The 452,466-nt window shown below is 71.9% G+C and carries 421 protein-coding genes, 6 tRNA genes, 3 rRNA genes, 5 pseudogenes and 1 riboswitch (1 of these 436 cut by a window edge); of the genes and pseudogenes, 141 read left to right on the top strand and 294 right to left on the bottom strand.

What is annotated here, in order from left to right:
• Positions 1-461, bottom strand: partial view of an AAA family ATPase gene (locus tag SCK26_RS14935; RefSeq protein ID WP_318201816.1) — the beginning only. 670 nt of this gene lie to the left of the window's left edge; the window shows 461 of its 1,131 coding nt (coding positions 1-461); the start codon lies at positions 459-461; its stop codon lies off the left edge, out of view.
• 132 nt (positions 462-593) lie between these two features.
• Here SCK26_RS14935 and SCK26_RS14940 point away from each other — a divergent pair, with 132 nt between their 5' ends.
• On the top strand, positions 594-1,940 hold the full coding sequence (locus tag SCK26_RS14940; RefSeq protein ID WP_318201817.1) for an SWIM zinc finger family protein: 1,347 nt from the start codon (positions 594-596) through the stop codon (positions 1,938-1,940).
• A 49-nt stretch (positions 1,941-1,989) separates the two neighbouring features.
• Complete coding sequence (locus SCK26_RS14945; RefSeq protein ID WP_318201818.1) at positions 1,990-3,660, top strand: DUF5691 domain-containing protein; 1,671 nt, start codon at positions 1,990-1,992, stop codon at positions 3,658-3,660.
• Here the strand turns inward: SCK26_RS14945 and SCK26_RS14950 are convergent.
• The gene (locus tag SCK26_RS14950; protein WP_318201819.1) at positions 3,636-4,058 is read right to left on the bottom strand and encodes a cobalamin B12-binding domain-containing protein; all 423 of its coding nucleotides are present in this window, start codon (positions 4,056-4,058) and stop codon (positions 3,636-3,638) included. The two genes, SCK26_RS14945 and SCK26_RS14950, sit on opposite strands and share 25 nt — an antisense overlap.
• Positions 4,059-4,277: 219 nt before the next feature.
• On the opposite strand from SCK26_RS14950, the gene SCK26_RS14955 reads away from it, so the two are divergent.
• Together SCK26_RS14955 and SCK26_RS14960 are read left to right on the top strand one after the other, a co-directional pair.
• Positions 4,278-5,132, top strand: coding sequence for an esterase/lipase family protein (locus SCK26_RS14955; RefSeq protein ID WP_318201820.1), 855 nt, complete (start codon positions 4,278-4,280; stop codon positions 5,130-5,132).
• A gap of 274 nt (positions 5,133-5,406) precedes the next feature.
• Positions 5,407-6,918, top strand: a complete 1,512-nt coding sequence (locus tag SCK26_RS14960; RefSeq protein ID WP_318201821.1) for a M23 family metallopeptidase — start codon at positions 5,407-5,409, stop codon at positions 6,916-6,918.
• Positions 6,919-6,961: 43 nt separating this feature from the next.
• Here the strand turns inward: SCK26_RS14960 and pcrA are convergent, their stop codons facing one another.
• Positions 6,962-9,436 (bottom strand): DNA helicase PcrA, encoded by a 2,475-nt coding sequence (gene pcrA / locus SCK26_RS14965; protein WP_318201822.1) that lies wholly within the window; start codon positions 9,434-9,436, stop codon positions 6,962-6,964.
• A gap of 418 nt (positions 9,437-9,854) precedes the next feature.
• On the opposite strand from pcrA, the pseudogene SCK26_RS14970 reads away from it, so the two are divergent.
• Together SCK26_RS14970 and SCK26_RS37980 are read left to right on the top strand one after the other, a co-directional pair.
• Positions 9,855-10,061: pseudogene (locus tag SCK26_RS14970) on the top strand (glycoside hydrolase); the annotation flags it as partial.
• Between the two features lie 1,089 nt (positions 10,062-11,150).
• A pseudogene (locus tag SCK26_RS37980) lies at positions 11,151-11,513 on the top strand (C40 family peptidase); the annotation flags it as partial.
• A 19-nt stretch (positions 11,514-11,532) separates the two neighbouring features.
• Here the strand turns inward: SCK26_RS37980 and SCK26_RS14980 are convergent.
• Positions 11,533-11,886, bottom strand: a complete 354-nt coding sequence (locus SCK26_RS14980) for a hypothetical protein (RefSeq protein ID WP_318201823.1) — start codon at positions 11,884-11,886, stop codon at positions 11,533-11,535.
• Positions 11,887-12,359: 473 nt separating this feature from the next.
• Between SCK26_RS14980 and SCK26_RS14985 the strand changes: the two genes are divergently transcribed.
• Positions 12,360-13,427 (top strand): NlpC/P60 family protein, encoded by a 1,068-nt coding sequence (locus SCK26_RS14985; RefSeq protein WP_318201824.1) that lies wholly within the window; start codon positions 12,360-12,362, stop codon positions 13,425-13,427.
• Positions 13,428-13,455: 28 nt separating this feature from the next.
• Here SCK26_RS14985 and SCK26_RS14990 read toward each other — a convergent pair whose 3' ends face one another.
• Together SCK26_RS14990 and SCK26_RS14995 are read right to left on the bottom strand one after the other, a co-directional pair.
• Positions 13,456-14,199: a response regulator transcription factor gene (locus SCK26_RS14990; RefSeq protein ID WP_318201825.1), complete on the bottom strand. Its 744-nt coding sequence runs from the start codon at positions 14,197-14,199 to the stop codon at positions 13,456-13,458.
• The gene (locus SCK26_RS14995) at positions 14,196-15,485 is read right to left on the bottom strand and encodes a PspC domain-containing protein (protein ID WP_318201826.1); all 1,290 of its coding nucleotides are present in this window, start codon (positions 15,483-15,485) and stop codon (positions 14,196-14,198) included. The genes SCK26_RS14990 and SCK26_RS14995 overlap by 4 nt, the downstream gene beginning before the upstream one ends.
• 221 nt (positions 15,486-15,706) lie before the next feature.
• Between SCK26_RS14995 and SCK26_RS15000 the strand changes: the two genes are divergently transcribed.
• Both SCK26_RS15000 and SCK26_RS15005 read left to right on the top strand, forming a co-directional pair.
• On the top strand, positions 15,707-17,197 hold the full coding sequence (locus tag SCK26_RS15000; RefSeq protein ID WP_318201827.1) for a PspC domain-containing protein: 1,491 nt from the start codon (positions 15,707-15,709) through the stop codon (positions 17,195-17,197).
• Entirely contained in the window at positions 17,184-17,399 is a 216-nt protein-coding gene (locus SCK26_RS15005) for a hypothetical protein (RefSeq protein ID WP_318201828.1), read from the top strand. Before SCK26_RS15000 ends, SCK26_RS15005 begins: the two co-directional genes overlap by 14 nt.
• On the opposite strand, the gene SCK26_RS15010 is transcribed toward SCK26_RS15005, so the two are convergent.
• The 3 genes from SCK26_RS15010 to SCK26_RS15020 form a co-directional block, all read right to left on the bottom strand.
• Positions 17,390-17,914, bottom strand: a complete 525-nt coding sequence (locus SCK26_RS15010) for a DoxX family membrane protein (protein WP_318201829.1) — start codon at positions 17,912-17,914, stop codon at positions 17,390-17,392. The genes SCK26_RS15005 and SCK26_RS15010 overlap by 10 nt on opposite strands.
• 123 nt (positions 17,915-18,037) lie before the next feature.
• Positions 18,038-19,318, bottom strand: coding sequence for a hypothetical protein (locus SCK26_RS15015; RefSeq protein ID WP_318201830.1), 1,281 nt, complete (start codon positions 19,316-19,318; stop codon positions 18,038-18,040).
• Positions 19,319-19,574: 256 nt separating this feature from the next.
• On the bottom strand, positions 19,575-20,369 hold the full coding sequence (locus SCK26_RS15020) for a class II aldolase/adducin family protein (protein ID WP_318201831.1): 795 nt from the start codon (positions 20,367-20,369) through the stop codon (positions 19,575-19,577).
• Positions 20,370-20,507: 138 nt separating this feature from the next.
• On the opposite strand from SCK26_RS15020, the gene SCK26_RS15025 reads away from it, so the two are divergent.
• Positions 20,508-20,975 (top strand): pyridoxamine 5'-phosphate oxidase family protein, encoded by a 468-nt coding sequence (locus tag SCK26_RS15025; protein WP_318201832.1) that lies wholly within the window; start codon positions 20,508-20,510, stop codon positions 20,973-20,975.
• A gap of 3 nt (positions 20,976-20,978) precedes the next feature.
• On the opposite strand, the gene guaA is transcribed toward SCK26_RS15025, so the two are convergent.
• Positions 20,979-22,559: a glutamine-hydrolyzing GMP synthase gene (guaA, locus tag SCK26_RS15030; protein ID WP_318201833.1), complete on the bottom strand. Its 1,581-nt coding sequence runs from the start codon at positions 22,557-22,559 to the stop codon at positions 20,979-20,981.
• 289 nt (positions 22,560-22,848) lie between these two features.
• Between guaA and SCK26_RS15035 the strand changes: the two genes are divergently transcribed.
• Complete coding sequence (locus SCK26_RS15035) at positions 22,849-23,106, top strand: chorismate mutase (RefSeq protein WP_318201834.1); 258 nt, start codon at positions 22,849-22,851, stop codon at positions 23,104-23,106.
• A gap of 533 nt (positions 23,107-23,639) precedes the next feature.
• On the opposite strand, the gene SCK26_RS15040 is transcribed toward SCK26_RS15035, so the two are convergent.
• The 7 genes from SCK26_RS15040 to SCK26_RS15070 form a co-directional block, all read right to left on the bottom strand.
• Positions 23,640-25,445: a GMC family oxidoreductase gene (locus SCK26_RS15040; protein WP_318201835.1), complete on the bottom strand. Its 1,806-nt coding sequence runs from the start codon at positions 25,443-25,445 to the stop codon at positions 23,640-23,642.
• 60 nt (positions 25,446-25,505) lie between these two features.
• A complete protein-coding gene (locus SCK26_RS15045) occupies positions 25,506-27,119 on the bottom strand; it encodes a succinic semialdehyde dehydrogenase (protein WP_318201836.1) in 1,614 nt (537 codons plus the stop codon).
• 127 nt (positions 27,120-27,246) lie between these two features.
• Positions 27,247-28,206, bottom strand: coding sequence for a serine/threonine-protein kinase (locus SCK26_RS15050; RefSeq protein WP_318201837.1), 960 nt, complete (start codon positions 28,204-28,206; stop codon positions 27,247-27,249).
• Positions 28,207-28,254: 48 nt separating this feature from the next.
• Positions 28,255-29,964, bottom strand: coding sequence for a serine/threonine-protein kinase (locus SCK26_RS15055; protein WP_318201838.1), 1,710 nt, complete (start codon positions 29,962-29,964; stop codon positions 28,255-28,257).
• 121 nt (positions 29,965-30,085) lie between these two features.
• Positions 30,086-31,750, bottom strand: coding sequence for a serine/threonine-protein kinase (locus SCK26_RS15060; protein ID WP_318201839.1), 1,665 nt, complete (start codon positions 31,748-31,750; stop codon positions 30,086-30,088).
• Positions 31,751-31,912: 162 nt separating this feature from the next.
• Positions 31,913-34,627 (bottom strand): protein kinase, encoded by a 2,715-nt coding sequence (locus SCK26_RS15065; RefSeq protein ID WP_318201840.1) that lies wholly within the window; start codon positions 34,625-34,627, stop codon positions 31,913-31,915.
• A gap of 163 nt (positions 34,628-34,790) precedes the next feature.
• The gene (locus tag SCK26_RS15070; RefSeq protein ID WP_318201841.1) at positions 34,791-36,878 is read right to left on the bottom strand and encodes a serine/threonine protein kinase; all 2,088 of its coding nucleotides are present in this window, start codon (positions 36,876-36,878) and stop codon (positions 34,791-34,793) included.
• A 170-nt stretch (positions 36,879-37,048) separates the two neighbouring features.
• Between SCK26_RS15070 and SCK26_RS15075 the strand changes: the two genes are divergently transcribed.
• Positions 37,049-38,116, top strand: a complete 1,068-nt coding sequence (locus SCK26_RS15075) for a serine hydrolase domain-containing protein (protein WP_318201842.1) — start codon at positions 37,049-37,051, stop codon at positions 38,114-38,116.
• 90 nt (positions 38,117-38,206) lie between these two features.
• Here SCK26_RS15075 and SCK26_RS15080 read toward each other — a convergent pair whose 3' ends face one another.
• Positions 38,207-39,913 carry a glycerol-3-phosphate dehydrogenase/oxidase gene (locus tag SCK26_RS15080; protein ID WP_318201843.1) on the bottom strand — a complete coding sequence of 569 codons (1,707 nt, stop codon included), beginning with the start codon at positions 39,911-39,913 and terminating at the stop codon, positions 38,207-38,209.
• Between the two features lie 280 nt (positions 39,914-40,193).
• Here SCK26_RS15080 and SCK26_RS15085 point away from each other — a divergent pair, with 280 nt between their 5' ends.
• The gene (locus SCK26_RS15085) at positions 40,194-41,402 is read left to right on the top strand and encodes a nucleotide sugar dehydrogenase (protein ID WP_318201844.1); all 1,209 of its coding nucleotides are present in this window, start codon (positions 40,194-40,196) and stop codon (positions 41,400-41,402) included.
• A gap of 370 nt (positions 41,403-41,772) precedes the next feature.
• Here the strand turns inward: SCK26_RS15085 and SCK26_RS15090 are convergent, their stop codons facing one another.
• From SCK26_RS15090 to SCK26_RS15105, 4 genes are all read right to left on the bottom strand, one after another.
• Positions 41,773-42,897, bottom strand: a complete 1,125-nt coding sequence (locus tag SCK26_RS15090) for a GuaB3 family IMP dehydrogenase-related protein (protein ID WP_318201845.1) — start codon at positions 42,895-42,897, stop codon at positions 41,773-41,775.
• A 138-nt stretch (positions 42,898-43,035) separates the two neighbouring features.
• Positions 43,036-44,544 (bottom strand): IMP dehydrogenase, encoded by a 1,509-nt coding sequence (gene guaB / locus SCK26_RS15095; protein WP_318201846.1) that lies wholly within the window; start codon positions 44,542-44,544, stop codon positions 43,036-43,038.
• 163 nt (positions 44,545-44,707) lie between these two features.
• Positions 44,708-45,295, bottom strand: a complete 588-nt coding sequence (locus SCK26_RS15100) for a sigma-70 family RNA polymerase sigma factor (protein WP_014674427.1) — start codon at positions 45,293-45,295, stop codon at positions 44,708-44,710.
• A 505-nt stretch (positions 45,296-45,800) separates the two neighbouring features.
• A complete protein-coding gene (locus tag SCK26_RS15105) occupies positions 45,801-46,412 on the bottom strand; it encodes a response regulator transcription factor (RefSeq protein WP_003948568.1) in 612 nt (203 codons plus the stop codon).
• Positions 46,413-46,793: 381 nt separating this feature from the next.
• Here SCK26_RS15105 and SCK26_RS15110 point away from each other — a divergent pair, with 381 nt between their 5' ends.
• Positions 46,794-47,126, top strand: coding sequence for a WhiB family transcriptional regulator (locus SCK26_RS15110; RefSeq protein WP_318201847.1), 333 nt, complete (start codon positions 46,794-46,796; stop codon positions 47,124-47,126).
• Positions 47,127-47,255: 129 nt separating this feature from the next.
• Here SCK26_RS15110 and SCK26_RS15115 read toward each other — a convergent pair whose 3' ends face one another.
• On the bottom strand, positions 47,256-48,155 hold the full coding sequence (locus SCK26_RS15115) for a LysR family transcriptional regulator (protein ID WP_318201848.1): 900 nt from the start codon (positions 48,153-48,155) through the stop codon (positions 47,256-47,258).
• An 81-nt stretch (positions 48,156-48,236) separates the two neighbouring features.
• On the opposite strand from SCK26_RS15115, the gene SCK26_RS15120 reads away from it, so the two are divergent.
• From SCK26_RS15120 to SCK26_RS15130, 3 genes are all read left to right on the top strand, one after another.
• Positions 48,237-48,905: an MOSC domain-containing protein gene (locus tag SCK26_RS15120; RefSeq protein ID WP_318201849.1), complete on the top strand. Its 669-nt coding sequence runs from the start codon at positions 48,237-48,239 to the stop codon at positions 48,903-48,905.
• A 75-nt stretch (positions 48,906-48,980) separates the two neighbouring features.
• The gene (locus SCK26_RS15125) at positions 48,981-49,754 is read left to right on the top strand and encodes an SDR family oxidoreductase (RefSeq protein ID WP_318201850.1); all 774 of its coding nucleotides are present in this window, start codon (positions 48,981-48,983) and stop codon (positions 49,752-49,754) included.
• 78 nt (positions 49,755-49,832) lie between these two features.
• Positions 49,833-50,540 (top strand): ester cyclase, encoded by a 708-nt coding sequence (locus SCK26_RS15130; RefSeq protein ID WP_318201851.1) that lies wholly within the window; start codon positions 49,833-49,835, stop codon positions 50,538-50,540.
• Positions 50,541-50,606: 66 nt separating this feature from the next.
• On the opposite strand, the gene groL is transcribed toward SCK26_RS15130, so the two are convergent.
• From groL to SCK26_RS15145, 3 genes are all read right to left on the bottom strand, one after another.
• Positions 50,607-52,232: a chaperonin GroEL gene (groL, locus tag SCK26_RS15135; protein ID WP_318201852.1), complete on the bottom strand. Its 1,626-nt coding sequence runs from the start codon at positions 52,230-52,232 to the stop codon at positions 50,607-50,609.
• A gap of 118 nt (positions 52,233-52,350) precedes the next feature.
• Complete coding sequence (groES, locus tag SCK26_RS15140; RefSeq protein WP_004955293.1) at positions 52,351-52,659, bottom strand: co-chaperone GroES; 309 nt, start codon at positions 52,657-52,659, stop codon at positions 52,351-52,353.
• A 998-nt stretch (positions 52,660-53,657) separates the two neighbouring features.
• On the bottom strand, positions 53,658-54,557 hold the full coding sequence (locus SCK26_RS15145) for a polysaccharide deacetylase family protein (protein ID WP_318201853.1): 900 nt from the start codon (positions 54,555-54,557) through the stop codon (positions 53,658-53,660).
• A 90-nt stretch (positions 54,558-54,647) separates the two neighbouring features.
• Between SCK26_RS15145 and SCK26_RS15150 the strand changes: the two genes are divergently transcribed.
• Positions 54,648-55,814, top strand: a complete 1,167-nt coding sequence (locus tag SCK26_RS15150) for a class I SAM-dependent methyltransferase (protein ID WP_318201854.1) — start codon at positions 54,648-54,650, stop codon at positions 55,812-55,814.
• On the opposite strand, the gene SCK26_RS15155 is transcribed toward SCK26_RS15150, so the two are convergent.
• The 8 genes from SCK26_RS15155 to tsaB form a co-directional block, all read right to left on the bottom strand.
• Positions 55,799-57,085 (bottom strand): RNA polymerase sigma factor, encoded by a 1,287-nt coding sequence (locus SCK26_RS15155; protein WP_412080746.1) that lies wholly within the window; start codon positions 57,083-57,085, stop codon positions 55,799-55,801. The genes SCK26_RS15150 and SCK26_RS15155 overlap by 16 nt on opposite strands.
• Before the next feature lie 32 nt (positions 57,086-57,117).
• Positions 57,118-57,474, bottom strand: a complete 357-nt coding sequence (locus SCK26_RS15160; protein WP_318201856.1) for a YciI family protein — start codon at positions 57,472-57,474, stop codon at positions 57,118-57,120.
• Positions 57,475-57,597: 123 nt separating this feature from the next.
• Entirely contained in the window at positions 57,598-58,557 is a 960-nt protein-coding gene (locus SCK26_RS15165) for an LCP family protein (RefSeq protein WP_412080851.1), read from the bottom strand.
• Between the two features lie 238 nt (positions 58,558-58,795).
• Entirely contained in the window at positions 58,796-59,833 is a 1,038-nt protein-coding gene (locus SCK26_RS15170; RefSeq protein WP_318201858.1) for a LacI family DNA-binding transcriptional regulator, read from the bottom strand.
• 372 nt (positions 59,834-60,205) lie between these two features.
• Positions 60,206-60,463: a hypothetical protein gene (locus tag SCK26_RS15175; RefSeq protein WP_318201859.1), complete on the bottom strand. Its 258-nt coding sequence runs from the start codon at positions 60,461-60,463 to the stop codon at positions 60,206-60,208.
• Positions 60,460-61,560, bottom strand: a complete 1,101-nt coding sequence (gene tsaD / locus SCK26_RS15180; RefSeq protein WP_318201860.1) for a tRNA (adenosine(37)-N6)-threonylcarbamoyltransferase complex transferase subunit TsaD — start codon at positions 61,558-61,560, stop codon at positions 60,460-60,462. The genes SCK26_RS15175 and tsaD overlap by 4 nt, the downstream gene beginning before the upstream one ends.
• Positions 61,553-62,053 (bottom strand): ribosomal protein S18-alanine N-acetyltransferase, encoded by a 501-nt coding sequence (rimI, locus tag SCK26_RS15185; protein WP_318206015.1) that lies wholly within the window; start codon positions 62,051-62,053, stop codon positions 61,553-61,555. The genes tsaD and rimI overlap by 8 nt, the downstream gene beginning before the upstream one ends.
• Before the next feature lie 29 nt (positions 62,054-62,082).
• On the bottom strand, positions 62,083-62,739 hold the full coding sequence (tsaB, locus tag SCK26_RS15190; protein WP_318201861.1) for a tRNA (adenosine(37)-N6)-threonylcarbamoyltransferase complex dimerization subunit type 1 TsaB: 657 nt from the start codon (positions 62,737-62,739) through the stop codon (positions 62,083-62,085).
• A gap of 133 nt (positions 62,740-62,872) precedes the next feature.
• Here tsaB and SCK26_RS15195 point away from each other — a divergent pair, with 133 nt between their 5' ends.
• Positions 62,873-63,430 (top strand): hypothetical protein, encoded by a 558-nt coding sequence (locus SCK26_RS15195; RefSeq protein WP_318201862.1) that lies wholly within the window; start codon positions 62,873-62,875, stop codon positions 63,428-63,430.
• A 6-nt stretch (positions 63,431-63,436) separates the two neighbouring features.
• On the opposite strand, the gene tsaE is transcribed toward SCK26_RS15195, so the two are convergent.
• From tsaE to SCK26_RS15220, 5 genes are all read right to left on the bottom strand, one after another.
• The gene (gene tsaE / locus SCK26_RS15200; RefSeq protein ID WP_318201863.1) at positions 63,437-63,955 is read right to left on the bottom strand and encodes a tRNA (adenosine(37)-N6)-threonylcarbamoyltransferase complex ATPase subunit type 1 TsaE; all 519 of its coding nucleotides are present in this window, start codon (positions 63,953-63,955) and stop codon (positions 63,437-63,439) included.
• Positions 63,915-65,180 (bottom strand): alpha/beta hydrolase, encoded by a 1,266-nt coding sequence (locus SCK26_RS15205; protein WP_318201864.1) that lies wholly within the window; start codon positions 65,178-65,180, stop codon positions 63,915-63,917. Before SCK26_RS15205 ends, tsaE begins: the two co-directional genes overlap by 41 nt.
• A 121-nt stretch (positions 65,181-65,301) precedes the next feature.
• Entirely contained in the window at positions 65,302-66,471 is a 1,170-nt protein-coding gene (alr, locus tag SCK26_RS15210; RefSeq protein WP_318201865.1) for an alanine racemase, read from the bottom strand.
• Positions 66,472-66,945: 474 nt separating this feature from the next.
• Positions 66,946-68,379 (bottom strand): NAD(P)H-hydrate dehydratase, encoded by a 1,434-nt coding sequence (locus tag SCK26_RS15215; protein WP_318201866.1) that lies wholly within the window; start codon positions 68,377-68,379, stop codon positions 66,946-66,948.
• Between the two features lie 53 nt (positions 68,380-68,432).
• The gene (locus SCK26_RS15220) at positions 68,433-68,804 is read right to left on the bottom strand and encodes a holo-ACP synthase (RefSeq protein ID WP_318201867.1); all 372 of its coding nucleotides are present in this window, start codon (positions 68,802-68,804) and stop codon (positions 68,433-68,435) included.
• Between the two features lie 64 nt (positions 68,805-68,868).
• Here SCK26_RS15220 and SCK26_RS15225 point away from each other — a divergent pair, with 64 nt between their 5' ends.
• Both SCK26_RS15225 and SCK26_RS15230 read left to right on the top strand, forming a co-directional pair.
• Positions 68,869-69,651, top strand: coding sequence for an SDR family NAD(P)-dependent oxidoreductase (locus SCK26_RS15225; RefSeq protein WP_318201868.1), 783 nt, complete (start codon positions 68,869-68,871; stop codon positions 69,649-69,651).
• A 117-nt stretch (positions 69,652-69,768) separates the two neighbouring features.
• A complete protein-coding gene (locus SCK26_RS15230; RefSeq protein ID WP_318201869.1) occupies positions 69,769-70,119 on the top strand; it encodes a hypothetical protein in 351 nt (116 codons plus the stop codon).
• A 79-nt stretch (positions 70,120-70,198) separates the two neighbouring features.
• On the opposite strand, the gene glmS is transcribed toward SCK26_RS15230, so the two are convergent.
• On the bottom strand, positions 70,199-72,046 hold the full coding sequence (gene glmS, locus SCK26_RS15235; protein ID WP_318201870.1) for a glutamine--fructose-6-phosphate transaminase (isomerizing): 1,848 nt from the start codon (positions 72,044-72,046) through the stop codon (positions 70,199-70,201).
• 127 nt (positions 72,047-72,173) lie between these two features.
• On the opposite strand from glmS, the gene SCK26_RS15240 reads away from it, so the two are divergent.
• From SCK26_RS15240 to SCK26_RS15255, 4 genes are all read left to right on the top strand, one after another.
• A complete protein-coding gene (locus tag SCK26_RS15240) occupies positions 72,174-72,644 on the top strand; it encodes a hypothetical protein (protein ID WP_318201871.1) in 471 nt (156 codons plus the stop codon).
• A 5-nt stretch (positions 72,645-72,649) separates the two neighbouring features.
• A complete protein-coding gene (locus SCK26_RS15245; protein ID WP_318201872.1) occupies positions 72,650-72,844 on the top strand; it encodes a hypothetical protein in 195 nt (64 codons plus the stop codon).
• Positions 72,845-72,911: 67 nt separating this feature from the next.
• Positions 72,912-73,880: a type I pantothenate kinase gene (gene coaA / locus SCK26_RS15250; protein WP_412080852.1), complete on the top strand. Its 969-nt coding sequence runs from the start codon at positions 72,912-72,914 to the stop codon at positions 73,878-73,880.
• Between the two features lie 21 nt (positions 73,881-73,901).
• Entirely contained in the window at positions 73,902-74,831 is a 930-nt protein-coding gene (locus tag SCK26_RS15255) for a DUF389 domain-containing protein (RefSeq protein WP_318201874.1), read from the top strand.
• A gap of 37 nt (positions 74,832-74,868) precedes the next feature.
• On the opposite strand, the gene glmM is transcribed toward SCK26_RS15255, so the two are convergent.
• From glmM to rplM, 3 genes are all read right to left on the bottom strand, one after another.
• Positions 74,869-76,227: a phosphoglucosamine mutase gene (gene glmM / locus SCK26_RS15260; RefSeq protein ID WP_318201875.1), complete on the bottom strand. Its 1,359-nt coding sequence runs from the start codon at positions 76,225-76,227 to the stop codon at positions 74,869-74,871.
• 217 nt (positions 76,228-76,444) lie between these two features.
• A complete protein-coding gene (gene rpsI, locus SCK26_RS15265) occupies positions 76,445-76,957 on the bottom strand; it encodes a 30S ribosomal protein S9 (protein WP_146463584.1) in 513 nt (170 codons plus the stop codon).
• A gap of 42 nt (positions 76,958-76,999) precedes the next feature.
• On the bottom strand, positions 77,000-77,443 hold the full coding sequence (gene rplM, locus SCK26_RS15270; RefSeq protein WP_014674395.1) for a 50S ribosomal protein L13: 444 nt from the start codon (positions 77,441-77,443) through the stop codon (positions 77,000-77,002).
• A gap of 269 nt (positions 77,444-77,712) precedes the next feature.
• Here rplM and SCK26_RS15275 point away from each other — a divergent pair, with 269 nt between their 5' ends.
• Entirely contained in the window at positions 77,713-78,588 is an 876-nt protein-coding gene (locus SCK26_RS15275; RefSeq protein WP_318201876.1) for a hypothetical protein, read from the top strand.
• Between the two features lie 217 nt (positions 78,589-78,805).
• On the opposite strand, the gene truA is transcribed toward SCK26_RS15275, so the two are convergent.
• From truA to rpsJ, 31 genes are all read right to left on the bottom strand, one after another.
• Entirely contained in the window at positions 78,806-79,669 is an 864-nt protein-coding gene (gene truA, locus SCK26_RS15280) for a tRNA pseudouridine(38-40) synthase TruA (protein WP_318201877.1), read from the bottom strand.
• A 92-nt stretch (positions 79,670-79,761) separates the two neighbouring features.
• Positions 79,762-80,253, bottom strand: coding sequence for a 50S ribosomal protein L17 (rplQ, locus tag SCK26_RS15285; protein WP_318201878.1), 492 nt, complete (start codon positions 80,251-80,253; stop codon positions 79,762-79,764).
• 182 nt (positions 80,254-80,435) lie between these two features.
• Positions 80,436-81,458, bottom strand: coding sequence for a DNA-directed RNA polymerase subunit alpha (locus SCK26_RS15290; RefSeq protein ID WP_003966937.1), 1,023 nt, complete (start codon positions 81,456-81,458; stop codon positions 80,436-80,438).
• Positions 81,459-81,610: 152 nt separating this feature from the next.
• Positions 81,611-82,015 carry a 30S ribosomal protein S11 gene (gene rpsK, locus SCK26_RS15295; protein WP_003956432.1) on the bottom strand — a complete coding sequence of 135 codons (405 nt, stop codon included), beginning with the start codon at positions 82,013-82,015 and terminating at the stop codon, positions 81,611-81,613.
• A gap of 65 nt (positions 82,016-82,080) precedes the next feature.
• Complete coding sequence (rpsM, locus tag SCK26_RS15300) at positions 82,081-82,461, bottom strand: 30S ribosomal protein S13 (protein ID WP_067240336.1); 381 nt, start codon at positions 82,459-82,461, stop codon at positions 82,081-82,083.
• A gap of 192 nt (positions 82,462-82,653) precedes the next feature.
• Entirely contained in the window at positions 82,654-82,767 is a 114-nt protein-coding gene (gene rpmJ, locus SCK26_RS15305; RefSeq protein WP_003998809.1) for a 50S ribosomal protein L36, read from the bottom strand.
• Between the two features lie 60 nt (positions 82,768-82,827).
• A complete protein-coding gene (infA, locus tag SCK26_RS15310) occupies positions 82,828-83,049 on the bottom strand; it encodes a translation initiation factor IF-1 (protein WP_003948620.1) in 222 nt (73 codons plus the stop codon).
• A gap of 228 nt (positions 83,050-83,277) precedes the next feature.
• Positions 83,278-84,114: a type I methionyl aminopeptidase gene (map, locus tag SCK26_RS15315; RefSeq protein ID WP_318206016.1), complete on the bottom strand. Its 837-nt coding sequence runs from the start codon at positions 84,112-84,114 to the stop codon at positions 83,278-83,280.
• Between the two features lie 100 nt (positions 84,115-84,214).
• Positions 84,215-84,877, bottom strand: coding sequence for an adenylate kinase (locus SCK26_RS15320; RefSeq protein WP_318201879.1), 663 nt, complete (start codon positions 84,875-84,877; stop codon positions 84,215-84,217).
• Positions 84,877-86,190, bottom strand: coding sequence for a preprotein translocase subunit SecY (secY, locus tag SCK26_RS15325; RefSeq protein ID WP_318201880.1), 1,314 nt, complete (start codon positions 86,188-86,190; stop codon positions 84,877-84,879). Before secY ends, SCK26_RS15320 begins: the two co-directional genes overlap by 1 nt.
• Positions 86,191-86,379: 189 nt before the next feature.
• Positions 86,380-86,835: a 50S ribosomal protein L15 gene (rplO, locus tag SCK26_RS15330; protein WP_318201881.1), complete on the bottom strand. Its 456-nt coding sequence runs from the start codon at positions 86,833-86,835 to the stop codon at positions 86,380-86,382.
• 2 nt (positions 86,836-86,837) lie between these two features.
• Positions 86,838-87,020, bottom strand: a complete 183-nt coding sequence (gene rpmD, locus SCK26_RS15335) for a 50S ribosomal protein L30 (protein ID WP_003998814.1) — start codon at positions 87,018-87,020, stop codon at positions 86,838-86,840.
• Between the two features lie 2 nt (positions 87,021-87,022).
• Positions 87,023-87,628: a 30S ribosomal protein S5 gene (gene rpsE / locus SCK26_RS15340; RefSeq protein WP_019753099.1), complete on the bottom strand. Its 606-nt coding sequence runs from the start codon at positions 87,626-87,628 to the stop codon at positions 87,023-87,025.
• 36 nt (positions 87,629-87,664) lie between these two features.
• A complete protein-coding gene (gene rplR / locus SCK26_RS15345) occupies positions 87,665-88,048 on the bottom strand; it encodes a 50S ribosomal protein L18 (RefSeq protein WP_318201882.1) in 384 nt (127 codons plus the stop codon).
• A 3-nt stretch (positions 88,049-88,051) separates the two neighbouring features.
• Positions 88,052-88,591 carry a 50S ribosomal protein L6 gene (rplF, locus tag SCK26_RS15350; RefSeq protein WP_030641195.1) on the bottom strand — a complete coding sequence of 180 codons (540 nt, stop codon included), beginning with the start codon at positions 88,589-88,591 and terminating at the stop codon, positions 88,052-88,054.
• Positions 88,592-88,615: 24 nt separating this feature from the next.
• Positions 88,616-89,014 (bottom strand): 30S ribosomal protein S8, encoded by a 399-nt coding sequence (gene rpsH, locus SCK26_RS15355; protein WP_014674378.1) that lies wholly within the window; start codon positions 89,012-89,014, stop codon positions 88,616-88,618.
• Positions 89,015-89,228: 214 nt separating this feature from the next.
• Complete coding sequence (locus SCK26_RS15360; RefSeq protein ID WP_003948630.1) at positions 89,229-89,414, bottom strand: type Z 30S ribosomal protein S14; 186 nt, start codon at positions 89,412-89,414, stop codon at positions 89,229-89,231.
• Between the two features lie 5 nt (positions 89,415-89,419).
• On the bottom strand, positions 89,420-89,977 hold the full coding sequence (rplE, locus tag SCK26_RS15365; RefSeq protein WP_318201883.1) for a 50S ribosomal protein L5: 558 nt from the start codon (positions 89,975-89,977) through the stop codon (positions 89,420-89,422).
• Complete coding sequence (gene rplX, locus SCK26_RS15370; protein WP_030345434.1) at positions 89,977-90,300, bottom strand: 50S ribosomal protein L24; 324 nt, start codon at positions 90,298-90,300, stop codon at positions 89,977-89,979. The genes rplE and rplX overlap by 1 nt, the downstream gene beginning before the upstream one ends.
• A gap of 2 nt (positions 90,301-90,302) precedes the next feature.
• A complete protein-coding gene (gene rplN, locus SCK26_RS15375) occupies positions 90,303-90,671 on the bottom strand; it encodes a 50S ribosomal protein L14 (protein ID WP_003998823.1) in 369 nt (122 codons plus the stop codon).
• Positions 90,672-90,776: 105 nt separating this feature from the next.
• Positions 90,777-91,064 carry a 30S ribosomal protein S17 gene (gene rpsQ, locus SCK26_RS15380; RefSeq protein ID WP_020941675.1) on the bottom strand — a complete coding sequence of 96 codons (288 nt, stop codon included), beginning with the start codon at positions 91,062-91,064 and terminating at the stop codon, positions 90,777-90,779.
• Positions 91,061-91,285: a 50S ribosomal protein L29 gene (gene rpmC / locus SCK26_RS15385; protein WP_007494763.1), complete on the bottom strand. Its 225-nt coding sequence runs from the start codon at positions 91,283-91,285 to the stop codon at positions 91,061-91,063. Before rpmC ends, rpsQ begins: the two co-directional genes overlap by 4 nt.
• A complete protein-coding gene (rplP, locus tag SCK26_RS15390) occupies positions 91,285-91,704 on the bottom strand; it encodes a 50S ribosomal protein L16 (protein WP_009190136.1) in 420 nt (139 codons plus the stop codon). Before rplP ends, rpmC begins: the two co-directional genes overlap by 1 nt.
• A 5-nt stretch (positions 91,705-91,709) precedes the next feature.
• Positions 91,710-92,534 (bottom strand): 30S ribosomal protein S3, encoded by an 825-nt coding sequence (gene rpsC / locus SCK26_RS15395; protein ID WP_010036723.1) that lies wholly within the window; start codon positions 92,532-92,534, stop codon positions 91,710-91,712.
• Positions 92,534-92,881 (bottom strand): 50S ribosomal protein L22, encoded by a 348-nt coding sequence (gene rplV, locus SCK26_RS15400; protein WP_006130776.1) that lies wholly within the window; start codon positions 92,879-92,881, stop codon positions 92,534-92,536. Before rplV ends, rpsC begins: the two co-directional genes overlap by 1 nt.
• Positions 92,882-92,924: 43 nt before the next feature.
• Complete coding sequence (gene rpsS / locus SCK26_RS15405) at positions 92,925-93,206, bottom strand: 30S ribosomal protein S19 (protein ID WP_006130777.1); 282 nt, start codon at positions 93,204-93,206, stop codon at positions 92,925-92,927.
• Between the two features lie 12 nt (positions 93,207-93,218).
• The gene (rplB, locus tag SCK26_RS15410; RefSeq protein WP_318201884.1) at positions 93,219-94,055 is read right to left on the bottom strand and encodes a 50S ribosomal protein L2; all 837 of its coding nucleotides are present in this window, start codon (positions 94,053-94,055) and stop codon (positions 93,219-93,221) included.
• Positions 94,056-94,095: 40 nt separating this feature from the next.
• On the bottom strand, positions 94,096-94,515 hold the full coding sequence (gene rplW / locus SCK26_RS15415) for a 50S ribosomal protein L23 (RefSeq protein WP_030601206.1): 420 nt from the start codon (positions 94,513-94,515) through the stop codon (positions 94,096-94,098).
• The gene (gene rplD / locus SCK26_RS15420) at positions 94,515-95,168 is read right to left on the bottom strand and encodes a 50S ribosomal protein L4 (RefSeq protein ID WP_318201885.1); all 654 of its coding nucleotides are present in this window, start codon (positions 95,166-95,168) and stop codon (positions 94,515-94,517) included. Before rplD ends, rplW begins: the two co-directional genes overlap by 1 nt.
• Before the next feature lie 8 nt (positions 95,169-95,176).
• Complete coding sequence (gene rplC, locus SCK26_RS15425; protein ID WP_020135811.1) at positions 95,177-95,821, bottom strand: 50S ribosomal protein L3; 645 nt, start codon at positions 95,819-95,821, stop codon at positions 95,177-95,179.
• Positions 95,822-95,838: 17 nt separating this feature from the next.
• Positions 95,839-96,147: a 30S ribosomal protein S10 gene (gene rpsJ / locus SCK26_RS15430; RefSeq protein WP_003948644.1), complete on the bottom strand. Its 309-nt coding sequence runs from the start codon at positions 96,145-96,147 to the stop codon at positions 95,839-95,841.
• Positions 96,148-96,628: 481 nt separating this feature from the next.
• Here rpsJ and SCK26_RS15435 point away from each other — a divergent pair, with 481 nt between their 5' ends.
• Positions 96,629-97,279, top strand: a complete 651-nt coding sequence (locus tag SCK26_RS15435; protein ID WP_318201886.1) for a hypothetical protein — start codon at positions 96,629-96,631, stop codon at positions 97,277-97,279.
• On the opposite strand, the gene SCK26_RS15440 is transcribed toward SCK26_RS15435, so the two are convergent.
• From SCK26_RS15440 to SCK26_RS15450, 3 genes are all read right to left on the bottom strand, one after another.
• Positions 97,269-97,778: a hypothetical protein gene (locus SCK26_RS15440; RefSeq protein ID WP_318201887.1), complete on the bottom strand. Its 510-nt coding sequence runs from the start codon at positions 97,776-97,778 to the stop codon at positions 97,269-97,271. The two genes, SCK26_RS15435 and SCK26_RS15440, sit on opposite strands and share 11 nt — an antisense overlap.
• Before the next feature lie 107 nt (positions 97,779-97,885).
• Positions 97,886-98,137 carry a DUF397 domain-containing protein gene (locus SCK26_RS15445; RefSeq protein ID WP_318201888.1) on the bottom strand — a complete coding sequence of 84 codons (252 nt, stop codon included), beginning with the start codon at positions 98,135-98,137 and terminating at the stop codon, positions 97,886-97,888.
• The gene (locus SCK26_RS15450; RefSeq protein WP_318201889.1) at positions 98,134-98,979 is read right to left on the bottom strand and encodes a helix-turn-helix transcriptional regulator; all 846 of its coding nucleotides are present in this window, start codon (positions 98,977-98,979) and stop codon (positions 98,134-98,136) included. The genes SCK26_RS15445 and SCK26_RS15450 overlap by 4 nt, the downstream gene beginning before the upstream one ends.
• A 139-nt stretch (positions 98,980-99,118) precedes the next feature.
• On the opposite strand from SCK26_RS15450, the gene SCK26_RS15455 reads away from it, so the two are divergent.
• Positions 99,119-99,607 (top strand): ATP-binding protein, encoded by a 489-nt coding sequence (locus SCK26_RS15455; protein ID WP_318201890.1) that lies wholly within the window; start codon positions 99,119-99,121, stop codon positions 99,605-99,607.
• A gap of 200 nt (positions 99,608-99,807) precedes the next feature.
• A complete protein-coding gene (locus tag SCK26_RS15460; protein WP_318206017.1) occupies positions 99,808-100,656 on the top strand; it encodes a helix-turn-helix domain-containing protein in 849 nt (282 codons plus the stop codon).
• 9 nt (positions 100,657-100,665) lie between these two features.
• Here the strand turns inward: SCK26_RS15460 and SCK26_RS15465 are convergent, their stop codons facing one another.
• Positions 100,666-101,319: a response regulator transcription factor gene (locus SCK26_RS15465; RefSeq protein ID WP_318201891.1), complete on the bottom strand. Its 654-nt coding sequence runs from the start codon at positions 101,317-101,319 to the stop codon at positions 100,666-100,668.
• Positions 101,316-102,500 (bottom strand): sensor histidine kinase, encoded by a 1,185-nt coding sequence (locus SCK26_RS15470; RefSeq protein WP_318201892.1) that lies wholly within the window; start codon positions 102,498-102,500, stop codon positions 101,316-101,318. Before SCK26_RS15470 ends, SCK26_RS15465 begins: the two co-directional genes overlap by 4 nt.
• A 270-nt stretch (positions 102,501-102,770) precedes the next feature.
• Between SCK26_RS15470 and SCK26_RS15475 the strand changes: the two genes are divergently transcribed.
• The 3 genes from SCK26_RS15475 (at position 102,771) to SCK26_RS15485 (ending at position 106,895) form a co-directional block, all read left to right on the top strand.
• Complete coding sequence (locus SCK26_RS15475; protein WP_318201893.1) at positions 102,771-105,002, top strand: MMPL family transporter; 2,232 nt, start codon at positions 102,771-102,773, stop codon at positions 105,000-105,002.
• A gap of 65 nt (positions 105,003-105,067) precedes the next feature.
• Positions 105,068-105,856 (top strand): HEAT repeat domain-containing protein, encoded by a 789-nt coding sequence (locus SCK26_RS15480; protein ID WP_318201894.1) that lies wholly within the window; start codon positions 105,068-105,070, stop codon positions 105,854-105,856.
• 1 nt (position 105,857) lies between these two features.
• Positions 105,858-106,895, top strand: coding sequence for a MerR family transcriptional regulator (locus SCK26_RS15485; protein ID WP_318201895.1), 1,038 nt, complete (start codon positions 105,858-105,860; stop codon positions 106,893-106,895).
• Between the two features lie 127 nt (positions 106,896-107,022).
• On the opposite strand, the gene SCK26_RS15490 is transcribed toward SCK26_RS15485, so the two are convergent.
• On the bottom strand, positions 107,023-110,085 hold the full coding sequence (locus SCK26_RS15490; RefSeq protein WP_318201896.1) for a glycosyl hydrolase 115 family protein: 3,063 nt from the start codon (positions 110,083-110,085) through the stop codon (positions 107,023-107,025).
• Between the two features lie 173 nt (positions 110,086-110,258).
• Here SCK26_RS15490 and SCK26_RS15495 point away from each other — a divergent pair, with 173 nt between their 5' ends.
• A complete protein-coding gene (locus SCK26_RS15495) occupies positions 110,259-111,260 on the top strand; it encodes a hypothetical protein (protein WP_318201897.1) in 1,002 nt (333 codons plus the stop codon).
• A gap of 88 nt (positions 111,261-111,348) precedes the next feature.
• On the opposite strand, the gene tuf is transcribed toward SCK26_RS15495, so the two are convergent.
• From tuf to SCK26_RS15575, 16 genes are all read right to left on the bottom strand, one after another.
• Positions 111,349-112,542, bottom strand: a complete 1,194-nt coding sequence (tuf, locus tag SCK26_RS15500) for an elongation factor Tu (RefSeq protein WP_030601270.1) — start codon at positions 112,540-112,542, stop codon at positions 111,349-111,351.
• 156 nt (positions 112,543-112,698) lie between these two features.
• Complete coding sequence (fusA, locus tag SCK26_RS15505; protein ID WP_318201898.1) at positions 112,699-114,825, bottom strand: elongation factor G; 2,127 nt, start codon at positions 114,823-114,825, stop codon at positions 112,699-112,701.
• A 39-nt stretch (positions 114,826-114,864) separates the two neighbouring features.
• A complete protein-coding gene (gene rpsG, locus SCK26_RS15510; RefSeq protein WP_003998848.1) occupies positions 114,865-115,335 on the bottom strand; it encodes a 30S ribosomal protein S7 in 471 nt (156 codons plus the stop codon).
• A gap of 2 nt (positions 115,336-115,337) precedes the next feature.
• The gene (gene rpsL, locus SCK26_RS15515; protein WP_003948652.1) at positions 115,338-115,709 is read right to left on the bottom strand and encodes a 30S ribosomal protein S12; all 372 of its coding nucleotides are present in this window, start codon (positions 115,707-115,709) and stop codon (positions 115,338-115,340) included.
• 272 nt (positions 115,710-115,981) lie between these two features.
• The gene (locus tag SCK26_RS15520) at positions 115,982-116,404 is read right to left on the bottom strand and encodes a hypothetical protein (RefSeq protein ID WP_318201899.1); all 423 of its coding nucleotides are present in this window, start codon (positions 116,402-116,404) and stop codon (positions 115,982-115,984) included.
• 276 nt (positions 116,405-116,680) lie between these two features.
• Positions 116,681-120,580 carry a DNA-directed RNA polymerase subunit beta' gene (locus SCK26_RS15525; protein WP_318201900.1) on the bottom strand — a complete coding sequence of 1,300 codons (3,900 nt, stop codon included), beginning with the start codon at positions 120,578-120,580 and terminating at the stop codon, positions 116,681-116,683.
• Positions 120,581-120,677: 97 nt separating this feature from the next.
• Positions 120,678-124,163 (bottom strand): DNA-directed RNA polymerase subunit beta, encoded by a 3,486-nt coding sequence (rpoB, locus tag SCK26_RS15530; protein ID WP_318201901.1) that lies wholly within the window; start codon positions 124,161-124,163, stop codon positions 120,678-120,680.
• Positions 124,164-124,711: 548 nt separating this feature from the next.
• Positions 124,712-125,095, bottom strand: a complete 384-nt coding sequence (gene rplL, locus SCK26_RS15535; protein WP_220212277.1) for a 50S ribosomal protein L7/L12 — start codon at positions 125,093-125,095, stop codon at positions 124,712-124,714.
• A gap of 111 nt (positions 125,096-125,206) precedes the next feature.
• Positions 125,207-125,737 carry a 50S ribosomal protein L10 gene (gene rplJ / locus SCK26_RS15540; RefSeq protein ID WP_318201902.1) on the bottom strand — a complete coding sequence of 177 codons (531 nt, stop codon included), beginning with the start codon at positions 125,735-125,737 and terminating at the stop codon, positions 125,207-125,209.
• 1,273 nt (positions 125,738-127,010) lie between these two features.
• Complete coding sequence (locus SCK26_RS15545; RefSeq protein WP_318201903.1) at positions 127,011-127,940, bottom strand: hypothetical protein; 930 nt, start codon at positions 127,938-127,940, stop codon at positions 127,011-127,013.
• Between the two features lie 166 nt (positions 127,941-128,106).
• Entirely contained in the window at positions 128,107-128,832 is a 726-nt protein-coding gene (gene rplA / locus SCK26_RS15550; RefSeq protein ID WP_318201904.1) for a 50S ribosomal protein L1, read from the bottom strand.
• Between the two features lie 109 nt (positions 128,833-128,941).
• Positions 128,942-129,376: a 50S ribosomal protein L11 gene (rplK, locus tag SCK26_RS15555; protein WP_318201905.1), complete on the bottom strand. Its 435-nt coding sequence runs from the start codon at positions 129,374-129,376 to the stop codon at positions 128,942-128,944.
• Positions 129,377-129,506: 130 nt separating this feature from the next.
• Positions 129,507-129,956, bottom strand: a complete 450-nt coding sequence (locus tag SCK26_RS15560) for a hypothetical protein (protein WP_318201906.1) — start codon at positions 129,954-129,956, stop codon at positions 129,507-129,509.
• Positions 129,957-129,982: 26 nt separating this feature from the next.
• Positions 129,983-130,840, bottom strand: coding sequence for a transcription termination/antitermination protein NusG (nusG, locus tag SCK26_RS15565; RefSeq protein ID WP_318201907.1), 858 nt, complete (start codon positions 130,838-130,840; stop codon positions 129,983-129,985).
• Between the two features lie 80 nt (positions 130,841-130,920).
• On the bottom strand, positions 130,921-131,205 hold the full coding sequence (secE, locus tag SCK26_RS15570) for a preprotein translocase subunit SecE (RefSeq protein WP_318201908.1): 285 nt from the start codon (positions 131,203-131,205) through the stop codon (positions 130,921-130,923).
• Positions 131,206-131,311: 106 nt separating this feature from the next.
• A tRNA-Trp gene (locus SCK26_RS15575) sits at positions 131,312-131,384 on the bottom strand.
• Between the two features lie 261 nt (positions 131,385-131,645).
• On the opposite strand from SCK26_RS15575, the gene SCK26_RS15580 reads away from it, so the two are divergent.
• Both SCK26_RS15580 and SCK26_RS15585 read left to right on the top strand, forming a co-directional pair.
• On the top strand, positions 131,646-132,872 hold the full coding sequence (locus tag SCK26_RS15580; RefSeq protein ID WP_318201909.1) for a pyridoxal phosphate-dependent aminotransferase: 1,227 nt from the start codon (positions 131,646-131,648) through the stop codon (positions 132,870-132,872).
• Positions 132,873-132,999: 127 nt separating this feature from the next.
• The gene (locus SCK26_RS15585) at positions 133,000-134,040 is read left to right on the top strand and encodes an adenosine deaminase (protein WP_318201910.1); all 1,041 of its coding nucleotides are present in this window, start codon (positions 133,000-133,002) and stop codon (positions 134,038-134,040) included.
• A 1-nt stretch (position 134,041) separates the two neighbouring features.
• Here SCK26_RS15585 and SCK26_RS15590 read toward each other — a convergent pair whose 3' ends face one another.
• A complete protein-coding gene (locus SCK26_RS15590; protein ID WP_318201911.1) occupies positions 134,042-134,662 on the bottom strand; it encodes a helix-turn-helix domain-containing protein in 621 nt (206 codons plus the stop codon).
• Positions 134,663-134,777: 115 nt separating this feature from the next.
• On the opposite strand from SCK26_RS15590, the gene SCK26_RS15595 reads away from it, so the two are divergent.
• Positions 134,778-135,410: an NAD(P)-dependent oxidoreductase gene (locus SCK26_RS15595; RefSeq protein ID WP_318201912.1), complete on the top strand. Its 633-nt coding sequence runs from the start codon at positions 134,778-134,780 to the stop codon at positions 135,408-135,410.
• A gap of 30 nt (positions 135,411-135,440) precedes the next feature.
• Here the strand turns inward: SCK26_RS15595 and SCK26_RS15600 are convergent, their stop codons facing one another.
• From SCK26_RS15600 to SCK26_RS15625, 6 genes are all read right to left on the bottom strand, one after another.
• Complete coding sequence (locus SCK26_RS15600; RefSeq protein ID WP_318201913.1) at positions 135,441-136,496, bottom strand: UDP-N-acetylmuramate dehydrogenase; 1,056 nt, start codon at positions 136,494-136,496, stop codon at positions 135,441-135,443.
• A gap of 131 nt (positions 136,497-136,627) precedes the next feature.
• Entirely contained in the window at positions 136,628-137,056 is a 429-nt protein-coding gene (locus SCK26_RS15605) for a MaoC family dehydratase (RefSeq protein WP_318201914.1), read from the bottom strand.
• Positions 137,057-137,063: 7 nt separating this feature from the next.
• Positions 137,064-137,516 carry a MaoC family dehydratase N-terminal domain-containing protein gene (locus SCK26_RS15610; protein WP_318201915.1) on the bottom strand — a complete coding sequence of 151 codons (453 nt, stop codon included), beginning with the start codon at positions 137,514-137,516 and terminating at the stop codon, positions 137,064-137,066.
• A gap of 159 nt (positions 137,517-137,675) precedes the next feature.
• Entirely contained in the window at positions 137,676-137,840 is a 165-nt protein-coding gene (gene rpmG / locus SCK26_RS15615) for a 50S ribosomal protein L33 (RefSeq protein WP_003948671.1), read from the bottom strand.
• A gap of 90 nt (positions 137,841-137,930) precedes the next feature.
• A tRNA-Met gene (locus tag SCK26_RS15620) sits at positions 137,931-138,003 on the bottom strand.
• 46 nt (positions 138,004-138,049) lie between these two features.
• Positions 138,050-138,122 (bottom strand) — tRNA-Thr (locus SCK26_RS15625).
• 251 nt (positions 138,123-138,373) lie between these two features.
• Here SCK26_RS15625 and SCK26_RS15630 point away from each other — a divergent pair.
• Both SCK26_RS15630 and SCK26_RS15635 read left to right on the top strand, forming a co-directional pair.
• Complete coding sequence (locus tag SCK26_RS15630; RefSeq protein ID WP_318201916.1) at positions 138,374-139,639, top strand: amidohydrolase family protein; 1,266 nt, start codon at positions 138,374-138,376, stop codon at positions 139,637-139,639.
• A gap of 137 nt (positions 139,640-139,776) precedes the next feature.
• Positions 139,777-140,433, top strand: coding sequence for an SDR family oxidoreductase (locus SCK26_RS15635; protein WP_318201917.1), 657 nt, complete (start codon positions 139,777-139,779; stop codon positions 140,431-140,433).
• A gap of 22 nt (positions 140,434-140,455) precedes the next feature.
• On the opposite strand, the gene SCK26_RS15640 is transcribed toward SCK26_RS15635, so the two are convergent.
• Both SCK26_RS15640 and SCK26_RS15645 read right to left on the bottom strand, forming a co-directional pair.
• Complete coding sequence (locus tag SCK26_RS15640) at positions 140,456-140,668, bottom strand: hypothetical protein (protein WP_318201918.1); 213 nt, start codon at positions 140,666-140,668, stop codon at positions 140,456-140,458.
• Between the two features lie 103 nt (positions 140,669-140,771).
• Complete coding sequence (locus tag SCK26_RS15645; RefSeq protein WP_030601381.1) at positions 140,772-140,996, bottom strand: hypothetical protein; 225 nt, start codon at positions 140,994-140,996, stop codon at positions 140,772-140,774.
• 147 nt (positions 140,997-141,143) lie between these two features.
• On the opposite strand from SCK26_RS15645, the gene SCK26_RS15650 reads away from it, so the two are divergent.
• Entirely contained in the window at positions 141,144-143,762 is a 2,619-nt protein-coding gene (locus SCK26_RS15650) for a SpoIIE family protein phosphatase (protein WP_318201919.1), read from the top strand.
• Positions 143,763-143,842: 80 nt separating this feature from the next.
• Here SCK26_RS15650 and SCK26_RS15655 read toward each other — a convergent pair.
• A tRNA-Tyr gene (locus tag SCK26_RS15655) sits at positions 143,843-143,924 on the bottom strand.
• A gap of 227 nt (positions 143,925-144,151) precedes the next feature.
• Here SCK26_RS15655 and SCK26_RS15660 point away from each other — a divergent pair.
• Positions 144,152-144,640, top strand: coding sequence for a YajQ family cyclic di-GMP-binding protein (locus SCK26_RS15660; RefSeq protein ID WP_318201920.1), 489 nt, complete (start codon positions 144,152-144,154; stop codon positions 144,638-144,640).
• A gap of 83 nt (positions 144,641-144,723) precedes the next feature.
• On the opposite strand, the gene SCK26_RS15665 is transcribed toward SCK26_RS15660, so the two are convergent.
• Positions 144,724-144,990 carry a GlsB/YeaQ/YmgE family stress response membrane protein gene (locus SCK26_RS15665; RefSeq protein ID WP_318201921.1) on the bottom strand — a complete coding sequence of 89 codons (267 nt, stop codon included), beginning with the start codon at positions 144,988-144,990 and terminating at the stop codon, positions 144,724-144,726.
• An 87-nt stretch (positions 144,991-145,077) separates the two neighbouring features.
• Between SCK26_RS15665 and SCK26_RS15670 the strand changes: the two genes are divergently transcribed.
• Positions 145,078-146,331, top strand: a complete 1,254-nt coding sequence (locus SCK26_RS15670) for an APC family permease (RefSeq protein WP_318201922.1) — start codon at positions 145,078-145,080, stop codon at positions 146,329-146,331.
• 53 nt (positions 146,332-146,384) lie between these two features.
• Positions 146,385-146,786 (top strand): YccF domain-containing protein, encoded by a 402-nt coding sequence (locus SCK26_RS15675; RefSeq protein ID WP_318201923.1) that lies wholly within the window; start codon positions 146,385-146,387, stop codon positions 146,784-146,786.
• Positions 146,787-147,097: 311 nt separating this feature from the next.
• On the opposite strand, the gene SCK26_RS15680 is transcribed toward SCK26_RS15675, so the two are convergent.
• Complete coding sequence (locus SCK26_RS15680) at positions 147,098-147,304, bottom strand: hypothetical protein (protein WP_318201924.1); 207 nt, start codon at positions 147,302-147,304, stop codon at positions 147,098-147,100.
• Between the two features lie 200 nt (positions 147,305-147,504).
• A complete protein-coding gene (locus SCK26_RS15685) occupies positions 147,505-148,023 on the bottom strand; it encodes a hypothetical protein (protein ID WP_318201925.1) in 519 nt (172 codons plus the stop codon).
• A gap of 308 nt (positions 148,024-148,331) precedes the next feature.
• On the opposite strand from SCK26_RS15685, the gene SCK26_RS15690 reads away from it, so the two are divergent.
• Positions 148,332-150,923 carry an ATP-binding protein gene (locus SCK26_RS15690; RefSeq protein ID WP_318201926.1) on the top strand — a complete coding sequence of 864 codons (2,592 nt, stop codon included), beginning with the start codon at positions 148,332-148,334 and terminating at the stop codon, positions 150,921-150,923.
• Positions 150,924-150,946: 23 nt separating this feature from the next.
• Here SCK26_RS15690 and SCK26_RS15695 read toward each other — a convergent pair whose 3' ends face one another.
• From SCK26_RS15695 to SCK26_RS15750, 12 genes are all read right to left on the bottom strand, one after another.
• Positions 150,947-151,399: a hypothetical protein gene (locus SCK26_RS15695; RefSeq protein WP_318201927.1), complete on the bottom strand. Its 453-nt coding sequence runs from the start codon at positions 151,397-151,399 to the stop codon at positions 150,947-150,949.
• A gap of 195 nt (positions 151,400-151,594) precedes the next feature.
• The gene (gene htpX, locus SCK26_RS15700) at positions 151,595-152,458 is read right to left on the bottom strand and encodes a zinc metalloprotease HtpX (RefSeq protein WP_318201928.1); all 864 of its coding nucleotides are present in this window, start codon (positions 152,456-152,458) and stop codon (positions 151,595-151,597) included.
• A gap of 190 nt (positions 152,459-152,648) precedes the next feature.
• Positions 152,649-154,166 (bottom strand): NADH-quinone oxidoreductase subunit N, encoded by a 1,518-nt coding sequence (locus SCK26_RS15705; protein ID WP_318201929.1) that lies wholly within the window; start codon positions 154,164-154,166, stop codon positions 152,649-152,651.
• Positions 154,163-155,737, bottom strand: coding sequence for an NADH-quinone oxidoreductase subunit M (locus SCK26_RS15710; protein ID WP_318201930.1), 1,575 nt, complete (start codon positions 155,735-155,737; stop codon positions 154,163-154,165). Before SCK26_RS15710 ends, SCK26_RS15705 begins: the two co-directional genes overlap by 4 nt.
• A 6-nt stretch (positions 155,738-155,743) precedes the next feature.
• A complete protein-coding gene (locus SCK26_RS15715; protein WP_318201931.1) occupies positions 155,744-157,738 on the bottom strand; it encodes an NADH-quinone oxidoreductase subunit L in 1,995 nt (664 codons plus the stop codon).
• Positions 157,735-158,115, bottom strand: coding sequence for an NADH-quinone oxidoreductase subunit NuoK (gene nuoK, locus SCK26_RS15720; RefSeq protein ID WP_318201932.1), 381 nt, complete (start codon positions 158,113-158,115; stop codon positions 157,735-157,737). Before nuoK (SCK26_RS15720) ends, SCK26_RS15715 begins: the two co-directional genes overlap by 4 nt.
• Positions 158,115-158,693 carry an NADH-quinone oxidoreductase subunit J gene (locus SCK26_RS15725; protein WP_318201933.1) on the bottom strand — a complete coding sequence of 193 codons (579 nt, stop codon included), beginning with the start codon at positions 158,691-158,693 and terminating at the stop codon, positions 158,115-158,117. Before SCK26_RS15725 ends, nuoK (SCK26_RS15720) begins: the two co-directional genes overlap by 1 nt.
• A complete protein-coding gene (locus SCK26_RS15730) occupies positions 158,690-159,241 on the bottom strand; it encodes an NADH-quinone oxidoreductase subunit I (RefSeq protein ID WP_318201934.1) in 552 nt (183 codons plus the stop codon). Before SCK26_RS15730 ends, SCK26_RS15725 begins: the two co-directional genes overlap by 4 nt.
• A gap of 2 nt (positions 159,242-159,243) precedes the next feature.
• A complete protein-coding gene (locus tag SCK26_RS15735) occupies positions 159,244-160,212 on the bottom strand; it encodes a complex I subunit 1/NuoH family protein (protein WP_318201935.1) in 969 nt (322 codons plus the stop codon).
• Complete coding sequence (locus SCK26_RS15740) at positions 160,209-161,537, bottom strand: NADH-quinone oxidoreductase subunit C (RefSeq protein WP_318201936.1); 1,329 nt, start codon at positions 161,535-161,537, stop codon at positions 160,209-160,211. Before SCK26_RS15740 ends, SCK26_RS15735 begins: the two co-directional genes overlap by 4 nt.
• Entirely contained in the window at positions 161,534-162,139 is a 606-nt protein-coding gene (locus SCK26_RS15745; RefSeq protein ID WP_318201937.1) for an NADH-quinone oxidoreductase subunit B family protein, read from the bottom strand. The genes SCK26_RS15740 and SCK26_RS15745 overlap by 4 nt, the downstream gene beginning before the upstream one ends.
• Positions 162,130-162,549, bottom strand: coding sequence for an NADH-quinone oxidoreductase subunit A (locus tag SCK26_RS15750; protein WP_318201938.1), 420 nt, complete (start codon positions 162,547-162,549; stop codon positions 162,130-162,132). Before SCK26_RS15750 ends, SCK26_RS15745 begins: the two co-directional genes overlap by 10 nt.
• A gap of 233 nt (positions 162,550-162,782) precedes the next feature.
• Between SCK26_RS15750 and SCK26_RS15755 the strand changes: the two genes are divergently transcribed.
• The 5 genes from SCK26_RS15755 (at position 162,783) to SCK26_RS15775 (ending at position 169,993) form a co-directional block, all read left to right on the top strand.
• The gene (locus SCK26_RS15755; RefSeq protein ID WP_318201939.1) at positions 162,783-163,991 is read left to right on the top strand and encodes a sensor histidine kinase; all 1,209 of its coding nucleotides are present in this window, start codon (positions 162,783-162,785) and stop codon (positions 163,989-163,991) included.
• A 499-nt stretch (positions 163,992-164,490) separates the two neighbouring features.
• A complete protein-coding gene (locus SCK26_RS15760) occupies positions 164,491-165,816 on the top strand; it encodes a sensor histidine kinase (RefSeq protein WP_318206018.1) in 1,326 nt (441 codons plus the stop codon).
• Positions 165,817-166,131: 315 nt separating this feature from the next.
• Positions 166,132-166,803: a response regulator transcription factor gene (locus SCK26_RS15765; protein ID WP_318206019.1), complete on the top strand. Its 672-nt coding sequence runs from the start codon at positions 166,132-166,134 to the stop codon at positions 166,801-166,803.
• 207 nt (positions 166,804-167,010) lie between these two features.
• On the top strand, positions 167,011-168,939 hold the full coding sequence (locus SCK26_RS15770) for a 2-oxoacid:acceptor oxidoreductase subunit alpha (RefSeq protein ID WP_318201940.1): 1,929 nt from the start codon (positions 167,011-167,013) through the stop codon (positions 168,937-168,939).
• The gene (locus SCK26_RS15775) at positions 168,932-169,993 is read left to right on the top strand and encodes a 2-oxoacid:ferredoxin oxidoreductase subunit beta (protein ID WP_318201941.1); all 1,062 of its coding nucleotides are present in this window, start codon (positions 168,932-168,934) and stop codon (positions 169,991-169,993) included. The genes SCK26_RS15770 and SCK26_RS15775 overlap by 8 nt, the downstream gene beginning before the upstream one ends.
• 13 nt (positions 169,994-170,006) lie before the next feature.
• Here SCK26_RS15775 and SCK26_RS15780 read toward each other — a convergent pair whose 3' ends face one another.
• On the bottom strand, positions 170,007-170,411 hold the full coding sequence (locus SCK26_RS15780; protein ID WP_318201942.1) for a helix-turn-helix domain-containing protein: 405 nt from the start codon (positions 170,409-170,411) through the stop codon (positions 170,007-170,009).
• A 95-nt stretch (positions 170,412-170,506) separates the two neighbouring features.
• On the opposite strand from SCK26_RS15780, the gene SCK26_RS15785 reads away from it, so the two are divergent.
• The 3 genes from SCK26_RS15785 (at position 170,507) to SCK26_RS15795 (ending at position 172,986) form a co-directional block, all read left to right on the top strand.
• Complete coding sequence (locus SCK26_RS15785; RefSeq protein ID WP_318201943.1) at positions 170,507-171,361, top strand: SDR family oxidoreductase; 855 nt, start codon at positions 170,507-170,509, stop codon at positions 171,359-171,361.
• Positions 171,362-171,510: 149 nt separating this feature from the next.
• Positions 171,511-172,467 carry an EamA family transporter RarD gene (rarD, locus tag SCK26_RS15790; RefSeq protein ID WP_318201944.1) on the top strand — a complete coding sequence of 319 codons (957 nt, stop codon included), beginning with the start codon at positions 171,511-171,513 and terminating at the stop codon, positions 172,465-172,467.
• A 51-nt stretch (positions 172,468-172,518) separates the two neighbouring features.
• The gene (locus SCK26_RS15795; protein WP_318201945.1) at positions 172,519-172,986 is read left to right on the top strand and encodes a VOC family protein; all 468 of its coding nucleotides are present in this window, start codon (positions 172,519-172,521) and stop codon (positions 172,984-172,986) included.
• A gap of 41 nt (positions 172,987-173,027) precedes the next feature.
• Here the strand turns inward: SCK26_RS15795 and SCK26_RS15800 are convergent, their stop codons facing one another.
• Complete coding sequence (locus tag SCK26_RS15800; RefSeq protein WP_318201946.1) at positions 173,028-174,152, bottom strand: hypothetical protein; 1,125 nt, start codon at positions 174,150-174,152, stop codon at positions 173,028-173,030.
• 209 nt (positions 174,153-174,361) lie between these two features.
• On the opposite strand from SCK26_RS15800, the gene SCK26_RS15805 reads away from it, so the two are divergent.
• Positions 174,362-174,958, top strand: coding sequence for an NAD(P)H-dependent oxidoreductase (locus SCK26_RS15805; protein WP_318201947.1), 597 nt, complete (start codon positions 174,362-174,364; stop codon positions 174,956-174,958).
• A 17-nt stretch (positions 174,959-174,975) separates the two neighbouring features.
• Here SCK26_RS15805 and SCK26_RS15810 read toward each other — a convergent pair whose 3' ends face one another.
• The 4 genes from SCK26_RS15810 to SCK26_RS15825 form a co-directional block, all read right to left on the bottom strand.
• The gene (locus SCK26_RS15810) at positions 174,976-175,857 is read right to left on the bottom strand and encodes an ABC transporter permease (protein ID WP_318201948.1); all 882 of its coding nucleotides are present in this window, start codon (positions 175,855-175,857) and stop codon (positions 174,976-174,978) included.
• Positions 175,844-176,878 (bottom strand): ABC transporter ATP-binding protein, encoded by a 1,035-nt coding sequence (locus SCK26_RS15815; RefSeq protein ID WP_318201949.1) that lies wholly within the window; start codon positions 176,876-176,878, stop codon positions 175,844-175,846. The genes SCK26_RS15810 and SCK26_RS15815 overlap by 14 nt, the downstream gene beginning before the upstream one ends.
• A gap of 32 nt (positions 176,879-176,910) precedes the next feature.
• Positions 176,911-178,107 carry a DUF2092 domain-containing protein gene (locus tag SCK26_RS15820; RefSeq protein WP_318201950.1) on the bottom strand — a complete coding sequence of 399 codons (1,197 nt, stop codon included), beginning with the start codon at positions 178,105-178,107 and terminating at the stop codon, positions 176,911-176,913.
• Positions 178,108-178,498: 391 nt separating this feature from the next.
• Positions 178,499-179,509 (bottom strand): polyprenyl synthetase family protein, encoded by a 1,011-nt coding sequence (locus SCK26_RS15825; protein ID WP_318201951.1) that lies wholly within the window; start codon positions 179,507-179,509, stop codon positions 178,499-178,501.
• Positions 179,510-180,098: 589 nt separating this feature from the next.
• Positions 180,099-180,280, top strand: a riboswitch (cyclic di-AMP (ydaO/yuaA leader).
• Positions 180,281-180,282: 2 nt separating this feature from the next.
• On the opposite strand from SCK26_RS15825, the gene SCK26_RS15830 reads away from it, so the two are divergent.
• Positions 180,283-180,771 (top strand): transglycosylase SLT domain-containing protein, encoded by a 489-nt coding sequence (locus SCK26_RS15830; protein WP_318201952.1) that lies wholly within the window; start codon positions 180,283-180,285, stop codon positions 180,769-180,771.
• Between the two features lie 28 nt (positions 180,772-180,799).
• On the opposite strand, the gene SCK26_RS15835 is transcribed toward SCK26_RS15830, so the two are convergent.
• Entirely contained in the window at positions 180,800-181,612 is an 813-nt protein-coding gene (locus tag SCK26_RS15835) for an HAD family hydrolase (protein ID WP_318201953.1), read from the bottom strand.
• A 305-nt stretch (positions 181,613-181,917) separates the two neighbouring features.
• Between SCK26_RS15835 and fahA the strand changes: the two genes are divergently transcribed.
• Together fahA and SCK26_RS15845 are read left to right on the top strand one after the other, a co-directional pair.
• Positions 181,918-183,135 carry a fumarylacetoacetase gene (gene fahA / locus SCK26_RS15840; RefSeq protein WP_318201954.1) on the top strand — a complete coding sequence of 406 codons (1,218 nt, stop codon included), beginning with the start codon at positions 181,918-181,920 and terminating at the stop codon, positions 183,133-183,135.
• Positions 183,136-183,327: 192 nt separating this feature from the next.
• Entirely contained in the window at positions 183,328-184,266 is a 939-nt protein-coding gene (locus SCK26_RS15845; RefSeq protein ID WP_318201955.1) for a M56 family metallopeptidase, read from the top strand.
• Positions 184,267-184,294: 28 nt separating this feature from the next.
• On the opposite strand, the gene recQ is transcribed toward SCK26_RS15845, so the two are convergent.
• On the bottom strand, positions 184,295-186,280 hold the full coding sequence (gene recQ, locus SCK26_RS15850) for a DNA helicase RecQ (RefSeq protein ID WP_318201956.1): 1,986 nt from the start codon (positions 186,278-186,280) through the stop codon (positions 184,295-184,297).
• A 263-nt stretch (positions 186,281-186,543) separates the two neighbouring features.
• Here recQ and SCK26_RS15855 point away from each other — a divergent pair, with 263 nt between their 5' ends.
• On the top strand, positions 186,544-186,684 hold the full coding sequence (locus SCK26_RS15855; RefSeq protein ID WP_412080747.1) for a hypothetical protein: 141 nt from the start codon (positions 186,544-186,546) through the stop codon (positions 186,682-186,684).
• 67 nt (positions 186,685-186,751) lie between these two features.
• Here the strand turns inward: SCK26_RS15855 and nuoN are convergent, their stop codons facing one another.
• Genes nuoN through SCK26_RS15925 form a run of 14 tightly spaced genes read right to left on the bottom strand, consistent with a single transcriptional unit; the run spans position 186,752 to position 202,723 of the window.
• On the bottom strand, positions 186,752-188,401 hold the full coding sequence (gene nuoN / locus SCK26_RS15860; protein ID WP_318201957.1) for an NADH-quinone oxidoreductase subunit NuoN: 1,650 nt from the start codon (positions 188,399-188,401) through the stop codon (positions 186,752-186,754).
• Positions 188,398-189,969: an NADH-quinone oxidoreductase subunit M gene (locus tag SCK26_RS15865; RefSeq protein ID WP_318201958.1), complete on the bottom strand. Its 1,572-nt coding sequence runs from the start codon at positions 189,967-189,969 to the stop codon at positions 188,398-188,400. Before SCK26_RS15865 ends, nuoN begins: the two co-directional genes overlap by 4 nt.
• 5 nt (positions 189,970-189,974) lie before the next feature.
• Positions 189,975-191,921: an NADH-quinone oxidoreductase subunit L gene (gene nuoL, locus SCK26_RS15870; protein WP_318201959.1), complete on the bottom strand. Its 1,947-nt coding sequence runs from the start codon at positions 191,919-191,921 to the stop codon at positions 189,975-189,977.
• Positions 191,922-191,936: 15 nt separating this feature from the next.
• Positions 191,937-192,236: an NADH-quinone oxidoreductase subunit NuoK gene (nuoK, locus tag SCK26_RS15875; protein ID WP_030742982.1), complete on the bottom strand. Its 300-nt coding sequence runs from the start codon at positions 192,234-192,236 to the stop codon at positions 191,937-191,939.
• Positions 192,233-193,078: an NADH-quinone oxidoreductase subunit J gene (locus SCK26_RS15880; protein ID WP_318201960.1), complete on the bottom strand. Its 846-nt coding sequence runs from the start codon at positions 193,076-193,078 to the stop codon at positions 192,233-192,235. Before SCK26_RS15880 ends, nuoK (SCK26_RS15875) begins: the two co-directional genes overlap by 4 nt.
• Positions 193,075-193,725, bottom strand: coding sequence for an NADH-quinone oxidoreductase subunit NuoI (gene nuoI / locus SCK26_RS15885; RefSeq protein ID WP_318201961.1), 651 nt, complete (start codon positions 193,723-193,725; stop codon positions 193,075-193,077). The genes SCK26_RS15880 and nuoI overlap by 4 nt, the downstream gene beginning before the upstream one ends.
• Positions 193,718-195,082 carry an NADH-quinone oxidoreductase subunit NuoH gene (nuoH, locus tag SCK26_RS15890; protein ID WP_318201962.1) on the bottom strand — a complete coding sequence of 455 codons (1,365 nt, stop codon included), beginning with the start codon at positions 195,080-195,082 and terminating at the stop codon, positions 193,718-193,720. Before nuoH ends, nuoI begins: the two co-directional genes overlap by 8 nt.
• Positions 195,079-197,580 carry an NADH-quinone oxidoreductase subunit G gene (locus SCK26_RS15895; protein ID WP_318201963.1) on the bottom strand — a complete coding sequence of 834 codons (2,502 nt, stop codon included), beginning with the start codon at positions 197,578-197,580 and terminating at the stop codon, positions 195,079-195,081. The genes nuoH and SCK26_RS15895 overlap by 4 nt, the downstream gene beginning before the upstream one ends.
• Positions 197,577-198,923: an NADH-quinone oxidoreductase subunit NuoF gene (gene nuoF / locus SCK26_RS15900; protein WP_397952041.1), complete on the bottom strand. Its 1,347-nt coding sequence runs from the start codon at positions 198,921-198,923 to the stop codon at positions 197,577-197,579. The genes SCK26_RS15895 and nuoF overlap by 4 nt, the downstream gene beginning before the upstream one ends.
• Complete coding sequence (gene nuoE / locus SCK26_RS15905) at positions 198,923-199,702, bottom strand: NADH-quinone oxidoreductase subunit NuoE (RefSeq protein ID WP_318201965.1); 780 nt, start codon at positions 199,700-199,702, stop codon at positions 198,923-198,925. Before nuoE ends, nuoF begins: the two co-directional genes overlap by 1 nt.
• Positions 199,699-201,024 carry an NADH-quinone oxidoreductase subunit D gene (locus SCK26_RS15910; protein ID WP_318201966.1) on the bottom strand — a complete coding sequence of 442 codons (1,326 nt, stop codon included), beginning with the start codon at positions 201,022-201,024 and terminating at the stop codon, positions 199,699-199,701. Before SCK26_RS15910 ends, nuoE begins: the two co-directional genes overlap by 4 nt.
• Positions 201,021-201,797 carry an NADH-quinone oxidoreductase subunit C gene (locus SCK26_RS15915; RefSeq protein ID WP_318201967.1) on the bottom strand — a complete coding sequence of 259 codons (777 nt, stop codon included), beginning with the start codon at positions 201,795-201,797 and terminating at the stop codon, positions 201,021-201,023. The genes SCK26_RS15910 and SCK26_RS15915 overlap by 4 nt, the downstream gene beginning before the upstream one ends.
• A complete protein-coding gene (locus SCK26_RS15920; protein ID WP_318201968.1) occupies positions 201,794-202,348 on the bottom strand; it encodes a NuoB/complex I 20 kDa subunit family protein in 555 nt (184 codons plus the stop codon). Before SCK26_RS15920 ends, SCK26_RS15915 begins: the two co-directional genes overlap by 4 nt.
• Positions 202,349-202,363: 15 nt before the next feature.
• Positions 202,364-202,723, bottom strand: a complete 360-nt coding sequence (locus tag SCK26_RS15925; protein WP_030379754.1) for an NADH-quinone oxidoreductase subunit A — start codon at positions 202,721-202,723, stop codon at positions 202,364-202,366.
• 742 nt (positions 202,724-203,465) lie between these two features.
• Between SCK26_RS15925 and SCK26_RS15930 the strand changes: the two genes are divergently transcribed.
• Both SCK26_RS15930 and def read left to right on the top strand, forming a co-directional pair.
• Positions 203,466-204,326 carry a C40 family peptidase gene (locus tag SCK26_RS15930; RefSeq protein WP_318201969.1) on the top strand — a complete coding sequence of 287 codons (861 nt, stop codon included), beginning with the start codon at positions 203,466-203,468 and terminating at the stop codon, positions 204,324-204,326.
• 127 nt (positions 204,327-204,453) lie between these two features.
• Complete coding sequence (def, locus tag SCK26_RS15935; RefSeq protein ID WP_318201970.1) at positions 204,454-205,077, top strand: peptide deformylase; 624 nt, start codon at positions 204,454-204,456, stop codon at positions 205,075-205,077.
• Positions 205,078-205,146: 69 nt separating this feature from the next.
• On the opposite strand, the gene SCK26_RS15940 is transcribed toward def, so the two are convergent.
• Positions 205,147-206,439 carry a geranylgeranyl reductase family protein gene (locus tag SCK26_RS15940; protein ID WP_318201971.1) on the bottom strand — a complete coding sequence of 431 codons (1,293 nt, stop codon included), beginning with the start codon at positions 206,437-206,439 and terminating at the stop codon, positions 205,147-205,149.
• A gap of 228 nt (positions 206,440-206,667) precedes the next feature.
• Between SCK26_RS15940 and SCK26_RS15945 the strand changes: the two genes are divergently transcribed.
• A complete protein-coding gene (locus tag SCK26_RS15945; RefSeq protein ID WP_318201972.1) occupies positions 206,668-206,985 on the top strand; it encodes a PASTA domain-containing protein in 318 nt (105 codons plus the stop codon).
• Here the strand turns inward: SCK26_RS15945 and SCK26_RS15950 are convergent.
• The 5 genes from SCK26_RS15950 to SCK26_RS15975 form a co-directional block, all read right to left on the bottom strand.
• A complete protein-coding gene (locus SCK26_RS15950) occupies positions 206,972-207,685 on the bottom strand; it encodes a demethylmenaquinone methyltransferase (RefSeq protein WP_318201973.1) in 714 nt (237 codons plus the stop codon). The two genes, SCK26_RS15945 and SCK26_RS15950, sit on opposite strands and share 14 nt — an antisense overlap.
• 59 nt (positions 207,686-207,744) lie before the next feature.
• Positions 207,745-208,344: an imidazolonepropionase-like domain-containing protein gene (locus SCK26_RS15955; RefSeq protein ID WP_318201974.1), complete on the bottom strand. Its 600-nt coding sequence runs from the start codon at positions 208,342-208,344 to the stop codon at positions 207,745-207,747.
• Positions 208,345-208,377: 33 nt separating this feature from the next.
• On the bottom strand, positions 208,378-209,577 hold the full coding sequence (mqnC, locus tag SCK26_RS15960; RefSeq protein ID WP_318201975.1) for a cyclic dehypoxanthinyl futalosine synthase: 1,200 nt from the start codon (positions 209,575-209,577) through the stop codon (positions 208,378-208,380).
• 80 nt (positions 209,578-209,657) lie between these two features.
• Positions 209,658-210,305, bottom strand: a complete 648-nt coding sequence (locus SCK26_RS15965; protein ID WP_412080748.1) for a prepilin peptidase — start codon at positions 210,303-210,305, stop codon at positions 209,658-209,660.
• Positions 210,306-210,844: 539 nt separating this feature from the next.
• The gene (locus tag SCK26_RS15975) at positions 210,845-211,693 is read right to left on the bottom strand and encodes a menaquinone biosynthetic enzyme MqnA/MqnD family protein (RefSeq protein WP_318201976.1); all 849 of its coding nucleotides are present in this window, start codon (positions 211,691-211,693) and stop codon (positions 210,845-210,847) included.
• Positions 211,694-211,978: 285 nt separating this feature from the next.
• On the opposite strand from SCK26_RS15975, the gene SCK26_RS15980 reads away from it, so the two are divergent.
• Entirely contained in the window at positions 211,979-212,182 is a 204-nt protein-coding gene (locus SCK26_RS15980; RefSeq protein ID WP_016645643.1) for a cold-shock protein, read from the top strand.
• Between the two features lie 137 nt (positions 212,183-212,319).
• Here the strand turns inward: SCK26_RS15980 and SCK26_RS15985 are convergent, their stop codons facing one another.
• Positions 212,320-212,886, bottom strand: coding sequence for an XRE family transcriptional regulator (locus tag SCK26_RS15985; RefSeq protein WP_318201977.1), 567 nt, complete (start codon positions 212,884-212,886; stop codon positions 212,320-212,322).
• 67 nt (positions 212,887-212,953) lie between these two features.
• On the opposite strand from SCK26_RS15985, the gene SCK26_RS15990 reads away from it, so the two are divergent.
• Complete coding sequence (locus tag SCK26_RS15990; RefSeq protein ID WP_318201978.1) at positions 212,954-213,670, top strand: AzlC family ABC transporter permease; 717 nt, start codon at positions 212,954-212,956, stop codon at positions 213,668-213,670.
• The gene (locus tag SCK26_RS15995; RefSeq protein ID WP_318201979.1) at positions 213,667-213,981 is read left to right on the top strand and encodes an AzlD domain-containing protein; all 315 of its coding nucleotides are present in this window, start codon (positions 213,667-213,669) and stop codon (positions 213,979-213,981) included. The genes SCK26_RS15990 and SCK26_RS15995 overlap by 4 nt, the downstream gene beginning before the upstream one ends.
• Here the strand turns inward: SCK26_RS15995 and SCK26_RS16000 are convergent.
• Positions 213,978-215,624 (bottom strand): serine/threonine-protein kinase, encoded by a 1,647-nt coding sequence (locus SCK26_RS16000; RefSeq protein ID WP_318201980.1) that lies wholly within the window; start codon positions 215,622-215,624, stop codon positions 213,978-213,980. The genes SCK26_RS15995 and SCK26_RS16000 overlap by 4 nt on opposite strands.
• A gap of 84 nt (positions 215,625-215,708) precedes the next feature.
• On the opposite strand from SCK26_RS16000, the gene SCK26_RS16005 reads away from it, so the two are divergent.
• Positions 215,709-216,338, top strand: a complete 630-nt coding sequence (locus SCK26_RS16005) for a class I SAM-dependent DNA methyltransferase (RefSeq protein ID WP_318201981.1) — start codon at positions 215,709-215,711, stop codon at positions 216,336-216,338.
• A gap of 6 nt (positions 216,339-216,344) precedes the next feature.
• Here the strand turns inward: SCK26_RS16005 and SCK26_RS16010 are convergent, their stop codons facing one another.
• The 8 genes from SCK26_RS16010 to SCK26_RS16045 all read right to left on the bottom strand — a co-directional run bounded on the left by SCK26_RS16010 (position 216,345) and on the right by SCK26_RS16045 (position 225,641).
• Positions 216,345-217,799, bottom strand: coding sequence for a transglycosylase family protein (locus SCK26_RS16010; RefSeq protein ID WP_318201982.1), 1,455 nt, complete (start codon positions 217,797-217,799; stop codon positions 216,345-216,347).
• Positions 217,800-217,893: 94 nt separating this feature from the next.
• Positions 217,894-219,567 carry a hypothetical protein gene (locus SCK26_RS16015; RefSeq protein ID WP_318201983.1) on the bottom strand — a complete coding sequence of 558 codons (1,674 nt, stop codon included), beginning with the start codon at positions 219,565-219,567 and terminating at the stop codon, positions 217,894-217,896.
• 37 nt (positions 219,568-219,604) lie between these two features.
• Positions 219,605-220,432, bottom strand: coding sequence for a hypothetical protein (locus SCK26_RS16020; RefSeq protein WP_318201984.1), 828 nt, complete (start codon positions 220,430-220,432; stop codon positions 219,605-219,607).
• Positions 220,433-220,561: 129 nt separating this feature from the next.
• Positions 220,562-221,572, bottom strand: a complete 1,011-nt coding sequence (locus SCK26_RS16025; RefSeq protein ID WP_318201985.1) for a helix-turn-helix domain-containing protein — start codon at positions 221,570-221,572, stop codon at positions 220,562-220,564.
• Positions 221,573-221,629: 57 nt separating this feature from the next.
• Positions 221,630-222,553, bottom strand: coding sequence for a LysR family transcriptional regulator (locus SCK26_RS16030; protein ID WP_318201986.1), 924 nt, complete (start codon positions 222,551-222,553; stop codon positions 221,630-221,632).
• Between the two features lie 170 nt (positions 222,554-222,723).
• Positions 222,724-223,071 (bottom strand): hypothetical protein, encoded by a 348-nt coding sequence (locus SCK26_RS16035; RefSeq protein WP_318201987.1) that lies wholly within the window; start codon positions 223,069-223,071, stop codon positions 222,724-222,726.
• Entirely contained in the window at positions 223,068-223,649 is a 582-nt protein-coding gene (locus SCK26_RS16040) for a DUF6232 family protein (protein WP_318201988.1), read from the bottom strand. Before SCK26_RS16040 ends, SCK26_RS16035 begins: the two co-directional genes overlap by 4 nt.
• Positions 223,650-223,688: 39 nt before the next feature.
• Entirely contained in the window at positions 223,689-225,641 is a 1,953-nt protein-coding gene (locus SCK26_RS16045) for an AMP-dependent synthetase/ligase (RefSeq protein ID WP_318201989.1), read from the bottom strand.
• A gap of 230 nt (positions 225,642-225,871) precedes the next feature.
• Here SCK26_RS16045 and SCK26_RS16050 point away from each other — a divergent pair, with 230 nt between their 5' ends.
• Positions 225,872-226,720, top strand: a complete 849-nt coding sequence (locus SCK26_RS16050) for a MaoC/PaaZ C-terminal domain-containing protein (RefSeq protein ID WP_318201990.1) — start codon at positions 225,872-225,874, stop codon at positions 226,718-226,720.
• A gap of 832 nt (positions 226,721-227,552) precedes the next feature.
• Here the strand turns inward: SCK26_RS16050 and SCK26_RS16055 are convergent.
• The gene (locus tag SCK26_RS16055; RefSeq protein WP_318201991.1) at positions 227,553-228,203 is read right to left on the bottom strand and encodes a TetR/AcrR family transcriptional regulator; all 651 of its coding nucleotides are present in this window, start codon (positions 228,201-228,203) and stop codon (positions 227,553-227,555) included.
• A gap of 315 nt (positions 228,204-228,518) precedes the next feature.
• Here SCK26_RS16055 and SCK26_RS16060 point away from each other — a divergent pair, with 315 nt between their 5' ends.
• Positions 228,519-229,313, top strand: a complete 795-nt coding sequence (locus SCK26_RS16060) for an MBL fold metallo-hydrolase (protein WP_318201992.1) — start codon at positions 228,519-228,521, stop codon at positions 229,311-229,313.
• Positions 229,314-229,320: 7 nt separating this feature from the next.
• Here SCK26_RS16060 and SCK26_RS16065 read toward each other — a convergent pair whose 3' ends face one another.
• The 16 genes from SCK26_RS16065 to hemL all read right to left on the bottom strand — a co-directional run bounded on the left by SCK26_RS16065 (position 229,321) and on the right by hemL (position 245,015).
• Positions 229,321-230,379, bottom strand: a complete 1,059-nt coding sequence (locus SCK26_RS16065; RefSeq protein ID WP_318206020.1) for an IS630 family transposase — start codon at positions 230,377-230,379, stop codon at positions 229,321-229,323.
• A gap of 125 nt (positions 230,380-230,504) precedes the next feature.
• Positions 230,505-230,813 (bottom strand): DUF4229 domain-containing protein, encoded by a 309-nt coding sequence (locus tag SCK26_RS16070; protein ID WP_318201993.1) that lies wholly within the window; start codon positions 230,811-230,813, stop codon positions 230,505-230,507.
• Between the two features lie 87 nt (positions 230,814-230,900).
• Complete coding sequence (locus tag SCK26_RS16075) at positions 230,901-231,425, bottom strand: GNAT family N-acetyltransferase (protein WP_318201994.1); 525 nt, start codon at positions 231,423-231,425, stop codon at positions 230,901-230,903.
• 356 nt (positions 231,426-231,781) lie between these two features.
• Positions 231,782-232,945, bottom strand: a complete 1,164-nt coding sequence (gene mqnE, locus SCK26_RS16085; protein WP_318201995.1) for an aminofutalosine synthase MqnE — start codon at positions 232,943-232,945, stop codon at positions 231,782-231,784.
• A 38-nt stretch (positions 232,946-232,983) separates the two neighbouring features.
• Entirely contained in the window at positions 232,984-233,439 is a 456-nt protein-coding gene (locus tag SCK26_RS16090) for an Lrp/AsnC family transcriptional regulator (protein ID WP_030601569.1), read from the bottom strand.
• 52 nt (positions 233,440-233,491) lie between these two features.
• Positions 233,492-234,154, bottom strand: coding sequence for a UbiX family flavin prenyltransferase (locus tag SCK26_RS16095; protein ID WP_318201996.1), 663 nt, complete (start codon positions 234,152-234,154; stop codon positions 233,492-233,494).
• A 136-nt stretch (positions 234,155-234,290) separates the two neighbouring features.
• Positions 234,291-235,193, bottom strand: a complete 903-nt coding sequence (mqnP, locus tag SCK26_RS16100; RefSeq protein ID WP_318201997.1) for a menaquinone biosynthesis prenyltransferase MqnP — start codon at positions 235,191-235,193, stop codon at positions 234,291-234,293.
• Positions 235,190-236,641 carry a menaquinone biosynthesis decarboxylase gene (locus SCK26_RS16105; protein WP_318201998.1) on the bottom strand — a complete coding sequence of 484 codons (1,452 nt, stop codon included), beginning with the start codon at positions 236,639-236,641 and terminating at the stop codon, positions 235,190-235,192. Before SCK26_RS16105 ends, mqnP begins: the two co-directional genes overlap by 4 nt.
• A 145-nt stretch (positions 236,642-236,786) precedes the next feature.
• Positions 236,787-237,191, bottom strand: coding sequence for an SRPBCC domain-containing protein (locus SCK26_RS16110; protein WP_318201999.1), 405 nt, complete (start codon positions 237,189-237,191; stop codon positions 236,787-236,789).
• Positions 237,192-237,300: 109 nt separating this feature from the next.
• Positions 237,301-238,386 (bottom strand): c-type cytochrome biogenesis protein CcsB, encoded by a 1,086-nt coding sequence (gene ccsB, locus SCK26_RS16115; RefSeq protein ID WP_318202000.1) that lies wholly within the window; start codon positions 238,384-238,386, stop codon positions 237,301-237,303.
• Positions 238,383-240,092, bottom strand: coding sequence for a cytochrome c biogenesis protein ResB (locus tag SCK26_RS16120; protein WP_318202001.1), 1,710 nt, complete (start codon positions 240,090-240,092; stop codon positions 238,383-238,385). Before SCK26_RS16120 ends, ccsB begins: the two co-directional genes overlap by 4 nt.
• A 3-nt stretch (positions 240,093-240,095) precedes the next feature.
• Complete coding sequence (locus tag SCK26_RS16125; RefSeq protein ID WP_318202002.1) at positions 240,096-240,869, bottom strand: cytochrome c biogenesis CcdA family protein; 774 nt, start codon at positions 240,867-240,869, stop codon at positions 240,096-240,098.
• A 1-nt stretch (position 240,870) separates the two neighbouring features.
• Positions 240,871-241,461: a TlpA disulfide reductase family protein gene (locus SCK26_RS16130; RefSeq protein ID WP_318202003.1), complete on the bottom strand. Its 591-nt coding sequence runs from the start codon at positions 241,459-241,461 to the stop codon at positions 240,871-240,873.
• A gap of 98 nt (positions 241,462-241,559) precedes the next feature.
• A complete protein-coding gene (locus SCK26_RS16135; RefSeq protein ID WP_318202004.1) occupies positions 241,560-242,840 on the bottom strand; it encodes a hypothetical protein in 1,281 nt (426 codons plus the stop codon).
• Between the two features lie 154 nt (positions 242,841-242,994).
• Positions 242,995-243,690: a histidine phosphatase family protein gene (locus SCK26_RS16140; RefSeq protein ID WP_318202005.1), complete on the bottom strand. Its 696-nt coding sequence runs from the start codon at positions 243,688-243,690 to the stop codon at positions 242,995-242,997.
• Entirely contained in the window at positions 243,687-245,015 is a 1,329-nt protein-coding gene (hemL, locus tag SCK26_RS16145) for a glutamate-1-semialdehyde 2,1-aminomutase (protein WP_318202006.1), read from the bottom strand. The genes SCK26_RS16140 and hemL overlap by 4 nt, the downstream gene beginning before the upstream one ends.
• A gap of 297 nt (positions 245,016-245,312) precedes the next feature.
• Here hemL and SCK26_RS16150 point away from each other — a divergent pair, with 297 nt between their 5' ends.
• On the top strand, positions 245,313-245,933 hold the full coding sequence (locus SCK26_RS16150) for a hypothetical protein (protein ID WP_318202007.1): 621 nt from the start codon (positions 245,313-245,315) through the stop codon (positions 245,931-245,933).
• 332 nt (positions 245,934-246,265) lie between these two features.
• Here SCK26_RS16150 and SCK26_RS16155 read toward each other — a convergent pair whose 3' ends face one another.
• Together SCK26_RS16155 and SCK26_RS16160 are read right to left on the bottom strand one after the other, a co-directional pair.
• Positions 246,266-246,658, bottom strand: a complete 393-nt coding sequence (locus SCK26_RS16155) for a hypothetical protein (protein WP_318202008.1) — start codon at positions 246,656-246,658, stop codon at positions 246,266-246,268.
• Between the two features lie 3 nt (positions 246,659-246,661).
• Positions 246,662-246,961, bottom strand: a complete 300-nt coding sequence (locus SCK26_RS16160) for a hypothetical protein (RefSeq protein ID WP_318202009.1) — start codon at positions 246,959-246,961, stop codon at positions 246,662-246,664.
• A 201-nt stretch (positions 246,962-247,162) separates the two neighbouring features.
• On the opposite strand from SCK26_RS16160, the gene SCK26_RS16165 reads away from it, so the two are divergent.
• Positions 247,163-248,056, top strand: a complete 894-nt coding sequence (locus SCK26_RS16165) for a phosphorothioated DNA-binding restriction endonuclease (protein ID WP_318202010.1) — start codon at positions 247,163-247,165, stop codon at positions 248,054-248,056.
• Between the two features lie 37 nt (positions 248,057-248,093).
• Here SCK26_RS16165 and SCK26_RS16170 read toward each other — a convergent pair whose 3' ends face one another.
• Together SCK26_RS16170 and SCK26_RS16175 are read right to left on the bottom strand one after the other, a co-directional pair.
• A complete protein-coding gene (locus SCK26_RS16170) occupies positions 248,094-248,753 on the bottom strand; it encodes an NAD(P)-dependent oxidoreductase (protein ID WP_318202011.1) in 660 nt (219 codons plus the stop codon).
• A complete protein-coding gene (locus SCK26_RS16175) occupies positions 248,750-249,631 on the bottom strand; it encodes an EamA family transporter (protein ID WP_318202012.1) in 882 nt (293 codons plus the stop codon). Before SCK26_RS16175 ends, SCK26_RS16170 begins: the two co-directional genes overlap by 4 nt.
• 79 nt (positions 249,632-249,710) lie before the next feature.
• Between SCK26_RS16175 and SCK26_RS16180 the strand changes: the two genes are divergently transcribed.
• Positions 249,711-250,601 carry a LysR family transcriptional regulator gene (locus SCK26_RS16180; RefSeq protein WP_318202013.1) on the top strand — a complete coding sequence of 297 codons (891 nt, stop codon included), beginning with the start codon at positions 249,711-249,713 and terminating at the stop codon, positions 250,599-250,601.
• A gap of 28 nt (positions 250,602-250,629) precedes the next feature.
• Here the strand turns inward: SCK26_RS16180 and SCK26_RS16185 are convergent, their stop codons facing one another.
• Positions 250,630-251,517, bottom strand: a complete 888-nt coding sequence (locus SCK26_RS16185; protein ID WP_318202014.1) for a helix-turn-helix transcriptional regulator — start codon at positions 251,515-251,517, stop codon at positions 250,630-250,632.
• A 419-nt stretch (positions 251,518-251,936) separates the two neighbouring features.
• On the opposite strand from SCK26_RS16185, the gene SCK26_RS16190 reads away from it, so the two are divergent.
• Positions 251,937-253,355: an MFS transporter gene (locus tag SCK26_RS16190; protein WP_318202015.1), complete on the top strand. Its 1,419-nt coding sequence runs from the start codon at positions 251,937-251,939 to the stop codon at positions 253,353-253,355.
• 8 nt (positions 253,356-253,363) lie between these two features.
• Here the strand turns inward: SCK26_RS16190 and SCK26_RS16195 are convergent, their stop codons facing one another.
• Positions 253,364-254,110, bottom strand: a complete 747-nt coding sequence (locus SCK26_RS16195; protein ID WP_318202016.1) for an MBL fold metallo-hydrolase — start codon at positions 254,108-254,110, stop codon at positions 253,364-253,366.
• Positions 254,111-254,172: 62 nt separating this feature from the next.
• Between SCK26_RS16195 and SCK26_RS16200 the strand changes: the two genes are divergently transcribed.
• Positions 254,173-254,778, top strand: coding sequence for an ABATE domain-containing protein (locus tag SCK26_RS16200; RefSeq protein WP_412080749.1), 606 nt, complete (start codon positions 254,173-254,175; stop codon positions 254,776-254,778).
• A gap of 95 nt (positions 254,779-254,873) precedes the next feature.
• Here the strand turns inward: SCK26_RS16200 and SCK26_RS16205 are convergent, their stop codons facing one another.
• A complete protein-coding gene (locus SCK26_RS16205; protein WP_318202018.1) occupies positions 254,874-255,704 on the bottom strand; it encodes a M55 family metallopeptidase in 831 nt (276 codons plus the stop codon).
• Between the two features lie 88 nt (positions 255,705-255,792).
• Between SCK26_RS16205 and SCK26_RS16210 the strand changes: the two genes are divergently transcribed.
• Positions 255,793-256,080, top strand: a complete 288-nt coding sequence (locus SCK26_RS16210; protein WP_318202019.1) for a hypothetical protein — start codon at positions 255,793-255,795, stop codon at positions 256,078-256,080.
• A gap of 3 nt (positions 256,081-256,083) precedes the next feature.
• On the opposite strand, the gene SCK26_RS16215 is transcribed toward SCK26_RS16210, so the two are convergent.
• The 5 genes from SCK26_RS16215 to SCK26_RS16235 form a co-directional block, all read right to left on the bottom strand.
• A complete protein-coding gene (locus tag SCK26_RS16215) occupies positions 256,084-256,818 on the bottom strand; it encodes a hypothetical protein (protein ID WP_318202020.1) in 735 nt (244 codons plus the stop codon).
• A gap of 71 nt (positions 256,819-256,889) precedes the next feature.
• Positions 256,890-258,326 (bottom strand): HAMP domain-containing sensor histidine kinase, encoded by a 1,437-nt coding sequence (locus SCK26_RS16220; RefSeq protein WP_318202021.1) that lies wholly within the window; start codon positions 258,324-258,326, stop codon positions 256,890-256,892.
• A complete protein-coding gene (locus SCK26_RS16225) occupies positions 258,327-259,043 on the bottom strand; it encodes a response regulator transcription factor (RefSeq protein ID WP_318206021.1) in 717 nt (238 codons plus the stop codon).
• A gap of 446 nt (positions 259,044-259,489) precedes the next feature.
• Complete coding sequence (locus tag SCK26_RS16230) at positions 259,490-260,065, bottom strand: FMN reductase (protein ID WP_318202022.1); 576 nt, start codon at positions 260,063-260,065, stop codon at positions 259,490-259,492.
• A complete protein-coding gene (locus SCK26_RS16235; RefSeq protein ID WP_318202023.1) occupies positions 260,062-261,150 on the bottom strand; it encodes an LLM class flavin-dependent oxidoreductase in 1,089 nt (362 codons plus the stop codon). Before SCK26_RS16235 ends, SCK26_RS16230 begins: the two co-directional genes overlap by 4 nt.
• Before the next feature lie 128 nt (positions 261,151-261,278).
• Here SCK26_RS16235 and SCK26_RS16240 point away from each other — a divergent pair, with 128 nt between their 5' ends.
• Genes SCK26_RS16240 through SCK26_RS16255 form a run of 4 tightly spaced genes read left to right on the top strand, consistent with a single transcriptional unit; the run spans position 261,279 to position 263,253 of the window.
• The gene (locus SCK26_RS16240; protein WP_318202024.1) at positions 261,279-261,617 is read left to right on the top strand and encodes a YnfA family protein; all 339 of its coding nucleotides are present in this window, start codon (positions 261,279-261,281) and stop codon (positions 261,615-261,617) included.
• Between the two features lie 51 nt (positions 261,618-261,668).
• Positions 261,669-262,445 (top strand): SDR family NAD(P)-dependent oxidoreductase, encoded by a 777-nt coding sequence (locus tag SCK26_RS16245; RefSeq protein WP_318202025.1) that lies wholly within the window; start codon positions 261,669-261,671, stop codon positions 262,443-262,445.
• Positions 262,442-262,615, top strand: coding sequence for a hypothetical protein (locus SCK26_RS16250; RefSeq protein WP_318202026.1), 174 nt, complete (start codon positions 262,442-262,444; stop codon positions 262,613-262,615). The genes SCK26_RS16245 and SCK26_RS16250 overlap by 4 nt, the downstream gene beginning before the upstream one ends.
• A gap of 32 nt (positions 262,616-262,647) precedes the next feature.
• On the top strand, positions 262,648-263,253 hold the full coding sequence (locus SCK26_RS16255) for a TetR/AcrR family transcriptional regulator (protein ID WP_318202027.1): 606 nt from the start codon (positions 262,648-262,650) through the stop codon (positions 263,251-263,253).
• Here SCK26_RS16255 and SCK26_RS16260 read toward each other — a convergent pair.
• Positions 263,243-264,436, bottom strand: a complete 1,194-nt coding sequence (locus SCK26_RS16260; RefSeq protein ID WP_318202028.1) for an RtcB family protein — start codon at positions 264,434-264,436, stop codon at positions 263,243-263,245. The genes SCK26_RS16255 and SCK26_RS16260 overlap by 11 nt on opposite strands.
• Positions 264,437-264,650: 214 nt before the next feature.
• On the opposite strand from SCK26_RS16260, the gene SCK26_RS16265 reads away from it, so the two are divergent.
• From SCK26_RS16265 to SCK26_RS16275, 3 genes are all read left to right on the top strand, one after another.
• Positions 264,651-265,523, top strand: coding sequence for a DUF3558 domain-containing protein (locus tag SCK26_RS16265; protein ID WP_318202029.1), 873 nt, complete (start codon positions 264,651-264,653; stop codon positions 265,521-265,523).
• 115 nt (positions 265,524-265,638) lie between these two features.
• Complete coding sequence (locus SCK26_RS16270; RefSeq protein ID WP_318202030.1) at positions 265,639-266,559, top strand: DUF3558 domain-containing protein; 921 nt, start codon at positions 265,639-265,641, stop codon at positions 266,557-266,559.
• Positions 266,560-266,679: 120 nt separating this feature from the next.
• Entirely contained in the window at positions 266,680-267,918 is a 1,239-nt protein-coding gene (locus SCK26_RS16275) for a DUF2637 domain-containing protein (RefSeq protein ID WP_318202031.1), read from the top strand.
• A gap of 86 nt (positions 267,919-268,004) precedes the next feature.
• Here the strand turns inward: SCK26_RS16275 and lysS are convergent, their stop codons facing one another.
• The gene (gene lysS / locus SCK26_RS16280) at positions 268,005-269,747 is read right to left on the bottom strand and encodes a lysine--tRNA ligase (protein WP_318202032.1); all 1,743 of its coding nucleotides are present in this window, start codon (positions 269,745-269,747) and stop codon (positions 268,005-268,007) included.
• A 126-nt stretch (positions 269,748-269,873) separates the two neighbouring features.
• Here lysS and argS point away from each other — a divergent pair, with 126 nt between their 5' ends.
• From argS to SCK26_RS16305, 5 genes are all read left to right on the top strand, one after another.
• Entirely contained in the window at positions 269,874-271,640 is a 1,767-nt protein-coding gene (gene argS, locus SCK26_RS16285) for an arginine--tRNA ligase (RefSeq protein WP_318202033.1), read from the top strand.
• Between the two features lie 73 nt (positions 271,641-271,713).
• Positions 271,714-272,589: an SUKH-4 family immunity protein gene (locus SCK26_RS16290; protein ID WP_318202034.1), complete on the top strand. Its 876-nt coding sequence runs from the start codon at positions 271,714-271,716 to the stop codon at positions 272,587-272,589.
• Complete coding sequence (locus SCK26_RS16295; protein ID WP_318202035.1) at positions 272,586-274,277, top strand: hypothetical protein; 1,692 nt, start codon at positions 272,586-272,588, stop codon at positions 274,275-274,277. Before SCK26_RS16290 ends, SCK26_RS16295 begins: the two co-directional genes overlap by 4 nt.
• Before the next feature lie 93 nt (positions 274,278-274,370).
• Entirely contained in the window at positions 274,371-276,077 is a 1,707-nt protein-coding gene (locus SCK26_RS16300) for a nucleic acid/nucleotide deaminase domain-containing protein (RefSeq protein ID WP_318202036.1), read from the top strand.
• Between the two features lie 2 nt (positions 276,078-276,079).
• Complete coding sequence (locus SCK26_RS16305) at positions 276,080-276,664, top strand: SUKH-4 family immunity protein (RefSeq protein WP_318202037.1); 585 nt, start codon at positions 276,080-276,082, stop codon at positions 276,662-276,664.
• 7 nt (positions 276,665-276,671) lie between these two features.
• Here SCK26_RS16305 and SCK26_RS16310 read toward each other — a convergent pair whose 3' ends face one another.
• Entirely contained in the window at positions 276,672-277,634 is a 963-nt protein-coding gene (locus SCK26_RS16310; RefSeq protein WP_318202038.1) for a YafY family protein, read from the bottom strand.
• Positions 277,635-277,707: 73 nt separating this feature from the next.
• Here SCK26_RS16310 and SCK26_RS16315 point away from each other — a divergent pair, with 73 nt between their 5' ends.
• The gene (locus SCK26_RS16315) at positions 277,708-278,097 is read left to right on the top strand and encodes a VOC family protein (protein ID WP_318202039.1); all 390 of its coding nucleotides are present in this window, start codon (positions 277,708-277,710) and stop codon (positions 278,095-278,097) included.
• A 12-nt stretch (positions 278,098-278,109) separates the two neighbouring features.
• On the opposite strand, the gene SCK26_RS16320 is transcribed toward SCK26_RS16315, so the two are convergent.
• A complete protein-coding gene (locus SCK26_RS16320) occupies positions 278,110-278,523 on the bottom strand; it encodes an ATP-binding protein (RefSeq protein ID WP_318202040.1) in 414 nt (137 codons plus the stop codon).
• Between the two features lie 145 nt (positions 278,524-278,668).
• Between SCK26_RS16320 and SCK26_RS16325 the strand changes: the two genes are divergently transcribed.
• From SCK26_RS16325 to SCK26_RS16335, 3 genes are all read left to right on the top strand, one after another.
• Positions 278,669-279,454 (top strand): helix-turn-helix transcriptional regulator, encoded by a 786-nt coding sequence (locus SCK26_RS16325; protein ID WP_318202041.1) that lies wholly within the window; start codon positions 278,669-278,671, stop codon positions 279,452-279,454.
• Positions 279,451-279,696 carry a DUF397 domain-containing protein gene (locus SCK26_RS16330; RefSeq protein ID WP_318202042.1) on the top strand — a complete coding sequence of 82 codons (246 nt, stop codon included), beginning with the start codon at positions 279,451-279,453 and terminating at the stop codon, positions 279,694-279,696. The genes SCK26_RS16325 and SCK26_RS16330 overlap by 4 nt, the downstream gene beginning before the upstream one ends.
• A 71-nt stretch (positions 279,697-279,767) precedes the next feature.
• Complete coding sequence (locus tag SCK26_RS16335; protein ID WP_318202043.1) at positions 279,768-280,592, top strand: DUF4253 domain-containing protein; 825 nt, start codon at positions 279,768-279,770, stop codon at positions 280,590-280,592.
• A 2-nt stretch (positions 280,593-280,594) separates the two neighbouring features.
• Here the strand turns inward: SCK26_RS16335 and SCK26_RS16340 are convergent, their stop codons facing one another.
• A complete protein-coding gene (locus SCK26_RS16340; protein WP_318202044.1) occupies positions 280,595-282,001 on the bottom strand; it encodes a helix-turn-helix domain-containing protein in 1,407 nt (468 codons plus the stop codon).
• Between the two features lie 190 nt (positions 282,002-282,191).
• On the opposite strand from SCK26_RS16340, the gene SCK26_RS16345 reads away from it, so the two are divergent.
• Positions 282,192-282,920, top strand: a complete 729-nt coding sequence (locus SCK26_RS16345; RefSeq protein WP_318206022.1) for a DUF4232 domain-containing protein — start codon at positions 282,192-282,194, stop codon at positions 282,918-282,920.
• 116 nt (positions 282,921-283,036) lie between these two features.
• Positions 283,037-283,510, top strand: coding sequence for an RICIN domain-containing protein (locus SCK26_RS16350; protein WP_318202045.1), 474 nt, complete (start codon positions 283,037-283,039; stop codon positions 283,508-283,510).
• Between the two features lie 13 nt (positions 283,511-283,523).
• Here SCK26_RS16350 and hemB read toward each other — a convergent pair whose 3' ends face one another.
• The 7 genes from hemB to SCK26_RS16385 all read right to left on the bottom strand — a co-directional run bounded on the left by hemB (position 283,524) and on the right by SCK26_RS16385 (position 291,197).
• Positions 283,524-284,516 carry a porphobilinogen synthase gene (gene hemB, locus SCK26_RS16355; protein WP_318202046.1) on the bottom strand — a complete coding sequence of 331 codons (993 nt, stop codon included), beginning with the start codon at positions 284,514-284,516 and terminating at the stop codon, positions 283,524-283,526.
• Between the two features lie 106 nt (positions 284,517-284,622).
• Positions 284,623-285,387, bottom strand: a complete 765-nt coding sequence (locus SCK26_RS16360; protein ID WP_318202047.1) for a hypothetical protein — start codon at positions 285,385-285,387, stop codon at positions 284,623-284,625.
• A gap of 105 nt (positions 285,388-285,492) precedes the next feature.
• Entirely contained in the window at positions 285,493-287,205 is a 1,713-nt protein-coding gene (locus tag SCK26_RS16365) for a bifunctional uroporphyrinogen-III C-methyltransferase/uroporphyrinogen-III synthase (RefSeq protein ID WP_318202048.1), read from the bottom strand.
• Positions 287,202-288,197, bottom strand: a complete 996-nt coding sequence (gene hemC / locus SCK26_RS16370; RefSeq protein WP_318202049.1) for a hydroxymethylbilane synthase — start codon at positions 288,195-288,197, stop codon at positions 287,202-287,204. The genes SCK26_RS16365 and hemC overlap by 4 nt, the downstream gene beginning before the upstream one ends.
• A complete protein-coding gene (locus SCK26_RS16375) occupies positions 288,194-289,873 on the bottom strand; it encodes a glutamyl-tRNA reductase (protein ID WP_318202050.1) in 1,680 nt (559 codons plus the stop codon). Before SCK26_RS16375 ends, hemC begins: the two co-directional genes overlap by 4 nt.
• Complete coding sequence (locus tag SCK26_RS16380) at positions 289,870-290,634, bottom strand: redox-sensing transcriptional repressor Rex (RefSeq protein WP_318202051.1); 765 nt, start codon at positions 290,632-290,634, stop codon at positions 289,870-289,872. The genes SCK26_RS16375 and SCK26_RS16380 overlap by 4 nt, the downstream gene beginning before the upstream one ends.
• Positions 290,635-290,915: 281 nt before the next feature.
• Positions 290,916-291,197 (bottom strand): glutaredoxin family protein, encoded by a 282-nt coding sequence (locus SCK26_RS16385; RefSeq protein ID WP_318202052.1) that lies wholly within the window; start codon positions 291,195-291,197, stop codon positions 290,916-290,918.
• Positions 291,198-291,290: 93 nt separating this feature from the next.
• Here SCK26_RS16385 and SCK26_RS16390 point away from each other — a divergent pair, with 93 nt between their 5' ends.
• The 3 genes from SCK26_RS16390 (at position 291,291) to SCK26_RS16400 (ending at position 294,801) form a co-directional block, all read left to right on the top strand.
• Positions 291,291-292,205: an HAD family hydrolase gene (locus SCK26_RS16390; protein WP_318202053.1), complete on the top strand. Its 915-nt coding sequence runs from the start codon at positions 291,291-291,293 to the stop codon at positions 292,203-292,205.
• A 314-nt stretch (positions 292,206-292,519) separates the two neighbouring features.
• Positions 292,520-293,299, top strand: coding sequence for an ECF subfamily RNA polymerase sigma factor, BldN family (locus tag SCK26_RS16395; protein WP_318202054.1), 780 nt, complete (start codon positions 292,520-292,522; stop codon positions 293,297-293,299).
• A gap of 263 nt (positions 293,300-293,562) precedes the next feature.
• A complete protein-coding gene (locus SCK26_RS16400; protein ID WP_318202055.1) occupies positions 293,563-294,801 on the top strand; it encodes a DUF5667 domain-containing protein in 1,239 nt (412 codons plus the stop codon).
• 67 nt (positions 294,802-294,868) lie between these two features.
• On the opposite strand, the gene SCK26_RS16405 is transcribed toward SCK26_RS16400, so the two are convergent.
• The 12 genes from SCK26_RS16405 to SCK26_RS16460 all read right to left on the bottom strand — a co-directional run bounded on the left by SCK26_RS16405 (position 294,869) and on the right by SCK26_RS16460 (position 307,831).
• The gene (locus tag SCK26_RS16405; protein WP_318202056.1) at positions 294,869-295,942 is read right to left on the bottom strand and encodes a lysophospholipid acyltransferase family protein; all 1,074 of its coding nucleotides are present in this window, start codon (positions 295,940-295,942) and stop codon (positions 294,869-294,871) included.
• A 14-nt stretch (positions 295,943-295,956) separates the two neighbouring features.
• Positions 295,957-297,018 carry an NAD-dependent epimerase/dehydratase family protein gene (locus tag SCK26_RS16410; protein ID WP_318202057.1) on the bottom strand — a complete coding sequence of 354 codons (1,062 nt, stop codon included), beginning with the start codon at positions 297,016-297,018 and terminating at the stop codon, positions 295,957-295,959.
• 231 nt (positions 297,019-297,249) lie between these two features.
• Positions 297,250-297,348, bottom strand: coding sequence for a 30S ribosomal protein bS22 (locus SCK26_RS16415; protein ID WP_003948845.1), 99 nt, complete (start codon positions 297,346-297,348; stop codon positions 297,250-297,252).
• Between the two features lie 136 nt (positions 297,349-297,484).
• A complete protein-coding gene (locus tag SCK26_RS16420; RefSeq protein ID WP_121791081.1) occupies positions 297,485-297,697 on the bottom strand; it encodes a helix-turn-helix domain-containing protein in 213 nt (70 codons plus the stop codon).
• A 129-nt stretch (positions 297,698-297,826) separates the two neighbouring features.
• Positions 297,827-298,693, bottom strand: coding sequence for a phosphatase (locus SCK26_RS16425; protein ID WP_318202058.1), 867 nt, complete (start codon positions 298,691-298,693; stop codon positions 297,827-297,829).
• A 53-nt stretch (positions 298,694-298,746) separates the two neighbouring features.
• Positions 298,747-299,919, bottom strand: a complete 1,173-nt coding sequence (locus SCK26_RS16430; RefSeq protein WP_318202059.1) for an acetoin utilization protein AcuC — start codon at positions 299,917-299,919, stop codon at positions 298,747-298,749.
• Positions 299,870-301,099 (bottom strand): MFS transporter, encoded by a 1,230-nt coding sequence (locus SCK26_RS16435; RefSeq protein WP_318202060.1) that lies wholly within the window; start codon positions 301,097-301,099, stop codon positions 299,870-299,872. The genes SCK26_RS16430 and SCK26_RS16435 overlap by 50 nt, the downstream gene beginning before the upstream one ends.
• A gap of 23 nt (positions 301,100-301,122) precedes the next feature.
• On the bottom strand, positions 301,123-301,866 hold the full coding sequence (locus tag SCK26_RS16440) for a VC0807 family protein (RefSeq protein WP_318202061.1): 744 nt from the start codon (positions 301,864-301,866) through the stop codon (positions 301,123-301,125).
• Between the two features lie 92 nt (positions 301,867-301,958).
• A complete protein-coding gene (locus SCK26_RS16445) occupies positions 301,959-302,603 on the bottom strand; it encodes an HAD family hydrolase (RefSeq protein WP_318202062.1) in 645 nt (214 codons plus the stop codon).
• Between the two features lie 72 nt (positions 302,604-302,675).
• A 5S ribosomal RNA gene (rrf, locus tag SCK26_RS16450) occupies positions 302,676-302,793 on the bottom strand.
• An 85-nt stretch (positions 302,794-302,878) separates the two neighbouring features.
• Positions 302,879-306,000: ribosomal RNA gene (locus SCK26_RS16455) — 23S ribosomal RNA — on the bottom strand.
• A 304-nt stretch (positions 306,001-306,304) separates the two neighbouring features.
• Positions 306,305-307,831: ribosomal RNA gene (locus tag SCK26_RS16460) — 16S ribosomal RNA — on the bottom strand.
• The 16S, 23S and 5S rRNA genes sit together here, the layout of an rRNA operon.
• An 830-nt stretch (positions 307,832-308,661) precedes the next feature.
• On the opposite strand from SCK26_RS16460, the gene trpS reads away from it, so the two are divergent.
• A complete protein-coding gene (trpS, locus tag SCK26_RS16465; RefSeq protein WP_318202063.1) occupies positions 308,662-309,687 on the top strand; it encodes a tryptophan--tRNA ligase in 1,026 nt (341 codons plus the stop codon).
• A gap of 55 nt (positions 309,688-309,742) precedes the next feature.
• Here trpS and proC read toward each other — a convergent pair whose 3' ends face one another.
• The 4 genes from proC to SCK26_RS16485 all read right to left on the bottom strand — a co-directional run bounded on the left by proC (position 309,743) and on the right by SCK26_RS16485 (position 312,521).
• Positions 309,743-310,555, bottom strand: coding sequence for a pyrroline-5-carboxylate reductase (gene proC, locus SCK26_RS16470; RefSeq protein WP_318202064.1), 813 nt, complete (start codon positions 310,553-310,555; stop codon positions 309,743-309,745).
• Positions 310,556-310,621: 66 nt separating this feature from the next.
• Positions 310,622-311,419, bottom strand: coding sequence for a class I SAM-dependent methyltransferase (locus tag SCK26_RS16475; protein WP_318202065.1), 798 nt, complete (start codon positions 311,417-311,419; stop codon positions 310,622-310,624).
• 190 nt (positions 311,420-311,609) lie between these two features.
• Positions 311,610-312,134, bottom strand: a complete 525-nt coding sequence (locus SCK26_RS16480; protein WP_318202066.1) for an EamA/RhaT family transporter — start codon at positions 312,132-312,134, stop codon at positions 311,610-311,612.
• Between the two features lie 63 nt (positions 312,135-312,197).
• A complete protein-coding gene (locus tag SCK26_RS16485; RefSeq protein ID WP_318202067.1) occupies positions 312,198-312,521 on the bottom strand; it encodes an SH3 domain-containing protein in 324 nt (107 codons plus the stop codon).
• A 163-nt stretch (positions 312,522-312,684) separates the two neighbouring features.
• On the opposite strand from SCK26_RS16485, the gene SCK26_RS16490 reads away from it, so the two are divergent.
• Positions 312,685-314,811 carry a protein kinase domain-containing protein gene (locus SCK26_RS16490; RefSeq protein ID WP_318202068.1) on the top strand — a complete coding sequence of 709 codons (2,127 nt, stop codon included), beginning with the start codon at positions 312,685-312,687 and terminating at the stop codon, positions 314,809-314,811.
• A 64-nt stretch (positions 314,812-314,875) separates the two neighbouring features.
• Here the strand turns inward: SCK26_RS16490 and ilvD are convergent, their stop codons facing one another.
• From ilvD to SCK26_RS16510, 4 genes are all read right to left on the bottom strand, one after another.
• A complete protein-coding gene (gene ilvD / locus SCK26_RS16495; RefSeq protein ID WP_318202069.1) occupies positions 314,876-316,729 on the bottom strand; it encodes a dihydroxy-acid dehydratase in 1,854 nt (617 codons plus the stop codon).
• Between the two features lie 119 nt (positions 316,730-316,848).
• Entirely contained in the window at positions 316,849-317,490 is a 642-nt protein-coding gene (locus SCK26_RS16500) for a TetR/AcrR family transcriptional regulator (RefSeq protein ID WP_318202070.1), read from the bottom strand.
• On the bottom strand, positions 317,487-318,314 hold the full coding sequence (locus SCK26_RS16505) for a sugar phosphate isomerase/epimerase (RefSeq protein ID WP_318202071.1): 828 nt from the start codon (positions 318,312-318,314) through the stop codon (positions 317,487-317,489). Before SCK26_RS16505 ends, SCK26_RS16500 begins: the two co-directional genes overlap by 4 nt.
• Before the next feature lie 95 nt (positions 318,315-318,409).
• Positions 318,410-319,342: a Ppx/GppA phosphatase family protein gene (locus tag SCK26_RS16510; protein ID WP_318202072.1), complete on the bottom strand. Its 933-nt coding sequence runs from the start codon at positions 319,340-319,342 to the stop codon at positions 318,410-318,412.
• 167 nt (positions 319,343-319,509) lie between these two features.
• On the opposite strand from SCK26_RS16510, the gene SCK26_RS16515 reads away from it, so the two are divergent.
• Positions 319,510-320,262 (top strand): hypothetical protein, encoded by a 753-nt coding sequence (locus SCK26_RS16515; protein WP_412080853.1) that lies wholly within the window; start codon positions 319,510-319,512, stop codon positions 320,260-320,262.
• A gap of 70 nt (positions 320,263-320,332) precedes the next feature.
• Here the strand turns inward: SCK26_RS16515 and SCK26_RS16520 are convergent, their stop codons facing one another.
• Complete coding sequence (locus SCK26_RS16520) at positions 320,333-322,189, bottom strand: hypothetical protein (RefSeq protein WP_412080750.1); 1,857 nt, start codon at positions 322,187-322,189, stop codon at positions 320,333-320,335.
• 185 nt (positions 322,190-322,374) lie between these two features.
• Between SCK26_RS16520 and radA the strand changes: the two genes are divergently transcribed.
• Together radA and disA are read left to right on the top strand one after the other, a co-directional pair.
• Complete coding sequence (gene radA, locus SCK26_RS16525; RefSeq protein ID WP_318202075.1) at positions 322,375-323,784, top strand: DNA repair protein RadA; 1,410 nt, start codon at positions 322,375-322,377, stop codon at positions 323,782-323,784.
• A gap of 80 nt (positions 323,785-323,864) precedes the next feature.
• On the top strand, positions 323,865-324,989 hold the full coding sequence (gene disA / locus SCK26_RS16530) for a DNA integrity scanning diadenylate cyclase DisA (RefSeq protein WP_030781598.1): 1,125 nt from the start codon (positions 323,865-323,867) through the stop codon (positions 324,987-324,989).
• Positions 324,990-325,053: 64 nt separating this feature from the next.
• On the opposite strand, the gene SCK26_RS16535 is transcribed toward disA, so the two are convergent.
• Positions 325,054-325,896, bottom strand: a complete 843-nt coding sequence (locus SCK26_RS16535) for a hypothetical protein (RefSeq protein WP_318202076.1) — start codon at positions 325,894-325,896, stop codon at positions 325,054-325,056.
• A gap of 180 nt (positions 325,897-326,076) precedes the next feature.
• Between SCK26_RS16535 and SCK26_RS16540 the strand changes: the two genes are divergently transcribed.
• The 5 genes from SCK26_RS16540 (at position 326,077) to cseC (ending at position 330,516) form a co-directional block, all read left to right on the top strand.
• Entirely contained in the window at positions 326,077-326,952 is an 876-nt protein-coding gene (locus SCK26_RS16540) for an A/G-specific adenine glycosylase (RefSeq protein WP_318202077.1), read from the top strand.
• Positions 326,953-327,226: 274 nt separating this feature from the next.
• Positions 327,227-327,766, top strand: a complete 540-nt coding sequence (locus SCK26_RS16545) for a SigE family RNA polymerase sigma factor (RefSeq protein WP_318202078.1) — start codon at positions 327,227-327,229, stop codon at positions 327,764-327,766.
• Positions 327,767-327,807: 41 nt separating this feature from the next.
• On the top strand, positions 327,808-328,416 hold the full coding sequence (locus tag SCK26_RS16550) for a hypothetical protein (protein ID WP_318202079.1): 609 nt from the start codon (positions 327,808-327,810) through the stop codon (positions 328,414-328,416).
• A gap of 38 nt (positions 328,417-328,454) precedes the next feature.
• Positions 328,455-329,153 (top strand): two-component system response regulator CseB, encoded by a 699-nt coding sequence (gene cseB, locus SCK26_RS16555; RefSeq protein ID WP_318202080.1) that lies wholly within the window; start codon positions 328,455-328,457, stop codon positions 329,151-329,153.
• Between the two features lie 10 nt (positions 329,154-329,163).
• Positions 329,164-330,516 carry a two-component system sensor histidine kinase CseC gene (gene cseC, locus SCK26_RS16560; protein ID WP_318202081.1) on the top strand — a complete coding sequence of 451 codons (1,353 nt, stop codon included), beginning with the start codon at positions 329,164-329,166 and terminating at the stop codon, positions 330,514-330,516.
• Positions 330,517-331,002: 486 nt separating this feature from the next.
• Here cseC and SCK26_RS16565 read toward each other — a convergent pair whose 3' ends face one another.
• Positions 331,003-332,574: an MDR family MFS transporter gene (locus SCK26_RS16565; protein WP_318202082.1), complete on the bottom strand. Its 1,572-nt coding sequence runs from the start codon at positions 332,572-332,574 to the stop codon at positions 331,003-331,005.
• A 122-nt stretch (positions 332,575-332,696) separates the two neighbouring features.
• On the opposite strand from SCK26_RS16565, the gene SCK26_RS16570 reads away from it, so the two are divergent.
• The gene (locus SCK26_RS16570) at positions 332,697-333,296 is read left to right on the top strand and encodes a TetR/AcrR family transcriptional regulator (RefSeq protein WP_318202083.1); all 600 of its coding nucleotides are present in this window, start codon (positions 332,697-332,699) and stop codon (positions 333,294-333,296) included.
• A 1-nt stretch (position 333,297) separates the two neighbouring features.
• On the opposite strand, the gene SCK26_RS16575 is transcribed toward SCK26_RS16570, so the two are convergent.
• Positions 333,298-333,849, bottom strand: coding sequence for a M23 family metallopeptidase (locus SCK26_RS16575; protein WP_318202084.1), 552 nt, complete (start codon positions 333,847-333,849; stop codon positions 333,298-333,300).
• 477 nt (positions 333,850-334,326) lie between these two features.
• Between SCK26_RS16575 and SCK26_RS16580 the strand changes: the two genes are divergently transcribed.
• The gene (locus SCK26_RS16580; protein ID WP_318202085.1) at positions 334,327-334,953 is read left to right on the top strand and encodes an HAD family acid phosphatase; all 627 of its coding nucleotides are present in this window, start codon (positions 334,327-334,329) and stop codon (positions 334,951-334,953) included.
• 77 nt (positions 334,954-335,030) lie between these two features.
• Here SCK26_RS16580 and SCK26_RS16585 read toward each other — a convergent pair whose 3' ends face one another.
• Positions 335,031-337,556 carry an ATP-dependent Clp protease ATP-binding subunit gene (locus SCK26_RS16585; RefSeq protein ID WP_318202086.1) on the bottom strand — a complete coding sequence of 842 codons (2,526 nt, stop codon included), beginning with the start codon at positions 337,554-337,556 and terminating at the stop codon, positions 335,031-335,033.
• A 430-nt stretch (positions 337,557-337,986) separates the two neighbouring features.
• Here SCK26_RS16585 and SCK26_RS16590 point away from each other — a divergent pair, with 430 nt between their 5' ends.
• The gene (locus SCK26_RS16590) at positions 337,987-338,655 is read left to right on the top strand and encodes an SCO3374 family protein (RefSeq protein ID WP_412080751.1); all 669 of its coding nucleotides are present in this window, start codon (positions 337,987-337,989) and stop codon (positions 338,653-338,655) included.
• Here SCK26_RS16590 and SCK26_RS16595 read toward each other — a convergent pair.
• The 10 genes from SCK26_RS16595 to SCK26_RS16640 form a co-directional block, all read right to left on the bottom strand.
• Entirely contained in the window at positions 338,634-338,969 is a 336-nt protein-coding gene (locus tag SCK26_RS16595; RefSeq protein ID WP_030606126.1) for a histone-like nucleoid-structuring protein Lsr2, read from the bottom strand. The genes SCK26_RS16590 and SCK26_RS16595 overlap by 22 nt on opposite strands.
• A 204-nt stretch (positions 338,970-339,173) precedes the next feature.
• On the bottom strand, positions 339,174-339,707 hold the full coding sequence (locus SCK26_RS16600; protein WP_318202088.1) for an amino-acid N-acetyltransferase: 534 nt from the start codon (positions 339,705-339,707) through the stop codon (positions 339,174-339,176).
• Between the two features lie 9 nt (positions 339,708-339,716).
• Positions 339,717-340,139 (bottom strand): BlaI/MecI/CopY family transcriptional regulator, encoded by a 423-nt coding sequence (locus SCK26_RS16605; protein WP_358693673.1) that lies wholly within the window; start codon positions 340,137-340,139, stop codon positions 339,717-339,719.
• Between the two features lie 243 nt (positions 340,140-340,382).
• Positions 340,383-340,559: a hypothetical protein gene (locus tag SCK26_RS16610; RefSeq protein ID WP_318202090.1), complete on the bottom strand. Its 177-nt coding sequence runs from the start codon at positions 340,557-340,559 to the stop codon at positions 340,383-340,385.
• 167 nt (positions 340,560-340,726) lie between these two features.
• Positions 340,727-341,377: a hypothetical protein gene (locus tag SCK26_RS16615; RefSeq protein ID WP_318206023.1), complete on the bottom strand. Its 651-nt coding sequence runs from the start codon at positions 341,375-341,377 to the stop codon at positions 340,727-340,729.
• A 128-nt stretch (positions 341,378-341,505) separates the two neighbouring features.
• Positions 341,506-342,303, bottom strand: a complete 798-nt coding sequence (locus tag SCK26_RS16620) for a type III pantothenate kinase (protein ID WP_030606136.1) — start codon at positions 342,301-342,303, stop codon at positions 341,506-341,508.
• A 5-nt stretch (positions 342,304-342,308) separates the two neighbouring features.
• Complete coding sequence (gene nadC / locus SCK26_RS16625; protein ID WP_318202091.1) at positions 342,309-343,286, bottom strand: carboxylating nicotinate-nucleotide diphosphorylase; 978 nt, start codon at positions 343,284-343,286, stop codon at positions 342,309-342,311.
• Between the two features lie 5 nt (positions 343,287-343,291).
• Positions 343,292-345,013, bottom strand: a complete 1,722-nt coding sequence (locus SCK26_RS16630; RefSeq protein WP_318202092.1) for an L-aspartate oxidase — start codon at positions 345,011-345,013, stop codon at positions 343,292-343,294.
• A complete protein-coding gene (panC, locus tag SCK26_RS16635; RefSeq protein ID WP_318202093.1) occupies positions 345,010-346,002 on the bottom strand; it encodes a pantoate--beta-alanine ligase in 993 nt (330 codons plus the stop codon). The genes SCK26_RS16630 and panC overlap by 4 nt, the downstream gene beginning before the upstream one ends.
• On the bottom strand, positions 345,999-347,072 hold the full coding sequence (locus SCK26_RS16640; RefSeq protein ID WP_318202094.1) for a Rossmann-like and DUF2520 domain-containing protein: 1,074 nt from the start codon (positions 347,070-347,072) through the stop codon (positions 345,999-346,001). The genes panC and SCK26_RS16640 overlap by 4 nt, the downstream gene beginning before the upstream one ends.
• Positions 347,073-347,240: 168 nt before the next feature.
• Here SCK26_RS16640 and SCK26_RS16645 point away from each other — a divergent pair, with 168 nt between their 5' ends.
• Positions 347,241-348,437, top strand: coding sequence for a threonine aldolase family protein (locus SCK26_RS16645; RefSeq protein WP_318202095.1), 1,197 nt, complete (start codon positions 347,241-347,243; stop codon positions 348,435-348,437).
• A 62-nt stretch (positions 348,438-348,499) separates the two neighbouring features.
• Here SCK26_RS16645 and SCK26_RS16650 read toward each other — a convergent pair whose 3' ends face one another.
• Positions 348,500-348,706, bottom strand: coding sequence for a hypothetical protein (locus SCK26_RS16650; RefSeq protein ID WP_318202096.1), 207 nt, complete (start codon positions 348,704-348,706; stop codon positions 348,500-348,502).
• A 164-nt stretch (positions 348,707-348,870) separates the two neighbouring features.
• Here SCK26_RS16650 and SCK26_RS16655 point away from each other — a divergent pair, with 164 nt between their 5' ends.
• A complete protein-coding gene (locus tag SCK26_RS16655) occupies positions 348,871-349,974 on the top strand; it encodes a DUF5937 family protein (protein WP_318202097.1) in 1,104 nt (367 codons plus the stop codon).
• A gap of 28 nt (positions 349,975-350,002) precedes the next feature.
• Here the strand turns inward: SCK26_RS16655 and SCK26_RS16660 are convergent, their stop codons facing one another.
• Together SCK26_RS16660 and SCK26_RS16665 are read right to left on the bottom strand one after the other, a co-directional pair.
• Positions 350,003-350,674, bottom strand: coding sequence for a response regulator transcription factor (locus SCK26_RS16660; protein ID WP_318202098.1), 672 nt, complete (start codon positions 350,672-350,674; stop codon positions 350,003-350,005).
• Positions 350,675-350,791: 117 nt separating this feature from the next.
• A complete protein-coding gene (locus tag SCK26_RS16665) occupies positions 350,792-351,997 on the bottom strand; it encodes a sensor histidine kinase (RefSeq protein WP_318202099.1) in 1,206 nt (401 codons plus the stop codon).
• Positions 351,998-352,115: 118 nt separating this feature from the next.
• Here SCK26_RS16665 and SCK26_RS16670 point away from each other — a divergent pair, with 118 nt between their 5' ends.
• The gene (locus SCK26_RS16670) at positions 352,116-353,282 is read left to right on the top strand and encodes an SAM-dependent methyltransferase (RefSeq protein WP_318202100.1); all 1,167 of its coding nucleotides are present in this window, start codon (positions 352,116-352,118) and stop codon (positions 353,280-353,282) included.
• Between the two features lie 12 nt (positions 353,283-353,294).
• Here SCK26_RS16670 and SCK26_RS16675 read toward each other — a convergent pair whose 3' ends face one another.
• Complete coding sequence (locus tag SCK26_RS16675) at positions 353,295-354,446, bottom strand: NADH-quinone oxidoreductase subunit D (protein ID WP_318202101.1); 1,152 nt, start codon at positions 354,444-354,446, stop codon at positions 353,295-353,297.
• 31 nt (positions 354,447-354,477) lie between these two features.
• Here SCK26_RS16675 and SCK26_RS16680 point away from each other — a divergent pair, with 31 nt between their 5' ends.
• Positions 354,478-354,981: a PH domain-containing protein gene (locus SCK26_RS16680; protein WP_318202102.1), complete on the top strand. Its 504-nt coding sequence runs from the start codon at positions 354,478-354,480 to the stop codon at positions 354,979-354,981.
• Positions 354,978-356,315, top strand: coding sequence for a PH domain-containing protein (locus tag SCK26_RS16685; RefSeq protein WP_318202103.1), 1,338 nt, complete (start codon positions 354,978-354,980; stop codon positions 356,313-356,315). The genes SCK26_RS16680 and SCK26_RS16685 overlap by 4 nt, the downstream gene beginning before the upstream one ends.
• Before the next feature lie 71 nt (positions 356,316-356,386).
• On the opposite strand, the gene SCK26_RS16690 is transcribed toward SCK26_RS16685, so the two are convergent.
• Both SCK26_RS16690 and SCK26_RS16695 read right to left on the bottom strand, forming a co-directional pair.
• Positions 356,387-358,021: a hypothetical protein gene (locus tag SCK26_RS16690; RefSeq protein ID WP_318202104.1), complete on the bottom strand. Its 1,635-nt coding sequence runs from the start codon at positions 358,019-358,021 to the stop codon at positions 356,387-356,389.
• A 98-nt stretch (positions 358,022-358,119) separates the two neighbouring features.
• Positions 358,120-359,247 (bottom strand): alpha/beta hydrolase, encoded by a 1,128-nt coding sequence (locus SCK26_RS16695; protein ID WP_318202105.1) that lies wholly within the window; start codon positions 359,245-359,247, stop codon positions 358,120-358,122.
• Between the two features lie 227 nt (positions 359,248-359,474).
• On the opposite strand from SCK26_RS16695, the gene SCK26_RS16700 reads away from it, so the two are divergent.
• From SCK26_RS16700 to SCK26_RS16725, 6 genes are all read left to right on the top strand, one after another.
• Positions 359,475-361,286: a phosphatidylglycerol lysyltransferase domain-containing protein gene (locus tag SCK26_RS16700; protein ID WP_318202106.1), complete on the top strand. Its 1,812-nt coding sequence runs from the start codon at positions 359,475-359,477 to the stop codon at positions 361,284-361,286.
• 107 nt (positions 361,287-361,393) lie between these two features.
• A complete protein-coding gene (folP, locus tag SCK26_RS16705; protein WP_318202107.1) occupies positions 361,394-362,308 on the top strand; it encodes a dihydropteroate synthase in 915 nt (304 codons plus the stop codon).
• Complete coding sequence (locus SCK26_RS16710) at positions 362,305-362,838, top strand: nuclear transport factor 2 family protein (RefSeq protein WP_318202108.1); 534 nt, start codon at positions 362,305-362,307, stop codon at positions 362,836-362,838. The genes folP and SCK26_RS16710 overlap by 4 nt, the downstream gene beginning before the upstream one ends.
• A gap of 269 nt (positions 362,839-363,107) precedes the next feature.
• Positions 363,108-363,467, top strand: coding sequence for a dihydroneopterin aldolase (folB, locus tag SCK26_RS16715; RefSeq protein WP_318202109.1), 360 nt, complete (start codon positions 363,108-363,110; stop codon positions 363,465-363,467).
• Complete coding sequence (gene folK / locus SCK26_RS16720; RefSeq protein ID WP_318202110.1) at positions 363,464-364,075, top strand: 2-amino-4-hydroxy-6-hydroxymethyldihydropteridine diphosphokinase; 612 nt, start codon at positions 363,464-363,466, stop codon at positions 364,073-364,075. The genes folB and folK overlap by 4 nt, the downstream gene beginning before the upstream one ends.
• An 80-nt stretch (positions 364,076-364,155) precedes the next feature.
• Entirely contained in the window at positions 364,156-364,644 is a 489-nt protein-coding gene (locus SCK26_RS16725) for a DUF3180 domain-containing protein (protein WP_318202111.1), read from the top strand.
• A 25-nt stretch (positions 364,645-364,669) separates the two neighbouring features.
• Here the strand turns inward: SCK26_RS16725 and folE are convergent, their stop codons facing one another.
• The 6 genes from folE to dacB form a co-directional block, all read right to left on the bottom strand.
• Entirely contained in the window at positions 364,670-365,275 is a 606-nt protein-coding gene (gene folE, locus SCK26_RS16730) for a GTP cyclohydrolase I FolE (RefSeq protein ID WP_318202112.1), read from the bottom strand.
• Positions 365,276-365,409: 134 nt separating this feature from the next.
• Positions 365,410-367,449: an ATP-dependent zinc metalloprotease FtsH gene (gene ftsH, locus SCK26_RS16735; RefSeq protein ID WP_318202113.1), complete on the bottom strand. Its 2,040-nt coding sequence runs from the start codon at positions 367,447-367,449 to the stop codon at positions 365,410-365,412.
• Between the two features lie 196 nt (positions 367,450-367,645).
• Positions 367,646-368,206, bottom strand: coding sequence for a hypoxanthine phosphoribosyltransferase (gene hpt, locus SCK26_RS16740; RefSeq protein ID WP_318202114.1), 561 nt, complete (start codon positions 368,204-368,206; stop codon positions 367,646-367,648).
• Between the two features lie 124 nt (positions 368,207-368,330).
• On the bottom strand, positions 368,331-369,359 hold the full coding sequence (tilS, locus tag SCK26_RS16745) for a tRNA lysidine(34) synthetase TilS (RefSeq protein ID WP_318202115.1): 1,029 nt from the start codon (positions 369,357-369,359) through the stop codon (positions 368,331-368,333).
• A 192-nt stretch (positions 369,360-369,551) separates the two neighbouring features.
• Positions 369,552-370,652 (bottom strand): zinc-dependent metalloprotease, encoded by a 1,101-nt coding sequence (locus tag SCK26_RS16750; protein ID WP_318206024.1) that lies wholly within the window; start codon positions 370,650-370,652, stop codon positions 369,552-369,554.
• 157 nt (positions 370,653-370,809) lie between these two features.
• The gene (dacB, locus tag SCK26_RS16755; protein ID WP_318202116.1) at positions 370,810-372,363 is read right to left on the bottom strand and encodes a D-alanyl-D-alanine carboxypeptidase/D-alanyl-D-alanine-endopeptidase; all 1,554 of its coding nucleotides are present in this window, start codon (positions 372,361-372,363) and stop codon (positions 370,810-370,812) included.
• Between the two features lie 124 nt (positions 372,364-372,487).
• On the opposite strand from dacB, the gene SCK26_RS16760 reads away from it, so the two are divergent.
• Positions 372,488-372,979, top strand: coding sequence for an inorganic diphosphatase (locus SCK26_RS16760; protein ID WP_189303680.1), 492 nt, complete (start codon positions 372,488-372,490; stop codon positions 372,977-372,979).
• A gap of 132 nt (positions 372,980-373,111) precedes the next feature.
• Complete coding sequence (locus SCK26_RS16765; protein WP_318202117.1) at positions 373,112-374,773, top strand: threonine/serine ThrE exporter family protein; 1,662 nt, start codon at positions 373,112-373,114, stop codon at positions 374,771-374,773.
• A gap of 27 nt (positions 374,774-374,800) precedes the next feature.
• Here the strand turns inward: SCK26_RS16765 and SCK26_RS16770 are convergent, their stop codons facing one another.
• Both SCK26_RS16770 and SCK26_RS16775 read right to left on the bottom strand, forming a co-directional pair.
• On the bottom strand, positions 374,801-375,814 hold the full coding sequence (locus SCK26_RS16770) for a DedA family protein (protein WP_318202118.1): 1,014 nt from the start codon (positions 375,812-375,814) through the stop codon (positions 374,801-374,803).
• 161 nt (positions 375,815-375,975) lie between these two features.
• On the bottom strand, positions 375,976-376,776 hold the full coding sequence (locus SCK26_RS16775; protein ID WP_318202119.1) for a MerR family transcriptional regulator: 801 nt from the start codon (positions 376,774-376,776) through the stop codon (positions 375,976-375,978).
• A 114-nt stretch (positions 376,777-376,890) separates the two neighbouring features.
• On the opposite strand from SCK26_RS16775, the gene SCK26_RS16780 reads away from it, so the two are divergent.
• Positions 376,891-378,297 carry a glutamate decarboxylase gene (locus SCK26_RS16780; RefSeq protein WP_318202120.1) on the top strand — a complete coding sequence of 469 codons (1,407 nt, stop codon included), beginning with the start codon at positions 376,891-376,893 and terminating at the stop codon, positions 378,295-378,297.
• Positions 378,298-378,326: 29 nt separating this feature from the next.
• Here the strand turns inward: SCK26_RS16780 and SCK26_RS16785 are convergent, their stop codons facing one another.
• The 4 genes from SCK26_RS16785 to SCK26_RS16800 all read right to left on the bottom strand — a co-directional run bounded on the left by SCK26_RS16785 (position 378,327) and on the right by SCK26_RS16800 (position 382,041).
• Positions 378,327-378,968, bottom strand: a complete 642-nt coding sequence (locus SCK26_RS16785; protein ID WP_318202121.1) for a PadR family transcriptional regulator — start codon at positions 378,966-378,968, stop codon at positions 378,327-378,329.
• A gap of 23 nt (positions 378,969-378,991) precedes the next feature.
• Entirely contained in the window at positions 378,992-379,534 is a 543-nt protein-coding gene (locus SCK26_RS16790) for a DinB family protein (RefSeq protein ID WP_318202122.1), read from the bottom strand.
• Positions 379,535-379,651: 117 nt separating this feature from the next.
• Positions 379,652-381,112, bottom strand: coding sequence for an aldehyde dehydrogenase family protein (locus tag SCK26_RS16795; RefSeq protein WP_318202123.1), 1,461 nt, complete (start codon positions 381,110-381,112; stop codon positions 379,652-379,654).
• Between the two features lie 104 nt (positions 381,113-381,216).
• On the bottom strand, positions 381,217-382,041 hold the full coding sequence (locus tag SCK26_RS16800) for a helix-turn-helix transcriptional regulator (protein ID WP_318206025.1): 825 nt from the start codon (positions 382,039-382,041) through the stop codon (positions 381,217-381,219).
• Between the two features lie 368 nt (positions 382,042-382,409).
• Here SCK26_RS16800 and SCK26_RS16805 point away from each other — a divergent pair, with 368 nt between their 5' ends.
• Positions 382,410-382,883 (top strand): ATP-binding protein, encoded by a 474-nt coding sequence (locus SCK26_RS16805; protein WP_318202124.1) that lies wholly within the window; start codon positions 382,410-382,412, stop codon positions 382,881-382,883.
• 132 nt (positions 382,884-383,015) lie between these two features.
• Here the strand turns inward: SCK26_RS16805 and SCK26_RS16810 are convergent, their stop codons facing one another.
• The 5 genes and pseudogenes from SCK26_RS16810 to rpmG (SCK26_RS16830) form a co-directional block, all read right to left on the bottom strand.
• A complete protein-coding gene (locus tag SCK26_RS16810; RefSeq protein WP_318202125.1) occupies positions 383,016-383,285 on the bottom strand; it encodes a DUF397 domain-containing protein in 270 nt (89 codons plus the stop codon).
• A gap of 489 nt (positions 383,286-383,774) precedes the next feature.
• Positions 383,775-383,912, bottom strand: a pseudogene (locus tag SCK26_RS37985) (30S ribosomal protein S18); the annotation flags it as partial.
• A gap of 92 nt (positions 383,913-384,004) precedes the next feature.
• Positions 384,005-385,192, bottom strand: a complete 1,188-nt coding sequence (locus tag SCK26_RS16820; RefSeq protein ID WP_318202126.1) for a CobW family GTP-binding protein — start codon at positions 385,190-385,192, stop codon at positions 384,005-384,007.
• A complete protein-coding gene (locus SCK26_RS16825; RefSeq protein WP_318202127.1) occupies positions 385,189-385,443 on the bottom strand; it encodes a type B 50S ribosomal protein L31 in 255 nt (84 codons plus the stop codon). The genes SCK26_RS16820 and SCK26_RS16825 overlap by 4 nt, the downstream gene beginning before the upstream one ends.
• Before the next feature lie 9 nt (positions 385,444-385,452).
• On the bottom strand, positions 385,453-385,617 hold the full coding sequence (rpmG, locus tag SCK26_RS16830; protein WP_318202128.1) for a 50S ribosomal protein L33: 165 nt from the start codon (positions 385,615-385,617) through the stop codon (positions 385,453-385,455).
• 62 nt (positions 385,618-385,679) lie between these two features.
• Between rpmG (SCK26_RS16830) and rpmB the strand changes: the two genes are divergently transcribed.
• The 3 genes from rpmB (at position 385,680) to SCK26_RS16845 (ending at position 386,906) form a co-directional block, all read left to right on the top strand.
• Positions 385,680-385,916 carry a 50S ribosomal protein L28 gene (gene rpmB, locus SCK26_RS16835; RefSeq protein WP_189997928.1) on the top strand — a complete coding sequence of 79 codons (237 nt, stop codon included), beginning with the start codon at positions 385,680-385,682 and terminating at the stop codon, positions 385,914-385,916.
• Positions 385,916-386,221, top strand: coding sequence for a 30S ribosomal protein S14 (rpsN, locus tag SCK26_RS16840; RefSeq protein WP_318202129.1), 306 nt, complete (start codon positions 385,916-385,918; stop codon positions 386,219-386,221). The genes rpmB and rpsN overlap by 1 nt, the downstream gene beginning before the upstream one ends.
• 169 nt (positions 386,222-386,390) lie before the next feature.
• Complete coding sequence (locus SCK26_RS16845; RefSeq protein WP_318202130.1) at positions 386,391-386,906, top strand: DUF4232 domain-containing protein; 516 nt, start codon at positions 386,391-386,393, stop codon at positions 386,904-386,906.
• A gap of 44 nt (positions 386,907-386,950) precedes the next feature.
• Here the strand turns inward: SCK26_RS16845 and SCK26_RS16850 are convergent, their stop codons facing one another.
• Positions 386,951-388,060, bottom strand: a complete 1,110-nt coding sequence (locus tag SCK26_RS16850; protein WP_318202131.1) for a DUF2786 domain-containing protein — start codon at positions 388,058-388,060, stop codon at positions 386,951-386,953.
• Positions 388,061-388,251: 191 nt separating this feature from the next.
• On the opposite strand from SCK26_RS16850, the gene SCK26_RS16855 reads away from it, so the two are divergent.
• Both SCK26_RS16855 and SCK26_RS16860 read left to right on the top strand, forming a co-directional pair.
• Positions 388,252-388,998 carry a Clp protease N-terminal domain-containing protein gene (locus SCK26_RS16855; protein WP_318202132.1) on the top strand — a complete coding sequence of 249 codons (747 nt, stop codon included), beginning with the start codon at positions 388,252-388,254 and terminating at the stop codon, positions 388,996-388,998.
• Between the two features lie 48 nt (positions 388,999-389,046).
• Positions 389,047-390,735: a bifunctional 3'-5' exonuclease/DNA polymerase gene (locus tag SCK26_RS16860; RefSeq protein ID WP_318202133.1), complete on the top strand. Its 1,689-nt coding sequence runs from the start codon at positions 389,047-389,049 to the stop codon at positions 390,733-390,735.
• Positions 390,736-390,787: 52 nt separating this feature from the next.
• Here the strand turns inward: SCK26_RS16860 and SCK26_RS16865 are convergent, their stop codons facing one another.
• From SCK26_RS16865 to bldG, 15 genes are all read right to left on the bottom strand, one after another.
• On the bottom strand, positions 390,788-394,015 hold the full coding sequence (locus SCK26_RS16865) for a BTAD domain-containing putative transcriptional regulator (RefSeq protein ID WP_318202134.1): 3,228 nt from the start codon (positions 394,013-394,015) through the stop codon (positions 390,788-390,790).
• A gap of 495 nt (positions 394,016-394,510) precedes the next feature.
• Positions 394,511-395,191 (bottom strand): hypothetical protein, encoded by a 681-nt coding sequence (locus tag SCK26_RS16870; RefSeq protein WP_318202135.1) that lies wholly within the window; start codon positions 395,189-395,191, stop codon positions 394,511-394,513.
• Positions 395,192-395,222: 31 nt separating this feature from the next.
• Positions 395,223-396,554, bottom strand: a complete 1,332-nt coding sequence (locus SCK26_RS16875) for a hypothetical protein (protein ID WP_318202136.1) — start codon at positions 396,552-396,554, stop codon at positions 395,223-395,225.
• Positions 396,555-396,558: 4 nt separating this feature from the next.
• Positions 396,559-397,821, bottom strand: a complete 1,263-nt coding sequence (locus SCK26_RS16880) for a hypothetical protein (RefSeq protein WP_318202137.1) — start codon at positions 397,819-397,821, stop codon at positions 396,559-396,561.
• A gap of 508 nt (positions 397,822-398,329) precedes the next feature.
• Positions 398,330-398,406 (bottom strand) — tRNA-Thr (locus SCK26_RS16885).
• A 107-nt stretch (positions 398,407-398,513) separates the two neighbouring features.
• Complete coding sequence (locus tag SCK26_RS16890; RefSeq protein WP_318202138.1) at positions 398,514-400,133, bottom strand: alpha/beta hydrolase; 1,620 nt, start codon at positions 400,131-400,133, stop codon at positions 398,514-398,516.
• A gap of 75 nt (positions 400,134-400,208) precedes the next feature.
• On the bottom strand, positions 400,209-401,414 hold the full coding sequence (locus tag SCK26_RS16895) for a DNA polymerase III subunit delta' (RefSeq protein ID WP_318202139.1): 1,206 nt from the start codon (positions 401,412-401,414) through the stop codon (positions 400,209-400,211).
• A 169-nt stretch (positions 401,415-401,583) separates the two neighbouring features.
• The gene (gene tmk, locus SCK26_RS16900; RefSeq protein ID WP_318202140.1) at positions 401,584-404,997 is read right to left on the bottom strand and encodes a dTMP kinase; all 3,414 of its coding nucleotides are present in this window, start codon (positions 404,995-404,997) and stop codon (positions 401,584-401,586) included.
• A 346-nt stretch (positions 404,998-405,343) separates the two neighbouring features.
• Positions 405,344-408,175, bottom strand: coding sequence for a type I DNA topoisomerase (gene topA, locus SCK26_RS16905; RefSeq protein WP_318202141.1), 2,832 nt, complete (start codon positions 408,173-408,175; stop codon positions 405,344-405,346).
• A 256-nt stretch (positions 408,176-408,431) separates the two neighbouring features.
• Entirely contained in the window at positions 408,432-408,629 is a 198-nt protein-coding gene (locus tag SCK26_RS16910; RefSeq protein ID WP_318202142.1) for a hypothetical protein, read from the bottom strand.
• Positions 408,630-408,937: 308 nt separating this feature from the next.
• Entirely contained in the window at positions 408,938-410,458 is a 1,521-nt protein-coding gene (locus tag SCK26_RS16915; protein ID WP_318202143.1) for a class I SAM-dependent methyltransferase, read from the bottom strand.
• Between the two features lie 61 nt (positions 410,459-410,519).
• Positions 410,520-411,131, bottom strand: coding sequence for a small secreted protein (locus SCK26_RS16920; RefSeq protein ID WP_318202144.1), 612 nt, complete (start codon positions 411,129-411,131; stop codon positions 410,520-410,522).
• 168 nt (positions 411,132-411,299) lie between these two features.
• The gene (locus tag SCK26_RS16925) at positions 411,300-413,702 is read right to left on the bottom strand and encodes a sodium-translocating pyrophosphatase (protein ID WP_318202145.1); all 2,403 of its coding nucleotides are present in this window, start codon (positions 413,700-413,702) and stop codon (positions 411,300-411,302) included.
• 297 nt (positions 413,703-413,999) lie between these two features.
• Positions 414,000-414,434, bottom strand: coding sequence for an ATP-binding protein (locus SCK26_RS16930; RefSeq protein WP_318202146.1), 435 nt, complete (start codon positions 414,432-414,434; stop codon positions 414,000-414,002).
• A 244-nt stretch (positions 414,435-414,678) separates the two neighbouring features.
• On the bottom strand, positions 414,679-415,020 hold the full coding sequence (bldG, locus tag SCK26_RS16935) for an anti-sigma factor antagonist BldG (RefSeq protein WP_318202147.1): 342 nt from the start codon (positions 415,018-415,020) through the stop codon (positions 414,679-414,681).
• Positions 415,021-415,101: 81 nt separating this feature from the next.
• On the opposite strand from bldG, the gene SCK26_RS16940 reads away from it, so the two are divergent.
• Positions 415,102-417,588, top strand: a complete 2,487-nt coding sequence (locus tag SCK26_RS16940; RefSeq protein WP_318202148.1) for a DEAD/DEAH box helicase — start codon at positions 415,102-415,104, stop codon at positions 417,586-417,588.
• A gap of 54 nt (positions 417,589-417,642) precedes the next feature.
• On the opposite strand, the gene SCK26_RS16945 is transcribed toward SCK26_RS16940, so the two are convergent.
• The 7 genes from SCK26_RS16945 to ssd all read right to left on the bottom strand — a co-directional run bounded on the left by SCK26_RS16945 (position 417,643) and on the right by ssd (position 423,190).
• Complete coding sequence (locus tag SCK26_RS16945) at positions 417,643-418,113, bottom strand: Rv3654c family TadE-like protein (protein ID WP_412080752.1); 471 nt, start codon at positions 418,111-418,113, stop codon at positions 417,643-417,645.
• A 341-nt stretch (positions 418,114-418,454) separates the two neighbouring features.
• Entirely contained in the window at positions 418,455-418,793 is a 339-nt protein-coding gene (locus tag SCK26_RS16950) for a TadE family type IV pilus minor pilin (RefSeq protein ID WP_318206027.1), read from the bottom strand.
• 22 nt (positions 418,794-418,815) lie between these two features.
• On the bottom strand, positions 418,816-419,028 hold the full coding sequence (locus SCK26_RS37990; RefSeq protein WP_412080753.1) for a DUF4244 domain-containing protein: 213 nt from the start codon (positions 419,026-419,028) through the stop codon (positions 418,816-418,818).
• A 71-nt stretch (positions 419,029-419,099) separates the two neighbouring features.
• The gene (locus SCK26_RS16960; RefSeq protein ID WP_318202149.1) at positions 419,100-419,735 is read right to left on the bottom strand and encodes a type II secretion system F family protein; all 636 of its coding nucleotides are present in this window, start codon (positions 419,733-419,735) and stop codon (positions 419,100-419,102) included.
• A 243-nt stretch (positions 419,736-419,978) separates the two neighbouring features.
• A complete protein-coding gene (locus tag SCK26_RS16965) occupies positions 419,979-420,830 on the bottom strand; it encodes a type II secretion system F family protein (protein ID WP_318206028.1) in 852 nt (283 codons plus the stop codon).
• 24 nt (positions 420,831-420,854) lie between these two features.
• Positions 420,855-422,087 carry a TadA family conjugal transfer-associated ATPase gene (locus SCK26_RS16970; RefSeq protein ID WP_318202150.1) on the bottom strand — a complete coding sequence of 411 codons (1,233 nt, stop codon included), beginning with the start codon at positions 422,085-422,087 and terminating at the stop codon, positions 420,855-420,857.
• Positions 422,084-423,190 carry a septum site-determining protein Ssd gene (gene ssd / locus SCK26_RS16975; protein ID WP_318202151.1) on the bottom strand — a complete coding sequence of 369 codons (1,107 nt, stop codon included), beginning with the start codon at positions 423,188-423,190 and terminating at the stop codon, positions 422,084-422,086. The genes SCK26_RS16970 and ssd overlap by 4 nt, the downstream gene beginning before the upstream one ends.
• 593 nt (positions 423,191-423,783) lie before the next feature.
• Here ssd and SCK26_RS16980 point away from each other — a divergent pair.
• Positions 423,784-424,614 (top strand): HAD-IB family hydrolase, encoded by an 831-nt coding sequence (locus SCK26_RS16980; protein WP_318202152.1) that lies wholly within the window; start codon positions 423,784-423,786, stop codon positions 424,612-424,614.
• 344 nt (positions 424,615-424,958) lie between these two features.
• Here the strand turns inward: SCK26_RS16980 and SCK26_RS16985 are convergent, their stop codons facing one another.
• Positions 424,959-425,783: an oxidoreductase gene (locus tag SCK26_RS16985; protein WP_318202153.1), complete on the bottom strand. Its 825-nt coding sequence runs from the start codon at positions 425,781-425,783 to the stop codon at positions 424,959-424,961.
• A 100-nt stretch (positions 425,784-425,883) separates the two neighbouring features.
• On the opposite strand from SCK26_RS16985, the gene SCK26_RS16990 reads away from it, so the two are divergent.
• A complete protein-coding gene (locus SCK26_RS16990) occupies positions 425,884-426,864 on the top strand; it encodes an ATP-binding protein (protein ID WP_318202154.1) in 981 nt (326 codons plus the stop codon).
• A 3-nt stretch (positions 426,865-426,867) separates the two neighbouring features.
• Here SCK26_RS16990 and SCK26_RS16995 read toward each other — a convergent pair whose 3' ends face one another.
• Complete coding sequence (locus SCK26_RS16995; RefSeq protein ID WP_318202155.1) at positions 426,868-428,133, bottom strand: hypothetical protein; 1,266 nt, start codon at positions 428,131-428,133, stop codon at positions 426,868-426,870.
• A gap of 312 nt (positions 428,134-428,445) precedes the next feature.
• Here SCK26_RS16995 and acs point away from each other — a divergent pair, with 312 nt between their 5' ends.
• The 5 genes from acs to SCK26_RS17020 all read left to right on the top strand — a co-directional run bounded on the left by acs (position 428,446) and on the right by SCK26_RS17020 (position 433,899).
• A complete protein-coding gene (acs, locus tag SCK26_RS17000; RefSeq protein WP_318202156.1) occupies positions 428,446-430,401 on the top strand; it encodes an acetate--CoA ligase in 1,956 nt (651 codons plus the stop codon).
• Positions 430,402-430,606: 205 nt separating this feature from the next.
• Positions 430,607-432,037, top strand: coding sequence for a Na+/H+ antiporter NhaA (gene nhaA / locus SCK26_RS17005; RefSeq protein ID WP_318202157.1), 1,431 nt, complete (start codon positions 430,607-430,609; stop codon positions 432,035-432,037).
• Between the two features lie 122 nt (positions 432,038-432,159).
• The gene (locus SCK26_RS17010; RefSeq protein WP_318202158.1) at positions 432,160-432,648 is read left to right on the top strand and encodes a phage holin family protein; all 489 of its coding nucleotides are present in this window, start codon (positions 432,160-432,162) and stop codon (positions 432,646-432,648) included.
• Positions 432,645-433,580: an alpha/beta hydrolase gene (locus SCK26_RS17015; protein ID WP_318202159.1), complete on the top strand. Its 936-nt coding sequence runs from the start codon at positions 432,645-432,647 to the stop codon at positions 433,578-433,580. The genes SCK26_RS17010 and SCK26_RS17015 overlap by 4 nt, the downstream gene beginning before the upstream one ends.
• Before the next feature lie 139 nt (positions 433,581-433,719).
• Complete coding sequence (locus tag SCK26_RS17020; protein WP_318202160.1) at positions 433,720-433,899, top strand: hypothetical protein; 180 nt, start codon at positions 433,720-433,722, stop codon at positions 433,897-433,899.
• A gap of 15 nt (positions 433,900-433,914) precedes the next feature.
• Here the strand turns inward: SCK26_RS17020 and SCK26_RS17025 are convergent, their stop codons facing one another.
• From SCK26_RS17025 to nth, 3 genes are all read right to left on the bottom strand, one after another.
• On the bottom strand, positions 433,915-435,114 hold the full coding sequence (locus SCK26_RS17025; protein WP_318202161.1) for a MarP family serine protease: 1,200 nt from the start codon (positions 435,112-435,114) through the stop codon (positions 433,915-433,917).
• Between the two features lie 90 nt (positions 435,115-435,204).
• A complete protein-coding gene (locus SCK26_RS17030; protein WP_318202162.1) occupies positions 435,205-435,900 on the bottom strand; it encodes a CoA pyrophosphatase in 696 nt (231 codons plus the stop codon).
• A gap of 55 nt (positions 435,901-435,955) precedes the next feature.
• A complete protein-coding gene (nth, locus tag SCK26_RS17035) occupies positions 435,956-437,005 on the bottom strand; it encodes an endonuclease III (RefSeq protein ID WP_412080754.1) in 1,050 nt (349 codons plus the stop codon).
• 371 nt (positions 437,006-437,376) lie between these two features.
• Between nth and SCK26_RS17040 the strand changes: the two genes are divergently transcribed.
• Positions 437,377-438,051, top strand: coding sequence for a Crp/Fnr family transcriptional regulator (locus SCK26_RS17040; RefSeq protein ID WP_014674022.1), 675 nt, complete (start codon positions 437,377-437,379; stop codon positions 438,049-438,051).
• Positions 438,052-438,233: 182 nt separating this feature from the next.
• On the opposite strand, the gene SCK26_RS17045 is transcribed toward SCK26_RS17040, so the two are convergent.
• From SCK26_RS17045 to SCK26_RS17060, 4 genes are all read right to left on the bottom strand, one after another.
• The gene (locus tag SCK26_RS17045) at positions 438,234-439,064 is read right to left on the bottom strand and encodes an MBL fold metallo-hydrolase (protein ID WP_318202163.1); all 831 of its coding nucleotides are present in this window, start codon (positions 439,062-439,064) and stop codon (positions 438,234-438,236) included.
• Positions 439,061-440,041 carry an NUDIX hydrolase gene (locus SCK26_RS17050; protein ID WP_318202164.1) on the bottom strand — a complete coding sequence of 327 codons (981 nt, stop codon included), beginning with the start codon at positions 440,039-440,041 and terminating at the stop codon, positions 439,061-439,063. Before SCK26_RS17050 ends, SCK26_RS17045 begins: the two co-directional genes overlap by 4 nt.
• Before the next feature lie 75 nt (positions 440,042-440,116).
• The gene (locus SCK26_RS17055; RefSeq protein WP_318202165.1) at positions 440,117-440,581 is read right to left on the bottom strand and encodes a RidA family protein; all 465 of its coding nucleotides are present in this window, start codon (positions 440,579-440,581) and stop codon (positions 440,117-440,119) included.
• Positions 440,578-440,736 carry a DUF4177 domain-containing protein gene (locus tag SCK26_RS17060; protein WP_009189813.1) on the bottom strand — a complete coding sequence of 53 codons (159 nt, stop codon included), beginning with the start codon at positions 440,734-440,736 and terminating at the stop codon, positions 440,578-440,580. Before SCK26_RS17060 ends, SCK26_RS17055 begins: the two co-directional genes overlap by 4 nt.
• A gap of 95 nt (positions 440,737-440,831) precedes the next feature.
• Here SCK26_RS17060 and SCK26_RS17065 point away from each other — a divergent pair, with 95 nt between their 5' ends.
• Together SCK26_RS17065 and SCK26_RS17070 are read left to right on the top strand one after the other, a co-directional pair.
• A complete protein-coding gene (locus SCK26_RS17065; RefSeq protein WP_318202166.1) occupies positions 440,832-441,809 on the top strand; it encodes an ArsA family ATPase in 978 nt (325 codons plus the stop codon).
• Positions 441,806-443,203: an ArsA family ATPase gene (locus SCK26_RS17070; protein WP_318202167.1), complete on the top strand. Its 1,398-nt coding sequence runs from the start codon at positions 441,806-441,808 to the stop codon at positions 443,201-443,203. Before SCK26_RS17065 ends, SCK26_RS17070 begins: the two co-directional genes overlap by 4 nt.
• 258 nt (positions 443,204-443,461) lie before the next feature.
• On the opposite strand, the gene wblA is transcribed toward SCK26_RS17070, so the two are convergent.
• Positions 443,462-443,800, bottom strand: coding sequence for a transcriptional regulator WblA (wblA, locus tag SCK26_RS17075; protein ID WP_030606400.1), 339 nt, complete (start codon positions 443,798-443,800; stop codon positions 443,462-443,464).
• A 545-nt stretch (positions 443,801-444,345) separates the two neighbouring features.
• Between wblA and SCK26_RS17080 the strand changes: the two genes are divergently transcribed.
• Positions 444,346-446,706 (top strand): transglycosylase domain-containing protein, encoded by a 2,361-nt coding sequence (locus SCK26_RS17080; protein ID WP_318202168.1) that lies wholly within the window; start codon positions 444,346-444,348, stop codon positions 446,704-446,706.
• A 289-nt stretch (positions 446,707-446,995) separates the two neighbouring features.
• Here the strand turns inward: SCK26_RS17080 and SCK26_RS17085 are convergent, their stop codons facing one another.
• Positions 446,996-447,463 (bottom strand): GatB/YqeY domain-containing protein, encoded by a 468-nt coding sequence (locus SCK26_RS17085; RefSeq protein ID WP_318202169.1) that lies wholly within the window; start codon positions 447,461-447,463, stop codon positions 446,996-446,998.
• A 209-nt stretch (positions 447,464-447,672) separates the two neighbouring features.
• Between SCK26_RS17085 and SCK26_RS17090 the strand changes: the two genes are divergently transcribed.
• From SCK26_RS17090 to SCK26_RS17100, 3 genes are all read left to right on the top strand, one after another.
• Positions 447,673-448,599, top strand: coding sequence for a metallophosphoesterase (locus SCK26_RS17090; RefSeq protein ID WP_318202170.1), 927 nt, complete (start codon positions 447,673-447,675; stop codon positions 448,597-448,599).
• 110 nt (positions 448,600-448,709) lie between these two features.
• Positions 448,710-449,468 (top strand): Pr6Pr family membrane protein, encoded by a 759-nt coding sequence (locus SCK26_RS17095; RefSeq protein ID WP_318202171.1) that lies wholly within the window; start codon positions 448,710-448,712, stop codon positions 449,466-449,468.
• Positions 449,469-449,534: 66 nt separating this feature from the next.
• Positions 449,535-449,608, top strand: a tRNA-Pro gene (locus SCK26_RS17100).
• An 88-nt stretch (positions 449,609-449,696) separates the two neighbouring features.
• Here SCK26_RS17100 and SCK26_RS17105 read toward each other — a convergent pair.
• Positions 449,697-449,983 (bottom strand): annotated as a pseudogene (locus SCK26_RS17105) (tyrosine-type recombinase/integrase); the annotation flags it as partial.
• A 34-nt stretch (positions 449,984-450,017) separates the two neighbouring features.
• A pseudogene (locus SCK26_RS37995) lies at positions 450,018-450,329 on the bottom strand (IS481 family transposase); the annotation flags it as partial.
• Between the two features lie 500 nt (positions 450,330-450,829).
• Between SCK26_RS37995 and SCK26_RS17110 the strand changes: the two are divergent.
• Positions 450,830-452,113, top strand: a complete 1,284-nt coding sequence (locus SCK26_RS17110) for a DNA sulfur modification protein DndB (RefSeq protein ID WP_318202172.1) — start codon at positions 450,830-450,832, stop codon at positions 452,111-452,113.
• Positions 452,114-452,466: the final 353 nt, after the last annotated feature.

The raw sequence follows: 452,466 nt of genomic DNA on the forward strand, positions 1-452,466 counted from the left end.
ACGAGGGCGTCGCGGCTCGGGCCGTGGGCGAGGAGCCGCGCGTAGTTCCAGCCGTAGCGGATCGCCTCCTCCGGGGTGCCGGCCGTGCCCTGCACCAGCAGCGTCGAGTCACCGCTGACGGCGGCGGCCAGGTGCTCCGACACCCAGGTCTTGGCGGTGCCGGGGACACCGAGCAGGAGCAGGGCGCGGTCGGTGGCGAGCGTGGTGACGGCGACCTCGACGATGCGGCGCGGGCCCACGTACTTGGGGGTGATCACCGTGCCGTCCGGCAGGGTGCCACCGAGCAGATAGGTCGCCACCGCCCACGGCGACAGCTTCCAGCGGGCCGGGCGCGGGCGGTCGTCCTGTGCGGCGAGCGCGGCGAGTTCGGCCGCGAAGGCGTGCTCGGCGTGCGGTCGCAGCGCCTGCGCGGTCTGGTCTCGGTGGGGTGTGGCGGTCGTCGGTTCCGCGGACACAGTCATGGCTGAGGCCCCCTCCAGCTCGGCCGGTTCGGTTCTGGCATCCACCGTGCACCACGCCACTGACAATCGCTGTGACCTGCGCGAACGCGCTCGCCGGAGCGATTGTCAGTGGCGGGGCCTACCGTCGGTGGCATGACTGAGCAGGGGGTGCGCCGGACCGTGGAGCAGGTGCTGGCACTGGCGCCTGACGCCGCGTCACGCACGGCGGGGAGCAAGCTCGCAGTGGCCGGGCCGTGGTCCGGGACCGGGAGCGGGGAGGGGGCGGTGTGGGGGCTGTGCGGGGGCAGTGGCGGCAGGTCGTACCAGACGGTGGTGGACCTGACCGGTCCGGCGTACAGGTGCGGTTGCCCGAGCCGTAAGTTCCCGTGCAAGCACGCGCTCGGCCTGCTCCTGCTGTGGGCGGGTGGCGAGGAAGCGGTGCCGGACGGCGCGCGGCCGCCGGACTGGGCCGGGCAGTGGCTCGCGGGGCGGCGCGGCCGGGCGGAGGCCGGGAAGGCGCGGGACGGAGCGGGTCCGGCCGGCGGGCCCGCCGATCCGGAGGCGGCCCGGCGGCGGGCCGAGCGCCGAGCCGAGCGGATCACGGCGGGCGCGACCGAGCTGGAGCAGCGCCTGGCGGACCTGCTGCGCGGCGGCCTGGCCGCGGCCGAACAGGCGGGATACGGATGGTGGGACGAGACGGCGGCCCGCATGGTCGACGCGCAGGCGCCGGGGCTGGCCGCGCGCGTCCGTGAGCTGGGGGCCGTCCCGGCGTCCGGCGCGGGCTGGCCGGCGCGTCTGCTGGAGGAGTGCGCGCTGCTGCACCTGCTCGACCAGGGCTGGCTGCGCCGGGACCGGTTGCCGGAGGCCCTCGCGGCCACGGTCCGCGCCCGGATCGGCCTGTCCGCCGCGCCGGAGGGCCCGCCGCTGCGCGACCACTGGCTGGTCCTCGCGCAGTACGACGTGGTGGACCCGAAACTGACGACGCGCCGGATATGGCTGCACGGCGCGCGGTCCGGCCGGACCCGGCAGCTGCTGTCCTACGGCGCGGCGGGCCGTTCCCCGGAGCTGTCCCTGCCGGTCGGCCTGGCCGTGGAGGCGGAGCTGACGACGTATCCGGGCGGCGGCCGGGCCCGGGCCGCCCTGGGCGAGCGGTTCGCCGCGCCGGCCCCGGCCGCGTTCCGCCCGCCGGGGACGACCACCGCCGAGGCGGCGGCCCGCTACGGCGAGGCGCTGCGCGACGATCCCTGGCTGGAGTCGGTCCCGGTGACCCTGGACCGGGTGATACCGGTCCCGGACGGCGACCGGTGGCAGCTGGCCGACGCCGACACGGACACGTCCCTGCCGCTGACCGGGTCCGCCCGCGCCCGGCCCGGCCTGTGGCGGCTGGTCGCGCTGTCCGGCGGCGCCCCCGTCACCGTCTTCGGGGAAGCGGGCCATCGCGGGTTCACCCCGCTCACGGCGTGGCCGGCGGACGCGGGCGAGGCGGTGCCGCTGTGCTGACCGGCCGTGCGGACATCCACGGGCAGGCAGGCGTAGAGGAGGAAACGCGATGAACGGGGCACCGAGCGGCGGGGACACGTCGGCACCGGGCGGTACCTGGGAAGAGCTGGTCACCACCGCGCTCCTCGGCACCGACCGGCGCGCCCCGGCGCACGTCCCGCCCGGCCGCACCGCACCGGCCGCGCTGCTCGACGCGGCGGCCGTGGCGACCGTACGGCGGCGGGCCGGGCTGCGTCCCGGCCCGGCGGCGCGCCGGCCCGAGCGGGCGCCCGCCGATCCGCGCCCGCCGCTGCCCGCACCTGCGGCACGCCGGCTCACCGCCCTGCTGGCCGACCGGTCCGGCGGCGCGGGCAGCGGACGGCGGGGCAGTTCCCCGGACCTGATGGAGCTGCTTCCGCAGTGGCTCGCGGCGGCCAACGCGTACGGGTACGCGGCGCCCCCGCAGGCACTGCCGGCCCTGCTCGACGCGGCCCGCGGCCGCACCGACCTGCGCCCGGCGGCGCTGGCGTTCGCCGGCCCGCGCGCCCTGTGGCTGGCCCGGCTGAACCTGGACTGGCGGTTCGCCCTGCGCGCGGCTCCCGGCGGCGGCGCGGCGCTGCCCGACACCGGCGACGCCGAGGCGGTGCGCCGGCTGTGGCAGGAAGGGCTGTTCGCGGAACGGGCGGCGCTGCTCGGCGCGCTGCGCGCCCGTACGCCCGCGCGGGGACGGGAACTGCTGGCGTCGACGTGGGCGACGGAGCGCGCGGAGGACCGGCTGATGTTCCTGGACTCGCTGCGCGCGGGCCTGTCGGACGCGGACGAGTCTTTCCTGGAACAGGCGTTGGGCGACCGCAGCCGCAATGTGCGGGCCACGGCGGCGGATCTGCTGTCGGCGCTGCCGGGTTCGGCGCTCGCCGCGCGGATGGCCGTACGGGCGATGGCGTGCGTGGCCCTGGACCGGACCGGGGACGTGCCGGCGATCGCGGTGGAGGCGCCGCTCGAATGCGACGCGGACATGGAGCGGGACGGCGTGGTGGCCACGCCGCCGGCGGGTCGCGGGGAGCGGTCGTGGTGGCTGGGGCAGTTGGTGGAGTCCGCTCCGCTCGGCACCTGGCCGGGGCGGCTGGGCGGGCGGACGCCACAGGAGATCGTGACGCTGCCGGTGACGGACGGCTGGCAGGGCGAACTCCACGCGGCCTGGTGCCGGGCGGCGGTCCGGCAGCGGGACGCGGCGTGGTCACGGGCGCTGCTCGGCTCGCCGTCGGCACCGGAGGCGGGCGGCCCGGGCGCGGTGTCCCTGGCGGAACGGGCGAAGCTGCTGGCCGCGCTGGAGCCGGACGAACGGGCCGGGTGGGTCGCCGGGTTCATCGCCACCCACGGTCTGTCGGAGGCGTTCCAGCTGCTCGGCGTGTGCGCGGTGCCGTGGGCCGCGCCGCTGGGCCGGGCGGTGGTGGACGCCCTCGACATCGCCCGGGACGCGGGCAGTTACCCGTGGAGCTTCAGCGGAGTGATGGGACTGGCGGAGCGCTGCTTGGACCCGGCGGAGGCCACGCGTCTGGAGACGCTGCTCGCGCTGCCCGAGGAGCCGGAGGACGCCGCGCCGGGCGCCGGCGGGTACTGGGCGGAGGCGTTCCAGCGGCTGGTCACCACGCTGCGGCTGCGGGCGGAGATGACCCGGGAACTCCTTCCGCCCGCCGGCCCGCGGGAGGGAGGCGCTCAGCCGCCGGACGCGGCCGGCTGACGGACGTTCTCCCGCACCCATTCCACGATCGCCGTGGTCGTCGCACCGGGGGTGAAGATCTCCGCGACGCCCTTCTCCTTCAGCGGTGCGATGTCCTCCTCCGGGATGATGCCGCCGCCGAAGACGAGGATGTCCTCCGCCTCCCGCTCCTTGAGCAGGTCGATGACCGCGGCGAACAGCGTGTTGTGGGCGCCGGAGAGGATGGACAGGCCGATCGCGTCGGCGTCCTCCTGGATGGCGGTGCCGACGATCTGCTCCGGAGTCTGGTGGAGCCCGGTGTAGATGACCTCCATACCGGCGTCGCGCAGCGCCCGCGCGATCACCTTGGCCCCGCGATCGTGGCCGTCGAGCCCCGGCTTGGCGACCACCACGCGGATCGGACCGGCTGCCACACCCATCACTGCCTCCATCAAGCGACCACGGAAGCGATCGCTTCCGTTCCACCGACAAGTACCGCACTTTTGGCGCGTTCCGCCATCGTCGAAGTGAACGAACGTTATCCCCAGCATCCCGCACCCGGCGGTTTTACGGTGCGCGGCGAGGGGGAAATCACATGGTGGGACATGAGGCACACGGGGGTCGAGGACGACCCGCGCGTGCCGACAGGAGGTCGGCCAATGAAGGTCACCGGAGCACTGCCGCTCTTTCTCCCGCTCTGCCGCCGCCTGCGGCCGGGCAGACTGGCCGGACTGTCCATGACACTGCTCCGGGCGACGGCCCTGGACGCCGCGATCCTGGCGGCCCACCTGCTGCTGTATCCGACCGGTCTGATCCGCGAACGCCACCCCGCCGCCCTGCCCGCCCCGGACGACGGCACCGCCCGGCTGCCCATCCGCCCCGCTCCGCCGGTCGTGCTGCTGCACGGCTTCATCGACAACCGCTCGGTGTTCGTCCTGCTGCGCCGCGCCCTCGCCCAGCACGGCCGGCAGCGCGTCGAGTCGCTCAACTACTCACCGCTCACCTGTGACATACGTGTCGCCGCGGAGCTGCTCGGCCGGCACATCGAGGAGATCTGCGAGCGCACCGGCAGCGCGCGGGTCGACATCGTGGGACACAGCCTCGGCGGCCTGATCGCGCGCTATTACGCCCAGTGTCTCGGCGGTGACCACCGGGTGCGCACGCTGGTCACGCTGGGCACGCCGCACTCCGGGACCCGGGTGGCGCCGCTGGCGGACGCGCATCCGATCGTGCGGCAGATGCGGCCGGGCTCCGCGGTGATCGAGGAGCTGACCGGTCCCGCGCCGGGCTGCCGGACCCGGTTCGTGAGCCTCTGGAGCGACCTGGACTCGCTGATGGTCCCGCTGGAGACGGCCTGCCTGGAGCACCCCGATCTCGACGCGCACAACGTGCGGGTGACCGGCATCGGCCATCTCGCGCTGCCCGTGCATCCGGCCGTGGCGGCCGTCATACGCGAGGTCCTCGACGCGCCGCACCCCGAGGACCGGATCACCGGCGGTCTGACGGTGGCCTGACGGCGGCCCGGGACCGGCCGGGCGTCGCGCGAGCGGCGGCGCGGCGGGGCACACGGACGCCCCACAGGCCGTGCACAGTCGTCACTTGGCGTCACTCGACATCGAACATTCTTCGAACGCAAAGCCAAAGTCGGGTTGGGAGCCCCCGAAACACGGCCGAATGCCCGTTTACGGCCCACGCGAAACCGTCCGAAGATTGTCGCGCCCAGGTACCGCCGGGTACAGTCGCCGCACTGCTCTGGCAGCCCCTGTTGTCGAGGCGAAAGAGAAGTTGGTGAACGACCGTCACCCGTCGGGGACGATGACCACCCCGGCCCCGGCTTCCGACGCCTCCACCGGGCACTACGCGCCGTACGGAGCACAGGAAGCCTCCTACGACGACCTCACCACGTACGGCGGCTATGACGCCACCGGTTTTGCCGATGGTTCCGCGAGCACCACGGGCTTCCACGCCGACCCGCTCTTCGGCAGTCTTCCGGGCAGCGAGCCGACCACCGGCGCGTACGGCACCGCCCAGTGGCAGACCGGCACCGGCCCGCTCCCGGCCTACGACCCGTACGCGGCCCAGCATGTCGCCGCCTACGACTCCGGCGTCTACGACAGCACCGCCTGGACCGTCCCCGCGCAGAACACCGGAAACGATGTCAGCGGCCAGTGGGACACGGGTGCCTGGCAGCAGCCCGACCCGTCGGGCACCACCGGCTCCGCCCAGCAGTGGGAGTGGGGCACCCAGACCTTCGACACGGGCGCGTACGACGCCACGCAGTGGAACTCCGCCGGACAGACCGCGCCGGCCGGGCCCGAGCGGGACGGTGAACCGTTCGACCAGCAGGCCACCGCGACCTTCGAGGCGGTCGGCACCCACGCCCCCGGCGCCCCGGACCCCGCCTTCGCGCACGAGCCCTACGCCGACACCGAATTCGCCGAGGCGCCGTCCGTCCCGGACGAGGCGGACACCACGGGCGAACTGCCCGCCGTGACCGTGCTGCTCGACGGCCAGGAGGAGGCCACACCGGTCCCGGCGGCCCGCACGGGCTCGCGCGGCGCGGCCCGCTCCCGGCGCCGTACGCCCGCCAAGCGCTCGGCGCTGCTCACCGTCGCCGTGCCCTCGGCCTGTGTGATGGGGGTCGCGGGGATCGCCGCCGCCTCGGTCGGCGCGCTCTCCGACGACTCCAAGGACACCGCCACCACCGCCTCGGACGCGCAGCCGGTCAAGCCGGCGGTCGCCAACAGCAAGCTGGACTCCCAGCTCCAGACCCTCTCCGCCGGCGCCGACGACTTCGCCGACCGGGCGAGCCGCACCCAGGAGCGGATCGACCTCAAGGCGCAGCAGGAGATGGAGAAGAAGAAGGCGGCGGCGGAGGCCGCGCTCAAGGAGCGGCTGCGTCCCAAGTTCGCGCTGCCGGTCGCGCAGCACGGGCTCAGCGCCTACTACGGCCAGGCCGGCATCAACTGGATGTCGGTGCACACCGGCATCGACTTCCCGGTCTCCTACGGCACCACGGTGCTGGCCGCCACCGACGGCACCGTCACCACCAAGTGGAACAGCGCCTACGGCAACATGATGATCGTGACGGCGAAGGACGGCACGGAGACCTGGTACTGCCACCTGTCCAGCTACCGCGTCGCCTCCGGTACGACCGTCAAGGCCGGCGAGCCCATCGCCTACTCCGGCAACTCGGGCAACTCCACCGGCCCGCACCTGCACTTCGAGGTCCGGCCGGCGGGCGGGTCGGCGATAGACCCTCTGCCGTGGCTGCGCAGCCACGGCCTGGACCCCACCTAGCCCGCGGGGCCCCGCTTTCCGGCGGGGCCCTCTTCCTTACCGGCTAGAGCTTCTCCACCGGCGCGTACCGCAGCAGCAGCCGCTTCGGCTTGGTGTCGCCGAAGTCGACCGTCGCCTCCGCGTTCGCGCCCGTGCCCTTCACCGCGACGACCGTGCCGAGCCCGAACTGGTCGTGGGTGACCCGGTCGCCGACCGACAGCGCGACCGTCGGCTTCTCCGCCGTGCGCCGGGTGGCGAACCCGGAGGCGCCCGACGCCGAGGAACGCGAACGGGTCGAGGACAGCGAGGCCGCGATCCCGGACGCCGGCGCCGCGGCCGTGGCCCCGGTCCGCTTCCACTCCACATGGGCGGGCGGGATCTCCTCCAGGAAGCGGGAGGGCGGGTTGTACGACGGCTGGCCCCAGGCGCTGCGCAACGCCGACCGGGTGAGATACAGCCGCTCCCGCGCGCGCGTGATGCCCACGTACGCCAGGCGCCGCTCCTCCTCCAGCTCCTTGGTCTGGCCGAGGGCCCGCATGTGCGGGAAGACGCCGTCCTCCATGCCCGTCAGGAACACCACCGGGAACTCCAGGCCCTTGGCGGTGTGCAGGGTCATCAGTGTGATGACGCCGCCGCCGTCCTCTTCGTCGGGGATCTGGTCGGAGTCGGCCACCAGCGCGACCTGCTCCAGGAAGTCGGACAGGGTCCCCTGCTCGCCCTCCCCGCGCTCCTGCTCGAACTCCAGGGCCACGGCCGCGAGTTCCTGGAGGTTCTCGATCCGGGTCTCGTCCTGCGGGTCGGTGGAGGACTGCAGTTCGGCCAGATAACCGGTGCGCTCCAGGACCGCTTCGAGCACGGTGGCCGGTCCGGCGCCGGACTCGACGATCGTGCGCAGCTCCTCCATCAGCGTGTTGAACCGCTTGACCGCGTTGGTCGAGCGCGCGGCCATGCCGTACGCCTCGTCCACCCGCTTCAGGGCCTGCGGGAAGCTGATCTTCTCGCGCTGGGCGAGGGCGTCGATCATCGCCTCCGCGCGCTCGCCGATGCCCCGCTTGGGCACGTTGAGGATGCGGCGCAGCGGCACCGAGTCCTCGGGGTTGGCGAGGACGCGCAGATACGAGAGGACGTCCCGGACCTCCTTGCGTTCGTAGAAGCGGACGCCGCCGACGACCTTGTAGGGCAGGCCGACGCGGATGAAGACCTCTTCGAAAACACGGGACTGGGCGTTGGTGCGGTAGAAGACGGCGACGTCCGAGGCGCGCGCCTCGCCCGCGTCGACCAGGCGGTCTATCTCGTCGGCGACGAACTGGGCCTCGTCGTGCTCGGTGTCGGCGACGTACCCGGTGATCCTGGCGCCCTGGCCGGCGTTGGTCCACAGGTTCTTCGGGCGGCGGGACTCGTTGCGCTCGATGACCGCGTTGGCGGCGGACAGGATGGTCTGCGTGGAACGGTAGTTCTGCTCCAGCAGGATCGTCGTCGCGTCCGGGTAGTCCTCCTCGAACTGGAGGATGTTGCGGATCGTCGCGCCCCGGAAGGCGTAGATCGACTGGTCCGCGTCGCCTACGACGCACAGCTCGGCCGGCGGGATGTCGTGCTCGTCCGGCGGTGTGTCCGCCTCGCCGGCGCGCTCCCCGGTGCCGACGAGTTCCCGTACGAGGGCGTACTGGGCGTGGTTGGTGTCCTGGTACTCGTCGACCAGGACGTGCCGGAAGCGGCGGCGGTAGTGCTCGGCGACGTCCGGGAAGGCGCGCAGCAGGTTGACCGTCGTCATGATCAGGTCGTCGAAGTCCAGCGCGTTCGCCTCGCGCAGCCGCGACTGGTACAGGGCGTAGGCCTGGGCGAGGGTCTTCTCGAAGCCGTCGGCGGCCTGGGCGGCGAAGTCCTCCTCGTGGATCAGCTCGTTCTTCAGGTTGCTGATCTTGGCGCTGAAGGACTTGGGCGGGAAACGCTTGGGGTCGAGGTCCAGGTCGCGGCAGACCAGGGCCATCAGACGCTTGCTGTCGGCGGCGTCGTAGATCGAGAACGACGAGGTGAAGCCGAGCTTCTTGCTCTCCCGGCGCAGGATGCGCACGCACGCGCTGTGGAAGGTCATCACCCACATCGCGTTCGCGCGCGGGCCGACGAGCTGCTCGACGCGCTCCTTCATCTCGCCCGCGGCCTTGTTGGTGAAGGTGATCGCGAGGATCTGGCCCGGGTGGACGTTCCGCTCGGCCAGCAGGTGGGCGATGCGGTGGGTGAGCACGCGGGTCTTGCCGGAACCGGCGCCGGCGACGATGAGCAGCGGGGAGCCGGCGTGCACGACGGCGGCGCGCTGGTTCTCGTTCAGCCCCTCCAGGAGGGCCGCCGCGTCCAGCGCGGGGCGCGGGGCGCCGTCGCGGTAGTGGGTGTCCCGGTCGGGCGGCAGGTCGAACTTCCCGCCGAACAGATCGTCCGGAATCGGCTCCGGAGCGTGATCGTCCTCGGGCGGCGGAGGCACCTCCTCGTGCCCGCGGGGGGTCTGGAGGTCCGCCAGGAAGCTGTCGTCAAAGAGGCTGCTCATCGCTCTCCGAGTCTAGGGCGCCCCACCGACAACCGGTCCCCGTCCCCGGAACATGGCCCGTTCCCGGGGTGGTTGATCTTTCCGGCGCACGGCGTCACCCAGCGGAAGTACCTGGTCACCGATGCGCGCACCGGCCGCAGGTCACGGAAATGTATCGGACATAGCGGCCACCAACCTTCACAGAAGACTCACGAGTTGGCTAGGTTGCCGTCAGGCCGCACGACACCCTCTCCGGCGAACGTCGCCGGGCCGTACGGCCTCCGCCGAGTCCGGCGCCCCGCGCGGCGCCCGGAGCCGGGGACCCACCGATCCCGGGGCGAATCGGCCGACTCCCGCCGGGACGACGCCGTAGGGCGACCCTTCCCGGCGTCCGCCCGGACCCACCCGGCAGGCGGCAGCACGGAAGGAGTCGCCTCCCTTGGCGTCGCACCGCAAGCCGCGCCCCGGCGGCACCCAGACGACGGGCATCCGCACTCCCGCCCTCGCCACCGCCGCGCTCACCTCCATGGCCGTGCTCACCCAGTCCGCCGAGGCCCTCTCCCCGACCGGCCACGCCGGACCGACCCCGGAGGAGATCGAACGAAAGATCGACGACTTCTACCGCCAAGCGGAGTCGGCGATGGAGACGACGTCCGGGGGCGGCAGGGCTCGGGCGGGACGGGGCGGCCGGGGGATTGTGAATGAGCGGGGTGAGCGGGGTGAGCCGGGCGGCCGTGGGGAGCGAGGGGCAGGTTCGGAGCTGAGGGCGCGCGCGGAGCTGGATGGGAGCGCGGACGGGAGTCGGCGCGGGGAGCGCGCCTTGGGCGCGGGGCAGGGCGGGCGCGCGGAGCGGGCGGGGCTCGCCGAGTGGACTGGGCGGAGTGCGGAGAGCGGGCGCGCGGGCAGGGCCGGGCGCGCGGGCGGAGGCGCCGTACGGGGCGAGCGGACCGAATCCGGCGGAGGCATCGGACGGGGCGGGCGCCCCGAAGCGGACGGCGGCACCCGAGGGGGCGAGCGGCCGGAACCAGCCGCACGCACCGGATGGGACGGGCGTCCGGAGGCGGGCAGGTGGGCCGTGACGAGCGGGCGCGCCGAGACTCCGCGCGGTGCGGACGGCAGTCTTCAGCGGCTCCGCGACGAGGTCGCGCGGCGGGCCCGGCAGCGCACTTGGCCCACCGCCCGGGGTGTGATCGCGGTCCAGGGCGGCACTGCGGCAGGGCAGGCCGAGCGCGGAACGGCCGGAACGGAGCACGGAACGGGCCGACCGGAGCCAGGCACAGGCATGGAGCAGGCCGGGCCCGGTACGAGCCGGACCGAGCCGGGCATAGGCCAGGCCGAGCGCATCACGCACGCCACCGCTCACGCCGAGCGCGCTACCGGCCCCACCGGACAAGAGGCCGGCCGTCCCGAGCGCACCCCCGGCCGCCCCAGGCCCGCTACCGGCCGCCCGGAGCGCGCCACCCCCACCGGACACACGACCCTCGCTCCACCCCTCCGAGCCACCCTCGCTCCACCGCTTCAGGCCGTCCCGACGCCCGCTGTAGCCACGCCGGTCCCGGCCGGCGCGGCGGGCGCGCGGGACGCCGTCGCGGTGGCGGCCTCGGCGGACAGGCGGCCGGACACGTCCGCCGGCGGTCCGAAGGCGGCCAAGGCCACCGTCGGGAAAAAGCTCGCCCACGCGCGAGTGCTGCTGTCCAGGCGGGCCGCCCAGGCCCCCGCGACACCCGCCGGCGCCTACGCGACCAAGGCCGGCAAGGCCGTCGCCTTCGCCCGGGCCCAGCTCGGCAAGCCCTGTGTGTGGGGCGCCGCAGGCCCCGGCTCCTACGACTGCGCCGGACTCACCCAGGCCGCCTGGAAGTCCGCCGGCGTCACCCTCCCGCGCACGGCGCCCGCGCAGGCCGGCGCCGGCACCCCGGTTCCGCCTGCCGAGGCCCGCGCCGGTGACCTGGTCTTCTTCCACGACGGCGCCGGCCACGTAGGGCTCTGCACGGGTGACGGCATGATGATCCACGCGCCGAGGCCGGGCGCGTACGTCCGCGAGGAGCCGGTCGCCGCGCTCGGCGGGTCGGCCGTCCACAGCGTGGTACGGCCGGGCTGACGCCGAGACGCGCGGGAGATCAGGTCCAGAGGACGGCGATGAAGATGTTGACCATGGTCAGCAGCCCGACCAGCCCGAAGATCCCCTTGTCGATCCGCTCCTCGTCACGCTTCACATAGACGAGGCCGAGGATCACGATCAGCAGGGCCAGCTTGACCCCGAGCTTGATGTTGTTGAGGTGGTGGTCCTCGGCCTGGTCGAGCCCGACCAGAGCCACGCCGGTGACCAGCATGGTGATCGCGCCGTGCAGCATCCCGGGCACGAACCGGGCCGTGCCCTGGCCCATCGCCTTCATCTGGGTTAGGAAACCGCCGAGCAGCGCGGCGATGCCGATGATGTGCAGGCCGACGAAGAGATGGATGAGTACGTCCATGGAGCCGGAGCCTAGCCAGCCCCCACCGGTCGCCCTGCCACCGGCCCCCGCCGGCACCCCGCCCCACCCTCGACGCCGCCCCCCAAGCCCCGACCGGATCACGCATACCGGATCGCGCATAAACGCGCCCCACAGCGCCCATAGCACCCCACCACCCCCGCCAGTCACCGTTTCCCCGCTTCGGTCATCACGCCCCGTGAAAACGACGACTCCGGACCGATCACGCGATCACTGCGGCCACGCCACGATCAGCGCGGACCAGTTCCGCACACCGTGTCACCATTCCGTCACCATCCGTCCTAACGTCCTCCCCCAGGTGACCGGCTTCCCCTCGCCGCCCGGACCGGGGCGGCAACCGGCCGCCTACGCCGAGAAAGACCCGGCGGCGGCCACTCCCCCTGCACGGGCCGCCCCGGGCCGCACGGACGACCGCTCGGTCGTACGAGTCGTACGGAAGGACGTGACGGTTCCAGGTGGCAGCCCACCGCAAGCCCCCGCAACGCCCGCTCACCGGCCATACGGTCCGGACGGCCGCCACTCTCGCCCTGGCGGGCGCGGCCACCGTGACCTGCTTCGACGGAACGGGCCACGCCGAGCCGCAGCTGACGCCGGCGCAGGTGAAGGTCCGGGTGGAGACGCTGTACCGGGAGGCCGAGGCCGCGACCGAGAAGTACAACGGGGCGAAGGAGGAGGCGGACGCGGCCCAGCGGCGGCTGAGCGCCCTGCAGGACCAGACCGCGCGCAGGCGGATGAGGCTGGACGCGGCCCGGAACGCCCTGGGCTCGATCGCGGCGGCGCAGTACCGGGACGGCGCCATCGACCCGGCCTGGCAGCTGGCCCTCTCCAGCGACCCCGACCGGTACCTGGACGGTGCCGCGTTCGCCGAGCGGGCCGGTGACCGGCAGGCCGCCGCGGTGTCGCGGGTGCGCGGGCAGCTGCGGGAGATCGAGCGGCTGCGCGGTGCCGCACGCATCGAGGTGAAGTCACTGCGGTCCCGGCAGGCCGAGCTGCGCCGGCAGAAGAGGACCGTCACCGGCAAGCTGGACGAGGCCCGGCGGCTGCTCGGGCGGCTGACTCCCCGGGAGCGCGCCGAGGCCACCGCCGACGCCGGCGCCCCGGCGGGACGCGTCTCCCGGTCGGCCGCCGATCCGCGGGAGTCACTGGAGCGGGCCGGATCCGTCCTGGCACCCGGCGGACGCGCCGCCGTGGCCGTCGCCTACGCGTACGGCAAGCTCGGCAGCCCCTACGTGTGGGGCGCCACCGGTCCGAACGCCTTCGACTGCTCGGGCCTGGTCCAGGCCGCCTACCGCGCCGCCGGTCTCTCCCTGCCGCGCACCTCCTACGCCCAGATCAACGCGGGCCGGCGGATCTCCCGCTCCGAACTACGGCCGGGAGACCTGGTGTTCTTCTATCCCGGCATCAGCCACGTCGGCATCTACGTGGGCGGTGGCCGGATGATCCACGCCCCGAACCCGTCGGCTCCGGTCCGGCTGGCCCCGATCGACCAGATGCCGTTCGCTGGAGCGACCCGGGTGGTGTGAGGGGCGGGCCCGGGCGGGCCCGTAGGGGTCAGACCAGCCGGCGCGCGGTCGCCCAGCGGGTCAGCTCGTGCCGGTTGGACAGCTGGAGCTTGCGCAGGACCGCCGAGACATGGGACTCGACCGTCTTCACCGAGATGAACAGCTGCTTGGCGATCTCCTTGTAGGCGTAGCCACGGGCGATCAGGCGCAGCACCTCGCGTTCCCGCTGGGTGAGGCGGTCCAGGTCCTCGTCCACGGGCGGGGCGTCGGTCGACGCGAAGGCGTCCAGGACGAACCCGGCCAGCCGCGGGGAGAAGACGGCGTCGCCCTCCTGGACGCGGAAGATGGAGTCGATCAGGTCGGCGCCGGTGATGGTCTTGGTGACGTAGCCGCGGGCGCCGCCGCGGATCACCCCGATGACGTCCTCCGCGGCGTCCGACACGGACAGCGCGAGGAAGCGGACGGGCCGCTCGGCGTCGGCCGACAGCGCCGCGCACCGGCGCAGCACCTCCACCCCGCCGCCGCCCGGGAGGTGCACGTCGAGGAGGACCACCTCGGGCCGGGCGGCGGTGATGACCGCGACGGCCTGGTCGACGTCCGCGGCCTCGCCGACCACCTCGACGCCGGTCTCGGCGGTCTGGCCGATCTCGGCCTGGACGCCGGTGCGGAACATCCGGTGGTCGTCCACGAGAACCACCCGTACGTGCCGCCCGCCCGCGTCGGCACCGGGACCGCCGGACCCGGCCGCCTCCGCCGTCCCCGCCGTGCCGTTCGCCTCGGTCGCGTCGCTCATGACGTCTTCTCCGCCCTCTCCATCTCCAGCTCGACCTCGGTGCCGCCGCCGGGCACCGCCCGCAGCCGGGCCGTGCCGCCGTTGCGCTCCATGCGGCCGATGATCGATTCTCTGACACCCATGCGGTCGGCGGGTATCGCGTCGAGGTCGAAGCCGGGACCGCGGTCCCGTACGGAGACGAAGACCGACTTTCCCTCGACTTCGGCGTAGACCTGTACGGCACCGCCCTCGCCACCGTACTTGGCGGCGTTCACCATAGCCTCGCGCGCGGCTTGCGTCTGTGCCGCGGTCCTCTCGTCCAGGGGGCAGTCGCCGACGACGACCACCTCGATGGGCACGCCGTGCTTGTCCTCCACCTCGGCGGCGTTGCGCCGCACCGCCTCGGCGACCGTGCCGGGTTCGTCGGCCTCGTCCTTGCCGGTGCCCTCGGGTTTGTACAGCCAGGTGCGCAGGTCGCGTTCCTGGGCGCGGGCGAGGCGGCGCACCTCGCCCGCGTTCTCGGCGTTGCGCTGGATCAGGGTGAGGGTGTGCAGGACGGAGTCGTGGACGTGGGCGGCGACCTCCGCGCGTTCCTGGGCGCGGATGCGCATCAGGCGTTCCTCGGAGAGGTCCTGGGTCATGCGGACCAGGTAGGGACCGGCGAGCAGGGTGATGCCGACGAGGACGACGAGCGCGGCCTGCAGCACCGCGCCGAGGTGCGCGGCGGAGCCCTGGAGGACGAAGACCGCCGTGACACCGGCCGTGACGAGCAGGACGCCGCCGACCGTGCGCAGCAGGGTGAGGGTGCGGCGTCGGCGGCCGGCCTCGACCCAGCGGGCCCGGCGGGCGTTGTCCGCCTGGCGCCAGACGAGGGCGACGCCGGCCGCGACGAGCACGGCGGGCACCAGATAGGCCTTGGTCGCGCTGCCCAGGTCGACGCTGCCCACGAAGACCATGGAGACGACGACCATGAGGAGCAGGGCGGCGATCTGGCCGCGGTCCGGTTTGCGGGGCACCAGTCTGCGCCGGCCGTCCGGGAAGGTCTCCGTGCCCACCAGCGAGGACTTCTGGCCGCCGACGCCGCCGACGCCGAGCGGGACGAAGAACCAGAACGCGGCGTAGAGCAGCGCGCCGAGCCCGTCGGCCATGAGCAGGCCGGCGAAGACGAGCCGCACCCAGATGACGGGCAGCCCGAGATGCCCGGCGAGCCCCCGCGCCACTCCGCCGAGCCAGCGTCCGTCGCTGCTGCGGTAGAGCTTGCGCGGGGGCCGCGGGTCGTCGAGTGGCAGGCTTGCGGCTTCCGGCATGCCAACGATGGTCACACGGGCGGCGGGGCGGAGCATCAGGGTCGACCCCCCAGACGCCCCTGATCTTCCGCCGGGGCCGGTCGGGGTGGGCTGCTCGTGCGGTACGTCCCGGCGGGCGGTGCGGCTCGAACGCTTCCCCGCCTGGTCTCAGGGCCGATTTCAGGGTTGGCCCAGGGTCGTCCCGACTGCCGCCGGGGCGGCCGGGCGGTCACCATGGACGCATGACGGATCACGAGCACGCCGCGACGGGTCCGGGACCCGGCCCCGGCCCGCGCCCGGCCCCGGGCCCCGGGCCGACGGATGCCGCGCCCGCCGCGACGGAAGCGCCCGGAGCGGCCGGCGCCGGCTCCCGCACCGGCTTCCGCCCCGGTTCCCGGAGCGCCGGCCCCTCTCTCGCGCGGGACGCGGAGGGACAGGAGAGCCCCCGGCTCCCCGAGCGGTTCCGCCGCGACCGCGGACACAGGATGATCGCGGGCGTGTGCGCGGGACTCGGCCGGCAGACCGACATGGACCCGGTGATCTTCCGGATCACGCTGGCCGTGCTGTCCGCGACGGGCGGCCTGGGCCTCATCTTCTACGGCTTCGCCTGGCTGCTGGTGCCGTACGCGGACGAGGAGGAGAACGAGGTCCGCAAGCTGTTCACGGCCCGGGTCGACGGCCATGCGCTGGCCGCGGTGCTGTTCGCCCTGGTCGGCTGCGGAATCTTCCTGACCATGCTCAGGAACGGCGGGGTGCTGGCGTTCGCCGCGGTGCTCTCGCTGCTGCTCGCGGGCGCGGGGTACTGGTCGCGGCGCCGTGACGCCCCCGACCACGATCCGCTGGCGGCGCAGGCCGCCGCCGACGCACCCCCGGAGGCCCAGGCACCGCCGGTCGTCACCGCCTACCCCTCCTGGTGGCGGGACCCGATCGTCAAGGACGGCACCCATGTCGGCGGCACCGGCTATCTGTGGGGGCCCGGCGACGCCCGCGGACGGGACCTGACGTCGGCCCTGGACGTCGGCATCACCACCCCCTGGACGCACCCCGGGGCGATACCCGCGCCCGAGGCCAAGCCCCCGAGACCGCGCGGCCCGCGCTGGATCGGCGACTGGGTGGTCCTGCTCGCCCTGCTGGCGGGCGGCCTGGCCGCCTGGCTCGGCCGGCACACCCACCCGCTGGGCACCAGCCTCCAGACCGGCCTGGCCTGCGCGCTGGCGGTGTTCGGACTGGGCATAGCGCTCAGCGCGTTCCTGGGCCGGACGGGCGCCGGGACGGTGTTCCTGGCCGTGATCACGGCGGCCCTGCTCGCCGGGGCGGCGGCCCTGCCCCGGGACATCACCGCCGACTGGAAGGAGGCGTCCTGGAAACCGGCCGCGGTGGCGCGTGTGCGGGCCGGTTACGACCTCGGTACGGGGCGGGCCACGCTGGACCTGACCCGGGTCCGCCCGGCCACCGGGCGTTCGGTCGCCACGGACGCCCGGGTGGGCGCGGGGCGGCTGAAGGTGATCGTGCCGGCGGACGTGACCGTGCGGATGGACATCGATGTGGGGCTGGGCGACATCCGGTTGCCCGGGGACGGTGGAAAGGACGTGGACGTGCGGCCCGGCAGGCATCGGGATGTGACGCTGGCGCCGGCCAAGGCCGCGGCCAGGGGCTCGGGGACGCCGGGCACGCTGGATCTCACGCTCGGCGTCGGAGTGGGACAGGTGGAGGTCAGCCGTGCTGCGTCATGAGTTCCAGCCCGGGAGGCTGGTCGCCGGGCTCTGCCTCACCGGCATCGCCGCGGCCTACGCGGGGGACGCGGGCGGCCTGTGGGACACCCCGTGGTTCCTGATGGTTCCGCTGGTCGCGGGCGCCCTGTGTCTGGCCGGCGTCACGGCCGTGCTGGCCCGGGGGTTCCGCAGACGTCGCGGTGCCGCGGAGGGTCAGCGGTAGCCGCCGGGCCACCGCCGGGCGCGCCAGGCGGCGTCCACGGAGAAGTAGGGGGCTCCGGCCAGGATCAGGGGGAGCCAGGCCATCAGGTAGGCGAGGTCGTTTCCGTAGTAGTAGGGGGTGGTGGCCCAGCTCACCGTCAGCCAGAGACTGAGCGAGATCAGCGCGCCGCCGAGCGCGGCGAGGCGGCCGAGGAGACCGAGGAGGGTGGCGATGCCGACGGCCAGTTCACCGAGGGCGATGGTGTAGCCGAAACCGACCGGGCTCCTCAGGGCCAGGTCGATCAGGGCCGGGATCGCGGCGGAGTCGCGGGCCGCGCGCATGGTGTCGCCGATCGAGCCGGCGCCGGAGGAGTGCATGAAGGCGCTGTCGGTGAGCTTGTCCAGGCCGGCGTAGGCGAAGGTGACGCCCAGGAAGAGGCGAAGTGGCAGCAGGGCGTAGTGGGTGGCGGTGTCGCGGAGGCCGCGGGGCTCGTTCAGCCGGGGAATGCGCGTATCCGTCCGCATGCCTTGAGTCATCGCTACAAGCCGCCTTTCACCCGCTGTGCCCCCTGATGTGACGATACGTATGACGAAGGGAGCCGGTTCAATCCTGTCCCGGATGATTTTCCGGATTTCGGCCCTCCACGGCGAACCCGCCTCTCACTCCGTGACGTGGAGCGGGTACCGGTTCGTCGTCACGCCGGCCGCCGTCACCACCTGGACGTCGACCGGGCCGGGCTCCACGTCGGCGGGTACGGGCACGGTCAGGGTGGTGTCCGTGGGGTTGCGGAAGCCGCCGGTGACGGGGATCAGCGGGACGTGGACGTCGACCGTGCCGATGCGGACGACCGTCCGGGAGAGCCGGTCGGCGCTCTGGGCGCCGGGCGGGACGAAGCCGCTGCCGCGGATCTCGATGTCGTCGCCGGTGCGGACCGGGCCGTCGAGGTCGCCGGGCTCCCGGGCGCGGACCACCGAGAGGATCACCGGCCGGCCGCCCTCGGCGTACTTGCCGGCCAGATAGGTGGCCGCCGAGATCAGCACGACCACGGCCAGGCCCCAGGGCAGGTCGGGCAGCCGGTCGGGGCGGCGGGCCAGCCGGACGGCGGCGAACAGCAGGGCGACGGCGCCGACGGCGACGTACTGGATGTCGGTGAAGGCACCGCGGCCGGAGTCGTCGGTGAGCAGGTCGGCGGCGCGCGGGCGGTGGGCCGGCACCTTCTGCAGCCGTTGGGCGCGGACGCGCAGGACCACCACCCGGCGGACCAGGACGGCGATGCCGCACACGACGGCGAGGACGGTCACCGCGCCCGCGCCGCGCGCCAGGCCGAGGCCGGCGATCAGCGCGTCGCGTTCGGCGGGGTCGGAGGCGGCGGCCAGGCGGACGGCGAGCAGCAGGACGGCGTAGCCGATGAACAGCACCCAGCAGGCGGCGACGGTACGGGAGGTGGAGATGCGGTTGTCCTCGCCGATCAGCGGCGCGAGCGCTCCGCCGCGCGCCCGGTGGAGGAGGCAGGCGGCGGTCAGGGCGCCGGCGACGGCGAGCGCGGCGAGCAGGGCCGCGGTGCGGGCGCCGGTCCAGCCCGCGCCGGTCGCGGTGAGCGCCTCGGCGAGCAGCAGCACGGTGACCGCGCCCCACACCGCGCACACCGTGCGCGGCCACAGCCGGGCGAGCCGGACCGCGCCCTCGGCGCGGCCCCGTTCGGCGACGGCCTCGGCCCGCTGGGTCAGCTCCTCGGACACCCACTGGCGGGACGCCGGGGCCGAGTGCGCCACGGCCGCCGGCAGTCCCCGTCCGGCGGCTAACTCGTCGCGCCGGCGCAGGAACGCGGCGACGGCGCGCCGGTGCCCCTCCCGGGCACCGTGCGGGCAGTCCCCGCAGGCGCAGCCGCCCTCCTGGACGTCCCCGTCACCCGTGTCCTCCCCCGCCTCCCGCACCACCACGCCCGACCCCCGCCTTCCCCACGGCCCGCCGGCCCCGCCGACGCCACCCGCGGCGCGCGCGACGATCCGGCAACTCCCCTGCGACGACAGCGCATTGTGCCGCACGGCTGGCTTCTCGGGGTGGCTGGTCCGGGTCATGGCGGGTGAACCCGCCAGTCGCCGTGTTGACCCGGTCGCACCTCCCCGTGCCGGCGTGCGGTCACCACCCGTGCCGTCGCCGCGGTCGCGAAGGCCGGCCGGGCACCCGGCTCGTGCCTCAGCCGAGCAGGTCCGGTTCGGCGCGGCTGATGTCCTGCCACAGGGGCTGGTAGTTGATCCAGGCCACCAGGTCGCCGCCGAGCTGTTCGCGGGTGGCGACGGCCGCCTTGTGGTCGATGAGCACCGGCCGGCCCGCCGCCTTGGCCGTCAGCTGCACCTGGCAGGACCGCTCCAGGGACAGGAACCACCAGGCGGCGGCGTCCACCGAGTCGCCGACGGTGAGCAGCCCGTGGTTGCGCAGCACCAGCGCCTTGCGGGAGCCCAGCGCGGCGGCGATCCGGCGGCCCTCCCCGGCGTCGACGGTGATGCCGGTGTAGGCGTCGTAGAGGGCGAGGTCCTCGTAGAAGGCGCAGCTCTCCTGGGTGATGGGGTCGATCAGGTCGCCGAGGGCGGCGAGGGCGCGGCCGTACACGGAGTGGCAGTGGGCGACGGCGACGACGTCGGGGCGGGCGGCGTGCACCTGGGCGTGCACGGTGAACGCGGCCTGGTTGACGTGGTAGCGGCCCTCGACGACCTGCCCGTCCTGGTTGGCGAGGACCAGGTCGCTCACGGTGACGTGCTTGAACGGCATGCCGAACGGGTTGACCCAGAAGCAGTCGGTGTACTCCGGGTCCCGGGCCGTGATGTGCCCGGACACCCCGTCCTCGAAGCCGGCCCGTCCGAAGATCCGCAGGGCGCCCGCGAGCCGCTCCTTGCGGTGCCTGCGTTCGTCCTCGGCCGACTCGTGCATCGGCGGCATGGCGAACCGCAACCGGTCGGTGGGCAGCGGCAGGGGCGGGGTGGGCTCGTGCACAGAACCTCCAGCGGGGGACGGCGTACGGGCCGGAAAGTACCCCCGGTCGCGGCAAAAGGGCAGAGCCGGCCGGTAAAGATGATGTGCGCGGTGAATACCCGACAGAAGATGTCCGGATAGGGCGGCAGGCTGGCGCGTATGAACTGGACAGCCTTCCGCACCGCCGCGCCCGAGCTGGCGGCCGTCACCGAGGAGCGCTTCGGCGCGTACCGGCACCACGTCCTGGCGACCCTGCGCCGCGACGGCTCGCCCCGCACCTGCGGTCTGGAGGTCCGCTTCCTGGGCGGCGAGCTGTGGCTCGGGATGATGCCGCGCTCCCTCAAGGCCCTGGACCTGCTGCGCGACCCGCGCTTCACCCTCCAGGCCAACCCCGGCGACGGCACGGACATGGGCGGCGGCGACGTCCGGATCAGCGGGCGGGCGATCGAGGTCGGGGAGGGCCCGGCCAGGACCGCGTACGTGAAAGAGGTGGAACCGCCGCAGCCGTTCCACCTCTTCCGTACCGAGCTGACGGAGGTCGTCCGCACCCGCGTCGAGGACGACGCGTACCTGGTCGTCCAGGTCTGGAAGCCCGGTGAGGCCCTGCGCACGCTCAGGCGTGCCTAGGCCCTACTCCCACTCGATCGTCCCCGGGGGCTTGCTCGTCACGTCGAGCACGACCCGGTTGACGTCCCGGACCTCGTTGGTGATCCGGGTCGAGATGCGGGCCAGCACGTCGTAGGGCAGCCGGGACCAGTCGGCGGTCATGGCGTCCTCGGAGGAGACCGGACGCAGCACGACGGGGTGGCCGTAGGTGCGGCCGTCACCCTGGACGCCCACGCTGCGGACGTCCGCGAGCAGGACCACCGGGCACTGCCAGATGTCGCGGTCCAGGCCGGCCGCGGTCAGTTCCTCGCGGGCGATGGCGTCGGCCTCGCGCAGCAGGTCCAGCCGCTCCTTCGTCACCTCGCCGACGATGCGGATGCCGAGGCCGGGGCCGGGGAAGGGCTGGCGCTGGACGATCTCGTCCGGCAGGCCCAGCTCCTTGCCGACCATGCGGACCTCGTCCTTGAACAGCTTGCGCAGCGGCTCGATGAGCTTGAACTCGAGGTCCTCGGGCAGGCCGCCGACGTTGTGGTGCGACTTGATGTTCGCGGTGCCGGTGCCGCCGCCGGACTCCACCACGTCCGGGTAGAGGGTGCCCTGGACCAGGAACTCCACGGCCGGGCCCTCGTCGGCGATGATCTCGGCCTGCGCCTGCTCGAAGACGCGGATGAACTCGCGGCCGATGATCTTCCGCTTCTCCTCGGGGTCGCTGACCCCGGCGAGCGCCTTCAGGAAGCGCTCCTCGGCGTCGACGACCTTCAGCTGCACGCCGGTGGCCGCGACGAAGTCCTTCTCGACCTGCTCGGTCTCGCCCTTGCGCATCAGGCCGTGGTCGACGTACACGCAGGTCAGCTGGGAGCCGATGGCCTTCTGCACGAGGGCGGCGGCGACGGCGGAGTCCACCCCGCCGGACAGGCCGCAGATCGCGCGCTTGTCGCCGACCAGCTCGCGGATGGCCTGGACCTGCTCGTCGATGACGTTGCCGGTGGTCCAGTCCGGCTTCAGCCCGGCACCGCGGTAGAGGAAGTGCTCCAGCACCTGCTGGCCGTGCGTGGAGTGCATGACCTCGGGGTGGTACTGGACGCCGTAGAGCTTCTTGTCGTCGTTCTCGAACGCGGCGACCGGGACGACGTCCGTGGAGGCGGTGACCGTGAAGCCCTCCGGCGCGGCGGAGCAGGCGTCACCGTGGGACATCCACACGTGCTGCTCCTCCGGGGTGCCCTCGAAGAGGGTGGAGGACGCCCGGGAGACGCGCAGGTCGGTGCGGCCGTACTCGCGGGCGCCGGTGTTGTCGACGGTGCCGCCGAGGACCTGCGCCATCAGCTGGAAGCCGTAGCACATGCCGAAGACGGGGACGCCGGCCTCGAAGAGTTCACGGTCGAGGCGGGGGGCGCCCTCCTCGTACACCGACGAGGGACCGCCGGAGAGGATGATCGCCGCGGGCTTCTTGGCGAGCATGTCGCGGACCGGCATGGTGCTCGGCACGATCTCGCTGTAGACCCGCGCCTCGCGGACGCGACGGGCGATGAGCTGGGCGTACTGCGCGCCGAAGTCGACTACCAGGACGGTGTCGGGGGTGGCGGCAGACTGGGTCGCTGATGACACGGGGTGCCTTCTGGTGGTCGGGCGGGGGTCTGTGCTTCCGATTCTAACGGGGTGGCCGCCGGACCTTGGAATCCCGAAGACGGGCCGCCGTGGCATACTGACCGCATGCGCAAGCACTCGACCTTCGTCTTTACCTATGGCACCCGGCCCGCCGGCTGCCATGGTCGTGCTGCTTGAGCCAACCGCCAAGCGACTTCCCAGGCGCCCCGGGCCGACAAGGCCCGGGGCGCCTGTCGTTTACCGGGTTCGTCGCCCCAGGGCTTGCGTCATCCCGACCGAGGAGCCCCACATGACCACCACCACCCCGGAAACGACCATCGCCGACGCGCGCGAGCGCATCGACGCGCTCGACGACCGGATCATCGGCCTGATCCAGGAGCGGATGGCCGTCTCCACCGTCGTCCAGCGGACCCGGATCGCCTCCGGCGGGCGGCGGGTGCACCTGTCCCGCGAGATGGAGATCCTCGCCCGCTACCGCGACGCCCTCGGCAAGCCCGGCACCACCCTCGCCATGACCCTGCTGGAGCTGTGCCGGGGTCGCATCTGAGTTCGGTCCCGCTCTCACCCGTACGGCGCCGTGACCGGCCCGCGCACCGCTTCGTTGAGGGTGTGTCCGTGCCAGCCAGGGGCGGGCGACAGCACCACGCGTGGCTCGCCGGAGCGATGAGGCGTACGGGTCGTGCCGTACGCCGTGGGACCTCGCTCCGGGGAAGTGGCCGGACGGCAGGGGACAGCAGCCCGGTCACGCGAGAGAACGGCCGGCTCCGGGGACGCCCGGGGCCGGCCGGCGGAAAACTCCGGACGGCACAGGACGCGGCGCCGGCCCCGGGCATGCGCCGCCGACCGAGCGAAGGGCCCCGCGGCCCCTCCGTCCCGCGCAGCCCTTCGGCGCGCCAGTCCCCGCCGCCGCCCTGCCGCCCGACAGCCGCCCCCACCAGTGAATGTGACCGAGGTCACACAGAAAATCGGGCGCTTCGGAGCAACCCTTCCAGCTTTCCGCTGATCAAACCTGCCGGATCAAGAAACGGTGGGGCGGGACCTGCTTTCGGAGGGGGATGCAGGTCCCGTCCGCCGTTGCGGTCACTTCTTCGGCGGCACCGCCGGCATCCCCAGGAACGGCAGCCGCAGCGCGCCGAACGCGTCCGCCGGCACCACCGGCGCCTTGGGCTCCACCGGCGCCAGCCGCTCGTACGCCGCTCCCTGCGCCGGCCGCGCGTCCTCCTCGCCCTTGTTCGGCCAGAACGACATCGCCCGCTCTGCCTGTGCGGTGATCGTCAGCGAGGGGTTCACGCCCAGGTTCGCCGAGACCGCGGAGCCGTCCACGACCGAGATGCCGGGGTGGCCGTAGAGCCGGTGGTAGGGGTCGATCACACCCGTCTGCGGGGAGTCGCCGATGGGGCAGCCGCCGAGGAAGTGCGCGGTGAGCGGGGTGCCCATCAGCTCGCCGACGTTGCTGCCGGCGAAGCCGTTGATCTCGGCGGCGAGCGCGGAGGCCGCCTCGGTGGCGGCCCTGATCTGCTTGGGGTTGGGCGCGCCGTGGCCCTGCCGGGCGGTGAGCAGGCCCCGGCCGGGCCCGGCCGGCTTCAGATAGGTGGTCAGCGAGTTGTCCAGGGACTGCATGACCAGGCCGATGATGGTGCGTTCCGACCAGCGCCGGTTGGACAGCGAGCGGGCGACCTGGACCGGGTGCCGGGCGGCGTTCGCCAGCCAGGCCAGCACGCGCGAGGAGCCCTCGGTGTAGGGCACCTGGAGGATGGACAGGCCGCCCATCGCGTTGGAGCCCTTGCCGTAGCGGACCGGCTCGATGTGGGTGTTCTCGTCCGGGTGGATCGAGGAGGTGATGGCGACGCCCTGGGTGAAGTCGGCCCGCGGCGCGCCGGTCGCCCGGCGGTAGCGGCGGTCGTCGGTCTGCGCGCCGACCAGCGCCTCGGAGTTGGTGCGGGTCAGGTCGCCGAGCCGTGGGGACAGATACGGCAGCTGGCGGCCCGCCTTCATGCGGTGCAGCAGGGTCTGGGTGCCGTAGGTGCCGGCCGCGAGGACGACCCGGCGGGCGGTGAGGATCCGGCCCTCGGCCTTCCGCCTCCGGTCCGTCGGCAGGGTCGCCACCGCGTAGCCGCCGCGCGAGTCGTCGGTGACGGAGACCACCGTGGTCATCGGGTGGACGACCGCGCCCGCTTTCTCGGCGAGGTGGAGGTAGTTCTCGTTGAGGGTGTTCTTCGCGCCGTGCCGGCAGCCGGTCATGCACTCGCCGCACTCGGTGCAGGCCCGCCGGTCGGGCCCGGCCCCGCCGAAGTAGGGGTCGGCGACCCGGCCGCCGGGCCCGGCCGTCGTCCGGCCGTCCGCGTCCTTGCCGTCCCCGAAGAACACGCCGACCGGTGCCATGTGGAAGGTGTCGCCGACGCCCATCCGCCGGGCCGCCGCCTTCAGATGGACGTCGGACGGGGTCATGGTGGGGTTGAGCCGCACTCCGAGCATGCGCCGGGCCTGGTCGTAGTACGGCTTCAACTCCTCCTGCCAGTCGGTGATGTGCCGCCACTGGGGGTCGTCGAAGAAGGCCTTCGGCGGTGCGTAGAGGGTGTTGGCGTAGTTGAGCGAGCCGCCGCCGACGCCCGCGCCGGCCAGCACCATGACGTTGCCCAGCAGGTGGATGCGCTGGATGCCGTACATGCCGAGCCTGGGCGCCCAGAGGTAGTTCTTCAGGTCCCAGGAGTTCTTCGGGAGGGTGGCGCGGGTGAAGCGGCGGCCCGCTTCCAGTACGCCGACCTTGTAGCCCTTCTCGGTGAGCCGGAGGGCCGACACCGAGCCGCCGAACCCCGAGCCGACGACGATCACGTCGTAGTCGTACCCGTCCTCGTCCCGGGTCTGGACAGACTGCTCCTGCGACACGTGCTCTCCTCGGTGAGAACGGGTGCTTGCGAACGGGTGCTTCTGCGCGGAACGGGGCCTTCAGCGGAACCGGAAGGCCTTCATCAGGCGCAGGCTCGTGCTCATGAACCGGGCGTACGCCTCGTCGTCCATGCCCAGCGAGGGCGCCATCGGCAGCAGCCGCTGCCGGGCGACCGTCTGGGCCTCCGTGTACTTGAGGATGCCCTCGGAGCCGTGGCGGCGGCCGAGGCCGGAGTCCTTCATGCCGCCCATCGGGGACTGGACGCTGCCGTAGGCGGGGGCGTAGCCCTCGTTGACGTTGACGGTGCCGGTGCGCAGGCGGGCCGCGATGTCCCGGCCGCGGCGGGCGTTCGCCGTCCACACGGACGCGTTCAGGCCGTACGGCGTGGCGTTGGCGCGCGCCACGGCCTCGTCGTCGGTGGTGAACCGGTAGACGGAGACGACCGGTCCGAAGGTCTCCTCCTCGCAGACGGCCATGGCGGGCTCGACGCCCTCCAGGATGGTGGGCTCGAAGAAGTACGGGCCGATGTCCGGACGGGCCACCCCGCCCGCGACCACCTTCGCGCCCTTGGCGACGGCCTCCTCGACGTGCCGCTCGACGGTCTCCAGCTGCCGTTCGCCCACCAGCGAGCCCATGTCGGCGCCGTAGGCGAGGGAGTTGCCGAGCCGCATGGCCTTGGTGCGGGCGGCGAACCGCTCCAGGAAGGCGTCGGCGACGGACTCGTGGACGTACAGCCGCTCGATGGAGATGCACAGCTGGCCGGCGGAGGAGAAGCAGGCGCGGACGGCACCGGCGGCGGCCTTCTCGATGTCGGCGTCGTCGAGCACCAGCATGGCGTTCTTGCCGCCGAGTTCGAGGGAGACGCCGACCAGGCGGGAGGCGGCGCCGACGGCGACCTCGCGGCCGGTGCGGGTGGAGCCGGTGAAGGAGACGTAGTCGGCGTGCCGGACCAGTTCGGGGCCGACGACCGGGCCCTCGCCGAGGACGACCTGGAAGACGCCTTCCGGCAGCCCGGCCTCGATCAGCAGGTCCCGCGCCCACAGCGCGGTGAGGCAGGTCTCCGTGTCGGGCTTCATCACCACGGCGTTGCCCGCGACGAAGGCGGGCAGCGCGTCGCCGACGGACAGCTCCAGCGGGTAGTTCCAGGGAGCGATCTGGCCCACGACCCCGCGCGGGTGGCGCAGTTCGGTGACCTTCGTCAGGGCCGGGACGGCACCCGCGTGCCGCTTGGGCCGCAGATAGGCGGCGGCGCGGCGGCCGTAGTGCCGGGCGGCGACGGCGACGGCCTGGACCTCCTCGTGCGCGTGCAGCCGCGCCTTGCCGGTCTCCAGCTGGATCAGGTCCAGGACTTCGGCCTGCCGCTCCAGCACCAGGTCGTGGAAGCGCAGCAGCACGGCGGCGCGCTGCCGTACCGGGGTCGCCGCCCACACGGTCTGGGCGGCGCGGGCCGCCGCGAAGGCGTCGCGGACGTCGTCCGGGGTGGACTCGGGCAGGTCGGCCAGCTTCTCGCCGGTGAACGGGGTGTGGTTCGCGGTACGGCCGGAGCCCGCGACGCCCTTGGTGAGCCGGGCCACCAGCTGCGGGGTGACCACGTCGGCGGCGGTACGGGCGCCCTCGGGAGCGGGCGCGAGCGGGTTGGTACCGGCGATGTCCGGGGCCTGCGTGTCCGTCATGACGCGCAGGGTATGCCGCGGCGCGGCCTTTGTGTACCCGTCGGTAACGCGGATTCACCGACCGCTCACATCCTGCCAGTGATCACTGGCAGGAAATACGCTGATCAGGGCGTTGACGGAGGAACGCTCAGTCGGTTCCGGGTTTTCTCGCCAGCAGCAGGGCGAGCGGGCCCAGGGCGGCGCGACGGCGGGGGGCGGGGTCCGGAGTGCGGGAGTCCGGCGCCGGTTCGGGTACGGCGGCCGGGGCGTCGGGAGCCGGGACCGGTTCCGCCGTGGCGCCCGAGCCGTGGGAGTCCGGCGCCGGTGCCGGCGCGGCGGCCGAAGCGTGGGGCTCGCGCGGTGGCGGTGGTACGGCGGTGAGGCCCGCGCAGTCGCGGAGCGCGGCCTCGGTCCGCGCCGCGTCCGGCCGGGCCGCCGGCTCCTCGGCGTGCAGCCGGTCCAGCAGCGGGCCCAGCGGTCCGGGGTCCGTGTCCCCGACGGCGGTGCGCAGCAGCGCGCCCAGGGACCACAGGTCGGAGGCCGGACCGGCACCGGGCCCCGCCGCCCGCTCGGGGGCCACGAAACCGGCCGGCACCTGCCCGGCGCCGATGCCGAAGTCGGTGAGGACCACGCGTCCGGTGCCGGACTCCAGCCGGACGTTGGCCGGTTTGACGTCCCGGTGCACGATGCCGACGGCGTGGGCGGCACGCAGCGCGCCGAGCACGGCGAGCCCGATCCGCGCGGCCTCGGCGGCCGGCAGCGGCCCGCGCTCCAGCACCTCGCGCAGCGACTCGCCCTCCACCAACTCCATGACGACCCACGGGACCGCGGCCTCGGTGACCACGTCGTACACCGTCACGGCCGCGGGGTGGCGCACCCGGGTGGCGGCGCGGGCCTCGTGGTGGAGCCGGTGGGCGAGGCGCCGGCTCTCCTCGTCGGTGGCCGGATCGCCGGGCAGCAGCGGCTCCTTGAGCGCGACCGGCAGGTGCCGCTGTTCGTCCAGGGCCCGCCAGACGGTGCCGGCCGGGCCGGAGCCGAGGCGTCCGGCCAGCCGGTAACGGCCGCCGATCAGACGTGCGTCGGGCGGGTGTGCGCCGTCTTCGGTCATGTCCCATCAGTACCGTGCGCACGGCACCGCTGTCGAAGCGGACGGCCCTCACCCGCCGGCCGCGAAGGTGTCGACGGCCACGTCGAAGTACTCCCGGGCCTCGCGCACCTTCCCGACCGGCGCCGACACCCACACGTCGTACAGCCGGCCGCCCTCCTCCCAGCACAGGTCGTAGGTGTGCCGCGGGCCCTCCGCCGCGCTGAAGCCGTTCCAGGTGAACTCCCAGAACGCGGCCCGGTGTCCGCGGTGCGTGATCGGGGTGACCCGGCCGTCGTGGTAGCCGGGGTTGTTGTCGGCGCCGGCGGCGGCGGAGCGCTCCAGTACGCCCCGGGGGCCGCCGGGCTGCGGGCCGCCGACCTTGATGCCCAGGCGGAAGGTCTGGTTCGCAGAGAGGTAGAAGACGCGTTCGCCGCGCGCGCTGCGGACGAAGTCCTCGGGGACGGCGAGGGAGAAGCCGGCCGGGTCGCGGGCCGTGCGGTAACCGGAGGGCGCGGTGGGGGCGCCGGTGCCGGGAGGTCCGGTGGTGGTCGGGCCGGTGGCGGTCGGGCCGGGCGTCGTCGGGGGCGGTGTCGTGTCCGTGGCGCCGGTGCCGGTGCGGGTCGCCGGGGTGGTGGCCGTGCCGCCCGGGGTGCCGCCGCCTCCGTCGCCGCTCTGGTGCAGCAGCAGCGTCGCGGCCGACACTCCCGCACCGGCCAGCGCGGCGACGAGCAGCGCCGCCACCAGCACTCCGCGCGGGGCCTGCCGGACCGGTGGCGGCTGCGCCGTCGGCAGGGCGGGGCCGAGCGGCGGCGGCCCGCCGTGGGAAAGGTCCGGCCGGGTCGGCGAGGAGGCCGGGGTCCGGTGCGCAAGGCCGCCGGCGATCCGGTGCAGGCGCCCGGCGCCATGCGTTCCCGGCGCACCCGGGCCGCCCGGCGCGGCCGGCGTGCGGCCGGTCTCCAGGTAGGTCCGCAGCATCCGCTCGGCGTCCGCCGCGCCCAGCCGCCGGTCGGGGTCGCGCTCCAGCAGCCCGAGGACGACGGGCAGCAGCGGCCCGGCCTGGGCCGGCGGGCGGATCTCGTCGGAGACGACGGCGTGCAGGATGCCGCCGAGCGAGTCGCGCCGGAACGGCGACTCACCGCTGAGCACCGTGCACAGCAGCGCGCCCAGCGACCACAAGTCGGACTCCGGCCCGGTGCGCAGCCCCGACATCCGCTCCGGCGCGGTGTACTCGGGCGAGCCCACGAAGGCGCCGGTCTCGGTCAGCGTGGTGGCGCCCTCGACCTGGGCGATGCCGAAGTCGGTGAGGACGACCCGGTCGGTGCCGGACTCGATCAGGACGTTCGCGGGCTTGATGTCCCGGTGCAGCACACCCGCCTCGTGCGCGGTGTGCACCGCGCTCAGCAGGGCGATGCCGATCCGCGCGGCCTCGGCGGCGTCGACCGGGCCGTCCCGGACGATCCGCTCGGCGAGCGAGGGGCCGTCGACCAGCTCCATCACGAGGTACGGCCGGCCGTCGTGTTCCACCACGTCGTGCACGACGATGATGTGCGGATGCCGTAACTGGCAGACCGCGCGGGCCTCGCGGAAGGTACGGTCGCGGCGGCGGCGCGCGTCGTCGTCCGGGAGCGAGTCGTCCGGGAGGAACTCCTTGACCGCCACCTGACGGCCCAGCACCTGGTCTCTCGCCCGCCACACGACGCCCATGCCGCCGCGCCCGACGCGTTCCTCCAGGCGGTAACGGCCCGCGATCAGCCGGAAGCCGGCTCCCTCGGTCCCCATGCGCCCCATCATGCCGCAGCGGGCGCCCGCGTCCTCGAAAACCGGTCGTGGTCCGGGGGCACGCGGATCACCGGTCGGACAGCCGTTCCCGGCGCGCGCGGCGCGGTGCGGGGCGCCGCGCTCAGCGCGGTTCCTGCCAGCCCTGGAGCAGCGCCTTGAACTGCTTGCTGGTCCGGTCCCAGTCCGCGGCGGGCGACGATATGTAGATCACGTACTCGGTGCCGTCGCGCGCTATGTAGGTCTCCTCCGTGGCGCGCCGCAGCCCCGGGAAACCGGAGTCCTTCGCGAGCGCCTTCCAGGTGTACTCCCAGACCGAGCCGCCGAGGTCGCGGTAGACGTTCTTCTCCAGCCGGAGCCGCCGGTAGTCGGCCAGCCGCTCGGCGAGCTGGCCGTCCAGGTCGAGCTGGTGGGAGTAGGCGTCCTTGAAGTCGGGCGAGGTGTCGATGGCGATGCGGACGAAGTGCTCGCCGCCGTCGGGCGTGTAGTCGACCTGCCGGAGGTCGCCGGGCACCCCGACGACCTTCCGCGACCAGCCCTCGGGCAGGTAGACGCTGAAGCCCCACTCGTCGTCGTACCGGCGCCAGGAGGCCGGGATCGTGCCGTCGGTGCCGGGCGTGACGCCGCTGACGGAAGGGGAGGGCGTGGCCGGGCCCCCGCCCGTGACACCGGTCTCCCCGGTGCCGGCGCCCCACTTCTGGACGGCCACCGCGGCGCCGGCGCCGAGCATGGCCGCGACGGCCACGACGAGCGCGAGGGTGCGCAGCCGGCGGCGGGGCCGGGCCGGAGCCGGAGCACCGGCCGCCCCGGGCCCCACGGCCGTGGGACCGGTGGCGGAGCCGGTCGCGCCCGCCGGGACTCCGGGGAGGGTGCCGCCGGCCGGGTGACCGGTGGGGCCGTAGCCCGGGCCGGCCGGTCCGGGAGTACCGAGGTGCGCGGCCTGGGTCGGCAGGAACTCCTGTGCGGTGCGCGGCCTGCGGCCCTCCGCCGCCTCGGCGAGCATCTGCTCCGCCTCCTCGACGCTCGGCCGGTCGGCCGGGTCCTTGCGCAGCAGGGCGGCGATGACCGGTCCGAGCGGACCGGCCTGGCGAGGCTCCTCCGTGTCCTCCTCGACGATCGCCTGCATGGTGCTCAGCGGCGAGGTCCGGCGGAACGGCGAGCGCCCCTCGACCGCCGTGTACAGCGTGGCGCCGAGCGCCCACAGGTCGGAGGCCGGGCCCGGGTCGTGGCCGCGCACGCGCTCGGGGGCCAGGTAGTCGACGGAGCCCACGACCTCGCCGGTGCGGGTGATGGTGGAGTCGCCTTCTATCTGGGCGATGCCGAAGTCGGTCAGCAGCACCCGGCGGTCCGTGCCGAGCAGGACGTTGCCGGGCTTGACGTCCCGGTGCAGCACACCGGCGGCGTGCGCCGCGCGCAGCGCCCGGAGCACCCACAGCCCGATCCGCGCGGCCTCCGCCGGCTCCACGCGGCCGTGCTGCTTGACCACGTCGGCCAGCGAGTCGCCCTCGACCAGCTCCATCACGATCCAGGGCCGGCCGTCGTGTTCGAGGACGTCGTGCACGGTGACGACCGCGGAGTGGTTGATGCGCGCGGCGGCCCGCGCCTCGGCGCGGGTACGGGCGAGCAGCACGGCCCGGTCGCCGTCGGCGACGTAGAGCGAGGCGGTCAACTCCTTGACGGCGACCATCCGGTGCAGCACCTCGTCGTGAGCGCGCCACACCCGGCCCATGCCGCCGCTGCCGATGGAGTCGGCGAGCCGGTAGCGGCCTGCTATGAGCAGACCCTGCATCTGATTCACGTTGCCCCGCAATGCTTTTGACAGGGCCAGACTAAGGACCGGCCCCCACCCAGGGAACCGGCGGGGTGCTCCGGTGACAGCACTGTGACGATGGTCATTTCCGCGCGAGAGGGCGAACCGGACGGTCGCGTACCGCCCTTGGGCACGTGGTGCTCAGCCCGTGTGGCGGTACGTCGCCACGGCCTGCTCGTACAGCCGCGACACCTCGTCCCGTTCGCCCTCCGGTCCGCGCACCTGGACGACGTGGTAACGGCCGTTCAGCAACAGCGCCATGTTCCGTACGAACCGGTCCCGTCCCTGCCCGTCGGTCCAGGTGAACTGGCCCTCGGCCATGGTCCGTCCGCCGACCTCGGTGGTCCGCAGCCCGGTGGCCGTGGCCCAGCTGGAGTCGCGGTACGGCTGGAGTTCCCGCTCCTTGTCCCGCTGGTAGACCATCGGGTCACCGCCGTAGACGGAGGCGCTGTCCCGGCCCGGTACGACGATCAGCTCGAACTCGCCGTGAGCGTAGACCACCTGGCCGCCGGCGTTCCTCGGGGTGCGGCCCCAGCCCTCGGCGACGGCGACCCGGAACCCGGCGGCGTCCTTGCGCAGCGTGAATCCGTCGGGCACGGAGGGGTCCTGGCCGGTCTGGGTCTCGGTCGCGGGCGCGGAGGAGCCCTCGGCCGGCGCGCTCTGCCCGGCGGGGGGCTGCCGGGTGTGCCCGGGCAGCGGGCTCGTCCGCCCGGCGCTGCCGGTGCGGTCCCCGCCGGTCTCCTGCTTGGGCAGGAAGAACATCGCGTACGCGATCCCGCCCGCGAGCAGGAGCAGCACCAGCAGGAGCAGGGTCCGGCCCAGGCTGCGCGGCGAACCGGCGCCTTCCCGGACCCGCTTGTGCCGGCCGTGCGGGTGGGCGACGGGCAGTCCGGCGCGGCGCCGGCGCACCAGCTCGCCCCGGCGCCGCACGATCGGCAGCCGGCTCGGGTCGGCGGGCGGCACGGGAACGACCCGGCTGCCGGCCTCCGGCTCCGGCGCGGACCGCACCAGGGAGCGCAGCCAGCCGCTCAGCTCCTCCACGTCCGGCCGCTCGGTGGGGTCCTGACGCAGCAGCGACTCCACGACCGGGCGCAGCGGCCCGCACTCCTCGGCGAAGGCGGGCGGCTCGGCGCACACCAGCTGCACCAGCTCGGCCGTGGACTCCTCCGGGTACGGCGCGTGCCCCTGTACGGCCCGGAAGAGCAGCGCGCCCAGCGCCCACAGGTCGGTGGCCGGGCCGATCGGCGCGGCCAGCTGCCAGTTCTCGTGCACGGGCCCGGCCTGTTCCGGCGCCCACCGTTCGGTCACCGGTCCCACCACGGTCATCCGCACCTGCCGCGCCCGCTCGGCGGCCAGCGCGGTACCGGGCCCCCGGCGGACGGGGCCGGAGGTGTCCCAGGCGGAGTCCGAGGGACGGGCGGGCACCGGCTCCGGGGGACGGCCGGGGCCGTAGGGGCGGACGGGGGCGAGGTCGGCGCGGGACGTGGACCCACCGGAACCGGCGCCCGCACCGGAGCCACGGCCGGGCTCGACGGCACGGCCGAAGGCGCGGGCGGAGTCGGGGCCGGGGCCGGAGGAGTCCGGGGCCGGCCGGTCGGGGGTGTCGGACGGGGACCTGGGCGTGTCGTGGGCCTGGGACGGGACTCGGCCGGGCCGTGACTGTGCCGGGGGCAGGACCGGCCGTTGCGTGGCGCCGTCCTCCAGGGCCTGTGGGGCGGCGCCGGGCCAGGGGGCGCCGCGTACGCCGTACGGGTCGGCTATCCGGCCGGGCGGCACCGCGCCGCGCGAGTCCGAGGGGTACGGCGGCCGTGCCGTGCCGCCGGCCCGGTCCGCGCCGGTGTCGCTGTCGTCGCCGTCGGCGGGCGGGCGGGCAGCGGGCAGGGCGGGGCGCAGGCCGGGCCGGGCTTCGTGCACCCGGGCGGCGGCACGGGCGCCCGCCCGGTACGCGGCGATGGCCCCGGTCCGCGCCGCCCGGACATCGGTCCCGGTCTCCAGAGCCGGCTGCCCGGCCCCGCCGGACACCTCGTGCGCACCCGGCACCGCCGGCCCTCCGGCCGCCCGGGCCTGGATGGCGGCCCGCCGCGCGGCCTCGGGATCGGCCTCCGCCACACCACCGGGACCGGCGGGACCGGCCGGCATCCCGGTGTCGTCCGTGTCCGCTCCCGGTGTTCCCGGCTGCCCGGCCGGACCGGTGCCGTAGGTCTCCCCCGCGTCGTCACCGACCGCCTCGTCGTCGGGGACCGGCACCGGGTCGTACCCGCAGAGCGCCTCCTCCGCCGCGCCGGCCGCGAGGCCGGTCAGCACCACCCGGCCGTCGTCGCAGACCAGGACCGTACGGACGGTGAGGTTGCGGTGCACCCAGCCATGGGCGTGCAGCACCCGGAGCGCCATGAGCACGTCGGATGCGACCTCGGCCGCGCGGTACGGCGTGAGCGGCCGCTCGGTGAGCAGGGCGGCCAGCGGACGCGCGGCCACCAGTTCGCTGACGATCCACAGGGACCCGCCCTCGGCGAACACGTCGAAGACCTGGTCCAGGCGCGGGTGGTCGGGGACGCGGGCCGCCGCCTGCGCGGCCTCGACGGCGCGCCGCACCGCCGGATCGGCGGGTCGCCGGGTGGCGGCCCGGGTCTCCGCGGCCCGCCGGAACGGACGCTCGCGCGCGGTGAACCCCTCGGGCAGCCCCTCGGCGTCCAGCACCTCGGCCTCGACGACCTCCGGCAACGGGACCTGGCGGATGAGGACTTCCTGGCCGCTGTAGGTGTCGAAGGCGCGGATCTCGGTGAACTCGTAGGCGTCGGACGGCGGCAGCGGCAGGCGGTAGCGGTCGGCGAGCACCCGACCCGCGTAGTCGTCCACTGTGCCTCCCTCGGCCGCCCGGCTGGTCATGTCCGTTCGCGTCACCGCCCGTTGCGCACGCGGCTGCGGCTGCGTACGGTCCGCGACCCTTCACGATACGTGCCGGAGGCAACCCGCACGGCGCAGATGACGGATTCCCGGACGCCGAACCGGTATGCGCTCTCTACGACTTGGGCGTGAACGACTTCGTCAGCGTCTTCCAGGTGTCCTTGCGCAGGTCGCCGTGCCAGTCGGCGTCCTTCGCGGTGTACATCAGCGCGTAGCCGAGGTGGTCGTTCACCACGAACCCACGGTCGATGGTCCGGAACCTGGTGCCGCCGTCGACGTAGGTGAACTCCCAGTCGGCCGTGTTCCAGCCGCGGTACCCCACCTTTTCGATGCGGACCTTGTGGTACTGGGAGCGCACCATGTACCGCTCCTGGTTCCGCCAGTCCGCCACCGGGTCGTCCTTGGGCGTACCGGTCCAGGCGACGAGCAGCTTCTGCCCGCGGGGCCCGGTGTAACGGTCGCCGGCGGCCCCGTTGGACTGGTACTTCCACCCCTTGGGCAGTCCGATCGAGTAGCCCTGCCCGCCCTTGCGGGTGCTCTCGACCGGCGCGCTCCCGCCGTCCTTGCCACCGGACGCGTCCGGGTCGCCGGAGTCGCCGGCGGACGGGCTCGCGGTGGTGTCCGCGGCGGGACCGGTGGCGGTGGACGCCGCACTCGCGCCGTCCGTCCGCGCCCCGCTCTCCGTGTCCCCGGCCGCGTCCTTGTCCCGCTTGGCGGTCGCGTCGGCGCCGGCGGCGGGCTTGGCCCCGCTGTTCTTGCCGTCCTCTCCGCTGTCGGTCAGGGCGAAGGCCAGCACGGTGCCGAGCACCGCGAGCACGACCACGGCGACGATGATCACCAGCGTGCGCCTGGGCACCACATCGGTCAGCGGCGCCTTCGGCACCGGCCGCGGCGGCAGGTCCGGCGGCGGCACCACGGGCCAGCCGGAACCGGCCCGGTCAGCACTGGTGTTCGGCCTGACGGCACCACCGCGCATGCCTGCGGCGCCCGTCCGCGCACCGCCGGAAGAACCGCCGGCACCAGGACGCACACCGCCGAAAGAACTGCTGGCACCGGGCCGCGCACCGCCGGCGACGGCACTCCCGGCGCCCGGCAGCGCGCCGGGAGCGGGCGGCGCGGGCGGCACGGGCGGCGCGGACGGCGCGGACGGCGCGGACGGCGCGCTCCCGCTCTTGGTCCGCGCGGTCGCGGCGCCGGTGGCGGCTCCCGCCGCCTTGCGCACCGACCGCAGCGCGCCGCGCAGCTTCTCGCCGGCCTCCTCGCCCCGCTTGCCGTCCGGACCGCCGGGCTGGACCGGCAGCGGAACCACCCGGGTGGCGTCCATCGCCTCCGGCTCGGGCGCGTGGATCACCGCGTTGAGCATGGCCCGGGCCCCGGCGTCGTCGAGCCGCTTGGCCGGGTCCTTGGTCAGCAGGCCGTAGAGGACGTCCCGCAGCGGTCCGGCGTTCCTGGGCTCCTCCAGCGGCTCGGTCATCACCGCGGTGAGCGTGGCGATCGCCGAGCCCTTGTCGTAGGGCGGCGTGCCCTCGACCGCCGCGTACAGCAGACCGCCGAGCGACCACAGGTCGGCCGCCGGTCCGGGCTTGTGACCGCGGGCGCGCTCCGGGGAGATGTAGGAAGGGGCGCCGACGAGCATGCCGGTGGAGGTGATGGACGGGTCGCCCTCGACCTGCGCGATGCCGAAGTCGGTGAGCACGACCCGGCCGTCCTCGGCGATGAGCACGTTGGACGGCTTCACGTCCCGGTGCAGGATGCCCTCGCGGTGCGCGGAGCGCAGCACGTCCAGGATGGCGAGCCCCACCTCGGCGGCGCGCTTCGGCTTGAGCACCCCGTCCTCGCGGATGACCTCGGCCAGGGACTTGCCCTCGACCAGCTCCATGACGATCCAGGGCCGGTCGTCCTCGTCGACCACGTCGAAGACCGTCACCGCGCTGTTGTTGCGGATCCGGGCGATCGCCTTGGCCTCGCGCAGGGTGCGCGTGATCAGGCGCCGCTTCTCCTCCTCGTCGATGTTCGACGGGAACCGCAGTTCCTTGACGGCGACCGTCCGGCCGAGGGTCTCGTCCTCGGCGCGCCAGACCGTGCCCATACCGCCGCGGCCCAGCACGTCCCCCAGCCGGTACCGCCCGGCGAGGAGACGCCGCTCGCTCTTGTCCTGACGAGTCTCCTGACGAGATGAACCCGCCCGCTCCGCCTCCGACATGCGTCCCCTCATACAACCCGCCCTGACAGAGCCTCCATTGTCTCTCACCCGACAAGTGCCCGACGCCCAGGGTGCCCCTGGCCGGGCCCCGCCGTCCCCGCTCCGCGCGCCCTCTTGAAGCAGGTGTTCCGCTTACCGGGATGATGGGCCGCAAGAGGGGAGGAACCGGTATGCCGACGCTTCGGACAGTCCTGTCCATACCGGTGTCGCTGGTGCTGCTGCTCGCCCCGGCGGCCCTCCAGGACGCCTCCCCGCACACCGTTCCCGCCGTGGCCACGGACGCGGTCCTGCCGTTGCTCGTCGGCGACGGCGGGGCGCCCGCGGCGGCCCTGCTGACCCGGGACGGCGACGGCGGCCGAGCGCGCCTGCGGTACGCGTCGGCCGGCCGGGGCATCTCCCGCGCCGACCACTTCCGCGCCGGCAGCATCACCAAGACCTTCCTCGCGACGGTCGTGCTCCAGCTGGCCGAGGAGCACCGGCTCTCCCTGTCCGACACCGTCGAGCGGCACCTGCCGGGACTGCTGCGCGGGCGCGGCACCGACGGCCGGCGCATCACCCTGCGCGCCCTGCTCACCCACACCAGCGGGCTGGCCGACTTCACCGAAGCCACCGGAGGCGTCGTACCCCTGACCCCGCTTCAGGCCGTGCGCATCGCCTGCTCCCTCCCTCCGGCCCGTCCGGGCCGCTACTTCTACTCCAACACCAACTACGTCCTGCTCGGCCTGGTCGTCGGCGAGGTCACCGGTCACTCCTACGCCACCGAGACCGAGCACCGTGTCATCGCTCCGCTGGGTCTGACGGGCACCTCCTTTCCCGGGTCCCGGAGGTCGCTGCCCTCGCCGCACGGCCGCGCCTACGCGGCCGACGGTTCCGATGTCACCGAGCTGGACCCGCGCGTGGCCGGCGCGGCGGGCGAGCTGGTGACCACACTGGCCGACCTGGACCGCTTCTACGCGGCCCTGCTCGGCGGCCGGCTGCTGCCCGCGCGACGGCTGCGCGAGATGCTGGACACCCGTGCCGCACACGGCGCGTACGGCATGGGCCTGAAGCCGGTGGAACTGCCGTGCGGCACCACCGTGTGGGGACACAGCGGCCGGATCTCCGGCAGCTACGTGCGCAGCGCGGCCACCGCCGACGGCCGGCGTGTCCTCACCTTCCGGGTGAACACGGACGCGATCGCGGATCCCCGCCTCGATGCGGCCCTGCTCGCCGCGGAGTTCTGCCCTCGCACCCGGTAGAACGCCCGGGGTTCGAGCGGAGATCCCAAAATCGGCCACTCGTTCGAGTGAACGTCGGCCGCTCCGCCACCGGACCGGAACGGCGGCGGCCTACAGCGGCACGATGTCCGGCGCTCCCAGCCTGGCCGCGTCCGCCGTCTGGTCGTCCGGCTGGAGCTGGGACTCGCGCTCGGCCTCCACCCGCTTCTCGTAGTGCTCGACCTCGCGCGCTATCCGGTCCGCGTCCCAGCCGAGAACCGGTGCCATCAGCTCGGCCGCCTCCCGGGCACTGCGGGTGCCGCGGTCGAAGGTCTCGATGGAGATGCGGGTGCGGCGGGTGAGGACGTCGTCGAGGTGCCGGGCGCCCTCGTGCGAGGCGGCGTACACCACCTCGGCGCGCAGGTAGTCGTCGGCGGCGTGCAGCGGCTCGCCGAGCGCGGGGTCGGCGGCGATGAGCTCCAGGACCTCCTCGGCCAGCGAGCCGTACCGGTTCAGCAGGTGCTCCACGCGCACCACGTGCAGTCCGGTGCGGGCGGCGATCCGCGCCCGCGCGTTCCACAGCGCCTGGTAGCCCTCCGCACCGAGCAGCGGGGTCTCCTCGGTGACGCAGTCGGCCACGCGCATGTCGAGGCCGTGCACCGCCTCGTCGACGGCGTCCTTGGCCATCACCCGGTACGTCGTGTACTTGCCGCCGGCCACGACCACCAGCCCCGGCGCCGGGTGGGCGACCGTGTGCTCGCGGGAGAGCTTGCTGGTGGCGTCGGACTCCCCGGCCAGCAGCGGACGCAGCCCGGCGTACACCCCCTGCACGTCGTCGCGGCCGAGCGGCACGGCCAGCACCGAGTTGACGTGCTCCAGCAGGTAGTCGATGTCGGCGCTGGACGCGGCCGGGTGGGCCTTGTCCAGGTCCCAGTCGGTGTCGGTGGTGCCGATGATCCAGTGCCGGCCCCAGGGAATGACGAACAGGACGGACTTCTCGGTGCGCAGGATCAGGCCGGTGGTGGAGTGGACGCGGTCCTTGGGCACGACCAGGTGGATGCCCTTGGAGGCGCGGACGTGGAACTGCCCGCGCTCGCCCACCATCGCCTGGGTGTCGTCGGTCCACACGCCGGTGGCGTTGACGACCTGCTGGGCGCGGATCTCGTACTCCCCGCCGCCCTCCACGTCCCGCACCCGGGCGCCCACGACCCGCTCGCCCTCGCGCAGGAACCCGGTCACGCGCGCGCGGTTGGCGACTTTCGCGCCGTACGACGCCGCCGTGCGCACCAGCGTGGCCACGAAGCGGGCGTCGTCCATCTGGGCGTCGTAGTACTGCAGGGCGCCGACCAGCGCGTCCTTCTTCAGGCAGGGGGCCACGCGCAGGGCGTGACGGCGGGTCAGGTGGCGGTGCATGGGCAGGCCCCGGCCGTGGCCGCGGGCCATCGACATCGCGTCGTACAGCGCGACACCCGAGCCCGCGTACAGCCGCTCCCAGCCCTTGTGCTGGAGCGGGTACAGGAACGGCACCGGCTTGACCAGGTGCGGGGCGAGGCGCTCCAGCAGCAGGCCGCGCTCCTTGAGGGCCTCGCGGACCAGGGCGAAGTCGAGCATCTCCAGATAGCGCAGGCCGCCGTGGATGAGCTTGCTGGACCGGCTGGAGGTGCCGGACGCCCAGTCCCGGGCCTCGACCAGACCCGTCGACAGGCCGCGGGTGACCGCGTCCAGCGCGGTGCCGGCGCCGACCACGCCGGCGCCGACCACCAGCACGTCCAGCTCGCGTTCCGCCATCGCCGCCAGTGCCTCGGCGCGCTGCGCCGGCCCCAGTGTCGCTGTCCTCACCGCTGCCTCCCGCTGTCGCTGACTCGCACGCGTCGGCCGCACCCGATGGGCGTAGCCCCGCTCATGCCCTCCTCATGCCCAAATGATGACCGCGATGCGCGGCCTCAGCCACCACGGGCTCCCCACCTGTGGACAACTCGCGCACAACCATCGGAAGACACACAAACACAATCACACATAACGGTCATATGTGTACCTAGTCTGTCAGTGCGCTCGCTCATGCTGTCCACAGCGGTTGCGCACCTGTCCCGCTTCGGCTACTGGGAAGGACGGCCCACGCATGCCCGCAGACCTCGCCGTCATCGGACTCGGCCCCTACGGACTGCCGCTCGCCCAGGCCGCCGTCGCCGCCGGCGTCCGCACCGCCGGCTACTCCACCGGCCCCGAGGCGGGCCCGCTCAGCCCCGCCGAGCTGCGCCGGATGCACTCCGCCGGCTTCCGGCTCGCCACCGACCCGGCCCAGCTCGGCCGGGTGCGCACCGCGGTGATCTGCGCGCCCACCCCGCGCGGCGCCGACGGCGGCCTCGACCTCGGCCAGGTCGAGGCCGCCGCCCGCACCCTGGCCGGGCACCTGCGCCCGCACACCACCGTCATCCTGGAGTCGCCGGTGCTGCCCGGGACCACGGAGGAGTTCCTGCGCCCGCTGCTGGAGGACGGCTCCGGCCTGCGCGCCGGCCGCGACTTCCACCTCGCCTACTCCCCCAGCCGCGTCGACCCCGGCAGCCGCGGCCACACGCCCACCGGCACCCCGAGGGTCATCGGCGGCCTCACCCCGGCCTGCACCGAGTCCGCCGCCGCGTTCTACGGCCGGCTCACCGACAAGGTGGTCCGCGCGCGCGGGCTGCGCGAGGCGGAGACCGTGCAGCTGCTGGAGACCAACTACCGGCACGTGAACATCGCGCTGGTCAACGAGATGGCCGTGCTCTGCCACGAGCTGGGCGTGGACCTGTGGGACGTCATCCGCTGCGCGGAGACCAAGCCGTTCGGCTTCCAGGCGTTCCGGCCCGGTCCCGGTGTCGGCGGGCACGGCGCCGCACAGGACCTGACCGGGCACGCGACCCGCACCCTGCGCATGGTGGAGCTGGCCCAGCAGGTCAACAGCCGGATGCCCCGGTACGTCGTCCAGCGCGCCGCCACGCTCCTGAACGAGCACGGCAAGTCCGCGCGCGGGGCCCGGGTACTGCTGCTCGGCGTCACCTACAAGCCCGACCTCGCCGACCTCCAGGGCACGCCGGCGCGCGAGATCGCCGTCCGGCTGATGGAGTTCGGCGCGTGCGTGAGCTACCACGACCCGTACGTGCCCGCCTGGAACGTCCTGGACCGCCCGGTCCCGCGCGCGGACTCCCTCTACGAGGCCGCGGCCGACGCCGACCTCACGATCCTGCTCCAGCACCACCGCACCTACGACTTGCAGGGCCTGTCGGTGAAGGCCCAGCTCCTCCTCGACACCCGGGGCGCCACACCCACGGGGGCGGCGCACCGGTTGTGAAGGGGGGCGCGCGGAGGTGCGGGGGCCGGGGACCGGTGGCGCCGGGAATTCCCCGCCGGTACCTTGGGCACAGGCGGAGCCCACCGCAGCGGCCACTGCGGCAGGCTCCTGGATGGATCACGGAGTATCCACCCCTATCTCTCATAGGGGTGGCCGCTCACCATCCGAAAATCCGCAAAATCCACCTCCTCCGGAACTTCACCAGCCACAGCTGCGTGCGGTCCCGGCGGTTGGGCTTGCGGTGACGGCCCATGGGCGCGCCCCCTTTCGCGCAGTGCGCCCCCGGGTGGAGTGGACCGGGACATGCGAAAGGGCCGGTCGTCCGCTCGGGACGACCGGCCCTCGGGGTGTCGCGGGGACCGCTCGGCGGTTACCGCCGGTGCTGGCTGTCCGCCACCGTCACCTCGACCCGCTGGAACTCCTTCAGCTCGCTGTAGCCCGTGGTGGCCATGGCGCGGCGCAGGGCGCCGAAGAAGTTCATGGAGCCGTCCGGCGTGTGGGACGGACCGGTGAGGATCTCCTCGATCGTGCCGACCGTGCCGAGGCCGACCTTCTTGCCGCGGGGCAGCTCCTCGTTGACCGCCTCCATGCCCCAGTGGTGGCCCTTGCCGGGCGCGTCCGTGGCACGGGCCAGCGGGGAGCCCATCATGACGGCGTCGGCGCCGCAGGCGATCGCCTTGGGCAGGTCGCCGGACCAGCCGACACCGCCGTCCGCGATCACGTGCACGTACCGGCCGCCGGACTCGTCCATGTAGTCCCGGCGGGCCGCGGCCACGTCGGCGACGGCCGTCGCCATCGGGACCTGGATGCCGAGGACGTTGCGCGTGGTGTGCGCGGCGCCGCCGCCGAAGCCGACCAGCACGCCGGCCGCACCGGTGCGCATCAGGTGCAGCGCGGCGGTGTACGTGGCGCAGCCGCCCACGATCACCGGGACGTCCAGTTCGTAGATGAACTGCTTGAGGTTCAGCGGCTCGTGCGAGGACGACACGTGCTCCGCCGACACCGTCGTGCCCCGGATCACGAAGATGTCCACGCCCGCGTCCACGACCGCCTTGGAGAACTGGGCGGTGCGCTGCGGGGAGAGCGCGGCGGCGGTGACCACACCGGAGTCGCGCACCTCCTTGATGCGGGCGCCGATCAGCTCCTCCTTGATCGGCGCCGCGTAGATCTCCTGGAGACGGCGGGTCGCCCGGTCGGCGGGCAGCTCGGCGATCTCGTCCAGCAGCGGCTGCGGGTCCTCGTGGCGCGTCCACAGACCCTCGAGGTTCAGCACGCCGAGGCCGCCCAGCTCGCCGATGCGGATCGCGGTGGCCGGGGAGACCACGGAGTCCATGGGGGCGGCCAGGAACGGCAGCTCGAAGCGGTAGGCGTCGATCTGCCAGGCGATCGAGACCTCCTTCGGGTCCCGCGTACGGCGGCTGGGGACGACGGCGATGTCGTCGAAGGCGTACGCCCGGCGGCCGCGCTTGCCGCGCCCGATCTCGATCTCAGTCACGTCTTGGCCTTTCCCTGATGCGTTTCAGCGTCTTCCAGTATCGCCGACGGCTGGGACGGCGACCCCCCACTCGCGCGGCGAGGGCGGCCCCGGAGTCGTCCGGAGCCGCCCTCGAAGAGCCTCACGCGTGCGCGCGCGTCACTTCTTGCCGCTGTAGTTCGGTGCCTCGACCGTCATCTGGATGTCGTGCGGGTGGCTCTCCTTCAGGCCCGCCGAGGTGATCCGCACGAACCGGCCGTTGGCCTGCAGCTCGGGCACGGTCCTGCCGCCGACGTAGAACATCGACTGGCGCAGGCCGCCGACCAGCTGGTGGACGACGGAGGACAGCGGGCCGCGGTAGGGCACCTGGCCCTCGATGCCCTCGGGGATCAGCTGCTCGTCGGAGGCGACGCCCTCCTGGAAGTAGCGGTCCTTGGAGAACGACCTGCGGTCGCCGCGGGTCTGCATGGCGCCGAGCGAGCCCATGCCGCGGTACGACTTGAACTGCTTGCCGTTGATGAACAGCAGCTCGCCCGGGGACTCCTCGCAGCCCGCGAGCAGCGAGCCGAGCATCACCGTGTCGGCGCCCGCGACCAGGGCCTTGGCGATGTCGCCGGAGTACTGCAGACCGCCGTCGCCGATCACCGGGACACCGGCGTCCTTGGCGGCGAGCGCGGCCTCGTAGATCGCGGTGACCTGCGGCACGCCGACGCCGGCGACGACGCGGGTGGTGCAGATGGAGCCGGGGCCGACGCCGACCTTGATGCCGTCGGCGCCCGCGTCGACCAGCGCCTGCGCGCCGTCGCGGGTGGCGACGTTGCCGCCGATGACGTCGACGCCGGAGGAGTTCGACTTGATCTTGGCGATCATGTCGCCGACCAGCCGGGAGTGACCGTGCGCGGTGTCCACGACGATGAAGTCGACACCGGCCTCGATCAGGGCCTGGGCGCGCTCGAAGGCGTCGCCGGCCACGCCGACCGCCGCGCCGACCAGCAGGCGGCCCTCGGCGTCCTTGGCGGCGTTCGGGTACTTCTCCGCCTTGACGAAGTCCTTGACGGTGATCAGGCCCTTGAGGACACCGCCGTCGTCGACCAGCGGCAGCTTCTCGATCTTGTGCTTGCGCAGCAGCTCCATGGCCTCCGGGCCGGAGATGCCGACCTTGCCGGTGACCAGCGGCATCGGGGTCATGACCTCGCGCACGCGGCGGCTGCGGTCGCTCTCGAAGGCCATGTCACGGTTGGTGACGATGCCGAGGAGCTTCTTGTCGCCGTCGGTCACCGGGACACCGCTGATGCGGAACTTGGCGCACAGCGCGTCGGCCTCGGCGAGCGTGGCCTCCGGGTGGATGGTGATCGGGTCGGTCACCATGCCGGACTCGGAGCGCTTCACCAGGTCGACCTGGTTGGCCTGGTCCTCGATGGACAGGTTGCGGTGCAGGACGCCGACACCGCCCTGGCGGGCCATCGCGATCGCCATGCGGGACTCGGTCACCTTGTCCATGGCGGCGGACAGCAGCGGGATGTTGACCCGCACGTTACGGGAGACGTACGAGGCGGTGTCGATCTCGTCGGGTGCCATGTCCGACGGGCCCGGCAGCAGCAGCACGTCGTCGTAGGTCAGCCCGAGTGTCGCGAATTTCCCGGGCACTCCGTCGACGTTGGCAGTCATGACACCTTCCCCAAATGGCCTTGATCGGTGCGGATGTCCATGCTAACGGGAAGCGTCGCTAGCAAATTCCACGGTAAGGGCTCGCTACCGGCTTCGTATCTTCGTACGAAACCATCGGTGCGGGTGTGCGGCGGCGGAGCTACGGCGGCTCCCTCCAGGGGGGTTACTGCTCGGCGAGCGCCCTGAGGCGGCTCAGCGCCCGGTGCTGGGCCACGCGGACCGCGCCGGGTGACATTCCCAACATCTGTCCCGTCTCCTCCGCGGTCAAGCCCACGGCGATGCGCAGCAGAAGCAGTTCGCGCTGGTTCTCCGGCAGGTTGGCCAGCAGCTTCTTGGCCCACTCGGCATCGCTGCTGAGCAGGGCGCGCTCCTCCGGGCCGAGCGAGTCGTCGGGCCGCTCGGGCATCTCGTCGGACGGAACGGCCGTCGACCCCGGGTGGCGCATGGCGGCGCGCTGGAGGTCGGCGACCTTGTGGGAGGCGATGGCGAAGACGAACGCCTCGAAGGGGCGGCCGGTGTCGCGGTAGCGGGGCAGCGCCAAGAGGACCGCGACGCAGACCTCCTGGGCGAGGTCCTCCACGAAGTGGCGGGCGTCGCCGGGGAGCCGGGACAGCCGGGTGCGGCAGTAGCGCAGCGCCAGCGGGTGGACCCGGGCGAGCAGATCGTGCGTGGCCTGCTCGTCCCCGTCGACGGCACGATGCACGAGCGCACCGATCGCCCCATGGGCCGTGCCCGCCTCGTCGTCGCGCATCGGTCCATGGTGCCCTGTGGCCGTGCGGTCCGTCGCATCGTGCTGGTGGTTGTGCACCGAAGCGTTATGAGCAGGTGCGCCGGCACTCATCCCCTGCGCCCTCCCCTTCCGCTCGACCGACTCGTCCCCGAGAGACTCCACATCTCAAGGATGCGGCATCCGCGCCGAAACGAGCAGCGCGCGTCCGGCGGGCCGCCTTGCGCGCGCCGTTCCAAGAGGGCCCGGCTGGACGTACGGCGACCGGTCGGGCCACGCCATGCCCACGGCGCCGACGTGCGCCGGAGCACCTGCGTGGACTCCCGCACGCCGGGGCGTACGACGGCGCGTACGACCGGTCACGCACCGACCTCGAATGTGTGCGGCGACACCCGGAGCGGCCCTGTCACCGCACCGGAGGACGGCGACGCACGCCCGCCGGACGTACGCCGTCCGCGCCGCCGCGGACCGGCAGGGGCGCCCCGGCCCGCCCCGGCCCTCAGGCCGGGGTCGCCCGGAGCGGAGGGCGTTACCGGACCAGGCCCCAGCGGAACCCGAGGGCCACCGCGTGGGCGCGGTCCGAGGCGCCCAGTTTCTTGAACAGGCGGCGGGCGTGCGTCTTGACCGTGTCCTCGGAGAGGAACAGCTCCCGCCCGATCTCGGCGTTGGAACGGCCGTGGCTCATGCCCTCCAGCACCTGGATCTCGCGCGCGGTGAGCGTGGGCGCCGCGCCCATCTCCGCCGAGCGCAGCCGGCGCGGGGCGAGCCGCCAGGTCGGGTCGGCGAGCGCCTGTGTCACCGTGGCCCGCAGCTCCGCGCGCGAGGCGTCCTTGTGCAGGTAGCCACGGGCGCCGGCGGCGACCGCGAGGGCCACGCCGTCCAGGTCCTCGGCGACGGTGAGCATGATGATGCGCGCGCCCGGATCGGCGGACAGCAGCCGGCGCACGGTCTCGACGCCGCCCAGGCCGGGCATGCGTACGTCCATCAGGATGAGGTCGGAGCGGTCGGCGCCCCAGCGGCGGAGGACTTCCTCGCCGTTGGCCGCCGTCGTCACACGCTCGACACCGGGCACGGTCGCGACCGCGCGGCGGAGCGCTTCTCGGGCAAGCGGGGAGTCGTCGCAGACGAGGACGGATGTCATGACCGCCCTCCGCAGCTGATGCGCGTCACCTTGAGCCTCCAGGCTGGTACGGAATCGTCACCTGTGCGGTCGACCGTCTCGGACGCCTGCCCGAGCGCTTGTTCTTTCAACCGCCTCCGCACTCTCAACGACGGTCACTCGAAAGAGTTACGGGGCCGCGTGCCGTCTTCGGCACTCTATGTGAGGGGACCGACACGGTGCCGACATGCCCGGCGGACTCTCAACTTTTCATCACAACCTATGACCCATTTGGCCCCTTTTCTTCCCGCTTCGTAGTGTCTGGGGCTAGATTCGCAATGAGTCATATTTTCATCTCCTTAGACCGGAGATGTACGGTCGTTGGCACCGTACCCGCCCAGATCGGCGACAAGGGGTCACGTAATGGCAGATTTCTCCCGCCTTCCCGGACCGAACGCGGACCTGTGGGACTGGCAGCTGCTGGCTGCCTGCCGCGGCGTGGACAGCTCGCTCTTCTTCCACCCGGAGGGCGAGCGCGGGGCGGCTCGGAGCGCTCGCGAGAACTCGGCCAAGGAGGTCTGCATGAGGTGCCCGGTCCGCGCGGAGTGCGCGGCGCACGCGCTGGCGGTGCGCGAACCGTACGGCGTCTGGGGCGGCCTGACCGAGGACGAGCGCGAGGAGTTGATGGGGCGGGCACGCAACCGGCTGGTGACGGCCTCCTCCGGCACCAGCGGGGACACCGCTCAGGACCACTGAAGGAACGTTTCAGCAATCAGAATCCGCCCCTCGGGTGCCTCCGCCCGCGACCCGGGGGCCGGCCCGCACGGGGGCACGACGCGCGCGTGCCGTGACGCCGGCGCCGCAGGCCGCCGCGCGCCCGGTCCGCTACATCCGCCCGGCCGCCCGCGCCAGCTGCTCCAGTGTCGCCGCCACGGCCGGCACCTGGGCCAGGTCGGGCAGGGTCAGGGCGACGATCTCGCGCCGCACCGCCGGTTCCAGCCGTACCGCGCGCACGCCTCGCGGCCGTACCGACTCCACGGCCAGCCGGGGCAGCACGGCGACCCCGAGGCCCGCGCCGACCAGGCCGACCACGGCGGGGTAGTCGTCGGTGGCGAAGTCGATGCGCGGGGTGAAGCCGGCCCCTTCACAGACCTCGACCAGCTGACCGCGGCAGCGCGGGCAGCCCGCGATCCACGGTTCCTGGGCCAGTTCACCGATGGCGACGGTCTCCGCCCGCGCGAGCCGGTGCCGTTCGGGCACCAGGGCGACCAGGCGGTCCGTCAGCAGGGGCCGTACGACGAGGTCGTCCCACTCCTCGGCGACCGCGGCCCCCTCGTAGCGGAAGGCCAGGGCGAGGTCGCAGTCGCCTTCCCGCAGCAGCGCCACGGACTTCGGGGGCTCGGCCTCCTCCAGGGAGACGCGGGTGCCGGGGTGGGCGGCGCGCAGGGCGGCCAGGGCCGTGGGGACCAGTGTGGAGCTGCCGCTCGGGAAGGAGACCAGCCGGACCCGGCCCGCGCGCAGGCCGGCGATGGCGGCGACCTCCTCTTCGGCTGCGGTGAGCCCGGCGAGGATGCCGGAGGCGTGCCGGACGAGGGCCTCCCCGGCCTGGGTGAGGCGCATCTCGCGTCCGTTGCGGACCAGCAGCGGGGTGCCGACCGAGGCCTCCAGGGCCTTCATCTGCTGGCTGACGGCGGGCTGGGTGCAGCCCAGTTCGCGTCCGGCCGCCGAGAAGGAGCCGGTGGCGGCGACGGCGCGCAGGACGCGGAGATGACGGGCCTCGATCACCTGTCGAGCATAAGGCAACCTTTGGGTGGTGTGCCCGATAACGCTTCGCCGCTTTGGGCGTCGATCGCTTAGCGTGCTGGGATGAAGCTTCTCTCCGTCAATCTGGGCCGTCCCCGGCCCGTGCCGTACACCAGCCAGCCGGACGGTCTGACCGGCATCCACAAGCAGCCGGCCGAGGGGCCGGTACGGGTGGCGGCGCCGGGTCCGAAGGGGGTCGGCGCGAGCGGGCTGGCCGGGGACGCGGTGTGCGACACGCGCCACCACGGCGGGGACGACCAGGCGGTGTACGCGTACGCCCGCGAGGACCTGGACGCCTGGGCGCGGGGACTCGGCCGGCCGCTGGCCAACGGCTGTTTCGGCGAGAACCTGACGACGGACGGCCTGGACGTCTCCGGGGCGCTGATCGGCGAGCGCTGGCGGATCGGCGCGCGGGTGGTGCTGGAGGTGACCGCGGGCCGCATCCCGTGCGCCACGTTCCAGGGCCACATGGGCGAGCGCGGCTGGATCAAGAGGTTCACACGGAAGGGCGCGACGGGTGCCTACCTCCGGGTGATCGTGCCGGGTGAGATCCGCTCGGGCGACCCGGTGGAGATCGTGCACCGGCCGGACCACGGGGTGACGGCGGAGATGCAGTTCCGGGCGGTGACCACCGAGCGGGAGCTGCTGCCCCGGCTGCTCGCGGCGGGCGAGGCGCTGCACTCCCAGGCGCTGGCGAGGGCCCGCGCGTACGTGGCGGAGCAGCAGGCCTGAGCGGTCGCCGGCGGCCCGGGACCGGGCGGCGCGCGGTCAGCGGAGGCTGTCGGTCCGGGTCACTACCCTTGGGCCATGACAACGGCTCTGATTACGGGATCGACCGCGGGGATCGGCGCCGCGTTCGCGCGGCGGCTGGCGGCTGACGGGCAGGACCTGGTGCTGGTGGCCCGGGACGCCGGGCGGCTGCGCGAACAGGCGACGGAACTGCACGACCGGCACGGCGTCGAGGTGGAGGTGCTGCCCGCCGACCTCTCCCTGGACGAGGGCATCGAGGCGGTGGCCGGCCGGCTCGGCGACCGGAAGAACCCGGTCGACCTGCTGATCAACAACGCCGGCTTCGGCAACAAGGGCCGCTATCTGGACGTGTCGATGGCGGACGAGCTGCGGATGCTGAAGGTGCACTGCGAGGCGGTGCTGCGGCTGACGTCGGCGGCGGCCGGCGCGATGCGCGAGCGCGGCCGGGGCGGGGTGGTGAACGTCGCCTCGGTGGCCGCTTTCGTGCCGCGCGGGACCTACGGCGCGTCGAAGTCGTGGGTCGTGCAGTTCACCCAGGGCGCGGCGCGGGACCTGGCGGGCAGCGGGGTCCGGCTGATGGCGCTGTGCCCGGGGTTCGTGCGTACCGAGTTCCACCAGCGGGCGGGAATGGGCACGGACAACATCCCCGGCTGGCTGTGGCTGGACGCCGACAAGCTGGTCGCGGCGGCCCTGGCCGACCTGGCGCGCGGCAGGACGCTGTCGATCCCGGACCCCCGGTACAAGGCGCTGATGGGCCTGGTGAAGGTGACGCCGCGCGGGCTGCTCGGCGGGATCAGCTCCCGTACGGGACGGAAGTACGGGCCGCGGTAGGCGCGCGGGTGGCGCGGCCGTCCCGGTGGGAAAATGGGCGGGACGGTTACCGGACCAAGGGGGGCCGGAGGCGGCGCCATGACCTTCGTACAGCTCATCGAGTGCAGGACGGGCCGGCTGGAGGAGCTGGACCGGCTGATGGACGACTGGCTCCGGCGGACCGACGGGAGGCGGACGGCGACGCACGCGGTGGTGGGCCGGGACCGCGCGGACGCGTCGCACGTGGTGGAGGTGGTGGAGTTCGCGTCGTACGAGGACGCGAGGCGGAACTCGGACCTCCCGGAGACGGAGCGGGTCTTCCGGGACCTGGCGGCGCTGTGCGACGAGCGGCCGAGGTTCACCGGTCTGGACGTCGTACGGGACGAACGCCTGGCGGAGCCCGTCGTGCGCCGGTTCTTCGAGGCGCTGGGCAGCGCGGGCGAGCTGCCGCCGCTGAACGACCTGCTGGACGAGGACGTCCACAGCCGCGATCCGATGAACCCGCAGGACACCGTCGGGCTGGATCACGCGCGCGCCGAGTTCCGGATGTGGCGCGCCGCCTTCGACTTCGCGTTCACGGTCGAGGACGTGTTCGCCGAGGGCGACCGGGCCTGCGCCCGCTGGTCCTGGCGCGGCACGCACCGGGGCGACTTCCTGGGCATCGCGCCCACCGGCCGGCAGGTCGCCATGACCGGAATGACACTGTTCCGCTTCGGCACCGCCGGAAAGATCACCGAGCTGTGGTGGCAGCACGACCAGCTGGGGCTGATGCAGCAGCTGGGTGCGCTGGACGAGCTGGAGCGGTAGGCGGACAGGGCGAAGGCCCGGCACCCCCTCGGCGGGGTGCCGGGCCTTCGCTCAGAAGCGCTTGCCTCAGTGGGCGTGGCCGTGGCTGTGGCCCGCGGCGGCCGGCTCTTCCTCTTCCTTCTTCTCGACGACCAGGGTCTCGGTCGTGAGCAGCAGGGAGGCGATGGAGGCGGCGTTCTCCAGGGCGGAGCGGGTGACCTTGACCGGGTCGATGACGCCGGCCTTGATCAGGTCGCCGTACTCGCCGGTGGCGGCGTTGTAGCCCTGGCCCTTGTCCAGGTCCTTGACCTTGGACACGATGACGTAGCCCTCCTGGCCGGCGTTCTCGCCGATCCAGCGCAGCGGCTCGACCACGGCGTTGCGGACCACGGCGACACCGGTGGCCTCGTCGCCGGTCTTGTCGAGGTTGCCCTCGAGGACCTTGGAGGCGTGGACCAGAGCGGAGCCACCACCGGAGACGATGCCCTCCTCGACCGCGGCGCGGGTCGCGGAGATGGCGTCCTCCAGACGGTGCTTCTTCTCCTTCAGCTCCACCTCGGTGGCGGCGCCGACCTTGATCACGCACACGCCGCCGGCCAGCTTCGCGAGGCGCTCCTGGAGCTTCTCGCGGTCCCAGTCGGAGTCGGTGTTCTCGATCTCGGCCTTGATCTGGGCGACGCGGCCCTGCACGTCCTCGGACTTGCCGGCGCCGTCGACGATCGTGGTGTCGTCCTTGGTGACGGTGACGCGGCGGGCGGAGCCGAGCACGTCGAGGCCGACCTGGTCGATCTTGAGACCGACCTCCTCGGAGATGACGGTGGCGCCGGTGAGGACGGCCATGTCCTGGAGCATCGCCTTGCGGCGGTCGCCGAAGCCGGGGGCCTTCACCGCGACGGCGTTGAAGGTGCCGCGGATCTTGTTGACGACCAGGGTCGACAGGGCCTCGCCCTCGACGTCCTCGGCGATGATCAGCAGCGGCTTGGAGGCACCGGCCTGGATGACCTTCTCCAGCAGCGGCAGGAGGTCCGCGATGGCGGAGATCTTGCCCTGCGTGATCAGGATGTACGGCTCGTCGAGGACGGCCTCCATGCGCTCCTGGTCCGTCACGAAGTACGGCGACAGGTAGCCCTTGTCGAAGGCCATGCCCTCGGTGAAGTCCAGCTCCAGACCGAAGGTGTTGGACTCCTCGACGGTGATGACACCGTCCTTGCCGACCTTGTCCATCGCCTCGGCGATCAGCTCGCCGACCTGCTGGTCCTGGGCGGACAGCGCGGCGACGGCGGCGATGTCGGACTTCTCGTCGATCGGGCGCGCGGTGGCGAGCAGCTCGTCGGAGACGGCCTTGACCGCGGCGTCGATGCCCTTCTTCAGGGCGGCCGGGGAGGCACCGGCGGCGACGTTCTTCAGGCCCTCGCGGACGAGCGCCTGGGCGAGCACGGTGGCGGTGGTGGTGCCGTCACCCGCGATGTCGTTGGTCTTGGTCGCCACCTCCTTCACCAGCTGGGCGCCGAGGTTCTCGTACGGGTCCTCGATCTCCACCTCGCGGGCGATCGTGACACCGTCGTTGGTGATGGTGGGGGCGCCGAACTTCTTGTCGATGACGACGTTGCGGCCGCGGGGGCCGATCGTCACCTTGACGGTGTCGGCAAGCTTGTTGACGCCGCGCTCAAGGGCGCGACGGGCGTCCTCGTCGAACTTCAGGATCTTCGCCATGACAGCGGGAGCCCTCTCGGAATTCTGTAGGTGAAAAACGCCGCGCCCCGGGCGCCCGGCTTCTTATTCGATCGCGGGGGCCAGGGGCGCAGCTCAAGCGGAGAGTTGCTTGAGGTGATTACTTCTCGATGATCGCGAGCACGTCGCGAGCCGAGAGGACGAGGTACTCGTCGCCGTTGTACTTCACCTCGGTGCCGCCGTACTTGCTGTAGAGGACGACGTCGCCGACCTTGACGTCGAGCGGAAGCCGCTCGCCGTTCTCGAACCGGCCCGGGCCCACGGCGAGGACGGCGCCCTCCTGGGGCTTCTCCTTCGCGGTGTCCGGGATGACCAGGCCAGAGGCCGTGGTCTGCTCGGCGTCCAGCGGCTGGACCACGATGCGGTCCTCGAGCGGCTTGATGGCAACCTTGGAGCTGGCGGTCGTCACGATCCGACCTCCCCCTTCGGAGATCTCACGGGGTTAACTGTCTGAGGTGGCGACCAGGTCGATCCGTCGTCGCGGGTGCCGGACCTGCCCGTCGCGTTTGTTGGCACTCTCACCTGCGGAGTGCCAGAGCCGAGACTATGACCGGGGTTAGCACTCGGTCAAGCGGAGTGCCAATGCCGCGCGGCGCGGCGGCGGTGAATCGGCCGTCCCGGCGTTGACCGGCGGGCCGGCCCGTACCGGAAAGAGCCGGCAGGTGGCCCTCGGGGCGGGCCGCCGTCAGGCCGTGTTCCCGGGCCGCTTCGAGGACCCGTGCCGTGTGCTCGCGCACGGGGACGTCCGTCGGCCCGCCGGGGCCCGCGAGGACGAGGCCGCCGGGGATGAGGCGGCGGGTGAGGGCGGCCGTCGGCGCGGCGGGGCGGGCGGAGCAGGCCGAGGCGGGTGCGGAGGCGGTCCTGCCGGCCGCCTCATCCCGGCGCGCCGGCCGGCGTACGGCAGTCCGGCCGGGGCCCGGTGGCCGGCGGTGCGGTCGCCGGGGCCGGCGCCGAGAGCGCGCAGGCGGGCGAGGCGGCGGCAGCCGGGGGCGGTGGTGCCGTCGGTGACGGGCAGGGTGGCATGGAGCGCAGTTCGCGGACCGTACCGGCGCACCCGGAGGCCTCGGGCGCCGCCGCCGCAGGTGCGGACGTGGTCGGGGACGGTGGGGCAGGCCGGGTCCCGGGGGCGGCAGCCGGGGATGGTGGTGCCGTCGGTGACGGGCAGGATGGCATGGAGCGCAGTTCGCGGACCGTACCGGCGCACCCGGAGGCCGCGGGCGGCGCCGCCGCCGCAGGTGCGGACGTGGTCGGGGACGGTGGGGCAGGCCGGGTCCCGGGGGCGGCAGCCGGGGGCGGTGGTGTGCGGGCGTATGCCTTCGGCGGTCTTTCCGCCGTGGTGTTCCACGGGGTCGACGGGCTGGGCGCAGCCCGTCGGGGGCGGGGCCGACGGCCGGCCCCGCGGGTGCCTCACAGGTAGTCTTCCAATCGGGCGACGGCGTAGCCCTCGCGGGTGACCTTGTCCAGGAAGCGCCGCATGTCGTCCACCATCGTGCCGTTCCAGTCGTCCCGGCCGCGGAAGTGGGTGAGGACGATGTCGCCGGGGTGCAGGCGGCGGTCCCAGTCGCGGTACTCCCAGTGGTCGACGAAGACCTCCTCGTCCCAGATCGGCGCGTACTCGATGCCGCACTCCTTGGCGGCGCGGAGGGTGTCGCCGTTGTAGTTGCCGTACGGCGGCCGGAAGACGGTGGGCGCCTTGCCGAACTGCTTCTTCATGACGGTCTGCATGCCGCAGATCTCGTCGCGCTGCTCCTCGTAGGACAGGCCGGGCAGGTAGGGGTGGGTCAGGGTGTGGTTGTTCAGGGTGACGCCCTGGGCCTGCATCCGGCGGAAGTAGCCGTAGTCGTCCTCGATGACGTAGTTGCTGAGGAACGCGGTGTACGGCACCTTCAGCTCGCTCATCATGCGCAGGAACGCGGGGTCCTTCTCGGCGCCGTCGTCGATGGTGAGGAAGACGACCTTCTGCCGGGTGGGGACGGTGGTGAAGACCGGCGGGAGGTTCTCCTCCTCCTGGCCGTCCACCTCGAAGCCGTCCCGGGGGGTGATCCGGGGTTTTCCGGCGGGCGGGGCCGGCGCGGTGAGCGGGGCCCGGGCCAGGCCCCAGCGCCGGGCGGCGGCGGCCAGCCGGGCGTGTTCGGCGGCCTGGCGGGCGCGCGGGTCCGGAGGGTGGGCGGGGCCGCCGTGGGCCGGGGCCGGGGCGGGGTCGCCGGCGCAGCCGGACAGCAGGGCGGCCAGTGCGAGGGCGGTGGTGGCGGCGGCCGTCTTCGCGACGCGCGCCCGACTTTTGTCATTTTGTACTACTGCTCGCATGGTGCCGGATCCTCCCAGGCCCCGGCCCGCGCTCCGGGCCGACACCGCCGCCGCGGGCGCACCATCCACCGACTGGCCCACAATGAGCCGGTGAACGACCTCGCTCTGCTCCTCACCCCCGAAGGCCGCGCCCTCCTCGACGAGGTGCGCGACACCGAGCCCGCGCGGGAACTGGCGGTGGCCACCCGGCTGCGCCGCGACCACCCCGCCGCACTGGTCTCCGCCGCGCTGGGCCAGGCACGGCTGCGGCAGCGGGCCGCGGCGAAGTTCGGGACGGAGGACGCCGGGCGGATGTTCTTCACGCCGAACGGGGTCGAGCAGTCCACCCGGGCGAGCGTGGCGGCGTACCGGGCACGGCGGCTGACCGAGCTGGGCGTGACCTCCGTGGCCGACCTGTGCTGCGGCATCGGCGGGGACGCGATCGCGCTGGCGCGGGAAGGGATCCGGGTGCTGGCCGTGGACCGCGACCCGCCGACCGCCGCGGCGGCCCGCGCCAACGCCGAGGCGCTGGGCCTGGCGGACCTGATCGAGGTACGCGAGGCCGATGTCACGGAGGTGGACACCGCCGGATACGACGCGGTGTTCGCGGACCCGGCCCGGCGGGGCGGGCGCGGCAGGGTGTTCGACCCGGAGGCGTACTCGCCGCCGCTGTCCTGGGCGGTCGAGACGGCCCGCCGGGCGCCCCGCGCGGCGCTGAAGATCGCGCCCGGCATTCCGCACGAGATCGTCCCGGCCGAGGCCGAGGCCGAGTGGATCTCGGACGGCGGGGACGTGAAGGAAGCGGTGCTGTGGTTCGGGACCGGGACGCCGGGCGCCGTCCGGGCCACGCTGCTGCCGGGGCCGCGCACGCTGCTCGGCCGGGGCCTGCCCGACCCGGCGGTGCGGCCGGTGGGGCGGTACCTGTACGAGCCGGACGGCGCGGTCATCCGCGCGCACCTGGTCGCGGAGGTGGCCGAGGACCTCGGCGGCGGACTGCTGGACCCGACCATCGCCTACGTCACCGCCGACGAACCGCGGCCCACGCCGTACGCCACCGGTTACGAGATCACCGACCGGCTGCCGTTCAACGTCAAGCGGCTGAAGGCCCTGCTGCGCGAGCGGGAGGTCGGCACGCTGACCGTGAAGAAGCGCGGCTCGGCCGTCGAGCCGGAGGAGCTGCGCCGCAAGGTCCGGCCGCAGGGGCCGAACGCGGCCACCGTCTTCCTCACCCGGGTGGCGGGGGCGCCGACGATGCTGATCGGTCATCCACTGGGCTGATCCGCCCGGCTCAGCAGCAGCGCGCGCTCCCGCTCGTTGCGGGCCAGCTCCGCCGCCCGGAGGAACTCCTCGCGGGCCTCGGCGGCGCGCCCGAGCCGGGACAGCAGGTCCCCGCGGACGCTGGGCAGCAGGTGGTAGCCGCGCAGCGCGGGCTCCGCGGCCAGGGCGTCCACCAGCGGCAGGGCCCGTTCCGGGCCGTCGGCCATCGACACGGCGACCGCGCGGTTCAGCTCGACCACGGGGGACGGCGAGCGGGCGGCCAGCAGGCCGTACAGCGTGGCGATGGACCGCCAGTCGGTCTCCTCGTAGGTGTGCGCGCGGGCGTGGCAGGCGGCGATGGCCGCCTGGAGGGCGTACGGGCCGGGCGGGCCCGCCGCCGTGGCTCCGGCGCGTTCCAGGGCGCGCACGCCGCGCGCGATGAGCATGCGGTTCCAGCGGCGGCGGTCCTGGTCCTTCAGCAGCACCGGTGTGCCGTCGGGCGCGGTGCGGGCGGCGGTGCGGGACGCCTGGAACTCCAGCAGCGCGGTCAGGCCGTGCACCTCGGGTTCCCGCGGCATCAGCGCGGACAGCACCCGGGCCAGCCGCAGCGCGTCCTCGCACAGGCCCGGGCGCAGCCAGTCGTCGCCGGCGGTGGCCGCGTACCCCTCGTTGAAGATCAGGTAGATGACGTCCAGGACGGAGCCGAGACGGGCCTCGCGGTCGGGTCCGTACGGCACCTCGAAGGCGACGTTCTTCGCCGCGAGGGTGCGCTTGGCGCGGACGATGCGCTGGGCGACCGTCGGTTCCGGCACCAGGCAGGCGCGGGCGATCTCGGCCGTGGTCAGGCCGCCGAGCAGGCGCAGCGTGAGCGCGGTGCGGGCCTGCGGCGACAGGACCGGGTGGCAGGCGGTGAAGACCAGCCGGAGCAGGTCGTCGTCGATGCCGTCCGGGTCGGCGGTCTCCTCGGGCGGCGCCGTGGTCTTCAGGTCCCGGCCGATCTCGGCGAGTTTGCGGGCGTAGGTCTCCCGGCGCCGGACCAGGTCGACGGCCCGGTGCCGGGCGGTGGCCATCAGCCAGGCGCCGGGCTTGTCGGGCACCCCGTCCCGGGGCCACCGCTCCAGCGCGGCGACCAGCGCGTCCTGCGCCAGTTCCTCGGCGATGCCGACGTCCCGCACGATCCGCGCGACAGCGGCGATCACCCGCGGCGACTCCAGCCGGAAGACGGTCTCGATGGCGTGGGCGGGGGCCGGCTCGGCCGCCGTGGGCTGTGACTGTGGTTGCACAGGCCACATGCAACACCGTGCGGGCCCCCGGGCCAAGCGGCTCAGGCCTCGGCGATCTCCCGCAGCTCGCAGGCGATGGTCCACTCCGGGCCGTGGACGGCCAGGAAGCGCCGGGTCCACTCCAGGGCCTCGGCGCGGTCCTTGCACTGCATGAGCGCGTAACCGCCGACGACCTCCTTGGACTCGGTGAACGGCCCGTCGGTGACGGTGGCCCGCTCGCCGTCCCAGTCCACCCGGGTGGCCCGCGCGGCCGGGGTCAGCCCGGCGGTGTCGAGCAGGACGCCGGCCTTGGTGATCTCCTCGATCAGCTCGCCCATCCGCCGCTGGAGCTCCGCGCTGGGGCCGCCGGCGGGCGCGGTGGACTCGTCGATGCGCACGAGCGACAGGTAACGGGGCATGGTGTCTCCCTCGGTCGGGCGGCGGGGCCGTTCCCCGCCGCTCACCTGTACGTCGAACGGGAGACGCCGGGATCGACACGCGGCCGGAAGAAATCCACAAGGATTTCCTCCGCGTCCCGGACCTCAGCGCAGGGACGCCCAGAGTTCGCTCGCCCGGGGTTCCTCGGGGATCACGCGGTTGGGGTCGGAGGGGGCCGGGACGACCGGCATCGTCACCGTCGTCACCCGGTCGGCGCTCAGGTCCCGAAGGCTCCGGCCGAGGCTCGTCAGCTCGCCCAGGGAGTCCAGGCCGGTGTCGGTGGTGAGGCCGGCGGTGACGGCGTCGGCGACCTGGTAGAGCCGGGCCGGGTCGGTGAGCAGTCCGGCATCGGAGATCTGCTCCAGCAGGGCCTTGACCAGCGTCTGCTGAAGTCCTATGCGGCCCAGGTCGCTGCCGTCGCCGATGCCGTGCCGGGTGCGGGCGAGGGCCAGGGCGCGCGTGCCGTCGAGGTGGTGGGTGCCGGCCTTGAGGTGGAGGTGGCTCTGGTCGTCGTCGATGTCCTGCTCGGTGGTGACGTCCACCCCGCCGAGCGCGTCGACCAGCCGGGCGAAGCCGGAGAAGTCGATTTCGAGGTAGTGGTCCATGCGGACGCCGGTGAGCGACTCCACGGTCTTCACCGCGCACACCGGACCGCCCAGCGCGTAGGCGCTGTTGAACATCGCGCCGTACGCCGGTGCCGAGGCGCCGCCCGAGTCCAGCGGGCAGGACGGGCGGGTGACGAGCGTGTCGCGCGGGATGCTGACCACGGTCGCCGCCGTCCGGCCCGCGTCGAGGTGCACGACCATCGCCGTGTCGGACCGGGCGCCCTCGCTGTCGCCGCCGCCCAGTTCCCGGTTGGCCGCGCCGCTGCGCGAGTCCGAGCCGAGGACCAGGATGTTCAGCGAGCCGGTGGGCACCGGGGAGGCATCGGCGGAGGCGGTCGGGGCGGGGGTGAGCACCGCGCGGGCGGGCCGGTCGTCGCCGAGCGCGCTGTCGATGTCGACGCTGGTGATGTTGCCGTTCAGGTGCCAGTACGCCCAGCTCGCCGCCGCGGCGGCCAGCATCAGTGCGCCCGTCAGGGTCAGCCCGGCGATTTTGAGCGCTCTCGACCGCCGGCGCACGCGTCTGCCCGTGCCGCCTTGCTCCTCGTGTCGCGTCACGACAGGAACATAAGTCCGAATGATGAACGGATAGTCGGCCGTTTCCGCGTGAACCGGTTTTCTTGTGAAATTCTCATCCGACGGCTCACCTGACGGACCGTCGGCGCGCGTCCGCCCGGCGCGCGCCCCGCCCGGCGGCGCGTCAGCTTCCGGCCGTCGCGGGAGCGGCCGTGCTGGAGCGCACCACCAGGCTCGTCGCCAGCTCCACCCGGGTCGTCGTCCGATCGTCCTCGGCCCGGCCCAGTTCCAGCACCAGCCGGGCCGCGGCCTCGGCCATCTCGGTCAGCGGCTGCCGTACGGTCGTCAGCGGCGGCCCCACCCAGCGGGCCACCGGCAGATCGTCGAAGCCGACCACACTGAGGTCCTCCGGGATGCGCAGCCCCAGTTCGCGGGCGGCCTCGTACAGGCCGAGGGCCTGGAGGTCGTTGCCCGCGAAGACGGCGGTGGGCCGGTCCGGGCGGCGCAGCAGTTCGAGTCCCAGCCGGTAGCCGGCGTCGTGGTGGAAGTCGCCGGCGAGGACCAGCGAGGGGTCCGCGGGCAGCCCGGCCGTCTCCAGGGCCGCCCGGTAGCCGTCGACGCGGGCCCGGCTGCACATCATCGGGGACGGTCCGCTGATCGCGCCGATCCGGGTGTGGCCGAGTTCCACCAGGTGCCGCGTGGCGGCGAGTCCGCCCTGCCAGTTGGTGGCGCCGATGGAGGGCACGTCCGGCCCCGGGTCGCCCGCCGGGTCCATCACCACGAACGGGATGGAGCGGCTGGTCAGCAGGGCCCGCTGGGACTCGTCGAGGCCGGAGAGCACCAGCACCACGCCGTGCGGGCGGCGGGCGGCGACCTGGTCGGCCCAGGTCCGGCCGGGGGTGAGCCGGCCCGCCGACTCGGAGAGCACCACGCTCAGTCCGGCGTCCCGGGCCACGTTCTCCACGCCCCGGATGACCTCCAGCGCCCAGGCGCTCTCCAGTTCGTGGAAGACGAGGTCGATCAGCGGCGAGCGGGACGCCTCGGCACGCCGGCGCCGGTAGCCGTAGGCGCGCAGCAGATCCTCGACCCGGGTGCGGGTCGCCGGGGCGACGTCGGCACGGCCGTTGAGGACCTTCGAAACAGTCGGAGCGGAGACCCCGGCCTCCCGGGCGATCTCGGCGAGGGTCGCCGTCTGTGTTTCTGCGGGCTTCGAAGGCTTCATGCGAGCGATCGTATCCGCGCGGGGGCGTGGGACGAAGCGTCGTGCACCGGCACGGGGCTTCGGAACATTCGGTCACACCCACGAAACATTCGACGGATGCCCGGTTCTACCACCACAACGCGAACAACCCCACCTCCGGTTTCCCGGGGGCGGGGTGTCGAATGGAGCGCCGGGCAGGCCTTGCACCTGCATCTCCCCGCAGGAAGCGGGGCGTCTTTCCTTGGACCACCAACGCACTGGCTCCGGGCCGGTGTTCCGGCCGTTCGCTGTGTGATGATCATAGCGCAGGAAGGGGGTGCCTCCGCAACCTCGGCCGTCACACCTGCCTCAACGTACTCGACGGACTCGACGGACTCGACGGCCCCTGGCGCCTCAGCCGTCCGCCACCGCCTCGAAGCGCCACCGGTGCACGGTCCGGGTCACCAGCTCCGGGTCCGGCTCGGGCAGTTCCGGGAGCGGTGCGTCGTACGGCGCGTCCCACCAGGTGACGACCAGCACCCGGTCCTGCGGCGCGCGGAAGGTCTCCCGGCGCAGCGGCTCCTTGGCCAGGCGCTGGGCGCGGACCCAGGCCAGCAGGTCGGCGCCCCGTCCGTCGGCCGCCCGCGCCTCCCACATCAGGGCGACGGTCACGAGTACAGGTTCTCCTTGCTGACCTCGTGCACGTGGTCGTGGTCGTGTCCGGGCACGTGCGGGTCGGTCACCGGCAGCGAGGAGTCCGCCGACAGGTCCCAGCTGGACGCGGCCCGGTTGCGGGCGACCATCTCGGCGCCCAGCGCGGCCACCATCGCGCCGTTGTCCGTGCACAGCTTGGGGCGCGGCACGCGCAGCCGGATGCCGGCCGCCTCGCAGCGCTCCTGGGCGAGGGCGCGCAGCCGGGAGTTGGCCGCGACCCCGCCGCCGATCATGAGGTGGTCCACGCCCTCGTCCTTGCAGGCGCGGACGGCCTTGCGGGTCAGCACGTCGACCACGGCCTCCTGGAAGGAGGCGGCCACGTCGCGGACCGGGACCTCCTCACCGGCCGCGCGCCTGGCCTCGATCCAGCGGGCCACGGCGGTCTTCAGGCCGGAGAAGGAGAAGTCGTACGCCGGGTCGCGGGGGCCGGTCAGGCCGCGCGGGAAGGCGATCGCCGCCGGGTCGCCCTCCTTGGCGTAGCGGTCGATGACCGGGCCGCCGGGGAAGCCCAGGTTCAGCACGCGGGCGATCTTGTCGAAGGCCTCGCCGGCCGCGTCGTCGATGGTCGCGCCCATCGGGCGCACGTCGGAGGTGATGTCCGAGGACAGCAGCAGGGAGGAGTGGCCGCCGGAGACCAGCAGGGCCATCGTCGGCTCGGGCAGCGGGCCGTGCTCCAGCTGGTCCACGCAGATGTGGGAGGCGAGGTGGTTCACGCCGTACAGGGGCTTGCCGAGAGCGTAGGCGTACGCCTTGGCGGCCGAGACGCCGACGAGCAGGGCGCCCGCGAGGCCGGGGCCCGCGGTGACCGCGATGCCGTCCAGGTCCCTGGCGCTGACCCCCGCCTCCTTCAGCGCGCGGTCGATGGTGGGGACCATCGCCTCCAGGTGGGCGCGGGAGGCCACCTCCGGCACGACACCGCCGAAGCGGGCGTGCTCGTCGACGCTGGAGGCGACGGCGTCCGCCAGCAGGGTGGTGCCGCGGACGATGCCGACGCCGGTCTCGTCGCAGGAGGTCTCGATGCCGAGTACGAGAGGCTCGTCGCGTGAGTCAGTCATTGATCTCGGTTCCTTGTGCGGGGGCGGACCCGGCGGCGGGGCCGCTGTCGGGCCCGTGGGTCAGGCGCATCACCAGGGCGTCCACGTTTCCGGGCTGGTAGTAGCCGCGCCGGAAGCCGACGGGGACGAAGCCGAAGCGTTCGTAGAGCTTCTGGGCGCGGACGTTGTCGACCCGGCATTCGAGCATCACGTCGGGACACTCGAACGCGGTCGCCGCGCGCAGCAGCTCGGCCAGCAGGCGGGCGCCGAGGCCGGTGCCCTGGTAGTCGCGGGCGACGGCGATGGTCTGGACGTCGGCCGTGTCACCGGCCGCGGCCAGGCCGCCGTACCCGACGATCCGGCCGTCGGCGGACTCGGCGACGAGATAGCACCGGGTGGCCTCGGGGCCCCGGGCGTGGGCCAGCTCGGACCAGAACATCCCCCGGGACCAGGCGTCCTCGGGGAACAGGTCCCGTTCCAGCTCCAGGACCGGGTCGATGTCCCACCAGCGCATCTCGCGCAGTCGGGGAGGTGCCGGCTGTGTCACTTGGGGGTGACCACCTTGTAGTTCTTGGGGACCTGGGCGTCCGGGCGGCGCAGGTACAGCGGCCGGGGCGCGGGCGGTTCCACGCCCGCGGCCAGCCGTTCGGCGGCGAGCGCGGCGAGCGCGGCGGCGGACACGTGCTCGGGTTCGTGGACGCTCGGGAAGGTGTCCGGGTAGAGCAGCGCGCCGGCGCCGACCGCCGGGAGGCCCGCGACCCGCTCGGCGATGTCGGCGGGACGGTCCACGGCCGGATCGGTCAGCCGGGTGCGGGAGTCGGCGTAGGTCGCCCAGTAGACCTCCTTGCGCCGGGCGTCGGTCGCCACGACGAAGGGGCCCTTCTCGATGTCGGCGGCGTAGGCGAGGCCGTCCAGCGTGCACACGCCGTACACCGGGACGCCGAGCGCCAGGCCGAAGGTGTCGGCGGTCATCAGGCCGACGCGCAGGCCGGTGTAGGGACCGGGCCCGGTGCCGACGACGATGCCGGTGACGGCCTCCAGCTTCAGTCCGGCCTCGGTGAGGACCCGGTCGACGGCCGGCAGCAGCAGCTCTCCGTGCCGGCGCGCGTCCACCTGGCTCGACGAGGCGATGACGTCCGTGCCGTCGTGCAGCGCGACGGTGACGGCGGGTGTTGCGGTATCCAGAGCGAGCAAGAGCACGCGAACAGCCTACGGCGCCCGCGGCTCGCGCACGGCCGCCGGGGACGAACGGCCACCGGCTGCTACGGTCTGGATGAATCTGAATCAATACGGCATATAACCCGAATCGGACGTGAAGCAGAGGTGGGCGCAGGTGGCAGGGACCAGCTCGGCGATCGTGGCCGGCCTCACCGCGGCGGCCCTGGGAACGGTCGGTTTCCTGGCGTTCCGCGCCCAGGCGACCGTGCCGGCCGTGCTGCGCGACGGGCCGGCGGCGAGCGCGTCCGCGGCGGCGAAGGCGAAGGCGCCCCGGGACCGGCATCACCCGACCGCCCTGCCGAGCGGCTCCGGATCGGGTGAACGGGTGGTGTACTCGGTGGACGACGACCGGGTCTGGCTGGTCACCCCCGGCAACCGGGTGCAGCGCACCTTCACGGTGCGGCCGGGCAGCGTCGACCCGGCGCCGGGCACGTACTGGGTCAGCTCCCGCTCCCACACGGCCACCGGCACGGACGGGCTGCCCGTCGAGCACGTGGTCCGGTTCACCAGCGTGGACGGGGTGGTGATCGGGTTCAGCGCGGCGGTGCACAGCGGGTCGGCGATGCCGGCCGAGCCGAGCGTCAAGACGGGCGGGATCCGGGAGAGCCGGACGGACGGCGACGCGATGTGGCGGTTCGCCACCATCGGGGTGCCGGTCGTGGTGATCCGGTGACGGCGCTCAGCCCGTCAGTGTCTCCAGCCCCGCCCCCGACCACCGCTCCCCCAGCCCGGTCAGCGTCACGTGCCGGACCTCGTCCGTCGTGTCGCCGACCGCGCGGTGGATGGTGACCTGGAGGCGGTCCTCGGTCAGCTCCTCGACCTTGCCCTCGCCCCACTCCACGACGATCACCGAGTCGGGCAGCGAGACGTCGAGGTCCAGGTCCTCCATCTCGTCCAGGCCGCCGGCGAGGCGGTAGGCGTCGACGTGCACGAGGGGCGGGCCGTCGCCGAGGGACGGGTGCACCCGGGCGATCACGAAGGTCGGCGAGGTCACCGCGCCGCGTACGCCGAGCCCCTCGCCGAGCCCGCGGGTCAGGGTCGTCTTGCCCGCGCCGAGTTCCCCGCTGAGCATCACCAGGTCGCCCGCGCGCAGCAGCTCGGCCAGCCGTCGGCCCAGCTCCCGCATCTGCTCGGGGGAGGTGATCGTCAGACGGGTCTCAGCGGCCTCGTGCGCTGCTGGTGCTGCTGGTCGTTCCATAGCCACTTACGGTAGCCCCTGCGGGCACCGCGCCCGCGCGGGTGAGCAGGTCGGCGAGCCGGTCGGTGACCGCTTCCGGGTGCTCCAGCATCACCAGGTGCCCGGCGTCCGGCACGAGCACCAGCTCGGCGTCGGGCAGCAGGTCGGCGATGGCCTCGCTGTGCTCGCTGGGCGTGACCAGGTCCCGCACTCCGGCGAGCACCAGCACCGGGACGTCGCGGAAGCAGGCGAGCGCCTCGGTCTTGTCGTGGTCGGCGAAGGCCGGGTAGAACTCGGCGACGACGTCGATCGGGGTGGACTCGATCATCCGCTCGGCGAACCGTTCCACCGCCGGGTCGACGTCGCGGCCCGCGAACGAGTACCGCTTGATGATCCCGGCGAACAGGTCGGCGGTGGCCCGGCGCCCCTTCTCCACCAGTTCCGCCTGCTGGCCGAGCGCCCGGAGCACTCCGGGCAGGATCCGGCGCACCGCGTTGACGCCGGCCACCGGGAGCCCGAAGTTGACCTCGCCGAGCCTTCCGGACGACGAGCCCACGAAGGCGGCCGCGACCACCCGGTCCCGGATCAGCTCGGGATACCGGGCGGCCAGCGCCATCACCGTCATCCCGCCCATCGAGTGGCCGACCAGCACCACCGGGCCGTCGGGGACGGCGGCGTCGAGCACGGCCTTCAGGTCCCGGCCGAGCTGGTCGATGGTGACCGGCGCCCCGTCCCGGGTCTGGGCCACGCCCCGCCCGGACCGGCCGTGGCTGCGCTGGTCCCAGTGCACGGTCCGCACCACTCCGCGCAGGGCGGCCCGCTGGAAGTGCCAGGAGTCCTGGCTGAGGCAGTAGCCGTGGCAGAACACGACGGTGACCGGGGCGGGCGCCTTGCGGCCGAACAGCCGGCGCCGGCGCGGGGAGACGTCGGGTTCCGGGTCGGACCCGGTCTCGTCGACCTCGTAGTACAGCTCGGTGCCGTCGTCGGCGTACGCCTTGCCTGGAGTGCCGCGCAGGGTGCCGTACGGGCCCGTCGCGTCCAGCGCCAGCCGGGCCTTGCGGCGTATCCCGCGCCCCACCGTCATCCGCTCCACGGCGACACCGGCCGCCGCGCCCGCGGCGAGGACGCCCAGCGCGGCACCGGCGATACCGGTCGCCCTGCGCCAGCTCCCGGCCGCCCGCGCGGCGGAGACGGCGGCCGCCGAGGCGACGACGTCCGCCACGGCCTCCGCGCTGCTCTCGCTCACGTACCGCTCCTCTTCGCCTGCTGGGTTCGCCTGGATGGGTGAGACGGACGGTGCCGCCGGGGTGCGGGCGGGACCGGGTACCACCGGTGGGACCGTAAGTGCGGGCCGTCACCGGGACGGGTTACCCGGCTTGCCGCTCGTTCACGTAGACGCGGGGAACCCGGGTGCCGATGCGGGTGACGATCTCGTACGCGATCGTGCCGCAGGCCTGCGCCCAGTCCTCGGCGGTGGGTTCGCCCCGGTCGCCCGGTCCGAAGAGCACCGCCTCGGTACCCACCGGCGGCTCGTCGCCGCCGAGGTCCACCACGAACTGGTCCATGGCGACCCGTCCGGCGACCGTCCGCCACTTGCCGTCGACCAGCACCGGTCCGGTGCCCGAGGCGTGCCGCGGGATGCCGTCCGCGTAGCCGACCGGCACCAGGCCGAGAGTGGTCTCGCCGGGGGTGACGTAGTGGTGGCCGTAGCTGACGCCGTGGCCGCCCGGGACGTGCTTGACCAGGGCCAGCGAGGCGCTCAGCGTCATCACCGGGCGCAGCCCGAAGTCCGCCGGGGTGCCCAGCTCCGGGCTGGGCGAGACGCCGTACATCGCGATGCCCGTACGGACCAGGTCGAAGTGGGTGTCGGGCAGGGTGAGGGTGGCCGGCGAGTTGGCGATGTGCCGCACCTCGGGCCGTACGCCGCGCTCCTCCGCGTACGCCACCATCTCCCGGAAGCGGGCGAGCTGGGCGGCGATGGAGGGGTGCCCGGGCTCGTCGGCGCACGCGAAGTGCGACCACAGTCCGGTGACGCGGACCAGACCCTCGGCCTCGGCGCGCAGGGCGGCGCCGACCAGTTCGGCCCAGTCGGCGCCGGGCTGACAGCCGTTGCGGCCGAGCCCGGTGTCGGCCTTGAGCTGCACGCGCGCGGGCCGGCCGGCCGCGCGGGCGGCGGCGGTGACCTCGCGCAGCGCCCACATGCCGCTGAGCGACACGTCGATGTCGGCCTCGACGGCCTGCCGCCAGGGGCCGCCCGGCGCCCACAGCCAGCACAGCATGCGACCGGTCAGCCCGGCGGCGCGCAGTGCGAGGGCCTCCTCGGCGGTGGCCGTGCCGAGCCAGGTGGCGCCGGCCGCGAGGGCGGCACGGGCGCACGGCACCGCGCCGTGACCGTAGCCGTCGGACTTGACGACGGCCATCACGGCGGCGCTCTTCGCCCGGGCGCGCAGGGCGCGCACATTGGCGCGCAGGGCGCCCAGATCGATCTCGGCGCGGGCGCGCAGGGCGGCGGTCGGCTCAGCTGCTGTCTCAGTCATCGCGCCCCAGTCTCTCAGAGCCCACCACCGGCCCCCGGCGCCACCGGCACACCCCCGAAAGGGCGGCCCCGCACGACCACGCCCGGGCAGACCCCGCGAGGGCACCACCCCGCCCCGCAGGGCGCAGCGACCACCGGCACCCGACCAGGCCACGAGAGCGGAGTCCCGGTCCCGCACGGTCCGGCAGCCACCGGGGCCCGCGCGGACCCGCAAGGGCCGCACCCAGCCCCACGGCCCCACGGCCACCCGGCGCCCGGCCGGGCACCACGAGCACGGTGTCCCGGTCGGCCCCGGAGAGCCCACGCCCCCAACCCGCGTGCTCCAGCGGCCACCAACCCCCGGCAAGACCCCGCAACGCGGCACCCCGACCCGCACCCACACGGCCCGGCAACCACCAGCGCCCGCGCGGACCCGGAAGCGCGGCGCCTCGAAGCCGGCCGCCGGTGTCCGTCCCGGCCCCGGTGGCGCGGTGCCTCAGTCCCGTACGTTCCGCCAGGCGTCCGGGATGCGGGATGCCACGTCGTGCGCTCCGGCCGGGGCGCCGTTCGCGGCGAACCGGCCCGCCAGCCCGTGCAGGTAGGCGGCCACGCTCCCGGCGTCCAGCGCGTCCAGTCCGGCCGCCAGCAGGGAGCCGGCGAGGCCGGAGAGCACGTCGCCGCTGCCGGCCGTGGCCAGCCACGGCGTGCCGGTGGGGTTGACCCGTACCGGTCCGCCGCCGGGGCCGGCGACCAGCGTCGTGGAGCCCTTGAGCAGGACCGTGGCCCGGTAGCCCGCGGCCAGTTCGCGCACCGCGGCCAGCCGGCCGGCCTCGACCTCCTCGCGCCGCACCCCCAGCAGCGCGGCGGCCTCCCCGGCGTGCGGGGTCATCAGCGTCGGCGCCGTACGCCGCCGTACCGTGTCCCGGTCGGCCAGCCGCAGCCCGTCCGCGTCGAGCAGCACAGGCACGTCCGTCGCCAGCACCTCGGCCACGGTCGCCGCGTCGTCCCCGGCGCCCGGCCCGGTCACCCACGCCTGCACCCGCCCGGCCCCGGCGGGTCCGGCGTCGGAGACGAGGGTCTCCGGGAAGCGCGCGAGGACCGCGTCCGCGGCCGGGCCGACGTACCGTACGGCCCCGGCCCCGCCGCGCAGCGCCCCGGACACGGCCAGCACGGCCGCGCCCGGGTACCGCGCCGAGCCCGCCGCGATCCCGACGACCCCGCGCCGGTACTTGTCGCTCTCCGCCTCCGGCGTCGGCAACAACCGTGCCACGTCGGCGTGTTGCAGGGCCTGGAGTACGGCGTCGGCGGGCGGCGGTTCGATGCCGATGCCGACGAACCGGACCACTCCGGCGTACTCCCGCGCGGGATCCACCAGCAGTCCGGGCTTGTACGCGCCGAAGGTGACGGTCAGGTCGGCGCGCAGCGCGGCCCCCCGCACCTCGCCGGTGTCCGCGTCGACGCCGCTGGGCAGGTCCACGGCGACGACGGCCGCCTCGGAGCGCGCCACCGCCTCGGCGAGCCGGGCGGCGTCCGGCCGCAGCCCGCCCTTGCCGCCGATGCCGACGATCCCGTCCACGACCAGGCGGGCCCGGGCGATCGCCGCCTCGGCGCGGTCCGCCGTGACGGTCCGCCCGCCCGCCCGGCGCAGCGCGGCGAGCCCTGCGGCATGGGTCCGTTCGGGCGCCAGCAGCACGGCGGTCACCCCGGCGCCGCGCCGGGCCAGCCGGGCCCCCGCGTACAGGGCGTCCCCGCCGTTGTCCCCGCTGCCGACCAGCAGCACCACCGGGCTGCCGGACACCCGCCCGAGCAGTCCGGCGCAGGCGGCGGCCAGCCCGGCGGCGGCCCGCTGCATCAGCGCGCCCTCGGCAAGCCGCGCCATCAGGGCCCGTTCGGCCGCCCTTACCGTCTCCACGCTGTACGCAGTACGCATGGCACCGAGTCTGCCCCGGAATCCCCGCCGTCCACACCCGCGCGCCGAGACGGTCAGCCCTCGGCGATCACCACGGCCGAGGCGACACCGGCGTCGTGGCTGAGCGAGAGGTGCCAGGCCCGGACGCCCAGGTCCGCCGCGCGCGCGGCCACCGTGCCCTTCACCCGCAGCCGCGGCTGCCCGCTGTCCTCCACGTACACCTCGGCGTCGGTCCAGTGCAGTCCCGGCGGTGCCCCCAGCGCCTTGGCCAGCGCCTCCTTGGCGGCGAACCGGGCCGCCAGTGAGGCGATGCCGCGCCGCTCCCCGCTGGGCAGCAGCAGCTCCGGCTCCACGAACAAGCGGGCCGCCAGCCCTGGCGTCCGCTCCAGTGACGCCCGGAACCGATCGATCTCGGCGACGTCGATGCCCACCCCGATGATGCTCATGGCGAGCACCCTACGACCCCTGCCGACGGCGTCCCGGCGACACCACGTCGCCTACGCTGCGCGCATGACCTCATCGAACGCTTATCTCTCCGGCCTGTTCTCGCTGGACGACCGGGTCGCGCTGGTGACCGGAGGCAGCTCGGGCATCGGGCGCGCCATCGCGGGGGCCCTGGCGCGGGCCGGGGCGCGGGTGGTGATCGTGGCCCGGCGCAAGGAGGAACTGGCCGACACGGTCGCGGAGCTGACGGCCGACGGCTGCCGGGCGGCCTGGGTGAGCGGCGATCTGGGCAGCCGGGAGGGGGTGCGCTCGGCCGCCGAGGACGCGGCGGCCGTGTTCGGGGAGCCCGACATCCTCGTCAACTCGGCCGGGATCAACCTGCGTCCGCATCTCACGGAGCTGGGCGAGGACGTGTGGGACGCCACCATGGCGGTGAATCTGGAGGCGCCGTTCCTGCTGGGACAGCGGTTCGGGCCGGGGATGGCCGAGCGGGGCTTCGGCCGGATCATCCACGTCAGCTCCCAGCAGGCGCACCGGGCGTTCGTGCAGAGCGGCGCGTACGGCGTGTCGAAGGGCGCGCTGGAGTCGCTGGCCCGCTCGCAGGCCGAGGCCTGGTCGCCGTACGGGGTCACCAGCAACACCCTGGTGCCGGGCTTCGTGATGACCCCGCTCAACGCGCGGCTGTCGGCCGACCCGGAGCGCGTGGCGGCCCTGGCCGCGCGCACGATGACCGGCCGCAACGGCCTGGCCGAGGACTTCGCGGGCGCGGCCGTGTTCCTGGCGAGCCGCGCCTCCGCCTACGTCACCGGCCAGTCGGTCCACGTGGACGGCGGCCTGTCCGTCCACTGAGCACCCGCGTACGACGCCCTCAAGATCACCGTCGGCCAGGTCCCCAGTAACCTTCCGGATGACCGGCGTTGCGCGTGTATCGGCGCGGCGCCCTGTACACAACGGGAGGACAAGATCTTGAAGTCGAGGTTCCTGGGCAGCGCGCTCACCACCGCCGCTCTCGTCGGCGCGGCCCTCACCGGCACCGTCGCCGGCGCCGGTGCCGCCTCCGCGGCGTCCCTGCCGAGGGACTGCAGCAAGGCGATCGTCAACGTCAAGGCCAAGGAGACCGTCAACGTCCGCACTTCCCCGAAGACGTCCGCCACGGCCGTCGGCATCTGGGGCAAGGGCCGCACGGGCGCGCTCTGCAACGACGGCAAGGCGTACAAGGGCGGCTCGTACACCGCCTGCGGCAAGAAGAGCAACCTGTGGCTCTACGGCGGCGACAAGAAGACCGGCTGGGTTCCGAAGACCTGCATCAACTGGTGACCGCCGGCCCGTTCGGGCCGAGCGGAGTGTCCGGGGCGGACGGCGATCGGCCGTCCGCCCCGTCCCGTTTCCCGCCGGCTCACTCCACCGTGACGGACTTCGCCAGGTTGCGGGGCTGGTCGACCTCGTTGCCGCGGGCCGTCGCCAGCTCGCAGGCGAAGACCTGCAACGGCACGGTGGCCACCAGCGGCTGGAGGAGCGTCGGCGTGGCCGGGATGCGGATCAGGTGGTCGGCGTAGGGGACCACCGTCTCGTCGCCCTCCTCCGCGATGACGATGGTGCGGGCGCCGCGCGCGCGGATCTCCTGGATGTTGGAGACGATCTTGTCGTGCAGCAGGGACCGGCCGCGCGGCGAGGGCACGACCACCACCACCGGCAGGTCCTCCTCGATCAGCGCGATGGGCCCGTGCTTCAGCTCGCCGGCGGCGAAGCCCTCGGCGTGCATGTAGGCCAGTTCCTTCAGCTTCAGCGCGCCTTCCAGGGCCACCGGGTAGCCGACGTGCCGGCCGAGGAAGAGGACGGTGTTCTTCGTCGCCAGGGTGCGGGCCAGCGCCCGGACCGGCTCCATGGTCTCCAGGACCCGCTCCACCTCGTCCGAGATCCGGGACAGGTCCTTGATGACCGCGCGGACCTCGTCGCCCCACTTGGTGCCGCGCGCCTGGCCGAGGTACAGGGCGACCAGGTAGCAGGCGACGAGCTGGGTGAGGAACGCCTTGGTCGAGGCGACGGCGACCTCGGGGCCGGCGTGCGTGTACAGCACGGCGTCGGACTCGCGCGGAATGGTGGAGCCGTTGGTGTTGCAGATCGCCAGCACCTTGGAGCCCTGCTCGCGGGCGTGCCGCAGCGCCATCAGGGTGTCCATGGTCTCGCCGGACTGGGAGATGGCGATCACCAGGGAGCGGCCGTCCAGGATCGGGTCCCGGTAGCGGAACTCGCTGGCCAGCTCCACCTCGCAGGGGATCCGGGTCCAGTGCTCGATGGCGTACTTGGCGATCAGGCCGGCGTGGAAGGCCGTACCGCAGGCGACGATGACGACCTTGTCGACCTCGCGCAGTTCGGAGGGGCTGATGCGCACCTCGTCCAGGGTCAGCGAGCCGGACGGGTCGATGCGGCCGAGCAGGGTGTCGGCGACCGCCTTGGGCTGCTCGGCGATCTCCTTGAGCATGAAGTAGTCGTAGCCGCCCTTCTCGGCGGCCGAGGCGTCCCAGTCCACGTGGTAGGAGCGGACGTCGGCCGGGCGGCCGTCGAAGCCGGTGACCGTGACACCGTCCCGGCGCAGCTCCACCACCTGGTCCTGGCCCAGTTCGATGGCGGAGCGGGTGTGGGCGATGAACGCGGCGACGTCGGAGGCCAGGAACGCCTCGCCCTCGCCGACGCCCACCACCAGCGGGCTGTTGCGGCGGGCGCCGACCACCACGTCCGGCTGGTCGGCGTGCACCGCGACCAGGGTGAAGGCGCCTTCCAGCCGGCGGCACACCAGCCGCATGGCCTCGGCGAGGTCGGCGGTGGCCGAGAACTCCTCGGCGAGCAGGTGCGCGACGACCTCGGTGTCCGTCTCGGACGCCAACGCGTGCCCGCGCTCGGCGAGTTCGGCGCGCAGCACCGCGAAGTTCTCGATGATGCCGTTGTGCACCACGGCGACCCGTCCGGCGTTGTCCAGGTGCGGGTGCGCGTTGGCATCCGTGGGGCCGCCGTGGGTGGCCCAGCGGGTGTGCCCGATACCGGTGGAGCCGGCCGGCAGCGGCCGTTCGGCCAGCTCCTTCTCCAGGTTGACCAGCTTGCCGGCCTTCTTCGCGGCGGCCAGCCCCCCGTCCGCGAGCACGGCGACACCCGCCGAGTCGTAGCCCCGGTACTCCAGCCGCTTCAACCCGGCCATCACGACATCCAGTGCCGACTGTGACCCTACGTATCCCACGATTCCGCACATGAGCGGCAGCCTAAGCGCCACAACCGACCAGAAACGGCCGCACCCTGCCCGGAATCAGAAATTCCCACCGTCGTACGAAGACCCTTTGTGCAGAGGTGCTGTCCGACCTGAGGGAGTGAGGGGCAAGGTGCCACGTTTCACGGAGTTCGACTTCGGTGTGCCGTCGGTGATGGGTTTGTTCCATCAGGACTGGATGTACGACGGGGACTCGGCCGCCGAGGTCGTCGCCGAGTATCTCGCGGCCTCGGAGGACGAAGAGGTCCTGGCGGTACGCCGGGACGCACGCGCCCTCGGCAGCCTCTCCTCGCCGGTGCTGGAGGTGCTCTGGTACGCCGGAGCGCAGTACATGCCGGGCTTGGCGCCCCTGGGAGGAGGAGCCGCGTGGACCCGGACGCTCGTCGGACTGTGTGACGCACGGCTGTCGGCGGGCACGGAGGTGCGTCCGTTCACGGGCGCGGACGCCGAGGACGGCATGGCCTGCCTGGACGCGGTCGTCGCCGAGATCGAGGCGGCGCGGTTCCTGGGCCCGAGGTGCGGGCGGCACTCGTCGACTGCGCGCGCCGTTGCACCCCGGACCTGGCGTTCCGGGTGCTGCTGAGAGCGATGACGGGCGCGCCGGACGGTTCGCTGTCACCGGAGCAGTACCAGAGGCTGGAGGCCATCGGATCGGCTCTCCGGTACGGCGAGTACGTCGTGGACTCCGTCAAGTACCTGGTCGAGCGGGCGTGGCGGCACGGACGGCGTTCCTCCCCGGGCTCCTCGGGACGAACGCCGTCTCCCCTGCGGACGGACACGTGACGCACCCCACCCCGCCACCCCGTTCAAACTCCGTTAACAATGGACTGTGATCTCACCGGTCTCCTCGATGCCCCGGAGCGCCCACCGGCACAGGCCGGAGGCGACTCCCTACGTCGATCTCACCCGCGCCGAGTGGAGCGCGCTGCGCGACAAGACGCCGTTGCCGCTCACCGCCGAGGAGGTGGAGAAGCTCCGCGGGCTCGGTGACGTCATCGACCTGGACGAGGTGCGGGACATCTACCTCCCGCTCTCCCGGCTCCTCAACCTCTACGTCGGCGCCACGGACGGCCTGCGCGGCGCGCTGAACACCTTCCTCGGGGAAAAGGGCTCCCAGTCCGGCACCCCGTTCGTGATAGGTGTCGCCGGCTCCGTGGCCGTCGGCAAGTCCACCGTCGCCCGTCTGCTCCAGGCCCTGCTGTCCCGCTGGCCCGAGCATCCCCGCGTGGAGCTGGTGACGACGGACGGCTTCCTGCTGCCCACCCGGGAGCTGGAGGCCCGCGGCCTGATGTCGCGGAAAGGTTTTCCCGAGTCCTACGACCGCCGGGCCCTGACCCGGTTCGTCGCCGACATCAAGGCCGGCAAGGGCGAGGTGACCGCGCCGGTCTACTCCCACCTCATCTACGACATCGTGCCGGACGAACGGCTCGTGGTCCGCCGGCCCGACATCCTCATCGTGGAGGGCCTGAACGTCCTCCAGCCCGCCCTGCCCGGCAAGGACGGCCGTACCCGCGTCGGTCTCGCCGACTACTTCGACTTCAGCGTGTACGTCGACGCGAGCGCCGAGGACATCGAGCGCTGGTACCTGAGCCGCTTCCGCAAGCTGCGCCGGACGGCCTTCCAGAACCCGTCCTCGTACTTCCGCAAGTACACCCAGGTCTCCGAGGAGGAGGCCCTGGACTACGCGCGCATGCTCTGGCGGACCATCAACAAGCCGAACCTGGTGGAGAACATCGCGCCGACCCGCGGCCGGGCCACCCTCATCCTGCGCAAGGGCCCGGACCACAAGGTGCAGCGGCTGCGGCTGCGCAAGCTGTAGCCGGTCCGGTTGGATGGGCGCATGCTGCATCTGCGTCTGATCACCCCGGCCGGGACGACGGACGAGGTGGTGGGGCTGATCGGGCGGACGGTCGGCACCACCCACCTCGTCGTCCTGCCCGGCGCCGCCCGCGACCCGGCCGGCGACCTCGTGCTGTGCGACGTGGCCCGCGAGGCGGGTGACGAACTCATCGCCGGGCTACGGCGCCTGGGCCTGGAGGACACCGGTTCCATCGCCGTGGAGGACATCGGCCTGTCGCTGTCCCGGCGGGCCGAGGAGGCCGAGGAGGAGGCGCCCGGCGAGGGCGCGGACGCGGTGCTGTGGGAGGGCCTGACCGAGGCCACCCACGAGGAGTCGACCCTGACGGTCACCTACCTCGCGTTCATCACGCTGGCCACGATGATCGCCGCCTGCGGTGTCGTCCTGGACAACGCGATCCTGATCGTGGGCGCGATGGCGGTGGGCCCGGAGTTCGGCCCGCTGGCCGGCGTCAGCACGGCGCTGGTACGGCGCCGGCCGCGGCTGGCGCTGCGGTCGCTGACCGCGCTGCTGGTGGGTTTCGCCGTGGCGATGGCGGTGACGGTCGGCTTCGCCGTGCTCATGGACGCCCTCGACCTCTTCCACCGGTCCGACCTGGAGGGGAAGCGGCCCAGCACCGCGTTCGTGTACGCCCCCGACGCCTTCTCGTTCATCGTGGCGGTCCTGGCCGGCATCGCCGGCACCCTCTCGCTGACCTCCGCGAAATCGGGAGCGCTGGTGGGCGTGGCCATCTCGGTGACCACGGTCCCGGCCGCGGCCAACGCGGCGGTGGCGCTGGCCTACGGCGACATGTCACAGACCAGCGGCTCGACCGTCCAGCTCCTGCTGAACCTGCTGGGCATCGTCCTGGCGGCGACCGTCACCCTGCTCGCCCAGAAGTACTTCTGGAGGTGCCGGCGCCAACGCCCGTGAGGGGCGCGGGCCGTGCCCCCGCCCCGACGGTCCGCGCTTATCCCAACGCCGCCTTGACCGCGTCGGCCAGCCGTCCGGCGACCGACCGGGCCTGCTCGATGTCCGCGGCCTCGACCATCACCCGCACCAGCGGCTCCGTCCCCGACGGCCGCAGCAACACCCGCCCGGTGTCGCCGAGTTCGCGCTCCGCCTCGGTGACCGCGGCGGCGAGGTCCGCGGACGTCCGCACCCGCGACCTGTCCACGTCCGGCACGTTGATGAGGACCTGCGGCAACCGCTCCATGACGGAGGCCAGCTCCCGCAGCGTACGGCCGGTCTGCGCGACCCGCGCCGCCAGCAGCAGGCCGGTCAGCGTGCCGTCGCCGGTGGTCGCGTGGTCGAGGATGATGACGTGCCCGGACTGCTCGCCGCCGAGGGCGTAGCCGTGCTCCTTCATCTCCTCCAGGACGTACCGGTCGCCCACGGCCGTCTGCACCAGCCGGATGCCCGAGCGCTCCATCGCCAGCTTGAAGCCGAGGTTGGACATCACGGTGGCCACCACGGTGTCGCCCGGCAGCGCGGACCGTTCCCGCAGCGCCAGCGCGAGCACGGCGAGGATCTGGTCGCCGTCGACCTCCTCGCCGGTGTGGTCCACGGCCAGGCAGCGGTCGGCGTCGCCGTCGTGCGCGATGCCGAGGTCCGCGCCGTGCTCGACGACCGCGGCCTTGAGCAGGTCCAGGTGGGTCGAGCCGCAGCCCTCGTTGATGTTGAGCCCGTCGGGCTCGGCGCCGATCGTGACGACCTGGGCGCCCGCGCGGGCGAACGCCTCCGGCGAGACCCCCGAGGCCGCGCCGTGCGCTTCGTCCAGGACGATCTTCAGTCCGTCGAGCCGGTTGGGCAGCACCGCCAGCAGATGCGCGACGTACTGCTCGAAGCCCTCGTCGTACGACCGGACGCGGCCGACGCCGGCCCCCGTCGGCCGCTGCCACGGCTCGCCGTGCCGGTGGGAGTCGTAGATCGCCTCGATCCGGTCCTCCAGCTCGTCGGCGAGTTTGTGGCCGCCGCGGGCGAAGAACTTGATGCCGTTGTCCGGCATGGCGTTGTGGCTGGCGGACAGCATCACGCCGAGGTCGGCGCCGAGCGCGCCGGTCAGGTGCGCCACCGCGGGCGTCGGCAGCACGCCGACCCGCAGGACGTCCACGCCCGCGCTGGCCAGACCGGCCACCACCGCCGCCTCCAGGAACTCCCCGGACGCGCGCGGGTCCCGTCCGACCACCGCGGTCGGCTTGTGGCCCTCGAAGGTGCCCGCCTCGGCCAGTACGTGCGCCGCGGCGACGGAGAGGCCGAGCGCCATCTCGGCCGTGAGATCCGCGTTGGCGACACCGCGCACGCCGTCCGTGCCGAAGAGTCGTCCCACTTGTCCTCCTGAGGAAGCGTCGATGTCGGAAGCGGACCGCGCCGCGTCGGGGTGGCAGGCGCCCGGCATCCGATCACACAAGCCTTTGAGCGTCTTGTGCCGTTATACGCCCTTGGCTGGGATAAGCGAACGCCCCGGCGGCACATGTGGCGTGCCGCCGGGGCGTTCGGAGTACGCGGGGCCGAAGCCCGTACCACGTACGAGCAGGCAGCGAAGCTTAGCGCTTGCTGTACTGCGGAGCCTTGCGGGCCTTCTTCAGACCGGCCTTCTTCCGCTCGACCGCGCGGTCGTCGCGGCGCAGGAAGCCGGCCTTCTTCAGCGGGCCGCGGTTGTTGTCGACGTCGGCCTCGTTCAGCGCACGGGCGACACCGAGACGCAGCGCGCCGGCCTGGCCGGAGACACCGCCACCGGCGATACGGGCGACGACGTCGTAACGGCCCTCGAGCTCCAGGACCTTGAACGGCTCGTTGACTTCCTGCTGGTGCACCTTGTTCGGGAAGTAGTCCTCGAGGGTGCGACCGTTGATCTTCCACTTGCCGGTGCCCGGGACGATCCGGACGCGGGCGATGGCGTTCTTGCGGCGGCCCAGGCCGGCGGCCGGCTGCGGCTCGCCGAAGCGGGAGGCCAGGGACTCCGAGGTGTACTCGCCCTCGACGGGAACCTCGGACTCGGTGGTGTAGCTGTCGATGTCAAGCTCTTCGAGCGGCTGCTCGGCAGTGGTCTCGGCCACGATTCTCCTCAGATTCTGTTCAGTCTTAGGGGGTGGCCGGACTTACTGCGCGACCTGGGTGATCTCGAACGGCACCGGCTGCTGGGCAGCGTGCGGGTGCTGGTCACCCTTGTAGACCTTCAGCTTCGAGAGCATCTGACGGCCCAGGGAGTTCTTGGGGAGCATGCCCTTGACGGCCTTCTCGATGGCCTTCTCCGGGTTCTTGTCCAGCAGCTCGTCGTAGCGGACGGAGCGCAGACCACCCGGGTAGCCGGAGTGGCGGTAGGCCATCTTCTGGGTCCGCTTGTTGCCGGACAGGTGGACCTTGTCCGCGTTGATGATGATGACGAAGTCACCAGCGTCGACGTGCGGAGCGTAGATCGGCTTGTGCTTGCCCCGGAGGAGGGTCGCAGCAGTGGTGGCGAGACGACCCAGGACAACGTCCTGAGCGTCGATGACGTGCCACTGGCGCGTCACATCGCCGGGCTTGGGGCTGTACGTACGCACGGTTCGTAGCCTTCGCTTCGAGTGAATGGTCCTAAACAAGGTCACCGAAACGATCACGACAGCCTGGACCCACGGCGGCGACGCAAACCGCGTGTGTGGGGTCGCTGGTCATCGGCCCGGTGGACCGGTGTAAGGGCCCGTCCCGTGAGAATGAGCAAGCCAATACACAACGAAGAAGTAGGTTACCGGGCGGCACCCGGGCGGGTCAAAACGAGGCGGGTCGCCGGACGGCCCCCGTGTCCCCGGCCCCCCCGTCTAAGATGCGCCCCATGAGTTACGGGCAGGGGGGACCCCAGTCTCAGTGGGATCCCTGGAAACCGCATTCCCAGCAGCCGTGGAGCAGCGGAGACGACGACGGGACGCCCGACTGGGCCGCGCTCGCCGAGGCCTCCGAGACACGGAACAAGCGCCGCAGGCTGCTGTTCATAGCCGGCGGGGCGCTGGCCACCATCGCGATAGGCACCGCGGTGGCCGTGGCCGTGGTCTCCGCGAACGGCGGTGATCCCGAGGCCGGTCCCGGCAACCTGCCCGCCAGCGCCTCCCTGCCCGGCTCCGCCACCGCGACGCCGTCCTTCGCGCCGACCAGCGCCCCGCCGCCGCTGGATCCGAAGGACTTCATCTCCAGCGCCGAGAAGGACACCGCCCCGCTCGGCCCCGGCACGCTCTTCCCCGGCAAGCAGCTCACCGTCGGCGAGACCGTGTACAAGAAGGGCACCACGGACGACACCTCGGGCTGTGCCTCCGTGGCCGGCGGCACCCTGCCGGGCATCCTCACCGCCAACGGCTGCACCCGTCTGATGCGCGCGACCTACACCCACGGCGACATCGCGGTCACCGTGGGCGTCGCCGTCTTCGACAACGCGGCGCAGGCCACCAAGGCCAAGGCGCAGACCGACGACCGGTCGATCGTCCGCTCGCTGTTCGGCAAGGGCGGGGTCAAGCCCTTCTGCGACGGCGCCTTCTGCCGCTCCACGCGCAACGCCTACGGCCGCTACGCCTACTTCACGATCTCCGGCTTCACCACCGGCAAGGACGTCACCAAGAAGGACACCGACGTCTTCGGCGCCGGCAACGACCTGGCCCAGTTCACCGTGAACCAGATCCACCGCCGCGGCCAGGCCCAGGCACAGGCCGCCGCCCGGTAGCCGCGCCGCCCGCCGGTGCTTCAGCCGCAGCACCGCCGGCTCCGGCCGGGTGCGCAACGTCACCCTGGACCCGTCCTCGGCGCCCTCGGCCAGCGCGGCGGACATCCCGGCGGTGTACGCCCGGCCCGGCCCTGCCGGCGCGGCACGCTCGTCCGGGCGTGCTTCAGGAAGTCCTGGTCCCAAGGAAGGGCAGGCCGAGACGCGGAATGCGACGAAGCTAACAGGTTGCGCATCCCGGAAGGCCGGGCAGCGACCGCTTGTTCCGGGCCTCCTTGCTGCGGGCCGCCAGCAGCTCGTCCGCCGGGTAGCCGACCTCCTCCAGCGTCAGCCCGTGCGGCCGTACGACATGCACGGCGGAGTCCCGTACGCCCGCGGCCAGCACCTTCGCCGGCCACTCGGGCCCCCGGTGCCCGTCGCCGACGAACAGCAGCGCGCCGATCAGCGAGCGCACCATGTTGTGGCAGAAGGCGTCCGCGCGCACGGTCGCGGTGATGATCCCGTCGCCGCCCCGGACCAGGCTCAGTTCCTGGAGCGTACGGATCGTGGTCGCGCCCTCGCGCTTCTTGCAGTAGGCGGCGAAGTCGTGCTCTCCGAGCAGCGCCCGCGCGGCCTCGTTCATGGCGTCCACGTCGAGCGGCCAGTCGTGCCACAGCACATGGCCCCGCAGCAGGGGGTCCACTCCCCCGGGATTGTCGGTGACCCGGTAGGCGTACCGCCGCCACACCGCCGAGAACCGCGCGTCGAACCCGCTCGGCGCCTCGCGCAGCGCCCACACCCGCACGTCCTTCGGCAGCCGGCCGGCCAGCCGCTTCAGCAGCTTCTGGTGGTGCTCGCGCCACAGCTCCCCGGGCAGGTCGACGTGCGCCACCTGGCCCCGGGCGTGCACACCGGCGTCGGTCCGCCCGGCCACGGTCAGCTCGTACGTCTCCTTGGACCGCGTGACCGTCCGCAGGGCGTCCTCGATCTCCCCCTGTACGGTCCGCCGGCCGCCGGCCTGCTTGGCCCAGCCGTGGAAGGCGGTGCCGTCGTACGACAGATCAAGACGGACACGGACGTAACCGGGCTGCACTTCGTCACTCACGTGGGAATCCTCTCAGGGCCGCGCCGTGGCAGGAAACGCGGAAGCGGGCCCGCCCCGGAGGGCGGACCCGCTTGCCGTGCTCAGGCAGAGCCTCAGGCGTCCTTGGACTCCTCGGCCGGAGCCTCGGTCTCCTCGACCTGGGTCTCCTCGGCCTTGGCCTCCTCGGACTCCTTGACCGCGCGCTTGGTCGCGGCCTCGGCCTCGCCCACGGCCTTCTGCTGCACCGTCAGCGCCTCGACCAGCTCGATGACGGCCATGGGCGCGTTGTCGCCACGGCGGTTACCGATCTTGGTGATACGGGTGTAACCACCCGGACGGTTCTCGTAGCGCGGGCCGATCTCGGTGAAGAGCGTGTGGACGATGCTCTTGTCCGTGATGACCTGGAGCACCTGACGGCGGTTGTGAAGGTCACCCTTCTTCGCCTTGGTGATCAGACGCTCGGCGTACGGGCGCAGGCGGCGGGCCTTCGCCTCGGTGGTGGTGATGCGGCCGTGCTCGAAGAGGCTCTTCGCCAGGTTCGCGAGGAGCAGCTTCTCGTGCGCGGCACTGCCGCCCAGACGGGCACCCTTGGTGGGCTTCGGCATGGTTCTTCTCCTGTGTGTCTGCCCCGGCCGTATCAGGTACCGGAGTCAGTATCCGAGCAGGCGGTCGCCTGTCGGAGATCCGGGAGCTGCCCCGCGGGGGGCGCTCCCGGAAGGGGCGCGGGGAGCGGCGCGGCGAGCCGCGGCGCACCCGCGCCCGAGTACGGACCGGAAGGCCCGGACTCTCAGTACTGCTCGGTCTCGACGAAACCGGCGTCCGCGTCGTCGTCCGCGCCGAAGGCGTCCGCCGCGGCGGTCGGGTCGAATCCGGGCGGGCTGTCCTTGAGGGCCAGGCCCATGCCGGCCAGCTTCGCCTTGACCTCGTCGATCGACTTCGCACCGAAGTTGCGGATGTCGAGCAGGTCGGCCTCGGACCGCGCCACGAGTTCACCCACGGAGTGGATGCCCTCGCGCTTGAGGCAGTTGTACGACCGAACGGTGAGCTCCAGCTCCTCGATCGGCAGCGCCAGGTCGGCGGCCAGCGCGGCGTCCGTCGGGGACGGACCCATGTCGATGCCCTCGGCGTCGATGTTCAGCTCGCGGGCGAGACCGAACAGCTCGACCAGGGTCTTGCCGGCGGAGGCCATGGCGTCACGCGGACGCATCGCCTGCTTGGTCTCGACGTCGACGATCAGCTTGTCGAAGTCGGTGCGCTGCTCGACACGCGTGGCCTCGACCTTGTACGTGACCTTCAGCACCGGCGAGTAGATCGAGTCGACCGGGATACGGCCGATCTCCTGGCCCACCTGCTTGTTCTGCACGGCGGAGACGTAACCGCGACCGCGCTCGACGGTCAGCTCCATCTCCAGCTTGCCCTTGCCGTTGAGCGTGGCGAGGACGAGGTCGGGGTTGTGCACCTCGACACCGGCCGGAGGCGCGATGTCGGCGGCGGTGACCAGACCCGGGCCCTGCTTGCGCAGGTACATCACGACCGGCTCGTCGTGCTCCGAGGAGACGACCAGCTGCTTGATGTTCAGGATCAGGTCGGTGACGTCCTCCTTGACGCCCGGCACGGTGGTGAACTCGTGCAGGACACCGTCGATCCGGATCGAGGTGACGGCGGCACCCGGGATCGAGGAGAGGAGCGTACGGCGCAGGGAGTTGCCGAGGGTGTAGCCGAAGCCTGGCTCCAGCGGCTCGATCACGAACCGGGAGCGGAACTCGTCGACGACCTCTTCGGTCAACGAGGGACGCTGAGCGATCAGCATGTGTGGATCAGATCCTTCTTTCGTGGACGCCCGCTATTTGACGTCCGACGGAAACCGCGCCCTGTGAAACGCGGGTATTGCAAGGGTACGGGCGATACGGCCCCGAAGAGCCGTACCGCCCGGAACCCAAGCCTGCGCGAGGCAGCCGTGCGTCAGACGCGACGGCGCTTCGGCGGGCGGCAGCCGTTGTGCGGGGTCGGGGTGACGTCCTGGATGGAGCCGACCTCGAGACCCGTGGCCTGGAGGGAACGGATCGCGGTCTCGCGACCGGAGCCCGGGCCCTTCACGAACACGTCGACCTTGCGCATGCCGTGCTCCTGCGCGCGGCGGGCAGCCGACTCGGCGGCCATCTGCGCGGCGAACGGCGTGGACTTCCGGGAGCCCTTGAAGCCGACGTGGCCGGCGGAGGCCCAGGAGATCACGTTGCCGGACGGGTCGGTGATCGAGACGATCGTGTTGTTGAACGTGCTCTTGATGTGCGCGTGGCCGTGAGCGACGTTCTTCTTTTCCTTGCGGCGCACCTTCTTGGCAGCGCCCTGACGACCCTTGGGGGGCATCTATTAACTCCTACGGGAGGTGGTCGGTCCTACAGCGAAGACCGTGGACAGGTGTCCGCTGCGGACTACTTCTTGCCCGGCTTCTTCTTGCCGGCGATGGCGCGACGCGGGCCCTTGCGGGTACGAGCGTTGGTGCTGGTGCGCTGACCGCGGACGGGCAGACCGCGACGGTGACGGAGACCCTGGTAGGTACCGATCTCGACCTTGCGGCGGATGTCGGCCTGGATCTCGCGACGGAGGTCACCCTCGGTCTTGATGTTGTTGTCGACGTACTCGCGGATCGCGACGAGCTGCTCTTCCGTCAGGTCGCGGACGCGGGTGTTCGGGTCGACGCCGGTCGCAGCCAGCGTCTCCTTCGAGAGGGTCCGGCCGATGCCGAACACGTAGGTGAGCGCGATCTCCACGCGCTTTTCGCGCGGGATGTCGACACCGGAAACGCGTGCCATTCAATGGCTCCTGGTGAATCTTCGGAGGTCTGCCGCAGAACCGGCTCCCGGCCGCCGTACCAGGTACGAACCGGGTCCCCGGCCTCCGAACCGGGGGTGTCGAGCTGGATGGCTCGGGTCCTGCGTATGAACATATTCAGCTCGCGTCGCGCGAAACTCTGCGATAGAGGTGCAGAGGGAAACGGTCGTGCGTCAGCCCTGGCGCTGCTTGTGGCGCGGGTTCTCGCAGATGACCATGACCCGGCCGTGACGGCGGATCACCCTGCACTTGTCGCAGATCTTCTTGACGCTCGGCTTGACCTTCATGGGGTGAGGTTCTCCGGGTCAGTGCCATCGCACCGGGCGGGCCCGGGGCGCGGGCAAGATCTACTTGTACCGGTAGACGATCCGGCCACGCGTCAGGTCGTACGGAGACAGCTCCACCACGACCCGGTCGTCAGGGAGGATGCGGATGTAGTGCATACGCATCTTGCCGCTGATGTGTGCCAGGACCTGGTGGCCGTTCTGGAGCTCGACCTTGAACATGGCGTTCGGCAGAGACTCGACGACAGTGCCCTCGATCTCGATGGCACCTTGCTTCTTGGCCACGCTTCGCCCTTCGAATCGACTACCTTGATCGGCTTCGTGCAGACTCAGGTTTTCAGGCATGAGGGTGCACAAGAGCCGACGAGTCAGTCTACGTCGCCGCTCCCGGAAAGGCGAATCGAGAAATTCTGCCCCATCGGGGTGATCGCTACGCCAGGGGGTCGGGACGGGTGGGCATGGGCCGCGCCCGGTCGCCGCGCGCGGCGATCGGGCGGCACGGGCGGCGGACGCTTACGCCAGCGGGTCCGGCGCCGCGGTGATGCCGTACTCCGCCAGCTTCGCCTTGCCGCCGTCCGGGGCCGTCAGGACCAGCGGGCCCTGCTCCGTCAGGGCCACCGAGTGCTCCCAGTGGGAGGACCAGGTGCCGTCGGTGGTGATGACCGTCCAGTCGTCGGAGAGGACCTCGGTCTTCGGGGTGCCGAGGGAGACCATCGGCTCGATCGCCAGGCAGAAGCCGGGAACCAGCTTGGGGCCCTTGCCGCGGCGCCGGTCGACGTAGTTCAGCAGGTGCGGGTCCATGTGCATCTCGGTGCCGATGCCGTGGCCGCCGTAGTCCTCGATGATCCCGTACCGGCCGCCGCCCGGCTTGGGCTGGCGGCGGATGTAGGTCTCGATCGCCCGGGAGATGTCCACCAGGCGGTTGCCCTGCTTCACGGCCGCGATGCCGGCCCACATCGATTCCTCGGTCACCCGGGACAGCTCGACCAGCTCCGGGGCGTGACCGGAGCCGACGAAGGCGGTGTAGGCCGCGTCACCGTGCCAGCCGTCGACGATCGCGCCGCAGTCGATGGAGATGATGTCGCCGTCCTTCAGGACGACGTCGTCGGAGGGGATGCCGTGGACGACCACGTCGTTCACGGAGGTGCAGATGGTGGCCGGGAAGCCGCCGTAGCCGAGGAAGTTCGACTTCGCGCCGTGCTCGGCGAGGACCTTGCGGGCCACCTCGTCCAGGTCCCGGGTGGTCGCGCCGGGCACCGCGGCCTCGCGCGTGGCCGCGTGGATGGCGGCTACGACCAGGCCCGCCGCCCGCATCTTCGCGATCTGCTCGGGGGTCTTGATCTGCACCATGGGGGGCCTGCGCTCTCCGTCACTCACGTCGACTGGGGTACCTGTACAACAGTACGGCCGCGGCGCCCGGAGAGGGCACCGCGGCCGGAAGGACCGGGATCTACTTCTCGGCCTTCTCACGCTTGAGGGCTTCCAGCGCCCGCTGCCTGACGTCCTCCACGGCACCGAGGGCGGAGATCGTCACGACCAGGCCCTGCGCCCTGTAGTAGTCGATGATCGGCTCGGTCTGCGTGTGGTAGACCTCGAGCCGCTTGCGGACGGTGTCCTCGGAGTCGTCGTCGCGCTGGTACAGCTCGCCGCCGCAGACGTCGCAGACGCCCTCCTGCTCCGGCTTGCTGTAGTCCACGTGGAAGACGTGCGAGGAGTCCTTGCGGCAGACGCGCCGGCCGGCGATGCGCTTGACGACCTCGTCCTCGGGGACCTCCAGGTCGAGCACGGCGTCCAGCGTGATGCCCTCGGTGCGCAGCAGCTGGTCCAGCGCCTCGGCCTGCGAGACGTTGCGCGGGAAGCCGTCCAGCAGGAAGCCCTTCTCCGCGTCCGGCTGCTCCATGCGGTCCTTGGCCATCGCGATGGTCACCTCGTCGGGGACGAGGTTGCCGGCGTCCATGTAGGACTTCGCGAGCCGGCCCAGCTCCGTCTGCCGGCTGATGTTGGCGCGGAACAGGTCACCCGTGGAGATGTGCGGGATGCCCAGCGTCTTTGCCAGCTGGACGGCCTGCGTTCCCTTACCGGCACCCGGCGGCCCGACGAGGACGATACGCATCAGCGGAGGAACCCTTCGTAATTGCGCTGCTGGAGCTGGCTCTCGATCTGCTTCACCGTCTCGAGGCCGACACCCACGATGATGAGGATGCTGGTCCCGCCGAAGGGGAAGTTCTGGCTTGCCCCAAAGCCCACCAACGCCATTGTCGGCACGAGAGCGATCAGACCCAGATACAGCGAACCCGGCCAGGTGATCCGGTTGAGAACGTAGCTCAGGTACTCAGCGGTCGGTCGGCCAGCCCGGATGCCCGGGATGAAGCCACCATACTTCTTCATGTTGTCGGCTACTTCCTCGGGGTTGAAGGAGATAGCCACGTAGAAGAACGCGAAGAAAACGATGAGCAAGAAGTACGAAGTGATGTAAATCGGGTGGTCGCCCTTGGTGAGGTTCTGCTCGATCCAGGTCTTCCAGCCCGACTGGCCGCCCGCGAACTGCGCCACCAGCGCCGGGATGTACAGCAGCGAGGAGGCGAAGATGACGGGAATCACACCCGCCTGGTTCACCTTGAGCGGGATGTAGGTGGACGTACCGCCGTAAGACCGGCGTCCGATCATCCGCTTGGCGTACTGCACCGGGATGCGGCGCTGGGCCTGCTCGACGAAGACGACGAGCCCGACCATGACCAGGCCGACCGCGATGACGGTGCCGAACTCGATCCAGCCGCCGGCCAGCGAGCCCTGCTTCTTGATGGCCCACAGCGCGGACGGGAAGGTCGCGGCGATCGAGATGAACATCAGGATCGACATGCCGTTGCCGATGCCGCGGTCGGTGATCAGCTCACCGAGCCACATCACGACGGCCGTACCGGCGGTCATGGTGATGACCATCGTGATGGTCGTGAAGATCCCCTGGTCCGGGACGATGCTCGTGGCGACCGAGCAGCCGTTGAAGAGCGCGCCGCTGCGGGCGGTGGCGACCAGGCCGGTGCCCTGGAGGATGGCCAGGGCCACCGTGAGGTACCGGGTGTACTGCGTGATCTTCGCCGTGCCGGCCTGGCCCTCCTTCTTCAGGGCCTCCAGACGCGGGATCACCACGGTCAGCAGCTGAAGGATGATGCTGGCGGTGATGTACGGCATGATGCCGAGCGCGAAGACCGTGATCTGCAGCAGCGCGCCGCCACTGAACATGTTCACGAGGCCGAACAGGCCCTGGTTGCCCTGCGCCTCGGTCACACACTGCTGGACGGCCTTGTAGTTGACGTTGGGGATCGGGATGTGGGTACCGACGCGGTAGACCACGATGATGCCCAGCGTGAAGAGCAGCTTCTTGCGCAGGTCGGGCGTCCTGAACGCCCGGGCGAACGCGGTGAGCACGGTGCCTCCTGCGACCCCCGCGCAACTGCGTCAAGGGTGACGGTCTGAGGTTCGACGAATACGAAAAAGAACAGTGCAGGCCACCATACCGGCGACACTGCCCCCCTAGGAACGACCAACCGGGGATACCTCATTGTGAGGTATCCCCGGTCGGGATCGTCTACGTCATCGACGCGCCGCCTGAGGGACTCAGACGAGCTCGGTGACCGTGCCGCCGGCGGCGGTGATCTTCTCCTTGGCGGAGCCGGAGACGGCGTCGACCGTCACCTGCAGCGCCACGGAGATCTCGCCCTGGCCGAGGACCTTGACGAGGCTGTTCTTGCGAACGGCGCCCTTGGCCACCAGCGACTCGACGGTGACCTCGCCACCCTCCGGGTAGAGCGCGGCCAGCTTGTCGAGGTTCACGACCTGGAACTCGGTCTTGAACGGGTTCTTGAAGCCCTTCAGCTTCGGGAGGCGCATGTGCAGCGGCATCTGGCCGCCCTCGAAGCGCTCCGGAACCTGGTAGCGGGCCTTGGTGCCCTTGGTACCACGACCGGCCGTCTTACCCTTCGACGCCTCACCACGACCGACACGGGTCTTGGCGGTCTTGGCGCCCGGGGCGGGACGGAGGTTGTGGATCTTGAGCGGGTTGTTCTCCGCCATGATCAGTCGACCTCCTCGACCGTCACGAGGTGGCGGACGGTGTGCACCATGCCGCGGAACTCGGGGCGGTCCTCCTTGACGACCACGGTGTTGATCCCCTTGAGACCAAGCGACCGCAGGGTGTCACGGTGGTTCTGCTTGCTGCCGATGTAGGACTTGACCTGCGTGATCTTGAGCTGCGCCACGATTACGCACCCGCCCCGGCACGCGCACGGAGAAGAGCCGCGGGAGCGACGTCCTCGAGCGGCAGACCACGGCGGGCCGCGATCTCCTCGGGACGCTGCAGGCCCTTCAGGGCCTCCACGGTCGCGTGCACGATGTTGATGGCGTTGTCGGAGCCGAGCGACTTCGACAGCACGTCGTGGATACCGGCGCACTCGAGCACGGCACGCACGGGACCACCGGCGATAACACCGGTACCCGGCGAAGCCGGCTTGAGCAGGACGACGCCGGCAGCCTTCTCACCCTGGATCGGGTGCGGGATGGTGCCCTGGATACGGGGGACCTTGAAGAAGTGCTTCTTGGCCTCCTCAACACCCTTGGCGATGGCGGCCGGCACCTCCTTGGCCTTGCCGTAACCGACACCCACGGTGCCGTCACCGTCGCCCACCACGACCAGCGCGGTGAAGCTGAAGCGACGACCACCCTTCACAACCTTGGCGACGCGGTTGATCGCGACGACGCGCTCAACGTACGCGGTCTTCTCGGCGGCAGCAGCGCCGCCGTCACGGCCCTTCCGGTCCCGCCGCTCGCCGCCACCGGCACCGCTACCGCGGCGCTGGGGTCCAGCCATTGGATTACCTCTCTCTTTCCGCTAGCTACAAGCGGCTCAGAACTTGAGCCCGGCTTCGCGGGCGGCGTCCGCCAGGGCCGCGATGCGGCCGGCGTACTGGTTGCCACCACGGTCGAACACGACGGCCTCGACACCGGCGGCCTTGGCACGCTCGGCGACCAGGGCGCCGACCTGCTTGGCCTGCGCGGACTTGTCGCCCTCGCCGCCGCGGACCGACGCGTCCAGGGTGGACGCCGACGCCAGGGTGTGACCCTTCAGGTCGTCGATCACCTGCGCCACGATGTGGCGGTTGGAGCGGGTCACGACCAGACGGGGACGCTCCGCCGTACCGGACACCTTCTTGCGGATCCGGATGTGACGGCGCTTGATCGCGGCGCGCTTGTAGGCGTCGCCCTTGAGGATCTTCTGCCCGTATGCCATGGCTTACTTACCCGCCTTTCCGACCTTGCGGCGGATGACTTCGCCCTCGTACTTGACGCCCTTGGCCTTGTACGGGTCGGGCTTGCGCAGCTTGCGGATGTTGGCCGCAACCTCGCCGACCTTCTGCTTGTCGATGCCCTCGACCGAGAAACGGGTCGGGGACTCCACCTTGAAGGTGATGCCCTCGGGGGCCTCGACCACGATCGGGTGGCTGTAACCGAGAGCGAACTCCAGGTTGGAACCCTTGGCGGTCACTCGGTAACCGACACCGCTGATCTCGAGCTTCTTCACGTAACCCTGGGTCACGCCGGTGATCATGTTCGCCACCAGCGTGCGGGAGAGGCCGTGCAGGGCCTTGCTCTGACGCTCGTCGTTCGGGCGGAGCACCTGCAGGGTGCCGTCCTCGCCCTTAGCGATGTCGATCGGCGCGGCAACGGTGTGGGTCAGCGAGCCCTTGGGGCCCTTGACCGAAACCGTACGGCCGTCGATGGTGACGTCCACGCCGGCGGGAACCGCGATGGGGAGCTTGCCGATGCGCGACATAGCTGTTTCCTCCGTTCCCTTCTGCTACCAGACGTAGGCGAGGACTTCCCCACCCACGCCCTTCTTGCCGGCCTGCTTGTCGGTGAGGAGCCCGTGCGACGTGGAGATGATCGCCACGCCGAGGCCGCCGAGCACCTTCGGCAGGTTGGTGGACTTCGCGTAAACCCGGAGGCCGGGCTTGGAGATCCGCTTGATGCCCGCGATGGAGCGCTCACGGTTGGGGCCGAACTTCAGCTCCAGGACGAGGTTCTTGCCGACCTCGGCGTCCTCGACCTTCCAGCCCGTGATGAAGCCCTCCTGCTGGAGGATCTCCGCGATGTGAGACTTGATCTTGGAGTGCGGCATCGACACCGAGTCGTGGTACGCCGAGTTCGCGTTCCGCAGACGCGTCAGCATGTCTGCGATCGGATCAGTCATGGTCATGAATTGGCCTGTGGCCTTTCTCGCCGGGGTTTCCTATATGCGCCATCCCTCTCCCCGTACTTCTGCAGACGGGACGGGTGCGGTGCGGGGACCTACGGCGTAGTAAGTCGTTCAGGGCGGCAGAGCCCAACCCCACCAGCCTACGGCATGTGGGTATCGGGCCCTGCCGTCCCGGTTGCTTACCGAGAGGTCCCAGAATCCCTGAGAACAGGGATTACCAGGAGCTCTTGGTCACGCCCGGCAGCTCGCCACGGTGAGCCATCTCACGAAGGCACACGCGGCACAGGCCGAACTTGCGGTAGACGGAGTGCGGACGACCGCAGCGCTGGCAGCGGGTGTAGCCACGCACACCGAACTTGGGCTTGCGAGCAGCCTTCGCGATGAGAGCCTTCTTCGCCATCTCGCTCACGCCTCCTTGAACGGGAAGCCGAGGTGACGGAGAAGGGCACGGCCCTCTTCGTCGTTGGTCGCCGTGGTCACCACGGTGATGTCCATACCCCGGACGCGGTCGATCTTGTCCTGGTCGATCTCGTGGAACATGACCTGCTCCGTGAGACCGAAGGTGTAGTTGCCACGGCCGTCGAACTGCTTGGGGGACAGGCCGCGGAAGTCGCGGATGCGCGGCAGCGCGAGCGACAGGGTGCGGTCCAGGAACTCCCACATGCGGTCGCCACGGAGCGTGACGTGGGCACCGATCGGCTGGCCCTCGCGCAGCTTGAACTGCGCGATGGACTTGCGGGCCTTGGTGACGGCCGGCTTCTGACCGGTGATGGTGGTCAGGTCGCGGATCGCGCCATCGATCAGCTTCGAGTCACGGGCGGCGTCGCCGACACCCATGTTGACCACGATCTTGACGAGGCCGGGGATCTGCATGACGTTCTCGTACTTGAACTCGTCACGCAGCTTGCCCGCGATCTCCTCGCGGTACTTCTGCTTCAGACGCGGAGTGGTGGTGGTAGCCATCAGATGTCCTCACCCGTCCGCTTGGCAACGCGGATCTTGTTGCCCTCTTCGTCGAAGCGGTAGCCGACACGCGTGACGACCTTCTGACCGTCCTTCTCCACGACCAGCTGAACGTTGGACACGTGGATGGGGGCCTCGGTCGTCACGATGCCGCCGGCCTGGGAACCGCTGGCGGTCGGACCGGCCTTGGTGTGCTTCTTGACCCGGTTGACACCCTCGACCAGGACGCGGTCCTCGCGCGGGTAAGCGGCAATGACCTTGCCCTGCTTGCCCTTGTCCTTGCCGGTGATGACCTGGACCAGGTCGCCCTTCTTGATCTTCATGCTTACAGCACCTCCGGCGCGAGCGAGATGATCTTCATGAACTTCTTCTCGCGCAGCTCACGGCCGACCGGGCCGAAGATACGGGTGCCGCGAGGGTCGCCGTCGTTCTTCAGAATGACGGCGGCGTTCTCGTCGAAGCGGATGTACGAGCCGTCCGGACGGCGGCGCTCCTTGACGGTGCGAACGATGACCGCCTTGACGACGTCACCCTTCTTCACGTTGCCACCGGGGATCGCGTCCTTGACGGTGGCGACGATGACGTCACCGATGCCCGCGTAGCGGCGACCGGAGCCACCGAGCACACGGATGCAAAGGATCTCCTTCGCACCAGTGTTGTCGGCGACACGCAGTCGCGACTCCTGCTGGATCACGTCTATCTCCTGATCGTCTGCCGGTTCCCGGCAGGGGCCTTCCCTTTCGGGAGGAGCCCCTGCCGAGCCTGGCGGAACTGACCTGCGGGGTTAGCCCCGCAGGAATTACTTGGCCTTCTCGAGGATCTCGACGACGCGCCAGCGCTTCGTCGCGGACAGCGGCCGGGTCTCCATGAGGAGGACGCGGTCGCCGACACCCGCGGCGTTCTGCTCGTCGTGCGCCTTGAGCTTGTTCGTACGGCGGATGACCTTGCCGTACAGCGCGTGCTTGACGCGGTCCTCGACGGCGACGACGACGGTCTTGTCCATCTTGTCGCTGACGACGAGGCCCTCGCGCGTCTTGCGGAAGCCGCGCGCCTCGGTGTTCTGCTCAGTCACGTTGTTCTCGCTCATGCGTTCTCCACCGTTTCGATGCCCAGCTCGCGCTCGCGCATCAGGGTGTAGATCCGCGCGATGTCCTTACGGACGGCCTTCAGCCGACCGTGGTTTTCGAGCTGACCCGTGGCCGCCTGGAAGCGGAGGTTGAACAGCTCTTCCTTGGCCTCGCGGAGCTTCGCCAGAAGCTCCTCGTTGCCCAGCTCGCGCAGCTCGGACGCCTTGGTACCGGCCGACATCACGCTTCACCTGCCTCGCGCTTGACGATCCGGCACTTCATCGGCAGCTTGTGGGCCGCACGGGTCAGCGCCTCACGGGCGATCTTTTCGTTGGGGTACGACAGCTCGAACATCACACGTCCGGGCTTGACGTTCGCGATCCACCACTCCGGAGAACCCTTACCGGAACCCATGCGGGTCTCGGCCGGCTTCTTGGTGAGGGGACGGTCGGGGTAGATGTTGATCCAGACCTTGCCGCCACGCTTGATGTGACGGGTCATCGCGATACGAGCCGCCTCGATCTGGCGGTTCGTGACGTAGGCCGGGGTCAGCGCCTGGATGCCGTACTCGCCGAACGCAACCTGCGTCCCACCCTTGGACATACCGTTGCGCTTCGGGTGGTGCTGCTTGCGGTGCTTGACCCTACGGGGGATCAGCATTTCGGTCAGGCCTCCGTTCCGGTGCTCTCAGCCGGAGCGGCAGCCGCGGGGGCCTCGGCCTTGGGGGCCTCGGCACCAGCAGCCTGCTGCGGCTTGCGACCGCGCCGCTCGCCACCGCGGCCACCACGGGCCGGGCGGTCGGCGCCACCGCGGGCCGGGCGGTTACCCGCACGGGCGGCAGCGTTCTCGGCGCGGACCTCGGCGATGTTCTTGACGTCGCCCTTGTAGATCCAGACCTTCACACCGATGCGGCCGAAGGTCGTCTTGGCCTCGAAGAAGCCGTAGTCCACGTTCGCGCGGAGCGTGTGCAGGGGCACACGGCCCTCGCGGTAGAACTCCGAGCGGGACATCTCGGCGCCGCCGAGGCGGCCACCGCACTGGATCTTGATGCCCTTGGCGCCGGCCTTCATGGCGGACTGCATGCTCTTGCGCATGGCCCGACGGAAGGAGACGCGGGAGGACAGCTGCTCGGCGACGGCCTGGGCCACCAGCTGAGCGTCCGTCTCCGGGTTCTTGACCTCGAGGATGTTGAGCTGGACCTGCTTGCCGGTCAGCTTCTCCAGGTCACCGCGGATGCGGTCGGCCTCGGCGCCGCGGCGGCCGATGACGATGCCCGGGCGAGCGGTGTGGATGTCCACGCGGACGCGGTCACGGGTGCGCTCGATCTCGACCTTGGAGATGCCGGCGCGCTCCATGCCGGACGTCATCATCCGACGGATGGCGACGTCTTCCTTGACGTAGTCCTTGTACAGCTTGTCGGCGTACCAACGCGACTTGAAGTCGGTCGTGACACCGAGCCGGAACCCGTGCGGGTTTACCTTCTGGCCCATTACCGGGTTCCTTCCTTGCTGCTGACGACCACGGTGATGTGGCTGGTCCGCTTGCGGATCCGGTAGGCACGGCCCTGGGCGCGCGGCCGGAACCGCTTCAGGGTCGGGCCCTCGTCGACGTAGGCCTCGGAAATGAAGAGGCTGTCGACATCGGTGTGGTCGTAGTTGTGCGCGGCGTTGGCGATGGCGCTGTCGAGCACCTTGCCCACCGGCACCGAGGCGGCCTGCGGAGCGAATCGCAGGACGGCCTGGGCCTCCGTGGCGTCCATGCCACGGATGAGGTCCACCACGCGGCGGGCCTTCATGGGCGTGACGCGGATGTACCGCGCCTGGGCCCTGGCTTCCATGGTTGTCCCTTCAGTTACTTACGTGTCTGAATGCGATCCGCTACTAGCGGCGCTTCGACTTCCGGTCTTCCTTGACGTGGCCCCGGAAGGTGCGGGTCGGCGAGAACTCGCCGAGCTTGTGGCCGACCATCGACTCGGTGACGAACACCGGGATGTGGGTCTTGCCGTTGTGCACCGCGATCGTGTGGCCGAGCATGGCCGGGACGATCATCGAGCGACGGGACCAGGTCTTGATGACGTTCTTGGTGCCCGCTTCGTTCTGGGCGTCCACCTTCTTCATCAGGTGGTCGTCGACGAAGGGCCCCTTCTTCAAGCTACGAGGCATCTCAACCCGTCCTTAGCGCTTCTTGTTCGTCTTGCGGCGGCGGACGATGTACTTGTTCGACGCCTTCTTGGGCGAACGAGTACGGCCTTCCTTCTTGCCCCACGGGGACACGGGGTGGCGGCCACCGGAGGTACGACCCTCACCACCACCGTGCGGGTGGTCGACCGGGTTCATGACCACACCACGGACGGTCGGGCGGACGCCCAGCCACCGCTTGCGGCCGGCCTTGCCCCAGTTGATGTTCGACTGCTCGGCGTTGCCGACCTCGCCGATGGTGGCGCGGCAGCGGACGTCGACCAGGCGGATCTCACCGGACGGCATGCGCAGGTGGGCGTAGGCGCCCTCCTTCGCGAGCAGCTGCACGGAGGCACCGGCGGAGCGGGCGAACTTGGCACCGCCACCGGGACGGAGCTCGATCGCGTGGATCGTGGTACCGACCGGGATGTTGCGGAGGGCCAGGTTGTTGCCCGGCTTGATGTCGGCCCCGGGACCGTTCTCCACGGTGTCGCCCTGCTGCAGGTTGCGCGGGGCGAGGATGTAGCGCTTCTCGCCGTCCGCGTAGTGCAGCAGCGCGATGCGCGCGGTGCGGTTGGGGTCGTACTCGATGTGCGCGACCTTCGCCGGCACGCCGTCCTTGTCGTGACGACGGAAGTCGATCACTCGGTAGGCGCGCTTGTGTCCGCCACCCTGGTGGCGAACGGTCACACGACCGGCGTTGTTACGGCCGCCCTTGCTGTGCAGCGGGCGAACCAGCGACTTCTCCGGCGTGGACCGCGTGACCTCGACGAAGTCGGCAACGCTGGCGCCACGACGGCCCGGCGTAGTCGGCTTGTACTTGCGGATTCCCATTTCTCAGTCCTCGTCCGATATCGGACGATCCGGACCGCCCTTAGGCGGTCGGACCGCCGAAGATGTCGATACGGTCGCCCTCGGCGAGGGTCACGATCGCGCGCTTGCTGCCGGCACGCTGACCGAAGCCGGTCTTCGTGCGCTTGCGCTTGCCCTGGCGGTTGATCGTGTTAACCCCGGTGACCTTGACGTCGAAGACCGCCTGGACGGCCTGCTTGATCTGGGTCTTGTTGGCGTTCGGGTCGACGATGAACGTGTACTTGTTCTCGTCGAGGAGCGCGTAGCTCTTCTCGGAGACGACCGGCTTCAGCAGGACGTCACGGGGGTCCGTGTACGACTTGCTCAGCGGGGTCTCGACGGTGTTCTTGCCCTCGGTGGCGTGGCGACGCGCCTTGGCGACGCGCGCGGCCTTGGCGGCCTTGGCGGCCTTCGAGGCGATAGCGGGGTGACGGATGGCCATCAGACCTCGCTCCCTTCGGTGTCGTTGGCCTTCGGGCCGGCGACGAAGGACTCGAAAGCGGCCTGGGTGAAGACCACGTCGTCCGAGACGAGAACGTCGTACGTGTTCAGCTGGCCCGGCTCCAGGATGTGGACCTGGGGCAGGTTGCGGGCGGACAGCCACGCGGCCTCGTCGGAGCGGTCGACGACCAGGAGCAGGTTCTTGCGCTCCGAGATCTTGCCGAACAGGCTCTTGGCGGCCTTGGTGCTGGGGGTCTCGCCCTCGACCACGCCGGAGACGACGTGGATGCGGTTGTGACGCGCCCGGTCGGTGAGGGCACCGCGCAGGGCGGCGGCCTTCATCTTCTTCGGGGTGCGCTGCGAGTAGTCACGCGGCACGGGACCGTGCACGACGCCACCACCGGCGAACTGCGGCGCGCGGGTCGAACCCTGACGGGCGCGACCGGTGCCCTTCTGGCGGTACGGCTTCTTGCCACCGCCACGGACTTCGCCGCGGGTCTTGGTCTTGTGCGTGCCCTGGCGGGCAGCGGCCAGCTGCGCGACGACGACCTGGTGGATCAGCGGGACGCTGACCTTGGCGTCGAAGATCTCCGCGGGGAGCTCGACGGAACCGGCCTTGTCGCCCGCCGGCGAAAGGATGTCAACAGTGCTCATCGGTTACCTCAGGCCCCCTTGGCCGCGGTGCGGACCAGGACGAGGCCGCCGTTCGGACCGGGAACCGCGCCCTTGATGAGCAGCAGACCCTTCTCCGCGTCAACGGCGTGGACGGTCAGGTTCTGGGTGGTGACCCGCTCGTTGCCCATGCGACCCGCCATGCGGAGGCCCTTGAACACGCGGCCCGGGGTGGCGCAGCCACCGATGGAACCGGGCGAGCGGTGCTTGCGCTGGGTGCCGTGTCCGGCGCCGAGGCCCTTGAAGTTGTGACGCTTCATGACACCGGCGAAGCCCTTGCCCTTGCTCTTGCCGGTCACGTCGACCTTGATGCCGGCCTCGAACACCTCGGCGGTGATCTCCTGGCCGAGGGTGTACTCGCTGGCGTCAGCGGTACGGATCTCGACGAGGTGGCGGCGGGGAGTGACGTCGGCCTTGGCGAAGTGGCCCTTGAGGGGCTTGTTCACCTTGCGCGGGTCGATCTCGCCGAACGCGATCTGGACAGACTCGTAGCCGTCGACGTCGTTCGTGCGGACCTGGGTGACGACGTTGGGGCCGGCCTTGACGACGGTGACCGGAACAACACGGTTGTTCTCGTCCCACACCTGCGTCATGCCGAGCTTCTCGCCCAGGATGCCCTTGATCTGCTTAGCCATCTTTCAGATCACCGGCCTCAGAGCTTGATCTCGATGTCGACACCGGCCGGAAGGTCGAGTCGCATCAGAGAGTCAACGGTCTTGGGGGTCGGGTCGAGGATGTCGATCAGGCGCTTGTGCGTGCGCATCTCGAAGTGCTCGCGCGAGTCCTTGTACTTGTGCGGCGACTTGATGACGCAGTACACGTTCTTCTCAGTGGGCAGCGGCACCGGGCCCGCGACCGACGCACCAGTGCGGGTCACCGTCTCGACGATCTTCTTCGCCGAGGAGTCGATGACCTCGTGGTCGTAGGCCTTGAGCCGGATGCGGATCTTCTGTCCCGCCATGGCTACTCAGTAGTCCTGTCTCTCTAACGCTCTGGAACCCGGTGTTGCTTCTGGGTGACCCTTGCTCCTCCGACCCACGCGGTCGGGCGTGTCGCTCTCCCGCTGACACAGATGTCCCTTGTCCGAACATCCCTGCGGGATTGACACGGCCCTTCCGGAACCGCAGACCGGGGACCTCGGGTCCACCGGGTGCCTGGTCGGTGTCGCGCCCACGCTTCCCGGAAGATTCCCGTACGTCCGCCCCAGTGCTGCCCGTGGGCAGTTAGGACGACGAGTACTGTGGGACTCGCTTCCGGTCCTCCCGGCGGGAGGCGCGCAGCATCAACACTCGACCGAGCAACTCGGACAGTCTGCCATACAGGGCGGGCGCTGTGCCAATCGAGCCGAAGAGATTACCCCGGGAGTGACGTAGGTCAAACCGGAGTGCCGGCGTCCCGGGCCGTGGGCTCCGGCCGGGAGCGCTCGCCCCGAAGATGTCACCGTGGACGACACTCCGTACTCCTTCCTGATCTCGGCGCACAACCCGGTACCGCTGCCCGGCCCCGCACCGGCCCACCTGCCTCCCGACGCGGAGATGGTCGCGACGGTCTCCCGCCGGCCCGGGAACGCACCGCTGGCGCGGGTCTACGCCGGCCGTACGACCGGACACCCGTTCTGGCTCCACTCCGCTCCGGACGACCGCCCGCTCTGTTCCGTCACCTCCGCCGGCCCGGACACCCACGACGTCCACGCGGCCGACGGCACTCCCCTGGCCCGCGTCACCCGCCGCCCCGGCCGGCTCCTGCCCTGGCCCCGCCGCGTCCGCTGGACGGCACGGCCGGCCGGGCCGCAGGTGGAGATCACGGGCAAGGCGGGCACCTGGTACGCCTGGCTGCTCTACGTGGTCACCGCGCCCGCCTGGCTCCTGTGGGTGCTCTGCGCGACGGTGTACTCCTTCTTCGACGGCAGCCCGGACGACTTCACCTTCGGCAGCCCTGCCCGCACCCGCTGGCGCGCCCCGGGCACCGGCACGGTCCTGGACTACCGGGGCGTGAGCAGGACGTACCGCCACGATCCCCGGCGCCTGGACGTCCGGGTCGCCTACGCCCTGGCGGTCCTGCGGACCGGCGACCGCGCCCGGATCAGAGCCTGAACAGCGCCCCGCGCCAGGTCCACCCGGCACCGAGGACCGCCTCCTGGAGAGGCGTCTTCATCTCGGCGGTGTCGAAGCGGTAGTCCTCCGTGGCCCGTATCCTTCCGTCGGGCCCCCGCTCGACCGTCCAGCTCCGGGACACGGACCTGACCTGCCCCCGGGAGTACTCCGCCGACAGGACCAGCCTGGGCCGCTCGCCGACCCAGGTGACCTCCCACTCCCGGTCGAGCGCGCGCACCTCGCGCTTCTCCGGGACCAGCCGCATCCGCGTCTCCAGGGCCCGGCTGATCCGGGCCCGCGCGAAGAAGCCGTGCCAGGCGGGCTCCCTGATACGCCACTCCGCCACCAGGTCGGCACCGCCGGCGACCCCCTCCCGCACGACGTACGGCACGTCCGGCCCGCCTACGGCGAGCAGGGCGGCGCGGACTTCCTGCGTCGGCCGGGGCGGGACGCCGGGGTCGGGGTGCCTGGTGCCGGTGAAGCGATCGCGAAGTCCCATACCGATCAGTATTGGGTGCCGAGATCCGTGCCTTCGGGGGCCCCGCGGCAGCCGGAGACCGGCCCTTCTGTGGGTTGGCGGCGCGGTGCGCGCCTGACCGACCCCCGTCAGCCGCGCGAAGCGTAGGTCACGAAGTCGGCCCAGGCGGCCGGGGCGACGGTGAGGCAGGGGCCGTCGGCGTTCTTGGAGTCGCGGATGTGGATGGTGGAGGGGGTGGGGGCGACTTCGAGGCAGTCACCGGGTTCGCCGCTGCTGCTGTAGCTGCTCTTGAACCAGTGCAGTGCGATCTCCACGCAGTCGTCGACCTCAGCGCTGCTGCTGTAACTGCTCTTGAACCAGTGCAGTTCCACGGTGCTCATAGTCGTCCCAACGCTTTCTCGATGAAGTCCCGCGACTTCCTCGGCGGGAGAGCCTGCGACCGGATCATGCCATAGCGCAGTTCGAGGATCCGGAGGTCTTTGAGGTTCGAGACCGGGCGGCCGTTGAACGCGCCGTCCGAGCGCCCGATCGCCGTACCGTCCGCGAACTTCAGCACTTCGACCAGCCCCGAAGCTCCGGGGTTCTCCTCGCAATCGGTCGGCATGACCTGGAGCGTGACGTTCCTCAACCTAGCCACTTCCAAAAGGTGTTGGAGTTGTTCACGCAACACCATCGTGCCACCGTAGGGGCGTTCGAGCGTCACTTGCTCCAGGACGAAACTGAGTGTGGGGGCGGGGTCGCGCTCGAAGACGGATTTCCGTGCCATGCGCGCGGCGACTCCCCGCTCCACCATGTCTTCGCTGCGGGCGGGCTGCCTCATTTCCAGCAGCGCCCGCGCGTACCCTGGCGTCTGCAACAGCCCATGGATGTTGTGGTTGCTGTAGAGCAGCATTTCCACCGCGCGCCCCTCCAGCTCCGCCAGCGCCCGTACCTTCTTCGGGTACCGCGCCTTCCTCATGTCCTCCATGAAGGCCCGCAGATGCCCCTGCGCCTTCAGGAACGTGTCCGCGCTGTCCAGGAACTCCGGCCGGGGAATGCGCGCCCCGCGTTCGATCTTGCGGATCATGTCCTCGCCGTAGCCCAGGGCCTCCGCCAGCTCGGGTACGCTCACGCCGGCCGACTCCCGGCAAACCTTGAGCAACCGGCCCACCGCCTGGACCACCGGCTCGATCTCGTCGCCCGGCTCGACGTCCCAACCCGCCTCGTCCACACCCTCGCCCATGGCTTCCTCCTTCGGCGCGCAGTCGTACCCGTACAACGCCTGAGACAGCCGAGACAGCCGAGACAAATCGGGAGACAGTCACTGTACGTGCAGGCGATGTCACTCCCCTACGGAAGCAGGCTTCGCCACGCTCAGTGACGTGAACCAAGAAATGGGTGCCCCTGAAAACCACCCCACCAGCCACATCCCCACCTTCGACATCCGGCTGTCCCCCACACCCCGCGGTGCCCGACTCGCCCGCCTGCTCGCCGAACAGCATCTGCGGTCGTGGGGGCTGCCGGTGGAGCAGGTGACACAGATCGTCGCCGAGCTGGCCGCGAACGCCGTCACACACGGTCGCGTGCCGGGCCGGGACTTCCAGCTCTTGATCTACGTCGTCGGCCACACGCTCCGTATCGAGGTCACCGACACCCGCGACGACCGCTTCCCCCGGCTGCGGCCCCCGAGCGAGGACGGAGAAGCCGGGCGCGGACTCCTCCTCGTGGAGGCCCTGGCCGACAAATGGGGCGTAGCCGTGGGTCGTCGCCCGCGCAAGACGGTCTGGGCCGAGGTGACCCTCGCGCACCGGGACCCGGCGGACCGTGCTCCGGTGGCACGGGCGGCCATTACCCAAGGAACACCAGGGTGAAAGGACCCCGCCAAGCCCCACCCCTCCCGCCCACGGCGCAAACTCACTCGCCTGGGTGAACGTCGCCAACTTGGCTGGATTTGGGGCGGGTTGCCTGTCCTACGCTCAGCGCGACAGCACCTCCGACATGAGTCGGCCCTCGCCGGGAGTAGCGATCCCAGTGCGAGGGCCTGACCACCGAGGAAGGCATGAACTTCCCGATGGATATCGAGGACCCTAGCGCGTCCGCGCGCACCCAGTCCCGCGTTACCGCGAACAACCACCCGAACCGGCGGAGCCACCACCCCGGCGGACTCGTCCACGACCACACGCGCCACACCACCCGCTTCACGGTGATCGGCAACCACCTCGTCCAGCACGCGGAGTTGTCGCTTCTGGCGATCGGTCTGGCGTGCCACATCCAGTCGCTGCCGCCCGGCGCCCGCGTCGACATCAAGACCTTGGCCGCCCGCTTCCCGGAGGGCGCGATCCGCATCGCGGCGGCCCTGCGGGAGCTGGAGACCCACGGCTACCTGCGCCGCGAACGCACGCGGGTCCCCGGCGGCCGGATCGTCACCCGCACGATCTCCTGCAACCAGCCCGGCCGCCACGCTGAGGAATCACCCGCACCCCGGCGCCGGAGCCAGCCCCGCCGTACGGCCCTCCCCGCCGTACCGAAGCCCGCGTACCCCTCCCCCGCCCTCCTCCGGACGGCCACGGACGTCCTGGCCGGCCTGCGCCGCAGGGACCCCCGCCTGCTCCTGTCCGCCACCGAGGCGGAGCACCTGGCACCGGGGGTCGCGGCCTGGCTGGAACGCGACCTGACCCCCACGGCCGTACGCGAGGCCCTGACCACCGGCCTCCCACCGGAACCCCTGACCCGCCCGGCCGCCCTCCTGGCCCACCGCCTGGCCACGGGCCTCCCGCCCGTCCCGCCGTACCACGCCCCCGAAGCACCCCCACCCGCCCGCCACCCCCTCCAGACCTGCGAAACCTGCGACCGGGCCTTCCGGGCCCCGGGGCCCGGCCACTGCCGCGACTGCCGGACCGACGCGCTGGAGGCCGCGTAGAGGCGGGGTTCAGCCGGCTGGGATTCCTTCCTGGATGGCCAGCACGGCCAGGCGCACGCGGTTCGTGGTGCCTGTCTTGGTCATCAGGTTCGACACGTGTGTCTTGACGGTGGTCAGGCCGATGTGCATGCGGGCGGCGATCTCGCTGTTGGAGAGACCGGCCGCGATCAGCCGCAGCACCTCCCGCTCCCGGCCGGTGAACGGGGTGGCGGGGTGGGGCGGGTCGCTCGCCGTGTCGTTCCAGGCGAGTGCGGCCCGCTCGACCACGCGGCGCAGCACGGTCGGGCTGTAGGGGCTGTCGCCCGCGGCGGCGCGGCGGACGGCGTCGAGGACGGCGGGCGGTTCGACGTCCTTGCCGAGGAATCCGCAGGCTCCGGCGTTCAGGGCGGGGTAGAGCCGGTCGTCGTCGTCGAAGGTGGTCAGGACGACGACACGGGCGGCGGGGTTGTCGCGCAGCAGGTGGCTGGTGGCGGTGGTGCCGTCCATGCCGGGCATGTGGAGGTCCATCAGCACGACGTCGGGGCGCAGCTGTCCGGCCAGGCGGAGGGCGTCCACGCCGTTGGCGGCTTCGCCGACGACGGTGATGTCCTCGGTCGAGTCGCAGAGCATGCGCACTCCGGCGCGGACCAGGTGCTGGTCGTCGACTATCAGGACGGTGATCATGGGTGTGGACCGTTCGCCGGGGGCAGGGTCGCGGCGATCCGCCAGCCGTCCCCGCCGGGGCCGATGGTGAGGGTTCCGCCGACGAGGGCGACGCGCTCGCGCATGCCGAGCAGGCCGTGGCCGCTGGAGAGAGCCGAGAGCCCGGACGGGGCCGGCGTCGGCGGGGCGGGCAGGGTGTTCTCGAGGACCAGGTGCACGGTGCTGTCCGGTGCGTGGACGCGCAGCCGCACCCGTGCCGCGGGGCCGGCGTGCTTGGCGGTGTTGGCGAGTCCTTCCTGGATCAGCCGCAGGACGGTCAGCGACCGCATCGCGTCGAGTCGCGCGATCGCGGGGTCGATGTCGGCTTCGACGGCCGTTCCGAGGCGGCGGCTCCGTTCCACCACGCCGTGGACGGCGGCCGGCAGGTCGGTCGTCTCGGCGAGCAGCGGGGCGAGGTGGTCGGCGGCGGGTTCGCGCAACGCGGCCAGCAGCCGGCGCAGGTCCGCCAGCGCGGTGTTGGCGCTGGCGTGCACGTCGTCGAGGACTTCGGCCAGGCGCGGGTCGGTGTGCGGCAGTACGTGCCGGGCCACGCCCACGCGCAGGACGGTGGAGGCCAGATGGTGGGCGACCATGTCGTGCAGTTCCCGGGCGATCGCGGCGCGCTCCGTCATCCTGGCTCCCCACTCGGCGAGGTCGCGGCTGCGTTCGGCTTCCCGTGCCCGCTCGTCGGCCATGCCGGCGGCGCGTTCCGTGGAGCGGATGTAGGCGGCCAGCAGGACGGGGACGCTGACGATGACCGCCGCCCGGTACAGGGCGGGGAACAGCTCGGTGGACAGCGGCCAGACCGGACCGGCCAGTTGGGCCAAGGCGAGGGCGGCGGAGGCGAGCGCGGTGGGCCGCCCCCAGCGGCGCACCGCGAGTTCGAACAGGGCGGCGCTGGCGCCGATCTTGGCCTCCACGGCGACCAGGGGCGCGGCCAGTTCAGCGAGGGCCAGCAGGGCGCTCTGGCCCAGCGCGGTCGCGGACGGGCGGAAACCGCCGAACGCGGCCACCGCCAGCACGCCGATGCCCACCGCCCAGTCGGCGCCCGCCAGTTCACCGGGGCGGCGCAGCAGCAGTAGGTAGCCGAGGCCGGAGACCACCAGGGCCAGCCGTACCGGGCCGAACCTGCGGCCGAGGAGGCGCTCCATCCGTCCACGCATGGCTCCAGACCCTACGGGCCGTGAGGAGGGGTCCTCCTCCGCCCTGAGCAGGAGACACCTCCTCCTTCTGGTCGGCCGCATCGGGCCGGTCGCCCGAAGCCGTGGCCGCCACGGGCGCGGGAGCATCGGCCGGCGGCCACCGCGGCCGACGCCTCGCCGGGCCCCGGCCACCACGGCGGGCACCTCGCCGGACCCCGACCACCGTGGCCGGCACCTCGCCGGGCCCTGCGGGGGCCGCCTTCCCACTCGTCCCGTACGAAGGAGTTCATTGTGTTCGCGCTGCTCGGGAGATTCGCCGTCCGGCGGCGACGGCTGGTCGTCGCCGCCGCCCTGCTGTTCACGCTGGTGGCCGGTGTGTGGGGGACGCAGGTGTTCGGGGCCATCACCGGCGGCGCCGGCTTCGACGACCCGGGCAGTGCCTCGGTGCGCGCCGACCGGGTGCTGGCCGGACCGCTGGGCCGGCTACAGCCCGACGTCGTGGTGCTGTACCGCAGCCCAGGCCGGAGCTTCGACGACCCGGCGGTGGCCGCGCCGGTCCGCGCCGCCCTGGACGCCCTGCCTCGTGAAGACCTGGCCCGCGTGGATTCGTACTGGTCCAGCGGGGCTTCCCCGGACTTCCTCAGCCGCGATCGCCGCTCCACGTACGTCACCCTGCAGTTCAAGGCATCCGACGACCAGGAGCGGGTCAAGGCCCTGCGGCGGATCGAGGACCGCCTGCGGGTGCCGGGCCTCACCGTCGCCTTCGGCGGCGTGACCGCGATGACCGAACAGGTCAACGCCCTCACCGGCCAGGACATCGGGCGGGCCGAGCTGCTGTCGGTGCCGCTGCTGCTCGTGCTGCTCGTGCTGGTCTTCCGCAGCGCAGTCGCCGCGCTGCTGCCGCTGGCCACCGGCGCCCTCGTGGCACTGGGCTCCTTCACCGTGCTGCGGGCCGTCGCCCTCGTCGTGCCGATCTCCAGCAGCGTGATCAATGTGATCACCATCCTCGGCCTCGGGCTCGCCATCGACTACGCCCTGTTCATGGTCGGCCGCTTCCGCGAGGAACTCGCCGCCGGCGCCCCGCTCGACGCCGCCGTCCAGCGCACGACGGCCACCGCGGGACGTACCGTCGCTTTCTCCGGCCTCGCCGTGGCGATCTCCTTCGCGGGCCTGATCCTCTTCCCCTCACGCTTCCTCAGCTCGATGGGGTACGCGGCGGTGTCGGTGGTCTGCTTCGCGGTACTGAGCTCGCTCACCGTCCTGCCGGCGCTGCTCCGCTTCACCGGGCACCGCGTCGACTCCTGGCGTGTGCCGCTGCCGTGGGGCCGCCGTACGGGACGCGGCCAGACGGCGACCCTCATACCGGCCGGTGACCGGCCCAGCCCGTCGAAGCACCTGGTGCCACCGGCGGCACCAGGCCGCTGGTACCGCACGGCCCGCCTGGTCATGCGCCGACCGGTGCTGACGACCGTCGCGACCGCTGTCCTGCTGCTCACCATCGGCGCGCCCTTCCTCAGCGCCCACTGGGTCCGGCCCGGCGACTGGGTCCTGCCGGCCGACGCCGACGCGCGCGTCGTCGCCCGGCAATTGAGCACCGGCTTCGACCGCGACCCCGCCAAGGTGCTCACCGCCGTCGTCCGGACCACCCGCCCCACGGCGGCGCCCGACGACGCCGAGCTGGACGCCTATGCCCGCCGGCTGCGGGCCGTGCCCGCTGTCAGCGACGCGGCCGTCACCGCCGTCCACGACGGCGACGCCAGGATCACCCTGCGCTACCGTCCGGACCCGATGTCCCAGGAGGCCGCCGCGATGGTGCGCGACCTGCGGGCGCAGACACCCCCGGACGGCGCCACCGTGCTGCTCACCGGCATGCCCGCCTCCCGCGCCGACATCGTCCACATGATCGGCTCCCGGGTCCCGTGGATGGCGCTGTTCGTCGCCGCGGTCTCCTCGCTCGTGCTGTTCCTCGCCTTCCGCTCGGTGGCGATCCCCCTCCAGAGCGTCGTCCTCAGTCTGTTGTCGCTGTTCGCCACGTTCGGGGTGATCACCTGGATCTTCCAGGACGGCCACCTGAGCGGGCTGCTCGGATTCACCCCGATCGGCGCGATCGACGCCGACTTCCCCGTGCTGATCGTCGCTATCGCCTTCGGTCTGGCCATGGACTACCAGGTGTTCCTGCTCTCCCGGATCAAGGAGCATCACGACCGCGGGGCGAGCGGCGAGGAGGCGATCGCTCTCGGCCTGCAACGCACCGCGGGAACCATCACCAGCGCGGCACTGCTGATGATCGTGGTGGTCTGCGGCTTCCTGGCCTCCTCGATCGCCTTCATGCAGATGATCGGCGTCGGCCTGGTCGTCGCGGTCGCCGTCGACGCCACACTGGTCCGCGCCGTCCTGGTCCCCGCCACCCTGCGACTGCTCGGCCGCCGGGCCTGGTGGTCCCCGCGCTTCCTGACCGGGCCCCGGACACCCGGCACCGGCGACCGCTCCGCCTGCACCCCGCGCCCGCAGTGCGGCCCATGACCACCGGTTTTCCCAGGCCGCCGATCCCGGCTTGACCTTGACACAGTGACAAGGTTTCCACTTGGGTGCAGGAGGTGGTCCCGATCGACACGACCAACGTGCCCGCGCAGCACACCGGCTTGATCAACGCCCTGGGTGCCGAGGACTCTTCGCTCCGGCTCCAGGCGGCCCTGGCGGCCGGCTCGAACCCCGACCCCGTCTTCCTGGAGACCCTCGTCGAGCGGTGCGCGGTCGAGCCCGACTTCTTCGTACGAGACATGCTGTCCTGGGCGCTGGTCCGCCTCTCGCGGGAGATCACCCTGCCCCGGATCCGCGAGGAGCTGGACTCCCAGCGCAACCAGGCCCGCAGCCAGGCGCTGCACACGCTTTCCAAGATCAACGACAAGAGCACGTGGGCCTGGATCACCCGTGACATGCTGCGCGACGCCGACGACGAGGTCGCGCGGACCGCGTGGCGCGTGGCGGTCGCCCTCGTACCCGAGGGCGAAGAGAAGGGCTTGGCCGACGAGTTGGTCCTGCAATTCGGCCGCGGCGACCGCGGTGTGCAGCTCAGCTTGAGCCGGGCCCTCATCGGCCTCGGTGAGGTGATCAAGCCCGTCCTGGAGAAGGCCGCGCACCACTCGGACGCGGACGTGGCGGCGCACGCCCGTGCCACCGAGCTGCTCCGGAGGAACCCGGAGACCGGTTTCGACGCGGCGGTCGAAGAGGCGAAGCGCGTGGCCAGGCTCGGCCCGGACCGCGCGGCCGCGGCCGAGGCGGCGGCGGAGGACATCCGGGCGGGGAAGACCACGGTGTCCGCGGCGGCGGCCGAGCCGGCCGGCCGGACCCGGGCCCCGAGAACCGGGAGATCGTAGGTTGCTGATCGGGGATGTGGCCCGTCATTCCGGGGTGAGCACCCGGATGCTCCGGCACTACGACGCCATCGGGCTGGTACAGCCGACGGGCCGCACGGTAGGCGGTTACCGCGAGTACTCGGCCGACGACGTCCGCAGGGTCTTCCACGTGGAGAGCCTGCGGTCCCTCGGGCTGTCGCTCAAGCAGATCGGGCGGGCGCTGGAGGATCCGGCCTTCACGCCGTCCGCCCTGGTCGGCGACCTCATCCAGTGGACGGAGGACCGCCTGGCGCGGGAACAGGAACTGCTGGAGCGGCTCCGTGTGATCGACGCTTCGGCGCCCACCGGCTGGCAGGACGTCCTGCACGTCGTCGCACTCATGCGGGAACTCGCCTCGACCAGCCCCGCGCGCAGGCAACAGGCCGTCCTGACACGGCCGGAAGGCGTGCCCGTCCCGGCTGAGCTGTTGGTCGGGGCGATCCTGGCCGAGTCCGACCCCCATGTCGCGGGCGCGTTGCGCTGGGCACTCGCCCGAGCGGGCGGCGAGGGCCTGGCGGCGCTGGCGGCCGTCGCGCACTCGGAAAACGTGGACATCAGGCGGCGCGCGGTGCTGGCGATCGCCGAGATGCCGGCCGGCCCGGAGGCGATCGCGGTGCTCGCGGACGCCCTCGGGGACCCGGACCCGATGGTGCGCGGGCACGCCGCTCTGGCGCTTGGCGGACAAGGAGTGGCAGCGGCCTGGCCGACGCTCGTCGGCATGGTGGTCGAGGGCCGCAACGACGTGGACGCGGCCGAGGCTCTCGGAACGCTGTCCAAGACCCCTGAATGCGGGGCCCGGATCGCGACTGCCCTGGCCGATGAACTCGCCGCGCCCACCGCGGACTCGGAGACACGGATCCGCCTGACCCAGGCGCTGGTCGAACTGGAGGGGGCCACCGCGCAGGAGATCCTGCGCAACTTGGTCCACGATCCGGACGGAGCAGTGGCCCTCGTGGCATCGGCCCTGGTGGGAGTCCTGGACGGGCGAACCGACGACGGGCAGGAACAAGAGCTCCCTTGAGGGTTCGGGGAGCCGGTCTCCCGGGGAACGACCGTGCCGTACCCCGGGAGGATCCGACGCACCTCGGCGCAGTGCCTCAGGTGTCGGGAGTGCGCCGTGCGGCGCCGGTACGGGGAGCGCCGGACCGTTACAGCCGGCGGCTCTCCAGCGGCCCCAGGTACAGCTCCGGAAGCCCGCCCGTGTCGATCAGCAGGCGCTGCACCACCACCGTCGGGTCGACCATCCAGAACTTCAGGCGGTGGACGCCCGGCTTCTCCACGGAGTGGCGCGTCGCCGTCGCGTTGATGTTGTCCGACGTGTGGCGGGCCCACACCGCGTTCAGCGCGCCGTCGTCCGCGCCCTCGGTGATGTCCACGGTCCTGATCGGACCGTCGTCCAAGGAGATGCCGTAGCGCAGGCCCTGGACGCCGGGCAGGGCCGGGTTGCGCGGGGACAGGTGCGCCCAGACCGTCACCTCGGTGGAGGAGGACAGGAGCGTCACCTCGTACTCCAGGTGGGGGGTGGAGCCGCCCGGGGTCTGGCGGGGAGCCGTCACCGGCCACGGGGTCACGCCCGCTCCGGTGCGGCCGATGCCGTCGATGCGGCGCCACCGGCCGACCGCACGGTCGTAGTGCTCGGCGTCGATCGCCACGTAGCCGCCGGCCTCCACGAAGCCCCGTGCCCGCACGCCCGACGGTCGTTCCGCCACGCAGCGGACCGCGACCGACGCGCCCGCGCCGTGCACCGTAAGGGTCGCCTCCGCGCGCCCCTTGGGTGCCCGGGACCAGTCGACCTCCACCTCCAGGCGGACCTGCTTCTCCACCCGGCCGCGCGGCCGGTCCACCCGCAGCCACGGCGCCGAGACGGAGACCTCGTAGGGGAACGGCGTACGGCCCCGGTTGAAGATCTCCACATACTGGCGGGGACGGGTCTGGTACGGGCTGAAGGGCGGCAGAACGGCCTCACCCGACGCGCCCCCGGGCCACCACTCGCCCTTGTCCTCCGCGCCGTCCACCGACACGCCCAGCTCCGCCGCCTCCGGCACCTCGATGCGCCGCACCGCCGGGAAGAGCACGTCGGGTATGGCCACGTTGTCCTTCTCCGGCTGCTGCCAGGGCGCGTTCGGGCCGTAGCGGTCGACGTCGCCGTAGTCGATGTGCGGCTGGGTCTGGAAGCCCTTCCATTTGCCGTTCGCCACCCGCGAGTTGAAACGGTCGGCGAGCGCGAAATCGCGGTCGAGGCCCGCCTCCGCCTGGGCCGCGCGGTCGTTCGCCGCGGCCCGGCCCTGCGCCGCGTAGAGCAGGTTGGTGAACTCCGCCTGCCGCAGCTCGTACAGGTTCGCGGTCGCCGTCACCTCGTAGCCGGCCAGTTCGAACCACGCGTCCCGCAGCCGCTCCGGCAGCCTGCGCTCGACGCGTTCGGCGCGGCGGCCCAGTTCGCGCCACTCCTCGGTGACCCGCTCCAGCTCCCGGTGCGCGAAGTAGTACGGGGTCTGCTGGTCGTCGTTGACGATCCGGTCGCCGGAGAGGGTGATCCGGCGGTTCAGCAGCTCCGGTTTGCGGCGGGCCTGGAGCCGGCCGTACTCCGCCAGCAGCGAAGCGATCTCCGCCGACTGCGCCTCGCCGAAGTTCTGCCGGGCGTAGCGCTCCTCCCACTCGCCGAGGCGCTCCAGCGGCAGGCGGTCCGGGTCCCAGGCGTAGTCGAGGAAGAACTCCGTCGGGAGTTCGTTGCCCTTCAGGTCGCCGACGTTGACCACCCACAGGCCGTGGTTGCCATAGGCGTGCGCCTGGTGGAGCTGGTCCCAGACGTTGCGGAGGTTCGCGGTGTCGACCCACTTGTAGTTGCGGCCGGCGCCGACGTAGTCGAAGTGGTAGTACAGGCCGTAACCGCCGGTGCGGGGGCCGTCCGGGTGCTTGCGGATGTTGCCCCAGTTGTCGTCCGTGAGGACCACGGTGACGTCGTCGGGGGCGCGCAGGCCCCGGTCCCAGTAGCGCTGCACCTCCTTGTAGAGGGTCCACACCTGCGGGGTCTCGGCGGCCGGCCTCCCGGTCACCTCCTCGATGATGCGGCGCTGGTCGGCGATGATCTCCTGCATCAGCTCGATGCCGTCGCCGTCGGGCAGGCTGGTGTCGCCGTTGCCGCGCATGCCGAGGGTCACCACGCCCTCGAAGCCCTCGTCGACCATCCGCTGGATGCCGGCCCGCCAGTACGCGCGGATCGCCTCCGCGTTGCGGCGGTACGACCATTCGCCCGTGCCCCCGTAAGGGTCGGACCCGGAGCCCGCGTGCCGGTTCCACTCCTCGATGCCGCGCATCATCGGCGCCTCGTGAGAGGTGCCCATGACAATCCCGTACTGGGCGGCCCTGCGGTGGTTCTCCGGGTCGTCCTCGGCGAAGGCACGGCCCCAGACCGCCGGCCAGAGGTAGTTGCCCTTCAGCCGCAGCAGGACCTCGAACACCTTCGCGTAGAAGTCGGCCGTGAAGCCGTTGGGGAAGCCCGGTGCCTTTCCGGGGCCGAAGTAGGCCGGGGCCCAGGTGCCGAGCGCCGGGTTCTCGTCGTTGATGAAGATGCCCCGGTACTTCACCGCCGGCGTCCCCTGGGTGAAGCGGCCGGGCTTCACCCAGACGTGCGCGCGCCGGGCCGGCGGTACGTCGTCCCACCAGTGCCAGGGCGAGACGCCGATGCCGTACGAGACGTCGTACGCCCCGAAGATCGTGCCCCGCGGATCGCTGCCCGCGATGACGAACGCCCGCTCCACCCCGGGCATCGGATGGTCCACGACCGTCTGGAGCGAGGTCTCCCACTTGCCGCGCACGCCGGTCACGTCGAGCTTTCCGGACCGGATCAGGCCGTCGATCAGCGGGCTGCGGCCGATCGTGCCGACCAGCACCGGGAAGCGGCCGATCGTGGTGCCCGGACGGACGCCGGTCACCCGCGCGAGGTCGTCTCGGAGGTCCCCTGCGACCCGTACGACTCCGGGGTGATCCTCCTGGCTGACCACCACCGGCGCGCCCACGAGGGAGAACACCCCGCCGGTGAACGAGATGTACGACCCCGGGTCCGTCACCCGCAGCCCCTCCCCGGCCCCGGACACGACCCCGGATCCGGGTTCGGACGCGGCCTCCGCCGCCGGTCCCGACACCGCGGCCAGACCGGCGCCCAGAACCGTCCCGCCCAGGACCGTCCTACGGCTGACGTGCGCAGACGACATACAACACTCCTCCGGCTCCCACATGCCTCGCTATTTGCTCAGCGGCATGACAAATAGTGGGCGAGGCGACGGCACCGGGGAACGGGTCGGGCGCACCGAATAGTTTCGAGACCCGTAAGGGACGCCTCAGGGAGGCCGGCGGCGGTGCCGGCGGGGGCCGCTAGCCTCCGGCCATGACCCGTACCACTCCCCCGCGCCCCCTGGACATCACCGGCCCCTTCCCCGAGCTGGCCCCGCTCGCCCGCACCGCCGTACGGCTGCACCCCCGGGCCGGCACGCCCACCCCGGCGGACAGCTCGCTCGGCGGACCGCTGCTGTGGCCCGAGGAGGAGGCGTGGCCGGGGTGCCCGGAGCATGCCGGGCCCTGGCACAAGGGCGTGGCCCCCGACGACGTACGACGGGCCCGGCGCGTGCTGCGGGAGGCGTGGGCCCGGCCCCGCGCGGAGGGCGATGCGCTGCTGACCGAGGAGGAGAGGGCCGTCGTGGACCGGGGGCGGGAGCGGGTGCGGATACCCGTGGACGGGCCGCTTCCGATGGTTCCGGCGCTCCAGCTGTACGCCGCCGACGTGCCAGCGCTGCCCCGCCCGGACGGCACCGATCTGCTCCAGGTGCTGTGGTGCCCGTTCGACCACAACCCCGGCCGTCTGCCCCGTGTCGAGCTGCGCCGGCGCGACTCCGCCGCCGTCACCGCCCCGCTCGCCGCGCCCCCGCGGCCCGCCGTGGCCGGCGACCGCGACTACCTGCCCGAACCCTGTGTGCTGCACCCGGAGACCGTCACGGAGTACCCGGCCCCGCACGAGCTGCCCGAGGAACTGGCCGAACGTATCGAGGCGTGGGAGGACTCTCGGGAGGACACCGGGCTCCGCTACCAGTACGACCTCTCCGTGGCCCCGGGCACCAAGCTCGGCGGCCACGCGCCCTGGAGCTACTCCGACCCCTTCCCCATGGCCTGCGGCGAGTGCGGGTCGCCGGTACGGCCCCTGCTCACCTTCGACGGCGCCGAGTGGGACGGCGGCAGCGGGAGCTGGCGCCCACTGGAGGATGCCGGGTACACCGGACCGATGTTCCAGGGGCCGTCCGGGCAGACCGAGCTGAACTTCGGCCGCGGGTACTGCATGCAGATCTACGCGTGCGAGGCGTCGTACGACCATCCGCCGCTGACGAACATGCAGTGAACCCCCCGGAAAAGCAGAAGAGGCCCGTACGACCGGAGTCGTACGGGCCTCCCCTTAGGTCAGGTGCTGACCCTCAAGCAAGCGGAACTTACTTGACGATCTTGGTGACCTGGCCGGCGCCCACGGTGCGGCCACCCTCACGGATGGCGAACTTCAGGCCCTCTTCCATGGCGACGGGCTGGATGAGCTCCACCTTCATCTCGGTGTTGTCACCCGGCATGACCATCTCGGTGCCCTCGGGGAGGGTCACCACGCCGGTCACGTCCGTCGTACGGAAGTAGAACTGCGGACGGTAGTTGTTGAAGAACGGCGTGTGGCGGCCACCCTCGTCCTTGGACAGGATGTAGGCCTGCGCCTCGAACTCGGTGTGCGGGGTGACCGAGCCCGGCTTGATGATGACCTGGCCGCGCTCGACGTCCTCGCGCTTGATGCCACGGAGGAGCAGACCGACGTTCTCACCGGCCTGGCCCTCGTCGAGCAGCTTGCGGAACATCTCGATGCCGGTGACCGTGGTGGAGGTCTTCTCGGTCTTGATGCCGATGATGTCGACGTTCTCGTTGACCTTGAGGACACCACGCTCGATACGGCCGGTGACGACCGTACCGCGACCGGTGATGGTGAAGACGTCCTCGATCGGCATGAGGAACGGCTTGTCGACGTCGCGCTCCGGCTGCGGGATCGACTCGTCGACGGCCTTCATCAGGTTGAGGACGGAGTCCACCCACTCCTGCTCGCCCTCGAGGGCCTTGAGCGCGGAGACCTTGACGACCGGAACGTCGTCGCCGGGGAACTCGTACTCGGAGAGGAGCTCACGGACCTCGAGCTCGACGAGCTCCAGGATCTCCTCGTCGTCCACCATGTCGGCCTTGTTCAGGGCGACGACGATGTACGGAACGCCGACCTGGCGGGCCAGGAGCACGTGCTCCTTGGTCTGCGGCATCGGGCCGTCGGTGGCGGCGACCACCAGGATCGCGCCGTCCATCTGCGCGGCACCGGTGATCATGTTCTTGATGTAGTCCGCGTGACCAGGGCAGTCGACGTGGGCGTAGTGACGCGCCTCGGTCTGGTACTCGACGTGCGCGATGGAGATGGTGATACCGCGCTGACGCTCCTCGGGCGCCTTGTCGATGTTGTCGAACGGGGTGGCCTCGTTCAGGTCCGGGTACGCGTCGTGCAGCACCTTGGTAATGGCGGCCGTGAGGGTCGTCTTACCGTGGTCGATGTGACCGATGGTGCCGATGTTGACGTGCGGCTTAGTCCGCTCGAACTTCGCCTTCGCCACTGGGGTCCTCCTGTGGAGTGGTTCTGTACGCCTTACTTCATCGGCGCCAGGTGATCTTTGCTGTAAAGGCCCGGAACCCGGGGCAAACGCTCGCGATTGCGGACGTTTGCCTCTGGAGGCTCCGGAGTCAAGCCTACGGCGTGTTAACGCGGTGCGTTACTCGCCCTTGGCCTTCGCGATGATCTCCTCGGCGACGTTCCGCGGAACCTCGGCGTAGGAGTCGAACTGCATCGAGTAGCTTGCGCGACCCGACGTCTTGCTGCGGAGGTCGCCGACGTAGCCGAACATCTCCGACAGGGGCACGAGGCCCTTCACGACGCGGGCACCAGCCCGCTCCTCCATGGCCTGGATCTGACCACGGCGGGAGTTGATGTCGCCGATGACCTCACCCATGTAGTCCTCGGGCGTGGTGACCTCGACGGCCATCATCGGCTCGAGCAGCACGGGGCTGGCCTTGCGCGCGGCCTCCTTGAAGGCCTGCGATCCGGCGATCTTGAAGGCGAGCTCGGAGGAGTCGACCTCGTGGTAGGCACCGTCGTGGAGGATGACACGGACACCGGTCATCTCGTAGCCGGCGAGGATGCCGAACTGCATGGCCTCCTGCGCACCGGCGTCCACCGAAGGGATGTACTCCTTCGGGATGCGGCCACCGGTCACCTTGTTCACGAACTCGTACGAGACGTCGCCGCCCTCGAGGGGCTCGATGCCGATCTGCACCTTCGCGAACTGACCGGTACCACCGGTCTGCTTCTTGTGGGTGTAGTCGACGCGCTCGACGGCCTTGCGGATCGTCTCACGGTAGGCCACCTGCGGCTTGCCGACGTTGGCCTCGACCTTGAACTCGCGCTTCATGCGGTCCACGAGGACCTCGAGGTGAAGCTCGCCCATACCGCCGATGACGGTCTGGCCGGTCTCCTCGTTGGTGTGAACCTGGAAGGAGGGGTCCTCCTCCGCGAGACGCTGGATGGCGACACCCAGCTTCTCCTGGTCACCCTTGGACTTGGGCTCGATCGCGACCTCGATGACCGGCGCCGGGAAGTCCATGGACTCCAGGATCACCGGGTTCTTCTCGTCGCAGAGCGTCTCACCGGTGGTGGTCTGCTTCAGGCCCATGACGGCGACGATGTCGCCGGCGCCCACCGAGTCGATCTCCTCACGCTTGTTCGCGTGCATGCGGTAGATCTTGCCGATGCGCTCCTTGCGGCCCTTGACGGAGTTCAGCACGGCGGTGCCGGACTCCAGGCGGCCGGAGTACACGCGGACGAAGGTGAGCTTGCCGAGGTGCGGGTCGCTCATGATCTTGAACGCCAGCGCCGAGAGCGGCTCCTCGTCGGACGGCTTGCGCTTGACGACCTCCTCCGCGTTGTTGACCGCGTGGCCCTCGATGGCCTCGATGTCAACCGGAGACGGCAGGTAGCGCACGACCGCGTCGAGCAGGGGCTGCACGCCCTTGTTCTTGAACGCGGTACCGCAGAACACCGGGGTCACCGTGGTGCCGGTGCCCTTGCCGGAGGCGATGGTGATACGACGGATCGCGGCGTACAGCTGCTCCACGGAAGGCTCTTCGCCCTCCAGGTACAGCTCCATGATCTCTTCGTCGTTCTCGGCCACGGCCTCGAGCAGCTTGCCGCGCCACTCCTCGGCAGCCTCGGTGTGGGTGTCCGGGATGTCGACGATGTCGTACATCTCGCCCTTGGTGGCCTCGGCGGACCAGACGAACGCCTTCATCGTCACCAGGTCGACGACACCCTTGAAGTCCGCCTCGGCACCGATCGGCAGCTGCATGACCAGCGGCTGCGCGCCCAGACGGTCGGAGATCATGTCGACACAGCGGTGGAACTCGGCACCGGTGCGGTCGAGCTTGTTGACGAAGCAGATACGCGGAACGCCGTAGCGGTCCGCCTGACGCCACACGGTCTCGGACTGCGGCTCAACGCCGGCGACGCCGTCGAACACCGTCACGGCACCGTCGAGCACGCGCAGGGAGCGCTCCACCTCGACGGTGAAGTCGACGTGACCCGGGGTGTCGATGATGTTGATGGTGTGGTCGACGTTCTCCAGCGGCCAGTGGCAGGTGGTGGCAGCAGAGGTGATCGTGATGCCACGCTCCTGCTCCTGCTCCATCCAGTCCATGGTGGCAGCGCCGTCGTGGACCTCACCGATCTTGTACGACACACCGGTGTAGAACAGGATCCGCTCGGTGGTGGTCGTCTTGCCCGCGTCGATGTGGGCCATGATCCCGATGTTCCGGACCCTGGCCAGGTCAAGTGAAGTGGTAGCCATAAGGCTTCAGTCTTCTCTCGGTCTCGATGTGGGTAGCGACTACCAGCGGTAGTGCGCGAAGGCCTTGTTGGACTCGGCCATCTTGTGGGTGTCCTCGCGCTTCTTCACGGCCGCACCGAGGCCGTTGGAGGCATCGAGAAGCTCGTTGAGGAGACGCTCGGTCATGGTCTTCTCGCGACGGGCGCGGGAGTAACCGACCAGCCAGCGCAGCGCCAGGGTGTTGGCGCGGCCGGGCTTGACCTCGACCGGCACCTGGTAGGTGGCGCCACCGACACGGCGGGACTTGACCTCGAGGGTCGGCTTGATGTTCTCAAGAGCGCGCTTGAGCGTGATGACCGGGTCGTTGCCGGTCTTCTCGCGCAGGCCCTCCATGGCGCCGTAGACGATGCGCTCGGCGGTGGAGCGCTTGCCGTTCAGCAGCACCTTGTTGATCAGGGAGGTCACCAGAGGAGAGCCGTAGACCGGGTCGATGATGACCGGGCGCTTCGGGGCGGGGCCCTTACGAGGCATTCTTACTTCTCCTTCTTGGCGCCGTAACGGCTGCGAGCCTGCTTGCGGTTCTTGACACCCTGGGTGTCGAGCGAACCGCGGATGATCTTGTAACGAACACCCGGCAGGTCCTTCACACGGCCGCCGCGCACGAGCACGATGGAGTGCTCCTGCAGGTTGTGTCCCTCACCCGGAATGTAAGCGGTGACCTCGATGCCGCTGGTCAGACGCACACGCGCGACCTTGCGGAGGGCCGAGTTCGGCTTCTTCGGGGTGGTCGTGAACACACGCGTGCAGACGCCACGACGCTGAGGGGAACCCTCGAGTGCGGGCGTCTTGTTCTTTTCGACCTTGTCCTGCCGGCCCTTGCGGACCAGCTGCTGGATCGTAGGCACTACTTCTCCGGTTTCTGTGTGCCGATGGGTACAGCTAACCTGGAACGTCGCCGACCCACGCGGTCGGGTGTGTCGAATCCGCAGGACCCCCACCGCGAGGCGGGAAGAAGCGCAGATTACGGTGGCCGCTCATGACTCGCCGTACGGTTCACAGGCACGCACAGGAGCCAGGGCACACCCCAGGCACAAGGTCTGAGCGTACCTACCTCATTCGCTGCGGTCAAAACAAATGGGGTCCACACCAACCGGTCAGGCCCGGGCTGTGCTCACGGTCACTTCTCCGGGAGCCCCAGGTGCCGGCGGATCAACCGGGCGTCCTCCCGGTCCTTTGGCCGGCCGAGCCTTTCCTTACAGGCCAGGACGTCGCCGAGCGGAGAGAAGGGGATCGCCTGCACCCATTCCGCGGCCTCGATCATCGCGTCCGGCCCCGGGGAGCCCGGGAGCCAGCGATCGAACACCTCTATGCGCCCGCCGAAGAGCGACACCAGGCAGCCGTACCCGGACAGCGGTACCACGGGGTCCCCGAGCCGCAGAGCGGCCTTCCACGCGTCACCCCTGGCGACGACGTCCAGATCGCGTTCCACGTTGCGCAGACCGTGCGCGAGAAGGGGTCCACTGCCCGTCACCACGTAGTCCCCCGCCGGCAGCGCCAGCGAGCACAGCTCACGAATCAAGGGGTGCTCGGACAGCTCCAAGGCATCTCCCGCCCCTGGAGGACAGACAGTCCGGCCGCCGACCGCGCCGCCATGCCCATGGCCGGTGCCGCCATGACACCGGCCAGAGTACCGACCAGCCGAAGCGTTCCGCCTGGCTGGGCCGGCGCCGGAGAACCGCCCCCAGAGCGGCCAGGACGGCGGCACAGAGCGCCGCCCAGGGCCGTATGCGGTCCGTGTACGAGGAAACGGCCTAGCCGCCGCACACGCCGAAGGGCGGCCACCCCCTACGGGATGGCCGCCCTTCATGCTGCTCGCTTACTGGTTGTACGGACCGTAGTCGTAGTCCTCCAGCGGGACGGCCTGGCCGGAGCCGGTGCCGAACGGCGAGTAGTCGATGTCGTCGTAGCCGACGGCCGAGTACATCGCGGCCTTGGCCTCCTCGGTCGGCTCGACCCGGATGTTGCGGTAGCGGGACAGGCCCGTACCGGCCGGGATGAGCTTACCGATGATGACGTTCTCCTTGAGGCCGATGAGGCTGTCGGACTTGGCGTTGATCGCCGCGTCCGTCAGGACTCGGGTCGTCTCCTGGAAGGAGGCGGCCGACAGCCAGGATTCCGTCGCCAGCGAGGCCTTGGTGATACCCATCAGCTGCGGACGACCGGAGGCCGGGTGACCGCCCTCCTGGACCACACGACGGTTCTCCTGCTCGAAGCGGGAGCGCTCGACCAGCTCGCCGGGCAGCAGCTCGGCGTCGCCGGACTCGATGATCGTCACGCGGCGCAGCATCTGCCGGATGATGATCTCGATGTGCTTGTCGTGGATCGACACACCCTGCGAGTTGTAGACCTTCTGGACCTCGCCGACCAGGTGGACCTGGACGGCACGCTGGCCCAGGATGCGCAGCACGTCGTGCGGGTTGGTGGCACCCACGGTGAGCTGCTGGCCCACCTCGACGTGGTCGCCCTCGCGGACCAGGACCTTGGCGCGCTTCGAGATCGGGTACGCCGTCTCGTCGCTGCCGTCGTCCGGGGTGACGACGATCTTCTTGGTCTTCTCGGTCTCCTCGATGCGGACGCGGCCGCTCGCCTCGGAGATCGGGGCGACACCCTTCGGGGTACGGGCCTCGAAGAGCTCGACGACACGCGGCAGACCCTGGGTGATGTCGTCACCGGCCACACCACCGGTGTGGAAGGTACGCATCGTCAGCTGGGTACCGGGCTCACCGATGGACTGGGCGGCGATGATGCCGACCGCCTCGCCGATGTCGACCAGCTTGCCGGTGGCGAGCGAACGGCCGTAGCACATCGCGCAGGTACCGACGGCGGACTCGCAGGTCAGGACCGAGCGGGTCTTGACCTCCTCGACGCCGCGGGAGACCAGTTCCTCGATGAGGACGTCGCCCAGGTCGGTGCCGGCCGGGGCCAGCACCTGGCCCTCGACCACGATGTCCTCGGCGAGGCAGCGCGCGTACACGGACGTCTCGACGTTGTCCGTCTTGCGCAGCACGCCGTCGGCGCCCCGGTCGGCGATCCGCAGCTTGAGGCCACGCTCGGTGCCGCAGTCCTCCTCGCGGATGATGACGTCCTGCGAGACGTCCACCAGACGACGGGTGAGGTAACCCGAGTCGGCGGTACGCAGGGCGGTGTCCGCCAGACCCTTACGGGCACCGTGGGTGGAGATGAAGTACTCCAGCACGGACAGGCCCTCACGGAACGACGCCTTGATCGGACGCGGGATCGTCTCGTTCTTGGCGTTCGACACCAGACCACGCATACCGGCGATCTGCCGCATCTGCATCATGTTTCCTCGGGCACCCGAGTCAACCATCATGAAGATGGGGTTCGTCTTGGGGAAGTTCTCGTTCATCGCCTCGGCGACCTCGTTGGTCGCCTTGGTCCAGATCGCGATGAGCTCCTGAGTGCGCTCTTCCTTGGTGATCAGACCGCGCTCGTACTGCTTCTGGACCTTCTCGTCCTGCGCCTCGTAGCCCTTGACGATCTCCTTCTTCGCCTCGGGAACGACGACGTCGGAGATGGCCACGGTGACACCGGAACGGGTCGCCCAGTAGAAGCCGGCCGCCTTCAGGTTGTCGAGCGTCGCCGCCACGATGACCTTCGGGTAGCGCTCGGCCAGGTCGTTGACGATCTCGGAGAGCTGCTTCTTGCCCACCGAGTAGTCGACGAACGGGTAGTCCTCGGGCAGCAGCTCGTTGAAGAGCGCGCGGCCCAGGGTGGTGCGCAGGCGGAACGAGTCACCCTGCTGCCACTCGGGCTCGCCCTCCTCGCGGGCCGGCGGCGTCCAGCCCCGCGGCGGGATGGTGCCCACCGGGAAGCGGATGTCGATCTGCGACTGCAGCGCCAGCTCGCCGGCGTCGAACGCCATGATCGCCTCGGCCGTGGAGCCGAACGCGCGGCCCTCGCCCTTGGTGTCACGCAGCTCGCCGTCGGTGGTGAGGAAGAACAGACCGAGGACCATGTCCTGGGTCGGCATCGTCACCGGGCGGCCGTCGGCCGGCTTGAGGATGTTGTTCGAGGACAGCATCAGGATGCGGGCCTCGGCCTGCGCCTCCGCGGACAGCGGCAGGTGCACGGCCATCTGGTCACCGTCGAAGTCCGCGTTGAACGCGGTGCACACGAGCGGGTGGATCTGGATGGCCTTGCCCTCGACCAGCTGCGGCTCGAAGGCCTGGATGCCGAGGCGGTGCAGGGTGGGAGCACGGTTCAGCAGCACCGGGTGCTCGGCGATGACCTCTTCGAGGACGTCGTACACGACCGTGCGGCCGCGCTCCACCATGCGCTTGGCGCTCTTGATGTTCTGCGCGTGGTTCAGGTCGACCAGGCGCTTCATCACGAACGGCTTGAACAGCTCCAGCGCCATCGCCTTGGGCAGACCGCACTGGTGCAGCTTCAGCTGCGGGCCGACGACGATGACGGAACGCGCCGAGTAGTCGACACGCTTGCCGAGCAGGTTCTGACGGAATCGACCCTGCTTGCCCTTCAGCATGTCGCTGAGGGACTTCAGCGGACGGTTGCCGGGGCCCGTGACCGGGCGGCCACGACGGCCGTTGTCGAACAGCGCGTCGACGGCCTCCTGGAGCATGCGCTTCTCGTTGTTCACGATGATCTCGGGCGCGCCGAGGTCGAGAAGCCGCTTCAGGCGGTTGTTGCGGTTGATCACACGGCGGTACAGGTCGTTCAGGTCGGAGGTCGCGAAGCGGCCACCGTCCAGCTGCACCATCGGACGCAGGTCCGGCGGGATGACCGGGACGCAGTCCAGGACCATGCCCTTGGGGCTGTTGGAGGTCTGCAGGAACGCGGAGACGACCTTCAGCCGCTTCAGGGCACGGGTCTTCTTCTGGCCCTTGCCGGTGCGGATGATCTCGCGGAGCTTCTCGGCCTCCTCCTCGAGGTCGAAGGACTCCAGGCGCTTCTGCAGCGCGGCGGCGCCCATCGAGCCGTCGAAGTAGGTGCCGAAGCGGTCGCGCAGCTCGCGGTAGAGCAGCTCGTCGCCCTCCAGGTCCTGGACCTTGAGGTTCTTGAACCGGTTCCACACCTCGTCGAGGCGGTCGATCTCGCGCTGCGCGCGGTCGCGCAGCTGCTTCATCTCGCGCTCGGCACCCTCGCGCACCTTGCGGCGCACGTCGGCCTTGGCGCCCTCGGCCTCCAGCTCGGCCAGGTCGGTCTCGAGCTTCTTGGCGCGGGCCTCGAGGTCGGCGTCGCGGCGGTTCTCGATCTGCTGACGCTCGACGGAGACGTGCGCCTCCAGGGAGGGCAGGTCGCGGGTGCGGCGCTCCTCGTCGACGTACGTGATCATGTACGCCGCGAAGTAGATGACCTTCTCGAGGTCCTTCGGCGCCAGGTCCAGCAGGTAGCCGAGGCGCGAGGGGACACCCTTGAAGTACCAGATGTGGGTGACCGGGGCGGCCAGCTCGATGTGGCCCATCCGCTCACGGCGCACCTTGGCGCGGGTGACCTCGACGCCACAGCGCTCGCAGATGATGCCCTTGAAGCGGACGCGCTTGTACTTGCCGCAGTAGCACTCCCAGTCCCGGGTCGGACCGAAGATCTTCTCGCAGAAGAGTCCGTCCTTTTCGGGCTTGAGGGTGCGGTAGTTGATGGTCTCGGGCTTCTTGACCTCGCCGTGGCTCCACTGACGGATGTCGTCAGCGGTGGCCAGGCCGATCCGGAGCTCGTCGAAGAAGTTGACGTCGAGCACTATGCGTCAATCCCTCTCAGGGTCGAAAGTCTGTGGTCTGAAACGGGGGCCTGGGGGTCGGCGGGGCCCTGTGGGTGAGGGCCCCGCCGGACTCCCGTCAGACCTCTTCGACGCTGCTCGGCTCGCGCCGGGACAGGTCGATACCGAGCTCCTCCGCGGCGCGGAAGACGTCCTCGTCGGTGTCGCGCATCTCGATGGACATACCGTCGCTGGACAGCACCTCCACGTTCAGGCAGAGCGACTGCATCTCCTTGATGAGCACCTTGAAGGACTCGGGGATGCCGGGCTCGGGGATGTTCTCGCCCTTGACGATGGCCTCGTAGACCTTCACGCGGCCGGTGACGTCGTCGGACTTGATGGTCAGCAGCTCCTGGAGCGCGTAGGCGGCGCCGTACGCCTCGAGTGCCCACACCTCCATCTCGCCGAACCGCTGGCCACCGAACTGGGCCTTACCACCCAGCGGCTGCTGGGTGATCATCGAGTACGGCCCGGTCGAGCGGGCGTGCAGCTTGTCGTCGACCAGGTGGTGCAGCTTCAGGATGTACATGTAGCCGACGGAGATCGGGTCCGGGAACGGCTCACCGCTACGGCCGTCGAACAGCCGCGCCTTGCCGGACGGGAGCACCATGCGCTCGCCGTCGCGGTTCGGGATGGTGTGCTGCAGCAGACCCGCCAGCTCGTCCTCGCGGGCACCGTCGAAGACCGGGGTGGCGACGTTGGTGCGCGGGGCGACCTTGTCGGCGCCGATGACCTGCAGGCGCTGGGCCCACTCGTCGGCGAGACCGGAGACGTCCCAGCCGCGGCTGGCGAGCCAGCCGAGGTGGATCTCCAGGACCTGTCCCGGGTTCATTCGGGACGGCACACCCAGCGGGTTGAGGATGATGTCGACCGGGGTGCCGTCCTCCAGGAACGGCATGTCCTCGATCGGCAGGATCTTGGAGATGACACCCTTGTTGCCGTGCCGGCCGGCGAGCTTGTCCCCGTCGGTGATCTTGCGCTTCTGCGCGACGTAGACGCGCACCAGCTGGTTCACACCGGGGGGAAGCTCGTCGCCCTCCTCGCGGTCGAAGACGCGGACGCCGATGACCTTGCCGATCTCGCCGTGCGGCACCTTCAGCGAGGTGTCACGGACCTCACGGGCCTTCTCACCGAAGATCGCGCGCAGCAGGCGCTCCTCGGGCGTCAGCTCGGTCTCACCCTTCGGCGTGACCTTGCCGACGAGGATGTCGCCGGCGACGACCTCGGCACCGATACGGATGATGCCGCGCTCGTCGAGGTCGGCGAGGACCTCCTCGGAGACGTTCGGGATGTCCCGGGTGATCTCCTCGGGGCCGAGCTTGGTGTCACGGGCGTCGACCTCGTGCTCCTCGATGTGGATCGAGGAGAGGACGTCGTCCTGTACGAGGCGCTGCGACAGGATGATCGCGTCCTCGTAGTTGTGACCCTCCCACGGCATGAACGCCACGAGCAGGTTCTTGCCGAGGGCCATCTCGCCGTTCTCGGTGGCCGGACCGTCGGCGAGGACCTGGCCCTCGACGATGCGGTCGCCCTCGTTGACGATGACCTTCTGGTTGACCGAGGTGCCCTGGTTGGAGCGGGCGAACTTGGCCAGGCGGTACGTGATGTACGTGCCGTCGTCGTTGGCGGTGGTGATGTAGTCCGCGGAGACCTCCTGGACCACACCCGCCTTCTCGGCCTTGACGACGTCGCCGGCGTCGACGGCGGAGCGGTACTCCATGCCGGTGCCGACGAGCGGGGCCTCCGACTTAATCAGCGGCACGGCCTGGCGCATCATGTTCGCGCCCATGAGGGCACGGTTGGCGTCGTCGTGCTCGAGGAAGGGGATCATGGCGGTCGCGACCGACACCATCTGGCGCGGCGAGACGTCCATGTAGTCCACGTCCTCGGGGCCGACGTAGTCGACCTCGCCGCCACGGCGGCGGACGAGCACGCGGCTCTCCTCGAACCGGAGGTCGCTGGTCAGCGGCGCGTTGGCCTGCGCGATGACGAAGCGGTCCTCCTCGTCGGCGGTCAGGTAGTCCACCTCGTCGGTGACCTGGCCGTCGATGACCTTGCGGTACGGGGTCTCGACGAAACCGAACGCGTTGACCCGGCCGTACGAGGCGAGCGAGCCGATCAGACCGATGTTCGGGCCTTCGGGCGTCTCGATCGGGCACATGCGGCCGTAGTGCGAGGGGTGCACGTCACGGACCTCGAAGCCGGCCCGCTCACGGGACAGACCGCCGGGGCCGAGCGCCGACAGACGGCGCTTGTGCGTCAGCCCGGAGAGCGGGTTGTTCTGGTCCATGAACTGCGACAGCTGGCTGGTGCCGAAGAACTCCTTGATGGAGGCGACGACCGGCCGGATGTTGATCAGGGTCTGCGGCGTGATCGCCTCGACGTCCTGGGTCGTCATGCGCTCGCGCACGACGCGCTCCATACGGGCCAGGCCCGTGCGGACCTGGTTCTGGATCAGCTCGCCGACACTGCGCAGGCGCCGGTTGCCGAAGTGGTCGATGTCGTCGGTCTCGACGACGACCGTCTCGCCGTTGTCACCGGTGGTCTCGGTCTCGCCGGCGTGCAGCTTCACCAGGTACTTGATCGTCGAGATGATGTCCTCGACGGTCAGGATGCCCGCGTCCAGCGGGGTGTCCGTACCCAGCTTCTTGTTGACCTTGTAGCGGCCGACCTTGGCGAGGTCGTAGCGCTTGTGGTTGAAGTAGAGGTTCTCCAGCAGCGTCTGCGCGGCCTCACGCGTCGGGGGCTCGCCCGGGCGCAGCTTGCGGTAGATGTCGAGCAGCGCGTCGTCCTGGCCCTGGGTGTGGTCCTTCTCCAGGGTGGCGCGCATCGACTCGTAGTCGCCGAACTCCTCGAGGATCTGCTCGGTGGTCCAGCCGAGCGCCTTCAGCAGCACGGTGACCGACTGCTTGCGCTTGCGGTCGATGCGGACACCGACCATGTCGCGCTTGTCGATCTCCATCTCCAGCCAGGCACCCCGGGACGGGATGATCTTGGCGGAGAAGATGTCCTTGTCGGAGGTCTTGTCGATGGTGGAATCGAAGTAGACACCGGGGGAACGGACCAACTGCGACACCACGACACGCTCGGTGCCGTTGATGACGAAAGTGCCCTTGTTCGTCATGAGCGGGAAGTCGCCCATGAAGACGGTCTGGGACTTGATCTCGCCGGTCTCGTTGTTGGTGAACTCGGCGGTGACGAAGAGCGGGGCGGCGTACGTGAAGTCGCGGTCCTTGCACTCGTCGATCGAGTTCTTCGGCGGCTCGAAGCGGTGGTCCCGGAACGTCAGCGACATCGACCCGGAGAAGTCCTCGATCGGGGAGATCTCCTCGAAGATCTCCTCCAGACCGGACTTGGTGGGGACGTCCTGACCGTTCTCCAGAGCCTCCTCGACCCGAGTCTGCCAGGCGGTGTTGCCGAGCAGCCAGTCAAAGCTCTCGGTCTGCAGCGCGAGCAGGTTCGGAACCTCGAGGGGCTCCTTGATCTTTGCAAAGGAGATGCGCAGCGGGGCGGTGCTGGCGCCGTTGTTCGTATTCGCGGTCGAGGCAGTGCGCGAGGCGGCCAAGAGGGGGTCCTTCCGAGGGCTCGGACTCACTACGCGCGTACCGGTCCCTCTCCTGTACACAGAGACGGAGACCCCAGGTCGGGGGGTTTCGGTCGACTGTGCTCAAGTGAGGGCAGACCCCTGGTGACGGGCAGGGGACAGCTAACAGGCAGCGCAAAGGGTCAGTGTAGCCACTTGGCACACTGATGTCCAGCGCGGGTATTCGAAGACCCTCGTTGTGCTCAACGCCCTCTTCAACGTCCTCGGCATGCCTGCTCTCAACGCACGTTGATACTGCCCTCTTCGTCGTCGATCCATGCCTCGGATTCGGATCCTTGTGACGACGCGTCCTGAGAATTGCGCGCTGCGTGCCGTTCGTCAAGGGCTCCTGGCCGGAACCGGGACATCGGGAGACACGACGAAGATCACCTTACCCCGCACGAACACAGGTGCAAGGCGGCCCTCGCCGGGCCCGGGGAACGCCGAAGGGCGACCACCCGGATGGATGATCGCCCTTCGGTGCGTTCGCGTTACAGCCCTAGCGGGCCGCTGTGGCGCTCGCGAAGGTCTTACTTGACCTCGACGGAGGCACCGGCGCCCTTGAGGGCCTCGGCGGCCTTGTCAGCGGCCTCCTTGTTGACCTTCTCGAGGACCGGCTTCGGGGTGCCGTCGACGAGGTCCTTGGCCTCCTTCAGACCCAGGGAGGTCAGCTCACGCACGACCTTGATGACCTGGATCTTCTTGTCGCCGGCACCGGTGAGGATGACGTCGAACTCGTCCTTCTCCTCCTCGGCCTCGGCGGCCGGGGCACCCGGGGCGCCGGCGGCGGCAACGGCGACCGGGGCGGCGGCGGTGACGTCGAACTTCTCCTCGAACGCCTTCACGAACTCGGCGAGCTGGATCAGGGTCATGCCCTCGAACTCGGCGAGCAGTTCGTCCTGGGTGAGAGCCATGATGGCTTTCCTTCCACTAAATCGGCAGGTGCCGGATGTACATGGTTGGCGGGCGTACGTTCGGCCCGCTACGACCGCTGCCTGGAGACGGCGGTCATGATGCGAGCCGAATTACTCGGCACCGCCCTGCTCGGCCTGCTTGGCGCGCAGCGCGTCCACGGTGCGGACGAGCTTCGACGGGAGCGCCTGGAAGAGCGCGGCAGCCTGGGACTGCTTGCCCTTCATGGCGCCCGCCAGCTTGGCGAGCAGAACCTCACGGGACTCGAGGTCCGCAAGCTTCTTGATCTCGTCGGCGGACAGCGCCTTACCGTCAAGGACACCGCCCTTGATGACGAGATCGGGGTTCTCCTTGGCGAAGTCACGCAGACCCTTCGCCGACTCCACCGGGTCACCGGTGACGAAGGCGACGGCCGTCGGGCCAGCGAAGAGCTGGTCCTCCAGCGTGATCCCGGCCTCCTTGGCCGCAATCTTGGTCAGCGTGTTCTTCACCACGGCGTACTGGGCGTTCTCACCGAGCGACCGGCGCAGCGTCTTGAGCTGCGCCACGGTGAGACCGCGGTACTCGGTCAGCACGGCGGCGTTGGAGCTGCGGAACTTGTCCGTCAGCTCCGCAACCGCGGCAGCCTTGTCGGGCCTCGCCATAGAGCCTCGGCCTCCTTCCGGGTGATTCGGACCGCGCGGACCCGAAGGAGGACTGGGGAAACGAAACGCCCCGGCGCAGGCGCACGGGGCGGACTCGACCGGACTTGCACGCGCTAGTCGTGCGCACCCGGGAGTACTTCCACTGTCACCTGCGCGGGTCGTCCACTTTTCAGCGGATCCTTCGGCCACCGCGCCCTCATTCGAGCGCACGGCAACGACCAGCGGTCTTTGGCTTCTCCGAGAGAGTACGGGACCGACACGCCACAGAGCAAATCGGTCCGTTTGGGAGTACGACGGGACGGGCATGGGGCGCAACGCGACGGGGCCGGCCCTACGGTGACGGCTCAGCACTACGGCGGCACGAGAAAGGCGGGCGGGGGCTGGCCGGCTTCTCCGGCGCCGGCGCGCGGTCCGGGCGCCGGGACAGGGGGCGGCGGCCCGCCGGCACGGCGAAGGCGCGAGCGAGGTCACGGCCGGCACCACGGCGGTGGCCCGAAGACGGCGGCGCCTCACCGGTACGGCGGCGAGGCGGCGGGAGCGGGATGGTCCGGAGCCGGACTGGGCCCCGGTGCGCGGGGCGCGGTGGCGGCCTGGAGCCACCGCCGGGCCGGGACCGGACCGGGCTCACAGCCAGCTCCAGTGCGGGCGTGAGGTGCCCGGACCAAGAGAAGACCGGGGCCCGGGCCGGCTCAAGGCCCCGCAGCTGCCTCCCGTGCGCGCGTGAAGCGCCGTTCGGCGCAGGAAAGCCGGGGGACGAGGCCAGGCCGGAGGGACGGGCTCCCCCGCGCTTACGATGCGCGGGCGCGGCCTTGGGCTGGAGCCGAACCGAGGACCGGGCTGCTCATCGCCCCGGGTACAGGTCACGGGCCGAAGCCGGCCCTCGGTCAGAACCGAGGGCAACCGACGGCCGGACTCGCCGCTCCCCCGATGCACGGGACGCGGCCATGGGCTGAAGCTGCCGCCAGGCCGGGGCCGGGACAGGCCCGGCCAGTAGCTTCCGCGCAAGCATGAGGCGTCGAGGCCGAGAAAAGTCGCGGTCCGGGCCGGAGGCCGAACGGGGCTTCTGGTCCTCCGCGGCGGGGCCGGAGCCGGCGCAAAGGCTCCCGCGGTCGCCTGCCGTGCGCCGGTGAAGCCGCGGAGACGGGCGCCCGCGCCTCGGCTGGGGCCGACGACGGGGCGGGGCGGGGCCTCGACAGGCCCCGCCGGTGCCTTCCGACCGCGCACGCCGTGCCGGGCCGTGCGGCGTGCGGGGGGCACAAGGTGATGCGTCGGGTCAGGAGGCCGTGCCCGTGCCCGTGCCGCCGGTGGCCATGCCGCCGGACTTCATCATGTCGGCGAAGTCCTTGGTGTCGCCGGCCGGCGGTGCCTCGGCGGCGACCTTCACGCCGTAGTCCGAGTAGTACGCCGTGCTGGTCATCGCGCCGTTGGCGGTGTCCGCCTTCTCGGTCTTCTTGATCAGCAGGTCCTTGCCGTCGACCCAGATGTCGATGGTCTCCGTGGTGACGCCCGCCTGGCTGAGCTGCTTCTTCAGCGCCGCCATCTGGTCGGCGTCGAGGTTGCTGGTCTTGTCGGCGAGGTCGGCGACGTTGACCTTGCCGGAGTAGTGCGTGGTCTGGACGCCGGAGACCTTCTCCTCGCCGACCTTCTTCACGTCACCGGAGGCCAGCAGCAGCTTCACGGACTGGTTCGGGGTGGCGTTCTGGATCTGGTCCTTCATGTACGAGCCGGACGCGCCGCCTATCTTGGCGAGGTCGTCGTACGAGTACTTGATCCAGTGCTTGCCGCCGCCCGCCTGCTGGGCGTAGGCGTCGCTCATGTGCGCGTAGTAGGCGTCCGACAGGTACCGGGCCTCCATCGACTGGGTGCCGGCCTTCTTCATCAGCTCGGCCATCTGACCACCGGTGTAGGTGATGGTCATGGTGCCCTTGAGGCCGTCCTCCCAGGTGAGGGCGCCGTTCGCGGACATCGACATGAGGTCGCCGACGGACGTCGTGGAGCGCACCTTCGCCGAGTCGGCCTGGTCGGTGGACTTCTCCACGGAACGCAGCGCGGCGATGGGGCTGAGGTGCACCGGGCCCTTGCCGGCCGCCTTGCCGTCCTTGTCGTCCTTGCCGGAGTCGGAGGAGCCGCAGGCGGCCACTCCGGTCAGCGCGGCCACCACCGCGATCGAAAGGGTCACCCGGCGCACGGTCGTGCTCTTCATCTGCTCCCACCCCTATTGCGTGTCCTGTGCCTGCACCGTAACCCAGGCCACTGACAGTCGTACGAAAGGTCGTACACAGAAAGGACGGGCCCGGAACCGGAGAGGTTCCAGGGCCCGCCCTTTCGTTCTACGCGTCCGTGACGCGGCTACCGCGCTGAGCCGGGGCTCAGACGGCGGCCGGGTCCTCCTCGACGAGGAGGTTGCGGGTGCGGTTCGGGTCGACCGGAACGCCGGGGCCCATCGTGGTGGTGATGGCGGCCTTCTTGATGTAGCGACCCTTGGCGGCGGACGGCTTCAGACGGAGGATCTCCTCCAGCGCGGCGCCGTAGTTCTCCACCAGCTTGTCGTCGTCGAAGGACGCCTTGCCGATGATGAAGTGCAGGTTCGAGTGCTTGTCGACGCGGAACTCGATCTTGCCGCCCTTGATGTCCGTGACGGCCTTGGTCACGTCGGGGGTGACGGTGCCGGTCTTCGGGTTCGGCATCAGACCACGCGGGCCGAGGACGCGGCCGAGGCGGCCGACCTTGCCCATGAGGTCCGGGGTGGCGACGACGGCGTCGAAGTCCAGACGGCCCTTCGCGACCTCGTCGATCAGCTCGTCGGCACCGACGATGTCGGCGCCCGCGGCACGCGCGGCCTCGGCACGGTCGCCGGTCGCGAAGACCAGGACCCGGGCGGTCTTACCGGTGCCGTGCGGAAGGTTCACGGTGCCACGGACCATCTGGTCGGCCTTGCGCGGGTCGACACCCAGACGGAAGGCGACCTCGACGGTGGCGTCGAACTTGGTCGTGGAGGTCTCCTTGGCGAGACGGACGGCTTCGAGCGGGGCGTAGAGCTTCTCCCGGTCGACCTTGGCGTCCGCAGCGCGGAGAGCCTTGCTGCGCTTGCTCACAACTTGCTCCTGTGTGTTCTGAAAGGAGTCGTGGTCCTTGGGCCGAGCAGGCCCTGCCACGTGCGGCCGCGACGTGCAGGCAGCCGCATGACTGCTACGAAGGTGGGGTTCAGCCCTCGACCGTGACGCCCATGGAACGCGCGGTACCGGCGATGATCTTCGCCGCGGCGTCCAGGTCGTTCGCGTTCAGGTCGGCCATCTTGGTCTGGGCGATCTCGCGGACCTGCGCCTCGGTGATCTTGGCGACCTTGGTCTTGTGCGGCTCGCCCGAGCCCTTCTCGACACCCGCGGCCTTGAGGATCATCTTCGCGGCCGGCGGCGTCTTGGTGATGAAGGTGAAGGAACGGTCCTCGTAGACCGTGATCTCCACCGGGATGACCCAACCACGCTGCGACTCGGTCGCGGCGTTGTAGGCCTTGCAGAACTCCATGATGTTGACGCCGTGCTGGCCCAGCGCCGGGCCGACCGGCGGAGCCGGGTTGGCGGCGCCGGCCTGGATCTGGAGCTTGATAAGCCCCGTGACCTTCTTCTTCTTGGGAGGCATGCTCTCTCCGGGTCCTTACTGAGAGGTTGATGGCCGTCTGCGTCATCCGGATCCATGCCTTGCACGATCCCGCAGATGGCATACCGCACAACGATAGCCGCTGTCCCCTCGGGACAAGAAATCCTCCAGGTCAGACGGCCTGCGCGGGACCCTCGGGACGCCGGTCGCGCAGCACGTGCGCGGCCGCGGCGAGCAGCGCGAACAGGGTCGCGCCCACGGGCAGCGCGAGCAGCGCGGCCACGGCGCCACGCCCGGTGTCGCCGACGAGCGCCGCCCGGCCCGGCTCGCCGGGCGCGGTGCGCACCGACACGGTGTCGCCCTCGGTGTGGCCTCCCGCGCGCGTGCCGACCGGCAGACCGGCCGTCACCCGCTCGCCCGCGACGGAGTAGGTCACCGCGCAGCCGCCGAGGAGGCAGGGCCCGTCGTGGAAGGTGGCCGCGACCGGCTCGGCGCCGCGCAGCCCGGTGCGCTGCCAGGCCGCCGGGAGGCAGAGCGCGTACGACAGGACGAGCGGCGCCAGTACCGCCACGGTGACGACGGCGGGCCGGACACGACGGAAGCGCCCCGGGCCGGTGGTCACCGGCGGGGCGCTTCCGGAGCGTGTGCTCAGTTCTTCTGGATCTGGTCGAAGGACAGCTCGACCGGGGTCTCGCGGCCGAAGATCTCGACCAGGCCCTTGACCTTCTTGGAGTCGGGGTTGATCTCGTTGATGGTCGCCTGGAGCGTGGCGAACGGGCCGTCGGTGACGGTGACCGAGTCGCCGACCTCGAAGTCCAGGACCTGGACCTCGACCTTGCGCTGCGGAGCGGGCTTGCCCTCGGCCTCGGCGGCCTCCCGGGCGGCCTTCTCCTCGGCCTCCGGGGCGAGCATCTTGACGATCTCGTCCAGGGTCAGCGGGTAGGGGTCGTAGGCGTTGCCGACGAAGCCGGTGACGCCCGGGGTGTTGCGGACGACGCCCCAGGACTCGTTGGTCAGGTCCATGCGGACCAGGACGTAACCCGGCAGCTTGTTCTGCTTGATCGTCTTGCGGTCGCCGTTCTTGATCTGGACGACCTCTTCCTGCGGCACCTCGGCCTGGAAGATGTAGTCCTCGACGTTCAGCGAGACGGCGCGCTGCTCCAGGTTGGTCTTCACGCGGTTCTCGTAACCGGCGTAGGTGTGGATGACGTACCACTCGCCGGGCAGGGTGCGCAGTTCCTCGCGCAGGGCCTCGACCGGGTCGACCGGAGCGGCCGGCTCGGCCTCGACGGCCTCGGCGTCGGCCTCGGCCTCCTCGGCGGGCTCTTCGTCCTCGTCCTCGGCGTCGACGGCGGCCTCCTCGGCCGGCTCCCCCGCCTCGGCCTCGGCAGCCTCGAACTCGTCCTGGTCGTCCGCGCCCTCGACGATGTCGAGCTCGTCGTCCACCGTCTCGGCAGCCAGCCCGCGGGGGTCTGTGGCGTCGTCGTTCAGGTTCGGGTCAGACACGATGGCTGCTTCTTCCTGGATACATAGGGGTGGAACATGCGAAAAGGGGCGCCGGTACCACGGCGCCCTTCGCTTTTGGCTCAGCCGAAGACGTACTTGGCCGCGTGGTCGAGCCCATAGTCAATCACGGTCACCAAAGCGATCATGATGACGACGAAGAAGATCACCACGGTGGTGTACGACGTCAGCTGGTTGCGCGACGGCCAGACGACCTTGCGGAGTTCCGCGACGATCTGGCGGTAGAAGGTGGCGAGGCGCTTGAGCGGGCCCTTCTTGGCACGCTTTCCGCCCTTGCGGGCCTTCTTCGACTCCGGCACCTCGTCCTGGGCGTCAGGCGTGTCGATGGAGCCCACGGCGTCCGTCATGATCCTCACCTGATCCCGGGTCGTGGCCGTGCCGCGCCCGGTTTCTGAGCCGCACGGCGGTGCATTGCTGTACGTACATGCGCACACATCCTGGCGGTGTGTGTAGCAGGGCCGGAGGGACTTGAACCCCCAACCGCCGGTTTTGGAGACCGGTGCTCTACCAATTGAGCTACGACCCTTTGTGTGTCCCCCAACGTACCGCATCCGCCCGGGTGCCCGATGTGCACCGGCTCGGCGACGGCCGTCGAGAGGCCAACGAGGTGAGAGTGTACGTGTTCCGGGGCCCGGCGTCGAACAGAAAGGGCCCGTCGAAGGCATGGAGACGAAGATCGTCCAGGCCGGAGGCCGGATTCGGACCCGTGTTCACCCTTTGGCCGGTGGCCGTTCAGTCTGTGAAACCCGTGTGCCGGGGGTATTTCCGGTCTGGAACGATGGGCGGCATGAGCGCTGCAACCCCTCCCACCGAGCGCCGGGTCTCCGCCCGAGTCGGCGCGATCTCCGAGTCCGCCACCCTCGCCGTGGACGCCAAGGCCAAGGCCCTGAAGGCCGCCGGGCGTCCGGTGATCGGCTTCGGCGCCGGTGAGCCCGACTTCCCGACCCCGGACTACATCGTCGAGGCGGCCGTCGAGGCCTGCAAGAACCCCAAGTACCACCGCTACACCCCGGCCGGCGGCCTGCCCGAGCTGAAGGCCGCGATCGCCGCCAAGACGCTGCGCGACTCCGGCTGGGAGCCCGACGTCTCGCAGATCCTGGTCACCAACGGCGGCAAGCAGGCCATCTACGAGGCCTTCGCCGCGATCCTCGACCCGGGCGACGAGGTCATCGTCCCGGCGCCGTACTGGACGACGTACCCGGAGTCGATCCGTCTGGCCGGCGGTGTCCCGGTGGAGGTCGTCGCGGACGAGACCACCGGTTACCGCGTCTCGGTGGAGCAGCTGGAGGCGGCGCGCACGGAGCGGACGAAGGTCGTCCTGTTCGTCTCCCCGTCCAACCCGACCGGCGCGGTGTACTCGGAGGCCGAGACCGAGGCGATCGGCCGCTGGGCCGTCGAGCACGGCCTCTGGGTGCTCACCGACGAGATCTACGAACACCTCGTCTACGGCGACGCCGCCGCGGTGTCCCTGCCGGCGCTCCTGCCCGAGCTGCGCGACAAGTGCGTCGTGGTCAACGGCGTGGCGAAGACGTACGCCATGACCGGCTGGCGCGTGGGCTGGGTCATCGGCCCGAAGGACGTCGTCAAGGCCGCGACGAACCTCCAGTCGCACGCCACCTCCAACGTCTCCAACGTGGCCCAGGCGGCCGCCCTGGCCGCCGTCTCCGGCGGCCTGGAGGCCGTGGCGAAGATGCGCGAGGCCTTCGACCGGCGCCGCAAGACCATCGTGCGGATGCTCAACGAGATCGACGGCGTGGTCTGCCCGGAGCCCGAGGGCGCGTTCTACGCCTACCCGTCGGTCAAGGCGCTGCTCGGCAAGGAGATCCGCGGCAGGCGTCCGCAGGACACCGTCGAGCTGGCCGCGCTGATCCTGGAGGAGGCCGAGGTCGCGGTCGTCCCGGGCGAGGCGTTCGGCACGCCGGGCTACCTGCGGCTGTCGTACGCGCTCGGCGACGAGGACCTCGCCGAGGGCGTCAGCCGCATCCAGAAGCTGCTGGCGGAGGCGCGGGACTAGTTCCCGGCCGCCACGCGCGCGTGCGGGCCGTCTCCCTGCGGGGAGGCGGCCCGTTCGCGTGTACGAGCAAGCGCACCTATGGGGAAACGGCTACCGGGAAAGCGGTGATGTACGGCAGGATCTGGGAATGGAGCGTGTACGTGATCTCTCTGAGCTGCCGAAAGCCCATCTGCACCTGCACTTCACCGGATCGATGCGACCAGGGACCGTCCTGGAGCTGGCCGACAAGTACGGCGTACGGCTGCCCGACACGCTGAGGGACGCCCTCGTCAGCGGGGAGCCGCCGCAGCTGCGCGCCACGGACGAGCGGGGCTGGTTCCGTTTCCAGCGGCTGTACGACGCCGCCCGTTCCTGCCTGCGCGCGCCGGAGGACATCCGGCGCCTGGTGCGCGAGGCCGCGGAGGAGGACCTGAAGGACGGCTCCGGCTGGCTGGAGATCCAGGTGGACCCGACGTCGTACGCGCCCCGGCTCGGCGGCCTGATCCCGGCGCTGGAGATCATCCTGGACGCGGTCGACACCACGTCCCGGGAGACCGGCCTCGGCATGCGCGTGGTGGTCGCCGCGAACCGGATGAAGCACCCGCTGGACGCGCGCACGCTGGCCCGGCTGGCGGTGCGCTACGCGGACCGGGGCGTGGTCGGCTTCGGGCTCTCCAACGACGAGCGGCGGGGCATGGCGCGGGACTTCGACCGGGCCTTCCACATCGCGCGCGAGGGCGGTCTGCTGTCGGTCCCGCACGGCGGGGAGCTGGCCGGCGCGACGTCGGTCCGGGACTGCCTGGACGACCTGCACGCCACGCGGCTCGGGCACGGGGTGCGGGCCGCCGAGGACCCGCGGCTGCTGAAGCGGCTGGCCGACCGGGGCGTGACCTGCGAGGTGTGCCCGGCCTCGAACGTGGCGCTCGGCGTGTACGAGAAGTCGCGGGACGTCCCGTTGCGCACCCTCTTCGAGGCGGGCGTGCCGATGGCGCTCGGCGCGGACGACCCGCTGCTGTTCGGCTCCCGGCTGGCCGCCCAGTACGAGATCGCGCGGCACGCCCACGGCTTCACGGACGCCGAGCTCGCGGAGCTGGCGCGGCAGTCGGTGCGCGGCTCGGCCGCGCCGGAGGACGTCAAGGCGCGGCTGCTGGCCCGGGTGGACGAGTGGCTGGCCCGCCCGGCGGCCTGAGTCACCCGGCGGGCTCGTCGGCCCGGATGCCGCCGAGCAGGGTCCGGGCGAGCCGGGCGGCGAACTCGTCGACCGGTGGCCGCCGTCCGGTCTCGGTGGCGTCGTAGGCGAAGGCACGCTGGGCGCAGGCGCCCAGGAGCAGTGAGGCGGCGGCGTAGGTGTCGGCGTCGGCGCGGACCCGGCCGGCGGCCTGTTCGGCGCGCAGGTAGGCGTCCAGGCCCTGGATGGGCATGTGCGGGCCGGAGCCGAGGGTGCGCAGCGTGTCGTCGTGGCGCCGTTTGAGCTGTGTCTCGGCGTACAGGGAGGCGGCGATCGGGAAGCTCTGCTCGTAGAAGAGCGCGGCCTGGCGGGCGATCGCGGTGAGGTTCTCCTCCAGAGTGGCCCGTCCGGGTGCGGCGGCGAGGCTGTCGAGCAGCGGGGTGAGCCGGGGCAGACGCTCGGTGAGGACCCGTACGAACAGCTCTTCCTTGCTGTCGAAGTACTTGTAGAGGGCTGCTTCGGAGCAGCCGGCCGCGCGGGCGATCTCCTTGGTGGTGGCGCGGGCGAGCCCGATGGTGAGCATCAGCTCGTGGGCGGCGTCGAGGATGCGCACACGCGCCGGTTTCGTCTCCACGGGCTCCATGGGGCTCCTATCGGCCTTGACGGGTGGGTGAGTGCTTACCCACTCTAGGAGGCACATGGGTGAGTGAACACTCACCCACTGCCTGACAGGCAGCCGGGGAACGAGGAAGGTCACCATGAAGCTCACTGTTTTCGGCGCCACCGGGGGAACGGGCCGGGAGCTGGTCCGCCAGGCCCTGGACGCCGGTCACGAGGTCACGGCGGTCGTCCGCGACCCCGCCCGGCTCCGGGTGTCCGGGGACCGTCTGGAGGTCGTCCGCAGCGGCCTGGCCGACCCGGAGGAGCTGCGCGCCGCCGTCCGCGGCCGGTACGCCGTCCTGTCCGGCCTGGGGCCGCGCGGCCGCAAGGCCGGCGGCGTGACCGCGCGGCTGACCCGGACGATCGTGAGCGCCATGGAGGCGGAGGGGGTGCGCCGGCTGCTGGTGGTCAGCGCCAGCCCGGTCGGCCCGGCCCCCAAGGGCGACGGCGCCGTGGACCGCGCGGTGCGGAGCGTCATCTCGGTGATCCTCAAGGACGTCTACGCCGACCTGCGCGAGATGGAGGCCGACCTGGCCCGCAGCGACACCGACTGGACGTGCGTACGGCCGCCGCGGCTCCAGGACAAGCCGCTCACCGGCCGCTACCGCACGGTCGTCGGCGGCAACCCGGCCCACGGCCGCTTCCTCGCGCGCGCGGACGTCGCGCACGCGATGCTGTCGATGATCGACGCCAAGGAGACCGTGCGGCAGGGGGTGGGGGTGGCGTACTGAGCCGGGTGCGCCACCGCCGCGGGACGGTCGTTACAGGCTCACGCCCACGGTCACCGGCTCGTTGACGAGGGTGACGCCGAAGGCCGCGCGGACGCCGGCGACCACCTCGCGGGCCAGGGCGAGCAGGTCCTCCGTGGTGGCCTCGCCCCGGTTGGTCAGGGCGAGGGTGTGCTTGGTGGAGATGCGGGCGGGACCGGTGCCGTAGCCCTTGGTGAAGCCCGCCTTGTCGATCAGCCAGGCCGCGGACGTCTTCGTACGGCCCTCCCCCGCCGGGTAGGCGGGCGGTTCGACGCCGTCGCCCAGCCGCTCGCGCACGCGCGCGTGGAAGGCGGCGAACTGCTCGGCGGTGAGGATCGGGTTGGTGAAGAAGGACCCGGCGGACCAGGTGTCGTGGTCCTCGGGGTCCAGCACCATGCCCTTCCCGGCGCGCAGCTTCAGCACGGTCTCGCGGGCGTCGGCCAGTGGCACCCGGTCGCCGGTCGCCACGCCGAGCGCGCGGGCGGTCTCGGCGTACTTCAGCGGCGCCGACAGCCCGTCCGCGTCCTCCAGCGCGAAACGGACCCGGAGCACGACATAGCGGTCGGGGTCGGCCTTGAAGCGGCTGTGGCGGTACGAGAAGGCGCACTCCTCGTTCGTGAGGATGACGGTCTCGCCGGCCCGGCGGTCGTACGCGACGACCTCGGTGATCGTCGAGGAGACCTCCTGGCCGTAGGCGCCCACGTTCTGGATCGGCGTGGCGCCCGCGGAGCCGGGGATGCCGGCCAGGCACTCGATCCCGGCGAGCCCGGCCTCCACGGTGCGGGCGACGGCGTCGCTCCACACCTCGCCGGCCGCCAGCTCCAGCGTGCTGCCGCGCAGTTCGACCCCGCGCGTGGCGATGCGCAGCGCGGTGCCGTCGAAGCCCTTGTCGCCGATGACCAGGTTCGACCCGCCGCCGATGACCAGCAGCGGCGTGCCGCTGTCGTCGGCCTCACGCACCGCGGCGACGACCTCCGCGTCGGTGCCGGCCGTCACCAGCCGGGTCGCGGGACCGCCCAGCCGGAAGGTGGTCAGCGGGGCAAGGGGGGCGTCGTGGAGTACCTGCACGGGCCAAGCGTACGAGACGTGGCCGGCGGGGCCGGGCGGGGTTCGGCCGTGACGGTAAGCAAAGGGCCGAGGAGGGACGCGTAAGGGGCGCTCCGCAAGGGAGGACGCCCCTTACACCGGCACCCGGGCCGTCAGGCCAGTCGCACGACCGCCCGGGACATGCCCAGCACCTTCTGGCCGCCGCTCATGGCCGTCAGGTCCACCCGCACGGTGTGGTCGTCCAGCTTGGCCGCGACTTTGCCGCTGACCTCGATCAGCGCGCCCCGGTCGTCGTTCGGGACGACGACCGGCCGGGTGAAGCGGACGCCGTACTCCACGACCGCGCCCGGGTCGCCGGTCCAGTCGGTGACCACGCGGATCGCCTCGGCCATGGTGAACATGCCGTGCGCGATGACGTCCGGCAGGCCCACCTCCTTGGCGAACTTCTCGTTCCAGTGGATCGGGTTGAAGTCGCCGGAGGCACCGGCGTAGCGCACCAGCGTGGCGCGCGTCACGGGAAAGCTCTGCGCCGGCAGCTCGGTGCCGACCTCCACGTCGTCGTACGCGATCTTCGCCGTCATCGGATCCTCACGCCTCCTCGGCCGCGCGGGCCACGAGCTTGGTCCAGGCGGTCACGACGAGCTCGCCGGTCTCGTCGTGGACCTCGCCGCGGATGTCCAGGATGTCGTTGCCGGCCAGGGACTTGATCGCCTCGATGGTGGAGGTGACCGTGAGCCGGTCGCCGGCGCGGACCGGGCGGGCGTAGGCGAACTTCTGGTCGCCGTGCACCACGCGGCTGTAGTCCAGGCCGAGCTGCGGGTCCTCGACGACCTGTCCGGCGGCCCGGAAAGTGATGGAGAACACGAAGGTCGGCGGGGCGATCACATCGGGGTGACCGAATTCCTTGGCGGCCTCGGGGTCCGTGTACACCGGGTTGGTCTCGCCCACCGCCTCGGCGAACTCGCGGATCTTCTCCCGGCCCACCTCATAGGGCGCGGTGGGCGGGTAGGTCCGTCCCACGAAGGACTGGTCGAGCGCCATGGCCCGGCACCTCCTGATCTTTGCTGTGAGGGCCCCAAATTAGCCGGAAACCGGCCGGGGAATCCCAAGGGGCCGGATGGGGCGCGCGGTGCGGCCGGGCCGGGAAAACGCCGTGAGGCCGCCCCCTCGGAAGGGGACGGCCTCACGAACGAGCCTGATTTATCGCGTTTCGCGGTGCGCGGTGTGCGCATTGCAACGCGGGCAGTGCTTCTTCATCTCCAGACGATCCGGGTTGTTACGCCGGTTCTTCTTGGTGATGTAGTTCCGCTCCTTGCACTCCACGCAGGCCAGCGTGATCTTCGGGCGGACGTCGGTGGCAGCCACGTGAGTGCTCCTAAGACGAACGGATGGACTGGTTCAACGCAAGAAAGAGTAGCCGATCGAAGGACCGACCCCACAATCGGCTACTGTCAGTAGCGGTGACCGGACTTGAACCGGTGACACAGCGATTATGAGCCGCTTGCTCTACCGACTGAGCTACACCGCTTTGATGAGATCAGCCCCCGCCTTGCGGCGGGAACCTCTCACACCAGAGCCCCAAAACGGAATCGAACCGTTGACCTTCTCCTTACCATGGAGACGCTCTGCCGACTGAGCTATTGGGGCGAGCGATGAAGACATTACACGGTCCGCAGCCGTTCACCCAAATCCGTATCCCGCCGCCCGCCGCAGCCTTGCTCACGGCCCGCTCGGCGGCCTCCCGAGCCCCGGGCCACGCCGGTACGACTATTGCGCTCCTACGGGATCCGCGCGCCCGGCGACCCTAGGCTCGACCCGCCCTGCGCGATCTTGGGGCGACCACGCGCCCCGCACCCGTCACGCCGGCCCGCCCGAGCCCTGCCCGACCCTGGAGCGCGATGCCCGACAGCCAGCCGCAACCGCAACCGCCGCCGGACCCGCCGGGTTCCTCCGGGTCGTCGGGACCGGCCGCCCTCCTGCTGTGCGGGGCCCGGCTCACCGACGGCCGGGCCGTGGACGTGCGGCTGGGCGGGGGCCGCATCGAGGCGGTGGGCACGGCCGGCAGTCTCACGCCGGGTCCGGCCCGCGCGGGCGTCACCCGGGTGGACCTGAGCGGCTATCTGCTGCTGCCGGCCCCGACCGAACCGCACGTCCACGGGGACACCGCGCTCTCCGCCGAACATCCCGGGCCGGTGTCGTACGCCCCGGAGGACGTCCAGCGCCGGGCGACGGAGGCGGCCCTGCTGCACCTCGGGCTCGGCGCGACGGCGGTGCGCGCGCATGTGCGCGTGGGCGACGTCCGGGGGCTCGGCGCGCTCGGCGCGGTGCTGCGGGCCCGGCGGTCGCTGCGCGGGCTGGCGGAGCTGACGACGGTGGCGATGCCGCGGCTGCTGACCGGGGCGGCCGGGGCCGACGGGCTGGCCGTACTGCGGGACGCGGTGAAGATGGGCGCCTCCGTGGTGGGCGGCTGCCCGGACCTGGACCCGGACCCCATCGGCTACGTCGAGGCCGTCCTGGAGGTGGCCTCCGAGCACGGCTGCCCGGTGGACCTGCACACCGACGCCGCCGACCCGGCCCGGCTCTCCCGGCTCGCGGCCATGGCCGGCGGCCTGCGCCCCGGCGTGACGATCGGGCCGTGCGCCGGTCTCGCGCGCCTGCCCGCCCGGCTCGCCTCGCGCACCGCGGACCAACTCGCGGCGGCCGGCGTGACGGTGGTGTGCCTGCCCCAGGGCGGCTGCGGCGGCGCCGACCGGCGGGGCACGGCGCCGGTGCGGCTGCTGCGCGCGGCCGGGGTACGGGTGGCGGCCGGGAGCGGCGCCCTGCGCGACGTCTCCAACCCCGTCGGCCGCGGCGACCCGTTGGAGGCGGCCTACCTCCTCGCCTCCGTCCACGGCCTGCGTCCGGAGGATGCCTACGACGCGGTGTCCGCCTCGGCGCGGGCGGCGCTGGGGCTGCCGGAGGTGCGGGTGGAGGCGGGCTTCCCGGCCGAGCTGCTGGCCGTACGCGGCGACCGTCTGGCCGGCGCGCTGTCCCTGGCCTACAGCAGGATCGTGGTGCACCGGGGCCGGGTGGTGGCCCGCACGAGCGCGGTACGCGAGTACTGCCACTCGGCGGCTACGGCGGAACTCGGGCTGCCGCGGCAGGGGCGCGGGGAGTTGTCGTGAGCCGGGCGGGTGCGCCGGCGCGTGACCGCGCTCGTCGGCGGGGCTCGCAGGCGCGGCGCGCGGCTCGTGGCGCGGGATCGTGGCGCGCCGGTTAACTCGTGCGGCGGATGCGGCCCTTCGGGCGTACGGTCGGAATCATGCGCATTGTCATCGCTGGTGGTCATGGTCAGATCGCGCTGCGCCTGGAGCGCCTGCTCTCCGCGCGCGGTGACGAGGTGGCGGGCATCATCCGCACGCCCGAACAGGGTGACGACCTGCGGGCGGCCGGCGCCGAACCGGTCCTGCTCGACCTGGAGTCGGCCCTGCTGGAGGAGGTCGCGGCGCATCTCCAGGGCGCGGACGCGGCGGTCTTCGCGGCCGGTGCGGGCCCGGGCAGCGGCGCGGCCCGCAAGGACACGGTGGACAGGGGCGCCGCGGTGCTGTTCGCGGACGCGGCCGTACGCGCGCGCGTGCGCCGCTTCCTGGTGGTGTCCTCGATGGGCGCGGACCCCGCGCACCAGGGGGACGAGGTCTTCGACGCGTACCTGCGCGCCAAGGGCGAGGCCGACGCGTACGTCACCCGTCAGGAGGCCCTGGACTGGACGATTCTGCGGCCGGGCGCGCTGACGGACGAGCCGGGCACCGGCCTGGTCCGGATGGAGGCGCACACGGGACGTGGCTCGGTCCCCCGGGACGACGTCGCCGCCGCCCTCGCGGAGCTGGTCGACACCCCCGCGACGGCCGGTCTCACGCTGGAGCTGATCAGCGGTTCGACACCGGTGTCGGTCGCGGTCAAGTCGGTCGCGGGGAACTGAGGGCGCACCTCGCGCGCGGGGGTCAGAACAGGGGCAACTGCCCGGGGAGGTCCGGCAGGACGTAGCCGTCCAACGACGGTTGTGCCGCGCCGATTTGCGCGTGCTGCCGCGACCCGGCGCAGGAGACGAGTTCGCCGTTCGCGCGCGCCCCGGGCGGATCGTGCCGCGCGAAGCGGCCCGCGACGACGGCGATGTCGCGGTGGCACACGGGACAGGTTCTGCGTCGGGAGGACATGCCGCCAGTGTGCCCGCCGGCCTGCCGGGAATCGACCGGCCGTGTGTTCCGTGCGCCGCCGGGGCGCGTGCGGATGCGGGCCGTAGGCGGGCACGGGGCGCGGTCAGGTTCGGGTTTCCGCCTCCCAGCGGTCGGGGCCGACGCCGCGCCAGTCGATCAGGGGCGAGTCGGCGACCTCTTCCGGTTCCATCTCCAGCCCCGCCCGGCGCAGGAACTCCACCAGGTCCCGCACGTTGTGCGCGAGGCCGAGGATCTCGCCGTCCACCCGCACCCGGCGACCGCCGGTCGGGGACGGCAGGTGCACGATGATGGGGCGTTTGCCGGCCATGGCTCCAGCATCGTCCGGACCGCCCGCACACGCACCCGGACCGGTCGTCCGGGCGGCTTCGGCGGGACGTCCGCGGCAGGCACCCCCAGCGGGACGTTCCGGGATCTTTGCCCTTTTCATTCGCATTCTTCTGGGCACCCAGCCGATATGGGCAGCCCCATCCCCCCGGGAGCACCGGTGCGGCACCTGGCTCCGGCGCCGGAGAGCGTCGTGGTGGCCCGCAGGTTCGTACGGTCGGTGCTGGACGGTCTCGTGCCGGACGTGGTGGACACCGCCGAGCTGCTGACCGGCGAGCTGGTGACCAACGCCGTCCTCCACGCGCGCACCGGGATCGAGGTGGAGGCCTGGACCGTCGAGGGCCAGGCCCATGTGCGGGTCAGCGATCACCGCCCGGACTACGGGCTGGTGCCCCACGCCCGCCATCTCTACGCCAGCACCGGCAGGGGCCTCGCCCTGGTCGAGGAGCTGGCCACCAGCCACGGCGTCCACAGCGGCGAGGGCCGCAAGACGGTCTGGTTCGACGTGTGGCCCGAGGCGCCCGCGCCGCCGCCGTCCGCGTGGGAGACCGTGGCGCCGCCCGGCCGGACCGTCACCGTGTCGCTGAACGACGTGCCGTACGCGCTGTACTGGGCGGCCCAGCAGCAGTGGGAGGGGCTGCTGCGCGAACTGCTCCTCGCCGCCCCCGCCGCCACCGGGGCCGAGGTGTGCCCGCAGGACCTGACCGTCGCCCAGGACACGAGCAGCATGATCTGCGCGTCCATGACGGCGGCGGTGGAGCAGGAGACGCCCGACAGCTCGACGCTCTCCCTGCGGGTGGCGTTCGCGGCGGACGCCGGGCCCCGCGTCGCGACGCTGTCCCGGGTCCTCGACGCCTCGGACGCGGCGGCACGGCGGGGCAGTCTGCTCGCCCTCCCGGCGCTTCCGCACATCCGGGCCTTCCGGCACTGGCTGCTCGGCCAGATCACCGGCCAGTTGTCCGGCGCACGGCCCACCGCGTGGACCCAGGCCCCGGTGTCGCCGGGCACCAACCCGACGGACCTCTCGCCGTGGGACGCGAGCGAGGTGGAGGCCGCGTTCGTGCCGACCGTCGCGGCCGACGACGGCAACCGGATCATCGCGGTGAACAACGCCGCGTCCAGCCTGCTGGGCTGGCCCGCGCACGATCTCGTCGGGCAGCGGCTGACCGTGCTCATGCCCGAGCACCTGCGCCAGCGCCATGTGACGGCCTTCACCGCGCTGCTACTCACCGGAGAGTCGCGCATCCTGGGCCGGCCGGTACCGGTTCCCGCGCTGCACCGGGACGGCCATGTGGTCCCCATCCGCCTCACCATCGAGACCCAGGAGGCGATCGACGGACGGACCGTGTTCGTCGCCCAGCTCACCACGACGACGACTCCGCCGGTCCCGGCGGACGTCCCCCGGGAGGCGCGGCACTCGACGCGGCCGTCGCCGGGCCCGGTGCGGTTGCCGACGACCACCAAGACGGTGAAGCCGGTGCGGACGCAGACGGCGACGCCGGAGTGGCTGTCCCTGTTCGCCGACATCGGCATGGCGCTGACCGGCACCCTCGATCCGAACGAGCGGCTGCGGCGGGTGTGCCAGGCCCTGACCCGGGAACTGGCCGACTGGTGCATGGCGGACCTCGTCGACGAGCAGGGCCGGCTGGAGCGGGTCTGCCTCGTCCACCGCGACCCCCAGGTGCCGGTGCCCGGTTCGCACCTCGGCCTGCTCGCTCCGCCGTCGGAGGTCACCGAGGGTTCGCTGCCCCGGGTGCTGCGCGGCGCGGGGCCGCTGCTGGTCACCGACGCCTCCTCGCCCGGACGGCCGCAGAACGCCTTCGAGGCGCGGGAGCTGGAGCTGGTGGAGCACCTGGGCGCGAGCACCGCCGTCGTCGCTCCGCTGCGGGCCCAGCGGGAGGTCTTCGGCGCCCTGACCATGGTCCGCACCGAGGACGAGCACCCGTTCACCAAGGAGGACATCCCCTTGGTCTCGGAGCTGGTCCGTGCCGTCGCGCTCGGGGTGGACAACGCCCGGCTGCACCAGCACGCCCGCTCCAACGCCGAACACCTCCAGCGCGCGCTGCTGCCCGAACTGCCCCGCGTGGAGCACCTGGAGCTGACGGCCCGCTATGTGCCGTCCAGTACCACCGCGGAGGTCGGCGGCGACTGGTACGACGCCTTCACGCTGCCCGACGGCGACATCGCGCTGGTCATCGGGGACGTGTCGGGGCACGACCTCCAGGCCGCGGTCGCCATGAGCACCCTGCGCAACATGCTGCGCGGTATCGCCGTCGACCGGCAGGAGCCGCCCGGAGAGGTCCTGCGCCGCCTGGACCTGGCCAGTCAGACCCTGAGCCCGCAGTCCACCGCGACCTGCGTCTACTCCGTCGTCAAGGGCGACGGCGGCACGACATGGCTGCGCCACTCCTCCGCCGGCCACCTGCCGCCGCTGCTGACCACCGAGGAGGGCCATACGCGCTATCTGGACGAGGGCCGGGGCCTGCTGATCGGCATGGACCCGCGCCTGCCCCGCCGCTCCGCCTACGACGCGCTGCCGCCCCACTCCACGCTGCTGTTCTTCACCGACGGCCTCATCGAACGCCGCGGGGAGTCGCTGGACGACGCCATGAACCGGCTCCGCCACTACACCGCCGCCCAGGCACGGGCCCCCCTGGACGTCTTCTGCGACGAACTGATCATCAAGTTCGGCGCCGACACCACCGACGACATCGCCCTGATCGCCCTGCGGCCCACACCACCCGCCTGACCCCTGGCGCCCGGACCCGGCACGTACGACAAGAGCCCCGTGACCTGTTCTCACAGGTCACGGGGCTCTCATTTCCCGTGTGGCGGCGCCAGGATTCGAACCTGGGAAGGCTGAGCCGGCAGATTTACAGTCTGCTCCCTTTGGCCGCTCGGGCACACCGCCGGGTAGTGCTGCCGCGTCAAACCCGCTTTCGGCGGTGTTCCCCGGCAACGACGTAAACAATACCCGATACACAGGGGTGCTTCGCCACCCGGTTGATCTCCGCATCCGGGCGCGCGGGATGGCTAGGCTGGTGCGGATGCGGTCCGGTGATCCACCGGGCCCGGCGGTCGCCGCCGCGCACGCCGGCACCCACCCCATTCGCACCCCGATACAAGGAGCCACAGGACATGGCCGACTCCAGTTTCGACATCGTCTCGAAGGTCGAGCGGCAGGAGGTCGACAACGCCCTCAACCAGGCCGCCAAGGAGATCTCGCAGCGCTACGACTTCAAGGGCGTGGGGGCCTCGATCTCGTGGTCCGGCGAGAAGATCCTCATGGAGGCCGACTCCGAGGACCGGGTGAAGGCCGTCCTCGACGTCTTCGAGTCCAAGCTCATCAAGCGCGGCATCTCCCTGAAGTCGCTGGAGGCGGGCGAGCCGCAGCTCTCCGGCAAGGAGTACAAGATCTTCGCGACGATCCAGGAGGGCATCTCCCAGGAGAACGCCAAGAAGGTGGCGAAGATCATCCGCGATGAGGGCCCGAAGGGCGTGAAGGCGCAGGTCCAGGGGGACGAACTGCGCGTCAGCTCCAAGAGCCGCGACGACCTCCAGACCGTGATCGCCCTCCTGAAGGGCAAGGACTTCGACTTCGCGCTCCAGTTCGTGAACTACCGCTAAGCGCACGACGGAAGAAGGGCGGGCACCGTGGGGTGCCCGCCCTTCCGCGCTGTCCGTGCCGTCCGTGCCGCGTCCGGCCGCGGTCAGTCGCGTGAGTTGCCGAACAGGAGGCGGTAGGCGATCAGCAGCACCAGGGAGCCGCCGATGGCCGCCGCCCACGTCGCGCCGTCGAAGAAGTGCTTGCTGACCGGGTGGTCCAGCCAGCGCGCCGAGATCCAGCCGCCGATGAACGCGCCCGCGATGCCGATGAGGGTCGTCCCGATGAAGCCGCCGGGGTCGCGGCCCGGCAGCAGGACCTTGGCGATGGCCCCGGCCAGCAGCCCCAGGATGATCCAACCGATGATGCCCATGCCGTGAACCCGCCTTTCCGCGCTGTGTCGGAGAGAAGGACGCCGGCGGCCCGTCCCCCGGTTGCCGCGCTCAGTAGGGTGCGGCGCATGACACGTACGGATGCCGGTCTGCGCCGCGGCCTGGGCGTGCGGGACGCCGTGGTCGTGGGACTGGGCTCGATGCTCGGGGCCGGTGTCTTCTCCGCACCGGGGCCCGCCGCGCGCGTGGCCGGGTCCGGGCTGCTCGCCGGGCTCGCCGTCGCCGCCGTGGTGGCCTACTGCAACGCGCGGTCATCCGCCCGGCTGGCCGCCCGTTACCCGGCCTCCGGCGGCACGTACGTGTACGGCAGGGAGCGGCTGGGCGCCTTCTGGGGGTATCTCGCGGGCTGGGCGTTCGTCGTCGGCAAGACGGCCTCGTGCGCGGCCATGGCGCTCACCGTGGGCGCGTACGTGTGGCCGGGACAGGCGCACGCGGTGGCGGTCGCCGCCGTGGTGGCCCTGACCGCCGTGAACTACGGCGGGATCCAGAAGTCGGCGTGGGTGACGCGGGGCATCGTGGCCGTCGTCCTGGCCGTTCTCGCGGCCGTGGTCGTGGTCTGCCTGGCCTCCGGGGCGGCGGACGCCGGGCGGCTGGGCGCCGGCCCGCCGGCGGAGCCGGGCGGGGTGCTCCGGGCGGCCGGGCTGCTGTTCTTCGCGTTCGCCGGGTACGCGCGCATCGCCACCCTCGGCGAGGAGGTACGCGATCCGGCGCGCACGATCCCCAGAGCCGTCCCGCTGGCCCTGGGGATCACCCTGGTGGTGTACGCGGGCGTGGCCGTGGCGGTGCTCGGTGTGCTCGGCGCGGACCGGCTCGGGCACGCGGCGGCGCCGCTGGCCGACGCGGTACGGGCGGCCGGGGCGCCGGGGCTCGTACCGGTGGTGCGGGCCGGGGCGGCGGTGGCGGCGCTCGGTTCGCTGCTCGCGCTGATCCTCGGGGTCTCCCGGACGACGCTGGCCATGGCCCGCGACGGGCATCTGCCGGGCGTGCTGGCGGCCGTGCACCCCCGGTTCCGGGTGCCGCACCGGGCGGAGGCGGCGGTGGGCGCGGTGGTCGCCGTGCTGGCCGCGACGGTGGACGTGCGCGGCGCGATCGGTTTCTCGTCCTTCGGTGTGCTCGCCTACTACGCCGTCGCCAATGCCTCGGCCTGGACGCTGAGCGCGGCCCCGCGCTCCCGCGTGGTGCCCGCGGCGGGCCTGCTGGGCTGCGCCACGCTGGCCTTCGCGCTGCCGCCGGCCTCGGTGGCCGCCGGCGCGGGCGTGCTCGCGCTGGGCGTGGCGGCCTACGGCGTACGACGGTGGCGGGCGGACCGGCGCGAAAGGTGACGTGCGACGGCGGCAGGCATGCCGGCCGATCCGCCTGGAGAGGTATACCGGACATGAAGGTGTTCAACCTGCTGCTCAATATCCTGTGGTTCCTCCTCTGCGGGATCTGGATGGCGATCGGTTACCTGGTCGCCGCCCTGATCTGCTTCGTCCTGATCGTCACCATTCCGTTCGGCATAGCGTCGCTGCGCATCGCCGGATTCGTCCTCTGGCCGTTCGGCCGTACCACTGTGGAAAAGCCGGGTGCCGGGGCGCCGTCGTGCGTCGGCAACGTCATCTGGATGGTCTTCGCGGGCTGGTGGCTCGCACTGGCCCACGTGGTCACGAGCATTCCGCTTTTCCTGTCGGTCGTCGGCATTCCCTTCGGCTGGGCGAACCTGAAGCTCATCCCCCTCTCGCTCATGCCGCTGGGACAGGAGGTGGTGCCCACGGACCAGGCATTCGGCCGACGCTGACCCCGGTCCCCCTTGTCGCCGGCTCCGCTGGATTCCGTCCCGGCGGCGTCCGACAATGGGATTACGCCCGCACGAGGCGGTGGATCGAAAGGCGGGATCCATGAGGACGAGCACACGGCGCGCCAATCGTATTCTCGCGGTGTCCGCACTCGGCGTTTTCCTGGCCGGCGGTGCCGCGTCCGGCACCGTCGCAACCGCTTCGGCGGCTGCCCCGGCTCATGTCGCGTCGCTCTCGGGCCAGTCGGGACGCGGTTGCGACGAGGTCTGGGGGGACGGCGGCTGTGACAGCTCGGCGCCCGGCCGAGCGGAGTTCACGCGCCCGTCGTAGCGCTCGGGTGAATGTCGTCCAGGCTGTCGACGATGGTCACGGACAGCGGACGTGAAGGCCTGGGCACCTGGATGAGAAGAGGCACGTACACCACGTCACCGTGCCTGAACTCGGCCTTCCAGGAATGCCGGTAGCACACGACTTCGTCCGGCTCGTCCCGCGTCGCGTAGCACTGAGTCGTCGACTTCACCGGTGCGGTCCGCGGTTTCTGCGCCAGGACGCCGGCGTCACTCGCCGTGGCCCCCCATCCGCCCAACGCCAGACAGCAGGTGGTTACGGCTACGAGGCCGCCTCTGCGCACGGTCGCTTTCGTCGTTTTGATCACCCCGCACGAACGTGGCAGTCCGACGGCCAGGGAACTGTGGACACCCGGCCGCCGGACCGTCAAGTTCAGCCGTTGTTGTTATTGTTGTTGTTGTTCGCCCCTCCGCCCCCATTGTTGTTATTGTTGTTGTTATTGTTCCCGCCTCCACCGTTGTTGTTGTTATTGTTGTTGTTGTTCGCGCCCCCACCTCCATTATTGTTATTATTGTTGTTGTTGTTGTTCGCTCCTCCGCCTCCATTGTTGTTGTTGTTATTGTTGTTGTTCGCGCCTCCGCCGCCATTGTTGTTGTTATTGTTGTTGTTGCCACCCCGTCCACCGTTGTTGTTGTTATTGTTGTTGTTTCCGCCCCGACCTCCGTTGTTGTTGTTGTTATTGTTGTTGTTGTTGTTGTGGTGGTGGCCACCCCGTCCGCCGTTGTTATTGTTATTGTTGTTGTTGTTCCCGCCGTTGTCGCTCGGCGCCGTCGCGTGGGTTCCTGTGGGTGCCGGGGCGGCGAAGGCGCTCGACGGCGCCAGGGCGCCTCCTGCGGCCAGGGCTGCCGATGCGGCTATCAGGGCCGCGCGCTTGGCATACTGGTTCGCCATAATGTTTCCTTTCCGAGGGGCATGGACGTCGTAGATCGGCAGTCCATTGGGCAGAGGGCAGGCGACACACTCGGCGCGGAACGGCCGGCGCCGCGATCTCCGATGCCCGGGTCTGAGACTCTCCGGCCAGCATGCGCGGCCATGGACGGCGGACGCATCGGGTGAGCACCCCAAGTTCCGCCCCCCGCACCCCACGTCCGTCCCGGCACACCCCACGCCCCGTCCGGCAGCCCGCGTCCCGGCCCGGCCGGTCTTGTTCGGTCCGGATCTTTTGCGCGGCTGCGGCCGCAGGAGGAAACTGGCCGGTGATGGACCTTCTGGAGCGGGAAACCGTGCTCCGGGACCTCGCCGGTCACCTGAAGGCCGCCGTGAGTGGTCCCGGACGCCTGGCCCTTGTCCGCGGGGAGGCCGGGATCGGCAAGTCCGCCGTCGTCCGCCGTCTCGCCCAGACAGCCGATCCCCATATCCGCGTCGTGACCGGCGCCTGCGACCCGCTCGCCACACCCCGTCCGCTGGGCCCTCTGCTGGACTTGGCCCCGCACCTGGGCCGTGAGGTGCGCACCGCCCTGGCGGCCACGCCGACCGGCCCCGGCCGTCCCGACGAGGTCTACGACTGTCTGCTCGCCGACCTGAGCGCCTATCCCAGCCTGCTGGTCGTCGAGGACATCCACTGGGCCGACGAGGCCACGTTGGATCTGCTGCGTTACCTGGCCCGCCGGCTGCCGAACGTCCCGGCACTGGTGCTGGCCACCTACCGCGACGACGAGATCGGCCGCACCCACGACGTGACCGCTCTCCTCGGCACCCTGGCCGGCTATCCGTGGGTGTACCGGCACGATCTGGCCCCCTTGAGTCGTCGGGCCGTCGCGCGGCTGGCCACCGGACACGCCGTGGACGCCGAGCGGCTGTACCTCGTCTCCGCCGGCAACCCGTTCCTCGTCACCGAGATCCTGGCCGCCCCCGCCGAGCCCATCCCGGCCACCGTGCGCGAGGCCGTGGCGGGCCGCCTGGTGTGCCTGTCGGCCGCGGCGCGCAGGGTGGTGGACGTGCTGGCCGTCCTGGGGACCCAGGTTCCGCTGCGCCTGTTGGCCGGCGTCCTGCCGGCCCCGGAGGAAGCGCTGGACGAGGCCGTGGCCTGCGGCATAGTGCGCACCCACGGACAGGTGGCCGAGTTCCGCCACGAGTTGACCCGGCTCGCGGTGCTGGAGGCCGTGCCCGCCGCCGCCCGTCTGCGGATACACCGGCAGGTACTGGCGGCGATGCGGTCCGGCCCGGCCGCCGAGGAGGATCTGGCGCTGCTGGCCGATCACGCCGCCGGCGCCGGGGACCCGGCCGCCGTGTTGCGGTACGCCCCCGCGGCGGCCGTCCGTGCCGCCGCGCTGGGCGCGCACCAGGAAGCCGCCGACCAGTACGCCCATGCCCTGCGGTACGCCGACCGCCTGCCGTCCGAGCAGCGGATCTCGCTGCTGGAGGGCCATTCGCGGGCCTGTCTCCTGTCGGGCCGGCTGGACGAGGGGATCGCGTCCCGCCGTACGGCGGTGAGGCTGCGCCGTGCGCTCGGCGACCGGCTGCGCGAGGGAGAGAACCTGCGCTGGCTGTCCTGTTGGCTGTGGCCGGCCGGGCGGGCGGCCGAGGCCAGGCGGACCGGCGCCGACGCGGTGCGGGTGCTCGAAGGGCTGACGCCCGGCCGGGAGCTGGCGCGGGCCTACCTGAACCTGTGTCGTCTGGCCTGTTACGGACATGAAGGCGAGGCGGCGGTCGCCGGCCACGCCGGGAAGGCGATCGCTCTCGCCGAGTGCTCCGGTGACACGGGAGTGCTCGTCCAGGCGCGCTTCCACACCGCGGCGGCACGCGTGCTGCGCGAAGGACGCGGCTGGGAGGAGTGCGAGCGCGCGGTGTCGGACGCGGTGGCCGCGGGTCTGCCGCTGGACGCGGGCGCGCTGGCGCTCGTCATGTGCTGGCTGGCCGCGTTGCGGCGGGACGCCGTCCGGGCGGCCGCGGCCGTGAGCCGGGCGGAGGACTACTGCCTCGATCACGACCTGCCGGCCTACCTGCTGTGCGCACGGGCCTGGGGCAGTTGGGCACTGCTGAACCGGGGATCGTGGTCCCGGGCCGCCGATGCCGCGCAGAAGATCCTGGCCCATCCGGGCCCGCCGCCGGTCGCCCGGGCCCTGGCACTGACCGTGCTGGCCCTGGTGCGTGCGCGTCAGGGCACGCCCGAGGTGTGGCCGCCGCTGGATGAGGCGGCGCACCTGGTCGACCCGGGCTGCCTGCGGGACACGGGGCTGGGGTGGGAGGCACCGGTCGAGGCGGCCTGGCTGACCGGTGACCACGAGCGGGTTCGGGCGGAGGCCCGCAGCGGTCTGGCCGCGCTGGCGGACCGTGTCCACCCCTGGCTGTCCGGCCCCCTGGCCTGTTGGATCCGGCGCGCCGGAGGCGAGCCTCCGCAGGTCCCGGCGGCCGGACCCTACGCGCTGGAACTGGCCGGCGACTGGGCCGGCGCCGCGGCACGCTGGGACGGGCTCGGCTGCCCGTACGACGCCGCGCTGGCCCGCCTGTCCGGTGACGCGTCCGCGCTGCGCCAGGCCCTGGCCGCGTTCGAGGCCCTGGGCACGCGGCCGGCCGTGGCCCACACCCGCTCGCTGATGCGGGTCCGCGGGGTACGTCCGGTCCGGCAGGGGCCGCGGCCGGCCACCCGGGCCAATCCCTACCGGCTCACCAACCGGGAGATGGACGTCCTGAAACTGCTGGACGAGGGTCTTTCGGACGCCGAGATCGCCGCTCGCCTCTACATCAGTCCCAAGACCGCCGGCCATCACGTAGGCGCCGTGCTGACCAAGCTGGGAGTCCACAGCCGCCACGAAGCCGCCCGAAAGCACCACGGCCCCGAGCGCGAATAGGACTCCGTGACGGATTCCTCACGTCAACTGAATTTGCAGTTGATGTTCTGGCTGCCGGTGAAAGTGTTGTTTCCCTGTGCCACCTGCCCCGTCGGGTAACAGATCTGCAGGAGCGGCGGGATACCCAGAAGAGAAAGCAGTCCACCGCCGCCTTGCGCCGCGGCACCGGCGAGGATGTTGTTGTTATTGGTGTTGTTGTTCGTGTTCACCCCACCATTGTTGTTGTTATTGTTGTTGTTGTTCACCCCGCCGGCATTGTTGTTATTGTTGTTGTTATTGTTGGTGTTCGTGGTGCTCTGGGTGCCGGTGTCTCCCGTGCCCGCCTGCCCCATCCGGTAGGGAGCCTGGAGCAGTGCTGTCAGGCCCAGGCGGGACAGGAGTCCCGCGTCGCCCCGCGCCTGTGCGCCGCCGGCGCTGAGGAGCACCACCGTGATCGCGGCGGTACTGATCGTGGCGAACCGCTTGGTGAGCTTCACTCGGCCAACCTTTCGTCGTCCCTGGTGCCGCATTTCCAGTGGACAGGATGGCGACGGCCGAGCGGAACGATCACCAGGCGCGCGGCAGTGCCCGCGATTTCCCCCGTACAGCCTCAGGGTTTCGCGCGGCTTGCCGGGCCGGAAATCAACGGCCGCCGCGTCGGGAAATTCCAGCGCGTCCGGCCGGGACGGTCCTCACCCGTGGCCGCCCGCCATCTTTTCGAGGCGGGCGATGCGCTCCGCCATCGGCGGGTGCGTGGAGAACATCCTGGACATTCCCTGGCCCGGGCGGAAGGGGTTGGCGATCATCATGTGGCTCGCCGTCTCGATCCGGGGCTCGGGCGGCAGCGGAAGCTGCCGGGTGCCCGTCTCCAGCTTGCGCAGCGCACTGGCGAGGGCGAGCGGGTCGCCGGTGAGCTGGGCGCCGGAGGCGTCCGCCTCGTACTCCCGGGAGCGGCTGATGGCCAGCTGGATCAGGGAGGCGGCGAGCGGGCCGAGGATCATGATGAGCAGCATGCCGAACAGGCCGGGACCCTCGTCGTCGTCCGAGCGGCCGACCGGGATCAGCCAGGCGAAGTTCACCAGGAACATGATCACCGAGGCGAGCGCGCCGGCGACCGAGGAGATGAGGATGTCCCGGTTGTAGACGTGGCTCAGCTCGTGGCCGATGACGCCGCGCAGCTCGCGCTCGTCCAGCAGGCGCAGGATGCCCTCGGTGCAGCACACGGCCGCGTTGCGCGGGTTGCGGCCCGTGGCGAAGGCGTTCGGGGCCTCCGTCGGCGAGATGTACAGCCGGGGCATGGGCTGGCGGGCCTCGGTGGACAGCTCGCGCACCATCCGGTACAGCGCCGGGGCCTCGAACTCGCTGACCGGACGGGCCCGCATGGCGCGCAGGGCGAGCTTGTCGCTGTTCCAGTACGCGTACGCGTTCGTGCCGAGCGCGACCAGGACCGCGACGACCAGTCCGGGGCGGCCGAAGAAGCTGCCGATGACGATGATGAGTGCGGACAGCCCCCCGAGGAGTACGGCCGTCCTGAGCCCGTTGTGCCGGCGGTGCACGGTGCGCCCTCCAAGTCGTGCTGCTGGGGAACACTCTGATCCAGTGGACCCTCCCGCCCCTGACAACGGCGGACGAGGTCCACGAGTTCCCGCGCGCCCGCGGCCGCCCGCCCCCGCCGGGCGGGTGACGTGCTCTTTCGGCCGTACGCGCGTGGGGCGGCACGGGTGCCCCGCGCGCGCGTGACGACTCCTAGAACAGTCCGGTGGCCGCGAAACGCAGGACCAGCTGGGGCGCTCCGGACAGGGCGACGCCGAGGACGCCGGTGAGGGCGAGGGCGGCCGTGACGGGCGCCGGGACCCGGTGCCGGGCGGGCTCGCCCTCGGGGGCGCGGAACAGCAGGGTCGTCCACTGGAGGTAGTAGAAGAGCGCGATCACGACGTTGACGGCCATGACGACGGCGAGCCAGCCGAGGCCCGCGTCGACGGCCGCCGAGAACACGGTGACCTTGGCGAACAGGCCGATGACGCCCGGCGGCAGCCCGGCCAGGCACAGCAGGAAGAAGGCCAGCAGCAGCGCGCTGAGCGGATGGGCGGCGTACAGGCCCCGGTAGTCGGCGATCCGGTTCAGCGCCCGGCCACGGCCCACCAGGGCGGCCACGGCGAAGGCTCCGAGGTTCACGGCGGCGTACATCAGGGCGTACGCGACGGTGGAGCCGATCGCCCGCTCGGCGTCCTTGGTGTACCCGGCGGCGGCGATCGGGACCAGCAGATAGCCGGCCTGGCCGACGGAGGACCAGGCGAGCAGCCGTACGGCGCTGTACGCGCGCGTGGCACGCTGGCGCAGGGCGGCGACGTTGCCGACGGTCATGGTGAGGGCGGCCAGGGCGGCGAGCGCGGGCCCCCACACGTCGGCGTACGACGGGAACGCGACGACGGTGACGAGGATCAGGCCGGAGAAGCCGACCGCCTTGCCGACGACCGACAGGTAGGCGGCGACGGGCAGGGGCGCGCCCACGTAGGTGTCGGGCACCCAGAAGTGGAAGGGCACGGCGGCCGTCTTGAAGGCGAAGCCGACGAGGGTGAGGACGACGCCGGTCTGGGCGAGGGTGTGCAGCTGTCCGTCGACGTGCGGCAGGCGCTGGGCGACCTGGGTGAGGTAGAGGGTGCCGGTGGAGGCGTAGACGAAGCTGATGCCCATCAGGCTGACCGCGGTGGCGGTGACCGAGGACAGGAAGAACTTCAGGGCGGCCTCGGAGGACCGCTTGTCGCCGTGCCGGATGCCGACGAGGGCGAACGCGGGCAGGGAGGCGGCCTCCAGGGCGACGATCAGCGTGGCGAGGTCGCGGGAGGCGGGCAGCAGGGCGGCGCCGGCCGCGGAGGACAGCAGCAGGAACCAGAACTCGCCGGCCGGGACGCGCCGCCGCTCGTCGTCCAGGTGGGTGACGGACAGCAGGGCCGCGAGCAGGGCGCCGCCGAGCACGAGGAACTGGATGACGAGGGTGAAGTGGTCGGCGGTGTAGCTGCACGCGCGCGGGGGGCCGCCGGTGCAGAAGGTGCTGCGGTCGCCGTCCAGGAGCGGCAGCAGCAGCGCGGCCGCCGCGGCGAGCCCGGCGACCGAGACCCAGCCGAGCACGGCCTTGCGGGACTCGGGGACGAACAGGTCGGCGACGAGGACGGCGAGCGCGACGAGGGCCGCGAGGGTGGGCGGGGCGATCGCGAGCCAGTCGACGGACTGGACCAGCGACTCGGCAAGCGGCTGGGCGCTCATCGGGGGCCTCCTGCGAGGAGCTGCTGCACGGCCGGGTCGGTCAGGCCGAGCAGGGCTCCCGGCCACAGTCCGGCGAGGACGGTGAGGACGACCAGCGGGGTCCAGGCGGCGAACTCGTACCCGTGGACGTCGGCGAGCTTCGCCGCCTCCCGCTCGGTGGTGCCCATGCAGACACGGCGGACCACGATCAGCATGTACGCGGCCGTCAGCAGCGTGCCGAACGCGCCGATCGCCATGAAGGTGAGGAAGGCCGGCCGGCTGAGGCCGGCGGCGGGCCGGAAGGAGCCGAACAGGGCCAGCATCTCGCCCCAGAACCCGGCGAGCCCGGGCAGGCCCAGCGAGGCGACCGCGCCGAAGGCGAGCAGACCGCCGAGGCGCGGGGCCCGGCCGTAGAGGGCGGCGCCGGTCTCCTCGGCGAGGGTGTCGAGGTCGGTGCTGCCGGTGCGGTCCTTGAGCGCGCCGACCAGGAAGAACAGCAGGCCGGTGATGAGGCCGTGGGCGATGTTGGCGAACAGGGCGCCGTTCACGCCGGTCGGGGTCGTGCTGGCGATGCCGAGCAGGACGAAGCCCATGTGGCCGACGGAGGAGTAGGCGATCAGCCGCTTGAGGTCGCCCTTGGCGCCCTGCCGGGCGAGAGCGAGGCAGGCCAGGGAGCCGTAGACGATCCCGACGACGGCGAACGCGGCGAGGTACGGCGCGAAGGTGCGGAAACCGTCCGGCGCCACCGGCAGCACGATCCGGACGAAACCGTACGTGCCCATCTTCAGCAGGACACCGGCCAGCAGCACCGAGCCGACGGTCGGCGCGGCGGTGTGGGCGTCGGGCAGCCAGCTGTGCAGCGGCCACAGCGGCGTCTTCACCGCGAGCCCGATCCCGATCGCCAGAACGGCTACGACCTGCACGGACGTGGTCAGCGACCGGCCGTTGTCAGTGGCGAGTGCCACCATGTCGAACGTGCCCGCCTTGATCCCGATCAGGAGCAGGCCGAGCAGCATGACGACGGAGCCGAGCAGCGTGAACAGGATGAACTTCCACGCGGCCCGGGTCCGGCCCGCGCCGCCCCAGCGGGCGATGAGGAAGTACATCGGGATGAGCACCATCTCGAACGCGAGGAAGAACAGCAGCAGGTCGAGGACGGCGAAGGTGGCGAAGGTGCCGGACTCCAGCAGGAGCAGGAGCGCGACGAACGCCTTCGGGTCCGGGCCCGCGGGCGGCTTGAAGTAGGAGTAGAGCGCGCAGAGGAAGGTCAGCAGCGCGGTCAGGACCAGGAGGGGGAGGGAGATGCCGTCGATGCCGAGGTGGACGCGCACGTCGAGCGCGGGGATCCAGCTGATGTCGGTCGTGGCCTGCATCCTCGACGGGTGGCCGTGGTCGAAGCCGAGCGCGAGGACGATCGCGGCGATCAGGATCACGCCGGTGACGGTCACGCCGTGCCGCAGCACGGCCTGCCCGGGTGACTTCCCCTTCAGTCCGGGCGGGGCCGGGAGGAGGGCGGCGACGGCGCCGAGGAGCGGGCCGGCGACGACGAATGCCAGAAGGAACTGCATCACGGACTCGTTGATATCGATCACGCCTGCTCACGCTCCCGTGGCGACGAGGAGGACGGCGACCGCCAGGACGACGGTGCCGGCGAGCAGCGCGCTCACATAGGTCTGCACATTGCCGGTCTGCGCGCGCCGCACGGCGGCCCCGAGCAGCCGGGGCAGGGCGGCGGCACCGCGCACGTAGGTGTCGACGACCTCGCGGTCCAGGAACCGGACGAGGCTCGCCGCGGCCCGCACCGGGCGGACGAACAGCGCCGTGTACACGGCGTCCAGGTGGAAGCCGGCCGCGGCGGGCCGGTGCAGCGGGCCGAGCAGCAGCCGTCCGGGGTCCGCCGGGTCGGACGCGTGGGCGAGGTCGCCGTAGGCCGGCTCGTGGGTGGCGATGGCCTCGGCCTCGACCAGGCCGGCGTCGCCCTCGGGGTGGGCGGCGACCGCGCCCAGCGGGGTGCGGGCGGCGAGCGCGGTGGTGCGCTGCCAGGCTCCGTAGGTCAGCAGCCCGCCGACCAGGGCGAGGCCCGTACCGAGGACGGAGGTGAACGGGGTCGGGGTCAGGTCGCGGCCGTCGAACCAGTCGGGCAGGACGCGGTAGGCGAGCCCGCCGAAGGCGAGGGAGGGGATCGCGAGGACCCACAGCACCACGGTCATCGTCAGCGGCTGGCGTCCGTGATCGGGCGCCTCGGCGCCCCGGCCGCGGAAGGCCAGCAGCCACAGCCGGGCCGCGTAGGCGGCGGTCAGCAGGGCGGTGAGCAGGCCGGCGACGAGGACGATCCAGCCGGCCGCGCCGGGGGCGTGACCGGTGTGGCCCTGGGTGACGTGTTCGGCGGCGCCGAGGACGGACTCCTTGGAGAAGAAGCCGCTGAACGGAGGGATCGCGGCGAGGGCGAGCAGTGCCACGGTCATCGTCCAGTAGGCGTCCGGGACGCGGTCGCCGAGACCGCGCATCCGGGACATGGCGGCCAGCGAGTTGGTGCCGGCGGCGTGGATGACCACACCGGCCGCGAGGAACAGCAGCGCCTTGAAGGCACCGTGCGCGAGGAGGTGGAAGACGGCGGCACCGCGGTCGCCGACGGCGAGGGCACCGGTCATGTAGCCGAGCTGGCCGACGGTCGAGTAGGCGAGGACGCGCTTGATGTCGTCCTGGGCGAGCGCGGCGACGGCGGAGCCGGCCATCGTGACGGCGGCCATGACGGCGAGGACCACCATCGCGGCCCGGGATGCCTCGAACAGCGGAAGGAGACGGGCGACGAAGTAGACACCGGCGGCGACCATCGTCGCGGCGTGGATCAGCGCGGAGACGGGCGTCGGGCCCGCCATCGCGTCCGGGAGCCAGGTGTGCAGCGGGAACTGCGCCGACTTGCCGGCGACGCCCGCGAGCAGCAGCAGTGCGATCAGCGTCGGATGGCCGATGCCGCCGCTGGTGACGGCGCCGAGGACACGGGTGATCCGGAACGACCCGGCGTCGCCGGCCAGGGCGAACAGGCCGATGAGGAAGGGCACGTCGCCGAGCTTGGTGACCAGGAAGGCCTTCAGGGAGGCGGCGCGGGCCTCCGGTGTCTCCCAGTAGTGGCCGACCAGGAAGTAGGAGCAGATGCCCATGACCTCCCAGCCGACCAGCAGCACGATCAGGTCGCCGGAGTAGACGACGAGGAGCATCGCGGAGGTGAACAGGGAGACGAGCGCGGCGTACGACGGGTAGCGCGGGTCGTCGCGCAGATAGCCGGTGGAGTAGATCTGCACGCAGGCCGCGACGCAGGCGACCAGGACGGCGACGAGCGCGGCGAAGCCGTCGATGTGCAGGGCCAGCTCGATGGGCACGGACCCGGTGGGCGTCAGCTCGGTGCCGGCGTCGACGGCCGCGTCGCCGCCCTGGCGCACGGCGACCAGCGCGGCCAGGACCAGCGAGGCCAGCGGCGGGAGCACGGCGAGCGGGCGGACGAAGCCGGGCGCGGCGCGGCCGAGCAGCAGGCCGCCCGCGGCACCCAGGAACGGCAGGAGGGGGACGAGGACGGCGAGGGTGGTCGTGGTCACGCGGTGGCCTCAGCCTTCTCGGCCGCGGGGTCGTCGCTGTCGGGGCCCTCGGCGTCGGGGCCCTCGGCGGTGTCGCGGAGCTTGTCGATGTCGGAGGTGCCGCGGTTGCGGTACACCGCGAGCACGATCGCCAGGCCGATGCCGATCTCGGCGGCGGCGATGGCGATGGTGAACAGGGTCAGCGCCTGGCCGGAGTGCAGGGTCTCCTTCGCGGTCCGGCTGAGCCACACGTCGAAGGCGACCAGGTTCAGGTTGACGGCGTTGAGCATCAGCTCGACCGACATCAGGACCAGGATCGCGTTGCGGCGGGCGAGGACGCCGTAGAGGCCGGTGCAGAACAGCAGGGCGGCCAGGACGGCGGGATAGGCGAGGTGCATCAGCGGGCGCCTTCCTTGCCGGAGGCCGCGGGTACGGCGTCGGTCTTGGCCTTGCGGGACAGCACGATCGCGCCGACCAGTGCCGCGAGGAGCAGCACGGACAGGGCCTCGAACGGCAGCACCCAGTGCCGGAACAGGCTCGCGCCGGTGACCTCGGTGGTGCCGGCGGCCGGGCCGTCCAGGTCGATCCAGGTGGTGCGGAAGGCGTCCATGACCACCCACACCAGGGCGACGCCGGCGACGGCCGCGACGGTCAGCGCGGCCCACCGGTTGCCGGAGTCGGCGTCCGGGGAGCGGCCGATGGGGGCCTTGGTGAGCATCAGCCCGAACAGCAGGAGGACGACGACGGAGCCGACGTAGATCAGAACCTGCACCCAGGCGATGAACTCGGCCGTGAGCAGGAGGTACTCCACGGCGAGGCCGCCGAGCGCGACCACCAGCCACAGGGCGGCGTGCACCAGCTGCCGGGTGGTGACGGTGACCAGCGCGGCGCCGAGGGTGACCAGGCCGACGAGCAGGAACGCGATCTCGACGCCGGTCGGGGACAGGAAGCCCTGGGAGGCCTGGGCGAGCGTCATGCCGTGCCCTCCCCCGGCTCCGACCGCGCGGCGGCCAGCTTCTCGGCGGTCTTGCGGGCCGCGGCGATCTCCTTGGGCTCCTCGGCACCGGGGTCCAGGGCGGGCGGGGCCGGCACGGTCCACATCCACTCGCGGAGCTTGTCCCGCTCGTGGGTGAGGTCGCGGATGTCGGTCTCGGCGTACTCGAACTCCGGGGACCAGAAGAGCGCGTCGAAAGGACAGACCTCGATGCAGATACCGCAGTACATGCACAGGGAGAAGTCGATGGCGAACCGGTCGAGGACGTTGCGGCTGCGTTCCCGGCCGCCGGGGGCGGCGGGCGGGACGGTCTCCTTGTGGGAGTCGATGTAGATGCACCAGTCCGGGCACTCGCGGGCGCACAGCATGCAGACCGTGCAGTTCTCCTCGAACAGCCCGATCACTCCGCGGGTGCGGGGCGGCAGTTCGGGCAGGGCGTCGGGGTACTGCTCGGTGACGGTCTTCTTCGTCATCGTGCGCAGGGTGACGGCCAGGCCCTTGGCGAGGCCGCTGCCGGGGATGGGGGCCATGGTTACCGGATCACCACCTTGACGATGCCGGTGAGGGCGATCTGGGCGAGGGAGAGGGGGACCAGGAGGGTCCAGGAGAGTTTCTGGAGCTGGTCCTCGCGCAGCCGCGGATAGGTCACCCGGAGCCAGATCACCAGGAAGGCGAGGATCGCGGTCTTCAGCAGGGTCCACACCCAGCCGAGGCCGTCGGCGCCCCACGGGCCGTGCCAGCCGCCGAGGAAGAGGACGGTGGTCAGGCCGCACAGGACGACGATGCCGGCGTACTCGGCGAGCAGGAACAGGGCGAAGCGCAGACCGGTGTACTCGGTGTACGCGCCGAAGATGATCTCGGAGTCGGCGACCGGCATGTCGAACGGCGGGCGTTGCAGTTCGGCGAGTCCGGCGACGAAGAAGACGATCGCGCCGACGATCTGCCAGGGCAGCCACCACCAGTGGAAGGCGTGCAGGATGCCGGGCAGGGAGACGGTGCCGGCCGCCATCGCGACCGAGGCCGCGGCCAGCAGCATCGGCAGTTCGTAGGCGAGCAGCTGGGCGGCCGTGCGCAGGCCGCCGAGCAGGGAGAACTTGTTGGCGCTGGCCCAGCCGGCCATCAGCGAGCCGAGGACGCCGACGCCCATCACCGCGAGGACGAAGAACACGCCGGCGTCCAGGACCTGGCCGACGGCGCCCTCGCCCGGGCCGATCGGGATGGCGAGCAGCACCAGGAGGTACGGCAGCAGGGCCACGGCGGGGGCGAGCTGGAAGACTCGGCGGTCGGCGCCGGCCGGGACCACGTCCTCCTTCTGCGCGAACTTCACGCCGTCGGCGACCAGCTGGGCCCAGCCGTGGAAACCGCCGGCGTACATCGGGCCCAGGCGGCCCTGCATGTGCGCCATCACCTTGTGCTCGGTCTGGCCGACGATCAGCGGGAAGGTGAGGAAGACGACGAACACGACGAGGAGTCGCAGCGCGACGTCCGCCACGCCGTTCACTGCGGGCCTCCTGCGGGGTCGGGGGTGTCGGGTCTCTCGGGGTTGTCGGGGGTGCCGGGGGGCGGGGAGGCGGCGGGCTGGGACGTGGAGTCGGCCTGCGGCTGCGGCTGCGGAGCGCGCTCGGGCTTCGGCTCGTCGGTGTGTTCCGGCTCCGTCGCCTTCCGTGGCTGTGGTTCCGGGGCGGGTTCCGGTTCCTCGAAGGCCGGGCGGGCGTGGTGCCAGGGGGCGTCCGAGCTGCGCGGGGCCCGGGCGCGCTGGGAGGCCGAGCCTTCCGAGGCGCTGCGGGCGCGGCGCGGCGCGGCGGGGGTGGCACCGGGTTCGTAGGCCACCGATGCCTCGGCGGCCGGACCTTCCGCCGGTCCCTGCGCCGCCGCGTCCGTGGCGTCGTCCTCGGCCGCGGCCTGCTTGCGCGTCGCCGCGTCCTCGGCCCGGACCGCCGCCTGGCTCGCCGGACCCGCACCCGCATCCGCCTGAGCCGCCTGGCTCGCCGAACCCTCGCTCGCGCTGCGCATGCGACGGGGCCGGGCGGGAGCGCCCGCAGACGCGTCCGGAGCAGCGGCCTCCGCCTGAGTCGCCTGGCTCGCCGAACCCTCGCTCGCGCTGCGCATGCGACGGGGCCGGGCGGGAGCGGCGGCATCCGGCTGGGGCGTCTGGGTGGCCGAGCCCTCCGACGACGAGCGGGTGCGGCGTACCGGGCGGTCGCCTGCCGGGCGGGCCGTCGCCGTCCTGGCGGGACGGGTGGGTGCCGGAGGGAGCTGGCCCTTCAGGGGGCCCCATTCGTTGGGGTCGGGGACGCCGGGAGGCAGCATCTGGCGGCGCTTGGGGCCGCCGTGCTCGGACTCGCCCGGCTCCTTCGCGCCCGGCCACGCCTTGGCGACGCGCGCGGCGAGGACGAAGTCCTTGCGGAGGGGGTGGCCCTCGAAGGTCTCCGGCAGGAGGAGGTGCTCCAGCCCCGGGTGGCCCTCGAAGACGACGCCGAACATCTCGTGGGTCTCGCGCTCGTGCCAGCCGGCGCCCGCGTAGACGCCGACGGCGGAGGGCAGGACGGGGGCCTCGTGCGGGACCGTCGTACGGACGAGGAGGCGGCGCACCGGGTGCAGGGCGACGACGTGCGCGGCGACCCGGAAGCCCGTGCCCGGTTCGTCCACGGCGCTCAGCCAGTCGAAGTAGGTGCAGGACAGGGTCGTACGGGCCGTCTCCAGAGCGGTGAGCCAGGCGGACGGCGGTACGTCCACGGTCAGGAGGTCGTACGACTCCTGCGCCGTGGCGTCCGCGCCGAACAGTTCCTCGGCGGAGGCGGGCAGCCAGCCGGCGGGCGTGCTCATCGCGGGCCCTCCTCACCGGCCGGCGCCGGAGGCGGTACCAGGCCGCTCCGCAGGGCCGCCGCGGACGGCCGGGCGGCCGCGCCCTCGCCGTACCGCTCCCCCAGCGACTCGCGGGCGATCTTCTCCTGGAGCTTGAGGATGCCCTGGAGCAGCGCCTCGGGGCGCGGCGGGCAGCCGGGGACGTAGACGTCCACCGGGATGATCTGGTCGACGCCCTTGGTGACCGAGTAGGAGTCCCAGTAGGGGCCGCCGCAGTTGGAGCAGGCGCCGAAGGAGATGACGTACTTCGGCTCGGGCATCTGCTCGTACAGGCGCTTGACGGCCGGGGCCATCTTGTCCGTGACCGTGCCGGACACGACCATCAGGTCGGCCTGGCGGGGGCCCGGCGCGAAGGGGATGACGCCGAGGCGGATGAAGTCGTGGCGGGCCATCGACGCGGCGATGAACTCGATCGCGCAGCAGGCGAGGCCGAAGTTGAACACCCACAGCGAGTAGCGGCGGCCCCAGTTCAGGACCACCTTCATCGGTTCGGGGGCCAGCCGCGCCAGCGCCCCCAGCCGCTTGGGCTCGGGCAGGTGGACGGGGTCCGGGTTCACGTCCATGCCAGGACGCCCTTCTTGTATGCGTAGAGCAGGCCCACGGCGAGGAAGCCGAGGAAGACGAACATCTCCACCAGGGTCGCCGCGCCGTAGCCGGGCGCGGCGAAGACCGTCGCCCAGGGGAACAGGAAGATCGAGTCGACCGCGAAGATCACGTACAGGAAGGCGTAGACGTAGTAGCGGACCTGGGTGTGGGCCCAGCCCTCGCCGACGGGGTCGACACCGCACTCGTACGTCAGCAGCTTCTCCGGGGTCGGCACGACCGGGCGGAGCAGGCGGCCGGCGCCGAAGGCGACCGCGACGAACAGCACGCCGACGACGGCGAGCAGCCCGACCACCGAGTAGGACCGGAAGTAACCGGCCGCGACGACGTGCCCCGCGGCGACCGTCGAGTCCCCCAACGTCTCCCGCACCGTGGCGTCCCTCGCTCCCTGACCTCGTGACCGTGGTGATTTCAGTGCACCGGGTGATGCCTCGTGATTCGAGGATCTGTACGCACGCGAGTCTAGGCCCTGATAAAGACCGGGTAAGCGGCCCGTCACGCGGCGAGACGGACCGGACGGGCCGGGGGTGGGGTTTTCCCCCGGCGGCGCAGGGCGGTGTACCGCATGGCGGGAACGGTGCCGGGCACGGCAGGCTGACCGGCATGACCGCTCCCAGCCCCGCCGCCGCACCGAACGCCGGCACCGACGCAGACGACGGACCCGACGGCTCGCACCGCCTGCCTCCGCCCCGGCCGGCCTACGACGCGCACACCTGGAAGGAGATCGCGCACCTGCTGCTGAACCTGCCGACGGCGGTGTTCGGTTTCACGTACGCGTTCACCGTGCTGGTCGTCGGCGGCGTCCTCACCCTCACCGTGATCGGGCTTCCGCTGCTCGCGTTCTGCCTGGTCGTCTCGCGGCAGCTGGGCAAGGTGGAGCGGGCCCGGGCCCGGGCGCTGCTCGGGGTGCGGGTGGAGGAGCCGTCGCCGCTGCCGTACGCCCGGAGCGGGGGCCCGGTGCAGCGGGTGTGGATGGCGCTGAAGGACCCGGTGGGCTGGCGCACCCTGCTGTACGACGTGATCCGGCTGCCGTGGGGCATCCTCACCTTCGTCACCGTGCTGACCTCGCTGTTCGTGCTGTGGCCGGTGCTGCCGTACCTGGCGCGGCTGATGGCGAACCTGGACCGGGCGATGGTGCGCGGGCTGCTGTCGCCCTCGGACGAGCTGGAGCGCCGGATCGCCGAGCTGGAGTCGGACCGCGGAGTCGTGGTGGACACGGCGGCGGCGGATCTGCGCCGGATCGAGCGGGATCTGCACGACGGCGCGCAGGCGCGGCTGGTCAATCTGGCGATGGGGCTCGGACTGGCCAAGGAGAAGCTGCTGGAGGACCCGGACACGGCGGCGGCGATGGTGGAGGAGGCGCACGGCGAGGTGAAGCTGGCCCTCCAGGAGCTGCGCGACCTGGCCCGCGGCATCCACCCCGCCGTGCTCACCGACCGCGGCCTGGACGCGGCGCTGTCGGCGGTCGCCTCCCGCTGCACGGTGCCGGTGAAGGTGAGCGTGGACCTGCCGACCAGGCCGGCGGCGGCCATCGAGGGCATCGCCTACTTCACCGTCTCCGAGCTGCTGCAGAACGTCAGCAAGCACAGCGGTGCCCGGACCGCCTCGGTCGACGCCCGGCGGGCGGACGACCGGCTGGTCCTCCAGGTCCGGGACGACGGCCGGGGTGGCGCCCGGCTCGACGGAGGCAGCGGAATGCGGGGCCTGGCGGAGCGGCTGGGCGCGGTGGACGGCCTGTTCGTGGTCGACTCCCCGGCCGGCGGCCCCACGGTGGTGACGGCGGAACTGCCCTGGCGGGACCGCCAGGAGTAACCACGCACGGTGGTTGTGCGCGGGCCCCGTGTACGACGGCCCGGCCCCGGGTCCGGGCCGGGCCGCACGCGGGCCCGGAGCGGGCGCTGCGCGGGCTCCGGCTCTACTCCGGCTCCGGCTCGGGCTCCGGGCTCCGGGCTCCGGGCTCCGGGCTCCGGGCTCCGGGCTCCGGGCTCCGGGCAGGCTGTGCGCGGAGCCCTCGGCAGCCGCACGCCGACTCCGGGCAGGCCTGCACGGCGTCCGGGCAGGCCATACGCCGGACCCGAGCGAGCCCTGGCGAGCCCTGCACGGGCTCTGGGCGGGCCGGGGGCGGACCCCGAAGGCCGGGGCCCGGGCCCCGGCGAGGGCGGGAGCGGGCGGGTGAGGCCGGCCGCCGGCCGGGGTGGGGAAAACCCCCCGGTCGAGACGCCGACGGCCTCCATGTCCCCGGCGCGCGCGGCGGACCACTCTGGAAGTACGGCGGAACCGCCGCATGGACGAGCAGAACGGGACGACGCCGATGGCCACGGAGTACGGACAGGGGTACGCCTACCGGAGTGAGCGGCCGCACCGGATGCCGGCCGGGCTGCGGGCGCCGTTCGAGGCGCGCAGCTGGCGGGAGTTCGGGTACGTGCTGCTGAGCCTGCCGGTCGCGATCGTGCTGTTCTGCTGGACGGTGACGATGGTCTCCCTCGGCGCGGGCCTGCTGGTGACCTTCCTCGGCATCCCGGTGCTGGCGGCGGCGCTGGCCGGCTGCCGGGGGTTCGGGGTGCTGGAGCGGGCGCGGGCACGCGCTCTGCTGGACGTGCGGGTGGCCGATCCGGAGCCGTTGCGTCCGGGCAAGCCGGGCCCGGTGGCCTGGATGGGCGCGGTGCTCAAGAGCGGCTCCTCCTGGCGGCAGGCGCTGTACACGCTGGTGCAGTTCCCGTGGGCGGTGTTCTCGTTCTCGGTGGTGGTGACGTTCTGGTCCCTCGGCTGGTCGCTGCTGACGTACCCGCTGTGGTTCTGGGTGCTCCCGGTCTACGCCGGTCAGAGCGGTATCCAGCTGTACGGCGACAGCCATCACAGCGTCTACGTGGACAACCCGTTCGAGATCGCGCTGGCCGCGCTGGTCGGGCTGGTGTTCACGCTGGCCGGCCCGTGGCTGGTGCGGGCCATGACGACCGTGGACGGGCTGCTGGTGCGCGGGCTGCTCGGGCCGTCGCCGCTGTCGGCGCGGGTGGTGGAGCTGGAGTCGGACCGGGGTGCCGTGGTCGACACGGCCGTCGCCGACCTGCGCCGCATCGAGCGGGCCCTGCACGACGGCGCCCAGGCCAGGCTGGCCGGTCTGGCCATGGACCTGGGGCTGGCCAAGGAGAAGCTGCGGGACGACCCGCGGGCGGCGGCGCGCATGGTGGAGGAGGCGCACGGCGAGGTGAAGACGGCCCTCCAGGAGCTGCGCGACCTCGCGCGGGGCATCCACCCGGCCGTGCTCACCGACCGCGGCCTGGACGCGGCGCTGTCGGCGGTCGCCTCCCGCTGCGCGGTGCCGGTGCGGGTGGAGGTCGACCTGCCGGCCCGGCCGGCGGCGGCCATCGAGGGCATCGCCTACTTCACCGTCTCCGAGCTGCTGCGCAACGTCAGCGAGCACAGCGGTGCCCGGACCGCCTCGGTCGACGTGTGGCGGTCGGACGACCGGCTGATGCTCCAGGTGAGCGACGACGGCGTGGGCGGCGCGGACCTCACCCGGGGCTCCGGACTGGCCGGACTCGCGGCCCGGCTGGACGCGGTGGACGGCCTCCTCGTGGTGGACTCCCCGCCCGGCGGCCCCACCCGGGTCACAGCGGAACTCCCCTGGCGCGCCTGAGCACCAGTCCACCGCGGCCGTGGACGGACTTCCGGTCCCCGGCCGCTCCCTTGGTCCGGTCGGCGGCCGCCGTGCCACCGCCCGGACCTCCCCCCTTGAACAGCGGGCCCTTCCCCCGTCGCGGCCCGGTACAACCCGCCCAGCCCCGGATCTTTCCCCCGGCCCGGCCGCGGATCAACGCGCCCGCTCCCTGATCTTTCCCCTGGTACGGCGGCGCTCCGGGCCGAATCCTGGAATGCTGGTGCTCCGTAGGACGGCGGACGGCCGGGGGCGGACGCCGTCGTGGCGGATCGCGCTGTGGGGGAACGAAAGATCGTGGAGGACAGGGTGCGAGTGGTCATCGCCGAGGACTCGGTGCTGCTCAGAGAGGGCCTGACCCGGCTGCTGACCGACCGCGGGCACGACGTCGTGGCCGGCGTCGGCGACGCGGACGCGCTGGTGAAGACCATCGCCGACCTGGACGGCGGCGGGGAGCTGCCCGACGTGGTCGTGGCGGACGTACGGATGCCGCCGACGCACACCGACGAGGGCGTCCGCGCGGCCGTGGCGCTGCGCCGGCTCCACCCGGGGCTCGGCGTGCTCGTGCTGTCGCAGTACGTGGAGGAGCGTTACGCCACCGAGCTGCTGGCCGGTTCCAGCCGGGGCGTGGGCTATCTGCTCAAGGACCGCGTCGCGGACGTGCGGGAGTTCGTCGACGCCGTGGTGCGGGTGGCCGAGGGCGGTACGGCGCTGGACCCGGAGGTGGTCGCGCAGCTGCTGGGCCGCAGCCGCAAGCAGGACGTGCTGGCCGGGCTGACGCCCCGGGAGCGCGAGGTGCTCGGGCTGATGGCGGAGGGGCGGACGAACTCGGCGATCGCCCGGCAGCTCGTGGTCAGCGACGGCGCCGTGGAGAAGCACGTCAGCAACATCTTCCTGAAGCTCGGTCTGGCCCCGAGCGACGGTGACCACCGGCGGGTGCTGGCCGTGCTCACCTATCTGAACTCCTGAGCACCTCAAGACGCGCGGAAGCATCGCCGACGACGCTTCCGCGATGCGGGACATGATGTTGAAGCCAGCGCGACAGGCCCTCCCGAAAGTGTCATCCGATCCGCGGATGGCCTCGGGAAGGCGACCCTGACCGACGTAGGGTTGATCCTGGGATGGTCCGTGGGACGACCAGGCCCCGGACAGCCGCCTCGAAGGAGGTCCAGTTCAGTGACCAGCCAGGTCAGCAGCCCAGCGGAGCAGACCGACGGAACCGTCGTGGGAGAGCAGCGCAAACCGGGCGACGCGAAGGACGTGCGGCGCCTGGACCGGGTGATCATCCGGTTCGCGGGGGACTCGGGTGACGGCATGCAGCTCACCGGTGACCGGTTCACCTCGGAGACCGCTTCCTTCGGCAACGACCTCTCCACGCTCCCGAACTTCCCCGCGGAGATCCGTGCCCCCGCCGGCACGCTGCCCGGGGTCTCGTCCTTCCAGCTCCACTTCGCCGACCACGACATCCTCACCCCCGGGGACGCGCCGAACGTCCTGGTGGCGATGAACCCGGCCGCCCTGAAGGCCAACGTCGGCGACCTCCCGCGCGGCGCGGAGATCATCGTCGACACCGACGAGTTCACCAAGCGGGCCCTGCAGAAGGTCGGGTACGCGAGCGATCCGCTGCACGACGGCTCCCTCGACGGCTACCACCTCCACCCCGTGCCGCTGACCACCCTGACGGTGGAGGCGCTCAAGGAGTTCGACCTCTCCCGCAAGGAGGCCGAGCGCAGCAAGAACATGTTCGCCCTCGGCCTGCTGTCGTGGATGTACCACCGGCCCACCGAGGGCACCGAAAAGTTCCTGAAGTCGAAGTTCGCGAAGAAGCCCGAGATCATGGCGGCGAACATCGCCGCGTTCCGGGCGGGCTGGAACTTCGGCGAGACCACGGAGGACTTCGCGGTCTCCTACGAGGTCGCCCCGGCCGCCAAGGCGTTCCCCGTGGGCACCTACCGCAACATCTCCGGCAACCTCGCCCTGGCCTACGGCCTGATCGCGGCCTCCCGCCAGGCGGACCTGCCGCTGTTCCTGGGCTCGTACCCGATCACCCCGGCCTCCGACATCCTGCACGAGCTGTCGCGGCACAAGAACTTCGGGGTGCGCACCTTCCAGGCCGAGGACGAGATCGCGGGCATCGGCGCCGCGCTCGGCGCGGCCTTCGGCGGCTCACTGGCCGTGACCACCACTTCCGGCCCCGGTGTCGCCCTGAAGTCGGAGACGATCGGGCTTGCGGTCTCGCTGGAGCTGCCGCTGCTGGTGGTGGACATCCAGCGCGGCGGCCCCTCCACGGGTCTGCCGACCAAGACCGAGCAGGCCGATCTGCTCCAGGCGATGTACGGGCGCAACGGCGAGGCACCGGTGCCCGTCGTGGCGCCGCGCACCCCGGCGGACTGTTTCGACGCGGCCCTGGAGGCCGCCCGGATCGCGCTGACCTACCGCACACCGGTGATGCTGCTGTCGGACGGCTACCTGGCCAACGGCTCCGAGCCGTGGCGCATCCCGGAGCCGGAGGAACTGCCCGATCTGAAGGTCCGGTTCGCGCAGGGACCGAACCACACGCTGGCCGACGGCAGCGAGGTGTTCTGGCCGTACAAGCGGGACCCGCGGACCCTGGCCCGGCCGTGGGCGATCCCGGGCACCCCGGGTCTGGAACACCGCATCGGCGGCATCGAGAAGCAGGACGGCACGGGCAACATCTCCTACGACCCGGCCAACCACGACTTCATGGTCCGCACCCGCCAGGCCAAGATCGACGGCATCGACGTACCGGACGTGGAGGTCGACGACCCGCACGGCGCGCGGACACTCGTCCTGGGCTGGGGCTCTACCTACGGCCCCATCACCGCCGCCGTTCGGCGGCTGCGGGCGGCCGGCGAATCGATCGCCCAGGCCCATCTGCGCCACGTCAACCCCTTCCCGCGCAACCTCGGCACGGTCCTGAAGGGCTACGACAAGGTCGTGATCCCCGAGATGAACCTCGGGCAGCTCGCCACCCTGATCCGGGCGAAGTACCTGGTGGACGCCCACTCCTACAACCAGGTCAACGGCATGCCGTTCAAGGCGGAACAGCTCGCCACGGCGCTGAAGGAGGCCATCGATGACTGACGCCGGCAACGGGCTGCTCCAGCTGGTCCCCAAGGCCGAGGCCAAGCAGTCGATGAAGGACTTCAAGTCGGACCAGGAGGTCCGCTGGTGTCCCGGCTGCGGTGACTACGCGATCCTCGCGGCCGTGCAGGGCTTCATGCCCGAACTGGGCCTGGCGCGGGAGAACGTCGTCTTCGTCTCCGGCATCGGCTGCTCCTCCCGCTTCCCGTACTACATGAACACCTACGGGATGCACTCCATCCACGGCCGCGCCCCCGCCATCGCCACCGGCCTGGCCACCTCCCGCCGCGACCTGAGCGTCTGGGTCGTCACCGGCGACGGCGATGCCCTGTCCATCGGCGGCAACCACCTCATCCACGCCCTGCGCCGCAACGTCAACCTGAAGATCCTTCTGTTCAACAACCGGATCTACGGCCTGACCAAGGGCCAGTACTCGCCCACCTCCGAGGTCGGCAAGATCACCAAGTCCACGCCGATGGGCTCCCTGGACGCGCCCTTCAACCCGGTGTCGCTGGCGATCGGCGCCGAGGCGTCCTTCGTGGCCCGCACCATCGACTCCGACCGCAAGCACCTGACCGAGGTACTGCGCGCCGCCGCCGCCCACCCGGGCACCGCGCTGATCGAGATCTACCAGAACTGCAACATCTTCAACGACGGCGCCTTCGACGCGCTGAAGGACAAGCAGCAGGCGGCGGAAGCGCTGATCCGGCTGGAGCACGGGCAGCCGATCCGGTTCGGCACCGACGGCGCGAGAGGCGTCGTACGCGACCGGGCCACCGGCGACCTGAAGGTGGTCACGGTGACCGCGGAGAACGAGGCGGACATCCTGGTCCACGACGCCCACGCCGCGTCCCCGACCACCGCCTTCGCCCTGTCCCGCCTCGCCGACCCCGACACCCTGCACCACACCCCCGTCGGTGTGTTCCGCTCGGTCGAACGGCCGGTCTACGACACCCTGATGGCCGACCAGCTCGACACCGCCGTGGAACAGCGCGGCAAGGGCGACCTCGCCGCGCTGCTGGCGGGCGGGGACACCTGGACGGTCGTCGGCTGACCCTGCCGCCGCTTCACGAGGCCCGGGACCGGTCGTCCCGGGCCTCGTCGTATGCCCGGCGGGCCTCCTCGACCCGGTCCATGCGGTCGCGCGTCCACCGGGCGAGGGCCCGCACCTGCTGTGCCGCCTCGCGGCCGAGACCGGTGAGCGAGTAGTCCACGCGGGGCGGTATGACCGGCTTGGCGTCCCGGTGCACCAGGCCGTCGCGCTCCAGGGTCTGCAGGGTCTGGGTGAGCATCTTCTCGCTGACGGCCCGGCCGGCCGAGGCGCCGACCGCCCGGCGCAGCTCGCTGAACCGGTAGGGCCGGTCCAGCAGCTCGATCAGGACCAGGACGCCCCAGCGGCTGGTGACGTGCTCCAGGACGAGGCGGTACGGGCACAGCGCCTCCGCGTCCCCTCCGCTCTTGCTTACCGACATGCCAGTACCTTACTTCAAAGTGGGTACTTTCTATTCGACAGCGCAGATCTTACGGTGAGTGTCATCAAGGCATCCCACCAAGGAGTCGCGGAACCATGAGCATCGTCGTCACCGGAGCCACCGGCCACCTCGGCCGTCATGTCGTGGAGCAGTTGCTGGAGAAGGTCCCGGCGGAGCGGATCACCGCCGTCGTCCGGGACCCGGCCAAGGGCGCCGGCCTCGCCGCGCGGGGTGTGCGCCTGGCCGTCGCCGACTACAACGCGCCCGAGACGCTCGACGGCCTGTTCGCGGCCGGCGACAAGGTCCTGCTGATCTCGGGCAGCGAGGTCGACAAGGACCGGGTGCGCCAGCACACGGCCGTCATCGACGCGGCGAAGGCGGCCGGCGTGGCGCTGCTCGCCTACACCAGCGCCCCGGGCACCCTGACGGCCGCGCTGGCGGACGACCACCGGGCCACCGAGCAGGTGCTGCTCGCCTCCGGCCTGCCCTACACCCTGCTGCGCAACGGCTGGTACCACGAGAACTACACCGAGCATCTGGCGCCGGTGCTGGAGCACGGCGCCGTCGTGCAGGCCGCCGGCGACGGCCGGGTCTCCTCCGCCGCCCGCGCCGACTACGCCGCCGCCGCGGTCGCGGTGCTGACCGGCGAGGGCCACGAGAACGCGACGTACGAGCTGGGCGGCGACGAGGCGTGGAGCTTCGCCGAGTACGCGGCCGAGCTGAGCCGGCAGACCGGCCGGGAGATCGCCTACCGGCCGGTCTCGGTGGAGGACCTCACCGGCATCCTGGCCGGTGCCGGGCTGCCCGCTCCGGTGGCCGGGATCCTCGCGGCCGTGGACGCCTCGATCGCGGCGGGCGAGCTGACCGTGTCCTCCGGCGACCTGTCCCGGCTGATCGGCCGTCCCACCACCCCGCTGGCACAGGCCGTCACGGCCGCGCTGAAGGGCTGACCCGGGCCGGCCGAGGCCCGGACACCGCACCGGCCCCACCCGCCCCTGTCATGACCGTATGACGAAACGAACATGACATCGCAGGGCGCCCGGCGCTACCTTCGTGCTCGCGCGACCGCACCGTTCGCGCCAGCACGAAGGAGGGGCCGGTGGCCGGGAAGTCGGAGGGTGAGCACCGTACAGGCCTGCTGAACGGTTTCGCCGCCTACGGGATGTGGGGTCTGGTGCCCCTGTTCTGGCCGCTGCTGAAACCGGCCGGGGCCGCGGAGATCCTCGCCCACCGGATGGTGTGGTCCCTGGTGGTGGTCGCCGTCGCGCTGCTCTTCGTGCGCCGCTGGGCCTGGGCCGGGCAGCTGCTGCGCCGGCCCCGGCGGCTCGGCCTGGTCGCCGTGGCGGCGGCCGTGATCACCGTCAACTGGGGCGTGTACATCTGGGCGGTCAACGCGGGCCATGTCGTGGAGGCCTCGCTCGGCTACTTCATCAACCCGCTGGTCACCATCGCGATGGGCGTGCTCCTCCTCAAGGAGCGGCTGCGGCCCGTGCAATGGGCGGCGGTCGCGGTCGGCCTCGCCGCCGTCGTCGTGCTGACCGTCGGCTACGGCCGCCCGCCGTGGATCTCGCTCTGCCTCGCCTTCTCCTTCGCCACCTACGGGCTGGTGAAGAAGAAGGTCGACCTCGGCGGGGTGGAGTCGCTGGCCGCCGAGACCGCGATCCAGTTCCTGCCGGCGCTCGGCTATCTGGTCTGGCTGGCCGCGCGGGGAGACGCCACGTTCGCGGCCGAGGGCGCCGGACACGCCGCCCTGCTCGCCTCCACCGGCCTCGTCACCGCCGTGCCGCTGGTCTGCTTCGGCGCGGCGGCGATCCGCGTGCCGCTGTCCACGCTGGGCCTGTTGCAGTACCTGGCCCCGGTCTTCCAGTTCCTGCTCGGCATCCTCTACTTCCACGAGGCGATGCCGGCCGAGCGGTGGGCCGGGTTCGCGCTGGTCTGGCTGGCGCTGGTGCTGCTCACGGGCGACGCGCTGCGCTTCTCCCGGCGCCCGCGCCGGCTCCCCGTACCGGCGCCCCGCCCCGCCGAGGCCCCCGCGTCGGCCCCGGTAGACGCCTGATCCGGACGGAACGGGCCCTTCCGTCAAGGCGGGCGGCTATAAGTGGGAGTCATGACCACACAGGCGCCCGCCCCGCTGCACTGGAAGATCGTCGTCGACGCGGCCGACCCGCACGGCCAGGCCGACTTCTGGGCCGCCGCGCTGCACTACACCGCCGAGGACAACAGCGCCCTCGTCGAACGGCTGCTGTCCGCAGGCGCGCTGCCCGGGGAGGCCACCGTCGAGTACCACGGGCGGGCCGCCTTCCGTGACCTGATCGCCGTACGGCACCCCGACGACCCGTACGACCCCGAGTCCGGCACCGGGCTCGGCCGGCGGCTGCTGTTCCAGCGGGTGCCGGAGCCGAAGACCGGCAAGAACCGCCTCCACCTCGACCTGCACGCCGGCCCCGGGCGGCGCGCGCAGGAGGTGGCACGCCTGGAGGCGCTGGGGGCACGGGTCGTACGGGAGGTACGGGAGCCCGGGGGCGAGTGGGTCCTGATGCGGGACCCGGAGGGCAACGAGTTCTGCGTGCAGTAGCCCCGCGGGCCTCCTTCGCGGGTGAGCCCGCGTCCCGGCCGCTACGCCCGCGCCGCCTTGGCCGCGCGGTCGGTCAGCCGGACCATGCGGGCGCGGGCGGCCTCCAGCGGGCGCGGATCGTCGGCGGCGGGACCCGGCTCGGCGCCGAGGTCCGCCCACAGGCCGATCAGGTCCCGGCCCAGCCGCAGGCCCTCCTCCGGGTCGCGCACGGCTCGCCAGGCGGTCGCCGCGCTCCGCACGTTGCCGTAGGCGGCCTCCCCGTCCCCGGCCTCGCGGCGCAGCCGGGCGAGGTCCAGGGACAGCCGGCAGGCGCGCACGGGATCGTCCGCCAGATAGGCGATGTAGGCCGACAGTTCGCGCACGTGCAGCACCTCGGCGTGGTGCGGGCCGAACACGGCCGACGCCTCGGCGAGCGTCCGCTCGGCCAGCTCCGCCGCCGCGTCGATGCGGCCCGCCCGCACGGCCTCGTTGATCCGGCCCAGCGGCTCGGCGAGCAGCTCGGCGCCCTCGGCGGTCTCGGTCAGCGGCCCGTCGCCGAGCACCTCCTCGGCCACCGCGTCGAAGCCGCGGGCCGGGGTGCGGGCGGGGGCCGGTTCGTCGACGGGCGAGCCGAAGACCGAGGCCGGGTCCGCGCCCGCGTACGAAGCCGTACGCGCGCCCGGGCCGGTAGCCGTGCCCGAGGCCGATCCCGTACCCGCGGGCGTGCCCGGGGCCGGCCCCGCACCGGAGCCGGGCCGCGCGGCCGGCGGCGGCGCGGCGGGTGCCGGACGTGTGTCCATCACCGGCGGGGGCCCGAACCCGCCGGCCGGCGTCCGCCCGGCGGTGTCCGGCGCCGTCGTCTCCGCGGTCTCCGCGCCCGGCGTCCCGGTCTCGGTCAGCCGGACCGGTTCGCCGGTCATCCGGCTGGAGCCGTCCGCCGAGACCTCCAGCGGGACCACGCAGCCCGCGAGGTCGTCCTGGATGGTGGCTCGTATGGGGGCGCCCACGCTGATGGCCAGGCTCTGCAGGCGGTTCAGCACGGCCTGCTGGATCTCCTCGCCCGGCGCCGCGACGACCGGCACCCCGTCCACCGAGGCGCTCTCCGGGCCGTACACCCGGACGGGCACCGCCGCCGGGTACTCCGCGGTCCGCGCCACCCGCTTCTTCTTGAAGCTGAGTCCAGCCATCGGTGTCCCTCCAGTCCCCCGGCGTCGCGATCCGGTCGTACGCGTCTGTCCACCAGTGTGTCGGCCAACCCCCGCCCGCCACGTCACCGCAGGGTCACAGCATCGCACCAGCCGCCTGCCCGCCGTAAACCCTGGCGCCATTTAGATGCGTATGCATAAGATGCACATGCCTTGTTCGTTGGTACGACCTGACGCATCTGGGGGACCCAGTGGACCGCCGTTTTCTCTTCGTCCTGGGCAGCGCCCGCACCGGGGGCAACACCGAGCTGCTGGCCCGCCGGGCCGCCGAGCAGCTCCCCGAAGGAGTCGGACAGCGCTGGATCGACCTCACCGAGCAGCCGCTGCCCGACTTCGAGGACCTGCGGCACGACAGCGACCACGTACGGCCGCCGTCGGACACTCCGGCCGGTCTGCTGCTGGACGCCACGCTCGCGGCCACGGACATCGTGATCGCCTCGCCGGTGTACTGGTACTCGCTCTCCGCCCAGACCAAGCGCTACCTGGACTACTGGTCCGGCTGGCTGCGCACCCCGGGCCTGGACTTCAAGGCGGCGATGGCCGGCCGCACCCTCTGGGGCGTCGCCGCGCTCGCGGACGAGGAGCTGTCCGTGGCCGACCCGTACGCCGGCACCCTGCGCAACTCGGCCGCCTACATGGGGATGCGGTTCGGCGGGGTGCTGCTGGGCAGCGGCAGCAAGCCCGGGGACGTGCTGAGCGACACCGCGGCGCTGGCGCGCGCCAAGACGTTCTTCGCGCAGGACGCGCCCCTCGCGCGCTTCCCGGACGACACCGCCGGCGCCGCCTGAGCACCGGGCGCCGGCCTCTAGGCGGTGATGTCCTTCGCCGTGAACCGTGCCCAGGCCGCCGAGCCGAACACGACCGCGTACAGCGCCTGGAGACCGAGGTCGCGCACCAGGTCGTCCCAGTAGACCGGGTCGCGCATCAGGTCGGCGAACGACAGCCAGTAGTGCGAGAAGAGGTACGGCTGCACCGCGTGCAGCTGGGGTATCTGGTCGACGATCTGCACGGTGATGAGCAGCCCGACCGTGGTCGCCATCGCCGCGATGCCGCTGTTGGTGAGGGTCGACACGAACAGGCCGACGGCCGCGACACCCACCAGGGAGGCCGCGACGACCAGGGCGATCAGCAGCGCGCGGGCCAGCCCCTCGCCCAGGCCGATCCGGGTGCCGGAGATGGTCGTCAGCTCGCCGAGCGGGAACAGCAGCGCGCCGACGGCCAGCGCCGAGACGGCGACCACCAGGGTGGCCAGCAGGCAGAAGGCCAGCACGGTCGCGTACTTGGTCAGCAGCAGCCGGGTGCGGCCGGCCGGGGCCACCAGCAGATAGCGCAGCGTGCCCGCGCCCGCCTCCCCGGCGATCGCGTCGCCGGCGACGACGCCGACCGCCATCGGCAGGAAGAACGGCAGGGTCGCGGCCAGCGCGGTGAACACCAGGAACAGCCCGTTGTTGGTGATCTGCGCGATGAAGGCCGGGCCCTCGCCGCCGCCGCTCACCCGCCCGCCGCCCCGGGTCTCGATCCGCACCGCGACCCCGACCAGCACCGGCACGGCGGCCAGCACACCGAGCAGGGCGAGCGTGCGCCACCGCCGGACGGTGGTGAGCAGTTCGCCGCGCAGCAGTCCGAGGGACCACAGCGGGTTCGGCCGGCGCACGGCGGCGGTCTCGGACGGCTCAGCCCGCGACATCGAAACCCTCCCCGGTCAGCGCCACGAACGCGTCCTCCAGCGAGGCCCGTTCGACGGTCAGGCCCCGGACCCGGACGCCGGCCCCGACCAGGCCCGCGGTCACCTCCGCGAGGTCCCGGCCGGGCGGTTCGCCGGTGACCCGGTCGCCGTCGGCGGCCACGTCCCCGACGCCCAGCTCCTTCAGCACCCGGGCCGCCTCGGCGGGGTCCGGGGTGGTCACCACCAGCCGGCCGCGGGCTCCGGACGCCAGGTCGGCCACCGGGCCCTGGGTGACGAGCCGGCCCTGCGCCATGACCGCGGCGTGGGTGCACACCTGCTCGATCTCGTCCAGCAGGTGGGAGGAGAGGAAGACGGTCGTGCCGTCGGCGGCCAGTTCCCTGATCAGGGTGCGGATCTCGCGCATGCCCTGGGGGTCGAGACCGTTGGTGGGCTCGTCCAGGACGAGCAGTCGGCGCGGCTGGAGCAGCGCGGCGGCCAGGCCCAGGCGCTGCTTCATGCCGAGCGAGTACGCCTTCGCCTTCTTGCCCGCGGCCGCCGTGAGGCCGACCCGGTCCAGCGCGGCGGCCACGCGCGCGTGCCGGGTGCGCGGGTCGGCGGTGGGGTCGGCGGAGTCGTAGCGCAGCAGGTTGTCCCGGCCGGAGAGGAAGCCGTACAGGGCGGGGCCCTCGATGAGCGCGCCGACCTGCGGGAGGACCGTGCGGGCCGCCCGGGGCATGGGGCGGCCCAGCACCCGGGCCGTGCCCGCGGTCGGCTCGATGAGGCCCATCAGCATGCGGATGGTGGTGGTCTTCCCGGAGCCGTTCGGGCCGAGGAAGCCGAAGACGCTGCCCGCCGGGACGGCCAGGTCGAGACCGTCCACGGCGAGCTGTCCGCCGCGGTAGCGCTTGGTGAGCCCGCGCGTGTCGATGACGCTCGCCGGGCCGCCCTCCGGCGCACGCGCGGGCGGGCGGTCCGGAGCGGGCGGGTGTTCCGGAGCGGGCGGGTGTTCCGGAGCGCGCTCCGCGGTGGACGGCTCGTCCATCGGCTTCCCTCGTCTCGTCGGTCCCGGTGGGGTCACTTCCCCGCGTCGGCCGCCTTCACCAGGGTCTCCTTCGTCACCAGTCCGGCGTACACCTTGCCGTCGTCGGTGATCAGGGCGTTGACCAGGCGGGTGGAGAAGACCGTGCCCTTGCCGAACTCGCCCGAGACCGGGTCGCCGAGCGAGCCGAGGAAGCCGCCGACGGCACCCTCCCGGGAGCCGGTCGGCAGGCCGCCCTCGGCGCCGGTGTCGAAGCTCGCCACGGACGTCCAGCCCTTGCCGAGGACGTTCAGCCCATCCATGCCGCCGGCGAGGTCCGCACCGTGCTTCGGGGCCGGTGCCTTGGCCGCCGTGTCCTTCTCCTCGGTGACCCGCGCACCCTTCGGCGGGGTGAAGTCGAAGACGGAGGCGGCCGGCCGGTCGAAGGAGACCTGGGTGAAGCCGGCGTCGACCACGGCGGCACCGCCGCTCCTCGGGGTGAGCGTGAACTTCAGCGGCGTCCACGTCTTCGCGTCCACGGCGATGCTGATCGCGCCGACCGTGGTGCCGGACTGCCGGGGCCGGATCAGCAGCTTGTAGGCGTCGCGGCCGGCGACCTGCGCGGTGCCGTCGACGGTGACGGACGTGGTGTCGTCCACCGACTTCAGGGCCTCGGCGGCGAAGTCCCCGGGAGTGGCCGGCGGCTCGGCCCGGCGCTCCTTGCCGGACCCGGCCGCGGTGGAGTGGTAGACCTCGTTGCTCTTGCTGTCGTAGCCCCAGACGTCCTTGCCGTCGTGGATCAGGCTGTACTCGGCGCCGCGCTCCAGCAGCGACACCTTCTGCCGGTCCGGGCCGTCGGCGGCGATCCGCAGGGTGTGCATGCCGGACGCCAGCTCGGTGAACCGGGACCCGGGGTCGGCGGAGGAGCCGTCCCCGGAACCGTCCCGGTCCCTGCCGGAGAGCAGGCCGTCCTCCAGGCCGCCGAGGTCGGGCAGGCCCAGGTCGGTGGTGATCTTCACGGTGCCGGACAGGTGCTGCGCGTCCGACGTGGCCATCTTCTCGACGAGCTGCTGAGCGGTGATCTTCGGCAGGTCGGGGTCGCCGGAGTCGGCGAGCGCCGGGACGAGCCCGATCGTGGCCGCCGCCACCCCCACCACCGCGACCGGGACGGCGTACCGGGCGGCCTTGCGCCGGCCGGAGCCCGCCTCCTCGTCCCGCGCGCCCACTGCGTCGTCGGATTCGTACGGTGCCATGTGTGCCTTACCTCCGTCGTCGGCGGCGGCCGTTCCCACGCTGGTCAACCCTGAGCCGCCATTCTCACCCGAATCGGTGAGGAGTGGTGATATCCGTGGCTTCCATATGACCAAATCGGCGCTGCGGAAGCGTCAGCCCTCGGAGGCAACTGCGTGTACGCCTGCGGTATGACACCCGGCGGCAGGATCCTCCCCGACCCGTAAGGGTCGTAGGGGGCCGCGGCCATATGGGGGACGCCGGACCCACGGGTCGTACGGCGGTACGCCCGGAGTCGTGCGGCGGTACGGCGTCACGCCCGGAGTCGTACGGCGGTACGGCGGTCGGACGGGCGACGGTGGTGCGGCGGTCGGTCCGGGAGCACCCGGGGGACCGGCCGGTGGGCCGGGCCGGTCAGCCGGCGCGGTGGACCACCGCGTCGCACAGCTCGACCAGGGCGGCCTTGGCGTCGCACTCCGGCAGCGGGGCGAGCGCGGCGCGCGCCTCCTCCGCGTACCGGACCGTGTCCCGGCGGGCCTGCTCCAGCGCGGGGTGGGCGCGCAGCGCGGCCAGCGCCCGGGTGTGCCGGGCGTCGTCGCTGAGGTCGGAGTCCAGCAGCTCGCACAGCGCGATGTCCTCGGCCAGCCCCAGCCGGGCGGCCCGCTCGCGCAGCCGGAGCACCGGCAGGGTCGGGATGCCCTCGCGCAGGTCGGTGCCGGGGGTCTTGCCGGACTCGTGGGAGTCGGAGGCGATGTCCAGGACGTCGTCCGCCAGCTGGAAGGCGACGCCGAGCCGCTCGCCGTACTGGGTGAGCACGTCCACGACCCGCTCGCCGGCGCCGGACATCATCGCGCCGAACCGGCAGGACACCGCCACCAGGGAGCCGGTCTTGCCGGCCAGCACGTCCAGGTAGTGCTCGACCGGGTCGCGGCCGTCCGTCGGGCCCGCGGTCTCCAGGATCTGCCCGGTGACCAGCCGTTCGAACGCCAGGGCCTGCACCCGGACCGCCTCCGGGCCGAGGTCGGCGAGGATCTGGGAGGCGCGGGCGAAGAGGAAGTCGCCGGTGAGGACCGCGACGGAGTTGCCCCAGCGGGTGTTGGCGCTGTCCACCCCGCGGCGCACGGCCGCCTCGTCCATGACGTCGTCGTGGTACAGCGTGGCCAGGTGGGTCAGCTCCACGACCACGGCCGAGGGCACGACGCCCGGCGCGTACGGGTCGCCGAACTGGGCGGCGAGCATCACGAGCAGTGGCCGGAATCGTTTGCCGCCGGCCCGTACCAGGTGCTGCGCGGCCTCGGTGATGAACGGGACCTCGCTCTTGGTGGCATCGAGCAAGCCTTCCTCGACAGCCGCCAATCCGGCCTGGACATCGGCTTCCAGAGCCTGGTCCCGCACGCTCAGCCCGAACGGCCCGACGACGGTCACGAGGGGTCTCCTGTCTGCTGGTGTCTGCTGGCGATTACACGGTTTGTCGATAGGTCGCTGCCATCACTCAAGTCAGCGTATCCGGTCCTGTTTCGATCACCGATAGCGCCCACCGGTCCAGCTCGGGTGGTATCGAACCATGACCGGCATGGTTTTGATCACACGGCAATAAGGGACATATATCGACTTAACGGTAATCCAGATGCCGTGTCGCGACCTCTCCGCACCTTCCTCACCCCCACTCTCCCTTCACCATCCCTTACGACAACGACGGGCGGCACATCCCGGGTTCCGTCACGACTCGGACTTCGGGCCCGAATCCTACTAATCCGCCATGTCTGATTTTAAGCCTTTTGCCTTTTCGTGAATTGGGTCACGCGCCCGGCCGGCCCGCACGCTCCGCCGCACTCCTCTCCCACCCTTGCCCCGTCGGCGAGTTGAGAACCGGCGACCGCAAAGGATCAAGCACCTCATACGGCGTCGATCAAGGTCAAAAGACGCATTGCATGAATCCGGTACTTGTTCCCGACATCTGCTCTCGCATACGTTCCGGGCCGTCGGGCGGACGCCTAATCCTGCCGCCGCCCGCGAAACCCATTCACGAACTCATTCGTACGGCAGGAGCGGGGGACCCAGGTAAGCCGCCGCGCCGGACGGCATCGCGCCGCGCCGGCACGGCTAGGGGTGAAGCCGTGCCTCCTCCCGGGCACGGCCGGGCGCCTCCCCGCCCGAACCCGACAGCTCACCTCGCAGGCGCCGGAGAGGAACTTTCGATGTCTGCCGCCGCTCAGCACCGCCGTACCCGGAACGCCCGCCTCGTCCGCGCCCTCGCCGCCGCCTGCACCGGCGCCGCCGTCCTCGCCCTGCCGCTCGTCGGCGCGAGCGGCGCCTTCGCCGCCACCACCGCGGCCCCGGCGGTGTCCACCACTCCGGCCGGGTACCCGAACACGCTCGACGGCTGGATCCGCGAGTCGCTCGCGATCATGGCCGAGAAGAACATCCCGGGCACCTACAACGGCATCTACCGCAATGTCATGCGCGAGTCCTCCGGCAACCCGGCGGCCATCAACCTCTGGGACTCCAACGCGGCCAAGGGCATCCCGTCCAAGGGCCTGCTCCAGGTCATCGACCCGACCTTCAACACGTACCACGTCGCCGGGACGTCCTTCGACATCTACGACCCGGTCGCGAACATCACCGCCGCCTGCAACTACGCGGCGAACCGCTACGGCTCCATCGACAACGTCTTCGGCGCCTACTGACCGGCCCGGCCGCCCCGCCCTCCCGCGGTCAGGCGGCCGGGAACAGTCTTTCGAGGACGACGGCGACGCCGTCGTCCTCGTTCGACACGGTGACCTCGTCGGCCACCGCCTTCAGCTCGGGATGCGCGTCGGCCATGGCGACGCCGCGCGCCGCCCAGCGGAACATCGGGATGTCGTTGGGCATGTCGCCGAAGGCCAGAGCCCGTTCCGCGCCGATCCCCAGCCGCTCGGCGGCCAGCGCCAGACCGGTCGCCTTCGTCACGCCGCTCGGCTGGAGCTCCACCGTGCCCGGCCCCGACATGGTGACGCTCGCCAGCGAGCCCACCACCGAGCGCGCCACGGCCGCCAACTCGTCGTCGGACAGCTCGGCGTGCCGCAGCAGCACCTTGCTGATGGGTTCGGCCCACAGGTCGGCGCGCCGGCCGACCCGGACCGCGGGCAGCGTCGGGTGCGGCATCCGGTAGCCCGGCTCGATGAGCGTGAGCCCGTCCACGCCGTCCTGGTCGACCGCCGCGTACACCTGGCCCACCTCCGCCTCGATCTTGCCGAGCGCGGTCTCCGCCAGCTCCCGGTCCAGCCGGACCGACCACAGCAGCCGGCCGGACCGTGCGTCGTACACCTGCGCACCCTGCCCGCACACCGCCAGTCCGGTGCGGCCGAGGCGCGCGAGCAGGGGCCGTACCCGGGGCGCCGGACGGCCGGTGACCACCAGGTGCCGGGCCCCGGCCCGCGCCACCCGGGCGAGCGCGGCGAGCGACCGGTCGGAGACGGTGTCGTCGCCGCGCAGCAGCGTCCCGTCCAGGTCAGTGGCGATGAGGGCATATGCCGGGGAGGATGCCATGCCCAGAGAATACGGACACCCAGGCCCGCCGACTCACCCCTCGTTCCCCGCGATCGCCCACCGCACGGCCCCAAGTCGCCGTCGCGGGCGACCCGGTGGCACTCGCCCGGTGCCGCCCGGTGCCGGCGAACGGCCGCACGGCGGTCATGCTCCCCCGGTCGGCCGTGGCGGTGGGAGCGGCCCCTCCCACCTCTGCGTACGCTCCCCGAGGCACTGCCCAGGACACGCGTGTCGGCCGTAACGTGTGGCCCGACCACATGGAACGCTTCGCCATGCATGGCACGGATGAGAGTGAGGCAGCACCCATGCCCCCCTTCGACGTCCCCGAGGGCGACCCCTTCGGCCCGCACAACCTCCCCTACGGCGTGTTCTCGCCCATCGGCAGCACGGAGCGGAGGATCGGCGTCCGGCTCGGGAACCACGTCCTCGACGCGGGCGCCGCGGCGGCGGCGGCCGGCTCGCCCCACCAGGCGCTGCTCGCCGCCCCCACCCTCAACCCGCTGCTGGCCGCCGGCCGCGCCACCTGGTCCCAGGTACGGCGTGCCGTCACGTCCTGGGTCACCGACCCGGCCCACCGCCCGACGGTCGAGCCCCTCTTCCACCCCTTGCCCGAGGTGACCCTGCACCTGCCCTTCGAGGTGGCGGACTACGTCGACTTCTACGCCTCGGAGCACCACGCCCGCAACGTCGGCCGGATCTTCCGCCCGGACGCCGAGGACAGCCTCACCCCCAACTGGAAGCACCTGCCGATCGGTTACCACGGCCGTGCCGGCACGGTCGTCGTCTCGGGCACGGACGTCGTACGGCCCTCCGGGCAGCGCAAGGCTCCCGCCGACCCCGCGCCCGTCTTCGGCCCGTCGATCCGGCTGGACATCGAGGCCGAGGTCGGCTTCGTCGTGGGCGTGCCCACGCGGCAGGGCCGTCCGGTCGCGCTCGGCGACTTCCGCGAGCACGTCTTCGGCCTGTGCCTGCTCAACGACTGGTCCGCGCGGGACGTCCAGGCCTGGGAGTACGTCCCCCTCGGCCCGTTCCTCGGCAAGTCCTTCGCGACCTCGGTGTCGGCGTGGATCACTCCGCTGGAGGCACTGGAGCACGCGCACGTGGCGCCTCCGGAGCGCACGCACCCGCTGCTGCCCTACCTGGACGACACCGCGCCCGGGGCGGAACCCGGCGGCTACGACCTGCGGATCTCCGTCGCGATCAACGGCCATGTGGTCTCCGAGCCGCCGTTCTCCACCATGTACTGGACCGCCGCCCAGCAGCTCGCCCACATGACGGTGAACGGCGCCTCGCTGCGCACCGGCGATCTGTACGGCTCCGGCACGGTGAGCGGCCCGGCCGGAAACCAGCGCGGCTCGCTGCTGGAGCTGACCTGGAACGGCCGCGACCCGCTGGAACTCCCGGACGGCAAGCGGACGTTCCTGATGGACGGCGACGTGGTGACCCTGTCGGCCTGGGCCCCCGGCCCGGACGGCCGCCGGGTGGGCCTGGGCGAGGTCACGGGCCGGATCGTGGCGGACTGAGCCACGGCGCGGCGGGCGGCGCGCGGACGGTGCGGACCGAGTCCGGCCGGATCGCCGCCGGCACCTGACTCGCACCGCCCTTCTTCGCCATACTGACGGGGACACGCGCACGCACCCGTGCGGCCGTGCGTCGCGTGCCCCGCACCACCCCACACCCGCACCCCTTTTCCGACCAGGAACCGGAGCCCCGGCATGACCGTCTGCCTGCTCCTGCTGAGCGTCGTCGCCCTGACCGCCGCCGTGCCGGCGCCGCGCGCGCTGACCCGGGCGGCCTGGCCCGAGCGGGAACCCGTGGTGGCGCTGTGGGCGTGGCAGTGCCTGGTCGCCACCGTCCTGCTGTGCTGCCTGACCGCGCTGGTCCTGGGCGCGGCCACCGTCTTCCACACCGTCCGCGACCGGGTGTTCGCCCCCGCGCCGCCCGCCGTCACCGCCGCCTACGACCTGTCCACCGCCCCGGTGTGGGCCGCCGCGCTCACCCTGCTGCTGGCCTGCGGGGCCGCCTGGACGACCGCGATGCTGGCCCGCGAACTGTTCGAGGCCCGCCGCAGCCGGGGCCAGGCCCGCGCGCAGCTGCGCGAACGCGCCCCCGAGCTGCCGCCGGGACTGCGGGCACCGCGCGGGCCGATGCTGGTGCTGGAGGACGAGTACCCGGACGCCTGGTGGATGCCGGGACACCCGCCGCAGCTGGTCGTCACCACGGGAGCGCTGCACCGCCTCACCGACCTCCAGCTCGACGCCGTCCTCACCCATGAGCGCGGTCACGCCCGCGCCCACCACGACTGGCTGCTGCACCTGTCCACCGCGCTCGCCACTGGCTTCCCGCGCGTGCCGCTGTTCGCCCACTTCTGCGACCAGACGCACCGCCTGGTCGAACTGGCCGCCGACGACGCGGCCTCCCGGCGCTGCGGGCACCTCACCACGGCCCTCGCCCTGATCGAGCTGAACCAGCACCGGGGCGTGCTCTCCTGCGACTCCAGCCGCCACCTGCTGGGCGAGCGTGTCGACCGGCTGCTGGAGCCGCCGCCCCGGCTGCTGCGCCGGCACCGGGCGCTGACCACGACGGTGGCCGCGCTGGTGCCGCTGCTGCCGCTGCTGATCACCTTCGCTCCCGGACTGTCGGCGCTGTCCTGACCGCGCCGTCCCGGTGGGCCGGGGCCGGCTACATCCAGTCGGGCTCCGGCTCCGGCTCGTCGGACGGCTCGGGCCAGTCCTCGTCCGGTACGTCGCCGGCGGCGGGCGGCGCGGCTCCGTCCAGGGAGGCCAGCACCTTCAGGACGCCCTCGCCGTAAGTCACCAGCTTCTTCTCGCCGACGCCGTTCACCGTGCCCAGCTCCCGCACCGAGCCGGGCCGGCGGAGCACGATCTCCCGGAGGGTGGCGTCGTGGAAGATCACGTACGCCGGTACGCCCTGTTCCCGGGCCTGCTCGGCGCGCCAGGCCCGCAGCGCCTCGAAGGCGGGCAGCAGCGCGTCGGGCAGCTCGGCCGCGACGGCCTTGGCCTTCGCGCCGCCGGAGCCGCCGGCGGACCGGGCCCGGGAGGCGGCCGGCTTCTTCGGCTCCTTGCGCAGCGGCACCTCCCGCTCCCGGCGCAGCACCTCGCCGCTCGCCTCGGTGAGCACCAGCGTGCCGTACTCCCCCTCGACCGCCAGGAGCCCCTGGGCCAGCAGCTGCCGGATGACGCCCCGCCACTCGCCCTCGGTGAGGTCCTGGCCGATACCGAAGACGGACAGCTGGTCGTGGTCGAACTGGATCACCTTGCCGGTGCGCTTGCCGAGCAGGATGTCCACGATCTGCACCGCGCCGAACTTCTGCCCGCGCTCGCGCTGCAACCGCACCACCGTGGACAGCACCTTCTGCGCGGCGACCGTGCCGTCCCAGGTCTCCGGCGGGGTCAGGCAGGTGTCGCAGTTGCCGCAGGCCTCGGCGTCGGCGTCCTGGCCGAAGTAGGCGAGCAGCTGTCCGCGCCGGCAGCGGACGGTCTCGCACAGCGCGAGCATGGCGTCGAGGTGGGCGGCGGCCCGGCGGCGGAAGGCCTCGTCGCCCTCGCCGGACTGGATCAGCTTGCGCTGCTGTATGACGTCGTTCAGGCCGTACGCCATCCAGGCCGTGGACGGCAGGCCGTCGCGGCCGGCCCGGCCGGTCTCCTGGTAGTACCCCTCGATCGACTTGGGCAGGTCCAGGTGGGCGACGAAGCGTACGTCCGGCTTGTCGATGCCCATGCCGAAGGCGATGGTCGCGACCACGACCAGGCCGTCCTCGCGCAGGAACCGGGACTGGTGCGCCGCGCGCGTGGCCGCGTCCAGGCCCGCGTGGTACGGCACCGCCCGGATGTCGTTGGCGTTCAGGAATTCCGCCGTGCGCTCCACGGAGTTGCGCGAGAGGCAGTAGACGATGCCGGCGTCGCCCGCGTGCTCCTCCCGCAGGAACGCGAGGAGCTGCTTCTTGGGGTCGGCCTTGGGCACGATCCGGTACTGGATGTTGGGCCGGTCGAAGCTGGCGACGAAGTGCCGGGCCGTCGGCAGGTTCAGCCGCTGGGTGATCTCCTCGTGGGTGGCGTGGGTGGCCGTGGCGGTGAGGGCGATCCGCGGGACGTCCGGCCAGCGCTCGCCGAGCAGGGACAGGGCGAGATAGTCGGGACGGAAGTCGTGGCCCCACTGGGACACGCAGTGCGCCTCGTCGATCGCGAAGACGGAGATCTTGCCGCGCGAGAGGAGGTCCAGCGTGGAGTCCAGGCGCAGCCGTTCCGGCGCGAGATACAGCAGGTCCAGTTCGCCCGCCAGGAACTCGGCCTCGACCGTGCGCCGCTCGTCGAAGTCCTGCGTGGAGTTCATGAAGCCGGCCCGGACACCGAGGGCGCGCAGGGCGTCCACCTGGTCCTGCATCAGCGCGATCAGTGGCGAGATCACCACACCCGTACCGGGTCTGACCAGGGCGGGGATCTGGTAGCACAGCGACTTTCCGCCGCCGGTCGGCATGAGCACGACGGCGTCGCCGCCCGTCACCACGTGCTCGATGATCGCCTGCTGCTCGCCCCGGAAGGCGTCGTATCCGAAGACCCGGTGCAGCGTGGCCAGCGCCTCGCTGTCGGCCGCGCCCGGCCCCTCGGTCACCTGTGGCATCTCGCTGACTCCGCCCATCGCGCCCATCGTCCTGTCCCCCGTCGGTCCCCCGTGTGCCGTCTCCCGACCGCTCCCTCAACGATAGGGGCCCGCACCGACAGCCTCGGAGTTGTCCACAGGCCGGCCGATGTATCTCACGTCAAGCACGCGAGTGTCGTTCACACGTTCGCGGGAGACCTGCCCGTTTTCCGCCGATAGTCTGAACGCACCGGCGAGACTCCGTCCCATGGGGGGACTGATGGGCGTCGCACCGAAGGCGTCCGCGTCCTGGCCAGAACGGCCGGGCCGCCGTGCACGTCTTCGAGCTGGAGCCGACGACCGGCACCTATACCGGCACCGGCATCTTCCGCGAGCGGATGAAGCTGGACGTGCCGTTCGCGCTGGACCTCGACCTCACGCAGATCAAGACGCGCCGCGACAGGAAGCGGTGACCACGCCACATGCCGCTGCCCGGCCCCCTGAGCGGGGTGCCGGGCAGCGGCATGTCGGGAGAGCGCGTCAGCGCACGAAGACTCCCGCCTGGCCGGCCAGGTCCAGGAAGTACTGCGGGGCGATGCCGAGGACCAGGGTCGTCGCCACGCCCATGCCGATGGCCAGCATGGTCAGCGGGGACGGGACGGCCACGGTCGGGCCCTCCGGCTTCGGCTCGCTGAAGAACATCAGCACGATCACCCGGATGTAGAAGAACGCGGCGATCGCCGAGGAGATCACACCGACCACGACCAGCGGGATCGCGCCGCCGTCCGCCGCCGCCTTGAACACGGCGAACTTCCCCGAGAAGCCGGAGGTCAGCGGGATGCCGGCGAAGGCCAGCAGGAACACCGCGAACACCGCCGCGACCAGCGGCGAGCGCCGGCCGAGGCCCGCCCACTTGGACAGGTGGGTCGCCTCGCCGCCCGCGTCCCGCACCAGCGTGACCACGGCGAACGCGCCGATCGTCACGAAGGAGTAGCCCGCCAGGTAGAAGAGGACCGACGACACGCCGTCCTTCGACGTGGCGATGACACCCGCGAGGATGAATCCGGCGTGCGCGATGGACGAGTACGCCAGCAGGCGCTTGATGTCGGTCTGGGTGATGGCGACGATCGCACCGCCCAGCATGGTGATGATCGCCACCGCCCACATCACCGGCCGCCAGTCCCAGCGCAGGCCGGGCAGGACGACGTAGAGCAGACGCAGCAGCGCGCCGAACGCGGCCACCTTCGTCGCCGCCGCCATGAACCCGGTCACCGGTGTGGGCGCGCCCTGGTAGACGTCGGGCGTCCACATGTGGAACGGCACCGCGCCCACCTTGAACAGCAGGCCCATGACCAGCAGCGCGCCGCCGATCAGCAGCAGCGCGTCGTTGCCCATCGTGTCGGCGAGGGCGGGGTCGACATCGGTGACGGTGCCGTCGACGACCTGGGCGATCCGGGCGTACGACACCGAGCCCGCGTAGCCGTACAGCAGCGCGATGCCGAACAGGGTGAACGCCGAGGCGAACGCGCCCAGCAGGAAGTACTTGACCGCGGCCTCCTGCGACATCAGCCGCTTGCGGCGGGCCAGCGCGCACAGCAGGTACAGCGGCAGGGAGAGGACTTCCAGGGCCACGAACAGGGTCAGCAGGTCGTTGGCCGCGGGGAAGATCAGCATGCCGCCGACCGCGAAGAGCAGGAGCGGGAAGACCTCCGTGGTGGTGAAACCGGCCTTCACCGCGGCCTGCTCGCCGGCGCCGCCGGGCACGGACGCGGCCTGCGCGGCGAAGGAGTCGACCCGGTTGCCGTGGGCTGCCGGGTCCAGGCGCCGTTCGGCGAAGGTGAACAGGCCGACCAGTCCGGCCAGCAGGATGGTGCCCTGGAGGAAGAGGGCCGGGCCGTCGACGGCGATCGCGCCCATGGCCGCGATGTGCGCCTTCGTGGTGCCGAACCCGTCGGCCGCCAGCGCGATGACGGCCGCGAACGCGGCGCACAGGGCGACGACGGACACGAACACCTGCGCGTAGTAGCGGGACCTGCGCGGCACGAACGCCTCGATCAGCACCCCTGCCAGCGCCGCGCCGATGACGATCAGCGTCGGCGACAATTGTCCGTACTCGATCTTCGGCGCGTCGATCTTCGAGATCGGTTCGGCCGCGGTTGTCCACAGGCTGTGGACGGCTGTTGCGCTCACTTGGCCGCCTCCACCTCGGGCTGGGGGTCCTTCTTGTGTACGTCGGACAAGGTCTGCTTGACCGCCGGGTCGACGATGTCCGTGACCGGCTTCGGATAGACGCCCAGGAAGATCAGCAGCACGATCAGCGGGGCCACGACCAGCACCTCGCGCGCGCGCAGGTCGGGCATCGACGAGATCCCGGGTTTCACCGGGCCCGTCATCGTCCGCTGGTACAGCACCAGGGTGTACAGGGCGGCGAGGACGATGCCGAAGGTGGCGATGACGCCGATCACCGGATAGCGCGTGAACGTGCCGACCAGCACCAGGAACTCGCTGACGAACGGGGCGAGACCGGGCAGCGACAGCGTGGCCAGGCCGCCGATCAGGAAGGTGCCGGCGAGCACCGGGGCGACCTTCTGCACTCCTCCGTAGTCGGCGATCAGCCGCGAGCCGCGCCGGGAGATGAGGAAGCCGGCGACGAGCATCAGCGCGGCGGTGGAGATGCCGTGGTTGACCATGTAGAGCGTGGCGCCGGACTGGCCCTGGCTGGTCATCGCGAAGACGCCCATGATGATGAAGCCGAAGTGCGAGATCGACGCGTAGGCCACCAGGCGTTTGATGTCCCGCTGGCCGACGGCGAGCAGCGCGCCGTAGATGATGCTGATGAGCGCGAGGACGAGGATCACGGGCGTCGCCCACTTGCTGGCCTCCGGGAACAGCTGGAGGCAGAAGCGGAGCATCGCGAACGTGCCCACCTTGTCGACCACCGCGGTGATCAGGACGGCGACGGGTGCGGTGGCCTCCTGCATGGCGTTGGGCAGCCAGGTGTGCAGCGGCCACAGCGGCGCCTTCACCGCGAAGGCGAAGAAGAAGCCGAGGAACAGCCAGCGTTCGGTGCCGGTCGCCATGTGCAGCGAGCCGTTCGCGCGGGCGTCGGCGATCTCGGTGAGCGAGAAGTTCCCGGCGACCACGTAGAGACCGATCACCGCGGCCAGCATGATCAGGCCGCCGGCCAGGTTGTAGAGGAGGAACTTCACCGCCGCGTACGACCGCTGGGTGGCGGCCGTCTCCTCCCCGTGCGCGTGGGCACGGTCCCCGAAGCCGCCGATGAGGAAGTACATCGGGATGAGCATGGCTTCGAAGAAGATGTAGAAGAGGAAGACGTCGGTGGCCTCGAAGGAGACGACCACCATCGCCTCCACCGCCAGGATCAGCGCGAAGAAGCCCTGGGTGGGCCGCCAGCGGCGGCTGCCGGTCTCCAGCGGATCGGCGTCGTGCCACCCGGCCAGGATGATGAACGGGATCAGCAGGGCGGTCAGCGCGATCAGCGCCACCGCGATGCCGTCGACGCCCAGTTCGTACCTGACCCCGAAGTCCCTGATCCAGGAGTGGTTCTCGGTGAGCTGGTAGCGGGCGCCGTCCGGGTCGAAGCGGACCAGGACGGTGACCGCCAGGGCGAGTGTGGCGAGCGAGACGAGCAGCGCCAGCCACTTGGCGGCGGTGCGCTGCGCGGCCGGTACGGCGGCCGTGGCGACGGCCCCGAGGGCCGGGAGCGCCGCCGTCGCTGTCAGCAGGGGAAAGGACATCGGTATCAGACCGCCCTCATCAGCAGGGTCGCGGCGACCAGGAGTGCCGCGCCGCCGAACATCGAGACCGCGTAGGAGCGGGCGAAGCCGTTCTGGAGCCGGCGCAGCCGTCCGGACAGGCCGCCGAAGCCGGCCGCCGTGCCGTTGACGACGCCGTCGACCAGGCTGTGGTCGAGGTACACCAGAGAGCGCGTCAGGTGCTCGCCGCCGCGCACCAGGACCACGTGGTTGAAGTCGTCCTGGAGCAGGTCGCGGCGGGCCGCGCGGGTGAGCAGCGAGCCGCGCGGGGCGACGGCCGGGACGGGCTTGCGTCCGTACTGCGCCCAGGCGAGGGCGACGCCGACGACCAGGCACACCATGGTGGCGCCGGTGATCACCCCGGCGCTGAGCGGCGCGTCGCCGTGATCGTGCCCGGTGACCGGCTCCAGCCAGTGCAGGAAGCGGTCGCCGACGCTGAAGAAGGCGCCGCCGAAGACCGAGCCGACGGCGAGGACGATCATCGGGATCGTCATGGTCTTCGGAGACTCGTGCGGATGCGGTACGGCATGCTCGCCCCCGGTCTCGGCGGCCGGCTCCACGCTGGGCTCGGCCGGGGACGGGGCCGGTGCCTCGCGCCACCGCTCCTCTCCGAAGAAGGTCATCAGCATCACGCGCGTCATGTAGAAGGCGGTGATGGCCGCGCCCAGCAGGGCCGCGCCGCCGAGGATCCAGCCCTCGGTGCCGCCCTTGGCGAACGCCGCCTCGATGATCTTGTCCTTGGAGAAGAAGCCGGACAGGCCCGGGAAGCCGATGATGGCGAGGTAGCCGAGGCCGAAGGTGACGAAGGTGACCGGCATGTACTTGCGCAGGCCGCCGTAGCGGCGCATGTCGACCTCGTCGTTCATGCCGTGCATCACGGAACCGGCGCCGAGGAACAGCCCGGCCTTGAAGAAGCCGTGCGTCACCAGGTGCATGATCGCGAAGACGTAGCCGACGGGACCGAGTCCGGCGGCGAGGATCATGTAGCCGATCTGCGACATGGTCGAGCCGGCCAGCGCCTTCTTGATGTCGTCCTTGGCGCAACCGACGATCGCACCGAACAGCAGCGTGACCGCGCCGACCACGGTGACGGCCAGCTGGGCGTCGGGCGCGGCGTTGAAGATCGCGCCGGAGCGGACGATCAGATAGACGCCCGCGGTCACCATGGTCGCCGCGTGGATGAGGGCGGAGACCGGCGTCGGACCCTCCATGGCGTCCCCGAGCCAGGACTGCAGCGGCACCTGGGCGGACTTGCCGCAGGCGGCGAGCAGCAGCATCAGGGCGATCGCGGTGAGCCTGCCCTCGGAGGCGTCCCCGGTGTGCGTGAGGACCGGGCCGAAGGCGAAGCCGCCGAAGGTGGTGAACATCAGCATGATCGCGATCGACAGGCCCATGTCGCCGACGCGGTTGACCAGGAACGCCTTCTTCGCGGCCGTGGCGGCGCTGGGTTTGTGCTGCCAGAAGCCGATCAGCAGGTACGAGGCGAGGCCGACACCCTCCCAGCCGACGTACAGCACCAGGTAGTTGTCGGCGAGGACGAGCAGCAGCATCGCCGCGAGGAACAGGTTCAGATAGCCGAAGAAGCGGCGGCGCCGCTCGTCGTGCGCCATGTACCCGACCGAGTACAGGTGGATCAGCGAGCCGACGCCCGTGATGAGCAGGACGAACGTCATCGACAGCTGGTCCAGGCGGAAGGTGACGTCCGCCTGGAAGCCGGCCACCGGGACCCAGCTGAACAGGTGCTGGGTCAGGGTGCGGTGTTCGGCGCCCTTGCCGAGCAGGCCGGCGAAGAGGACGAGCCCGAGGGCGAAGGAGACGAACGACAGCAGGACGCCGATCCAGTGGCCGCCGCGGTCCAGGCGCCGGCCGCCGACCAGGAGGACGGCCGCTCCGAGCAGGGGTGCCGCGATGAGCGGCGCGATCAGGTTCTCCACGATTCTTCCGACCCCTTACAGCTTCATCAGGCTGGCGTCGTCGACCGAGGCCGAGTGGCGGGTGCGGAACAGCGACACGATGATCGCGAGGCCCACCACGACCTCCGCGGCGGCGACGACCATCGTGAAGAAGGCGATGATCTGGCCGTCGAGATTGCCGTGCATCCGGGAGAAGGTGACGAACGCGAGGTTGCAGGCGTTCAGCATCAGCTCGACGCACATGAAGACCACGATGGCGTTGCGCCGGATGAGGACGCCGGTCGCGCCGATCGTGAACAGCAGGGCGGCGAGGTAGAGGTAGTTGACCGGGTTCACTTCGACGCCTCCTCGGGCCGCTTGAACGTCTCCGGTTTGATCGCCCTGCGTTCCAGGCGTTCCTCCGCGCGCTGTTCCAGCGCCCGCAGGTCGTTGAGCGCCTCGCTGGACACGTCCCGGATCTGGCCGCGGGCGCGCAGCGTCTTGCTGACGGTCAGCTCGGACGGGGTGCCGTCGGGCAGCAGGCCCGCGACGTCGACCGCGTTGTGCCGGGCGTAGACGCCGGGGGCGGGCAGCGGCGGGATGTACGTGCCCTCGCGGATGCGCTGTTCGGACAGCTCGCGCTGGGTCCTGGCGCGCTCCGTGCGCTCGCGGTGGGTGAGCACCATGGCACCGACGGCGGCCGTGATGAGCAGCGCGCCGGTGATCTCGAAGGCGAAGACGTACTTGGTGAAGATGAGGGACGCGAGGCCCTCGACGTTGCCGTTGGCGTTGGCCCGGCCGGTGCCGGCGAACTCCTTCAGGGAGGCGTTGCCGATGCCGGCGAGCAGCAGGACGCCGAAGCCGGTACCGCACAGCAGGGCCAGCCAGCGCTGGCCCTTGATGGTCTCCTTCAGGGAGTCCGCGGCCGTGACGCCGACGAGCATCACCACGAACAGGAACAGCATCATGATCGCGCCGGTGTAGACGACGATCTGCACGACGCCGAGGAAGTAGGCGCCGTTGGCGAGGTAGAACACCGCCAGGACGATCATGGTGCCGGCGAGGCAGAGCGCGCTGTGCACGGCCCTCTTCATGAAGACGGTGCACAGGGCGCCGATCACCGCGACGGTGCCGAGGACCCAGAACTGGAAGGCCTCACCGGTGGAGGTGGTGTAGGCGGCGAGGTGCTGCGCGCTCATCGGCCGATCACCTCCTGCGAGGCCGGCTCGTCCTCGCCGAAGGTGGCGGCGGCCTCCTCGGGAGCCTCTCCCTTGGAGACGGCGGTCTGCCGGACGGTACCGGGCGCGGCATGGGTGACCAGGCCGCGGTAGTAGTCCTGTTCGTCGGTCCCCGGGAAGATGGCATGCGGGGTGTCGACCATGCCCTCTTCGAGGCCGGCGAGCAGCTGTTCCTTGGTGTAGATGAGGTTGGCGCGGCTGGAGTCGGCCAGTTCGAACTCGTTGGTCATCGTCAGCGCGCGCGTGGGGCACGCCTCGATGCACAGTCCGCACAGGATGCAGCGGGCGTAGTTGATCTGGTAGACGCGGCCGTAGCGCTCGCCCGGCGAGTAGCGCTCCTCGTCGGTGTTGTCGGCACCCTCCACATAGATGGCGTCGGCGGGGCAGGCCCAGGCGCACAGCTCGCAGCCGACGCACTTCTCCAGGCCGTCCGGATGGCGGTTGAGCTGGTGCCGTCCGTGGAACCGCGGAGCCGTGGTCTTCTTCTGCTCCGGGTACTGCTCGGTCAGCCGCTTCTTGAACATGGCCTTGAAGGTCACGCCGAAGCCGGCGACGGGGTTCTGGAAGCCGGGCTTGTTCTGCCCGGACTCCTGAGGCTCCTCAGCCATCGGACGCCTCCTTTCCATCCGAAGATCCGTCACTGACAGTGTCCGGCCCGCCACTGGCAATCAACTCCCGCTCGCGCCGCGGGCGGCGCCTGGGCACGGGTGGCACCTGCTGGCCGGGCAGCGGCGGGACGGGGAATCCGCCCGCCATGGGGTCGAAGACCGGCTCCTGGGCGGCGGGCTGCCCGGCGGTCCTGTTCTTCTCGCGGAACATGTCGGCGACGAAGGAGACGAGCAGCAGGGCGAGGACACCGCCGCCGACGTAGAGGGCGATGTCGGCGAAGTCGTAGTTCTCGTTGCGCAGCGCGCGGACGGTCGCGACGAGCATCAGCCAGGTCACCGAGACCGGGATGAGGACCTTCCAGCCGAGCTTCATCAGCTGGTCGTAGCGCACGCGCGGGAGCGTGCCGCGCAGCCAGATGAAGAAGAACAGCAGCAGCTGCACCTTGACGACGAACCAGAGCAGCGGCCACCAGCCGTGGTTGGCGCCCTCCCAGAAGGTGCTGATCGGCCAGGGCGCGCGCCAGCCGCCGAGGAAGAGGGTGGCGGAGACGGCCGAGACCGTCACCATGTTGACGTACTCGGCGAGCATGAACATCGCGAACTTGATCGAGGAGTACTCGGTGTTGAAGCCGCCGACCAGGTCGCCCTCGGACTCCGGCATGTCGAAGGGGGCGCGGTTGGTCTCGCCGACCATCGTGACGATGTACAGGATGAAGGAGACCGGCAGCAGCAGGATGTACCAGCGGTCGGCCTGCGCCTCCACGATCCTGGACGTCGACATCGACCCCGAGTAGAGGAACACGGAGGCGAACGCGGCGCCCATGGCGATCTCGTAGGAGATCATCTGCGCGCAGGAGCGCAGGCCGCCGAGGAGCGGGTAGGTGGAGCCGGAACTCCAGCCCGCGAGCACGATGCCGTAGATGCCGACCGAGGCGACCGCGAGGATGTATAGCATGGCGATCGGCAGGTCGGTGAGCTGCATCGTGGTGCGGTGGCCGAAGATCGAGATCTCGTTGCCGGCCGGTCCGAAGGGGATCACCGCGATCGCCATGAAGGCGGGGACGGCGGCGACGATCGGCGCGAGGACGTAGATCACCTTGTCCGCGCGTTTGACGACGAGGTCCTCCTTGAGCATCAGCTTGATGCCGTCGGCGAGCGACTGGAGCATGCCCCAGGGGCCGTGCCGGTTGGGGCCGATGCGCAGCTGCATCCAGGCGACGACCTTGCGCTCCCACACGATGGAGAACAGCACGGTCACCATCAGGAAGGCGAAGCAGAAGACGGCCTTGACGACGACCAGCCACCACGGGTCGCGGCCGAACATCGAGAGGTCTTCCGCGGCGAGGTAGGCGTTCACGCCTCCACCTCCTTGTGGGCCGTGCCGGCGAGGGCCGGGCCGATGCGGACGAGGGAGCCGGGCCGGGCCCCGCTGTCGGAGGCGACGCCGCCGCCGGTGGAGTTCAGCGGGAGCCAGACCACCCGGTCGGGCATCTCGGTGATCTCCAGCGGCAGTTCGACCGTGCCGGCGGGGCCGGTGACGGCCAGGGTGGCGCCGTTCTCGACGCCCGCCTCGGCGGCCGTGGCCGCGGACAGGCGCGCGCGGGCGGCGTGCCGGGTTCCGGCGAGCGCCTCGTCGCCCTCCTGCAGCACGCCCTGGTCGAGCAGGAGCCGGTGCCCGGCCAGTACGGCCTCGCCGGCCGCCGGCCGGGGCAGGGCGCCCGCGGATTCCATGGGGGCCAGGGCGCGCGGGCCGTCCCAGAGGCCGAGCCGGTCGATCTCCGCGCGGGTGGTGCGCAGGTCCGGCAGGCCCAGGTGGGTGTCCATGGCGTCGGCGAGCATGTGCAGCACGCGGGTGTCGGCCGGGGCGGGCCGGCGGGTCATCTGGTCGGGCTTGAGCGCGGCCTCGAAGAAGCGGACGCGGCCTTCCCAGTTGAGGAAGGAGCCGGCCTTCTCGGCGACCGCGGCGACCGGCAGGACGACGTCGGCGTGCGCGGTGACCTCGCTGGGCCGCAGCTCCAGCGACACCAGGAAGCCGACGTTCTCCAGCGCCTCCCGCGCGCGGGCCGGGTCGGGCAGGTCGGCGACCTCCACCCCGGCGACCAGCAGCGCGGACAGTTCGCCGGCCACGGCGGCCTCGACGATCTGGTGCGTGTCGCGGCCGTGGCCCGCGGGCAGTTCGGCGAGCCCCCAGACGGCGGCGACCTCCTGCCGTGCGCGCGGGTCGGTCGCGGGCCGTCCGCCCGGCAGCAGCGAGGGCAGCGCGCCGGCCTCGACGGCGCCGCGCTCACCGGCCCGGCGGGGAATCCACACCAGCTCGGCGCCGGTCGCGGCGGCGGCGCGCACGGCGGCGGTCAGGCCGCCCGGGACCGCGGCCAGCCGCTCGCCCACGACGATGACGGCGCCGTCGGCGCGCAGCGCCTCGGCGGCACGGGTGCCCGGCTCCTCCAGGCCGACGCCGCCGGCGAGGGCGTCCAGCCACTCGGTCTCGGTGCCGGGAGCGGCCGGCAGCAGCGTGCCGCCGGCCTTCTCCAGGCCCCGGGTGGCGTGCGTGGCCAGCGCGAACACCCGCTGCTTGTGCTTGCGCCGGGCCTTGCGCAGCCGCAGGAAGACGCCGGGTGCCTCCTCCTCCGACTCGAAGCCGGCCAGCAGCACGGCGGGCGCCTTCTCCAATGAGGTGTACGTGACGCCCGTGCCGTCCAGGTCGCGGCCGTGGCCGGCGACCCGGGCCGCGAGGAAGTCGGCCTCCTCGCCGCTGTGCACGCGGGCGCGGAAGTCGATGTCGTTGGTGTCGAGCGCCACCCGCGCGAACTTGCTGTAGGCGTAGGCGTCCTCGACGGTCAGCCGGCCGCCGAGGAGGACACCGGCCCGGGAGCGCGCGGCGGACAGGCCCTCGGCCGCCGCCTGGAGCGCCTCGGGCCAGGAGGCGGGCTCCAGCACGCCGTCTGCGTTGCGGACCAGCGGCGTGTCGAGGCGGTCGCGCTGCTGCGCGTAGCGGAACGCGAAGCGTCCCTTGTCGCAGATCCACTCCTCGTTGACCTCGGGGTCGTTGGCGGCGAGCCGCCGCATGACCTTGCCGCGCCGGTGGTCGGTGCGGGTGGCGCAGCCTCCGGCGCAGTGCTCGCACACCGACGGGGAGGAGACGAGGTCGAAGGGGCGGGAGCGGAAGCGGTAGGCGGCCGAGGTGAGCGCGCCGACCGGGCAGATCTGGATGGTGTTGCCGGAGAAGTACGACTCGAACGGGTCACCCTCGCCGGTGCCGACCTGCTGGAGCGCGCCCCGCTCGATCAGCTCGATCATGGGGTCGCCCGCGATCTGGTTGGAGAAGCGGGTGCAGCGGGCGCACAGCACGCACCGCTCGCGGTCGAGCAGCACCTGCGTGGAGATCGCGACGGGCTTCTCGTAGGTCCGCTTGCGTCCCTCGAAGCGGGACTCGGCCCGGCCGTGCGAGACGGCCTGGTTCTGCAGCGGGCACTCGCCGCCCTTGTCGCAGACCGGGCAGTCCAGCGGGTGGTTGATGAGCAGCAGCTCCATCACGCCGTGCTGGGCCTTCTCGGCGACCGGGGAGGTGAGGTGGGTCTTGACGACCATGCCGTCCGTGCAGGTGATCGTGCAGGACGCCATCGGCTTGCGCTGGCCCTCGACCTCGACGATGCACTGCCGGCAGGCGCCGGCCGGGTCCAGCAGGGGGTGGTCGCAGAAGCGGGGGATCTCGATGCCGAGCTGTTCGGCGGCGCGGATCACCAGGGTGCCCTTGGGCACGCTGGTCTCGATGCCGTCGATGGTCAGCGTGACGAGGTCTTCCGGCGGGACCGCCGCCTCGCCCCCGCCGGCGGGGGCGCTCGTGGTCACGGTCATGCGTTCACCTCCGGGCGGTCCGCCCAGGCCGTGGACTTGGCCGGGTCGAAGGGGCAGCCCCGGCCCGTGATGTGCTGTTCGTACTCCTCGCGGAAGTACTTCAGCGAGGAGAAGATCGGGGACGCGGCGCCGTCGCCGAGGGCGCAGAAGGACTTGCCGTTGATGTTGTCGGCGATGTCGGCGAGCTTGTCGAGGTCGGACATGACGCCCTTGCCGGCCTCGATGTCCCGCAGCAGCTGCACCAGCCAGTACGTCCCCTCGCGGCAGGGCGTGCACTTGCCGCAGGACTCGTGGGCGTAGAACTCGGTCCAGCGGGTCACGGCCCGCACCACGCAGGTCGTCTCGTCGAAGCACTGCAGCGCCTTGGTGCCGAGCATGGAGCCGGCGGCGCCGACGCCCTCGTAGTCGAGCGGGACGTCGAGGTGTTCGTCGGTGAACATCGGCGTGGAGGAGCCGCCCGGTGTCCAGAACTTCAGCCGGTGGCCTGGCCGCATGCCGCCGCTCATGTCGAGGAGCTGGCGCAGGGTGATGCCGAGCGGGGCCTCGTACTGTCCGGGGCTCGCGACATGGCCGCTGAGCGAGTAGAGCGTGAAGCCCGGGGACTTCTCGCTGCCCATCGACCTGAACCAGTCCTTGCCGTTTTTCAGGATCGCGGGAACCGAAGCGATCGACTCGACGTTGTTCACCACAGTGGGACAGGCGTAGAGGCCTTCCACGGCGGGGAAGGGGGGACGCAGTCGCGGCTGGCCACGGCGGCCTTCGAGCGAGTCGAGCAGCGCGGTCTCCTCACCGCAGATGTACGCGCCGGCGCCGGCGTGCACGGTGAGCTTCACGTCGAGTCCGCTGCCCAGGATGTCCTCGCCGAGGTAGCCCGCCGCGTAGGCCTCGCGCACGGCCTCGTGCAACCGCCGCAGTACGGGGACGACCTCGCCACGCAGATAGACGAAGGCATGCGACGACCTGATGGCGTAGCACGCGATCACGATGCCCTCGATGAGGCTGTGCGGGTTCGCGAAGAGGAGCGGGATGTCCTTGCACGTCCCGGGCTCCGACTCGTCGGCGTTGACCACGAGGTAGTGCGGCTTCCCGTCGCCCTGCGGGATGAACTGCCACTTCATCCCGGTCGGGAAGCCCGCCCCGCCGCGGCCTCGCAGCCCGGACTCCTTGACGTAGGCGATCAGGTCGTCCGGCGACATGGCGAGGGCCTTGCGGAGCCCCTCGTACCCTTCGTGCCTGCGGTAGACGTCCAGACTCCAGGACCGGTCCTCGTCCCAGAAGGCCGACAGCACGGGCGCGAGCAGCTTCTCCGGGCTCGGGTCCTTGACCTCCGACACCACGGTCATCACTCCCCCTCCTCTTCGGCCTGGTCCGCCGGCGGGACGTCGGACTGCCGGACCCGGGGATGGACGACGCGCGCGGGCGCGGCCTCTCCCTTGGCCAGGCGCAGGCCCACCAGCGACGCGGGGCCCGCGCTGCCGCCCTCCTCGACGGCCCCGGGCCGTTCGTCGGGGAAGCCGGCCAGGATCCGCGCGGTCTCCTTGAAGGTGCACAGGCGCGCGCCGCGCGTGGGCTGTACGGCACGCCCGGCCCGCAGGTCGTCGACCAGGTGCCTGGCGCTCGCCGGGGTCTGGTTGTCGAAGAACTCCCAGTTGACCATCACGACCGGCGCGTAGTCGCAGGCCGCGTTGCACTCGATGTGCTCCAGGGTGACCAGGCCGTCGTCGGTGGTCTCGCCGTTGCCGACGCCCAGGTACTCCTGGAGGGCCTCGAAGATCGCGTCGCCGCCCATCACCGCGCACAGCGTGTTGGTGCACACGCCGATCTGGTAGTCGCCGGAGGGCCTGCGCCGGTACATGGAGTAGAAGGTGGCGACCGCGGTGACCTCGGCCGTGGTCAGGCCCAGCATGTCCGCGCAGAACCGCATGCCGGTGCGGGTGACGTGGCCCTCCTCGGACTGCACGAGGTGGAGCAGCGGCAGCAGGGCGGAGCGGGAGTCGGGGTAGCGCGCGATCACGTCGCGCGCGTCCGCCTCCAGCCGGGCCCGGACGTCGTCCGGGTAGGCCGGTGCGGGCAGTTCGGGCATGCCCAGGCTGATGCCCCGCTCCGAAGAAGAGGTGGTCACCGGTCGACGCCTCCCATCACGGGGTCGATGGACGCGACGGCGACGATGACGTCGGCGACCTGGCCGCCCTCGCACATCGCCGCCATGGCCTGAAGGTTGGTGAAGGACGGGTCGCGGAAGTGGACCCGGTAGGGGCGGGTGCCGCCGTCGGAGACGACGTGCACCCCGAGTTCGCCCTTGGGCGACTCGACGGCCGCGTACGCCTGGCCCGGCGGGACCCGGAAGCCCTCGGTGACCAGCTTGAAGTGGTGGATCAGCGCCTCCATGGAGGTGCCCATGATCTTCTTGATGTGGTCGAGGGAGTTGCCGAGTCCGTCCGGTCCCAGGGCGAGCTGGGCGGGCCAGGCGATCTTCTTGTCGGCGACCATGACCGGGCCGGGCTGGAGCCGGTCCAGGCACTGCTCGATGATCCTCAGCGACTGGCGCATCTCCTCCAGGCGGACGAGGAAGCGGCCGTAGGCGTCGCAGGAGTCGGCGGTCGGGACGTCGAAGTCGTAGTTCTCGTAGCCGCAGTACGGCTGGGTCTTGCGCAGGTCGTGCGGCAGGCCGGTGGAGCGCAGGATCGGTCCGGTGGCGCCGAGGGCCATGCAGCCGGCCAGGTCGAGGTAGCCGATGTCCTGCATGCGGGCCTTGAAGATGGGGTTCCCGGTGGCGAGCTTGTCGTACTCCGGGAGGTTCTTCTTCATCTTCTTCACGAACTCGCGGATCTGGTCCACCGCGCCGGGCGGCAGGTCCTGGGCGAGTCCGCCGGGCCGGATGTACGCGTGGTTCATGCGCAGGCCCGTGATCAGTTCGTAGATGTCGAGAATCAGTTCACGATCACGGAAGCCGTAGATCATGATCGTGGTGGCGCCCAGCTCCATGCCGCCGGTGGCGATGCACACCAGGTGGGAGGACATCCGGTTCAGCTCCATCAGGAGGACTCGGATGATCTTGGCGCGCTCGGTGATCCGGTCCTCGATGCCGAGGAGCTTCTCGACGGCGAGGCAGTAGGCGGTCTCGTTGAAGAAGGACGTCAGGTAGTCCATGCGCGTGACGAAGGTGGTGCCCTGCGTCCACGTGCGGTATTCGAGGTTCTTCTCGATGCCGGTGTGGAGGTAGCCGATGCCGCAGCGGGCCTCGGTGACCGTCTCGCCCTCGATCTCCAGGATGAGGCGGAGCACTCCGTGGGTGGACGGGTGCTGGGGACCCATGTTGACGACGATGCGTTCGTCGTCGGCGCGGGCCGCGGACTGGACGACCTCGTCCCAGTCGCCACCGGTGACCGTGTAGACGGTGCCCTCGGTGGTTTCCCGGGCGGCTGCTGACTGGGTGCTGCTCACGAGTACGACCTCCGCTGGTCCGGAGCCGGGATCTGGGCGCCCTTGTACTCGACGGGGATGCCGCCGAGGGGGTAGTCCTTGCGTTGCGGGTGGCCCTGCCAGTCGTCCGGCATCATGATCCGCGTCAGGGCCGGGTGGCCGTCGAAGACGATCCCGAAGAAGTCGTAGGTCTCGCGCTCGTGCCAGTCGTTGGTCGGGTAGACGGAGACCAGGGACGGGATGCGCGGGTCGCTGTCGGGGGCGCTGACTTCCAGGCGGATCAGCCGGTTGTGGGTGATCGAGCGCAGGTGGTAGACGGCGTGCAGCTCGCGGCCCTTGTCGTTCGGGTAGTGGACGCCGCTGACGCCGGTGCACAGCTCGAAGCGCAGGGCCGGGTCGTCGCGCAGGACGCGCGCGACGCGGACCAGGTGCTCGCGTTCGATGTGGAAGGTCAGCTCGTCGCGGTCGACGACCGTCTTCTCGATGGCGTTCCGGGGCAGCAGTCCCTGTTCCTCCAGGGCGCCTTCGAGTTCGTCGGCGACCTCGTCGAACCAGCCGCCGTAGGGGCGGGTCGCCGGCCCCGGGAGCCGGACCGAGCGGACGAGGCCGCCGTAGCCGGAGGTGTCGCCGCCGTTGTTCGCGCCGAACATGCCGCGCTGGACGCGGATCTCCTCGCCGCCCTGGCCGCGCGTCCCGGGGAGGTTGGCCGCCGCGAGGTCCTTCTCGGGGTTCACCCCGTTCGCGGAACCGTTCGCCGACCCGTTCCCGCCGTGGGTGCCGTTCGCGTCGCTCACCGCAGCAGCCCCTTCATCTCGATCGTGGGCAGGGCCTTCAGCGCCGCTTCCTCCGCCTCCCGGGCCGCTTCCTCGGCGTTCACGCCGAGCTTGGCGGACCGGATCTTCTGGTGGAGCTTGAGGATCGCGTCCATGAGCATCTCGGGCCGGGGCGGACAGCCGGGGAGATAGATGTCGACCGGGACGATGTGGTCGACGCCCTGGACGATCGCGTAGTTGTTGAACATGCCGCCCGAGGAGGCGCAGACACCCATGGAGATCACCCATTTGGGGTTGGGCATCTGGTCGTAGACCTGCCGCAGGACGGGCGCCATCTTCTGGCTGACCCGGCCGGCGACGATCATCAGGTCCGCCTGGCGCGGCGAACCGCGGAAGACCTCCATGCCGAAGCGGGCCAGGTCGTAACGGCCGGCGCCGGTGGTCATCATCTCGATGGCACAGCAGGCGAGGCCGAAGGTGGCGGGGAAGACGGACGCCTTGCGCACCCAGCCCGCGGCCTGCTCGACGGTGGTGAGCAGGAAGCCGCTCGGCAGCTTTTCTTCGAGTCCCATGTCGTTAAAGGCCCCTCAGTCCCATTCCAGGCCGCCGCGCCGCCATACGTACGCGTACGCGACGAAGACGGTGAGCACGAAGAGCAGCATCTCCACGAGCCCGAAGATCCCCAGGGAGTCGAAGGTGACGGCCCAGGGGTAGAGGAAGACGATCTCGATGTCGAAGACGATGAAGAGCATCGCCGTCAGGTAGTACTTGATGGGGAAGCGCCCGCCGCCGGCCGGCGTGGGGGTCGGCTCGATGCCGCACTCGTAGGCTTCGAGCTTGGCGCGGTTGTACCGCTTCGGACCGATCAGCGTGGCCATGACCACGGAGAAGATCGCAAAGCCTGCCCCGAGGGCTCCCAGTACGAGGATGGGCGCATACGCGTTCACCGCTCCTCGCTCCTCTCAGTCGGCACTGACTGCTGGCGGATCACTGGGCTCACATCCGCCTCACCGGTCCCACGAACCCCGCTCGTCCCGGGCGAAGATCGAGAACATGTGAAGCAGGTCACAAGCCCGACTGCCTCGCATCTTATGCCTGCCGCTCTGTGATCTGCGACACGGGGTATTGCACAAGCTTTGTGATCTCCACCACCTGACGAAGGATCATGAAGTCGGATGATGGGTGATCTTCACACCGGAAGCGTTCAGTTGATCACTAGAAGTGACATTCCTACTCGTCAATGCAGGCGAGAGGGGTCGTCTCCATATCAAGAAGGTTCGCCTGCATGCAAATTGGTGTTGGACGCATCTATTTGATAGAGGGGCGCGTTCACATCCCGGGGCGGGTTCGGGGCGGGTGTGAACGGAGGTCCGGGCGCGTGCGCGCGTTCACGAAGTCCGCTCACGCGGGACGCCGGAGTTCCGGCGGCCGTTCCGTGACCTCCGTCACGTCCATGAGAGGCCGATGAGAACCGGGCTTGGCCAACGACCCCAACCAGTGGTAAGTGCGGGGCAATTCGGACGTAATGATCAAAGACCGTGATCAAGGGCTTGATCACGAGCGTCCGCAATGTCCGTTACGGCGTCAATAAAGAGCGACACGCCCGGGATTCCAGGTATCGATTGAGCAACTGTGGCGCAGCACACGTTTCTTGAAGATATGAAGGAGCCCCTGGTACCGGTTGTTCCCATGTCCCACACCGCTCACATACGCAGCCACCGGAAGCCCCGCCGCAGCGCGTCGACCCTCGCCGTGCGGGCCGGAGTTGCCGGTGGCGTCCTCAGCACCCTGGCAGTCGCCGGGGCGTCCGGTTCGGCGAACGCTGCCGAGCCGGTGACGCAGACCCTCGAACTGCCCACCCTGACGGCCGACCTGGCCGCCCAGGCGGCCCAGTCCGCGGACGCGACCGAGCAGGCCGCCGCGAACTACCAGCTGCAGGCAGAGCGTGACGAGGCCGCCGCGAAGGCCGCGAAGCAGGCGAAGGCGGACCTCGCCGAGGCCAAGAAGAAGGCGGCGGAGGCCAAGAAGAAGGCCGAGGAGGACGCCCGCAAGGAGGCCGCCGCGCGCGCCTCGCGCACCGCGGCGCGGACCACGCTCTCCACGACCTCGTCCGACGCCGGCACCACCACCCTCGGCGGCGGCGACAGCGGCACGGAGGCCGGCGGCAGCACCGACACCGGCACGTCCACGGTCGGCGGCTCGGCCGCGACGATCGTCAGCTTCGTCAAGGCCCAGGTCGGCAAGGCGTACGTCCCCGGCGCCACCGGCCCGTCCGCCTACGACTGCTCCGGCCTGGTGCAGACGGCCTTCAAGCAGATCAACATCAGCCTGCCGCGCGTGTCGCAGGACCAGTCGACCGCCGGCACCCAGGTCTCGCTGAGCAACCTCCAGCCGGGCGACATCCTGTACTGGGGCAGCGCGGGCAGCGCCTACCACGTGGGCGTGTACGTCGGCGGCGGCATGTTCGTGGGCGCGCAGAACTCCTCCACCGGTGTCGTGGAACGCCCGCTGTCCTACGACCCGCCCACCGGCGCCGTGCGGGTGCTCTGAGCCGGCTCCGCACCCTTCTACGCACACAGGGCCGCCGCCACCCGGGCAGCGGCCCTCACGCGTGCCCTGGCATGCTCTGCGCGGGCCGCCGTCCGGCGGTCCGCGCACGAGTGAAGGAGTCCACGCGATGCCACGCGTGTTCGTACAGGGAAGTCCCGTCGGCTACTACCCGCGTTACACCCCCGAAGCCGGCCGCGGCGCGGTCCGGCGCATCACCGAGGCCGGCGAGGAGGTGCTGCGCAGGCCGTGCCGGGACGTCACGGAGTTCGGGCCCGACCTCGCCGCGCTGATCGACGACATGTTCCGCACGATGTACGTCGCCGAGGGCGCGGGGCTGGCGGCGAATCAGGTCGGGGTGGGCCTGCGGCTGTTCGTGTACGACTGCCTCGACGACGTCGGTGTCCGGCATGTCGGGCACATCGTCAATCCGGTGCTCGACACGCCCACCGGTGAGCGGCGGCTGCTGGAGGAGGGCGAGGGCTGCTTGTCGGTGCCCGGCGCCGTGCTGGACGTACCGCGGCCGGACCGGGCCGTCGTGCGCGGGCAGGACCGGGACGGCCGGCCGCTCGTCATCGAGGGTACCGGCTACTTCGCGCGCTGCCTGGCCCACGAGACCGACCACACCGACGGCCGGCTGTATCTGGACCGGCTGTCCAAGCGGGAACGGAAGGACGCGCTGCGGCAGATGAGGGACCGCCGGGACGAGGTGCACGCCCGCCGGTCCGCCAGGGAGGCCGCCTTCGGCGCGTGACCTCGGTCCGCCGGGCCGGCGCCGGAGGCCCCTCGACGGGCCCCGGCGCCGCCGGGTGCCGGCGCGTTCTCAGGCCTTCGGGGTCACCTTGGTCAGGCCGTTGATGATGCGGTCCATCGCGTCGCCGCCCGTGGGGTCGGTGAGGTTGGCGAGGAGCTTGAGGGTGAACTTCATCAGCAGCGGGTGGGTCAGGCCGCGCTGGGCGGCGATCTGCATGACCTTCGGGTTGCCGATGAGCTTCACGAAGCCGCGGCCGAGGGTGTAGTAGCCGCCGTAGGTGTCCTTGAGGACGCGCGGGTAGCGCTGGAGGGCGGTCTCGCGCTGGCCGGGCGTGGCGCGCGCGTGGGCCTGCACGATGACGTCGGCAGCGATCTGGCCGGACTCCATGGCGTAGGCGATGCCCTCGCCGTTGAACGGGTTCACCAGGCCGCCGGCGTCGCCGACGAGCAGCAGCCCGCGTGTGTAGTGCGGCTGGCGGTTGAAGGCCATGGGGAGGGCGGCGCCGCGGATCGGGCCGGTCATGTTCTCGGGGGTGTAGCCCCAGTCCTCCGGCATGGAGGCGCACCACGCCTTGAGGATCTCGCGCCAGTCCAGCTCCTTGAAGGAGGCGGAGGTGTTGAGCACGCCGAGGCCCACGTTCGAGGTGCCGTCGCCCATGCCGAAGATCCAGCCGTAGCCCGGCAGCAGCCGGTCCTGGGCGCCGCGCCGGTCCCACAGTTCCAGCCAGGACTCCAGGTAGTCGTCCTCGTGGCGGGGGCTCTCGAAGTACGTCCGGACCGCGACGCCCATCGGGCGGTCCTCGCGGCGGTGCAAACCCATCGCGAGGGACAGCCGGGTGGAGTTGCCGTCGGCGGCGACGACGAGCGGCGCTCGGAAGGAGACCTCGCGCTTGTCCTCGCCGAGCTTGGCGGTGACGCCGGTGATGCGGCCGGTGCGGTCGTCCACGATCGGGCCGCTCACGTTGCAGCGCTCGAAGAGGCGGGCGCCGGCCTTCTGGGCGTTGCGGGCGAGCTGCTCGTCGAAGTCGTCGCGCTTGCGGACCAGGCCGTAGTCCGGGAAGGAGGCGAGGTCGGGCCAGTCGAGCTGGAGGCGGACGCCGCCGCCGATGATGCGCAGCCCCTTGTTGCGCAGCCAGCCGGCCTCCTCGGAGATGTCGATCCCCATGGCCACGAGCTGCTTGACGGCGCGCGGGGTGAGTCCGTCGCCGCACACCTTCTCGCGCGGGAACTCGGTCTTCTCCAGGAGCAGGACGTCGAGACCGGCCTTGGCGAGGTGGTACGCGGTCGTGGAGCCGGCCGGCCCCGCGCCCACGACGATCACGTCGGCGGTGTTCTCGGAGAGCGGCTCGGTCACGACGGTCACGGCGGGATCTCCCCAAGGTCGAAAAGGTGTGTGCCGACCGGCACGGGACATGCGCAGTCTATTCAGGGAGGTTCACCGCCCGGCCGAAGGGCCGCCCCGACGGAAGTCACTCTCCGTGGCTGTCTGCTACGGAAAGACACCGGCACCTTCCGGACGCGACGGGCCGGAGTTACCCTGCCAGTACCGCTGGGGGTGACATCTGTGCCTGTACCACCCAAGACGCCCGAAGTGCGCGTTCCGCGTCTGGTCGGCCTGATGGCCGTGGACGCGCGCGAGACGGCCCGGGCGCGAGGGCTGTCCCTGGACGCGCCGGACCGGCCGGACTTCCGCCTCGCCGTCGTGGACTACGTCGTACGCCAGCATCCGCAGCCCGGGACCGAGGTGCCGCGCGACTCGACGGTGTACGTGTGGTTCGGCTTCGGGGAGGGCGAGGGCGGCGGGGGCGTGCGGGAGCCGCGTGTTCCGGGGCCGCCGCGCGGAGGGCTGCGGCGGGAGCTGGATACGCCCCGCGATCCGCGCGAGGCGGCCGGGATCAGCTCTCCGTGAGGCCGGGGTCCTCCTTGAAACCCCGGTGCAGCGCGACCACACCGCCGGTGAGGTTGCGCCAGGCGACCTTCGACCAGCCCGCCTTGCGCAGGCGTTCGGCGAGTCCGGGCTGATCGGGCCAGGCCCGGATGGACTCGGCGAGGTAGACGTACGCGTCCGGGTTCGAGGAGACCGCGCGGGCGACCGGCGGCAGCGCGCGCATCAGGTACTCGGTGTAGACGGTGCGGAACGGCGCCCAGGTCGGGTGGGAGAACTCGCAGATCACCACGCGTCCGCCGGGACGGGTGACGCGGTACATCTCGCGCAGGGCCGCGTCCGTGTCCTGGACGTTGCGCAGCCCGAAGGAGATCGTCACCGCGTCGAAGGTGTCGTCCTTGAAGGGCAGTCTCGTCGCGTCGCCCGCGGTGAACGGCAGCCAGGTGTGCTTCTTCTTGCCGACCTGGAGCATGCCGAGGGAGAAGTCGCAGGGGACGACGTACGCGCCCGTCCGCGTGAAGGGGAGGGAGGAGGTGGCCGTGCCGGCGGCGAGGTCCAGGACCTTCTGCGCGGGGCGGGCGTCGACGGCCGCCGCCACCTCCTTGCGCCAGCGGCGGTCCTGGCCGAGTGACAGCACGTCGTTCGTCAGGTCGTACCGTTCCGCCACGTCGTCGAACATCGAGGCGACTTCGTGCGGCTGCTTGTTCAGGGAAGCGCGGGTCACCCGCCCATTGTTGCAGCCGGGCCGCACGGAGCGGGCGGCGGCTTGCTGCGTGTGGGTGGCTAGCGGCGGCGGAAGAGCAGACGGCCCGACAGGACCGTCGCCACGCAGGTCCCGGCTCCCCGTTCGGCCAGTTCCGTCTCGTCCTCGACGTCGAAGACGGCGAAGTCGGCGGCGGAGCCCGGGAGGCGGGGCGCGGCCGGCCGGGCGCGGTGGGCGAAGGGGTCGAGGCAAGGAGGGCCGTCGGCGGGGGCCTGGCGGGCCACCACGGCCATGCCGGTACGGCGTACGGCGTCCCGGACCGCGCGGACGCGCAGCGGCTCACAGGCCACGGCGACCGTGCCGTACGCCAGCATGCGCTGGATCCCGCGCCGGGCGCTCGCGGCCCGGCGGGCGTCGTCCATGGGGAGCGCGGCGAGCGCGGGGCCGGTCAGCGGCTCGGTGCCGAGGGTGCCGGCCTCGCGCGGATCGGGGTGGTACGTCTCCTCCAGCAGCTCGTTGCCGTGGGGGTTGACGAAGCCGGGCGTGAGGATGCCCGGCCAGCGGCGCACGCGCGCGTGCGGGTGCGCGGCGGCCAGTTCCTCCAGGGGCCCGACGGCCTCGATCCACTCACCCCGGACGAGGTGGGCGAGGCCCCTGGAGTCCGCGTGGAGCGTCAGCACGGCGGTTCCGGTTCTCCTGGCTCGGCTGCTCGGCTAGTTCGACGCGAGCAGCTTCAGCTCGGGGTGAGCGGTGCCGCCCTCGATGGCCGTGGAGGAGATGTGGGAGACCACGCGGTCGTCCACGGGGTCGTTCGCCGGGTCGTCGTGCACGACGAGGTGCTCGTACGTCGTCGCGCGCTGCGCCGGGACGCGGCCCGCCTTGCGGATCAGGTCGATGATCTCCAGGCGGTTGGAGCGGTGCCTGGCGCCGGCCGAGGAGACCACGTTCTCCTCCAGCATGATCGAGCCGAGGTCGTCCGCGCCGTAGTGCAGGGACAGCTGGCCGATCTCCTTGCCGGTGGTGAGCCAGGAGCCCTGGATGTGCCGGACGTTGTCCAGGAAGAGCCGGGCGATCGCGATCATCCGCAGGTACTCGAACAGGGTCGCCTGGGTGCGGCCCTTCAGGTGGTTGTTCTCGGGCTGGTAGGTGTACGGGATGAACGCGCGGAAGCCGCCCGTGCGGTCCTGTACGTCCCGGATCATCCGCAGGTGCTCGATGCGCTCGGCGTTGGTCTCGCCGGTGCCCATGAGCATGGTGGAGGTGGACTCCACGCCCAGCCGGTGCGCGGTCTCCATGATCTCCAGCCAGCGTTCGCCGCTCTCCTTCAGCGGCGCGATGGCCTTGCGCGGCCGCTCCGGCAGCAGCTCGGCACCGGCGCCGGCGAAGGAGTCCAGGCCCGCCTCGTGGATCCGGGTGATGGCCTCCTCGACGGAGACGCCGCTGATCCGCGCCATGTGCTCGACCTCGGACGCGCCGAGGGAGTGGATCACCAGCTGCGGGAAGGCCTCCTTGATGGCCCGGAAGTGCTTCTCGTAGTACTCGACGCCGTAGTCCGGGTGGTGGCCGCCCTGGAACATGATCTGGGTGCCGCCCAGTTCGACGGTCTCCGCGCAGCGGCGCAGGATGTCGTCCAGGTCGCGGGTCCAGCCCTTCTCGGTGTCCTTGGGGGCCGCGTAGAAGGCGCAGAACTTGCACGCCGTGACACACACGTTCGTGTAGTTGATGTTCCGCTCGATGATGTACGTGGCGATGTGCTCGGTGCCCGCGTACATGCGGCGGCGCACGGCGTCGGCGGCGGAGCCCAGGGCGTGCAGGGGGGCGTCACGGTAGAGGGCGAGCGCTTCCTCGGGGGTGATGCGTCCGCCCGCCGCGGCGCGGTCGAGGACGGACTGGAGGTCGGCCTTCTCGGTCACCGGCGTCCCTTTCGCAAGGTTTCGTAAGGGGTTGTGGACGGACGACGTCAGCCTACGCCAGGCGGTTCCGGCGGCCGACGTCAGGCCGCGAACGCCCCGGTCAGCAGCCCGGCGAGGGTGCCGGCCAGCAGGAACGGGCCGAACGGCACGCCCGTCTTGCGGCCCGCGCGTCCGGCGAGGACGAGGGCGCCGCCGTAGAGGGCGCCGAGCAGGAACGCGGCGAACGTGCCGAGCAGCACGGTGGGCCAGCCGTACCAGCCGAGCACGGCGCCCGCGCCGACGGCCAGTTTGACGTCGCCGAAGCCCATGCCGTCCGGGTTGAGGAGGTGCAGCACGAGGTAGCCGGCGGCGAGGACGAGGGCGGCGCAGAGGGCGGTGGGCCAGTGGCCGGTGTGCTCGGGCAGCAGGGCGGCGAGGCCGAGCAGGGCGAGGGCGGCGGGGGCGAGCGGGAGGGTGAGCGGGTCGGGCAGCCGGCGCACCCGCAGATCCACGGCGGCGAGCAGCACCCCGACGGGCGCGAGCAGCAGCCAGACCGCCACTTCGGGCCGGGTACCGGTCGCCACGGCGAGAGCGGCACAGACGAGAGCGGTGACGAGGGCGAGGAGCGAGGCGGAAGGCACGCCCCGCCCGGCGTGCCCGGAGGGCGTCCCGCTGTCGGCCGACGCCGTGTGTCCCTTGCCGCCGGCCGGCATGGAAGGCGCCCCGTCGTCGGCGGGCCCGGAAGGCATCCCGCTGCCGGCAGGCTCAGGGCGCGACCCACGGCCCCCGGCCCCGGAGGACGCCCTGGCGCCGGCCGGCCCGGAGGGGGCTCCCCCGTCGGCCGGCCGGGAAGGGGCTCCCTCGTGGGCGGGCCCGGAGCGGGCTCCCCCATGGGCGGACGCCTGTTGTGCCCCGCCGTCAGCCGACGCGGAAGGCATTCCACTGCCGGCCGGCCCGGAGGGCGCCTCGTCGTCGGGCGGGCCGGGGGGTGCCCCATCGCCGGACGGCCCGGAGGACCTCCCGTGGTGCGCGTCCCCTTCGGACTCCGCGCGTCCCTTGGCGCTCGCGCACTCCGCGCAGTTCGCGCTCCCCAGCCATCCCCGGACGGGGTGGACGCCGGCCGGGCAGCGGTCGCGCCACGGCTCGCCGTGGGGAACGGAGAAGCGGTACGCGGCGCGGGGCAGCAGCGCGCCCGCGAGGGCGCCCCACGCTCCGGCCGCGAGGACCAGCGACCCCGTGGTCGGCCCGGCCATGTGCCCCACCCCTCCTTCTCCCGGACCGCCGGCGCTCACCGCCGGAGCAGGTCCACCCGTACGTCGGCCGGAAACCCGGTCGTCGGTCCCACCCGGCGGGCGAACTCGGCGACCGCCTCCAGCTGGGGGGCGCCGAAGCTGAAGTCGAGGGTGGTGAAGTACCGCTCCAGCGTGGCCTCGTCGAACGCCTCCCAGCGGGCGGCCTGTTCGGCGACCTTGGCGACCTCCACCAGGGAGAGGTTGCGGGACTCGAGGAAGGCCTCGTGGACCCGGCGGGTGATGACCGGCTCGCGCTCGGCGTAGTCCCGGCGCGCCGCCCAGACCGCGAAGACGAACGGCAGCCCGGTCCACTCCTTCCAGAGCGCGCCGAGGTCGTGCACCTGGAGGCCGTAGCGGGGCCCGTCGACCAGGTTGGCGCGCAGGGCCGCGTCGCCGATGAGGACGGCGGCCTCGGCCTCCTGCATCATCAGGCTGAGGTCGGGCGGGCAGGTGTAGTAGTCGGGCCGGACGCCGTACCGCTCGGCGAGCAGGAGCTGGGCGAGCCGGACGGAGGTGCGGGAGGTCGAGCCGAGGGCGACGCGTGCGCCGTCCAGCCGGTCCAGCGGCAGCTGGGAGACGATCACGCAGGACATCACCGGCCCGTCGCAGCCCACGGCGATGTCCGGGAAGGCGACGAGGTCGTCGGCGTTGCGGAGGAACTCGACGAGGGTGACGGGCCCGATGTCGAGGTCGCCGCGCACCAGCCGCTCGCTGAGCTTCTCGGGGGTGTCCTTGGTCAGCTCGAAGTCGAGCAGCGTGCCGGTTCTCGCGAGCCCCCAGTACAGGGGCAGGCAGTTCAGGAACTGGATGTGGCCGACACGCGGCCGGGTGCGAGAATTGTCCACATCGCGAGACTAGCTCCCGTCCCGTACGGCACCTGGACCACCCCGACCCCGAACGGCCCAGCGGACGTTCAAACATTCGGGTGAAGTGATCTTGACCTCTATTGCTTTCCGGCGCCCGCGTGCTAGGCTCGCCGCAAGTTGCAGTTTGGTTTCCCTTGCAGTACAGAGCCTGCGGAGCATGTGACCGCGGGCTCTCGTCGTTTTCAGAAGTATGCAGTGATGCGGCACCGTTTCACACTTGCAGGTTCTGGAGCAGGGCAACCCTTTTGGGCCCAAGGAGGGCTTATGGCTACCGGAACCGTTAAGTGGTTCAACGCCGAAAAGGGCTTTGGCTTCATCGCCCAGGAAGGCGGCGGCCCCGACGTCTTCGTTCACTACTCCGCGATCAACGCCAGCGGCTTCCGCTCCCTGGAGGAGAACCAGGCGGTGACCTTCGACGTCACGCAGGGCCCGAAGGGCCCGCAGGCGGAGAACGTCACCCCCGCCTGATTCCTGCCTGATCGCAGAACCTGAGCGCAGTACCCAAGGAGCCCCGCGCCACCCGGCGACGGGGCTCCTGCCTTTTCCCGTTCATTTCCCGTTCACGGACCGCACCGGCCTCACCGGACCCGTGCGTCCCGGAACTCTCACACGTGCTGCATGACGAGCACGAACTTCGTCCCGGCCGCGAGCGCCTCGTACGCGTGCGGCACGTCGCCCCGGTACGACATGTAGTCCCCCGGCCCCAGTTCCACGGCCTCCCCGCGCGGCCCCGCTTTCACCCGGCCCTCGCTCACCACGATGTGTTCCACGGTCCCCGGAATATGCGGTTCTGAATCCCGTACGGTGCCCGGCTCCAGCCAGACGAAATACAGGTCCCGGCGGGCCCCTGGCGGACAGGCGGAGAGCAGCGAGGCCAGGTAGTCGGCCTGCTCGGAGTGGACCGCGGGCCCCTGACCGGCCCGGATCACCCGTACGGGTTGCACCGGCGGCTCGACCAGCGCGCTGAACGGCACGCCGAGCGCCACCGCGAGCGCCCAGAGGGTCTCCATGCTCGGGTTCCCGCTCGCCGCCTCCAGCTGGGACAGCGTGGACTTGGCGACGCCGGCACGCCTGGCCAGCTCGGACAGGGACAGCCCGGCACGGCCGCGCTCCCGCTTCAGGGAGGCGGCGATCCATTCCAGGGGGAGTCGGGCGGGGGTGGCCTCGGACATGTCGTTCGCTCCATCACACGATCGTGTGCCTTGACGGACAATGTGCTCAGCGTTCATCGTAGAAAACGTGCGTTCGACACAGCGAACGGGCCCCGCCGGGCCCGCAGACAGCGCCGACGACCGCGCCCTCGTCAGGGACAGCGCGCTCGTCTGGCTGGCCGGTGGCATCGTCGGCGTGTCCTTCGGTGCCGTGTCGGTCGCGGGCGGCCTGCCCCTGTGGGTGCCGGTGCTGATGTCCGTGGTGGTGTACGCGGGAGCGGCCCAGTTCAGCGCGGTGGGCGTGCTGTTCGCCGGCGGCGGCCCGGCCGCGGCCGTGACCGCCGGGCTGCTGCTCAACACCCGGACGGCCGCCTTCAGTCTGGCCGTGGCCGAGGTCCTCGGCTCTGGCCGCGCGAGCCGGTTCCTCGGCGCCCACCTGGTCACGGACGAGACGGTCGCCTTCGCCCTCGCCCAGCCGGACCCGGTCCGGCGGCGCCGGGCGTTCTGGACCGTCGGACTCGGCCTGTTCGCGGTGTGGAACCTCGGCGTGCTGGCCGGCGCCCTCGCGGGCAGCGTGCTCGGCGACACCTCTCGCTACGGCCTGGACGCCGCCTTCCCGGCCGTCCTGGCAGCCCTGGTCCTGCCCGCCCTGCGCGCGGACGCGACGGTACGGCGGTGCGCGCTGCCCGGCGCCGCGCTCGCCCTCGCGGTCACGCCCGCCGTCCCCGCCGGGGTCCCGGTGCTGCTCGCGCTGGCCGGCCTGTTCCTGCACAGACGCCCCGCCGTACCGGGCGGCGCCGTATGAACGCCACCGTGACCGTGATCCTCGCCCTGGCCGTCGGCACGTACGCCTTCCGGCTGGTGGGCCCGGTCCTGCACGGCCGGGTCACGGTCCCGGCCCGGGTGCAGGAGCTGGCGTCGGCGGGCGCGGTGGTGCTGCTGGCCGCTCTGCTGGCCACCGGCGCGCTGACCGAATCCGGGGGCCTCGCGGGCTGGGCCCGTCCGGCCGGGGTGCTGGTGGGCGCGGCGCTGGCCTGGCGGCGGGCCCCGTTCGGCGCGGTGGTCGTGGCCGCCGCCGCGACGACGGCGCTGCTGCGGCTGGCCGGAGTGGGTTAGGCCGCGTCCCGCCAGACGGTCAGATCCCCTTCGAGGAAGGCGGCTTCCGGCATCGCGGTCGACTTGATCTGGATGACGAACAGCGCGATGTCACCCGAGGGGTGCTTGACACAGAACTCGGTGCCGGCCGCCGCCCCGGTCAGCGTCCAGCTGTGCTTCGTGGCGTCTTCGAGGATCCGACGGCACTCGCCGAGAGTGGTGCCGTGGGCGCCGTACATCTGGATGATGATGCTGTCACCGCTGTCCAGCGCACACCCGGCCGACCGGCAGGCGAGGCGGAGAGCGCCCTTGTCGTCCTTCGCCTTGCCGCCCGGGTGCTCGATGCCGAGCGGGGTCGTCGCGTTCAGGAACGCCGGGGCGAAGGAGTCGACGCGCGGCGGCGACGGCGAGGCCGAGGAGGGCTGCGCCGCGCCGGGTACGGCTCCCGGGCCGGAGGAGTCCGACGCGTCGGAAGCGGATGCCGAAGACCGCGCGTCCCTTCCTCCGCCGGATGCCGCGGACGCCGTGGATGCCGTGGTCGCCGTGGCGTCGGCCGCCGTCTTCCGCGTACCGGACCGGCCCTCGGCGTCCAGGCCCGTCCAGGCCAGGACGGCGACCAGCAGCGCGCCGGCCGCCACCGCGGCGACCGACAGCAGCGCGGCACGCCGCCTGCGGGCCCCGCGCTCCTCCACCGTCGGCCGGAGCCACCCGGGCGGCGGATAACCGGTCAGCGGCCGCGGGACGACCTCGGTGGGCTCGGGTACCGGCGCCGGGACCGTGACCTCCGGCCCGGTGATCTCCCGCCACACGGCCGGTCCCCCGCCCGTGCCGGCCTCCGCGCCCAGCCGCTGCCGGCACCACCGCACGATCTCCGCCGGAGTGGCCCGCTCCGTGGGGTCGGCGGCCAGGCACCGGGCGAACAGCGGGCGCAGCGGCTCGGGCAGCGCCGACAGTTCCGGTTCGGAGTGGACGATCCGGTACAGCACGTTCACGCCCGGCCCCTCGCCGTACAGCGGCCGGCCCAGCGCCGCGAACGCGGCCGTCTGCCCGAGCGCGAACACGTCCGTCGCCGCCGTCACCTCGCCGCCGATCGCCTGCTCGGGCGCCATGAACGCGGGCGTGCCGATCGTGCTGCCCGTCGCGGTGTACGACGTGCCGTCCGCCGCCAGCGCGATACCGAAGTCGATCACCCGGGGCCCGTCGGCGGCCAGCAGCACGTTCGACGGCTTCAGGTCCCGGTGCACGATCCCCTCGGCGTGGATGGCCTGCAACGCCTCCGCGACCCCGGCCATCAGCCACAGCACCGCCGCCACCGGCAGCGGCCCGCGCCGGGCCACCGCGTCGCCCAGCGACGGCCCCGGCACGTACAGGGTGGCCAGCCACGGCGGGGTGCCGTCCGGGTCCGCGTCGATCAACTCGGCGGTGTACGCGCCGCGCACCCGGCGGGCCGCCGTGACCTCCCGCCGGAACCGCCGCCGGAAGTCGGGATCGTCCGCCAGCTCGGGCCGTACGACCTTCAGCGCGACGGGGCGTCCGCCCTGGGTGTGCGACAGATACACCCGGCCCATACCGCCCGCGCCCAGCCGGGCGGCCGGCCGGTAACCGGCCACCGTCACCGGATCCTCGGCCTGGAGCGCCCGGAAGACATCCGTCGCCTGGTCCATCGGCCCCTGCCCCCCACGTCATGTTCCCGCCAACGGCAGCCAGACTACGGGGCTTGCGGGCACGGCCCGCTAGGGTCCCTCCTCATGACCGGCACCCGCGCCTTCTACGACACCATCGCCGAGGACTACGCCGTCCGCTTCCGCGACCAGCTCGCGCACCGGCCCCTGGAGCGGGCCCTGCTCGCCGCGTACGCCGAACAGGTCGGGCCCATGGGCCCGGTCGCCGACCTCGGCTGCGGTCCCGGCGAGATCACCGCGCACCTCGACGGGCTCGGTCTGTCCGTGTCCGGCCTCGATCTGTCCGAGTCGATGATCGCCGTCGCCCGCCGCAGGTATCCGGAGCTGCGGTTCGAGCAGGGCTCGATGAGGTCGCTGTCCTCGGCGGACGGTTCGCTGGCCGGAGTGGTCTCCTGGTACTCCAGCATCCACACGCCCGCGGACGAACTTCCCTCGCTCTTCTCCGAGTTCCACCGGGTCCTCGCTCCCGGCGGCCGGCTGCTGCTCGCCTTCCAGGCCGGCGACGAACCGTTGCACCTCGACCGGCCGTGGGGCCACCCCGTCTCCCTGGACTTCCACCGCCGCCGTCCCGAGCGGATGGCGGAGCTGCTGAGGGGCGCCGGTTTCGCCGTGCATTCCAGCACGGTGCGGGAGCGGGTGGCCGAACACGGGGAGTCGGCCCCGCAGGCGTTCCTCCTGGCCCGGAAGGACGGCTGAGGGGGCTCAGCTCGTGGAGACCGCGCCGGCCGGGGCGAGCTGCTCCCAGTCCGTGCCGTAGACACCGCTGCCCGCGCTGGTCTCGGGCGCGCTCGCCACGCCCCCGTTGGTCTGCACCACCAGGGCGTCGACGCGGCCGTCCCCGAGCCGGACGGTGTTGACGGAGACGGCGGCTCCGGCGGGGGCGAGGGTCCGCCAGCCGTCGCTCCACGGGCCGTTCGCCGAGGTCTCGACGCGGCTCGTGACACCGCCGTTGGACTGCACGACGACCACGCTGAGCACCCCGCTGCGGTGCCGGGCCAGCGCGACGCTCCGGGCCGCGCCGGCCGGGGCGAGACTGCCCCAGCTCTCGTTCCAGGGGCCGTTCGGGGAGGTCTGGTAGCGGGTGCCGACCCCGCCGTTGGACTGGACTACGGCGACCGTGAGGGCGCCGTTCGCGAGGTTGCCGACCGCGAGGGAACCGCCCTGCGCGGCGGGCAGGTCGGTGGCGAGCGCCCCGGCCTGGGCGAAACCGCCGCTCCAGCCGCGCCAGGTGGCCGTGCCCGGGGAGGTCTCGGTGGTTTCGGCGATGCCGCCGTTGGTCTGGAGGGCGAAGAGGTGGATCCGGCCGTCCGCCTCCACACCGGCGGTCACGCTCTTGACGCCCGAGCCGGTCAGGAAGGTCCAGCCGCCCCAGCCGCCGCTGCCCGGCGCGGTCTCCGCGCGGACGGCGACACCGCCGCTGGACTGCACCACGACCAGGCCCAGCCGCCCGTCGGCGAACCGCACGGGCCTGGCCTCCACCGCCGACGACGCCTCGGCGAGGAAGGACCAGCCGCCGAAGGCGTGGCTGCCGGCGCTCGTCTCGGTCCGGGTGGCCACGCCGCCGTTGGACTGGAGGACGAACACGACGGTCCGGCCCTTGGCGTCCAGCGCCGTGGACACCGCCTTGGCGGTACCGGCCTCGGCGAATCCCGAGAGGGCGCCCCAGCCGCCGCCGGACTCGGTGGCCGTCATGATGCCGCCGTTGCCCTGGACCAGGTAGGCCTCGGCCCGGTCGTCCCAGTGGACGGCGGCCGACGGGTTGCCCGAATCGCCGGCGACGGGCCCGGTGAACTCCGGGTACGGGTCGGCCGTGTCGGTGCCGAGCCCGGTGCCAGGGGCGCAGGCCCAGGCGCCGGCGCCCTGGTCGGCGAGGATCTTCTCCGCGATCAGGATCTGTTCCTTCTTGGTGGCGAGGTCGGGGCGCGGGGCGTAGCCGGTGCCGCCGTAGTGCTGCCAGTTGGCGAGGCTGATCTGGAGACCGCCGTAGTAGCCGTTTCCGGTGTTGATGGCCCAGTTGCCGCCGCTTTCGCACGCGGCCACCTTGTCCCAGGTCGTCACGGAGGCGGCGGCCGCCGGGTGGACGCCGGCCAGGGTCAGCGGGAGGGCGGCGGCGAGGGGGAGCAGGAGGGCGCGGGCATGACGGGGCAGCGCGGGCATGGTGGGCGTCCTTCGGTACGGGAGCGGGGGCGGGGCGTGGGAAGGCCGGGGCCCGGAGCGGATGGCGCTCCGGGCCCCGTGGGCCGGTGGGCGGTCAGTAGGTCTTCGCCGCGCCCGCCGGGGCGAAGCCCTTCCAGCCGGACAGCGAACCGCCGGGGCTGGTCTCGTAGTTGCGCGAGAGGGCGCCGTTGGTCTGGGTGACGAAGACGTCGAACCGGCCGTCGGAGTGGGCCGTGGCCTCCACCGAGGCGGCGCTGCCCGCGTCCGCCAGCACCTCCCAGTTGCTCCAGGTGCCGCCGGGGCTGGTCTCGTAGTTGCGGGCGACCCCGCCGTTGGACTGGAGCATGACGACGTCCAGGCGTCCGTCGTCGTGCGTGCCCACCGAGATGTTGGTGCCGCTGACCGGGGTGATTCCGGCACGCGGGCCGCCGGTCAGGGCGGCCCCGGCGGAGGCGAAGCCCTTCCAGCCGCTCCACGCGCCGTTCACGCTGGTCTCGTAGTTGCGGGAGACGGCGCCGTTGGACTGCACGATGAAGACGTTCAGCCGGCCGTCCTTCTGGTTGGCCACGGCGATGTTGCTGCCGGCGCCCGCCGACAGCGCGGTGTTGGCGGCCCCGGCGTCCGCGAGGCCGGTCCAGTCGCCCCAGCCGTGCGAGGCCTCCGTCTCGGCGATGTGGGCGACACCGCCGTTGGTCTGCACGGCGAAGACGTCCATCCGGCCGTCGGCGTGCGTGCCGACCGTGAAGGAGGAGGCCGCGCCGGCCGGTGCGAAGGAAGCCCAGTCACTCCAGGAACCGCCCACGCCGGTCTCGTACTTGCGGGCGATGCCGCCGTTGGACTGGAGCATGAACACGCTGAGCCGGCCGTCCGCGTGCCGGGCCACCTTCAGCTGCGCGGCCGAGTTCGCCGGGGCGAAGTTCTCCCAGTCGCTCCAGGCGCCGTAGGGGCTCGTCTGGTACCTGCGGGCGACGGCGCCGTTGGTCTGGAGCGCGAACACCTCCACCCGGCCGTCGGGGTGGACGCCGGTGACGACGCTCTTGGCGGCGTTCTCCGGCGCGAAGCCCGGGGCCCAGCCGCTCCAGCCGCCGGACGGGGTCGTCTCCATGTTGCGCGCGATCGCGCCGTTGGACTGGGCGAGGAAGGTGTCCAGCTGTCCGTCGCGGGTGTGCGCGATGGACAGGGTGCCCTGCCCGTCGGCGAAACCGCTGGCGGCCGGCCGTGCCGGGTCGTCCACCACGTTGTCGTAGCGGATGGCCTGGTAGTAGCTGGTGGGCCAGCCGGCCAGGGTGCTGCCGTTGATGTTCGCGCTGTACTTGTTGGTCAGTACGGAGGGGTTGTTCTCGGCGAAGTACGTGAACGTGCCTGCCGCCTTGTCCTCCCAGCCGCCGAAGAGGACGACGTGCTCGGCCGAGTAGTTCAGCGCGTCGCCGGGCAGCAGCTGGGAGTTGGTGATGTCGGTGGAGATGTCCGGCAGGGTCCAGGTGGTGTACGAGCTGTCGGCGTGCCAGGCCATGGACACGTAACCGGAGCAGTCCTCGCGGTACTTGGTGCCCTGCGGGTCGGGGTAGTAGCCGGCCTGGTTGTAGGGGACGCCCTCGTCCACCCAGTACTGGGCCCGGGAGAGGATCTCGCTCCGGGTGATCTTGCCGCCGATGGACGAGGCGGCCTGGGCGGGGGCCGCGGTGACGGCGGACAGCACGGTGGCGGTGAGGCCGGCGGCCACCAGGGCGGTGGTGCAGCGCAGCACGGCGGTACGACGAGCGGGCACAGGTGTCTCCTGACAAGGTGGACGGGGGGAAGGGGGCTCAGCGGGCGAGGCCGGCGAGGACCTCCGCGTCGCCCTTCGGGTCGTAGGAACGGGGCGCGGCGGAGTCCCACTCGTCGAAGTGGAGCAGGACGAGCACGGAGCCGCGCCGGACGGCGTAGACGTGGTTGGCCTGGGCGCCGGGGGCCGACAGGCCCTGTACGGCCGTCCAGGCGCGGGACCAGGCGGCGGTCTCCCCGGCGGTGGCGGTCTGCCGGACCCGGGCGTCGGCGGCGAGCCCGTACCGCTTCTGGAGCGTTCGGCTGGTGGCCTCGCAGTCCTTCATGCCGGCGAGGACCTCGCGGTAGGCGGCCCGGGCCGAGGCGGCGTCCCGGAAGCCGAGGGAGTCCTGGACCGCCGGCGTCCTGTGCGCGCTGATGAACCCCTGCTGCTGCCAGCCGGTGGCTCCGCGCACGGTCACGCACTCGTTGAGCTGGAACTCCGGGCCCGGCCGCCGGGTGCTGGGCGGGGCCAGCTCCTTCCACTTCTGCGCGGTGTGGTCCGGAAGCCGGCGGGCGGTGACCCGGGTCGCGGCGAGCGCCTTCTCCCCGGCGGATCCGGGCGCGCGTGCCGCCGGTGTCGTGGCGGGCGCCGCCTTCTCGGCCGCGGCGGCAGGCGGTGCCTGGGTGGCGGCCGGCGTGGTGGCCGGGGCGCTCGGGACGGCCGGGGCGGTCGTGTGGTGTTCAGCGGTGGCCGCCGCGACCGGCGGTGCCGGGTCCTCGGACGCGTCGGCGTGGTCGGTCACCGCGTAGACGGCGGTGGCGGCGAGTACGCCCGCTCCGGCCAGGACGGCGAGCCGGACGGAGCGGGACGAGATGGTCAGGGCCATGACAGACAGGCCCGAGTGTCGAAGGTGCGCATGAGTACCCCACGAAGCATGGATGTGAGCGATCAAGTGGCCCGGCCGGTGCCTGATCGACTATGCCCGCAGGATCGTCGGCCGTCGTTCGCGGTGAGTTCACACCTTGTTCGCAACGCGTGCACGACGCGGCTCCGGCAGCGCCTGGCAGCGGAACTCCTTCGGCGAGATCCCGTAGGCGGCGCGGAAGGCCCGGGTGAAGTCCGAGGCCCGGGGCAGCCCCCAGCGCGCCGCGATGGTGTGGATCGGCGTGCCCCGCAGCAAGGGGTCGGCCAGGTCCCGGCGCGCGCCTTCGAGCCGCCGCCGGCGGATCCACGCCGCGACCGGCTCCCCCTGCGACCACTGCCGGAAGATCCGGTGCAGATAGCTGAGCGAGATGTGGTGCGCGGCGGCGATCACCGGCGGCGACAGCTCCGGATCGTGCAGGTTCTGCTTGATGAACGCCAGGATGCGTTCCGCCATGACCCGGTGCCGGGCCTCCGGCGCCAGCGCGGCCTCCGCCTCCGCGAGCTGGGCCAGCCACGCCGACAGCAGATCCAGTACGACCGCCCCCAGGCGCGGCGCGTCGGCCGGCCGCAGTGTGTCCGCCTGGCGCTCCAGACCGGCCAGCATCTGCGTCAGCAGCGCCCCCGTGCCGTCCTGCCCCGGCAGCCCCCGCCCGAGCAGCTCCCCTATCCGGTGCGGGGGCAAGGGCAGCAGCGCCTTCGGGAAGTCCACGCCGATCCCCCTGGCGAGGCGGAGTTCCCCGTCGCCCCCTGTCCGCAGGTCGTACGGCCGCGAGCTGTCGACCACGTGCAGGTCTCCCGGGCGCAGCGCGCCGCTCCGCCCGGCGTGGTCCAGGACCATGTCCCCGTCGAGCAGCAGCGTCAGGTGGTAGCGCTCGCGGTCCGTCCCGCGCACCATCCGCGCGCTGCGCCAGTAGCGCGCCGGGGCACACGCCATCGGCAGCACCGTCACCGGTCCCAGCTCCATCAGCCGGCCCTCGGCCCGGTAGTCCCGGGCATACGCGCTCGCGACCTCGCTGGCACGGCTGCGGTCGAGCATCGCGCGCCAGCGGTCGAATCTGTCCTCCGCGGGCATGTCCTCGCTGCGGAACGTCAATCCGATCATTCGCCTCGCCTTAAACAGGGTGACTGACCTGCGAAGACGAGACCGCTCAGACCGACGTCAGGTTGTAGCGCCCCGAAGGGTGTGCGGCCGGGATGTTTCCCAGCGCACGGGAGCGACCGTGTCCGCGAAGGCGCGGGCCGGCGGGCTGAGGGCGTCCCAGCGGCGGACGGCCCAGCCGACGGGGAGGGGACGGAGGCCGGGCAGCGGGATCAGCCGCAGCGGGCCGTCGCCGGGGACGGGCAGGCCGGGCACGGCGGGGACGACCGCCCTGCCGACGCCCAGTTCGGCGAGGAGGAGGGCGGTGTCCCAGTCCGCGACGCTCGGCTCGTGGGCGAACCGCACGCCCCGTTCCGCGCAGGCCGCTTCGAGGTGGGCGGCGGAGGCGGAGTTGGGCGGAAGCCGGATGAGCCGGGTGCCGGCCAGTTCGGCGGGGTCGAGGTGGGCGCGGGCGGAGAGGGGGTCGTCGGCGGGTACGGCGAGGAGCCAGGGCAGTTCCACGACGGTCCGCTGTTCGATGCCGCGGACCGGCGGGCCGATGGTGATCCAGGCGAGGTCCAGGGTGCCGTCGGCGAGGGCGTCGAAGCTGCCCCGGCCCGAACTGACCGTGCGGAACTCCAGGTTGACCTTGGGATGACGGCGGCGGAAGGCCACGACGGCGTCGGACATGAAGTGCCGGACGGTCGTGGCGCCCGTGGCCACGCGGACGTGTCCGCTGTGGCCGTCGAGGAGGTCGCGGAGCTGCCGTACGGCCAGGTCGAGGCCGTTGATGCCCTCGGCCGCCGCCATCTCCAGTATCCGGCCGGCCTGGGTCGGCACGACCCCGCGCGGCCTGCGCTCCAGCAGGGCGACGCCGGTCTCCCGCTCCAGCCGCTTCACGTGCTGGCTGACGGCGGACTGGGTGCGGCCGAGGTCCCGGGCGACCGAACTGAGGCTGCCCGCGCGGCACACGGCCACGAACACACGGAGATCGTCCAGAGTCATAAGACCCAAGTTAATGCTTGGGCCTGGGAAGAAAACCCCAGGATTGACTGGGTGTTGGCGTCGTACGAGGATCGTGTCAGGGCCGCGACCGACCCAGGCGGCAACCCGCTCCCCGCCCCGCCGAGTCCGGACGACGCGGGATGTGCGGGGAGCGGGTGCCGACCGAACGGTCAGCCCTGGCCGAGCAGCGCGAGCAGGCGCCCCACCGCGTCCGCGACCGGCCGGCCGACCTCGCCGACGGTGGCGGCGATCTGGGCGAGGGAGGCCAGGAGCAGGCCCCGCTCGCGCAGGGCGCTCCGGTCGGGAGTCAGCGCGGGCAACGTCTCCGCGACGGTCCGGTCCTGCTCCGGGGTGAGGTGGCGGCGCAGGTCCGCGAGGCCGCGGGCCAGGTCGTCGACGGCGGCGCGGAGTTCGGGGTCCTGGGCGGGGCCGCCGACGGTGCCGTAGTTGAAGCCGACGTTGCCCTGGCCGCCGTTGACGTTGGCGACCGGCCCGTAGTAGTTCGTCGTGTCGCTCACAGCTTGAACCCCGTGTTCCCGTGGCCGCCGTTGAGGTTGGCGACCGGCCCGTAGTTGTTGGTGTTGTACTGGTGCACGATCGCGGTGAACTCCGCCTCCGGGTGGTCGATCGCGTACGCGATCCGGTCCGCGATCTGCCGCAGCTCCTCCAGGCTCGGGAGGGTCACCACCAGCGCCGAGCCGCTGGCCACCTGGACGGACAGCACCGGTTTCGGCGGCGCGAGCAGGTCCTTGACGGGGACGATCAGCGCCGCGACGCAGAGGAAGACCAGGAACGCGGGATTGTCGGCGCCCCCACCGCCCGGGTTGTCCATGGCGTTGAGCGCGGCGTAGGCCAGGTAGACCAGGAAGGCGCCGACCAGCCACTTCAGGCAGCGGATCAGCGCCGCGACCCGGCTGGGCCGGAACATGTAGGCGTCGACCATCGTGATGTTGTGCAAAGGGAAGGCCGCCGACCCCGCCCACAGCATGCGGCGGCTGACCCGGAGGACGAGGGTGGCCCCCGGCACCGGGGGCGGCGATGGTGGCTGGGGTGGCGGCTCGGGCAAGGAGTGGCCCGTGAGGTTCGGATCGTTCATGTACTTCCCCGTGGTGTCGGCGCTCCGGCAGGTTACGGCCTACTCCCGGCGTTCGTACAGATTTTCCACCTGCGCCGCGAAGTCCCGCAGGATGCGGTCCCGGCGGAGCTTCATCGACGGGGTCAGATGTCCCGCCGCCTCCGTGAAGTCCGTCGGCAGGACGGCGAAGCGGCGGATGGATTCGGGACGGGAGACCAGCTTGTTCGCCTCGTCCACCGCGCGCTGGAGGACGGCCCTCAGCTCCTCGTCGCCGGTCAGGAGTTCCGGCGGGACCGGATGCTTGCCGAGCATCTGGCGCCAGTGGGTGATGCCGTCGGGGTCGAGGGTGATGAGCGCGGTGACGTAGGGACGGCCGTCGCCCACCAGGAGCACCTGGGAGATCAGCGGGTGCTGGCGCAGCCAGTTCTCCAGCGGGGCCGGGGCCACCGACTTGCCGCCCGCCGTGATCAGCAGCTCCTTCTTGCGGCCGGTGATGGTCAGATAGCCCTCGTCGTCCAGCTCGCCGAGGTCTCCGGTGGGCAGCCAGCCGTCGCGGGTCGCGGGGACCACTCCGCCGGCCTGCGGGTCCCAGTAGCCGCGCAGGACATGGTCCCCGGCGACGAGGATCTCGCCGTCCGCCGCGATCCGCACCCGGGTCCCGGGCAGCGGCCAGCCCACCGTGCCGAGCCTCGGCTTCAGCGGCGGGGTGACCGTGGTCGCGGCGGTGGTCTCCGTCAGGCCGTAGCCCTCGAAGATCTCGATGCCCGCGCCCGCGTAGAACGCGGCGAGGCGCCGGCCGAGCGGGGAGCCGCCGCAGATCGCGTATCTGACCCGGCCGCCCATGGCGGCGCGGATACGGCGGTAGACCAGGGGGTCGTAGAAGGCGCGCTGGGTCTTCAGGGCGCGGCTCGGGCCGGCTCCGGTGCCGGTCTGGCGGCCCTCCAGCGCCTCGCCGTAGCGCCGGGCCACCGCCGCCGCCCGGTCGAACACCGCCGTCCGGCCGCCCGCCTCCGCCGCCGCGCGCGCGGAGTTGTACACCTTCTCCAGCATGTACGGGATCGTCAGCAGCGCGGTCGGCCGGAACGCGGCCAGGTCCGGCAGCAGGTCGTCCGGGGCCAGACTGGGCGCGTGGCCGAGGCGGACCCGGGCGCGGACGCAGGCGATGGCCACCATCCGGCCGAAGACGTGGGACATGGGCAGGAAGAGCAGCACCGACGGCTCGTGGTCCCGCGCCTTGAACACCGGGTGGAGGATTTCGACGGCGTTGTCCACCTCGGCGAAGAAGTTGCCGTGCGAGAGCGCGCAGCCCTTGGGGCGGCCGGTGGTCCCCGAGGTGTAGATCAGCGTGGCGAGCGTGTCGGGACCGAGCATGCCCCGGCGCACGCCCACCTCCGCGTCCGGCACGTGCGCGCCCGCGTCGGCGAGCCGGGCCACGTGGTCCTTCTCCATCACCCACACATGGCGTACGTCGGGCAGGCGCGGGAGTTCGGGGCCGATCGCGGCGGCCTGGGCGGCGGTCTCCGTGATCAGGGCGACCGCGCCGGAGTCGTGCAGGATCCAGCGGGTCTGGAAGACGGAGGAGGTCGGATACACCGGCACGGTGACCAGTCCGGCCGCCCACGCGGCGAAGTCCAGCAGCGTCCACTCGTAGGTCGTACGCGCCATGATCGCGATCCGGTCGCCCGGCATCAGGCCCTCGGCGATCAGTCCCCTGGCCACCGCCTGCACCTCGGCGGCGAACCGCGCGGCGGTCACGTCCGTCCAGCGGCCGCCGGGCAGCCTGCGGCCGAGGACGACCGCGCCCGGTGCCGACTCCGCGTTCTCGTACGGCAGGTCGGCGAGGGAGCCGTGGGTGACCGGAGGCGCGAACGGCGGCACCGACGCCTCCCGTACCGCGCCGTCCAGGCGCCGGATGTCGGGCTGGACGAGGACCGGGCGGCCGTCGTAGTCGGTGGCGGAGACCGGTGCGCCGGAGGAGAAGGCGACGGGGGCGTTCGGGTACGGCGTGGACACGGGCGGCTCCTCTGGCGTGCGCGCACCGCCGGCGGGCCCCTGTGCGGGCTGGGGTTACCGCTGGTCAGGCCTGGTGATCGTACGACTCCACTGTGAGGGGGTTGTGCGGGTTCCGGGAGGGTCCGGGGCCGGGGATGTGCAACCTCGGGGAGCGCCCGACCGCTCGACTTACCTCCGGTAACGTTACTTCAGAGTAGGCAATCCGGAGAGACCGCTGGGGGCGTGACCCGATGCACACCGTGACCCTCGCCGCGCCGCCCGCGCTCGGCCCCCTGCTGGCCCGGGGCGCCCTGCGCTCCCCCTTCAAACGCCCCGCCCCGGACGCGGCCGTCCCCCGCACCCGGCTGGTACTGCCCGGCGTACGCGTCGACCTCGCGCGCCTGGCCGTGTACGAGCGGGTCTGCGGCTTCGCCACCGGCGAGTCCGCCCTGCCCCTCACCTACCCGCACGTTCTCGGCTTCCCGCTGGCCATGCGGCTGATGAGCGGCCGGGACTTTCCGCTGCCGCTGCTGGGGCTGGTCCACACGTCCATCGAGATCGAGCGGAGGACCGCGCTGCCGGCCGACGGGGCGTACGAGGTCTCCGCGTGGATCGAGGGGCTGGCGGAGCGCAGGCGTGGAACCGAGGCGGTGGTGGTGACCGCGGTGCGGCCGAGCGGGGGCGGGGGCCGGCCGGTGTGGGTGTCCCGCAGCAGGTACCTGGCCCGGACCGGGAAGCCGGGGGCACGCGGTCCGGCACAGGCCGGCGCGGCGCTTCCCGTCGTCGCCGAGTGGCGGCTCGGCGGGGACGTGGGGCGGCGGTACGGCGCCGTGTCCGGGGACCGCAACCCCATCCACCTCCATCCGCTCACCGCCCGGCTCTTCGGCTTCCCCCAGCCCATCGCCCACGGCATGTGGACCCTCGCCCGCTGCCTCGCCGCCCACGGCAGCCCGGCCACGACCGTCGTACGGGCCCGCTTCCGCGCGCCGGTACCGCTGCCGGGGACCGTCCGGTACGGGGCGGACGGCGGGGGCCGGTTCGAACTACGGGGCTCGGGCGGGCGGTTGTGCGTGGAGGGATCGGTCCGGGACGGACACTGAGGGACGCGGGCCCGCTGTGACCGGGCGCGGGGCCGTCACATCTGGGTGCGGGTGCGTGGTGTTCGGATGGGGCCCGTGGCGTTCGGGCGCGGGTTCGCCGTCGCCGGACGCGGAGCCGCCATGGCCGGGCACGGAACCGTGGCGTTCGGACGCGGGTCCGCCGCGGCCGGACGCGGGTCCGCCGCGTTCGGACGCGGGTCCGCCGCGGCCGGACGCGGGTCCGCCGCGTTCGGACGCGGGTCCATCGTCGCCGGACGCGGGTCCATCGTCACCGGGGGCGGGTCCATGGTGTTCGGGTGCGAGTCCGCCGACTCCGGGCACGGAGCCGCCATGGCCGGGCACGGAACCGTGGCGTTCGGACGCGGGTCCGCCGCGGCCGGACGCGGGTCCATCGTCGCCGGGAGCGGGTCCATGGTGTTCGGGTGCGAGTCCGCCGACGCCGGGCGTGGAACCGCCGTGGCCGGGCACGGAACCGTGGCGTTCGGACGCGGGTCCGCCGCGGCCGGACGCGGGTCCATCGCCGCCGGGAGCGGGTCCATGGTGTTCGGGTGCGAGTCCGCCGACGCCGGGCACGGAACCGCCGTGGCCGGGCACGGAACCGTGGCGTTCGGACGCGGGTCCGCCGTAGCCGCCTGCGGGTCCGCCGTATGCGGGCGCGGGCCCGCTGCCGCCTGACACAGGTCCGTCATCGCCGGGCCCGGAGCCGCCGACGCCGGGCCCAGGTCCGTGGCGTTCGGGTGCGGGTCCGCCGACGCCGGGCGTGGAGCCGTCGGCGGGTTCCAGGCCGTCGCCGGGCACTGAGGCGTCGGCGGGTGTGCCGGGGGGCGGTCGGCTAGTTCGCGTCCCGGGGTGGGGTCCAGATGGTGCCCCGCATGAGGTTGCCCAGGCCCGACCAGGCGAAGTTCATGAGTGTGGAGGCGGCCTGATGGGCCGTCACCCCCGGTGTGGCGTTGGCCCACGCGGCGAGCGACTCCGCCGCGCCGACCAGCGCCTCGGCGAGTCCGGCCACCTCGCGCTCCGGCAGGTCGGGATCGCGGTGCGCCTCCCGCGCCGCGACCGCCACCAGCCGCGTCACGAAGGCGACGATCTCCGCGCGCATCGCGGCGGCCTCGGACACGAACGGCTCGCCGTGCCTGCGGGCCTGGAGGGACAGCACCGACCAGCCGTCCGGATGCTCGGCGGTGTGCGCGAAGAACGCCCGCAGGCCGTCCCAGAGCTGCCGGTCGGCGGGCAGGTCCTGTCGTACGCCCGCGCGCACGGCCGCCGTGAGCGCGGCGGCCTCCCGGCGGATGCAGGCGGTGAAGAGGTCTTCCTTGGAGTTCAGGTACAGATAGACCAACGGCTTGGACACGCCCGCGAGTTCGGCGATCTCGTCCATCGACGCGGCCATGTACCCGCGCTGCCCGAAGATCCGTACGGCGGCGTCGAGCATCTGCTGCTCGCGCACCGCCCTCGGCATCCGCTTGGTCTTCACGGCACCCATGGGGCAAGACTAGTTCGGCCGGGAGCCGTGCCCGGCCGAGCGCGTACCGGCAGGCAGCGACCCGCCGACCCGGGCATGTGCTAGTGGCCCGTCTCGCATCGTTGGCCGGGTAATCGATGTGAGACGGACCGCTGGAGTCGGATGTCGAGTTCCAGGAGTGGACGCACCAGAGCACACAGAATGGGGAGCGGCGGGCAGGGCCGAGCCCATGGTGAGGAAGCTCAGATCCAGCGCTGAGTGGTCCGGAATGTTCTGGTGCCTCGAGCGGTTGCAGCCGGTTGCTACCAGGCGGTTGCTCGAGACGGGAGAGTACGCGTGAAGATCGGTGACATACAGGTTCTGCCGGTGTGGGACGGGGTGGGGGTCGAGGTGGCGGCGGACATCCTGTCCCGTCCCGGCGTGGAGGATCCGTGGACCTGCCACACCGAGCATCTTGAAGCGGACGGCACCTTGCGTCTCCCGCTCGGCGGCTTTTGCGTCCGCACCGGCGAGCGGACCGTACTCGTTGACACCGGTGTGGGCGCGTTCGACGATGGCCGGTACACGGGAGGGGACCTGCTCTCCTCTCTGGCCAACTACGGAATCACCCCAGCGGACGTGACGGACGTCGTTCTCACCCACCTGCATTTTGACCACATTGGCTGGGTGACGCACAACGGCGCGGCCGTGTTCCCCCGGGCGACCTACCGTGCACACCGGGCCGACTGGGAGTACTTCGTCACCGGCGACAACGCGCAGCCAAGCGCTGTCGACAAGCTCACTCCGCTCGGTACGCGGCTGGAGCTGTTCGACGCGGACTTCACAGTGGCGCCCGGTGTCGATGCGCGCCACGTGCCGGGCCACACCCCCGGCTCCACGGTGTACGTGGTCTCATCCGGTGGCCGTAGGGCCGTCCTGTTGGGGGACGTGGTGCATTCCGTCGTCCAGTTCAGCGAAAGGGATTGGGAGGTAGTCTGGGACGTCGACCCTGCCGCCGCCTCGGCGGTGCGCAACCGGATCGCGGACCAAGCAGCGGACAGAGACGACCTGCTGGTAGCCGCGCACTTCCCTGGCATGCGCTTCGGGCGCGTCGTCGTGGGGGATGGTGACCGCCGCTTCGTGGCTGTCTAGTGGCTTGTCACGCAGCCTTCGCCGGGTATCCGGTCCAGGATCTGATCGGTGAGTCGGGTGCGAAGGCCGTCTTCGGCTCGGCGTTGGCGTTGTGCCAGCGGACGTAGGAGGCGATGGCGGCGTTCTGCTCGTCGTGGCTGCGGTGGTCGGTGCCGTTGAGTGCGAAGTAGCGTAGGGCCGCAAACTCGGACTCGATCCAGTTCAGCCAGGACCCGTAGGTCGGCAGGAAGACCAGCTCGACGTCGTTGTCAGCGGCCCAGGTCTGCACCTCGGTGTGCTTGTGCGGGGAGAAGTTGTCCAGCACCACGTACAGCTTCTCCCCGGGCCAGCGGGCTCGCAGGGCCTTGAGAAGGCCGAGGAACTCGCGCCACCGCTTGCGCTTTCGGATGCGGTAGTACAGCTTGCCGGTGGCCAGATCGAGGGCGGCGAGCATGTGCATCACGCCGCCGTAGCGGTTGTAGGTGGCTCGCAGCCTGCGCGGACGCCTCACCGGGCCCCACGCCTTGCCCTTGCGAGGCATCAGGTTCAGCGGTCCGAACTCGTCGACGCATATCACCCGTCCGCCGGCAGGCGGGGTGTCGTACAGCTCCAGGATGCGGTGCATCTTGGCGATGAACTCCGGGTCGGTGGACGCCTTCCACGTGGTGGTGGTCTTCCAGGAAATCTTGCCGGCGCGAAGGATCCGGCGCAGGGTCTCCCTGCTGATGGCCGCTGTCACCTTCTGTTTGATGAGGTGGTCGGCGAGCTTGCTCAGGCTCCAGGTGGAGAACGCGGTGATCTTCCAGTCGGCGGGGGACGTCCGGGCGATCAGGCAGATATGCTCGCGCACCTTGTCACTGATCGTCCTTGGGCGTCCCCCGCTCCATTTTGGGTCCAGCGCATCCAGCCCCTGCTCGTTGAAGGCGTGGATGACGTCACGTACGTAGTCCTCGCTGACCTGCATCAGCACGGTGATGTCCTTGACCGTCTGGCCCTGGGCGGACATGAGCACCACGATCGCCCGGCGGAGTTTCACCGGGTCCTTCGCGGTCCGGCTGATCCGCTGCAGCTTCCGGCCCTCCTTCATTCTCACCGGCCGGACGAACACACTCGGTCGACGTCCCACAACCACCTCCAAGATCAATCTTGGAGACAGTCTGCTGGGTCACGAGCAACAGGTCGATTACCCGCCGAAGGCTGCGTGACAAGGCACTAGCTGGACGCGGTGGCCCCGTCCTGCGCTCGCGCGGTGTCGTCGGCGAGGTCCTCCTGGGCGCGGTTGGCCTCCAGGTTGGCCTTCATCCGGTCGACCTTGTGCACGATCTGCACCGAGGCCCGGTCCCGCTCCCCGCGCAGCACCACCCAGCTGATCGGTGCCGACAGGACCAGGGAGAGCAGCAGCACCCACAGGAGGTTGGAGTCACCGAAGCCGCGCGGGAAGATGCCCGAGTAGACGGCTCCCCAGACGATCACGAGGCAGCCCGCGAAGATACCGAGGCGCATCAGCGTGTAGCGGAGCATCTCAATCCACTCGTCCGATTCCAAATAGGGTCATCGACCAGTGAAGCACGACCCGGTGCCGATCGTGCAGGGGGGTCTCGCAAGGGGTCAGGCGAGCGGCAGCAGCATGACGATCTCGTCGCGGTCGTCGCCGGGCGCGACGCGGATGGCGTCCGGGACCCGGCCGACCTCCTTGTAGCCGCAGGAGGCGTAGAACCGCTCCAGGCCGTGCCCGCCCCGGCAGGTCAGCCGGATCGCCTCGATGCCTTCGAGGCCGCGGGCCGCGTCCTCGGCGGCGGCGAGCAGGTCACGGCCGTGGCCGCGGCCCTGGTGACGGGGATGGACCATCACCGTGTACAGCCACACCCAGTGGGTCATCAGCCGGTGGGTGTTGCGGGTGAGGAAAGCCGTCGCGGCCACCCGGCCGGCCTCGTCGCGGCCGACGAGCAGCCGGGTGCGGCCCTCGGCCATCTGCGCGAGGTGGCGCACCAGCTCGGGCCGTATCTCGTCGCGGGTCACCGGAGCGACGAAGCCGACGGAACCGCCCGCGTTCGAGACGTCCGTCCACAGGTCGAGGATGCCGTCGCGGAGTGCCGGGGTGATGGCCGGATCGAGAGTGAAGGTAAGAGGCACACAGGCAGTGTATCTATTACCTGCCGCCGGGTTCCGGTCACCCGAGGGCCCGGGCCGCCGCCTCCAGACCGGACCGGCATCCTCCTGGGCGTGGTCGAGAAGCTTCCCGGCCGGCCGGCGAAGGGCGTGCCCTGGCGGTCCTGCTGATCGCCGGGCCGCTCTCCCACGGGCGTCAGCCGGGCGCCGGCGCGTCCGGTGCCGAAGACGGTCCGGGTGGCCGGGAGGCGGAGGGGGCGGCCTCGGCAGGCCGCGGCGGCTCGGCGGAGGGCGGGGAACCCTTCGTCCCGGGGGGACGAAGGGTTCCGCCGGGTACCCCTCGTCGGCCGCGGCCGGCGAGGGGCGGGCGGGCCGGTGCGTCAGACCCGCATCGGCTGCGGCTCGTCGCGGCGGGACGGGTCGGGGCCGTCGTACTCCCGGATGATCTCGTAGCGCGTGTTGCGTTCCACGGGGCGGAAGCCGGCGTCGCGGATCAGTTCCAGGAGGTCTTCGCGGGTCAGCTTGTTCGGCGTGCCGTAGTTGTCCGCGTCGTGCGTGATCTTGTACTCGACGACCGAGCCGTCCATGTCGTCCGCGCCGTGCTGAAGGGCCAGCTGGGCGGTCTGCACGCCGTGCATCACCCAGAAGACCTTCACGTGCGGGACGTTGTCGAAGAGCAGACGGGACACGGCGAAGGTCTTCAGCGCCTCCGCGCCCGTCGCCATCGAGGTGCGCGCCTGGAGGGTGTTGCGTACCTTGCCGTCCTTCATGTCCACGAAGTCGTGCTGGTAGCGCAGCGGGATGAAGACCTGGAAGCCGTTCGTCTCGTCCTGGAGCTCACGGAGACGCAGCACGTGATCGACGCGGTGCCTCGGCTCCTCGATGTGGCCGTACAGCATGGTGCACGGGGTCTTCAGACCCTTCTCGTGCGCCAGCCGGTGGATGCGGGACCAGTCCTCCCAGTGGGTGCGGTGGTCCACGATGTGCTGGCGGACCTCCCAGTCGAAGATCTCCGCGCCGCCGCCGGTCAGCGACTCCAGGCCCGCGTCGATCAGCTCGTCCAGGATCTCCGAGGCGGACAGCCCGCTGATCGTCTCGAAGTGGTGGATCTCGGTCGCCGTGAACGCCTTCAGCGAGACGTTCGGCAGGGCCTTCTTCAGCTCCCGCAGCGACCGCGGGTAGTACCGCCACGGCAGGTTCGGGTGCAGGCCGTTGACGATGTGCAGCTCGGTGAGGTTCTCCGACTCCATCGCCTTGGCGAGCTTGACGGCCTCCTCGATGCGCATCGTGTACGCGTCCTTCTCGCCCGGCTTGCGCTGGAACGAGCAGTACGCGCAGGACGCGGTGCACACGTTCGTCATGTTGAGATGACGGTTGACGTTGAAGTGGACCACGTCACCGTTCTTGCGGGTCCGCACCTCGTGCGCGAGGCCGCCGAGCCAGGCCAGGTCGTCCGACGCGTACAGCGCGATGCCGTCCTCGCGGGTCAGCCGCTCACCGGAACGGACCTTCTCCTCCAGCTCGCGCTTGAGCCCGACGTCCATGGCAACACCTTTCTACGACAGCCCGACCAACGGTATCCCTACACCTCTTCGGGCAGCTCCCCGACCCGGTTCTCCCACTTCGTGGACAGCACGATCGTGGTACGGGTCCGGGAGACACCCTTGGTGCCGCTGAGCCGGCGGATGGTCCGCTCCAGGCCGTCCACGTCCGACGCCCGGACCTTGAGCATGTACGAGTCGTCGCCCGCGATGAACCAGCAGTCCTCGATCTCCGGCAGGTCCCGCAGCCGCTGCGCCACGTCCTCGTGGTCGGCCGCGTCGGAGAGGGAGATGCCGATCAGGGCGGTGACACCGAGGCCGAGGGAGGCCGCGTTCACCGTGGCGCGGTAACCGGTGATGACGCCGGCCGCCTCCAGCCGGTTGATGCGGTCGGTGACGCTGGGGCCCGACAGGCCGACCAGGCGCCCCAGCTCCGCGTACGAGGCCCGGCCGTTCTCCCTCAGTGCCTGGATGAGCTGCCTGTCCACCGCGTCCATGCGATCGAAGCCTTCCGGTGAAAGTTCCTGAAGTGATGAGAGGTACGTACTGCTACTCGCCCCGCGAACCGTCCGCCTGGCCGCCGCCCAGCTCTCCTTGCCAGCGCCGGTACAGTCCGTGGGCGACGCCGGCCGCGTCCAGCACCCGGCCGGCGACGAAGTCCACCAGGTCCTGGATGTGGGTGGCACCCGCGTAGAAGGCGGGCGAGGCCGGGACGACCGCGGCACCGGCGTCGTCCAGGGTGACCAGGTGACGCAGCGTCTGGCCGTTCAAGGGGGTCTCCCGCACGGCCACGACCAGCGGGCGGCGCTCCTTCAGCGTGACGCTCGCCGCGCGCTGGAGGAGGTCCTTGGACAGGCCGAGCGCCACACCGGCCACGCAGGCGGTGGAGGCGGGCACGACGAGCATGCCGCGGGCCGGGTACGAGCCGGAGGACGGGCCGGCCGCGAGGTCGCCCGCGCTCCAGTAGCGGACGCCGCTGACGTCCACGTCGAAGGTGCCGGGCTTGCCGTCGGCGCCGCGGGCCAGCCATTCCCGCAGGTCGTCCTGCCAGTGGGCGTCACGGAAGGGCAGGCCCGTCTCGTCCAGCAGCGTCAGCCGCGACGCCCGGCTGACCACCAGGTCCACCGCTTCGCCAGCCGCCAGCAGCGCCCGCAGCACGGCCGCCGCGTACGGCGTCCCGGAAGCTCCGGACACCCCCACGATCCAAGGCACGCGCTGCGTTTCTCCTGCGTTCACACCTTGAGCGTACCGGCGGACGCCAAGGGGTTCAGGACCGGTGGGGGTCTGGGGCGGCCGGGCGGACGCGGTGTGGCCGCCCGGCCGCGAAGCCGGCGGAGGACGGCGACGGCTAGACGGTGAGCCCTCGTACCAGGAGGTCCAGCAGGGCGCAGACGAACAAGGCGATACCGATGAATCCGTTGACGCTGAAGAACGCCCTGTTCAGACGGGTCAGGTCGTGCGGCCGGACGATCCTGTGCTCGTAGCAGAAGGCCGCCGCGACGATCACCAGGCCCAGCCAGAAGAACGCGCCGGCGCCGGTGGCGAGGGCGTACCAGACGAACAGGGCCGTGGTGACCGTGTGGCACGCGCGGGCGCCCCAGATCGCGGCCGGGATGCCGAAGCGCGCCGGGACCGACAGCACGCCGATCTCACGGTCGGTCTCCACGTCCTGGCAGGCGTAGATCAGGTCGAATCCGCCGATCCATATGCCCACGGCCAGGCCGAGGATCACCGCGTTCCACGACCACTCCCCGCTGATCGCCAGCCAGCCGCCGACCGGGCCCATGGCCTGGGCCAGGCCGAGGATGGCCTGCGGGAAGTTGGTGAACCGCTTGCCGTAGGGGTAGACCACCATCGGCACCACGGCCACCGGCGCGAGGGCCAGGCACAGCGGGTTGAGCAGGGCCGCCGCGCCGAGGAACACCGCCAGGGCGATCAGCGCGCCGGTCCACGCGTGCCGTACCGACATCGCGCCCGTCACCAGTTCCCGGTGCGCCGTGCGCGGGTTGCGGGCGTCGATCTCGCGGTCGATGATCCGGTTGACCGCCATCGCGAACGTGCGCAGGCCGACCATGCACACGGTGACCAGGAGCAGGCGGCCCCAGTGGATGTTCCTGTCCCATTCGTACATCGCCGTCAGCGAGGCGATGTAGGCGAAGGGGAGCGCGAAGACCGAGTGCTCGATCATCACCAGGCGGAGGAACGCCTTGGTCCGGCCCGGCTGGGCGATGGCAGCGGAAGCGCTGCTCATAGTCCGTACTCCTTCCAGCGGCGGTCCACCAAGGCCGCCGTATCCGGGTCCGACAGGACCATGTCCGGCCACCCGCCGTCGCGGGTGTAGCCCTCCTCCGGCCACTTCCGCGTGGCGTCGATGCCCGCCTTGCCGCCCCAGAACTGCTGGTAGGAGGCGTGGTCGAGGTGATCGACGGGACCTTCGGCCACCGTGAGGTCGCGGGCGTAGTCGGTGTTGCCGAGGGCCCGCCAGGCGACCTCGTGCAGGTCGTGGACGTCGCAGTCGGCGTCCACGACCACGATCAGCTTGGTGAGGGACATCATGTGCGCCCCCCAGACGGCGTGCATCACCTTCTGCGCGTGCTTGGGGTACTTCTTGTCGATCGAGACGATCGCGCAGTTGTGGAAGCCGCCGGCCTCGGGCAGGTGGTAGTCCACGATGTCCGGGATGATGATCTTGAGCAGGGGCAGGAAGAAACGTTCCGTGGCCCGGCCGAGAGGGCCGTCCTCCGTCGGAGGGCGGCCGACGACGATCGACTGGAGCAGCGGGCGCCTGCGCATCGTCACGCAGTCGATCTTCAGCGCCGGGAACGGCTCCTGCGGGGTGTAGAAGCCGGTGTGGTCGCCGAAGGGACCCTCGGGCAGCATCTCGCCGGGCTCCAGCCAGCCCTCCAGGACCACCTCGGCGTGGGCGGGCACCTGGAGCGGGACCGTCTTGCAGTCGGTCATCTCGATGCGCTTGCCCGCGATGAAGCCGGCGAAGAGGTACTCGTCGATGTCGCCGGGCAGAGGCGCGGTGGAGGCGTACGTCACGGCGGGCGGGCAGCCGAAGGCGATGGCCACCGGGAGGCGCTCGCCCCGGCGCGCGGCCACCTGGTAGTGGTTGCGGCTGTCCTTGTGGATCTGCCAGTGCATGCCGATCGTGCGCCGGTCGTGGCGCTGGAGGCGGTACAGGCCGAGGTTGCGGACGCCGGTCTCGGGGTCCTTGGTGTGGGTCAGGCCGAGGTTGAAGAAGGAGCCGCCGTCCTTCGGCCAGGTGAACAGCGCCGGGAGCCGGTCCAGGTCGACGTCGTCACCGCGCAGGACGACCTCCTGCACGGGCGCCTCCTTGACCTTGCGCGGCGGGACGTGGGTCATCGCGCCCAGCTTCCCGAAGGCCTCGCGCACGCCGACGAAGCCGTGCGGCAGCTCGGGCCGCAGCAGGCCGCCGATCTTGTCGGAGATCTCGTCGTACGACTTCAGGCCCAGCGCCTTCAGCAGGCGGCGGTCGGTGCCGTACACGTTCATCGCGAGCGGCAGGTCGCAGCCGCGCACGTTCTCGAAGAGCAGCGCCGGACCGCCGGACTTCTGCACCCGGTCGACGATCTCCCCGACCTCCAGATACGGGTCGACCTCGGCCTTGATGCGCTTGAGGTCGCCCTCGCGCTCCAGCGCCCGGAGCAGGGAGCGAAGATCGTCGTAAGCCATGTGCCCCAGTATCGCCGACGTACCGCTTTGTCCCGGTGCCCACCCCCCGGTTCCGGCGGGGCCGGGCCGGCGCCGGCTCGGGCGGGCGCGGGCACGGTGGGCTTCGCCGCGGCGCGGCACGGACAGCGGCAGGCCGGTCACCGGGCTAGGGCCGCTCCCGCCCCTGCTGTGCGATCAGTCGCTCGAGCCGGTCCCGCCAGCGCTGTTCCGACTCCTCCTCGCCCTGGAACTCGTGCGTCAGGCGCAGCGCGCTGCCGTCCTCGTCCCGTTCCAGGTGGAACCGGACCCGGCCGCCGCCCTCCACCGTGTACTCCGCGACCCGGTCCACGTCCCACGCGGTGACCTGCCCGCTGCCCAGCCCGCGCAGGGTGACCGCGCCGCCGAGCCGGGGTTCGAGCACCTCGGCCGGGGTCCACCAGGCGGCCAGCCCCTCGGGCGTGGACACCGCGGGCCAGACCTCCTCCATGCCCCGCGAGAGCCGCACGACGAAGTGCAGGATGTGCGTGTTCCCGTGGGTCTGGCTGGTGCCCTGTGCGATGGAACCGCTCATGTCTCCAGCCTGCCCCCGGCCCCGGGCCCGCGCACGCCTGTCCGTACGACGAAGGCCGGCCCCCGTGACGCGTGTCGCGGGAGCCGGCCTCGTGCCGGACGGCGGGGGCTTACACGCCCGCGTAGGAGTGCTTGCCGGAGACGAAGATGTTGACGCCGTAGTAGTTGAACAGCCAGCAGCCGAACGCGATCAGCGCCAGGTAGGCGGCCTTGCGGCCCTTCCAGCCGGCCGTGGCCCGCGCGTGCAGGTAGCAGGCGTAGGCGACCCAGGTGATGAAGGACCAGGTCTCCTTCGGGTCCCAGTTCCAGTACCGGCCCCAGGCGTCGCCCGCCCAGATCGCGCCCGCGATGATCGTGAACGTCCACAGCGGGAAGACGGCCGCGTTGATCCGGTAGGCGAACTTGTCCAGGGACGCGGAGGCGGGCAGGCGCTCCAGGACCGAGGAGGCGAACCTGCCCGGCTTGCCGCCGGCCTGGAGCTTGTTCTCGTAGGAGTCCTTGAACAGGTACAGGATCGTGGCGACCGCGCCGACGTAGAACACCGCGCCGCAGAAGATCGCGGTGGAGACGTGGATGTACAGCCAGTACGAGTGCAGGGCCGGCACCAGCTGGTCGCTGGCCGTGTACAGGACGGTGACCGCGAGGCCCAGGTCGAGCAGGACCGTGGTGATCAGGAACAGTCCGAGCCAGCGCACGTTCTTCTTCAGCGCCAGCAGCGCGAGGTATACGCCGACGGCGACCGTGGAGAAGGTGATGTTGAACTCGTACATGTTGCCCCACGGCGCCCGCTCCACGGAGGCCGCGCGGGCGACGACACCGGCCAGCTCCACCAGGAAGGCGAGCACGGTGAGCGAGATGGCGATCCGGCCGTACAGGTCGCCCTGCTCGTCGCCGCCGTGCGCGCCGGGCCCGTCCGGCACGTCCCGCGCGCCGGAGGCCGAGCGGACGACGACCTTGGGCCGCTCCAGCACGGCGGTGCCCCCGCCCTTGCGGACGGTGACGGCCGGGCCGCCGGCCGTCCGCGCGCCGCCTTCGGCGGTGAGCGCGGCGGCCGTCCGGGCGACCTTGCTGCGGCTGCCGAACAGCCACTCGGCGATGTAGGCGAAGAAGGCCAGGGTGTAGACGGCCATCGACGAGTAGATCAGCGTGTTGCTGACGCTCGCGAGATGTTCGTTGGTCGCGGCGGCGAGAGTCACTTCTCAGCCCCTTCGGCAGGTACGACGTGGCGGTCGGGTGTGGGTGCGGAATGGTCGTCGGGTCCGGGCGCGGCCGGCGCCCGGTCGTAGAGGTGTCCGGCCAGCTCGCCCAGTTCCTCGGGCACCTTCGCCGACTCGCTGCGGCCGAGCCCGGCCATCTCGACCACCGTGACGCCGTCGGCGCCGCGCACCGCCCGCACCCACACGCGGCGGCGCTGGATGAACAGGGAACCGGCCAGGCCGAGGATCGCGACGAGGGCGCCGCCGAGCGCCCAGCCGCCGCCCGGCTCCTGCACGATCTCGAAGCCGGCCCACTCCTTGACGTCCTTCTCGAAGGTGACGGTGCCGGCGCCGCCGGGCAGCTTCATGGTCTCGCCGGGCTTGAGGTTGTCCCTCAGCTGCGCGCCCTTGGCGTCCTTGTAGTCCTTCATGTGGGTCTTGTCGAGCTGGTACACGCTCTGCGGCAGGCCCGAGTCGACGCCCAGGTCGCCGTGGTACGGCTCCAGGTTCAGCACCGGGTTGAGCAGCGCCGGGAAGGTCGAGGCGATCTCCATGCCGGCGCCGCCGTAGGTCGGCAGGAAGAAGGCCTTGATGCCGAGCTGCTCCTTCTTGCCCTTGGCGTCGCGGTAGCCGTCCATGACCTTGACGACGCCCTGGGAGGTGACGTTGCCGTCGAGCGGCAGCAGCGGCACGGCGTCGCGGTAGACCACCTTGCCCCGGCCGTCCCGGACGGTGATCACGGGTGCGTAGCCGTGGCTGACCAGGTAGACCTTGGAGTCGCCGATCTTCAGCGGCTCGTTGACCTTGACGGTGGTCGTGGTCTCCTTGCCGTACGCGCCCTCGCTGTAGCGGATCTTCGCCTGGAAGGTGCGCGGAGTGCCCCGGTTGGGGCCGGTCAGTTCGTACGTCCCCTTGAAGTCCTTCAGGCCGAAGCTGAACGGGACCAGGTCGTCGGGCTCGAAGAGGCTGCCGGACTTGAAGTCGTCGTACATCGGCAGCGCGTTGGAGAAGCCGTCGCCCTCCACCATCAGCTTGGTGCCGTCCGACTTGAACAGCTGGCCGGAGGCGAAGGCGATCAGCAGCACGATCAGGGCGATGTGGAAGGCCAGGTTGCCCAGCTCGCGCAGATAGCCCTTCTCGGCGGCGACGGCGTCACCGGCGGCGTGGGCCCGGAAGCGGCGCTTCTTCAGCAGGGCGAGCGCGGCCTCGCGGACCTGCTCGGGGTCCTCGGTGGTGGTCCAGGTGGTGTAGGCGGGCAGCCGGGACAGGCGCTTGGGGGCGCCCGGCGGCCGGCCGCGCAGCTGGCCGACGAACTGCCAGGTGCGCGGGATGATGCAGCCGATGAGGGAGACGAACAGCAGGATGTAGATCGCGGAGAACCACACCGAGCTGTAGACGTGGAACAGGCCCAGCTTGTCGTAGACCGGCGCCAGCGTCCGGTGCGCGGCGCGGAATTCCTCGACCTTGGCGGCGTCCGCGCCGGTCTGCGGGATCAGCGAGCCGGGGATCGCGCCCAGCGAGAGCAGCAGGAGCAGCAGCAGCGCGACCCGCATGGAGGTCAGCTGCCGCCAGAACCAGCGGGCCCAGCCGATGACACCGAGGCCGGGCAGGCTCACCGCCTCCTCCTGCGGGGCGGTGGACAGCCGGGAGCCGGCGGCGCCCAGCTCCTCCTGGTCCCGGCCGGTGTCGGTGTCGGTGTCGCTCATCGGTCAGATCCCCACATTGAAGCCGTTGGTCCAGGTCTGCATCTGCTGCACCAGACCGCCCCAGGCACCGGTCAGCAGCAGCACACCGGTCACGATCATCATCGAGCCGCCGATGCGCGTCACCCAGACATAGTGGCGCTTGACCCAGGCGAAGGCGCCGAGCGCCTTGCGGAAGGCGATCGCGGTGACGACGAACGGGACGCCGAGGCCGAGGCAGTACACGAGCATCAGCAGCGAGCCCCGGGCCGCGCTCGACTCGTTCAGCGACAGGAAGTTCACCGAGGACAGCGTCGGGCCCATGCAGGGCGTCCAGCCGACGCCGAAGAGGGCACCGAGGACCGGCGCCCCCGCCAGGCCGCCCGTGGGCCGCTTGTGGAAGCGGAACTCGCGCATGGCGAACCAGGGCGTCAGGCCCATGAAGAACACGCCCATGATGATCATGAGCACGCCGAGGACCTTGGACAGGGTGCTCTGGTAGTCGATCAGGTTGGCGCCGAAGTAGCCGAACAGCGCCCCGCTGGAGACGAAGACGGCGCTGAAGCCGAGCACGAACAGGGAGGCGCCGGCCACCATCCGGCCCCGTCTGGCCTCGGCCAGGTCGGCGCCCGCGACGCCGGTCACATAGGAGAGGTAGCCGGGGACCAGCGGCAGCACACAGGGCGAGAAGAACGACACGAGTCCGGCGAACAGGGCGATCGGCAGGGCGACCAGCAGGGCGCCGTGCAGGACCGTCTGGTTGCGGCCGGTCTCCGCGGCCAGTGTCAGCAGTGCGCTCACGTCACTTCTCCGTGAGGACCGGCTTGATCATCTCCACCAGGCCGGTGTCGTCGAGCGCCTCCAGGGCCCGCGCGGCGACCTTGCCGTGCCGGTCGATGACGAGCGTGGAGGGGACGATCTGCGGGTTGAGCGTGCCCTTCTTGAAGCGCAGCATGAGCTTGCCCGTGGGGTCGTACAGGCTCGGGTACTCGACGCCGTGCTCCTTCTCGAAGTTCACGGCCGGGGTGGTACTGGTGTCGCGGGTGTTGATGCCGACGAACTGTACGCCCTTGTCCGCGTAGTCCTTGGAGACCTTGGCGAAGTACTTGGCCTCGTTGCGGCACGGTCCGCACCACGAGCCCCAGACGTTGATGACGACGACCTTGCCCTTGTAGTCGGCGACGTCGAGGGTCTTGCCGTCGATGGTCTTGCCGGACAGGTCCGGAGCCGTGGCGCGCTTGCCGGCCGCGACGGTGTCGATGCCGTTGCTGCCGGTGACGAAGTGGGTGTCGCCACCGCCACCGGAGATGCCGCCCTTGCCACACGCGGACAGGGTCAGGGCCGCCGCGGCGGCCGCGGCGGTGAGCAGGACGGCGCGGCTACGGGTACTCATGTGAAAAGTTTCGCATGCCTGTCCCGAGGATTTCGCGCACCCCCCTGCCGGGCCGAAAACCGCATTTCAGGGCGTATTTACACGGGACATTCAGGACATCAGGCCGCGTTGGACGCGGCGCCTCCGGTCTTCCGCAGGAACTCCTTCCAGCCCCCGGCGGGCCGCTGCCCGACCCCGAGCGTGCGCAGCTTGGCGAGGACCTCGGGCTTCTGCACGTCCATCCAGTCCACGTACTGCCGGAAGGAGACCAGGCGCACGTCGGCGCCCTTCTCCTTCTCGCGCGCGATGTGCTTGAAGGCCTCCTCGACGGCGTCCATGTAGATGCCGCCGTTCCACTGCTCGAAGTGGTTGCCGATGAAGAACGGCGCCCGGTTCGTCTCGTAGGCCCGCTGGAATCCCTGGATGTACGCCTGCGCGGACTGCTTGCGCCAGCCCGGGTAGTTGTACGCGGGTGCCTTGGTCGAGTTGACCGACTGGTTGGCGAGCATGTTGTAGTCCATGGACAGGACCTCGAACCTGCGTCCGGGGAAAGGTATCTGCTGCAAGGGCAGGTCCCATATGCCGTGGCGCTTGACCGGCCACACCTGACGGCCGCCCGGCGAGGAGGCGTCGTAGCGCCAGCCCAGCTCCTTGGCGGTGGGCAGCAGGTTGTCCTGGCCGAGCAGACAGGGCGTACGGCCGCCGACCAGTTCCTTGTCGTAGTCGAACGGCAGCGAGGGCAGATCGGTCCAGCCGGTGTTGGTCCGCCACTCCTTCACGAACGCCTTGGCCTGGCGGATCTCGCTGCCCCACTGCTGCGGGGTCCAGTTCGCGACCGTGCCGCCGCCCGCGCAGAAGTGCCCGTTGAAGTGGGTGCCGATCTCGTGCCCCTCCAGCCAGGCCCGGCGCACGTTGGTGAGCGTGGCCTTGATGTGCTCGTCCGTGAGGTAGCCGATGTCGGAGGCGCCGCGCGGGTTGTTCGGCGGCTCGTACATCCGCTTCTTCGACTCGGGCAGCAGATACAGCCCCGAGAGGAAGAAGGTCATGGCCGCGCCGTGCTCCTTGGCGAGGTCCAGGAAGCGCGGGAAGAGGCCGTTGCCGACCTCGCCGGCGCCGTCCCAGGAGAAGATCACGAACTGCGGCGGGGTCTGTCCCGGCTCCAGCGGCTCGGGCCGGGCCGGCTGGTGCGGCTGCTTGCCGGTGAAGGAGGTGGAACCGTCGCCGATGGGCCGCGCCGGGCGGGCCTCGCCCCTGCTCCCCTGCGTCCGGGAACCGGCCGGGCGCCCGGCGCCGTCCGAGGACGTGGAACCGCCGCACCCGGCGAGCGAGACGGCGGCGGCCGCACCCGCGCCGAGGCCGAGTGCTCCCCGCCGGGAGAGGGTCCGGGAGAAGGTGCGCATGGAAAACCCCGATCGTCACTGCCTGCTGGTTCACCCAGTCAGAGGGCAGCAAGATCGGGGAGGTTCCGATGATTCTTACGCTTTTCGTAAAAAAGGTCGCGACAGTGCGCTAAGCCACGCCAAACGGACGCTCAGTGACCACCGCCGGCGGTTCTCAGGCGCCGAAGGCCTTGCCCTGGGCCGTGCCCTTGCCCTTCTGGGGCCTGGCACCGGCGCGCAGATGGACCGGGACCAGGTCGATGGCGGGCTCGCTGTAGCCCACGGACACGATCCTGTCGCCCTGGTAGGTGAACGACGTCAGGGAGGCCAGGGTGCACTGCCGCTTGCGCGGGTCGTGCCACAGCCGCCGCCGCTCGACGTACGACCGCACGATCCAGATCGGCAGCTGGTGGCTGACCAGCACCGCCTCGTGCCCGCGCGCCTGGTCCCTGGCCGCGTTCAGCGCGCCCATCATCCGTACGACCTGGTCGATGTACGGCTCGCCCCAGGACGGCCGGAACGGGTTGACGAGGTGCTTCCAGTTCTCCGGCCGCTGGAGCGCGCCGTCGCCGACGCCGAAGGTCTTGCCCTGGAAGACGTTGTCGGCCTCGATCAGCCGCCCGTCGGTGGCCAGGTCCAGCCCGTGCGCCTTGGCGATCGGGGTGGCGGTCTCCTGCGCCCGCTCCAGCGGCGAGGCGCAGACGTAGGCCACGTCCCGGGAGGACAGGTGCTCGGCGACCCGCTCGGCCATCTGCCGGCCCAGCTCGGACAGGTGGTAGCCGGGCAGCCGCCCGTACAGGATCCCGTCCGGGTTCTCGACCTCGCCGTGCCGCATGAGGTGGACGACGGTGATGTCCTTGCTGTCGCTCATTCGGCCGTGGCCTCCGCAGCCGCCCGGGCCGCCGCCGGAAGGGCGTCGGCGATCTTCTGCACGGCCCGCTCGTCGTGGGCCGTGGACACGAACCAGGACTCGAAGGACGACGGCGGCAGATAGACGCCGTTCGCCAGCATCGAGTGGAAGAACGCGGTGAAGCGGAAGGATTCCTGCCGCTTGGCGTCCTCGTAGTCCCGTACCCGCCGGTCCGTGAAGAACACCGAGAACATGTTGGAGGCGGTCTGCACCCGGTGCGCGACGCCCTCCTTGGTCAGGGCCTCGCTCACCAGCGTGCGGATCTGCTCGGACACGGCGTCGACCTTGCCGTACGCGGCGTCGTCGAGCAGCCGCAGCTGGGCGAGACCGGCGGCGGTGGCGACGGGATTGCCGGAGAGGGTGCCGGCCTGGTAGACGGGCCCGGCCGGAGCGAGGTGCGCCATGACATCGGCGCGCCCGCCGAACGCGGCGGCCGGGAACCCGCCGCCCATCACCTTGCCGAACGTCATCAGGTCGGGCTTGACGCCCTCCACGCCGTACCACCCTGCGCGGCTGGTGCGGAAACCGGTCATCACCTCGTCGGAGATGAACAGCGCGCCGTTCTTGCCGCAGGCGTCCTTCAGGCCCTGGTTGAACCCGGGGTCCGGCGGCACCACGCCCATGTTGCCCGGCGAGGCCTCCGTGATCACACAGGCGATCTCGCCGGGGTGCCGGTGGAAGGCCTCCAGGACGGCCTCCAGGTCGTTGTACGGCAGCACGATCGTGTCACCGGCCTGGGCCCCGGTGACACCGGGCGTGTCCGGCAGCGCGAACGTGGCCACGCCACTGCCGGCGGCGGCGAGCAGCGAGTCGACGTGCCCGTGGTAGCACCCGGCGAACTTGATCACCTTCGAGCGCCGGGTGAACCCGCGGGCGAGCCGGATGGCCGACATGGTGGCCTCGGTGCCGCTGCTGACCAGCCGCACCTGCTCCACGGGCTCGACCCGGGCGACGATCTCCTCGGCCAGCTCCACCTCGCCCTGGCCGGGCGTGCCGAAGGACGTGCCCCGGGCGACGGCCTCCTGTACGGCGGCGATGACCTCGGGGTGCGCGTGCCCGAGGATCATCGGTCCCCAGGAGCACACCAGGTCGACGTACTCGCGGCCGTCGGCGTCGGTGAGGTAGGGGCCCTTGCCCGACACCATGAAGCGGGGCGTGCCGCCGACGGCGCGGAAGGCGCGCACCGGGGAGTTCACTCCACCCGGCGTGACCGCGGAGGCACGGTCGAAGAGCGCCTGCGAGACGGGCGCGTCGTAGGGATAGGGCGTTTCGCTCGTGGCACTCATGACGTGCGGCTTCTCCGGCTTCTCGACTCCGGTTGCGGGGTGACCTCCTCAGGGTAGGCCGCGGCCCGGCCGGACCGCCCTCGCCCTCCGGATCGAAGCGGCGCCATCCCTCGTCTGCGAGACTGAGAGCTGATACACACGGCCCTCACGCACGTAATGATCAGGGGCCGGGAATCTTCACCGCGGATCGCCGTTCCACCGTACGTTTCGGCGGGCGACCGCGGGGGAGGTCACTGACACGATGATCGGGTTGCGCGGCGGGGGCCACGCGTCCTAGAAAAGCAGTCGGGTGGAGATATGCATCGCGGTGGCGGACTGGGCGAGGGGACTGATGACCTGGGTCCTCGACGTGCCCGGCGGGGAAGGCACCGGCGCGACGCGGAGGAAACGACCGAGACACGTCGGACACAGGGTGGACCGGGTGAGCCCGAGCGGTACGACCGGCAGCCTCTGCGGGCAGGGAGCAGGAATGGTGGCCGGGTGGGGGTGACGTACAAGTACTTCGGCGCGCCCGACGGAGCGACCGCGGCCCGTGTCCCGATCTCGATGCGCCCCGAGGAGCTGGGCGGCGACGAGCTGGGCATGAACGGCATGTTCACGAAGATCAAGCCGGAGACGATGGCCGCGATGGTCCTGACCGGCATCCAGGGCGTCCCCCTGCACAAGGTGCCGCCCCTCGAACTGGTCGTCCTCCACCCCGACTACGCCGTCGTCAAACTCCCCACGACGGTCGTCGACCCGCTCCGCGGCATCGGCGAGGAGGCGGTCGGCGCGGCGGCCTTCATCTGGTCCACGGTCCCGGACCGCGGCGGCCCCCGGGACGCGTTCAACGTGTACCAACTGCTGCACGAGTGGCAGGACTTCTCACATCGGCTGCATGAGGCGGGGCATCAGCCCTATTGCCTGGTGTGGCCCTGACCGACCTGGGGTTCCGTGGGGCTTGGGCGGGACTTTCGGGTCCCGCTCTTGCCAGTGCCTGAAGGGCCCGTCAGGCGGCCGGGCACATGGGCGCGGTGAGGGAACTGATGTGCTCTGGGCGGGCGGCTCGCCGACGTCCTCCGTGAAGGTGTCGTCGACCGCCTTACGGGTGCGGGTCTCACTGGACGCAGCAACGCCGTCGATTAACGTCGACGCGCTTGCACACGACGCCCAGGCGATAGCGGCGCTGAACGAGTAGGCGACCCTACCTCTTCTCGACCATCGCATGAAATCGGGCCGCAAGGATTCCAACTCTATGGATCCGCAAGGCATCAGTCATGCAGCTTGATGCCCCATTCTATCGCCTCGTTCTCCGTCTGAATAATCACCTGGGTTAATTCGTCCTTCCGAGCCGCTTCGATGTTCGGGTCGGCCAGTGCAGCCTTTGCTACCTCCAAGCGCGCCTTCGCCCTCTTTCGCTTCGTCATGCGATCAAGAGTAATCAGCACCCATTCAAAGATCGCCGACAAGATCACAGCGAAAAGGGGACAGAGGTAGAGGAAAGCTTTTCCGGCGAGCGTCTCGCCGTCATTTGCGTCGATCAGGGCAGCCAGGCCGACGCCGCCTCCAGCGCCTGCCAGCGACGCCTTGAGCGAGTCCGAATTGAACGCTGTGGGGGCGGAGGAAGAGAAGGTGCCACTGGATCTCTGCTGCGGGATGGCCACGCTTCAGGACCCCCCGTCCTTCTTGGGGTCGTCCAGAAGACTCAGGACGCGATCGACGTCCTTCTCGTTCGCGGGGTCCAGCAGAATAGGCTCCTCGCGGCGCTTGTAAACGTGATCGCCAGTAATTGCCGCGCCGATCTGACCTCCCGCCGCAATGGACGTCCGTCCACCGGCGCGTAGAACAGTCACGTGATCGGCTTGCTTTCCCGCGCGCAGCTTGCGGAACGCTTCCACTGCGATAGGGATGAATGCCGACACCGATCCCAGTGAACCTAAGAGTGTGAAGATCGCTTCCGGTTCCACCTTCGACCCCTTCCCCATAAGCCAAGGGCTCCCCGGTCGGATACTAGCGGTCACGACGAGCACAGGGGAGAGACTGACGACCCTGGGTGGCTAGTGGGTGAGCGGTTCGATCACCGGCCGGGCAGCCGCTGACACCCATCTCTTTGCGGCCGTCCTGGGAAACACCACGTGGCCGAACCGGCGCTTCTACGATCAGACGCCATGGACTGGCTGGAGCGGATCGGCAAGTTGAGGCAGTGGACCAAGGGCGGAGCGCGCGCTCCGCACAAGCCGTTGCTGCTCCTGTACGCCCTCGGACGGTTCCAGGAGGACGCCGACGGTGGGCTGCGGTACAGCTCCGTGGAGCGGGACCTTCAGCGGCTGCTGACCGAGTACGGGCCGCCTCGCAGGACGACGCCCGCCTATCCCTTCCATCACCTGGTCGGTGACGGTGTGTGGGAGGTGCGTACCGATCGGGGGACCGGCAGTCCCGGGACCGGGCTGCGGGAGTTGCGGGAGACCGGCGCCACCGGGCGACTGGCGCCGGAGTTGAGGGCGGCGCTGCGGCGCGAACCGGACCTGCTCGGCCGGATCGCGCGGCTGCTGCTCGACCTGCACTTCCCGCCCTCCCTCCACGGTGAACTGTGCGAGGCCGTCGGACTGGAACTGGAGCCTGCCGAGGTCGAGCGGCTCGTGCCGGCGCGCAGGCAGCGGGACCCTCGCATGCGCGAACTGGTGCTGACCGCCTACGAGTACCGGTGCGCCTTCTGCGGCTACGACGGCAGGATCGGCTCGGTTCCGGTCGGGCTGGAGGCCGCCCATGTGCGCTGGTGGGCGTTCGGCGGTCCCGACGAGATCGAGAACGGGATCTGCCTCTGCTCGCTGCACCACAAGCTCTTCGACAAGGGCGTCCTCGGCCTGGGAGGTGACCAACGCATCCTGGTCTCACAACGCTTCGTCGGCCACAGCACCGCCGCCCACGAACACGTCATAGCGCTCGCGGGCCGCCCCCTCATCGGCCCCCGGCCCGGCTCGCGCCCTCTTGCCGCAGCTCACCGCGACTGGCACACCCGGCAGGTCTTCCACGGCGAACCGCGCCCCGCCGCTGCGGCCTGACCATCCCGCCCGGGGGCTGAGAGGATCCGGCGCCCGGTCACTCCTGCCCGGCGTGCACCACCGTGAAGTGCCGCTCCCCGCCCGGCCTCTCCAGTTCGTCCACCGCCGCCACCGCCAGGTCCTCCGCGCTGATCCAGGAGCGGCCGTCGGGGGCGGTGAGCAGGGTGTCGGTGCCTCGGTGGTAGCGCGCGGTGCGGGGGCCGGGTTCGAGGAGGGGCGGCGGGCTGAGGTAGGACCAGTCGGAGTGGGCGTGGGTGCGGCAGGCGTGCAGTTGGGCCACTCCGGCCGCGGCGACCGGGCGTAGCTCCGCGGGGACGTAGGCGGGGTTGTCGGCCAGGAGGAGGCCCGGCGTGCCGGGGGTACGCAGGGCGCCGGCGCCGCCGATGACCAGGACGCGGATGCCGAGGCCGGCGGCGGTGTCCAGGACGGTCCGGGTCGCGGCGAGCAGGAAGTCCTCGTCCGTCGGGTACGTCCTGAGGGTCACGACCACCGCGTCCGCGCCGTGGTCCGTCAGTGTCCGGCGTACGGCGTCCGGGTCGGCCGCGTCCAGCGGGACCGGGGTCACGGCCGGGTGCTCGCTCGCCGGCTTGCGGGCGAGGGCCAGCACCCGGTGGCCGCGTGCGGCGGCCTCGGCGGTGATCCGGCTGCCGGCCATTCCGGTGGCGCCGAGGACCGCGATCGTCATGGCGGAAGTCATCGGGGGCGTACTCCTTCTCGGGTGGGCGGGTTCAGCTGGGCGGCGAGCATCGCCGTCAGGGACAGGGCGAAGCCGCCCGTCTGGAGCGGGCTCAGGGATTCGCCCCTCGCCGTGCCGATGGCCGTGGCGACCAAGGGGGACAGCAGGACCAGGGGCGCGGTGACTCCTACCGGGAGGGTGGCTATGCCGCGGAACCACAGCGTGTACGCGATCAGGCCGCCCATGCTGCCGAGCCACAGGTAGCCCCCGGCCGCACCGGCGTCGATCCGCGGCGGCAGGCCCTCCACTGCCAGGGTCAGGGGCAGCAGGAGCAGCCCGCCGACCGTGAGCTGCCAGCCGGCCAGCGTCAGCGGACCGGCTCCCGGCGGACGGCCCCAGCGCTTGGTCAGGACGACCCCGCCCGCCATGGTCGCCGTGTGGCCGAGCCCGGCGAGCAGGCCCACGGCGTCCAGCCGGGCGTCCGGGCCGAGGACCACGAGGCCGACACCGGCCGTGCCGAGCACGCCCCAGACCAGCCGCCAGGGCGTCGGCCGGTCACGCAGGAGCAGGGCGGCCAGCGCGGCGACCAGCAGCGGCTGGGCCGCGCCGAGGGTGGCGGCGACCCCGCCGGGCAGCCGTTCGGCCGCCACGAACAGCAGCGGCATCCCGCCGATGTTGAGCACGCCGAGGACGGCGGCCTTCCCCCACCAGTCCCCGCGTGGCAGCACCCGGGTGAGCGCCAGGCCGGCCAGTCCGGCGGGCAGGGCGCGCATGAGGCCGGCGAACAACGGGTGGCCGGGCGGCAGGAGTTCGGTGGTGACGACGTAGGTGGTGCCCCAGGCGGCGGGGGCGAGGGCGGTCAGCAGGACGGTGGCCGGCCGGTGGGCGGACGAGGACATGTGAGGAGTCTCGGCCGGTGTGCGGTCATGCGTCCAAGACATGGTTGCCATCGCAGCCATGCACGGAAACCATGGTCGGGTGGACCTCCAGCAGATGCGGTACGCCGTCGCCGTCGCCGAGACCCGTAACTTCACCCGTGCCGCCGAGCGGTGCTTCGTGACGCAGTCCTCGCTCAGCCACCGGATCGCGGGCCTGGAGCGGGAGTTGGGGGTACGGCTGTTCGCCCGCTCCAGCCGCCGGGTCGAACCGACCGAGGCGGGCGAGGCGTTCGTGGCACGGGCACGGGAGGCGCTGGCCGCCGCCGACCGCGCGGTGGCCGACGCCGCCGCCGCGACCGGCGTGGTGCGCGGCCGGCTCGCCGTCGGCGTGATCGTGACCACCGCCGCCGTGGACGTACCGGAGTTGTTGCGGCGTTATCGCGACCGGCACCCGGAGGTGCGGGTGCTGCTGCGGTCCGGGCGCAGCGACGAGATGGCGGCGGCGGTCCGCCGCGGCGACCTGGACATCGCCTTCCTCGGGCTGCCGGAGGGCGAGCGGCCGGTGGGAGTGGAGAGCCTGGCGCTCGACCACGACGAGCATGTGCTGGTCGTGGCGGCCGGGCACCGGCTGGCCGGGGCGGAGCGGGTGACGCTGCGGGACATCGCCGGGGAGACGTTCGTGGACTTCGTGGCCGGGACGCCCGCCCGGGCCCAGTCGGACCAGGCGTTCGCCGCGGCGGGCCTGGCCCGTGAGGTCGCCTACGAGGCCGGTGTGGTCGAGCTGATCACCGGGCTGCTCGCGCGCGGGCTCGGTGTCGCGCTGCTGCCGTCGGCGTTCGTCCGGCCCCTGGCCGCCGCCGATCCCCGGCTGGCGCTGGTCCCGGTGACCGACGGGCCGCGCCGCGTGGAGTACCTGGCCTGGAGCCGCTTCCCGCCCAGCCCGGCGACCCGGGCCATGCTGGACGTCCTCGGGGCCGGACCGCGGACCTGACGCACCGCGCAGGGCGGCGGCGAACGGTTCAGCGCGCGTCCAGCGCGGGCAGCCCCTCCCGCGCGGCGGACGTCGTCGCGCCGCCGAGCAGGCGCAGGGCCGCGTCCGACGGGGTGCCGGGCTCGGCGGTGTAGGTGATCAGGCGCCGGCCCTCGGTGCCCGGCAGGCACAGGTTCTCGAAGGCCAGCTCCAGGGTGCCGACCGCCGGATGGCGCAGGGACTTGGTGCCGGAGGCGCAGGTACGCACCGGGTGCCGGGCCCACAGGGCGGTGAACTCCTCGCTCTGGATGGACAGGTGCCCGATCAGCTCGGCCAGCGCGCGGTCGTCGGGGTGCCGGCCGGCGACCAGGCGCAGCGAGGCGACCGCGAGGTGGGCCTCCTCCTTCCAGTCGGTGTACCTCGCCCGGTACTCCTCGTCCAGGAACAGCATCCGGATCAGGTTGGGCCGCTCGCCGGGGCTGTCCGGGCCCTCCCACGGCAGGTGCGCGGCGAGCAGGGCGTGGCCGAGCCGGTTCCAGGCCAGGACGTCACCGCGCCGGTCCAGCAGGAGCGCCGGTACGTCCGTCATCGCGGCGAGCAGCCGGCGGGACGAGGGGCTCGCGTGCTCGGCGCGGGGCGCGGCCGGGCGGCGCCGGGCGGCGGGGCGGGCCAGGTCCTTGAGGTGGGCGGTCTCGTCCTCGGTGAGCCGCAGGGTACGGGCGATCGCGTCCAGGACGGAGTCGGAGACACCGGCCGCGCGGCCCTGTTCGAGGCGGGTGTAGTGGGTGATGCTGACGCCCGCGAGCAGGGCCAGTTCCTCGCGGCGCAGTCCCGCGACCCGGCGGCGGGCCGGCGCGGTCGCGAGCCCGACGTCCTCCGGCCGCAGCGCGGCACGGCGGGACTTCAGGAACTCTCCCAGCTCCAACGACGCGTCCATGGCTGCCTCCGGGGGTGTGCGGCGTACGCCTTCGGGGTGTGCGGCGGTCGTCGTCCATCCTGCCCGCCGGACGGCGCGAACGGGATGTCCGAGGGGGGTCACGCGATGACCACCCTCGCGGCGGCCGGTCGCAGGGAGGTGCTGGCTGGACCGGCCGGGGCGGACGAGGCTTCCGCATGGCAACACCGCCGGGTTCAAGGCACTCCGCCGAGTTCCGGGCACTGCGCCGGGTCTGCGGCAACGGCGCTCGCTCCGCGGCGGCTTCGCCGGGTTCGTGGCGGCCTCGCCGTAGAACCGTCGGCCTCGCCACCCGCCCGGCAACCCCGCCGTACGCCCTACGGCCCGACCCCGCCGTACGCCCTACGGCCCGACTGCGCCGTAGGCCCGGCCACTCCGCCGTACAGAAGGGACCCCTAGTCATGTCCGTCGTAGCGACACGGCCGGCCGATGCCGCGCCCGCCGTGCTGACCCCGCGGCTGCGCCTGGTGCTGGTGCTGCTGCTCGCGGCCCAGTTCATGCTGGCCGTGGACTTCTCCATCCTGAACGTGGCCCTGCCGGTGATCGGCGCGGGCCTCGGCTTCTCCCTCGACGATCTCCAGTGGATCGGCACGGCGTTCGCCCTGTGCGCGGCCGGGTTCACCCTGCTGTTCGGCCGGGTCGCCGATCTCTTCGGCCGGCGCCGGCTGTTCCTCGGCGGGCTCGTCGTCCTCGGCGCGGCCTCGCTGGCCGGCGGGCTCGCGCGGAGCCCGGAGGTGCTGCTCGCGGCCCGGGTGTTCCAGGGGCTGGCCACCGCGGCGGTCACTCCGGCCGGGCTGTCGCTGCTGACGACGTCCTTCCCGGAGGGCCCGCTGCGGGAGAAGGCGCTCGGCCTCAACGGAGCGCTGATGTCGGCCGGTTTCACCACCGGCGCCATCCTCGGCGGGCTGCTGACGGACCTGCTGTCCTGGCGCTGGGCGTTCTTCGTCAACGTGCCCGTGGTCCTCGCCGTGCTCCTCGTCGCGCCCGCGGTCGTCGCCGAGTCCCGGCCCGCCGAGCGCCCGAAGCTGGACGTACCGGGTGCCGTCACGGTCACCCTCGGCCTGCTGGCGGTCATCCTCGGTCTGACGCAGGCCGGCGAGCGCGGGTGGGGCGCGCCGGCCACGCTGCTGCCGCTCGCGGCCGGCGTGGTGCTGCTCGGGGCGTTCGCGGCCGTGGAGCGCCGGGTGTCCGCGCCGCTGGTGCCGCCCCGGGTGCTGGGCCGGCGGTCGGTGGCGTGGGGCAATGTCGCCGGGCTGGTCGCGTTCCTCACCGAGACGTCCCTGGTGTTCCTGCTGACCCTCTACCTCCAGGAGGTGCTGGGCTTCTCCCCGCTGGCGGCCGGGCTGTCGTTCGGCGTGCTGGGCGCCGGGACCGTCGTCGGCGGCACGCTCGCGCCGCGGCTGATCGGCCGGTTCGGCGCGGCCCGGGCCCTGCTGGCCGGCGGCCTGGTCCAGGCGGTGTCCACGGCGGCCCTGCTCGGGCTCGGCACCGGGCAGTCCTCGCTGGGGCTGCTGCTGCCCGCGACCTTCGCGGGCGGGGTCGGCAACATGCTGGTCATCGTCGGGTTCATGGTGAGCGCCACCTCCGGTCTCGCCGACGACGAACAGGGGCTGGCCACCGGGCTCGCGACGATGACCCAGCAGATCGGCATCACCATGGGCACGCCGGTGATGAGCGCCGTCGCCACCGCCGCCATGACCGGTACGGGCACCCTGGCCGTCCTCGGCGGGCTGAAGACCGCGATCGCGCTGAACGCGGCCCTCGCCCTCGCCGGCACCCTCGGCGGCGCGGTGTTCCTGCGGACGGCCCGCCGCCGGTGACCGGCCGGTCAGTCCCGTTGCAGGAGGTCCGCCAGCCCCGCCTCCTCGAACGCCCGCACCACGTGCTCCCGGCCCTCGGTGAAGTGGGTCCAGCTGTCGCAGTGGGCCGCGACCACCCGGCGGGCCTCCAGGAGGCGGGCGGCGGTCGCCGTGCCCTCGCCGTCGAGGACCAGCAGGGCGTTGTCCAGGACGGGCAGGCGGGGCGCGCCGGCGAAGAGGACGGCGGTGTCCACGGGGGCGAACCGGGCGGCGATCTCCTTGACCAGGTCCAGGGAGGCGTTGTCGCCGCTGACGTAGACGGTGGGCAGGTCGTCGGCGGTCAGCACGAAGCCGGTGACCTCGCCGACGACGGGCTCGCTGCCCTCGGGGCCGTGCAGGGCGGGCGCGGCGGTCACGGTGACGGTGCCGCCGCCGGGGCGGGGCAGGTCCACGGTCTGCCAGGGGGTGAGGGCCTCGGCGGAGCCGCCGAGCCGGCCGGCCGCCGCGGGAGTGGTGAGGACGCGCGGTACGTCGGCGAGCAGGGCGCGGCCGGAGGTGTCGAGGTTGTCGGCGTGCTGGTCGTGCGAGAGCAGGACGGCGTCCACGGGGCCGAGTCCGGCGAGCGGCACGCGGGGCCCGGCGGTCTTGGTGAGGACGCGGCCGCTGGGCGAGGGGTAGTCGCCGGGGTCGTCGAAGGTCGGGTCGGTGAGGAAGCGGAGGCCGCCGTACTCGATGAGGACGGTGGGACCGCCGAGGACCTGGACGGGGATCTGCATACCGGCTCACCTCATGGACAGATGGAGTGTCATCCGTGAGAGACGCTAGCCCTTCCTCACGGATGGAGGCAAGCCCTACCATGAGACTCGTGAAGCTGCCCCCCGCCCCCGGCGCCGAGCGGTATCCCGCCCTCGCTCTGGCCAACACCGCCGTCGCCCTGCCCGGCGGCCGCTCCGCGGACCTCCTCGCCACCCCCGCCGACGCCCGTGACTGGCTGGTGGACCGCGGTCTGGCCCCGGCCGGCGCCGATCTGCGCGAGCACTGCGCGGGCCGGCTGCGCGCGCTGCGCGAGCGGATCCGCGCGCTGCTCGCCGCCCGGACCGACGGCCGCCCGGCCCCGGCGGAGGCGCTCGCCGCGCTCAACGCCGCGCTGACCCTCGCCCCGGCCGCCTCGCTGCTGCACTGGTCCCCGGACCGCGGCCTGTACCGGGCCGCCGCCCACCCCACCACCCAGATCGTCGAGCACGCCCTGGCGGCCCTCGCCGCCGACGCCGCCGACCTGCTCACCGGGCCGGACGCCGAGCGCCTGACCGCCTGCGGCTCCCCGCCCTGCGACCGCTACCTGCTCCGGCACGGTCGCCGCCACTGGTGCTCCACCCGCTGCGGCGACCGCGCCCGCGCGGCCCGCGCCTACGCCCGCCGCACCGCCCGCGCCACGACCGGCTGAACGACCGCCACCCGCGCGGACGGCCGGTGTCGGTCCCACCCGTGCGCACGGCCGGTGCCGGTCCCGCCCGTGCGCACGGCCGGTGTCGTCCTCCGTCAGCAGTACGGCGACTGGCCGGTGAGCGAGGCGGCCACCCGCATCCACACCCCGAACTGCCGGTACAGCGCGGGCAGCGGTCCGGTCGCCCGGACCGTACGGGCGTCGTCGGCCGTCACACCGGGGATGCCGAGCAGCGTGGCGGCGACGGAGGCGGACTGCCAGCGGACGGCGAGGGTGGCCTCGGCGGCGCCCGGGACCGGGCGGCGCGGGGCCGGGGTCAGCGCGGCGGCCACCGTCTCCTCGATCGCCGCGCGCGCCTCCGCGCCCGGCCGCAGCTCGGCCGCGAACCGGTCGCGGGCGTACTTCACCGGGACGGTGGCGACCGAGGCGTCCCACTCGGTCATCTCCGCGCACGCCGCGTCGTCACCCGTAAGGGCCACGACGGGCACGCCGAGGGCCGCGGCCGTGGCCTGGGCGAAGCCGATCTCGCCGACCGGGCGGCCGTCCAGCCACATGTCCTCGGTCTCGTGTCCCATGAAGCTGTGGCTGAGCACGCCGGGCGCACCGGCCCGGGAGTGGTAGCCGACGCACAGCACGGCGTCGTGCTCGCCGGTCAGTCCCTCCAGCATGCCGAACCGCTTGGGCCTGCCGCGCACCAGGCGGACCGCCGGATGCAGGGCCTCGGGGAGGAGGTTGCGCATCGGGCCGTGCGCGTCGTTGACCAGGATGCCGGTGGCGCCGGCCGTCAGCGCGCCGCGAACGGCGGCGTTCACGTCCTCGGCCATCTCGGCCCGGCCCCGTTCGTAGTCCCGGCCGCCCGGCTGGACGTCGTCCGCGTCGACCAGCCCGGTCACGCCTTCCATGTCCACGCTGATGTAGATCCGCACGGCGTCGACCCTAGCGACCCTACGTATTGTAGGTTCCCAACCGCAGGCAGCCACCGGGCTGTTCCCACGCCTGTTCCACGGGGGACCCATGCAGGACACGACCGAGACGGAGCCCGGCACGGAGGTCTGTGCGCACAGTCTCGCGCCGACGGTGGCCGTGCTGGTCGTCAGCCTGGTCATCGCCGCCGTCGGCGTGTACGAGCTGTGCGGTTTCGGGCTGCACAGCCTGGACCGGCGCCCGCACCTGTTCAGCGACGGCCTGGCGACCGGCGGGGTGATCGCCGCCGCGGTGGCCGCCGGTGCGGCGGTGGGCAACCTGGGCTGGCTGCTGACGGCGGCACGGCGGCGGAGCGGGAGCACGGGCGAGGACGCGTGACGCTCACCGGCGCCCCGGCCCCAGCTCGCGCGACGACACGGCCCGGGCGGCGGTGTACGGGTCGTAGGACTCGATGTCGCTGTGCGTCCAGGCGGGATCGTAGGCGCAGGGCACGCCCGCGCCGCCCGTGAAGTACCGCCGCTCCGGGTCCCAGGTGAAGGTCATCCACTCGGCCCGGTGGTCCCGCTGGACGTACAGCGACCAGTCCTTGCCGTTGCCGCCCTCGGTGTACGACGTGACCCTCCAGCCCTCGTCCGAAAGCCGCCGGTGCAGCCGGCGCAGCCCGGCAACGGCCTGACCGGCGGGGACGTGGTCCAGTGCCCACTCGTGGTAGAGCCGGTAGGCGCCGTCGACGGTCTTGTCCTCCATGCCGAGCAGCCCGCCGTCGCGGCAGTGCTCGGCGCCGAACGTGTTCCGCGGGCCGGCGCCGGTGCCGGTCACGCCCGGCGGCAGCGTGCGCGTGAAGCCCATGACGTCGTACGCCTCCCGGGAGTACGCGAAGGCGCGGTCCGCCCTGTCGTCGGGCGCGACCCGGGGCAGGTCCGTCGCGTCCCCGGCGTTCCAGGCGAGCACGGCGGCCAGGAGGAGGACGAGGACGGCCACCAGCCCGCCACAGCCGAGACAGCCGACGCCGAGGCCGCGGCCGAGACCGCGCACGGTGCCGGTGCCGGTCGCGGTGCCGGTCGCGGTGCCGGTGCCGGTCGCGGTGCCGGTGGCCGGTGTGATCTTGTCGGGCATACGGCGACGCTACGGCGGCCGGGCCGGCCGGAGGATGGGCGTGGCTACCCGCTCCGGCTAGGTACCCGTACTCAGCCGCCGCCCCCGCCGCCCGCCAGACCGCCGCTCACCGTGAACCCGATGACCGACCCGCCGCCCTCGCGCCGGTAGGCGAACGGCGCTCCGCCGTGGGCCCGGGCGACCTCGCGCACGATGGACAGGCCGAGGCCGGAGCCGGGCAGGGAGCGGGCGTCGGCGGCGCGGTAGAAGCGGTCGAAGATGCGCACGAGGTCGCCGTCGGCGATCCCGGGCCCCCGGTCCAGCACCTCCACCCGTACCGTGCCCGGCCGGGCCGGCCCGGTGACGCCGACCTCGATCGGCGCCGTGCCGTCCCGGTCGAACTTGGCCGCGTTCTCGACCAGGTTGGAGATGGCCCGCTGGAGCATCCCGGGCCGCCCGTGGACCGACGTGTCCCCGCTCGCGTACAGCACGACGTCCCGGCCGGTGCGGCGCCGGGCCAGCCCGACGACGTCCTCGGCGAGGTCGGCGAGGTCCACCCGCTGGGACGGCTCGGCGTCGGACTGCCCGGCGGCGAGGTCGACGAGTTCGTTCACCAGGTCGGTCAGTTCCCGGGCCTCCTGGGAGAGGTCCGCGACCAGCTCCTCCCTTGTGTCGGGCGGCAGCTCGTCGATGCGCCGCAGCAGCGAGATGTTGGTGCGCAGCGAGGTGAGCGGCGTTCGCAGCTCGTGCCCGGCGTCCTGCACCAGCCGGCGCTGGTCCTCCTCCGACTGCGCGAGCCGCCCCAGCATCCGGTCGAAGGCGCGGCCCAGCCGGCCGACCTCGTCCGACCCGGCCACCGGCACCTGGATGCCCAGCCGCCGGGTGCGGGCCACGTCCTCGGCGGCGGAGGTGAGGATCACCAGCCGGCGGGTGATGCGCCGGGCCAGCCACCAGCCGAACAGCCCGGCCGCCACCACGACCGCCGCCATCAGGATCAGCGTCCGCCGCTGCAACGCCCGCAGCAGGTCCTCGGTGTCGCTGAACTCCTGCGCGACCTGCACCGCGCCCCGTCCGTCGCCGAACGAGACGGTGGCGATGCGGAACAGGTCCTCGTCCACCCGTACGTCCCGGTGCTCGACGACCTCTCCGGCCGGGCGCGCGACGGCCATCGCCCGGTCCCGGGCGGTGACGGGCAGCACCGGGCTGCCGTCGTCCACGATCTGTCCCCACGCGCCGAGCACCTGGACGTCGGTGCGGGCGGGACGCACCACGTCGTGCCCGGGACGGGAGGAGGAGAAGTCGTCCGGGCCCATCGCCTGCTGCCGGACCACGTCCCGCACGTCCTGCACGACCTGGGTGAACACCGACTGCTGGTCGACGCGGACGAGCCGCGCGGCGGAGTTGTACGACAGGATGCCCACGAGGATCGTGACGGCGGCGGTGACGGCGGCGAAGGAGACCGCGAAGGTGGTGCGCAGGGAGACCAGCCGGGGCCGGGGCCGGTCCGGCAGCCGCCAGCGGCGGCCCATCTAGTCCTCCCGCAGCACGTAACCCACGCCCCGCACGGTGTGGATCAGCTGCGGGGCGCCGGGCTCGTCCAGCTTGCGGCGCAGATAGCCGACGTAGACGGCGAGGTTCTTGGAACCGGGGCCGAAGTCGTAGCCCCAGATCCGGTCGTAGATCGTGGAGTGGTCCAGGACGATGCCCGCGTTGCGGACCAGCAGTTCCAGCAGCTCGAACTCGGTGCGGGTCAGTTCCAGCTCGCGCCGGCCGCGCCAGGCCCGGCGGGCCTGGAGGTCCATGCGCAGGCCGGCGGCCTCCAGCTGCCGGCCGGAGACCTGCGGCGTTTCCCGTACGGGGATCTCCGGAGCGGGGTTGGTGACGGGCGGGGGGCTGGTGCGGCGCAGCAGGGCGCGCAGCCGCGCGAAGACCTCCTCGACGTCGAACGGCTTGACCACGTAGTCGTCGGCGCCCGCGTCCAGGCCCGCGATGCGGTCGGCGGTCTCCACGAGGGCGGTGAGCATGAGGATCGGGGTGCGGTCGCCTCCGGCGCGCAGTACCCGGCACACCTGGAGGCCGTCGATGCCGGGCATCATCACGTCGAGGACGAGTACGTCCGGCGGGTTCCGGTGGGCCTGCGCCAGCGCTTCCACGCCGTCGGCGACCGCCGTGACCTCGTAGCCCTCCAGCGTCAGGGCACGCTCCAGGGCATGACGGATGGCACGGTCGTCTTCGGCGAGCAGCACAGTCTGGGGCACACCCCCAGTCTGCCAAGGCCCCCGACGGCCCGGCCGTGCCCGAACGCCCCCGGCCACCCTTTTTACCGCCCTCTCACCGAGCCACCACCCACCGAGGCACCTTCCTCTCACCCACCCACCGGCCGCCCACCGAGCCACCACACCCGCCGGGCCGCCGGCCGTCCCCCAAGGCCCATGCCCCCGCACCGAACCACCGCCCTCTCACCACGAGCGGCAGCCCCTCACGCGACCGGGCTCCCCGGCGCCCCGCCCGCCTCCGGCCGATCGGGACAAGCGACGGTCACCCGCCAAGGCCACCGCCCACCCGCCGAGCCACCGGCCGCTCATCCGGCCCGACGTCCCGTCAACGCGACCCGGCACCCCGAGCACCCCGCCCGGCCGAGCTGCCGATTGGCCGGACGGCGGACGGCGGCGGTCGACAGCGCGTCAGCGCGTCAGTGCCCCAGCGCCGCCAGCCGCTCGGTGAACGGCACCACGCCGGCCTCCTCCGGCCGGGCCGCCGTCACCGGCATCAGCGCGGCCAGCTCTCCCGCCGCCCGCTCGATCCGCTCGGCCAGTCCCGGCGCGCCCCAGTCCTCGGAGGCGGCGTAGACCGCGGTGGGTACGACCACGGTCCGCAGGTAGGCGAACAGGGGCCGCAGCGCGTGCTCCAGCACCAGCGAGTGCCGGGCCGATCCCCCGGTCGCCGCGATCAGCACCGGCTTGCCCGCGAGCGCGTCCTTGTCCAGCACGTCGAAGAAAGACTTGAACAGCCCGCTGTAGGACGCGCTGAACACCGGCGTGACCACGATCAGCCCGTCCGCCCCCGCCACCGCGTCCTGCGCGGCGGCGAGCCCCTTGCCCGGGAACCCGTTGGTGAGCTGGTGCGCGATCTCCACGGCGAGGTCGCGCACCTCGACCACCCGGACCTCCGCCGGCGCCTGCCGGCGGACGGCGGCGGCCAGCCGGTCGGCGAGCAGCCGGGTGGAGGACGGGACGCTCAGTCCCGCGGAGACGACGACGAGTTTCATGCGGTGGCCTCCTTCCGCGCGGCGGCGGTCAGCGACTGGTGGGTGGGGGCGTCCGGCACGTTTGCCGGGCGGTTCCTGGCGAACTCCTCGCGCAGGACGGGGACGACTTCCCCGCCGAGCAGGTCGAGCTGTTCCAGCACGGTCTTCAGCGGCAGTCCCGCGTGGTCCATCAGGAACAGCTGGCGCTGGTAGTCGCCCGCGTACTCGCGGAAGGAGAGCGTCTTGTCGATGACCTGCTGCGGGGAGCCCACGGTCAGCGGGGTCTGCTCGGTGAAGTCCTCCAGCGACGGTCCGTGTCCGTAGACCGGCGCGTTGTCGAAGTACGGCCGGAACTCCCGTACCGCGTCCTGGGAGTTCTTCCGCATGAACACCTGGCCGCCGAGGCCGACGACGGCCTGTTCCGCGGTGCCGTGCCCGTAGTGGGCGTAGCGCTCCCGGTACAGCTCCACCATCCGCCGGGTGTGGTCGGCGGGCCAGAAGATGTTGTTGTGGAAGAAGCCGTCGCCGTAGAACGCGGCCTGTTCGGCGATCTCCGGGGAGCGGATGGAGCCGTGCCAGACGAACGGCGGCACGCCGTCCAGCGGTCGCGGCGTGGACGTGAATCCCTGCAACGGCGTGCGGTGCTTTCCCTCCCAGTCGACGACGTCCTCGCGCCACAGCCGGCGCAGCAGCGCGTAGTTCTCGATGGTCAGGTCGATGCCGTCGCGGATGTCCTTGCCGAACCACGGGTACACCGGCCCGGTGTTGCCGCGGCCCGTCATCAGGTCCACCCGGCCGCCGGCCAGGTGCTGGAGCATCGCGAAGTCCTCCGCGATCTTCACCGGGTCGTTGGTGGTGATCAGCGTGGTGGAGGTGGACAGGATCAGCTTCTCGGTGCGGGCGGCTATGTAGCCGAGCATCGTGGTCGGCGAGGACGGCACGAACGGCGGGTTGTGGTGCTCACCGGTCGCGAACACGTCCAGCCCGACCTCCTCGGCCTTCAACGCGATGGCGACCATGGCCTTGATCCGCTCGGCCTCGGTCGGCGTCCGCCCGGTGGTCGGGTCGGTGGTCACGTCCCCGACACTGAAGATCCCGAACTGCATGACCGCCTCCATTTGGTTGACCGTTCAACTACACCCCCTCCAACGGCCACCCGAGCCCGCCTATTCCTCCCCTGCCGCCACCCCGGGGCGCCAAGGGCCGCACGGCCGCCGCGTGCGAAGCTGCCCCCATGCCGATCCTCCGCTCCGCCGCCCTGTTCGCCGTCGCCGCGCTGTTCGAGATCGGCGGCGCCTGGCTGGTCTGGCAGGGCGTACGGGAGCACCGGGGCCCGCTGTGGATCGCCGGCGGCGTCCTCGCCCTCGGCGCGTACGGCTTCGTCGCCACCTTCCAGCCCGACGCCCACTTCGGCCGCATCCTCGCCGCCTACGGCGGGATCTTCGTGGCCGGCTCGATCCTGTGGGGCGTCGTCGCGGACGGCTACCGGCCCGACCGCTGGGACATCGCCGGCGCGCTGGTCTGCCTGGCCGGGATGACGATCATCATGTGGGCACCCCGGAACGGCGGCTGAGACCTCACTTACGCTGGACCGAACCGCCCCGACGCAGCAACAGGAGCCGCCATGGCCACCGCCGCCCCGCCCGCCGCCTCCCGCATCGCCGTCGTCACCGGCGCGAGCAGTGGCATCGGCGCCGCCACGGCACGAAGGCTCGCCGCGGCCGGTTACCGCGTCGTCCTCACCGCCCGCCGCAAGGACCGCATCGAGGCCCTCGCCGAGGAGCTGACCGCGGCCGGGCACTCGGCGGTGGCCTACCAGCTCGACGTGACCGACCGCTCGGCCGTGGACGAGTTCGCCTCCGCCTTCAAGACGATCGGCGTCCTGGTCAACAACGCGGGCGGCGCCCTCGGCGCGGACCCGGTGGCCACCGGCGACCCGGCCCACTGGCGCTCGATGTACGAGACGAACGTGATCGGCACGCTGAACGTGACCCAGGCGCTGCTGCCGAAGCTGGAGGCGAGCGGTGACGGCGTGGTCGTGGTCGTCTCCTCCACCGCCGGCCACGGCACCTACGAGGGCGGCGCCGGTTACGTCGCCGCCAAGCACGGCGCCCATGTGCTCGCCGAGACCCTCCGCCTGGAGATCGTCGGCCGGCCGGTCCGGGTCGTGGAGATCGCGCCCGGCATGGTCCGCACGGAGGAGTTCGCGCTGACCCGCTTCGGCGGCGACGCGGACAAGGCAGCCAAGGTGTACGAGGGCGTCGCCGAGCCCCTCACCGCCGACGACGTGGCCGAGACGATCGCCTGGGCGGTGACCCGCCCCAGCCACGTCAACATCGACCTGCTGGTCGTGCGCCCGCGCGCCCAGGCCTCCAACACCAAGGTGCACCGCGAACCGTGACCGCCGACAGCGCGCCCGCGCCGCCCGCTCCCCCGGACTCCGCGGAGCAGCGCCGCCTGGCCCAGGAGACGAAGGACGAACGCCAGGTGTGGTACTTCCTGGCCTATTTCCTCTTCGGCATCCACTTCATCGCGTTCGTCATGATCTACGCGGTACGGCACGCGAAGTAGCGTCCGGGACGCCGCTGCCTATAGTCGGTCGGATGACGAACTCTGGTGACCGGCGGGCGCAGGCCGCGCAGAAGCGCCGGCGGCTCTCGGCGGCGGCGGCCCGTGTCCTGCACGAGCAGGGGGTCGAGCGGACGACCCTCGCCGACATCGCGCGCGAGGCCGGCGTCCCGGTGGGGAACGTCTACTACTACTTCAAGACCAAGGACGAGCTGGTCCGGGCCGCGCTGGCGGAGCACCGCGCCCGGCTGGACGAACTCACCGCCGGCCTGGACCGGCTGCCGGACCCGCGCGCCCGGCTGGCGGCCCTGGTCGAGTCGTGGACCGCCGAACGCGAGAGCACCGCCCGGCACGGCTGTCCCACCGGCACCCTGGCCGCCGAACTCGGCAAACGCGCCGACGGCACGCTGGACGCCGAGGCCGGCGCGGTGCTCCGCCGCCTCCTGGACTGGGCCGCCGCCCAGTTCCGCGCCTGGGGCGTGCCCGACCCCGACGGCCACGCCCTCACCCTGGTCTCCGCCTACCAGGGCATGTCCCTCCTGGCCCACGCCCTGCGCGACCCGGCCGTCATGACCGCGGAGGGAGCCCGCCTGCTCCGCTGGCTGGACTCCCTCGGGGCCGGTCCCGGCGTCAGCCCTTGACGCAGACGACCTGCTTCAGCTTGGCCACGACCTCCACCAGGTCCCGCTGCTGGGCGATGACCTGGTCGATCGGCTTGTAGGCGCCCGGGATCTCGTCCACGACACCGGAGTCCTTGCGGCACTCCACGCCCCGGGTCTGCTCCTGGAGGTCCTCGGTCGTGAAGCGCCGCTTGGCCGCGTTGCGGCTCATCCGCCGGCCCGCGCCGTGCGAGGCGGAGTTGAAGGACAGTTCGTTGCCGAGGCCCCGCACGATGTACGACCCCGTGCCCATGGAGCCCGGGATGATGCCGTGGTCGCCGGAGCCGGCCCGGATCGCGCCCTTGCGGGTGACCAGCAGGTCCATGCCGTCGTACCGCTCCTCCGCCACGTAGTTGTGGTGGCAGGAGATCTCCTGCTCGAAGACCGGCTTGGCCTTCTTGAACTCCTTGCGGACCACGTCCTTCAGGAGCGCCATCATGAGCATGCGGTTGTACTTGGCGTACTCCTGCGCCCAGAACAGGTCGTTGCGGTAGGCCGCCATCTGCGGGGTGTCCGCGACGAAGACGGCGAGGTCGCGGTCGACCAGGCCCTGGTTGTGCGGGAGCTTCTGGGCCACGCCGATGTGGTGCTCGGCGAGTTCCTTGCCGATGTTGCGGGAGCCGGAGTGGAGCATCAGCCACACCGAACCGGACTCGTCCACGCACACCTCGACGAAGTGATTGCCTCCGCCCAGCGTCCCCATCTGCGCGACGGCCCGTTCGCGCCGGAACCGCACGGCGTCGGTGACCCCGTCGAACCGCTCCCAGAAGTCCTCCCAGCCCGCCGTGGCCAGCCCGTGGAAGCCCCGCGGCTCGACCGGGTCCGTGTGCATGCCCCGGCCCACCGGAATCGCCTGCTCGATCCTCGACCGCAGCCGCGACAGGTCGCCGGGCAGGTCGTTCGCGGTCAGGGAGGTCTTCACCGCCGACATGCCGCAGCCGATGTCCACGCCCACCGCCGCCGGGCACACCGCGTCCCGCATCGCGATGACCGAGCCGACCGTCGCGCCCTTGCCGTAGTGGACGTCCGGCATCACGGCCAAGCCCTTGATCCACGGCAGGGTCGCCACGTTCTGGAGCTGGCGCAGCGCCACGTCCTCGACCGCCGCCGGGTCCGTCCACATCCGGATCGGTACCTTCGCGCCCGGTATCTCCACGTACGACATGTCTTCCTCTTTCCCCCGGGAAATGACAACGAAAGGCTTGAAAGCAGCAAAACGCAAAAGAGGCGCCAAGGTCGTCGAAAGGGACAAGGGACCGGCGTCCACGGCAGTGCGTGCGATACACATTGTCTGCAGCAGACGCCCCGCCGCGGCAAGCGAATAACCAGCGGGGACACTGGAGCACCGAGCGCGCACACACCGTCGAGAGGAGCCCGACGTGCAGCGGAAGGCGTACGTAACCGGCACCGCCGCCCTCCTCGCGGCGCTGCTGGCCGGCTGCACGAGCGGCTCCGGGGACGACGGCCCGGCGGACAACGCCAACCCGGGCGACGCCGGCACGGCCACCGTCGCCGCCCAGCCCGGCAAGTACCGCACACTCCCCGAGCCCTGCGGCGCGGTCGGCCACGACACCCTGGACACGCTGCTGCCCGGCATCCTGCGGATCACCGACCCCGTCCAGCGGGACCACGCCTACCAGGGCGAGGCCGCGCTCACCTACGACACCGACCGCAAGGTCGGCTGCCGCTGGAAGGTCGAGTCCGCGGACGTCACCGACCGCCTCTCCGTGGACTTCGAGCGCGTGGTGTCGTACGACAACACGGTCAGCGACGACGACCAGGCGCAGCGGCTGTTCCAGGAGCAGCAGGCCGCCGCCGACCTGCCCGCGCCGAGCAGCGCCACCGCGCCGCCGGCCGGCACCCCGACGCCCACCGCGTCCGCCACCGGCTCCCCGAGCGGCAAGGCCTCCCCGCCCGCGACGGACCCCTCCGCCAAGACCTCCGAGTCCTCCGGGTCCTTTGCCGCCTCCGGCTCGTCCTCGCCGTCCGCCTCCCCGGAGGACACCGCCGAACTCCAGCCCCGCACACTGTCCGACCTCGGTGACGAGGCGTATCTGGACGACCGGCTCAGCACCTCCGGCTCGACGGCCGAACAGCGCGCGGTGACTGTGGTGTTCCGCACGTCCAACGTCGTCGTCACCATTCAGTACGAGGAGCAGCCGACGGCCATCGGAACGGTCCCGGACAGCAAGGAAATGCAGGACAGGGCCCGTGACCTGGCCGCGCGCCTGGACGACGCGCTCGGCGGCTGACCGCCCGGCCGGCCCCGCCGTCCCGTACGCGAACGGAGACCGCGCGGCTTGCCCACCGCGTACCGTGGCCCCGCAGGAACCCGCACGAACACCGAGCGTCATGAGTGAAGGAACCATGCAGCGAGCAGACCAGCGAGACGACCGTGCCCAGCGACACCAGCGAGCCAAGCGCCTGCGCCACGCGCTTGTCTGCGCGGCAGCCGTTCCCGCGGTCCTGATCACCGCCGGCTGCTCCTCGGACTCCGGTGACGCCAAGGCCGGGTCCGGCGGCGAGAGCACCCGGCAGGCGGACCCCGGCACCACCAAGCCGTCGGCGAGCGCGTCGCCGACCGTGCGGCCCGCCGCATACGGCAAGCTGCCCGACGCGTGCGGCGCGCTGGCGAAGAAGACCCTGACCGACCTGGTGCCCGCGGGCGCGAAGTCGGCCAGGAAGGGCGGCTCGGACGAGCCGTCGTCGCGTGCCTCCTGCTCCTGGAACAGCCTGGACAACAACGGCGTCAAGGGCTCGCAGTTCCGCTGGCTGAACATCTCCCTGCTGCGCTTCGACTCGGACGTCACGCGGGGCGCCGCCGACGAGCAGGCGCACGCGTACTTCGGCCGGCAGGTGCAGGACGCCCAGTCGGTGGACGGCGCGAAGGGCACCAAGATGGTGCCGCTGTCCGGGATCGGCGCGGAGGCGGCCGCGGTGCGCTACGACCTGAAGAAGAAGGAAGGTCTCTTCAAGCAGCAGACGGTCGTCGCCCGGGTCGAGAACGTCGTGGTCACCCTGGACTACAACGGCGCCGGACTCGCGGGCGAGAAGACCCCGGACGCCGACGACCTGACGAAGGACGCCCAGAAGGCGCTGAAGGAGGTCGTGGCGTCGGTGTCGAAGGCCAACGGCGCGTCCGGCGAGCCGGATTCCCCGGCGTCGGACTCTCCCTCCGGGCCGGCCTCGACCTCCTCGAAGCCGGGCGCGAAGTCCGCCTCGCGGTCCCTCTCCAAGTCGCCCTCCGCCCGCGCGTCCGCGTCCGGGCCGGCCGTCAGGAAGAGCTGACCGTACGGTCGTAGCGGGTGACCGGTACCGCGTTCGCCGTACACGTGTGCCACCCTGTTGCGCGCAACAACACGCAAGGGGAGGGGAGTACGAGTGGCCGCGTCACCGCAGCTGACTCGGATGCACCGCGTTCTCATCGGCGTGGTCGTGACCGGTGCGCTGATCATCGCCGGTATCGGCTTCGCCGGTTCGTACGCGGCCGTCCGTGAGCTGGCCGTCAAGAAGGGCTTCGGGAACTTCTCCTATGTGTTCCCGGTGGGCATCGACGCGGGCATCTGTGTCCTCCTCGCCCTCGACCTGCTGCTGACCTGGATCCGCATCCCCTTCCCGCTGCTGCGCCAGACGGCGTGGCTGCTGACGGCGGCGACGATCGCCTTCAACGGCGCGGCCGCCTGGCCGGACCCGCTGGGCGTGGGCATGCACGCGGTGATCCCGGTGCTGTTCGTGGTGTCGGTCGAGGCGGCCCGGCACGCGGTCGGCCGCATCGCCGACATCACGGCGGACAAGCACATGGAGGGCGTCCGCCTCACCCGCTGGCTGCTCTCCCCGCTCCCGACGTTCCTGCTGTGGCGCCGCATGAAGCTGTGGGAACTGCGCTCCTACGAGCAGGTCATCAAGCTGGAGCAGGAACGTCTCGTCTACCAGGCCCGGCTGCGCTCCCGCTTCGGCCGCGCCTGGCGCCGCAAGGCCCCGGTGGAGTCCCTGATGCCGCTGCGCCTGGCACGCTACGGCGTCCCGCTCGCGGAGACGGCCCCGGCGGGCCTGGCCGCGGCGGGCATCGACCCGGTCCTCCTCCCCCCGGCCCCGCAGCCACAGGCCCTCGCCCCCGCCGTCGCCGACGACCGCACCCCCGCGGCGGCCCCCGCCCCGCGCCGACCGGCCTCCGCCGCCGGACAGCCGCCCGCCGAGGCACCCCCGGCGGACGAGCAGAGCCCCTGGTTCCAGGCCCCGCGCGAGGTCGAGTACCACGGCGGCTACGACCCCACCTACGACCCGATGCTCCAAGAACCCCAGTACGCCCCCGAGGAGCAGTACGAGAACTGGTACGAGGAGCAGGCCCCGGAGGACTTCCAGCAGCCCTCCCCGGAGGAGACGGGCAGCTTCCCGATCCCGGTCAGCCCGACCCGCACCCGCGAACTGGGCGAGGGCGGCCGCCCGGCCGAGCCGAACCCGACCGAGGAGGACTACTACCAGGTCTTCCGCAAGTCGATCGACGGCAGCTTCCCCACCCCGCACCAGTACGGCGAGGCGGTCGAGGCGACGTACGGCATCGCGCTCGCCCCGCGCGACGCCGACCGCATGGTCAACCGCTTCACCAACCGCTTCAACGCGGAACTGGAAGAGGACCACATCGCGTAGGACCGCATCGCCTGCGACCGCATGACGTGACGGAAAAGGGGCCCTCCCGGAAGAGGGCCCCTTTTCCGACTGCTTTTCCGTACGGGTTACTCCCCGAGCAGCGTCCGTACCCGCTCCTGGCCCACGGCCAGCAGCAGGGTGGGCAGGCGGGGGCCGGTGTCACGGCCGACGAGCAGGTGGTACAGCAGGGCGAAGAACGTCCGCTGGGCCGTCTTGATCTCCGGCGGCAGCTCCTTCGGCGTGGCGTCGGCGGAGAAGCCGGCCTGCACCTTCGGCACGCCGTACACGAGGTGGGTCAGCCCGTCGAGCGACCAGTGGTCGGCGAGCCCGTCCAGCAGCAGCCGCACGGACTGCCGGGACGCCTCGTCCAGGGACTTCAGCAGCTCGGCGTCGGGCTGCTCGCGCACGATGGTCCGCTGGTCGGCGGGCACGTACGTGTTGATCCACGCCTCCGCCTTGTCGTAGCGCGGGCGCGCCTCGTCCAGCGAGGCCAGCGGCTGCTCCGGGTCCAGCTCGGACAGGATCCGCAGCGCCTGGTCCCCGTGACCGGCGGTGATGTCGGCGACGGACGCCAGCGTGCGGTACGGCAGCGGGCGGGACGTCTTCGGCAGCTCACCGGCGGCGGTGCCGACGGCGCGGGTGTAGGCGGCGACGTCGGCCGGCAGCGCGGAGCCGTCGGCGACCTTCGCGGCCAGCTTGTCCCACTCGTCGTAGAGCCGCTGGATCTCCTGGTCGAAGGCGATCTTGAAGGACTGGTTGGGCCTGCGGCGGGCGTACAGCCAGCGCAGCAGCTGCGGCTCCATGATCTTCAGCGCGTCCGACGGAGTGGGCACGCCACCGCGCGAGGACGACATCTTCGCCATGCCGGAGATGCCCACGAAGGCGTACATGGGCCCGATGGGCTGCTCGCCGCCGAAGATCGGCACGATCTGCCCGCCGACCTGGAAGCTGGAGCCCGGCGAGGAGTGGTCCACACCGCTGGGCTCGAAGATCACGCCCTCGTACGCCCAGCGCATCGGCCAGTCGACCTTCCACACCAGCTTGCCGCGGTCGAACTCGCTGAGCCGGACGGTCTCGGCGAAACCGCAGGCGGCGCAGGTGTACGCCAGCTCGGTGGTGTCGTCGTCGTAGGAGGTGACCGTCGTCAGGTCCTTCTCGCAGCCGCCGCAGTACGGCTTGTACGGGAAGTATCCGGCGGAGCCGGAGCTGCCGTCGTCCTCGGCCGCCGCGCCGGAGCCCTCCTCGGCCTCCAGCTCGGCCTCGTCCACCGCCTTCTGCTGCTGCTTCTTCGGCGCCTTCTTCGTCCGGTACTGGGCGAGGATCGCGTCGATGTCGCCGCGGTGCCTCATCGCGTGCAGGATCTGCTCGCGGTAGACACCGGAGGTGTACTGCGCGGTCTGGCTGATCCCGTCGAACTCCACGCCGAGCTGGGCCAGCGCCTCGACCATGGCGGCCTTGAAGTGCTCGGCCCAGTTCGGGTACGGCGAGCCCTTCGGCGCCGGGACCGAGGTCAGCGGCTTGCCGATGTGCTCGGCCCAGGCTTCCTCGTCGACCCCGGCGATGCCCTTCGGCACCTTGCGGTAGCGGTCGTAGTCGTCCCAGGAGATCAGGTGGCGGACCTCGCGGCCGCGGCGGCGGATCTCGTCGGCGACCAGGTGCGGGGTCATGACCTCGCGGAGGTTGCCGAGGTGGATCGGACCCGAGGGGGAGAGTCCGGACGCGACGACGACCGGTTTGCCCGGGGCCCGGCGCTCCGACTCCTCGATGACCTCATCCGCGAAACGGGAGACCCAGTCGGTGGTCTCGGTGCTCTGAGCCACGATCGGCACGTCCTTCTTTCTGAACAGGGTGAGACTCCATTCTCACAGACCGCCCGTCGACCGGGGAAACGGCTTTACCCCCCATGGGATACTGGGCGGGTCTATCCATCCACGAGGAGAACGGCACCCACACCCATGGCCTCGGTCACGTCCCTCAGCGACAACGTCCAGCAGCACCTCGCGTCCGCCCTGACGGCCACCCTGCCCGAGGCCGCCGGCGCGGACCCGCTGCTGCGACGAAGCGACCGGGCCGACTTCCAGGCCAACGGCATCCTGGCCCTGGCCAAGAAGGCGAAGGCGAACCCCCGCGAACTGGCGGCCCAGGTCGTCGGCCGGGTGGTGACGGGTGACGTGATCCAGGACGTCGAGGTCTCCGGCCCCGGCTTCCTCAACATCACGGTCTCGGACAAGGCGATCACCGAGAACCTGGCCGCGCGGTACGCGGACGACACCGGCCGCCTCGGCGTGCCGACCGCCGCGCACCCGGGCACCACGGTGATCGACTACGCCCAGCCGAACGTGGCCAAGGAGATGCACGTCGGCCACCTCCGCTCGGCGGTGATCGGCGACTCGGTCGTGCAGCTGCTGGAGTTCACCGGCGAGAACGTGGTCCGGCGTCACCACATCGGCGACTGGGGCACCCAGTTCGGCATGCTCATCCAGTACCTGGACGAGCACCCGCACGAGCTGGACCACAAGGCCGGCGAGGTGACGGGCGAGGAGGCGATGTCGAACCTCGACCGCCTCTACAAGGCCGCGCGGAAGCTGTTCGACTCCGACGAGGAGTTCAAGACCCGGGCCCGCCGCCGGGTGGTGGACCTCCAGGCCGGCGACCCGCACACGCTCGCCATGTGGCAGAAGTTCGTGGACGAGTCGAAGATCTACTTCTTCTCCGTCTTCGAGAAGCTGGACATGGAGATCCGGGACGCGGACATCGTCGGCGAGTCCGGTTACAACGACATGCTCGCGGAGACCTGCCGCCTGCTGGAGGAGTCGGGCGTCGCGGTCCGCTCCGAGGGCGCGCTCTGCGTGTTCTTCGACGACATCAAGGGCCCGGACGGCAACCCGGTCCCGCTGATCGTGCAGAAGTCGGACGGCGGCTACGGCTACGCGGCGACCGACCTGTCCGCGATCCGCGACCGCGTCTTCAACCTCAAGGCGAACACCCTGCTGTACGTGGTGGACGCCCGGCAGGCCCTGCACTTCCGGATGGTCTTCGAGACCGCGCGCCGGGCCGGCTGGCTGGGCGACGACGTCACGGCGGTCCAGCTCGCCTTCGGCACGGTCCTCGGCAAGGACGGCAAGCCGTTCAAGACCCGTGCGGGCGAGACGATCCGCCTGGTCGACCTCCTGGACGAGGCGATCGAGCGGGCCTCGGCCGTGGTCCGGGAGAAGGCGCAGGACCTGTCCGAGGAGGAGATCGCCGAGCGGGGCACCCAGGTCGGCATCGGCGCGGTGAAGTACGCGGACCTGTCGACGTCGGCGAACCGGGACTACAAGTTCGACCTGGACCAGATGGTCTCGCTGAACGGCGACACGTCCGTCTACCTCCAGTACGCCTACGCCCGTATCCAGTCCATCCTCCGCAAGGCCGGCGAGGTCCGCCCGGCGGCCCACCCGGAGCTGTCCCTGGCGGACGCCGAGCGCGCCCTCGGCCTCCACCTGGACTCCTTCGCGGAGACGGTCCGCGAGGCGGCCGCCGAGTACGCGCCGCACAAGCTGGCGGCGTACCTGTACCAGCTGGCGTCGCTGTTCACGACGTTCTACGACAAGTGCCCGGTGATCAAGCCGGCGCCGCCGAAGGACATCGCCGAGAACCGCCTCTTCCTCTCCGACCTCACGGCCCGCACCCTCCACCAGGGCATGACCCTGCTGGGCATCCGCACCCCCGAGAAGCTCTGACACCCACCCCTTAAGGTCTGTGGAGACCATCCGGTCCACCGGGTTCCGTCGCCACAGACCTTGAGGAAGCCAGATGCCCGAACGCGTCCCCGATCCGTCCGCGGCCCACTTCGGCGAGAACGGCATGCGCCGGTTCACGGTGCCCGGCACCTACGGGATACGGCTGCCCGAACCGGCCCGCGAGGCGCTGACCGGCACCGGGGTCCCCGTGCACGTGGCGCCGTACTTCACCGCGGCGGCGGAGACCGACGCACCCACCCTGGGCATGCTGGCCGGGCACCAGGGCGTGCCCGCGCCCGCCGGCCGGGAGAACTGGCTCCGGATCGGCACCGACCCGCTGGCCCACCTGTGCGTACGCCCGGACGGCGCGGTGCAGGCCGTGTTCCTGGGGCTCGACGAGGACGACATGTTCGTCAGCTCCGACGTCACGGCGTTCAACGCCTCGCTGACCGCGCTGGACCGGCGGTTGCCGGTGATCGCCGCCTCGGCGAGCCTGCCGGTGGCCGCCGCCGCGTTCCGCGAGCTGAACGCCGAACTCCGCACCATCGACGCCGCCGCCTTCGAGGAACGCGAGAGCTGGTGGCCGAGGGTGCTGGACGACGTACGGCACACCCTGAACTTCCCGTTCTCCTCCGCCTTCGAGTACGTCGACGCGACGGGTGCCAAGCAGATCGTCACCGACGCCACGGGCCCTGGACGAGCACACCCGGAGGAACTGGTCTGGCAGCGGCTGCGGGCCGAGGGAGTGGCCCCGGAGCAGGTGCGCCAGGTGTACTGCGAACTGGAGCCGTGCATGATGCCCGGCCACTACTGCGCCGTATGGCTGCAATCCACCTTCCCGCACGCGGAGTTCACGCACGGCTTCGACTACGGCGCCACCGCCGGGTCGCGGGAGGAGGGTCTGAAGGAGCTGATCACGTACGCCGCGCGGCAGGAGGGCGGACGATGACCGGACCGGCGTGGTCCCGTCCGGCGGCGGGCCGGGAGCCGGCCGCCGCCGCGCTGCTGGCCTGGCTGGCCGATGCCGGCGCACCGCGTCTGTGTGTCGTCACCGGAAGCGCGGGCTGCGGTAAGTCGAGCCTGCTGGCGTGGCTGATCGGCCACGGGACGCGGGACGGGGAACGGCCGGAGCGCCGGGTGCACGGCTTCGTACCGCTCGCCGGCCAGACGGCCCTCACCGCCGCCTGGACGCTGGCCCGGCAGTTGTCGGTGGCCGCCCGCACCCCGGGCGAACTGCTGACCGCCCTGTCCGCCGACGACCGCCGAACGGTGCTCGTCCTGCCGGAGTTGCACGCGGCGGAGGACCCCGCCGCGCTCGCCGGACTCGTCGCGCGGCTGGCCGAGTCGCCGCACGTCCGGGTGCTGGTGGAGGTGCGGAGCGGCAGCGCGGAGGCCGGGGCCCTCACGAAGCCTCCCTCGGCGGTGATGGATCTCGACGAGACTCGGTGGACGGACCCGGAACGGTATGCGGCGTGGGCCGCCGGACGGCCGGCCACCGGGCCGGTGCCGCCACCGGAGCCCGAGACCGTCGACACCGTCGACCTGGACGACCCGGCCGCGGTCTGTGCAGTGGATCCCTGGCAGGTCTCCGTCCGCTACGAGCGCTCCGGGGACGGCCACGGAGGTCTGCGCGCGGCCTGGCTGCGGGCCGGGGCGTCCCTGACCCATGAGCCGAACCCGGCCGACCGGGCCGTGGTCCTGCTCGCGGCGCTGGGCGACGAAGCGGACCCGCGGCTGCCGGACAGGCTGGCCGGCCTGGCCGGCGGTGCCGCCTGGCGGGTCGTCTGGCGCAGGGTGCGCGGGGATGTCCGGCCGCCGTGGCCGGGACCGGCCCGCGCGCTGTCGTCCGGTCACGGCCGGCTCGCCGGTACGGCCGTCGTGGCGGACCACCAGGGCACCGTCCGGCTGGTCGGCGAGGCGGACGGTGCTCCGGTCGGCCGGCTGCCGGAGCCGGTGGGCCGGGTGGCCGCGCTCACCGTGACGGCCGGGGGCGACGTACTGGTCCTGGACACCCTGGGCGGGCTGCACCTCCGGCACGCTCCGGCCGCACCGCGGGCCACGGGCCTGGCGGCACTGCTGGAGGACGGTCCCACACCGCTGGAACGGCTGGTGGAAACGGTACGGGGCCGACTCCGGAACCGGCCTCGGACCCTGGCGGCCTGCGGTGACCTGCTGATCGTGGCGGACGATACGGGCCACCTGCACGCCTTCGCCTCCCGGAACGGGGAGACCGTCCCGGCCACGGTCCGTCTACACGAGGGCGCGGTGACCGCGCTGGCGGCGCTGGACCTCGCGCCGCCCGGAGAGGACGGGCCGGGCATCCCCCTGGTCTACAGCGGCGGTGCGGACGGCAAGGTACGCGCCTGGGGCCCCGGCACCGAGCCGCTCGCCGTGCCGGTCCGCTCGCGTACGTGCCCGGTGACAGCGCTGGCGGCAGCGGCTACCGGCACCGGGCCGGTGCTCGCCGTCGGCTGGGCGGACGGGCTGGTCGAGCACCATCGCCTGGACGACGACACGGTCCGCACCTACCGTCCCGGCCTCGCCGTCCACGCCCTCACCCTCACGGACTCGGGTGATCTGCTGATCGGCACGGACGAGACGCTGGTGTGCCTGCGTCCTGTCACAGTCGCGCCATAGAGGCCGAAGGCGTCCTTGCGCCACCGCAACCGCCCCTGGTTACGCTCGTCTTACTCATACGATCATCAGGCGAATGAGAGGGCATTACGGGGGATGGGCTACACGCTGCCCGGCTGGCTCGACGAGGTCTTGGACGTCATCGGCATCAACTTCCCGAACGTCGACGAGGACGACTACCGCGACATGGCCGACGCCATGCGGGACTTCGCCGACAAGTTCGAGGGCCACGGAGCGGACGCGCACAAGTCGGTGGAGCGCGTCCTGGCCTCCTCGCAGGGGTGGGCCGTCGACGCGATGGAGAAGCACTGGTCGCAGGTCAAGGCCGGCCACCTGGACAAACTTCCCGAGCTGGCCCGTCTGTTCGCGGACGCCTGTGACGTGGTCGCGGACATCATCTTCGGCATGAAGCGGAAGGCGGAGATCGAACTCGCCGCGATGGCGGGCTCGGTGGGCCTCTCGATCGGGCTGGCCTTCTTCACCGGCGGCCTTTCGGCCGTCCTGGGCGCGGCGGAGATCACGGCGATGCGGCAACTGGTGAAACGCATCATCGACGAGGCGGCCGACCAGATCGTGGACGAGCTGATCGCCCGCGTGACCGGGCCGGTCAACGCCAAGCTGGAGGCGATGGTCGAGGACGCGGTCCTGGACCTGGCCGAGACCGCCTTCTCCCTCCCGCCGGCCCCCGGCACCGGCGGCATGCACCTGGCCTCGGCGGGCGGCGGCAGCGGCCTCGAACTCGCCTCGGCGGGCGGCGGCAGCGGCGCGGACCTCTTCATCGACCACGACGAGTTCGAGTTCGGTGCCGGTCAGCTGTCGGCGCACGGCAAGTCACTGCACCTGGTCAGCGCCGACCCGCTCGGCCGGGCCAAGAACTCCTACAACCGCACGAAGGGCCGCGATCCCTTCACGAAGGTCTTCGAGTCCATCCTCCACGGCGCTCTGGACGGCTGCGAAAAGGCCCTCGGCAAACTGGGCAAACACCTCACCGAATCCCTCCCGAACCGCACGAAGGCGGTATCCCGCCTCCACAAGAACACCGACGTGGAGGTGGGGGACCGGGCCCGGCGGATCAGCACGGGCCGACAGGGGGACGGGGATACTCCGATGTTCCTCCTCAACGCGGACGGAACCGTCGAACGGCTGCACACCGACGGTGGAAAGCCGACCAGGATCAACGGCCACGAGAAGGACCTTCCGGATGTGGTGGCCGACGATGGCAGAGTCTGGCGGTACCGCAGGACGGACCCGGAGAAGAATCCTTTCCCGTTGTCTCCTTCGGACGCCAATCCGAAAGTCGCCTCGCGTCGGCTGGGCCGGGGCGAGATCAGCGAGCTGGCGTACGCCACGCAATTGGCGCGCTACTCAAAAAAGGACTACGGCGGCGGCAACTACGCCGCCGCACACTACGTCGACTCTCACGGCAATTCATTCATCCTCGTCGGCCACAGCAAGAATGTTCACTCCGAACGAACCATCGGGTACCCAGTCCTCAGAGACGGCAACCCGCACGGAATTCGCGATCTGTACACCGAACGAGAACCTTGCCAGGACTCCAGCTCCTGGTGTGACCAGTGGCTCGCTAGGTACTTTGGCGCCGACCAGGAGGTCACCCACTCACACAGTTATGATCAGTCGCCGGTCGACGGAAAACGTCCCAGCTCGTACAGCATCGACGGCGAGCACCGGACTTACCGGAAGAACCTGGAAGACTGGCATAATAAGCATGGATTGAGTGCCGGGATGATGACCGAATCAGACGGTGCGGCCATGGAAGCCGCCAGGAAAAGCAGGCGGAGATGAGCATGCTCTTCGACATCGATCACGAGACGCTGGCCGACGCGGTCGGTGAGGACGAGGTACATCACCTGCCCGAATCGACGGCGGCACGGTACGGGTTCGCCGGCGAGACTCTCGACTTCCTCGTCCGTACCGGTATCCCCAGCGCCGAAGATTTCGAGTTCTCGTTCGGTCTGCCCGCCGAGTTCGACGCGAGGTTCGTCTGGGACTGCGCGGAGGAGAGGGAAAACGGCTGGACCTTCCCCGACGGGGTCGAAAAGGTCGTGAAAATCGGGAATCTGCCGATCAACGCGGTCGTGGTGGACCCGGACACCGGGATCGTCTACCAGTACACCGACGCCGCCCAAGAGGCGATCCCCATCCATGGTGATGTTTCCTCCTTGGCGAAGACGATGGTGTCCTTCCTCGGATACATCTCCTCCTACAACCGGGGCGAGCACGAGGACGAGGACGAGGAGTACGCCCGCCGGAAGCGTGAAGTCGACGCGCTGCTGGGCGAGATCCGCCGAATCGATCCTCTTCCCTTCACCCACGAACACAGCGAATGGGTGGAACTCTTCGACAACCTCGAAGGCGGCATTTTCACGTAGGCGACATTCAAGACCGCGCGTTCCGGCCGACACATCTCAGGATTTCCCGGGTGCGGTCAATCAGGGCCTCACGGACCGCGTCCGGGGACAGGACCTGTAGCGGGGTGGCCAGGCCCAGGAGGTAGTGGGCCAGGCCCTCCGGGGTGGGGCCGCCTATCTCGACCACCGTTGCTTCAGGGCCGTCCGGGTGGTGGGTGCCGATGGTCGGCGGGATCAGGCGCTGGGCCTCCCTCAGGGGGAGGGGGAGGCGGATCCTCGCCGACAGCGGGTAGGGGCCGTTCGCCGTGTTGCGGGACACCAGCTCCGCCGGGTCCGGCGGGTCCGTGATCTCCACCTGCTCACCGGTCGAGTGCAGGCGCTCCACCCGGTCCGCCCGGAACGTCCGCCATCCCCGGGCCACGTCCCGCGCCACGAAGTACCAGCGCCGTCCCGTGTGCACCAACCGGTACGGGTCCACGTCCCGGACCGTGCTCCGGCCCTTCCCGTCGCAGTACGACAACCGCACCCGCTCGCCCCGCCGGCACGCCGCCGCCAGCTCCAGCAGCATCCCCGGCCGCACCCGCGCCTCCTGGGGCCACGGCAGCCGTACGAACGCCTCGTCCCACTCCCCCAGCCGCTCGGCCACCGCCGCCGGCAGCACCTGCCGCAGTTTCAGCAGCGCCGACAGCGCGGCCTGGTCCCCTCCGGACACACCCCCGAACGCCGCCTCCCGCAGCCCGACCGCCACGGCCAGCGCCTCCTCGTCGTCCAGGATCAGCGGCGGCACCCGCGAGCCGGCCCGCAGCCGGTACCCGCCCCACGGCCCCGCCTCCGAATCGACGCTGTACCCCAGCTCGCGCAGCTTCGCGACATCCCGCCGCACCGTGCGGTCCGTGACCTCCATCCGCTCGGCCAGCTCACCGCAGGTCCACGAAGGGCGGGCGGCGAGCAACGACAGCAGACGCAGCAGACGGGCGGACGCGCTCAGCACGACCGGAAGTTTTTCATACCGTCCGGCCCAACCAGGACCGAAGCTGTCCGGGTCGCGTCCTACCGTCCTCCTCATGAGCACGGACACCACTTCCGCACCCGCCTTCCGCTACGTCGCCGTCACCCTCGACTGCCCCGACCCCGCCGAACTCGCCCGCTTCTACGGCGACATGTTCGGCCTGCCCGTCACCTACTCCACCGACGACTTCGTCTTCCTCGGCGGCGACAACGGCACGGCCGGCCTCGGCTTCAACCGCCTGTCCGGCTACCGCCGCCCCACCTGGCCCGACCCCGCGCGGGAGAAGCAGGCCCACATCGAAGTGGGCGTCGACGACCTGGACACCGCCGAGGCCCACCTGCTCGCCCGGGGCGCGGTCAAGCCGGACGCGCAGCCTCAGCCGGAACGGTGGCGGGTCCTTCTCGACCCCGCCGGGCACCCGTTCTGCATCACGACCCTGACCTGACGCCGGGCCCGCTCACGGCACGGCGAACTCGCACCACACGATCTTCCCCGGCGTACGCTCCCCGACGCCCCACTTGTCACTGAGCGCCGCCACCAGCAGCAGGCCCCTGCCTCCCTCGCTCTCCGGCCCGCGCGGTTCCTCCGCGACGCGAGGGGTGCCGGGGCCGCTGTCGTGCACCTCGGCGCGGACCAGCTCGCCGTCGTACCGCAGGCGGAGCAGGAAGCCCCGGCCCCTTGGCACGCCGTGCACCAGAGCGTTCGTGGCCAACTCGCTCACGCACAGCGACAAGTCGTGCGACCGGTTCCAGGACTCCAGCCCCCAGCACTTCAGCGACCACTCGGTGAGCTGCCTGGCCGCGGGGACCGACCTGCGGCTGCGGACGTAGAACCGGTCGCGGTGGCAGGGAAGTTCAATGTGCTCGTTCACGGGGCGAATGTCGCGCAGGGTAACTATCGTGGTTCAGTGAGTGATCTCGTACAGGGTTTTTGTACGGGTTGCTGCGGGGTGTGCACCGGCCGGCGTGGGGAGTTCAGCAGGCATGACGCCTACACGGAGGAAGAACCAGTCGGCCATGAAGATGCTGGGCCGTCAACTGGCCGCGGCCCGGCGCGCCAAGGGGTTGAGTCAGCCCGCTTTGGCCGCCGCGCTGAACATCCACGAGGAGACGGTGGCCAGCATCGAGCAGGGGCGGCGGGTGCTGAAGCTGGACATGGCCGAGCTGTTCGACGAGTTCCTGGAGACCAAGGGAATGCTGGCGGCGGGCGTGGCCAACCTGCCGGAGGTGGACCAGTTCCCGTTGTGGGCGGAGGAGTACATCGAGCAGGAGAGGGAGGCCATCGCGCTGTCCTGGTACGACGCGCTGGTCGTTCCAGGTCTGCTTCAGACCGAGGGGTACGCCCGTGCCCTCCTCGGCGGACGCGTTCCCGCTTACGACGCCGACGAGCTTACGACGAAGGTCCAGGCGCGAGTCGAGCGCCGGGAGATCCTGCACCGCAAGGAGCCGCCGACACTGAGCTTCGTCATCTGGGAACCCGTCTTGCTCTGGCCCACCGGGGGCTCCGACATCCACCGTGAACAGCTGCGCTTTCTACGCGAGTGCTCCCAACTCCCCTGCGTCTCATTGCAGGTATTACCGCTGAGCCGCACCCATCACGCTGGAGATGCGGGCCCCTTCACCCTCCTGGAGACGCCCGACCACCAGCACTTGGCCTACGCCGAGTCGCAACAAGGCAGTCAGTGGGTCTCCAACCCAGATGAGGTGTCCGTCCTTGCGCGCAGGTATGCGATGCTGCGGACGCAGGCACACACCATCGAGTACTCGCGAGGCCTGCTCGACCGTCTGCTAGGAGAGCAATGAGCGCCGAAGCCCTTCAGTGGTTCAAGTCGACCTACAGCGGCAGCGAGGGCGGCCAGTGCCTCGAAGTCGCCCTCACGTGGCACAAGTCGAGCTACAGCAGCAGCGAGGGAGGCCAATGCCTCGAAGTGGCGGTGTCTCCCGACTCCGTGCACGTCCGGGACTCCAAGGAAGCCCCTTCCCAGGACCGCACCCTCCGCATCAGCCCTGTCACGTGGGACGCCTTCACCTCTTCCCTCAAGTGACCGTTGGGCAACCGCCGCAACCCCGGCCCAGCCCAACGCCGTTGTCAGTGGCTGCCCCTACAGTCGGCGGCATGGCGACTCTTCCCAACCCGCTGCCCCGACTGGCCACCGATCCCAGCGGTCGTTCCCTGGGGCTTCAACTGCCGCCCGGCAGGCTGGTAGACGAGACGGACGACGGACGCTGGCACCAGCCCCTGCTGTGGCACGCGGAGAAGCACTCCTCGCCCGGCACCTGGCAGGCCCTCGGCGCACCGGCGGCCCGTGCGGGACTGCTGCCCGTCCTCGTGGACCTGGCCGGCTGCCGGGCCGGGGTCGAGGACTGGGGGCTGCTGCCGGGCGACGCCTCGTACCCGGGGGATCACCTCGTCGAGGACGTGCTCTCGGAGTACTGGGAGGAGGAGACCGACGGGCAGGACAGCGGCGAGGTCGAGCCGTTCGGCACCGAGTGGCCGGGCCTCGCCTCCGCCGGCGTGCCGAACGCCGATCCCGACACCCGCGCCGCAACGGTCGCCGACGCCCTCCACCGGGACCCGGCGCGTTGGACGGAGTGGATCGAGGAACCGCACCTGGCCCTCGTCCCGGCCCGCCGCTCCGCCGACATACCGGCGGCGATCGGCTGGACCGGCGCCCTGAACTACGACCACGACGTGGCCCGTGTCTGCTCCGTCCTGCGGTCCTGGGAGGACCGGTTCGGCATCCGGGTCGTGGCGCTCGGGCTGGACGCCCTCGTGGTGTCCGTCGCGGCCCCGCCCGCGACGCTCGCCGACGCCGAGGTCCTCGCCGCCGAGCACTACGCCCTGTGCCCGCACGCCGTCGTACAGAGCGGTCCGGGAAGTGTGCGGGCGTACGCCGAGACGCTGCCCGGCGCCACCAGCTGGGCCTTCTGGTGGGACTGAGGTCACTCGAACTCTGACGCCGGCTTCCACTTCTGCCCGCCCAGCGGGAACGCGTACGCCGGCCGGCCATTGTTGCCGCTGGTGCGGAACGGGTGGCCGGCGTCGTCGATCACCAGCGTGCCGTGGCGGCCGCCGCTCGACCACGTCAGCTCCAGGGACCAACTGACGTCGTACGCCGACGCGTCCGCCGTGACGTAGAAGACCTCCGGGTCCGACTGGCTCACCTTGAACGGGAAGTTGTCGCCCCCGGCCTCCGGTACGGGCGACGGGCGCATCGCGTCCAGGGCGACCGAGAAGGAATGCGTCGGCACGCCACCGCCACAGCCGACACCCGGATAGCCCATGGCGTAGTCGTTCCAGGGGAGCGGCGAGCGCTTGCCCGCCATGTGGACCGACAGCCGCTCCAGGACGACCGTCTGGTTCCCGGTGCCCTGCACGGTGAACGTGATGAACTGCTCCCCCGCCGACACCGCCTTGTTGACGGCCACCCACGCGGGGGCCTGCGGCTCCGACGGCGGCGGGCCCACGGCGGTCGGCGGCCGGTCGATCAGGTAGTGCTGCGAGCAGGGAGTCAGCCAGCTGTAGGGGTTGGTGTTGACCGTCAACGGCACTGCTTCGGACGCTTCGTGGCGTGCGGTCGCCGACGGCTTCCCCGTGGGCTTCCCGTCGGTGGTGTCGGGCGCCAGGTCCGGAGCCTCGGCGGAGGCGGAGGCGGAGGCGGAGGGAGAGACCGAACGCGTGGCCGAAGGGCTCGGGCTCCCGGACTTCGGCGACCGGGGGGCGGCGCCGCCCTGGACGAGGGCGGAGTCCGCGGTGGCTGTCGTGGCCTTCGCGTCGTCCCGCCGCCCGCCCTCGTCCGACGGCAGGTTCAGGGCGAACACCGTGCCGCCGACGATCAGCGCGGTGACCGTGACGGCCGCCAGGAGGGCGGTGCGGCGGCCCGCGATCAGGGACCGGCTCCGCCGCCATCGCGTCGCCGGTGCGGGTTCGGCTTCGGGTTCGGGCACGGGTACGGCTGCCGCCACCGGCTCCGGTTCGGGTACGGCTGCCGCCACCGGCTCCGGCCCGGCCGCCGCCTCTGCCTCCGGGGCCGCCTGAGCCGCCGCCTCCGGCTTCGGGGCCGCCTCCGGTACGACGACTGGCTCCGCGCCCTTCCGGCCCCGGCCCGCGTCCGCCAGGACCCACCGGCGGTGCAGTTCCACCAGTTCCCCGGGCGTGGCCTTGCAGAGCCGGGCGAGCCGCTCCACCGGGGCGTAGTCCGTCGGTACGGCGTCCCCGTTGCAGTAGCGGTGGAGCGTCGACGTACTCATGTGGAGCCGCTTGGCGAGCGTGCCGTAGCTGTGCCCGGAGCGGTTCTTCAACTCCCGCAGCAGCTCGGCGAAACCGCTCTCGGGGATGCCCTCCGACACCGTTCCTCCACTCCCCCTCGTCCCACCCCGGCGTTCCAGGGAGGTGTTGTTTCCGCAGGTCAAAGCCGGTTCCGGCGTTCCAGCATCCCGGATTGGCGGCCAACGCTGGCCGTCGGGACGAGTCCGCCCACAGGCTGTTGTCATCCAAGCACGACAACCGGCCCAGCCCGAAAGAGGACTTGCCATGCGTATGCGCCACATCCGTCTGATCGCCGCTACCGGAACCGCCGTGGCGGCCCTCGCCCTCACAGCGTGCGACAACGGGACGGGCGCCCAGGACGAAGGCGCCTCCCGCCCCGCGGCGGCAGAGGTGAGCGCGTCCAAGACGCCCGCGGACACCGCCGGCACGGCGGACACCACCCGTACGGGGGGCACCGACGACGCGAAGGGCACCACCGGCGCCACCGAGGCCGGCCCCGCGGCCCGTACCCACGCGCCCGCCGCCAAGCCCGCCGCCTCCGCCACCCGCGAGAGCAAGAGCACCGGCAGCTCCGTGGTGCTGTGCAACGGCACGAACACCTCCGTCACCGCGCAGCCGCTCGCCCGGCCGCTGAACCACATGCTGCTGACGGTGAAGAACACCAGCGGCAAGCGGTGCGAGCTGCCGTACTACCCCGTCCTGCGCTTCGACCAGATGCAGTGGGTGCCGCAGGCCGACGAGTCCACCCAGCCGCAGTCCGTGGTCTCGCTGGAGCCGGGCGAGTCGGGGTACGCGGGGGTGCTGTTGTCGGCCGCCGACGGCAGCGGCAGCGGCGGGATGACCGCGCACAAGCTGACGGTGGCCTTCCAGGGGATGACCCCGAACAGCGACGGCGGCCCGTCGGCGACGCCGTCCCTGCCCGCCAAGGGCGTCTTCTACGACAGCACGCTGAAGGTGACGTACTGGCAGCAGGACCTGGACGCCATCTCCAGCTGGTGAAAGGCAACGCCTTCATCCGTATTTCACCTGTACAGGCGGTTTGCCGCATTCGGGGGCGGGGCCCGGGAAAGGCTCCCGGCGCACCGCAACCCCGTCGGATGAAAGGCGTTCCCTTCATGGCTCTCGCGTTCCGCAAGTCCCTCGGCGTCCTCGCTCTCGCGCTGACGGCGGCCGTCTTCCCGTCGGCCGCCACCACGGCCGCCGCCACGGCCGCCGCGCCCGGCACCTCCGAGGCCGGCAACTACTGTCTGTCCAACACCTGGGGCGCCCCGGAGGTCCGCACCCGGGTGTGCGCCAACGAAGCCGGACAGCGCTGGAAGGCCGTCGGCGACCACGTGGTGCTGGCCTCGGACGCCCACTACTGCCTGTCCAACACCTGGGGGTCGCCGGAGGTCCGCACCCGGGTGTGCGCCGACGAGCCCGGACAGCGCTGGAAGGCCGTCGGCGACCACTTCGTCCTGGCCGCCGACCCTCACTACTGCCTGTCCAACACCTGGGGGTCGCCGGAGGTCCGCACCCGGGTGTGCGCCAACGAACCCGGACAGCGCTGGGCCGTGCTGGGTGACCACATCACCCTGACCGAGGCCTGAGGACTCCTGAGGACTAGCGGAGCTTTTGGGCCACCTCGGTGGCCCAGTAGGTGAGGATGTTCCGGGCACCGGCCCGCTTGATGCCCGTGAGGGTCTCGAGGACGGCCCGGTCCCGGTCCACCCAGCCCTTCTCGGCGGCGGCCTCGATCATCGCGTACTCGCCGGAGATCTGGTAGGCGGCCACGGGCACGTCCACGGCGTCCGCGATCCGGGCGAGGATGTCGAGGTAGGGACCGGCCGGCTTGACCATCACCATGTCGGCGCCCTCGGCGAGGTCCAGCTCCAGCTCGCGCAGGGACTCGCGCCAGTTGGCCGGGTCCTGCTGGTAGGTCTTGCGGTCGCCCTGGAGGGACGACGCGACGGCCTCCCGGAAGGGGCCGTAGAAGGCCGAGGAGTACTTGGCGGTGTAGGCGAGGATCGCCACGTCCTCGCGGCCGATCTGGTCGAGCGCGTCGCGGACGACGCCGATCTGGCCGTCCATCATCCCGCTGGGGCCCACGACATGGGCACCGGCGTCGGCCTGGACCTGCGCCATCTCGGCGTACCGCTCCAGGGTGGCGTCGTTGTCGACCCGGCCGTCGGCGTCCAGCACACCGCAGTGGCCGTGGTCGGTGAACTCGTCCAGGCACAGGTCGGACATGACGAGCAGGTCGTCGCCGACCTCTGCGCGGACGTCCCGGAGGGCGACCTGGAGGATCCCGTCCGGATCGGTGCCGACCGTGCCCAGGGCGTCCTTCTTCGACTCCTCCGGCACGCCGAACAGCATGATCCCGGAGACCCCGGCCTCCACCGCCTCCAGCGCCGCCTTCTTCAGGCTGTCCCGGGTGTGCTGCACGACCCCGGGCATGCTGCCGATCGGCACCGGCTCGCTCACGCCCTCCCGGACGAACGCCGGGAGGATGAGGTCGGCGGGGTGCAGCCGCGTCTCGGCGACCATCCGCCGCATGACGGGCGAGGTCCGCAGCCGCCGGGGACGCGTACCGGGAAAAGATCCGTACTTCGTCATACCTCCTACGCTACGCCCGCCCGAACCATGCCTTTGCCGACGCGGAGTCGGACCGGCGGGGCCGTCCGCGACCGGCTCGGCAGGCGACCGGACCGGCTCCGTCCGCTCAGCGCTCACCGGTCTCGGCCAGGATCCGGTCGGCCACCTTGCCCCGGTCGTTGTCGGCCGGTGTCGAGGCACGGAACTCCCGCAGACGGCGCACCGCTCCGAGCGGTACGTGCGCCGCTCCCCTGTCCGCCACACAGCTCTCCACCGCCCGCAGTCCCCAGTACTGGTTGAAGGCGAGCGGATCGGCGATCGCGGCGTCCACCAAAGGGCCCAGCGCCTCCTGCTCGGGCAGCGCGTACAGGCGCGCGTAGGCCGCCAGCCGCAGCCCGGCGTCCTGCGAGGCGAGCAGCCCCTCGACGTCGAAGTCGGGCACGCGCTGGGCCGCGCGCACCAGACGGGCGAAGATCCGGTCCATCCGCTGGGTCCGGGCCGCGCTGCCCACCTCTTGGAGGCGTACGTTCACGTACTCGGCGGCCAGCTTCCTGACCGTGTCCCAGGCCGCGCCGTCGTCGTCGGGGCCATCGCCGTCGCCGGCGAGCGCGGCGTTCGCGGTCCGCTGGACGTCGTCGATCCGGCGCTCGATGTCCTGGAACTCGATGCGGGCGAAGCCCGGCACCTCGATGCTGCGGAACAGCTCCCCGAGCCACGGCACCGCGGCGATCGCGAGCAGCATCACCACGATGCCGTCGATCCGCAGGTCCGGCGCCAGTACGTGCAGTACGGCCGCTCCCACTCCGGCGCAGGTCACCAACAGCGCCACGATCCGGCGGCGTGGCCAGGGGCCGGCGTCCCCGGAGCGCGGCCGGCGCTCTCCCTCACCCATGCCGGCCAGCATCGCAGAACCGCGCGGACCGAGGGAGCGTTACGGCGAACGGGGCGGAGCGCACCGAAAGAGGTGCGCACCGCCCCGTCTCAGGTCGTCCCCGTCTCAGGTCGTCGAGCGGCGCCTGCGCGCGCCCGGCCGGCGCTCGCTCGGCCGCGTAACCGGGTCCCCGGCCTCCAGCGCGGCGGCGCGCCGCTTCATGCCGAAGTCGGCCAGGGCCTCCGCGAGCTTGTGGACGGACGGCTCGGGGGCCATGACGTCGACGCGCAGGCCGTGTTCCTCGGCGGTCTTGGCCGTGGCCGGGCCGATGCAGGCGATCACCGTCACGTTGTGCGGCTTGCCCGCGATGCCGACCAGGTTGCGGACCGTGGAGGAGGAGGTGAACAGGACCGCGTCGAAGCCGCCGCCCTTGATCGCCTCACGGGTCTCCGCCGGCGGCGGCGAGGCCCGCACGGTGCGGTACGCCGTGACGTCGTCGACCTCCCAGCCCAGCTCGATCAGCCCGGCCACCAGGGTCTCGGTGGCGATGTCGGCGCGGGGCAGGAAGACACGGTCGATCGGGTCGAACACCGGGTCGTAGGGGGGCCAGTCCTCCAGGAGGCCGGCCGCCGACTGCTCGCCGCTCGGCACCAGGTCCGGCTTCACGCCGAAGGCGACCAGCGCCTTGGCGGTCTGCTCGCCCACCGCGGCCACCTTGATGCCCGCGAAGGCACGGGCGTCGAGGCCGTACTCCTCGAACTTCTCCCGGACCGCCCGCACCGCGTTGACCGACGTGAACGCGATCCACTCGTACCGGCCGGTGACCAGGCCCTTGACCGCCCGCTCCATCTGCTGCGGGGTGCGCGGCGGCTCCACCGCGATCGTCGGCACCTCGTGCGGCACCGCGCCGTAGGAGCGCAGCTGGTCGGAGAGCGAGGCCGCCTGCTCCTTGGTCCGCGGCACGAGCACCTTCCAGCCGAACAGCGGCTTGGACTCGAACCACGACAGCTGCTCGCGCCGGGCCGCGGCGGAACGCTCGCCGACCACGGCTATCACCGGCCGGCCGCCGTCCGGCGACGGCAGCACCTTGGCCTGCTTCAGCATCTGCGCGATCGTGCCGAGCGTCGCCGTCCAGGTGCGCTGGCGGGTCGTCGTGCCGGCGATCGTCACCGACAGCGGAGTGTCCGGCTTGCGGCCCGCCGAGACCAGCTCGGCCGCTGCGGCGGCCACCGAGTCCAGCGTGGTGGAGACGACCACCGTGCCGTCGGAGACGCCGACCTCGGACCAGCACCGCTCGGAGGCGGTCCGGGCGTCCACGAAGCGGACGTCCGCGCCGTCGGCGTCGCGTAGCGGCACACCGGCGTACGCGGGCACGCCGACCGCCGCCGCGACCCCGGGGACGACCTCGAAGGGCACCCCGGCCGCGGCGCACGCGAGCATCTCCTCCGCCGCGTACGTGTCCAGTCCCGGATCACCGCTCACCGCACGGACGACCCGCCTGCCGCCCCGCGCGGCCTCCATGACAAGATGAGCGGCATCCCGGGCAGCACCCGGGACAGCGGCGGGTGTTGACGTGCCGTCAACCACCGTCAGCTGGGGCGTGCCCGTGCCCGGCGGCGAAACCGAAGAGGGGCCGGCGTCGGTCTGCACGACGGAGACACCCTGTCGGGCGTGCGTCCGGATGACGTCGAGCACCTCGTGCTCGGCCACCAGGACGTCCGCGCTCGACAGCGCCTCCACGGCGCGCAGAGTCAGCAGTCCCGGATCCCCGGGTCCGGCACCGAGGAAGGTGACGTGCCCGTGTTCCGGACCGGCGGCAGGAAGGGCGGTGGGGCTCATCGTGCTCGCTCCCCCATCAGACCGGCCGCGCCCTGGGCGAGCATCTCGGTGGCGAGTTCGCGACCGAGTGCCCACGCCTGGTCGTGCGTCTGGGGCACGGGACCGGTGGTGGACAACTGCACCATGCGGGTGCCGTCGGTCGTGCCGACGACGCCGCGCAGGCGCATTTCCTTGACAATCTGCCCGTCGGCATGGGGGTCCCCCCGCTCGAGCGGAGCCGAGAGTGGGGGAAGGTCGGCCAGCGCCCCTACGGGTGCGCTGCAACCGGCCTCCAAGGCGGCGAGCAGTGATCGTTCGGCGGTGACGGCGGCCCGGGTGAACGGGTCGTCCAGCGCGCCGAGCGCGGCGATCAGGTCCGCGTTGTCCGCGGTGCACTCGATCGCCAGGGCCCCCTGGCCGGGGGCGGGCAGAACCGTGTCGACCGACAGGAAGTCGGTCACCTCGTCGATGCGGCCGATCCGGTTGAGGCCGGCGGCGGCCAGCACGACCGCGTCCAGCTCGCCGTCGCGGACGTACCGGACGCGGGTGTCGACGTTGCCGCGGATCGGGACCGTCTCGATGTCCAGTCCGTGCGCGCGGGCGTACGCGTTCAGCTGCGCCATGCGGCGCGGCGCGCCGGTGCCGATGCGGGCGCCGCGCGGCAGGTCGGTGAACTTCAGCGCGTCGCGCGCGACGATGACGTCCCGCGGGTCCTCGCGCACCGGTACGGCGGCCAGGACCAGCTCCTCGGGCTGCGTGGTCGGCAGGTCCTTGAGCGAATGAACCGCGAAGTCGACCTCGCCCTTGAGCAGCGCGTCCCGCAGCGCGGTGACGAACACACCGGTGCCGCCGATCTGCGCGAGCGCCTCCCGGGACACATCGCCGTACGTGGTGATCTCGACCAGCTCGACGGGCCGGCCGGTCACCTCGCGGACGGTCTCGGCCACCTGCCCGGACTGGGCCATGGCGAGCTTGCTCCGCCTGGTCCCCAGCCGCAGTGCCTTCTCACTCATGCTGGCCCTCGGTTCTTGTTCCGCGTGCTGTCCCCGGCCCCGGAGACGGCCGTCTCGGGCTCGAGGTCGAACAGGGTGCGCAGCGCGTCCGCGTACCCGGCACCGCCGGGCTCGGCCGCGAGCTGCTTGACCCGTACGGTCGGCGCGTGCAGCAGCTTGTCGACGACCCGGTGCACGGTCTGCCGGATCTCCCCGCGCTGGCGTTCGTCCAGGTCGGACAGGCGGCCATGGAGGCGGGCCAGCTCACTGGCGACGACGTCGGCGGCCATGGCGCGCAGCGCGACCACGGTCGGCGTGATGTGCGCCGCCCGCAGCGCGGCGCCGAAGGCCGCGACCTCGTCGGCGACGATCCGCCGGACCTGGTCCACGTCGGCGGCCATCGGCGCGTCGGCGGAGGCGTCCGCCAGCGACTCGATGTCCACCAGGCGCACCCCGGCCAGCCGGTGCACGGCCGCGTCGATGTCGCGGGGCATGGCCAGGTCGAGCAGGAAGAAGAAGGGCGCGGGGCGCTCGGCCACCGGCTCCGGCCTGCGCCGCTCGGGGATACGGCCGACGGTGGCGGCGGTCGCGGCGAGCGCGGTGATCAGCCCGGCGTCCGCCTCGGGGCTGCGGCGGTCCCGGCGGTCGGCCGTGCTGCCGCCCGCGACCCAGGCCGCGTGCTGCTCCAGCGTGGCCGCGTCCATGCCGGCCACGGCGGCCTCGCCCATGACGGAGAAGCCGGGCTGCACGGCGGCCAGGTCCAGCGGGCAGTTGTCGTCGGCGCCGAGGCCGGTGTGGCGGTGCGGGACCGCGGGCTTCGCGGCCGGGGCGCCGGTGTCGGCGGCGGGGTGGCCGGTGCGGCCCTCGACCGCGTGCGCGACCGCCTCCGCCGTGAGCACCAGCCCCGTCGCCCCGGTACAGGAGACGACGACGTCGGCACGTGTCAGTTCGCCGGCCACCGCGTCCATGCGCACCGCGCGGGCGGTCACCGCGTTGTCGTCGGCCTCCATGAGGATGCCGGCGAGCCGCTCGGCGCGCTCGAAGGTGCGGTTGGCGACGACGATCTCGGCGACCCCGGCGCGCGCCAGCGTGGCGGCGGCCAGGGACGACATCGATCCGGCGCCGATGACCAGCGCCTTCTTGCCGCGGGCCCAGTCGGGCACGGCCCGGCCGACGGCCAGCTGTTCCAGGCCGAAGGTGACCAGGGACTGGCCGGCGCGGTCGATTCCGGTCTCGGAGTGGGCGCGCTTGCCGACCCGCAGGGCCTGCTGGAACAGGTCGTTCAGCAGCTTTCCGGCGGTGTGCAGCTCCTGGGCGCGGGCCAGGGAGTCCTTGATCTGGCCGAGGATCTGGCCCTCGCCCACCACCATCGAGTCCAGCCCGCAGGCCACCGAGAACAGGTGGTGGACGGCCCGGTCCTCGTAGTGCACGTAGAGGTACGGCGTCAGTTCCTCCAGGCCGACCCCGCTGTGCTGGGCGAGCAGCGTGGACAGCTCGGCGACGCCGGCGTGGAACTTGTCCACGTCGGCGTACAGCTCGATGCGGTTGCAGGTGGCGAGCACCGCGGCCTCGGTGGCGGGCTCGGCGGCGACCGTGTCCTGGACCAGCTTGATCTGGGCGTCCGCACTCAGCGCGGCCCGCTCCAGCACGCTGACCGGCGCGCTGCGGTGGCTGAGGCCTACGACGAGGAGGCTCATGCCGGCATCACGGCGGGCACGTCCCCGTCGGGTCCCTGGTCGGCGGAGGTGTCGCGGGATGCGGCGGCGGGCCGGGCGCCGTCGCCCGCGGGGGTCTCCTCGCCGGCCTTGCGCTGCTCGTGGAAGGCGAGGATCTGCAGCTCGATGGAGAGGTCGACCTTGCGCACGTCGACGCCGTCCGGGACGGACAGCACGGTCGGCGCGAAGTTCAGGATGGAGGTCACGCCGGCGGCCACGAGCCGGTCGCAGACCTGCTGGGCGGCGCCCGCCGGAGTGGCGATCACACCGATGGAGACCCCGTTGTCCTTGATGATCTTCTCGAGGTCGTCGGTGTGCCGCACCGGGATGCCGGCGACGGGCTTGCCGGCCATCGCCGGGTCGGCGTCGATCAGCGCGGCGACCCGGAAGCCGCGGGAGGCGAAGCCGCCGTAGTTGGCCAGGGCGGCGCCGAGGTTGCCGATACCGACGATCACAACCGGCCAGTCCTGGGTCAGGCCCAGCTCGCGCGAGATCTGGTAGACGAGATACTCCACGTCGTAACCGACACCGCGCGTTCCGTAGGAACCCAGGTAGGAGAAGTCCTTGCGCAGCTTGGCGGAGTTGACTCCCGCCGCCGCGGCCAGCTCCTCGGAGGAGACCGTGGGGACCGAGCGCTCCGACAGTGCGGTCAGCGCGCGGAGGTACAGCGGAAGGCGGGCGACGGTGGCCTCGGGAATCCCTCGGCTACGGGTCGCCGGTCGGTGTGTTCGGCCAGTTGCCACGGTGCTCCTGCGGGTAGAGCGGGGCTGTAGGCGGTCATACGTCCCCAGACCGCCCCGTCGACAGCAGGCTATGTCTTTGTGAACGCGTGCACAAAGATGGTGTCCGATTTGCCCGGCAGAAGTGACCGGGGTCACGCCGGTTTCACACCCGGAGCGGGAACCGGCGCGCACGCACCGACGTTCCTTCGTTACTGGGGGCAAAACCGCACACTCTCCTCACGAATCCCGCCCCCGAGAACCAAACCGCCGTCGATCCTAAGCGACTTTCCGACCGGTTTGGACTAGTCGGTCAGTGCCCGGCGCAGTCGCTCCTCGTTCACACGCCAGAAGGTGTGCTGTTCACCGTCGATCAGTACGACGGGGATCTGCTCCCAGTAGCGGTCGTGCAGGTCCCGGTCCGCCGTGATGTCCTTCGACTCCCACGGCACTGCGAGATCGCCGCACACCTTCTCGACCACCGCCTGCGCGTCGTCGCACAGATGACAGCCGGGCTTGCGGATCAGGGTCACCAGCCGCGCTCGCGGCTCTGCCTTGCGTCGGAAGAGCGGACTCATACCGGCCATTCTCGCGCGCTTTGGCGACCCCTTCGCCCGGTGTTCACACCGCGCCAACCTCTCGACTCCGGAACCTTCGGACACAGTGGCTATGCTCGCGTCATGGCCGCTCTCGGATGGCTCACTCCCCGTAGGCGTTCCGCCACGGCGCGGAGCGTGTTGGCAGGCGAGGCCTCGGCGGAGGCCGCCCGCAAGTCCTCGCTGGAGACCGCCACGCCCGAGGAACCGCAGTTCCCGGTGATGGGCGACGTCGAGGCCGCCGCCTTCTTCGACCTGGACAACACGGTGATGCAGGGCGCCGCGCTCTTCCACTTCGGCCGGGGGCTGTACAAGCGGAAGTTCTTCGAGACCCGCGACCTCGCCCGGTTCGCCTGGCAGCAGACCTGGTTCCGGCTGGCCGGCGTCGAGGACCCCGAGCACATGCAGGACGTCCGCGACTCGGCGCTGTCGATCGTCAAGGGCCACCGGGTCGCCGAGCTGGAGTCCATCGGCGAGGAGATCTACGACGAGTACATGGCCGACCGCATCTGGCCCGGCACCCGCGCCCTGGCCCAGGCCCACCTGGACGCGGGCCAGAAGGTGTGGCTGGTCACCGCGGCCCCGGTGGAGATCGCCCAGGTGATCGCCCGCCGCCTCGGCCTCACCGGCGCCCTCGGCACGGTGGCCGAGTCGGTCGACGGCGTCTACACCGGCCGGCTGGTCGGCGAGCCGCTGCACGGGCCCGCCAAGGCGGAGGCGGTGCGCGCGCTGGCCGCCGCGGAGGGTCTGGACCTCTCCCGCTGCGCGGCCTACAGCGACAGCCACAACGACATCCCGATGCTGTCCCTGGTCGGCCACCCCTACGCCATCAACCCGGACGCCAAGCTGCGCCGGCACGCCCGCGAGCAGGACTGGCGGCTGCGGGACTACCGCACGGGCCGCAAGGCCGCGAAGGTCGGCATCCCGGCGGCGGCCGGAGTCGGCGCGGTGGCCGGCGGCACGGCGGCCGCGATCGCCCTGAGCCGACGGCGCCGGTAACCGGCCGCCCGCACCGTCCCCACACCCCTCACGGGCCCCCTCGTCCGCGCGCACGATTATGCCGCGGCCATTTCAACACGCCTCGTACTTCACCGAAACATGCCTCTTTTCGTTCAACAACCGATCAACTTCATGAACTTGACCTGGCATCAAACAGTCACGGATACGACGCAATCGATGATTTGAGCAACTCGGTGTAGCAGGGCCTGTACGAAGCGTTATTCTCCTCAGACGCATACCGGTACCCCTCCGTCGCTACGACGGGTGAACGGTCCCGCACTGCACGTGATGGAAGCTCTGCCTCTGGGAGTCCCGTGTACCCACACGTCGGGGTTGACGCCTCGGGCCTGGCTACGCTGCGCGCAACGGTCGCGACGGTCAAGGAAACACTGCGCGGCTTCGTCCCCCCCGCGTACGCCGTCCCCGCTTTCGCAGCCGCCGCGCCCACAGGCCCGTGCTACGCACTGGCCGACGGCAGCGCCGCCGTCGGCAGACGGGGCCGCGCCACCGGCGCGGCCACCGCCCGCCGGCCGGCCGCCGACAGCGACAGCGCCCGCATGATGGACCTCGTCGAACGCGCCCAGTCCGGCGAGGCCGAGGCCTTCGGGCGCCTCTACGACCAGTACAGCGACACCGTCTACCGCTACATCTACTACCGCGTCGGCGGCCGGGCCACCGCCGAGGACCTCACCAGCGAGACCTTTCTGCGGGCGCTGCGCAGGATCGGCACGTTCACCTGGCAGGGCCGCGACTTCGGCGCCTGGCTGGTCACCATCGCCCGGAACCTGGTCGCCGACCACTTCAAGTCCAGCCGCTTCCGGCTGGAGGTCACCACCGGCGAGATGCTCGACGCCAACGAGGTCGAGCGCTCACCGGAGGACTCCGTCCTGGAGTCCCTGTCCAACGCCGCCCTGCTCGACGCGGTACGGCGGCTCAACCCACAACAGCAGGAGTGTGTGACGCTCCGCTTCCTCCAGGGCCTCTCGGTCGCCGAGACCGCCCGCGTCATGGGCAAGAACGAGGGTGCCATCAAGACCCTCCAGTACCGCGCCGTACGCACCCTCGCCCGGCTGCTGCCGGACGACGCCCGCTGAACGGGCACCGGTGGGCGGCGCACGACGAGCGGGGCGGCGGTGAGCGACGCCCAACTCACGCTCCGTGAAGGCGTGTTGTCTTTCCGAACCGCCCGCCCGTCGTGCGTAACCCAAGTGCCGCGCCAGTCGTTGTGCGGGATACAGGCTCCCTGTGGTCACGTCCCGGCCGTCCCCGATCACCCGATCCGGGGACGCGATCGTGGACGTGCAACCCTCAGGACCCCCTGGGGAGTCGACCGTCATGACGAGAGGAGGTGCCGCCAGTGATCGCGAACGTATCGGCGCACCGGCGGGCGAACGCCTTCGCCCAGGCCCTGGAGGAGCAGTCCGACCGGGACACGGCGGCCGAGCAGTCCGAAGGCCCGGCGGGTTCCCCGCCGACCGCCGAGGAACGGACCGAACGGGGCGAGCTGCTGGCCCTGGCGGCGGGACTCGGCGCACTGCCCCGGCCGACGCTCGACCCGGAGGTCAAGGTCGTCCAGCGGGCCCAGCTGGTGGCCGCGATGGAGGCCATGCTCCAGGAGGGGACCGGGGCGGCGGACGCGACCGTGCCGGAACAGCGCTCCCCCCGGGCGAAAGGCGCGCACCGGGCGGGCTCGCTCGGCAAGTTCCGTCCGCGCACCAGGCTGACCAAGGGCCTCGCGGCCGGCGGTCTCAGCGTCGGCGTGGCCGCCGGGGCCTTCGGCGGGGTCGCCGCCGCCAGCTCCGACGCCCTGCCCGGCGACTCGCTGTACGGCCTGAAGCGCGGCATCGAGGACTTCAAGCTCAACTACCTGACCGACGGCGACGACCAGCGCGGCCAGACCTACCTCGACCAGGCCTCCACCCGGCTCGGCGAGGCCCGCCGGCTGCTGGAGCGCGGCCGGGGCGGCCATCTGGACCACGAGTCCATCGGCGAGATCCGCCGCACCCTGTCCGGGATGCGGCACGACGTCACCGAGGGCCACCGGCTGCTCCACGCGGCCTACGCGGCCGACCCGGACTCCCTCGGCCCCATCCAGGCGCTGTCCGCCTTCTCCCGGTCCCACCGCGAGGCGTGGAGCGCGCTCAGCGACAAGCTGCCCGTCCAGCTCGGCGACGTCAAACAGCAGGTGTCCTCGGTCTTCGACGCCATAGACGAAGAGGTCGCGCCGCTGCAGTCGCTGCTCCCGCAACAGCCGGTCCGGCCCGGCGGGGACCGGCACCAGGGCGGCGGCTCGGGCCCGGCGGCCACCGACTCCTCCGGCACCCACCGGTCGGCCCCGCCCGGCACCCCCGGTCACAGCCCGTCCCCCGGCCGGCGCTCCGGCACGGACACGCCGAGCGACCCGGCCACCGGCAGCAGCGGCGAGGGGCTCCTCGGCGGCGGCACCGGAGGCCTGCTCGACCCGCCGAAGACCGGCACCACCGGCGGCTCCCCGTCCGCCGGCAAGTCCCCGTCGACCCAGCCGGACGTCACCATCCCGCCGCTCATCCCCGACCTGCTCCCCGGTCTCGGCATCGAAGGCGAGGACCAGGACTAGCCCGCCGCGGGGGCGCCCCTTCCCGAGCAGGGACGCCCCCGCGGCCGTACACCCCGCCACAAACCCCTCAGAAGAACACCGACCGCCGCTGCACCAGCAGCTTGTACAGCGTGTGCTGGATCTGCTCGCGCACCTGGTCGGTCAGGTTGAACATCAGCATCGGGTCCTCGGCGGCCTCCGGCGGATAGCCGTCCGTCGGGATCGGCTCGCCGAACTGGATCGTCCACTTCGTCGGCAGCGGGATCGCGCCCAGCGGGCCCAGCCACGGAAACGTCGGCGTCAGCGGGAAGTACGGGATGCCCAGCACCCGGGCCAGCGTCTTGGAGTTGCCGATCATCGGATAGATCTCCTCCGCCCCGACGATCGAGCAGGGAACGATCGGCACGCCCTGGCGCAGCGCCGTGGAGACGAAGCCGCCGCGGCCGAACCGCTGGAGCTTGTAGCGCTCGCCGAAGGGTTTCCCGATGCCCTTGAAGCCCTCCGGCATCACCCCGACCAGCTCGCCCTGGCCCAGCAGCCGTTCGGCGTCCTCCGCGCAGGCGAGGGTGTGCCCCAGCTTGCGGGCCAGCTCGTTGACCACCGGCAGCACGAAGACCAGGTCCGCCGCGAGCAGCCGCAAGTGCCGGCCGGCGGGGTGCTGGTCGTGCACGGCCACCTGCATCATCAGGCCGTCCAGCGGCAGCGTCCCGGAGTGGTTGGCGACGATCAGCGCCCCGCCCTCGGCCGGGATGTTCTCGACGCCCTTCACCTCGACCCGGAAGTACTTCTCGTACACCGGCCGCAGCAGCGACATCAGGACCTGGTCGGTCAGCTCCTCGTCGTAGCCGAAGTCGTCGACCTCGTAGTCCCCGGTGAGCCGGCGCCGCAGGAAGGCCAGCCCGGCCGCCACCCGCTGTTCCAGGCCACCGTCCCGCCCGCCGTCCTCCAGGGGCTCCACGGGCTCCACCGGCTCCTCCGCGCGGTCCACCGGCTCCTCCTCCCCTGCCCACGCCCGGCCCGGCAGCGGCTGGACGGCGCCCCTCTCGCCCGGCTCGCCGAGCGCCCCGCGCCGGCCGCTCCCGCCGCGCCGCCGCGCCTGGCGCTGCGCGGCGCTCCCCCGGGACCGGTCGTCATCGAACGGAATGACCTTGGCGTCCGCCATCGTTGCCGCTCTCCTCAGTTGGCGCTGTGCGTCTGGAGGTGGCCGGCCGCCCTCGCGGACAGCGCGGCGACCCGGTCGACGGCCCCGGCGAGGGTCTCCGGGGGCAGCAGCCCCGGGCCCAGGGCCCGCGCGAAGTCCGCGAACGTCCCGGCCGTCGTGTAGCGGGGAGCGAAGCCCAGCGTCTCGCGCATCTGACCGGTGTCCACCACCCGCCCGTGGGTGAGCAGCCGGATCTGCTCCGGCGAGAAGTCCGTCATACCGAGCGTACGCACCAGGGAACCGGCCCAGGTGACCGCGGGCAGCAGCAGCGGCACGGTGGGCCGCCCGAGCCGCCGGGAGCACTGCGAGAGCAGCAGCACGCCGTCCCCGGCGATGTTGAAGGTGCCGCTGTTGAGGCTGCCCCGGCGCGGCTCGTGCGAGGCGATCCGCAGCACCTCGATCACATCGTCCTCGTGCACGAACTGCAGCCGCGGGTCGTAGCCGAACACGGTCGGCAGGACGGGCAGCGAGAAGTACGAGGCGAGCGGGGTGTCCGCGGCCGGGCCGAGGATGTTGGCGAACCGCAGCACGCACACCGCGACGTCCGGCCGCCGCCGCGCGAACCCGCGCACATACCCCTCCACCTCGACGGCGTCCTTCGCGAAGCCGCCGCTGGGCAGCGACTTGGGCGGGGTGGTCTCGGTGAACACGGCCGGATCGCGCGGCGCGGAGCCGTAGACGTTCGTGCTGGACTTCACCACCAGCCGGCGCACGGCCGGCGACTTCTGGCAGGCACCGAGCAGCTGCATGGTGCCGATGACGTTGGTCTCCTTGACCGTGGCCCGGCTGCCGCCGCCCAGCGCGGTGCCGGTCACGTCCAGGTGGACGACCGTGTCGGCGCCCGTCTCGGCGAGGACCCGGGCGATGGTCGGCTGCCGGATGTCGGTCTGGACGAAGTCGGCGCCGCCGAGGTGGTGCGCCGGCGGCACCGCGTCCACGGCGATCACCCGGTCCACCTCCGGGTCCCGCTGGATCCGCCGCACGAACCGGCCGCCGAGCTGCCGGGCGGCTCCGGTGACGAGCACGACCCTTCCCAAGATCAGCGCCCTCCTTCCCGCGTAACCGGTATCCCGCGTTCCCCGTGTGCGGCCCAACCTAGCCGGTCGGTGGTGCGGTGTGAGGACCCCCGGTGCGCGGGAGGACGGATTTTCCCCCGTCGGCACATGCCCGGAACATGCCTGTGGCCCCCCACCACTGCTGGTGGGAGGCCACGGGTGCCACGCTCTCGCGGCGTCGCTCGCGAACGCCCCGCTTGCGCGGGGGACCGCTTACTTCTTGTTGCGACGCTGAACGCGCGTGCGCTTGAGCAGCTTGCGGTGCTTCTTCTTGGCCATCCGCTTGCGCCGCTTCTTGATAACAGAGCCCACGACTACCCTCGCTCACTTCTCATCACTCGGTTGTTTGGGCGCCATGGGCCCACACGACCTACGAGGGGCTAGCCTACCCAACCGAGCGCCGAGGTCGTAATCGAGGGTGTCTCCCCCGGTCGCCCGGGGGTCGCCGTCAGGCCGTCTCCACCCCCACATAGCTGTCGCGGAGGTATTCGTGTACCGCTTGTTCCGGGACGCGGAAGGACCGCCCCACCCGGATCGCGGGCAGATGACCGCTGTGCACCAGGCGGTACACGGTCATCTTGGACACTCGCATCACCGAGGCGACTTCCGCCACGGTAAGGAACTGAACCTCGTTCAGAGGCCTCTCGCCAGCTGCAGCCATGACACACCTGAACCTTCCGCACTCGACGGCCACCGGCTTCCCCTTCCGGTGACTCTTCGTCGTTGCGTGCTCACTCCCCAGACTAGGGGCGGGTGATGCGAGTGGGGAAGAGGTGCACCCATCGGCGGCCTACTGTGACAAGCGGGCCCGATTGAGCACGTAGCGGGTCAGCGGGCGGTAGTGAGCAGACCGCACTGCGTCGTCAACCGGAACGACGACGGACACCCGTCCCTCGGCCTCGCCGACGAACGGCGCGGGGTCGTCGGTGTCGGCCGGACCGATGGCCTCGAACCCCAGCTGACCTGCGCCGCAGACCCATCCGTGATCGCCGACGACCAGCTCCGGCAGCGGCCCGCCGGCCTCGGCGGCGGCCTCCAGCGCGACCCGAACCGGGAGGGGGGAGTGGGTGTGGGTACCCGGCTCACAACCGGGGCGCCCGCTCGCCGGTTCCCGCACCAGGGCAACCCCTCGTACGTAGTCGAGGCGATGCGGACGTAGACCGAACCGGGTCAATATGTCGACACAGCGACCCTGCGCGGGGGTGAGGACCTCACATCCCGCCGCCGACAGCGCGTCCGCCAGAGCGGCGTAGAACCCCAGCAGCCGCCCCGGGTGCCCGGTGCCGAACAGTACGGGAGCGCCGCGCCGGGCCGCCTCCCGGATCCGCCCGGCGAACGCGTCGAGCGCGGCGAGCGTCCGCTCCGGGTCGATCACGTCCGGTCCGCTCGTGTGCCGGGGGTCGGCCGAGACTCCGCACTTCCGCGCCATCAGGGCGAGCACGTCCCCGAACTCCCAGGCGCCTTCCGGATCGATCCCGATCAGCGCGCGCGGATCCCGGGCCGCGAACAGCCGGTAACTGCGCAGACTGTCCTCCCGCGAGGTCGCCACCACCCCGGCCAGCCGGGCGGCCACCAGATGGGCACGGAGGCGGGCGGAGGACGGCACGGATGCGATGGTGGCCCATCCGGCACGAAGCCGACCCGAAAACAGCGGCATTCCGCGCGGATGGCCTAACGAACGCTTCCGCGGGAGTGGGGGCTGGGTGGGGGTCAGGGCAGTAGGCCCCGTAGGGGGAAGGCCGCTCGTCGGGTTGCCAGGATGGCCTGGTCGATGCGGTCGGCCGGGTCGTAGCCCGTGTCCCACCCGCCGTACTCCACCGGCCACCGCCCGTCCGTCATCCGCCGCGGCCCCGGTTGCCGGGTCCGGGCGAACACCTCCTGCCGCCAGCTCTCGGGGATCACCGACTCCGGCTCCACCGGCCTGCCCGCCGCGATGCCGACGAGATGCGTCCAGGACCGGGGTACGACGTCCACGACGGCGTATCCGCCGCCGCCGAGGGCGACCCACCTGCCGTCCGCGTACGCGTGCGCCAGCTCGTGGCACGCCAGCTGCACCGCCCGCTGCGCGTCCAGCGAGACGGCCAGGTGCGCGAGCGGGTCCTCGAAGTGGGTGTCGGCGCCGTGCTGGGTGACCAGGACCTGCGGCCGGAAGCCGGCGAGCAGCTCCGGCACCACCGCGTGGAACGCCCGCAGCCACCCGGCGTCCCCCGTGCCCGCGGGCAGCGCCACGTTCACCGCCGCGCCCTCCCCCGCGCCCGCGCCCGTCTCCTGCGGCCACCCGGTCCCCGGGAACAGCGTGCCGGGATGCTCGTGCAGCGAGACCGTCAGCACCCGGGGGTCCTCCCAGAACGCGGCCTGCACCCCGTCCCCGTGGTGCACGTCGACGTCCACATAGGCGACCCGCTCGGCGCCCAGCTCCAGCAGCCGCGCGATCGCGAGGGCCGCGTCGTTGTACACGCAGAACCCGGACGCGCCGCCCGGCATCGCGTGGTGCAGCCCGCCCGCGAAGTTCACCGCGTGCTCGGCGTCCCCGTGCCACACCGCCTCCGCCGCTCCCACCGACTGGCCCGCGATCAGCGCGGACACCTCGTGCATGCCGGCGAACGCCGGATCGTCGAGCGTGCCGAGCCCGTACGAGCCGTCGGCGCCCGCCGGGTCCGCCGACGCGGCCTTGACCGCGTCGATGTAGTCCTCCCGGTGGACCAGCCGGAGCGTCGACTCGCCGGCCGGTTTGGCCGCGACGACCGCCAGCTCCCGGTCCAGCCCGAAGGCACCGACCAGCCGGCGGGTCAGCTCCAGCCGGACCGGATCCATCGGATGGCTCGGACCGAAGTCATAGCCCGTTACTGCCTCGTCCCACATCAGCTGTGCGCGGCCGCTCATGCCCGCCACCGTATCGGTCCGGTTGAGCCGCGAACGACCTGGCGTACCCCAGTGTCACCAGCACCAGCACCATCGGCACGAGCATGGCGCCCCGGTAGCTCCACGCCTCTCCCAGGGCCCCCACCAGCGGCGAACCGATCAGAAAACCCACGTAGTTGAAGACGTTCAGCCGCGCGATCGCCGCGTCCGAGGCCCCGGGACCGTGCTGTTCGAAAGCGTGCCGGCCGGCCGCCGCGAACGTCTGCGGCACCAGCACGCACAGCCCGAGCCCCAGCAGCGTGAACCCGAGCATCCCCACCCACGCGCCGGGCGCCAGCGCCACCACCGCGAACCCGCCCGCCGCGACCACCGCTCCGAGCCGGACCACCGCCGCCGCCCCGAACCGCCGTACCCCGAGGTCCCCGACGGCCCGGCCCGCCAGCGTGGTCACCATGTACACGTTGTACGGCACGGTCGCCAGCTGCTCCGAGCCGCCCAGCACGTCCTTCAGGTACTTCGCGCTCCAGTTGGAGACGGTGGAGTCCCCGATGTAGGCGAAGGTCATCACCAGGCACAGCGGCAGCAGCAGCTTGAAGGCGACACCGCCGCCGTCCGCCCGGTCGTCCCGCACCGCCGCCGCCCCGTCGACGTACCACCGGCTGGCCAGCAGCGCCGCCGGCAGCAGCACGGCCACCACCGGCAGGTACGACACCCACAGCGCGAGCCGCCAGTGCGCGCCGGCCCAGGCCAGCGAGGCCCCTACGATCCCGCCCAGGCTGTAGACGGCGTGGAAGCCGAGCATGATGCTGCGCCCGTACGACCGCTGGAGGCTGACGCCGAGCATGTTCATGGACGCGTCCAGCGCGCCCACCGCCAGGCCGAAGACGCCGAGCGCCACCGCCAGCGCGGCCACCTGCCCGGACCCGCCCGCCCCGGCCCCGAGCAGCGCCAGCAGCACCACCGGCTGGGACCAGCGCAGCACCCGGCTCGGCCGGACCCGCTGCACCAGCCGCTCGGTGGCCACGCTGCCGGCCCCGGCGAGGACGGGTACGGCGGCCAGGAAGACCGGGAGCAGCGCGTCGGAGACGCCGTAGCGGGCTTGGACGGCCGGGATGCGCGTCACCAGCAGGGCGAAGGCGACGCCCTGGGCGAAGAAGCCGAACGCCAGCGAGGCCCTGCCGCGCCGCAGCACATCAGTCATGGCGGCGAGGGTAGGGCCCCGGACTACCTGTGGGTAGATCCAGCCAAAGATGAGTTCTGCTCAGCTTCCCTCGGCCGGGTGACGGCCACGGCGGACTCGGCCTCGGCGGTGATCAGCCGTTCCATCGGTTCCGCGGCCAGTCCGCCGCTCACCAGGAAGGCGGCCGTCAGCACCACCACCACGACGACCGTGCCCAGCCAGACCATGGTCTCCACGGGCAGCGTGTAGGCGCCGGCGACCCGGGCCGCGCACTCCAGCAGCAGCCCGCCGCCCCACAGCAGGGAGAACAGCCGCTCCTTGCGCCGGAACCGCTCGGAGCCGGCCGCCGCGCCCGAGGCGAGCCGTGCCCAGGCGGCCTCGCGGGCCGGGTCGTTCTTGACCAGGAAGGGCTTCACGACCGTGCTCATCATGGGCCTGCCGAGTGCCACGGACAGCAGGATGCCGACCGCCACCGTGCTGCTGACCGCGCCGTCCTTGGCGAGCATCAGCCGCGGGTCGCCGGAGACGAGGCTCAGCACCAGGGAGACGACGTTGACGGCGAGGATGAGGACGGCCAGCGCGTTGATCCGCCGTTCCCGGACCACGCCGGACACGGTCCGCACGGCGGGCACCACGCTGCTCAGGGCGAGCGCGGCCAGGGTGCTCGTGCCGAGGCCGTCCTTGCAGAGGTAGTAGGCGCCGAGCGGCGCGGCGATGTCGATGAGCAGCGGCTTGACGTGGTCCGCCGCGCCGGGCTGCCGGTCCTGGTTCCCCGTGGTCTTCGTCATGCCCTCAGCTTCGCCGCGGTGCGGGGTCCGGCAGTAGAAACGATCGTCCGGAGGTCCGGGTGACAAATGTCAGCCCGGTGCGCCGCCGGGGCTCACTTCAGCAGGCCGGTCAGCTCCTCCATGCGGGAGAAGAGCCGCGCGGCGCCGGCGAGCCGCTCCGCCGGTGTCATGGCGGTGAACCCGTACACGTCCATTCCGGCGGCCACGGCGGCCCGGACGCCCAGCGGGGAGTCCTCCACGACGACGCACCGCCCGGGGGCCACGCCCATCCGCCGGGCCGCGTGCAGGAACAGGTCCGGCGCCGGCTTGCCCCGCCCGACGTCCTCCGAGCTGAAGATCCGCTCGTCCGTGAACCACCGGTCGAGCCCGGTCGTGCGGTGTCCCACCCGTATCCGCTCGTGGCTCCCGGAGGAGGCCACGCAGTACGGCACTCCGTCCGCGGCCAGCTCCTCCAGTACGCCGGTCACTCCGGGCACCGGCCGCAGCTCCCGCTCGAACGCGGCGAACACCCGCGCGTGGAAGACCTCGTCGAAATCCGCCGGCAGCCGCCGGCCCGTGCGCTCCAGCACCAGGTCGTGGACGCGGTGCATCGCCGAGCCCATGTAGTCGCGGATGGAGTCCTCGTACGACGTCGGGTGTCCCAGCTCGGTGAGATAAGCGGCCAGAAGCCGGTTGGATATCGGCTCGCTGTCCACGAGGACGCCGTCGTTGTCGAAGATGACGAGGTCATAGCGCATGCCGTAGACCCTAATGGACCCGGAACGCAGAAAACCCCCGCACCATACGGTGCGGGGGTTTTCCCAAAAATTGTTCGGCGGTGTCCTACTCTCCCACAGGGTCCCCCCTGCAGTACCATCGGCGCTGTGAGGCTTAGCTTCCGGGTTCGGTATGTAAACCGGGCGTTTCCCTCACGCTATGACCACCGAAACACTATGAAACAATCAACCGGAACGCCCCCCAAGGGGGCGACATGGTCGTGGTTTCAGAACCAACACAGTGAACGCGAGCATCAATGGACAAGCCCTCGGCCTATTAGTACCAGTCAACTCCACCCGTTACCAGGCTTCCATATCTGGCCTATCAACCCAGTCGTCTACTGGGAGCCTTACCCCATCAAGTGGGTGGGAGTCCTCATCTCGAAGCAGGCTTCCCGCTTAGATGCTTTCAGCGGTTATCCCTCCCGAACGTAGCCAACCAGCCATGCCCTTGGCAGAACAACTGGCACACCAGAGGTTCGTCCGTCCCGGTCCTCTCGTACTAGGGACAGCCCTTCTCAAGACTCCTACGCGCACAGCGGATAGGGACCGAACTGTCTCACGACGTTCTAAACCCAGCTCGCGTACCGCTTTAATGGGCGAACAGCCCAACCCTTGGGACCGACTCCAGCCCCAGGATGCGACGAGCCGACATCGAGGTGCCAAACCATCCCGTCGATATGGACTCTTGGGGAAGATCAGCCTGTTATCCCCGGGGTACCTTTTATCCGTTGAGCGACGGCGCTTCCACAAGCCACCGCCGGATCACTAGTCCCGACTTTCGTCCCTGCTCGACCCGTCGGTCTCACAGTCAAGCTCCCTTGTGCACTTACACTCAACACCTGATTGCCAACCAGGCTGAGGGAACCTTTGGGCGCCTCCGTTACCCTTTAGGAGGCAACCGCCCCAGTTAAACTACCCATCAGACACTGTCCCTGATCCGGATCACGGACCCAGGTTAGACATCCAGCACGACCAGACTGGTATTTCAACGACGACTCCACCCACACTGGCGTGCGAGCTTCACAGTCTCCCAGCTATCCTACACAAGCCGAACCGAACACCAATATCAAACTGTAGTAAAGGTCCCGGGGTCTTTCCGTCCTGCTGCGCGAAACGAGCATCTTTACTCGTAGTGCAATTTCACCGGGCCTATGGTTGAGACAGTCGAGAAGTCGTTACGCCATTCGTGCAGGTCGGAACTTACCCGACAAGGAATTTCGCTACCTTAGGATGGTTATAGTTACCACCGCCGTTTACTGGCGCTTAAGTTCTCAGCTTCGCCACACCGAAATGTGACTAACCGGTCCCCTTAACGTTCCAGCACCGGGCAGGCGTCAGTCCGTATACATCGCCTTACGGCTTCGCACGGACCTGTGTTTTTAGTAAACAGTCGCTTCTCGCTGGTCTCTGCGGCCACCCCCAGCTCAGAGCGCAAAGCTCATCACCAGGTGTGGCCCCCCTTCTCCCGAAGTTACGGGGGCATTTTGCCGAGTTCCTTAACCATAGTTCACCCGAACGCCTCGGTATTCTCTACCTGACCACCTGAGTCGGTTTAGGGTACGGGCCGCCATGAAACTCGCTAGAGGCTTTTCTCGACAGCATAGGATCATCCACTTCACCACAATCGGCTCGGCATCAGGTCTCACCCTGCAAGAGTGGCGGATTTGCCTACCACTCGGGCTACACCCTTACCCCGGGACAACCACCGCCCGGGATGGACTACCTTCCTGCGTCACCCCATCACTCACCTACTAACCGCTTGGTCCGGCGGCTCCACCACTTTCCATTCCCCGAAGGGTCCGGAACGGCTTCACGGCCTTAGCATCACGATGCTCGATGTTTGACGCTTCACAGCGGGTACCGGAATATCAACCGGTTATCCATCGACTACGCCTGTCGGCCTCGCCTTAGGTCCCGACTTACCCTGGGCAGATCAGCTTGACCCAGGAACCCTTAGTCAATCGGCGCAAACGTTTCTCACGTTTGTATCGCTACTCATGCCTGCATTCTCACTCGTCAACCGTCCACGACTACCTTCCAGTGCCGCTTCACCCGGCAGACGACGCTCCCCTACCCATCACAGCACCCGTTGGGGCTTATTGCTGCAATGACACGACTTCGGCGGTACGCTTGAGCCCCGCTACATTGTCGGCGCGGAATCACTAGACCAGTGAGCTATTACGCACTCTTTCAAGGGTGGCTGCTTCTAAGCCAACCTCCTGGTTGTCTGTGCGACTCCACATCCTTTCCCACTTAGCGTACGCTTAGGGGCCTTAGTCGATGCTCTGGGCTGTTTCCCTCTCGACCATGGAGCTTATCCCCCACAGTCTCACTGCCGCGCTCTCACTTACCGGCATTCGGAGTTTGGCTAAGGTCAGTAACCCGGTAGGGCCCATCGCCTATCCAGTGCTCTACCTCCGGCAAGAAACACACGACGCTGCACCTAAATGCATTTCGGGGAGAACCAGCTATCACGGAGTTTGATTGGCCTTTCACCCCTAACCACAGGTCATCCCCCAGGTTTTCAACCCTGGTGGGTTCGGTCCTCCACGAAGTCTTACCTCCGCTTCAACCTGCCCATGGCTAGATCACTCCGCTTCGGGTCTTGAGCGTGCTACTAAAACGCCCTATTCGGACTCGCTTTCGCTACGGCTTCCCCACCCGGGTTAACCTCGCAACACACCGCAAACTCGCAGGCTCATTCTTCAAAAGGCACGCAGTCACGAGACACCAGCAAGCTGATGTCCGACGCTCCCACGGCTTGTAGGCACACGGTTTCAGGTACTATTTCACTCCGCTCCCGCGGTACTTTTCACCATTCCCTCACGGTACTATCCGCTATCGGTCACCAGGGAATATTTAGGCTTAGCGGGTGGTCCCGCCAGATTCACACGGGATTTCTCGGGCCCCGTGCTACTTGGGTGTTTCTCAAACGAGCCGCTGATGTTTCGACTACGGGGGTCTTACCCTCTACGCCGGACCTTTCGCATGTCCTTCGCCTACATCAACGGTTTCTGACTCGTCGACCAGCCGGCAGACTGATCAAGAGAAATCCCACAACCCCGTATACGCAACCCCTGCCGGGTCTCACACGCATACGGTTTGGCCTCATCCGGTTTCGCTCGCCACTACTCCCGGAATCACGGTTGTTTTCTCTTCCTGAGGGTACTGAGATGTTTCACTTCCCCTCGTTCCCTCCACACTGCCTATGTGTTCAGCAGCGGGTGACAGCCCATGACGACTGCCGGGTTTCCCCATTCGGAAACCCCCGGATCAAAGCCTGGTTGACGACTCCCCGGGGACTATCGCGGCCTCCCACGTCCTTCATCGGTTCCTGGTGCCAAGGCATCCACCGTGCGCCCTTAAAAACTTGGCCACAGATGCTCGCGTTCACTGTGTAGTTCTCAAACAACGACCAGCCACCCATCACCCCAGACCAAAGGTCCGAGTGCACTGGGGCCGGCAACTGAGGAAGTTCGCTCCCTCAGACACCCAACAGCGTGCCCGACCAGACCTCGTCCGGTGATCATGCGTTCCACGCCCCGAAGAGCAGTACTAGCAGCCACCGGCCCGAAACATCCGACCGAGTAGTCAACGTTCCACCCATGAGCAACCAGCATCAGACATTCGCTGATGTACTGGCCTCTGACCAGGCAAGCCCGGTAAGAAGTGCTCCTTAGAAAGGAGGTGATCCAGCCGCACCTTCCGGTACGGCTACCTTGTTACGACTTCGTCCCAATCGCCAGTCCCACCTTCGACAGCTCCCTCCCACAAGGGGTTGGGCCACCGGCTTCGGGTGTTACCGACTTTCGTGACGTGACGGGCGGTGTGTACAAGGCCCGGGAACGTATTCACCGCAGCAATGCTGATCTGCGATTACTAGCGACTCCGACTTCATGGGGTCGAGTTGCAGACCCCAATCCGAACTGAGACCGGCTTTTTGAGATTCGCTCCACCTCACGGTATCGCAGCTCATTGTACCGGCCATTGTAGCACGTGTGCAGCCCAAGACATAAGGGGCATGATGACTTGACGTCGTCCCCACCTTCCTCCGAGTTGACCCCGGCGGTCTCCCGTGAGTCCCCAGCACCACAAGGGCCTGCTGGCAACACGGGACAAGGGTTGCGCTCGTTGCGGGACTTAACCCAACATCTCACGACACGAGCTGACGACAGCCATGCACCACCTGTACACCGACCACAAGGGGGGCACTATCTCTAATGCTTTCCGGTGTATGTCAAGCCTTGGTAAGGTTCTTCGCGTTGCGTCGAATTAAGCCACATGCTCCGCCGCTTGTGCGGGCCCCCGTCAATTCCTTTGAGTTTTAGCCTTGCGGCCGTACTCCCCAGGCGGGGCACTTAATGCGTTAGCTGCGGCACGGACAACGTGGAATGTTGCCCACACCTAGTGCCCACCGTTTACGGCGTGGACTACCAGGGTATCTAATCCTGTTCGCTCCCCACGCTTTCGCTCCTCAGCGTCAGTATCGGCCCAGAGATCCGCCTTCGCCACCGGTGTTCCTCCTGATATCTGCGCATTTCACCGCTACACCAGGAATTCCGATCTCCCCTACCGAACTCTAGCCTGCCCGTATCGACTGCAGACCCGGGGTTAAGCCCCGGGCTTTCACAACCGACGTGACAAGCCGCCTACGAGCTCTTTACGCCCAATAATTCCGGACAACGCTTGCGCCCTACGTATTACCGCGGCTGCTGGCACGTAGTTAGCCGGCGCTTCTTCTGCAGGTACCGTCACTTTCGCTTCTTCCCTGCTGAAAGAGGTTTACAACCCGAAGGCCGTCATCCCTCACGCGGCGTCGCTGCATCAGGCTTTCGCCCATTGTGCAATATTCCCCACTGCTGCCTCCCGTAGGAGTCTGGGCCGTGTCTCAGTCCCAGTGTGGCCGGTCGCCCTCTCAGGCCGGCTACCCGTCGTCGCCTTGGTGAGCCGTTACCTCACCAACAAGCTGATAGGCCGCGGGCTCATCCTGCACCGCCGGAGCTTTACAGCCTCCACCATGCGATGGAAGCTCATATCCGGTATTAGACCCCGTTTCCAGGGCTTGTCCCAGAGTGCAGGGCAGATTGCCCACGTGTTACTCACCCGTTCGCCACTAATCCCCTCCCGAAGGAGGTTCATCGTTCGACTTGCATGTGTTAAGCACGCCGCCAGCGTTCGTCCTGAGCCAGGATCAAACTCTCCGTGAATGTTTTCCCGTAATCGGGATGACACATCACGAGAGCGGTGCGAGAGGAGGAATAGTCCTCTCGCACACAGCGTCCTCGCTGTGTTTTTTCAAAGGAACCTCGTCCCGGCCGTGATGACCGGAGACGGGGTATCAACATATCTGGCGTTGACTTTTGGCACGCTGTTGAGTTCTCAAGGAACGGTCGCTTCCTTTGTACTCACCCTCTCGGGCTTTCCTCCGGGCGCTTCCCTTCGGTCTTGCGTTTCCGACTCTATCAGATCTTTTCTCGATCCGATTTCCTCGGTGCTTTCCAGGTTCCCGCTCTCGCGTTTCCCTTTCCGGCGGTTCCGACTCTATCAGATCCTTTCGGCGTCTGATCCCCGGTCAGCGGGGTTTGTCTTCCCGGCCGTTGGGCCGTTCCGACGAGTGAGACTTTAGCGGATTCCTGGCTCCCGAGCTAATCGGGGGCCGGCGTCCTTTCGAACGCGGATTCCTCATTTCGCAAATACGCACGCCAATACGGTCGGCGCCGGAGCGTCGATGAGTGGGTGGTGCTTGCGGAATGGCTGTCCGGGGACCGACCGGAGTCGGCGCTCACGTCGGACAACTCGGAGAACAGTACGGATCGGCCGGAGGCGTGTCAACTCACTGCCGGGGAGCACTCCCGAGGCGTACTGTGGGCGGCGTGATGACGCGTACGTGCACCCAGCTCTGGTGGGCCGCCTGACGGCGGCCGTAGTCACGTATGCACTCAACGGCCGCCGCTTCGGCGGCCGTTCTCGTCTCTCCCTCCGGGTCCGAGGGGGCCGGCCGCAGGGGCGGCGGTCCCGACCTGAAGGTGGAGTGGACATGACCCGGGTTTTCAGCGGGATCCAGCCGACCGGACATCTGACCCTGGGGAACTACCTGGGGGCCATGCGGCGCTGGGCCGAGGTGGACCAGCACCGGGCGGACTCGCTGTTCTGCGTGGTGGACCTGCACGCGCTGACCGTCGACCACGATCCGGCGCGGCTGCGCAGGCTCAGCCGGCAGACGGCGACGCTGCTGCTGGCGGCCGGGCTCGACCCCGAGGTGTGCACCCTGTTCCTGCAGAGCCATGTCGACGAGCACACCCGGCTGTCGTACCTGCTGGAGTGTGTGGCGACCGACGGCGAGATGCGGCGGATGATCCAGTACAAGGAGAAGTCCGCGAAGCAGCGGGAGCGCGGTGGCGGTCTGCGGCTGTCGCTGCTGACGTACCCGGTGCTGATGGCCGCGGACATCCTGGCGTACGGCGCGGACGAGGTGCCGGTCGGTGAGGACCAGGCGCAGCACGTGGAGCTGACCCGGGACCTGGCGGTGCGGTTCAACCAGCGTTACGGGCACACGTTCGTGGTGCCGCGGACGACACTGCCGCCGGTGGCGGCGCGGGTGATGAACCTCCAGGACCCGACGCGGAAGATGGGTAAGTCGGACGAGTCGGGGACCGGGGTCGTCTATCTGCTGGACGAGCCGGACGTGGTGCGCAAGAAGGTGCTGCGGGCCGTGACGGACAGCGGGCGGGAGGTCGTCTACGACCGCGCGGAGCGGCCTGGCCTCGCGAACCTGCTGGACATCCTGGCCGCGTGCACGGGCGAGAGCCCCGAGTCGCTGGCGGGCGCCTACGACTCGTACGGCTCTTTGAAGAAGGACACCGCGGAGGCCGTGGTGGAGGTGCTGCGGCCGGTGCGGGACCGGCACCGGGAGCTGTGCGCCGATCCGGCGTATGTGGAGAGGGTGCTGCGGGACGGCGCGGAGAAGGCGCGGGCGCTGGCCCGGCCGACGGTCGATACGGCGTACCGGGCGATCGGGCTGCTGCCTTCCGTGACGGAGCCCTCACCGGGCGCCGCGCGGTAGCCGGGGCCGGCCCGCGGGCGGGCTGTGGGCCGCCGCCCGCGGGGTCCGGGGCCGGTCAGTCCTTCTTGCCGGAGGCGAGTTCGCGGCTGCGGTCGCGGGCGGCTTCGAGGGCGGCGATGAGGGCGGCGCGTACGCCGTGGTTCTCCAGCTCGCGGATGGCGTTGATGGTGGTGCCGGCCGGGGAGGTGACGTTCTCCCGGAGCCTGACGGGATGCTCCCCGCTGTCGCGGAGCATCACGGCGGCGCCGATCGCGGACTGGACGATCAGTTCGTGGGCCTTGTCGCGGGGCAGTCCGAGCAGGATGCCGGCGTCGGTCATGGCTTCGACCAGGTAGAAGAAGTAGGCCGGGCCGGAGCCGGACAGCGCGGTGCAGGCGTCCTGCTGGCTCTCGGGGACGCGCAAGGTCTTGCCGACGCCGCCGAAGATCTCCTCGGCGTGCGCGAGGTGCTGCTCGGTGGCGTGGCTGCCGGCGGAGATGACCGACATGGCCTCGTCGACGAGGGCGGGGGTGTTGGTCATGACCCGGACGACCGGGGTGCCCGGGGTCAGGCGCTCCTCGAAGAAGGAGGTGGGGATGCCGGCGGCTCCGCTGACGACCAGCCGGTCGGCGGGCAGGTGCGGGGCGAGTTCGTCCAGGAGGGTGCCCATGTCCTGCGGCTTGACCGTGAGGATCAGGGTGTCGGCGGTCTTGGCGGCCTCGGTGTTGGTGACCGGGTTGACGCCGTAGCGGGCGCGGAGTTCTTCGGCGCGTTCGGGACGGCGGGCGGTGACCAGGAGGTCGGCGGGGGCCCAGCCGGCCCGGAGCATTCCGCTGAGCAGGGCTTCGCCGATCTTGCCGGTGCCGAGGACTGCGACTTTCTGGCTCATGCGGATCAGTCTGGCACCGGGGCGCGGTGCGCGGGCCGGTTGTCCGGTGGACGGAACGGGGGCGGGTCAGGGGATGCGGGCGACGATGAGGAGGACGTCGTAGGTCTCCTCGACGACGCCGTCCGGGAAGACCTCCAGGAGGCGGGCGCGCTCCTGTGCCAGGAAGGCGGCCGTGTGTTCCTCGGGGGCGACGAGGAGGGCGGAGTGGGTGGCGACGTTGGCGAGGTGGGTGTCGACCGGGACGCGGCGGCTCCAGCGGACCGTGCGCCGGGTGAAGTCCAGGCGTCCGCTGGGGTCGGCCCGCTCGACCCGCTCGCCGGCCTTGCGCTGCTCGGCGGCCACGTCGATGCCGAGGAAACGGCCGGCCCGGCCGGCGGCGTCGGCCATCCAGCCGACGTCGAGGGCGTTGGTGTTCCACCACAGGGCGAGCGCGCCGCCCGGGCGCAGCACGCGCAACGCCTCCGGCACCGAGCGCGCCGGGTCGGTCCAGTGCCAGGACTGGGCGTAGGTGAGGAGGTCGGCGGCGGCGTCCGCGACGGGCAGGGCGTTGCCGTCGCCCCGGACGAGCGGGAGGTGCGGCAGCGCCCGGCGGAACTCGGCGGCCATGCCCGCGCCGGGCTCGACGGCGAGGACGTCGGCGCCGCGGGCGTGCAGCAGGGCGCTGGCGATTCCGGTGCCGGCGCCGACGTCCACGGTCCGGGAGCCGGACAGGGGGCGGCCGGACAGTTCCTCGACGGCGTCGAGGAGGGCGGGCGGATAGGAGGGACGGTTCGCCGCGTACTGGGCGGCGACGGCGTTGAAGGACCCGGCCCGGGCGGCGTGCCGGGCTCGCGGGTCGCCGGAGGAGGAAGGGACGGCTGTCATGCGCTCAGGTCTACGGCATGACGGTGATCGCGGGAACCTCTGGCGGGCCGGGGCGGACGGTCCGGTGCGGGTGCGGTCGGCCGCGGTGTCAGGGGGAGCGGGCGCGGGCGCTTTGCCCTCCGTGGTGCCGGGAGGAGAAGCGGTGACCGGACGCGACGGCGCCGGGTGCGGCTCCGGGAGCCGGCCGGGCTCAGCGGCGGCGCTTCTTGCGGGACGGGTTGCCGGTGCGGCGGGTGGTGCGGCGGGCGTGGGCCTCGCGGGCCTGCTCGTACTCCTCGCGGCGCAGTTTCTCGCCCGGTGCCTCGGTGAGGGAGCGGACGAAGTAGGCGAGGAGCGAGCCGACGAAGCCGATGGCGAGCATGCCGCGCAGGGACGCCTGGCGCTGCGGGTCGTGCCGCCTGCCGAAGCCCTCCCAGGTGTTGCGGAAGGCGAACGCACTGCAGATCGCGAACATCACCACGATCAGCACGCTCACGAAGGGGCCGGTGTCGGCGATCCGGATGCCCTGGTAGGCGAGGCGGAGCACCAGGCAGGAGAGGGCCGCCGCGGCGAGGGAGCCGACGGCGACGCCGGCGCGGCGGACCGCGTAGCCGTTGTCGTGGTCGACCCAGGACGTGCCGAAGAAGCGCAGGGGCTCGGGACGGGGGCCGTCGCCCCGCGCCGCGTCGCCGGTGGAGCCCGCCGGGCTGTCCGGGGTGCCGGTTTCGTCGCTCACGGCTCGATTATGGCCCCGGCCGCGGACGGGCTCCCGGCCGGGGCCGACCGGGGCGCGTGGCGGTCAGCCGCAGCGGGGGGCGATGTAGCCGTCGCTGCCGGTGTGGACGTAGGCGTCGGAGACGTACTCGCCGTTGTCGATGAGGTCCCAGATGTTGGTCGTGCCGTAGGTGCCGGCGACCGTGGTGCCGGGCGCCTGGCAGTAGATCGGCACGCTGACGCCCTCCGGCAGCTGGCGGATCAGGTTGTACTGGGTGCCCGGGCCGCTGCGGACGTTCAGCCGGACGCCGGGTGCCACGGCGTAGGTGCGTACGGCCGCCGCCGCCCGGGTCGCCAGGCCGTCCCGGCCCTCGTCCACGCTTCCGGCCTCTTGTGTGTCGACAGACATGAAAGTGGTCCTCCCCCGTCGCTTTTACGAATGCGGTGAAAGCCGTCGCGAAACGTGTGCGCGCGACTCGGGCACAGACGCTAGCAAGCCGCCTCTGTCCCGTACGAGTCATCGACTAGGCTCCGTGCGTCGCGCGCGCGGACGAACAGCTCGGGGGTGGTCCATGGCGCCACAGCGCAACGCCGGAACGGACGCGGAAACGGAATTTCCGGAATACGCCGGCCACTACCACCTGGAATCCTGTCTGGGCTCGGGTGGCATGGGGGTCGTCCACCTCGCCCGGAGCACCTCGGGAATGAAGCTCGCGGTGAAGGTCGTGCACGCCGAATTCGCCCGGGACCCGGAGTTCAGGGGCCGTTTCCGGCAGGAGGTGGCCGCCGCGCGGCGGGTCAGCGGTGCCTTCACCGCGCCCGTCGTCGATGCCGATCCGGAGGCCGACCGGCCCTGGATGGCCACCCTGTACATTCCCGGGCCGACCCTCTCCGAGCACGTCAAGCGGAGCGGGCCCATGGCTCCGGAGCAGCTGCGGCGGCTGATGGCGGGGCTCGCCGAGGCGCTGCGCGACATCCACCGGGTCGGCGTGGTGCACCGGGATCTGAAGCCCGGCAACGTGCTGCTCGCCGAGGACGGGCCGAAGGTCATCGACTTCGGTATCTCCCGGCCGAAGGACAGCGAGCTGCGCACCGAGACGGGCAAGCTGATCGGCACCCCGCCGTTCATGGCGCCCGAGCAGTTCCGGCGGCCCCGGGAGGTCGGTCCGGCCGCCGACATCTTCGCGCTGGGCTCGGTGATGGTGCACGCGGCCACCGGGCGCGGCCCGTTCGACTCCGACAGTCCCTACGTCGTCGCCTACCAGGTCGTCCACGACGAGCCCGATCTGACCGGGGTGCCGGTGGGGCTCGCGTCGCTGGTGCGCAGGTGCCTGGCCAAGGAGCCCGCCGACCGGCCCACTCCGGACGAGCTGATGCGGGAGCTGCGGTCGGTGGCGGCCTCGTACGACACCCAGGCGTTCATACCGGCGCAGCGCACGGTTGCGGACGGGCGGACGGACGGTGGCGCGCCGGCGCCGGAGTCCGCGCCGGTGCCGGGCGGTGCCGCGCGGCGCCCGGTGGGGCGGCTCGGGCGGAGACGGTGGGTGACGCTGGTGGCGGCGGTGCTCGGGCTGGTGCTGGTGGGTGGTCTCGCCGCGGTGTGGGGAGCGGGCAGAAACGATCAGGCGCCTCGGCGTGGAGACGCGCCGGCCCTGACGGCGGCTTCCGGAGGCTGGACGGCCCGGCCGGCGGTCGGCGGCGCGGGGATGCCGCAGTGCTCCTACGGTGCCGGGAAGCTGCTCTGCGCGCGGCCCGGCGTCGTCTTCGCGCTCTCTTTGGCCGACGGCCGGCTGCTGTGGCGGCACGCCACCGGCACCCGGGCCACGAGCGGCCCGCCGGTCGTCTCCGGCGGGCTGGTGCAGCCGTACACGGACGGCGGCTCCCGGCTCGCCGGGCTCGACCCGGACACGGGCGAGGAGGTGTGGCGGCGCGGGCTGCCCGCCGGTACGACGGTGCGCTACGCCGGGGACACCGCCTTGCTCGTCGATGCCGGCGGCACGGTCACCGGCGTGGACGGAGCGACGGGCCGTACCCGCTGGCACGGCCCGGTGCCCGGGCAGGGCATGCCGTTCTTCGACGCGTTTCCCGGCGACTCGTCGGCCTACGCGACCCGTACGTCCGCCGACGGCACGCACACCCGGGTGACCGCCGTGGACCCGGTGACCGGCCGGGTGCGGTGGGACGTACGGCTGCGCGGCTGGCTGAAGCCGGTCGCGGCGGGGGCCGACGGGTCGGTGTTCTTCCTGGCCTTCGACAGCGCCTACGGCGCCCGGGAGGTCGTGCGCCACACGCCCGCGACGGGTGCGACCCGGCGGGTCGCGCTGCCCGCCGTGCTCGACGGCGCGCACGCCACCGTGCGCGGGAACGTCGTCTACGTCCTGGCCACCGGCGGCTCCCTGGACGCCGTGGACGTGGCGGCGGGCCGGCGGCTGTGGCATCTGGAGACGTCGGTGAGCCGGGGTTCGCTGCCGGTCGCGCGGGACGAGCGGGTGTACCTGACCGCGGGCGACGGCCGGCTGCTCGCGGTCGACGCCGGCAAGGGGCGGCTGGTCGGGCAGACGCCCGCGCGGCTGGGCGCCGACTCGGCACGGGTCATGAGCACCCCGCCCGCTCCGGTGCCGGTCGGCGCCCGGGTCTGCGCGACCGCGCCCGACGGCACCGTGTTCGCCGTGGACGGCCGCGCGCCGGGAGCCTGGTGAGCCGGGCGCCGGGCACGGCGAAGGGGCCGCCCCCGTCCGGAGGGCGGCCCCGGTCGGTGGCCGGTCAGCCCAGCCGGGACACGTCGCGCACCGCGCCCTTGTCGGCGCTCGTGGCCATCGCCGCGTAGGCGCGCAGGGCGGCGGAGACCTTGCGGTCGCGGTTCGCCGGGGCGTAGACGCCGTTCAGGGCCTGCTCGCGGCGGGCCAGCTCGGCGTCGTCGACCAGCAGCTCGATCGTGCGGTTCGGGATGTCGATGCGGATGCGGTCGCCGTCCCGGACCAGGGCGATGGTGCCGCCGGAGGCCGCCTCGGGGGAGGCGTGGCCGATGGACAGGCCCGAGGTGCCGCCGGAGAAGCGGCCGTCGGTGATCAGGGCGCAGGTCTTGCCGAGGCCGCGGCCCTTCAGGTACGAGGTCGGGTACAGCATCTCCTGCATGCCGGGACCGCCCTTGGGGCCCTCGTAGCGGATGACGACGACGTCGCCGTCCTTGACCTCCTGGGTGAGGATCCGCTGGACGGCCTCCTCCTGGGACTCGCAGACGACCGCCGGGCCCTCGAAGGTCCAGATCGACTCGTCCACGCCGGCCGTCTTCACCACGCAGCCGTCGACGGCGAGGTTGCCGCGCAGCACCGCCAGGCCGCCGTCCTTGGAGTACGCGTGCTCGGCGGAGCGGATGCAGCCGTTCTCGGCGTCCTCGTCCAGCGTCTCCCAGCGCTCGGACTGGGAGAAGGCCTCGGCGGAGCGGACGCAGCCGGGCGCCGCGTGCCACAGCTCGACCGCCTCGGGCGAGGGCGAGCCGCCGCGGACGTCCCAGGTCTTCAGCCAGTCGGCCAGGGACGGGCTGTGCACGGCGTGCACGTCCTCGTTGAGCAGGCCCGCGCGGTGCAGCTCGCCCAGCAGGGCCGGGATGCCGCCGGCGCGGTGCACGTCCTCCATGTAGTACGTGCGGTCCTTGGCGACGTTCGGAGCGACCTTCGCCAGGCAGGGCACGCGGCGCGAGACGGCGTCGATTTCGTCCAGGCCGAACGGGACGCCCGCCTCCTGGGCGGCGGCCAGCAGATGCAGGATCGTGTTGGTGGAGCCGCCCATCGCGATGTCCAGGGCCATGGCGTTCTCGAAGGCCTGGAAGGTGGCGATGTTGCGCGGCAGGACGGTGTCGTCGTCCTGTTCGTAGTGGCGGCGGGTGATGTCCATGACCGTGCGGGCCGCGTTCTCGTACAGGGCGCGGCGGGCGGTGTGGGTGGCGAGGACCGAGCCGTTGCCGGGCAGGGACAGGCCGATGGCCTCGGTCAGGCAGTTCATCGAGTTGGCGGTGAACATGCCGGAGCAACTGCCGCAGGTCGGGCAGGCGTTCTCCTCGATGCGGAGGATGTCCTCGTCGGAGATCTTGTCGTTGACGGCGTCGGAGATCGCGTCGACCAGGTCGAGCGTGCGGACCGTGCCGTCGACCAGGGTGGCGCGGCCGGACTCCATGGGGCCGCCGGAGACGAACACCGTCGGGATGTTCAGGCGCAGGGCCGCCATCAGCATGCCCGGGGTGATCTTGTCGCAGTTGGAGATGCAGATCAGGGCGTCGGCGCAGTGGGCCTCGACCATGTACTCGACCGAGTCCGCGATCAGGTCGCGGGAGGGCAGGGAGTACAGCATGCCGCCGTGGCCCATGGCGATGCCGTCGTCGACCGCGATGGTGTTGAACTCGCGCGGGATGCCGCCGGCCTCCCTGATCGCCTCGCTGACGATCCGGCCGACCGGCTGGAGGTGGGTGTGGCCGGGCACGAACTCGGTGAAGGAGTTCGCGACGGCGATGATCGGCTTCCGGCCGATGTCCGCACCGGGTACACCGGAGGCGCGCATAAGGGCGCGGGCGCCCGCCATGTTGCGACCGTGGGTGACTGTGCGGGACCTCAGCTGGGGCATCGTCGCTCGCTCCTTCAGACGGGTGTGCCTGCTGTCGAGCGTACGCCGGTCATCCAGCTGGCGGGACGAGGTGTCCGAATGCCGGGACGCCTGTTTCACGGGCGCCGCCGGGCGGCCCCTCAGGGAGCGGTCAGATGACCCTGTACGACGGGGGCGACGCGGGCGATGATCCGCTCCAGGTCCGCCGACGCCAGCGGTTCGATCCGGATCACGTACCGCAGCATGGCACAGCCCACCAGCTGGGCGGCCGCCAGTTCGGCGCGCAGCTCCGCGTCCGGCAGCTCCAGCTGATCGGCGATGCGGCGCATCAGCTGGGTGGCGACCAGGCGGCGGAAGACGGTGGCGGCCGTGTCGTTGTCGACGGCCGAGCGCACGATCGCCAGCAGCGGAGGGCGGGTGGCGGGGTCCTCCCAGACGCCGAACACGAACCGGGTCAGCCGTTCGCCGACCCCGTCCGCCGGGCCCTCGGCGATCGCGTCCGGCGCGCTCAGGGCGGGCGCGAAGGCGACCTCGACGGCCGCCTCGAAGACCTGCTCCTTGGTGCCGAAGTAGTGGTGGACCAGCGCCGAGTCCACGCCGGCGGCCTTGGCGATGCCGCGTACGGACGTCTTCTCGTAGCCGCGCGCGGAGAACTCCTCGCGGGCGACGGCGAGGATCCGGTCCCGGGTGCCGGCGGACTCGGTGGCCGGGGGGCGGCCACGGCGGCGGGCGGGCGGGCCGGGGGCGCGGCTGTCCGTCGCCGGGGGACGGGGCGGGGTCATCGCCGGGGCACCCGTACGGCCGCCGTGCTCAGGTGGGCACGGGTGAAGGCCAGGGCCTCGGCGAGGTCGGCCTCGCGCTCGGCGCCGGACATCGCGCGCCGGGTGTTGACCTCGATCACCACATGGCCGTCGAAGCCGGTGCGCACCAGGCGCTCCAGCAGCTCGGCGCAGGGCTGGGTGCCGCGGCCGGGCACCAGGTGCTCGTCCTTGGCCGAGCCCCGGCCGTCGGCGAGGTGGACGTGCCCGAGCCGGTCGCCCATGCGGTCGACCATGTCCAGCGCGTCGGTGCGGGCCGTCGCCGTGTGGCTGAGGTCGATCGTGAAGTGCCGGTAGTCGTCGTTGGTGACGTCCCAGTCGGGGGCGTAGGCGAGCATCTCGCGGTCGCGGTAGCGCCAGGGGTACATGTTCTCGACGGCGAACCGTACGTCCGTCTCGTCCGCCATCCGCCAGATGCCCTCGACGAAGCCCCGGGCGTACTGCCGCTGCCAGCGGAAGGGCGGATGGACGACGACGGTGGAGGCCCCGAGCTTCTCCGCCGCCGCCCGGGCCCGGCGCAGCTTCGTCCAGGGGTCGGTGGTCCACACCCGCTGGGTGATCAGCAGGCAGGGGGCGTGGACGGCCAGGACGGGGACGCCGTGATAGTCCGACAGCCGGCGCAGCGCCTCGATGTCCTGGCTCACCGGGTCGGTCCACACCATGACCTCGACGCCGTCGTAACCGAGGCGCGCGGCGATCTCGAAGGCCGTCGCCGTGGACTCCGGGTAGACGGATGCGGTCGAGAGCGCGATGCGCACGTCCGTTGGTTCAGCCACGTCCGTCACCATACGGCGTCGAGCGGGGCGGGTGCCGGGTGCCGATTCGCCGTTGTGAGGTTTGCCATTCGGGCACGGGGAGCGCGGTGCCCGCCGGGCCCGGGGCGCTATGCCGTGACCATGTGATCGAGGCGCCGCAGGATCACGCCTTCCCGCAGGGCCCAGGGGCAGATCTCCAGTCTCTCCACGCCGAAGAGGTCCATCGCGGCCTCGGCCACCAGCGCGCCCGCCAGGAGCTGGCCGGCCCGGCCCTCGGACACTCCGGGGAGTGCGGCGCGCTGGCCGGCGGTCATGCCGGCCAGCTTCGGGACCCATGCCTCCAGGGACTCGCGCTTGAGTTCGCGCTGGACATGGAGGCCGTCGGCGCTGCGGGCCGCGCCGGCTATGCGGGCGAGCTGCTTGAAGGTCTTGGAGGTGGCGACCACGTGGTCGGGGGCGCCGAAGCGGGCGAACTCGCCGACCGTGCGGGCGATCTCGGTGCGGACGTGGCGGCGCAGGGCGCGGACGTCCTCGGGGGCGGGCGGGTCGCCGGGCAGCCAGCCGGCGGTGAGGCGGCCGGCGCCGAGCGGCAGCGAGACCGCCGCGTCCGGCTCCTCGTCCATGCCGTAGGCGATCTCCAGGGAGCCGCCGCCGATGTCCAGGACCAGCAGCTTTCCGGCGGACCAGCCGAACCAGCGGCGTACGGCGAGGAAGGTGAGCCGGGCCTCCTCCTCGCCGCTGAGGACCTGGAGGCGTACGCCGGTCTTGTCGGCCACGCGCCCGAGGACGTCGTCGGCGTTGCCGGCTTCGCGGACGGCGGAGGTCGCGAACGGCAGCAGGTCCTCGACGCCCTTGTCCTCGGCCGCCTGGAGCGCGTCCCGCACGACCTCGGTCAGCTTGTCGATGCCGTCCTCGCCGATGGCACCGCTGCCGTCGAGGAGTTGGGCGAGCCGGAGTTCGACCTTGTGGGAGTGCGCGGGCAGCGGGCGCGCGCCGGGGTGGGCGTCCACCACCAGCAGATGCACCGTGTTCGAACCCACGTCCAGGACACCGAGTCTCATGTACGGAAACCTACTGCCAGAACCTCCGTCCTCGGTGTCCCCGGTGGGTCCCGGCCACTTACCCTGGACGGGTGCCAAAGACGAAAAAGGCGAAGGCCGACAAAGCAGGCAAGGTCGGCAAGGCGGGCGAAGAGCGTGCGGCCGCCGAAACCACCGAGGAGGCGAGGGTGAGCGACGAGAAGGGGCTCGACTTCGCCCGCGCCTGGGTGGAGTTCCCGGATCCGGCGGACGACGAGCAGGTCTTCCGCTGCGATCTGACCTGGCTGACCTCTCGCTGGAACTGCATCTTCGGCAGCGGCTGCCAGGGCATCCAGGCGGGGCGCGCGGACGACGGGTGCTGCTCACTGGGCGCGCACTTCTCCGACGAGGACGACGAGAAGCGGGTCGCCGGGCACGTGGCGCGGCTCACCCCGGAGATCTGGCAGCACCACGGCGAGGGCACGCGGAACGGCTGGATCTCCGAGGACGAGGAGGGGTCCCGGCAGACGCGGCCCTTCCAGGGTTCGTGCATCTTCCAGAACCGGCCGGGGTTCGCGGGCGGCGCGGGCTGCTCGCTGCACATCCTGGCCCTGAAGGAGGGACGGGAGCCGCTGGAGACCAAGCCGGACGTGTGCTGGCAGCTGCCGGTCCGGCGGACCTACGACTGGATCGAGCGCCCGGACGACACGCGCGTGCTCCAGGTGTCCATCGGCGAGTACGACCGCCGGGGCTGGGGCCCGGGCGGCCACGACCTGCACTGGTGGTGCACCTCGGCGACATCGGCCCACGGTGCGGGCGAGCCGGTGTACGTCTCCTACCGCGCCGAACTCACGGAGCTGATGGGCAAGGCCGGCTACGACCGCCTGGCCGAGCTGTGCGAACAGCGCCTGGCCTCCCGGCTGCCGCTGGTGGCCCCGCATCCCGCGGATCCGGTGGCGTAACCGGACCGGGTTCTCGGCACCGGCGCCGTGACGTCTCCTCTCTCCGGCCCCGGCCGCCCTCCCCCGGCCCCTAACTCACCGAAGGGCTCGGCACCGCGGTGTCCGAGGGGGTCGGAGCCGGGGTGTCCGGGGCGGACGGCGGCGGGGCCGACGGGGGCGGGGTCGGGGTCGGGGACGGGGAAGTGGTGGTGGGCGGGGTGACGGAGGAGGCGGACGGGGCCGGAGAGGCGGGCGGGGAGGAAGGGCGTGGGGTGGGGCGGGCCGGTGCCGTGCCGTAGCCGTCGATGGAGACCACCGCGCCCGCCGGGGCCACCGCCACGCGCGCGTGCCAGGGACCGGACGGCTCGCGGAGGTGATCGACGTACACCTTGACCGTCAGCGTCCGGCCGGGGGCCAGCGTTCCCGAGGAGCGGCTGAAGTAGAGCCACGCGGCCGGCGTGGACACCGACCAGCGGATCCCGGACGACCCCGGGGACGCGGTGAGGGTGATCAGCGTGGTGTCCCCGTCGTTCGCCGCGCCGACCGCCAGCCGCGCCGCCTCCCTCCCGTCCGTGCCGCCGACACTCACGACCTGCACGGAGACGTCCGCCTTGCCGTCGCTGCCGATACGCGGGCCCGCCTTCGTCCCGGCGTTCCCCGCGTTCCGGTAGCCGCCGGCGGGGCCGTCGCCGAGCGCGTCGGGCCCCTGTGCCTCGCGGGCGGTCGCGGACGGCCCGTCGTCCTGCCCGGCCGGTCCGCCGCGGTACGCGGCCCAGAGCGCGAGGACGGGCGCGGCGACGACCGTGGCGACCACCGTCGTCGTGACGGCACGCGCGCGCATCCGGTCGCGGCGGGCCGCCCGGTCCTTGGCGTCCATCGGGAAGCCACGCCGGTCGAAGCGGGGCACGGCCGCACCCCACGCGCGCGGCTGGTGCGCCAGCGCCCTGTGCAGGGCCGTGCGCGGCGCCTTGAGGACGGGCAGCTCGGCGGGGGTGACCGTGGCGCCGGGCCAGCGGCCGGGGACGGCGCGCTCGGCGGTGCGGCGGCAGCGCGGACAGTCGTCCACGTGCCGGACCAGCTCGCGGCGCAGGGCCGCGCTCAGGGCCGGCCGGCTGTCGCCGGTGAGATGGGCCACGCCCGGGCAGCCGCCCGCCTCGACGACGGCGAAGGCCGCGCGGGTCCGCTCCACCTCGCAGGCGGCGGAGGCGAGCAGCTCCCGGGCGGCGGCGGGCTGCAGGCCGAGGACGGCGGCGACCTCGTGGGCGGCGAGGTGGTGGCGGACGGCGAGTTCCAGGGCCTCGCGCTGCTCGGGAGTGGTACCGGCCGCCTCCGGCCAGGCCAACAGGGCGAGTTCGCGGCGCCGCCGCTCCTCGGCCTCCGGCACGCGAGCCGTCTCCGGGACGCCCTTCCCGGCACCTCCGCCGGCCTCTTCGCCGAGGCCCGCCCCGATCCCGGCCGCGACACCGCGCCCCGCCCCGGGCACCACCCCGGCACCCGCCCCCGCGTCGGGCCCTGCCCCGCTCCCGCCCCCGGCGGCCCCGCTCCGGCCCGCCGCGTGCGCTCCCTGGCGCTTCTGCTTCGTCTCGGCCAGCTTGCGCAGGCAGGCCCAGCGGGACAGGGCGTAGAGCCAGGCTCTGAGGTCGTCGGGGGACTCGGGGAGGCGGTGGCCGCGCCGGCCGGCCACGGCGAGGGCGTCGGCGAGGGCGGCGGTGGCCGCGTCGTGGTCGCACAGCACCGACAGGCAGTAGGTGAACAGGCCGTCCAGATACGGGTCGTAGGGCGCCGGCGTGCGCTGGGCGATGGTGCGCGCGGCGGCACGGTCGCGCGCCTCACGGGCCTCGCGTGCTTCTCGTGCCTCACGCGCCTCCCGCCGCGCGTCGCACGACTCGTTCCGCGCCTGGCGCGCCCCGGCGGTGCGGGTGGTGGTCTCCGGGCTGCTGCTCATCACCCGTGCGACCGTAGGCGGCACTGGAGTGCCCCTTCGGGAACCTTGAGCAGTTTTAATCCATACGGGTGAAACGATCCCTCATAAGGGGACAAGGAGGCCGTGTTCCGCGCCCGGAGCCCGGCAGCGACCGGCCGGGAAGTGATCGGCCCGGTCCCGTTGTCAGTGCCGGGGGCTACGGTTTCCGCATGGCTGCCCGTACCAAGACCACCAAGGACCGCCCGTCGTACCGCTGCACGGAGTGCGGCTGGCAGACGGCCAAGTGGCTCGGCCGCTGCCCCGAATGCCAGGCGTGGGGCACGGTCGAGGAGTACGGCGCGCCCGCGGTCCGCACGACGGCGCCGGGCCGGGTGAGCACCTCCGCGCTGCCCATCGGCCAGGTCGACGGCCGGCAGGCCACCGCCCGCGCCACCGGCGTGCCCGAGCTGGACCGGGTGCTCGGCGGCGGCCTCGTGCCGGGCGCGGTCGTCCTGCTCGCGGGCGAGCCGGGCGTCGGCAAGTCGACCCTGCTGCTGGACGTGGCCGCCAAGTCGGCGAGCGCCGAGCACCGCACCCTCTACGTCACCGGCGAGGAGTCGGCGAGCCAGGTGCGGCTGCGCGCCGACCGCATCGGCGCCCTGGACGACCATCTGTACCTGGCCGCGGAGACCGACCTGGCCGCCGTCCTCGGCCACCTGGACGAGGTCAAGCCGTCCCTGCTGATCCTCGACTCGGTGCAGACGGTCGCCTCGCCCGAGATCGACGGCGCGCCCGGCGGCATGGCGCAGGTCCGGGAGGTGGCCGGCGCCCTGATCCGCGCCTCCAAGGAGCGCGGCATGTCCACGCTGCTGGTGGGCCACGTCACCAAGGACGGTGCCATCGCCGGCCCCCGCCTGCTGGAACACCTGGTGGACGTCGTGCTGCACTTCGAGGGCGACCGGCACGCGCGCCTGCGCCTGGTGCGGGGCGTGAAGAACCGGTACGGGGCGACGGACGAGGTCGGCTGCTTCGAGCTGCACGACGAGGGCATCACGGGCCTCGCCGACCCCAGCGGCCTGTTCCTGACCCGCCGCGCCGAGCCGGTGCCGGGCACCTGCCTGACCGTCACCCTGGAGGGCCGCCGCCCGCTGGTGGCCGAGGTGCAGGCGCTGACCGTGGACTCGCAGATCCCCTCCCCGCGGCGCACCACGTCCGGTCTGGAGACCTCGCGGGTGTCGATGATGCTGGCCGTGCTGGAGCAGCGCGGCCGGATCAGCGCGCTCGGCAAGCGGGACATCTACTCCGCGACGGTCGGCGGGGTGAAGCTGTCCGAGCCCGCCGCCGACCTCGCCATCGCGCTCGCGCTCGCCTCCGCCGCCAGCGACACCCCGCTGCCGAAGAACCTGGTGGCGATCGGCGAGGTGGGGCTGGCCGGCGAGGTCAGACGGGTCACGGGCGTGCAGCGCAGGCTCGCCGAGGCGCACCGGCTGGGCTTCACGCACGCGCTCGTGCCGTCCGATCCGGGGAAGGTGCCGGCCGGCATGAAGGTGCTGGAGGTCGCCGACATGGGGGACGCGCTGCGGGTTCTGCCGCGCTCCCGTCGCCGGGAGGCCCCACGGGAGGCGGAGGAGCGCCGGTAGACTTTGCCCAGGTCCCGCCCGTCCGTACGAACCGAGTGCGGGTGCGGGGGCGCGTCAGAACCTGCGACCGGAGGAGTGCAGTGGCAGCCAACGACCGGGCAGCGGCTCCCGGCAAGTCCGGTGGGAGTGCCGGTTCCGATGGTCTGATGCGCGCCTCGCTGAGCGCCGTGGCACCGGGTACGCCCCTGCGGGACGGCCTGGAGCGGGTGCTGCGCGGCAACACCGGCGGTCTCATCGTCCTCGGCTCGGACAAGACGGTCGAGGCGATGTGCACGGGCGGGTTCGTGCTGGACGTCGAGTTCACGGCCACCCGGCTGCGGGAGCTGTGCAAGCTGGACGGCGGCATCGTGCTGTCGTCGGACCTGTCGAAGATCCTGCGGGCCGGCGTGCAGCTGGTGCCGGACCCGACGATCCCCACGGAGGAGACGGGCACGCGGCACCGCACCGCGGACCGGGTGAGCAAGCAGGTCGGTTTCCCGGTGGTCTCGGTCTCCCAGTCGATGCGGCTGATCGCCCTGTACGTGGACGGTCAGCGGCGCGTCCTGGAGGACTCCGCGGCGATCCTGTCCCGCGCGAACCAGGCGCTGGCGACCCTGGAGCGGTACAAGCTGCGGCTGGACGAGGTCGCGGGCACGCTGTCGGCGCTGGAGATCGAGGACCTGGTGACGGTCCGGGACGTCTCGGCGGTCGCGCAGCGGCTGGAGATGGTCCGCCGGATCGCCACCGAGATCGCCGAGTACGTGGTCGAGCTGGGCACCGACGGCCGGCTTCTCGCGCTCCAGCTGGAGGAGTTGATCGCCGGCGTGGAGCCGGACCGCGAGCTGGTCGTCCGCGACTATGTGCCCGAGCCGACGGCGAAGCGGTCCCGCACGGTCGAGGAGGCGCTGGCCGAGCTGGACGCCCTGACCCACGCGGAGCTGCTGGAACTGGGCACGGTGGCGCGTGCGCTGGGCTATACCGCGTCGCCCGAGTCGCTGGACTCGGCGGTCTCGCCGCGCGGTTTCCGGCTGCTGGCCAAGGTGCCGCGGCTGCCGGGCGCCATCATCGACCGGCTGGTGGAGCACTTCGGCGGCCTGCAGAAGCTGCTGGCCGCGAGCGTGGACGACCTGCAGACCGTGGACGGCGTGGGCGAGGCGCGGGCGCGCAGCGTACGGGAAGGGCTGTCGCGGCTGGCGGAGTCGTCGATCCTGGAGCGGTACGTCTGAGCCGGAGCGGTTCGCCAGGCGGCTGCGCCGCGTGGCGTCGCGGCCCCGCGCTCCTTCGGTGCCGTCAGTCCGCCGTCAGTACGAACGACGCCTGGAGCTTGCCGTACCCGGGCGCCTTGGCCTCCAGCAGGTACGTACCCGGCTTGGCCGAACCGCCGGACGGCGTTGCGCAGTGCGCCGCGCCGGGCTCGCGGTCCCACTTCACGGTGTAGGTGATGCTCTGCCCGGCCGGCACCCGGAAGGCCAGGCTGCCCGGCCCCTTGGGGCAGTCGTCGGAGGACCAGAAGGCGTCGTCGCCGTCCGCCGGCGTGATCGTCAACACGGCGCGCTTCGGGCCGAGATCGACCTTGCAGTCCGCCGACGAGCCGTTCTTCGCGGTGAGTTCGAAGGTCGGGGTCTGGTCGGGCGAGTAGGAGTTGCGGAGGCTGCGCAGGCTCAACGTCACCGCGCCGGAGGTGCAGTCGGGCAGCGCGGAGGACCCGGGGAGCGCGTCGCCCGCGGCGACGGCGGCACCGCCGGAACCCGTGCCCGCGCCGGCGGAACCGGCCGTTCCGGCGGAACCGCCGGCCCCGGACGAGCCGCCGGAGCCCGAAGCCGTCCCGGAGGCGCCGCCGTCACCGGAGCTTCCGGAGTCCGCGCCGCCGCCGGTGTCCCCGCCGCCCGACTCCTCGCGTCCGCCCGGGTGTTGGCTGATCGCGGAGCCGGACGGGCTCGGTCCGGGTGTGATGGTGTGCGTGGGGTTCTTGCCGTCGGGCCCGGCGGTGTTCTTCCCGCCGCCTCCGCCGCCGGTGGTGACGATCAGGATGATCACGAGCGCCAACAGGGCGACCACGGACAGCAGTACGACCCTCCGACGCCAGTAGATGGAGGAGGGAAGCGGCCCGACCGGATTGCGCAGAGATCCCACGGCCCAAACTGTACGAGAGATCGCCGCGCATGCTCGCGTCACCCGCCGCGCCGGAGTGAACTTTTCCGGATCATCATTTCGGTAACTGCGTTGGGCGGCGCGGTTCTTCGGGTTCCGCCACGCTCGGTGACCACGCCCTCACGCACGACTCCCGGCCGGCCGTGGCAGGATCGAAGGGCCATGACTGAGAAGCTCCACGCCCCCGTGATCGCCTGGTTCGACGCCCATGCCCGTGACCTCCCCTGGCGCCGCCCGGAGGCGGGCCCGTGGGGCGTGATGGTCAGCGAGTTCATGCTCCAGCAAACCCCGGTGAGCCGGGTGCTGCCCGTCTACGAGGAGTGGCTGACCCGCTGGCCGCGCCCGGCCGACCTGGCGAAGGAGGCACCGGGCGAGGCGGTGCGCGCCTGGGGCCGGCTCGGCTATCCGCGCCGCGCCCTGCGGCTGCACGGCGCCGCGGTCGCCATAACGGAGCGGCACGGCGGGGACGTGCCGACGGACCACGCGCAGCTGCTGGCGCTGCCCGGGATCGGCGAGTACACGGCGGCGGCCGTCGCCTCCTTCGCGTACGGGCAGCGGCACGCGGTGCTGGACACCAATGTGCGCCGGGTGATCGCGCGGGCGGTGACCGGGGTGCAGTACCCGCCGAACGCCACCACGGCCGCCGAGCGGCGCCTGGCCCGGGAACTGCTGCCCGCGGACGAGCGGACCGCCGCGCGGTGGGCCGCCGCCTCCATGGAGCTGGGCGCGCTGGTGTGCACGGCGAAGAACGAGGGGTGCGGGCGGTGCCCGATCGCCGGGCAGTGCGCCTGGCGGCTGGCGGGCAAGCCGGAGCACTCCGGGCCGCCGCGGCGCGGACAGACGTACGCCGGCACGGACCGGCAGGTGCGCGGCAAGCTGCTGGCCGTGCTGCGCGAGGCGCACGCGCCGGTGCCGCAGGCGGCGCTGGACCGGGTGTGGCACGAGCCGGTGCAGCGGGCCCGCGCGCTGGACGGGCTGGTCGCGGACGGTCTGGTGGAGCCGCTGCCCGGCGGTCTGTACCGGCTGCCGCTGGCCTGACGCACAGCCAGGTCACAGTCCCGGGGCGTACGTTACGAAGGAACCAATGCGGCATAACGCCCGACAAAGGGACGTAACTCTCCTGCGCTCTACCCTGTTCCGGCTTCCGTTACACAACCGACGGATAGCCGATTGCCAGCCGCAGGCTGGTCCGCACAGCCCCGTGACAACCGCTCCGTAGCTTCTTCTCCGTGCCCGGCGGACCACCGGGCACGGAGACAGCGGGACTTCCGGCAGGAGCCGGAGGCACAACGGGGAACGGAGGCGGTTGATCATGGCGCAGGGCGAGGTGCTCGAATTCGAGGAGTACGTCCGCACCCGGCAGGACGCGCTGCTGCGCAGTGCCCGCCGGCTGGTACCGGACCCGGTCGACGCCCAGGACCTGCTGCAGACCGCGCTGGTGCGGACGTACGGCCGCTGGGAGGGCATCGCCGACAAGCGGCTCGCCGACGCCTATCTGCGCCGGGTCATGATCAACACGCGGACCGAGTGGTGGCGGGCGCGCAAGCTGGAGGAGGTGCCGACCGAGCAGCTGCCGGACGCCTCCGTGTCGGACTCCACCGAGCAGCACGCGGACCGGGCCCTGCTGATGGACGTCCTGAAGGTGCTCGCACCGAAGCAGCGCAGTGTCGTGGTGCTGCGACACTGGGAGCAGATGTCCACAGAGGAGACGGCCGCGGCCCTCGGCATGTCGGCCGGTACGGTCAAGAGCACGCTGCACCGGGCGCTCGCCCGGCTCCGTGAGGAGCTGGAGGCCCGCGATCTGGACGCACGCGCGCTGGAGCGTGAGGAGCGGGAGCGTTGCGCGGCCTGACCGGGGCCGGACCCGACGGGGTCCGAGGGAGTTCGCAGGCGGTGATCGCGGTGGGGGCCGCGCTCGCCGCCCTCGCCCTTTTCCTCGCCGCCTGCGGCAGCGGGGGCACCGGCGCCCGGGACGAGGGCCCGGCGCACGCCTCGGCGGCGGCGGACGCCGCCGCCGCTCCCGTCCCCTCCCCCAGCACCTCCTTCGGCAAGTTCCGCCGGGTGGACGCCGTGGCGCTGCTCAAGCGCGACCCCGAGGTGTCGGCGGCGGTCAAACGGGAGCTGAAGCCGTGCGACGGCGACGACTACCAGGTCGACGTCTCGTACGCCGATCTCACCGACGCCCCGGTGGACGACGTCGTCATCAACGTGATGACCTGCGCGGACTGGGTCGGCATCGGCTCGTACGTGTACCGGGACGACGGCGGCGTGTTCCGCAACGTCTTCAAGAGCGAGGAGTCCCCGGTCTACGCGGAGATCGACCGCGGCACGCTGTCGGTGACCCGGCAGTATTACGAGCAGGACGACCCGATCTCCAGCCCGTCCGGTGACATCGTGACCCCCTACACCTGGAAGGCGGGCCGGTTCGTCCCGGGCAAGCCCACCCGCAACGAGTACGGCAAGTCCGCCGACGGCACCCCGCGGCCCGTGCCGGCCACCTGACCCCCCACACGCACACCATGAGGACTGAGAGCACCGGGATGGCAGACCAGACCCACGTCCTGTTCGTCGAGGACGACGACGTCATCCGCGAGGCCACCCAGCTCGCCCTGGAGCGGGACGGCTTCGCGGTCACCGCGATGCCCGACGGCCTGTCCGGCCTGGAGGCGTTCCGGGCGGACCGACCCGACATCGCCCTGCTGGACGTCATGGTGCCGGGCCTGGACGGGGTCAGCCTGTGCCGGCGGATCCGGGACGAGTCGACCGTGCCGGTGATCATGCTGTCGGCGCGCGCCGACTCCATCGACGTCGTCCTCGGCCTGGAGGCGGGCGCCGACGACTACGTGACCAAGCCGTTCGACGGTGCCGTGCTGGTCGCGCGGATCCGAGCGGTGCTGCGCCGCTTCGGGCACGCGGGCGGGGAGCGGGCGCAGGAGACCGGGGCCGCGGTCACCGGCACGCTGGCCTTCGGGGACCTGGAGATCGACACCGAGGGCATGGAGGTACGGCGGGCCGGGCAGCCGGTGGCGCTCACCCCGACCGAGATGCGGCTGCTGCTGGAGTTCTCCTCCGCGCCGGGCACCGTCCTCTCCCGCGACAAGCTGCTGGAACGCGTGTGGGACTACGGCTGGGGCGGTGACACCCGGGTCGTGGACGTGCATGTGCAGCGGCTGCGGCAGAAGATCGGCCAGGACCGGATCGAGACGGTCCGCGGCTTCGGCTACAAGCTGAAGGCGTGAGCGAGGCGGTATGCGGGGGATCCTGCGGCACCCGGTCCGGCGCATGGAGCGCGCGGGACTGCGCACGGGGCTCAGATGGAAGCTGAGCGCGGCGATCGCGCTGGTGGCCGGTCTGGTGGCGGTCGTACTGAGCCTGGTCGTGCACAACGCGGCCCGGGTCTCGATGCTGGACAACGCGCGCGAGCTGGCCAACGACCGCCTGGTGCTGGCCCAGCGCAACTACGAACTGAACCGGGGGCCGGTCTTCCCCTACGTCCAGATCGACGACCCCGAGCTGCCGGACGCGCTGCGCGAGAGCGTCGAGCGGGGCCGGCGGGCCAGTGACGTCTCCCGGCACGGCAAGGACCCGGACGTCTGGGCGGCCGTCCCGGTGAAGGGCGGACACGTGCTGTCCGTACACCTGCATCTGCCGGACCGCAGCGTCGACATGCTGAGGGACCTGGACCAGGCCCTCGTCATCGGCTCGGTCGCGGTCGTGCTCGGCGGCAGCGCGCTCGGCGTGCTGATCGGCGGGCAGCTGTCCCGCCGGCTGCGGAAGGCGGCGGCCGCCGCGAACCAGGTCGCCAAGGGCGAGACCGAGGTCCGGGTGCGGGAGGCCATCGGCGGGGTCGTACGGGACGAGACCGACGATCTCGCGCGCGCGGTGGACGCCATGGCGGACGCGCTGCGGCAGCGGCTGGAGGCCGAGCGGCGGGTCACCGCCGACATCGCGCACGAGCTGCGCACCCCGGTGACCGGACTGCTGACGGCGGCGGAACTGCTGCCGCCCGGCCGGCCCACGGAACTGGTCCTGGACCGGGCGAAGGCGATGCGCACGCTGGTCGAGGACGTGCTGGAGGTGGCCCGGCTGGACAGCGCCTCGGAGCGGGCGGAGCTGCAGGACATCGTGCTGGGCGAGTTCGTGGCGCGCCGGGTGGCCGCCAAGGACCCGGAGATCGCCGTGCGCGTGGTGCACGAGTCGGAGGTCACCACCGATCCGCGGCGGCTGGAGCGGGTGCTCTTCAACCTGCTCGCCAACGCCGCCCGGCACGGCCGGCCGCCGATCGAGGTCACCGTGGAGGGCCGGGTCATCCGGGTCCGCGACCACGGCCCCGGTTTCCCCGAGGAGCTGCTGGCGGAGGGGCCGAGCCGGTTCCGCACCGGCAGCAAGGACCGCGCCGGGCAGGGCCACGGGCTGGGCCTGACCATCGCGGCCGGCCAGGCCCGCGTCCTCGGCGCCCGGCTGACCTTCCGCAACGTCCGACCCGCCGGCACCCCCGCCCACCTGCCCGCCGAGGGCGCGGTCGCCGTCCTGTGGCTCCCGGAGCACGCCCCCACCAACACGGGCAGCTATCCGGTGCTGCCGGTGTCCGGGGGGAACTAGCGAAGGACGGCGACCGGGACGCGGAACGGCGCCGGGAGCGGGCGGGTCGGTCACGGGAGTCCCGGCCGGCCCACGGGGAGCACCGGCGACGGCCACAACCTGCGCTGACGCGCGCGGCCCCGCCGTCCCGCTCCCCCGGCCGGAGAAGCAGCGGCGGAGGGAGCGGGCAGGTCGGTCACAGGCGTCCCGGCCCGCGGGCCGGGACGGAGCACCAACGACGGCCGCGTCCTGCGCTGAGGCACACGGCCACACCCTGCGCCGAGGCACGCGGACCCGCGTCCCGCTCCCCCGGCCGGTGGGCGCCGGGCGTCGCGGCCGTTCCTCCGGCCCGCGCGACCCGTTCCGCCGCCCGGAGGGGAGGTCCGCGGCTCCCGCGCGGCGCCGGCGGCGCCGCGATGCCGGAGGCGGGTGCGAACGGCCAGGGCCCAAAAAACGCCGAAGGCCCCGGCGGCGGACACGCGCCGGGGCCTTCGGGGACGGGGTGGCTCAGACGGCCTCGATCACCGGCTGCGGTGCCGCTTCGGCGCCCTCGCCGGAGGCCTTCGGTCCGCCCTTGAGCGGCACCTCCTTGACGAACAGGGCCGCGATCAGCACCGGCACCGCGATCACGGCGCCGAGCAGGAACGCGGAGTGCGTGCCGGAGGACACCGCGTGCTGGTAGGCCTCGCGGACCGCCGCCGGCAGCTTGCTCAGGCTGTCCGCGTCCAGCTGCGCCGACTTGGCGGTGATCTTCGAGCCCGGGCCGCCGGCCCGCTCGGCCATGACGTCCTGGACGCGGTGGTTGAACAGCGCGCCCATGATGGCGACGCCGAAGGAGGAGCCGAGCGTACGGAACAGGGTGGCCGAGGAGGACGCCACGCCCATGTCCCTCATCCGCACGCTGTTCTGCGCGACCAGCATGGTGATCTGCATCAGGCAGCCCATGCCGGCGCCGACCACGGCCATGTAGACGCCGGAGGTGAACCGGCTCGTGCCGGTGTCCATCGTCGACAGCAGATACAGACCGACGATCATCAGTGCGCCGCCGACGATCGGGAAGATCTTGTAGCGGCCGCTGCTGGTGGTGATCCGTCCGGCGATCATCGAGGTCACGAGCATCGCGCCGAGCATCGGCAGGAGCAGCAGGCCGGAGTTGGTCGCGGAGGCGCCCTGCACGGCCTGCTGGTACAGCGGCAGGAACAGCGTGGCACCGAACATCACGAAGCCGGTGATGAAACCGATGACGGCCATCAAAGTGAAGTTGCGGCTCTTGAAGATGTGCAGCGGCAGCACCGGCTCGGCGGCCTTGGTCTGCCAGAACACGAACCCGATCAGCGCGGCCACGCCGATGCCGATCAGCTCCATGATCCGCGCGGAGGTCCAGGCGTACTCGGTACCGCCCCAGGTCGTGACCAGCACGATCGCGGTGATGCCGACGGTCAGCAGGACCACGCCCAGGTAGTCGATGCCCGCGTTGGACCGCTTCCTCGGCAGCTGGAGCACGACGGTGACCAGCGCGAGGGCGACCGCGCCCAGCGGCAGGTTGATGTAGAAGGCCCAGCGCCAGCCCCAGTTGTCGGTGATGGTGCCGCCGACCAGCGGGCCGCCGATCATCGCCAGCGCCATCACGCCGGCCATCATGCCCTGGTACTTGCCCCGCTCCCGAGGCGGCACGAGGTCGCCGATGATCGCCATGACGCCGACCATGAGACCGCCGGCGCCGAGTCCCTGCACCGCCCGGAACCCGATCAGCTGGCCCATGTCCTGGGCCATGCCGCTCAGCGCCGAGCCGATGAGGAAGATCACGATCGAGCTGAGGAAGGCCCCCTTGCGCCCGTACATGTCACCGAGCTTGCCCCAGACCGGGGTCGAGGCCGCGGTGGCCAGGGTGTAGGAGGTGACGACCCAGGAGAGGTGCTCCAGGCCGCCCAGGTCACCCACGATCGTGGGCATCGCCGTGCCCACGATCATGTTGTCGAGCATCGCGAGCATCATCGCGATCATGAGCGCAAGAAGCACTACTCGCACGCTTCTGGGCCGTTTGCCCGCTATGACGCCTTCTACCGTGTCCGCCATCATCTTCCCGTTTCCCCCAGGGCGATACTTACTTGCCGCCCGGCTAGTTCTCACTACACTGGGAAGGTAGACGGCTTACTAGCCGGGCGTCAAGTAAGTTTCGCGGAAGCGCGAGGAGTACGAGGATGGGCGGCACCATGGACGGCACCAAGCAGCAGCGCCGCGGCAACACCCGCCAGCGCATCCAGGACGTGGCCCTCGAACTCTTCGCGGAGCAGGGCTACGAGAAGACCTCCCTGCGGGAGATCGCCGAGCGCCTCGACGTGACCAAGGCGGCGCTGTACTACCACTTCAAGACGAAGGAAGAGATCATCGTCAGCCTCTTCGAGGACCTGACGCAGCCGATCGAGGACCTCATCGAGTGGGGCAGAGGACAGCCGGGCACCCTGGAGACCAAAGAGGAGATCATCCGCCGCTACAGCGAGGCGCTGGCGGGCGCGGAACCGCTGTTCCGCTTCATGCAGGAGAACCAGGCGACGGTACGCGAACTGCGCATCGGCGACACCTTCAAGGACCGGATGCGCGGCCTGCGGGACATCCTCATCACCCCGGAGGCGGAGCTGGTGGACCAGGTGCGCTCGGTCAGCGCGATGTTCACGCTGCACGCCGGGATGTTCGTGCTGCAGGACGTCGAAGGCGACTCCGAGAAGCGGCGCGAAGCCGTTCTCGAAGTCGCCTTGGACATGATCCGGCAGGCGCACGAACACGCCCGCCACAAGGACTAGGTCAGACCGTCACGCCGTGGGCGCGCAGGAACGCGACCGGGTTGACGGCGGAGCCGTAGTTCGGGGTGGTGCGGATCTCGAAGTGCAGGTGCGGGCCGGTGGAGTTGCCGGTGGAGCCGGACAGCGCGATGTGCTGGCCGGTCGCCACGACCTGGCCGATCCGCACGTCGATGCGGGACAGGTGCGCGTACTGCGAGTAGGTGCCGTTGCCGTGCTTGATGACGACGGCGTTGCCGTACGCCGGGCCGTCGCCGGCGCCGTTGGGACCGGCCTTGACGACGGTGCCGCCGTGCGCGGCGACGACCTCGGTGCCGGTCGGCACGGCGAAGTCCTGGCCGCTGTGCTTGGCGACCCAGTGACCGCCGGCCTGCATGAAGCTGGCGGAGAGCGTGTAGTGCCTCACCGGGTCGACCCAGGACGTGGCGGACGCGGTGGCGGCGCTCGCGACCCCGGTGCCCAGGACGGCCGTGGCGCCGAGACCGGCGGCCATGACGGCCACGCGGGTGCGGAGCGAGGACGTACGGGCGGAGCGGGACGTGAAGCGTCGGAACATCGTGACCTCGTGAACTCGGGGACTGGTCGGCCACCCGGCACACGGACGTCCGTCGAAGACATCCACCGCAGCGGCCATTACTTGGTAACCGAGCACCCCGAGCGCTGACAAAGGGCCCCTCTACGGCATCGAGTAGTAGATGCCCGGCGAAAACGGCCGATTCTTGACACCCGCCGCGCCTGGTGGCCACCGCGCCTGACGTCGGGCTTTCCCTCGCTTCCCGCGGCCGACTTCCGCGAAGAAAATCCCTTTTATCCGCCTATTTCCGTTCACCGGGTGGCTTAGTAGGTGACGTACCTCCTGTGCGGCATGTCACCGGCCCGATAAACCGACGAGCACGTAATTGTGACGCAGACCTCTATCCACCTACCGTCCGGTAACCCTACGGTTCCTCTCGCGCCATCCTCGGCTCGGATCATGCCCCTGACCTTCAGGACGCGTACGGACACGCGTACGGACGTGAGAGGACCCCCACCGATGACCAGACGCCCCTGGGCGCGCCGCAGCTCCGTGACCGCCGTCGCGCTGGCCGCGCTGGCCGCCGTGGCCGTACAGGCCGCCCCGGCGCAGGCCGCCCCGGCCCCGGCCGCGGCCGGCATCACGGCCGCGAAGGTCGACCACGCCACCTGGCAGAAGGACTGCCAGGCCGTCATGGACCAGGCCCTGCCCTACCTCAAGCAACGCATCGCCGCCGCCCGGCCCGGCGAGAAGCAGGCGATCGTCTTCGACATCGACAACACCACGCTGGAGACCGACTTCGGCTTCAGCTACCCCCAGCCCGCCAACCGGCCCGTCCTCGACGTCGCCCGCTACGCCCAGGAGCGCGGCGTCTCCCTCTTCTTCGTCACCGCCCGTCCCGGCGTCCTGTACTGGCCCACCGAGTACAACCTCGAACACGACGGCTATGAGGTCGCCGGCCTCCACGTCCGCGGCCTGACCGACCTCTTCAAGGACGTCGCCGCCTACAAGACCGCCCAGCGCGTCGGCATAGAGAACGACGGCTACACGATCATCGCGAACATAGGCAACAACACCACGGACCTCTCCGGCGGCCACGCCGAGAAGACCTTCAAGCTCCCGGACTACGACGGACAGTTGTCGTAACCCCGCACGTAGGCAACGCTGAAGGGGCCGGTGCCCAAAGGCACCGGCCCCTTCACGTCGGTCGAACCGCCGGAGGCTTACGCGTCCTTGCTCAGGTTGGGACCCGCCCCACCCGCGGCCTGCTCGATCGGCGGGGCGTCCGGCAGGGCCGACTTCTCCTCACCGCGGAAGGTGAAGGTGGCGGCGTCGCCCTCGCCCTCGGTGTCCACGACCACGATGTGACCGGGACGCAGCTCGCCGAAGAGGATCTTCTCCGAGAGCGTGTCCTCGATCTCGCGCTGGATCGTGCGGCGCAGCGGCCGGGCGCCCAGCACCGGGTCGTAACCCTTCTTGGACAGCAGCTCCTTGGCGGACTGGGACAGCTCGATGCCCATGTCCCGGTCCTTCAGGCGCTCGTCCACCTTGCCGACCATCAGGTCGACGATCCGCAGGATGTCCTCCTGCGTCAGCTGCGGGAAGACGACCACGTCGTCGACGCGGTTGAGGAACTCGGGGCGGAAGTGCTGCTTCAGCTCGTCCGACACCTTGTTCTTCATGCGCTCGTAGTTGGTCTTCGTGTCACCCGCGGCGGCGAAGCCGAGGTTGAAGCCCTTGGAGATGTCCCGGGTGCCGAGGTTGGTCGTCATGATGATGACCGTGTTCTTGAAGTCCACGACCCGGCCCTGGGAGTCGGTCAGGCGACCGTCCTCCAGGATCTGCAGCAGCGAGTTGAAGATGTCCGGGTGGGCCTTCTCGACCTCGTCGAACAGGACGACCGAGAACGGCTTGCGGCGCACCTTCTCCGTCAGCTGGCCGCCCTCCTCGTAGCCCACGTAGCCGGGGGGCGAACCGAAGAGGCGGGAGACCGTGTGCTTCTCGCTGAACTCCGACATGTCGAGGGAGATCAGGGCGTCCTCGTCACCGAAGAGGAACTCGGCGAGCGCCTTGGACAGCTCGGTCTTACCGACACCGGACGGGCCGGCGAAGATGAACGAGCCACCCGGACGCTTCGGGTCCTTCAGGCCGGCGCGGGTACGGCGGATCGCCTTCGACAGCGCCTTGACGGCGTCGTTCTGGCCGATGACCCGCTTGTGCAGCTCCTCCTCCATGCGGAGCAGGCGGCTGGACTCCTCCTCGGTCAGCTTGAAGACCGGGATGCCGGTGGCCGTGGCGAGGACCTCGGCGATCAGCTCGCCGTCGACCTCGGCGACGACGTCCATGTCGCCGGCCTTCCACTCCTTCTCCCGCTTCGCCTTGGCGGCGAGGAGCTGCTTCTCCTTGTCGCGCAGCGAGGCGGCCTTCTCGAAGTCCTGCGAGTCGATCGCGGACTCCTTGTCCCGGCGGACGCCGGCGATCTTCTCGTCGAACTCGCGCAGGTCCGGCGGAGCGGTCATCCGGCGGATGCGCATCCGGGAACCGGCCTCGTCGATCAGGTCGATCGCCTTGTCCGGCAGGAAGCGGTCCGAGATGTACCGGTCGGCCAGGGTGGCCGCCTGGACCAGGGCCTCGTCCGTGATCGAGACGCGGTGGTGCGCCTCGTACCGGTCGCGCAGGCCCTTGAGGATCTCGATCGTGTGCGGCAGGGACGGCTCGGCGACCTGGATGGGCTGGAAGCGGCGCTCGAGGGCCGCGTCCTTCTCCAGGTGCTTGCGGTACTCGTCCAGCGTGGTCGCACCGATGGTCTGGAGTTCGCCGCGGGCCAGCATCGGCTTCAGGATGCTCGCCGCGTCGATGGCGCCCTCGGCGGCACCCGCACCGACCAGCGTGTGCAGCTCGTCGATGAACAGGATGATGTCGCCGCGGGTGCGGATCTCCTTGAGCACCTTCTTCAGGCGCTCCTCGAAGTCACCGCGGTAGCGGGAGCCGGCGACCAGGGCGCCGAGGTCCAGCGTGTAGAGGTGCTTGTCCTTGAGGGTCTCGGGCACCTCGCCCTTGACGATGGCCTGGGCGAGGCCCTCGACGACGGCGGTCTTGCCGACGCCCGGCTCACCGATCAGGACCGGGTTGTTCTTCGTGCGGCGGGACAGCACCTGCATGACCCGCTCGATCTCCTTCTCGCGCCCGATGACCGGGTCGAGCTTGGACTCACGAGCGGCCTGGGTGAGGTTCCGGCCGAACTGGTCCAGGACCAGAGAGGTCGAGGGGGTGCCCTCGGCCGGGCCGCCCGCGGTGGCGGTCTCCTTGCCCTGGTAACCGGAGAGCAGCTGGATGACCTGCTGCCGCACCCGGTTGAGGTCTGCGCCCAGCTTGACCAGGACCTGGGCCGCGACGCCCTCGCCCTCACGGATCAGGCCGAGCAGGATGTGCTCCGTGCCGATGTAGTTGTGGCCCAGCTGAAGAGCCTCGCGGAGCGACAGCTCCAGGACCTTCTTGGCACGGGGGGTGAAGGGGATGTGCCCGGACGGAGCCTGCTGGCCCTGACCGATGATCTCCTCCACCTGCTGGCGGACCGCCTCAAGCGAAATGCCGAGGCTCTCCAGGGCCTTAGCGGCGACACCTTCGCCCTCGTGGATGAGACCCAGGAGGATGTGCTCGGTGCCGATGTAGTTGTGGTTGAGCATCCGGGCTTCTTCCTGAGCCAGGACGACAACCCGCCGCGCGCGGTCGGTGAACCTCTCGAACATCGTTAATCGCTCCTCAGAGCGGTCAGGCAGTGGGGGGAACTTCCCCTCCCTGTCCTTCCGCAGCTTAGTCCCGCAAGCGGGGACCGCTCATTCCAACTGCCGACACCGTCGATGGCCTCCTGACCGTGTGCGCCGACATCTGCTCCAACCCGATGGTGCGAGACGATGTTCCCGCAGGCCAGGCAGTTACCCCACTCGCCAGTACGCCGTTGGCGAACGTGAGACGGCCCGTTCTGCGTGTCGCCCCCTCCCACTAGGGATGTCTTACCCGCAGGGACTGACACTCCATGCCGCGCGCACCGGTTCCCTCCGCTACGGGCGAACAGCCTTGCGTCTCCCCGGACCCCCACGCGCCCCTTCCACCGGCACTCTTCGCAGCCGACGGCGCACCCAGCGTAACCCGGATGCCGCCGCGGCGGTTGCAGTGGGCATGGCTGGCTCCGTCCCCGTGACGACCTCGGTCCCCCCGCCCCGCCGGCCCGCCGCCACGGCCGCGCCGCCCGGAGGCCCGGGCGCCGGCCCGGACGCCCGGGCCCGGCACCGGTACGAGAACGAACTGGGCTGGCCGACCGCGCCCGGACGGCCGCTGCGGCTGGTCACGGGGGTGCGGTTCGACGTGCTGGACGTGCCGGCCGAGGCGGGCGCGCGGGCGCTGCGGCATCTCGCGCCGGGCTCCCCGGTGATCCTCCGGGGCGATCGCATGGAGCTGCTGGTGGCTCCGGGCGGCGCGGAGGAGCTGCCAGGGCTGCTGGAGTGGCTGGAATGGGGCCCGGTGGCCCTGGACCTGCGGGCCCTGGGACCGGGCGGCACGCTGCGGGCCCCGGCGCCGGCCGGGTGCGGGCGGGCCGTGTCAGCGCAGGGGGCCGCCGTGTGGCTGCGGCCCCCCGGACCGGGACGCGAGGAGGTCGACGCCTCGCTGCCGGCCATGCCGGGCATGCCCGGTGTGACGGCCGTGCCGGCCATGGGGCGCGAGGGGAGCGCCCCCGATCTCGTACGGCTGGTGGACACGGTGGCAGCGCACTGTCACCGGGTCCGGCTGCGGCGCGGGTGCGCCGGGCGTTCCGTCGGCCGGCGGGATCAGCCGTTGGCCTTCTCGTAGGCCTCGCGAATCGACGCGGGAACACGGCCCCGGTCGTTGACCTCGTAACCGTTCTCCTTCGCCCAGGCGCGGATGGCCGCGGTGTCCTGGTTGCCGCCGGAAGCGGCACGCGCCTTTCCGCGCCCGCCGGAAGCACGGCCACCGGTACGGCGCCCGCCCTTCACATAGGGCTCGAGAAGGCCGCGCAGCTTGTCCGCGTTGGCGGTCGTGAGATCGATCTCGTACGTCTTGCCGTCCAGCGCGAACGTCACGGTCTCGTCCGCCTCGCCGCCGTCGAGGTCGTCGACAAGAAGGACCTGAACCTTCTGTGCCACCGCATTTCCTTTCATCGATAACGTTGAGGACCAGGGGTGTGCGGCGTCCGCCGTTTCGCCGCCCCTGTTATATGCAGTACTGCAGTACGTCGGAAAGCAAACCGCTTTTGCCGGAAAAACACAAACCCTCGGGAGTGACCCGGCACCCCGGCCCCGCCCGGAAACATGCGCGTTTCGGACATAGGGCACCCCTGGCAATGACGATCACAGATGCAGAAGCATCCGACTGTTGCCCAAGGTGTTCGGCTTCACTCGTTCGAGACCGAGGAACTCCGCGACGCCCTCGTCATAGGAACGCAACAGCTCCGCGTACACATCGGTGTCGACCGGCGTCTCCCCGATCTCCACGAAGCCGTGCTTCCCGAAGAAGTCCACTTCGAAGGTCAGGCAGAAAACCCGGCGAACGCCGAGCCAGCGCGCGGTCTCCAGCAACTTCTCCAGCAACTGATGTCCCACGCCGGCGCCCTTGAGGCCGGGCTTCACCGCGAGAGTGCGTACTTCCGCCAGGTCCTCCCACATGACGTGCAGCGCTCCGCAGCCGACGACCTCGGCGTTGTCGTCGCGTTCGGCGACCCAGAACTCCTGGATGTCCTCGTAAAGCGTGACGGTGGCTTTGTCGAGCAGGATGCGGCCGCGGACGTAGGCGTCGAGGAGGCGGCGCACGGCCGGGACATCGCTGGTCCGGGCCCGCCGGACGGTGATGGCTTTTGCGGAGACTTCGGCACGCTCTGCTGACATGAGCGGACGCTATCGCCCGCCGGCGTCCTCTGCCGAGCCGGGGTTCTCCTCTTGCCGGGCTTCGGGCGCTTCCTGTTGCCGGGCTTCGGCGGCTTCCCGGGTTTCTTCCGGTCCCTGGACGATGCGTACGGCGTCCCTGAGGGCCTGGCGCTGTTCCTCGCTCATCATGCCGAAGAAGGCGACGAGAGCGGCCGCCGGGTTGTCGCTCTGGGACCAGGCGTCGTTCATCAGGGCCGCGGCGTAGGCGGCGCGTGTCGACACGGCTTCATATCGATAGGCCCGGCCTTCCGCCTCACGGCGCACCCAGCCCTTCTGATGGAGATTGTCCAAAACGGTCATCACGGTGGTGTACGCGATCGAGCGTTCCCGCTGGAGGTCTTCCAGGACTTCTCGAACGGTCACCGGGCGGTTCCACTTCCACACCCGCGTCATGACCGCGTCTTCGAGTTCTCCCAATGGGCGAGGCACAGCTCAGAACAATAGTGGGAGAACCGGCCAATGGCGTGCCGGACGTGCGCTAGGACGGCAAAACCGAACAAAAAGGTCGTGCGGGTGGGAAACGCGAGGGCTCCGGGACCGCCGGGACGGGCGGCGTCCGCGGGCAGCGCGCAGCGGCCGCGCGGGGATCCCGCGCGGCCGGGTCCTCCCCGGGGACGCGCGTCCGGCCGGGGTCGGTCAGACGTCGGCGGCGGGGCGCGTGGACGCGGCGTCCGCGCGGGCGAGGGCGGCGTCGACGGCCGCGTCCTCCTTGGCCTTGGCGGCCCCGCCCTGGGTCTTCACGATCACCCTGACCACACCGATGAAGAACACGGCCATGACGACCGGGGGCACGAGCGCGGAGACGTAGTCCATGCCTCCAGAGTAGCCACGGCGGCCCGGACGAAAGGGGCGGGGTGCGCGAACCACCCGCACGCGCCACGAGCCCGCACCCGGCCGCGAGACCCGCACGGCCGGACGGCGCCCTCGTCCGGCGGCCGCAAGCCGCGGACGGCGAGCGTCCGGCAGGGGTCCGCCGTCGTTCAGACCGCGGCCAGCCGCTGCGGGGCCGGCGGCTCCGCGGGCGGGGCCGGCTTGCGGCGCGGGAAGACCTCACCCGGTGTGGGGATGGGCCGCTTCGGCGCCTCCGGGTCCGGCCCGGGCCGCTCCGCCGGAGGCACCGGCGCCGGCTTCTCCGCCGGCTTCGGCGGCTCTGCGGCCGCCCCGTCCTCCCCTCGCGCCCCGCAGTCCCCCGCCCCGCCCGCGAGGGCCAGCAGCCGCGTCCGCGCGGCCGGCACGGCGGGCGCCGGCGCCCTGCGCCCACCCTGCGCGAACCGTGCCCGTACGTCCTGCTCGGCCAGAGCCTGGCAGCGGTCCAGCAGCGCCGCCGCCATCCGGTTCCCGCGCAGCGCCCGGAGCGCGGCGAGATCGTCCGGCGTGGGACGGTGCCCGGCCCCGAGGGCCTCCTCCAGCAGCGCGAGGTAGCCGGCGACCGTGCCCGGCAGAGCGGCCCGGTAGCGGCCCAGGTCGGCCACCAGGAAGGCGCGCAGCCTGGCCCCCTCGCACAGCGCCTCGTCCAGCGAGTCGGCGAGCCGGAGGCAGTCCTGGACGTCCTCGGCGGTGGCGTGGCCGGGGTGGAGGGCGAGGGCGAGGGCGCGGCGGAGCACACGCAGCTCCTCCGCGCCGAACGCCATGCCGCCGCGGGATCCGTATGGCGTGGGCATGCGGCGACGCTAGCGCTAATCGGACAAAAGTGACACAGCAGGACGTTTTTTCGCCGCGTGTCGCTCCCCGGTTCCCTCGTCCGGGCCCTCCGAGGTCCTTACAGCCGGGACACGTTCCGTTCGTAGACCAGGCGCAGCCCGATCAGCGTCAGCCACGGCTGGTGCTCGTCGATCACCGAGGACTCCCCCAGCACCATCGGCGCGAGCCCGCCCGTGGCGATCACCGTCACGTCGTCCGGGTCGTCGGCCAGCTCCCGGGCCATCCGGTCCACCACGCCGTCGACCTGGCCGGCGAACCCGTACACGATGCCGGCCTGCATGGCCTCGACGGTGTTCTTGCCGATCACGCTGCGCGGCCGGGCCACCTCGATCTTCCGCAGCTGCGCGCCCTTGACGCCGAGCGCCTCCACGGAGATCTCGATACCGGGCGCGATCACCCCGCCGACGTACTCCCCGCGCGCGGAGACCGCGTCGAACGTGGTCGCCGTACCGAAGTCGACGACGATCGCCGGGCCGCCGTACAGCTCGACGGCCGCGACCGCGTTGATGATCCGGTCGGCGCCGACCTCCTTGGGGTTGTCGGTGAGGATCGGCACGCCCGTCTTCACGCCCGGCTCGACCAGGACGGCGGGCACGTCGCCGTAGTACCGCCGGGTGACCTCGCGCAGCTCGTGCAGCACCGACGGCACGGTCGCGCAGATCGCGATGCCGTCGATGCCGTCGCCCAGTTCCTCGCCGAGCAGCGGGTGCATGCCCATCAGGCCCTGGAGAAGCACCGCCAGCTCGTCCGCGGTGCGGCGCGCGTCCGTGGAGATGCGCCAGTGCTCCACGATGTCCTCGCCGTCGAACAGGCCGAGGACGGTGTGCGTGTTGCCGACGTCGATGGTGAGCAGCATGGCCGTTACTCCGCTTCGCGCAGATCCAGGCCGATGTCCAGGATCGGCGAGGAGTGGGTGAGCGCGCCGACGGCCAGGAAGTCCACGCCCGTGTCGGCGTACGCGCGCGCGTTCGCGAGCGTCAGCCGGCCGGAGGCCTCCAGCAGCGCCCGGCCGCCGACGATACCGACGGCCTCCTCGCACTCGCCGGGCGTGAAGTTGTCCAGCAGGATCAGGTCGGCGCCCGCGTCCACCACCTCGCGCAGCTGGTGCAGGGTGTCGACCTCGACCTCGATCGGCACGTCCGGGAAGGCCTCCCGTACGGCCGTGAACGCCTGCGCGACGCCGCCGGCGGCGACCACGTGGTTGTCCTTCACCAGGGCCGCGTCGGACAGCGACATGCGGTGGTTGACGCCTCCGCCGCAGCGGACGGCGAACTTCTCCAGCGCGCGCAGGCCCGGGGTCGTCTTGCGGGTGTCCCGCACGCGCGCCTTCGTGCCCTCCAGCGCGTCCGCCCACGCGCGCGTGGCGGTCGCGATGCCGGACAGCCGGCACAGCAGGTTCAGCGCGCTGCGCTCGGCGGTGAGCAGGTCACGGGTGCGCGTGGTGACCGACAGCAGCTTCTGCCCGGCCTCCACCCGGTCGCCGTCGTCCACGTGCCGCTCGACCTCGAACTCGTCCGTGCAGACCACGGAGAGCACGGCCTCGGCGACCCGGAGGCCGGCCACGACGCCCGCCTCGCGCGCGGTGAAGTCGCCGGTGGCCACCGCGTCCTCGGAGATGGTCGAGACCGTGGTCACGTCCACGCCGCCGGCCAGGTCCTCCTGGATGGCGACGGTCGCGATGTCCTCGACCTCGACCGGGTCGAGCCCGGCGGCGGCCAGCAGCTCGGCGAGCGCGGGGTCCAGCCCGCACTCCAGGTACTCCTCGTCGCCCTCGGCGCCGCAGCCGCAGCCGTCGCCGCAGCCGCCGGTGGGGACGAGAGGAAGGTCGTCGGTGCTCACGTCTGTCACTGCTCCTGGGGGCGCTGGAATTGCCGGGTAGGGGGGAAGTCTGCGGTGTCGGTGGTGCGTACGGCCAGCGACCGGTCCGGATTGAGCCGTACGACGATGTGGCGCCGCCAGCGGGCGTCGTCGCGGTCGGCGCGGTCCTCGCGCCAGTGGCAGCCGCGGGTCTCCTCGCGCAGCCGGGCGGCGGCGACCAGCACCCGGGCCACGCACAGGAGGTTCGTCGCCTCCCAGGTGTCCACGCCGGGCTCGGCGGTCTTGCCGTTCTCCTCCAGCGCCTCCCTGGCCTCGGCGTGCAGCCGCTGGAGCCGGTCGGCGGCCCGGGCGAGGGACTCCTCGGAGCGCAGGACGCCCGCGCCCTCGGTCATGGTCCGCTGGATGGCGAACCGGGTCTCGGGAGCGAGCAGCGGGTGCGCGGGCTGGTCCGGCTGCGCGACCGGCGCGGGCACGCGCGCGTGGAGGGCGTCGTCCGCTCGCGCGGCGGCGATGTCGGCGGCGATCCGCTCGGCGTAGACGAGCCCTTCGAGCAGGGAGTTGGAGGCGAGCCGGTTGGCGCCGTGCACGCCGGTGCACGCGACCTCGCCGCACGCGTACAGGCCGGGCACGGTGGTGCGGCCGTGGGCGTCGGTGCGCACGCCTCCGGAGGCGTAGTGGGCGGCCGGGGCGACCGGGATGGGCTCGGTGACCGGGTCGATGCCGTGGGCGCGGCAGGCGGCCAGGATGGTCGGGAAGCGCTGCTCCCACATCTCGGCGCCGAAGTGCCGCGCGTCCAGGTACATGTGCTCGGCGCCCTGCTCCAGCATCCGCCGCAGGATGCCCTTGGCGACGATGTCCCGGGGCGCCAGCTCGGCCAGCTCGTGCTGGCCCACCATGAAGCGCGTGCCGTCGCCGTCGACCAGGTGGGCGCCCTCGCCGCGCACCGCCTCGGAGACCAGCGGCTGCTGGCCCTCGGCGTCCGGGCCGAGGAACAGCACGGTCGGGTGGAACTGGACGAACTCCAGGTCGGAGACCTCGGCGCCCGCGCGCAGCGCCAGCGCCACGCCGTCACCGGTCGACACCGACGGGTTGGTGGTCGCGGAGAACACCTGGCCCATACCGCCGGTCGCGAGGACCACCGCGGGGGCGTGCACGGCGCCCACGCCGTCGTGCTGGCCCTCGCCCATCACATGCAGGGTGACGCCGGCCGTACGGCCGTCGGCGTCCGTCAGCAGGTCCAGGACCAGCGCGTTCTCGATGGTGTGCAGCCCGCGCGCGCGGACCGCTTCCACCAGCGCCCGGGAGACCTCGGCGCCGGTCGCGTCGCCGCCGGCGTGCGCGATGCGGCGCCGGTGGTGACCGCCCTCCCGGGTGAGGTGGATGTCGCCCTCGTCGTCGGTGTCGAAGTGGGCGCCGGTGGAGATCAGCCGCCGGACCGCGTCGGGACCCTCGGTGACGAGGGTCCGTACGGCCTCCTCGTCGCACAGGCCCGCGCCGGCGACGAGGGTGTCCTGAAGGTGCTGTTCGGGGGTGTCGCCCTCGCCGAGGGCGGCCGCGATGCCGCCCTGCGCCCAGCGCGTGGAGCCGTCGTCCAGCCGGGCCTTGGTGACCACGACGGTGGTGAGGCCGGCGGCCTCGCAGCGCAGGGCCGCGGTCAGGCCGGCCACGCCGGAGCCGACGACGACCACGTCCGCGGAGATGGCCCAGCCGGGGGCGGGCGCGTGCAGTCGTATGCCTGTGCTGGTCACGAGGCGGCTCCGAAGGTGAGGGGGATGTTGTCGATCAGCCGGGTCGAGCCGACCCGGGCGGCGACGGCGAGGACGGCCTCGCCGGTGAAGTCGGCGCCGATCTCGGTGAAGTCGGCGGGGTCGACCAGCGCCAGGTAGTCCAGCCGCAGCGGCGGGTCGAGGCGGACGGCCTCGTCCAGGACCTGGTGGGCGGCGGCGCGCACGGCCGCCGGGCCGCCGGGCGCGGCGGTGGCCACGGCGTGCGCGTCGGCGGCGGCGCGGGACTCGCCTATGGCGCTCAGCGCCTCGGCACGCGCGCGCGTGGCGGGCACTTCCCGGGCCCGCGCGCGCAGCGCCTCCTGCGCCGCGTGCCGGTCCCGGCCGGCGAACAGCGCGCGGGACAGCGCGAGCGCGGTCCGGCGCTCCTCGGGCGAGAGGTAGCGGTTGCGGCTGGACAGGGCGAGCCCGTCCTCCTCGCGCACGGTGGGTACGGCGACGATCTCCACGCCGAAGTTCAGGTCCCGCACCATGCGCCGGATCAGGGCCAGCTGCTGGGCGTCCTTCTGCCCGAACAAGGCGACGTCCGGGCGGGTGAGGTGGAGCAGCTTGGCGACGACGGTGAGCATGCCGTCGAAGTGGCCGGGCCGCGCGGCACCCTCCAGGCGCTCGCCCATGGGCCCGGCGCTGACGCGTACCTGGGGTTCGCCGCCGGGGTACACCTCGTCCACGGAGGGCGCGAACACGGCGTCCGCGCCGGCCCGCCCGGCGAGTGCCAGGTCGGCGTCCAGGGTGCGCGGGTAGCGGTCCAGGTCCTCGCCCGCGCCGAACTGGAGCGGGTTGACGAAGACGGTGACGACGACCTCGCCGTCCGGGCCCGCGATCTCGCGCGCGGAGCGGATCAGGGTGGCGTGGCCCTCGTGCAGGGCGCCCATGGTCATCACGACGGCGCGGCGGCCGTGGCGCACGCGTGCGTGCAGCTCTTCGGCGGTGCTCAGCAGGGCGGTGGTCATCGGTCGTTCCCCTCGGTGCCGGTCGGGCCGTCGGTGCCGGTCGTTCCCTCGGTGCCGGTGGTGCCGGTGGTGCCGTCGGTACCGGTCGTGCCGTCGGTGCCGTTCGCTGCGTCGGTGCCGGTCGTGCCGCTGGCTCCGGTGGTGCCGCCGGTGCCGTGGCTCGTGCGGCCCCCGTCGGCGAGTACCCCGAGGAGGTCCTCGGCGAGTTCCGGCTTCAGCAGGCCGCCCGCGAGCGCGCGGTCGGCCGTCGCGCGCGCCATCGCCAGATAGCCGGCCACGGTCTGCGGGGCGTGCCTGCGCAGTTCGGTGATGTGCGCGGCGACCGTGCCGGCGTCCCCGCGCGCGACCGGGCCGGTCAGGGCGGCGTCGCCGGAGCGCAGCGCGTTGTCCAGGGCGGCGCCGAGCAGCGGGCCGAGCATCCGGTCGGGCGCGCCGACGCCGGCCGCGCGCAGCAGGTCCATGGACTGGGCGACCAGGGTCACCAGGTGGTTGGAGCCGAGGGCGAGGGCCGCGTGGTACAGCGGGCGGTTCTCCTCGCTGATCCACTCCGGCTCGCCGCCCATCTCGATCACCAGGGCCTCGGCGGCCAGCCGCAGTTCCTCGGGCGCGGTGACGCCGAAGGAGCAGCCCGCGAGGCGCTGGACGTCCACCGGGGTGCCGGTGAAGGTCATCGCCGGGTGCAGGGCCAGCGGCAGGGCGCCCGCGCGCAGGGCGGGGTCGAGGACCCTCGCGCCGTACCGGCCGGAGGTGTGCACCAGCAGCTGTCCCGGCCGTACCGCGCCGGTCTCGGCGAGGCCGGCGGCCAGGCCGGGCAGGGTGTCGTCGGGGACGGTGAGCAGGACCAGGTCGGCGCGCTGGAGCACCTCGGCGGGCGGCACCAGCGGGACGCCCGGGAGCATGGCCTCGGCGCGCCTGCGGGAGGCGTCGGAGACTCCGGAGACGGCCACCGGGCGGTGCCCGGCGAGCTGGAGGGACGCGGCCAGCGCGGGGCCCACGCGGCCGGCGCCGACGACACCGACGGTGAGCCGCGCGGGGCGGTCCTTGAGGTCTGGCTGGTGGACTGTACTCACGCGACGGCGGCCTTCCCGTTCCAGTCCGCTCTGGGTACCGGACGATTTCTCGTCATGTTAACGCTATCCGGTGCGGCGGCGGCCGGTCGTCCACAGGCTGTGGGTTTGTCCACACCCCCGGGCGGAAAATCGACTGCCCGCGCGCGCGTGGAGCGTCATGATCCGTCCATGACTGATGCGGCGATACCGGACGAACACGAGTACGACGACCAGCGGCCGGACACGCGCCCGGCCGCGGCGGAGCGGCTGCGGGAACGGCGCCGGGCCGCCTTCGCGACGGCGGAACGGGTGCTGTCGCGGCCGGGCTACCGGCGCACGATCCGGGAGCGGCTGGCGGTCCTGGAGGCGGCGTCCGAGGTGTACGACCTGGACCGGTACTCGGACGTCTACGGCGACGGGATCGTGGCCGATCTGGAGGAGCGGGTCGCGGCCCTGCTCGGCACGGAGGCCGCCGCCTTCTTCCCGACCGGCACGATGGCCCAGCAGGTGGCCTTGCGCTGCTGGGCGGGCCGCACCGGCGACCCGGCGGTGGCCCTGCACGCCCTGGCCCACCCCGAGGTGCACGAACGGCATGCGTTCAGCCAGGTCAGCGGGTTGCGCCCGGTGCGGGTGACCGGCGCGCCCCGGCTGCCCACGGCGGCCGAGATACGCGACTTCCCCGAGCCCTTCGGGACGCTGATGCTGGAGCTGCCCCTCCGGGACGCCGGTTTCGTGCTGCCGGCCTGGGAGGAGCTGACCGAGGTCGTCGAGGCGGCGCGGGAGCGCGACGCGGTGGTGCACTTCGACGGCGCGCGCCTGTGGGAGTGCGCGGTCCACTTCGGCCGGCCCCTGGCGGAGATCGCGGGCCTCGCCGACAGCGTCTACGTGTCGTTCTACAAGTCCCTCGACGGTTTCGGCGGCGCCGCGCTGGCCGGCCCGCGCACGCTGGTGGAGGAGGCCAGGACCTGGCGGCACCGGTACGGCGGCGCGGTCTACCAGCAGTTCCCCACCGTGCTGTCCGCGCTCGTCGGACTGGAGCGCGAACTGCCCCGGCTCCCGGACTACGTGCGGCACGCGCGCGTGGTCGCCGCCGCGCTGCGCGAGGGCTTCGCCGCGGCCGGCCTCCCGTGGGCCCGCGTGCACCCCGAGGAGCCGCACACCAACGAGTTCCGGGTCTGGCTGCCGTACGACGCCGACGTCCTGATGGAGGCGGCCGTGCGGCAGGCGGAGGAGACGGGCACGTTCCTCTTCGCCGATGCCTGGGACCAGGGCGGGCCGGGACTGGCCTTCACGGAGGTCTCGGTGCGCTCACAGGGCCTGGACTGGACGGCGGACGACGTACGGGCGGCCGTCGCCGGCTTCACGCGCCGGCTGCCCGGCGCGTGAGCGGCGCGTGCGACACCCACGCCCACGCGGGGCCTGCGCGCCGCACGCCGCCGCGGCCGGCGTCACAGCGCTCTCGGCCGCAGCCACCGGCGCAGGACGGACCGCAGCCGTCCGCGCGCCGGGCGCCCGGCGACGACGGCGTCGAAGCGCCGGTGCTCCCGTAGTTCGCGCAGCGCGTCCAGGTCGTGCCGGCCCGGCGCGGGCGGTCCGGGCTCGCCGTGCAGACGGGCGCGGTAGGTGTCGAGGAGGTACTGCTGGGTGATGCTCATGGCGGACAACCTTCTCGGGACGTGAACTGATCGGGTGACTGATCGGGCTCCGCGGCTGCCCCGGTGCCTTCAGCCTGCTGTCCCGACCGCGCGGCTGTCCCGTCGATTGACGGCTGCCGTCAATCGACGCGGGCGCTGTCGGTGGGCCGGTGCACGATGGGGGCATGAGCGTGACCATCGACATCACCGGACTGCCGCTGGAGCAGGTCACCGTCGTGCCGTCTCCGCTGGCGGAGCTGGGGATGGCGCTGCACGCGCTGAGCGAGCCCGGCCACCATCCCGACCTGCGGGGATGGGCGACCGCCGTCTCCTCCCGGCTGGACCCCTGCCTGGCCGACCGGTTGTGCGAGGCGGACTTCCTGTGGCGTTCGACGTTCTCGGACGTCTTCGCCCCGTTCGCCGGCATCCCGGGCGGGCGCACGCTGCCCGGGGCCACGCTCGCCGAGGAACTGGACCTGCTGGACAAGCTGACGGACGGGCAGTTCGTCAACGCCGCGCTGGAGTTCACCTGCCAGCTGCGCTACGACGTCCAGGAGACCGGCCCGCTGGAGGACCCGGAGCTGCGCCGCCGCTCCCTGGAGCTGGCCGCCGCGCGCGGTGCCGTGCAGGAGCGGTTCACGCGGCGCCTGCTGACCGATCCGCCGGCCGTGCGCGCCTGGTTCCGGCAGCTGATGCTCGACTGCGACGACGCGTTCTTCGCCGACACCTGGGCCCGGATCCAGCCCCAGCTGGCCGCGGACGCCCGGCACAAGACCGAACTGCTGCGCCGCAAGGGCCTCGGCGAGGCCCTCGCCGCGCTGTCCGGGGCGGTGTCGCTGGACGAGGCGGGCCGGCTGATCACGGTCGACAAGCTGCTGACGGGCCGCACCGCCACCGGCGACGGCGGCCTGGTGCTGGTGCCGACCAGCCTCGGCTGGCCGCACCTGATGGTGCTGCACCGGTACGGCTGGCAGCCGACGATCACCTATCCCGCGAGCGGTCCCCGGCCGCAGACCCCGTCCGTGGAACAGCTCACGCGCCGGCTGGACGCGCTGGCGCACCCGGTGCGGATGCGGCTGTGCCGGCACCTCGCGCGCTCCCCGCACACCACCAGCGAGCTGGCCGACGCGCACGGCATGACGGCGCCCGAGATATCCCGGCACCTGTCGGTGCTGAAGAAGGCGGGCCTGATCACCGACTGCCGGCGCGGCCGGTACGTCCAGCACCAGCTGGACCTGGCTGCGGTGGCCCGGCTCGGCAGCGACTTCATCGAGGGCGTCCTGCGCTGAGCCGCCGCCGCGGGACCGGCCGAAGCGGTCAGCCGTGGCCGCCCGCGCGCACGAGTCCCGTCTCGTACGCCAGGACGACCACCTGCACCCGGTCCCGGAGGCCGAGCTTGGTCAGGATGCGGCCCACGTGGGTCTTCACCGTGGCCTCGCTCAGCACCAGCCGGGCCGCGATCTCGCCGTTGGACAGGCCTTGGGCGACCAGCACCATGACCTCGCGCTCGCGCTCCGTGAGCCGTTCCAGCTCCTTGTGCCGGGGCTCGCCGCCGGTGGCGGGCAGCATCGGCGCGAAGCGGTCCAGCAGCCGCCGGGTGGTGGAGGGCGCGACGACCGCGTCACCGCTGTGCACGGCGCGGATCGCGGCCAGCAGGTCGCCGGGCGGCACGTCCTTGAGCATGAAGCCGGAGGCGCCCGCCTTCAGCCCGGAGAAGGCGTACTCGTCCAGGTCGAACGTGGTGAGGATGAGGACCTTCGGCGGGTCGGGCTCGGAGCAGATCCGCCGGGTGGCCTCCACGCCGTCCAGCTTCGGCATCCGGACGTCCATCAGGATGACGTCGACGGCGGTGGACCGCAGCACCTGAAGGGCCTCCACGCCGTCGCCCGCCTCCGCGACGACGTCCATGTCCGGCTGGGCGGCGAGCACCATCCGGAACCCGGTGCGCAGCAGCACCTGGTCGTCGACGAGCATCACGCGGATCGTCATGGGTCCTCTTCCGTGTCCTCGGCCGCCGTCTTCCGGTGGCCGTCCTGGGGTGCGGTGGGGTGCGGTCTCAGGGTGCCGTGTCGCGCCGCGGTGGTGCGCGCGGGGCGCGACGCGGAGTCAGTGCGCCGGTTTGAGCGGCAGCAGGGCGCTGATGCGGAATCCTCCGCCGGGGCGCGGGCCCGCGTCCAGCGTGCCGCCGACCATGCCGACGCGCTCGCGCATGCCGATCAGGCCGTGCCCCCGGCCGTCGGCGCCGCCCTCCTCGTACAGCTCGTGCGGGGCGCCCTTGCCGTCGTCCTCGACCAGCAGGCCGAGGCCGTCGTCGAAGTACACCAGCCGTACGCTCGCGCCCGCGTTGGGCCCGCCGTGCTTGCGGGTGTTGGTGAGCGCCTCCTGCACGATCCGGTACGCGGTCAGCTCCACCCCGCTGGGCAGCGGGCGCGGGGTGCCCTCCACCTTGAAGTCGACCGGCAGGCCGGAACTGCGGCACTGCTCGACGAGGTCGTCGATCTGCTCGACGTCGGGCTGCGGGACGTACTCCCCGCTCTCCTGGTGCTCGCCGGTGCGCAGCACGCCCAGCAGGCGGCGCATCTCGGCCAAGGCCTGGCGGCCGGTGGAGGAGATCGTCTCCAGCGCCTTCCTGGCCTGGTCGGGCGCGGTGTCCATGACGTAGGCGGCGCCGTCGGCCTGCACCACCATCACCGACACGTTGTGCGCGACCACGTCGTGCAGTTCGCGCGCGATACGGGCGCGCTCGGCGGCGACCGCGACCTTCGACTGCGCCTCGCGCTCCTTCTCCAGGCGGGCCGCGCGCTCCTCCAGCTGGGCGAAGTAGGCGCGCCGGGTGCGCATGGAGTCGCCGAGCACCCAGGCGAGGGCGAAGGGCACCGTCTGGAAGACCGCGACGGCGATCTGCCCGGCGAAACTGGCCTGTTCCTGCGGCCAGCGGATCTGGGCCAGGGGCGCCGCGCAGAGGCTGACGGAGAGGGCGAGCCGGGAGGACCAGCGCGCGCCGATCGCCGCGACCGTGTAGGTGATCACCAGCATGGCGAAGTCGGCGACGGTCGTCTGGACATCCAGGACCAGCTGGGCCAGCCCGGTCGCCACGGCGACCAGCAGCATCGGCTCCGGGAAGCGACGGCGCAGGGCCACGACCGCGCACAGGAGGGCGGACACGGCCATCCCGGCGGGCAGCGATCCGTGGTGGTCCGGCGACCCGTCGAAACCGACCTCGCTCACCGCGGACATCCCGAACAGGACGACGGCCCAGAAGGTGTCGACCCAGAACGGGTGGCGACGGAGGAAGTCATAGAGACGCTGCACGTAACCCAGCGTAGGGAAACCGGGTGCGTGTATGGGTCAACCGGAGGGCCGATCCGCGCCGGGCGCGCGTACTCCGCAAGGTGGATGCCGTGATCACCTGTGCGCCTAGTCTGGCCCCGTGACGGATGAGACGACGGGCGGACGCACCGGGCAGCCCGGTCCGCGCGGCTGGCGCGCGGCGGCCGGGGCGGCGCTGTACGGGCCGGACGGCTTCTACCGGCGTCCGGAGGGTCCGGCCGGTCACTTCCGTACGTCCGTGCACGCCTCCCCGCTGTTCGCGCGGGCCGTGGCCCGGCTGCTGTGCCGGGTGGACGCGGCGCTCGGGGCCCCCGCCGTGCTCGACTTCGTGGACATGGGCGCCGGGCGGGGCGAGCTGACCGGCCGGGTGCTCGCCGCACTGCCGGACGAGGTGGCCGCGCGCACGCGTGCGTACGCCGTCGAGCTGGCCGGCCGACCGGCCGGCCTGGACGAACGGATCGTCTGGCGGAGCGAGCTTCCGGACGTGGTCACCGGGCTGCTGTTCGCCAACGAGTGGCTGGACAACGTCCCCGTGGACGTCGTGGAGGTGGACGCCGCGGGCGTGCCCCGGCTGGTGCTCGTCGCGGAGGACGGCGCCGAACGGCTCGGGGAGCCCGTGACCGGCGCGGAGGCCGACTGGCTCGCGCGCTGGTGGCCGCTGCCGGCCGAGGAGGGGCTGCGGGCGGAGATCGGGCTGCCCCGGGACCGGGCCTGGGCGGCGGCCGTGGCCCGGATGGCACGGGGACTCGCGGTGGCCGTGGACTACGCGCACACCGTGGACGCGCGCCCGCCCTTCGGAACGCTCACCGGCTTCCGCGAGGGCCGCGAGACGGCACCCGTGCCGGACGGCTCGTGCGACATCACGGCGCACGTCGCACTGGACGCGTGCGCGGCGGCACCGCGCGCGGAGTACACGCCGTGCACGCCGGCGGCTCCGGCGCGTACGACACCGCTCACCCCTCCTACGGCACCTTCCGCGCCCTCCGTCACGGCGCGGGAGCCCGCTGGAACGGCACCCACGGCCCCCGAGGCGGCGCGCGACCTTCCAGGCCCGCGTCTGCTCACCCAACGCGCCGCCCTGCGCGCCTTGGACCTCACCGGCGCACGCCCCCCGCTCGCGCTGGCCTCCACGGACCCCTCCGCATACGTGCGCGCCCTCGCGAGCGCCGGAGAGGCCGCCGAACTCACGGCACCGGGCGGCCTCGGCGACTTCGGCTGGCTGGTGCAGCCGGTCGGCATCCCGGACCCGCTGGAACCGGGCCGGTAGCGACCCGGCGGCCTACTTGTCGATGTCGCCGACCACGAAGAACATCGAGCCCAGGATCGCGACCATGTCCGCCACCAGCGTCCCCGGCAGCAGCTCGGTCAGCGCCTGGATGTTGTTGTACGAGGCCGAGCGCAGCTTCAGCCGGTACGGCGTCTTCTCGCCCTTGCTGACCAGGTAGTAGCCGTTGATGCCGAGCGGGTTCTCGGTCCACGCGTACGTGTGCCCCTCGGGCGCCTTCAGCACCTTCGGCAGCCGCTGGTTGATCGGCCCGGGCGGCAGCCCGGCGAGCCGGTCCAGGCAGGCGTCGGCGAGGTCCAGGGCGTTGCGGGTCTGCTCCAGCAGCACCTCGAAGCGGGCGAGGCAGTCGCCCTCGGAGCGGGTCACCACCTTCAGGACGTCCTGGAGAGCGCCGTAGGCCAGGTACGGCTCGTCGCGGCGCAGATCGAAGTCGACGCCCGAGGCGCGCGCGATCGGCCCGCTCACCCCGTAGGCGTGCACCGCCTCGGGCGCGAGCGTCCCGACGCCGCGCGTGCGCCCCCGGAAGATCTCGTTGCCGAGCACCAGGTCGTCGAAGACGTCCATGCGCGAGCGCACCGCGGCGACGGCCTCCCGCGCGCGTGCCGTCCAGCCCGCCGGCACGTCCTCCTTGAGGCCGCCGACGCGGTTGAACATGTAGTGCATGCGACCGCCGGAGACCTCCTCCATGACGTTCTGGAGCACCTCGCGCTCCCGGAACGCGTAGAACACCGGCGTGATCCCGCCCAGCTCCAGCGGGTAGGAGCCGAGGAACATCAGGTGGTTCAGCACCCGGTTCAGCTCGGCCAGCAGGGTGCGCGTCCACACCGCCCGCTCGGGGACCTCCATGCCGAGCATCCGCTCCACCGCGAGGACCACGCCCAGCTCGTTCGAGAACGCCGACAGCCAGTCGTGGCGGTTGGCGAGCACGATGATCTGCCGGTAGTCGCGCGCCTCGAAGAGCTTCTCGGCACCCCGGTGCATGTACCCGATCACCGGCTCCGCGCGCACGATGCGCTCCCCGTCCAGCACGAGCTTGAGCCGCAGCACCCCGTGCGTGGACGGATGCTGCGGCCCGATGTTCAGCACCATGTCGGTGCTCTCCGCCGCGCCGCCGATGCCGACCGTGGTCTCCGTCGTAGGAGTCATGGGCCCAGTTTCCCCTACGTACGCTGGGCTCATGGAAACGGGGAGTGCGGACGGGACCGGAGCGCCGGCCGGCCGGCCGGCGTGGCGGCGGCTGGAGCCCGGCCTGCTGCGGATGCGGCGGCTGCTGCTGGTGGTGTGGACGGGGGTGCTCGCGGTGGCGGCCGGGCTGCTGCCGGGGCTTTTCGCGGGGCCCGCGTGGGCGGCGTGCGCGCTGCTGCCGCCGGCGTGCGCCGCCGTGTGCTGGCGGCTGCTGGGACGCAACTGGCGCTCCTGGCGGTACGCCGAGCGCGCCGACGACCTGCTGATCAGCCGCGGTGTGCTGTGGCGCGAGGAGACGGTGGTGCCGTACGGGCGGATGCAGCTGGTGGAGGTGACCTCCGGGCCCGTGGAGCGGCGCTTCGGGCTGGCCACCGTGCAGCTGCATACGGCCGCCGCCGCGACCGACGCGACCATCCCCGGCCTGGACCCGGCCGAGGCGGAACGGCTGCGCGACCGGCTCACCGAGCTGGGCGAGGCACGATCGGCGGGCCTGTGACGCCCCCGGACCACGCCGATGACGGCATACCGGAGCGCGCGCCCGTCATCGAGCGCCGGCTGCACCCGGTCACGCCCCTGCGCCGGGCGTGGGCGCCGCTCGCCGTGCTGGCCGGCTGGGCCGTGCACGACCCGAACGGCACGCAGGAACAGCTCGCGCGGCTGACCGACACCATGCTCCTGCTGGGGCTCGCGGTGCTGGTGCCGGCGGCCGGCCTCTACGGCTTCCTGTCCTGGTGGTTCACGCACTACGCGGTCACCGACACCGAGCTGCGGATACGCACCGGCCTGCTGTTCCGGCGCACCGCGCACATCCGGCTGGAGCGCGTGCAGGCCGTGGACGTCTCCCGTCCGCTCCTCGCACGGGTGGCGGGCGTCGCCAAGCTGCGCATCGACGTCGTGGGCGCCGACGACAAGGACGAACTGGCCTTCCTCGGCGAGCGCGAGGCGCGCGCCCTGCGCGCGGAGCTGCTCGCGCGCGCGGCCGGTTTCGCTCCCGAGGCGGCGCGTGAGGTCGGAGAAGCGCCGGCGCACATCCTGCTGCGCGTGCCTGCGCGCGAGCTGGCGCGCTCGCTGGTGCTGACGGGCGCCACCTGGGGCTCGCTGTGCGCCGCGCTGGTCGTCCCGACCGTGCTGTGGCTCGTCACGCACAACCTGTGGACGGTCCTCGCCACCGCCCTGCCGCTGCTCGGCACGGCCGGGGCGAGCAGTGCGGGCCGGTTCGTCACCGAATTCGACTGGACGGTGAGCGAGTCCCCGGACGGGCTGCGCATCGACCACGGTCTGCTGGACCGCGCGCACGAGACGGTGCCGCCCGGCCGGGTGCAGACCGTACGGATCGTGGAACCGCTGCTGTGGCGGGGGCGCGGCTGGGTGCGGGTGGAGCTGGACGTGGCGGGGTCCGACAACTCCGTGCTGATACCGGTCGCCCCGCGCGCGGTCGCCGAGTCGGTCCTCGCGCGCGTGCTGCCCGGCATGACGGTGCCGCCGGAGCTGTCGCCGGTGCCGCGCCGGGCCCGGTGGTGCGTGCCGGTGTGGTGGCGCGGGCACCGGCTGGCGGTCACCGGCACGGTGTTCGCCGCCCGCAGCGGCCTGCTGTGCCGCCGGCTCTCGCTGGTCCCGCACGCCAAGGTGCAGAGCGTACGGCTCACCCAGGGGCCCTGGGAGCGCTGCTGGAAACTCGCCGACGTACACGTGGACACCGGGGCCGGAAAGACCGTCATGGCCCGGCTGCGGGACGCCGAAGAGGCCGCGCGGCTCCTCGCCGAGCAGGCGGAGAGGTCCCGTACGGGCCGCAGGGACGCACCGCCGGACCGTTGGATGACGGCCGGCTGACCGGACCCGGACCTGCCACGGGCCCGGCCCCCTCGCGGGAAGGCCGGGCCCGTCCCGTCGCCCGCGGCGGCTCAGGAGGCCGCGCTGCGCAGCCCCTGTACGTCGATCTGCTCGGTCTCGTCGTGCGCGGTCAGGTCGATGACCTGGCCGACGCCCCGAGACCGCTCGTCGGCGGGCTTGAAGGCGGCCTCGGCCTCGGCCTTGTGCACGGCGAGCGCCTCGGGACCCACGACATCGGCCAGGTCCTCGTTCTGCACGGCGTCCAGCGCGGCGCTCGGGGCGCCCTTCTGCGTACCGAAGAAGTCGAACCCGCCCTCGGTCACCGGCCGCCGCACGGGCGCGGGCGCCACGACGGCCGCGGCGGGCGGCACCGCACCACCGGCCTGCCGCGGACGCCCGGCAACGCCCTGCGCCCCGGTGGCGGGAACGGGCCGGGGCTCGGGTGCGGAGGTGCCGGAAGCGGAGGCGGGAGTTCCGGAGGTGAGGGCAACGGCTTCGGACGCGGGTCCGGCGGTCTCGGCGAGGGACCCGGCGGCGGACACGGGCGCGGAACCGGACGCGGGAGCAACACCGTCAGCGGAAGCGAAACCGGCCCCGGGCACGGACCCGGCAGGGAGAACGACCCCGGTCGCGGAAACCGGCGCGGCCCCGGCGGCGTACCCGGCCCCGGAAGCGGAAGCGGCCCCGGCCCCCGGAACGGACGCGGCAACGGGAACCGACCCGGTCCCGCCCTCCACGACGGCCCCGCCCCCGGCCGTCTCCGGCCCGGAGACCCGCGCCGGACCGGCCACGGGCGCCGTCGCCCCGGGCGTCCCGGACACCGGCGTCTCCGTCTCGAGCGTTCCCGTACGAAGCTCCGCCGCGCCGGATTCCCCCGTCACGGCCTCCGGCGCTCCGAGCGTCCCCATCGGCCCGGGCCCGGGCGTCTCCGCCTCGGACGTGCCCGCACGAAGCCCCGGCACGGCCTCCGGCGCCCCGGACTTCGCCGGCGCGGGCTCCGCGGACCCGGGCGCGTCCCCCTCGGTCCCCGTCCCGCTCGTCGTACCCCTCTGGCCCCGCGGGCCGCCGCCGCCCGGCTCGTGCGGGGGCTCGCGGTCGAAGCGGGACAGTGCCGTGAGGGCCCGCCGGTACAGGCGGGCGCCTTCGGGCGAGAAGGCCGCGAGCGGTGCCGGGCCGGCCTCGGAGGTCTCGGTGCCGCGCGCGGGCGGCAGGGCCGGGGCCGACGGGCGCGCGGGCCCCGGTTCCGGTGCGGTGGTCTCGAGTTCCAGCAGCCGGCGGCCCTCCAGCGCGCTGGCCCGCTCGGTCTCGGCGGTGGCGTACCGGCGCAGCAGGGCCGCGTGCTCGTTGCGCAGGCCGGCCAGCTCGGCGCGCTTGGCGCGCAGCCGCTGTTCCAGCTTCGCGCGCAGTTCGCGGGACTCCTCCAGGTCGGTCTCCAGTTCGGCGACGCGCTCCTCGAAGCGCCATTCGTCACCGGCACGCGCGCGCGTCAGCTCGGTGACCCGCCGGCCCGCCTGCACGTCCCAGCGGCGCATCACGAACGCGCCGAGGACCGACGTGGCCGCTGCCGCGGCGGCCAGCGCCCGCAACACCGTGGCCTCGGAGAACACCCAGGGAGCCGACGCGCAGACGACGGAGACGCCGGCGATCGCCGAGGGAGGCAACAGCCGGTGCAGAGGAGAGGAATGGCGGTGGCGTCCACGTGGCATGGCCAGAAACTTACCGCGCGTAGGTGGATCGTGGGCCCCGGGCCGTAAAAACACGGCCGTACCAGGGGGCCTCACGGGCCGTCAGGGCGTGCGCCGGCTCAGCGCTCGACGAGCCGGCCGCTGATCCACTGGAGCGTCGGCGGGATCTCGCGCCGCCAGGTGTTGAAGTTGTGGCCGCCGCTGTCGAGGATGACCGACGAGATCCGGGTCCGGTCGGTGGCCTGCACCCGCTGGATGAAGTCCAGCGTGGACTTGTAGTTGTGCTCGCCCACCTTGCTGCTGGTGACGAGCAGCGAGGTGTCCGGCGCGGGCTCGTGCCGCAGCAGCCAGAACAGGTCGGCCCGGTTGCGCAGCCTGGTGTCGCCGTGGAAGAGGTCGCCGGTCGTGGGGTCGATCGGCGCCTTGTAGTACGGCGACAGGCCCGCGCCGGCCGCGTACACGTCCGGGTGGTGCATGGCGAGCTTGAGCGCGCAGTAGCCGCCGGTGGAGTCGCCGATGATGCCCCAGCCGCCCGGCCGCTTGCCGGCCCGGTAGTGACCGAGGACGGCGTCCGGCAGATCCTTGGCGAAGAACGTCTCCGTCTGCGGCCCGCCCGGAACGTCCACGCACTCGGTGTCGCGCGGCGGTGCCACGGTCGGCCGCATCATCACCAGGATCATCGGCTGCACCCGCCCGTCCCCGGCCAGCCGCTGCGCGGTGCTCGGATAGTTCAGCTTGTCCACCAGCGCCCGCGCGGTGCCCGGGTAGCCGGTCAGCACGACGGCCGTCGGGAACGTACGCGTGCGGTACTGCGGCTGGAAGTACTCCGGCGGCAGGTACACGTACGCCGGGGTCGCGATGCGGGTCGTCCGGCCGACGATGTCCACCTTCTGGATCTGCCCGCCCCGCTCCGGCCGCGTGGCGCGCACGCCGGGCACCTCGGAGGCGGAGGTCACCTGGAGCGGGCCGCCGGCCGTGCCGTGGACCGAGTGGTCGACGACCACGCCCTGCCCGGTCTCCGTGCCGAACAGGTCGGCCCAGCTGGCATAGAAGCCGAAGGCCTGGTTGGCGGCGAGGCCGACGGAGGCGAAGAGCGCCACCTGGGTGGACAGCAGCAGGCCGATCCGCCCGCTGACCGTCCGCCAGTTCTGCCGGGCCAGGCGCGGCCACAGCCACACCGTGCCGATGAACAGCACGGCGGCGATCACTATCGCCAGCCACAGCACTTTGTTGCTCGTGAGACCCATGGGCTGCTTCCTGCCTGCGCTTTCCGCCCGCGCCGTGCCCACGCCTGGTGCGCGCGCTTGCCCGGGGCTTTCCTTGGCCTTTGACCCGACTTTCCGGTGAGGAGTGAACCTCCCTCCCCGAGACACCGTCCTAGAGGGCGCAATGTCGCCGGATGCCCAGATCGGCACCGGGTCCAAGGTCTCTCGCACAACTACGGGATGCGATGTCTGTCAGGATAGATGGGGAAGTGTCGGGCGGGGTTCCGGGCCGCTCAAGCCGCGGGCGGCGCCTGCTGCGCGGTCCGCGCCCCGAGGCCGTTCCCGTTCTGGTCGGCCGGGCGGCCACGCTCGTGGGCCTCCTGGACATCGCCGCAGGGGTCTTCCCGCGCTTCAGGCACAGCCGTATGCACGCCCTGGCCGAGGTGCTGCCGGGCTCGTTCGGGCCGTTCGCGGCGGCGCTCTCGCTCAGCGCGGGCGTGCTGTTGCTGCTGCTCGCGCACGGGCTCAAGCGGCGCAAGCGCCGGGCGTGGCGGGCCGCGGTGGCGTTGCTCCCGGCGGGCGCGGCGGCACAGTTCGCGTACCGGCACTCGCTCGTCGGCGCGCTCATCGCGGTCGTCCTGCTCGTGCCGCTGCTGCGCCACCGGGACCAGTTCGGCGCCCTGCCGGACCCGCGCAGCCGCTGGCGCGCCCTCGCCAACTTCGTGCTCATGAGCGCCGGTTCCGTCCTCCTCGGCCTCCTCATCGTCAGCGTCCACCCGGGCCGCACGATCGGCGACCCGAGCCTGGCCGACCGGCTGACGCACGTCATCTACGGCCTGTTCGGCTTCGAGGGCCCGGTCGACTACCAGGGCAACACCTCCTGGACGGTGGCGTTCTCCCTCGGCGCGCTCGGCTGGATCACCGCGGCGACCACCGCCTACCTCGCCTTCCGCCCGGAGCACCCGGCCGCGCGCCTGACCGAGGACGACGAGGCGAAGCTGCGCGCCCTGCTGGACAGGCACGGCGGCCGGGACTCGCTCGGCCACTTCGCGCTGCGCCGCGACAAGGCCGTGGTGTTCTCGCCGAGCGGCAAGGCCGCGGTCACCTACCGGGTCGTCTCCGGTGTGATGCTCGCCAGCGGCGACCCCATCGGGGACGTCGAGGCCTGGCCGGGTGCCATCGAGCGCTTCATGGACGAGGCCCGGGCGCACTCCTGGACGCCCGCCGTCATGGGCTGTTCGGAGACCGGCGGCGAGGTGTGGACCCGCGAGACCGGTCTGGACGCCCTGGAGCTGGGCGACGAGGCGGTGGTGGACGTGGCGGATTTCTCGCTCGCCGGACGCGCGATGCGCAACGTGCGCCAGATGGTCAAGCGCATCGAGCGGGCCGGCTACGAAACCCGGGTACGGCGCATCCGTGACCTCGGCGACGCCGAGCTGGAGCGGATCCGCCGGGCGGCGGAGGACTGGCGCGGCACGGACACCGAGCGCGGCTTCTCCATGGCGCTCGGCCGCATCGGCGACCCGTCCGACGGCGACTGCCTGATCGCCACCGCGCACAAGCAGGACGACGAGCCGGGCGAGTACGGCGACCTGAAGGCGATCCTGCACTTCGTGCCGTGGGGCAAGGACGGCGTCTCGCTGGACCTGATGCGCCGCGACCGCGCCGCCGACCCGGGCATGAACGAGCTGCTGATCGTCGCCGCCCTCCAGGCCGCCCCGAAGTTCGGCATCGCCCGGGTCTCGCTGAACTTCGCGATGTTCCGCTCCGCCCTCGCGCGCGGGGAGAAGATCGGCGCCGGCCCGGTGCTGCGCGCCTGGCGCGGGCTGCTGGTGTTCCTCTCGCGCTGGTTCCAGATCGAGTCGCTGTACAAGTTCAACGCCAAGTTCCAGCCACGCTGGGAGCCGCGGTTCGTGGTCTACCGGGCCCCCGCCGACCTGCCCCGCATCGGCTTCGCCGCCATGCAGGCGGAGGGCTTCGTCAACCTCGCCGTGCCGCTGCCGCGCTTCCTGCGCCGGCGCCGGACGGCCGCCGGACGCCCGTGCGCGCACATGGGCGAGCGCGACGTCCGGGCCGCCTGAGCCCGGGCACCCGACGCCACGGCCCGACGGCCGGCCCCCGCGCGACGGCCCCTCCCCACAGGGGCCGCCGCGCGTTCCCGGCACCGACCTGGGCCTACGCTGAACGTATGAACAGCATCAGCGGGCGCGGCCGGGTGGCCGGCCTTCCGGCATGGGACCGGTGCGCGGTCATGGGGGTCGTGAACGTCACCCCCGACTCCTTCTCCGACGGCGGCCGCTGGTTCGACACCACCGTCGCCGTCAAGCACGGCCTGGACCTGGTCGCCCAGGGCGCGGACCTGGTCGACGTGGGCGGCGAGTCCACCCGGCCCGGCGCCACCCGCGTGGACGAGGCCGAGGAACTGCGCCGCGTCATCCCCGTGGTGCGCGGCCTGGCCTCCGAAGGCGTCGTCGTCTCCGTCGACACCATGCGCGCCTCCGTCGCCGAACGGTCCCTCGCGGCCGGCGCCGTCCTCGTCAACGACGTCAGCGGCGGCCTCGCCGACCCCGCGATGATCCCGGTGGTGGCCGCCGCCGGCGCCCCCTTCGTCGTCATGCACTGGCGCGGCTTCCTCCAGGGCGGCAACGTCAAGGGGGTCTACGAGGACGTCGTCGCCGAAGTCGTCACGGAGCTGCACGCGCGCGTGGAGGCCGTGCTGGCCGGCGGCGTCGCCCCGGACCGCGTCGTCGTCGACCCGGGCCTGGGCTTCTCCAAGGAGGCCGAGCACGATCTCGCCCTCCTCGCCCACCTGGACCGGCTGCACGCCCTCGGGCACCCTCTGCTGGTCGCCGCGTCCCGCAAGCGGTTCCTCGGCCGGGTCCTGGCCGGGCCCGAGGGCGCGCCCCCGCCCGCCCGGGAGCGTGACGCGGCCACGGCCGCCGTCTCCGCGCTCGCCGCGCAGGCGGGCGCCTGGGCGGTGCGCGTCCACGAGGTGCGCGCCACGGCGGACGCGGTACGGGTCGCGCGGGCCGTGGCCAACGCGCGCGGCACGGCGCGCACGCCCGGCGCGGACGACGAGCGCGGGCCGGAAGGAGCCCGGTGAGCGCCCCCCACACCGACGTCGAGCAGGTGGAAGCCGCCAACACCGCCTTCTACGAGGCGCTGGAACGCGGCGACTTCGAAGAGGTCTCCAATCTGTGGCTGACGCCCGCGGACCTGGGCGTGGACGAGAGCTACCACGACCCCGCGGACACCGGCGTGGTCTCCTGCGTGCACCCCGGCTGGCCGGTGCTGACCGGCCGCGGCGAGGTCCTCAGGTCGTACGCCCTGATCATGGCGAACACCGACTACATCCAGTTCTTCCTCACCGATGTGCACGTCTCCGTGACCGGTGACACCGCGCTGGTGACGTGCACGGAGAACATCCTCAGCGGCGGGCCCGCCCCGGAGGAGGGCGCGGAGCTGGGGCCGCTGGTGGGCCAGCTCGTCGTCGCCACCAATGTGTTCCGGCGCACCGCCTCGGGCTGGAAGCTCTGGTCGCACCACGCCTCGCCCGTGCTGACCGAGAGCGCCGAGGACGACGAGGACGACGGCGTGAACGGCGTGCGTCCGGACGACGGCCCCCTCGCCTGACCGGGTGCCCGCACCGGCGGGCGGCGGCACGCGCGGCGGGCGGCGGGCACGTGGCCGGAATCACCTGCCTGCGCTCGGCGGCGGCCACCGGTCCGTGACAGGGTCGGGTTCCCCGGGGGAAACCGCCGGTGAACCCTCCGGGTTCCGGCCCGGTCCCCGCCCCCGCGGCCGGGCTTTGTCGGTGCCCGCAGGTAGATTCGTCTGAGACCGGTGTGCCGCCCGCACGCGGTACGGGCCGGTCCTTCCCGACGATTGCAGGAGTGATTCGCGTGGATCGTGTCGCGCTGCGCGGCCTCAAGGCCCGTGGGCACCACGGGGTGTTCCCCAAGGAGCGCGAGGAGGGCCAGACCTTCATCGTGGACCTCGTCCTCGGCTTGGACACCCGGCCGGCCGCGGCCGACGACGACCTGTCGAAGACCGTGCACTACGGCATCGTGGCCGAGGAGGTCGTGGCCGTGGTCGAGGGTGATCCGGTGGACCTCATCGAGACCCTCGCCGAGCGGATCGCCCGGACCTGCCTGAAGCACGAAGGGGTCGAGGAGGTCGAGGTGTGCGTCCACAAACCGGACGCGCCGATCACCGTCCCCTTCGACGACGTGACCGTCACCATCACCCGGAGCCGAGTATGACCCGACCTTTCCGCCAGGGTCACAGCGACCCGACCGTCCAGCCGGTGCCCGCCTCGGTCGTCGAGACGGTGGACGCCGCCGACACGACCCTGCACAACCCCCAGTGGGCCGTGATCTCCCTCGGCTCCAACCTGGGCAACCGCCTGGAGACGCTCCAGGGGGCCGTGGACGCCCTGGAGGACACCCCGGGCGTCCGGGTGAAGGCCGTCTCGCCGGTGTACGAGACCGAGCCGTGGGGCGTCGAGCCCGGCAGCCAGCCGTCGTACTTCAACGCGGTCGTGGTGCTGAAGACGACCCTGCCTCCCGCGTCCCTGCTGGAGCGGGCGCACGCCGTCGAAGAGGCCTTCCACCGCGTGCGCGACGAGCGCTGGGGCCCGCGCACCCTGGACGTCGACATCGTCGCCTACGCCGAGGTCACCTCGGACGACCCGCAGCTCACCCTGCCCCATCCGCGCGCCCACGAACGCGCCTTCGTGCTGGCGCCCTGGCACGACGTGGACCCCGAGGCCAAGCTCCCCGGCCGCGGCGCGGTGGCCGAACTGCTGTCCGCGATCACCCGTGAGGGTGTGGCGCACCGCGGGGACCTGGAACTCCGGCTGCCCGAGTAGTCGTTAAGGTCGAGACGGATCAAGTCGAGACCAAAGCGACCACCGTCCGGAAATGGTCCGGGGGAAACCGAAGGGACACCGTGAGAGAGCTGCGCATCAGGGTGCTGGCGGGCGTGTTCGTCGTGGCCGGCGTCCTGTCCTGGGCGGGCGCCCGCCTCTGGAACTCGATCGGGACCCTCCCGAGCGTCCCCCTGGCCGCCCCCGTGGTCCTCGCGCTGATCGCGGTGGTCCTGCTGTCGACGGCGCTCTCGCTGCGGGCCCGGCTGAAGGCCCAGCGCGAGCGCCGGCCCGGCGCCAAGGGCGTCGACCCGCTGATGGCCGCCCGTGCGGTCGTCTTCGGCCAGGCCAGCGCCCTGGTCGCGGCCCTCGTCGCCGGTATGTACGGCGGCACGGGCGTCCTCCTGCTGGAGCTGCTGGACTTCCCCGCCCGCCGCGACCAGGCGATCTACGCCGGTTTCTCGGTGCTGGCCGGGCTCGCCGTGATAGCGGCCGCGCTGTTCCTGGAGCGGATCTGCCGGCTCCCGGAGGACGACGACCAGAACCCGCCGGGAGCGGAGCCGGCGGCCTGAGCCCCGGCCCCGCCCGGCGGCCGGGTCAGCGCGCCATGATCAGGCTCATGGCCTCGTTGCGCGTGGCGACGTGCCGCAGCTGACCGCGCACGGCGGACGTTATGGTCTTCGCGCCCGGCTTGCGGATGCCGCGCATCGACATGCACATGTGCTCGCACTCGACGACGACGATGACGCCCCGCGGCTCCAGCATCTCCATCAGCGAGTCCGCGATCTGCGTGGTGAGGCGCTCCTGCACCTGCGGCCGGCGGGCGTAGACGTCGACCAGGCGGGCGAGCTTGGACAGTCCGGTGATCTTGCCGCTCTCGGAGGGGATGTAGCCGACGTGGGCGACACCCCGGAACGGCACCAGGTGGTGCTCGCAGGTCGAGTACACCTCGATGTCCTTCACGAGGACCATCTCGTCGTGCCCGAGGTCGAACGTCGTCGTCAGGACGTCCTCCGGCCGCTGCCACAGACCGGCGAAGATCTCCCGGTAGGCCCGCGCGACCCGGGCCGGCGTCTCCCTGAGCCCCTCGCGGTCCGGGTCCTCGCCGACCGCGATCAGCAGCTCGCGTACGGCGTTCTCGGCGCGCTTCTCGTCGAATTCGCCGATGTGCCCCTCGCCGTCCAGCGTCACCGGGTCGGTCATCTGGTTCCTCGTTCCTGCGCCATGACGCGCGTGTGTCTCGCGTTCCGAAACTGCGGACATGCGAAATGCCGCGCCCCCAAGGCTAGAACCCGAGGGGCGCGGCATTCATTCCGGGCCGTGTGTCCGGCGCGCGGTCAGCTCTCGGAGCGGTCCTCCGGGGTCTGCTCCGTCGCCGGGGCGGACCCCGCCGCCGTCGACTTGGCGGTGCTGATCGACGCCGTGGCGCCGTTCGCGCCGTTGGTCAGTGCCAGCTCCTTCGGGGAGAGCACCGGCGGGCGGGTGGACGGGGTGCGGCGGGAGGAACCGGTCCAGGCGGGCCGCGGCGGGCGCTTGACGATCGGGGCGAAGATCTCGGCGATCTCCTCCTTGCCCAGAGTCTCCCTCTCCAGCAGCTGGAGAACGAGATTGTCGAGCACGTCGCGGTTCTCGACCAGGATCTCCCAGGCCTCGTTGTGCGCGGTCTCGATGAGCTTCTTGACCTCTTCGTCGACCAGCGCGGCGACCTCTTCCGAGTAGTCCCGCTGGTGCGCCATCTCCCGGCCGAGGAACGGCTCGCTGTTGTCGCCGCCGAACTTGATCGCGCCGAGACGCTCGGTCATGCCGTACTGCGTGACCATCGCGCGGGCCAGGTTGGTGGCCTTCTCGATGTCGTTCGCGGCACCGGTGGTCGGGTCGTGGAAGACCAGTTCCTCGGCCGCCCGGCCGCCCAGCATGTAGGCGAGCTGGTCGAGCATCTCGTTGCGGGTGGTCGAGTACTTGTCCTCGTCGGGCAGGACCATCGTGTAGCCGAGGGCACGGCCGCGGGACAGGATCGTGATCTTGTGGACCGGGTCGGCGTTCGGCGAGGCCGCCGCGACCAGGGCGTGACCGCCCTCGTGGTACGCGGTGATCTTCTTCTCCTTGTCCGACATGATCCGGGTCCGCTTCTGCGGGCCCGCGACCACGCGGTCGATCGCCTCGTCCAGCGCCTTGTTGTCGATCAGCTTCTGGTCGCCGCGGGCGGTGAGCAGCGCGGCCTCGTTCAGCACGTTGGCGAGGTCGGCGCCGGTCATGCCCGGGGTGCGGCGGGCCACGGCGGACAGGTCGACGTCGGGCGCGACCGGCTTGCCCTTCTGGTGGACCTTGAGGATCTCCAGACGGCCCATGAGGTCCGGCGGGTCGACCGCGATCTGCCGGTCGAAGCGGCCGGGGCGCAGCAGGGCCGGGTCGAGGATGTCCGGACGGTTGGTGGCGGCGATCAGGATCACACCGCCCTTGACGTCGAACCCGTCCATCTCGACCAGCAGCTGGTTCAGGGTCTGCTCGCGCTCGTCGTGACCGCCGCCGAGGCCGGCGCCGCGGTGACGGCCGACCGCGTCGATCTCGTCCACGAAGACGATCGCCGGGGCGTTCGCCTTGGCCTGCTCGAACAGGTCGCGCACACGGGAGGCACCGACACCGACGAACATCTCGACGAAGTCGGAACCGGAGATCGAGTAGAACGGGACGCCCGCCTCGCCGGCGACGGCGCGCGCGAGCAGGGTCTTGCCGGTACCCGGGCGGCCGTAGAGCAGCACGCCCTTGGGGATCTTGGCACCGACGGCCTGGAACTTGGCCGGCTCCTGGAGGAACTCCTTGATCTCCTGGAGCTCCTCGACGGCCTCGTCACAGCCGGCGACGTCGGAGAAGGTGGTCTTCGGGGTGTCCTTGGTGATGAGCTTCGCCTTGGACTTGCCGAAGTTCATGACCCGGGAGCCGCCGCCCTGCATCTGATTCATCAGGAACAGGAAGACGACCACGATCAGGACGAAGGGGAGCAGGGACAGCAGGACGCCGACGAACGGGTTCTGCTTGGACGGCGAGACCGTGTAGCCGTCCGTGATCTGCTTTGCCTGGTACTTGGTCTGCAGCGTGCCGGCGAGCTGCACGCCCTGGTCGCCGATGTAGCTCGCCTGGATCTTCGAGCTGCCCTCGACCTTGTAGCCGTCCTTGAGCGTGACCTTGATGCTCTGCTCGTCACCGGTGGTGAGCTTGGCCGACTCGACCTTGTTGTCGTTGATCGCCGCCACGACCTGGCCGGTGTCCACCGTCTTGTAGCCGCCGGACGAGCCGACGACCTGCATCAACACGACCACGGCAAGGACGGCCAGCACGATCCACATGACCGGCCCACGGAAGTATCGCTTCACGTCCATCCATACGGAGCGGTGCCGCCCCGTCCCTCCTGCCATAGTGAGTTTGATAAGACAGTTCTTCTGACGGTACCCCAGCATTGTTGCCCGAAGCCGCACGGAGCCGATTCGACGGCTGGGAAAACCCGTCTCCGCTTGCTTCAACGGCAGGGAACCCGCTGGGGTTCCCGATCGTCCTACTGGGCTTGGGCCGACTGGCTCAGCCGCCGTAGACGTGAGGCGCGAGCGTACCGACGAACGGCAGGTTGCGGTACTTCTCGGCGTAGTCGAGGCCGTAGCCCACGACGAACTCGTTCGGGATGTCGAAGCCGACCCACTCCACGTCGATGGCGACCTTGGCGGCGTCCGGCTTGCGCAGCAGCGTGCACACCTTCAGCGAGGCGGGCTCGCGGGAGCCGAGGTTGTTGATCAGCCAGGACAGGGTCAGGCCGGAGTCGATAATGTCCTCGACGATCAGGACGTGCCGGCCCTTGATGTCGGTGTCGAGGTCCTTGAGGATGCGGACGACACCGGAGGACTGGGTGCCCGCGCCGTAGGAGGACACGGCCATCCAGTCCATGGTGACGGGGGTGGACAGCGCCCGGGCGAGGTCCGCCATGACCATCACCGCGCCCTTGAGGACGCCGACGATGAGCAGGTCCTTGTCGGCGTATTCCGCGTCGATCTTCGCGGCCAGCTCGGCCAGCTTCGCGTCGATCTCTTCCTTGGTGATGAGCACCCGCTGGAGGTCGGCACCCATGTCTTTCGCGTCCACCCGCATCACTTTCGGTCGTCCCGCACTTACGGCCGCGAACGCGGCCACCGGCTACGGCCGCAGGTACGGCCCGTGGGCCGCCCGGCCCGCCGGAGGGCACCGGGTGAGGGCGCTCCTCGGGGGCCGGTCGTCAGCCTTGCCGAATCACCAGTCTGCCACCCTGGCGCTGGGCGACGACCCGGCCGGGGAGGTTGATGGCTCCCTGGCCGCGCCAGCCGGTGATCAGACGGTCGACTTCCTCGATGTGGCGGGCGAACAGCGCGCCGGCCGGAGCTCCCGCCTCGATGGCCGCGCGGCGCAGGATGCGGCGGCGTACGGCGGGCGGCAGGGCGTACAGCTTGGCGCACTCCAGCAGGCCGGCCGCGTCCCGTACGGAGGCCTCGGCCTGCCGGGCCCAGGTGTCCAGGGCGTCGGCGTCGTCGCGGGAGAGCTGGGCGGTGCGGGCCAGCGCCTCCACCACGCCCTTGCCGAGGGCCTTCTCCAGGGCGGGCAGGCCCTCGTGCCGGAGCCGGGAGCGGGTGTAGGCCGGGTCGGCGTTGTGCGGGTCGTCCCAGACCGGCAGGGACTGGGCCATGCAGGCCTTGCGGGCGGTCTGCCGGTCCAGGTGCAGGAAGGGCCGCCGGTAACGGCCGTCGGCCCCCGAGACCGCGGCCATGCCGGACAGGGAGCGGATGCCGGAGCCGCGGGCGAGTCCCAGCAGGACGGTCTCGGCCTGGTCGTCGCGGGTGTGGCCGAGCAGGATCGCGGCGGCGCCGTGGCGGTCGGCGACGGCGTCCAGGGCGGCGTAGCGTGCGTCGCGGGCGGCGGCCTCGGGGCCGCCTTCGCGGCCGACGGTCACCGCGACGGACTCCACCGGGTCGAGGCCCAGTTCGCGCAGGCGCTGGACGACCTCCTCGGCGCGGAGGTCGGAGCCGGCCTGGAGGCCGTGGTCGACGGTGACCCCGCCGGCGCGGACGCCGAGCTTGGGGGCCTCGAAGGCGAGGGCGGAGGCGAGGGCCATGGAGTCGGCGCCGCCGGAGCACGCGACGAGGACGAGCGGGGAGGGGGGCCGCTCGGCCGTCCGGTCCGCGGGCGCGCGGGAGGTCTGGTCGTTCAGGATGTCGTGGAGGACGCGGCGGACCGCCAGGCGTATCGCCGCGACCGCAGGATGGGGACCCATGTCCGGTTCCCTTCATGAAGTTTTCCGGGGGGCGAGCCCGGGACGGTCACTCAGAGTGTGTAGATGGTGACAGAACCGGGCCGTTCCCCGAGCATCGCACGCCTACGCATGGCTTACGGTCCCTCGGACGGGTGATTGGAGGGGCGTTCGCCTGCCGTCGGCCGGAACCGCTTCACGACTCTCCCCCGCCGTTCACCCCTCGGCCCTGCCGTGCACCCGCGCGACCCAGTCCGCCGGTTTGGCGATCTCCGCCTTGGTGGGAAGGGTGTTGGGCGAGGTCCACACGCGGTTGAAGCCGTCGGTGCCGACCTGCTCGACGACGGCTCGCACGAACCGTTCGCCGTCGCGGTACTGCCTCAGTTTGGCGTCCAGGCCCAGCAGCTTGCGCAGGGCGGCGTCCAGGCGGGAGGCGCCCTTGGCACGCCGCTGCTGGAACTTCTCGCGGATCTCGGCGACGCTCGGCACGACGCCGGGTCCGACACCGTCCATGACGTAGTCGGCGTGGCCCTCCAGCAGGGACATCACGGCGGTGAGCCGGCCGAGGACCTCCCGCTGGGCCGGGGTCTGCACGAGTTCCACGAAGGAGCGCCCGCCGTCCTCCTCCTCGCCCTCGGGACGGCCGCCGGCCAGGGACTGGGCGGCGTCCCGGATGCGCTCCAGGAAGGTCATCGGGTCGACGTCGGTCTCCGCGAGGAACGACTGGATCTCGCCCTCCAGGTGGTCCCGCAGCCAGGGCACGGCGGTGAACTGCGTGCGGTGGGTCTCCTCGTGCAGGCACACCCACAGGCGGAAGTCGTGCGGCTCGACGTCGAGTTCGCGCTCCACGTGGACGATGTTGGGCGCCACGAGCAGCAGCCGGCCGCCGCCGTTGCCGCCGCCCGGCAGGTCGCGGCCGGCCGGGGCGAAGGTCTCGTACTGGCCGAGGACCCGGGAGGACAGGAAGGACAGGAGCATGCCCACCTCCACGCCGGTGACCTTGCCGCCGACGGCGCCGAGGACCGCGCTGCCCGGGCCGCCGCCGCGCCGCTCCTGCATCTTCTCCAGCAGCGGTTTGAGCAGTTCCCGGAAGCCCGCGACGTTGGCGCGGACCCAGCCGGGGCGGTCGACGACGAGGACGGGGGTGTCGTGGGTCTCCTCGGTGCCCATCCGGGTGAAGCCCCGGACGTGCTCCTCCGAGGCCTTCGCGTGCCGGCGCAGCTCCGCGACGACGGCCCTGGCCTCGTCGCGGCTGACGTCGGGGCCGGGCCGTACGAGCCGTGTCGCGGTCGCCACAGCGAGGTTCCAGTCGACCATCCCGGGAGATGCGGTGCCACCGAAGCCAGTCATGCTGTCAACCGTACGTGAGCACTCCCGCTTGGGGCAGGCCGTGGAGGTCGGCGGGGGGCCGGCGGGGGGCCGGCGGCGTCGCCGTGGGCACCCGCTGTCCCCGGGCGTCCGGCGGCGGTGCCGGTCAGCCCGCCAGTGCCGTCGCCGCCTTGTCCAGGGCCGACTGGGCCTCGGTCGGGTCGGTGGTGCCGGAGGCCAGGAAGGCGAAGGCCAGGAGGCGGCCGGCGGGGGTGACGACCGTGCCGGCGAGGGTGTTCACGCCGGTCAGGGTGCCGGTCTTGGCGCGTACGACGCCGGACGCGCCGTCGGCGTAACGATTGCTCAGGGTGCCGGTGAAGCCCGCGACGGGCAGGCCCGTGAGGACCGGGCGCAGGCCGGGGCGGTCCGGGTCGGCGGCCCGGACCAGGAGGCCGGTCAGGAGGCCGGGGGTGAGCCGGTCGGCGCGGTCCAGGCCGCTGCCGTCGCGGAAGACGGCGCCCGCCATCGGCAGGCCGAGCTTCCGCAGCTGGGTGGCGATGGCCCCGGCCCCGCCCGCGAAGCTCGCCGGCCGCCCGCCGGCCAGGGCCGTGTGCCGGGCCAGGGCCTCCGCGATGTCGTTGTCGCTGTTGGTCAGCATCCGCTCGACCAGGGCGGACAGCGGGGGCGAGGAGACACCGGCGAGGGTCTGCGCGCGCGTGCTGGCCTTGGACGGGCCGGGATGCGTGGCCGTGATGCCGGCGTCCTTCAGGAAGAGCGCGAACTTGGCCGCCGCGTCCGCCGCCGGGTCGCCCACCCGGGTCACCGGGCCGCTGGTGGAGTCGTCGGTGCGGCCCTCGTCGGCGGTCAGGGCGCTGACCGGGGCGAGGTTGTCGTTGACGCCGATGGGGTGCAGGGCGGGGCCGGTGAACAGGGTGGTGTCGTAGGACAGGGTCACCTTGCGGATGCCGCGCTCGGCGAGGGCCTTCGCGGTGTCCGCGGCCAGTGCCCGCAGGCTCGCCCAGCCGCCGTCGCGGGCGTGCGCGGTGAGGGTGGGGTCGCCGCCGCCGACCAGGACCAGTTCCCCGGTGTCGGGCTCGAGCGCGGTGCGGGTGGTGAGGCGGTGGTCGGGGCCGAGGGCGGAGAGGGCGGCGACGGCGGTGGCGATCTTTGTGGTGGAGGCCGGGGTGAGGGCCCGGCCGGCGTCGGCGTCGTACAGGCGTTCGCCGGTCGTGACGTCGACGACGGCCGCCGCGTGGCCGCCGCCGAGCGCGGGGGCGTCCAGCAGGGGATCCAGGGCCTCGGCGACGGCCCGGGCGTCCGGCGCGGTCCGCGTGGTGCCCACGGCGCCCGAGGTGCCGCCCAGGCCCGCCAGGACGGGTCCGGCGCTCGGCGCGGGCCGGAGCGCCCCCGCGGCCGTACCGGCGCGACCGTGATCTGCGCCACCTGACCGTTCCGCGGCGGCCGCGCGGTCCCGCTCGGCCGTACGCTGACCCGTGGCGTCCCAGGGTCCGGCCACGGTCACCGCACCGGCGGCCAGCGCCAGGCCGGCGGTGGCGGCGCCCGCGGTGTACCGCCAGGCGCGGACGGTGCGCGTACGGGGGAGACGGGGGAGGTGCGCAGGGCCGGTCCGGACGGCCTTCGGCAGCCGCGCGAGCGACGGCCGCACGGCCGTCACGGCGCGCGTGAGACGTGGTCGGACGGCGTTCGCGAGCCGCGCCACCCGCGGTCTCGCGGCTCGCCAAGGCCCCAGCTCCGGCACGACCACCAGCCCCTTTCGCGATCACACACCTGCGTGAGGGACACTTAACCACCAGAACTATGTGCTGATCATGGAGGAGCCACCGGTGGAGTTCGACGTCACGATCGAGATCCCGAAGGGTTCGCGGAACAAGTACGAGGTGGACCACGAGACCGGCCGGATCCGCCTGGACCGTCGCCTCTTCACCTCGACCGCCTACCCGACCGACTACGGCTTCGTCGAGAACACTCTCGGCGAGGACGGCGACCCGCTGGACGCGCTGGTCATTCTTGACGAGCCGACCTTCCCGGGCTGCCTGATCCGCTGCCGCGCGATCGGCATGTTCCGTATGACGGACGAGGCCGGCGGCGACGACAAGCTGCTGTGCGTCCCGGCCACCGACCCGCGTGTGGAGCACCTGCGTGACATCCACCACGTGTCGGAGTTCGACCGCCTGGAGATCCAGCACTTCTTCGAGGTGTACAAGGACCTGGAGCCCGGCAAGTCGGTCGAGGGTGCCAACTGGGTGGGCCGTACGGACGCCGAGGCGGAGATCGAGCGGTCGTACAAGCGCTTCGAGGAGCAGGGCGGTCACTGAGCCCCTCTCCCCGTGAACGGGCCGCACGCGCACGCGTGCGGCCCGTTCGCGTGTGAGCACGCATGCGGCCGGACGGGGTACGCGTGCGCATACTGAGGCCTATCGAAGGTGTCGTGCAGGGAGCGGTGCGAAGTGACGGAGGCGGAGGACCGCAAGCCCCGGTCCGACGAGGCGCGGTACGACCCGGAGATCACCTCCGAGTTCGCCATTCCCCAGGGTCTCGATGTCCCGAAGGGCGCCGGCGAGGGCGAGACGACCTCCGAGTTCGCCATGCCGGAAGGGCTGCCGGCACCGCCGCAGCCGCCCGCCGCCGAGCCGGAGGGCTCCGCGTTCAGCCCGCCGAGGACCTACAGCGCGAAGGACGCGCCGGCCGCCTTCACCCCGCCGGCCGGGGTGCCGCTGGTCAGTCTGATCAAGGACGCGCCCTGGCAGGACCGGATGCGCACGATGCTGCGGATGCCGGTGACCGAGCGGCCGGCCCCGGAGCCGGTGCAGCGCGAGGAGGAGGGCGGCCCGGCCGTCCCGCGCGTGCTGGACCTGACCCTGCGCATCGGCGAGCTGCTGCTGGCCGGCGGCGAGGGCGCGGAGGACGTGGAGGCCGCGATGTTCGCGGTGTGCCGCTCCTACGGCCTGGACCGGTGCGAGCCGAACGTCACCTTCACCCTGCTGTCGATCTCGCACCAGCCGTCCCTGGTGGAGGACCCGGTGACGGCGTCGCGGACGGTACGCCGGCGGGGCACCGACTACACCCGGCTGGCGGCCGTCTTCCGCCTGGTGGACGACCTCACCGACCAGGAGACCGAGGTCTCCCTGGAGGAGGCCTACCGGCGCCTGGCGGAGATCCGCCGCAACCGCCACCCCTACCCCGGCTGGGCGCTGACCCTGGCCGGCGGCCTGCTGGCCGGCGCGGCGTCCGTGCTGGTCGGCGGCGCCGATCCGATCGTGTTCCTGGCGGCGGCCGTCGGCGCGATGCTCGGCGACCGGCTGGCCTGGCTGTGCGCGGGGCGCGGACTGCCGGAGTTCTACCAGTTCACGGTGGCCGCGATGCCGCCGGCGGCGATCGGGGTGGCGCTGACCCTGGCCCACGTGGACGTGAAGGGCTCGGCGGTGATCACCGGTGGGCTGTTCGCGCTGCTGCCCGGGCGGGCGCTGGTGGCGGGGGTGCAGGACGGGCTGACGGGCTTCTACATCACCGCCTCCGCGCGCCTGCTGGAGGTCATGTACTTCTTCGTCGGCATCGTCACCGGGGTGCTGACGGTCCTGTACTTCGGAGTGCAGATCGGCGGCAGGCTGAACCCGGAGGCGAAACCGGGCAGCTACCAGGAGCCGCTGGTCCAGATCGCGGCCTCGATGCTGCTGTCGCTGACCTTCGCCGTCCTGCTCCAGCAGGAACGTTCCACCGTGCTGTGGGTGACCCTCAACGGAGGCGTCGCCTGGTCGGTGTACGGCGCGCTGCGCTACGCCGGCGACATCTCGCCGGTGGCCTCCACGGCGGTGGCGGCGGGCCTGGTGGGACTGTTCGGGCAGCTGCTGGCCCGGTACCGGTTCGCCTCCGCGCTGCCCTACACGACGGCGGCGATCGGGCCGCTGCTGCCCGGTTCCGCGACCTACTTCGGACTGCTGTCCATGGCCCAGAACGACATGGACGAGGGGCTGGTGTCGCTGGCCAAGGCCGCGTCGCTGGCCATGGCCATCGCCATCGGCGTCAACCTGGGGTCGGAGATCTTCCGGCTGTTCCTGCGGATCGGCTCGGCCGGCAAGCGCCGGGCGGCGAAGCGGACGAGGGGCTTCTGAGCCGCGTCCGGCCCGGGCCCCCGGCGGTCACTGGCGGCGCTGGTCGTACGGGTAGCCGTTCTCGTCGTACTGCTGCTGGTCGTAGCCCTGCCGGCGGTCCCAGTCCTGCTGCGGGTACTGCTGCGGGTCGTACGGCTGCTGGTACTGCTGCTGACCGTCGTGGTACGGGTCGTAGCCCTGCTGCTGGTTCCAGTCCTGCTGCTGCGGCTGCTGGTACGGGGCCTGCCGGCCGTACTGCGGCTGCTGGCCGTACTGCTGCTGGTCGTAGGACGGCTGCTGGTCGTAGGACGGCTGCTCCGGCTCGACGCGGCGCAGGCGGGTGGTGGCGTCGTCCATGACCGGGTACTGCTGCGGCTGCTGGTGGGCGGGCTGCTGCTGCGGGACCGGCTGGGGCCGCGGCTCGGCCCGGGCGGCGGCCTTCTTCTCCTTGGAGCGGGCGCGCAGGAACTCGATCGCGATCGGGATCACGGAGACGAGGACGATCAGGATGAGGATCGCCTCGATGTTGGTCTTGACGAACGCGATGTTGCCGAGCCAGGAGCCGAGCAGGGTCACGCCGGCCCCCCACAGGACGCCGCCGATGACGTTGAAGAGCAGGAACGAGCGGTACCGCATGCCGCTGACGCCCGCGATGATCGGCGTGAACGTGCGCACGATGGGCACGAAGCGGGCGAGGACCAGGGACTTCGGGCCGTACTTCTCGAAGAACTCGTGCGCCTTGGTGACGTTCTCCTGCTTGAACAGACGGGAGTCCGGCCGGTTGAACAGGGACGGGCCGACCTTCTTGCCGAACATGTAGCCCGCCTGGTCGCCCAGGACGGCCGCGAGGCAGATCAGGCCGATCGCCGCCCACAGCGGGAAGTCGAGATCGCCCGAGGTGATCAGCAGACCGCAGGTGAACAGCAGCGAGTCACCCGGCAGGAAGAAGCCGATGAGCAGGCCGGACTCGGCGAAGACGATGAGCAGCAGACCCCAGATGCTGTAGGTGTCGAGCAGGTAGTTCGGATCGAGCCAGCTCGGGCCTAGGGCGAGTGTCATCACGGGTCCGGGCTCCTGAAGGGGTGAGGGCGGCTACGGCGTCCAAGTGCGGCCGCACAAAGCTATCAACGCGATGTGCCTGCCCCAGGTTCCACCGGTGGCTCCAGGATGCCCTGTGCGGGGCCCCGGAGGAAGCTGTGACTCCGGGGACCCGACGCGGCCCTTCAGGACGCGGTGTGCCGGGCCGTGTTCGCGGCGATCGCGTCCCGCATGTACCGGGCCAGACCGGGACGGATGGCCTCGTACGTGGCGGTGAACCGCTCGTCGGTGACGTACATCTCGCCGAGGCACGCGTGCAGCTCGTGCCCGCAGTCGTAGTACGCGCCCGTGATGAACCGGCGGTGCTCCTCGGCGACGTCCGCGGCGGCCCGCGAGTCCGCGGGGACGCCCTCGGCGAGCAGGGCGGCCATGCGGTCGTGGATCGCGTCCAGCTCGCCGTTGATCCGCTTCCAGTCCTCCTTGGTGTAGGAGGCGGTCCGGCGCTGCGACTGCCGGTAGGCCTCCGTGTCGCCCCAGCGCCGCTCCACCTCCTCCGCGTGCTCGTCCGGGTCGAAGTCGCCGAAGACCTCGAACTTCTCCTCCGGTGTCAGGTTGATGCCCATCCTGCGTGCCTCCATGGCGTGCTCCACGGCCGCGGCCATCTCGCGCAGCTTCTCGATCCGGGCGGTCAGCAGGTCGTGCTGCCGGCGCAGGTGCGCGCGCGGGTCCGCGTCCGGGTCGTCGAGCAGGGCCGCGACCTCGTCGAGCGGGAAGCCGAGCTGCCGGTAGAACAGGATCTGCTGGAGCCGGTCGAGATCGGCGTCGGTGTAGCGCCGGTGCCCGGCGTGCGTGCGCTCGCCGGGCACGAGCAGGCCGATCTCGTCGTAGTGGTGCAGGGTGCGCACCGTGATCCCGGCGAACCCGGCGACCCGTCCCACGGTGTAGACCCGTCCCACGGAGGGCTCCCGGTCCACGGGCTGACTCACTTCTTCCGCTCCTTCGGTCGGTACGCCGTCCACACTGGGGCCTCACGTCGCGTGAGGTGCAAGCCGCCTTCGATTCGGGATGTTGATGATGTTCCGTCCGCTTATGGTGTGCTCATGGCGCTGCACAGAGGTTCCGGCCGGCACGAGGCGCGGACGGTGTCGGTCAACCCGTTCTTCGGGGCGGCCGACCCGCTCGGCGGCATGACCGAGGCCCCGCCCACGCACCGGCTGCCGGACGGCCCGCTGCCCCCGTCCACGGCGTACCAGCTGGTCCACGACGAACTGATGCTGGACGGCAACTCCCGGCTGAACCTGGCCACCTTCGTCACCACCTGGATGGAGCCGCAGGCCGGGGTGCTGATGGCGGAGTGCCGGGACAAGAACATGATCGACAAGGACGAGTACCCGCGCACGGCCGAGCTGGAGCGGCGCTGCGTGGCGATCCTCGCCGACCTGTGGCACGCGCCGGACCCGTCGGCCGCCGTGGGCTGTTCGACGACCGGGTCGAGCGAGGCGTGCATGCTCGCCGGGATGGCGCTGAAGCGGCGCTGGACGAAGGCCAACGCCGGCCGGTACCCGGGGGCGCGGCCCAATCTGGTGATGGGGATCAACGTCCAGGTGTGCTGGGAGAAGTTCTGCGACTTCTGGGAGGTCGAGGCCCGGCAGGTCCCGATGGAGGGCGAACGGTTCCATCTGGACCCGGAGGCCGCCGCCGGGCTGTGCGACGAGAACACCATCGGCGTGGTGGCCGTCCTCGGTTCGACCTTCGACGGCTCCTACGAACCGGTCGCCGGCCTGTGCGCGGCCCTGGACGCCCTCCAGGAGCGCACCGGGCTCGACATCCCGGTGCACGTGGACGCGGCGTCCGGCGGAATGGTGGCGCCCTTCCTGGACGAGGACCTGGTGTGGGACTTCCGGCTGCCGCGCGTGGCCTCCGTCAACACCTCCGGGCACAAGTACGGCCTGGTCTACCCGGGCGTCGGCTGGGCCCTGTGGCGGGACGGCGCGGCCCTGCCCGAGGAACTGGTCTTCCGGGTCGACTACCTGGGCGGGAACATGCCGACCTTCGCCCTGAACTTCTCCCGGCCCGGCGCCCAGGTGGTGGCGCAGTACTACACGTTCCTGCGGCTCGGCCGGGAGGGCTACCGGGCGGTCCAGGGGGCGACCCGGGACGTGGCGACCTCGCTGGCCCGGCGGATCGCGGACCTCGGCGACTTCCGGCTGCTCACCCACGGCGACCAGCTCCCCGTGTTCGCGCTGACCACGGCGGAGGACGTCACGTCGTACGACGTCTTCGACGTCTCCCGGCGGCTGCGCGAGAGCGGCTGGCTGGTGCCCGCCTACACCTTCCCGGCGCACCGCGAGGACCTGTCGGTGCTGCGGGTCGTTTGCCGCAACGGCTTCTCGCACGACCTGGCCGAGCTGTTCCTGGCCGACCTGACCCGGTTGCTGCCGGAGCTGCGCCGGCAGCCGCGTCCGCTGACCCGGGACAAGGCGGCGGCCACCGGCTTCCACCACTGAAAGCCGCGAGAAGCACCGCGCGGGCCCGTTCAGCGGTCGTCCCCCGGATGCCGCTCCCCCGTCGCGTACGGGTTCTCCTGGCCCTCGGCGAGGACGCCGACGAACGGCTCGCCCTCCCCCGCGAACGTGTACGCGCCCGCCTCCAGCCGGTCGACCAGGCCCTGGGTCCAGGCCGCGTCGGAGTCGGCCGTGTGGAGCCACATGCGCATGATCTCGCCGATGTGGCCGAGCTGTTCCGGTCCGCCCTCGGGGAGGTACTGGCCGGTGACGGAGTCCCGCCACCGGCCGATCCGGCGGATCCGCTCCCGCAGCAGCTCCAGGGCCTCGGCGCGGGGCAGCTCGACGAGGAAGCCGACGGCCGCCGACCGGACGTCGGTCCTCTGGTCGTAGGAGACCAGGGACTCGCGCAGCAGCCGGAGGAACTCCTCCTCGCCGCGGGAGGTGATCTCGTACTCGGTGCGCGGCGGACCGCCGGCCGTGGACGGCGCCGTCTCGTGCGCGTGCAGCAGTCCCTGCCGGGCCATCTGCTTCAGGGCGTGGTAGACCGAGCCGGGCTTGGCGTTGGACCACTCGTGCGCGCCCCAGTACTCCAGGTCGTTGCGCACCTGGTAGCCGTGGGCCCGGCCGTGCTGACGGACCGCGCCCAGCACGAGGAGACGGATCGCTGACATGGGATCCAGGTTAGGACCCGCGGTCAGGCCGGGGTCCGCGCCTCGGCGACCAGCTCGAACGCGGTCCTGCCGTCCAGCGACTCGCGGAGGATGTCGGCGTGGCCGGCGTGCCGGGCCGTCTCGCGGATCAGGTGCAGGCACAGCCAGCGCAGCGAGACGCGGCCCTCGGGCGGGAACCAGGGGTCGGGCGGCAGCGGGAAGGTGTCGTCCAGGCTGGGCGCGGAGCGGATCAGCTCTTCCGTCCCGGCGGCCACCCGCTCCCAGTACGCCAGCTGACCGGCGACCGTCTCGTCGTCCGTCAGCCGGAACGTCTCGTGCCAGTTCGACGCGTCGCGCGGCACGGCGGGCGGCTCCCGCCTCGCCCGGGCGACCCAGCCCTGCTCGACCTCGGCCACATGCTTGAGCAGGCCGCCCAGGGACAGCTCGCTCGCGCTCGGGCGGGTCCGGGCCTGCTCCTCGGTCAGCCCGAGCAGGGCCCGGCGGATCCCGCCGCGCTGCTCCTCGATGAACGCGAGCAGCGCTCCCCGCTCGTCACCCGTGTCCTCCGCCGGTACGTGCATCACCATGGCCCGCCGCCTCTCGTCCGACCGTTCACCGGGGCGTTCGCCCCGACGGGAAAGACGTTAGGGGCCAATGCGGTCGGATCCTGTCCGCATTGGCCCCGTGCGGGACGTCCGGCCGGGCTAGAACGGGAATCCGCTGCGGCCGTGCTGGATCGAGATCCACTTGACCGTGGTGAACGCCTCCATCGTGGTCTCGCCGTTGAGGCGGCCGACGCCGGAGTGCTTCTCCCCGCCGAAGGGCACGATCGGCTCGTCGTGGACGGTGCCGTCGTTCACGTGGAACATGCCGGTGTCGATCCGCTTGGCGAAGGCGACACCGCGCTCGATGTTCCCGGTGTGGACGGCGCCGCTGAGGCCGTAGGGGGTGCCGTTGACGATCCGCACCGCGTCCTCCTCGCCGTCGAACGGGATGAGGAAGACGACCGGGCCGAACACCTCCTGCTGGAGCAGCGGTGAGCCGGCCGGGACGCCGGTCAGCACGCTCGGCTCGACCAGGTTGTTGGTGGTCGTGCCGCGCACCAGCGCGGTGGCGCCCTCGGCGAGCGCCTGCTCGACGGTGCCGGAGATCGCGTTGGCCTGCGCGGAGTTGATCACCGGGCCGATCACGGTCTGCGGGTCGCGCGGGTCGCCGACCTTCAGGCCGCGGACCTTGGCGACGAACTTCTCGGTGAACTCCTCGTGGACGGAGCGGTCCACCAGCACCCGGTTGGCGGCCATGCAGACCTGGCCCTGGTGCACGAACCGGCTGAAGACCGCCGCGTCCACCGCGTAGTCGATGTCGGCGTCGTCCAGCACCACCAGGGCGCTGTTGCCGCCCAGTTCGAGGACCGAGCGCTTGAAGTGCCTGGCGCACACGGTGGCGACGTGCCGGCCGACCTTGTCCGAGCCGGTGAAGGAGATCACCTTCGGGACGGGGTGCTCGATGAACGCGTCGCCGATCTCGGCGATGTCGGTGACCAGGACGTTCAGCAGACCGCCGGGCAGCCCGGCGTCCTCGAAGATCTTCGCAATCAGGGTGCCGCCGGCGATCGGGGTGTTCTGGTGCGGCTTGAGCACCACGGCGTTGCCGAGCGCGAGGGCCGGGGCGACCGACTTCAGCGACAGCAGGAAGGGGAAGTTGAACGGGCTGATCACGCCCACGACACCGACCGGGACGCGGTAGACGCGGTTCTCCTTGCCGTCGCCCGGCGAGGGCAGGATCCTGCCCTCGGGGCGCAGCGCGAGGTGGATCGACTCGCGCAGGAACTCCTTGGCGAGGTGCAGTTCGAAGCCGGCCTTCACCCGCGTGCCGCCCAGCTCCGCCGTGATCAGGTCCGCTATCTCCTGCTCCCGGTCCTCCACCAGCCGCAGCGCCCGCTCGAAGACGGCCCGTCGGGTGTAGGGGTTGGTCTCGGCCCACTCCTTCTGGGCGCGGGCCGCGGCCCGGTAGGCCAGGTCCACCTCGTCGACGGTGGCCACGGTGATCGAGGCGAGCTTCTCGTCGTTGTAGGGGTTGAAGTCGATGACGTCCCAGGAGCCCGAGCCCGGGCGCCATTCGCCGTCGATGTACTGCCGGGCCAGGTCGCTGAAGTAGGACGACATGTGATCCCTCAATCGCTAGCGGACACCAGATCTACGCCGTGTCTGACAGCACGTCATCGTACTTGTGTCCGCCGTGAGTTGAGAGTCCCGAGAGGCCCGATCGGTCAGGAGAGCTGCAGGAGGCCGCGGAGCAGGTCCCGGCTCTCGTCCGGGCCGGGGCTGTCCTGCTGGAGCTCCTTCAGGGCCTGCTCGTACTGGGCGACGTCCTCGCGCTTGTCCAGGTAGAGCGCGCTGGTCAGCTGCTCCAGGTAGACCACGTCCGACAGGTCGGATTCGGGGAAGCTGAGGATGGTGAAGGCGCCGCTCTCACCGGAGTGCCCGCCGAAGCTGAACGGCATGACCTGGAGCCGTACGTTGGACCGCTCGGAGATGTCGATCAGGTGCTGGAGCTGGCCGCGCATCACGTCCCGGTCGCCGTAGGGGCGGCGCAGGGCGGCCTCGTCCAGGACGATGTGCAGTTCCGGGGCGTTGTCGGAGAGCAGGTGCCGCTGCCGCTCCAGGCGCAGGGCGACCCGGCGCTCGATGTCGGCGGCGCTCGCGCCCTTCATGCCGCGCCGGACCACCTCGCGGGCGTACTCCTCGGTCTGCAGCAGGCCGTGCACGAACTGCACCTCGTAGACCCGGATCAGCGAGGCGGCGCCCTCCAGGCCCACGTAGGTGGGGAACCAGCTCGGCAGGACGTCGGTGTAACTGTGCCACCAGCCGGCCACGTTGGCCTCCCGGGCGAGGGAGAGGAGCGACTCGCGCTCCGACTCGTCGGTGATGCCGTAGAGCGTCAGCAGGTCTTCGACGTCTCTGGTCTTGAAGCTCACCCGGCCCAGCTCCATGCGGCTGATCTTCGACTCGGAGGCGCGGATCGAGTAGCCCGCCGCCTCGCGCGTGATCCCCCGCGCCTCCCGCAGTCGCCTGAGTTGCGAGCCGAGCAGCATCCGCCGCACCACCGATCCGGGCTCTCCCGCGCTCACTTTCGCCAGCCTCCCCAACCGTCTCTCAGGGGCCGAAGTCTGCCACTAAAACACTCCGAGCAGTACTCGCACGGTTACGGAAACGGAAAGAGCTCGGCCGTTTCCGCCTGGCCCGGACCGGGAAAGAGGTCCGGACCTCTGGCAGGTGACGAGGTGAACTCGGCGGAAAAAATGGCCAAGAAGTGGTACGGACAGTGCCATTTCGGCCGCGTGCACGTGCATCTGCCCTTGCATCTGCTCTGCGCTTCCGAAACCATGGTGCCGCGCCACCGCTGCATCGCAACGACCGCGAATTCCCGGGAGTGCCTCGCATGGGGACGAATGGATCGACCATGCTCAAGCCGTTACGGCAGGGCCTTCCGCCGCTGGATCCCGCGGCCGTGTCCGATGCCGCCTCCTGCGCCCTCCCCGCCCGCTACGAGGCGGTGCGCGAGGCCCGGCACTTCACCCGGGACACCCTGGCCCGGTGGGACGTCGGCGACCGCTTCGACGACGTGTGTCTCGTCGTCTCCGAACTCGTCACCAACGCCCTGCGCCACGCGGTGCCGGCGGACCCGTGTCCCGCCGTCGGGCTCCCGTCCGTGCGGCTGCACCTGATGCGCTGGCGCGAGCGGCTGGTGTGCGCGGTGCGCGACCCGAGCCACGAGACGCCCGTGCCGCGGGACTCGGACGACTTCTCGGCCGAGTCGGGCCGCGGCCTCTTCCTCGTCGACTCCTTCGCCGACAGCTGGGGCTGGCACCCGCTCGCGGGCACCCTGGAGGGCAAGGTGGTCTGGGCGCTGTTCCGGCTGCGTCCGGCGGGCTGATCCGGTCCGGCGCGGGTGCGCGTGCGGAATCTACGCGCGTACACCCGTCGCTCGCGCGGTACGCGTCCGGCCGGCCGTCGTGGGCACGCGCCCGCGGGCTTCCGCGTCCGTGCGGACCGGGCGGCCGGACGGTCAGCTCGCGATCAAGTGGTCGAACTCGCCGTCCTTGATCCCGAGGAGCATGGCCTCGATCTCGGCGCGGGTGTAGACGAGCGCCGGCCCGTCCGGGAAGCGCGAGTTCCGCACGGCGACATCACCGCCCGGCAGCCGCGCGAACTCCACGCAGGAACCCTGCGAATTGCTGTGCCTGCTCTTCTGCCAGGCCACTCCGTCCAGCTGCGTGGCAGCCATGCCGTTGTACACGTCGTACCCCCCGTACACGCCGTCAACGTCGCGGTCCACAGGTCGCTCCCCGGTGGTGCACTGGCTGATTGCCATAGGTGCTGTGGTCAACTGACCCGGATCATAGCTCTGTTCACGTGCGGATGCATGAGCAGATGCACGTGCACGAGCGGTGTTCCCGCGATTACAGCTTTGACGTGTGCTTTACCAGAGCCGCTCCCGCGCCTGCCCCGGAGCAGGCAGGACATGCCCGGCCCCGCACTAAGGAGAGACGCGCGCCGCGCCCTCCATGTTCCACCCTCCGGGCACATGACGACCCGTCGGACTGGCCGGAACGGCGTCCGTCCACCGGAGGGACGGCCTCCGCCCGGCGTCGTAGACCGGTCGCTGTGCCGATACGACGCCGGGCCACGGGCGGCGGGACACGTGACGGAGATCATCCGGTGCCGGTCGGCGCAGCCCTTGGGAGCGAGCCGTTCCGGGATGCCGCCGGGTACCGCGAGAGGCGGGCACCGCCTCGCGGGACGGTGCCCGCCTCCGCGGGAACGGTCAGCGGCCGGGACAGGGGAGCGGCGCCGTCTCCCGGGCGTTCTTCACGGCCCGCGCCGGCCGCCGCCGGCGGACGGTGCCCCGGGTGACCCGGCGGCTGCGGATCCCGCCCCGGCCGGAGAGGAACTTCCGCGAGAGAGTGGTGTCCTTTCAGCCGATGGCGGTGCTCCCTGCCTCGTCCGGCGGGTCGGGGCGGCTGCGGGCGGACGGGCGGTCGCTCTCGCGGGGCATCAGACCCCCAGCAGGCTGTCGAAGGCGGGCGGGAGCCGGCGCCAGGAGTCCCGTCCGGCGGCGTACTCGGCGTCGGTGAGCAGGCAGGACTCCAGCAGCCGGGCCAGCCCCTCGCGGTCGAGGCCGGGCGAGGTGAACACGAGGTGGTTGCAGCGGTCACCGTGCTCGGGGTGCCAGTCCAGCGCGGCGGCGGCGCGGCGCACCGGCGGGACCAGCTCCCAGGCCGCGTCCGGCAGCGCGGCGAGCCAGGGCCCCGCGCTCTCCACGCACAGCGCTCCGCCGGCCGCGTCCCAGTGCAGCAGCGTGTCCGGCTTGTCGGCCAGCCAGAACCGGCCCCGGCTGCGGGCGGCGGCGCAGGTCAGGTCCTCCAGCGCCGTGTACAGCCGCTCCGGGTGGAAGGGGCGGCGGTGGCGCCAGACCAGCGTGGTGACGCCGTGGTCGTCGGCCTCCTGGGGCAGCAGGGCGCAGGCCGGGTGCTGGGCAGCGGCGGCGGCCTCCACGTCGAATCCGGCGAGGGCGGCCCGGGCGAGCGGCCCCGGGACTCCGCTGTCCGCACCGGCCGGGACCCGGCGCTCGCGGCCGTCCTCGCCCGCGTCCGCGCCGATCGGGACGCGGCGGGCCGTCGGGTGGAGCTGGGCCAGCAGCTCGTGGTCCTCGTCGTCGGCCTCCGGGGAATCGGCGACGGCGAGCACGGGGGCGTACTCCAGCTGCCGGGCGAAGGTGTCGGCGACCGTGCGCCGGTCGGTGGCCGCCGCCGCGAGCCCGGCCTCGGCGAGGTCGTCGCCGTTGCCGAGGTACGGCAGCACCAGCGCCGGGTCCACGGCGGTGATCACCGAGGTGACGGTCAGTCCGCCGGACGCGATCACCTCGGCCATCGCCTTGGGCTCGACCGAGTCCCACAGCTCGACGATCGCCAGCCGGGCGGCGCCGGCGTCGGCGAGCCGGCGCAGCTCGGGCACCAGGTCCGCGCGCAGCGCGCAGCAGGCGCAGTCGTCGACCAGCGGTGTCCGCCCGCTCGACACGACGCCGTCGCGGTCCCGGACCGTCCGCGCGACGGTGCCGGCGCGGGCCGCGGAAAGGTCGTGGTGGAGGACGACGCTCCCGGGCACGTCGGCGAGCAGCCGGTCGACGGCCGCCGTGCGGGCGGCGGCGTGCAGCCCGCCGACGACGGCCACCGCCAGGCTCACGCCCCGCCCCGCTTCCCGAACCGGCGCTCGAAGCGCTCGACGCGCCCGGCGGTGTCGAGCACGCGCGCGGTGCCGGTGTAGAAGGGGTGGCTGACGTCGGAGATCTCGACGTCCACGACCGGATAGGTGTGGCCGTCCTCCCACTCGACCGTCTTGTCGCTCGTCATGGTCGACCGGGTGAGGAAGGCGTGTCCGGCGGCGCGGTCGCGGAAGACGACCGGGCCGTAGGCCGGGTGGATTCCCTTGCGCATGACGGAGGTTCAGCGCTCCTCTCGGAACTCGACGTGCCGGCCGGCGACGGGGTCGTACTTGCGCAGCGTCAGACGGTCCGGGTCGTTGCGGCGGTTCTTGCGGGTCACGTAGGTGTGGCCGGTTCCGGCGGTGGACCTCAGCCGGATGACCGGGCGCAGCTCGTTGCGTGGCATGCTGCTACCTTACTGAAAATGAATTCCATTTGCTGACTCGTTTCGAGGAGAGCTACGTCACCATGTCCGCGCACTGCATGCTCACCGGGGCCCGGCCGGGCTTCGGCAACCGCGTGTCCCACTCCCACCGGCGCACCTCCCGCCGCTTCGACCCCAACATCCAGACCAAGCGCTACTGGCTGCCCGGCGAGGGCCGGTACGTCCGGCTGCGACTGAGCGCCAAGGGCGTCAAGACGGTGGACGCGATCGGCGTCGAGGCGGCCGTCGCCCGGATCCGCGCCCGGGGAGTGCGGGTCTGATGGCGAAGAAGAGCAAGGTCGCGAAGAACGAGCGGCGCAAGGAGGTCGTCGCCCGGTACGCCGGCCGCCGCGCCGAGCTGAAGGAGATCATCCGCCGGCCCGCCACCGCGGAGGCCGAACGGCTCGCCGCCCGGCGGGAGCTGCGGGCACAGCCGAGGGACGCCAGTGCCACGCGCGTGCGCAACCGCGACGGGATCGACGGCCGCCCGCGCGGTCATCTGCGCGCCTTCGGACTGTCCCGGGTGAACCTGCGCGCGCTCGCGCACCAGGGTTTCCTGCCCGGAGTCCGGAAATCCTCCTGGTGACGGCACGGCCGCGCCGGTCGCAAGTACGTCGTCCCGCTTGCCGGTGAGGACCGAGGCCGCCGGGCCTCGATCCGGCCGCTGCCGGGGTTGCGGAGGGGCGCGCGCACGGGACTCGCGGGCAGGCGCCATGATGCAGGGGCACCGTCACCACCAGGACAGGGACCCGCTCATGCGCGCCATTCCGCTCACCGTCACCGCTCTCGCCGCCGCCCTGCTGCTGACCGCCTGCGACGACGGTGGCGGCAAGAGCGACGGCAACGCCGGTTCGGCCTGCGAGATCGGCGGGGTCTCCGTGCAGATCGGCTCGGCGAGCGTGGCCCCGGCGGCCGGGGACGCCGGCGAGATCCCGGTCAGCCTCACCAACCAGAGCGCGCCCTGCACGCTGGACCACTTCCCCGAGGTCGTGCTGGGCGGCGGCGGCAGCGACGCCACCGTGCCCGCGCTCAAGGGCGCGAAGCCCCAGAAGCTGAAGCTCGCCAAGGGCGACTCCGCGACCTTCTCCCTCGGCTACGTCCGCGGCAAGGACGGCGCGAAGGACGTCCTCGCGGCGCGGACCGTGAAGATCACCCTGCCCGGTACGGACACCGGCCGGAGCTTCCCGTGGAAGTACGGCCCGGTCGCCGCCAAGGCCGACGGGAGCGGGCCGGACGCGTCGGTGAGCGCCTTCCAGCAGGTCGGCGACTGAGGGGCCGGGCCGGTCGGTGACCTGGGCTCCGGGTGGGTCGGGGCCTACTCCAGCCGGGGGCGGGCCTTGACCTGGGCCTGGTCCGCTGCCCGGGCGCCCTCGGTCCAGCCCGCCGCGTCGCTGACACCTCGCAGCCGGGTCGTCGTGGTCTCCGGGAACAGGTGCTCCAGCCGGCCGGTGACGGCTATCGCGCGCGTGGCGAGCACCGGCAGCAGGTCCTGGGTCACCTGGGTCTCGGTGGCGGCCGCGAGCCGGTCGCCCACGCGATGCGCGTAGGCCGCGAGGAACGACTGCCGGAAGGTCTTGGTCCGCTTGCGTCCGCCGGCCCGCTGGGCCGCCTCGGCCTTGGTCATCGCGTGCGTGGCCTGCACCAGCAGCGAGGTGTAGAGCAGCTCGACGGCCTCCAGGTCCGCCTCGAAGCCGACGACCGTGGAGAAGCCGAGCGGTTCGTTCCACACCGCGCGGCAGTGGTTGGCCGTGGCCACCGCGTCCAGCAGAACCGCCTTGGCCTGTTCGTACGGCGGCTCGACCCCGATCCGGCAGGCGCCGGGCGCGTCCGGCGCGGGCGCCCCGGCGGCGAGCAGCGCCTCGTCCACGCTGTGCCGGGCCATCAGCTCCTGCGCCTTGGCGCTGAGCGCCTCCGCCTCCTCGGGATAGCCGGTCGCCTCGGCCTTGGCGAGCAGCGCGCGGATGCGGGTGAGCATGCGGGACGCGGCCGGGCCGGGGGCACGGCGGGGCTCGTCGTCCAAGGGCTCCAGGGCGGGCAGGCGCAGCAGCAGGCGGTACAGCTCCAGGACGGCCATGGCGTGCGAGAAGCGGTCGGCGGCGCGGCCGGGGCCGGCGGGCAGCGCGGCCAGCTGGCCGGTCCAGCGGTGCCCGCGCGGGCGGTCCCGCCCGGCCTGCGCCCGGATCAGCGCGGCGGCCAGGCGGACGTGCGTGTCCTCCAGCTCGCGCCGCACCAGCCGTACGACATCGGCGGGCTGCCAGCCGCGTCTCCAGGCCGCCGCCACGAACTCCTCGCCGCGCCGCGCGAGTTCGGCGTCGGCCTCCGGATCGGCGGCGAGCAGGGAGGCGCCCGTGTCGAGCCCGGTGTCGGTGTCGTCGTAGAGGGCGGCCCGGAAGGCCCGCTCGACGGTGCTGGCGGTACTGGTCACAGGCTCGATCGTGCCACGCGCCACCGACAGCACGGGGACGGCTGTCCACAGCCTGTGGACAACTCCGCCGATGACGCGAGCCCGCACGGCCCCGGAAGGCCGCACGCCACTCTCCCACTCCGCGGAATCGGCCCGGAGCGACTGACAACCAACGGTTGACACCTCCTAGGTGGCAACCTACGGTTGACACTATGGCGACCAACCCGAAAGTCACGGCTTCCGTGCGCCTCGACGACCTCATCGAGGCCATCAAGAAGGTCCATCCCGAACCCCTCGACCAGCTCCAGGACGCGGTGATCGCCGCGGATCACCTCGGTGACGTGGCAGACCACCTGATCGGGCACTTCGTCGACCAGGCGCGCCGCTCGGGGGCGTCCTGGACCGACATCGGCCGCAGCATGGGCGTGACCCGGCAGGCGGCGCAGAAGCGTTTCGTGCCCAAGGAGTCCGCCGACCCCGCCCCCGGCCAGGGCTTCGACCGCTACACCCCGCGCGCGCGGAACGTGGTCATGGCCGCGCACAACGAGGCGGTGGCCGCCCGCAACGCCGAGGGCCGCCCCGAGCACCTGCTCCTCGGCCTGCTGTCCGAGCCCCAGGGTCTGGCCGCGAAGGCGATCACCGCGCAGGGCGTGCTCCTGGACGCCGTACGCCAGGCCGCGGCCGCCGCGCTGCCGCCGGCCGCGGACGACGCCCCGGACCTCGTCCCCTACGGACCCGACGCCAAGAAGGTCCTGGAACTGACCTTCCGCGAGGCCCTCCGGCTCGGCCACAACTACATCGGCACCGAGCACATCCTGCTGGCCCTGCTGGAGCACGAGAACGGGCAGGGCGTCCTCAGCGGCCTCGGCGTCACCAAGCCGGCCGTCGAGGCGGAGCTGGCCAGGATGCTGGCCCTGCTGCTGGAGGAGACCTCCGAACCGGGCGACTCGCAAGGGTAGAACCGCAGGTCAGGACGATTGTCAGACCCGCCTGCCACACTCGCGGACATGACGGACCGGTGGGCGCTCGCACCGGCCGAGGACGGAGGCGTGGACGTCGCCCCCCTCGGCCCGGACGGGCTGCCCGCCGGACCGGTGCGGCGGGAGAGCGATCTCGCCGGGGCGGTGCGGAGCCGCCCGGAGGTGACGCGCTGGGTGTGGCGGTCGACCGCCGAGGTCTACCCGCGTCTGCTCGCCACGGGGGTGCGAGTGGAGCGGTGTTACGACATCGAGGACGCCGAGACACTCCTGCTGGGCCACGAGGGCCGGTACGGCGAGCCACGCTCGGCCGCCGCCGCCCTGGCCCGCCTCCGCGGCGGCCCCGTCCCGCCCGACCCGCCGCAGCGCGCGGCCGAACCGGGCGCCCAGTCCCCGCTGTTCGAGCCCGTCGGCCTCCGCCTGCCCCTGCCCGACCTGCTGGCGGTCTACGCCGACCAGCAGCGCCGCCACCAGCGGACCGCCCATCCCGACCGGATGCGGCTGCTGACCGCCGCCGAGTCGGCGGGCATGCTGGTGGCCGCCGAGCTGAACCGCTCCGGCCTGCCGTGGAGCGCCGAGGTCCACCGCGAACTGCTGCACGAGCTGCTCGGCGAGCGGTACGCGGGCGGCGGCGAGCCGCGCCGTCTGGCCGAGCTGGCCGACGAGGTGTCCGCGGCCTTCGGCCGCCGGGTCCGGCCGGACCTGCCCGCCGATGTGGTCAAGGCCTTCGCGCAGGCCGGGATCAAGGTGAAGTCCACCCGCCGCTGGGAGCTGCGGACCATCGACCACCCGGCCGTCGCGCCCCTGCTGGAGTACAAGAAGCTGTACCGCATCTGGGTCGCGCACGGCTGGTCCTGGCTCCAGGACTGGGTGCGCGACGGCCGTTTCCGCCCCGAGTTCCTGGCCGGCGGCACGGTCACCGGCCGCTGGGTGACCAACGGCGGGGGCGGACTGCAGATCCCCAAGGTGATCCGCCGGGCCGTGGTCGCCGACCCCGGCTGGCGGCTGGTGGTGGCCGACGCCGACCAGATGGAGCCGCGCGTACTGGCCGCGATCTCCCGCGACCCCGGTCTGATGGAGGTGGCCGGCCGCGAGAGCGACCTCTACCAGTCCGTCTCCGACCGCGCCTTCTCCGGCGACCGCGAGCAGGCCAAGATCGCCGTGCTCGGCGCGGTGTACGGCCAGACCTCCGGCGACGGCCTGAAGAACCTCGCCGCGCTCCGCCGCCGCTTCCCGAAAGCCGTCGCCTACGTCGACGAGGCCGCCCGCGCGGGCGAGGAGGGCCGGCTGGTACGCACCTGGCTGGGCCGCACCTGCCCGCCGGCCGCCGGTTCCGGCGAGGACACGGCCCAGGAGGCGGGCATCCCGGTCGGCGAGGAGGAACCGGAGGCCCAGTCCGGCTGGGTCCCCGGGTACGCCTCGGCGAACTCCCGCGCGCGAGGCCGCTTCGCGCGCAACTTCGTCGTCCAGGGCAGCGCCGCCGACTGGGCCCTGCTGCTGCTCGCCGCGCTGCGCCGCTCCCTGTGGGACATGGCGGCCGAGCTGGTCTTCTTCCAGCACGACGAGGTGATCGTGCACTGCCCCGCGGAGGAGGCCGACACGGTCGTACGGGCCATCCGCGACTCCGCCGCGCTGGCCGGCCGGCTGACCTTCGGCGACACCCCGGTGCGGTTTCCGTTCACCACGGCGGTGGTGGAGTGCTATGCCGACGCCAAGTGAGCGAGCCGGCCCGTCCGCCGGGCGCCTCCGGGCCGCCGCCCGACGGCCCGCTTCACCCGGAGCCTTCGGGGCCGTCGCCCAGCAGCTCCCGCAGTTCCTCCAGGACCGCCTGTTCGTCCGTGCCGTCCAGTGCCTCGCGCGCCGCGCGCCAGGCGTCGTACGCCTCCGTCCGCCGCCCCCGCTCACGCAGCAGGAACCCGTGCTGGTGCAGGGCCAGCCCGCCCATGTAGCGGTCGGCGCGGGCGTCGGCCCGGCGCAGCAGCTCGGCGCACTCGTCGGCCGCCCGTCCGGTCCGCCCCAGCCGCCGCAGCGCGCGGACCAGGCCGAGGCGGGTCTGGGCCTCGCCGTGCCAGTCGCCGTGGTCGCCGAGGATGCGCAGGCTCTCCTCGAAGTGCCGGGCGGCGGCCTCCGGTTCACCGAGGGTGAGATGGGCGTAGCCGATGTTGCAGTGCGCCGAGTGCCGCACGATGACCGCGCCGATCCTGTCCCCGATCGCCAGCGAGCGCCGGTGCTGCTCGATGGCGGCGCGCGGGTCGGTGTGCTCGTAGAGGTTGCCGAGGTGGCTGCGGGTGACGGCCTCGCCGTAGGGATCGTTCAGCAACCGCGAGTAGACGAGGCTCCGGCGCAGCGCCTCACCCGACTCCGCGAACCGCCCGAGCCCCTCCAGCAGCAGCCCCCGGTTGTTCAGGCAGCGGCGGATCCGCGAGACCATGCCGAGCCGTCCCCAGATCTCCAGGGCCTGGTCGGTGAGGGCGAGGGAGTCGTTCTGCCGGCCGGTCAGGAAGTGCAGGGCGGCGAGGTCGCACAGCGCGTACGCCTCGGCGGCCGGGTCTCCCAGCCGCCGCGCCGCCCGGAGACCTGCCCGCCCCAGCACTTCCATCTCGGCGACCCGGCCGCTGCGCTGCACATAGGGCAGGAGCAGCCGCGTGAGCGCCGAGAGGTGGGCGGCGGTTTGCGGATCACCGGTGTCCGCGTTCCGCGCCACCAGCGCGACGACGTTCTCCAGCTCCACCTCGCCCCAGGCGAACGCCTCCTCGGCCGACTCGAAGGCCGCGAGGGCGGCCACGTCCGCCGCGTGCCCGGCGGGCTGTGCGGCGGTCGGCCGCCGCCGGTCGTCCTGGTCGACGCCGGGCCCGGTGATCGCCGTCAGCACCCGCTCGGCCACGGCCGCGTACCAGCGCAGGGCGACGAGATCGGCGGTGCCGGTGTCCGGGTCCGAGGTCGCGTCCGCGGCGGTGGTCCGCGCGTCGGCGTCGGCCAGCTCGCGGGCGAAGTCGCGGACGAGGTCGTGGGGCGCGTACCGGCCGTACGCCGTCTCCTCCAGCAGGGCGACGTCGACCAGGCGGTCCAGCGCGGCCTCGGCACGCCGCTCGTCGGTGCCGGTGAGACGGGCGATCAGCGGCGCGCCGTACGTCGGCAGGTCGAGCGCGCCGATACGGCACAGGGCGAGGGCCGCGTCCCGGTCGGCCTCGCGCTCGGCGGCGGCCAGCGCGTCGTGCGCGACGGCCAGGGAGCGGCGGACGCTCAGGTCGTCGTACTCCAGGTGGTGCAGCCGGCTGCCGGTGTCGGCGAGCTGACCGGCGAGGACGTCCGGGGTGAGGGCGCGGCGGGCGGCGAGCCGGGCGGCGACCACCCGCAGCGCCAGCGGGAGCCGGCCGGTCAGCTCGACCAGTGGATGGCCGGGGTCCAGCCCCGCGCGTCCGCTCACCGCGCGCAGCAGGGCCGCGCTGTCCTCGCCGGTCAGCGGGGAGAGCGGGAAGCGCCGGGCGCCGTCGAGAGCGGTGAGCGGCGAGCGGCTGGTGACGATCACCGCGCAGCCGGGGCCGGCCGGGAGCAGCGGCCGCACCTGGGCCGCGTTCGCCGCGTCGTCCAGCACCAGCAGGAGGCGGGCGGGGGCGAGCAGTGAGCGGAGCAACGCGGCGGCGGCGTCGGGGTGTTCGGGGATGTTCCGGGGGCCGACGCCGAGGTCGCGCAGCAGTGCGGTGAGCGCCTGGGTGGCGGTGAGCGGGGTCATGCCGGGGGTGGCGCCGTGCAGATTGACGTAGAGCTGGCCGTCGGTGAAGCGTTCCCGCAGCTCATGGGCCACGTGCAGGGCCAGGGCGCTCTTGCCGACACCGGCCATGCCGCTGATCACCGCGACGCCCGGGGCCGGGGCGGGCGGCCCGGTCAGCGCCCGGCACAGCTCGCGCCGTACGTCCGTCCGGCCGGTGAAGTGGGCCGGCGGGGCGGGCAACTGGGCCGGGCGCGGGGTCTGCGGGACGGACGGCTCGGAGCCGGCGGCCGTGGGCTCGGCGGCGGAGGCGGCATCGGCCGGCCGGGGAGCCGCGGGCACGGGGGAGGTGCCGGGCGGCGCGGCAAAGGCGGGCCCGGTGGTGTCGCGGGCGCTGTCCTCGCCGGCATCCGTGGACGAGCCGCCGTCACCGGCGGCCGCCTCCCTTCCCGCCCGGCCTTCCGGCCGGTCATCGTCACGTGCCTGACCGCCGAAGTCGCGCAGCACCTCGACATGTGCCTCGCGGACCGCCGGGCCGGGCTCGATGCCGAGTTCCTCCACCAGACGGGCGCGCAGATCGCGGTGGACGGCGAGGGCCTCGGCCTGGCGCCCGGTGCGGTGCAGGGCGAGCATCAGCTGGCGGTGGTACGCCTCGCGCAGCGGATGCTCGGCGACCAGCGCGGACAGCTCGGGCACCAGAGCGGCCAGGCGGGTGCCGCCGAGGGCGAGTTCGGCGTCGTAGCGCCATTCCAGCAGGAGCAGCCGGGCCTGTTCCAGGCGCTGCGCGAAGGCGTAGCCGCCGATGTCGGCGGGGAGTCCGCCGAGCGGGGCGCCGCGCCACAGCGCAAGCGCGCCGGAGCAGGCCCGCAGGACGCCCGGCCAGTCCCGCCGGGCGTGCGCGGCACGCGCCTCGGCGACCCGGGCGTCGAAGACGTGCACGTCCAGCTCGCCGTGGTCGACCCGCAGCACATAGCCCGGCGGTACGGCCCGCAGCCGCTCGGGATCGTCCAGGAGCCGGCGCAGCCGGGTGACGTGGTTGTGCAGGGATGCCTGCGCGGAGACGGGCGGCGCGCCGCCCCACAGCGCGTCCTTCAGCACCTCGACCGAGACGACCCGGCCGGGCTCCAGCAGCAACGCGGCGAGCAGGGCACGGACCTTGGGACTGCCGATGGACCGGACGTGCCCGTCACCCGAGGCTTCGGAAGGGGGCTCGTACGGAACTCCGTACGACGGGCGGTCGTAGAGGACCGGCGGTCCCAGCAGTCCGAAGCGCAGCTCGCACCGCCGCATCACGCCGCTCCACAGCCTTCCCGCACGGCCGGGACCGACCGCGCTCCGCGGCGGGCGTGTGCCCGCCGTTGCCTGGCGGAAACCCGCCTTGTCCACAACGGTTTCCCGCCACTTCCTGACCACTGAACGGCCGACGGAATCCACCCTTCCGCGGGCCTTTTCCCGCTGCCGACGGTCCGGTTCCGGCCACCCGTCCGGCGGCCCGCCGCCGAACCGTTGGCCACATGTTAGCGATCCGTTGGCGAATCCTGATGTGATCATTCCATCGGATCTGGCTCGACGGCGCGCGCGTATGTCGCGTAACTCGGGGGAGTGTCGCCGCAGGCCGGATCCGGGGACGACAAGGGCCCCGGCCGGCGGAGGTGAACGACCGGGGCCCCGTCCCGCCTTTCGCGACCTGATCGCCCGCGCGCACCACCGCGTCACGCCCTGCCCGCAACGTGTGCCCCGGCCCTTCTCAGAGCCGCTTCCGGACGCGAGCCCGGGACCTGCGCCCTACACCAGCAGCATCCCGCCCGGCTGCTCGTCCCAGTCCAGACCGAACCGGTGCGGAGCACCCAGGCCGCGCAGTTTCGCCTCCCGCCGGGTCATGAACCGCCGCACCTCGTCGGCCAGCACCTCCCGCAGTCCCGCCCACGCCTCATGGCGGCCGTCCGGGACGACGGGAATGCCGTGCGGCGGCCCGGCCCCGGCGTCCTGTCCCTGCTCGTGCGCCCACCGTCCGTCCGGCTGCCACCTGATCCAGGCGGAGTTCCTGATCGCGTTCTTCAGGGAGGCCACGTTGTAGCGGTATCCGAGTCGTTTCAGGCAATAGTCCAGCGCGTCCACGGTCATGGGCTCGCCCGTCGCGAGCAGCACCAGTCGGCTCACTCCCTCCAGGCTGCGGGGGCCGGGCAAGGGACCGTGCCGGTAAAGGCTGTACATGCCCTGTCCGGCCCAGCAGAACCGCCGGTCGGGCGAGAGCACCGCGTTGGCGCTGGGAACGGCGATCTCGCACCCGTGATCGCGCTGTGCCAGGCGGACGAAGTCACGGACGTGCAGCGGCGAGCGGACCGAGCAGGCGATCGCGTACAGGATCTCCGGACGGCTCGCCCAACGCGGTCCCCCGCACCCGCAGCGCTTCTTCTCCCAGGCGGACAGGCGGGCTCCGCACACCCGGCAGGCGTCCGCTGTCACGTCGGCCTTCCGCAGGACGGCGACAACCGGCTCATCCGGTGCTCCAGTCGAGCGTCATGGGCAGCGGCCCCGCCACGACAGGGCCGATGTCCTCCTCGGTGTCCGGTCCCACCGCGTCCAGGTAGCGCACCACGTCCCGCTCGTCGATGGTCACCAGGTTGTCCCCGGAGGCGGCCTCGATCAGGCCCTGTGCCTTGCGCAGCACGTCGCGCGGCTTGCGGTTCGACCGGCTGAACAGCGCCGCCACGGCGTCCATCGTGAACGGATAGACATCACCGCGCGACCGGTCCTCGTTCTTGCGAGCGGCGGCGAGGTACTTGGAGAGGAGCTTCACGGCCGCGTCGAGGTCGCGCAGCGCCGGCAGGACCACGATCCGGTGCTTGTTCGCCTCCGAGATCTCGAAGGTCGGCAGGTCCGCCAGTTCCCAGGCCGTGCCGATGGTGAGTGCCGCCCGCGGGTGCATGGTGACCACGACGCTGAGCATGTCGGCCATCGGCAGCGTTTCGAGGATGATGTCGCGGAACCGTTCGGTTTCGAGATCGCGCTTGGCCTTCGCCGTCGTGGTGCTCGCGAGATCCTCCAGCTGGTCGCAGCACAGCAGGACGTGTTTCATGCCCGCGGCCGCCGCGAAGAGGAGGAAGGTCGCGAGGTACACGGCGCCGTTCCGGGTGCGCGAAGCGGGCTTGACCTTGTCCAGGTAGTCCTGGGCCACCGTCGGATCGGCGTCGCACAGAGCCAGGATGAGCTTGTCGTCCGGCGGGCCCAGAGTACGGCCCCGCAGATCCCGGTGGTGCTCGATCACGATCTTCGCCAGGCTCTGCGGATCGTCCGTCGCGGTCCGCGCCACGAACGCCTCGCGCAGGCGCTGCACGAGCGTGGGGCCCGTGTCGTCCGCGCGGAAGTCCGTCGCGTACTCGACGGCGGTGAAAAGGGCCGCGTTCAGGGACCGGATCTGGGCGGTGTCGAAGCTCGTCAGCAGCCCGCAGATCGGTTCCTCGGCAGCGTCCTCCTCGTCGAGGCCACAGCTCAGGTACGCGGCGCGGCCGAAGTCCTCGTTGAGGCTGCCCGTCAGGTGCTGCATGAGCACCGACTTCCCGAAACCACGGGCGTCGGAGTCGCCCGGCCCGGTTCCGGTCGACCACAGATAGCCGAACCGGAGGCCGGAGAAGGCCGACCCGAGTACGAACTTCTCGACGGCCTCCTCCAGTTTGTCCGGATTGACGTCAGGCTCGTAGAGCAGTCCGTTCTCTCGCATGTCGGCGCCGCCGAGGCGGGCGATACCGGTGGTCGGGAAAGGGTTGTGGCGCAGCCCCCACTGCTTCTTCAGCCAGACGGGGCCCGCGCTGCGAGCGGAAGCGGTCATCGGGTCAGGTCTCCTTGGTGGCGGTCGAAAGGGCGGGGTGGGCCGGGCTCTCCGGAGCGACGCTGATCACGTTGAACACGCGTCGCAGTCCGCTCGCGCTGGGAATGATCAGCGGTCTGGTGGAGGCGGGGGCACCGCGCATGGATGCCTGGTCGAGGTGGATGCGCAGGCCGAGCCCGGGGTGTTCGCCCGCGAGGGCTTCGCGGAGCGCCCGGTCGAACTCGTCGTCGCTGATCCTCTGCTTCCAGCAGACGGCCGCCCGCAGCTGCCAGACCGGCAGGTACATGCCGCCGGCCGCGTCGGAACGCTGCTCGCGCCACACCGCCCAGAGGGTGTCCAGAGCGGCCCGGCGCACCTCCTTGCCGACCCGGCGTCTGATCTCGACACCAGCACCGCTCCCGGTGACCAGGGCGGTGGACCACAGTCGCATCGCCGACGGGCCCGGCGCGTAATAGCTGAAGTTGGCCAGCCCGAGGAACCGCGTCCACCTGCGCAGCAGCTCGAGGCTGATGTAGTCCAGGGAGCAGCCGGCGGCGCTGAAGACCAGCCGTGCCATGGCCTCCTCGCAGGTCGTGGCGAACTGCTTCCGGCCGAGTTCCTTCTGCCGGGCACGCGCCCGCTCCTCGATGCGGCGGACGTAACCGCGAACGCCCTCGTCGACGGCCTCGGGCGTGGCCGTCCAGCCGAGTGCGCCCTGAGCCACCGCTTCCACGGCGAACCGCACGAAGTCGTCGAGGTACGCCTCATTGGACCGGTACGCCGAGGCGCTGAACCGCAGGAGCGGGATCGTCAGATGCGTGCCCTCGCTGTCCGGCCTGGCTCCCAGCAGGCGCAGGAAACCTTCGAACTGCGGGTGGGTGGAGAGCAGCACGCCGGTGAGCGCGTTGTACGCGGCGCGGCGGTCTTCGGCGACCAGGGCCGCCCACCGCTCACCCGCCGGGGTCGGCGTGAACACCGAATCCGCGTGTGCGTAGGCGGAGTTGGGACCGGAAGGAAGGATGTGCCGCTCGACCCAGCCGAGCCGCATGAGTTCCTTCAGGACGTCGACGGTGTTGTGGACGTACTTCTTGGTGTCCGACCGGGCCAGCTCCCATTTCCGCGCGGAGTACGAGCCGTCGGTGTCACCGTCCCGCGCCACGCCGGCGGCTCGGTCGACGAGAGCACGGCGTACCTGCTCGAACGTCGCTCCCTGCGCGACCTGCCGGAGAGCGACCTCGACATAAGCGAGGTCCTGCAACCGCGGAATCCCCACTCCTCCGACGCTCACCGCCGTCGTCCTCCGCGATAAGGGACGTCCGCGACCGCGAAGACCGGCAGCACCACCCGCGAGCCCGGCCCATCCCGCCAGTCCGTACAGCGCACCAGGCGCATGAATCCTCCGATGACGTATCGCCGTGCTGGAGAACCCCACTGTCACTACAACGGGCGTGCGCCACAAGGCCGTTGTCGATGGTTCCATCCTCATGGGGCATGAGAGCCGGAACATTCTCATAAGAGAGCCGGAGCCGGACCTCACCCCGAGCGCGGGGGCGAGTGATCACCCACGTCCTCGGCCTCGCACGCCGGCGAGTGGCAGTGGCCGGGCGGGCAGGCAGGCAGGCAGGCAGGCAGGAGATCCACCGCACACCGCCCGGCGGCTCGCCTCCGCTTCGCGTCCCGCCGGCGGCCGTAGCCGGTGGACCGGCACTACTCGGGCGGCGAGGCGGACGGCGGAATGGCGGCTTCGGGTCGAACAAAAAAGCCCGGCTCGGACACTGTCCGAGCCGGGCTTCACGTGGAGCCGCTTTCGGGATTCGAACCCGAGACCTACGCATTACGAGTGCGTTGCTCTGGCCATCTGAGCTAAAGCGGCGTGCTGCTCACACCATGGTGCGATCGGCAACGTCGGTAAGTCTACACAGTTTCCCGGAGTGCTTCGTACCCACCCCGGAGCAGGCGGTCCGGGGTGGGTGGGAGGGGCTAGGAGCAGCGCTTTCCGGGAGCCGGCGGGGTGCCTCGGAGGAGGTAGGTGTCGATCGCCGTGTCGACGCAGCCGCTGCCCCGCCCGTACGCCGTGTGGCCGTCGCCGTCGTACGTCAGCAGCCGGGCCGAGGAAAGCTGGCCGGCCAGGGACCGGGCCCAGCGGTAGGGCGTCGCCGGGTCGCGGACCGTGCCGACCACCACGATCGGCGCCGCTCCCTTCGCCTCGATGCGGTGCGGCTCGCCGGTGGCCCGCACCGGCCAGTACGCGCAGTTCAGGGAGGCCCAGGCCAGGCCGGGGCCGAAGACCGGGGACGCCTTCTCGAACGTGGGCAGCGCCTTCTCGACCTCCTCGGGGCCCGAGAAGGCCGCCGGCAGGTCCAGGCAGTTCACCGCCGCGTTGGCCATCATCAGGTTGCTGTAGTGGCCGTCGGCGTCCCGCTCGTAGTAGCTGTCCGAGAGAAACAGCAGGCCCGCGCCGTCGTGTTCCCTCATCGCCGAGGCCAGCGCCTCGCGCAGCTGCGGCCAGGACGCCTCGTCGTACATCGACGCGATCACCCCGGTCGTGGCCAGCGCCTCCCCCAGCCTGCGGCCGTCCGCGTCGCCCGTCGGCAGGGGCCGGGCGTCCAGCTCTCGGAAGAACGCCCGCAGACGCTCGCCGACCCGCGCGGCACTCGTGCCCCGGCCGCCGAGCGGGCAGTCGGCGAGCCGTACGCAGTCCTTCGCGAACGCCTGGAACGCCGTCTCGAAGCCCGCCGTCTGGTCCAGGTTCAGCCGGCGGGCGTCCAGCGACGGGTCCATCGCGCCGTCCAGCACCATCCGGCCGACCCGCTCCGGGAACAGCCCCGCGTACGTCGCCCCGAGGAACGTGCCGTACGACGCCCCGACGTAGTTCAGCCTCCGGTCACCGAGCACCGACCGCAGGATGTCCATGTCCCGCGCCGCCTCGGCCGTCGAGACGTGCCGCAGCAGCCGCGCCGAGTGGGCCCCGCAGCTCTCCGCGAACCCGCGGTCCGCCTCGACCAGCGCGTCCCGTTCCTTCCGGTCGTCGGGCGTCAGGTCCGTCTGCGTGTACGCGTCCATCCGCCGGCCGTCCAGGCACTTCACGGGCTCGCTGCGGGCGACGCCCCGCGGGTCCATCGCCACCATGTCGTAGCGGGCGCGGATCGCCGTCGGGTAGCCGAGGCCCGCGTACTGCTGGAGGTACCCCACCGCCGAGCCGCCCGGGCCGCCCGGGTTGACCAGCAGCGAGCCGAGCCGCCCTGCCGTGCCGGTGGCCTTCTTGCGGGCGACGGCGAGGCGGACGGTGCCCGCGTCGGGGCTGGCGTAGTCCAGCGGGGCCTTCATCGTCGCGCACTCGAATCCGGGGGCACCGCACTCGCGCCAGCGCAGCCGTTGGCCGTAGTACGGCGCCAGCGCCGCCGGTGTCGAACGCGGCAGTGCGGCGAGCGCCGCCTGCACCGTTCCGGCGGCCGGCGTGGCCGGGTTGCCGGGGGAACAGGCGGACACCAGCAGCGCGCCGGCCGCGAGGAGCGTGGCCGTGAGCCGGGCCGCCGTCCGGGGGCGGGCGCCCCGGATCCGGTGGGAGCGGCGGGTGGGGGGAGATGGCCTGGTTCGCATCAGGCGAGCGTAACGCTGGGCGACGACTCAGGTGCGCTGCGTGCGGATTGTGCCTCCTACGGGGGACCCGCCCGCTCACCCCGCCCGCAGTGCCATCGTCATGGCCTCGACCGCCAGCAGCGGGGCCACGTTGCGGTCCAGGGCCTCGCGGCACGCGGAGATCGCCTCGATGCGGCGGAGCGTGGACTCGGGAGTGCTGCCGCGCGCCAGCCGGTCCAGGGCGTCCTCGGCGTCGGCGTTGGCGATCGCCACGCGCGTGCCGAGCTGGAGGGCGAGGACGTCGCGGTAGAAGGCGGTGAGGTCGCCGAGGGCCACGTCCAGGCTGTCGCGCTGGGTACGGGTCCTGCGGCGCTTCTGCATGTCCTCCAGGTCCTTCATCACCCCCGCCGTCCCGCGCGGCATCCGGCCGCCCTGGGCCGCGCCGAGCGCCGCCTTCAGTTCCTCGGTCTCCTTGCCGTCCATCTCCTCGGCGAGCTGCTTGGCGTCCTCCGCCGCCGCGTCGACGAGTTCCTGGGCTGCCTTGAGGCACGCGCCCACCTCGTCGAGCCGCAGCGGCAGCCGCAGCACGGCGGCGCGGCGCTCGCGGGCCGCCTGGTCCGTGGCCAGCCGGCGGGCCCGGTCGACATGCCCCTGGGTGGCGCGGGCGACGGTCGCGGCGACACCGGGCTCGATGCCGTCGCGCCGTACGAGCATGTCGGCGACCGCGTCGACGGACGGTGTGCGCAGGTTCAGGTGGCGGCAGCGGGAGCGGATGGTGGGCAGGACGTCCTCGATGGAGGGGGCGCACAGCAGCCAGACCGTGCGCGGCGCGGGCTCCTCGACGGCTTTGAGGACGGCGTTGGCCGACTTCTCGTTCAGCCGCTCGGCGTCCTCGACGAGGATGATCTGCCAGCGGCCGTTCGCCGGGGCGGTGAACGACTTGCGGACCGTGTCCCGCATGTCCTTGACCAGGATCTCGGAGCCGACCGCGGCGACCGTCGTGACGTCCGCGTGGGTGCCGAGCAGCGCCGTGTGGCAGCCGTCGCAGAAGCCGCAGCCGGGGGCGCCGCCGAGCGCCCGGTCGGGGCTCACGCACTGCAGGGCCGCGGCGAAGGCCCTGGCCGCCTGGTTCCGGCCCGCTCCGGGCGGGCCGGTGAACAGCCAGGCGTGGGTCATCTTCGACGCCTGTGGCGGCGGCTGCTGCGCCGTGGTGGCCGTGACGAGGGCGTCGGCGTCCCGCGCGGCCGCGTCGAGCACCGCGCTCACCTTCTCCTGCCCGACGAGGTCGTCCCACACGGTCACGGGTCACGCCGCCCTTCCGTCACACTCCGCGTTCCGGAATCCATTGTGCGGGTGCGCACTGACAACGAGGCACGGACGAAGATCGCGCGGCGCGCGAAGCCGTCCGGAAACCCGTGTGGCCGGCCGGCGCCTCCGCCCCGGCCGGCCACCCCGAGCCCCGTCAGCCTCCTCAGCCCCGCCGGCCCCTCCCCCGGCCCCGGCCCCGGCTGTCCGGCTCCTCGCTCTCGCCTCCGTCGCCGTGCTCACGCTCGCCGTACGCGCTCTCGTCGTACGACCCGAGCAGTTCGTCGGCAAGTGACGGCAGGTCGTCCAGCGGGGTCTCCTCGGCCCAGTCGGGGCGCGGGCGGCGGGGGGTGCCGTCGGCGTCGAGCCGGGGCATCTCGCGCGTGCGGGGCTCGGAGCCGTCGGGTCCCGCGGCGGGGCGCTCGTCGCGGAAGAAGCCGGGCGGGACGCGGTCCGCCGGGTCGTCGCTCCGTACGGGCGGCAGGACGGCCGTCTCGTCCGCGGCGCCCGGGGTCACCCGCGGCAGCACCGCCGTGTCGTCCGCGGCGCCCGGGGTCACCTGCGGCAGCACCGCCGTCTCCTCCCCGGCTCCGGAGGGCACCGGCGGCTGCGGCAGCTCGGCGGTCACCTCGGAGTCCGGCACCTCGGAGTCCGGGAAGGAGCCGCGGGCGTCACCGGCGAAGCGGTCGCGCACCGGTCGCAGCACCGTCGTGTCGTCCGCGGCCCGCCCCTCCGTACGGCGTTCCGTCGCGGCCGGGGTCCGCGGGTCCGGCGACACCGCCGGCGCCGGGAGGGTCTCCTCGGCGGGCGCGGTGCCGGAGGTGTGCGGGGAGGCCGTGGCGGGGTCGGGGGCGACGACCGGTGCCGTGGGAAGGGGCGCGCTGGGCCTGCGGGCCGCGGCGTCGGCCGCCGCCGCGGCCTCGGCGGCCTGCCGGCGGGCCTCCTCGGCTCGCAGCAGCGCCTCCTCCGCCTTGCGCTGCGCCTCCAGGCGCCGGGCCTCCTCCTCGGCACGCAGCTTCGCCTGCCGGGCCTCTTCTTCCGCCCGCAGCCGGGCCTGCCTGGCCTCTTCCTCGGCGCGCAGGCGGGCCTCCTCCTCGGCCTGCTTGCGGCGCCGCTCCTCCTCGGCCTTGCGGCGGGCCTCCTCCTCGGCGCGCGCCTTCTCCTCGGCGAGCAGCCGCTGCCGCTCCTCCTCCGCGCGGCGGCGGGCTTCCTCGGCCCGCTGCCGGGCCTCCTCCGCCTGCCGCTCGGCCTCGCGCCGCTGCGCCTCCTCCAGCTCGCGCCGCTTGCGCTCCTCCTCCTCGGCGCGCAGGCGGGCCAGCTGCTCCTGGCGCTCGCGCTCCAGGCGCTCCTCCTCGGCCTTGCGGGCGGCCTCTTCCTCGGCCTTGCGGCGGGCTTCCTCCTCGGCCTTGCGCCGGGCCTCCTCCCGGGCCTTGATCTCGGCCTCGGACAGCGGCAGCACGGTGTCCAGGCGGTGCCGGATCACGGTGGTGACGGCCCCGGGTTCCTGGCCGGCGTCCACCACCAGATAGCGGCCGGGGTCGGACGCGGCCAGCGTGAGGAAACCGGCCCGCACGCGCGCGTGGAACTCGGCCGGCTCCGACTCCAGCCGGTCCGGAGCCTCGGTGAACCGCTCGCGGGCGGTCTCCGGGGAGACGTCGAGCAGCACGGTGAGGTGCGGGACCAGCCCGTCGGTGGCCCAGCGGTTGATGCGGGCGACCTCGGTCGGGGACAGGTCGCGGCCCGCGCCCTGATAGGCGACGGAGGAGTCGATGTAGCGGTCGGAGATGACCACCGCGCCGCGCTCCAGGGCGGGCCGTACGACCGTGTCGACGTGCTCGGCGCGGTCGGCGGCGTACAACAGCGCCTCCGCGCGGTGCGACAGGCCCGCCGAGGACACGTCCAGCAGGATGGAGCGCAGCCGCTTGCCCACCGGGGTGGCGCCGGGTTCGCGGGTGACCACGACCTCGTGGCCCTTGGCGCGGATCCACTCGGCGAGCGCCTCGGCCTGGGTGGACTTGCCGGCGCCGTCGCCGCCCTCCAGGGCGATGAAGAAGCCGTTGGCCGCCGGTGCCGTGACCGGGTCGTCGCCGCCGAGCAGCGCGTCCCTCAGGTCCTGGCGCAGCGGGACGCCAGAGCGGTCGTCGACCTTGGCGAGCACCAGCGCGGCCACCGGCAGCAGCAGCGCGCCGACCATCATCAGCGTGAAGGCCGCGCCGCCGTGCGCGAAGACGAACTTGCCGTTCTCCAGCCGGTGCGGGCCGATCAGCGCCGCGAAAAGCGGTGCGATCAGGACGCCGAGCGCTATGAAGACGCGGACCACGGCGTGCAGGTGCTCGGTGGTGCGCGCCCGGCGGGAGTCCTCGGTCTCCTGGTCGAGCAGGATGTGCCCGGTGTTCGCGGCAACGCCCGCGGCGGCGCCGGCCAGCGTGACGATCAGCAGGACCGTGGTGACGTCCGGGACCAGCCCGGCGGCCAGCAGCGCGATGCCGGTGACGGCGATCGCCAGGGCCAGCAGGCGGCGCCGGGACAGGGAGGGCAGCAGCGCGGGGGCGGTCCGGATGCCGACGGCGACGCCGCCGGTCAGGCCCAGCACCAGCAGGCCGTAGAGGACCGGGCCGCCGCCCAGGTCCTTGGCGTGCAGCACGCATACCGAGACGGCCGCGGCGATCGCCCCGGCGACCCCGGCGCAGGCCGGGACCAGCAGCGGGACGGCGCCCGTGCGCCCCTTGTCGACGCCGGCGCCGGTGCGCGGCCGGCGCAGTCCCTCGAGCGGGGAACGCGCGCGCGGGGTGTGGGTGCCGGGCACCTCCAGGGAGGTCAGCACGGACAGGGAGGCGGCGAACAGGCCGGCCGCCACATACGAGGCGAGGGCCGCCTGATGCTGGTCGAACCAGGCCACGCCCGTGCCCAGCAGGTTGTTCAGCAGCGCGGCGCCGACCAGGACGGCGGCGGCCAGCGGGACGGTGAGGAAGGTGGTGCGCAGCGTCAGGCGGCGCAGGGCGTCCAGGTGGTCCGGCAGGGGCCGCACGGTCGCGCCCTCCGGGGGCGGGGCCGGCAGCAGGGCGGGGGCGGCGCTCTCCCGGCACACCGTCCACAGCCGCTCGGCGACGCCGGTGACGAAGGCGGTGACCAGCAGGACGGCGAGCGCGTCGCCCGGGGTCCAGACGATCCACAGGGGCGCGACGATCAGCAGCGCGGCGCGCAGGCCGTCTGCGCCGACCATGGTCCAGCGGCGGTCGAGCGGGCCCTGCTGGGCGGTGAGCGTGGTCAGCGGGCCGAGGAGGACGGCGCCGAAGAGCAGTGTGGCGAGGATGCGCGCGCCGAAGACCGTCGCCACTGCGAACGCCACGCCTCGGTAGCCGCCGCCGAAGGCGCCCTCGGCGATCGCCGCCTGGAGGACCAGGACGACGAGGACGAGAAGGGACAGGGTGTCGCCGACACCGCTCACCAGCTGCGCGCTCCACAAGCGCCTCAGCTGCGGTCGGCGCAGCAGGGAGCGGACGGCGCGCTCGCGGGAGTCCGCGACCAGGGCGTCGTCCGGGGCTGTGGGGTGGGCCGTTGGCTGCTCGGCTCGCGTCATGCGTTCAGCCTATCCGCAGCCGCTGACACCACACCTCGCATGTCCGCGCGCGTCCGCCCCGGGACCACGCGGGGACCGGGGCGGACGTTCATTTCGCGAAGCGCGGAGCGAAGCCGGGCGCGGAGCGGGCGCGCAGCCGGGTACGCGGCCGCCGGAGCCGGAAGCGCGGTCGCGGACGCCACGAGCGGCCCTCGACGACGGCCGGCACCCGTCGCGGAAGCCAGAACCGGAGGGCTCCGCGCCGCTCACCCGGCGGGAAACCCGGCACCGGAGGCCCCCGGAACGTCCGGGGGCCTCCGAGAGCTTTCGCGTGGCTTCCGCGGGCCAGGTCGCGTCGGCCCCGTTCTCAGTCCTCCGACCCGGAAGCCGTCGCCTTCGAGGCGGCCGTCTTCTTCGTGGCCGTCTTCTTGGCGGTCGTCTTCTTCACGGCGGCCGTCGTCTTCTTGGCGGCCGTCTTCTTGGCCGCGGTCTTCTTCGCCGGAGCCGTCTTCTTGGCCGCCGCCTTCTTGGCGGTCTTCTTGGCCGGGGCCTTCGCGCGCTTCTCGGCGAGCAGCTCGAAACCACGCTCAGGAGTGATCGTCTCGACGCTGTCGCCGGAGCGGAGGGTCGCGTTCGTCTCGCCGTCGGTGACGTACGGGCCGAAGCGGCCGTCCTTGACCACGACCGGCTTGCCGGACACCGGGTCCTCGCCCAGCTCCTTCAGCGGCGGCTTGGCGGCGGCGCGGCCCCGCTGCTTCGGCTGGGCGTAGATCGCCTGGGCCTCTTCCAGCGTGATCGTGAAGAGCTGGTCCTCGGACTGCAGCGATCGCGAGTCCGTGCCCTTCTTCAGATACGGGCCGTAGCGGCCGTTCTGCGCGGTGATCTCCACGCCGTCGGCGTCCGTGCCGACGACCCGCGGCAGCGACATCAGCTTCAGCGCGTCCTCGAGCGTCACCGTGTCGAGCGACATGGACTTGAACAGCGACGCCGTCCTCGGCTTGACCGCGTTCTTGCCCGTCTTCGGAGTGCCCTCGGGCAGGATCTCCGTGACGTACGGGCCGTAGCGGCCGGCCTTGGCGACGATCTGGTGGCCCGTCTCCGGGTCGGTGCCCAGCTCGAAGTCGCCGCTCGGCTTGGCCAGCAGTTCCTCGGCCAGCTCGACGGTCAGCTCGTCCGGAGCCAGGTCGTCCGGGATGTCGGCGCGCTGGTGCTCCTCGGTGTCCTTCTCGCCGCGCTCGATGTACGGGCCGTAGCGGCCGACGCGGAGCACGATGCCGTTGCCCACCGGGAAGGAGGAGACCTCGCGGGCGTCGATCGCGCCCAGGTCGGTCACCAGCTCCTTGAGGCCGCCGAGGTGGTCCCCGTCGCCGTTGCCCGCCTCGGCCGCGCTGCCGACGCCGCGGCCCTCGCCGAAGTAGAACCGCTTCAGCCACGGCACGGCCTTCGCCTCGCCGGCGGCGATCCGGTCGAGGTCGTCCTCCATCTTGGCGGTGAAGTCGTAGTCGACGAGCCGCCCGAAGTGCTTCTCCAGGAGGTTGACCACGGCGAAGGACAGGAAGGACGGCACCAGGGCCGTGCCCTTCTTGAACACATAGCCGCGGTCCAGGATGGTGCCGATGATCGACGCGTACGTCGACGGGCGGCCGATCTCGCGCTCTTCCAGCTCCTTGACCAGGCTGGCCTCGGTGTACCGGGCCGGGGGCTTGGTGGCGTGGCCGTCGGCCGTGATCTCCTCGGCGGACAGCGCGTCGCCCTCGGCGACCTGCGGCAGCCGGCGCTCGCGGTCGTCCAGCTCGGCGTTCGGGTCGTCCGCGCCCTCGACGTAGGCCTTCAGGAAGCCGTGGAAGGTGATCGTCTTGCCGGACGCGCTGAACTCGACGTCCCGGCCGTCGGCGGACGTGCCGCCGATCTTCACCGTGACGCTGTTCCCGGTCGCGTCCTTCATCTGGGAGGCGACGGTCCGCTTCCAGATCAGTTCGTAGAGCTTGAACTGGTCGCCGGTCAGGCCGGTCTCCGCGGGCGTACGGAAACGATCACCCGACGGGCGGATGGCCTCGTGGGCCTCCTGCGCGTTCTTGACCTTGGCGGCGTACGTGCGCGGCTGCGGCGGCAGGTAGTCGGCGCCGTACAGCTGCGTGACCTGGGCGCGGGCCGCGGAGATCGCGGTGTCGCTCAGCGTCGTGGAGTCCGTACGCATGTACGTGATGTAGCCGTTCTCGTACAGCTTCTGCGCGACCTGCATCGTGGCCTTGGCGCCGAAGCCGAGCTTGCGGCTGGCCTCCTGCTGGAGTGTCGTCGTACGGAACGGGGCGTACGGCGAGCGGCGGTACGGCTTGGACTCGACGGACCGCACGGAGAAGCGGGTGTTCTCCAGCGCGGCGGCGAGGCCGCGGGCGGTCGCCTCGTCGAGGTGGAGGATGTTCGCGCTCTTGAGCTGTCCCACGGAGTCGAAGTCGCGGCCCTGCGCGACCCGCCTGCCGTCGACGGTCTGGAGGCGGGCGATCAGCGACGACGGGTCCGACGGGTCTCCCGCGCGGCCGGTGGCGAAGGTGCCCGTCAGATCCCAGTACTCGGCGGAACGGAAGGCGATGCGCTCGCGTTCCCGCTCCACGACCAGTCGCGTGGCGACGGACTGCACGCGGCCGGCCGACAGCCGGGGCATGACCTTCTTCCACAGGACCGGCGAGACCTCGTAGCCGTAGAGGCGGTCGAGGATGCGGCGGGTCTCCTGGGCGTCGACCAGCTTCTGGTTGAGCTGGCGCGGGTTGGCGACGGCCGCGCGGATCGCGTCCTTGGTGATCTCGTGGAACACCATCCGCTTGACGGGGATCTTCGGCTTCAGGACCTCCTGGAGGTGCCAGGCGATCGCCTCGCCCTCCCGGTCCTCATCGGTGGCGAGGAACAGCTCGTCGGAATCCTTCAGCAGGTCCTTGAGCTTCTTGACCTGGGCCTTCTTGTCCGCGTTGACGACATAGATCGGCTGGAAGTCGTGTTCTACGTCCACACCGAGGCGGCGGACCTCGCCGGTGTACTTCTCGGGCACCTCCGCGGCGCCGTTGGGAAGGTCGCGGATGTGCCCGACGCTCGCCTCGACGATGTAACCGGGGCCGAGGTAACCCTTGATCGTCTTCGCCTTGGCAGGCGACTCGACGATGACGAGTCGGCGACCGCCGTGTGCGGTCTCGCTGGTCGGGGACAACTTCGCTCTTCTCTCCGGTCGACGCTGGGGCCTCCCCAGGCCTTGATCCCGGGGTCGCGGCGTACTGATGGCTCGTGTGACGCTGCGGAGTGTGACGCTACATCCCGCCCTCGTGTCAAACGGGAAAAGCCCACAACGGCCACTCGAACGGTAACCCGACTACCGGCATTCCTGCCGCCCGGACTGCCCGGCCGACCGCGCGGCCCTGTCCGGAGCGTAACGCTCCCCTTACCCGCCGGAGCGGTCCCAAACAGGCTCAGAGCCGGGTCAGGCAGTACCCGCCGAGGGTCAGGGCGACGGTCGCGGCCACGCTCGCGAGGGCGGTGGATGCGACCCGGCTCACATCGAGGCCCACCGGTTCCCGGTGGCGCAGCCGTGTCCCGGTCCAGGCCAGCAGACCGGCTCCGAACAGGGCGAACACCGCTCCCGCGAAGATCGCCGGCCCACTCTCCATCGTCCGCCCCCCTCTTCCCCGCCGCCGGCTCTGCCCGGCGCGGGGAGCGTGACACGCACGGGAGACGGGCGGGCGACATCGAGGTGAACGGAAGACCGGCGGAAAATCGCACTTACGTACGAACAATGCTCCGGAACCCGCGGCCATATTTTTCCGGCCGTTTTCGGAGACGGGCCCGCGCCGAGGTCCCCGGCGCCCTCTCCGGCTCCGCGCTCCCGGCATACGGCGGTACGCGCGGCCGGACCGGATGATGATCCGACCGCACCTGCGACGGCACGGCCGCCCCGGGGTTTCCCCCGCGATCCCGCTCAGCCCGCCGGCTCCAGGAAGCCCTGTTCCACCAGCAGCCGGATCTGGGCCGGGGTGCGGTCGCGGAGCAGCACCGCGTCCTCGCCGACGAGCTGCGCGATGGCGTCCAGGATGCGGCCCGCGCTCAGCGTGCCGTCGCACACGCCCGCGAACCCGGCGCCGACCGTGTCCACCTTCGTCGCCCGCCGCATTCCCCGGTGCTGGCGCAGCACCACGTGCTCGGGGTCCTCGGCGCCGGGCAGCCCGACCTGTTCCTGGACCACTTCGGGGGCGAGCTTGAAGTGGCTGTCCAGCAGCGCGGCGTCATCGTGGCCGCGGAGGTAGTCGAGCCGGTCGAAGTGCGCCCGGATCGTCTCGCCGAGCGGCTGCTCGACCGGGTGCGGCCACTCCTCCGCGGTGACGACGGGCTCGGCGGAGCCGGTCTTGCGCAGGGTGATCCAGCCGAAGCCGACCGCCCGGACCTTGCGCGCCTCGAACTCGTCGAGCCAGGCGTCGTAGCGCGCCTGGTACTCCGCCTGGTCACCGCGGTGGTCGCCGGCGTCCCGCAGCCACAGCTCGGCGTACTGTGTGACGTCCTGCACCTCGCGCTGCACGATCCAGGCATCGCACCCGCGCGGCACCCACGACCTGAGCCTGTCCTGCCAGTCCTCCCCCGCCACGTGCTGCCAGTTCGCGAGGAACTGCGCGAACCCGCCCTCGTTCAGCCGTTCCCCCGCCTGCTGAACGAGCGAGCGGCACAGATCGTCCCCGCCCATGCCGCCGTCCCGGTACGTCAGCCGGGCCCCGGGGGAGATGACGAACGGCGGGTTGGAGACGATCAGGTCGAAGGTCTCGTCGTCCCGGACCGGCTCGAAGAGCGAGCCCTCGCGCAGATCTGCGGCGGGCGCCCCGGACAGCGCCAGCGTGAGCGCCGTGACGTGCAGCGCGCGCGGGTTGAGGTCGGTCGCCGTCACGCGCGTGGCGTGCCGGGCGGCGTGCAGCGCCTGGATGCCGGAGCCGGTGCCGAGGTCCAGGGCGGAGGCGACGGGGGTGCGCACGGTGATGCCGGCGAGGGTCGTGGAGGCGCCGCCGACGCCGAGGACGACCCCCTCGTCGCGCTGCCCGATGCCGCCGGCCCCGCCGACCGCGCAGCCCAGGTCGGAGACGATGAACCAGTCCTCGCCGCCGGGACCGCCGTAGGGCCGCACGTCCACGGTCGCGGCCACCTCGTCACCGCCCACGCGCCGCAGCCAGCCCGCCTCCAGCGCCTCCTGGACCGGCAGCACGGCCGCCACGCGCGCGTGCGGCACCGGCTGCTGGAGCAGGAACAGCCGTACGAGCGTCTCCAGCGGCGTGTCGCCGCGGGTCGCCCGCAGGGCGGGCACGGTCTCGCTGCGGGCCAGTGCCGCGTACGCGGCGGCGCCGAGCAGGTCGAGCAGCCCGTCGGCGGTGAAGGAGGCGGCCAGCAGCGCGTCCCTCAGGCGCGCGGCGGTGTCGGGCCGGTCGACGGCGGGCAGGGAAGCGGGTCCGGTGTCAGTCACGCCCCCATTGTGGCCCGCGACGGGCCGCCGTGACGGACCCCGCGCGGGCCGTTCACCGACGTCAGCCGGTCGTCGCCGAGGCCGTGGACCGCGCCGTCGCGGAGGCGGCGACCTTGCAGCTGGGCTGCTCGGCCATGGCCTCCTTGACCTCGCCCTGCTCCAGCCGCTTCAGCGCCTCGGTGCCGTCGTCGCCCTGCTTGCCGACCTCCTTGGTCTGCCCGGCGACCTCCTTGAGGCCCTTGGCGAACTTGCCCTGGTCCTTGGTGTCGAGCCCCTCGACCGTCTTCTTCAGGCCGGTGTACGACGTGGAGAGGCCGGCGAGGTTCCCGGCGGCGTTCTTCTGCAGCTTGGCGCCGCCGTCGATCCCGGGAGGCGCTCCGGCGCTGTTCAGGGCGTCCGCGAGGGCCTTGTAGCCGTCGGCGAGGCTCTGGAAGGCCTCGACGTACGTCTTCTGGGCGTCCTTGGGCGGAAGGTTGCTGTCCGTGGCGATGGACGCGATCGAGGCGTTGGCCGACTTGATCTTGGCGCTCTGCGCGGGGACGGCGTCGCAGACCGTCTTGGCCCAGGACACCAGCTTGGGGTCGGGCCCCTTGTCGCCGCTGCCGCCGCACCCCGTCACCGCCACCGCCAGTACCGCACCGCCGGACAGTGCGGCCGCGAGCTTCTTGTTCACCGGATTGGTCCCTTCCATGGCTCTCGGCCCCCGGAATCTACACGGCGGACGGCCGTACTCCCGCTACCGGCCGAGTGATCAGTCAGATTTTGTGACCTTTTGCCCCTCGGGAGAGAAGGCTCACGACGTGGCCGGGCGCACACAAGGAGGCGGGTCTTGCCGGTCCGGCTAGGAGACCACCGCCGCGTCGGGCGAGTTGGTGACCCGCTCGGCGTTCTCCTCGTCACCGACGGCGATGCCGCGCCGCTTGGAGATGTACACGGCGACGACGATCACCAGGAGTGCGAAGACCGCGACACCGATCCGCACGCCGAGGTTCTTGTCGTCGCCGTAGGAGAACCTGATCACGGCCGGCGCGATGAGCAGCGACACCAGGTTCATGACCTTCAACAGCGGGTTGATCGCGGGTCCGGCGGTGTCCTTGAAGGGGTCGCCGACCGTGTCCCCGATCACCGTGGCCGCGTGCGCCTCGCTGCCCTTGCCGCCGTGGTGGCCGTCCTCCACCAGCTTCTTGGCGTTGTCCCAGGCGCCGCCGGAGTTGGCCAGGAAGACCGCCATCAGCGTGCCCGCGCCGATGGCGCCGGCGAGGTAGGAGCCGAGCGCGCCGACACCGAGCGTGAACCCGATGAAGATCGGCGCCATGACGGCGAGCAGGCCGGGCGTGGCCAGCTCGCGCAGGGCGTCCTTGGTGCAGATGTCGACGACCTTGCCGTACTCGGGCTTCTCGGTGAAGTCCATGATCCCGGGCTTCTCGCGGAACTGCCGCCGCACCTCGAACACCACCGAGCCGGCCGAGCGCGAGACGGCGTTGATGGCCAGCCCGGAGAAGAGGAAGACGACCGCGGCACCCGCGATGAGACCGACCAGGTTGTTGGGCTGCGAGATGTCCATGGACAGGCTGAGCGGTGTGCCCGGCCCGGTCAGCCTGGCGCCGACGTCCCGCACGTTGGTGGTGATCGCGTCGCGGTACGACCCGAACAGCGCCGACGCGGCGAGGACGGCGGTGGCGATGGCGATGCCCTTGGTGATGGCCTTGGTGGTGTTGCCGACCGCGTCCAGATTGGTGAGCACCTGCGCGCCCGCGCCCTGGACGTCACCGGACATCTCGGCGATGCCCTGTGCGTTGTCGGAGACCGGCCCGAAAGTGTCCATGGCGACGATCACGCCGACCGTGGTGAGCAGGCCGGTGCCGGCCAGGGCCACGGCGAACAGCGCCAGCATGATCGACGTGCCGCCGAGCAGGAACGCGCCGTACACGCCGAGCCCGATGAGCAGGGCGGTGTACACGGCCGATTCCAGACCGACCGAGATGCCGGACAGGACGACGGTGGCCGGTCCGGTCAGGGAGGTCTTGCCGATGTCCCGCACGGGTCGGCGGTTGGTCTCCGTGAAGTAGCCGGTCAGCTGCTGGATGACGGCGGCGAGCAGGATGCCGATGGCGACCGCGACCAGCGCGAGGACGCGTGGGTCGCCGTCCTTGCCCTTGATCGCCGCGTCGGTGACGCCGTCGAGGCCGGCGTAGCTGCCCGGCAGGTAGACGAAGACGGCCACCGCGACGAGCGCGAGCGAGATCACCGCGGAGATGAAGAAGCCGCGGTTGATCGCGGTCATGCCGCTGCGGTCGGCACGGCGCGGGGCGACCGCGAAGATGCCGATCATCGCCGTGATCACGCCGATGGCGGGCACCAGCAGCGGGAAGGCCAGTCCGAAGTCGCCGAAGGCGGTCTTGCCGAGGATCAGCGCGGCCACCAGGGTCACGGCGTACGACTCGAAGAGGTCGGCCGCCATGCCCGCGCAGTCGCCGACGTTGTCGCCCACGTTGTCGGCGATGGTCGCGGCATTGCGCGGGTCGTCCTCCGGAATGCCCTGCTCGACCTTGCCGACCAGGTCGGCGCCGACGTCGGCGGCCTTGGTGAAGATGCCGCCGCCCACGCGCATGAACATCGCGATCAGGGCGGCACCGAGGCCGAAGCCCTCCAGCACCTTCGGCGCGTCGGCGGCGTACACCAGCACCACACAGGAGGCGCCCAGCAGACCGAGCCCCACCGTGAACATGCCGACGACGCCGCCGGTGCGAAATGCGATCTTCATCGCGGTGTGCGAGACGGTGGTGAGATCCGTTCGGGGTTCGCCTTCCGCCGGAGTGGCTTCCCGGGCCGCCGCGGCGACCCGCACGTTGCTGCGCACGGCGAGCCACATGCCGATATAGCCGGTGGCCGCCGAGAACGCCGCTCCGATCAGGAAGAACACCGAGCGGCCGGCCCGCTGATTCCAGTCGTCCGCGGGCAGCAGCATGAGCAGGAAGAACACGACGACGGCGAATACGCCAAGCGTGCGCAACTGCCGGGCCAGATACGCCTTGGCACCTTCCTGGACCGCCTCGGCGATCCGTTTCATGCTGTCGGTTCCCTCGCCCGCCGCGAGCACCTGCCGGACCAGGATCCCCGCGACCACCAGCGCGGCGAGGGCTACCGCCGCGATAACGGCCACGATGATCCGATTGTCGTCGGTCAGCACCACGGCTGCGAGAGAAGTGGTATGACCCGGATGAGGGGTAGAAAGCCCCGCCATTCGTCCTCCTTGACGCTTGGACTGAGCTCAAGATGTGGACGGATTGTAGGGACCGCCGGGTGATCTAAACAGGGGACGGTAATCGGATTCGGCCTGCTCATGCTCTTCAGCAAATGATCGAGAGAGCGGCATGGAACCCGAAAGAAGTAATGCTCTCAGGGCATTGACGACCGCATTGGCGCTTGATCGAATTATCGGGCTATTGATCGTGAATATCTTCACGAATTCCGGAGCGCCCGGGAAAAACAACGAGGGCCCTGCTGAGCAGGGCCCTCGGGAGTGCGGCTGCGCCGTCGGTCAGGCGACGGCTGTGCCCGGCGGTGTGGTCGGCCAGGTCATGCGGATCAGTCCGCCGTTCGGTCCGGTGGTGACCTCCACCTCGTCGACGAGGCCGCTGATGACCGCGAGGCCCATCTCGTCCTCCTCGGCCTCGGCGTCGCCGTTCTGTGCCGAGCCGGGCGTGTCGCCGCCCGGGACGGCGTGCGGCGCCTCGTCGCCGACCTCGATGGAGAACTGCTTCTCCTCTTCGATCAGCGCCACCTTCACCGGTGCCGTGACGCCGCTGTTCCGGTGCAGTCCGACCGCGCGGGAGCACGCCTCGCCCACGGCGAGGCGCACCTCGTCCAGGACGGCCTCGTCCACTCCCGCCCGGCGCGCCACCGCCGCCGCCACCAGGCGGGCGGTCCGGACGTGCTCGGGCAGCGCGCTGAAGCGGAGTTCGACGGTGGCCATGCATCCCCCTCGCGACTACGGGCGTGCGGTCGGGGACGGGGTCGCCACCCGGCGACCTCACCCCCCTGGTGTCCTTCTGTACCCCGGGCCGCCTTGTCCGCGGCGTCTTGTCCGCGTCATCCGCGTACGCGGCGGACTGCCGGCGTCCGCATCGTCGGCGTCGGCCCAGGACGGAACCGGCCGACGACCGGACCCCGTCAGGAGTCCGGCGTCGGCAACCGGTCCGGAATCGGCCGGCGGCCGATCAGTCGGTGGCCTCCACCGCTTCCTCGACCGTGGTGTGGATCGGGAACACCTTGGTGAGGCCGGTGATGCGGAAGATCTTGAGAATGCGCTCCTGGTTGCAGACCAGGCGCAGCGAGCCCTCATGGGCCCGCACCCGCTTCAGGCCGCCGACCAGCACGCCGAGCCCGGTGGAGTCGAGGAAGTCCACGCCCTCCATGTCGACGACGAGGTGGAAATTCCCGTCGTTCACCAGCTCGACCAGCTGCTCGCGCAGCTTTGGCGCGGTATACACGTCGATTTCGCCACCGACTCGGACGACCGTACGATCGCCTACGGTCTCGGTCGACAGGGACAGGTCCACGGATCCTCCAGCACCTTGCTATCGAGCGGTTGTCCCTCGGGCACCTAGACTTGCGGCCCCCGGGACGCTTCGCCAGCCGCGATGGCATTCAATCACTTACCGGCAGGCGTGCACGACGCCTTGACTCCATTGTCCGTCACACCAGTGACACACTCGGTGCCGATGGCCAAGAATCACCGATCCGATCGAACCCCGGCGGACCCGGCGTCCCGTCCGTCTCCGGGCGCGGTCCTGGACCGGCTCGCCTCCGGGCCGAACCGGGCTGCGCGCATCACTCATACGGAGCACTTGCCCCCGCGCGCGGGCCGCCATGCCGTCTGGCCTGACCGGATTCGCTCCGAGGTGATCGCGGCCGTCCGGGCGTGCGGCATCGAGCATCCCTGGGCACACCAGGCACTGGCCGCCGAGCACGCCCTGGACGGCGACTCGGTGGTCGTCGCCACCGGCACCGCCTCCGGCAAGTCCCTCGCCTACCTCGTGCCCGTCCTGTCCACCCTCCTGGACGGCGCCGAGGCCCCCAACGGGCGAGGCACCACCGCCCTGTACCTGGCGCCCACCAAGGCGCTCGCCGCGGATCAGTGCCGGTCGGTGAAGGAACTTTCACAATCTCTCGGCACTTCGGTGCGCCCGGCCGTGTACGACGGCGACACACCGTTCGAGGAACGGGAGTGGATCCGCCAGTACGCCAACTACGTCCTGACCAACCCGGACATGCTGCACCGCGGGATACTCCCGTCCCACCCGCGCTGGTCCTCCTTCCTGAAATCGCTCCGGTACGTCGTCATCGACGAGTGCCACACCTACCGCGGCGTGTTCGGCTCGCACGTCGCCCAGGTGCTGCGCCGGCTGCGCCGCCTGTGCGCCCGCTACGGCTCCTCCCCCGTGTTCCTGCTGGCCTCCGCGACCTCCGCCGAGCCGGCGGCCTCCGCGTGCCGGCTGACCGGCCTGCCGGTGGTGGAGGTGGCCGACGACGCCTCCCCGCGCGGAGAGCTGGTCTTCGCGCTCTGGGAGCCCCCGCTCACCGAACTGCGGGGCGAGAAGGGTGCGCCCGTACGGCGTACCGCCACCGCCGAGACCGCCGATCTGCTGACCGACCTGACCGTGCAGGGCGTGCGCTCGGTCGCCTTCGTGCGCTCCCGGCGCGGCGCCGAGCTGATCTCGGTCATCGCGCAGGAAAGGCTCGCCGAGGTGGACCGCTCCCTGGTCCCGCGTGTCGCGGCCTACCGCGGCGGCTACCTCCCCGAGGAGCGCCGTGCCCTGGAACGCGCCCTGCACTCCGGCCGGCTCCTCGGCCTCGCCGCGACGACGGCCCTGGAGCTGGGCGTGGACGTCTCCGGCCTGGACGCGGTCGTGATCGCCGGCTACCCGGGCACGCGCGCGTCCCTGTGGCAGCAGGCGGGCCGCGCGGGCCGCTCCGGCCAGGGCGCCCTGGCGGTCCTCGTCGCCCGCGACGACCCGCTGGACACCTTCCTCGTCCACCATCCCGAGGCCCTGTTCGACCAGCCGGTGGAATCGACGGTCCTCGACCCCGACAACCCCTACGTCCTCGCCCCGCACCTGTGCGCCGCCGCCGCGGAGCTGCCGCTGACCGAGGAGGACCTGAGCCTCTTCGGCCCCGCCTGCGCGGACGTGCTGCCGCAGCTGGAGGCCGCGAAGCTGCTGCGCCGCCGCACCCGGGCCTGGCACTGGACCCGCCGGGAGCGGGCCGCCGACCTCACCGACATCCGCGGCGCCGGGGGCCGCCCGGTGCAGATCGTGGAGTCCGGCACGGGACGGCTGCTCGGCACGGTCGACGCGGCCGCCGCGCACTCCACGGTCCACGAGGGCGCCGTCCATCTGCACCAGGGCCGCACCTACCTGGTGCGCTCCCTGGACCTGGAGGACTCCGTCGCCCTGGTCGAGCAGGCCGACCCGCCGTACTCGACCGTGGCCCGCGACACCACGTCGATCTCCATCCTGGAGACGGACACCGAGATCCCGTGGGGCGCCGGACGCCTGTGCTACGGCTCGGTGGAGGTCACCAACCAGGTGGTCTCCTACCTCCGCCGGCGCCTCATCACCGGCGAGGTGCTGGGCGAGACGAAACTCGACCTCCCTCCGCGCACGCTGCGCACCCGCGCGGTGTGGTGGACGGTCACCGAGGACCAGCTGGACGAGGCCCGGATCACCCCGGAGATCCTCGGCGGCTCCCTGCACGCCGCCGAGCACGCCTCCATCGGCATGCTGCCCCTCTTCGCGACCTGCGACCGCTGGGACATCGGCGGAGTCTCGATCCCCCTGCACCCCGACACCCTCCTGCCCACGGTCTTCGTCTACGACGGCCACCCCGGCGGCGCGGGCTTCGCCGAGCGTGCCTTCCGCACCGCCCGCGCCTGGCTCTCCGCCACCCGCGAGGCCATCGCCTCCTGCGAGTGCGAGGCCGGCTGTCCGTCCTGCATCCAGTCCCCCAAGTGCGGCAACGGCAACGACCCCCTGCACAAGCGGGGCGCGGTACGGCTTCTCACGGTGCTGCTGCGCGGGGCGGCGGACGAGCCTACGGAGGAGCCGGAGGGTTCCAAGGGGTCTTAGCTGCCGTGCAGCCGAAGGAGGCAGGTGGCCGGTGGCTGAGGGGCCGGGGGCCGGTCAGGGGCGGGGTGGAGCCGGCGGGCCCGGTTCGGGAGGCAGGCGCGGTTCAGCAGGCGCGTCCGGTTCATGAGGCAGGTCCGGCTCAACGCGCGGACCCGGTCCGGCGGGCAGGTCCGGCTCGGGAGGCGGATCGGGACGGATCGCGTCCGGAAGCCCGGGCGGTACCGGTCCCGGTGGGCCCGCTCTCGCCCTGACCTCCGCCGTGAACGGCCCTCTTCCCACGGCCGCCGTCACGTCCGAGGTGTCGCCCACGATCGCGCACCGCACCAGCCGTACCCCTTGGGCCGCCGCCAGCCGCTCCGCGCGGGCGCAGGCCGCCGCGCCGCCCTCGGCCCAGTGGTCCGCCGCCGCGAGCGCCGCCAGGTCCGCGCCGCCCGCCGCCCGGTGCCGTACGGCGACGGCCTGCCCGAGTACCAGCACGGCACCGAAGACCGCGCACAGCACGGCGATCGCCCCCAGGCTCCCCACCGTGGCCGACCCCCGGTCCGACCCCCACCGCCGCCCCACGCCCTCGGCCCCGCTGTCCGGCGCCGCCACGCAAGGCTCCCGGCCGGGCGACCGCGACCACCGGGGAGACGTCCCTCGCCGTGCTCCCGCACCAGCCCACCGGCCCGGCGACGCCCGCCCGTCCCCCAGCGCCCCCGCGCCGCCCCGCCGACCCCACCACCACCGGCCCCGCCCGCGCCCCCACGCCTCCACACCGCGCCCGCGACCCATCCGCCACCTGCCCGTCCGCCCCTGCCCGCGCCCCGGCGCCCTCAGGCCCTCCCGTTCGTCCCCGGCAGGCCGCCCCGGCCCGTACTCCCGCCTCACGGCCCCGCCTCCCCTCTGCCCACGGTTTCCTCGGCGAGCGCCACCGCCTCCTCGCGTACGTCGAAGGGCAGCCCGCTCAGCAGCCGGGGCCGGGCCACCACCGTGACCCGGACCCGGTCGCCCTCGCGTGCGACGGTCACCCGCGCTCCCCGTGGAGCCGTTTCCCGGGTCACCCTCGCCACCGCGTCGGGCGGGTCCTGGCGGGCGGCGGCCCGGGCGCCCGCGCGGGCCGCGTCCACGCACTCGATCCGCGCCGCCACCACGAGCAGCCCCCAGACCAGCGCCATCGTGAACGCCACCAGCACGGACAGCGCCATGGCCGTCTCCACGGTCACGAACCCCCGGTCGCCGCCCTCCTCACATCCGCGCACTGAGGGCCTTCTTCACGATGGCCTGGAGCTCCGCCTGGACCTGGCCGCTGGTGACGACCTGGTAGAGCAGCACCGCGAACCCGACGGCCGCGATGATCCCCATGGCGTACTCGGACGTCACCATTCCGGTGTCCTGGCGGCACGCGCCACGGAACCGAGCCGCCGCTTTCCTGATCTTTCCGAACATCTCGACCCCCATAAGGTTCTGGTCTGTACTCGTTCTCCGTGCTTGTCCGAACCGCTTCCTGCTCGTCCGCTCCCGCCTCCTCCTCACCTCCCTCCCATGACCCCGCCCGCCAGGCCGATCACGACGGGCACCACCCCGACCGCGACGAACGCGGGCAGGAAGCACAGCCCGACCGGCGCGGAGACCAGGACGGCTGCCCGGCGGGCCCGGGCCGTCGCCGCGCGGGACCACTCCGCGCGGGCGTCCGACGCGAGACGGGCGACCGGGCCGGCCGCGGGGAGCCCGGACTCGTCGGCCCGCTCCAGCAACCGCGCCAGGGCAGCGGCACCGGGCAGCAGCGCGAGGCTCCGCCAGGCGTCCGCCGGTGCCCCGCCGAGCCGGACCTCCGCCGCGCCGCGCGCCAGCGCCTGACCCACCGGTCCGCCGAGGGCCTCGCCCACGGCATGGGCGGCGATCACCGGACCGGCACCGGCGGCGATGCAGGCGGCCAGCAGGTCGGCGGCCAGCGGGAGTTCGCGCGCGGCCCCGGCGGCGTCGATCGCCTCCGGCCGGCCGGCCGCCGCCTGCCGGCCCCGCCACCGCCACAGCGCGATGCCGGCACCCAGCCCCAGCGCGGCCCCGACGGCCCCGCCGACCAGCACCCACGTCCCGCACGCCGCACCGGCCGGCGGCAGCCACCGCCGTACGCCGCGCGGCAGCGTGAACCGCCCTCTGCCCATGGGGCCCGGGACCACTCCACGCCCCAGCAACCCGGCCATCCTGCGCCGCGTCTGACGCCGCCGCGCGCCAGCTCCAGCCGTTGCGCGCCCCAGCCGACAACCAGCACCGCGATCCCGGCCATCCCCAGCCTGTGGACAACCTCCGCGCTCATCCGACCCACTCCTTGCGCCTCCCGCACATGGACCGCCGTCCCGTGCCCGCCTCGCGGGCCGGCCGCTTTCCCCGGACCCGCCACACCCGCCTCACACCGCCTCCGCCCCTCGCACGATCCGCGTCGCCCACCACATCCCGGCCGCCTCGAACACCGCCCCCGCGGTCAGGCAGCCGAGGCCGGCCCCGGTGTGCAGCAGGACCCGCAGCGGGTCCGCGCCCATGGCGGCGCCGAGCAGCAGCCCGAGGACGGGCAGCGCGGCGAGCAGCACCGCGGTGGCCCGGGCGCCCGCCAACTGGGCGCGTAGATCGGCCCGGCCGTCCCGCTCCGCGCGCAGGGCGCCGTCCAGCCGGTCGAGGCCGTCGGCGAGTCCGGCGCCCTGGTCCACGGCCACCCGCCAGCACGCGGCGAGCCCGAGCAGGCCCCCGGCGCCGGGCTGCCGCGCCGCCACGGCGAGCGCACCCGGCACGTCTCCGCCGAACCGCGCCGCCGCCACCACGGCGGCCTGGGCGTCACCGAGCCCGCCGGAGTCCCGCGCGGCCCGCAGCAGTGCCGCCCCGGGCTGCCGGCCCGCCCGCACCTCGCCGGCGAGCACACCGCACAGGGCGATCACGGCGTCGGCCCGCCGTTCCCGGGTCTGACGGGTCTGCCGGGCCAGCCGCACCCGGCGCAGCACCGGCACCCCGGCCGCCCCCGCGACGACCGGAATCACCGAGGCGCCCCACAGGGCGATCACCAGCCCGGCGCCGAGCGCCGCCCACTCGGCTCCCCACCGGCCGCGCCGTCGCCGCAGGTCCGCGAAGGCCTGCTGCCAGGTCGGCGGTCCGGTCGCCACCGCCCCGCCGCCGGCCAGCAGCAGCCGGGCCCGCCGGACCCCGGAGTGCCGTCCGCCCAGCAGCCGGGCCGACGCGCCCAGACAGAGCACCACGGCCCCCATCGACATCACACCGATCACTTCCGTCCCCTCTCACCCATCACTGCGGCCACCCGTCCCGCTCGCGGACCGAGCCCGCCCCGGATCACCCAGGTCCCCGAAAGCCCCCAGCAGCTCCCGCAGCCGCTCCCACCCCCGCTCCCGGACGAACGCCCGCTCGCCCCAGCGCAGGGCCGGTACCGTCCGCACCAGCCCGGTGGCGTCCCGCTCCAGGACGTGGATCTCGTCGATCCGGCGCCGCCCGGACCGGTCCCGCATGAGGTGCACGACCACCGAGAGGGCCGCCGCCAGCTGGCTGTGCAGCGCGGCCCGGTCCAGTCCCGCGGCCGTGGCCAGTGCCTCCAGCCGGGCCGGTACGTCGGCGGCGGCGTTGGCGTGGACCGTGCAGCAGCCGCTGTGACCGGTGTTGAGGGCGGCGAGCAGGTGGGCGACCTCGGCTCCGCGCACCTCGCCGACGACCAGCCGGTCCGGCCGCATCCGCAGCGCCTGCCGTACGAGGTCCTCCAGGGTGACCAGGCCGGCGCCCTCCTGATTGGCGGGCCGGGTCTCCAGCCGGACCACGTGCGGGTGATCGGGCCTCAACTCGGCCGAATCCTCGGCGAGCACGATCCGCTCGCCCGGTCCCGCCAGCCCCAGCAGCGCGCTGAGCAGAGTGGTCTTGCCGGAACCGGTGCCGCCGCTGACGAGGAACGAGAGCCCGGCCCCGATCAGCGCCTCCAGGACCCGGTCACCGCCGGGCGGCACCGTGCCGGCCGCGACGAGTTCGCCGACGGTGAAGGCCCGGGGCCGTACCACCCGCAGGGCGAGGCAGGTGCAGCCGACGGCAACCGGAGGCAGCACCGCGTGCAGCCGGGTGCCGTCGGGCAGCCGGGCGTCCGCCCAGGGCCGGGCGTCGTCCAGCCGGCGCCCGGCCACGGCGGCCAGCCGCTGCGCGAGGCGCCGTACGGCCACCGCGTCCGGGAAGGCGACCGTGGTCAGCTCCAGGCCGCCGCCACGGTCCACCCACACCCGGTCGGGCGCGGAGACCAGGACGTCGGTGACGTCGGGGTCGGCGAGCAGCGGTTCCAGGGGGCCGGTGCCGACGAGTTCGGAGCGCAGGTGTTCGGCCGTGCCGAGGACTTCCGCGTCGCCGAGCACCCGGCCCTGTTCGCGCAGTGCCTGGGCCACGCGCGCGGGGGTGGGTTCGGCGCCGCTCTCGGCGAGCCAGCGGCGGACGCCGTCGAGCAGGGCCGCGCCGTCGGCCCGGTCGAGCCCGGGGAGGGTCATCGGGTGCCTCCCGCCTCGACCAGCGCGCGCTCCCAGAAGTGCGCGCAGAAGCGGGCGAGCGGGCCCCGCCCGCTCACGCCGGGTGCCTTGGCGCTCCCTCTCGGGCGCAGCAGCGCGGGTTCCACGGGCAGCCGGCCGGCCAGGGGCAGGCCGAGCAGCCGGGCCACCTCCTGGTCGTCCAGGCCGGGTGCGTAGGGCCCGCGGACCGCCACCCGCAGATCGCGGACGACCATGCCGACGGCGGAGGCGACCCGGCCGGCCGCGGCGACCGCCCGCAGTTCGGCCGGCACGACGAGGAGGACCAGGTCGAGCTGGGCGAGGGCCTCGGCCACTCCGTCGTCGAGACGGCGGGGCAGGTCGACCACGACCGTGCCGCCGCGCCGCCGGGCGGCGGCCAGCACCGCGCGCACGGCGGGCGGGGGCACGGCCACGCAGTCCCCGCGGTCCCAGCTGAGCACGCGCAGGGAGTGCAGTTCGGGCAGCGACTCCTCCAGTGCGCCGCCGCCGACCCGGCCGCGGGACGCGGCGAAGGCGGGCCAGCGCAACCCTTCGGCGCCCTCGCCGCCGAGGAGCACGTCGAGTCCGCCGCCGAGCGGGTCGGCGTCCACCAGGAGGGTGCGCAGTCCCTCACGCGCGGAGGTGACGGCGAGCGCGCACGCGAGGGTGGACGCCCCGGCGCCGCCCCGGCCGCCGATCACCCCGACGGTGAGGGCCGGACGGCCGGTGCCCTCGGCGACGTCGGCGATGCGGTCGACCAGCCAGGCCTCGCCGTCGGGGAGCATCAGGACGTGATCGGCGCCGATCAGGACGGCCCGTTTCCACACGTCGGGGTCGTCCTGGTCGCGGCCGACCAGCACCACGCCGGGCCGGCGCGCGGCCCCGCCCAGCCGGCGGGCGGCGTCGTCCCCGACGAGCACGAGCGGGGCCGCCGCCCAGCCGTCGCCGGATTCCGGTACGCCGTGGTGGACCTCGGGAGTGGCGCCGGCCGCCGCGCACAGGCGCAGCAGATCGTCCAGGAGGACGGCGTCCTCGGTGACGATGAGCGGGCGTCCGGGCCGGTCCTCGGGGCCGGGCGGCGGGTCGTGGATGACGGTTTCGGTCACGGGTGTTCCCCCTTCGCTGCGCGGGCCGCGCGGCTCTTGCCACCACGCGATTCCCAAAGACGTGGAGAACCGGCGAGCGGCCTCCATAGGAACGGCCGTCGGAAACCGGCCGTACGCACCGCGGGCAATCGGAACCGGCCATGAACTCGCCGCGGCCGCGGTGCGCTGGAATCACGGTGTCGCGGCCCGCGAAATAATGTGGATCTTGGTGGAAAACTGTGGACAACCCCGGCCCTGTGAATAACTTCGTCACCCATACCGGTGAGCCCCGCGCCGGCCTCCGTACGACTTCCACAGAGCAGCCCCGCGATTACCGTGGGTAACGAATCATGGGCGTGCCGAAGGCGCGGCAACGACGGCGTGACGCCGGCCGTACGACCGCGTGAAGAATGAGGAGGAGGGGGAAAACCCGTCCGGACATGCGACGACCCCCGCCGGGGGGGAGAGCGGGGGTCGTCCCCACGGCCGACTCGGGGGGGGAGGAGTCGGGCCGGGTTAGCACGGTCGCGAACGATCCGTGACTTCCATGGTGTACCCGAGAGGCCTCTCAGGCAAACCCACGCGCCCCACCTTACGCCGAATGGTGGGCCCCTATGCTCAGGGGTGTGGAAAACCACTCCTTGCCCCGCGCGGCGGCCTTCTTTGACCTGGACAAGACGGTCATTGCGAAGTCGAGCACGCTCACCTTCAGCAAGTCCTTCTACCAAGGCGGGCTGATCAACCGCAGGGCCGCCCTGCGTACCGCATATGCCCAGTTCGTCTTCCTGGCCGGCGGTCTGGACCACGACCAGATGGAGCGCATGCGCGAGTACCTGTCCGCGTTGTGCCGCGGCTGGAACGTGCGGCAGGTGCGGGAGATCGTGGCCGAGACCCTGCACGACCTGATCGACCCGATCATCTACGACGAGGCCGCCTCCCTGATCGAGGAGCACCACGTGGCCGGCCGGGACGTGGTGATCGTGTCCACCTCGGGCGCGGAGGTGGTCGAGCCGATCGGCGAACTGCTGGGGGCGGACCGGGTGGTCGCCACGCGCATGGTCGTGGGCGAGGACGGCTGTTTCACCGGAGAGGTGGAGTACTACGCCTACGGCCCGACCAAGGCCGAGGCCATACGGGAACTGGCCGCCTCCGAGGGCTACGACCTGGGCCGCTGCTACGCCTACAGCGACTCGGCGACCGACCTGCCGATGCTCCGGACCGTCGGGCACCCGCACGCGGTGAACCCGGACCGCGCGCTGCGCCGCGAGGCCCTCGCGCAAGGGTGGCCGGTGCTGGAGTTCCGCCGTCCGGTTCCGCTCAAGAAGCGGCTGCCGACCTTCTCGGTGCCGCCCCGCCCGGCACTGGTCGCGGCGGCGGCCGTCGGCGCGGCGGCGGCGACCGCCGGGCTCGTCTGGTACGCCAGCCGGCGCCGCGGCACCACCTGACCAGCGCCCGTTTCGTCCTTTTTGAACCCGAAAGTAAAGAAGTGCGGGCAGGGGTTCCGCTTCATCCGGGCGCGCGGTACAAAGAACGTAGGCCCGCGAGACCAAAGGAAATCCGGGAGGATCTCCTACCACTACGCACTTGGCCAGACGGACCCCGCATGAAAACCGCGCACCCACGCGACGTCGACCCGTCGATTACGGGCCAGCCGCACCAGGTGACGGGCAAAGCACCCCGACCTGATGGGCACCATATCGAGGACGCTTGGTAACCCGGTGGACATGCCAGCGGCGGTACGAGAACTCGTACCGCCGCATCCCTCTGTCCGACCGCCGGGAAGTCCTTCTCAGGCCGCGCCGCGCTGGAGCGCCTCGCACACCGCCGTGGACTCGCGCACGCCCAGCTCGACCGCCCGCCCGCAGTGGGCGATCCAGGCCGCCATGCCCTCCGGAGTGCCGGAGACATAGCCGTCCAGCGCGGCGAGGTAGGAGGCCCGGCCCAGCTCGGCGTAGCCGACCTCGGCCGGGCAGATCGCCTTCGGGTCCAGGCCGCTGCCGATCAGCACGATCCGCTCGGCCGCGCGCGCGACCAGGCCGTTGTACGACGCGAAGGGACGCAGCGCGAGCAGTTCGCCGTGCACCACCGCGGCCGTCACCAGCGCGGGGGCCGAGGAACCGGCGATGACCAGGTCCGCCAGCCCCTCCAGCCGGCCGGAGACCTCCCCGGCGTCCGGCAGCGGAAGTCCGATCAGCGGCTCGTCCACCGGCTCGCCGGCCTGGCGCGGCCTGCCGACCTGCTCGGCGTCGCTCGCCGCGGCCACCAGGTGCAGCCGGGCCAGCACCCGCAGCGGCGACTGGCGCCAGATGGACAGCAGCTGTCCCGCCTCGGCGGTGAGCCGCAGGGCCGCGCCCATGACACGGGCCTCCGCGTCGACGCTGAAATCGGTGCGCCGCCGCACCTCCTCCAGGGCCCAGTCCGCCCCGGACAGCGCCGCCGAGCCGCGGGCACCGCGCAGGGCCGCCTCGGAGGTGACCTCGTTGCTGCGGCGCCGCATGACGCGGTGCCCGTAGACCCGGTCCACGGCCTTGCGTACGGACTCCACGGATTCGGCCACGCCGGGCAGGGAGCCCAGGGCGGCGAGCGGATCGGCGGTCGCGCCTGTCGTACTCATGGGTACGACAGTACGCACCCGGGCGGGCCGCCCCACGAAGGAGTGGTCTTCTTCACTTCGCGTGACACGTACAGCTATCGTCCGGCTACGCTTGGTGAACATGAAAATTGCTTTCGTCGGGAAGGGCGGGAGCGGCAAGACGACGCTCTCCTCCCTCTTCATCCGCCATCTCACCGCCGCCGGCGCCCCGGTGGTCGCCATCGACGCGGACATCAACCAGCACCTCGGCCCCGCACTCGGCCTCGGCGAGGAGGAGGCGGCGGCGCTGCCCGCCATGGGCGAACGGCTCCCGCTGATCAAGGACTATCTGCGCGGCGGCAACCCGCGTATCGCCTCGGCCGCGACGATGATCAAAACCACCCCGCCCGGCGAGGGCTCGCGGCTGGTCCGGGTGCGCGAGCCCAACCCGGTCTACGACGCCTGCGCGCGTCCGGTGGAACTCGACGGCGGCGCCGCCCGCCTGATGGTCACCGGCCCCTTCACCGACGCCGACCTGGGGGTCGCCTGCTACCACTCCAAGACGGGAGCGGTGGAGCTGTATCTGAACCACCTCGTCGACGGCCCGGACGAGTACGTCGTGGTCGACATGACGGCCGGCTCGGACTCCTTCGCGTCCGGCATGTTCACCCGCTTCGACATGACGTTCCTCGTCGCCGAGCCGACCCGCAAGGGAGTCTCCGTCTACCGCCAGTACAAGGAGTACGCCCGGGACTTCGGCGTCGCCCTGAAGGTCGTCGGCAACAAGATCCACGAGCCGGACGACATCGACTTCCTGCGCGCGGAGGTCGGCGACGACCTGCTCGTGACGGTCGGGCGCTCGGACTGGGTGCGCGCCATGGAGAAGGGCCGTCCGCCCGCGTTCGACCTCCTGGAGGAGGCCAACGCCCGTGCCCTGGAGACACTCAAAGCCGCCGTGGACGCCACCTACGAGCACCGGGACTGGGAGCGCTACACCCGCCAGATGGTGCACTTCCACCTGAAGAACGCCGAGTCCTGGGGGAACGAGCGCACCGGGACCGACCTGGCGGCGCAGGTCGACCCCGGCTTCGTGCTCGGCGAGAGCGTGGCGGCACCCGCCTGACGCCTACCGCTGGTCCGCCGGCGCCCCGGGCACGCCCCTGGGCGCCGGGGCCGGACTGCCGGACAGGAAGGACGCCCAGCCCTGCCGTGGCGCCTCGCCGACCTCCAGGGAGCGCAGCCGCGCCAGGGTCCGCGGGTCCTGGGCGTCCAGCCAGTCGGCCAGTTGCCGGAAGGAGACGCAGCGCACCTCGGGCTTGGTGCACACCTCCTTCACCACGTCTTCCACGGCGCGCATGTAGGTGCCGCCGTTCCAGGACTCGAAGTGGTTGCCGATGATCAGGGGCGCGCGGTTGCCGTCGTAGGCGCGGTAGAAACCCTTGAGGAGGCCGTCGCGCATCTGGTCGCCCCAGTAGTCGAACTTGTCGGGGTCGCCCTGGGTCTGGGTGCCGGACTGGCTGACCATGAAGTTGTAGTCCATGGTCAGCTGCTCATAGGTGTGACCGGGGAAGGGCACCAGCTGCATCGACAGGTCCCACAGGCCCTCCTTCTTCTTGGGCCAGACCTGGTCGTCGACTCCGCTGGAGTCGTAGCGGAAGCCGAGGTCGCGGGCGGCCTTGACGAAGTTCTTCCGCCCTTCCAGACAGGGCGTGCGGGCGCCGATCAGCTCCTTGTCGTAATCGAAGGGCAGCGGGTCCGCCCGCCGCATGCCGGTGTTGCTCCGCCAGGACTTCACGAACTTCTTGGCCTGGGCGATCTCGCTCTTCCACTCGTCCACCGACCAGGTGCCGACGCCGCCGTCAGGCCCGCAGAAGTGGCCGTTGAAGTGGGTGCCGATCTCGTTGCCCTCCAGCCAGGCCAGCCGCAATTGCTCAAGGGTGTCGGTGATGCCCTGCTCGTCGTTGAAGCCGATGTCGGAGCGGCCCGGATCGTGCTGCGGCGGCTTGTAGAGGTCACGCTTCTCCTCGGGCAGCATGTACACGCCGCTGAGGAAGTACGTCATGGTCGCGTTGTTCTCCTTGGCGACCTCGCGGAAGTGCGAGAACAGCTTCTGGCTGTCCTCGCCCGCGCCGTCCCAGGAGAACACGACGAACTGCGGTGGTTTCTGACCGGGACTCAGCCGCTCCGGCACGGGCAGATGCGGCTGGGCCCCGGTGTACGCGGTGGAGCCGTCGCCGATCGGCCGGAACACACTGCCCGGCGCCGGCGCCCCCTGCTCCGGGCCGGGCGCGCCCGGCTTGACGGCGGCGGAGTCTCCCGCGCAACCGGCGAGCGACGCGGCACAGGCCGCGGCGACCATGGCGCCGACGGCGATCCTCTGGGTGGCAGCCATGTTCCGCCCACCTTCTTCCTTCTCTCAGGCACACGCTGACTGCGGATGTCTCTGGTGATGTGCCGGGCTGGCCCTGGCAGCGCGGCCAAGGTCGCACGGGACAGAGAAGGAATTAGTACGACAAGCCGATCAAATGATTACTTCACCCCAGCGTGTGATCTCCTGCTCCATTCACCCCGGAGCCGTGACCACTCGCTTCGCGATCTCCAGACAGGTCTAAACCAATTTTCCCGTCGACCCTTGTCATCGGACCCCCGCGTCTGATGAGCTGTGGCCTGGGACACAACGGACACCCTTCGAAAGGGAGATGTCGTGAGCAACGAGAGCCTGGCCAACCTGCTCAAGGAAGAACGCAGGTTCGCGCCCCCCGCCGACCTGGCCGCACACGCCAATGTCACGGCGGAGGCGTATGAACAGGCCAAGGCTGACAGGCTCGGCTTCTGGGCCGAGCAGGCCCGCCGGCTGACCTGGGCCAAGGAACCGACCGAGACGCTGGACTGGTCCAACCCGCCGTTCGCGAAGTGGTTCAAGGACGGCGAGCTGAACGTCGCCTACAACTGCGTGGACCGCCATGTGGAGGCCGGCCACGGCGACCGCGTCGCCATCCACTTCGAGGGCGAGCCCGGCGACAGTCGCGCGATCACCTACGCGGAGCTGAAGGACGAGGTCTCCAGGGCCGCCAACGCCCTGCTGGAGCTGGGCGTGCGCAAGGGCGACCGGGTCGCCATCTACATGCCGATGATCCCGGAGACCGCGATCGCGATGCTGGCCTCGGCCCGGATCGGCGCGGCCCACTCGGTCGTCTTCGGCGGCTTCTCGGCGGACGCGCTCGCGACCCGCATCCAGGACGCGGACGCCAAGGTCGTCATCACCGCCGACGGCGGCTACCGACGCGGCAAGCCGTCCGCGCTCAAGCCAGCCGTGGACGAGGCACTCGGCAAGGCCGACCAGGTCGAGCACGTGCTGGTGGTGCGCCGTACCGGTCAGGAGGTCACCTGGACCGAGGGCCGGGACGTGTGGTGGCACGACCTGGTGGGCCGGCAGTCCGCCGAGCACACCCCGCAGGCGTTCGAGGCCGAGCACCCGTTGTTCATCCTCTACACCTCCGGCACGACGGGGAAGCCGAAGGGCATCCTGCACACCTCCGGCGGCTACCTCACCCAGACGGCCTACACCCACTGGTCGGTCTTCGACCTCAAGCCGGAGACGGACGTCTACTGGTGCACGGCCGACGTCGGCTGGGTGACCGGGCACTCGTACATCGTGTACGGCCCGCTGGCCAACGGCGCGACCCAGGTGATGTACGAGGGCACGCCGGACACCCCGCACCAGGGCCGGTTCTGGGAGATCGTGCAGAAGTACAAGGTGACGATCCTCTACACCGCGCCGACCGCGATCAGGACGTTCATGAAGTGGGGCGACGACATCCCCGCCAAGTACGACCTGTCGTCCCTGCGGGTCCTCGGCTCGGTGGGCGAGCCCATCAACCCCGAGGCGTGGATCTGGTACCGCAAGCACATCGGCGCCGACCGCACGCCCGTCGTGGACACCTGGTGGCAGACCGAGACCGGCGCCATGATGATCAGTCCGCTGCCCGGCGTCACCGCGGCCAAGCCCGGTTCGGCGCAGCGCCCGCTGCCCGGCATCAGCGCGACGGTCGTCGACGACGAGGCGAACGAGGTACCCGACGGCGGCGGCGGTTACCTGGTGCTGACCGAGCCGTGGCCGTCGATGCTGCGCACCATCTGGGGCGACGACCAGCGGTTCATCGACACCTACTGGTCCCGCTTCGAGGGCCGGTACTTCGCGGGCGACGGCGCGAAGAAGGACGACGACGGGGACATCTGGCTGCTGGGCCGGGTGGACGACGTGATGCTCGTCTCCGGGCACAACATCTCCACCACCGAGGTGGAGTCGGCGCTCGTCTCCCACCCGGCGGTCGCCGAGGCCGCCGTCGTGGGCGCCGCGGACGAGACCACCGGCCAGGCCATCGTCGCCTTCGTCATCCTGCGCGGCTCGGCGTCGGAGAACGAGGCCCTGGTCAGCGAGCTGCGCAACCACGTCGGCGCCACCCTCGGCCCGATCGCCAAGCCCAAGCGCGTCCTGCCGGTGGCGGAGCTGCCGAAGACCCGCTCCGGCAAGATCATGCGCCGTCTGCTGCGGGACGTCGCCGAGAACCGGCAGCTCGGAGACGTCACCACGCTGACCGACAGCACGGTCATGGACCTCATCCAGACCAAGCTGCCCGCCGCCTCCAGCGAGGACTGAGCGGACCGGGAGGACTGGGACGGCGTCCTTCGGGGCACTCGGCCGGCGTACGCGCCGGGTGTCCCGGAGGCTTGCAGTGAGATCATCGGGCCGGCGCGCGCCACTTTAGGTAAACTAAGGAAAGTGTCGCAGAGCTGACACGTCAGGTGCGCCGGGAAGTCTGGTCGGCATGTGAGTTCCGCCTGCCTGCTCCCGGAGGTCTCCCGTGACCGCGCCCCGCACCCCCACCACCGTCCGCAAGGCCCTCGGCCGGCTGTCCCTGCCCGAGCGGACCTTCGTGGCGGACGCGCTGCGCACCGAGACCGTCGGCGGTGTCCTGCTGCTCCTCGCCGCCGTGGCCGCACTGGTCTGGGCGAACGTCCCCGGTCTGCGCCACGGCTATGAGACGGTCAGCGAATTCCACCTCGGCCCCGGCGCGCTGGGCCTGCGTCTGTCCGTCGCCCACTGGGCGGCCGACGGGCTGCTCGCCGTGTTCTTCTTCGTAGCCGGAATCGAACTCAAGCGCGAGCTGGTCGCCGGGGACCTGCGCGACCCGAAGGCGGCCGTGCTGCCCGTGGTGGCGGCGCTGTGCGGCATGGCCGTACCGGCGCTCGTCTACACCCTCACCAACCTCGCCGGAAGCGGCTCCCGCGCGGGCTGGGCGGTGCCGACCGCCACCGACATCGCCTTCGCGCTCGCCGTACTGGCGGTCATCGGCACCTCCCTGCCCAGCGCCCTGCGCGCCTTCCTGCTCACCCTCGCGGTCGTCGACGACCTCTTCGCGATCCTGATCATCGCGATCTTCTTCACCGACCGGCTGAACCTCGCCGCCCTCGGCGGGGCCGTCGCCGGGCTCGCCGTCTTCTGGCTGCTGCTGCGCAAGGGCGTGCGCGGCTGGTACGTGTACCTGCCGCTCGCCGTCGTCATCTGGGCGCTGATGTACAACAGCGGCGTGCACGCCACCATCGCCGGTGTGGCGATGGGCCTGATGCTGCGCTGCACCACCCGGGAGGGTGAGGAGCACTCACCGGGACAGCGCGTCGAGCATCTGGTGCGGCCCCTGTCCGCCGGACTCGCCGTACCACTGTTCGCGCTGTTCAGCGCCGGTGTGACGCTGTCCGGCGGGGCGCTCGGGGACGTGTTCGGCAAGCCCGAGACGCTCGGCGTCGTCCTCGGCCTGGTCGTGGGCAAGACGATCGGGATCTTCGGCGGCACCTGGCTGACCGTCCGCTTCACCCGCGCGCGGCTCAGCGAGGAGCTGGCGTGGGCCGACGTCTTCGCGATGTCCTCGCTCGCCGGGATCGGCTTCACGGTCTCGCTGCTCATCGGCGAGCTGGCCTTCGGCGGCGACACCGTCCTGACCGGCGAGGTGAAGGCGGCCGTCCTCACCGGATCGCTGATCGCGGCGGTGTGCGCGACGATGCTGCTGAAGCTGCGCAACGACCGGTACCGCAGGCTGTGCGAGGAAGAGGAGCGCGACGAGGACCTCGACGGCATCCCGGACGTGTACGAACAAGGCGACCCGGCGTACCACCTCCGGATGGCCGCGATCCACGAGCGCAAGGCCGCCGAACACCGGCGGCTGGCCGCCGAGGCGCGCCACGGGCTTGCGGAAGTGCCGGGCGGGGCAGGCGAGGAGAGCGGCCGTCCGGCATGATCTGACGAGACGGTACAAATCAAGACGGCCGCACGCGCGCGACGGCTACCCGGACGGCCGTACGAGCACCACGGCCGTCCCCGCAGCACATGTGCGGCACGAGACTTCTGAGGGAGAACGCGATGAGCGCACCCGACGGCAGCCCGGTCGGCGCCGAACGCAGCATCGGCCAGCTGTTCGCCTCGGCGACGACCGAATTGTCGGCGCTGGTGCACGACGAGATCGCGCTGGCCAAGGCCCAGCTCAAACAGGACGTGAAGCGCGGCGCGATGAGCGGCGGCGCCTTCTCGATGGCGGGCGCCGTCCTGGTGTTCTCCCTGCCGATGCTCAACTTCGCGCTGGCGTACGGCATCCGGACCTGGAGCCACTGGAACCTGGCGATCTGCTTCGTGCTGTCCTTCGCGGCCAACGTGCTGGTCGCCGGCCTGCTCGGGCTCATCGGCCTGGTGTTCGCGAAGAAGGCCAAGCGGGGCAAGGGCCCGCAGAAGGTGGCCGCCTCGATGAAGGAGTCGGCGGGCGTGCTGCAGAACGCCAGGCCGCACCCGCGTCCGGAGCCGGGCGACGAGCCGGCTCCCGCCGCCCTCGAGGCTGTGGCACGCTCGTCCTCATGACGGACCCCGCCGCCCCCTCCCCCGTGCGGATCGACCTCCCCGACGGGAGGCGGGTCACGCACCGGGACGTCGCCGCCAACGGCGCCCGCTTCCACATCGCGGAGCTGGGCGACGGCCCCCTGGTCCTGCTCCTGCACGGCTTCCCGCAGTTCTGGTGGACATGGCGGCACCAGCTGGCCGCGCTCGCCGACGCGGGCTACCGGGCGGTGGCGATGGACCTGCGGGGCGTCGGCGGCAGCGACCGCACGCCCCGCGGGTACGACCCGGCCAACCTGGCGCTCGACGTCACCGGGGTGATCCGCTCGCTCGGCGAGCCGGACGCCGCGCTGGTCGGCCACGACCTCGGCGGCTATCTGGCGTGGACGGCGGCGGCCATGCGGCCCAAGCTGGTGCGGCGCCTGGCGGTGGTGTCCATGCCGCACCCGCGGCGTTGGCGCGCGGCGATGCTGCGGGACGCCCGGCAGACCGCCGCCAACTCCTATATCTGGGGCTTCCAGCGGCCGTGGCTGCCCGAGCGGCAACTGACCGCCGAGGAGGGCGCGCTGGTGGGCCGGCTGATCCGGGAGTGGTCCGGGCCCCGGCCGCCGGAGGACGCGGACGTGGCGGCGTACCAGCGGGCCATGTGCATCCCCTCCACGGCGCACTGCTCCATCGAGCCGTACCGCTGGCTGGTGCGTTCCCTGGCCCGCCCGGACGGCGTGCAGTTCTACCGCCGGATGAAGCGGCCCGTCCGGGTGCCGACGCTGCATCTGCACGGCTCGCTGGACCCGGTGACCCGCACCCGCAGCGCGGCCGGTTCCGGCGAGTACGTCGAAGCCCCCTACCGCTGGCGTCTGTTCGACGGCCTCGGCCACTTCCCACACGAGGAGGACCCGGCCGCGTTCTCCGCCGAACTGGTCAACTGGCTGAAGGATCCCGAGCCGGACCGGTGACCGTTTGGTGAGGGTTCCGGTGCGTTCGGCATCCGGTTCCCCCACAGTTGTCCCCTGAACCGCCACATGCCCTGCGCATAGGCCAATCAGGGGGCGCGCGGGTGGTTATCGACCTTCAGGCGGGGGCACACGTCGGGGTATGGGCTGGACGCACGACTACAGTGACGCACCCCGCAACCGCCGCTCGGCCATGGGTCCGGGCACGCCCCAGCGGGTCATGCCGCAACTCGCGGAAGGCGACGTGCGGGTGGGGATTCCGCGCATCCTGCGCCGCCGGGCCCGCTGGGTCTCGATGCGCCTGCGTCACGCGCGGAGCTGACGCCGCCGCGCCGCTCTACAGGGCGCAGCTGTCCGTCCCCACCTGCTCGTTCGCCGTGCGCCCCCGCTCGATGTCGGCCCGGATCTCGTCCGCCGTCAGCGCGTACCCCGTGTCCGCGTCGTCGAGCGACTTGGCGAACACCACGCCGTACACCTCTCCGTCCGGAGTGAGCAGCGGGCCGCCGGAGTTGCCCTGCCGGACGACGGCGTACAGGGAGTAGACATCGCGGCGGACCGTGCCGCGGTGGTAGATGTCCGGGCCGTTGGCCGTGATGCGCCCGCGCACGCGCGCGGCGCGCACGTCGTACGCGCCGTTCTCCGGGAAGCCCGCGACGATCGCGCCGTCCCCGCCGGCCGCGTCCTCGCGGGTGAACCGCAGCGCGGTCGCCCTCAGGTCGGGCACGTCGAGCACGGCGATGTCGCGCTCCCAGTCGTACAGCACCACCTTGGCGTCGTACTTGGGGCCCTCACCGCCTATCTGCACCCGCGGCGCGTCCACCCCGCCGACCACGTGCGCGTTGGTCATCACCCGGCGGTCGGCGAAGACGAAGCCGGAGCCCTCCAGGACCTTGCCGCAGCTCTGCGCGGTCCCGGTGACCTTGACGATGGAGCGCTGGGCGCGCTGGGCGACCGTGCTGCCCGCGAGGGCCGGGTCCGGCGGCCGCACGTCCTTGATCGGCTCGTCGGCGAACGGGCTGAAGACCTGCGGGAAGCCGTTCTGGGCGAGTACGGAGGAGAAGTCGGCGAACCAGGTGTCGGCCTGCTCGGGCAGCGCCCGGGAGACGCCGAGCAGCACCTTGGAGCCGCGGACCTCCTTGCCGAGTGTCGGCAGGGTCGTGCCGGCCAGGGCGGACCCGATCAGCCAGGCCACCAGGAGCATCGCGACGACGTTGACCAGCGCGCCGCCGGTGGCGTCCAGGGCGCGGGCCGGGGACCACGTGATGTGCCGGCGCAGTTTGTTGCCGAGGTGGGTGGTCAGGGCCTGGCCCACGGAGGCGCAGACGATGACGACGACCACGGCCACGACCGCGGCGGTGGTGCCGACCTCCTCCTTGCCGGTCATGGCGTCCCAGATCACGGGCAGCGTGTACACGGCGAGGAGGCCGCCGCCCAGGAACCCGGTCACCGACAGGATGCCGACGACGAAGCCCTGGCGGTAACCCACCACCGCGAACCACACGGCCGCGACGAGCAACAGGATGTCCAGCACGTTCACCGCTTCAGGCCTCGCCTACTCACTCCGCTCCCAGCAGCTCGGCCGGGCCCCGGGGCCGCCCCCCGGGGATACCGCATGTGGATCACCCTGTCACGCGCGCCAGTCGAGCGGGACCTGCTTCCCCCGGTCCCAGGGGCGTTCCCAGCCCGCGTAGTGCAGCAGGCGGTCGATCACTCCCGCCGTGAAGCCCCACACCAGTGCCGATTCGACCAGGAAGGCGGGTCCGCTGTGGCCTCTGGGGTGGACGGCGGTGGCGCGGTTGGCGGGGTCCGTGAGATCCGCCACCGGCACGGTGAAGACCCGGGCCGTCTCGTTCGGGTCGACGGCGCCGACCGTGCTGGGCTCGCGCCACCAGCCCAGCACGGGCGTGACGACGAAGCGGCTGACCGGGATGTACAGCCGGGGCAGCACGCCGAAGAGCTGCACGCCCGAGGGGTCGAGTCCGGTCTCCTCGCGCGCCTCGCGCAGCGCGGCCCGCAGGGGCCCGTCGCCGAGCGGATCGCCGTCCTCCGGATCCAGCGCGCCGCCCGGGAAGGCGGGCTGGCCGGCGTGCGAGCGCAGGGAGCCCGCGCGCTCCATGAGCAGCAGCTCCGGGCCGCGCTCGCCCTCGCCGAACAGGATCAGCACGGCCGACTGCCGCCCCGAGCCGTTCTCCGGCGGCAGGAAGTGGCTCATCTGCGTCGGCTCGATCGTCTCCACGACGCGCACGACCGGCGCCAGCCAGTCCGGCAGCCCCGTCCGGCTGAGCGTCAGCGGACCGCCCTGTGTGTCGCTCGCCCTGGTCATCGCCACCCCCGTCGTCCTGTCCTCTCCAACGCCCGAGGGCACCGGGATCGTTCCGTCACGCGGCCCCCAGGGGAGGCGCCGGTGTGCCGCCGGCGTCCAGGTAGGCCTGCGGGGGCTTCAGGCGCTGGCCCGGGAAGCCGCCCTTCTCGTACTTGAGCAGCTTCTTCGCCTTCTCCGGGTCGGTCTCGCCCTCGCCGTACGCCGGGCAGAGCGGGGCGATGGGGCAGGCGCCGCAGGCCGGCTTGCGGGCGTGGCAGATGCGCCGGCCGTGCCAGATGACGTGGTGGGACAGGTCGGTCCACTCGCCCTTCGGGAAGAGCGCGCCGACGGCGGCCTCGATCTTGTCGGGGTCGGTCTCGCCGGTCCACCGCCAGCGCCGGACGAGCCGCTGGAAGTGGGTGTCCACGGTGATCCCGGGCCGGCCGTAGGCGTTGCCGAGGACGACGAAGGCCGTCTTGCGGCCCACGCCGGGCAGCGTGACCAGGTCCTCCAGCCGTCCGGGCACCTCGCCGCCGAAGTTCTCGACGAGCGCCTTGGAGAGCCCGATGACCGACCTCGTCTTGGCCCGGAAGAAGCCGCAGGGACGCAGGATCTGCTCGACCTCCTCCGGGTTGGCGGCGGCGAGGTCCTCGGGGGCGGGGTAGCGGGCGAAGAGCGCCGGGGTGGTCTGGTTGACGCGCAGGTCGGTGGTCTGGGCCGACAGCACGGTGGCGACCAGCAGCTGGAAGGGGTTCTCGAAGTCCAGCTCGGGGTGGGCGTAGGGGTACACCTCGGCCAGTTCGCGGTTGATGCGGCGGGCGCGGCGGACCAGGGCGGTGGGGGACTCGCCGCCGGACGGCCGGACGGCGGTCTTCTTGACGGGCGCGGCCTTCTTGACGGCGGCCTCGGCGGCGACGACCGCGTCGGCGGCCTTCACCTTCCTGGCTGCGGCTTTGGCGGGGGCCGTCTTCTCGGCGGGCGTGCTCTTCTTCGCGGCGGCCCTGGAAGAGGCGGCCTTCTTGGCGGGCGTGCTCTTCTTCGCCGGCGCCGGCTTCTCCTCGGCCTTCCCGGTGGCCGGAGCCTTCTTCTCGGCCGCCGCGTTCTCCATGCCCTCCGCCTTCTTCACGGGCGCGGCCTTCTTGTCGGCCTTCCCTTCCGCACCGACAGCCTTTTTAGCCGATTTGCGCGTTTTACTACTTCCCTCGGACGCGCGTTCGCCCACAGCGGAATCGCGACGTACAACCACCCGCCCAGCCCCCTTGGCCTGTGTTCTCACCGGCGATTTGGACACCCGGCCAGCCTAAAGCCCGGCACCGACATCCGCTCCGGACCCGGCGCAGCGGCCCCCGATCGGACCCCTGACGCATACCCCGGGAGACCTGTGCGGCATCCTTGTGACAGATCACACTGTTTGGACCGTCCGGCAAAATGGGGAACACGGTCCCCTGGCACACAGGGGAGCAAGATCCCCTGAGCAGGTCGACAAGGAGAGAACTCGTGGACGACGTTCTGCGGCGCAACCCGCTCTTCGCGGCACTCGACGACGAGCAGGCCGCGGAGCTTCGCGCCTCCATGAGTGAGGTGACCCTCGCACGCGGCGACTCCCTGTTCCACGAGGGCGACCCCGGGGACCGGCTGTACGTCGTCACCGAAGGCAAGGTCAAGCTGCACCGCACTTCCCCCGACGGCCGCGAGAACATGCTCGCCGTCGTCGGCCCCGGCGAACTCATCGGCGAACTGTCGCTGTTCGACCCGGGCCCCCGTACGGCCACCGCGACCGCCCTGACCGAGGTCAAGCTGCTCGGTCTCGGCCACGGCGACCTCCAGCCCTGGCTGAACGCCCGCCCGGAGGTGGCCGGCGCCCTGCTGCGGGCCGTCGCCCGCCGGCTGCGCAAGACCAACGACGCCATGTCCGACCTGGTCTTCTCCGACGTGCCCGGCCGGGTGGCCCGCGCCCTGCTGGACCTCTCGCGCCGCTTCGGCGTGCAGTCCGAGGAGGGCATCCACGTCGTCCACGACCTGACCCAGGAGGAGCTGGCCCAGCTGGTCGGCGCCTCCCGCGAGACGGTGAACAAGGCCCTCGCGGACTTCGCCCAGCGCGGCTGGCTCCGCCTGGAGGCGCGGGCCGTGATCCTGCTGGACGTGGAGAGGCTGGCCAAGAGGTCGCGCTGACGCCGTCCTAGGCCGTACGTCCCCGGGGCCCCGCTCGTGACGAGCCGGGCCCCGCTGCCGTCTCCGGGCACCCGGCACCGCCGGGAAGCCCGCAGGCCGGGGAGCCGCCCCGCGCGCACGCGTGCACGACACCGGGGCTCCCTCGCTCGCGTGCCCGGCACCAGGCGGGCGTTCCGCCCCGCCTAGATCAGCCCGTGCTCGCCGAGGTAGTCCAGCTGGGCCCGGACCGAGAGTTCCGCCGCCGGCCACAGCGAGCGGTCCACGTCCGCGTAGACGTGGGCGACGACCTCGGCCGGGCTGCGGTGGCCGTTCTCGACCGCGGTCTCCACCTGGGCGAGCCGGTGCGCGCGGTGGGCGAGGTAGAACTCCACGGCGCCCTGGGCGTCCTCCAGGACCGGCCCGTGGCCCGGCAGGACGGTGTGCACGCCGTCGTCCACCGTGAGGGACCGCAGCCGCCGCAGGGAGTCCAGATAGTCGCCGAGCCTGCCGTCCGGGTGCGCCACGACCGTCGTACCGCGCCCGAGGACGGTGTCGCCGGTCAGCACCGCCCGGTCGGCCGGGAGATGGAAGGACAGCGAGTCCGCGGTGTGCCCGGGAGTCGGTACGACCCGCAGCTCCAGCCCGCCGACGGTGATCACGTCCCCCGCGGCCAGGCCCTCGTCCCCGAGCCGCAGGGCCGGATCGAGGGCACGCACGCGCGTGCCGGTCAGTTCGGCGAACCGGGCGGCGCCCTCGGCGTGGTCGGGGTGACCGTGGGTCAGGAGGGTCAGGGCTATGCGCCGGCCGGCCTGCTCCGCCGTGTCCACGACGTTGCGCAGATGACCGTCGTCCAGCGGCCCCGGGTCGATCACCACGGCCAGGTCGGAACCGGGTTCGGCGACGATCCAGGTGTTCGTGCCGTCCAGGGTCATCGCGGAGGCGTTGGGCGCGAGGACGTTGACCGTCCGTTCGGTGGCCGGCCCGGACAGGACTCCGCCCCGGGGCTGGCCCGGCAGCGCGCTCGCGTCGGTCATGCGGGGCCTCCACCGGTGGTCGAGTGGGTGCTGGCGGGCGGGGCCGGGCGCGGGCCGGCCGTGTCCGCCGGTGTCCCGGGCGCCGTCGTCATCGGCTCGGCGGCCGTCGGCGTGGGTTCGCCGGCCGTCGGGATGTGCTTGGTGAACTCCTCGTGCCCGGGCCAGGAGAGGACGATCTCGTCGCCTTGGAGGCGGGCGCTCGCGCATACCGGCGTCATCTCGCGCGCGGGCGCGGCGGCCAGTGCCTCGGCGGCGCTGCCGTAGGGCAGCAGCTGGCGCAGGGCGGCGATGGTGGGCGGCATCATCAGCAGCTCGCCCCTGTCGTACCCGGCGGCGGCCTCGGCCGGGCGGATCCACACCGTGCGGTCGGCCTCCGTGGAGGCGTTGCGGGTGCGCTGCCCCTCGGGGAGGGCGGCCACGAAGAACCACGTGTCGTAGCGGCGGGCCTCGAACTCCGGGGTGATCCAGCGGGCCCAGGCGCCCAGCAGGTCCGAACGCAGCACCAGGCCGCGCCGGTCGAGGAACTCGGCGAAGGACAGTTCGCGCGCGACCAGGGCGGCACGGTCGGCCTCCCAGTCGTCCCCGGTGGTGTCGCCGACGACCGAGTCCGGGTCGGGCCCCGCGAGCAGCACGCCGGCCTCCTCGTACGTCTCCCGTACGGCCGCGCAGACGATCGCCTGGGCGCTCGCCGCGTCGACGCCGAGCCGCGCGGCCCACCACGCGCGCGGAGGGCCCGTCCAGCCGATCTGGCGGTCGTCGTCCCGCGGGTCGACACCGCCCCCGGGGTACGCGTACGCGCCTCCGGCGAAGGCCATGGAGGCGCGTCTGCGCAGCATGTGCACGACCGGGCCGTCCGAGGTGTCCTTCAGGAGCAGGACCGTGGCCGCGCGCCTCGGGGTCACCGGCGTGAGCGTGCCGTCCGCGAGCGCGCGGATGCGGTCCGGCCACTCCGGGGGATACCACTGACCGTTCGCCATGGCCGGAGGCTATCCCGTACAGGGCGATTGTTCGAGAGGTGCCCGGGGCCGGCCGGGAGGACGTGCGGCGGGGGCCTACTGGGCCAGTTCCACCTGGATCTCGACCTCGACCGGCGCGTCCAGCGGCAGCACCGCGACGCCGACCGCGCTGCGGGCGTGCACGCCCTTCTCGCCCAGGACCTCGCCGAGCAGTTCGCTGGCGCCGTTGACGACACCGGGCTGCCCGGTGAAGTCGGACGCCGAGGCGACGAAGCCGACGACCTTCACCACGCGCGCGATGCGGTCCAGGTCGCCGGCGACGGACTTCACGGCGGCCAGCGCGTTCAGCGCGCAGGTGCGGGCCAGCTCCTTGGCCTCCTCCGGCGTGACCTCGGCGCCCACCTTGCCGGTGACCGGCAGCTTGCCCTCCACCATCGGCAGCTGGCCGGCGGTGTAGACGTACGCACCGGACCGCACGGCCGGCTGGTAGGCGGCCAGCGGCGGCACCACCTCCGGCAGGGTCAGGCCCAGCTCGGCCAGCCTGGCCTCGACCGCGCTCACGCCTGCTTCTCCCGCTTCAGGTAGGCCACGAGCTGCTCGGGGTTCGGCCCGGGCACGACCTGGACGAGCTCCCAGCCGTCCTCGCCCCAGGTGTCCAGAATCTGCTTCGTGGCATGGACGAGCAGCGGCACGGTTGCGTATTCCCACTTGGTCATGGGCCGACTGTAGCCGCTGCGGCCACAGGGACGGTGACCTGCGTTGTCCACAGGCCCGCGCGTGCCCGTCGGCCGGACTGGTTAGTCTCGGAGATGTGAGCAGGCTCCAGGTCGTCAGCGGCAAGGGCGGGACCGGAAAGACGACGGTCGCCGCCGCACTCGCGCTGGCCCTCGCGACCGAGGGGAAGCGGACGCTTCTCGTCGAGGTCGAGGGCCGGCAGGGCATCGCCCAGCTCTTCGAGACGGAGGCGTTGCCCTATGAGGAGCGGAAGATCGCGGTCGCTCCGGGCGGCGGGGAGGTGTACGCCCTCGCCATCGACCCCGAACTGGCCCTTCTGGACTATCTCCAGATGTTCTACAAACTCGGGAGCGCGGGCCGGGCCCTGAAGAAGCTCGGCGCGATCGACTTCGCCACCACCGTCGCGCCCGGCCTCAGGGACGTCCTGCTGACCGGCAAGGCGTGCGAGGCCGTGCGCCGCAAGGACCGGTCGGGCAGGTTCGTGTACGACTACGTCGTCATGGATGCCCCGCCGACCGGCCGGGTCACCCGCTTCCTGAACGTGAACGACGAGGTGGCGGGCCTCGCGAAGATCGGCCCGATACACAATCAGGCGCAGGCCGTGATGCGGGTGCTGAAGTCGCCGGAGACGGCGGTGCACCTGGTGGCGCTGCTGGAGGAGATGCCGGTCCAGGAGACCGCCGACGGCATCGCCGAACTCCGCGCGGCCCGGCTGCCGGTGGGCCGGGTCATCGTGAACATGGTCCGGCCGCGGATTCTGGACGCGGCCGACCTGGAACTCGTACGGACCGTGGAGCGTTCCTCTGTCGCGCAGACGCTCTCGGCGGCCGGTCTGGGCGGTGCCCGGCGCGGCGGTAACGCCGAGCGGCTGGTGGACCCGCTGCTGGACCAGGCCGCGGAGTACGCCGAGCGGTACGCGCTGGAGCAGGAGCAGCGCGCGGTCCTCACCGGGCTGGGCCTGCCGCTGCACGAACTGCCGCTGCTCGCCGAGGGCATGGACCTGGCGGGCCTGTACGAACTCGCCACCGAGCTGCGGAAGCAGGGGTTGTCATGAGCGCGGACCCGGCCGAGGCATCCGAGACGGCGCAGGGGCCCGAGGAGGCCGCGGAGCCGGCGGAGGCACTGCAGGAGGCCGCGGTGCCCGGGAAGGCCCGCCGGCTCTCCCCCGCGCGGGTGCTGGACGTGGACCCGCTGCTGGACGACCCGAAGACCCGGATCGTGGTGTGCTGCGGCTCGGGCGGCGTCGGCAAGACGACGACCGCGGCGGCCCTCGGGCTGCGGGCCGCCGAGCGGGGCCGCAAGGTGGTCGTCCTGACCATCGACCCGGCCAAGCGGCTGGCCCAGTCGATGGGCATCGACTCCCTCGACAACGTGCCCCGCAGGGTGAAGGGCACCGACGGCGACGGCGAGCTGCACGCCATGATGCTCGACATGAAGCGCACCTTCGACGAGGTCGTGGAGGCGCACGCGGACCCCGCGCGGGCCGCCGCGATCCTGGCGAACCCCTTCTACCAATCGCTCTCGGCGGGCTTCGCGGGCACGCAGGAGTACATGGCGATGGAGAAGCTGGGCCAGCTGCGGGCGAAGGAGGAGTGGGACCTGATCGTGGTCGACACTCCGCCCTCCCGCTCGGCGCTGGACTTCCTGGACGCGCCCAAGCGGCTCGGCTCCTTCCTGGACGGCCGGCTCATCCGTCTGCTGACCGCGCCGGCGAAGCTCGGCGGCCGGGCCGGGATGGCCTTCCTCAACGTCGGCATGTCGATGATGACCGGCACGCTCGGCAAGCTGCTGGGCGGTCAGCTGCTGAAGGACGTGCAGACGTTCGTGGCCGCGATGGACACCACCTTCGGCGGCTTCCGCACCCGCGCGGACGCCACCTACAAGCTCCTCCAGGCGCCCGGCACGGCGTTCCTGGTGGTGGCGGCCCCGGAGCGGGACGCGCTGCGCGAGGCGGCGTACTTCGTGGAGCGGCTGGCCGCGGAGAAGATGCCGCTGGTGGGCCTGGTGCTGAACCGCGTCCATGACAGCGGGGCCGGCCGGCTGTCGGCCGAGCGGGCGCTCGCCGCCGCGGAAAATCTTGAGGACCCCCGCATTGTGGATCAGGGGGACGGGAAAGCTGGACTTCGTAACTCTCCCGACACGCATGGCAGTTCACCATCTCACGCACCGGAGACCGCAGCTCCCGCTCCCGAGGAAGGCTCCCCCGCCGACACGGAGCGCTCGGTCGACCGGCTCACCGCGGGCCTGCTGAGACTGCACGCCGAGCGCATGCGGCTGCTCGCGCGCGAGCGGCGCACCCGCGACCGCTTCATCGCCCGCCATCCCGAGGTGGCGGTGGTCGAGGTGCCCGCACTGCCCGGTGACGTCCACGACCTCGTGGGCCTGCGCGACATCGGAGACCGGCTGGCGGCGCCCGAAGGGCGGCCGGAACGGACGGAGCACATATAGGCACCCGTACACGGCTCACCTCGGCGCGGACAGACACGCCCACGGCGCATCCGGAGTGCTCGATCGACGTGCCCGCGGCTCGGGCACGGCGGCCGTACACCCGTCGCGCGACCGGTCGTACCGGTCCTGTGCGCTGACCCCGGCCGTACGAAGCAGACCCGAAGACGGTCCTGCCTTGAAGGGGGACCCGGCCTTGAAAGGGGGCCTGGCCCTGAAGGGGATCGTGGCCTTGTGAGGCGGACCCGAAGGGGGAGGTCCTCAGCTCACCGCGGCGTAGTTCTCGTACACCTCGTCGTTGTCGAGGGACACGATTCCCGCTCCGCGCTCGTACTCCGAGCGGGCGGTTTCCAGGAGTCTGCGCCAGGAGGTCACGGTGGGGCGCCGGCGCAGCAACGCACGGCGCTCACGCTCCGTCATGCCTCCCCACACGCCGAACTCGACGCGATTGTCCAGCGCATCGGCCAGGCACTCGGTGCGTACCGGGCATCCGGTGCACACCGCCTTGGCCCTGTTCTGCGCTGCTCCCTGAACGAACAGTTCATCCGGATCGGTAGTGCGGCAGGCGGCCTGCGCACTCCAGTCGGTTACCCAGCCCATACCGGCGCCGTCCTCTCCCGAATCGAGGCTCCCCCACGGCGGCAGCGGCATATTCACCGCCGCCAGTTGAGGACGTTACGGAAGGTGGGGACAGTGCAACACCCCCTTCGGGCCCAATCTTGAATGGCCCGAACGGACTATGGGTAAGCGGCAGATCACCCGCGGGAGTGAGCTGGCGACATGCGTGATCATCCCGGCAAACCGGGGCAGTCGCGGTACGCCACACGGGGCTCCGGACGGCACCCGGGCCCGTCCCCCGTGGAAAAAAGGGCCGTTCCCCGACAATTTCTGACTGGATCCGGAACGATTCGGGGTCGCCGGACGTAGGGAGAGGTGACCGCGTGGTGGTGACAGTTGAGAGCAGCTTAGGCCAATGCCTGCGCGCGTGTCCGGCGAATGGGAACGGAGACGTCCCTCTGTGCCGGGCCATAACGGAGGCCGGCGCCCGGCGAGCCCTCGGGCGGTACGTCACGATCGGCACTCGGAACATCCCGAGAAGCGGTCGCTCCCTCGGAACGCTCAACAGTACGGATTAGGCTGCATCCATGCCAAAGAAGCGCTCGGGCGGCGGTCTGTCGCCCATGCAGCAGGCCGCCAAGTTCCTCGGTGTCAGTGTGCTCGCCGGAGCCGTGATGGCCGGCATCGCGCTGCCAGCGGCCGGCGCGCTGGGCCTCGCGGCCAAGGGCTCGGTCAAGGGGTTCGACGAGATCCCGGCCAACCTGAAGAGTCCCCAGCTGAGTCAGCGCACCACCATCCTGGACAGCCGGGGCAAGCAGATCGCGACCGTCTATTCCCGCGACCGTACGGTGGTGGACCTCAAGGACATCTCGCCGTACCTGCAGAAGGCGATCGTCGCGATCGAGGATTCGCGCTTCTACAAACACGGCGCCGTCGACCTCAAGGGCGTGCTGCGCGCCGTGAACAAGAACGCCCAGGAGGGAGGGGTCGCCCAGGGCGCCTCCACGCTCACCCAGCAGCTGGTGAAGAACTACTTCATCGAAGAGGCCGGCGACGACCCGACGAAGGTCGCCGAGGCCACCCAGCAGACCCTCGGCCGCAAGATCCGCGAGCTGAAGTACGCCATCCAGATCGAGGACAAGCTCGGCAAGAAGAAGATCCTCGAGAACTACCTGAACATCACCTTCTTCGGCGAGCAGGCCTACGGCGTCGAGGCCGCCGCCCAGCGGTACTTCTCCAAGCACGCCAAGGACCTGAGCCTGCAGGAGTCGGCGCTGCTGGCGGGCATCGTGCAGTCACCGAGCCGGTACGACCCGGTCAACGACGAGGCCGAGGCCACCAAGCGGCGCAACGTCGTGCTCCAGCGGATGGCGGAGCTGGGCGACATCTCCCAGAAGGAGGCCGACCAGGCGAAGGGCAAGCCGCTCGGCCTGCGCACCAGCCGTCCCAAGAACGGCTGCATCACCGCGGTCAAGGGCGCCGGCTTCTTCTGTGACTACGTCCGCCAGGTGGTCCTCACCGACCCGGTCTTCGGCAAGACCAAGGAGGCGCGGGCCAAGCTCTGGAACCGCGGCGGCCTGACGATCCGTACGACGCTCGACCCGCAGGCGCAGCAGTCCGCGCAGGAGTCCATCAAGGACCACGTCTACAAGAGCGACGCCGTGGCGACCGCCGCGACCGTCGTCGAGCCCGGCACCGGCAAGATCCTCGCCATGGGCCAGTCCCGTCCGTACGGCGTCAACGTCAACAACGACGAGACGACGATCAACCTGTCCGTGAACCAGGACATGGGCGGCGGCGCCGGCTACCAGCCCGGCTCCACCTTCAAGCCGATCGTCGCCGCGGCGGCCGTCGAGGGCGGCAAGCCTCCGACGCAGGAGTACTCGTCGCCGTACGAGATGGCCTATCCGAGCCCGGTGGCCGCGTGCGACGGCAAGGTGTGGCGCAACGACCCGAACCGGCCGGCCAAGCTGAAGAACGAGAACGACTCGGAGCGCGGGCCGTACGGCATGGCGGAGGCCACCGCGAAGTCGGTCAACACCTACTACGTCCAGCTGATCAGCGACATCGGCATCTGCCCGGTCGTCGACATGGCGAAGAAGATGGGCGTGGCGCGCGCGGACGGCCGCAAGATCGACCAGGCGCCCTCCATCGCGCTCGGCACCCAGGAGATGTCCCCGCTGACGATGGCGAGCGCGTACGCCGCCTTCGCCTCGCGCGGCATGTACTGCACCCCGGTCGCCATCGAGTCGGTCACCCAGAAGGCCGGCAGCGAGCAGAAGTCCCTGCCGGTGCCGAAGTCGACCTGCTCACGGGCGATGTCGGAGAACACCGCGGACACGATCAACACGCTCCTCAAGGGCGTGGTCGAGGACGGCACGGGCCAGGAGGCCGGCCTCGGCAGCCGCCCGAGCGCCGGCAAGACCGGTACGACGGACGAGCGCTACGCGGCCTGGTTCGTCGGCTACACCCCGAACATGGCGGGCGCGGTGTGGGTCGGCGACCCGCAGCACAAGCGCAAGATGACCAGCATCACCATCGGCGGCGTCCCGCACGACAAGGTCTACGGCGGCGAGGTCCCGGGCCCGATCTGGCGCGACATGATGTCCGGCGCGCTGGACGGCAAGCCCGCGCCGGACTTCCATCTGATCGACCTCCCCGACGACTCGCACGACGAGGACGACCGGGGAAAAGGCGACCGGGGGGCGACGGACGACCACAACGGGGACGGGAACAGGACCGGACAGGTGACCGGGGGACTGATCGGCGGCCTGACCAACGGGGGCACCGCTGACGGGGGCGCCGCTGACGGCGGCACGACCGCCGGCGCCCTCGGCGGCTCGTTCCCGACGCCGACGTTCTCGCTCCCCGAGAACGTCATCCAGGGGCAGGGGGACGGCTGGAACGGCGGGAACAACGGCAACGGCCGTGGGGGCGGCCGGCACTAGCCGGGTTCGTTCATTCGTTCCGGTACGACGGTGATGCGCCGGCCGGCGCGGCGGGGCCGCACCTCTGGGAAGGGGTGCGGCCCCGCGGCCGTGGAGGGAGGTGTGGGGCCGCCTCCGTGGAGGGGTGAGCGGCCACCGCGGCCGTGGAGAGGTGGAGCGAGGGCCGGGCGCCGACGCGCGCAAGCTCGTAGACCCGTAGGCCCGTGACCCTGTGAAGTCCTGGCCCCGTAGTCGCGTAAGCCCGTAGACCCGGGCAGGCGACGGCGCGCGGAGGAGGGTCTGGGGTGTGTCAGCCCTGGAGGAGCTTCTTCACCACGGCGGCGACCCGGCCGCCCTCGGCCAGCCCGGCCACCTTCGGGTTCACGATCTTCATGACGGCGCCCATGGCCCGCGGCCCCTCGGCACCGGCCGCCTTCGCCTCCGCCACGGCCTGCTCGACGATCGTGTTCAGCTCCTCGTCGGACAGCTGCTTGGGCAGGTAGCCGGCGAGCACCTCGCCCTCCGCCTTCTCCCGCTCGGCCTGCTCGGGACGGTTGCCCTGGGCGAACGCATCGGCCGCCTCCCGGCGCTTCTTCGCCTCGCGGGTGATCACCTTGAGGATCTCGTCGTCGGACAGCTCCCGCTTCTCCTTGCCCGCGACCTCCTCCTTGGTGATGGCGGCGAGGGTCAGCCGGAGCGTCGAGGAGCGGAGCTCGTCGCGCTCCTTGATCGCGGCGTTGAGGTCGTCCTGCAGCTTCGACTTGAGCGTGGTGGTCATGGCCCGATTGTCGCAGGTGCACGTCCGCCCGTGCCCGTCCATTTCCCCGCAGGCGCCGTCCCCCGGGCCCGCCCTTTCCGCCCTCGCCCGCCACCGGTCCCCCGCCACCGGTCCCCCGTCACCGGGCGCCGGGCGCCCGGCGGCCGGCGGCCGGCGGCCGGGCCGGTGGCCGGTCTCGGTGTGCCCAACCCGTCTGACACGATGGACAGATGCGCGCGCGATACGGAATCCCCCTGGGAATCGTGGCGGCCGGCGCCGCCGGCCTGGTCTACTCGGCGGGCTTCGAAGCCCGCTCCTTCCGCCTCCGACGGGTCACGGTCCCCGTCCTGCCCCCGGGCATGCGCCCGCTGCGCGTGCTCCAGGTCTCCGACATCCACATGGTCGGCGGCCAGCGCAAGAAGCAGCGCTGGCTGCAGTCGCTGGCCGGGCTCCGTCCCGACTTCGTGATCAACACCGGCGACAACCTGTCGGACCCCGAGGGCGTCCCCGAGGTGCTGGACGCCCTGGGCCCGCTGATGGAGTTCCCGGGGGCGTACGTCTTCGGCTCCAACGACTACTACGGCCCCAAGCTGCGCAACCCCGCCCGCTACCTTCTGGAGAAGGCGAGCGGACGCCACGGGCTGAACGGCAACGCGCCGGCCGTGGGCGCGATCCACAACCCGTGGGAGGACCTGCGGGACGGCTTCGACTCGGCGGGCTGGCTGAACCTGACCAACACGCGGGGAGTCCTCAAGATCGAGGGCGCCTCCATCGAGCTGACCGGCCTGGACGACCCGCACATCAAGCGGGACCGCTACGCCCGGGTGGCCGGCGGCCCGTCGCAGGGGCACGACTTCTCGCTCGGCGTGGTCCACGCGCCGTACCTGCGGGTACTGGACGCGTTCACGGCGGACGACTACCCCCTGATCCTGGCCGGCCACACCCACGGCGGCCAGCTGTGCATCCCCTTCTACGGCGCCCTGGTCACCAACTGCGACCTGGACACGGACCGCGTGAAGGGCCTGTCCACGCACACGGTGGAAGGCCGTACGTCCTACCTCCACGTCTCGGCCGGCTGCGGCACCAACCGCTACACCCCGGTCCGCTTCGCCTGCCCGCCGGAGGCGACGCTGCTGACGTTGGTGGAGCGGCGGTAAGGGGGGCCGGGGCCGGGTGACGAGAACGGGACGATCGGGGCTCCGAGGGCCGTCACCCACCCGGCCCAACCCACCTGGCCGGCCCCCTCCCCCGCTCCTAGCGTGAGGGCATGACCGCCCCGATACCCAGGGACATCCCGGACCTGCCCGCGGTCCCGGGCCCGCCCGTCCTGCTGCCCGCACCGGTCCCGGCCACGGCGGTGGTGGCCCCGGCGCGCCGCCCGTCGGCCGCGGTGCTCCGCCTGCTGATCGCCGTGGCGGCGGCGGCAGGGGTCGCGCTGGAGCTGCTGCTGGGCGGTCCGGCCCGCGCCCTGAGCTACTTCAGCGTCCAGGCCAACGTCCTGGTGGCCGTGATCATGTTCCTGTCGGCGACGAGGGCCTGGCGGGCCCGCCGCCCGCTCCCGTCGTCGGTGACGGGCGCGGCACTCCTCTACGTCGTGATCGGCGCGCTGCTCTATCACCTGCTCCTGGCCCACACGACGCCCCCGTTCTCGATGACCGGCGCGGCCACGGCGCCGGAGCGCTGGCACGCCCAGTGGACGGCGCTCCAGGTCCTGCACGTACTGGTCCCGGCGGCGGCCGTACTGGACTGGCTCCTGCTCACACCGGCGCCCCGCCTGCACCTCCGCCAGACCGCGACGTGGCTGCTCTACCCCCTGGCCTACCTGGCCTTCTCCTTCATCCGGGCCGCGCTCCTCCCGCCGGCCGACCCGTCCCGATACCTCTATCCCTTCCTGGACGCGGCGGCCCACGGCTACCGCAGCACCCTGGCGAACGCGCTCCTCCTGGGCCTCGGGATCTACGCCCTGGGGGTCCTCCTGGTGGCCCTGGACCACACCCGCCCGTCCCCGACCCGCCACCGCGTCTGAACCGGATTTCGTCTACAGCCCCCAGTGGGCTAAAGTAAACGTCGTCGCCGCGAGAAGCAGCGACACCGGGGTGTAGCGCAGCTTGGCAGCGCGCTTCGTTCGGGACGAAGAGGTCGTGGGTTCAAATCCCGCCACCCCGACAGCCAAAAGAGCAGGTGGCGATCCTAGGATCGCCACCTGCTTTTGTGTGCGTGACTATCGCTTTCCGCGTGTCTACGACCGTTGCGCCTACGGGCCGATGATCCCGTCCATGACCACGGCCCCTGTCTGGATCACGGGCCGGATCTGCTTCCGGTAGACCTCCTCGGTCACGGCCGTACCCGAGTGCCCGACGAGCCACAAGATCTCCTCCAGCGGCACGCCCTGGTCGGAGAGCAGGGACACGAAGCTGTGCCGCAGTTCTCTCGGGGTCCACTCGTCGGGGTCGATCCCGTCGATGTCCTTCACCGCCTGGCGGAAGGCGCGGCGGACGTTCGCGGCGTCGAGCGGCTGCCCACGGCCGAGGAGAAGACGAGGTGGCCGTGGACAAGCTGGCCGGGCCAGTCGAAGTTCGCAACGGCGGATCACCTGGCCGGTGGGCCGGTCGAGGAAGTCCAGGCGGTTCAGACCGTGAAGCGTCAGGATCCGGTGCACGGTCGAAGTGAGCAGGACCAGGATCGGGCCGAGACGGGCCGGCCCAGCTGGTGCTCCTGTCGCAGACGGCAGGCCGGCTGCGCCCTCTGTCCGCCGATGGCGCAGCCACTTGCAGGCCGTGGCCCGCGAGATACTTATCTGCCACATGCGCGACGGAACGACCCAAACGGACAGCTCGGCCAACGGCCGCCTGCCGTGAACGGCCAGCCGGGCATTACGGCGGGGCACGAAGACCTCCGCGTAGTGCAGTGCTGGACAGCTCCACCGCACCGGAGGTCTTCCCGCGACTGTGGTGCACTACAGCGCGAAGCGCCCGCTGACACGAGCAACTCGTGCAGGTGCTTTCCTCTCCCGACGTCCCCGGTGTATGGGGTGCGCCGACCGACAGGCGGTCCGCGGATGGAGCTCGGCCACGCCGCACCCCGCCGCCCCGTTCTCCACGCTCGGGGGCCTCCTCTCGCAGGCGGCCGAGCAGGCCCTCGGCCGGGCCGGCTTCGCCCTCTCGACACGAGGGCCTTCGTCTCGTTGAGCCCGGTGGGACCGCTCACGCCCGAAGGCGCGGAACAGGGCACCAGGCGTTGCCGGACCCGCCATTACCAGATGAGTAGGTGCTTTGTATTCTAAATTCTGAACTAAGAGGAAAATTCGATGATTACTTAGATACATAGACACCTTTCGTGCTTGAGTGCGTCGTGTAGTAACTCACCTGTCCGCGAAGGAAGTCATCCTTGAGCATCACTGTCGACTCGTCGCGCCTCTCTCTCGTGCGCGAGGAGTCCACTTACCTGGCGATCCGCACCAGCCAGGGCGGTCGGACCGTCTACACGACGCGTATCCCGCTCGCCGACCTCTCGGTCATCCTCACCATCCCGGACCCGGCCAAGCCGGACCCCGACAACCGCAAGGTGGACATCGCCCACGCCAAGGGCTTCGGTCAGTACCTCGCCGACAACCCCGGCTGGGTGGCTCCGGCCCTCCTCATCCGCGACACCGGCGGATGCCGCTTCGAGCCGATCAGTGAAGACGGCTCGGTCGGCTACCTCACCGTCCCGTGGTCCATCGGCGGCATCGGACGCCTGATCACGATCGACGGCCAGCACCGCATCCTCGGTGTCCACCTGGAAAAGAAGCGCATCACGGACGAGGTATCCCGAATTGATCGGGAAATCCACCGCGCCAACGAGCCCAAGAAGGCGAAGCTGGAGCAGGATCGCGAGGCCCTGATCGGCCGAATGCAGCGACTCAAGGACGAGTTTGTCGGCATCGACATCTACGTGGAGCCCGACGGTGTCAAGGGCCAGCAAATGTTCGTCGACGTCGCGGACAATGCCAAGGGCATCTCCGGTGCCGTCCGGGCCCGCTTCGACACCTCGCGCATCGCCAACCGCACGCTCAGCGACATCGTCACCCACCCCCTCTTCCTCGGCAAGATCGACATTGAGCGGGACCGGATGACCTTGGCCAACCGCAATCTGATGGGTGCCAAGCACGTCGCGGACATCACGCGGGCCGTCATCGCCGGTCCCGGTGGGCGCGTCAGCAAAAAGGTCGAGTCACTGACCGACAACGAGGTCATCGAGAGTGTTCGCGGCTTCCTTGACGTCATCTCCATCGCTTTCACCGCGCTCGCCGAGATCACCGAGGAGGACGTGGACAACTACGATCCCTCGCTTTCCGAAAAGAAGAAGAACGAGCCGCCGGCTCCTCCCACCAAGGCTATGAGGCTGCGCGAGTCCTCGCTCCTGGGTTCGGTGGGCATGCTCCGCGTCCTGGGCGGTGTCTACCGCAACCTTCGGGAGGACGGGGCCGACGACGGTGACATCCAGGAGTTCTTCAAGCGGCTCGACCGGCACATGGCCGCCCCGGTCACCGAGGACAGCATCTGGCGTACCACGGCCGCGAACGAGGACTTCGAGCCGAACGCCTCTGCCCCGATCATGCGGCAGCAGAACGTCGTGCACCTGACCAGGGTAATCACGGACTGGTACAAGAAGGCGCCGGCCGCCATCTGATCCACCAGCAACAAGGAGTTCCCTTCACACCGTATGCGGAGGGGGCTCTTTGCTTTCCACGTACCGACGGAAAGTCGAGTGCACGCGTCCGATCAGCCCGGAGACTGCTATTGCGCTCCGAGTCCAGATCTCACGATCTCCCACTGCAGCACCGCGGCGGTGCCGCGTGTCACCTTTTCAGACCGGCCATGAGTGTCCGGAGCATCCGGGAGTCACGCGCGCGTAGCGGGCCGAGACCGAGCCCACGGTTCGGTGCATGTGACGAAGGCCGCGGGAGGCCCGGCCATCGGTGATCGCCGGGCCAGCAGGCATCGGCCCGGCCTCCAGTACCGCGTACCGCGTCCTCACGTGAG

The sequence above is a fragment of the Streptomyces sp. SCL15-4 genome, assembly GCF_033366695.1.
Classification (GTDB): Bacteria; Actinomycetota; Actinomycetes; order Streptomycetales; family Streptomycetaceae; genus Streptomyces.

Bases quoted from the DNA above. Each gene is read 5' to 3' on its own strand.
- SCK26_RS14940 (WP_318201817.1), top strand. From the start codon at position 594: ATGACTGAGCAGGGGGTGCGCCGGACCGTGGAGCAGGTGCTGGCACTG.
- SCK26_RS14945 (WP_318201818.1), top strand. From the start codon at position 1,990: ATGAACGGGGCACCGAGCGGCGGGGACACGTCGGCACCGGGCGGTACC.
- SCK26_RS14950 (WP_318201819.1), bottom strand. From the start codon at position 4,058: ATGGGTGTGGCAGCCGGTCCGATCCGCGTGGTGGTCGCCAAGCCGGGG.
- SCK26_RS14955 (WP_318201820.1), top strand. From the start codon at position 4,278: ATGAAGGTCACCGGAGCACTGCCGCTCTTTCTCCCGCTCTGCCGCCGC.
- pcrA (WP_318201822.1), bottom strand. From the start codon at position 9,436: ATGAGCAGCCTCTTTGACGACAGCTTCCTGGCGGACCTCCAGACCCCC.
- SCK26_RS14980 (WP_318201823.1), bottom strand. From the start codon at position 11,886: ATGGACGTACTCATCCATCTCTTCGTCGGCCTGCACATCATCGGCATC.
- SCK26_RS14990 (WP_318201825.1), bottom strand. From the start codon at position 14,199: ATGAGCGACGCGACCGAGGCGAACGGCACGGCGGGGACGGCGGAGGCG.
- SCK26_RS14995 (WP_318201826.1), bottom strand. From the start codon at position 15,485: ATGCCGGAAGCCGCAAGCCTGCCACTCGACGACCCGCGGCCCCCGCGC.
- SCK26_RS15000 (WP_318201827.1), top strand. From the start codon at position 15,707: ATGACGGATCACGAGCACGCCGCGACGGGTCCGGGACCCGGCCCCGGC.
- SCK26_RS15010 (WP_318201829.1), bottom strand. From the start codon at position 17,914: ATGACTCAAGGCATGCGGACGGATACGCGCATTCCCCGGCTGAACGAG.
- SCK26_RS15025 (WP_318201832.1), top strand. From the start codon at position 20,508: ATGAACTGGACAGCCTTCCGCACCGCCGCGCCCGAGCTGGCGGCCGTC.
- SCK26_RS15035 (WP_318201834.1), top strand. From the start codon at position 22,849: ATGACCACCACCACCCCGGAAACGACCATCGCCGACGCGCGCGAGCGC.
- SCK26_RS15045 (WP_318201836.1), bottom strand. From the start codon at position 27,119: ATGACGGACACGCAGGCCCCGGACATCGCCGGTACCAACCCGCTCGCG.
- SCK26_RS15050 (WP_318201837.1), bottom strand. From the start codon at position 28,206: ATGACCGAAGACGGCGCACACCCGCCCGACGCACGTCTGATCGGCGGC.
- SCK26_RS15055 (WP_318201838.1), bottom strand. From the start codon at position 29,964: ATGGGGACCGAGGGAGCCGGCTTCCGGCTGATCGCGGGCCGTTACCGC.
- SCK26_RS15060 (WP_318201839.1), bottom strand. From the start codon at position 31,750: ATGCAGGGTCTGCTCATAGCAGGCCGCTACCGGCTCGCCGACTCCATC.
- SCK26_RS15070 (WP_318201841.1), bottom strand. From the start codon at position 36,878: ATGTCGGAGGCGGAGCGGGCGGGTTCATCTCGTCAGGAGACTCGTCAG.
- SCK26_RS15075 (WP_318201842.1), top strand. From the start codon at position 37,049: ATGCCGACGCTTCGGACAGTCCTGTCCATACCGGTGTCGCTGGTGCTG.
- SCK26_RS15085 (WP_318201844.1), top strand. From the start codon at position 40,194: ATGCCCGCAGACCTCGCCGTCATCGGACTCGGCCCCTACGGACTGCCG.
- guaB (WP_318201846.1), bottom strand. From the start codon at position 44,544: ATGACTGCCAACGTCGACGGAGTGCCCGGGAAATTCGCGACACTCGGG.
- SCK26_RS15100 (WP_014674427.1), bottom strand. From the start codon at position 45,295: ATGCGCGACGACGAGGCGGGCACGGCCCATGGGGCGATCGGTGCGCTC.
- SCK26_RS15105 (WP_003948568.1), bottom strand. From the start codon at position 46,412: ATGACATCCGTCCTCGTCTGCGACGACTCCCCGCTTGCCCGAGAAGCG.
- SCK26_RS15110 (WP_318201847.1), top strand. From the start codon at position 46,794: ATGGCAGATTTCTCCCGCCTTCCCGGACCGAACGCGGACCTGTGGGAC.
- SCK26_RS15120 (WP_318201849.1), top strand. From the start codon at position 48,237: ATGAAGCTTCTCTCCGTCAATCTGGGCCGTCCCCGGCCCGTGCCGTAC.
- SCK26_RS15125 (WP_318201850.1), top strand. From the start codon at position 48,981: ATGACAACGGCTCTGATTACGGGATCGACCGCGGGGATCGGCGCCGCG.
- SCK26_RS15130 (WP_318201851.1), top strand. From the start codon at position 49,833: ATGACCTTCGTACAGCTCATCGAGTGCAGGACGGGCCGGCTGGAGGAG.
- groL (WP_318201852.1), bottom strand. From the start codon at position 52,232: ATGGCGAAGATCCTGAAGTTCGACGAGGACGCCCGTCGCGCCCTTGAG.
- SCK26_RS15145 (WP_318201853.1), bottom strand. From the start codon at position 54,557: ATGCGAGCAGTAGTACAAAATGACAAAAGTCGGGCGCGCGTCGCGAAG.
- SCK26_RS15155 (WP_412080746.1), bottom strand. From the start codon at position 57,085: ATGTGGCCTGTGCAACCACAGTCACAGCCCACGGCGGCCGAGCCGGCC.
- SCK26_RS15160 (WP_318201856.1), bottom strand. From the start codon at position 57,474: ATGCCCCGTTACCTGTCGCTCGTGCGCATCGACGAGTCCACCGCGCCC.
- SCK26_RS15165 (WP_412080851.1), bottom strand. From the start codon at position 58,557: ATGCTGGCCGCCGCGGCGGCGAGCTGGGCGTACTGGCACCTGAACGGC.
- SCK26_RS15170 (WP_318201858.1), bottom strand. From the start codon at position 59,833: ATGAAGCCTTCGAAGCCCGCAGAAACACAGACGGCGACCCTCGCCGAG.
- tsaD (WP_318201860.1), bottom strand. From the start codon at position 61,560: ATGACTGACTCACGCGACGAGCCTCTCGTACTCGGCATCGAGACCTCC.
- rimI (WP_318206015.1), bottom strand. From the start codon at position 62,053: ATGCGCTGGTGGGACATCGACCCGGTCCTGGAGCTGGAACGGGACCTG.
- tsaE (WP_318201863.1), bottom strand. From the start codon at position 63,955: ATGGAACGACCAGCAGCACCAGCAGCGCACGAGGCCGCTGAGACCCGT.
- alr (WP_318201865.1), bottom strand. From the start codon at position 66,471: ATGACTGAGACAGCAGCTGAGCCGACCGCCGCCCTGCGCGCCCGCGCC.
- SCK26_RS15215 (WP_318201866.1), bottom strand. From the start codon at position 68,379: ATGCGTACTGCGTACAGCGTGGAGACGGTAAGGGCGGCCGAACGGGCC.
- SCK26_RS15220 (WP_318201867.1), bottom strand. From the start codon at position 68,804: ATGAGCATCATCGGGGTGGGCATCGACGTCGCCGAGATCGATCGGTTC.
- SCK26_RS15225 (WP_318201868.1), top strand. From the start codon at position 68,869: ATGACCTCATCGAACGCTTATCTCTCCGGCCTGTTCTCGCTGGACGAC.
- glmS (WP_318201870.1), bottom strand. From the start codon at position 72,046: ATGTGCGGAATCGTGGGATACGTAGGGTCACAGTCGGCACTGGATGTC.
- SCK26_RS15245 (WP_318201872.1), top strand. From the start codon at position 72,650: ATGACGGGCGCGCCGGACGGTTCGCTGTCACCGGAGCAGTACCAGAGG.
- coaA (WP_412080852.1), top strand. From the start codon at position 72,912: ATGCCCCGGAGCGCCCACCGGCACAGGCCGGAGGCGACTCCCTACGTC.
- SCK26_RS15255 (WP_318201874.1), top strand. From the start codon at position 73,902: ATGCTGCATCTGCGTCTGATCACCCCGGCCGGGACGACGGACGAGGTG.
- SCK26_RS15275 (WP_318201876.1), top strand. From the start codon at position 77,713: ATGAGTTACGGGCAGGGGGGACCCCAGTCTCAGTGGGATCCCTGGAAA.
- rplQ (WP_318201878.1), bottom strand. From the start codon at position 80,253: ATGCCGAAGCCCACCAAGGGTGCCCGTCTGGGCGGCAGTGCCGCGCAC.
- SCK26_RS15290 (WP_003966937.1), bottom strand. From the start codon at position 81,458: ATGCTGATCGCTCAGCGTCCCTCGTTGACCGAAGAGGTCGTCGACGAG.
- rpsK (WP_003956432.1), bottom strand. From the start codon at position 82,015: ATGCCCCCCAAGGGTCGTCAGGGCGCTGCCAAGAAGGTGCGCCGCAAG.
- rpsM (WP_067240336.1), bottom strand. From the start codon at position 82,461: ATGGCACGCGTTTCCGGTGTCGACATCCCGCGCGAAAAGCGCGTGGAG.
- rpmJ (WP_003998809.1), bottom strand. From the start codon at position 82,767: ATGAAGGTCAAGCCGAGCGTCAAGAAGATCTGCGACAAGTGCAGGGTG.
- map (WP_318206016.1), bottom strand. From the start codon at position 84,114: ATGGTGCAGATCAAGACCCCCGAGCAGATCGCGAAGATGCGGGCGGCG.
- SCK26_RS15320 (WP_318201879.1), bottom strand. From the start codon at position 84,877: ATGCGTATCGTCCTCGTCGGGCCGCCGGGTGCCGGTAAGGGAACGCAG.
- rplO (WP_318201881.1), bottom strand. From the start codon at position 86,835: ATGGCGGAGAACAACCCGCTCAAGATCCACAACCTCCGTCCCGCCCCG.
- rpsE (WP_019753099.1), bottom strand. From the start codon at position 87,628: ATGGCTGGACCCCAGCGCCGCGGTAGCGGTGCCGGTGGCGGCGAGCGG.
- rplR (WP_318201882.1), bottom strand. From the start codon at position 88,048: ATGGCATACGGGCAGAAGATCCTCAAGGGCGACGCCTACAAGCGCGCC.
- rplF (WP_030641195.1), bottom strand. From the start codon at position 88,591: ATGTCGCGCATCGGCAAGCTCCCCATCGCGGTTCCCGCCGGCGTGGAC.
- rpsH (WP_014674378.1), bottom strand. From the start codon at position 89,014: ATGACCATGACTGATCCGATCGCAGACATGCTGACGCGTCTGCGGAAC.
- SCK26_RS15360 (WP_003948630.1), bottom strand. From the start codon at position 89,414: ATGGCGAAGAAGGCTCTCATCGCGAAGGCTGCTCGCAAGCCCAAGTTC.
- rplE (WP_318201883.1), bottom strand. From the start codon at position 89,977: ATGGCTACCACCACCACTCCGCGTCTGAAGCAGAAGTACCGCGAGGAG.
- rplX (WP_030345434.1), bottom strand. From the start codon at position 90,300: ATGAAGATCAAGAAGGGCGACCTGGTCCAGGTCATCACCGGCAAGGAC.
- rpsQ (WP_020941675.1), bottom strand. From the start codon at position 91,064: ATGAGCGAGAACAACGTGACTGAGCAGAACACCGAGGCGCGCGGCTTC.
- rpmC (WP_007494763.1), bottom strand. From the start codon at position 91,285: ATGTCGGCCGGTACCAAGGCGTCCGAGCTGCGCGAGCTGGGCAACGAG.
- rplP (WP_009190136.1), bottom strand. From the start codon at position 91,704: ATGCTGATCCCCCGTAGGGTCAAGCACCGCAAGCAGCACCACCCGAAG.
- rpsC (WP_010036723.1), bottom strand. From the start codon at position 92,534: ATGGGCCAGAAGGTAAACCCGCACGGGTTCCGGCTCGGTGTCACGACC.
- rplV (WP_006130776.1), bottom strand. From the start codon at position 92,881: ATGGAAGCCAGGGCCCAGGCGCGGTACATCCGCGTCACGCCCATGAAG.
- rpsS (WP_006130777.1), bottom strand. From the start codon at position 93,206: ATGCCTCGTAGCTTGAAGAAGGGGCCCTTCGTCGACGACCACCTGATG.
- rplB (WP_318201884.1), bottom strand. From the start codon at position 94,055: ATGGGAATCCGCAAGTACAAGCCGACTACGCCGGGCCGTCGTGGCGCC.
- rplW (WP_030601206.1), bottom strand. From the start codon at position 94,515: ATGGCCATCCGTCACCCCGCTATCGCCTCGAAGGCCGCCAAGGCCGCC.
- rplD (WP_318201885.1), bottom strand. From the start codon at position 95,168: ATGAGCACTGTTGACATCCTTTCGCCGGCGGGCGACAAGGCCGGTTCC.
- rplC (WP_020135811.1), bottom strand. From the start codon at position 95,821: ATGGCTAAGCAGATCAAGGGCATCCTGGGCGAGAAGCTCGGCATGACG.
- rpsJ (WP_003948644.1), bottom strand. From the start codon at position 96,147: ATGGCGGGACAGAAGATCCGCATCCGGCTCAAGGCCTACGACCACGAG.
- SCK26_RS15440 (WP_318201887.1), bottom strand. From the start codon at position 97,778: ATGGGACTTCGCGATCGCTTCACCGGCACCAGGCACCCCGACCCCGGC.
- SCK26_RS15445 (WP_318201888.1), bottom strand. From the start codon at position 98,137: ATGAGCACCGTGGAACTGCACTGGTTCAAGAGCAGTTACAGCAGCAGC.
- SCK26_RS15450 (WP_318201889.1), bottom strand. From the start codon at position 98,979: ATGGGCGAGGGTGTGGACGAGGCGGGTTGGGACGTCGAGCCGGGCGAC.
- SCK26_RS15460 (WP_318206017.1), top strand. From the start codon at position 99,808: ATGGATATCGAGGACCCTAGCGCGTCCGCGCGCACCCAGTCCCGCGTT.
- SCK26_RS15465 (WP_318201891.1), bottom strand. From the start codon at position 101,319: ATGATCACCGTCCTGATAGTCGACGACCAGCACCTGGTCCGCGCCGGA.
- SCK26_RS15470 (WP_318201892.1), bottom strand. From the start codon at position 102,500: ATGCGTGGACGGATGGAGCGCCTCCTCGGCCGCAGGTTCGGCCCGGTA.
- SCK26_RS15490 (WP_318201896.1), bottom strand. From the start codon at position 110,085: ATGTCGTCTGCGCACGTCAGCCGTAGGACGGTCCTGGGCGGGACGGTT.
- SCK26_RS15495 (WP_318201897.1), top strand. From the start codon at position 110,259: ATGACCCGTACCACTCCCCCGCGCCCCCTGGACATCACCGGCCCCTTC.
- fusA (WP_318201898.1), bottom strand. From the start codon at position 114,825: ATGGCTACCACTTCACTTGACCTGGCCAGGGTCCGGAACATCGGGATC.
- rpsG (WP_003998848.1), bottom strand. From the start codon at position 115,335: ATGCCTCGTAAGGGCCCCGCCCCGAAGCGCCCGGTCATCATCGACCCG.
- rplL (WP_220212277.1), bottom strand. From the start codon at position 125,095: ATGGCTCTCACCCAGGACGAACTGCTCGCCGAGTTCGAGGGCATGACC.
- rplJ (WP_318201902.1), bottom strand. From the start codon at position 125,737: ATGGCGAGGCCCGACAAGGCTGCCGCGGTTGCGGAGCTGACGGACAAG.
- SCK26_RS15545 (WP_318201903.1), bottom strand. From the start codon at position 127,940: ATGAAGAGCACGACCGTGCGCCGGGTGACCCTTTCGATCGCGGTGGTG.
- rplK (WP_318201905.1), bottom strand. From the start codon at position 129,376: ATGCCTCCCAAGAAGAAGAAGGTCACGGGGCTTATCAAGCTCCAGATC.
- secE (WP_318201908.1), bottom strand. From the start codon at position 131,205: ATGACGGACGCCGTGGGCTCCATCGACACGCCTGACGCCCAGGACGAG.
- SCK26_RS15580 (WP_318201909.1), top strand. From the start codon at position 131,646: ATGAGCGCTGCAACCCCTCCCACCGAGCGCCGGGTCTCCGCCCGAGTC.
- SCK26_RS15585 (WP_318201910.1), top strand. From the start codon at position 133,000: ATGGAGCGTGTACGTGATCTCTCTGAGCTGCCGAAAGCCCATCTGCAC.
- SCK26_RS15590 (WP_318201911.1), bottom strand. From the start codon at position 134,662: ATGGAGCCCGTGGAGACGAAACCGGCGCGTGTGCGCATCCTCGACGCC.
- SCK26_RS15595 (WP_318201912.1), top strand. From the start codon at position 134,778: ATGAAGCTCACTGTTTTCGGCGCCACCGGGGGAACGGGCCGGGAGCTG.
- SCK26_RS15605 (WP_318201914.1), bottom strand. From the start codon at position 137,056: ATGACGGCGAAGATCGCGTACGACGACGTGGAGGTCGGCACCGAGCTG.
- SCK26_RS15610 (WP_318201915.1), bottom strand. From the start codon at position 137,516: ATGGCGCTCGACCAGTCCTTCGTGGGACGGACCTACCCGCCCACCGCG.
- SCK26_RS15630 (WP_318201916.1), top strand. From the start codon at position 138,374: ATGCCCGACAGCCAGCCGCAACCGCAACCGCCGCCGGACCCGCCGGGT.
- SCK26_RS15635 (WP_318201917.1), top strand. From the start codon at position 139,777: ATGCGCATTGTCATCGCTGGTGGTCATGGTCAGATCGCGCTGCGCCTG.
- SCK26_RS15640 (WP_318201918.1), bottom strand. From the start codon at position 140,668: ATGTCCTCCCGACGCAGAACCTGTCCCGTGTGCCACCGCGACATCGCC.
- SCK26_RS15645 (WP_030601381.1), bottom strand. From the start codon at position 140,996: ATGGCCGGCAAACGCCCCATCATCGTGCACCTGCCGTCCCCGACCGGC.
- SCK26_RS15650 (WP_318201919.1), top strand. From the start codon at position 141,144: ATGGGCAGCCCCATCCCCCCGGGAGCACCGGTGCGGCACCTGGCTCCG.
- SCK26_RS15660 (WP_318201920.1), top strand. From the start codon at position 144,152: ATGGCCGACTCCAGTTTCGACATCGTCTCGAAGGTCGAGCGGCAGGAG.
- SCK26_RS15665 (WP_318201921.1), bottom strand. From the start codon at position 144,990: ATGGGCATCATCGGTTGGATCATCCTGGGGCTGCTGGCCGGGGCCATC.
- SCK26_RS15670 (WP_318201922.1), top strand. From the start codon at position 145,078: ATGACACGTACGGATGCCGGTCTGCGCCGCGGCCTGGGCGTGCGGGAC.
- SCK26_RS15675 (WP_318201923.1), top strand. From the start codon at position 146,385: ATGAAGGTGTTCAACCTGCTGCTCAATATCCTGTGGTTCCTCCTCTGC.
- SCK26_RS15685 (WP_318201925.1), bottom strand. From the start codon at position 148,023: ATGGCGAACCAGTATGCCAAGCGCGCGGCCCTGATAGCCGCATCGGCA.
- SCK26_RS15690 (WP_318201926.1), top strand. From the start codon at position 148,332: ATGGACCTTCTGGAGCGGGAAACCGTGCTCCGGGACCTCGCCGGTCAC.
- SCK26_RS15705 (WP_318201929.1), bottom strand. From the start codon at position 154,166: ATGAGCGCCCAGCCGCTTGCCGAGTCGCTGGTCCAGTCCGTCGACTGG.
- nuoK (WP_318201932.1), bottom strand. From the start codon at position 158,115: ATGCACCTCGCCTATCCCGCCGTCCTGGCCGCCCTGCTGTTCTGCACC.
- SCK26_RS15725 (WP_318201933.1), bottom strand. From the start codon at position 158,693: ATGACGCTCGCCCAGGCCTCCCAGGGCTTCCTGTCCCCGACCGGCGTC.
- SCK26_RS15730 (WP_318201934.1), bottom strand. From the start codon at position 159,241: ATGGCCCCCATCCCCGGCAGCGGCCTCGCCAAGGGCCTGGCCGTCACC.
- SCK26_RS15740 (WP_318201936.1), bottom strand. From the start codon at position 161,537: ATGAGCACGCCCGCCGGCTGGCTGCCCGCCTCCGCCGAGGAACTGTTC.
- SCK26_RS15745 (WP_318201937.1), bottom strand. From the start codon at position 162,139: ATGGACGTGAACCCGGACCCCGTCCACCTGCCCGAGCCCAAGCGGCTG.
- SCK26_RS15755 (WP_318201939.1), top strand. From the start codon at position 162,783: ATGACCGCTCCCAGCCCCGCCGCCGCACCGAACGCCGGCACCGACGCA.
- SCK26_RS15760 (WP_318206018.1), top strand. From the start codon at position 164,491: ATGGCCACGGAGTACGGACAGGGGTACGCCTACCGGAGTGAGCGGCCG.
- SCK26_RS15775 (WP_318201941.1), top strand. From the start codon at position 168,932: ATGACTGACGCCGGCAACGGGCTGCTCCAGCTGGTCCCCAAGGCCGAG.
- SCK26_RS15780 (WP_318201942.1), bottom strand. From the start codon at position 170,411: ATGTCGGTAAGCAAGAGCGGAGGGGACGCGGAGGCGCTGTGCCCGTAC.
- SCK26_RS15785 (WP_318201943.1), top strand. From the start codon at position 170,507: ATGAGCATCGTCGTCACCGGAGCCACCGGCCACCTCGGCCGTCATGTC.
- SCK26_RS15795 (WP_318201945.1), top strand. From the start codon at position 172,519: ATGACCACACAGGCGCCCGCCCCGCTGCACTGGAAGATCGTCGTCGAC.
- SCK26_RS15800 (WP_318201946.1), bottom strand. From the start codon at position 174,152: ATGGCTGGACTCAGCTTCAAGAAGAAGCGGGTGGCGCGGACCGCGGAG.
- SCK26_RS15810 (WP_318201948.1), bottom strand. From the start codon at position 175,857: ATGTCGCGGGCTGAGCCGTCCGAGACCGCCGCCGTGCGCCGGCCGAAC.
- SCK26_RS15815 (WP_318201949.1), bottom strand. From the start codon at position 176,878: ATGGACGAGCCGTCCACCGCGGAGCGCGCTCCGGAACACCCGCCCGCT.
- SCK26_RS15820 (WP_318201950.1), bottom strand. From the start codon at position 178,107: ATGGCACCGTACGAATCCGACGACGCAGTGGGCGCGCGGGACGAGGAG.
- SCK26_RS15830 (WP_318201952.1), top strand. From the start codon at position 180,283: ATGTCTGCCGCCGCTCAGCACCGCCGTACCCGGAACGCCCGCCTCGTC.
- SCK26_RS15835 (WP_318201953.1), bottom strand. From the start codon at position 181,612: ATGGCATCCTCCCCGGCATATGCCCTCATCGCCACTGACCTGGACGGG.
- fahA (WP_318201954.1), top strand. From the start codon at position 181,918: ATGCCCCCCTTCGACGTCCCCGAGGGCGACCCCTTCGGCCCGCACAAC.
- SCK26_RS15845 (WP_318201955.1), top strand. From the start codon at position 183,328: ATGACCGTCTGCCTGCTCCTGCTGAGCGTCGTCGCCCTGACCGCCGCC.
- recQ (WP_318201956.1), bottom strand. From the start codon at position 186,280: ATGGGCGCGATGGGCGGAGTCAGCGAGATGCCACAGGTGACCGAGGGG.
- SCK26_RS15865 (WP_318201958.1), bottom strand. From the start codon at position 189,969: ATGTCCTTTCCCCTGCTGACAGCGACGGCGGCGCTCCCGGCCCTCGGG.
- SCK26_RS15880 (WP_318201960.1), bottom strand. From the start codon at position 193,078: ATGAGCGCGCAGCACCTCGCCGCCTACACCACCTCCACCGGTGAGGCC.
- nuoI (WP_318201961.1), bottom strand. From the start codon at position 193,725: ATGGCTGAGGAGCCTCAGGAGTCCGGGCAGAACAAGCCCGGCTTCCAG.
- SCK26_RS15895 (WP_318201963.1), bottom strand. From the start codon at position 197,580: ATGACCGTGACCACGAGCGCCCCCGCCGGCGGGGGCGAGGCGGCGGTC.
- nuoF (WP_397952041.1), bottom strand. From the start codon at position 198,923: ATGACCGTGGTGTCGGAGGTCAAGGACCCGAGCCCGGAGAAGCTGCTC.
- SCK26_RS15920 (WP_318201968.1), bottom strand. From the start codon at position 202,348: ATGGGACTCGAAGAAAAGCTGCCGAGCGGCTTCCTGCTCACCACCGTC.
- SCK26_RS15930 (WP_318201969.1), top strand. From the start codon at position 203,466: ATGTCCCACACCGCTCACATACGCAGCCACCGGAAGCCCCGCCGCAGC.
- def (WP_318201970.1), top strand. From the start codon at position 204,454: ATGCCACGCGTGTTCGTACAGGGAAGTCCCGTCGGCTACTACCCGCGT.
- SCK26_RS15965 (WP_412080748.1), bottom strand. From the start codon at position 210,305: ATGCCTTCCGGGCCCGCCGACGACGGGGCGCCTTCCATGCCGGCCGGC.
- SCK26_RS15980 (WP_016645643.1), top strand. From the start codon at position 211,979: ATGGCTACCGGAACCGTTAAGTGGTTCAACGCCGAAAAGGGCTTTGGC.
- SCK26_RS15985 (WP_318201977.1), bottom strand. From the start codon at position 212,886: ATGTCCGAGGCCACCCCCGCCCGACTCCCCCTGGAATGGATCGCCGCC.
- SCK26_RS15995 (WP_318201979.1), top strand. From the start codon at position 213,667: ATGAACGCCACCGTGACCGTGATCCTCGCCCTGGCCGTCGGCACGTAC.
- SCK26_RS16000 (WP_318201980.1), bottom strand. From the start codon at position 215,624: ATGGACCAGGCGACGGATGTCTTCCGGGCGCTCCAGGCCGAGGATCCG.
- SCK26_RS16005 (WP_318201981.1), top strand. From the start codon at position 215,709: ATGACCGGCACCCGCGCCTTCTACGACACCATCGCCGAGGACTACGCC.
- SCK26_RS16010 (WP_318201982.1), bottom strand. From the start codon at position 217,799: ATGCCCGCGCTGCCCCGTCATGCCCGCGCCCTCCTGCTCCCCCTCGCC.
- SCK26_RS16020 (WP_318201984.1), bottom strand. From the start codon at position 220,432: ATGGCCCTGACCATCTCGTCCCGCTCCGTCCGGCTCGCCGTCCTGGCC.
- SCK26_RS16025 (WP_318201985.1), bottom strand. From the start codon at position 221,572: ATGATCGGATTGACGTTCCGCAGCGAGGACATGCCCGCGGAGGACAGA.
- SCK26_RS16030 (WP_318201986.1), bottom strand. From the start codon at position 222,553: ATGACTCTGGACGATCTCCGTGTGTTCGTGGCCGTGTGCCGCGCGGGC.
- SCK26_RS16040 (WP_318201988.1), bottom strand. From the start codon at position 223,649: ATGAACGATCCGAACCTCACGGGCCACTCCTTGCCCGAGCCGCCACCC.
- SCK26_RS16050 (WP_318201990.1), top strand. From the start codon at position 225,872: ATGCACACCGTGACCCTCGCCGCGCCGCCCGCGCTCGGCCCCCTGCTG.
- SCK26_RS16055 (WP_318201991.1), bottom strand. From the start codon at position 228,203: ATGGGTGCCGTGAAGACCAAGCGGATGCCGAGGGCGGTGCGCGAGCAG.
- SCK26_RS16065 (WP_318206020.1), bottom strand. From the start codon at position 230,379: ATGAAGGAGGGCCGGAAGCTGCAGCGGATCAGCCGGACCGCGAAGGAC.
- SCK26_RS16070 (WP_318201993.1), bottom strand. From the start codon at position 230,813: ATGCTCCGCTACACGCTGATGCGCCTCGGTATCTTCGCGGGCTGCCTC.
- mqnE (WP_318201995.1), bottom strand. From the start codon at position 232,945: ATGGACGTCGGGCTCAAGCGCGAGCTGGAGGAGAAGGTCCGTTCCGGT.
- SCK26_RS16090 (WP_030601569.1), bottom strand. From the start codon at position 233,439: ATGGACGCGGTGGACAGGCAGCTCATCCAGGCACTGAGGGAGAACGGC.
- mqnP (WP_318201997.1), bottom strand. From the start codon at position 235,193: ATGAGCAGCGCTTCCGCTGCCATCGCCCAGCCGGGCCGGACCAAGGCG.
- SCK26_RS16105 (WP_318201998.1), bottom strand. From the start codon at position 236,641: ATGGCTTACGACGATCTTCGCTCCCTGCTCCGGGCGCTGGAGCGCGAG.
- SCK26_RS16110 (WP_318201999.1), bottom strand. From the start codon at position 237,191: ATGAGCGGTTCCATCGCACAGGGCACCAGCCAGACCCACGGGAACACG.
- SCK26_RS16120 (WP_318202001.1), bottom strand. From the start codon at position 240,092: ATGAGCGACACCGACACCGACACCGGCCGGGACCAGGAGGAGCTGGGC.
- SCK26_RS16130 (WP_318202003.1), bottom strand. From the start codon at position 241,461: ATGAGTACCCGTAGCCGCGCCGTCCTGCTCACCGCCGCGGCCGCCGCG.
- SCK26_RS16135 (WP_318202004.1), bottom strand. From the start codon at position 242,840: ATGCGCACCTTCTCCCGGACCCTCTCCCGGCGGGGAGCACTCGGCCTC.
- SCK26_RS16140 (WP_318202005.1), bottom strand. From the start codon at position 243,690: ATGAGCGACAGCAAGGACATCACCGTCGTCCACCTCATGCGGCACGGC.
- hemL (WP_318202006.1), bottom strand. From the start codon at position 245,015: ATGAGTGCCACGAGCGAAACGCCCTATCCCTACGACGCGCCCGTCTCG.
- SCK26_RS16150 (WP_318202007.1), top strand. From the start codon at position 245,313: ATGCATCGCGGTGGCGGACTGGGCGAGGGGACTGATGACCTGGGTCCT.
- SCK26_RS16165 (WP_318202010.1), top strand. From the start codon at position 247,163: ATGGACTGGCTGGAGCGGATCGGCAAGTTGAGGCAGTGGACCAAGGGC.
- SCK26_RS16170 (WP_318202011.1), bottom strand. From the start codon at position 248,753: ATGACTTCCGCCATGACGATCGCGGTCCTCGGCGCCACCGGAATGGCC.
- SCK26_RS16175 (WP_318202012.1), bottom strand. From the start codon at position 249,631: ATGTCCTCGTCCGCCCACCGGCCGGCCACCGTCCTGCTGACCGCCCTC.
- SCK26_RS16185 (WP_318202014.1), bottom strand. From the start codon at position 251,517: ATGGACGCGTCGTTGGAGCTGGGAGAGTTCCTGAAGTCCCGCCGTGCC.
- SCK26_RS16190 (WP_318202015.1), top strand. From the start codon at position 251,937: ATGTCCGTCGTAGCGACACGGCCGGCCGATGCCGCGCCCGCCGTGCTG.
- SCK26_RS16195 (WP_318202016.1), bottom strand. From the start codon at position 254,110: ATGCAGATCCCCGTCCAGGTCCTCGGCGGTCCCACCGTCCTCATCGAG.
- SCK26_RS16200 (WP_412080749.1), top strand. From the start codon at position 254,173: ATGGAGGCAAGCCCTACCATGAGACTCGTGAAGCTGCCCCCCGCCCCC.
- SCK26_RS16210 (WP_318202019.1), top strand. From the start codon at position 255,793: ATGCAGGACACGACCGAGACGGAGCCCGGCACGGAGGTCTGTGCGCAC.
- SCK26_RS16215 (WP_318202020.1), bottom strand. From the start codon at position 256,818: ATGCCCGACAAGATCACACCGGCCACCGGCACCGCGACCGGCACCGGC.
- SCK26_RS16220 (WP_318202021.1), bottom strand. From the start codon at position 258,326: ATGGGCCGCCGCTGGCGGCTGCCGGACCGGCCCCGGCCCCGGCTGGTC.
- SCK26_RS16230 (WP_318202022.1), bottom strand. From the start codon at position 260,065: ATGAAACTCGTCGTCGTCTCCGCGGGACTGAGCGTCCCGTCCTCCACC.
- SCK26_RS16235 (WP_318202023.1), bottom strand. From the start codon at position 261,150: ATGCAGTTCGGGATCTTCAGTGTCGGGGACGTGACCACCGACCCGACC.
- SCK26_RS16240 (WP_318202024.1), top strand. From the start codon at position 261,279: ATGCCGATCCTCCGCTCCGCCGCCCTGTTCGCCGTCGCCGCGCTGTTC.
- SCK26_RS16245 (WP_318202025.1), top strand. From the start codon at position 261,669: ATGGCCACCGCCGCCCCGCCCGCCGCCTCCCGCATCGCCGTCGTCACC.
- SCK26_RS16255 (WP_318202027.1), top strand. From the start codon at position 262,648: ATGACGAACTCTGGTGACCGGCGGGCGCAGGCCGCGCAGAAGCGCCGG.
- SCK26_RS16260 (WP_318202028.1), bottom strand. From the start codon at position 264,436: ATGTCGTACGTGGAGATACCGGGCGCGAAGGTACCGATCCGGATGTGG.
- SCK26_RS16270 (WP_318202030.1), top strand. From the start codon at position 265,639: ATGCAGCGAGCAGACCAGCGAGACGACCGTGCCCAGCGACACCAGCGA.
- SCK26_RS16275 (WP_318202031.1), top strand. From the start codon at position 266,680: ATGCACCGCGTTCTCATCGGCGTGGTCGTGACCGGTGCGCTGATCATC.
- argS (WP_318202033.1), top strand. From the start codon at position 269,874: ATGGCCTCGGTCACGTCCCTCAGCGACAACGTCCAGCAGCACCTCGCG.
- SCK26_RS16290 (WP_318202034.1), top strand. From the start codon at position 271,714: ATGCCCGAACGCGTCCCCGATCCGTCCGCGGCCCACTTCGGCGAGAAC.
- SCK26_RS16295 (WP_318202035.1), top strand. From the start codon at position 272,586: ATGACCGGACCGGCGTGGTCCCGTCCGGCGGCGGGCCGGGAGCCGGCC.
- SCK26_RS16300 (WP_318202036.1), top strand. From the start codon at position 274,371: ATGGGCTACACGCTGCCCGGCTGGCTCGACGAGGTCTTGGACGTCATC.
- SCK26_RS16305 (WP_318202037.1), top strand. From the start codon at position 276,080: ATGCTCTTCGACATCGATCACGAGACGCTGGCCGACGCGGTCGGTGAG.
- SCK26_RS16315 (WP_318202039.1), top strand. From the start codon at position 277,708: ATGAGCACGGACACCACTTCCGCACCCGCCTTCCGCTACGTCGCCGTC.
- SCK26_RS16325 (WP_318202041.1), top strand. From the start codon at position 278,669: ATGAAGATGCTGGGCCGTCAACTGGCCGCGGCCCGGCGCGCCAAGGGG.
- SCK26_RS16330 (WP_318202042.1), top strand. From the start codon at position 279,451: ATGAGCGCCGAAGCCCTTCAGTGGTTCAAGTCGACCTACAGCGGCAGC.
- SCK26_RS16335 (WP_318202043.1), top strand. From the start codon at position 279,768: ATGGCGACTCTTCCCAACCCGCTGCCCCGACTGGCCACCGATCCCAGC.
- SCK26_RS16345 (WP_318206022.1), top strand. From the start codon at position 282,192: ATGCGCCACATCCGTCTGATCGCCGCTACCGGAACCGCCGTGGCGGCC.
- SCK26_RS16350 (WP_318202045.1), top strand. From the start codon at position 283,037: ATGGCTCTCGCGTTCCGCAAGTCCCTCGGCGTCCTCGCTCTCGCGCTG.
- hemB (WP_318202046.1), bottom strand. From the start codon at position 284,516: ATGACGAAGTACGGATCTTTTCCCGGTACGCGTCCCCGGCGGCTGCGG.
- SCK26_RS16360 (WP_318202047.1), bottom strand. From the start codon at position 285,387: ATGGGTGAGGGAGAGCGCCGGCCGCGCTCCGGGGACGCCGGCCCCTGG.
- SCK26_RS16365 (WP_318202048.1), bottom strand. From the start codon at position 287,205: ATGAGCCCCACCGCCCTTCCTGCCGCCGGTCCGGAACACGGGCACGTC.
- hemC (WP_318202049.1), bottom strand. From the start codon at position 288,197: ATGAGTGAGAAGGCACTGCGGCTGGGGACCAGGCGGAGCAAGCTCGCC.
- SCK26_RS16375 (WP_318202050.1), bottom strand. From the start codon at position 289,873: ATGAGCCTCCTCGTCGTAGGCCTCAGCCACCGCAGCGCGCCGGTCAGC.
- SCK26_RS16385 (WP_318202052.1), bottom strand. From the start codon at position 291,197: ATGGCCGGTATGAGTCCGCTCTTCCGACGCAAGGCAGAGCCGCGAGCG.
- SCK26_RS16390 (WP_318202053.1), top strand. From the start codon at position 291,291: ATGGCCGCTCTCGGATGGCTCACTCCCCGTAGGCGTTCCGCCACGGCG.
- SCK26_RS16405 (WP_318202056.1), bottom strand. From the start codon at position 295,942: ATGGCGGACGCCAAGGTCATTCCGTTCGATGACGACCGGTCCCGGGGG.
- SCK26_RS16420 (WP_121791081.1), bottom strand. From the start codon at position 297,697: ATGGCTGCAGCTGGCGAGAGGCCTCTGAACGAGGTTCAGTTCCTTACC.
- SCK26_RS16425 (WP_318202058.1), bottom strand. From the start codon at position 298,693: ATGCCGCTGTTTTCGGGTCGGCTTCGTGCCGGATGGGCCACCATCGCA.
- SCK26_RS16430 (WP_318202059.1), bottom strand. From the start codon at position 299,919: ATGAGCGGCCGCGCACAGCTGATGTGGGACGAGGCAGTAACGGGCTAT.
- SCK26_RS16435 (WP_318202060.1), bottom strand. From the start codon at position 301,099: ATGACTGATGTGCTGCGGCGCGGCAGGGCCTCGCTGGCGTTCGGCTTC.
- SCK26_RS16440 (WP_318202061.1), bottom strand. From the start codon at position 301,866: ATGACGAAGACCACGGGGAACCAGGACCGGCAGCCCGGCGCGGCGGAC.
- SCK26_RS16445 (WP_318202062.1), bottom strand. From the start codon at position 302,603: ATGCGCTATGACCTCGTCATCTTCGACAACGACGGCGTCCTCGTGGAC.
- trpS (WP_318202063.1), top strand. From the start codon at position 308,662: ATGACCCGGGTTTTCAGCGGGATCCAGCCGACCGGACATCTGACCCTG.
- proC (WP_318202064.1), bottom strand. From the start codon at position 310,555: ATGAGCCAGAAAGTCGCAGTCCTCGGCACCGGCAAGATCGGCGAAGCC.
- SCK26_RS16475 (WP_318202065.1), bottom strand. From the start codon at position 311,419: ATGACAGCCGTCCCTTCCTCCTCCGGCGACCCGCGAGCCCGGCACGCC.
- SCK26_RS16485 (WP_318202067.1), bottom strand. From the start codon at position 312,521: ATGTCTGTCGACACACAAGAGGCCGGAAGCGTGGACGAGGGCCGGGAC.
- SCK26_RS16490 (WP_318202068.1), top strand. From the start codon at position 312,685: ATGGCGCCACAGCGCAACGCCGGAACGGACGCGGAAACGGAATTTCCG.
- ilvD (WP_318202069.1), bottom strand. From the start codon at position 316,729: ATGCCCCAGCTGAGGTCCCGCACAGTCACCCACGGTCGCAACATGGCG.
- SCK26_RS16500 (WP_318202070.1), bottom strand. From the start codon at position 317,490: ATGACCCCGCCCCGTCCCCCGGCGACGGACAGCCGCGCCCCCGGCCCG.
- SCK26_RS16505 (WP_318202071.1), bottom strand. From the start codon at position 318,314: ATGGTGACGGACGTGGCTGAACCAACGGACGTGCGCATCGCGCTCTCG.
- SCK26_RS16510 (WP_318202072.1), bottom strand. From the start codon at position 319,342: ATGAGACTCGGTGTCCTGGACGTGGGTTCGAACACGGTGCATCTGCTG.
- radA (WP_318202075.1), top strand. From the start codon at position 322,375: ATGGCTGCCCGTACCAAGACCACCAAGGACCGCCCGTCGTACCGCTGC.
- SCK26_RS16540 (WP_318202077.1), top strand. From the start codon at position 326,077: ATGACTGAGAAGCTCCACGCCCCCGTGATCGCCTGGTTCGACGCCCAT.
- SCK26_RS16545 (WP_318202078.1), top strand. From the start codon at position 327,227: ATGGCGCAGGGCGAGGTGCTCGAATTCGAGGAGTACGTCCGCACCCGG.
- cseB (WP_318202080.1), top strand. From the start codon at position 328,455: ATGGCAGACCAGACCCACGTCCTGTTCGTCGAGGACGACGACGTCATC.
- cseC (WP_318202081.1), top strand. From the start codon at position 329,164: ATGCGGGGGATCCTGCGGCACCCGGTCCGGCGCATGGAGCGCGCGGGA.
- SCK26_RS16565 (WP_318202082.1), bottom strand. From the start codon at position 332,574: ATGATGGCGGACACGGTAGAAGGCGTCATAGCGGGCAAACGGCCCAGA.
- SCK26_RS16570 (WP_318202083.1), top strand. From the start codon at position 332,697: ATGGGCGGCACCATGGACGGCACCAAGCAGCAGCGCCGCGGCAACACC.
- SCK26_RS16575 (WP_318202084.1), bottom strand. From the start codon at position 333,849: ATGTTCCGACGCTTCACGTCCCGCTCCGCCCGTACGTCCTCGCTCCGC.
- SCK26_RS16580 (WP_318202085.1), top strand. From the start codon at position 334,327: ATGACCAGACGCCCCTGGGCGCGCCGCAGCTCCGTGACCGCCGTCGCG.
- SCK26_RS16585 (WP_318202086.1), bottom strand. From the start codon at position 337,556: ATGTTCGAGAGGTTCACCGACCGCGCGCGGCGGGTTGTCGTCCTGGCT.
- SCK26_RS16590 (WP_412080751.1), top strand. From the start codon at position 337,987: ATGGCTGGCTCCGTCCCCGTGACGACCTCGGTCCCCCCGCCCCGCCGG.
- SCK26_RS16600 (WP_318202088.1), bottom strand. From the start codon at position 339,707: ATGTCAGCAGAGCGTGCCGAAGTCTCCGCAAAAGCCATCACCGTCCGG.
- SCK26_RS16605 (WP_358693673.1), bottom strand. From the start codon at position 340,139: ATGACGCGGGTGTGGAAGTGGAACCGCCCGGTGACCGTTCGAGAAGTC.
- SCK26_RS16610 (WP_318202090.1), bottom strand. From the start codon at position 340,559: ATGGACTACGTCTCCGCGCTCGTGCCCCCGGTCGTCATGGCCGTGTTC.
- SCK26_RS16615 (WP_318206023.1), bottom strand. From the start codon at position 341,377: ATGGCGTTCGGCGCGGAGGAGCTGCGTGTGCTCCGCCGCGCCCTCGCC.
- SCK26_RS16620 (WP_030606136.1), bottom strand. From the start codon at position 342,303: ATGCTGCTCACCATCGACGTCGGCAACACGCACACCGTCCTCGGCCTG.
- panC (WP_318202093.1), bottom strand. From the start codon at position 346,002: ATGACCACCGCCCTGCTGAGCACCGCCGAAGAGCTGCACGCACGCGTG.
- SCK26_RS16645 (WP_318202095.1), top strand. From the start codon at position 347,241: ATGACTGATGCGGCGATACCGGACGAACACGAGTACGACGACCAGCGG.
- SCK26_RS16650 (WP_318202096.1), bottom strand. From the start codon at position 348,706: ATGAGCATCACCCAGCAGTACCTCCTCGACACCTACCGCGCCCGTCTG.
- SCK26_RS16655 (WP_318202097.1), top strand. From the start codon at position 348,871: ATGAGCGTGACCATCGACATCACCGGACTGCCGCTGGAGCAGGTCACC.
- SCK26_RS16660 (WP_318202098.1), bottom strand. From the start codon at position 350,674: ATGACGATCCGCGTGATGCTCGTCGACGACCAGGTGCTGCTGCGCACC.
- SCK26_RS16675 (WP_318202101.1), bottom strand. From the start codon at position 354,446: ATGACTCCTACGACGGAGACCACGGTCGGCATCGGCGGCGCGGCGGAG.
- SCK26_RS16680 (WP_318202102.1), top strand. From the start codon at position 354,478: ATGGAAACGGGGAGTGCGGACGGGACCGGAGCGCCGGCCGGCCGGCCG.
- SCK26_RS16690 (WP_318202104.1), bottom strand. From the start codon at position 358,021: ATGCCACGTGGACGCCACCGCCATTCCTCTCCTCTGCACCGGCTGTTG.
- SCK26_RS16695 (WP_318202105.1), bottom strand. From the start codon at position 359,247: ATGGGTCTCACGAGCAACAAAGTGCTGTGGCTGGCGATAGTGATCGCC.
- folP (WP_318202107.1), top strand. From the start codon at position 361,394: ATGAACAGCATCAGCGGGCGCGGCCGGGTGGCCGGCCTTCCGGCATGG.
- folK (WP_318202110.1), top strand. From the start codon at position 363,464: ATGACCCGACCTTTCCGCCAGGGTCACAGCGACCCGACCGTCCAGCCG.
- folE (WP_318202112.1), bottom strand. From the start codon at position 365,275: ATGACCGACCCGGTGACGCTGGACGGCGAGGGGCACATCGGCGAATTC.
- ftsH (WP_318202113.1), bottom strand. From the start codon at position 367,449: ATGGACGTGAAGCGATACTTCCGTGGGCCGGTCATGTGGATCGTGCTG.
- hpt (WP_318202114.1), bottom strand. From the start codon at position 368,206: ATGCGGGTGGACGCGAAAGACATGGGTGCCGACCTCCAGCGGGTGCTC.
- tilS (WP_318202115.1), bottom strand. From the start codon at position 369,359: ATGGGTCCCCATCCTGCGGTCGCGGCGATACGCCTGGCGGTCCGCCGC.
- SCK26_RS16750 (WP_318206024.1), bottom strand. From the start codon at position 370,652: ATGGTCGACTGGAACCTCGCTGTGGCGACCGCGACACGGCTCGTACGG.
- SCK26_RS16780 (WP_318202120.1), top strand. From the start codon at position 376,891: ATGGCGCTGCACAGAGGTTCCGGCCGGCACGAGGCGCGGACGGTGTCG.
- SCK26_RS16785 (WP_318202121.1), bottom strand. From the start codon at position 378,968: ATGTCAGCGATCCGTCTCCTCGTGCTGGGCGCGGTCCGTCAGCACGGC.
- SCK26_RS16790 (WP_318202122.1), bottom strand. From the start codon at position 379,534: ATGGTGATGCACGTACCGGCGGAGGACACGGGTGACGAGCGGGGAGCG.
- SCK26_RS16795 (WP_318202123.1), bottom strand. From the start codon at position 381,112: ATGTCGTCCTACTTCAGCGACCTGGCCCGGCAGTACATCGACGGCGAA.
- SCK26_RS16800 (WP_318206025.1), bottom strand. From the start codon at position 382,041: ATGCTGCTCGGCTCGCAACTCAGGCGACTGCGGGAGGCGCGGGGGATC.
- SCK26_RS16805 (WP_318202124.1), top strand. From the start codon at position 382,410: ATGCTCAAGCCGTTACGGCAGGGCCTTCCGCCGCTGGATCCCGCGGCC.
- SCK26_RS16825 (WP_318202127.1), bottom strand. From the start codon at position 385,443: ATGCGCAAGGGAATCCACCCGGCCTACGGCCCGGTCGTCTTCCGCGAC.
- rpmG (WP_318202128.1), bottom strand. From the start codon at position 385,617: ATGCCACGCAACGAGCTGCGCCCGGTCATCCGGCTGAGGTCCACCGCC.
- rpmB (WP_189997928.1), top strand. From the start codon at position 385,680: ATGTCCGCGCACTGCATGCTCACCGGGGCCCGGCCGGGCTTCGGCAAC.
- rpsN (WP_318202129.1), top strand. From the start codon at position 385,916: ATGGCGAAGAAGAGCAAGGTCGCGAAGAACGAGCGGCGCAAGGAGGTC.
- SCK26_RS16845 (WP_318202130.1), top strand. From the start codon at position 386,391: ATGCGCGCCATTCCGCTCACCGTCACCGCTCTCGCCGCCGCCCTGCTG.
- SCK26_RS16855 (WP_318202132.1), top strand. From the start codon at position 388,252: ATGGCGACCAACCCGAAAGTCACGGCTTCCGTGCGCCTCGACGACCTC.
- SCK26_RS16860 (WP_318202133.1), top strand. From the start codon at position 389,047: ATGACGGACCGGTGGGCGCTCGCACCGGCCGAGGACGGAGGCGTGGAC.
- SCK26_RS16865 (WP_318202134.1), bottom strand. From the start codon at position 394,015: ATGCGGCGGTGCGAGCTGCGCTTCGGACTGCTGGGACCGCCGGTCCTC.
- SCK26_RS16875 (WP_318202136.1), bottom strand. From the start codon at position 396,554: ATGACCGCTTCCGCTCGCAGCGCGGGCCCCGTCTGGCTGAAGAAGCAG.
- SCK26_RS16890 (WP_318202138.1), bottom strand. From the start codon at position 400,133: ATGCGAACCAGGCCATCTCCCCCCACCCGCCGCTCCCACCGGATCCGG.
- tmk (WP_318202140.1), bottom strand. From the start codon at position 404,997: ATGACGCGAGCCGAGCAGCCAACGGCCCACCCCACAGCCCCGGACGAC.
- SCK26_RS16910 (WP_318202142.1), bottom strand. From the start codon at position 408,629: ATGGAGAGTGGGCCGGCGATCTTCGCGGGAGCGGTGTTCGCCCTGTTC.
- SCK26_RS16925 (WP_318202145.1), bottom strand. From the start codon at position 413,702: ATGGCGGGGCTTTCTACCCCTCATCCGGGTCATACCACTTCTCTCGCA.
- SCK26_RS16930 (WP_318202146.1), bottom strand. From the start codon at position 414,434: ATGGCCACCGTCGAACTCCGCTTCAGCGCGCTGCCCGAGCACGTCCGG.
- SCK26_RS16940 (WP_318202148.1), top strand. From the start codon at position 415,102: ATGGCATTCAATCACTTACCGGCAGGCGTGCACGACGCCTTGACTCCA.
- SCK26_RS37990 (WP_412080753.1), bottom strand. From the start codon at position 419,028: ATGGGGGTCGAGATGTTCGGAAAGATCAGGAAAGCGGCGGCTCGGTTC.
- SCK26_RS16960 (WP_318202149.1), bottom strand. From the start codon at position 419,735: ATGGGCAGAGGGCGGTTCACGCTGCCGCGCGGCGTACGGCGGTGGCTG.
- SCK26_RS16965 (WP_318206028.1), bottom strand. From the start codon at position 420,830: ATGTCGATGGGGGCCGTGGTGCTCTGTCTGGGCGCGTCGGCCCGGCTG.
- SCK26_RS16970 (WP_318202150.1), bottom strand. From the start codon at position 422,087: ATGACCCTCCCCGGGCTCGACCGGGCCGACGGCGCGGCCCTGCTCGAC.
- SCK26_RS16980 (WP_318202152.1), top strand. From the start codon at position 423,784: ATGCTCAGGGGTGTGGAAAACCACTCCTTGCCCCGCGCGGCGGCCTTC.
- SCK26_RS16985 (WP_318202153.1), bottom strand. From the start codon at position 425,783: ATGAGTACGACAGGCGCGACCGCCGATCCGCTCGCCGCCCTGGGCTCC.
- SCK26_RS16990 (WP_318202154.1), top strand. From the start codon at position 425,884: ATGAAAATTGCTTTCGTCGGGAAGGGCGGGAGCGGCAAGACGACGCTC.
- SCK26_RS16995 (WP_318202155.1), bottom strand. From the start codon at position 428,133: ATGGCTGCCACCCAGAGGATCGCCGTCGGCGCCATGGTCGCCGCGGCC.
- SCK26_RS17010 (WP_318202158.1), top strand. From the start codon at position 432,160: ATGAGCGCACCCGACGGCAGCCCGGTCGGCGCCGAACGCAGCATCGGC.
- SCK26_RS17015 (WP_318202159.1), top strand. From the start codon at position 432,645: ATGACGGACCCCGCCGCCCCCTCCCCCGTGCGGATCGACCTCCCCGAC.
- SCK26_RS17020 (WP_318202160.1), top strand. From the start codon at position 433,720: ATGGGCTGGACGCACGACTACAGTGACGCACCCCGCAACCGCCGCTCG.
- SCK26_RS17030 (WP_318202162.1), bottom strand. From the start codon at position 435,900: ATGACCAGGGCGAGCGACACACAGGGCGGTCCGCTGACGCTCAGCCGG.
- SCK26_RS17045 (WP_318202163.1), bottom strand. From the start codon at position 439,064: ATGACCGACGCGAGCGCGCTGCCGGGCCAGCCCCGGGGCGGAGTCCTG.
- SCK26_RS17050 (WP_318202164.1), bottom strand. From the start codon at position 440,041: ATGGCGAACGGTCAGTGGTATCCCCCGGAGTGGCCGGACCGCATCCGC.
- SCK26_RS17060 (WP_009189813.1), bottom strand. From the start codon at position 440,736: ATGACCAAGTGGGAATACGCAACCGTGCCGCTGCTCGTCCATGCCACG.
- SCK26_RS17070 (WP_318202167.1), top strand. From the start codon at position 441,806: ATGAGCGCGGACCCGGCCGAGGCATCCGAGACGGCGCAGGGGCCCGAG.
- wblA (WP_030606400.1), bottom strand. From the start codon at position 443,800: ATGGGCTGGGTAACCGACTGGAGTGCGCAGGCCGCCTGCCGCACTACC.
- SCK26_RS17080 (WP_318202168.1), top strand. From the start codon at position 444,346: ATGCCAAAGAAGCGCTCGGGCGGCGGTCTGTCGCCCATGCAGCAGGCC.
- SCK26_RS17085 (WP_318202169.1), bottom strand. From the start codon at position 447,463: ATGACCACCACGCTCAAGTCGAAGCTGCAGGACGACCTCAACGCCGCG.
- SCK26_RS17090 (WP_318202170.1), top strand. From the start codon at position 447,673: ATGCGCGCGCGATACGGAATCCCCCTGGGAATCGTGGCGGCCGGCGCC.
- SCK26_RS17095 (WP_318202171.1), top strand. From the start codon at position 448,710: ATGACCGCCCCGATACCCAGGGACATCCCGGACCTGCCCGCGGTCCCG.